At 44.9% G+C, this 461,373-nt stretch carries 347 protein-coding genes, 3 tRNA genes, 1 other RNA gene, 1 pseudogene, 1 riboswitch and 2 other annotated features (2 of these 355 only partly in view); of the genes and pseudogenes, 299 read left to right on the plus strand and 53 right to left on the minus strand.

All coding sequences use genetic code 11. The features are described 5' to 3' along the window. The 8 genes from NSS67_RS09935 to mtaB form a co-directional block, all read left to right on the plus strand. Positions 1–2,460, plus strand: partial view of a type 2 lanthipeptide synthetase LanM family protein gene (locus NSS67_RS09935; RefSeq protein WP_339319387.1) — the 3' portion only. 489 nt of this gene lie to the left of the window's left edge; the window shows 2,460 of its 2,949 coding nt (coding positions 490–2,949); its start codon lies beyond the left edge, outside the window; it ends in the stop codon at positions 2,458–2,460. A gap of 1 nt (position 2,461) precedes the next feature. Next, the gene (locus tag NSS67_RS09940; RefSeq protein WP_339319388.1) at positions 2,462–4,624 is read left to right on the plus strand and encodes a peptidase domain-containing ABC transporter; all 2,163 of its coding nucleotides are present in this window, start codon (positions 2,462–2,464) and stop codon (positions 4,622–4,624) included. Between the two features lie 694 nt (positions 4,625–5,318). Beyond that, positions 5,319–5,588, plus strand: a complete 270-nt coding sequence (locus NSS67_RS09945) for a hypothetical protein (protein WP_339319389.1) — start codon at positions 5,319–5,321, stop codon at positions 5,586–5,588. Between the two features lie 138 nt (positions 5,589–5,726). Beyond that, on the plus strand, positions 5,727–6,305 hold the full coding sequence (locus NSS67_RS09950; protein ID WP_339320558.1) for a DNA-3-methyladenine glycosylase I: 579 nt from the start codon (positions 5,727–5,729) through the stop codon (positions 6,303–6,305). Positions 6,306–6,494: 189 nt separating this feature from the next. Further along, positions 6,495–7,550 (plus strand): 50S ribosomal protein L11 methyltransferase, encoded by a 1,056-nt coding sequence (prmA, locus tag NSS67_RS09955; RefSeq protein WP_339319390.1) that lies wholly within the window; start codon positions 6,495–6,497, stop codon positions 7,548–7,550. A gap of 2 nt (positions 7,551–7,552) precedes the next feature. Next, positions 7,553–8,236 carry a site-2 protease family protein gene (locus NSS67_RS09960; protein ID WP_339319391.1) on the plus strand — a complete coding sequence of 228 codons (684 nt, stop codon included), beginning with the start codon at positions 7,553–7,555 and terminating at the stop codon, positions 8,234–8,236. 179 nt (positions 8,237–8,415) lie between these two features. Beyond that, complete coding sequence (locus tag NSS67_RS09965; protein ID WP_339319392.1) at positions 8,416–9,180, plus strand: RsmE family RNA methyltransferase; 765 nt, start codon at positions 8,416–8,418, stop codon at positions 9,178–9,180. A gap of 3 nt (positions 9,181–9,183) precedes the next feature. Continuing rightward, entirely contained in the window at positions 9,184–10,527 is a 1,344-nt protein-coding gene (mtaB, locus tag NSS67_RS09970) for a tRNA (N(6)-L-threonylcarbamoyladenosine(37)-C(2))-methylthiotransferase MtaB (protein ID WP_339319393.1), read from the plus strand. 348 nt (positions 10,528–10,875) lie between these two features. Here the strand turns inward: mtaB and NSS67_RS09975 are convergent, their stop codons facing one another. Together NSS67_RS09975 and NSS67_RS09980 are read right to left on the minus strand one after the other, a co-directional pair. After that, the gene (locus tag NSS67_RS09975) at positions 10,876–11,202 is read right to left on the minus strand and encodes an AzlD domain-containing protein (RefSeq protein ID WP_339319394.1); all 327 of its coding nucleotides are present in this window, start codon (positions 11,200–11,202) and stop codon (positions 10,876–10,878) included. Then, positions 11,193–11,927: an AzlC family ABC transporter permease gene (locus NSS67_RS09980; protein ID WP_339319395.1), complete on the minus strand. Its 735-nt coding sequence runs from the start codon at positions 11,925–11,927 to the stop codon at positions 11,193–11,195. Before NSS67_RS09980 ends, NSS67_RS09975 begins: the two co-directional genes overlap by 10 nt. 228 nt (positions 11,928–12,155) lie before the next feature. On the opposite strand from NSS67_RS09980, the gene NSS67_RS09985 reads away from it, so the two are divergent. The 4 genes from NSS67_RS09985 to NSS67_RS10000 all read left to right on the plus strand — a co-directional run bounded on the left by NSS67_RS09985 (position 12,156) and on the right by NSS67_RS10000 (position 17,722). Beyond that, on the plus strand, positions 12,156–14,366 hold the full coding sequence (locus NSS67_RS09985) for an Ig-like domain-containing protein (RefSeq protein WP_339319396.1): 2,211 nt from the start codon (positions 12,156–12,158) through the stop codon (positions 14,364–14,366). Positions 14,367–14,518: 152 nt separating this feature from the next. After that, positions 14,519–15,079 carry an ECF-type riboflavin transporter substrate-binding protein gene (locus NSS67_RS09990; RefSeq protein ID WP_042190972.1) on the plus strand — a complete coding sequence of 187 codons (561 nt, stop codon included), beginning with the start codon at positions 14,519–14,521 and terminating at the stop codon, positions 15,077–15,079. A 109-nt stretch (positions 15,080–15,188) separates the two neighbouring features. Further along, positions 15,189–16,895, plus strand: a complete 1,707-nt coding sequence (locus NSS67_RS09995) for an ABC transporter ATP-binding protein (protein WP_339319397.1) — start codon at positions 15,189–15,191, stop codon at positions 16,893–16,895. Further along, the gene (locus tag NSS67_RS10000) at positions 16,892–17,722 is read left to right on the plus strand and encodes an energy-coupling factor transporter transmembrane component T (protein WP_339319398.1); all 831 of its coding nucleotides are present in this window, start codon (positions 16,892–16,894) and stop codon (positions 17,720–17,722) included. Before NSS67_RS09995 ends, NSS67_RS10000 begins: the two co-directional genes overlap by 4 nt. 52 nt (positions 17,723–17,774) lie before the next feature. Here the strand turns inward: NSS67_RS10000 and NSS67_RS10005 are convergent, their stop codons facing one another. Further along, on the minus strand, positions 17,775–18,761 hold the full coding sequence (locus tag NSS67_RS10005; RefSeq protein ID WP_339319399.1) for a Na/Pi symporter: 987 nt from the start codon (positions 18,759–18,761) through the stop codon (positions 17,775–17,777). 99 nt (positions 18,762–18,860) lie between these two features. On the opposite strand from NSS67_RS10005, the gene NSS67_RS10010 reads away from it, so the two are divergent. From NSS67_RS10010 to rnpB, 30 genes are all read left to right on the plus strand, one after another. Further along, entirely contained in the window at positions 18,861–20,285 is a 1,425-nt protein-coding gene (locus NSS67_RS10010) for a class I SAM-dependent rRNA methyltransferase (RefSeq protein WP_339319400.1), read from the plus strand. Between the two features lie 1,885 nt (positions 20,286–22,170). Then, complete coding sequence (gene addB, locus NSS67_RS10015; protein WP_339319401.1) at positions 22,171–25,683, plus strand: helicase-exonuclease AddAB subunit AddB; 3,513 nt, start codon at positions 22,171–22,173, stop codon at positions 25,681–25,683. Continuing rightward, positions 25,680–29,777, plus strand: coding sequence for a UvrD-helicase domain-containing protein (locus NSS67_RS10020; RefSeq protein WP_339319402.1), 4,098 nt, complete (start codon positions 25,680–25,682; stop codon positions 29,775–29,777). Before addB ends, NSS67_RS10020 begins: the two co-directional genes overlap by 4 nt. A 41-nt stretch (positions 29,778–29,818) precedes the next feature. Then, positions 29,819–31,000 carry an exonuclease SbcCD subunit D gene (locus tag NSS67_RS10025; RefSeq protein WP_339320559.1) on the plus strand — a complete coding sequence of 394 codons (1,182 nt, stop codon included), beginning with the start codon at positions 29,819–29,821 and terminating at the stop codon, positions 30,998–31,000. A 1-nt stretch (position 31,001) separates the two neighbouring features. Then, complete coding sequence (locus tag NSS67_RS10030; RefSeq protein ID WP_339319403.1) at positions 31,002–34,418, plus strand: AAA family ATPase; 3,417 nt, start codon at positions 31,002–31,004, stop codon at positions 34,416–34,418. Between the two features lie 468 nt (positions 34,419–34,886). Further along, entirely contained in the window at positions 34,887–35,246 is a 360-nt protein-coding gene (locus NSS67_RS10035; protein ID WP_339319404.1) for a histidine triad nucleotide-binding protein, read from the plus strand. Between the two features lie 139 nt (positions 35,247–35,385). Then, positions 35,386–35,559: a 30S ribosomal protein S21 gene (gene rpsU, locus NSS67_RS10040; protein WP_036657994.1), complete on the plus strand. Its 174-nt coding sequence runs from the start codon at positions 35,386–35,388 to the stop codon at positions 35,557–35,559. A gap of 15 nt (positions 35,560–35,574) precedes the next feature. Beyond that, the gene (locus NSS67_RS10045) at positions 35,575–36,018 is read left to right on the plus strand and encodes a GatB/YqeY domain-containing protein (RefSeq protein WP_339319405.1); all 444 of its coding nucleotides are present in this window, start codon (positions 35,575–35,577) and stop codon (positions 36,016–36,018) included. 118 nt (positions 36,019–36,136) lie between these two features. Then, positions 36,137–37,522 carry an NfeD family protein gene (locus NSS67_RS10050; protein ID WP_339319406.1) on the plus strand — a complete coding sequence of 462 codons (1,386 nt, stop codon included), beginning with the start codon at positions 36,137–36,139 and terminating at the stop codon, positions 37,520–37,522. 58 nt (positions 37,523–37,580) lie between these two features. Next, the gene (gene floA, locus NSS67_RS10055; RefSeq protein ID WP_339319407.1) at positions 37,581–38,582 is read left to right on the plus strand and encodes a flotillin-like protein FloA; all 1,002 of its coding nucleotides are present in this window, start codon (positions 37,581–37,583) and stop codon (positions 38,580–38,582) included. A 16-nt stretch (positions 38,583–38,598) separates the two neighbouring features. After that, entirely contained in the window at positions 38,599–39,156 is a 558-nt protein-coding gene (locus NSS67_RS10060; protein WP_339319408.1) for a hypothetical protein, read from the plus strand. A gap of 174 nt (positions 39,157–39,330) precedes the next feature. Then, on the plus strand, positions 39,331–39,624 hold the full coding sequence (yqfC, locus tag NSS67_RS10065; protein ID WP_339319409.1) for a sporulation protein YqfC: 294 nt from the start codon (positions 39,331–39,333) through the stop codon (positions 39,622–39,624). Then, positions 39,621–40,802, plus strand: coding sequence for a sporulation protein YqfD (gene yqfD / locus NSS67_RS10070; RefSeq protein WP_339319410.1), 1,182 nt, complete (start codon positions 39,621–39,623; stop codon positions 40,800–40,802). The genes yqfC and yqfD overlap by 4 nt, the downstream gene beginning before the upstream one ends. Positions 40,803–40,817: 15 nt before the next feature. After that, on the plus strand, positions 40,818–41,789 hold the full coding sequence (locus NSS67_RS10075) for a PhoH family protein (protein WP_339319411.1): 972 nt from the start codon (positions 40,818–40,820) through the stop codon (positions 41,787–41,789). Positions 41,790–41,803: 14 nt separating this feature from the next. Continuing rightward, positions 41,804–44,059, plus strand: coding sequence for an HDIG domain-containing metalloprotein (locus tag NSS67_RS10080; RefSeq protein WP_339319412.1), 2,256 nt, complete (start codon positions 41,804–41,806; stop codon positions 44,057–44,059). After that, positions 44,056–44,553 (plus strand): rRNA maturation RNase YbeY, encoded by a 498-nt coding sequence (gene ybeY, locus NSS67_RS10085; RefSeq protein WP_339319413.1) that lies wholly within the window; start codon positions 44,056–44,058, stop codon positions 44,551–44,553. The genes NSS67_RS10080 and ybeY overlap by 4 nt, the downstream gene beginning before the upstream one ends. After that, entirely contained in the window at positions 44,553–44,948 is a 396-nt protein-coding gene (locus tag NSS67_RS10090) for a diacylglycerol kinase family protein (protein ID WP_339319414.1), read from the plus strand. Before ybeY ends, NSS67_RS10090 begins: the two co-directional genes overlap by 1 nt. A 268-nt stretch (positions 44,949–45,216) precedes the next feature. Beyond that, entirely contained in the window at positions 45,217–45,636 is a 420-nt protein-coding gene (locus NSS67_RS10095) for a cytidine deaminase (RefSeq protein ID WP_042130321.1), read from the plus strand. A gap of 666 nt (positions 45,637–46,302) precedes the next feature. Further along, complete coding sequence (gene era, locus NSS67_RS10100) at positions 46,303–47,196, plus strand: GTPase Era (protein WP_042190933.1); 894 nt, start codon at positions 46,303–46,305, stop codon at positions 47,194–47,196. A 112-nt stretch (positions 47,197–47,308) separates the two neighbouring features. After that, on the plus strand, positions 47,309–47,452 hold the full coding sequence (locus tag NSS67_RS10105) for a YqzL family protein (protein WP_339319415.1): 144 nt from the start codon (positions 47,309–47,311) through the stop codon (positions 47,450–47,452). A 36-nt stretch (positions 47,453–47,488) separates the two neighbouring features. Then, positions 47,489–48,244, plus strand: coding sequence for a DNA repair protein RecO (recO, locus tag NSS67_RS10110; RefSeq protein WP_042190931.1), 756 nt, complete (start codon positions 47,489–47,491; stop codon positions 48,242–48,244). A 444-nt stretch (positions 48,245–48,688) separates the two neighbouring features. Then, entirely contained in the window at positions 48,689–49,576 is an 888-nt protein-coding gene (gene glyQ, locus NSS67_RS10115; RefSeq protein ID WP_036683820.1) for a glycine--tRNA ligase subunit alpha, read from the plus strand. After that, positions 49,569–51,644 (plus strand): glycine--tRNA ligase subunit beta, encoded by a 2,076-nt coding sequence (gene glyS / locus NSS67_RS10120; RefSeq protein ID WP_339319416.1) that lies wholly within the window; start codon positions 49,569–49,571, stop codon positions 51,642–51,644. The genes glyQ and glyS overlap by 8 nt, the downstream gene beginning before the upstream one ends. Positions 51,645–51,878: 234 nt before the next feature. Continuing rightward, positions 51,879–52,358, plus strand: coding sequence for a DUF188 domain-containing protein (locus NSS67_RS10125; RefSeq protein ID WP_339319417.1), 480 nt, complete (start codon positions 51,879–51,881; stop codon positions 52,356–52,358). A 39-nt stretch (positions 52,359–52,397) separates the two neighbouring features. Beyond that, positions 52,398–54,218, plus strand: coding sequence for a DNA primase (dnaG, locus tag NSS67_RS10130; protein ID WP_339319418.1), 1,821 nt, complete (start codon positions 52,398–52,400; stop codon positions 54,216–54,218). A gap of 40 nt (positions 54,219–54,258) precedes the next feature. Then, positions 54,259–55,392 carry an RNA polymerase sigma factor RpoD gene (gene rpoD / locus NSS67_RS10135; protein WP_042130309.1) on the plus strand — a complete coding sequence of 378 codons (1,134 nt, stop codon included), beginning with the start codon at positions 54,259–54,261 and terminating at the stop codon, positions 55,390–55,392. A 107-nt stretch (positions 55,393–55,499) separates the two neighbouring features. Further along, on the plus strand, positions 55,500–56,324 hold the full coding sequence (locus NSS67_RS10140; RefSeq protein ID WP_339319419.1) for a hypothetical protein: 825 nt from the start codon (positions 55,500–55,502) through the stop codon (positions 56,322–56,324). Between the two features lie 5 nt (positions 56,325–56,329). Further along, positions 56,330–57,100 carry a class I SAM-dependent methyltransferase gene (locus NSS67_RS10145; protein ID WP_339320560.1) on the plus strand — a complete coding sequence of 257 codons (771 nt, stop codon included), beginning with the start codon at positions 56,330–56,332 and terminating at the stop codon, positions 57,098–57,100. Next, complete coding sequence (locus tag NSS67_RS10150) at positions 57,076–58,191, plus strand: Nif3-like dinuclear metal center hexameric protein (protein WP_339319420.1); 1,116 nt, start codon at positions 57,076–57,078, stop codon at positions 58,189–58,191. Before NSS67_RS10145 ends, NSS67_RS10150 begins: the two co-directional genes overlap by 25 nt. 63 nt (positions 58,192–58,254) lie before the next feature. After that, positions 58,255–58,670, plus strand: an RNA gene (rnpB, locus tag NSS67_RS10155) — RNase P RNA component class A. Between the two features lie 1,289 nt (positions 58,671–59,959). Here rnpB and NSS67_RS10160 read toward each other — a convergent pair. Continuing rightward, a complete protein-coding gene (locus NSS67_RS10160; protein WP_339319421.1) occupies positions 59,960–61,180 on the minus strand; it encodes a PLP-dependent aminotransferase family protein in 1,221 nt (406 codons plus the stop codon). A 93-nt stretch (positions 61,181–61,273) separates the two neighbouring features. On the opposite strand from NSS67_RS10160, the gene NSS67_RS10165 reads away from it, so the two are divergent. Next, positions 61,274–62,713: a PLP-dependent aminotransferase family protein gene (locus NSS67_RS10165; protein ID WP_339319422.1), complete on the plus strand. Its 1,440-nt coding sequence runs from the start codon at positions 61,274–61,276 to the stop codon at positions 62,711–62,713. Here the strand turns inward: NSS67_RS10165 and NSS67_RS10170 are convergent. Next, positions 62,710–64,647: a S8 family peptidase gene (locus NSS67_RS10170; protein WP_339319423.1), complete on the minus strand. Its 1,938-nt coding sequence runs from the start codon at positions 64,645–64,647 to the stop codon at positions 62,710–62,712. The two genes, NSS67_RS10165 and NSS67_RS10170, sit on opposite strands and share 4 nt — an antisense overlap. 307 nt (positions 64,648–64,954) lie before the next feature. Here NSS67_RS10170 and NSS67_RS10175 point away from each other — a divergent pair, with 307 nt between their 5' ends. The 6 genes from NSS67_RS10175 (at position 64,955) to thiI (ending at position 69,705) form a co-directional block, all read left to right on the plus strand. After that, positions 64,955–65,452: a YpuI family protein gene (locus NSS67_RS10175; RefSeq protein WP_339319424.1), complete on the plus strand. Its 498-nt coding sequence runs from the start codon at positions 64,955–64,957 to the stop codon at positions 65,450–65,452. Between the two features lie 145 nt (positions 65,453–65,597). After that, positions 65,598–65,819 (plus strand): DUF1540 domain-containing protein, encoded by a 222-nt coding sequence (locus NSS67_RS10180; protein WP_076117472.1) that lies wholly within the window; start codon positions 65,598–65,600, stop codon positions 65,817–65,819. Between the two features lie 12 nt (positions 65,820–65,831). Continuing rightward, a complete protein-coding gene (locus tag NSS67_RS10185; RefSeq protein ID WP_339319425.1) occupies positions 65,832–66,242 on the plus strand; it encodes a hypothetical protein in 411 nt (136 codons plus the stop codon). A 183-nt stretch (positions 66,243–66,425) separates the two neighbouring features. Further along, the gene (locus tag NSS67_RS10190) at positions 66,426–67,136 is read left to right on the plus strand and encodes a lytic transglycosylase domain-containing protein (RefSeq protein WP_339319426.1); all 711 of its coding nucleotides are present in this window, start codon (positions 66,426–66,428) and stop codon (positions 67,134–67,136) included. Between the two features lie 127 nt (positions 67,137–67,263). After that, positions 67,264–68,415 carry a cysteine desulfurase family protein gene (locus NSS67_RS10195; RefSeq protein WP_339319427.1) on the plus strand — a complete coding sequence of 384 codons (1,152 nt, stop codon included), beginning with the start codon at positions 67,264–67,266 and terminating at the stop codon, positions 68,413–68,415. A 3-nt stretch (positions 68,416–68,418) separates the two neighbouring features. Next, positions 68,419–69,705 carry a tRNA uracil 4-sulfurtransferase ThiI gene (gene thiI, locus NSS67_RS10200; RefSeq protein WP_339319428.1) on the plus strand — a complete coding sequence of 429 codons (1,287 nt, stop codon included), beginning with the start codon at positions 68,419–68,421 and terminating at the stop codon, positions 69,703–69,705. 40 nt (positions 69,706–69,745) lie between these two features. Here the strand turns inward: thiI and NSS67_RS10205 are convergent, their stop codons facing one another. Then, entirely contained in the window at positions 69,746–70,438 is a 693-nt protein-coding gene (locus NSS67_RS10205; RefSeq protein ID WP_339319429.1) for a TerC family protein, read from the minus strand. A 176-nt stretch (positions 70,439–70,614) separates the two neighbouring features. Between NSS67_RS10205 and NSS67_RS10210 the strand changes: the two genes are divergently transcribed. From NSS67_RS10210 to NSS67_RS10235, 6 genes are all read left to right on the plus strand, one after another. Further along, the gene (locus NSS67_RS10210) at positions 70,615–71,274 is read left to right on the plus strand and encodes a TerC family protein (RefSeq protein ID WP_339319430.1); all 660 of its coding nucleotides are present in this window, start codon (positions 70,615–70,617) and stop codon (positions 71,272–71,274) included. A 188-nt stretch (positions 71,275–71,462) separates the two neighbouring features. After that, positions 71,463–71,972 (plus strand): hypothetical protein, encoded by a 510-nt coding sequence (locus NSS67_RS10215; protein WP_339319431.1) that lies wholly within the window; start codon positions 71,463–71,465, stop codon positions 71,970–71,972. A 204-nt stretch (positions 71,973–72,176) separates the two neighbouring features. Beyond that, the gene (gene typA, locus NSS67_RS10220) at positions 72,177–74,018 is read left to right on the plus strand and encodes a translational GTPase TypA (protein WP_339319432.1); all 1,842 of its coding nucleotides are present in this window, start codon (positions 72,177–72,179) and stop codon (positions 74,016–74,018) included. A gap of 126 nt (positions 74,019–74,144) precedes the next feature. After that, complete coding sequence (locus NSS67_RS10225; RefSeq protein ID WP_339319433.1) at positions 74,145–74,441, plus strand: YlaH-like family protein; 297 nt, start codon at positions 74,145–74,147, stop codon at positions 74,439–74,441. 83 nt (positions 74,442–74,524) lie between these two features. Beyond that, on the plus strand, positions 74,525–75,622 hold the full coding sequence (locus NSS67_RS10230; RefSeq protein ID WP_339319434.1) for an LCP family protein: 1,098 nt from the start codon (positions 74,525–74,527) through the stop codon (positions 75,620–75,622). 100 nt (positions 75,623–75,722) lie between these two features. After that, on the plus strand, positions 75,723–76,175 hold the full coding sequence (locus tag NSS67_RS10235) for a pyridoxamine 5'-phosphate oxidase family protein (protein ID WP_339319435.1): 453 nt from the start codon (positions 75,723–75,725) through the stop codon (positions 76,173–76,175). 29 nt (positions 76,176–76,204) lie between these two features. Here NSS67_RS10235 and NSS67_RS10240 read toward each other — a convergent pair whose 3' ends face one another. After that, complete coding sequence (locus tag NSS67_RS10240) at positions 76,205–76,780, minus strand: YhcN/YlaJ family sporulation lipoprotein (RefSeq protein WP_339319436.1); 576 nt, start codon at positions 76,778–76,780, stop codon at positions 76,205–76,207. A 106-nt stretch (positions 76,781–76,886) separates the two neighbouring features. On the opposite strand from NSS67_RS10240, the gene NSS67_RS10245 reads away from it, so the two are divergent. Next, positions 76,887–78,218, plus strand: a complete 1,332-nt coding sequence (locus tag NSS67_RS10245; RefSeq protein WP_339319437.1) for a PhoH family protein — start codon at positions 76,887–76,889, stop codon at positions 78,216–78,218. Between the two features lie 512 nt (positions 78,219–78,730). After that, positions 78,731–78,895 carry a hypothetical protein gene (locus NSS67_RS10250; RefSeq protein WP_339319438.1) on the plus strand — a complete coding sequence of 55 codons (165 nt, stop codon included), beginning with the start codon at positions 78,731–78,733 and terminating at the stop codon, positions 78,893–78,895. A 127-nt stretch (positions 78,896–79,022) separates the two neighbouring features. Here the strand turns inward: NSS67_RS10250 and NSS67_RS10255 are convergent, their stop codons facing one another. Further along, positions 79,023–79,151 (minus strand): hypothetical protein, encoded by a 129-nt coding sequence (locus NSS67_RS10255; protein ID WP_339319439.1) that lies wholly within the window; start codon positions 79,149–79,151, stop codon positions 79,023–79,025. A gap of 120 nt (positions 79,152–79,271) precedes the next feature. Between NSS67_RS10255 and NSS67_RS10260 the strand changes: the two genes are divergently transcribed. Next, on the plus strand, positions 79,272–80,498 hold the full coding sequence (locus NSS67_RS10260; RefSeq protein WP_339319440.1) for an extracellular solute-binding protein: 1,227 nt from the start codon (positions 79,272–79,274) through the stop codon (positions 80,496–80,498). Here the strand turns inward: NSS67_RS10260 and NSS67_RS10265 are convergent. After that, entirely contained in the window at positions 80,490–81,617 is a 1,128-nt protein-coding gene (locus NSS67_RS10265) for a hypothetical protein (RefSeq protein WP_339319441.1), read from the minus strand. The genes NSS67_RS10260 and NSS67_RS10265 overlap by 9 nt on opposite strands. A 244-nt stretch (positions 81,618–81,861) precedes the next feature. Continuing rightward, positions 81,862–82,098, minus strand: coding sequence for a DUF2626 family protein (locus NSS67_RS10270; protein ID WP_042130273.1), 237 nt, complete (start codon positions 82,096–82,098; stop codon positions 81,862–81,864). Positions 82,099–82,443: 345 nt separating this feature from the next. On the opposite strand from NSS67_RS10270, the gene NSS67_RS10275 reads away from it, so the two are divergent. The 25 genes from NSS67_RS10275 to ftsZ all read left to right on the plus strand — a co-directional run bounded on the left by NSS67_RS10275 (position 82,444) and on the right by ftsZ (position 112,937). Further along, positions 82,444–83,094 carry an RsfA family transcriptional regulator gene (locus tag NSS67_RS10275; RefSeq protein WP_339319442.1) on the plus strand — a complete coding sequence of 217 codons (651 nt, stop codon included), beginning with the start codon at positions 82,444–82,446 and terminating at the stop codon, positions 83,092–83,094. A 164-nt stretch (positions 83,095–83,258) separates the two neighbouring features. Then, positions 83,259–84,221 carry a 2-dehydropantoate 2-reductase gene (locus tag NSS67_RS10280; protein WP_339319443.1) on the plus strand — a complete coding sequence of 321 codons (963 nt, stop codon included), beginning with the start codon at positions 83,259–83,261 and terminating at the stop codon, positions 84,219–84,221. Positions 84,222–84,242: 21 nt separating this feature from the next. Beyond that, the gene (locus NSS67_RS10285; RefSeq protein WP_339319444.1) at positions 84,243–84,629 is read left to right on the plus strand and encodes a DUF3397 domain-containing protein; all 387 of its coding nucleotides are present in this window, start codon (positions 84,243–84,245) and stop codon (positions 84,627–84,629) included. A 151-nt stretch (positions 84,630–84,780) separates the two neighbouring features. Next, entirely contained in the window at positions 84,781–86,481 is a 1,701-nt protein-coding gene (locus NSS67_RS10290) for a peptide ABC transporter substrate-binding protein (protein ID WP_339319445.1), read from the plus strand. Between the two features lie 221 nt (positions 86,482–86,702). Further along, positions 86,703–87,635 carry an ABC transporter permease gene (locus NSS67_RS10295; protein WP_339320561.1) on the plus strand — a complete coding sequence of 311 codons (933 nt, stop codon included), beginning with the start codon at positions 86,703–86,705 and terminating at the stop codon, positions 87,633–87,635. Between the two features lie 3 nt (positions 87,636–87,638). Beyond that, a complete protein-coding gene (locus tag NSS67_RS10300; RefSeq protein ID WP_339319446.1) occupies positions 87,639–88,574 on the plus strand; it encodes an ABC transporter permease in 936 nt (311 codons plus the stop codon). An 11-nt stretch (positions 88,575–88,585) separates the two neighbouring features. Next, the gene (locus NSS67_RS10305; RefSeq protein ID WP_339319447.1) at positions 88,586–89,581 is read left to right on the plus strand and encodes an ABC transporter ATP-binding protein; all 996 of its coding nucleotides are present in this window, start codon (positions 88,586–88,588) and stop codon (positions 89,579–89,581) included. After that, a complete protein-coding gene (locus NSS67_RS10310) occupies positions 89,578–90,498 on the plus strand; it encodes an ATP-binding cassette domain-containing protein (protein ID WP_339319448.1) in 921 nt (306 codons plus the stop codon). Before NSS67_RS10305 ends, NSS67_RS10310 begins: the two co-directional genes overlap by 4 nt. A gap of 231 nt (positions 90,499–90,729) precedes the next feature. Further along, complete coding sequence (bshC, locus tag NSS67_RS10315) at positions 90,730–92,361, plus strand: bacillithiol biosynthesis cysteine-adding enzyme BshC (protein ID WP_339319449.1); 1,632 nt, start codon at positions 90,730–90,732, stop codon at positions 92,359–92,361. Between the two features lie 100 nt (positions 92,362–92,461). Beyond that, positions 92,462–93,733: an adenosylhomocysteinase gene (locus tag NSS67_RS10320; RefSeq protein ID WP_339320562.1), complete on the plus strand. Its 1,272-nt coding sequence runs from the start codon at positions 92,462–92,464 to the stop codon at positions 93,731–93,733. Between the two features lie 333 nt (positions 93,734–94,066). Beyond that, entirely contained in the window at positions 94,067–94,504 is a 438-nt protein-coding gene (gene mraZ, locus NSS67_RS10325) for a division/cell wall cluster transcriptional repressor MraZ (protein WP_036683674.1), read from the plus strand. A gap of 36 nt (positions 94,505–94,540) precedes the next feature. Then, positions 94,541–95,494, plus strand: coding sequence for a 16S rRNA (cytosine(1402)-N(4))-methyltransferase RsmH (rsmH, locus tag NSS67_RS10330; protein ID WP_339319450.1), 954 nt, complete (start codon positions 94,541–94,543; stop codon positions 95,492–95,494). A 23-nt stretch (positions 95,495–95,517) separates the two neighbouring features. Next, positions 95,518–95,910: a septum formation initiator family protein gene (locus NSS67_RS10335; protein WP_339319451.1), complete on the plus strand. Its 393-nt coding sequence runs from the start codon at positions 95,518–95,520 to the stop codon at positions 95,908–95,910. 44 nt (positions 95,911–95,954) lie between these two features. Next, positions 95,955–98,189: a penicillin-binding transpeptidase domain-containing protein gene (locus NSS67_RS10340; RefSeq protein ID WP_339319452.1), complete on the plus strand. Its 2,235-nt coding sequence runs from the start codon at positions 95,955–95,957 to the stop codon at positions 98,187–98,189. 80 nt (positions 98,190–98,269) lie between these two features. Further along, positions 98,270–100,195 carry a stage V sporulation protein D gene (locus NSS67_RS10345; protein ID WP_339319453.1) on the plus strand — a complete coding sequence of 642 codons (1,926 nt, stop codon included), beginning with the start codon at positions 98,270–98,272 and terminating at the stop codon, positions 100,193–100,195. A gap of 55 nt (positions 100,196–100,250) precedes the next feature. Further along, the gene (locus NSS67_RS10350) at positions 100,251–101,738 is read left to right on the plus strand and encodes a UDP-N-acetylmuramoyl-L-alanyl-D-glutamate--2,6-diaminopimelate ligase (protein WP_339319454.1); all 1,488 of its coding nucleotides are present in this window, start codon (positions 100,251–100,253) and stop codon (positions 101,736–101,738) included. Beyond that, positions 101,738–103,141, plus strand: coding sequence for a UDP-N-acetylmuramoyl-tripeptide--D-alanyl-D-alanine ligase (gene murF / locus NSS67_RS10355; RefSeq protein ID WP_339320563.1), 1,404 nt, complete (start codon positions 101,738–101,740; stop codon positions 103,139–103,141). Before NSS67_RS10350 ends, murF begins: the two co-directional genes overlap by 1 nt. Positions 103,142–103,162: 21 nt before the next feature. Further along, entirely contained in the window at positions 103,163–104,128 is a 966-nt protein-coding gene (mraY, locus tag NSS67_RS10360; RefSeq protein WP_339319455.1) for a phospho-N-acetylmuramoyl-pentapeptide-transferase, read from the plus strand. Between the two features lie 3 nt (positions 104,129–104,131). Next, the gene (murD, locus tag NSS67_RS10365; RefSeq protein WP_339319456.1) at positions 104,132–105,553 is read left to right on the plus strand and encodes a UDP-N-acetylmuramoyl-L-alanine--D-glutamate ligase; all 1,422 of its coding nucleotides are present in this window, start codon (positions 104,132–104,134) and stop codon (positions 105,551–105,553) included. Positions 105,554–105,607: 54 nt separating this feature from the next. Beyond that, positions 105,608–106,705, plus strand: coding sequence for a stage V sporulation protein E (gene spoVE, locus NSS67_RS10370; protein WP_339319457.1), 1,098 nt, complete (start codon positions 105,608–105,610; stop codon positions 106,703–106,705). A 5-nt stretch (positions 106,706–106,710) separates the two neighbouring features. Further along, on the plus strand, positions 106,711–107,823 hold the full coding sequence (murG, locus tag NSS67_RS10375) for an undecaprenyldiphospho-muramoylpentapeptide beta-N-acetylglucosaminyltransferase (RefSeq protein ID WP_339319458.1): 1,113 nt from the start codon (positions 106,711–106,713) through the stop codon (positions 107,821–107,823). A gap of 208 nt (positions 107,824–108,031) precedes the next feature. Next, entirely contained in the window at positions 108,032–109,315 is a 1,284-nt protein-coding gene (murA, locus tag NSS67_RS10380) for a UDP-N-acetylglucosamine 1-carboxyvinyltransferase (RefSeq protein WP_339319459.1), read from the plus strand. Between the two features lie 63 nt (positions 109,316–109,378). Beyond that, a complete protein-coding gene (locus tag NSS67_RS10385) occupies positions 109,379–110,146 on the plus strand; it encodes an FtsQ-type POTRA domain-containing protein (protein WP_339319460.1) in 768 nt (255 codons plus the stop codon). Between the two features lie 345 nt (positions 110,147–110,491). After that, complete coding sequence (gene ftsA / locus NSS67_RS10390) at positions 110,492–111,754, plus strand: cell division protein FtsA (protein ID WP_339319461.1); 1,263 nt, start codon at positions 110,492–110,494, stop codon at positions 111,752–111,754. 61 nt (positions 111,755–111,815) lie between these two features. Further along, positions 111,816–112,937 (plus strand): cell division protein FtsZ, encoded by a 1,122-nt coding sequence (ftsZ, locus tag NSS67_RS10395; protein ID WP_339319462.1) that lies wholly within the window; start codon positions 111,816–111,818, stop codon positions 112,935–112,937. Here the strand turns inward: ftsZ and NSS67_RS10400 are convergent, their stop codons facing one another. Continuing rightward, positions 112,938–113,156 carry a hypothetical protein gene (locus NSS67_RS10400; protein WP_339319463.1) on the minus strand — a complete coding sequence of 73 codons (219 nt, stop codon included), beginning with the start codon at positions 113,154–113,156 and terminating at the stop codon, positions 112,938–112,940. Between the two features lie 536 nt (positions 113,157–113,692). On the opposite strand from NSS67_RS10400, the gene spoIIGA reads away from it, so the two are divergent. The 12 genes from spoIIGA to NSS67_RS10460 all read left to right on the plus strand — a co-directional run bounded on the left by spoIIGA (position 113,693) and on the right by NSS67_RS10460 (position 125,750). Continuing rightward, positions 113,693–114,640: a sigma-E processing peptidase SpoIIGA gene (gene spoIIGA, locus NSS67_RS10405; protein ID WP_339320564.1), complete on the plus strand. Its 948-nt coding sequence runs from the start codon at positions 113,693–113,695 to the stop codon at positions 114,638–114,640. 91 nt (positions 114,641–114,731) lie between these two features. Beyond that, positions 114,732–115,454 (plus strand): RNA polymerase sporulation sigma factor SigE, encoded by a 723-nt coding sequence (gene sigE, locus NSS67_RS10410; protein ID WP_028530613.1) that lies wholly within the window; start codon positions 114,732–114,734, stop codon positions 115,452–115,454. A 78-nt stretch (positions 115,455–115,532) separates the two neighbouring features. Then, entirely contained in the window at positions 115,533–116,315 is a 783-nt protein-coding gene (gene sigG / locus NSS67_RS10415; protein ID WP_036683631.1) for an RNA polymerase sporulation sigma factor SigG, read from the plus strand. A 210-nt stretch (positions 116,316–116,525) separates the two neighbouring features. Then, a complete protein-coding gene (locus tag NSS67_RS10420; protein ID WP_060622055.1) occupies positions 116,526–116,870 on the plus strand; it encodes a YlmC/YmxH family sporulation protein in 345 nt (114 codons plus the stop codon). 134 nt (positions 116,871–117,004) lie between these two features. Continuing rightward, complete coding sequence (pgeF, locus tag NSS67_RS10425; RefSeq protein WP_339319464.1) at positions 117,005–117,862, plus strand: peptidoglycan editing factor PgeF; 858 nt, start codon at positions 117,005–117,007, stop codon at positions 117,860–117,862. 3 nt (positions 117,863–117,865) lie between these two features. Continuing rightward, positions 117,866–118,552 carry a YggS family pyridoxal phosphate-dependent enzyme gene (locus tag NSS67_RS10430; RefSeq protein ID WP_339319465.1) on the plus strand — a complete coding sequence of 229 codons (687 nt, stop codon included), beginning with the start codon at positions 117,866–117,868 and terminating at the stop codon, positions 118,550–118,552. A gap of 11 nt (positions 118,553–118,563) precedes the next feature. After that, positions 118,564–119,007, plus strand: a complete 444-nt coding sequence (gene sepF / locus NSS67_RS10435; RefSeq protein WP_313639298.1) for a cell division protein SepF — start codon at positions 118,564–118,566, stop codon at positions 119,005–119,007. 34 nt (positions 119,008–119,041) lie between these two features. Continuing rightward, positions 119,042–119,281: a YggT family protein gene (locus NSS67_RS10440; RefSeq protein ID WP_339320565.1), complete on the plus strand. Its 240-nt coding sequence runs from the start codon at positions 119,042–119,044 to the stop codon at positions 119,279–119,281. A 9-nt stretch (positions 119,282–119,290) separates the two neighbouring features. Continuing rightward, positions 119,291–120,073, plus strand: coding sequence for a YlmH/Sll1252 family protein (locus tag NSS67_RS10445; protein ID WP_339319466.1), 783 nt, complete (start codon positions 119,291–119,293; stop codon positions 120,071–120,073). A 227-nt stretch (positions 120,074–120,300) separates the two neighbouring features. Continuing rightward, entirely contained in the window at positions 120,301–120,813 is a 513-nt protein-coding gene (locus NSS67_RS10450) for a DivIVA domain-containing protein (protein ID WP_339319467.1), read from the plus strand. A gap of 399 nt (positions 120,814–121,212) precedes the next feature. Continuing rightward, positions 121,213–121,487: a binding site (T-box leader), on the plus strand. Between the two features lie 546 nt (positions 121,488–122,033). Then, on the plus strand, positions 122,034–125,126 hold the full coding sequence (gene ileS / locus NSS67_RS10455; RefSeq protein ID WP_339319468.1) for an isoleucine--tRNA ligase: 3,093 nt from the start codon (positions 122,034–122,036) through the stop codon (positions 125,124–125,126). 327 nt (positions 125,127–125,453) lie between these two features. Continuing rightward, positions 125,454–125,750 (plus strand): DUF5665 domain-containing protein, encoded by a 297-nt coding sequence (locus tag NSS67_RS10460; RefSeq protein ID WP_042194357.1) that lies wholly within the window; start codon positions 125,454–125,456, stop codon positions 125,748–125,750. A gap of 105 nt (positions 125,751–125,855) precedes the next feature. On the opposite strand, the gene NSS67_RS10465 is transcribed toward NSS67_RS10460, so the two are convergent. After that, positions 125,856–126,581, minus strand: a complete 726-nt coding sequence (locus tag NSS67_RS10465) for a TraR/DksA C4-type zinc finger protein (RefSeq protein ID WP_339319469.1) — start codon at positions 126,579–126,581, stop codon at positions 125,856–125,858. A gap of 246 nt (positions 126,582–126,827) precedes the next feature. Here NSS67_RS10465 and lspA point away from each other — a divergent pair, with 246 nt between their 5' ends. The 15 genes from lspA (at position 126,828) to NSS67_RS10540 (ending at position 142,896) form a co-directional block, all read left to right on the plus strand. After that, on the plus strand, positions 126,828–127,340 hold the full coding sequence (lspA, locus tag NSS67_RS10470) for a signal peptidase II (protein WP_339320566.1): 513 nt from the start codon (positions 126,828–126,830) through the stop codon (positions 127,338–127,340). Beyond that, positions 127,333–128,304, plus strand: coding sequence for an RluA family pseudouridine synthase (locus NSS67_RS10475; RefSeq protein ID WP_339319470.1), 972 nt, complete (start codon positions 127,333–127,335; stop codon positions 128,302–128,304). Before lspA ends, NSS67_RS10475 begins: the two co-directional genes overlap by 8 nt. Positions 128,305–128,509: 205 nt before the next feature. Next, positions 128,510–129,763 (plus strand): LL-diaminopimelate aminotransferase, encoded by a 1,254-nt coding sequence (locus tag NSS67_RS10480; RefSeq protein WP_339319471.1) that lies wholly within the window; start codon positions 128,510–128,512, stop codon positions 129,761–129,763. Positions 129,764–130,502: 739 nt separating this feature from the next. Continuing rightward, positions 130,503–131,066: a bifunctional pyr operon transcriptional regulator/uracil phosphoribosyltransferase PyrR gene (pyrR, locus tag NSS67_RS10485; RefSeq protein WP_060622064.1), complete on the plus strand. Its 564-nt coding sequence runs from the start codon at positions 130,503–130,505 to the stop codon at positions 131,064–131,066. A 4-nt stretch (positions 131,067–131,070) separates the two neighbouring features. Next, entirely contained in the window at positions 131,071–131,976 is a 906-nt protein-coding gene (locus NSS67_RS10490; protein ID WP_339319472.1) for an aspartate carbamoyltransferase catalytic subunit, read from the plus strand. Between the two features lie 110 nt (positions 131,977–132,086). Then, on the plus strand, positions 132,087–133,370 hold the full coding sequence (locus tag NSS67_RS10495; protein WP_339319473.1) for a dihydroorotase: 1,284 nt from the start codon (positions 132,087–132,089) through the stop codon (positions 133,368–133,370). Between the two features lie 118 nt (positions 133,371–133,488). Beyond that, positions 133,489–134,667: a glutamine-hydrolyzing carbamoyl-phosphate synthase small subunit gene (gene carA / locus NSS67_RS10500; RefSeq protein WP_042130198.1), complete on the plus strand. Its 1,179-nt coding sequence runs from the start codon at positions 133,489–133,491 to the stop codon at positions 134,665–134,667. A 1-nt stretch (position 134,668) separates the two neighbouring features. Beyond that, a complete protein-coding gene (gene carB, locus NSS67_RS10505; RefSeq protein ID WP_339319474.1) occupies positions 134,669–137,896 on the plus strand; it encodes a carbamoyl-phosphate synthase large subunit in 3,228 nt (1,075 codons plus the stop codon). Positions 137,897–138,006: 110 nt separating this feature from the next. After that, on the plus strand, positions 138,007–138,753 hold the full coding sequence (pyrF, locus tag NSS67_RS10510) for an orotidine-5'-phosphate decarboxylase (RefSeq protein ID WP_339319475.1): 747 nt from the start codon (positions 138,007–138,009) through the stop codon (positions 138,751–138,753). Further along, on the plus strand, positions 138,750–139,388 hold the full coding sequence (pyrE, locus tag NSS67_RS10515; RefSeq protein WP_339319476.1) for an orotate phosphoribosyltransferase: 639 nt from the start codon (positions 138,750–138,752) through the stop codon (positions 139,386–139,388). Before pyrF ends, pyrE begins: the two co-directional genes overlap by 4 nt. 603 nt (positions 139,389–139,991) lie before the next feature. After that, complete coding sequence (locus NSS67_RS10520) at positions 139,992–141,479, plus strand: extracellular solute-binding protein (RefSeq protein WP_339319477.1); 1,488 nt, start codon at positions 139,992–139,994, stop codon at positions 141,477–141,479. Positions 141,480–141,591: 112 nt separating this feature from the next. Then, positions 141,592–141,756, plus strand: a complete 165-nt coding sequence (locus NSS67_RS10525; RefSeq protein ID WP_019909365.1) for a hypothetical protein — start codon at positions 141,592–141,594, stop codon at positions 141,754–141,756. A gap of 82 nt (positions 141,757–141,838) precedes the next feature. Then, positions 141,839–141,915, plus strand: a tRNA-Met gene (locus NSS67_RS10530). A gap of 44 nt (positions 141,916–141,959) precedes the next feature. Next, a tRNA-Ile gene (locus NSS67_RS10535) sits at positions 141,960–142,033 on the plus strand. 413 nt (positions 142,034–142,446) lie between these two features. Then, complete coding sequence (locus NSS67_RS10540; RefSeq protein ID WP_339319478.1) at positions 142,447–142,896, plus strand: hypothetical protein; 450 nt, start codon at positions 142,447–142,449, stop codon at positions 142,894–142,896. 314 nt (positions 142,897–143,210) lie between these two features. Here NSS67_RS10540 and NSS67_RS10545 read toward each other — a convergent pair whose 3' ends face one another. The 3 genes from NSS67_RS10545 to NSS67_RS10555 all read right to left on the minus strand — a co-directional run bounded on the left by NSS67_RS10545 (position 143,211) and on the right by NSS67_RS10555 (position 145,476). Continuing rightward, positions 143,211–144,203 carry a hypothetical protein gene (locus tag NSS67_RS10545; protein WP_339319479.1) on the minus strand — a complete coding sequence of 331 codons (993 nt, stop codon included), beginning with the start codon at positions 144,201–144,203 and terminating at the stop codon, positions 143,211–143,213. Further along, positions 144,200–144,694 carry a sigma-70 family RNA polymerase sigma factor gene (locus NSS67_RS10550; RefSeq protein ID WP_339319480.1) on the minus strand — a complete coding sequence of 165 codons (495 nt, stop codon included), beginning with the start codon at positions 144,692–144,694 and terminating at the stop codon, positions 144,200–144,202. Before NSS67_RS10550 ends, NSS67_RS10545 begins: the two co-directional genes overlap by 4 nt. A gap of 449 nt (positions 144,695–145,143) precedes the next feature. Further along, positions 145,144–145,476 (minus strand): DUF3139 domain-containing protein, encoded by a 333-nt coding sequence (locus tag NSS67_RS10555; RefSeq protein WP_339319481.1) that lies wholly within the window; start codon positions 145,474–145,476, stop codon positions 145,144–145,146. 105 nt (positions 145,477–145,581) lie between these two features. On the opposite strand from NSS67_RS10555, the gene NSS67_RS10560 reads away from it, so the two are divergent. After that, positions 145,582–145,755 carry a hypothetical protein gene (locus tag NSS67_RS10560; protein ID WP_339319482.1) on the plus strand — a complete coding sequence of 58 codons (174 nt, stop codon included), beginning with the start codon at positions 145,582–145,584 and terminating at the stop codon, positions 145,753–145,755. A gap of 133 nt (positions 145,756–145,888) precedes the next feature. On the opposite strand, the gene NSS67_RS10565 is transcribed toward NSS67_RS10560, so the two are convergent. The 3 genes from NSS67_RS10565 to NSS67_RS10575 form a co-directional block, all read right to left on the minus strand. Further along, positions 145,889–146,047 (minus strand): hypothetical protein, encoded by a 159-nt coding sequence (locus NSS67_RS10565; protein ID WP_339319483.1) that lies wholly within the window; start codon positions 146,045–146,047, stop codon positions 145,889–145,891. Between the two features lie 79 nt (positions 146,048–146,126). Next, the gene (locus NSS67_RS10570) at positions 146,127–146,660 is read right to left on the minus strand and encodes an ImmA/IrrE family metallo-endopeptidase (protein WP_339320567.1); all 534 of its coding nucleotides are present in this window, start codon (positions 146,658–146,660) and stop codon (positions 146,127–146,129) included. Positions 146,661–146,812: 152 nt separating this feature from the next. Then, positions 146,813–146,989, minus strand: a complete 177-nt coding sequence (locus tag NSS67_RS10575; RefSeq protein ID WP_339319484.1) for a YjfB family protein — start codon at positions 146,987–146,989, stop codon at positions 146,813–146,815. 149 nt (positions 146,990–147,138) lie between these two features. On the opposite strand from NSS67_RS10575, the gene NSS67_RS10580 reads away from it, so the two are divergent. Next, a complete protein-coding gene (locus NSS67_RS10580; protein WP_156113170.1) occupies positions 147,139–147,285 on the plus strand; it encodes a hypothetical protein in 147 nt (48 codons plus the stop codon). An 81-nt stretch (positions 147,286–147,366) separates the two neighbouring features. On the opposite strand, the gene NSS67_RS10585 is transcribed toward NSS67_RS10580, so the two are convergent. Beyond that, the gene (locus NSS67_RS10585; protein WP_339320568.1) at positions 147,367–147,798 is read right to left on the minus strand and encodes a NucA/NucB deoxyribonuclease domain-containing protein; all 432 of its coding nucleotides are present in this window, start codon (positions 147,796–147,798) and stop codon (positions 147,367–147,369) included. A gap of 106 nt (positions 147,799–147,904) precedes the next feature. On the opposite strand from NSS67_RS10585, the gene NSS67_RS10590 reads away from it, so the two are divergent. Together NSS67_RS10590 and NSS67_RS10595 are read left to right on the plus strand one after the other, a co-directional pair. Continuing rightward, complete coding sequence (locus NSS67_RS10590; protein ID WP_339319485.1) at positions 147,905–148,321, plus strand: cytidine deaminase; 417 nt, start codon at positions 147,905–147,907, stop codon at positions 148,319–148,321. Positions 148,322–148,492: 171 nt separating this feature from the next. Further along, positions 148,493–149,962 carry a glycosyl hydrolase gene (locus NSS67_RS10595; RefSeq protein WP_339319486.1) on the plus strand — a complete coding sequence of 490 codons (1,470 nt, stop codon included), beginning with the start codon at positions 148,493–148,495 and terminating at the stop codon, positions 149,960–149,962. A gap of 76 nt (positions 149,963–150,038) precedes the next feature. Here the strand turns inward: NSS67_RS10595 and NSS67_RS10600 are convergent, their stop codons facing one another. Beyond that, entirely contained in the window at positions 150,039–150,527 is a 489-nt protein-coding gene (locus NSS67_RS10600) for a PH domain-containing protein (RefSeq protein WP_339319487.1), read from the minus strand. A 117-nt stretch (positions 150,528–150,644) separates the two neighbouring features. Here NSS67_RS10600 and NSS67_RS10605 point away from each other — a divergent pair, with 117 nt between their 5' ends. Together NSS67_RS10605 and NSS67_RS10610 are read left to right on the plus strand one after the other, a co-directional pair. Continuing rightward, positions 150,645–151,205 carry a hypothetical protein gene (locus tag NSS67_RS10605; RefSeq protein WP_339319488.1) on the plus strand — a complete coding sequence of 187 codons (561 nt, stop codon included), beginning with the start codon at positions 150,645–150,647 and terminating at the stop codon, positions 151,203–151,205. A gap of 342 nt (positions 151,206–151,547) precedes the next feature. Further along, positions 151,548–151,883, plus strand: a complete 336-nt coding sequence (locus tag NSS67_RS10610) for a YolD-like family protein (protein ID WP_339319489.1) — start codon at positions 151,548–151,550, stop codon at positions 151,881–151,883. On the opposite strand, the gene NSS67_RS10615 is transcribed toward NSS67_RS10610, so the two are convergent. Continuing rightward, the gene (locus NSS67_RS10615; protein ID WP_339319490.1) at positions 151,880–152,044 is read right to left on the minus strand and encodes a hypothetical protein; all 165 of its coding nucleotides are present in this window, start codon (positions 152,042–152,044) and stop codon (positions 151,880–151,882) included. The two genes, NSS67_RS10610 and NSS67_RS10615, sit on opposite strands and share 4 nt — an antisense overlap. 193 nt (positions 152,045–152,237) lie before the next feature. Between NSS67_RS10615 and NSS67_RS10620 the strand changes: the two genes are divergently transcribed. From NSS67_RS10620 to NSS67_RS10635, 4 genes are all read left to right on the plus strand, one after another. Then, positions 152,238–152,924 (plus strand): M15 family metallopeptidase, encoded by a 687-nt coding sequence (locus NSS67_RS10620; protein WP_339319491.1) that lies wholly within the window; start codon positions 152,238–152,240, stop codon positions 152,922–152,924. Between the two features lie 75 nt (positions 152,925–152,999). After that, positions 153,000–153,497, plus strand: coding sequence for a hypothetical protein (locus tag NSS67_RS10625; protein ID WP_339319492.1), 498 nt, complete (start codon positions 153,000–153,002; stop codon positions 153,495–153,497). Between the two features lie 159 nt (positions 153,498–153,656). Then, a tRNA-Leu gene (locus tag NSS67_RS10630) sits at positions 153,657–153,742 on the plus strand. Positions 153,743–154,089: 347 nt separating this feature from the next. Beyond that, the gene (locus tag NSS67_RS10635; protein ID WP_339319493.1) at positions 154,090–154,512 is read left to right on the plus strand and encodes a hypothetical protein; all 423 of its coding nucleotides are present in this window, start codon (positions 154,090–154,092) and stop codon (positions 154,510–154,512) included. Between the two features lie 15 nt (positions 154,513–154,527). On the opposite strand, the gene NSS67_RS10640 is transcribed toward NSS67_RS10635, so the two are convergent. Both NSS67_RS10640 and NSS67_RS10645 read right to left on the minus strand, forming a co-directional pair. Next, positions 154,528–155,484 (minus strand): hypothetical protein, encoded by a 957-nt coding sequence (locus NSS67_RS10640; RefSeq protein WP_339319494.1) that lies wholly within the window; start codon positions 155,482–155,484, stop codon positions 154,528–154,530. A 163-nt stretch (positions 155,485–155,647) separates the two neighbouring features. After that, positions 155,648–155,929 carry a DUF6809 family protein gene (locus tag NSS67_RS10645; protein WP_339319495.1) on the minus strand — a complete coding sequence of 94 codons (282 nt, stop codon included), beginning with the start codon at positions 155,927–155,929 and terminating at the stop codon, positions 155,648–155,650. A gap of 334 nt (positions 155,930–156,263) precedes the next feature. Between NSS67_RS10645 and ascB the strand changes: the two genes are divergently transcribed. From ascB to NSS67_RS10830, 37 genes are all read left to right on the plus strand, one after another. Then, on the plus strand, positions 156,264–157,721 hold the full coding sequence (ascB, locus tag NSS67_RS10650) for a 6-phospho-beta-glucosidase (RefSeq protein ID WP_339319496.1): 1,458 nt from the start codon (positions 156,264–156,266) through the stop codon (positions 157,719–157,721). Positions 157,722–157,768: 47 nt separating this feature from the next. Then, the gene (locus NSS67_RS10655) at positions 157,769–159,193 is read left to right on the plus strand and encodes a glycoside hydrolase family 1 protein (RefSeq protein ID WP_339319497.1); all 1,425 of its coding nucleotides are present in this window, start codon (positions 157,769–157,771) and stop codon (positions 159,191–159,193) included. A 196-nt stretch (positions 159,194–159,389) separates the two neighbouring features. Beyond that, complete coding sequence (locus NSS67_RS10660) at positions 159,390–160,241, plus strand: PRD domain-containing protein (protein ID WP_339319498.1); 852 nt, start codon at positions 159,390–159,392, stop codon at positions 160,239–160,241. A 128-nt stretch (positions 160,242–160,369) separates the two neighbouring features. Continuing rightward, positions 160,370–162,292 carry a beta-glucoside-specific PTS transporter subunit IIABC gene (locus NSS67_RS10665; RefSeq protein ID WP_339319499.1) on the plus strand — a complete coding sequence of 641 codons (1,923 nt, stop codon included), beginning with the start codon at positions 160,370–160,372 and terminating at the stop codon, positions 162,290–162,292. A 166-nt stretch (positions 162,293–162,458) separates the two neighbouring features. Beyond that, positions 162,459–162,665, plus strand: coding sequence for a hypothetical protein (locus NSS67_RS10670; RefSeq protein WP_339319500.1), 207 nt, complete (start codon positions 162,459–162,461; stop codon positions 162,663–162,665). Between the two features lie 811 nt (positions 162,666–163,476). Further along, positions 163,477–166,557, plus strand: coding sequence for a sugar-binding domain-containing protein (locus NSS67_RS10675; RefSeq protein WP_339319501.1), 3,081 nt, complete (start codon positions 163,477–163,479; stop codon positions 166,555–166,557). 40 nt (positions 166,558–166,597) lie between these two features. Further along, positions 166,598–167,926 (plus strand): alpha-L-fucosidase, encoded by a 1,329-nt coding sequence (locus NSS67_RS10680; protein ID WP_339319502.1) that lies wholly within the window; start codon positions 166,598–166,600, stop codon positions 167,924–167,926. 28 nt (positions 167,927–167,954) lie between these two features. Next, positions 167,955–170,240, plus strand: coding sequence for a hypothetical protein (locus NSS67_RS10685; protein ID WP_339319503.1), 2,286 nt, complete (start codon positions 167,955–167,957; stop codon positions 170,238–170,240). Continuing rightward, positions 170,233–171,894, plus strand: a complete 1,662-nt coding sequence (locus tag NSS67_RS10690; RefSeq protein WP_339319504.1) for a hypothetical protein — start codon at positions 170,233–170,235, stop codon at positions 171,892–171,894. Before NSS67_RS10685 ends, NSS67_RS10690 begins: the two co-directional genes overlap by 8 nt. Before the next feature lie 1,095 nt (positions 171,895–172,989). Beyond that, the gene (locus NSS67_RS10695; RefSeq protein ID WP_339319505.1) at positions 172,990–174,807 is read left to right on the plus strand and encodes a sialidase family protein; all 1,818 of its coding nucleotides are present in this window, start codon (positions 172,990–172,992) and stop codon (positions 174,805–174,807) included. Continuing rightward, a complete protein-coding gene (locus tag NSS67_RS10700; protein WP_339319506.1) occupies positions 174,804–176,231 on the plus strand; it encodes a glycoside hydrolase family 28 protein in 1,428 nt (475 codons plus the stop codon). The genes NSS67_RS10695 and NSS67_RS10700 overlap by 4 nt, the downstream gene beginning before the upstream one ends. A 30-nt stretch (positions 176,232–176,261) precedes the next feature. Beyond that, on the plus strand, positions 176,262–179,000 hold the full coding sequence (locus NSS67_RS10705) for a hypothetical protein (RefSeq protein ID WP_339319507.1): 2,739 nt from the start codon (positions 176,262–176,264) through the stop codon (positions 178,998–179,000). Positions 179,001–179,205: 205 nt separating this feature from the next. Then, complete coding sequence (locus NSS67_RS10710) at positions 179,206–180,549, plus strand: extracellular solute-binding protein (protein ID WP_339319508.1); 1,344 nt, start codon at positions 179,206–179,208, stop codon at positions 180,547–180,549. A 202-nt stretch (positions 180,550–180,751) separates the two neighbouring features. Then, the gene (locus NSS67_RS10715) at positions 180,752–182,893 is read left to right on the plus strand and encodes a hypothetical protein (protein WP_339319509.1); all 2,142 of its coding nucleotides are present in this window, start codon (positions 180,752–180,754) and stop codon (positions 182,891–182,893) included. Between the two features lie 21 nt (positions 182,894–182,914). Then, entirely contained in the window at positions 182,915–184,030 is a 1,116-nt protein-coding gene (locus NSS67_RS10720) for a sialidase family protein (protein WP_339319510.1), read from the plus strand. Positions 184,031–184,109: 79 nt separating this feature from the next. Then, positions 184,110–184,997, plus strand: coding sequence for an AraC family transcriptional regulator (locus NSS67_RS10725; RefSeq protein WP_339319511.1), 888 nt, complete (start codon positions 184,110–184,112; stop codon positions 184,995–184,997). 902 nt (positions 184,998–185,899) lie between these two features. Further along, positions 185,900–187,372 (plus strand): DUF5605 domain-containing protein, encoded by a 1,473-nt coding sequence (locus tag NSS67_RS10730; RefSeq protein WP_339319512.1) that lies wholly within the window; start codon positions 185,900–185,902, stop codon positions 187,370–187,372. 54 nt (positions 187,373–187,426) lie between these two features. Then, complete coding sequence (locus tag NSS67_RS10735) at positions 187,427–188,551, plus strand: ABC transporter ATP-binding protein (RefSeq protein WP_339319513.1); 1,125 nt, start codon at positions 187,427–187,429, stop codon at positions 188,549–188,551. Positions 188,552–188,573: 22 nt separating this feature from the next. Beyond that, on the plus strand, positions 188,574–191,558 hold the full coding sequence (locus tag NSS67_RS10740; protein ID WP_339319514.1) for an extracellular solute-binding protein: 2,985 nt from the start codon (positions 188,574–188,576) through the stop codon (positions 191,556–191,558). After that, positions 191,545–192,525, plus strand: a complete 981-nt coding sequence (locus tag NSS67_RS10745; RefSeq protein ID WP_339319515.1) for a sugar ABC transporter permease — start codon at positions 191,545–191,547, stop codon at positions 192,523–192,525. The genes NSS67_RS10740 and NSS67_RS10745 overlap by 14 nt, the downstream gene beginning before the upstream one ends. Before the next feature lie 2 nt (positions 192,526–192,527). Next, on the plus strand, positions 192,528–193,424 hold the full coding sequence (locus tag NSS67_RS10750) for a carbohydrate ABC transporter permease (protein ID WP_339319516.1): 897 nt from the start codon (positions 192,528–192,530) through the stop codon (positions 193,422–193,424). Positions 193,425–193,443: 19 nt separating this feature from the next. Next, positions 193,444–195,591: a YIP1 family protein gene (locus NSS67_RS10755; protein ID WP_339319517.1), complete on the plus strand. Its 2,148-nt coding sequence runs from the start codon at positions 193,444–193,446 to the stop codon at positions 195,589–195,591. Continuing rightward, complete coding sequence (locus NSS67_RS10760; RefSeq protein WP_339319518.1) at positions 195,588–197,858, plus strand: DUF5696 domain-containing protein; 2,271 nt, start codon at positions 195,588–195,590, stop codon at positions 197,856–197,858. The genes NSS67_RS10755 and NSS67_RS10760 overlap by 4 nt, the downstream gene beginning before the upstream one ends. Continuing rightward, a complete protein-coding gene (locus NSS67_RS10765; RefSeq protein WP_339319519.1) occupies positions 197,855–198,721 on the plus strand; it encodes a sugar ABC transporter permease in 867 nt (288 codons plus the stop codon). The genes NSS67_RS10760 and NSS67_RS10765 overlap by 4 nt, the downstream gene beginning before the upstream one ends. Positions 198,722–198,733: 12 nt before the next feature. Next, on the plus strand, positions 198,734–199,687 hold the full coding sequence (locus tag NSS67_RS10770) for a carbohydrate ABC transporter permease (protein ID WP_339319520.1): 954 nt from the start codon (positions 198,734–198,736) through the stop codon (positions 199,685–199,687). 28 nt (positions 199,688–199,715) lie between these two features. Continuing rightward, entirely contained in the window at positions 199,716–201,137 is a 1,422-nt protein-coding gene (locus tag NSS67_RS10775) for a DUF5060 domain-containing protein (protein ID WP_339319521.1), read from the plus strand. Positions 201,138–201,154: 17 nt separating this feature from the next. After that, a complete protein-coding gene (locus NSS67_RS10780; protein WP_339319522.1) occupies positions 201,155–202,657 on the plus strand; it encodes a DUF5605 domain-containing protein in 1,503 nt (500 codons plus the stop codon). Positions 202,658–202,700: 43 nt separating this feature from the next. Then, entirely contained in the window at positions 202,701–204,824 is a 2,124-nt protein-coding gene (locus NSS67_RS10785; protein ID WP_339319523.1) for a hypothetical protein, read from the plus strand. Next, a complete protein-coding gene (locus NSS67_RS10790; protein ID WP_339319524.1) occupies positions 204,802–206,100 on the plus strand; it encodes a four-carbon acid sugar kinase family protein in 1,299 nt (432 codons plus the stop codon). The genes NSS67_RS10785 and NSS67_RS10790 overlap by 23 nt, the downstream gene beginning before the upstream one ends. A gap of 3 nt (positions 206,101–206,103) precedes the next feature. Next, positions 206,104–207,108 (plus strand): 4-hydroxythreonine-4-phosphate dehydrogenase PdxA, encoded by a 1,005-nt coding sequence (pdxA, locus tag NSS67_RS10795; RefSeq protein ID WP_339319525.1) that lies wholly within the window; start codon positions 206,104–206,106, stop codon positions 207,106–207,108. 11 nt (positions 207,109–207,119) lie between these two features. After that, positions 207,120–208,013 carry a 4-hydroxy-tetrahydrodipicolinate synthase gene (dapA, locus tag NSS67_RS10800; RefSeq protein ID WP_339319526.1) on the plus strand — a complete coding sequence of 298 codons (894 nt, stop codon included), beginning with the start codon at positions 207,120–207,122 and terminating at the stop codon, positions 208,011–208,013. Positions 208,014–208,016: 3 nt separating this feature from the next. Beyond that, positions 208,017–209,204, plus strand: a complete 1,188-nt coding sequence (locus tag NSS67_RS10805) for an iron-containing alcohol dehydrogenase (RefSeq protein WP_339319527.1) — start codon at positions 208,017–208,019, stop codon at positions 209,202–209,204. A gap of 11 nt (positions 209,205–209,215) precedes the next feature. Beyond that, complete coding sequence (locus NSS67_RS10810; RefSeq protein WP_339319528.1) at positions 209,216–210,157, plus strand: pectinesterase family protein; 942 nt, start codon at positions 209,216–209,218, stop codon at positions 210,155–210,157. 46 nt (positions 210,158–210,203) lie between these two features. Further along, positions 210,204–211,292 carry an alpha/beta hydrolase family protein gene (locus tag NSS67_RS10815; protein ID WP_339319529.1) on the plus strand — a complete coding sequence of 363 codons (1,089 nt, stop codon included), beginning with the start codon at positions 210,204–210,206 and terminating at the stop codon, positions 211,290–211,292. After that, complete coding sequence (locus tag NSS67_RS10820; protein WP_339319530.1) at positions 211,289–213,997, plus strand: hypothetical protein; 2,709 nt, start codon at positions 211,289–211,291, stop codon at positions 213,995–213,997. The genes NSS67_RS10815 and NSS67_RS10820 overlap by 4 nt, the downstream gene beginning before the upstream one ends. Before the next feature lie 35 nt (positions 213,998–214,032). Next, positions 214,033–215,106 carry a Gfo/Idh/MocA family oxidoreductase gene (locus NSS67_RS10825; protein WP_339319531.1) on the plus strand — a complete coding sequence of 358 codons (1,074 nt, stop codon included), beginning with the start codon at positions 214,033–214,035 and terminating at the stop codon, positions 215,104–215,106. 1,314 nt (positions 215,107–216,420) lie between these two features. Then, positions 216,421–217,644 (plus strand): ATP-binding protein, encoded by a 1,224-nt coding sequence (locus NSS67_RS10830; RefSeq protein WP_339319532.1) that lies wholly within the window; start codon positions 216,421–216,423, stop codon positions 217,642–217,644. A gap of 64 nt (positions 217,645–217,708) precedes the next feature. Here the strand turns inward: NSS67_RS10830 and NSS67_RS10835 are convergent, their stop codons facing one another. The 4 genes from NSS67_RS10835 to NSS67_RS10850 form a co-directional block, all read right to left on the minus strand. Then, positions 217,709–219,262 carry an ABC transporter substrate-binding protein gene (locus NSS67_RS10835; RefSeq protein ID WP_339319533.1) on the minus strand — a complete coding sequence of 518 codons (1,554 nt, stop codon included), beginning with the start codon at positions 219,260–219,262 and terminating at the stop codon, positions 217,709–217,711. Between the two features lie 32 nt (positions 219,263–219,294). Beyond that, the gene (locus NSS67_RS10840) at positions 219,295–220,182 is read right to left on the minus strand and encodes a carbohydrate ABC transporter permease (RefSeq protein ID WP_339319534.1); all 888 of its coding nucleotides are present in this window, start codon (positions 220,180–220,182) and stop codon (positions 219,295–219,297) included. Between the two features lie 17 nt (positions 220,183–220,199). Continuing rightward, on the minus strand, positions 220,200–221,192 hold the full coding sequence (locus NSS67_RS10845; RefSeq protein ID WP_339319535.1) for an ABC transporter permease subunit: 993 nt from the start codon (positions 221,190–221,192) through the stop codon (positions 220,200–220,202). A 135-nt stretch (positions 221,193–221,327) separates the two neighbouring features. Beyond that, a complete protein-coding gene (locus NSS67_RS10850) occupies positions 221,328–223,649 on the minus strand; it encodes a helix-turn-helix domain-containing protein (protein WP_339319536.1) in 2,322 nt (773 codons plus the stop codon). 369 nt (positions 223,650–224,018) lie between these two features. On the opposite strand from NSS67_RS10850, the gene NSS67_RS10855 reads away from it, so the two are divergent. The 5 genes from NSS67_RS10855 to NSS67_RS10875 all read left to right on the plus strand — a co-directional run bounded on the left by NSS67_RS10855 (position 224,019) and on the right by NSS67_RS10875 (position 235,425). Next, positions 224,019–227,009: a fibronectin type III domain-containing protein gene (locus tag NSS67_RS10855; protein WP_339319537.1), complete on the plus strand. Its 2,991-nt coding sequence runs from the start codon at positions 224,019–224,021 to the stop codon at positions 227,007–227,009. A 1,339-nt stretch (positions 227,010–228,348) separates the two neighbouring features. Further along, on the plus strand, positions 228,349–230,142 hold the full coding sequence (locus NSS67_RS10860) for a right-handed parallel beta-helix repeat-containing protein (RefSeq protein ID WP_339319538.1): 1,794 nt from the start codon (positions 228,349–228,351) through the stop codon (positions 230,140–230,142). Then, complete coding sequence (locus tag NSS67_RS10865) at positions 230,132–232,402, plus strand: hypothetical protein (RefSeq protein ID WP_339319539.1); 2,271 nt, start codon at positions 230,132–230,134, stop codon at positions 232,400–232,402. Before NSS67_RS10860 ends, NSS67_RS10865 begins: the two co-directional genes overlap by 11 nt. A 129-nt stretch (positions 232,403–232,531) precedes the next feature. Then, positions 232,532–234,877 carry a helix-turn-helix domain-containing protein gene (locus NSS67_RS10870; protein WP_339319540.1) on the plus strand — a complete coding sequence of 782 codons (2,346 nt, stop codon included), beginning with the start codon at positions 232,532–232,534 and terminating at the stop codon, positions 234,875–234,877. Positions 234,878–234,969: 92 nt separating this feature from the next. Continuing rightward, the gene (locus NSS67_RS10875) at positions 234,970–235,425 is read left to right on the plus strand and encodes a hypothetical protein (protein ID WP_339319541.1); all 456 of its coding nucleotides are present in this window, start codon (positions 234,970–234,972) and stop codon (positions 235,423–235,425) included. 546 nt (positions 235,426–235,971) lie between these two features. Here NSS67_RS10875 and NSS67_RS10880 read toward each other — a convergent pair. Continuing rightward, complete coding sequence (locus tag NSS67_RS10880; RefSeq protein WP_339319542.1) at positions 235,972–236,454, minus strand: hypothetical protein; 483 nt, start codon at positions 236,452–236,454, stop codon at positions 235,972–235,974. Further along, on the minus strand, positions 236,439–236,777 hold the full coding sequence (locus NSS67_RS10885) for a hypothetical protein (protein WP_339319543.1): 339 nt from the start codon (positions 236,775–236,777) through the stop codon (positions 236,439–236,441). The genes NSS67_RS10880 and NSS67_RS10885 overlap by 16 nt, the downstream gene beginning before the upstream one ends. Before the next feature lie 356 nt (positions 236,778–237,133). Here NSS67_RS10885 and NSS67_RS10890 point away from each other — a divergent pair, with 356 nt between their 5' ends. The 10 genes from NSS67_RS10890 (at position 237,134) to NSS67_RS10935 (ending at position 253,847) form a co-directional block, all read left to right on the plus strand. Continuing rightward, the gene (locus NSS67_RS10890) at positions 237,134–241,024 is read left to right on the plus strand and encodes a X2-like carbohydrate binding domain-containing protein (RefSeq protein ID WP_339320569.1); all 3,891 of its coding nucleotides are present in this window, start codon (positions 237,134–237,136) and stop codon (positions 241,022–241,024) included. Positions 241,025–241,106: 82 nt separating this feature from the next. Next, positions 241,107–241,952: an NAD(P)-dependent oxidoreductase gene (locus NSS67_RS10895; protein ID WP_339319544.1), complete on the plus strand. Its 846-nt coding sequence runs from the start codon at positions 241,107–241,109 to the stop codon at positions 241,950–241,952. After that, complete coding sequence (locus NSS67_RS10900; protein WP_339319545.1) at positions 241,943–242,080, plus strand: hypothetical protein; 138 nt, start codon at positions 241,943–241,945, stop codon at positions 242,078–242,080. The genes NSS67_RS10895 and NSS67_RS10900 overlap by 10 nt, the downstream gene beginning before the upstream one ends. A 151-nt stretch (positions 242,081–242,231) precedes the next feature. After that, on the plus strand, positions 242,232–244,442 hold the full coding sequence (locus tag NSS67_RS10905; RefSeq protein ID WP_339319546.1) for a helix-turn-helix domain-containing protein: 2,211 nt from the start codon (positions 242,232–242,234) through the stop codon (positions 244,440–244,442). A gap of 319 nt (positions 244,443–244,761) precedes the next feature. After that, entirely contained in the window at positions 244,762–245,646 is an 885-nt protein-coding gene (locus NSS67_RS10910) for an ABC transporter permease subunit (RefSeq protein WP_339319547.1), read from the plus strand. Positions 245,647–245,660: 14 nt separating this feature from the next. Next, positions 245,661–246,557 (plus strand): carbohydrate ABC transporter permease, encoded by an 897-nt coding sequence (locus tag NSS67_RS10915; protein WP_339319548.1) that lies wholly within the window; start codon positions 245,661–245,663, stop codon positions 246,555–246,557. A gap of 96 nt (positions 246,558–246,653) precedes the next feature. Beyond that, positions 246,654–248,321 (plus strand): extracellular solute-binding protein, encoded by a 1,668-nt coding sequence (locus tag NSS67_RS10920; protein WP_339319549.1) that lies wholly within the window; start codon positions 246,654–246,656, stop codon positions 248,319–248,321. A gap of 97 nt (positions 248,322–248,418) precedes the next feature. Next, positions 248,419–249,552 carry an SGNH/GDSL hydrolase family protein gene (locus NSS67_RS10925; RefSeq protein ID WP_339319550.1) on the plus strand — a complete coding sequence of 378 codons (1,134 nt, stop codon included), beginning with the start codon at positions 248,419–248,421 and terminating at the stop codon, positions 249,550–249,552. Between the two features lie 70 nt (positions 249,553–249,622). Then, positions 249,623–251,338: a right-handed parallel beta-helix repeat-containing protein gene (locus NSS67_RS10930; protein ID WP_339319551.1), complete on the plus strand. Its 1,716-nt coding sequence runs from the start codon at positions 249,623–249,625 to the stop codon at positions 251,336–251,338. Between the two features lie 127 nt (positions 251,339–251,465). Further along, positions 251,466–253,847 carry a glycoside hydrolase family 95 protein gene (locus tag NSS67_RS10935; RefSeq protein ID WP_339319552.1) on the plus strand — a complete coding sequence of 794 codons (2,382 nt, stop codon included), beginning with the start codon at positions 251,466–251,468 and terminating at the stop codon, positions 253,845–253,847. A 512-nt stretch (positions 253,848–254,359) separates the two neighbouring features. On the opposite strand, the gene NSS67_RS10940 is transcribed toward NSS67_RS10935, so the two are convergent. After that, positions 254,360–255,475, minus strand: coding sequence for an IS110 family transposase (locus tag NSS67_RS10940; RefSeq protein WP_339315492.1), 1,116 nt, complete (start codon positions 255,473–255,475; stop codon positions 254,360–254,362). A gap of 503 nt (positions 255,476–255,978) precedes the next feature. On the opposite strand from NSS67_RS10940, the gene NSS67_RS10945 reads away from it, so the two are divergent. Continuing rightward, the gene (locus tag NSS67_RS10945; RefSeq protein WP_339319553.1) at positions 255,979–258,039 is read left to right on the plus strand and encodes an alpha-galactosidase; all 2,061 of its coding nucleotides are present in this window, start codon (positions 255,979–255,981) and stop codon (positions 258,037–258,039) included. Positions 258,040–258,109: 70 nt separating this feature from the next. Here NSS67_RS10945 and NSS67_RS10950 read toward each other — a convergent pair whose 3' ends face one another. Continuing rightward, on the minus strand, positions 258,110–258,979 hold the full coding sequence (locus tag NSS67_RS10950; RefSeq protein ID WP_339319554.1) for an AraC family transcriptional regulator: 870 nt from the start codon (positions 258,977–258,979) through the stop codon (positions 258,110–258,112). Between the two features lie 254 nt (positions 258,980–259,233). Between NSS67_RS10950 and NSS67_RS10955 the strand changes: the two genes are divergently transcribed. The 3 genes from NSS67_RS10955 (at position 259,234) to NSS67_RS10965 (ending at position 268,415) form a co-directional block, all read left to right on the plus strand. Beyond that, on the plus strand, positions 259,234–261,558 hold the full coding sequence (locus NSS67_RS10955) for a glycoside hydrolase family 95 protein (protein ID WP_339319555.1): 2,325 nt from the start codon (positions 259,234–259,236) through the stop codon (positions 261,556–261,558). A 221-nt stretch (positions 261,559–261,779) separates the two neighbouring features. Then, positions 261,780–263,321: a response regulator gene (locus NSS67_RS10960; protein ID WP_339319556.1), complete on the plus strand. Its 1,542-nt coding sequence runs from the start codon at positions 261,780–261,782 to the stop codon at positions 263,319–263,321. Between the two features lie 288 nt (positions 263,322–263,609). Beyond that, a complete protein-coding gene (locus NSS67_RS10965; RefSeq protein WP_339319557.1) occupies positions 263,610–268,415 on the plus strand; it encodes an S-layer homology domain-containing protein in 4,806 nt (1,601 codons plus the stop codon). Positions 268,416–268,853: 438 nt separating this feature from the next. On the opposite strand, the gene NSS67_RS10970 is transcribed toward NSS67_RS10965, so the two are convergent. Continuing rightward, on the minus strand, positions 268,854–270,608 hold the full coding sequence (locus NSS67_RS10970) for a sensor histidine kinase (protein WP_339319558.1): 1,755 nt from the start codon (positions 270,606–270,608) through the stop codon (positions 268,854–268,856). Positions 270,609–270,835: 227 nt separating this feature from the next. On the opposite strand from NSS67_RS10970, the gene NSS67_RS10975 reads away from it, so the two are divergent. From NSS67_RS10975 to NSS67_RS10985, 3 genes are all read left to right on the plus strand, one after another. After that, on the plus strand, positions 270,836–271,792 hold the full coding sequence (locus NSS67_RS10975) for an ABC transporter permease subunit (protein WP_339319559.1): 957 nt from the start codon (positions 270,836–270,838) through the stop codon (positions 271,790–271,792). Between the two features lie 27 nt (positions 271,793–271,819). Then, positions 271,820–272,710, plus strand: a complete 891-nt coding sequence (locus tag NSS67_RS10980) for a carbohydrate ABC transporter permease (RefSeq protein WP_339319560.1) — start codon at positions 271,820–271,822, stop codon at positions 272,708–272,710. Positions 272,711–272,846: 136 nt separating this feature from the next. Next, positions 272,847–274,460: an extracellular solute-binding protein gene (locus tag NSS67_RS10985; RefSeq protein ID WP_339320570.1), complete on the plus strand. Its 1,614-nt coding sequence runs from the start codon at positions 272,847–272,849 to the stop codon at positions 274,458–274,460. Between the two features lie 65 nt (positions 274,461–274,525). On the opposite strand, the gene NSS67_RS10990 is transcribed toward NSS67_RS10985, so the two are convergent. Then, complete coding sequence (locus NSS67_RS10990; protein ID WP_339319561.1) at positions 274,526–275,377, minus strand: AraC family transcriptional regulator; 852 nt, start codon at positions 275,375–275,377, stop codon at positions 274,526–274,528. A 132-nt stretch (positions 275,378–275,509) separates the two neighbouring features. On the opposite strand from NSS67_RS10990, the gene NSS67_RS10995 reads away from it, so the two are divergent. The 7 genes from NSS67_RS10995 (at position 275,510) to NSS67_RS11025 (ending at position 287,992) form a co-directional block, all read left to right on the plus strand. Next, positions 275,510–277,975, plus strand: a complete 2,466-nt coding sequence (locus NSS67_RS10995; RefSeq protein WP_339319562.1) for a glycoside hydrolase family 2 protein — start codon at positions 275,510–275,512, stop codon at positions 277,973–277,975. Positions 277,976–278,508: 533 nt separating this feature from the next. Next, on the plus strand, positions 278,509–279,402 hold the full coding sequence (locus NSS67_RS11000) for an ABC transporter permease subunit (RefSeq protein ID WP_339319563.1): 894 nt from the start codon (positions 278,509–278,511) through the stop codon (positions 279,400–279,402). A 3-nt stretch (positions 279,403–279,405) separates the two neighbouring features. Further along, positions 279,406–280,302 carry a carbohydrate ABC transporter permease gene (locus NSS67_RS11005; RefSeq protein WP_339319564.1) on the plus strand — a complete coding sequence of 299 codons (897 nt, stop codon included), beginning with the start codon at positions 279,406–279,408 and terminating at the stop codon, positions 280,300–280,302. Between the two features lie 70 nt (positions 280,303–280,372). Next, a complete protein-coding gene (locus NSS67_RS11010) occupies positions 280,373–282,022 on the plus strand; it encodes a hypothetical protein (protein ID WP_339319565.1) in 1,650 nt (549 codons plus the stop codon). 132 nt (positions 282,023–282,154) lie between these two features. Next, on the plus strand, positions 282,155–283,990 hold the full coding sequence (locus tag NSS67_RS11015) for a sensor histidine kinase (RefSeq protein ID WP_339319566.1): 1,836 nt from the start codon (positions 282,155–282,157) through the stop codon (positions 283,988–283,990). Then, positions 283,965–285,587, plus strand: a complete 1,623-nt coding sequence (locus NSS67_RS11020) for a response regulator (protein ID WP_339319567.1) — start codon at positions 283,965–283,967, stop codon at positions 285,585–285,587. The genes NSS67_RS11015 and NSS67_RS11020 overlap by 26 nt, the downstream gene beginning before the upstream one ends. Positions 285,588–285,808: 221 nt before the next feature. After that, positions 285,809–287,992, plus strand: coding sequence for an alpha-galactosidase (locus NSS67_RS11025; protein ID WP_339319568.1), 2,184 nt, complete (start codon positions 285,809–285,811; stop codon positions 287,990–287,992). A 2,471-nt stretch (positions 287,993–290,463) separates the two neighbouring features. On the opposite strand, the gene NSS67_RS11030 is transcribed toward NSS67_RS11025, so the two are convergent. Next, positions 290,464–291,384: an AraC family transcriptional regulator gene (locus NSS67_RS11030; RefSeq protein ID WP_339319569.1), complete on the minus strand. Its 921-nt coding sequence runs from the start codon at positions 291,382–291,384 to the stop codon at positions 290,464–290,466. Positions 291,385–291,781: 397 nt separating this feature from the next. Here NSS67_RS11030 and NSS67_RS11035 point away from each other — a divergent pair, with 397 nt between their 5' ends. From NSS67_RS11035 to NSS67_RS11045, 3 genes are all read left to right on the plus strand, one after another. After that, positions 291,782–293,044, plus strand: coding sequence for a DNA polymerase IV (locus tag NSS67_RS11035; protein ID WP_339319570.1), 1,263 nt, complete (start codon positions 291,782–291,784; stop codon positions 293,042–293,044). Next, a complete protein-coding gene (locus NSS67_RS11040; protein WP_339319571.1) occupies positions 293,041–293,514 on the plus strand; it encodes a hypothetical protein in 474 nt (157 codons plus the stop codon). The genes NSS67_RS11035 and NSS67_RS11040 overlap by 4 nt, the downstream gene beginning before the upstream one ends. Positions 293,515–293,665: 151 nt before the next feature. Then, the gene (locus NSS67_RS11045; protein WP_339319572.1) at positions 293,666–296,596 is read left to right on the plus strand and encodes an insulinase family protein; all 2,931 of its coding nucleotides are present in this window, start codon (positions 293,666–293,668) and stop codon (positions 296,594–296,596) included. Between the two features lie 748 nt (positions 296,597–297,344). On the opposite strand, the gene NSS67_RS11050 is transcribed toward NSS67_RS11045, so the two are convergent. Continuing rightward, entirely contained in the window at positions 297,345–298,208 is an 864-nt protein-coding gene (locus NSS67_RS11050) for an AraC family transcriptional regulator (protein WP_339319573.1), read from the minus strand. A gap of 167 nt (positions 298,209–298,375) precedes the next feature. Between NSS67_RS11050 and NSS67_RS11055 the strand changes: the two genes are divergently transcribed. The 8 genes from NSS67_RS11055 to NSS67_RS11090 all read left to right on the plus strand — a co-directional run bounded on the left by NSS67_RS11055 (position 298,376) and on the right by NSS67_RS11090 (position 307,683). Then, on the plus strand, positions 298,376–299,206 hold the full coding sequence (locus tag NSS67_RS11055; protein ID WP_339319574.1) for an amidohydrolase family protein: 831 nt from the start codon (positions 298,376–298,378) through the stop codon (positions 299,204–299,206). A 29-nt stretch (positions 299,207–299,235) separates the two neighbouring features. Continuing rightward, complete coding sequence (locus tag NSS67_RS11060; protein WP_339319575.1) at positions 299,236–300,201, plus strand: aldo/keto reductase; 966 nt, start codon at positions 299,236–299,238, stop codon at positions 300,199–300,201. Beyond that, the gene (locus NSS67_RS11065) at positions 300,201–301,223 is read left to right on the plus strand and encodes a zinc-binding alcohol dehydrogenase family protein (RefSeq protein ID WP_339319576.1); all 1,023 of its coding nucleotides are present in this window, start codon (positions 300,201–300,203) and stop codon (positions 301,221–301,223) included. The genes NSS67_RS11060 and NSS67_RS11065 overlap by 1 nt, the downstream gene beginning before the upstream one ends. Positions 301,224–301,433: 210 nt before the next feature. Next, a complete protein-coding gene (locus NSS67_RS11070; RefSeq protein ID WP_339319577.1) occupies positions 301,434–302,423 on the plus strand; it encodes an ABC transporter permease subunit in 990 nt (329 codons plus the stop codon). Between the two features lie 27 nt (positions 302,424–302,450). Next, positions 302,451–303,338 (plus strand): carbohydrate ABC transporter permease, encoded by an 888-nt coding sequence (locus tag NSS67_RS11075; protein ID WP_339319578.1) that lies wholly within the window; start codon positions 302,451–302,453, stop codon positions 303,336–303,338. Between the two features lie 94 nt (positions 303,339–303,432). Further along, complete coding sequence (locus NSS67_RS11080; protein ID WP_339319579.1) at positions 303,433–305,025, plus strand: extracellular solute-binding protein; 1,593 nt, start codon at positions 303,433–303,435, stop codon at positions 305,023–305,025. Positions 305,026–305,158: 133 nt separating this feature from the next. After that, positions 305,159–306,919, plus strand: a complete 1,761-nt coding sequence (locus NSS67_RS11085) for a sensor histidine kinase (RefSeq protein ID WP_339319580.1) — start codon at positions 305,159–305,161, stop codon at positions 306,917–306,919. After that, complete coding sequence (locus NSS67_RS11090; protein WP_339319581.1) at positions 306,919–307,683, plus strand: response regulator; 765 nt, start codon at positions 306,919–306,921, stop codon at positions 307,681–307,683. Before NSS67_RS11085 ends, NSS67_RS11090 begins: the two co-directional genes overlap by 1 nt. Here the strand turns inward: NSS67_RS11090 and NSS67_RS11095 are convergent. Next, positions 307,680–308,513, minus strand: coding sequence for an AraC family transcriptional regulator (locus tag NSS67_RS11095; RefSeq protein WP_339319582.1), 834 nt, complete (start codon positions 308,511–308,513; stop codon positions 307,680–307,682). The genes NSS67_RS11090 and NSS67_RS11095 overlap by 4 nt on opposite strands. Positions 308,514–308,700: 187 nt before the next feature. Here NSS67_RS11095 and NSS67_RS11100 point away from each other — a divergent pair, with 187 nt between their 5' ends. The 11 genes from NSS67_RS11100 to NSS67_RS11150 all read left to right on the plus strand — a co-directional run bounded on the left by NSS67_RS11100 (position 308,701) and on the right by NSS67_RS11150 (position 324,802). After that, the gene (locus NSS67_RS11100; RefSeq protein WP_339319583.1) at positions 308,701–310,527 is read left to right on the plus strand and encodes a beta-L-arabinofuranosidase domain-containing protein; all 1,827 of its coding nucleotides are present in this window, start codon (positions 308,701–308,703) and stop codon (positions 310,525–310,527) included. Positions 310,528–310,531: 4 nt separating this feature from the next. Beyond that, positions 310,532–312,895 (plus strand): glycoside hydrolase N-terminal domain-containing protein, encoded by a 2,364-nt coding sequence (locus NSS67_RS11105; RefSeq protein WP_339319584.1) that lies wholly within the window; start codon positions 310,532–310,534, stop codon positions 312,893–312,895. A gap of 163 nt (positions 312,896–313,058) precedes the next feature. Further along, the gene (locus NSS67_RS11110; RefSeq protein ID WP_339319585.1) at positions 313,059–313,490 is read left to right on the plus strand and encodes a MarR family transcriptional regulator; all 432 of its coding nucleotides are present in this window, start codon (positions 313,059–313,061) and stop codon (positions 313,488–313,490) included. A gap of 18 nt (positions 313,491–313,508) precedes the next feature. Continuing rightward, entirely contained in the window at positions 313,509–314,891 is a 1,383-nt protein-coding gene (locus NSS67_RS11115; RefSeq protein ID WP_339319586.1) for an MATE family efflux transporter, read from the plus strand. Between the two features lie 189 nt (positions 314,892–315,080). Continuing rightward, the gene (locus tag NSS67_RS11120; RefSeq protein ID WP_339319587.1) at positions 315,081–315,980 is read left to right on the plus strand and encodes a sugar ABC transporter permease; all 900 of its coding nucleotides are present in this window, start codon (positions 315,081–315,083) and stop codon (positions 315,978–315,980) included. Between the two features lie 63 nt (positions 315,981–316,043). Next, entirely contained in the window at positions 316,044–316,826 is a 783-nt protein-coding gene (locus tag NSS67_RS11125; RefSeq protein WP_339320571.1) for a carbohydrate ABC transporter permease, read from the plus strand. Between the two features lie 139 nt (positions 316,827–316,965). Next, positions 316,966–318,333, plus strand: a complete 1,368-nt coding sequence (locus NSS67_RS11130; RefSeq protein ID WP_339319588.1) for an extracellular solute-binding protein — start codon at positions 316,966–316,968, stop codon at positions 318,331–318,333. A 131-nt stretch (positions 318,334–318,464) separates the two neighbouring features. Beyond that, positions 318,465–320,237, plus strand: a complete 1,773-nt coding sequence (locus NSS67_RS11135; protein WP_339319589.1) for a sensor histidine kinase — start codon at positions 318,465–318,467, stop codon at positions 320,235–320,237. Then, complete coding sequence (locus tag NSS67_RS11140; protein ID WP_339319590.1) at positions 320,212–321,810, plus strand: helix-turn-helix domain-containing protein; 1,599 nt, start codon at positions 320,212–320,214, stop codon at positions 321,808–321,810. The genes NSS67_RS11135 and NSS67_RS11140 overlap by 26 nt, the downstream gene beginning before the upstream one ends. Positions 321,811–321,840: 30 nt before the next feature. Beyond that, positions 321,841–323,706, plus strand: coding sequence for a DUF2264 domain-containing protein (locus NSS67_RS11145; RefSeq protein WP_339320572.1), 1,866 nt, complete (start codon positions 321,841–321,843; stop codon positions 323,704–323,706). After that, entirely contained in the window at positions 323,687–324,802 is a 1,116-nt protein-coding gene (locus NSS67_RS11150; protein ID WP_339319591.1) for a glycoside hydrolase family 88 protein, read from the plus strand. The genes NSS67_RS11145 and NSS67_RS11150 overlap by 20 nt, the downstream gene beginning before the upstream one ends. 80 nt (positions 324,803–324,882) lie before the next feature. Here the strand turns inward: NSS67_RS11150 and NSS67_RS11155 are convergent, their stop codons facing one another. Further along, complete coding sequence (locus tag NSS67_RS11155; protein ID WP_339319592.1) at positions 324,883–325,893, minus strand: LacI family DNA-binding transcriptional regulator; 1,011 nt, start codon at positions 325,891–325,893, stop codon at positions 324,883–324,885. Between the two features lie 347 nt (positions 325,894–326,240). Here NSS67_RS11155 and NSS67_RS11160 point away from each other — a divergent pair, with 347 nt between their 5' ends. The 10 genes from NSS67_RS11160 (at position 326,241) to NSS67_RS11205 (ending at position 339,257) form a co-directional block, all read left to right on the plus strand. Continuing rightward, the gene (locus NSS67_RS11160; RefSeq protein ID WP_339319593.1) at positions 326,241–327,554 is read left to right on the plus strand and encodes an ABC transporter substrate-binding protein; all 1,314 of its coding nucleotides are present in this window, start codon (positions 326,241–326,243) and stop codon (positions 327,552–327,554) included. Positions 327,555–327,556: 2 nt separating this feature from the next. Further along, positions 327,557–328,435, plus strand: a complete 879-nt coding sequence (locus NSS67_RS11165; RefSeq protein WP_339320573.1) for a sugar ABC transporter permease — start codon at positions 327,557–327,559, stop codon at positions 328,433–328,435. Then, a complete protein-coding gene (locus tag NSS67_RS11170) occupies positions 328,422–329,261 on the plus strand; it encodes a carbohydrate ABC transporter permease (protein ID WP_339319594.1) in 840 nt (279 codons plus the stop codon). Before NSS67_RS11165 ends, NSS67_RS11170 begins: the two co-directional genes overlap by 14 nt. A 23-nt stretch (positions 329,262–329,284) precedes the next feature. Continuing rightward, entirely contained in the window at positions 329,285–330,940 is a 1,656-nt protein-coding gene (locus NSS67_RS11175; protein WP_339319595.1) for an alpha-glucosidase, read from the plus strand. A gap of 17 nt (positions 330,941–330,957) precedes the next feature. Then, a complete protein-coding gene (locus tag NSS67_RS11180) occupies positions 330,958–331,902 on the plus strand; it encodes a DUF1861 family protein (protein WP_339319596.1) in 945 nt (314 codons plus the stop codon). A gap of 36 nt (positions 331,903–331,938) precedes the next feature. Further along, the gene (locus NSS67_RS11185; RefSeq protein WP_339319597.1) at positions 331,939–333,000 is read left to right on the plus strand and encodes a glycoside hydrolase family 130 protein; all 1,062 of its coding nucleotides are present in this window, start codon (positions 331,939–331,941) and stop codon (positions 332,998–333,000) included. A 67-nt stretch (positions 333,001–333,067) separates the two neighbouring features. Continuing rightward, on the plus strand, positions 333,068–335,647 hold the full coding sequence (locus NSS67_RS11190) for a glycoside hydrolase family 2 protein (protein ID WP_339320574.1): 2,580 nt from the start codon (positions 333,068–333,070) through the stop codon (positions 335,645–335,647). A gap of 1 nt (position 335,648) precedes the next feature. After that, positions 335,649–336,662 (plus strand): zinc-dependent alcohol dehydrogenase family protein, encoded by a 1,014-nt coding sequence (locus NSS67_RS11195; protein WP_339319598.1) that lies wholly within the window; start codon positions 335,649–335,651, stop codon positions 336,660–336,662. A 212-nt stretch (positions 336,663–336,874) separates the two neighbouring features. Further along, positions 336,875–338,059: a glycosyltransferase gene (locus NSS67_RS11200; protein WP_339319599.1), complete on the plus strand. Its 1,185-nt coding sequence runs from the start codon at positions 336,875–336,877 to the stop codon at positions 338,057–338,059. Beyond that, positions 338,046–339,257: an MFS transporter gene (locus NSS67_RS11205; protein WP_339319600.1), complete on the plus strand. Its 1,212-nt coding sequence runs from the start codon at positions 338,046–338,048 to the stop codon at positions 339,255–339,257. The genes NSS67_RS11200 and NSS67_RS11205 overlap by 14 nt, the downstream gene beginning before the upstream one ends. A gap of 4 nt (positions 339,258–339,261) precedes the next feature. Here NSS67_RS11205 and NSS67_RS11210 read toward each other — a convergent pair whose 3' ends face one another. Then, positions 339,262–340,641 carry an MFS transporter gene (locus NSS67_RS11210; RefSeq protein ID WP_339319601.1) on the minus strand — a complete coding sequence of 460 codons (1,380 nt, stop codon included), beginning with the start codon at positions 340,639–340,641 and terminating at the stop codon, positions 339,262–339,264. Between the two features lie 111 nt (positions 340,642–340,752). Between NSS67_RS11210 and NSS67_RS11215 the strand changes: the two genes are divergently transcribed. Continuing rightward, a complete protein-coding gene (locus tag NSS67_RS11215; protein WP_339319602.1) occupies positions 340,753–341,649 on the plus strand; it encodes a LysR substrate-binding domain-containing protein in 897 nt (298 codons plus the stop codon). Continuing rightward, on the plus strand, positions 341,646–342,269 hold the full coding sequence (locus tag NSS67_RS11220; RefSeq protein WP_339319603.1) for a hypothetical protein: 624 nt from the start codon (positions 341,646–341,648) through the stop codon (positions 342,267–342,269). The genes NSS67_RS11215 and NSS67_RS11220 overlap by 4 nt, the downstream gene beginning before the upstream one ends. A gap of 94 nt (positions 342,270–342,363) precedes the next feature. Here the strand turns inward: NSS67_RS11220 and NSS67_RS11225 are convergent, their stop codons facing one another. Beyond that, positions 342,364–343,704 (minus strand): histidine phosphatase family protein, encoded by a 1,341-nt coding sequence (locus tag NSS67_RS11225; protein WP_339319604.1) that lies wholly within the window; start codon positions 343,702–343,704, stop codon positions 342,364–342,366. A 311-nt stretch (positions 343,705–344,015) separates the two neighbouring features. On the opposite strand from NSS67_RS11225, the gene NSS67_RS11230 reads away from it, so the two are divergent. The 16 genes from NSS67_RS11230 to NSS67_RS11305 all read left to right on the plus strand — a co-directional run bounded on the left by NSS67_RS11230 (position 344,016) and on the right by NSS67_RS11305 (position 366,335). Continuing rightward, the gene (locus NSS67_RS11230; protein WP_339319605.1) at positions 344,016–346,514 is read left to right on the plus strand and encodes a helix-turn-helix domain-containing protein; all 2,499 of its coding nucleotides are present in this window, start codon (positions 344,016–344,018) and stop codon (positions 346,512–346,514) included. A gap of 359 nt (positions 346,515–346,873) precedes the next feature. Then, a complete protein-coding gene (locus NSS67_RS11235) occupies positions 346,874–348,226 on the plus strand; it encodes an MFS transporter (RefSeq protein ID WP_339319606.1) in 1,353 nt (450 codons plus the stop codon). Positions 348,227–348,267: 41 nt separating this feature from the next. Then, positions 348,268–349,965: a glycoside hydrolase family 3 N-terminal domain-containing protein gene (locus tag NSS67_RS11240; protein ID WP_339319607.1), complete on the plus strand. Its 1,698-nt coding sequence runs from the start codon at positions 348,268–348,270 to the stop codon at positions 349,963–349,965. 57 nt (positions 349,966–350,022) lie between these two features. Next, a complete protein-coding gene (locus NSS67_RS11245; protein ID WP_339319608.1) occupies positions 350,023–351,129 on the plus strand; it encodes an alpha/beta hydrolase in 1,107 nt (368 codons plus the stop codon). Between the two features lie 215 nt (positions 351,130–351,344). After that, positions 351,345–352,334 (plus strand): ABC transporter ATP-binding protein, encoded by a 990-nt coding sequence (locus tag NSS67_RS11250; RefSeq protein WP_339319609.1) that lies wholly within the window; start codon positions 351,345–351,347, stop codon positions 352,332–352,334. After that, positions 352,306–353,079: an ABC transporter permease gene (locus tag NSS67_RS11255; protein WP_339319610.1), complete on the plus strand. Its 774-nt coding sequence runs from the start codon at positions 352,306–352,308 to the stop codon at positions 353,077–353,079. The genes NSS67_RS11250 and NSS67_RS11255 overlap by 29 nt, the downstream gene beginning before the upstream one ends. 273 nt (positions 353,080–353,352) lie before the next feature. After that, positions 353,353–353,538 carry a hypothetical protein gene (locus NSS67_RS11260; protein ID WP_339319611.1) on the plus strand — a complete coding sequence of 62 codons (186 nt, stop codon included), beginning with the start codon at positions 353,353–353,355 and terminating at the stop codon, positions 353,536–353,538. A gap of 436 nt (positions 353,539–353,974) precedes the next feature. Then, positions 353,975–356,263 (plus strand): EAL domain-containing protein, encoded by a 2,289-nt coding sequence (locus tag NSS67_RS11265; protein WP_339320575.1) that lies wholly within the window; start codon positions 353,975–353,977, stop codon positions 356,261–356,263. 1 nt (position 356,264) lies between these two features. After that, a complete protein-coding gene (locus NSS67_RS11270) occupies positions 356,265–357,893 on the plus strand; it encodes a thiamine pyrophosphate-binding protein (RefSeq protein ID WP_339319612.1) in 1,629 nt (542 codons plus the stop codon). Positions 357,894–357,895: 2 nt separating this feature from the next. Beyond that, the gene (locus tag NSS67_RS11275) at positions 357,896–358,285 is read left to right on the plus strand and encodes a carboxymuconolactone decarboxylase family protein (protein ID WP_339319613.1); all 390 of its coding nucleotides are present in this window, start codon (positions 357,896–357,898) and stop codon (positions 358,283–358,285) included. 228 nt (positions 358,286–358,513) lie between these two features. Next, positions 358,514–359,446, plus strand: coding sequence for a sugar ABC transporter permease (locus NSS67_RS11280; RefSeq protein WP_339319614.1), 933 nt, complete (start codon positions 358,514–358,516; stop codon positions 359,444–359,446). A gap of 25 nt (positions 359,447–359,471) precedes the next feature. After that, complete coding sequence (locus NSS67_RS11285) at positions 359,472–360,302, plus strand: carbohydrate ABC transporter permease (RefSeq protein ID WP_339319615.1); 831 nt, start codon at positions 359,472–359,474, stop codon at positions 360,300–360,302. Positions 360,303–360,407: 105 nt separating this feature from the next. Then, on the plus strand, positions 360,408–361,733 hold the full coding sequence (locus NSS67_RS11290; protein WP_339319616.1) for an extracellular solute-binding protein: 1,326 nt from the start codon (positions 360,408–360,410) through the stop codon (positions 361,731–361,733). A gap of 62 nt (positions 361,734–361,795) precedes the next feature. Continuing rightward, on the plus strand, positions 361,796–363,469 hold the full coding sequence (locus NSS67_RS11295; RefSeq protein ID WP_339319617.1) for a histidine kinase: 1,674 nt from the start codon (positions 361,796–361,798) through the stop codon (positions 363,467–363,469). After that, positions 363,466–365,022, plus strand: a complete 1,557-nt coding sequence (locus NSS67_RS11300; RefSeq protein WP_339319618.1) for a response regulator — start codon at positions 363,466–363,468, stop codon at positions 365,020–365,022. Before NSS67_RS11295 ends, NSS67_RS11300 begins: the two co-directional genes overlap by 4 nt. 173 nt (positions 365,023–365,195) lie before the next feature. Continuing rightward, positions 365,196–366,335, plus strand: coding sequence for a 5-methyltetrahydropteroyltriglutamate--homocysteine S-methyltransferase (locus NSS67_RS11305; RefSeq protein ID WP_339319619.1), 1,140 nt, complete (start codon positions 365,196–365,198; stop codon positions 366,333–366,335). Between the two features lie 398 nt (positions 366,336–366,733). Here the strand turns inward: NSS67_RS11305 and NSS67_RS11310 are convergent, their stop codons facing one another. The 4 genes from NSS67_RS11310 to NSS67_RS11325 form a co-directional block, all read right to left on the minus strand. Continuing rightward, positions 366,734–367,675, minus strand: a complete 942-nt coding sequence (locus NSS67_RS11310; protein WP_339319620.1) for an NAD(P)H-binding protein — start codon at positions 367,673–367,675, stop codon at positions 366,734–366,736. Positions 367,676–367,753: 78 nt separating this feature from the next. Continuing rightward, positions 367,754–368,653: a LysR family transcriptional regulator gene (locus tag NSS67_RS11315; RefSeq protein WP_339319621.1), complete on the minus strand. Its 900-nt coding sequence runs from the start codon at positions 368,651–368,653 to the stop codon at positions 367,754–367,756. Between the two features lie 88 nt (positions 368,654–368,741). Next, on the minus strand, positions 368,742–369,932 hold the full coding sequence (locus NSS67_RS11320) for a coenzyme F420-0:L-glutamate ligase (protein WP_339319622.1): 1,191 nt from the start codon (positions 369,930–369,932) through the stop codon (positions 368,742–368,744). Positions 369,933–370,393: 461 nt separating this feature from the next. Continuing rightward, positions 370,394–371,299: an AraC family transcriptional regulator gene (locus tag NSS67_RS11325; RefSeq protein ID WP_339319623.1), complete on the minus strand. Its 906-nt coding sequence runs from the start codon at positions 371,297–371,299 to the stop codon at positions 370,394–370,396. A 183-nt stretch (positions 371,300–371,482) separates the two neighbouring features. Here NSS67_RS11325 and NSS67_RS11330 point away from each other — a divergent pair, with 183 nt between their 5' ends. Then, on the plus strand, positions 371,483–372,337 hold the full coding sequence (locus tag NSS67_RS11330) for a sugar phosphate isomerase/epimerase family protein (RefSeq protein WP_339319624.1): 855 nt from the start codon (positions 371,483–371,485) through the stop codon (positions 372,335–372,337). A 103-nt stretch (positions 372,338–372,440) separates the two neighbouring features. Next, positions 372,441–373,454, plus strand: a complete 1,014-nt coding sequence (locus NSS67_RS11335) for a Gfo/Idh/MocA family oxidoreductase (RefSeq protein ID WP_339319625.1) — start codon at positions 372,441–372,443, stop codon at positions 373,452–373,454. Positions 373,455–373,542: 88 nt separating this feature from the next. On the opposite strand, the gene NSS67_RS11340 is transcribed toward NSS67_RS11335, so the two are convergent. Beyond that, positions 373,543–373,761, minus strand: a complete 219-nt coding sequence (locus NSS67_RS11340) for a hypothetical protein (protein ID WP_060622498.1) — start codon at positions 373,759–373,761, stop codon at positions 373,543–373,545. Between the two features lie 262 nt (positions 373,762–374,023). Between NSS67_RS11340 and NSS67_RS11345 the strand changes: the two genes are divergently transcribed. The 3 genes from NSS67_RS11345 to NSS67_RS11355 all read left to right on the plus strand — a co-directional run bounded on the left by NSS67_RS11345 (position 374,024) and on the right by NSS67_RS11355 (position 376,441). Next, complete coding sequence (locus NSS67_RS11345; protein ID WP_339319626.1) at positions 374,024–374,554, plus strand: hypothetical protein; 531 nt, start codon at positions 374,024–374,026, stop codon at positions 374,552–374,554. Positions 374,555–374,742: 188 nt separating this feature from the next. Next, complete coding sequence (locus NSS67_RS11350) at positions 374,743–375,855, plus strand: hypothetical protein (protein WP_339319627.1); 1,113 nt, start codon at positions 374,743–374,745, stop codon at positions 375,853–375,855. Positions 375,856–375,868: 13 nt separating this feature from the next. Continuing rightward, positions 375,869–376,441, plus strand: a complete 573-nt coding sequence (locus NSS67_RS11355) for a type 1 glutamine amidotransferase family protein (RefSeq protein ID WP_339319628.1) — start codon at positions 375,869–375,871, stop codon at positions 376,439–376,441. 58 nt (positions 376,442–376,499) lie between these two features. Here the strand turns inward: NSS67_RS11355 and NSS67_RS11360 are convergent, their stop codons facing one another. Continuing rightward, positions 376,500–377,075 carry a hypothetical protein gene (locus NSS67_RS11360; RefSeq protein WP_339319629.1) on the minus strand — a complete coding sequence of 192 codons (576 nt, stop codon included), beginning with the start codon at positions 377,073–377,075 and terminating at the stop codon, positions 376,500–376,502. Between the two features lie 309 nt (positions 377,076–377,384). Between NSS67_RS11360 and NSS67_RS11365 the strand changes: the two genes are divergently transcribed. Genes NSS67_RS11365 through NSS67_RS11375 form a run of 3 tightly spaced genes read left to right on the plus strand, consistent with a single transcriptional unit; the run spans position 377,385 to position 379,190 of the window. Further along, positions 377,385–378,041 (plus strand): ribonuclease H family protein, encoded by a 657-nt coding sequence (locus NSS67_RS11365; RefSeq protein WP_339319630.1) that lies wholly within the window; start codon positions 377,385–377,387, stop codon positions 378,039–378,041. 44 nt (positions 378,042–378,085) lie between these two features. Next, positions 378,086–378,754, plus strand: coding sequence for a uracil-DNA glycosylase (gene ung / locus NSS67_RS11370; protein WP_339319631.1), 669 nt, complete (start codon positions 378,086–378,088; stop codon positions 378,752–378,754). Positions 378,755–378,785: 31 nt separating this feature from the next. Next, positions 378,786–379,190 carry a hypothetical protein gene (locus NSS67_RS11375; RefSeq protein ID WP_339319632.1) on the plus strand — a complete coding sequence of 135 codons (405 nt, stop codon included), beginning with the start codon at positions 378,786–378,788 and terminating at the stop codon, positions 379,188–379,190. Positions 379,191–379,294: 104 nt separating this feature from the next. Here NSS67_RS11375 and NSS67_RS11380 read toward each other — a convergent pair whose 3' ends face one another. Together NSS67_RS11380 and NSS67_RS11385 are read right to left on the minus strand one after the other, a co-directional pair. Further along, positions 379,295–380,404, minus strand: coding sequence for an AI-2E family transporter (locus NSS67_RS11380; RefSeq protein ID WP_339319633.1), 1,110 nt, complete (start codon positions 380,402–380,404; stop codon positions 379,295–379,297). Positions 380,405–380,611: 207 nt separating this feature from the next. Continuing rightward, entirely contained in the window at positions 380,612–380,902 is a 291-nt protein-coding gene (locus NSS67_RS11385; RefSeq protein ID WP_339319634.1) for a hypothetical protein, read from the minus strand. A gap of 305 nt (positions 380,903–381,207) precedes the next feature. Between NSS67_RS11385 and NSS67_RS11390 the strand changes: the two are divergent. From NSS67_RS11390 to NSS67_RS11415, 6 genes and pseudogenes are all read left to right on the plus strand, one after another. Beyond that, positions 381,208–381,393: pseudogene (locus NSS67_RS11390) on the plus strand (DeoR family transcriptional regulator); the annotation flags it as partial. Continuing rightward, on the plus strand, positions 381,367–381,984 hold the full coding sequence (locus tag NSS67_RS11395) for a DeoR family transcriptional regulator (protein WP_339320576.1): 618 nt from the start codon (positions 381,367–381,369) through the stop codon (positions 381,982–381,984). The pseudogene NSS67_RS11390 and the gene NSS67_RS11395, both read left to right, overlap by 27 nt. Positions 381,985–382,127: 143 nt before the next feature. After that, positions 382,128–383,039 carry a 1-phosphofructokinase gene (pfkB, locus tag NSS67_RS11400; RefSeq protein ID WP_339319635.1) on the plus strand — a complete coding sequence of 304 codons (912 nt, stop codon included), beginning with the start codon at positions 382,128–382,130 and terminating at the stop codon, positions 383,037–383,039. Positions 383,040–383,077: 38 nt separating this feature from the next. After that, on the plus strand, positions 383,078–385,006 hold the full coding sequence (locus NSS67_RS11405; protein WP_339319636.1) for a fructose-specific PTS transporter subunit EIIC: 1,929 nt from the start codon (positions 383,078–383,080) through the stop codon (positions 385,004–385,006). A 179-nt stretch (positions 385,007–385,185) separates the two neighbouring features. Further along, on the plus strand, positions 385,186–385,686 hold the full coding sequence (locus NSS67_RS11410; protein ID WP_339319637.1) for a Crp/Fnr family transcriptional regulator: 501 nt from the start codon (positions 385,186–385,188) through the stop codon (positions 385,684–385,686). 315 nt (positions 385,687–386,001) lie between these two features. Continuing rightward, positions 386,002–386,673 carry a YitT family protein gene (locus tag NSS67_RS11415; protein WP_339319638.1) on the plus strand — a complete coding sequence of 224 codons (672 nt, stop codon included), beginning with the start codon at positions 386,002–386,004 and terminating at the stop codon, positions 386,671–386,673. Between the two features lie 557 nt (positions 386,674–387,230). Here the strand turns inward: NSS67_RS11415 and NSS67_RS11420 are convergent. Further along, a complete protein-coding gene (locus tag NSS67_RS11420) occupies positions 387,231–388,127 on the minus strand; it encodes a rhodanese-related sulfurtransferase (protein ID WP_339319639.1) in 897 nt (298 codons plus the stop codon). 255 nt (positions 388,128–388,382) lie between these two features. Here NSS67_RS11420 and NSS67_RS11425 point away from each other — a divergent pair, with 255 nt between their 5' ends. The 12 genes from NSS67_RS11425 (at position 388,383) to metE (ending at position 407,723) form a co-directional block, all read left to right on the plus strand. After that, positions 388,383–388,577: a helix-turn-helix transcriptional regulator gene (locus tag NSS67_RS11425; protein WP_339319640.1), complete on the plus strand. Its 195-nt coding sequence runs from the start codon at positions 388,383–388,385 to the stop codon at positions 388,575–388,577. Beyond that, positions 388,574–389,071, plus strand: a complete 498-nt coding sequence (locus NSS67_RS11430) for a DUF3278 domain-containing protein (protein WP_339319641.1) — start codon at positions 388,574–388,576, stop codon at positions 389,069–389,071. Before NSS67_RS11425 ends, NSS67_RS11430 begins: the two co-directional genes overlap by 4 nt. A gap of 635 nt (positions 389,072–389,706) precedes the next feature. Next, positions 389,707–390,714 (plus strand): S-layer homology domain-containing protein, encoded by a 1,008-nt coding sequence (locus NSS67_RS11435; RefSeq protein ID WP_339319642.1) that lies wholly within the window; start codon positions 389,707–389,709, stop codon positions 390,712–390,714. A 23-nt stretch (positions 390,715–390,737) separates the two neighbouring features. Beyond that, on the plus strand, positions 390,738–395,654 hold the full coding sequence (locus NSS67_RS11440) for an endo-alpha-N-acetylgalactosaminidase family protein (protein ID WP_339319643.1): 4,917 nt from the start codon (positions 390,738–390,740) through the stop codon (positions 395,652–395,654). Positions 395,655–395,761: 107 nt separating this feature from the next. After that, positions 395,762–398,539 carry a cohesin domain-containing protein gene (locus tag NSS67_RS11445; protein ID WP_339319644.1) on the plus strand — a complete coding sequence of 926 codons (2,778 nt, stop codon included), beginning with the start codon at positions 395,762–395,764 and terminating at the stop codon, positions 398,537–398,539. 393 nt (positions 398,540–398,932) lie between these two features. Continuing rightward, the gene (locus NSS67_RS11450; protein WP_339319645.1) at positions 398,933–399,634 is read left to right on the plus strand and encodes a response regulator transcription factor; all 702 of its coding nucleotides are present in this window, start codon (positions 398,933–398,935) and stop codon (positions 399,632–399,634) included. Beyond that, positions 399,631–400,629 (plus strand): sensor histidine kinase, encoded by a 999-nt coding sequence (locus NSS67_RS11455; RefSeq protein WP_339319646.1) that lies wholly within the window; start codon positions 399,631–399,633, stop codon positions 400,627–400,629. The genes NSS67_RS11450 and NSS67_RS11455 overlap by 4 nt, the downstream gene beginning before the upstream one ends. Before the next feature lie 85 nt (positions 400,630–400,714). Then, a complete protein-coding gene (locus NSS67_RS11460; RefSeq protein ID WP_339319647.1) occupies positions 400,715–401,485 on the plus strand; it encodes an ABC transporter ATP-binding protein in 771 nt (256 codons plus the stop codon). Then, the gene (locus tag NSS67_RS11465; protein WP_339319648.1) at positions 401,460–403,409 is read left to right on the plus strand and encodes an FtsX-like permease family protein; all 1,950 of its coding nucleotides are present in this window, start codon (positions 401,460–401,462) and stop codon (positions 403,407–403,409) included. Before NSS67_RS11460 ends, NSS67_RS11465 begins: the two co-directional genes overlap by 26 nt. Positions 403,410–403,426: 17 nt before the next feature. Beyond that, positions 403,427–404,050: a DedA family protein gene (locus tag NSS67_RS11470; protein ID WP_339319649.1), complete on the plus strand. Its 624-nt coding sequence runs from the start codon at positions 403,427–403,429 to the stop codon at positions 404,048–404,050. A 50-nt stretch (positions 404,051–404,100) separates the two neighbouring features. After that, on the plus strand, positions 404,101–404,961 hold the full coding sequence (locus NSS67_RS11475) for an undecaprenyl-diphosphate phosphatase (RefSeq protein WP_339319650.1): 861 nt from the start codon (positions 404,101–404,103) through the stop codon (positions 404,959–404,961). A gap of 98 nt (positions 404,962–405,059) precedes the next feature. Next, a riboswitch (cobalamin riboswitch) is annotated at positions 405,060–405,266 on the plus strand. A gap of 153 nt (positions 405,267–405,419) precedes the next feature. Then, on the plus strand, positions 405,420–407,723 hold the full coding sequence (gene metE / locus NSS67_RS11480; RefSeq protein ID WP_339319651.1) for a 5-methyltetrahydropteroyltriglutamate--homocysteine S-methyltransferase: 2,304 nt from the start codon (positions 405,420–405,422) through the stop codon (positions 407,721–407,723). Between the two features lie 138 nt (positions 407,724–407,861). On the opposite strand, the gene NSS67_RS11485 is transcribed toward metE, so the two are convergent. After that, positions 407,862–408,014 carry a DUF1540 domain-containing protein gene (locus NSS67_RS11485; protein ID WP_076120659.1) on the minus strand — a complete coding sequence of 51 codons (153 nt, stop codon included), beginning with the start codon at positions 408,012–408,014 and terminating at the stop codon, positions 407,862–407,864. Positions 408,015–408,495: 481 nt separating this feature from the next. Here NSS67_RS11485 and NSS67_RS11490 point away from each other — a divergent pair, with 481 nt between their 5' ends. After that, the gene (locus NSS67_RS11490; protein WP_339319652.1) at positions 408,496–409,629 is read left to right on the plus strand and encodes a DUF4349 domain-containing protein; all 1,134 of its coding nucleotides are present in this window, start codon (positions 408,496–408,498) and stop codon (positions 409,627–409,629) included. Positions 409,630–409,701: 72 nt separating this feature from the next. Here the strand turns inward: NSS67_RS11490 and msrA are convergent, their stop codons facing one another. Both msrA and NSS67_RS11500 read right to left on the minus strand, forming a co-directional pair. After that, a complete protein-coding gene (gene msrA, locus NSS67_RS11495; RefSeq protein WP_339319653.1) occupies positions 409,702–410,688 on the minus strand; it encodes a peptide-methionine (S)-S-oxide reductase MsrA in 987 nt (328 codons plus the stop codon). Positions 410,689–410,793: 105 nt separating this feature from the next. Continuing rightward, positions 410,794–411,408: a VTT domain-containing protein gene (locus tag NSS67_RS11500; protein WP_339319654.1), complete on the minus strand. Its 615-nt coding sequence runs from the start codon at positions 411,406–411,408 to the stop codon at positions 410,794–410,796. Between the two features lie 163 nt (positions 411,409–411,571). Between NSS67_RS11500 and NSS67_RS11505 the strand changes: the two genes are divergently transcribed. From NSS67_RS11505 to NSS67_RS11545, 9 genes are all read left to right on the plus strand, one after another. Beyond that, positions 411,572–412,507 (plus strand): Gfo/Idh/MocA family oxidoreductase, encoded by a 936-nt coding sequence (locus NSS67_RS11505; protein WP_339319655.1) that lies wholly within the window; start codon positions 411,572–411,574, stop codon positions 412,505–412,507. A gap of 25 nt (positions 412,508–412,532) precedes the next feature. Further along, complete coding sequence (locus NSS67_RS11510) at positions 412,533–412,856, plus strand: hypothetical protein (RefSeq protein WP_339319656.1); 324 nt, start codon at positions 412,533–412,535, stop codon at positions 412,854–412,856. A gap of 124 nt (positions 412,857–412,980) precedes the next feature. Then, positions 412,981–413,298 carry a helix-turn-helix domain-containing protein gene (locus tag NSS67_RS11515; RefSeq protein WP_313638822.1) on the plus strand — a complete coding sequence of 106 codons (318 nt, stop codon included), beginning with the start codon at positions 412,981–412,983 and terminating at the stop codon, positions 413,296–413,298. A 252-nt stretch (positions 413,299–413,550) separates the two neighbouring features. Then, complete coding sequence (locus NSS67_RS11520) at positions 413,551–414,282, plus strand: hypothetical protein (RefSeq protein WP_339319657.1); 732 nt, start codon at positions 413,551–413,553, stop codon at positions 414,280–414,282. A 168-nt stretch (positions 414,283–414,450) separates the two neighbouring features. Continuing rightward, positions 414,451–415,146 carry an iron-sulfur cluster repair di-iron protein gene (ric, locus tag NSS67_RS11525; protein WP_339320577.1) on the plus strand — a complete coding sequence of 232 codons (696 nt, stop codon included), beginning with the start codon at positions 414,451–414,453 and terminating at the stop codon, positions 415,144–415,146. Positions 415,147–415,295: 149 nt separating this feature from the next. Continuing rightward, positions 415,296–416,006, plus strand: coding sequence for a hypothetical protein (locus NSS67_RS11530; protein WP_339319658.1), 711 nt, complete (start codon positions 415,296–415,298; stop codon positions 416,004–416,006). Positions 416,007–416,222: 216 nt separating this feature from the next. Continuing rightward, positions 416,223–418,646: a nitrite reductase large subunit NirB gene (nirB, locus tag NSS67_RS11535; protein WP_339319659.1), complete on the plus strand. Its 2,424-nt coding sequence runs from the start codon at positions 416,223–416,225 to the stop codon at positions 418,644–418,646. 39 nt (positions 418,647–418,685) lie between these two features. Beyond that, positions 418,686–419,006, plus strand: coding sequence for a nitrite reductase small subunit NirD (gene nirD, locus NSS67_RS11540; RefSeq protein ID WP_339319660.1), 321 nt, complete (start codon positions 418,686–418,688; stop codon positions 419,004–419,006). Between the two features lie 52 nt (positions 419,007–419,058). Further along, the gene (locus tag NSS67_RS11545; protein WP_339319661.1) at positions 419,059–419,850 is read left to right on the plus strand and encodes a formate/nitrite transporter family protein; all 792 of its coding nucleotides are present in this window, start codon (positions 419,059–419,061) and stop codon (positions 419,848–419,850) included. A 178-nt stretch (positions 419,851–420,028) separates the two neighbouring features. On the opposite strand, the gene NSS67_RS11550 is transcribed toward NSS67_RS11545, so the two are convergent. Then, positions 420,029–420,754 (minus strand): Crp/Fnr family transcriptional regulator, encoded by a 726-nt coding sequence (locus tag NSS67_RS11550; RefSeq protein ID WP_339319662.1) that lies wholly within the window; start codon positions 420,752–420,754, stop codon positions 420,029–420,031. 441 nt (positions 420,755–421,195) lie between these two features. Here NSS67_RS11550 and NSS67_RS11555 point away from each other — a divergent pair, with 441 nt between their 5' ends. From NSS67_RS11555 to NSS67_RS11675, 25 genes are all read left to right on the plus strand, one after another. Further along, complete coding sequence (locus NSS67_RS11555; protein ID WP_339319663.1) at positions 421,196–423,502, plus strand: glycosyl hydrolase family 65 protein; 2,307 nt, start codon at positions 421,196–421,198, stop codon at positions 423,500–423,502. Continuing rightward, positions 423,499–425,781 carry a glycosyl hydrolase family 65 protein gene (locus NSS67_RS11560; protein ID WP_339319664.1) on the plus strand — a complete coding sequence of 761 codons (2,283 nt, stop codon included), beginning with the start codon at positions 423,499–423,501 and terminating at the stop codon, positions 425,779–425,781. The genes NSS67_RS11555 and NSS67_RS11560 overlap by 4 nt, the downstream gene beginning before the upstream one ends. A gap of 32 nt (positions 425,782–425,813) precedes the next feature. After that, positions 425,814–426,452, plus strand: coding sequence for a beta-phosphoglucomutase (pgmB, locus tag NSS67_RS11565; RefSeq protein WP_339319665.1), 639 nt, complete (start codon positions 425,814–425,816; stop codon positions 426,450–426,452). Positions 426,453–427,803: 1,351 nt separating this feature from the next. After that, positions 427,804–427,995 (plus strand): hypothetical protein, encoded by a 192-nt coding sequence (locus NSS67_RS11570; RefSeq protein ID WP_339319666.1) that lies wholly within the window; start codon positions 427,804–427,806, stop codon positions 427,993–427,995. Positions 427,996–428,105: 110 nt separating this feature from the next. Next, the gene (locus NSS67_RS11575) at positions 428,106–429,899 is read left to right on the plus strand and encodes a histidine kinase (RefSeq protein WP_339319667.1); all 1,794 of its coding nucleotides are present in this window, start codon (positions 428,106–428,108) and stop codon (positions 429,897–429,899) included. 19 nt (positions 429,900–429,918) lie between these two features. Then, complete coding sequence (locus NSS67_RS11580) at positions 429,919–431,247, plus strand: response regulator (RefSeq protein WP_339319668.1); 1,329 nt, start codon at positions 429,919–429,921, stop codon at positions 431,245–431,247. 117 nt (positions 431,248–431,364) lie between these two features. Further along, a complete protein-coding gene (locus NSS67_RS11585) occupies positions 431,365–432,285 on the plus strand; it encodes a sugar ABC transporter permease (RefSeq protein WP_339319669.1) in 921 nt (306 codons plus the stop codon). Position 432,286: 1 nt separating this feature from the next. Further along, entirely contained in the window at positions 432,287–433,159 is an 873-nt protein-coding gene (locus tag NSS67_RS11590) for a carbohydrate ABC transporter permease (protein WP_339319670.1), read from the plus strand. A gap of 132 nt (positions 433,160–433,291) precedes the next feature. Further along, positions 433,292–434,755 (plus strand): extracellular solute-binding protein, encoded by a 1,464-nt coding sequence (locus tag NSS67_RS11595; protein WP_339319671.1) that lies wholly within the window; start codon positions 433,292–433,294, stop codon positions 434,753–434,755. A 399-nt stretch (positions 434,756–435,154) separates the two neighbouring features. Next, the gene (adhE, locus tag NSS67_RS11600) at positions 435,155–437,776 is read left to right on the plus strand and encodes a bifunctional acetaldehyde-CoA/alcohol dehydrogenase (protein WP_339319672.1); all 2,622 of its coding nucleotides are present in this window, start codon (positions 435,155–435,157) and stop codon (positions 437,774–437,776) included. Positions 437,777–438,028: 252 nt separating this feature from the next. Continuing rightward, a complete protein-coding gene (gene pflB / locus NSS67_RS11605) occupies positions 438,029–440,290 on the plus strand; it encodes a formate C-acetyltransferase (RefSeq protein WP_339319673.1) in 2,262 nt (753 codons plus the stop codon). A 189-nt stretch (positions 440,291–440,479) separates the two neighbouring features. Then, entirely contained in the window at positions 440,480–441,217 is a 738-nt protein-coding gene (gene pflA / locus NSS67_RS11610; RefSeq protein ID WP_339319674.1) for a pyruvate formate-lyase-activating protein, read from the plus strand. A 425-nt stretch (positions 441,218–441,642) separates the two neighbouring features. Further along, a complete protein-coding gene (locus NSS67_RS11615; protein ID WP_339319675.1) occupies positions 441,643–443,052 on the plus strand; it encodes an extracellular solute-binding protein in 1,410 nt (469 codons plus the stop codon). Between the two features lie 127 nt (positions 443,053–443,179). Next, the gene (locus tag NSS67_RS11620; RefSeq protein ID WP_339319676.1) at positions 443,180–444,064 is read left to right on the plus strand and encodes a sugar ABC transporter permease; all 885 of its coding nucleotides are present in this window, start codon (positions 443,180–443,182) and stop codon (positions 444,062–444,064) included. Then, complete coding sequence (locus tag NSS67_RS11625; protein ID WP_339319677.1) at positions 444,064–444,894, plus strand: carbohydrate ABC transporter permease; 831 nt, start codon at positions 444,064–444,066, stop codon at positions 444,892–444,894. The genes NSS67_RS11620 and NSS67_RS11625 overlap by 1 nt, the downstream gene beginning before the upstream one ends. A gap of 29 nt (positions 444,895–444,923) precedes the next feature. Further along, entirely contained in the window at positions 444,924–446,780 is a 1,857-nt protein-coding gene (locus NSS67_RS11630; protein ID WP_339319678.1) for a sensor histidine kinase, read from the plus strand. After that, a complete protein-coding gene (locus tag NSS67_RS11635; protein ID WP_339319679.1) occupies positions 446,755–447,546 on the plus strand; it encodes a response regulator in 792 nt (263 codons plus the stop codon). The genes NSS67_RS11630 and NSS67_RS11635 overlap by 26 nt, the downstream gene beginning before the upstream one ends. Before the next feature lie 762 nt (positions 447,547–448,308). Then, positions 448,309–450,549 carry a stalk domain-containing protein gene (locus NSS67_RS11640; RefSeq protein WP_339319680.1) on the plus strand — a complete coding sequence of 747 codons (2,241 nt, stop codon included), beginning with the start codon at positions 448,309–448,311 and terminating at the stop codon, positions 450,547–450,549. A gap of 224 nt (positions 450,550–450,773) precedes the next feature. Next, positions 450,774–451,235 carry a transcriptional repressor gene (locus NSS67_RS11645; protein WP_339319681.1) on the plus strand — a complete coding sequence of 154 codons (462 nt, stop codon included), beginning with the start codon at positions 450,774–450,776 and terminating at the stop codon, positions 451,233–451,235. Positions 451,236–451,237: 2 nt separating this feature from the next. Continuing rightward, on the plus strand, positions 451,238–451,501 hold the full coding sequence (yidD, locus tag NSS67_RS11650; RefSeq protein ID WP_339319682.1) for a membrane protein insertion efficiency factor YidD: 264 nt from the start codon (positions 451,238–451,240) through the stop codon (positions 451,499–451,501). Between the two features lie 40 nt (positions 451,502–451,541). Then, positions 451,542–451,802: a binding site (T-box leader), on the plus strand. Positions 451,803–451,851: 49 nt separating this feature from the next. After that, on the plus strand, positions 451,852–453,864 hold the full coding sequence (gene metG, locus NSS67_RS11655; RefSeq protein WP_339319683.1) for a methionine--tRNA ligase: 2,013 nt from the start codon (positions 451,852–451,854) through the stop codon (positions 453,862–453,864). A 216-nt stretch (positions 453,865–454,080) separates the two neighbouring features. Next, positions 454,081–455,070, plus strand: a complete 990-nt coding sequence (locus NSS67_RS11660) for a zinc ABC transporter substrate-binding protein (RefSeq protein ID WP_339319684.1) — start codon at positions 454,081–454,083, stop codon at positions 455,068–455,070. A gap of 34 nt (positions 455,071–455,104) precedes the next feature. Next, positions 455,105–455,854, plus strand: coding sequence for a metal ABC transporter ATP-binding protein (locus tag NSS67_RS11665; RefSeq protein WP_339319685.1), 750 nt, complete (start codon positions 455,105–455,107; stop codon positions 455,852–455,854). Positions 455,855–456,169: 315 nt separating this feature from the next. Then, positions 456,170–456,973, plus strand: a complete 804-nt coding sequence (locus tag NSS67_RS11670; RefSeq protein ID WP_339319686.1) for a metal ABC transporter permease — start codon at positions 456,170–456,172, stop codon at positions 456,971–456,973. Positions 456,974–457,043: 70 nt separating this feature from the next. Continuing rightward, positions 457,044–457,757: a cytochrome c biogenesis CcdA family protein gene (locus NSS67_RS11675; protein ID WP_339319687.1), complete on the plus strand. Its 714-nt coding sequence runs from the start codon at positions 457,044–457,046 to the stop codon at positions 457,755–457,757. A gap of 18 nt (positions 457,758–457,775) precedes the next feature. On the opposite strand, the gene splB is transcribed toward NSS67_RS11675, so the two are convergent. Further along, on the minus strand, positions 457,776–458,852 hold the full coding sequence (splB, locus tag NSS67_RS11680; RefSeq protein ID WP_339319688.1) for a spore photoproduct lyase: 1,077 nt from the start codon (positions 458,850–458,852) through the stop codon (positions 457,776–457,778). A 193-nt stretch (positions 458,853–459,045) separates the two neighbouring features. Here splB and mntR point away from each other — a divergent pair, with 193 nt between their 5' ends. Together mntR and NSS67_RS11690 are read left to right on the plus strand one after the other, a co-directional pair. Continuing rightward, entirely contained in the window at positions 459,046–459,471 is a 426-nt protein-coding gene (mntR, locus tag NSS67_RS11685; RefSeq protein ID WP_339319689.1) for a transcriptional regulator MntR, read from the plus strand. Positions 459,472–459,777: 306 nt separating this feature from the next. Continuing rightward, on the plus strand, positions 459,778–461,373 hold the 5' portion of the coding sequence (locus tag NSS67_RS11690; protein ID WP_339319690.1) for a family 10 glycosylhydrolase. 51 nt of this gene lie beyond the right edge of the window; 1,596 of the gene's 1,647 nt are visible here — the first part of the coding sequence; it begins with the start codon at positions 459,778–459,780; its stop codon lies off the right edge, out of view.

The raw sequence follows: 461,373 nt of genomic DNA on the forward strand, positions 1-461,373 counted from the left end.
ACAGCATTGGCAGAACGGATGTTACTCTCCTTCGATACAGTAAATGATATTCTCCTAAATACGGGGGATACCCATAACGGAGGGAAATCGGTCGTTATTTTTTCTCTCGGAGACATGGAACGAAGGGTCGTATATAAGCCGCATACGCTGATGCCCGAGAGCTCCTATAATCAAGTACTGGACTGGTTAAATAGGAAGAAGAAACTGGCCATGGAAGTTGCGAATACGAATGCTATTGATGCTGGAGAATATGGATGGCAGGAATATGTTGAGCAGCGGGCTTGCACAAGCCTGAAAGAAGTGGAGCGATACTATTATCGGATTGGTGTTCACCTTGCTTTGATGTATATGCTGAAATGTGGAGACATACATTTGGAAAATCTGGTCAGCGACGGAGAATTCCCGAGAATGATCGATTTGGAAACCTTGCTCACTCAGCAAAATCCGATACCGCTGGCGGAATCCTTTCTGACCGACTTCCTGAAATCAGTGGACAATTCCGTCCTAGGCACGATGCTGCTGCCTCAAAAATTTGGTTTATCCACATTTGATATTGATCTAAGCGGTTTGCACGGCGGTGGAGGGGAGACCTCCTCCTATTTGGAAACCTATAGGCTGATGAATGTTGGGACTGATGATATCCGACTTGTTAAACAGTTCGTCGTAACAGAGGAGAACCGGAATCGGGTGCTATACGAAGGCGGAAAAATAGATCCAAGCCAATATAGCCTATATATCCAAGCCGGGTTTGCGGGTGCCTATTGCGTGATAGAGGAATATAAGGAGGAGCTGATCCAGCTAATCGGCAAGGGTCTCCTCTTTCAGGGGAAGTACCGCCAAGTGCTAAGGCCCACCCATATTTATGCGCGGTACATCGAAGCGGGGAATCACCCGAATTATTTAAGAAAATGGGAGGACAGGGAGAAGTTATTCTCGCTTCTCTATGGCGATTTGCCGAAGAATCAGGTCAAAATCAGGGAGCGAACCGGATATGAAATACAGAGCTTGATGTTCAACGATGTTCCTTATTTTACAGTTGGATTCAATTCTAATGATTTAATGACCGGGGAAAAAAACCAGATTGATCAGTATTATGATACCGTCTTGTCCGATCAGTTGCTTATGCGTATTAGAAGATTAGATGAGCAAGATATGAAACGTCAGATGAGTTATATCCGAATGTCCCTAAGTACATTGAAGAATGTAAGCTGGGGACATGGAGATGATAAGAAAAACGGAGATCTTCCGGACGGAGGAGAGTTTCGATTTACGGATCTAGATCATTGGCTTGGCTGTGCGAAGGAAATCGGGGACTGGATGGAGTCAAACAGTTTGGCTAGCAGTGATGGAATGAGGTGTTCCTGGCTGTCGCTTTTGGTTGCTGATGACCGTAAATTGTCACTGGGTCCTGCTAATTACACATTATACGAGGGATCGGGAATAATTCTATTTCTGGCTTATCTGGCCAAGTTATCAGGGGAGGATAAGTACGATCGTCTTGCCAAGGCGGCTTACGAGGGGATGGAAGATCTGTATCATCCTGAGCAGTTGGTGCTATCGTCTTCTGCCTATTACGGCTTCGGCTCCCTGCTATATCTTTATTACTCTTTATGGGTTTTATGGGGCGGCGATAGCCTCTATGCAAAATTCATCAGACAAATTCAAAGAATTATGGAAATAGAAATAGAGGAGGATGCATCCCTGGATATAGTCTCTGGAATGGCGGGGACTGTTATTGTATGCCTTAATATCTACCGCACAGACGGTAACTCAGATTTACTAGCAGTGGCAAGCCGTTGGGGAGAGGAACTTTATCGTCGGCTGTCAGTCAATGTATCAGGACGTTTAAGCGGACTATCCCACGGCTATGCAGGTTATGCATGGGCATTGGCTTTGCTAGGAGAGTCAGTGAATAAGACAGTTTATACCGAACTGGCGTTCGCCTTGATTGAGGAAGAGAATAAGAACTACGACCCTGTAGTCGGCAATTGGAGAAGCATGCGTCCGAAAGAGTATGATTCAGACTTGATATATTGGTGCCATGGGGCACCGGGCATCGGCCTATCCCGCGCTAGAATGGCTTCGTTCATCAGCGATGTAAACCGAACGGGACTATTGCATAGGGATGCTAGACGAGCAATTGACAAGTTAATGAAGGACGGCTTTGATGAGAGGCTAGATGACAGCTTATGCCATGGAATCTTCGGGAATATCGACATTGCCTTAGACATTGCGCAGCTGACCGGAGATCAGCATTTATTGCAGGAGGTTAGTAAAAAGGCACGCTCAGCTGTCCAACGGATAGCAAGAAGGGGGGCGCGGTACGGTTTGGGATGTATTACGGATATCACCGGGTTTATGCTGGGATTGTCGGGCATTGGTTACGTGCTGCTGCGCCTGAGTGATTCCCGTATTCCATCCGTTTTAGCGCTGGAAGCAGCGCGGAAAGAGGAGGTTTGAAGTGAGTAGAAAAACGAGAATGCACGTTCCCTACGTAGAGCAAATGCAGCAGACGGAGTGCGGTTTATGCTGCGTTGCGATGATTTTAAGATACTATCAGAGCCACGAAATGCTTAGTGATTTGCGTGAATTTCTTGATGTTGGGCGGGACGGGTTGAAAATCAGCCAGCTGAATCAACTGCTAAATAATTTAGGTTTTAATACACATGTATATCACTCTGACGTGAAGGGACTGCAACAGGTCCACGTTCCTGCAATTTTATTTTGGAACGAAGATCATTTTGTCGTATTGGAAAAAATTAATGGGAGCAAGGTTTATATCGTGGACCCTTCTTTCGGGCGGAAGTGCATTAAGCTGGAAGAATTGGAGGAACAGTATTCAAAGTACGTGCTTACTGCAGAGCCTTCAGAGAGATTTTCCCCACGAAAAAAAAAGAAAAGTGTCTGGTTTGATTTTTTTCCAGGAGTTTTTCAAAATAAACGACTTTTTATTACAATTGTAATCTTGTCTCTCATAACTTATTTAGTAACGCTATCAGTTCCGATTCTTGTGCAGTATCTAATCGACGAAATTGTCGTGAAACAGAGATTAGACAAGTTTGGGTTATATATTAGCATTATGCTGGCAGCCATCCTCATTTATTGCTCGATTTATTTTTATAGGGGACGCAAGCTTATTGATCTCCAAGTGATCCTGGATCGAATAATGACTACGAAAACGTTCTCTCATTTATTGAACGTCCCCTATAAGTTTTTTGAAGCACGTTCGTTCGGTGATTTACTGTTCCGTATTAACAGTCTGCACGCCATTCGTGATCTGCTTTCCGAACATTTGGCTAAAGGGCTTATAGACTTCGGAGCAATCGCTTTTATCCTGGTATATATGTCCTACAAGTCACTAATTTTAACGGGTGTAGCAGTTGCTATTGTGATCCTTACTGGAATCTACATTCTATATTCCCGACCTTATATTGTAGAAGCTAACCAGCATGAAATCGTAGAGAATACTAAGCTCCAATCTGCGCAGGTAGAGGCGATGTACTCCATATTTGGCGTAAAAACGGCAGGTATTGAGGATCAGGTATACCGCGGATGGAATAAGAAATTTGAAAATGTATTGTTCCGGTACAGAAAGAAAGGGAATATTCTCAATATCTATAGTACTATTATGGCAGTCATGTCAACTATATCACCGATTGCCATTCTGCTTATAGGTATCCAGCAATATTTGCAGCACGCTATTACATTGGGGGAGGTTATTGCATTCCATGCCTTGTCGGGAACTTTTTTCGCCACAAGCGTATCGTTGTTCCAAACTTATAATAACTTTGTACTCGCCTCTTCTTACTTGGACCGGATACGCGATATTACGGATGCTAAGATCGAGAAAAATCCGGACGTTCCGGTTGAACACCAGATAAAGGGGGACATACGGCTTGAAGGAGTCTCATTCTCCTATACCAATCATGCGCAAGAGGTACTCCATAATCTGTCCCTTCATATAAAAAGCGGACAGAAAGTCGCCATAGTGGGTCCTTCTGGTTCCGGTAAGAGCACGCTCAGTAAAATTCTGCTCGGCATCTATACGCCAACCGCAGGGAAAATTTATTATGATGACCTGGAATTGGAGCAATTCAATAAGCAGAAGCTACGCAGGCAGATGGGGGTTGTACCGCAAGATATTAACTTGTTCAACAATTCAATACTGGAAAATATAAGAATGAACAAAGACGATGTAGATATCGAAGCGGTAAAGAGAGCAGCAGAGGTCGCACAGATCCGCGATGAAATTGAGAGCATGCCAATGGGCTACTATACGGTGATATCCGATATGGGCATGAATTTATCTGGCGGGCAGCGGCAGCGAATTGCACTGGCCCGTGCGATCATTTCCGATCCTAAAGTTGTTATACTTGATGAAGCAACTAGTTCGTTGGACTCCATAAATGAAGCAAGAGTTTCTCACTATTTTAAGAGCAACGGCTGCACGCGCGTAGTAATTGCACACCGTTTATCGACTATCATCGATTCCGACATTATTTATGTCATGAACGAAGGAAGAATAGTGGAATTGGGCTCTCATGATCAATTGATGGCACAGAAGGGGCCATACTACCAATTATATAGTGTGCATAAGAGCGAACAGGAACTAATATCCGTATAAAATGCCCGTCATGCATACAAATGAAAGTGGTTTTAATTTCTGAGTGCTGAACGTTTCTTGATGATTGTTCATATTACAGCGGGCGTGATCTCTGAGATATTAAAGAAGACATTATTATTGAAAAAGTTCATATTCTCTCTACGTATTTTGGAACAACAGTGGAAGAAGCGCTAATATCTTGGGCACACTCCATCGTTCCAGAATACATGCATGGGCGGTTTGAATAACAAATGAGTATGTATCCAATAACATTGATCTAGGGGTCGATGGGATAACTGTTTCAAGAACATCTTTCCTAGAACCATATGAACTGCAATGGGATCCTAGTAAGGTACAGTTAAACGATATCGATTTCCGCCGGTGGTTGTTAGTATTGACCACTAAGCCAGTTGAATCAAATGTTAAGAGAGCTAGTGAATGGAAGTTGGAGCTCCTTGTTGAAGGGAGAACACCAGTGACTAAGAGGAAAAAGTCGTATAACGTTTCTGAGGGGCAGATGGTTTTTAATTTCTAATTCTCGGATAGAAAATGATTATATATTATAAAAAAAGAGAAACCAGTGTTTTGCTGCCTTCTCTTTTTTTATACGATAGGAGATATAAAAGTACAGTTGTGGTTTACCTTTATTATTAAATAATTAACGAACATCTCTCAAAAGAAACAGACAATTATCCAGCAACTCAGCGGGTATCCGGTGAAGTGGACGTATTATATGCAGGGATCCGATCTTTACGTAGAAACTGGAAGTGAAGATGCTCGCTTCGGTGGAATTAACCAGACTCATATCGGGCTGGATAAAGAGCGCATTCTAGGAAAACCAGTAACCGTCAATTTCGCGGGGGATGGAAACAACAAGGCCATTGATGTGTATAAGGATTTTAAAGGTACAGAAGCTTCTATATATATGTTCTACTATACGACTGATGATCCGGATAAAGAAACAAGAGTGCAGATCCAGCCATAAGAGTTAGGCAATACGTAAGCGTATAGAAAATAGAATAACTTTTTAAGGGATGAACCTTGTGTTCTTCCCTTTTTTTCGTATACAGTGAGTAGACGTCGTAAAGAATCCGCTATGAATAATTATAAGGAGAGAAGATGGATGGAAGTCACACGCTGTGCTTGGGTCAACGAGGATCCTTTATATATCGCCTACCATGATGAAGAATGGGGCAAGCCTCTATACGATGACCGAAAGCTGTTTGAATTACTTATGCTCGAAGGTATGCAGGCAGGGTTAAGCTGGTATACAGTCCTAAAAAAGCGAGCGCATTACAGAGAAGTATTTGACGGATTTGATCCGGCAAAGATTGTCCATTATGATGAAGCCAAAATTGCTGAGCTGATGAGTGATCCAGGTATTATTAGAAACCGCTTGAAAATAGATTCAATCATTCGGAATGCTAGTGTATATTTGCAAATTTGCGAGGATCATGGCAGCTTTTCGGATTATCTTTGGAGCTTTGCCCAGGGGACGCCTACGATTAACCATTGGGAGACTCGCGCAGAGGTACCTGCTTCAACACCTCAGTCTGATGAGTTAAGTAAGGCATTAAAGAAGAAAGGAATGAAGTTTGTCGGCTCTACGATTTGTTATGCTTTTATGCAGGCATCGGGGATGGTGGATGATCATTCGCTTAATTGCTTTTGCAGAAGTAAAGAGGAAGCCGCAGATCGTTGATCAGTAGTTTGGCGTTACACCAAGAAGAAATGTTATACTATGAAGCGAATGCTTTCGAGGTCAATTTTGAACGAAGATTATCAATGAAGCGAACGCTCACAAAACTAAGCGTATGCTTTCGAAGCAAGTTTTGCCGAAGTGAATCAATGAAGCGAACGCTCACAAAACTTTTAGGAGGATCACATAAAGATGTTATGGCATGAAGTGACGATACATACAACAGAAGAAGCACAGGAAATGATTTCGAATTTTCTCTATGAAGCAGGTGCTGGTGGCGTTTCTATCGAGGAATCCGGAACACTGAACAAAGAACGGGATACACGTTACGGTGAATTATACGACGAACCTTTGAATGATATCCCAGAAGGGGAAGCGGTCATAAAAGGATATTATGCCGATTCCACGGATATGGATGCTGTTATAGAAGAACTGACACCACGGGTAGCAGAATTGCGCGAGTTCGGCATTGATCCCGGCAAAGCACTGATTTCGTGGAAGACTGTGGATGAAGACGAATGGGCTCATGCTTGGAAGCAATATTTCAAACCGCTCCGAGTATCGAAGCGCCTAACGATTAAACCAACCTGGGAGGAATATACGCCTGAGAGTCCAGATGAAGCTATCATTGAGCTCGACCCTGGCATGGCATTTGGTACAGGGACTCACCCTACAACAGCTCTGTGCCTGCGTGCACTTGAAAAGAACATCAGCGGCGGTGAAGAGGTTATCGATGTCGGCACAGGTTCTGGAATTCTGGCTGTAGGCGCGATGCTGCTCGGTGCAAAATCCGTATTAGCATTAGACTTAGATCCGGTGGCTGTGGAAAGTGCGCGAGAGAATGTAGCGCTTAACAAACTTGAACAGTACATTACGGTAAAAGAAAGCGATCTTCTCTCCTTGCTAGGTGGTGAAGGGGTGGCTGACACGGCGGCTGGAGAAATGTGGCCATCTGCTAGACCAGGTCATTCTCTAGAGGGAGCTGTTCCTGCTGAGCAAGACTCTGAAGGTAACCTTGGCGTTACACTGCCTGTACAAATTGTAGTTGCGAATATTTTAGCGGAAATCATCGTATTGTTTACGGATGATGTATACCGTGCGCTTCAGCCTGGGGGCCTCTATATTACCTCCGGTATATATAAAGATAAAGAAGGACTTGTGGCGAACGCGCTCAAAGAGTCTGGCTTTGAAATTATTGAAATAACCCGTGAAGAAGATTGGGTGGCATTTACAGCCGGAAAGAGGTAAAGATGGATATATTGCAAAGCTTCATTCGAGTAGACTTAGATCAGCTTCCTTTTCTGCTCATTACGATTTTAATTGCTTTTACAGTACATGAATTCAGTCATGCTTATTTCGCAAATAAGTTCGGTGACCCGACCGCAAGATTACTTGGTCGCATGACACTTAACCCAGCTGTTCATTTCGATTTCTTTGGTATTTTGCTGCTGCTCGTTGCTGGCTTCGGTTGGGCACGTCCGGTTCCAGTAAACCGCGATAACTTTAGTCGGCCTCGCCTCATGGGAGTTATCGTGTCGGCTGCGGGTCCAATCAGTAACCTGCTCTTAGGGATTATAGGTGCTATAATATACGGTGCACTCGCGGCAACTGGAGCTCTAGATAATATCTCGAATGATCGTGTTCTCGAGGCTGTATATTTATTCTTTGGTACCTTTATTCAATGGAACTTCTTTTTGTTTCTGTTCAATCTTATTCCGCTGCCACCACTGGATGGCTATCGGATTGTGGAAGATGTCGCCCCACGTTCGATCCGTGGCAAACTACAACAATTTGAACAATGGGCTGTATTCCTCTTTTTATTGATTCTGTTTATTCCTGGGCTGCGGACGTATACTATTGAGCCGCTCTCAATCTGGGCTAGTGAAATGTCGAGAACATTTGTACAGCTGTCTCTAAGAATTTTTGGTAGCTAAGGCAGAGAATGAAGGCTGTTCAACCCTTGTCAAACATTGTATTATGTAATTTGTTAAAAAATATGATAGTAATTTTCGCCTGATCCATATTTATATTTCTCGATTAAACGCTTACCGTCCTTATAAGGACGGAAGGCGTTTATACTTGTTACTGAATTCATGAACAGGATGATGATGAGATGCAGCGTTATTTCGTTACACCGGAGCAGTTTGGTGCAGATACCGTAAGAATTGACGGGGAAGATGCTCGTCATATTGCTAAGGTGATGCGCGGTAAGGCGGGAGACAAGCTTATTGTTAGCGATGGTGTTTCCCGTGAGGCGTTAGTGGAGATTGCACAGATTGAAATTGGGGAAGTCACAGTGAACATACTGGAGACCCTGGAGATGACGCATGAACCTCGAATTAAAATTACAGTGGCTCAGAGCTTGCCTAAGGCCGATAAGATGGAAACCGTTATTCAGAAGTGTACAGAGATTGGTGCTGTAAGCTTTATTCCTTTTTTGTCAGAACGCACGATAGTGCAATACGACGAACGTAAGGAAAGTAAACGACTGGATCGCTGGCGTAAAATTTGCAAGGAAGCTGCTGAACAGGCTCACCGGAATATCGTTCCGGCAGTAGGATCACCTCTTTCGTGGAAGCAGCTACTGCAGACTTTTGGAGAATATGATGCCGTTTATTTCTGCTATGAGAAAGAAGAGGGTTTACAGCTTCGAAGCAGCGTTGCTCCATGGTTATCATCGCTTTCCCCTCAGTCAAGCGGGAAAGTTATGGTTGTGGTAGGACCTGAAGGGGGCTTTAGCCCGGAAGAATGTCAGAAGGCAGAAGAAGCAGGGGCATTATCCGTTGGCCTAGGACGACGTATTCTGCGCTGTGAGACAGCGGGCATGGTTGCCGCTGCTTGTATTTTATATGAATCTGGAGAAATGGGAGGAGCTTAAGAGATGCCATCCGTAGCATTTTATACTTTAGGTTGTAAAGTGAATTTCTATGACACCGAAGCCATTTGGCAGCTATTTAAAAATGAAGGTTACGAGCAGGTTGATTTCGAGGGTCCCGCCGATGTATATCTGATCAATACTTGTACTGTAACTAATACAGGTGACAAAAAAAGTCGTCAAATGATTCGCCGTGCCGTGCGCCGTAATCCTGAGGCCATTGTGGCTGTAACAGGCTGTTACGCACAAACCTCTCCTGGTGAGATTCTGGACATTCCCGGAGTCGATCTTGTCATTGGTAACCAGGACCGCGATCAGATCATGACGCATGTGAAAAATATTGAAGCTTCGCGTCAGCCGGTCAACGCTGTGCGTAATATTATGAAGACACGTGAGTTCGAGGAGCTGGATGTGCCAGGCTTTGCGGATCGTACGCGTGCTTTTATGAAGATTCAGGATGGCTGCAACAACTTCTGCACCTTCTGCATCATTCCATGGTCACGTGGGCTGTCCCGCAGTCGCGATCCAAAAAGCATTGTAGCGCAGGCGCATCAATTGGTAGAAGCAGGGTACAAGGAATTTGTACTTACGGGTATTCATACCGGAGGTTACGGTGATGATCTTGATAATTATCGTCTAGCCGATTTGCTGTGGGATCTAGATAAGGTGGATGGACTGGAGCGGGTACGTATCAGCTCTATCGAAGCTAGTCAGATCGATGAGAAGCTGCTAGAGGTGCTGAACCGTTCCTCCAAAATGTGCCGTCATTTGCATATTCCACTGCAAGCCGGACATAATGATGTGCTTAAAGCGATGCGCCGTAAATATACGACAGAAGAATATTACGCCAAAATGCAGCTGATCCGTCAGGCGATGCCGGATGTTGGGATTACGACGGACGTTATCGTTGGATTCCCGGGCGAGACAGATGAGATGTTCCGTGCCGGATACGATTTCATGAAGGCTATTAATTACTCGGAAATGCATGTCTTCCCATATTCCAAACGGACAGGTACACCTGCTGCGCGGATGGATAACCAAATTGACGAGGAAATTAAAAATGTACGTGTGCAGGAGCTGATTGATCTATCTGAAGAGATGCAGCTAGCTTATGCCCGTAAGTTTGTAGGACAGACGCTTAGTGTGATTCCAGAAAGATCGGCTAAAGGTGCTCCGGGCCGCAGTATCCAGCATGGGTTCAGCGACAACTACTTGCAGGTGTTCTTCGATGGGGAGGATTCACTTCAAGGTGAGCTTTGTCAGGTGAAGATCACTGAAGCTGGTGTGAACGAATGCCGAGGCGAACTGGTCGGGGTTAGTCAGACTGGTCTTAAGCAGGCTGTTCGCTAAGTAACAGGTTGAATAAGTAAGGAAAACAACAGAGCAGCCATTTTCCCGTTAGTGGAGAATGGCTGCTCTGTGTTTTTAGTTACTGTCTGCCTAAATCGCAGACTTATATCATCCTCGCCAATTCATAATCCTCCATGTGACTTGAGGACTCAGATGATGTTATTTGCAAGTTTTTTGCCTTTGGAGCATAGTTTCGGACTCCAGCGGCGTTATTCCTTAGCGAGAGGTACAAATTTGCTCTTTTTCAAGCCAATAGCGACTGTGGAGTCCGTTAGAATTCCAAAAAGGCGATTATACTGCGAATAAGGTCAGCTGTGTCCGATAGCGATTTCTTAGCCATCAAGAAGCTCAAAAAAACATCCGCAGGATCATAAGGGAAATAACACCCACCAGCACAGTACCTAGCAAACTCCGGGTCTTTACCGCGATCCAAAAAGTAGGGATTGCCGCAAAAAGCTCAACGTTATTAGCTATAGACGAGAATTTTCCATCATTTAAAAGAATCTCCTGGCCTATTAATGCCGCCATAACAGAGATAGGAACATAATTTAACCAGCGCATTCCCCATTCAGGCAATTCAAATCGGCTTAGAATCATTAGTGGAACCACTCTTGGAATGAAGGTTACCAATGCTGCCCCTAGAATAATCAAAAATACATCCCATCTCACTTCCATTTTTCAAGCACCATCCCTACTGTTGAGGCAATGACCGTAGCAATAATGACACCTACACTACCGGAGAATACGAAGGAGCTAGCTACAGCGATGACTACTGCTAGGATTGCTACAACCAAATCAAGTTTTATTTTTTTGCGGTCAATCATGGAAATGACAAGGATACCAATAAACATGGCGGGTAATGCAAACTGCAGACCGTATTGATCTGGATCAGAAATCCACTGGGCTAAAAAAGCACCAGCTATATTCGCAAGAAACCAATTTAAATAAGCGGTGATATTGAGTCCATGCATCCATTTTTCACTGATTCGTTGCTTATTCACCGTTTGATTAATAGCAACTCCAAAGGTCTCATCTGTCAATAGTGTTCCAACCAGCATGTTCCTCAGTGGGGTAAGATGTCGGAAATAAGGTGAAAGAGCTGCACTAAGCAAAATGTGACGAAGATTCACGATAAATATCGTAACGATAATAGCAGCAGGCGAGCTGCTTACGGCTATCATTCCAGCAGCTATAAACTGAGCTGAACCGGCATAAAGCATTAGGCTTATCAAGGCAATCTCAGCAATGCTCAGCCCGGCTGTCTTTTGAACAACACCTGCTGCAAGTCCAATGCTTAAATAACCGAGTAATGTAGGAATGCAATCTTTTACCCCTTTAAGGAAGCTATCTTCCTCTTTTGGAGTAGTGATTGTCTCTAGTTGAAAGTTCTCTATACTCATCGTAGCCCCCTTGGTTCAAGAAAGAATGTAGTAGCTAGCATATTACTTACTAATATATTGATCAACCCTTAACCTGATTATCTAGTCTGAAAGTCCTGAATTTGGCTTTATGGAGCTATAGGGTAAACACTTGGTGTACAATTGTCGATATAAGTAAAAGAGTGTGGGGATAAACCACCAAACGACATTATAGCCCAAGGGAGAGAACAAATGACTGTGTACAGGAAAATGACGAAAATGCTCCTCATCATGATATTGTTAGCTACTGCGGTTTTTCCGGTAAGTGTCTTTGCAGCTACCGGCGACATCAATTCAATTGAATTCGAAAGCTCAGCCAAAGTGCAGCTTACAGTTGGACAAACGCCTAAGCAACTGAAGGTATATGCGAATGTGGAAGGGTCCTCTTCCAAAAGAGATGTGACTGGTGCAGTGGTATGGAATTCTTCTAACACTAACGCTGTAAAGGTAGTAAATGGCTTACTGACTCCGATAGATAGCGGAAAGGCTATTATTACAGCTACTTATAATCATGCGCTTGCTACTGTTGAAGTAGAGGTAACACATCCGATTAAAGAATTGAAGCTTGAATATAGCTCCGAAGGGAACTATAAATTGGGTGACGAAGAGGATAAACTGTTGGTCAAGGCCAATGCGATTGGAGGCGAAACAGCGACTTCTGCTAAGGATGTAACTGCTGATACAACTTGGAGCAGCTCCAATACAAGCGTATTGACGATTGCAGAAGGTAAGATCACTCTGGCAGGTGAAGGTACTTCAACCATTACTGCCAAATACAAAGACATAACAGCAACCTTTAAAGCTGTAGTGAAATTGCCTTATTCTGAAATTGAGCTTAAAAATGATAAGGGTATCGTTATTAAGGAAATTGAAATGCTCGTTGGTGATAATCCGGTGAAATTAGCCGCTTTTACCAAAGAGAATACAAAAACGACCGCCAATGATATTTCAGCAAAAGCGGAATGGTCTTCTTCCAATACGAGTGTTGCTACTGTAGACAAGGGAGAAATCAAAGTGTTATCCGCAGGAAAAGCTGTAATTACAGTAACTTATCTGGGGATTACACAAACAGTGGATGTATATGTACGTGCTCCTTATGAGGCGTTATTGCTTACCCCATCAGGCGATCAATTCTTGTTTATGGGTGAGAGCTTGAACGTTAAAGCAGAGGTTCGAGATGCTGCAAATTCCACTCCGAATGTATCAAGCAGCGCAGTGTGGACTTCGGACAACCAGCTTGCAGCAACGGTTACTGCAGGCAGTGATGCCGCAGCAATCACTGCAAAAGCAGTGGGAACTTCGGTTATTAAAGCAGAGTACAGAGGGATTAGTAAAAGCTTCAAGGTGACAGTATATCCTACGATTACAGCGCTGGAAGCTGATAAAACAGAACTGGAAGTCTACACAGAGGATTCCGTAAGTTTGCCAAAGGTAAACGGAACCAAGCTAGATGAAACGAAGCTGGATCTCAGTCAAGAAATCGAGTGGACTTTTACCAATGATGAGATCGCCATCATCAAAGATGGTAAGCTCGTTGCTGAGTCCGCTGGTACAGTTGATCTTATCGGCAAAATAAAATCAGAGAATCCTATCTCCTCCAGAACGGCTGTACGGGAGAAAAGTGTTGTAGTGAAAGTTACAGTTAAGGATAAGGTTCATATCCTGCTTGGACCAGAGGACAACTTTGTGGTTGTTACTGGCGAAGAGAAGGCTGTTCCAGAAGTAAAAGCTGTGATGGAAAATGGGAATGAACTTGATGCTACTGGAACGATGGAATGGGAGCTTACCGGTACGAATGCGATAATCAAAACAACAACTTCCGGTAAAGTAATCAAAGGATTGGTGAAGGGTTCTGCTACATTAAAGGGAACTTATGCTGATAAGACCATCAGTATCCCAGTTACTATTGAACAAAAGGTTACTAAGATTGTTGTAGAGCCAAATGCGATTGAATTGAACATTAAAGGTTCCAAATCCATAAAGGTTACGGCTTACTACTCTAACGGTAAGACTGGGAATATCTCCAGCAGCATGAATTGGGGGTCTTCTAATGAGGCAGTTGCCACGGTTAAAGGTACATCTGTTAAAGCAGTAACAGAAGGAACAGCAACGTTATCAGGCTCTTACCAAGGGATCGCTGCTAGTGTCAAAATTAATGTAGTTCCTAAGCTAATGAAGTTGACTGTCAACGAAAATAGACTGAAGATGGCTCCGGGAGCTGTTCAGAATGTAATTGTGATTGCGCAGTATGATACGGGGAAGACAGCTATTGTTACTGGAAATGCGGCGTGGACCAGTTCTAAGCCTTCTGTAGCTAGAGTATCTGCTAGTGGTCAAATTGTAGCAGTGAGCAAAGGAACGGCATCCATTAAAGGAAAGATCGGCACCAAGACAGTGACGGTAACAGTTTCTGTGAAATAGGTAGATCATATCTTTTGCATAATGAACTTATAGGTCTGCAAAGCTAACGTTATGTTGCTTTGCAGATTTTTTAATGAAGTATATAGTAATTCCTACTATTCCGATGTATAATCACTTAAAATGAAGAAGATACGTTGGGGGAGATGAAAAACATGGCAAAACAAAAGGTGCTATCGATCAAGACGATTGTAGCTATTGGTATCGGCTCTGCTTTATTCGTTATACTGGGCAGGTTCGGTTCAATTCCATCCGGAATTCCAAACACTAACATTGAGACTACATACGCTTTACTGGCATTGTTCGCACTGTTGTACGGTCCATTTGCTGGATTATTAATTGGTCTGATCGGACATACATTGAAGGATGCAATTTTTTATGGTTCCCCTTGGTTCAGTTGGGTAATCGCTTCTGGCATTGTTGGGCTGGTAGTTGGTTTGCTAGTGGCTAGAATTGGGATTCATGATGGAGAGTTCGGACGAAAGGAACTGATTCGTTTTAATCTCGCACAGATTGTAGCGAACGCAATCGCTTGGTTCCTGGTAGCACCTGTACTGGACATTCTAATCTATGCAGAGCCAGCGAATAAAGTATTCACACAAGGACTTATCGCCGGAGCATCCAATATAGTTACTGTGGCAGTAATTGGGTCCCTGCTAGCTATTGCGTATGCTAAGACAAGAACGAAGCAAGGAAGCTTGACCAGAGAAGCATGAATGACATATAATCCAAACCAAAAGCCGGTGGAGATCACCGGCTTTTTCATGGCTATAAAACATATAAGAAATGTGAATTTCTTCAAAGAAGCCAAGAGGAAGGTTAAGTATGAAAAAAGCAGTTATCGAATTTAAGGATTTCAGTTTTCAGTATCGGGCGCAGCAGGAGCCTACTCTCACAAGCATCAACTTGACAATTAGCGAAGGGGAAAAGGTGCTTATCGTGGGACCCTCGGGTTCTGGGAAAAGCACATTGGCTCATTGTATAAACGGACTCATCCCTTTTGCATATAAAGGAGAGATGTCTGGGTCCCTGCGCATTATGGGTCTGGAGCAGAAAGAACTAAGTATTGCAGCGTTGTCGGATCAGGTGGGGACTGTACTGCAGGACCCAGACGGACAGTTTGTTGGATTAACGGTTGGAGAGGACATCGCCTTCAGTCTGGAGAATCACGCGGTTCAGCAGGCTGAGATGATAGAAAGGGTAGTGGCTGCGGCAACAGCGGTGGATATCCACGAATATTTGGGAGCTTCACCTCAGGAATTATCAGGCGGACAGAAACAGAAAACGACCTTAGCTGGTGTACTGGTTGGTGATGTGGACATCCTGCTCTTTGATGAGCCTTTGGCAAACTTAGATCCATATACCGGCACAAAAGCGATTGAGCTTATTGACCGAGTGCAAAAAGAGACCGGTAAAACGGTAATTATTATTGAGCACAGATTAGAGGAAGTACTGCACCGTGCTGTGGACCGCATTATTGTGATTAATGACGGATACGTAGCGGCGGATATGCCAGCCGCTGAGCTGTTAAGCACAGGCTTGCTTTCAGAAGTAGGCATTCGGGAGCCTCTCTATTTAACAGCTCTAAAGTATGCAGGTTGTACAATTACAGCAGATATGAATCCACAGGATATGAACGATATTCAGTTGGATGCTTGTTCTAGTAAACTTAAGCTTTGGTATGATAACAATAATGCTAGGCAGGATAAGCTTGGGAGTCCACCTATCCTTGAGTTGCGAGAGGTTTCATTCGGTTATGAGAGGAGCCGACCCGTACTACATAAGCTTAATCTTCTTATTAATAAAGGAGAGCTGGTCTGTATAGCTGGGAGAAACGGTGCTGGCAAATCCACTGTATCTAAGCTCATCTGTGGATTTTATAAGCCCACCTTCGGTTCGATATTGATGAATGGAAGGGATATTGCCAAGGATACGATTAAGGAGCGGGCAGAGCGGATCGGTTTTGTGATGCAGAATCCTAACCATATGATTTCTAAAACTCTTTTATATGATGAGGTTGCTCTAGGCCTGAAATTAGGGGGGATATCAGAGGAGCTTATCCGTGAACGAGTTCATCATGTTTTGAAGATATGCGGTCTATATGCGTTTCGTAGCTGGCCGATCTCGGCGCTCAGCTATGGCCAGAAGAAGCGGGTTACTATTGCTTCTATTATGATCCTGGAGCCAGAAGTAATTATATTGGATGAACCGACCGCGGCTCAGGATTATAGACATTATAACGAAATGATGGAATTCCTTCTGACGCTGCGGGAGCAGGGGATGACGGTCATTATGATCACACATGATATGCATCTCATGCTGGAGTATGCCGATAGAGCCATAGTATTATCTGATGGAGTGAAGCTTGCTGATGACAGCCCTGAGCGAGTATTAACCAATACAGATGTAGTGAGAAATGCTAATTTGAAGGAAACCTCACTTTTTACATTGGCCATGAAGGCCCAATTGGATCAGCCCGAGGAGTTCATAAGAAGATTTATCGCATACGATAGGAGGAGCCGGGGCGGATGAAGGCCACAATGTTAACTTTTACGAAGCAAGATTCACCTATTCACCATCTTACAGGCGCTACTAAGCTGATTTTATTTATAGTGTGGTCTGTGACGGGGATGATTACATATGATACAAGATGTCTAATTGTGATGTTGCTGTTTAGTTTGATTGCCTTTAGAATCTCTAAAGTTCAATTTCAGGATTATGCCTTCGTACTATATTTCATCTTAATCTTTTTCGTGCTTAATCATATAGCTATCTTTATCTTTTCTCCATTGGAAGGTGTGAAGGTCTACGGTTCACGTCATGATATTGTGCATCTTGTAGGACGGTATACCGTTACATGGGAGCAGCTATTCTATCAACTAAATATTGCACTTAAATATGCAGTAGTCATCCCTATGGCACTGTTGTTCCTTCTTACGACAAATCCTAGTGAATTCGCAGCGTCCTTAAACCGGATTGGCGTGAATTATAAAATTGCATATTCTGTATCGCTTGCTCTGCGGTACATTCCGGATATCCAAAGAGATTATGAGAACATATCGTTCTCTGCACAGGCTCGAGGAATAGATATCTCTCGAAAAGAAAAGCTGCCTAAGCGGCTTAAAAATATCATTTCGATTCTTATGCCCTTGATTCTGACTAGCATTGAGCGAATTGAGAATATTAGTACTGCTATGGAGCTGCGTGGTTTCGGAACTAAGAGCAAACGGACTTGGTACAGTAGACGTCCGTTCTCAAGAAACGATTATATTGCCTTGATCATATTTGCACTTATCGCAATATCTTCGACGGTAATAACGTTTTATGATGGATCGCGGTTTTATAATATTTTCGATTGAAGTATAATAATACAGTTGTGGAAAGCTTGGGCACAGGAATTACAGTATATCGTTACGATTGAAGACGTTTCTCCAGTCTTGACCATACAGGCAGGTAACATAATGGGAGTGCAATTAGCGAGCATACTACATTAAAAATAGTCTGTGCATGGGCGATTTGTGAGGCGGGTCCTCCGCCAATCCATGCAGCAGTTGCTTGTAGGGGTCCGATAAGAGGTAGGAACAGCAGCGCACCACCTACATTGAGCGCAACATGCGACCAAGCGACGAAGACGCCAGAAGGCGAGCCGCCGATGGAAGCGATGATTGCCGTGACGCAGGTGCCAACGTTGGCACCGAGCACGATGGCTATGCCGAGCTCTGGTGGCATGGCACCTGAGGCAGCAATGCCCATAGCCATGGCGATAACCGCGGCGCTGCTATGTAACAGGGCAGTTAAGCAGGCACCTGCGGCGAGTCCCCATAGGGCACTTGTGGCGGCATGATTCAGGAACCAGAGGAATAGTCCACTCTCTTGAAGTGTCCCGCCGATGGATTGCATGACTGAGATTCCCCATAAAATTAGGGCGAATCCTGTTACAGCCAGGCTAATGAACTGCATCGGCCCGGATATTTTCCGGCAGAGTGTAGCCGCCCGTGACGTATGGGGCAGCTCGCCTGCTATAACAGCCGCTGCCCACAGACTCAGCGAGGCTGCCAGCAATGGCGAGGCCATGGAATTAATCTGAAGTCCGATCAGTTCGGTGGTCAATGTGGTGCCGATATTGCTGCCCAGGATAATGCCAAGTGTGCGGGCATAGGTGAGCAGGCCGGCATTCACCATGCCGATCGTCAACACAGTTACAGCCGTACTGCTCTGAAGCAGGGCGGATAGCAAGCTGCTGGCTATCATTCCTTTGATAGGTGTAGAGGTAGCCTTATTCAAGCTTCTTGTCAACAGAGGTCCTGCTAGCTTGGACAACGCTGTTTCCATTAGCTTCATGCCAGCCAGAAAGATGATAAGACCATATATGATAGGGAAAAACAGATCACGGAACATAGGGCATACTCCTTTGGACGAGGGTTGTACACCAATATATGAAAGTAACGTGTAGGACATGTATAAAATCATTTTTAGAAGAACAGGGAGTTGAAGTCATTGGCATCGGTTATTTTAGAACGCAATCGCAAAAAAAGACTGGAACAAGGTCATCCATGGGTTTACGCAGGTGAAGTAGCATCGGTAGAAGGAAACCCAGAGGCTGGGGGATTAGTAGATGTCCTTAACCATCAAGGCCGGTTTCTGGCTGTAGGATATTACAATCCAGCTTCACAGATTCGGGTAAGAATTGTATCGCAGGGACCTTTGGCTATTATGGACACAGCCTTTTTCGCAGAACGTTTTGCGAATTGCCTGGAACATAGAGATCGTTTCCTTCCTGGCGCAGATGCTTACCGTTTGGTTTATGGTGAAGCGGACTTTCTGCCAGGGCTTATTGTGGATCGGTTCGGGGACATTCTAGTTGTGCAGCTGCTTACACTCGGAATGGACAAGCGGCGTGCAGAGATTGTTGAAGCGCTTGTACAGGTTATGGCACCGCGTGGTATCTATGAACGTAGTGATGTTAGTGTACGCGAGCTTGAAGGTCTAGAGCAGACTACAGGCGTGTTGTACGGGGAATGCCCACGACATGTTACCGTAAGTGAGAATGGTCTGAAGCTAGTGGTAGATATCGAAGAGGGCCAAAAGACAGGCTACTTCTTTGACCAGCGCGAGAATAGAGCATCTATTGCTCCACTGATGAAGGGCTGGGGTGGACGAAGCGGAATTACACTGCAAGAAATCGAAGCAGAAGACGGTTCGCTACAGACTTTGCCGGTAAATAAGAGTGGTAAGCATGTAACCTTCCCTTATTGGGATGGTGCGACAGTGCTTGAATGCTTCTCCCATACGGGTAGCTTCACTCTGCATGCTTGCAAATATGGCGCGAAAAAAGTAACCTGCCTTGACGTTTCTGCTCATGCTATAGAGAGTGCCAAGGTTAATGTGGAGCTGAATGGCTTTAGTGACCGCGTGGAATTTGTAGTGGATGATGCTTTTGCCTACCTGCGCAATCAGGTGAAAGGGCTGGAGGAACGTTCGGAACGAGCAACAGTTGCAAGCGGAACAGATTCGGCCGTAGCTGCTACAAAACCTAAATCTGGTGGCAAAGCGACCAAAACCGACACATCTAAGCCGATGACAGCCGGCGGCGGACGAACTTGGGATGTAGTTATCCTGGACCCTCCGGCATTTGCAAAAACTAAAAGTGCAGTAGCAGGAGCTTGCCGTGGTTATAAGGATATCAATCTACACGGCATGAAGCTGGTGAACGAAGGCGGTTATTTAGTTACAGCAAGCTGTTCATATCACATGCAGCCGGACCTGTTCCTAGAGACGATTGCAGACGCAGCTAAAGATGCTGGTAAAGTATTGAGACTTGTGGAATGGCGGGCCGCAGGCAAAGACCATCCACAAATTCTTGGTGTTAACGAAGGCCACTACCTGAAGTTTGCGATTTTTGAAGTGCGGAGTAAGAAATAAGCTGGAACGCGCATCCGTTATAATGAGTAAATGAACCCATGAACCCATGAACCCATGAACTCATGAACCCATGAACGAATAAACGAATAAACGAATAAACGAATGAACGAACACAAGAACACAGGAACGCAAGATACAAGACACAAGACACAAGAACACAAGATACAAGACACAAGAGCACAAGAACACAAGAACACAAGAACACAAGAACACAAGAGCACAAGAACACAAGAACACAAGAACACAAGATACAAGACACAAGAGCACAAGAGCACAAGAGCACAAGAACCATGATCCACAAACCACAAACCACAAACCTATGATCCGTAAGGAGGAGCTTTTGCGAGAGCCCTTTTTACGGATTTTTTGCGTGTTCTTTGCTGAGGTAAATTAGCTATCGGACTCAGGAGACATTAAATGGTACAAATTTGCTCAATTTGGAATGCTTTCGGACCCCAGAGGCGCTATTGCTGTGAAATAGGTCGAAAATGACCCGTTTTTTGAGTATAGGTGCACTGGAGTCCGGAAATCTCTGAAAATGGCCTAAAATGCATGAATAACGTCACCTGAGTCCGAAAGTAATCCAGCAGAAAGATTTATTGTAGGGGAGCTAGACAATAGGCGGTAACGAGGCTGGTCTTGAATGTGTTCTTAAGGATGGATTTAACGATGGTCTAAGGTAAGGCGTTGCTAACGGACTCAGATGATACTAAATAGCGAAAAAAGCCAATATTTGAACCGTTTCGGACTCCAGAGGCGCTATTGCTGTGAAATAGGTCGAAAATGACCCGTTTTTTGAGTAATAGGTGCACTGGAGTCCGAAAATGTCTGAAAACGGCTTGAAATTCATGAATAACGACTCCTGAGTCCGAATGTAATCCAGCAGAAAGATTTATTGTAGGGGAGCTAGACAATAGGCGGTAACGAGGCTGGTCTTGAATGTGTTCTTAAGGATGGATTTAACGATGGTCTAAGGTAAGGCGTTGCTAACGGACTCAGATGATACTAAATAGCGAAAAAAGCCAATATTTGAACCGTTTCGGACTCCAGAGGCGCTATTGCTGTGAAATAGGTCGAAAATGACCCGCTTTTTGAGTAATAGGTGCACTGGAGTCCGAAAATCTCTGAAAATGGCCTAAAATGCATGAATAGCGACTCCTGAGTCCGAATGTAATCCAGCAGAAAGGTTTATTGTAGGGGAGCTAGACAATATAGACAATAAGCGGCAACGAGGCTGGTCTTGAATGTGTTCTTAAGGATGGATTTAACGATGGCCTAAGGTAAGGAGCTGCTAACGGACTCAGATGATACTAAACAGCGAAAAAAGCCAATATTTGAACCGTTTCGGACTCCACAGACGCTATCGGCCCCAAAGCAGCCGAAAAGGGACACTTATTCGCTGGATAGCTGCACTGGAGTCCGAAAAGTTGCCAAAACAGCACTAAATTCACAAATAGCGACTCCTGAGTCCGAAAAGTTGTCAAAACAGCACTAAATTCACAAATAGTGACTCCTGAGTCCAAATGTAATTAATGTAGCTAGCTAAACCAAAAATGTAGAGTGTTGAATGCGGAATCTTGATGGTGAACCCCGATGGTGAACCCCGAAACCTAACTCCACGCTCCGAACAGAAATAATCGCACATTGCGCACCGGGTATTTAACAAACTAAACATATTAAACAGCAAGCCACCAGATATGGAGGGGGTATTTTCCCATTGTAAATCAATAGAAAATAATAGCAAACGCATGTTCTGATTTGTGCGGTTATGCTATACTGAGGGGACGAGGAACGACTGAACTTTTTCAATTGAATTCAATCAATGGGTGGATATTTCACCTTGTATCATATACATTTTCTCCGCTACGGAAGGAGTCTATCAATTATGTCGGTAACCTTTTTACTAGGCCGCTCAGGCAGTGGCAAGACAACAAAAATATGGGAGTCCATCTCTTCTTCTTTAGAAAAGGAGCCTCTTGGCGCACCGATTATTATTCTTGTACCGGAGCAGGGCTCATTTGGCGCGGAACGGGGACTGCTGACTGTAGGAAATGTGAAGGGCAGCATTCGGGCGCAGACACTGAGCTTTTCACGGCTTGCCTATCGGGTGAAGCAGGAGACGGGAGGCAGTGCTAGTCTGCCTATCAGTGAAGAAGGTAAGAAGATGTTGATTTACAAAATCATCAGTCGTCGCAAAGAGGAACTAAAATTGTTCGGTGCCTCTGCGGACAGACCGGGGTTTGTGGAACGGCTAAATCAACTGCATACAGAGATGAAGCGTTGCTGTTTGGCTTCCTCTGATTTAGAGGAGCAGTTGACCGTAATGCGAGGTGCTATTGCAAGAAGTCCGATTCTTGAAGGCAAGCTGGATGATTTACAGCTAGTATTCAGCGAATTAGAGAAGGAGATGTCACGTCTCTATATCGATGAAGAGGATCGTTTAGCGGAATTAGCTGAGCATATTCCTGACTCCTCCTATATTCGTGGAGCGGAAATTTGGGTAGATGGGTTCCATGGCTTTACACCACAGGAATTCGTAGTGCTTCGAGAATTGATGCAGCAGGCTTCGAAGCTGACCGTTTCACTCACACTTGATCGACCCTACCCTTATGGAGATCAGTTGAATGAGCTGGAGCTGTTTCATCCTTCTGCGGTAACTTATATTAAACTTCGTGGAATAGCAGAAGAGCTGGGCATTGATGTGTGGGACGAGCTACTGGAGCCTGCTGTTCTGCCACGTTTTGCAGAAAGTCCTGTTCTTGCACACCTTGAACGAGGATATGACCGCCGTAAGGTCTGGAAAGATGCAGATGATTTAGCAAACGAGGCTATATCTATAGGGGCTGCGGTTTCACATAGAGCAGAGGTCGAGGGAGCGCTACGAGAAATGACCCGACTGGCGCGGGACGAAGGCGCAAAATATGGTGAAATGGCTGTATTGATGCGTAATATTGGAGATTATGAGCAGCTGATTAAACCATTGTTCCAAGATTACGGGGTACCATTTTTTCTGGACCAGAAGGTAAATGAGCTGCATCATCCGCTAGTGGAGTTTCTACGTTCCGCAATGGATTTGGTGCGTCGTCGCTGGCGCTATGAGGATGTGTTTCGCTGCGTAAAGACAGAGCTTTTACTTCCGCTGGACGGTAGTATTACGCGTGAGGATATGGATGCCTTAGAGAATTATGTGCTTGCTTGCGGAATTCATGGATATCGCTGGACGGATGGCCGCTCATGGAAAGGTATCCCTAGCTTGTCGCTGGAAGGCGGCAGACCGATGGATGATGAACTGCTTGCTACTATGGAGCGATGCCGTGCTAGTATAACGGGTCCTCTATTTGCTTTTGAGAAACGAATTCAGAAGAGTCGCAGTGGCCTTGAACTTTGTACCGCAGTGTATAAGCTGCTTGAAGAGACGGATGTTGCACGAAAGCTGGAGAAGCTTAGCGTTGATTCTATGGAGAAGGGACAACCAGAGAAGGCTAGGGAACATAGCCAGCTGTGGGGCGCGGTACTTGATCTACTGGATCAGATCGTTGAAATGATGGGCAACGAGAGACTTGAGTTTGATGTGTTCACTGGGGTTCTAGAGACAGGACTTGCTGAGCTTAAGATGGGACTAGTTCCTCCTGCGCTGGATCAAGTGCTGGTCGGTAACATGGATCGGACGCGACCAACGGGAGTTAAATATGCCTTTTTGCTTGGATTTAATGAAGGTGTTGTACCTGCGCAGTTTAAGGAAGATGGAATACTCTCGGAAGGCGAGCGTTCAGTGCTTGAGAACGCTGGAATGGAGCTTGCTCCTGGTGCTTCTCGTAAACTGCTGGACGAGCGGTTTCTGATCTATAATGCGCTAACGACAGGAAGCAAAAAGCTCTGGATTAGCTACGCTACAGCTGATGATGAAGGTAAGGCACTCCTTCCCTCTGAGGTTATTCGTCATTTGCATAAAATGTTTCCAATGGTTAAAGAGCATGTCTTGTCCGCACTTCCCCCTGCGGGACTACCAGAAGAAGTCAGAGATTCCATTCACCTAGGTTTCATTGGTCATCCAGAACAGAGTCTTCGTGCATTGATTATGCAGCTGCGGCAATGGCGTCAGGGGGCGGAAATTCCTGAATTATGGTGGGATGCTTATAACTGGTTCGCTGAGCACAAAGATCGCAACCCTCAATTGAAACGTCTGCTCAGTTCGCTGTTCTATCGTAACGTGGGAATGAAGCTAAAAGGTGGAACGAGCCTCCGATTGTACGGTGGATCGACTCTGCGTGGCAGTGTATCCCGGATGGAGAAGTTTGTGGCTTGCTCCTTCTCCCATTTTGCATCCTATGGACTAAGACTGAAGGAACGCCAGCTATATAAGCTGCAAGCACCTGATATTGGACAACTGTTCCATGCTGCGTTAAGTGACATGGCGGTAAGACTGAAACGAGAGGGCCGCGGCTGGGGAAGCTTGTCCCCAGAGGAATGTCGGCGTGAGGCCAGTGAGACGGTAGAACGTCTATCGCCGATGCTTCAGGGTGAAATTCTGATGAGCTCCAAACGTTACGGCTACATCTCACGTAAGCTAAAGAACATTGTTGGACGCGCTTCTGTGATTCTGGGCGAACATGCTCGCAGAGGTAGCTTTGAGCCAGTAGGGCTGGAGCTGGATTTTGGACCGGATAAGGAGTTGCCGCCTTTAAGAATCACTTTGCCGAATGGCTGTGTGATGGAGGTTGTTGGTCGAATTGACCGCGTAGATATGGCTCGTGGAGAGAATGGAATTCTTCTGCGAGTAATTGATTATAAATCGAGCCAAAAGGACCTCAAGCTGCATGAGGTGTACTATGGATTATCGCTGCAAATGCTCACTTATCTGGATGTGCTGCTTACTTACTCGGAGCAATGGCTTGGGCAGCCGGCTCTTCCGGCAGGGATGCTGTATTTCCATGTGCATGACCCACTGTTAACCTCATCCAATGGGATGAACAAGGAGCAGGCAGAGCAAGAATTGCTGAAACGCTTCAAGATGAAAGGACTGCTTACGGCAGACCGTGAGGTTGTATCCTTGATGGATACAACCTTAGATAAAGGGTATTCTTCCATCGTGCCTGTAGCTGTAAAAGCTGATGGCAGCTTTTATAGCAGTGCTTCTGTAGCTACACCAGAGCAATGGGGGCACTTATTGTCTTCCGTTCGGGAAACGATCTCGGATATCGGGACACGCATTACGGAGGGCGATGTGGCGATTGAGCCATACCGGATTGGGCAGGAGACAGCCTGCACGTTCTGTTCTTTTAGACCTGTCTGCCAGTTCGATGAAGCCGTGGAAGGCAATGGCTACAACAATCTGAGTAAGCCAGGAAAGGACGTTATTTGGGATCTGCTGTCCCGCAAAGGAGGAACTACACCGTGAGTATTAAACCTGAAATAGAAGCGAAACCGGAAGGAAGCATATGGAGTGATGACCAGTGGCGCGCCATTGCTGAGAGCGGTGATGATATTCTCGTTGCCGCGGCAGCAGGCTCCGGTAAGACGGCGGTGCTGGTAGAACGGATTATTCGCAAGATTAGCAAGGAAGAGAACGGCTTTAGCGTAGACAGATTGTTGGTAGCTACGTTTACCAAAGCTGCTGCTGCCGAGATGCGGCAGCGGATCAGGGAAGCACTTGATCGGGAGCTGGAGGAGAATGGGGAGAATGACCATTTACGCCGTCAGCTGTCGCTGCTTGGTAAGGCTTCTATTACAACACTACACTCCTTCTGTCTGGAAGTGATCCGGCGTTATTATCAGATCATTCCGATTGATCCCGGTTTCCGTATCCTGAACGAACATGAAGCAGAGATGATGCGGCAGGAGCTGCTGCAAGAACTGCTGGAGGAAAAATATGGTGAAGTGGGCGAAGATGGCGCGGATAGCATATTTGTACAGCTTGCTGACTGGTTCAGTGGTGAACGCAGCGATGATGCGGTACATGCGCTCATACAGCGACTGCATGATTATGCCCGCAGCCATCCTTGGCCAGAGCAGTGGCTTCGTGATACCGCAGCGGACTTCTCATTACCTGACACTGACAGCTTGGGTCGAACACCATGGGTGCTTAGTATCCTTGAAGAAGCGAAGCTGACACTCGCGGGTGCTGCCAGTCAGCTTATTCAAGGCCGTGAGATTGCGCTACAGCCTGGCGGACCGGCACCTTATGCTGAGAATTTGGCAGCTGATCTTGAGATGGTAAATGCATTGCAGGAGGCCGTGAATGAACGGCCTTGGGCAGAATTATATGATGTTTTCATGGAAGTATACTTTGGAAAATTAAAGGCCTGTAAGAAGGATGCGACGGATCCTGGATTACAGGAGATGGTTAAAGAGCTGCGCGATAGCGTGAAAAAGAGTATTTTGGATCTTCAAAAGGCATTGTTTGGCCGTCCTGCAGATGTCTTTTTGAGAGAACTGAACGAGGCAGCACCTCTTATGGCAGAGCTTGCTGAGACGGTAATAGCGTTCGGTGAACGTTATCGAATCGAAAAAGCGGGACGGGGTTTAGTCGACTTCAGTGATTTGGAGCATTATTGTCTACAAATTTTACGCCATCCAGAATCTCTACCGGGTCATTCCCTGCCTTCTGATGCAGCGATGGAGTACCGTGCCCAATTCGATGAGGTTCTGTTAGATGAATATCAGGATACGAATAGTGTGCAAGAAGAGATTGTGCGGCTTATCTCCCGCGAAACACCTGGCAACCGGTTTATGGTTGGAGATATGAAGCAAAGTATTTATCGTTTCCGTCTGGCGGAGCCAGGGTTATTCCTGGAAAAATACCGTAGCTTTAGCTCAAAAAATGCCGATGATCCATCTGTAAATTCCAATGAACCGTCAGGCGGCTCGGTCATCGATTTGGCCCGTAATTTCCGCAGTCGTATGGAGGTTGTGAATGCCGTAAATATGATCTTCCGGCAGATTATGAATGAGTCGGTAGCGGAGATTACTTATGATGAACGCGCCGAGCTTGTTTACGGTGCGAATTTCCCAGGAGCAGCAGAAAATGGACCAGATACATTTTTTGCACCTGAGTTATTACTGATCGATCGTGGAACTTCAGCAGGCAAGTCCGAAGAGATTTCCGAAGACGGTGAGACGCCGCTTCAGGAAAGTGAGGCCATCGAGAGTGAGACGGCGCAGCTAGAAGCACGGGCCATTGCCCGGCGTATTTCACAGATGACCGGCATGAATGGTGGAGCGCCGCTGCTTATTTATGATAAAGGACTCAAAATTATGCGCCCGGTTATTTACGGCGATATCGTGATTCTACTTCGCTCGGCCAGAATATGGACCCCTCTAATCATCGAAGAGCTTCGGATGGAGGGAATCCCTGCTTATGGAGATCTGAATAAAGGATATTTTGAAGCAACAGAAGTGGAAATTGCACTTTCACTCTTGAAAATTGTAGATAATCCTCAGCAGGATATACCACTCGCTGGCGTACTCCGTTCACCTGTGGTTGGATTAACTGAAGAAGAATTGGCTACGGTTCGGATGTGCAGTCATGGCTCTTTCTACCGTGCCGTACAAATGGCGGCGGACATGCAGGATGTGAGAGAGGCCGAGGAAGAGTATGATCTCTTCTCAGCTCATGTAACTGAATCAGCTAGCGCCGCTGAAAGAAATGCTTCCTCAAATGAAGCTCTTTTTGATGCCAGCATTCATGACGTGAAAGCAGAACGTGAGGCTGCGCCGCAAATTAGTCCAGAGCTGAAACGTAAACTTGAACATTTTCTAGGACTGTTGGAAAGCTGGAGAGATGCGGCTAGACAAGGCAGTCTCAGTGAGTTGATCTGGCGTATCTATGGAGAGAGCGGTTATATGGAATGGGTTGGAGGCTTGCCTGGAGGCTCACAGCGTCAGAACAATCTTAAAGCCTTGTATGATCGGGCTGTTCAATTTGAGAATGACACTGCGGCGCGTGGATTGTTCCGTTTTTTGGTGTTCATTTCACGGCTACGTGAGAATGGCGGGGATCTCGGCGTAGCTGGTGGTGGCGGTGAAGAAGGCAATGGGGTCAGAATCATGACCATCCATAAATCCAAAGGCTTGGAGTTCCCTGTTGTTTTTATAGCGGGTATGGCTAAGCAATTTAATCGGCAGGATTTGCACTCTCCATTCTTGATGCACAAAGAGCTTGGCTTTGGGCCACGTTTTGTGGAGCGGGATACACGGGTTAGCTATCCAACCCTTTCTTATCTGGCTATTAATCGTCGTACACGGCTAGAATTATTAGCTGAAGAAATGCGTGTATTATATGTAGCGTTAACGCGTCCAAGAGATAAGATGATTCTAGTTGGTACTGTCAGAGATTTACCTCGCAAAATTGCTAGCTGGAGCAGTGTGCAGAATCGGGAAGAGCTGCTGCTTGCTGACCATCTGCTTGCCCGAGGACGCACCTATTTGGACTGGGTTGGACCAGCATTGATCCGGCATCCGGCTGCAGCTATTCTTCGTAAGCTGGGCGGTTCAGAAGGCGCCGTCTCAACGGTGCTGCACAGCGACGTCTCCAACTGGAGCATCAGTGTGCAAAATGCTTCCGAACTGAACTCTGGGGCATTCCTTCCATCGGATAATTCTGAGGACAAAGCAGAAGAACGTCAGACTGTGCTAGAGGCGCTGCAAAAAGGTGAATCTGTAAAAATCTATGGAACAGAGAATAGTGTTGAAATTGATAGAAGGTTGGAATGGAATTATCCGTATGCGGCTGCCTCTGGCATTCCGGCCAAAACCTCTGTTACGGAGTTAAAAGCTTTGCTGTCGATGCAAGACCAGCCTTCTTTTGATCTGCTAGAGGAAGGAGACAATCCAGCCACCTCAAGCGAAAACAATAAACGTCCAAATGTGGCAGGAGCGGACAATCTTCATTTGCGGCGTCCGAAATTCATGGAAAAACGCAGCCTAACCCCAGCGGAACGTGGGACTGCTTATCATACGGTAATGCAGCATATTCCACTTGATGGTACTGTAGGGCCGGATGTCGTAGAACAAACATTAGCCAGACTAGAGCGGGTAGCTATTCTAACTGCAGAGCAAGCGGAGGCGGTAGCTCCTGATCAGATCGAGGCTTTTTATAGCAATGAACTTGGACAAAGACTATTAAAGTCTTCTTGGAAGCTTAGAGAAATGCCGTTCAGTTACATGGTTCCCGCAGGAGAGGCTTATCGTGGACTCGATTATATGGATAAAGCCGTCTCAGCGCTATCTCCCGAGAATGACAAGGAAGGATTTAGTGAGGCGGTGCTAATCCAAGGGGTCATTGACTGTCTTTTCCGTGAAGAGGGTCCAATTATTCTGCTAGACTATAAGACGGACTCAGTATTGGAACATCAGGGTGGCTTAGAAGCGCTTAAGGAAAAATATCGTTTTCAGCTAGAGCTATACAGCAAGGCATTGCATGATATTTTGGGAGAACCGATCAGCGAGATTTGGCTGTACTTTTTTGACGGCGGACATGCTGTGAAATTATAAATCTATTCATTGCCGCATAGGAGCGGGGAAAGAGGATGAAGATGCGGATATTGCATACGGGGGATTGGCACCTTGGCCGTACGCTGGAAGGAAGAAGCCGGCAGAAGGAGCAAGAGCAGTTCATAGATGAATTGGTGGAAATCGCCGATTTTCATAAGGTAGATTTGATTATGATGGCGGGAGATGTGTACGATTCCGTTAATCCACCAGCGGCTGCGGAGCAATTATTCTATGAGGCTGCTGCCAGGCTGACTTCAGGTGGAAGACCGCTTGTTGTGATCGCTGGAAATCATGACCAACCGGAGCGAGTGTCTTCAGTCTCCCCGCTTGTGCTAAGACAGGGAATTACATTGGTAGGACTTCCTACCTCAGAGCCAGTGACTGTTCATGCGGTACGCACGGGTGAGAGTGCCAAAATTGCAGCTTTACCCTATCCCTCCGAGGCTCGTCTCGGTGAGCTGCTTGCTGGGGATAGTGGGGAAGAGGAGCTTCGACTGGCATATAGCGCACGCGTAGGCAAGCTTATGAAGCTGTTGGGTCGGGAATTCACACCGCAGACCGTTAATTTAGCGATGAGCCATATTTATGTACTTGGTGGTGTGGAAAGTGACTCGGAACGCCCAATCCAAGTGGGTGGGGCTTATACTGTAGATCCTTCTGCTTTAGCCTGTGGAGCGCAATATACGGCATTAGGCCATCTTCATCGCGCTCAGCGTGTAAAAGGTGAAGGCATGATTCGTTACAGCGGATCGCCGCTGGCATACAGCTTTTCTGAAGCAGGACAGGCCAAATCGGTTACGCTGATTGATGTTGCACCTGGTGGAGAGCCAACCTTTGAAGAAATCTATCTTCGTTGTGGGCGTCCGCTTGTAAGATGGAGCTCCACTGGAGGATTGCAGGAGGTGTATAACTGGCTGGATGAAGGTAGAGATGCTTCTGCTTTTATAGATTTGGAGATACGGCTTAGTGAAGCTATGTCGATGAATGATATTCAGCGCCTGCGCAAATCACGCGAGGGGATCATTCATATTCGTCCAATTTATCCGCAAATGGAGATGGAGCTCGAACAGGTTTCCCGTTCACGTATGCCTGTGCAAGAATTGTTCCGTAAATTCTATCAGCGTCAGACGGGTGGAGCAGAGCCGGAAGATAGCTTGATAGAGCTGTTCTTACAGCTTACCGAAGAAGAACGGCGTCAGCCAGAGGAAGGAGAGGAGAACTAAGGTGAAGCCTATTCTATTAAAAGTAGCAGGACTACAAAGTTATAGAGAAATGCAGGAAATAGATTTTGAAAGTTTATGTGAGACCGGTTTGTTTGGAATCTTTGGACCAACAGGGAGCGGCAAGTCTAGTTTGCTAGATGCTATTACTTTGGCGATGTACGGGAAAGTGGAACGTGCCGTTAACGGAACGCAGGGGATTATGAATCATTCTGAAGACACGCTACAAGTCTCTTTCACCTTTGAGCTTACTTCCTCTGCTGGGGCACATCGTTACCGTGTTGAGCGTAAGTTTAAGCGTACAGGGGAGCAAACCGTAAGTAACACGATTAGCCGTTTTATTGAAGTCACACCTGATGGGGATAACGTTCTGGCGGACAAGCTTGCGGATGTTACGCGCTGTGTGGAGGAGCATATTGGTCTAAAAATGGATGACTTCACGCGGGCGGTTGTATTGCCGCAGGGGAAATTTGCTGAATTCTTATCGCTTCGTGGCGTAGATCGCCGGCAAATGCTGCAGCGCCTGTTCCATCTGGAACAGTATGGCGATCAGCTTGCCATCAAGCTTAGCCGCCGAGTGAAGGAGAATGAGGCTGCGCTCCGCGCGCTCGAAGCTGAGCAACAGGGTCTTGGCAGCGCAGGCAAAGAGGATGTAAAGGCAGCGGCGGAGCGCCTCGAACAGGCAACCCTCTATGCTGCGGAATGCCGCCGGAAGCTTACGGCGGCGCTGCAGGTCTCGGAGCGTTTCGCGCGTATTCGCGAGCTCCAAGAGGAACGGACCCGCCGCGAGCTGCAGCGGCAGGGGCTGCTCTCCAAGGAGGGGGAGATTCTCCTCCTTGAACAGAAGCTCGGCCAAGCTGACGAGGCCGAGGCAAGGCTTCCCGCGCTTAAAGCATGGCGCAGCGCGGAAGAAGCCTTTAAGAGCCGATTGGCCCGCGCGGAGGGCCAAGAGGTGCTGGCCGCCGCCGCCGAGCAGGAGGCGGCGCGTGCCGCTGCCGCCGCGGCTGCTGCGCAGGCCGCGCTTGCGGCGGAAGAGCCGGCCCTCCGGGAGGGGGCCGGCACCTACCGCCGCGCGCTCGAGCTCGAGTCCGAGCTCGGGGCGCTACGGCGCGAACTCGCGGCTCTGCGCGAGCGCCGCGAAGAGGCCTCCCGCAAGCTAGCGGAGCTGCGGGAGGGCATGGCTCGGGAGCGTGAGCTTTTGGCCAAGGGCCAAAAGCGCCAGCAAGAGCTGCAGCTGAGCCTGCAGCCGCTCGGTGTCCGCTCCCAGGAGCGGCAGTCTCTGCAAGAAGCGATGCAGAGACTGCAAGGGCTGCACTCCGCCGAATCCCAATGGGATAAGGCGGAGAAGGAGCGCCGCGAGCGTGCCGCTGCACTCGCGGCTGCGCAGGCGCGACTCGCGGAGGCCGAGGGCCGTCGCGAGCAGCAGGAAGCTTCTCGCGGGCAACTGATCCGCGAGGCGGCGCTGCATCAAGAGGAGCTGCTGGCAACAGAAGAAGCTGCGCGTGCCGCCGCGGAGAGCCTGGAGCAACATGTCAGTTCTTTGGAAGCTGCTATGAAGGATCAAGAGCTTCACAGACTGTCGCTTGCGCTCGCTAAGGAGCTGGAAGAAGGACAACCTTGCCCTGTATGCGGCAGCGAGCATCATCCTGCTCCAGCATTATTGCAGGATAGCTTAGAGCAACAGGAACTGGAAATGAAGCTTCAGCAAGTCCGGGCATTGTCGAGACGGGCTTTGGAAGCTCGTCATTTGTTCCGAGGCCTTCGTGAACAGGATCAAGTATGGCTGGAGCAGGTATTTGGAAATGAAGTCATCGAAGCGGCAAATCACCCTGCAGCCGCAGGTTCAGAAGTAAGCGATGCAGTTGCCCCTTCCGCCGATTTAATCATTCCGGATGAAGAAGCCTTGTCAGCACTTGAGACTGAACTTTTGGCATTAAAAGGTCGGTCAGGTGAACTGCGCCGTACTGCGGTACAGTGGCAGCAATCGATGCAGGACGTTCAGCAGCTATGCCTCAAAGAAGCAGCTGGTGTCGATGGTGAACGGAGCTGGGTAGAAGGAATTACGGCCAAAGCTGAGGAACTCAGCGCCCAGCTAAAGGCTCTGCGGGAGAACTGGGTACAACAGTTCCCTAACCTGGCACCGGGTGAGGTAGAACAAGCTTACCGTGAGCTGGTCGCGAAGGATGCACAAGCCGAAGAAATTAGATCGCGTCTTGATATCAGCGTCAAATTTCTGGAGGAGAAAAGCGCTTCTGTGCAGAACCTTCAGGACACCATTATAGGGCTGGATAAAGAGCTAGCTCAGTGGATCACACAGATCGAAGGTAAAGAAGAATTGCAGCGTGAAAAAGATCAGCGTCTACTTGAGTGGACGAATGGTCGTGCTGCTGCTACGCTTCTAGCGGAGTGTGAAGGCCGTCTACAGGAATTGTTGACTGCTGTGGAGACAAACAAGCAATTACATCTTACCGCGGCGGAAAAGGCCCAGTATCAGATTAAAGAGGCAGCTATCGCTCGCCAGTCCGCAGAATCAGCGCGTGAACATTATGCAACTGCAGCCAGCCAGTGGGAACAAAGCTTGGCGTCTTCACCGTTTCGTTCAGCTGCTGAGGTTGAAGGAGCAGCTCTTACACCTGAAGAACGGGAAATAGCCTCTTCCCGGGTGCGTGCTCACCGTGCTGAAGAAGCTGAGGTCTCTTTGCAATTGCGTAACATTGAAGAGAAGCTTGACGGAGCCAGCTTAAGTGAAGAGGAATGGCAAATAAGCCAGGGGACCTTAAGAGAAAGTAAAGCTGAGGATGAAATGGCCCTTCAGGCAAGAGCACGTGCTGAGCGTGATTTGGAGGATCTGCGGCATCGGCATATTCGCTGGATGGAGCTCGAGGCCAAGCGGCTTGAACATGCCTCTCTACAAGATCAACTATCCAAGCTGCAGACGGTCTTACGTGGGAATGCCTTTGTTGAGTATATTGCCGAGGAGCAATTGATGCAGGTGTGCCAGTCCGCTTCCCAGCGGCTTCGTTTCCTAAGCAAGCAGCGTTATGCGCTAGAGGTTGATTCGGGTGGTGGCTTTGTGATCCGTGATGACGGGAACGGTGGGGTGAGAAGACCTGTCTCAACACTGTCTGGTGGAGAGACCTTCCTCACATCCCTTTCACTGGCACTTGCTCTTTCAGCTCAGATCCAGCTTCGGGGACAATATCAGTTGCAGTTCTTTTTTCTGGATGAAGGCTTTGGTACGCTCGACCCTGATCTGCTGGATACAGTAATCACATCACTTGAAAGATTGCATAATGACCAGCTGTCAGTCGGTATTATCAGCCACGTTCCAGAGCTGCGTGCACGGTTGCCGCGCAAGCTGGTAGTAGTTCCTGCTGAACAAGGTGGAGGGGGATCTCGTATCCTTTTGGAAAAAATGTGAGGATATTCTAAGCGTGTGATTGATATCACAGATACAGTATCAACGTGCTGTTATAATACAGCTAAGCCGACATTACTTTTAGAAACACCTCGGCGGACGTATGACCGGGAATATACTCCTTTTCATACGTCCGCCGCCGAATCAGCTTTATAAGCTGTGAAGGGTGTTTCTCTTTTTTTTGCCTTTTTTAGCCCCGACGGGAGTTTATATAGCACTACTTCATTTGTTAACGGAGTTCATTCTGTATTAGATACAGTTTTAGGGTGTAGACGTTGAATCTTCAAGCGTCTTTCGTAATTGGTGATTATCCTGTATGATTATCTTAAAATATAAGAAAGTATAAGTTTCACGTAATACTTCATGTCTTATATTTCTCGCATTTACGCTGACCGTCCTTGTAAGGGCACTGAAGGCTTTTATGCTTATGATGAAGCAATATTTCACCAATTTTTAGGAGGCAAGCACTCTATGGAGACCGTGTTTAGCAAAATTATTGAGGGTACTATTCCTTCCAAAAAAGTATTTGAGAACGAGCGTATTCTTGCTTTCTACGACATCGAGCCGGCTGCACCGGTACATGTGTTAATCATTCCTAAGAAGTTCATTGCTTCCATGAATGATGTCACACCTGAGGATCTTCCGCTGATTGCTGAAATTCACAGTGTAGCGCAACAGATCGCTATCGATCTTGGGATTGCCGAGTCTGGTTATCGTTTGATCAATAATTGTGGTCCTGATAGTGGACAAGCTGTGCCTCATCTTCATTATCACTTGCTTGGTGGGGCCAAGCTGGGAGCCCTTACAGGAATCTCGGCTTCTCACGCATAGTACAATCATTAAATGTTGAAGAACTTGCCAGAAAAAAAGAATAACACGGAGGTTGACACCTTATTTCCGTTTGACCTATAATGTAATTTGATAAACCGTGTTATGCTCTTGGACGGTATGGTCGGAGGGAGGGGAAACTGTGTCTGAAACGAAAGTTCGCAAAAACGAGACAATTGATGCTGCACTTCGTCGCTTTAAACGTTCCATCGCAAAAGATGGTGTCTTGGCTGAGGTGAAGAAACGCAAACATTACGAAAAGCCAAGCGTTAAGAAAAAGCTGAAGTCTGAGGCTGCTCGTAAGAGAAAGTTTTAGGAGGATTACCCACGCATGAATCTTAGCGAGAGATTGAACGAAGATATGAAGCAAGCGATGAAGAGTAAGGACAAGTTCACGCTCTCCACGATTCGAATGGTTCGTTCTACAATAAAGTATCTTGAAATAGATTTGAAGAGAACATTGGACGACAACGAAGTGCTTGATATCCTTAGTCGTGAAATCAAACAGCGCAAAGATGCCCTCCAAGAATTTGAATCAGCGGGTCGCGACGAGCTTGCCGCGAGTACGAAGGCAGAAATCGAGATTATTATTAAGTATCTTCCCGAGCAACTTTCCGAAGAAGAAATTAAAGCAATTGTACAGCAGACCATCCAGGAAACCGGTGCTTCTTCGAAAAGTGAAATGGGTAAGGTCATGAGCGCACTGATGCCTAAGGTCAAAGGTCGCGCCGATGGTAAACTCGTGAACCAAGCGGTTCTGCAATTTCTGCAATAATATAGCGCTAGCACCCCTTGCAAAAGGGGTGCTTTTCTATGTTTTGAAACGTAATTCCAATTGCAGCGTAATAACGTTTATGTGTTCCGGGTCAAGTTGAAGAAGGGAGGTAAAAATATTGAAAAAATTACGGAAAATAATGTTGGCCAGCATTCCCGTTGTTTTGCTGCTCTTGCTCTTAACGCCGTTTATACCGAATGTAAGCGCTGATGTTACAGCACCAAAAGCACAAGGAGCTACAAATGGTGAGTTGAAGAAAGGCCCTGTGTTTATTATTCCGGTTGATCAGAAAATTGAAAGAGGTCTGCAAAGCTTTTTGGAAAGAGGATTTGCAGAAGCTGCTAATTATGGAGCAGTTCTAATTATGCTCGAGGTGGATACACCAGGCGGACTGGTGAATTCGGCGGAACAGATTGGGACTATGGTAAGAGATAGTGACATACCTACAGCTGCATATATTAAAGGTGATGCCGCCTCTGCAGGCAGTTACATAGCACTTAACGCAGGTGCAATCATCATGAAGCCGGGCAGCATGATCGGTTCCGCATCCCTCGTAGATGGGAGCGGACGAAAAGTAGATGACGCGAAGATGGTGTCCTACTGGAAATCAAAAATGATTGGAGCCGCTGCTTTGAATGAGCGAGATCCAGATATTGCTGCGGGAATGGTCGATAGTAATTTGGTAGTGGATAAGCCAGATCTAGGTGTATCTAAAGCGCAGGGTGAAATTATTGCCTTGTCTAGTGACGAAGCATTAAATGCTGGCTACGCTGATCAAATTACAGCTACTCCTGAGGAAGCTATCACTTGGCTAGGGTATACTACTGATGACATATTTCGTGTGGAGCATACAGGAGCCGAGAAAATGTCGCAATTTCTGACGAGTCCGATTATTATGACGATTCTCTTGTTCATTGGGATCACCGGTGTCGTGATTGAGTTGCTCGTTCCGGGCTTTGGCGCACCTGGGATCATTGGGACATTAGCTTTCGTTTTATATTTTTTCGGAAACTCAGTGGCTGGGTTTGCCGGATCAGAAACTTGGCTGTTGTTCATAATTGGACTTGTCATGCTTGTGCTGGAGCTGTTCGTGCCGAGCTTTGGTATATTGGGGTTACTCGGTTCAGTGAGTCTTGTAGCAGGTGTCGTACGAGCCGCATACAGCTTTACGCATGCATTGTTTAGTCTGGGTATCGCATTCGCAGCGGCGACTGTAGTCATTGTAATTGTGGCTGTCGCTTTTAAAGAACGCGGAATTTGGAATAGGTTTATTTTGAGGGATACGCTCACCAAAGATCAGGGCTTTGTACCCGTTGAAGAGAAGATAAGCTTAGTTGGAGCTATAGGGAACAGTATTACTCCGCTTCGTCCTTCTGGAACGGTTATGATTGGCGGCGAACGCGTAGATGTCGTTACAGAAGGTAGCTTTATTAGCGTCAACGCACCGGTCACTGTTATAAAAGTTGAGGGTGGACGGATTGTGGTGAAGGAAGTTAAGGAATAAGGAAAGCTATAGACAATCGATAGTAGCTCCACAATAATTTAACGGAGGTTATAAAGTTATGGAAGCATCTTTAATTACTTTTTTGTTGATTGCGGTAGTCGTAATCATCGTGTTGAGTGTCTTTTTAAGCTTCTTCCCGGTCATGCTCTGGATCTCTGCTTGGGCATCGGGCGTTAGAATCAGTATCATTACGCTGGTGGCCATGAGATTGCGTCGTGTTACACCGAGTCGAATTGTTAATCCTATGATTAAAGCGACTAAGGCTGGTCTTGGACTTAACATTAATCAACTGGAAAGTCACTATCTCGCAGGGGGTAACGTTGACCGGGTAGTTAATGCTCTGATAGCAGCTCAGCGTGCAGACATTCCTTTGGAGTTTACTCGCGCAGCAGCAATTGACCTCGCAGGACGTGACGTGCTTCTGGCCGTACAGATGAGTGTAAATCCACGTGTGATCGAAACACCAGTTGTGGCTGCTGTAGCTAAAAACGGTATTGAAGTTAAAGTAAAAGCACGGGTTACTGTTCGTGCTAATATTGACCGTCTCGTAGGTGGTGCGGGTGAAGAAACGATTATTGCTCGTGTCGGTGAAGGGATTGTAACTACGGTAGGTTCGAGTGATTCGCATAAGGATGTTTTGGAGAATCCGGATTCAATCTCACGTATGGTCTTGTCTAAAGGTCTGGATTCCGGTACTGCCTTTGAGATTCTTTCTATTGATATTGCGGATATTGATGTTGGTAAGAATATCGGTGCTTATCTACAAACAGAACAAGCTGAGGCTGATAAACGAATTGCCCAGGCTAAGGCTGAAGAACGTAGAGCAATGGCTGTAGCTCATGAACAGGAAATGAAAGCGCGCGTTGTCGAAATGAAGGCGCTTGTTGTCGAAGCGGAATCACAGGTTCCACTGGCTATGGCTGAAGCATTACGGGCTGGGAAAATTGGTGTTATGGATTATATGAATATCAAGAACATTGAGGCGGATACCCAAATGCGGGGTTCTCTCGGTAAAATGAATGATCAAGATGACAATACCCGTCCTAACAATAATAAATAAGGGGATGTGAATCTCCATGAGCTGGATCTATATTGTTGCGGTTATTATTTTCGCGATTGTATCCAATGTGAATAAGGCCGCGAAGAACAAACCTAAAGGTGCTCCACGCGGAGGGATGCCGACTTTTGGTGGAGGACAAGATAATCCTCTCCGTCATAACAAAGAAACTGATGCGAACGGTGAACAACGAGAGCAGTCCGGTAGCGGTTTTCCTACCCCTGTTGCTACAACCTCCCGTGAGTATGACGCATCCCCTGCATTTCCAGAGCCAGCATATATTCCAACTCCGAATTATGTATCTGGTGAGGGCATGTCTTTGGAGCAACCTGATGAAAATGATGGCGTTGAATTGCGCACGAAAAAAATGCAGGAGGAGCTGGAACGTCTTCAATCTGTTTTTGACGGAATTGCTGGTGCAGATTCCAAAAGAACGAAAAAGACTAAGAATTCCGCTACGGGATCGACAGTTCAGTCTAATGGAACTGGCAGTCGTGATGACCTGCGTAACGGTGTAGCATGGGCAGAGATTCTCGGTCCTCCCCGTTCTCGAAACCCACATTCCTCACGCAGATAGTGCATGCTGATTAGAATCCCAGAAAAAGCCTTTGCTTTCCTATCTTTACGATAGGAGGCCAAGGCTTTTTTTGCATTTTTCATACCTGAAAAACTCTCCTTTATCACTTCTTCTCATAAACAAAAGCGTTGCCGCATAAGGTGTAAAGAAGGCAGGAAGGGGGAACGTCTACATATGACCCGTATTGGCCGCAGGCTGCGGGGATGGACAAACGGGGTGTTGGATCTTCCACAGGACTTACTACAAGAAATGCCCCGGATCACCCTGATCGGCAATAAGGAACTGTATATCGAGAATCATCGCGGCTTGCTGCATTTTTCCTCAGGCCAGCTTAAGCTCGCGTTAGCTAAAGGATCGCTTGAAATCACAGGTGAGAATCTTGTCATCCGTAATATTCTTGGTCAGGAACTGGCGGTAGAAGGCACTATTAGTGATATTAGCTATAAAGAAAGCGAGGGGAAATCATGAAGGAACCACCTCTTTCATCACTGCGGGGATCCGTTACGCTGCATGTGACGGGACCTCAGGTGGAGAGATTCATTAATGTCATCTCTGAAGCAGGTATAGTGATTTGGGATGTGAGGCCCGCTGAGGGCGGCGCTTCCCTTAAGCTGCTTCTAAATGATTTTTATGTCCTCCGTCCGATTTTAAAGAAGACAGGCTGTCGTATGCACGTTACTGGAAGAAGTGGATTACCATTTCTAATGGCGCGGCTGTGGAAACGTAAATTTTTTGGCATAGGAATATTGGTATTTGGGATTACGCTCTTTATGTTATCTACTATGGTATGGAGCATCAGAGTTGAAGGAAATGACAAGATTGCCTCTGAGGATATATTGGCAGCTGCTCGCCAGGAGGGTGTTTATCCTTTTCAGTGGATATGGCGTCTGAATGAGCCGGACAAGCTCTCTAAGGGGCTCCTGGCCCATTTACCGGGGGTTTCATGGATAGGGCTGCAGCGGACGGGGACGAGCATTAAAATCCAGGTTGTAGAGTCTAAACAGCCGGATATCAAACCTTTGCTTAGCCAGCGACATTTGATTAGCAGAACAGATGCGGTGGTAACTGAAATATATGCGGAGCAGGGCAGGCCGGTTGTAGCTCGTAACTCGCGGGTTAAAAAAGGAGATATTCTGATCTCGGGTGCTCTTGGCGACGAAGAGAATGTACAGTACGTGGTAGCTAAAGGTGAGGTTAAGGGCCTAGTATGGCATGAATACAATATAGAGGTACCTCTTACAACAACGAACAGCTCATATACGGGAGAGCGTAAGGATCGAACCTATCTGGTGCTTGGCAAATGGGCCATACAGCTGTGGGGTTATGGCGATTCTCCATTCGAGAATTCAAGAACGCTCACTGAGCATGATCCGCTGTCTTGGCGGTCCATAGAGTTGCCCCTAGGCATAATGACTGAGAAAGAATTAGAGGTTAGTGAAACGAGTGAGACATTGACTCCTAAGGCAGGATTTGAACAAGGAATAGAGCGAGCGAAGAATGATATTTTAGCGCGTTATGGTGTTGATAGCGTCATCAAAAGTCAAAAAGTTTTGCATGAGAAGAAAGAGAATGGTAAAGTTTATATGAAAGTGATCTTTGAAGTAGAAGAGAAAATTTCCGAAGAACTGCCAATAGTAAACAATTGAGGAGAATGAGGCTACTTGTCAGAACAGACTGCAAGCATTCGTATAACTTTGCAAAATGCGGGAGAAGCGCAATCGCTGTTCGGCCCGCAGGATGGATTCCTAAAAATCATCGAGAGTGAAATTCCCGCTATTATTGATTCCCGTGAAGCAGAGTTAACGATACGTGGTGCGGAGCGGGAAGTAGACATGCTGGGACAATTGTTTAATGTGCTGCTGTCCCTCATTCGGAGCGGTTACATACTTACTGAACGTGACATGCAGTACGCTGTAGAGCTGGCGAAAGACTTTCGAGTCGATCAATTGCTCGATTTGTTCAAGGGAGAAATTACAACAACTTTTCGTGGAAAGCCTATCCGGGTCAAAACGATTGGCCAGAAGCATTATGTGACAACGATCAAGAAGCGTGATATTGTATTCGGAATCGGTCCTGCAGGAACGGGGAAGACCTACTTGGCAGTAGTGCTTGCAGTTACGGCACTAAAAGAAGGTTCTGTTAAGCGTATCGTCCTTACGCGCCCCGCAGTAGAAGCAGGAGAGAGTCTAGGGTTCCTTCCAGGGGATTTGCAAGAAAAGGTAGATCCATACCTCCGTCCGTTATATGACGCCTTATACGACGTTATGGGGCCCGATCAGGTGGCTAAGGCGCTTGAACGGGGATTAATTGAAATTGCTCCGCTCGCTTATATGCGTGGGCGTACGCTGGATGATTCATTTATCATCTTAGATGAAGCACAGAATACAACGCCTGAGCAAATGAAAATGTTTTTGACTCGACTCGGCTTCGGGTCCAAAATGGTGATTACGGGTGACGTTACCCAGATTGACCTGCCTCGCGGCAAGAAATCCGGTTTGATTGAGGCCAAAGCGATTTTATCCGGCATAGAAGAACTTGGCTTTGTCTATTTTGCGGAGCAGGATGTAGTACGGCATTCCCTGGTGCAGAAAATTATCGTTGCCTATGACCGCTCTGCCGAAAACCTCCAATAAAGGGGATTGTCTTCATGGCTTCAAAGCAACCATCTAAATTAAGCGGATTTGTATATACGAACAACGGGTGGAAGTATAGCGCGGTAACACGCTATGCTCTTTTCCTGTTACTCGGACTTGTGTTCTACTTCAGCCTGTCGCCTGATCTGCTGCCTAAGCGATATGATATTAAAGAGAATACGCTCAGCGCCAAGGAGATTACAGCGCCTAAGCAAATTCTGGACAAGAAGGCAACGTTAAAGGCGGCTGAAGAAGCGGCTGAAGGTGTATCTCCTAAGTATAAAATTATCCCGATGAGGGCCGATAATCTTGTGACCTCGCTACTGGATCGGATTGATCGCCTCAATCAGGATGACCTGATTTCGCAAAGCGATAAAACGGGTATTTATCGTAAGGAGATTCCGCAAAGAGCCAGTGATTTTATTTTGAATTTCGTAGCCTCAAATCGGGGCGGCGCCATTTATTCTGATCATCTTTTGGATGAAATGCAGTCTGTCATCAAAGAACAGACCTATGTTATTCCGGATGAAACTTACATTAAGATTCCGCGATTGACCTCTCAGGACATTATCGAAATGAAGCCTGTCGCTCGTGATATTGTGACTAGGCTGATGAACGATCAGATTACGGACGCTCAAACGGCACGCGCCAAAGTGGCGGAGCAGGTGAGTATCAGTACTCTGAGTCAGCGTACGGCACGTGAGGTTGTGCAGGAATTAGTGCGGCTCGTTATTACGAGCAACAAGTTCTATGATGAGGATGCAACGAAGGAAGCGAAGGTCCAGGCTCGTGAGAACACGCCTGATGTATTCATTGAGCAAGGGGAGGTTCTTGTCGCTAAGGGGCAAAAAATCACTCCTGAGCTTTACGCTCTTTTGGATGAGAATGGGCTGCTCAGCAATGAGGTCAACTATTGGCCTCAGGTTGGTCTACTGTTACTTGCTACCATGCTCTCCGCGGGTCTAATGGTGTTCATCCGTTACTCGGGAGGAACCTCAGGCTTCAAGTATAATAATTCCCAGCTATTGATGCTGGTGCTTGTATTTGTTATTACGATCATCACCATGCGGTTAACCGCAATTTTGCAGACGGATGTTCGTTCCTATCTCGGGTTTTTGGCTCCGGTAGCCATCGGCGCTATGCTGATCACAATGCTGCTGGATATGACATTAGCGTATTTCTGTTCTATTCTGTTCAGTATACTAGCCAGTATAATTTTTAATGTTCAGCAGAATTCGATTTTTGATTTCACCTTCGGATTCTTTTCAATCGTTGTTTGTTATGTGGCTATTTTTGCCACTCATCGTGCAGGCCAGCGCTCCACATTATTAAAAGGTGGGATTATGGTTTCCCTTTTTGGTTGTGTGACCGTCTTTATGCTGACCCTATTGGCTGGTGGAGAATGGAAAGATGTAAGCACGCTATATGCAGTTGGTTTTGCTTTTGCGAGCGGGCTTTTGACTGCAGTGCTTGTGATTGGTCTGATGCCTTTCTTTGAAGCTACTTTTGGTATTCTATCAGCGCTGAAGCTGGTAGAGTTGTCTAATCCGAACCATCCATTGCTGCGCAAGCTTCTTACGGAAACCCCGGGAACCTATCACCATAGTGTAATGGTAGGTAACTTATCAGAGGCTGCCGCAGAAGCGATTGGAGCAGACGGACTACTGTGCCGTGTAGGATCGTATTATCATGATATTGGCAAAACAAAACGTCCGTTTTATTTTATTGAGAATCAGAATAATATGGAAAATCCGCATGACTCTATTGAACCGAAGCTTAGTAAATCTATCATTGTAGCCCACGCGCGCGATGGGGTGGAAATGCAACGAGAATATAAGCTACCTAAACCGATTCGTGATATTGCCGAGCAGCATCATGGAACTACGTTCCTGCATTATTTTTACCATAAGGCACTGAAGCTGGCGGAAGAAAAAGGTGTCGAGCCTGATTTTACAGAGGAAGATTTCCGTTATCCTGGCCCGAAAGCTCAGTCGAAGGAATCGGCCGTTGTCGGAATCGCCGACAGTGTTGAAGCCGCGGTACGATCATTGCGCAAACCAACTGTTCTGCAGGTGGAGACGATGATTGAGAAAATAATTAAAAGTCGACTAGATGATCATCAGTTTGACGAGTGCGATTTAACGATCAAAGAATTGGATATTATAGCACGGACTCTGAAAGAAACGGTGATGGGGATTTTCCATTCACGGATCGAATACCCAGAAGATGTGCGTAAGCCGAAAAAAGAGGAAGGGGCAGCTAACCCATGAGTTTAGAGATCGTTTGGGATAACGAGCAAGAAGAATACGAGATAAAGGACGATCTCATAGCGCTGCTGGAGAGCATTTTGCAAAAAGCAGGTGAAGCGGAAGGAATCGATCAGGGTGAGGTTGCACTTACTTTTGTCGATAACGCTCGTATTCATGAGTTGAACTTGGAATATCGGGGAATTGACCGTCCGACAGACGTACTGTCTTTTGCTATGAATGAAAGCGGAGAGGACGAGCTGGACATTATATACGAAGTAGAAGAAGGCGAAGTGCTGGAAGATGTACCGGACGTACTGGGAGATATAATCATTTCCGTAACTCGTGCTCAGGAGCAAGCGCTGGAATATGGTCATTCTCTGGAGCGTGAGCTTGGGTTCCTCTTTGTGCATGGATTTCTACACTTGTTAGGATACGATCATCAGGATGAAGCTTCAGAGGCAGAGATGATGTCCAAGCAAGAGAAGGTACTAGATCAGGTTGGGTTGACTCGCTAATGGTGAAGAACACGGCGGTAGGACGCAAGAAGTTCTGGCATTCTTTTCGGTTTGCATCGCATGGCATCGTGTCGGCATTCAAATCCGAGCTTAACATGAAGGTGCATTGCTGTTTGGCTGTGGTTGTTCTTGTTGCTGCTGCCGTGTTCAGACTTCCACTGGCCAGCTGGATGTTGCTGCTCTTCTCAATCACGCTTGTCTTAACCGCTGAGCTGCTCAATACGGCCATTGAAGCGACGGTTGACCTGATCTCGCCGGAGATTCATCCACTGGCTAAGAGAGCGAAAGATACCGCCGCAGGAGCTGTGCTTCTCACGGCGGTGTTTGCTGTCTTTGTTGGGATCTATGTTTTTTACCACCCTGTGATGGACTGGATTAGCGGACTTATGTCATAATCAGGGTACAAATCAATTCAGGGGAGAGGCGGACCCGCGTTTTGCGATTCCGCCTCTTTGGTTACTGGATGTTTAGGAAGCGAGTTTTGTACGAAGTAATTCCATGATGAAACGCTAACAAAACTAAGTGGATGCTTTCGAAGTGAGTTTTGTACGAAGTGATCCCATGAAGTGATGCTAACAAAACTAAGTGGATGCTTACGAAGTGAGTTTTGTAACGAAGTAGTTCCACGATGTAACGCTATACAAAACTTTAGGAGGACCCAATATGGATTCCGCTCTTCTTATGCAAGAAGCGATTAAAGCACGTGCTAAGGCATATATTCCTTACTCCCGATTTGGAGTAGGCGCCGCCCTCCTCGATCAGGATGGTCATATTCATCACGGATGTAATGTAGAAAATGCTGCTTTCGGCCCAACCAATTGTGCGGAACGTACCGCTTTATTCCGTGCCATCGCAGACGGTCATGCGATCGGTTCTTTCAAGGCAATCGCCGTTGTTGCCGATTCCGACGGACCCGTATCACCTTGCGGCGTATGCCGGCAAGTAATGATTGAGTTGTGTTCACCCGACATGAAGGTTATCCTTGGAAACATGAAGGGCGATATCGTTGAGACCACGGTGGGAGAATTACTTCCCGGCGCTTTTGGTCCCGTAGATCTGAAGCAAGGACAAGCTCCTGAGTAATAACAAGTGTTTGATCAAATGCCTTTCTGGCACTACACTTACTAACTCACGCTCTAACGGCTTGTACTTGAAAACCTCGAGCATGATATAGTAGATGATGAATAGGTGGATGTGATTTAGTTGCACTTTGTACAACTAAATGATTACAATTTCGCTGGAAGCACATTTTAATTGCACTTTGTGCAATTAAATATCCGTTTTAATAGACATTTGGCTCATTATCCAGAATTTAGTTGCACTGAGTGCAATTAAAATGTCAAAACCATAAAAAAGCTCTAAATTAATTGCACAAACTACAACTAAACGTGCGAGTATTCCATCAAATCGGGCTAAAATGGTGAAAATTATGTTTTTGGAGTAACATTTCGCCGTAAGCGCCGCGGCGTAGCCGCTAGCGATTCCTAGCACACAAAGCAACTGTAACACAGCCTTCTCCACGGTGAGCTAATTGCGAGCCGTGAGAATAAGCGCAGTGAAGCGTGTCCCCGTAGGGGACGAAAGCGCTCGTGCACCACCATGCCTCTAATCCCGTCGAACGTTGCAGGTACGCCCATTTCCGGGTGTCCAGAGGGCCGGGGCCCTTGGGGTCCCCCTTGGCTAAGGGGGATTTAGGGGGATCGAAAAAGCTTTTAGAACAAAAGGTTTCTGAAATGAAAGGAAGATAATATGAAATTCAAATCAGGCTTTGTCGCAATTATCGGCAGACCGAACGTAGGCAAATCGACACTCATGAACCAGGTTATTGGACAGAAGATTGCAATCATGTCGGATAAGCCACAGACAACCAGAAACAAAATCCACGGGGTCTATACAACGAATAATTCACAAATCGTGTTCCTGGATACACCAGGTATTCATAAAAGACAGTCCAAGCTAGGCGACTACATGAACCAAACAGCGATGAGTACGCTAGGTGAAGTTGAGGCTGTGTTGTTCCTTGTGGACGCTGCAGACGGTTTGGGTGGTGGTGACCGATACATTGCTGAGCAATTAAACGGACTTAAGACGCCAGTTATTCTTGTGCTTAACAAGATTGATAAAATAGAGCCGGAAGCTTTGCTCCCACTTATGGCTCAGTATAACAAGCTGCATAATTTTGCTGAAATCATTCCGATTTCTGCTAAGATGGGCAGCAATGTTAACACGCTGTTAGAGCAAGTTGCTAAGTACTTGCCGGAAGGTCCGCAATATTACCCAGAAGATCAAATTACGGATCACCCAGAGCAATTTGTGTGTGCAGAACTAATCCGTGAGAAGATTCTACATTTGACGCGCGAAGAAGTACCGCATTCCATTGCTGTAGCTATCGAAGATATGAGAGTTGAGCCAAATGGAGTGGTGCATGTGTCTGCCGTTATTTTTGTCGAACGTGATTCTCAGAAGGGGATTATTATCGGCAAGCAAGGTGCGCTGCTGAAAGAGGTTGGCAGACGTGCTCGGACAGACATTGAGAACCTTTTGGGATCGAAGATTTTTCTGGAGCTTTGGGTGAAAGTGAAAAAAGACTGGCGTAATCAGGACCGCGTTCTGCGGGATTTGGGCTTCCATAAAGACCTTTAAGATCTGTTTCCGTTATTCCTCGTTTGGCAGGAATTGCAAGGATAGAACCTGGCTCATCGCACATCCTAATTCTTGAAGAGACATCGTCTTTCCCAAGAAAGGATGAATACGAATGCGAAACTTTTCGTGGAAGTATTTTGCAATGACAGGAGACGTCGATGCTTACCTGCTATACAAGGAAGCTGGCCTTCCGCTTGAAGACAGTGGACTACAGCTAGTGGAGGAAGAGAAGGTCTGTGATGAAGAAGCGCAATAAGGACTGGTTGCTTGCCGAATGGTTGGGGGAAGAGGCATGCTACACAGGGTGGAAGGGATCGTCATTCGCAGCATGGACTACGGCGAGGGGAACGCAATCATTACGCTTTGCACCGAGAACGCCGGTAAAGTAGGTGTTCTGGTGCGAGGTGCTAAGAAGGTCAAAAGCCGCCATGCTGCCTTGATCCAGCTGTTCACCGTCGGGGAATTTGTTTTTTTTAGAAACAACGGAGGTCTTGGGACGCTGAATTCCGGCGAAATCACGAAGTCTCACCACCCTCTTCGGGAGGATTTGATCAAAGCTGCTTATGCGTCTTACGCTTGTGAACTGCTTGATAAAGTTCTGCATGATGAGGAAACGGGAAGCTTCTGGTTTCGCCAGCTTACGGCCTGCCTGAACGCACTTGAAGAAGATAAGGAACCTGGAGTTATCATAAATGTTTATGAAATGAAGATTTTGCAAGCAGCAGGTTATGGTCCAGAGTTCGACACCTGTGTTATATGTGGAGCTGAAAAGCCTGATGAACAACTGCTGATAAGCCCACGCCTTGGTGGAGCACTGTGCCGCAGCTGTAAACATAATGATCCTCCAGCTATGGAGGTCTCTGCTCGTGCTTTGAAATTGCTACGCTTATTCGCCAGACTTGATCTCACTAGATTAGGGAATGTGGATGTCAAAGAAAGCAGTAGAGATGAGCTTAAAAAAATTATGCGAGCCTTTATGGATGTGCAGCTTGGGTTAAAGCTGAAATCACAGAATTTCTTAGATCAACTCGACAAGTACAAGATTTGACGAAATCTGATTTTTCCGTTACTATAGGAACAGTTTAATTATTGTATTGGATATGATCGCCGTTTTGCTCCACTTCGGGAGAACGTGCATTGATCGGGAAAGTAATGAACGATATTGTTGCGATTCAGCGAGCTGGGGGTAGTGAGAGCCTGGCGGGACAATGTTCATGAACATGGCACCCGGGAGTACGGATATGGCGAATGAAAGTGGATTTCGTTCTTGTTATTGGCAGCGATATTGCTGAATGCAAGGTATGGAATCAAGTAGGGTGGAACCGCGGGAGAATAAGTTAGCTCTCGTCCCTATGTCTGTTAATCAGGCATGGGGGCGGGGGCTTTTTTTATGTACTGAAAGCAATAATTGGGGCCCCCGCAAAGTACCTGAGTATGCATCGAAGCAAAACCTCACTTTGTGGGGAATATGTTAAGCGAAGGAGACGGTATTATGAACTTTCAGCAGATGATTTTGACGCTGCAGCAGTTCTGGGCTGAACAGAACTGTATTATCGTACAGCCTTATGACACTGAAAAAGGCGCCGGCACGATGAACCCTATGACTTTTTTACGCTCACTAGGTCCTGAGCCATGGAGAGTTGCGTACGTAGAGCCTTCACGTCGTCCATCCGATGGACGTTATGGGGAGAACCCGAACCGTCTGTATCAGCATCATCAATTTCAAGTAATTATCAAACCATCGCCTGATAACATTCAAGAGATTTACTTGGATAGTTTGAAAGCACTTGGTATTGATCCACTCTTGCATGATATCCGTTTTGTCGAGGATAACTGGGAGAACCCTTCACTAGGCTGTGCAGGTCTAGGATGGGAAGTATGGCTGGATGGTATGGAAATTACTCAGTTTACTTACTTCCAACAGGTGGGTGGTATCGAAGCCAATCCAGTTGCCGTAGAAATTACTTACGGAATGGAGCGGTTAGCATCCTATATTCAAGATAAAGAAAATGTATTCGATCTTGAATGGGTTAGCGGCATGACTTATGGTGATGTTTTTCATCAGCCGGAGTTTGAGCATTCTACTTACACCTTTGAAGTATCTGATGTAAAAATGCTATTCTCGCTGTTTAATATGTATGAAGAAGAAGCACGTAGAGCGATGGAGAAACATCTTGTATTTCCAGCCTATGATTATGTGCTGAAATGCTCACATAGCTTTAATCTGCTGGATGCACGTGGAGCCATCAGTGTTACTGAACGGACTGGATTTATTACCCGAGTGCGTAATCTTGCCCGCTCTGTTGCGGCAACATATCTTGAGGAACGCGAGAAGCTTGGCTTCCCGCTGCTGAAGAAAGAAGGTGCTGACCGTGTCTAAAGATATCCTGTTTGAGATCGGTCTGGAGGAAATTCCTGCACGTTTTATCCGGGCTGCGATGGAGCAGCTACAAGATAGAACATCCAAGTGGTTGGATTCTGCACGGATTACCCATGCTGGAGTTACTGCCTATGCAACGCCACGTCGTCTCGCTGTATTAGTTAAGGATGCGGCTGAGAAGCAAGAGGATATTAGCGAAGAGGTCAAAGGACCATCACGCAAAATCGCACTGGATGCAAACGGGGACTGGAGCAAAGCTGCTTTAGGATTTGCCCGTAGTCAGGGTGTATCTCCGGAGCAATTTACGTTCAAAGAGCTAGCTGGAGTAGAGTATATCTATGCTACTAGAAATAGTGCTGGGGTAGAGACAGCTTCGTTGCTTTCAGAAGGACTTCTCGGGATTGTAAATGCTATGACCTTTCCGAAGAACATGCGTTGGGGAGCCTACGATTTCAAATTCGTGCGTCCGATCCGCTGGTTAGTTGCTCTTTTCGGGAAAGATATTATTGATTTGGAAATTACGGATGTAAAAGCAGGTAATGTGAGCCGTGGACATCGGTTTCTCGGAACAGAGACTGTAATTTTAGAGCCTTCACAATATGTGGAGAGCTTGCGTGCGCAGCATGTACTTGTAGATGTTAAGGAACGGGAAGAACTGATTCTGAAGCAAATTAACCAATTGGCTGAAGAGAAAAGCTGGACGATTGCAATCAAAGAGGATCTTTTGGAGGAAGTACTGTTTCTGGTTGAAACACCAACCGTGCTTTTTGGAACCTTCGATCCATCGTTCCTGAATATTCCGCAGGATGTGCTGATTACTTCGATGCGTGAACATCAGCGTTATTTCCCTGTTTTTGATGCAGCGGGTAAACTTCTACCTTTCTTCGTAACGGTGCGTAACGGAAATGCAGTATCTTTGGATGTTATTGCTAAGGGAAATGAGAAGGTGCTTCGTGCTCGTCTATCAGATGCCAAATTCTTCTATCAAGAAGATCAAAAGATGAAGATTGACGATGCGCTAGCCAAACTAGAAAATATCGTCTACCATGAAGAGCTTGGCAGTGTTGGAGACAAAGTGCGCCGTATTCGCCAAATCTCTGATCGTCTTGCTGTTAAGTTGGGATTGTCTGATACAACCCTTTCTGAAGTAAGTCGGACTGCTGATATTTGCAAATTTGATCTTGTGACTCAAATGGTTTATGAATTTCCAGAACTTCAAGGCACCATGGGCGAAGATTATGCACGCAAAGCAGGAGAGCCTGAAACTGTGGCAAAAGCGATCTTCGAGCATTATCAGCCACGATTCGCTGGAGATGCTGTACCTTCGACAGATGCCGGTTCGGTCGTCAGCATTGCGGACAAGATCGATACGATTGTAGGCTGCTTCTCTATCGGTATTATCCCAACCGGTTCTCAAGATCCTTATGCACTGCGTCGCCAGGCTGCAGGGATTGTTCAAATCGTGCTTGAGCATAAATTGCCGATTACGCTGCGCGAAATTTTTGAAGCGGCGATTGAAATTCATGAAAATTCAGGGAATACGAAACATTCTGGCGATGAACTACGTATAAACCTGTACGAGTTCTTCGGTCTGCGTGTAAAACGTCTTTTATCCGACAATGTACGCTATGATGTTGTAGACGCTGTAACAGCAGCTGGCTTTGATGACGTAGTAGATGTTGTGGGCAGAAGTCGTGCGCTTATGGGTGCTGTGTTAGACCAAGCAGATTTCAAAATTACCGTAGATTCACTCACTCGTGTCAGTAATTTGGCAGCTAAAGCAACCACTGAAGTGATTGATCCTTCTTTGCTTAAAGAAGAAGCTGAGCTGCAGCTGTACAATACATGGCAGGAATTACACACACCGTATCTTGAAGCGATGTCGGCGAATAATGCTGAAGAAGCACTTCGTATTCTCTCGGGTCTAAAAGATGCAGTTACAGCATTTTTCGATTCCGTTATGGTTATGGCGGAGGATGAGCAGGTACGCGCTAACCGTTTAGCTCTGCTTGCTGGAATTGATGCAGACTCTAAGGCGTTTGCTGATTTTGGTAAGCTCGTCTGGTAAAAAGGCTGAGCACCGGAGTTCCCGGCTGAATTCAAGATTCGACATTTGATCAAAGGACAGCTTTTTGAACAGCCTCTAAAAGAAAAGTTTGTGTCTTATGGTATAGATTGTTGGTTTGGGGTATAAATATACGGAACGGTGCCAATGCGTCATTTGACATCCGTTCCGTATTTATGCATAGAAAGAAGGATTTCTTGCGGTGAGGGCGTATATATATTACACAGGAAATTGGTGATGATCATGGAGAAGTCCCGGTCTAGGACCATAGTAGTGGATGGGGATGCTTGTCCGGTCAAAAAAGAGATCGCTGAGGTAGGTCGCACCTTTGGTGTGCCGGTACTGATGGTATCTTCTTATGACCATGCACTGAAAGCTGAAGAGGGTGTAACGGTTGTGCAGGTGGACCGAGGAGATCAGAGTGCTGATCTATATATTGCCAATTATATTTCTGCAGGAGATGTGGTATTGACTGGGGACTATGGTCTCGCAGCACTTGCACTCGGCAAACGTTGCAGTGTGCTTTCTTTTCGTGGCCAGGAATATGACGATTCCAAAATGGATTTTATGTTGGAGGGTAGGCATGCCAGGGCCGTGGAACGAAGACGGGGACACTACTCTAAGGGTCCAAAACCTATAACGGCAGAAGAAAAATTATATTTTCAACATAAAATGACAAAACTTTTAATACTTTTGCAGGAGAATGTGGAGCAATAGCGAATTATATTTATTTGTTAAGAATTGAAGGTGGTTGAAGTGGCTAGCGGACACGGGAATATTCCGGAAGAGGTTATCGAAAGCGTGCTTGCGCGTCATGATATTGTCGATACAGTCGGTAAGGTTGTCCATTTGTCCAAGCAGGGGAAATATTTATGGGGCCTCTGCCCGTTCCATTCGGAGAAAACCCCTTCCTTTACAGTTACCCCCGACCGGGGAGTGTTTCATTGCTTTGGCTGCGGCATGGGTGGAAATGCCATCAAATTTAGGATGGAAATCGAAGGATTAACCTTCCCCGAAGCCGTCAGAATAATGGCTGAAGAAAGTGACATTCCCGTTCCTGAAGGTAAGGGAGGCCTGATGTCTCCTCCTGATCCGGAACGCGATCGGTTGATTCAAGCTTATGAATGGTCGGCAAAGTTTTATCATTACTTGCTGAAGAATACGGAACACGGCAAAGCCGCAATGGAGTATTTAAGAGCCCGGAACTTCAGCGATAAAATGATTGACCAGTTTCAGATCGGATATGCTCCGGACCGCTGGGATACTTTGCTACAGTTTTTGGAGAAACGGAATTTTGACCTTGCTGAAATGGAGAAAGGCGGACTCTTGTCTGCCAGAGGTGAGGGCAAAGGGTATATAGACCGTTTCCGTGGTCGAATTATTTTTCCGATTGCGAACCGCACAGGAAAGGTGATTGCTTTTGCTGGAAGAATTCTTGGAGAAGGTCAACCCAAGTATTTAAATTCTCCAGAGAGTAGATTGTTTAACAAAAGCCGGATTTTATACAATTTGCACCAGTCCAAAGCATCCATCCGCAAAACGCGGCAAATCGTCCTCTTTGAAGGATACGGAGATGTCATTTCGGCCTGGGAAGCAGGTGTGCATAACGGTGTAGCAACGATGGGGACATCTTTGACTGAAAGTCATGTAGCGCTGATGAAGAGTCTGGCTGATGAAATTGTACTGGCTTATGACGGTGACCGGGCAGGACAAGCAGCTGCTATGAAGTCCATTCCAATGCTTGAAGGAAGTGGCCTGCGTGTGAAAATTGCCTTACTGCCAAGCGGGCTCGATCCAGATGAGTTTATCTCCAAGCATGGTGGAGAAAGGTTTATGGATCAGGTTATTGATTCTGCGGTTTCATCCATAAAATTTAAGCTTATATATCTGAAAAAAAACCATATACTCCTAGAGGAAGATGGCAAAATTGCCTACGTTAAAGAAGCTTTGGAGGTCATTGCTTCACTGCATTCCTCGACCGAGAGAGAGGTTTACCTAAGGGAAATCGCTTCTGAGCTGGAACTTTCATATGATAGTTTGAAGCAGGATTGTAATTTACTTAGGGCATCGATGCAAAAAAACATCCCTGAAGGGGATAATAACGACAAAAGGTGGAATAATGGTAGGCATAAAAAAGGGCAAGTGCAGACACCAACTTTGCTGCCCGCTTATCATGTTGCGGAACGGCGTCTACTGTCCTTTATGATTCAGGACCCAGAAGCCGCTACGTATGTGGGTGAACGCCTCGGAGAAGAGTTCAACATCGATGATCATGCGGCAATTGCCGCTTATCTATATGCCTATTACGCGCAAGGCAAACCACCCGGCATTAGTCGGTTTCTATCATCGCTTCAGGATGATCGTCTGGAGAAAACTGCAACATCAATTTCCATGATGGATACACCTCCAGACTGGAATATGCAGGTGCTGGATGATTGTATTCGTGAAGTACGGAAATACCCACTGCAGCGCAAGATGGATCAGAAGCGTGAAGAGATGATTCAGGCGGAGAAGTCAGGTGACTTTTTGCGTGCGGCACAAATAGCAAGTGAGATTATAGCCCTAGAGAGACAATGAAATGTTGACAGGATGTACCTAGGGAGGAGGGAGTCGAATTATGGCGAACGATCAGCATACTGAATTGGAAGCAGAATTTACTTTGGATCAGGTTAAGGATCAGCTTATTGAGCAAGGCAAGAAAAGATCATCATTGCTATACAAAGATATTATGGAGAAATTATCGCCGTTTGATCAAGACCCCGAGCAAATGGAGGAGTTCTATGAACAACTCAGTGATTTGGGGATTGAAGTTGTAAACGAGAACGATGAAGAGGTTAACAGCCTCCGGCCAAATGAGGACAATGAGGACAAAGAGGGCGATGAGTTCAGCTTTGATGATGATTTGTCACTTCCACCTGGGATCAAGATTAATGATCCAGTCCGTATGTATCTGAAAGAAATTGGACGCGTTCCACTGTTGTCGGCTGACGATGAAGTTGAACTAGCTATGCGGATTAAAAATGGAGACGAAGAAGCAAAACGTCGTCTTGCAGAAGCAAATCTACGTCTCGTAGTAAGTATTGCTAAACGTTATGTCGGACGCGGCATGTTATTCCTCGATCTGATTCAAGAAGGTAACATGGGTCTGATCAAAGCGGTAGAGAAATTTGACCATAATAAAGGGTTCAAATTTAGTACGTATGCAACTTGGTGGATTCGTCAGGCCATTACCCGCGCGATTGCGGATCAGGCACGTACGATTCGTATTCCTGTACACATGGTTGAGACGATCAACAAGCTGATTCGTGTCTCTCGTCAATTGCTGCAAGAACTGGGACGTGAACCTTCGCCAGAGGAAATTGCGGCTGAGATGGAGCTGACGGTTGAGAAAGTCAGAGAAATCATGAAGATTGCCCAAGAGCCAGTATCGCTCGAAACACCGATCGGTGAAGAAGACGATTCTCATCTGGGAGATTTCATTGAGGATCAGGAAGCCTTGGCTCCTGCGGATGCAGCTGCTTATGAACTGCTGAAGGAACAGCTGGAGGATGTACTGGACACGCTCACGGAGCGTGAAGAGAATGTACTTCGTCTGCGTTTTGGCTTAGATGATGGCCGGACGAGAACGCTTGAAGAAGTCGGTAAAGTGTTCGGTGTTACACGTGAACGGATTCGCCAGATTGAAGCTAAAGCATTACGTAAGCTTCGTCACCCTAGCCGCAGTAAACGGCTTAAGGATTTCCTCGAATAGTATTTCATGAACTGAACCTTCTGCTGCTCAGTGGCAGGAGGTTCTTTTATTTGAATTTACGACCCTAAAAGTGCTGACCATGTGCATCTGGAAAGAAGGATGAGCCAGTGAATTTGGAAAAACGCGAAATTATTATAAAAGAGATTCAGTATTGGAGAAATAACAGATTGCTGCCAGAGCAGTATTGCGACTTCTTAACCAACCTGTATGATGATGAAGCTGCGGCTAAGGATAACAATCCAATTTCGCTGAAGAATCTACAGCAGGGAAACATCAAAATTTGGCTGTTTGGTTTTGGAATTATTTCCTTGATTTTCTTGATTAGTCTTTATTTTAGCGTTTTTCCCTGGCCTTTGCAACTTGCAACAGCACTATCTGTATTAATTATCTGTTATGGATACTCAGCGGTTTACAGGGACCGAAATCAGGTCATTAGTCTTATCCTAGCGGGGCTGGGAAGTGTGTTAACGCTTGGTTTTGGGCTATGGATGATTGCTTTGCATGATCTTGATCCTCAGCTCTGGAGACCGATTCTGATTGGTGCCTGCGGCTTGATATGGTGTATTCTGGGATTTGCACTCCGGATCGGCTTGCTGCAGTACTGCGGTTATGCCTTTTGGGCATTACTATATGCGGGATTCTTCGGTGGAAAGCGCCCTGAGGCTTCGATGCTAGAGCTTGAGCTCTTATGGCTTCCACTCAGTGTAATGATGGTGTGGCTAAGCTGGCTGTTGCATCACAAAGTTAAAGGCGTCGCTAGTGTTTTTTTTGCAGTGGGAGTATCTCTATGGATCATGCCAGAGCTTGATGCTCTTTTACTGAGACAGGATTATCCACAGTGGATTTCGTTTATGCTAATTTTAAAAATTGCGGTAGGCTTAGCCCTGCTGTTCTTGTTTCGAAAAAAATGGATAATGTGGGTGGCAACATGAACAATGTGAAATTATCAGATCGGCTTCAGCAATTGCTGGAGCAAATTCCGCAAGGAAGCAGGTTGGCAGACATCGGCTCTGATCATGCTCTGCTTCCTGTAGCTGCTGTAGAAAGCGGTAAGGCTGTATTCGCAGTAGCAGGTGAGGTAAACCCGGGTCCTTTTGATGCTGCTTGTAAAGGCGTTGCAGAGGCCGGACTAGGGAAGGTGATCTCGGTGCGACGAGGGGATGGCCTTGAGGTACTAGAACCTGGTGAAGTTAATTGTATCACGATCGCTGGTATGGGTGGCGCATTAATTGCTTCAATTCTTGATCGCGGACAAAGCCAAGGCAAGCTAAAGGATGTTACAACACTGGTACTTCAGCCGAATGTAGGCGAGGATATTTTGCGCCGCTGGCTGCTAAATAATGACTGGGTTCTTATAGCTGAAAGTATTCTTGAAGAAGACGGCAAGCTGTATGAGGTGTTAACGGCTGTACCAGAGGATGCTAGCGCTGGTATTACGAATGCTAATGTATATCGAGAGGTAACGTTAGGCGATTCTGCTTTGGTTCGTGGTCAGGACACCTTGCTACAGATGGGACCTTGGCTGATCCAAGCATCGAATGATGTGTTTTTTGCCAAGTGGCAGGGAGAGATTCAGAAATTGGAAGGCATTCTGACATCGTTGTCACGTTCAGAGCTCGAATCTGCGGAGAATAAACGGAAATTAATTCGAGACCAGATCAAGGAGATTACGGAGGTGCTGCAATGCTTGCCAAAGGACAAACAGTAATTCAATATATGGAGCAGCTGGCTCCGAAGCATTTAGCCGAAGAGTGGGACAAAGTCGGTCTGCAACTAGGTTCCTTACAGAAAGAAATAACTAATGTGCTGGTTGCTCTCGATGTGAATGATGAAGTCGTCGAAGAGGCAATTAGTCTCGGCTGTAATCTAATCATTGCCCACCATGCGATTATTTTCCGTCCGCTACAAGGGATTCAGACTGATACACCGATGGGTAGAATGTATGAAAAGCTGATCAAAAATGACATCGCGGTATACATCAGTCACACTAATCTGGATGTAACCGAAGGTGGAATGAATGATTGGATGGCGGAAGCTCTTGGCATAGAGAACGGAGTGCCTATCAAAGACATTCACTCAGAGCAATTGTCAAAGCTGGTTGTGTTTGTGCCTAAGGATCATCATCAGAAGGTGCTGGATGCCATCCTGAACGCTGGAGCAGGGGCAATCGGCAACTATAGTCATTGCAGCTTCAATATCGAGGGATATGGAACTTTTATTCCGGGAGAAGGCACAGATCCTTATATCGGGGAAAAAGGTAAGCTGGAACGTGCCGAGGAGATTCGTATTGAGACGATCGTCCCGCATACCATTCGCAATAAAGTGGTACAGGCTATGCTTAAGGCTCACCCTTATGAAGAGGTTGCCTATGATTTGTACACGATGGATCTCAAAGGCCGCAGCTTAGGGCTTGGGCGAGTTGGAAAGCTCAAAGAGCCTACAACACTTGGGCAATTCGTTGAGACGGTAAAAAAAGGCCTGAAGGTAGACCATGTGCGTGTTGTGGGTGATCTGAATCGTCCGATTCGTAAAGCCGCAGTTTTGGGAGGTTCGGGCGGAAAGTATTATAACAGTGCTATTTTCCGCGGTGCGGATGTGTTGGTTACGGGCGATCTGGATTACCATACAGCACAGGATGCTGTGCTCGCTGGTATCACTCTGATTGATCCGGGACATAATGCGGAGAAGATTATGAAAGAGAAGGTTGCGGAGTGGATGACTAGGAAACTGGTGGAGCATAAGTACGGTACAGCTGTACATGCTTCGCAGGTGAATACGGAGCCATTTCAGTTCCTGTAAATTACCAAGGAATAAAGCTTGTGCCGGACATGTGATGTCTGTATAATATATAATGTTGTTCGGAAAGTTTGACAGACAATCGCCGGTGACGTGAAGACGTCACGGGAGGAAAGTCCGGGCTCCATAAGGCAGGATGCTGGATAACGTCCAGTCGGCGCGAGCCGAAGGATAGTGCCACAGAAATGGACCGCCGATGGCCGCCTTAGGGCGGCACAGGCAAGGATGGAACCGAGGTGTAAGAGACCCCGAGGAACGCTGGTGACTTCGTTCCTGGTAAACCCCATCTGGAGCAAGACCTAATGAGACGCAGCAAATTCCTTTATTGGAATAGGCAGCCTTAGCCTGAGGCGCGTCTAGGTTGGTCGCTGGAGCTGTGCAGTAATGTACGGCCTAGATAGATGATTGTCGCTTATGGTGGGAGGGTAGTTCCCGATCGAACCACGACGAGCACAGAACCCGGCTTACGGCAAACTTTCCTAACTGCAACGTTATAATTACAATGTATACACAAATAGCGACGTATCCTGGGTGACCGGAGTACGTCGTTTTTTTAAAATAGAAGTGAGTATAAGTTTCAACGTCGGAATTACGAGGAAGGCTTTTTTGTATAGGAAATACATCCGTAGCTGCCCATAGCTACTGACCGGAGCATATTTCTGACCTATTTATAGGGAGCAATTCCCTATAATCATGAATTTCTAGGGATAATCAGATTATTATAGGGAGATTTTCTCTATATTGTTACGTAGCGTAAACGGCTGGTCGAATGACCAACTATGCATGAGATAGGGCATTGCTTTTGTTGTAGATTGTTTGTTCTGGCAAGAAGATATGTAGAAAGTGGGACATGTGTAACATGGGAAATTATCAGATTTGCGGGTTCTGCGGACATTTATATGAACGAAACAATAAGAGGATGTGCAGTAGTTGTGATGAGATGTATCAGAGTATCAGGCGTATTGTAGAGACTTCACCCGACACGATGGTATTAAACATATCCCTTCAAACAGGGGTAAGTGTCAGTCGAATCATGTCTTTCGTTGAAAATGGTTATTTTAGGCTCAATAAAGATAGTATAGAAGTGTCTAAGAAGTAGATTAGAAAATAAATAACCCGGCTTTCCCATCCTATAAAGGATGAAGAAGCCGGGTTATTTAAATAGCAGAAAGTATAAGTTTCACGCAATACTCTATGTCTTATATTTCTCGCAAAAACGATTACCGTCCTTTAAGGACAGTAATCGTTTTTGCTTAGTACACAATCCATGGTTATTTGTTCGTGTGGTAACGGACTCAGATGCAACTATATGCGCATTTTAAGCGTTTTGGAGGGAGTTTCGGACTGGAGGGACATTATTTATCATAATTAGGGGGCATATCATGCCATTTCAGTCATATAACGACCCAAGAGTCCGTTAGCATTTCAAAACAGCGTAATTGTTGCAAATAAGGGCTCTGGTGTCCGAACGCAAATTTGGTCGCAATAAAACTGCATTATCTCTTTTCTATAGGGTTTACAGACGAGAATAGTTGAAGTTTGCGCAATTACATTAGCCTAACATACGCCGAAAGCTCTAAAAAATGTTTTTAGCTGCACAGAGTGATTGAAGATCGGTTAGGACAGGCCTGAGGTAAATGAAAGCACCCAAGTAGAATACAAGGGGACGGATGTCAACAGCGATTGGAATCCATATCCGTCCCCCCATCCCTGCTGAAGTGTTGGATTTACTCCAGATTTTTAAAGGTCGTAGGTGAAGTTTTTCTTATGATTACGACATTACAGAGCTTTGACTCTCCCGCCATTGAACTAGCGCGTTCTCCAGACGTTTCACAGCGAGTGGTACGAGCTCTGGTGGCGTATGTGTGAAATTCAAACGCATTTTGTTCTTGATGGGCTGAGCTGAATAGAACACCTCGCCGGGAACGAAAGCAACTCCGTTCTCTACCGCTAGAGGAAGTAATTCTTTCGTGTTGATCTCTTGGGAAAGTGTCAGCCATAAGAACATACCACCCCGTGGCTCCAGAAAATGAGCGTCTTCCCAGTTATGTGATCTGATCTCCGCGGACAAGCGCTTCATTCGAGAATAATATTCTCGTGAGATGTTACGGATATGCTGATCAATATCGAAGTGCAGCAGCAGTTCATTTAAAGCGCGCTGGTCAATGGTGCTAGAATGTAGATCAGCTGCTTGTTTTGCCTTGGCGATGGTCTTGATGAGATTTGAATCGCCGATAATCCAGCCGGTACGCAGGGCAGGTGCGACGATTTTGGAGAAGGTTCCAGTGTAGGCGACACAGTAATCTCCCCCATAGCTTCTGTCGATGGACGCTAGTGAGGCTGGATGAAGATCTTTATTTTCATCAAAGGTTATTTCTCCGTAAGGATTGTCCTCCAAGATAAGAACATTGTAACGGCGGCAGAGTTCAACTACTTTCTCACGGCATTCCTTACTCCAAGTTGCACCTGAAGGATTATTGAAGGTCGGAACTGCATATAGGAGCTTTGGTCGGAGCTTCCGAATTTGATCTTCCAGGTGGTCGGGCAGAATGCCATGCTCGTCGCTATTTATTGTATGAATATCAGCTCGGTAAGAACCGAGCACCTGTAAGGCTGCTAGATAAGTGGGAGCTTCAACAAGGACAGCATCACCGGGATCAAGTAGTACTTTACATAGTAGATCTATGGCTTGCTGGGAACCTGTAGTCAGAACCATCTCAGATGCTGTAACTGGAATTCCTTGCCGAGTAAGTCTTTCGGCGATTTTGTCACGCAGTGGAGTAAAGCCCTCGGTTAGTCCGTATTGTAGCGCTGAGGGATCGCTGGAGAGCACACGGTTATAAGCGTTCCGTACGGCCTCCAAGGGAAACAAATCCTCCCCAGGCAGCCCGCCTGCAAGTGAAATGATATCATTGCCCTGTGTAACTTTTAGAATCTCGCGCACTGCTGAAGATCCTAGATGATTGGCTGCTGTTGAGTATTTGATATCCATAAATGAGTTCTCCACCTTTCGATTTGGTGCTATCATAATAGGAGTGCTGTATAACAGTAAAGCGTTGAATATAACAGTGGAGGTGAAGGGTTCATGCATATCGATTTGATTCGCAGCGGCAGTAAATCTCTGCCTCATCAAATCAGTGAAACCCTAAGTCAGCGGATCTCATCAGGACTGCTCCAGCAAGGTGTCCGGCTGCCCTCCGTGAGAAGTTTGGCTACAACTTTAAGTGTAAGCCAGGTTACGGTAAGCAAGGCGTACGCTGTGCTTGAGAAACGGGGACTTATTTACTGCAAACAAGGTAAAGGCTGCTTTGTAGCTGACCCTGAGCACACTAAACGTCAGGTAGATGGCCGCTGGCAGGATTTATATGATGATTATTTGCCTCGAGCTCAGCTGTGGCGCAATTTTGATTACTCTGAAGTGAAGTATCCCTTTCATATAGCTGCAATTCACAGTGAGCTACTGCCGCTCAAAAATATCGGTGACTCCTACGCATCATTAGTCACTCAGCAGCCGGAGCTTATGGCCACCTATGGGAACTTTCAGGGTGATCTGGAGCTGCGAGGAATCATGAGAGATCACTTGAAAACACGTGGAATTACACTCACTTCCTCCGATTTAATGATTACAAGTGGAACACAGCAAGGTATTGATCTGGTGGCACGTACATTTGTCGGCCCTGGAGACACGGTGTATCTTGAGGCTCCCAGTTATACTGGGGCTATTGATGTTTTTGCAGGACGAGGTGCAGAGATGATCTTTGTACCTACAGACAGTGAAGGAATGCGGGTGGACATCCTTACTAGGATGTGTGATCAAAGACCACCTAAGCTAATTTATACAATCCCTACCTATCAGAATCCGAGCGGAGTAACCATGAGTATGGCAAGAAGACAACGCCTGCTGGAAATCGCTCGGAGTTACCGTTGTCTTATTGTAGAGGATGATCCATTTAGTGATTTATATTTCCACACGCCCCCGCCTAGGACGATCAAATCGATGGATTCCGAAGGGCATGTAGTTTATATGAAGAGCTTCAGTAAAGTTATAGCTCCCGGCTGCAGAATTGCCTGTGTAGCCGCTGAAGGGGATATTCTGTCTCGACTCATCGCTGCTAAGTCTGCGAGTGATCTAGGGAGTCCACTGCTCACTCAGCGCGCGGTAATGCCGTTCATCGCCGGCAAGTATGAATCGTACGCTGCGCAGTTACGAATTACACTCCGTGGCCGCATGGAAAAGGCGGCGAGGCTTCTTAAGCTCTACGCACCACCTGGGGTAAACTATATTCTTCCAGAGGGAGGTCTTAATCTCTGGCTGGAGCTTCCAGCTTCTCCCGATATCGCAAGACTGCATGAGCTGGCTGAACAGGAGAGCATTTCTTTTTTACCTGGTGATGTCTGTTACTCCGCGGAGACCCCTTCCCGGCATATCCGTTTGTGCTATTCACAAATGAATGAGACGGATATGGAGGAAGGGTTACGGCTATTTCTCCGCTTGCTTGGCAGATTTTTGCAGGTGAATGGTTAAGGGGTGTTATTTAATCGTTGTTTCAATTGATTCAGTTGTTGTTGCACATGCTGTGGCCATAGCTGTAGTGGAACCTGATTGCCACTTGCGGCTTGCAGTGTTTTATAGATATCGACCTGACCCCAGCCAAAATATTTGTCATGACCGGCAGTGCCTAAATCAACTGCATTTTTGGTCATGAGCTCCATGACTTCCGTATTCGTTAAATTCGGATTCAGTGAACGCACCAGACCAGCCAGCGCAGCGACATGAGGACTGGCCATCGATGTACCGGATAAAGCGGCATACTGGCTATCAGGGTAAGTGCTTGCTATGCTTTCTCCGGGTGCAGCGACATCAATATAATCGCCATAATTGGAGAAGGAAGCTTTTTCCCCTGAAGCATTCGTTGCAGCTACTGCAATCACTTCGGGATACGCAGCTGGGAATCCTGGGCGTTCTGTATTATCGTTGCCTGCAGCTGATACGAGGACGATATCTCGATCGTAGGCATATTTGATCGCGTCATGAAGAAACTGGGAATCCGCATAGTTACCTAGACTTAAGTTAATGACTTTCGCACCGTTGTCAGCTGCCCAAATGATTCCTTCTGCTACGGAATAAGTAGTACCTGCTCCTGAATTATCGAGCGCTTTTACCGGAAGTATCTTGTTGTACCAGCTGATTCCTGCTACTCCTTCTCCGTTGTTGACCAGTGCACCTATAATTCCAGATACATGTGTGCCATGTCCTACATCATCTTCTGGTGTGGAACCATTGGTAATCGCATTATACCCGGTCATAAGCTTACCCTTTAGATCCGGATGATTGATCTGAACTCCGGTATCCACTACGGCCACGATCACTTCTTTACTTCCCTTGGAAAGATTCCAGCCCAGCTCCGTTTCGATCGCCGGCAAATTCCATTGGTAAGTGGAGAATAACATGTCATTTGGAGTAACAGTTCCCTCTGCGTTTTTAGTTATGGCATCATTGGTTAAATACATATAGTGAGGCTCTGTATATGCGGGATGCCATTTATTGGTGAAATAGTCTTTGAGCTGATAATAAGTCAGCTTCTCTGAACGAAAGATATAGGCATACCCAAGCTTACGTGGCTGCTTACCACTGATGTCTGCGGTTATCGTCTGAAGCTGCGCCGGGGTAGGTGAGTTGTTGCGGAAGCGGACGACAATTTCATTCTCATAAAAATGGCTGGCATTTTCGTTATCATGACCTGTCTTGACGGTGATATCCTTTAAATTGTCGGTATGCACCGATTCTACGCGGTATTTACCTTCCTTTGGATAAGGAATGAGACGCAGATTCTTCAGCTGATGATCCGCCACACGCCCAAGCACCTTTTGGTTAATAAGTGCGATGATGCCTACATTTTTTTCTTTGTTCCGCTGAGCGATAAAGTAATATTTCTCTTTACCGATTGTAAACGTTGGAGATTCATAGGATTGATGACCACGGATGGCTGATTTCGCCGTCTTAAGATATTTCAGCAGCTGTTGATTCTCCTGTTCGGTTCCTTGAGGAAATGAGGAAGACTTAAAGGTGTCGGATTTATGGTTGCGAAAATCGATCCACATCAGCATGGTGATAAATCCGTGGTTCTGCTGCAAACGTTTCGCATACACTGATTTATCATGAAGCGAAGCAATTCCATCCGTTTCAGAGAGGAGCTTAGTCAAATGTTTGCTGACATCCACTCTATTTAGGTGATCCGTCGCATCAACATCTTGAGATAAGGAGCTTTTTTTTAATGATTTTTCCTGTGTTAGATTTGGTGCTGAATGTAGAGCTGAAGTTGGAGCAGGCTTTGGTCCAGCGACATTAGCGACTTCTCTGGTCGTCCCATTAGCGGCAGGACGCAGCGCAAAGGTAAGTAATAGAACCGTGAACGCAGCTGTTACCAGACCTGCAACCGTTAGATTTTTTCGTGACATGATTTCCGCTCCTCTACGCATTGTAATGTCTATAGGTTTAGAAGAGAGTGTATGTTTTATGCATCTTAGAAAAGGATACCTTCCTAACGTTTTTTATGATAATATCAAAGGGAATAAGCATCTCGAGTTCGCATCCTGATTTGCAGGAGATACGTCATTAGATATTCTTTAATTTTCAGAAGGTTAGACTTCTCTGTGTTCGCATCCTGATATTGCAAGAATAAAGAGATACGTCTAGAGACTATTTCTTCATAGGATTTACTTTATTGACTACAAGAGCAGGGAATAATAAGGGGGAGCAACCGCCATGTCAGCAGCCAATGTGCAGAAATTATGTGAATCGACGAGAGACAAACTTAAAGATGTAATCGAAAAGATGGAAATTTTCTTGAACGAGCATGCTTTGCCTCAGCTTGTAACTGAAGGTGATGAAGAAACCGTACAATTTTATCAAGGATTTCTGTCCGATGTTCGTCATCTGTTAGTGTTCTCGGAAATGTCTTATGAGAAGCTGGGAGTTGCGTTGCGTCGTGCAACATTTGATGAATCTTTTGCGCAGAAAGCGCTTTATAATGTATATCACTATGGCGTGAATAACTTCTTCTATCCAAAGAATGAAAGCTATTCTGAAGATGGACGTTATGCTTATACTGGACAGGATGCTATCCGTTTCCGTAAAAAGCCAGTTCGTCCGGCGCGTGATATCATTCTAGAAATTACCAAGACTTATGAAGAGCTACGCGATGATCTTACTTATTATGAGAACGACTATTTGACTGAGAAGCGTATGCAAAATCAGGTTTAACAGTTAACTTGCTCGTGTGAAGGATCAGCACTTTGTCACTCTACAATGACAAGGGCTGGTCCTTTTTTGCGTTACATCAACTGGAAACCTGCCTGTCGAATAGGTGGGGAATCGAGCGGACATAATGAAGCCGAGGTGAATAGATATGTCAAGTGTAAAGCCATTAGTTAAATGTAGTGTGAGCAATTGTCATTATTGGGGCGAGCATAATTTATGCCGGGCTGAAGAAATTATTATTGAGATCGACAAGCATGCGGGTAGTGGATTTAAAGAAGAATATGCTGAAGAAATGACGAATGAAGGTCACCACGATCACGTCGCAACATCGTCTGCAACATGCTGTTTAACATTTAAGCCGAACTCTTAGGAGGCCGCCCTAATGGACAGAGAAAAGGATCATGAATCAAGTTCATCCAATGGACAATCCGGACCGAGAAAAATCATTTTGCGTCCGCGCAGAGTGGACTATCCTCGCCGGGACAGAGAACATCAAGAGGAGTATGCCGCAGAGGTGAATCCGGTTCCGATGCAGGTCCGGGATACAACACCACGTGTGAGTGAAACTAAGGAGAACGAAGAGGAATATAGTGGAAGCCAAGTGGTGGGTTATACTGGGCTTGCTATCGGCATTGCCTCTTTGTTTCTTTGGTCCATCTTTCTTGGACCTTTATCAGTTATAGTTGGTTATTATGCATATGCCAAAGAGCAAAAAACGCTTGGGGCATGGGCAATGGGGCTAGGCATTGTATCTACACTTAGTTACTTTGTGATGATTCCCTTTGCTCGCTAACAACGAACTGAAAAGTTTGAACTATAACAGGCTTTTAGACCTAAATATTAGGGTCTGAAGTCTGTTTTTTCATTCCAGCATATAGCAATAATTCCGGATAAAATGTAATATTAAGCCGTAATTCATCGAAATCTAATGCTAGACAAAATATATGATTCAACAGGATAAAAGGAGTGCGCCGGTATGGAGATCAATCCCGCTGTAACCAATGGGTTAGGGCAGCTTAAATGGATAAGCTTAAAGAGTGCAACCGACAAGAGCAGCTCAGCGAATGAAGCTAAAAGGTCGGGAGCGTCAGCCTCTCAATTTGCAACAATGCTCCAAGCTTTGTCTTCTAACTCCTCTAATAGCGGGGATACAAGCTTCTTGACCTCACTTCCGGATGCGTCATCTGTTAGTAGCCTGTTATGGCAGCAGATAGGCGGGACAGCTGAAAGTAACGATAGCGTAATTTCCGGGGAAATAACGGATACTAAACCAACAAGCTATGAGGATTTGATTCAAACGGCGAGTGCTAAATATGGAGTGCCTGTTGATTTGATAAAAGCTGTAATTGATACGGAATCTTCATTTAATCCAAACGTTGTCTCATCGGCAGGCGCTAAAGGATTAATGCAGCTAATGGATGGAACAGCGAACGGTTTAGGGGTTTCAAATTCGTTCGACCCGGCCCAAAATATTGATGGTGGCGTACGCTACTTATCTTATCAACTAAAGCGTTATGGTGGACAGGAACAGATGGCATTAGCAGCATATAACGCTGGCCCAGGACGGGTAAATAAGCTTGGGGTAAGCAATGATCAGGAATTATTGGAGAAGCTTACACTGCTTCCAAAAGAGACGCAGTCTTATCTCTCTAAAATAGAACGCGCTCGCGCGCAATACGCTGTATAATATAAAGGATCAAATGGGAAACCCTTAAACCACATGGCTGGGATATGGGATCACCGTTTGATCCTTTTTCGAAATATAAGAAAGTGAATTTTTTGCATTTTAACGAAGTAAAGGAGACCATCGATATATGCTTTACTGGGATTATGCCGCTGCTACGCCACCCTATGAAGATGTGGTGAAGACGATGGAACAAATTATGAAGCTGCACTATGCTAACCCGTCCTCCTTGCACCGTGCCGGCAGCGAAGCGGCTAAGCTGATCAGGCGCTCACGAGAAGTATGCGCAGCCGCGTTATCTGTACAGCCACAGGAGATACTATTTACTTCTGGGGCTACGGAGAGCAATAATTTAGCAATTAAAGGCGCTGCTCTGCAGTATCAGTCAAGAGGACGTCATCTGATAACTACGGAAATAGAGCATCCCTCTGTGTATGAAAGTTGTCTGCAGCTGCAGCGAAATGGCTGGGAGATTACTTTTATAGCGCCAGATAGTACTGGAATGATTGATCCTGAGCGAGTAGCTGCTGCAGTGCGGCGTGATACAGTTCTCGTAAGCGTGATGCATGTGAATAATGAGATTGGAACGGTGCAGCCACTGCTGGAGATTGGCAGGCTGATTAAATCCGTAAACCCACGAGCTCTGTTTCATGTAGACGGTGTTCAGGGATATGGCAAGCTTGCTGTTGATCTTAAAGAATGGAAAGTGGATCTCTACAGCTTGTCTCCTCACAAAATTCGAGGCCCACGTGGAGCGGGGCTTCTCTATATTAAAGAAGGAATCCAGCTTTTCCCACTACTTACTGGCGGTTCTCACGAAGATAGTCAACGTGCTGGAACCGAGAATGTACCTGCGATTGTCGCGTCTTCTAAAGCTGTGCGGATGAGTGGTGAGCAGCGTGAAGCCTTCTGTGCCCGAGTGCTTCCACTTCGAGATCGACTGTTAAGCTTCTTGCACAGTGTTCCTGAATTTGTTATAAACAGCAGGGAGGATGGAGCCCCTCATATTGTGCATTTCTCATACCCTGGTATGAAGGGGGAAGTGTTTGCTCGTAAACTGGAGGAACTGGGGATGGCTGTTTCTACCCGATCGGCCTGCTCCTCTCGACTGGCTGAACCTAGTCGTGTTCTATTGTCTATGGGTAAAGATGTCTCTATAGCTTCAGGTGGCATCCGAATCAGTTTTGGTGATAGTCACACCGAAGAAGATGTCGCGGCACTTGAGAAAGCACTAACTGCTGCGGTACGAGCTTTAAAGATTGCTGAAGGAGGATTGAAGTAACTAATGAATGTGATGAATCAGGAATCTGCTAAAGGCAGTGCCAATAGTATAAATTACGCCGATATGCTGCTCTTGCGTTTCGGGGAGTTTACTTTAAAGGGAAAGAATCGCGCCCGATTTGAGAAAACGGTATTACGTCATGTGCAAGAAATGATTAAGCCTTATCCAAAGGTGGTTCTAGCCAAGGAATTCGGAAGAATTTATGTGGAGCTGAATGGAGAACCTGCTGCCAGTTTGGTAGAAGCACTCAAGAACGTATTCGGTATTGCTTCTGTCAGTCCGGTGAAGGTGGCTAAGTCAGAGCTTGAAGATATTGTGGCAGTCAGCCGTCATTTTTTGGAGATCATCGCTCCTGCACCGGGTACTACATTTAAGGTAAATGCAAGGCGGGTATGGAAGGGATTCCCCTATGGCTCCATGGAGATGAATAAGCTAGTCTCGACACCGCTACTGCAAGGCTATTCCGGACTTATTGTGGATGTAAAGTCACCTCAACTGGAGCTGAAGGTCGAAATTCGTCAAGGTCATACTTATATATTCTGCGAAAATATTGCTGGTGTTGGCGGATTTCCGCTAGGCACGAATGGAAAAGCGATGTTATTGCTGTCTGGAGGCATTGATAGCCCTGTAGCTGGTTGGTCATCCATGCGTCGTGGACTCGAGGTGGAGTGCGTACACTTCTATAGTTATCCTTATACGAGTGAGCTCGCTCGGCAAAAAGTGGTTGATCTTACACGGGTATTGTCACGATATGCGGGAGTCATCAAGCTGCATTTAGTACCCTTTACAGAGGTGCAGACGTCGTTTACTGGGATAGGTCAGGATAATCTGATTATTACGCTGATGCGGAGAGCGATGCTGAGGATTACTACACAGCTTGCTGAACGTGAGGGGGCCCTTGCGATCGTAACCGGTGAAAGTCTAGGGCAGGTAGCTAGTCAGACGTTACCAAGCATGAATGTGATCGGACGGGCTACATCACTTCCTCTTTTGCGTCCGCTGGTAATGATGGACAAAAGTGATATCGTGGAGCTGTCTAAGAATATCGGCACCTATGAGTTATCTATCCTTCCTTATGAGGATTGCTGTACTTTATTTGTACCGAAATCACCTACAACGAACCCGAATTTACGGATTGTAGATAAGATTGAAGCTACGCTGCCTGGATATTCTGAATTGCTGGACGCAGCGATTGAAGCCACTGAGACTGTCTTGATCACTCCGTATGGAGATGAGAAGCCTAGAGATGGAGTAAGTGCTCAGGCTGGATTACAGGAAGAATGGTTCTAATATTATAGACAAAAAAAGCTGTCTCATTCGTAGCAATATCCTACGGTTGAGGCAGCTTTTTTGACTTTTTATGGCCTGATTGGCGTCTCCAATGTCCCCCCATTAAGATGGCAACGATGATCACGAATATAAACAGAGCTTTCAATAGTGGGTGTTGGTTAAAGAAAGGTGCTAGCTGCTGTTCATCTGTAATCATGCTTGACGCTGTAAACCCTAAGACTGCTGAACCAATATAAATGATCCATGGATATTTGTTGATTATTTTTATAAAAAGAGTACTTCCCCAGACCACGATCGGAACGCTGATCAGCAGTCCTATGACAACTAGAGAGATATTGTGTTTAGCAACTCCCGCAATGGCGATGACATTATCCAGTCCCATTGCAGCATCGGCTAGAATGATCGTACCCACAGCAGACCAGAGGTTTTGCCCAGCCTTGATATTCGCTGAATTGTTCTCATCTGTTAACAGCTTATAGGCAATCAGAATAAGTAAAATTCCACCTGCTAGCAGTAACCAGGGGATTTTCAAAAGCCATACGACCAGAATCGTTGCGATAATCCGTAATACTACGGCACCTGCTGTCCCGAGCACGATAGCTTTTTTTTGGGTACTGGTTGGTAAATTACGCGCTGCAAGTCCGATAACTATAGCATTGTCTCCGGCAAGAATGAGATCTAGAAAGATAATATTAAGCAGCGATAATACAAACTCCCAGATGGTTGTATTCAAGCGTAGTCACCCCTAAAGTTTGTTCAGATTAGCACAAAGTAAGATGTGCTTAGTTTTGTATACGCAAAAAAAGGAGCATACATGCTTTCATTCTCAAAAAAAAGTTGGACAGGAAGCATAGCTTGTCACTTCCGAACATACATGTAGTTACATGTGATTCGGGGAGGTATAAGAGAATGGAATCATTATTGCTCCTTGGTGAAATATTGATGATCAATCTTGTACTAAGTGGAGATAATGCAATGATCATCGCAATGGCCAGTAAGGACCTTCCGGAGAAGCACCGGAGGACTGCGGTATGGTGGGGAGCTGCGGGAGCTGTTATTCTGCGCTGCGCGCTTACTTTTGTAGCTGTATTACTTTTGAAAATCCCTTACATTCAAGCTGGAGGAGGGATTCTGCTATTGTGGATTGCCTTCAAGCTGCTGCTTGAAGAAGAGGAGGATCTCAGGGTTACGGAATCTTCTTCTGTATGGAAGGCTATCCGAACGATTCTCGTGGCTGATTTTATTATGAGTATGGACAATGTACTGGCAATTGCCGGTATAGCCAAAGGAGACTTGTCATTAATTGTAATCGGGATCGCACTCAGCATTCCGATTGTAGTATGGGGAAGTAGCCTCATTGTAGGCTGGCTGCATAGATTTCCGTTGCTCGTATTTATCGGTGCGTATATTTTGGCCTTTACAGCTGGTGATATGATGCTTCAGGATGCAAAACTAGGGACAATGTTATCCTTTTTGCTCCCATCCACGCATTCCATACTGCCGATTGCTTTAGGAATATTAGTGGTTGTTACGGGCGCCGTTAAACGCAGAACAACATCTGTAGGTTAATAAATTGCAATAAAAGGCAATACTAAACGGACATCTCCATAAATTGGAATTGTTCGTTTTTTGATTTGTACAGTGATGGCGTTTTTTGTATATTTCAGATAATATATGAACTAAGAATCCTGTCGTTTTTAGTTGTATGAGATGACAAGGTAGTGAGGTAGACGTGAATTTGAAGGGATGGGTGAAGGATGTCTTCCAAGAATGACATAAAACTAGGAATATTCATTGTAGCTGCTGGCATCGTGATTTTATTCGGTAAGCTGGGGGTCTTCGGATTTTTGGGACGTGCCCTTTGGCCTCTAGTGATTTTACTTCTAGGATTGGCTCTACATATGTTATTTTTTAGCCGCCGCGCTTCGGCGACGGTATTGATTCCCGGGGGGATATTAACGGTATATGGTTTATTGTTTGGTCTTTGCAATATATGGGGATGGGGTCTTATGAAATATTTATGGCCTGTGCTTCTGCTCGGCATTGCCGTAGGTCTGTATGAATATTCCATCAATTCTCCAAGACGGACAGGGGGACTGTCTGCGATTGCTGTTATATTAGGCGTTCTAAGCATAGCGTTTTGTATTTTCAGTCTCATGGGTACGGGTGTGATCTATCTAATTGGTATTGTATTCATCGCTGCAGGGATTTGGCTGATTACTGGACGGGGCAGAACACGTGGCAGGAATAGATGGAATCGAAGCTAGTTCATGTTTCATCCTAAAAAAAAAACGAAAATTGGAAACTGTTTTTTCATAAAAAGACTTGCTTTTCATAGTGCTTTCACTATAATATTAATGTTATGTTGAAGCGTCGGCTTTATGCCGGGCGCTTCTTTTGTGAGACTGCCGTGACATGCTATGAATTTTAACAGTTTTAATTTGATAAATGAGAGGATTTGGATACAAATCATGCATTCAAGAAAAGATATTCGCAACATTGCGATCATTGCCCACGTTGACCATGGCAAAACAACACTCGTCGATCAGCTTCTTCAGCAATCGGGGATCTTCAGCGCACACGAGCACCTACAAGAACGTGCCATGGACTCTAACGATATCGAGCGGGAACGCGGAATTACAATCCTAGCTAAAAATACAGCAATTACCTATAAAGATTTCCTTATCAACATTGTAGATACTCCTGGCCATGCTGACTTCGGTGGCGAAGTAGAACGGATTATGAAGATGGTTGACGGCGTTCTGCTTGTTGTTGATGCTTATGAAGGTTGTATGCCACAAACGAAGTTCGTACTTCGTAAGGCATTGGAACAAAAGCTGACTCCAATCGTTGTAGTAAACAAGATTGACCGTCCAGCTGCTCGTCCGAAGGAAGTAATTGATGAAGTACTTGATTTGTTCATCGAGCTTGAAGCAAGTGACGAACAATTGGAATTCCCGGTTGTTTATGCATCTGCTCTTAACGGAACATCAAGCATGGTTCCTGAGAAGCAAGATGAGACAATGCTTTCACTTTACGAAACAATCGTTGAGCATATCCCAGCTCCAACTGAAAGTGTAGAAGAGCCGCTTCAATTCCTCGTAACGTTGATGGATTATAACGAATACTTGGGTCGTATTGCTATTGGCCGTGTAAACCGCGGTGTGATCAAACAAGGTCAATCTGTAACTGTAATTATGCGTGACGGTAAGAGTAAAACCGCACGTATTGAGAAATTGTTCGGCTTCCAAGGTTTGAAACGTATTGAAACAGAAGAAGCGGGCGCAGGGGATATCGTTGCTATCGCAGGGATCAAGGACATCAACATTGGTGAGACCATTGCTGATCCAGCGAATCCAGAAGCGCTGCCAGTTCTTAAGATCGACGAGCCAACTATGCAAATGACTTTCCTTGTAAATAACAGTCCTTTTGCTGGTAAAGAAGGTAAATGGGTAACTTCCCGTAAGCTTCGTGAGCGTCTCTTTAAAGAACTTGAGACAGATGTGAGTTTGCGTGTGGAAGAAACTGATAGTCCTGATGCATTTATCGTTTCTGGACGCGGTGAGCTTCACCTTGGTATTCTGATCGAGAATATGCGTCGTGAAGGTTATGAAATGCAAGTTTCTAAACCACAAGTAATCATTAAAGAAATCGATGGTGTTAAATCGGAGCCACTTGAGCGTCTTATGATTGACATTCCAGAAGAAAGCATGGGCTCTGTTATGGAAAGTCTGGGCACTCGCAAAGCCGAAATGGTCAACATGATTAACAACGGTACGGGTCAAGTACGTCTGGAGTTCCTGATTCCTGCACGTGGTTTGATTGGTTACAACACGTACTTCTTGACTTTGACACGCGGTTACGGCGTTATGAACCATGCTTTTGACAGCTACGCTCCACTGGTTGCTGGTCAAGTTGGCGGACGTCATCAAGGTGTGCTTGTAGCAAGTGAGACTGGATCAACAACACAATATGGAATAGTTGGCGTTGAGGATCGTGGTATTCTCTTCTTGGATGCAGGTACAGAAATTTATGAAGGTATGATCGTAGGCGAGCATACCCGTGATAACGATATTATCGTTAACATCTGTAGAGAAAAAGCACTTACCAACATGCGTACCTCCGGTAAGGATGATACTGTAAAAATGAAGACACCACGTACCTTCTCTTTGGAAGGCGCACTTGAATATTTGAATGATGATGAATACTGTGAAATCACACCTAAATCCATTCGTCTGCGCAAAAAGATTCTGAACAAAGGCGAACGCGAACGTGTGGAGAAGCAGCGTAAAATGGCACAAGCAAACGCGTAAGATCAACATAGCATAGTAAAGAGCCGTCGGAGGTTTAACTTTCGGCGGTTTTTTTTATAACAAAAACTTCCCTTACTGATGATATAATGTAAACGTATCTTAAATTTGGGAGGAGTGTTATTAGCTATGCAGGTCTGGTTTGCTGATCATCCAATTATCGCTTATATTGTTATTTTTATATTGCTTACGTTTGTTTACAACCAGGTATTTCGTGTGAATCAAAAATTATCGATTGGCAAAGAGATCATGTTGTACATAATGATGGCGATTGGCTCCGGAATGCTCCTTATTTTCCAGCACGATAAACTTCCGATTATCCAATGCCTGCTTGTTGCTGTCGGATTAATGCTGATGGTAAGGATACGTTATATCGTAGAAGCCCGACAGAAGAGAAAGGCTGCAGCTGCAGCAAAAAGACAGTAAACGAAACTTTTACTGCTTATGGAACGTCTATTTAAGAGTAGCCATTATAATTCCAAATGAAATGAAGAGGACTTTATTCTACTATGAGTACACGAAACAGCAGTTTACCTCCAAGAGCAAGTGGTCAACAACCTAATAATAGAAAACAGCCTGTAAAGGGTGCTCCTAAGAAAAAAAAGAAGAAACCGCAAAAGAGAGGCTTTTTTGGCAGATTAGTTAGAATCTTATTGACCTTGCTCATTGTTGCGATTCTTGGCGTATTGGGCTATGGGGGCTATCTGTATTGGAAGCTTGAGAATGGTGTTTTTAATGCAGGTGTTAAAGGAACGGTTGCCCCAGGACATTCAGCTACAGAAAAGCCACTGACGATGCTTATACTGGGTACGGATAATAGACCTAAGCATGAATCTAGATTGACAGACGTTATTATGGTTGCAACACTTAATCCTAAGACAAAATCAGCAACCATTGTCTCCCTTCCACGCGATACCTTAGTTGAGCTCAATGGATACAAGAAAACGAAGATTAACGAATTCTATGCTCGCTTCAAGGGTAAGGAGAAATCCTCTGGCATTTTGGCAGAAGATGAGATGAAGACGATGATGAGTAAATATCTAGACATTGACGTAAATTATACAACGATTCTGGATTTTCAAGGCTTCCGTGATGTGGTAGACGAGCTTGGCGGAGTCAAAGTTAACATTAGCGAAAATATGTGTTATACAGACACCGTAGACGGTACGAATATCAATCTGAAAAAAGGTCCAGCAGAGCTTGATGGAGATAAGGCGCTAGATTATGTGCGATACCGTAAGTCTAATTGTAAGCCTAAGACTAAGGGCTCTGATGATTTTGATCGGAACAAACGCCAGAATGAGGTCCTTCATTCTCTGGTAGATCAGATGCAATCGCTTGGTGGCGTATTAAAAATTGGTAAGGTGCTTGACGCAGTGGGCAATAACATGAAGACTGATATCGAGAATTCGCAAATTAAAGACATGATTGCGACTTATTGGAAGATTTCCAAAGAGAATATCGAATTCAAGCCCGTGACTGGAACGTGGCGAAGTCCGTATGTATATATTAATAATGAGGAACTTGACGCTGCCAAGAAAAGCCTACAGGATCGGTTAGCAGGAGTTTCTGCTACCTCCGCTTCGGAATCCAATGAGACGCCTTAAAGACCTTAATAACACTTCTTCTAAAATTGAATGCAAGTTTCAGCCTGTGCTATAATATAATAAATCGAATGAATTTACGCCGCATAGGGGGCCAGTACTTATGTCCGAAGCCGTTGCTCAGCTAAATGAAACCTTGCTATCGATGCTGCAATCGGAAACTTTTGTTCTTCTCAACACAGTTGATGCGGAATCAGGAGGTCCTACGTCCACGGCTATTTCGTGGATTTATGCAGTTAGTCCTAGTACTGTGCGTCTGGCTGTAGATCATCGTTCCAGACTCGTGAACAACATGAAGCTTAACCCGTTAGTGACCATTACTGTGTTTGGTGAGGGTACTGTCCATGCCGTTAACGGCAGTGCCGTTGTTAGGCAGGATCCACTTCAGGATGTGCCTTTCAAGATGTGCTGTTTTGATGTTGAAATAATGGCGGTGCGTAACGCGCTTTTTTACGGCGCGCAGCTTGAATCCGCCCCAAGATATGCAAAGGTTTATGATGGACGTGCCGCTGAGAAGCTGGACGGACAAGTATTTGCTGCCATGAAAAAAGCCTAGTGAGAATATCACTGGGCTTTTTTTGTCCTCTACTGAGCATTTTTAATCGGCTTAGTATCCTCTGGCAACTGCGGCATGATTCGTCCGATGATATCAGCCAGTTCGGATGAGAATCCGGAAATCGGATGTCCCTCAGAGATATGGCGGCTCATTTCCGCTAATCTGCTTGAGAGATCCATATCGGCTGTGACCAAGGCCCGTACACTTCTTGGATCTTTGCGGATCGCTTCTGCCACTGAATATTTAATGCTTCCTACACGTGACCGACCTAGAGAACCTTCTACGTCAAGACCTACAATGGCAACCTTGTTCATAACTACACAATGTGCGCCATTCACACCGGGAACTCTTTTGGCCAACTGTTCAAAATGGTCTTTAAGTGCAATTTCACTTTCACCCTTAACACTGACGGCTTGACCAGCTTTTGAGGTGGCTTTAGGATTAGTCGCACCATCATTGGACAATTGCCGAACCTCATGGTTCCCCGTATCCTTTACAGCATTCGCAGATTGTTTATTCTGAGGAGAGGGTGATGTCTTTTTATTAGCGATACCGCAGCTTGTCAGTAGCAGCAGTACCAGCAACAGACATATTGATTTTCTCATATGTGCTTACTCCTTTCAGCCAAAGATCGTTTCTGTATCTTATCTTTTCCCTTGGCGGAAAGAGTTATGTATGATCAATCAAACCAGGCGCTGTGGAGGGGATAATATGAACAAAATATTTGTGCTAGATACCAACGTGCTTTTGCACGACCCCAATTCGATTTTCTCTTTCAAGGAGCATGAGGTGGTTATTCCGGCGGTTGTGCTGGAAGAAATCGACTCCAAGAAGCGCAATGCTGACGAAATCGGTCGGAATGCCCGCACGGTTTCCCGATTGCTTGATGGACTTCGTGAACTAGGTCATTTGCATAGTGGTGTGGAACTGGAGCATGGAGGCAAGCTGAAGGTAGAACTTAACCATCGCAGTTTTGTGAAGGTACAGGAAATGTTTGGCGAGGTATCTAACGACAATCGGATTTTGGCTGTAGCTCTCAATTATTTAATTGAAGAGAAAGAGAAGCCTGATCCGCGTCCCGTAGTGCTTGTGAGTAAGGATGTGCTGGTACGTATTAAAGCGGATGTGCTAGGAATTACGCCAGAGGATTATTTGTCAGATCGTACTGGAGATTTAAATGAATTATACACTGGTTACCAATCTCTGCAGGTTCATCCGGCATTGATTGATGAATATTACAGTCACCGTTCTTTAACGGTTAAACAGCTCGCGTTGTCGTATCCGCTCTATCCTCATGAATTTGTAATTCTAAAGGATGAGATTGGCAGCGGCAAATCGGCTCTTCTCAAAGTAAATAGTGATGCAACCCGTCTGGAGCCGCTCTATTTGGGCAATGATTCGGTTTGGGGGATCAGCGCCCGAAATGCTCAACAACGAATGGCATTGGAGCTACTTCTAAATGATGAGATCCCACTTGTGACGATTACAGGTAAGGCAGGAACCGGAAAGACGTTATTGGCGCTTGCCGCCGGACTATTCAAAGTTGAGGATGAACATAAATACAAGAAATTGCTTATTGCCCGTCCGGTGGTGCCTATGGGTAAGGATATCGGTTATTTGCCCGGAGAAAAGGATGAGAAGCTCAGACCCTGGATGCAGCCTATTTATGATAATCTGGAGTTTCTGTTCGATACCAAAAAAGCTGGAGATATTGATAAAATATTAATGGGCCTAGGCAGTATACAGGTAGAAGCCTTAACTTATATTCGTGGACGTTCAATCCCTTCACAGTTCATTATTATTGATGAGGCTCAGAACCTTTCCCGTCATGAGGTGAAGACTATCGTCTCCAGAGCGGGTGAAGGAAGTAAGGTTATTCTTATGGGCGATCCGGAGCAAATCGATCATCCATATCTGGATGCTGCGAGCAATGGACTTAGTTATATCGTCGAGAAGTTTAAGCAGCAAGGGATTAGCGGACATATTACTTTGGAAAAAGGTGAGCGTTCCCGTCTGGCCCAACTGGCCGCGGACCTACTCTAACCAACTTTCAATGTCAGCCGGGAGAAGCATAACTCCCGGCTTTTTCCTGCCCGTCTCAGTAATTTTGCAAAGAAAACGCGCCAAATAACCATAATAGGTGCATTTCGGTCCGAAAACAAACTACCACCAATGGGTTCGGACCGTATGGCTCTTATTTGTGCAAATATCGGGTTTTTGGCTCATTATCGGACTCAGATACAGTTATTGGCTCAAAAACACATCATTAAGGCACAGTTTTCGATCAATAAGAGCAATGCAGTCCGGAACTCGGGGAAAACGCACCAAATAACCATAATAGGTGCATTTCGGTCCGAAAACAAACTACTACCAATGGGTGCGGACCGTATGGCTCTTATTTGTGCTAATATTGGGTTTTCGGCTTATTATCGGACTCAGATGCAGAGGAATTAATGGTGGCGGTGGTGATTAAAGCCATGGTAAGAAAGTTTGGAACTGTAGAAGCGGAGCGTTCGCCCGAAAGCTTTCCGTAGGAAAGCTAGCATCGAAAGCAAATGCTTATCCTCGGATTTCAACCGCAATATGCGGTAATTAAATCAGGAAATCTGAGGATAACAGCGATCGGAAGTCCAAAGCTTTCTGGTAATGGCGAATGGATCACCGAACTTGGCTATGGACCTACTCTGACCAACTTTCAATCTCAGCCGAGAGAAGCATAACCTCCCGGCTTTTTCCTGCCCGCCCCAGAAACGGCGGAGGAATTTAGTAGGTTGGTTGCGGTGATTAGAGCCATGGAAAGAATGTTTGGAACTGTAGAAGCGAAGCGTTCGCCTTTATCCTCGGTTTTCAACCGCAATATGCGGTAATTAAATCAGGAAATCTGAGGATAACAGCGATCGGAAGTCCAAAGCTTTCTTGTAATGGCGGCTGAATCACCGGACTTGGAGCGTCCTTCGCACTCAAAGAACCATGCACGAATAAACTCCTCCGTTCGTTTCCCCATATAATAGAAAGAGAACGTTTTCACATTCTAAAGACAAGCGGCAGTGGGTTTGGTAAAATAGGGGATAGGAATCATGGGGAAGGTGGGAAATCGTGCTGAAACGCAAAAATTATTGGCTGCTTTTTGCAATTTTACTACTATCGCTGACAAGCTTGTCGCCCAGTATGGAATTGAGTACCAATAACGACCCACATCCTATGAAAAAGCCGCAAAGTCAGTCGACAAATCCTTCTTCAGGGGAAGAGGGAACTATAGATAGCCTGCACATAACGGTATCACTAAACAGTGAGGAATTCAGTGAGCTGGAGCTTTTAAGCGATCGTTATACCCTAGAAAGCGGAGTGAAGGTAATTTTAAGAAATATTGATAGCGAGGATGCAGATGAAGTTTTGAAGCATGATCTAACCATCGGGGACAGCCCAGATATTGTCATGGCGGATGGACGAAGTATTCTCGACTGGGCTACACGTGGATATTTATTGCCGGTGGATGTTTATCAGAGTATTCCAGGGAGTGCGCCGTTAACTCAGCTGATCCCATGGATGCAATGGAACGGATATAATTGGGGAGTGCCGCTGGATATAGACCCTTATGTACTTGTTTATTCACCACAGCGACTTGCGGAGCTGGGGTTCAACACCTTGCCAAGAAGTCTGGAACAGTGGAACACACTGCTTCAAAATGTGCTAAAGGAGCAAGGGGAATATTTACTGGCGATGGATACCCGTAATCCATATGGATTGTCGGCGGTAATGGAGAGTATGAACAGCAGCTTGCTATCTGATAATGAAGAAGTGATGAATTGGACTCAGAATGCGCGTAGTTATTTTTACCTTACCAGTCGATATAATAAGGATGTCTGGGATATGATTCAGGGAGGAAGCGTTGCTGTTGCTGCCCTACCACTATCAGAGTGGCAGAAACATGGAAATTCAACTTTAGTGGCTGAAGCGCCACTGACTGCAAATAACGGGAGAGGCCTTGAATCCTATTACAGCCGTTCTTTTGCACTTCCGGCTCAATCCCAAAGTCCAAAGGAAGCCGTGAATTGGTTGACGTTTATCACCTCTGAGGATTCTCAGATGGATTGGCTGGAGAATACGGAGAGCTTGCCTGCACTGGATATCCTCTATCGTTCGGAGCATGACTTCAAATATAAGCTTCCTTTCGAAGTCGAACTATTGCTGACAGAAGAAACCGCCCCGGGGGTTGAATCCCAAGGCGGCTGGAGTAAGATTGTTGAAGCGGTATCCTTACTACTTACAGGAAAAATTGATGCGGTAGGGTACAAAGACTTCATAAAAGAAGGCTTAGAATGAGATAGAAAGTTTAACTTGCAGGATGCCCTCTTTACTATCTACTTCTGTGGCACGTAGGAAAGAAACGATTTTTCCAGGATAAAAGCCTAAATCGAATTCTTCCTCAAGTGTCTTTCTAGTAGTGTCAGGTAATTCGAGACCATTAAATACAACTTGATCTACTTGGAATATAAGTCCATTGATTGGTTCTTGCTGAATTATATAATGACCGGTTAGTGAAAGGGCTAGAGCCCCGCTTTTTCCAGTGGCAGTAATTGTTCCGTCATTGAAATGAAAAGCGAAATCGTTAAATAGCGTATTCTGGGACTGAAGAAATTCGTTTAGATCCTCTTCCTTCAGATTCAAGACATAAGTCACCCCCTTGCGAGTAAGCACTCCCTCTCGATTCTGAACAAACTGAGGTAATTTATTCATTGCAGAAGATAACGCCTTGAAGTAGGTCTTAACCTCGCGCAAGCCAATATTCTCCCAATATAATGTGAATTCTTGAAGTAGAGCACTCATATTATCAGGATCACTACTGTCTTTAATCCCACCTTCAATTTCTTTGTTGAGCGCGGCTACCCGAATTTTCTGTTCCTCCAGAGCGGTTCGCAGCTGTGCAAGATCCTTCGAGCTGCGCTGTGCAGCTTGGAGGGTCTTTTTTAGATCACTATACTGTTCTTCGTATTGCGTGAGAATTTTGCGGTCATTTCCGATAATAATCTCATAATAATCGAATAGAGCCATGAACCTGCTAATGCTTTTCGCGGAAAGAAACGCGGACAAGAGACCATCTCTATCACCCATATAATAAGAACGCACGATTGCACCTGCACGCTCTTGTTGGTCCGCAATGGCTGATTGCTTCTGGGATGCCTGTTCTTCGAGGTATTCTACCTTTTGTTCAAGCTCTTTTTGATCGGCTGTAATCTTGATGATTTCACGTTCGATTTCTGCGGAAGACAAGGTTTGTTCCAGCAATTTACGGGTTTCTTCATTATTTGGTATAGAAGAATCGAAAAAAGAACCACTAGGATCGGCAGACAGGTACACCGTAGATTGTAACGGGAACAATGTACAGCAGAAGAGAATTAGTATGGTTGCCATCATGCGGCTTTGGGAATTACGGGAGCGCACCACACCACCACCTTTTTTTGAAATATGAGATTTTTTCTTGAAATGATATATGTATGTACTAATAATATGTTTAACCCTTCTAAAATAGCATACAAACAAAAATATCCCCACAAAGTGAGGCTATCCTTCGATGAGTACTCAGGTACTTTGTAGGGACCCCATATATATACTAACTGATAAACAAAAAAACGGAAGTGATCCTTATTAGATAAGGACCCCATCCGCTTCAAGAGAGTACTTCAATTTATAGTGGAAGACCCATTTGAAAGATCGTCCAATAACTGAAACCGGTGAAAGTCAAAATCATGTATGCCCAGAAAAGTAGGACATAGGTTTTTTCAGTAAACTTCAAATAACCAAGTATTACGAAAAAAGCTGTTTGTAAAAAGAAAAGCAAGGCCATTTCTGTCAGACCTCCGGCGAAAGCCATCAATCCAATAGCCAATGTGAAAAAACCTAATACCCGAAACATGCGGTCCAAGAGAGAGTCCCCCTTCCAGTATGTATCTCACGAATATTCCTTCGACTTATTATACCCGTTCAGTAAAAATGTGTAAACGAATTCATTGAAAAAAATACACTATTCTTAAAAAAATGTGATTTTTATAACTGACTTAACTGATTAAAGCTTGAAAAAAGAGAATTTATAACTTAAAGCGTATGATGTGGGCAGATAATGGAAATACAATTTAGTATCAAATAGATTCTATGAACTCTATGAGAAGCATAGAAATGGAGTAAGCAGCTTTTATCCCTATTCACTACCCGGCAGAGCTGCCGGTTATGGAGATGGTTATTTCAAGATGTTGTTAGGAGGTTTGGTTGGATGACAGCCGTTAGACAGGATGCTTGGAGTGCAGAAGATGATCTAATACTGGCAGAAGTAACTTTGCGCCACATTCGAGAGGGCAGTACACAACTTGCTGCTTTCGAAGAAGTGGGTGAGAAAATCGGCAGAACATCGGCTGCTTGCGGATTCCGCTGGAACAGCTGTGTTCGAAAAAGCTATGAAGGCGCAATCGGAATCGCTAAAGGCCAACGTCAGAAGCGAAGTTACCTAAAAAAGCAACCGTCAGTAAGAGGAGCACAGGTAGCGGGTCTAATTCTCGGGGATACCGACGAGGAATTCGGACGAGGCGAAGGATTGAGTGAGAACACATTATCCATCGATGCGGTTATACGTTTCCTGAGACAATGGAAAGGTACAATCCATGAGGCAGGACGCCAGCTGAAAATGCTGGAGAGAGATTTGCGCGAGAAGGAAGATGAATTAACAGAATTAAGATCTGAGAATGAGCGGTTGTCAAAAGAGGTTAATCTTGCTCAAAGTGACTACCGGGTAGTCAACGATGATTACAAAGCTTTAATTCAGATTATGGATCGTGCGCGTAGGCTCGCTTTCTTAAACGAAGAAGAAGAAGAAATGAAGACTCGCTTCAAAATGGATGGTAATGGAAATTTGGAACGCATTGAATAAAAGATTGGCAAACTAAAACACCCGTAAGTGGTTCGCTTTTTCAGCGCCATTTGCGGGCGTTTTGCTGTTGCTTTGTCATTCATAGAGGAGGACAACAGCGTCTCTTCTTGGTATATTAAGGCTATACTTAGAAAAATAGTGCTTGAGATCAACAGGAGGATCAGATGAAAATCGATATAATCGGTGCAGGTTCACTTGGTCTGCTTTTGGCTGGAAGGCTAATTGCGTCCGGGAATGAAGTGAGATTATGGTGTCGAGGGATAGAGCAGTGTCGGCAATTAGAGGATGAGGGCTTAACTGTAAGCTATGATGATGGCCGCGATTCGATTTCGATTTCGGGGGATCGATTTGCGTCCGCAGCAATAGAGGGGTTTGCAGTTGCTTATCTTCATGAGCCAAGTGATTGGATAATAGTGACGGTTAAGCAAGATATACTACATAATGTTTTGCCTGAATTTCTATCCTCCCTTAAGAAAGAACAGGTACACATCATTTGTTTTCAGAATGGAATAGGGCATATGGAGATGCTCAAGGGCTTGTTGCCGAAAGCTAATTTATATGCTGCCGTAACAACAGAAGCTGCGAAGCGCAAATCTTTAACCGAGGTCATTCATGCAGGTGCGGGTGAGGTGTGGATAGGGGAATGGAGCTTAAGGGATGGACAAGCTCCTATCATACATACCGATTTACAAGCGAATTATTTAATAGAAGTCCTCAATATGGCAGGATTCTCTGCCTTTTTGTCGAATGAAGTGGATACCATGATTTACCGGAAGCTCTTAATCAATGCCGTTATTAATCCTCTAACGGCGATTTGGCGCATTCCAAATGGTGAACTGCTTGCATCGGAAGAGCGTCTGCAGTTAATGAAAGAACTATTTAGAGAAGCTACTATGGTCTATGATGCCTGCGGAGTTACTTATGATGATGATGCATGGGACAATATCCTTGAAGTGTGTAGGCTGACGGCTGGTAATATTTCATCAATGCTGGCGGATGTTCTTGCTTCGAGAACCACAGAAATTCGCTGGATCAATGGAAGTCTTGTAGAAATGGCAGAACGAACTGGAACATTGGTTCCTTTACATCGCTGGATCTGCCAAATAGTAGAGGGAATAAAGGTATGATCTCGGAGGAGAGGTGAAGCTATGGGATTGCTGATGGATTCGGTCGGTGCTTTAAGCTTGATTCCAATAATACCGTTTTTAATTGTTTATTTCATTGGAAGAGGCTTAAAAAAAGATAAAAAGAAAACTTTTATGCTCGCTATGGACGTGACCACATTTTTTTTATTATTATCGGTTTCCGCATTGTTTAATAACTTGTTTAATAACGGTTTTGGGTTTTATCTTATACTACTTATTGTATTAATATCCACTGGATTGATTGGCGGCGCTCAGAATCGACTGAAAGGAAAAGTAGATGGGAAGCGGTTATTTCGGGCAGTTTGGAGACTTTCCTTCTTTTTTATGAGCGTCGGATATTTATTATTTATGTTTGTAGGGCTAATTAAGTACATATCACAAGCGATGTAATGTTCCATTGCTCCGGTAAAGCGGCAATGTCACAAAAGTTTAAAGTTTTAATAAAAAAAGATTTTTCTGAAAACATACCACTAGATTTTTTTGACCACTGGTTGTATAATCATAAACCATATACCACATTCTATTTAGGGGGAACTGCTAGATGAAAAAGAATAAAAGTCTATTGCTAATGATTGCATTAGTACTTGTTATCGGCACAGTGCTTGCTGGCTGCGGCGGAAACAATGCAAACAGCAGCAATAAAGGTAACACTGGTAACACGGCAACTGGTAATGCGGCTACAGAAGAGAAATTGGCTGCAGACCAAACTTTGAGAATCAACCTAAGTGCTGAGCCTCCTACGTTTGACCCAGGATTGGCACAAGATAGCCAAGCTAACACAGTCCTGAAGACTATGTATGAAGGTTTGACTCGCATGAATGATGAAACTGGTCAAGCTGAACCAGGTGTTGCTGAAAGCTGGGATATTTCCGCTGACGGTCTGGTATATACTTTCAAACTCCGTGACTCACAATGGAGCAACGGCGATCCTGTAACAACAGAAGACTTCGTTCGCGCTTGGAAACGCGTGCTCGATCCTGCTGCTGCATCCGCTGCACCTTACGCTTATCAATTGTATTACATCAAAAACGCAGAAAAGTTTTTCAACAAGGAAATTACCGATTTCAGTCAAGTTGGTATCAAAGCGGTTGATGAGAAAACTCTAGAAGTTACTCTTGAAGCGCCAACTCCTTACTTCCTTGGATTGCTTTCCTTCTATACTTATTACCCAGTACACAAATCCATTGAGGGTAATCCTAAATGGGCAACTAAAAAAGAATCTATGATCGTTAACGGTGCTTTCACTCTTACTGAGTGGACTACTGGACAAACTCTTGTTGTAACTAAAAATGATAAATACTGGGATAAAGATGCTGTTAAACTTAGCGCTATCGACTTCTCTCTTGTAAACAGTGGTGCAACTGAACTACTCAGCTACAAGAACGGTGAATACGATCGTGCAGGTGGACCAACTGGTGAAATTCCATCAGAACAAATTCCAATCGTAGAAAAAGAACTTCCTAATGAATTCAGCCGTAAAGGTATTGCTTCCGTATACTACTACGAATTCAATATCACTGAAAAACCTTTCACTAACGCTAAAATCCGTAAAGCTCTTGCAATGTCGATTAACCGTCAAGCTTTGATTGACAATGTTGTACAAGGCGGACAATTCCCAGCATTTGGTTATGTACCTCCAGGTATCGCAGGTGCTGATGGTGAATACCGTACAGCAGTTAAAGATAGCTACTTCACTGAAGATGTAGAACAAGCTAAAACATTGCTTGCTGAAGGTCTGAAAGAAGAAGGTCTTACTAAACTGCCTACATTCTCCTTGACTTACAACACAAGTGAAGGCCACAAGAAAATCGCTTTGGCGATTGCTGATATGTGGAAAAACAATCTTGGTGTTGACGTACAAACCGTTAACCAAGAGTGGGCTGTATTTATTGAAAACCGTCAAAACCTGAACTACCAAGTTGCACGTGCTGGTTGGACTGCGGATTACAATGATCCAATGACTTTCCTTGATATGTGGGTAACAGGTGGCGGTAACAATGATACTGGTTACGCTAACCCTGAGTACGACAAATTGATTGCTGAAGCTAAAGCAAGTTCTGACTTGAAATTGCGTCAAGACAAGTTTGCTGCAGCTGAGAAATTGCTCATCGAGCAAGATCAAGTATTGATTCCATTGTACTACTACACTAACAACTCCCTGACTAAAGAGTACCTTAAAGGTGTTACTCTTGACTTCAGTGGTGCAATTGACTTGACTCGTGGATACTTGCTTGAGCACTAAGATTTTGCTCTAGTAATTTAAACAGAATAGTTAGTTGACTGAAGTAACACAATACTTCGGGATATATATGTGGAACTCCATATATATCCCTTTTTTTTGTATTCACGTATTTTTGTTATTTTTTGTTATTAATAGCATATTTAGAAAATGGACAAAAATCCGTTTTTTTCATAAAATCAATATAATGCTCTCAAAAAATTGTCGGAGGAGGTGTGATGGGGATGGTTCGTTATGTCGCAAATAAATTCTTCTATATGTTGGTTTCATTATTTGTACTGATTTCAGCAACTTTTTTCTTGATGAAAGCTATTCCAGGGGATCCGTTTACTTCTGAGAAAAAAGTACCGCCAGAAATTAAAGCACGTTTGATGGAGCAATATGGTCTGGACAAGCCGCTCTCTCATCAGTATTTTAAGTATTTAGGTGATATTGTCCAAGGTGATTTGGGTGTATCCATGAAACGCCTGAATCAAGATGTAACAGATTTGATCGGTCAAACGTTTTCAGCGTCGCTGAAGCTGGGACTCGTCGCAATTGTTGTGGCGGTTATTGTTGGGGTTCTTCTCGGCATGTTAGCGGCACTCTATCACAGAAAGTTTCTTGACAGCGCCGCGATGGTGTTGGCAGTTCTGGGGATTGCGGTTCCGAGCTTTGTAGTCGCGTCATTATTACAGTATGTGTTCGCTTTCAAATTGGGTTGGGTACCGGTTTCAGGTTTTAAAGGACCAATATATTATTTCCTACCTGTAGCAGCACTCTCGGCACAGCCAATAGCATTTATAGCTCGCTTGACCCGTTCAAGTATGCTTGAAGTTCTGAATGCGGATTATATCAAAACAGCTAAGGCTAAGGGATTAAGCTGGATGGCTATTCTGAGCCGCCATGTACTTCGTAATGGTATCCTGCCTGTTGTTACTTACATGGGACCTATGACAGCTAACATCGTAACTGGTTCGGTTGTTATCGAACAGATCTTTGGTGTTGGGGGTATTGGTAAACAGTTCGTGGAAGCAATTGGTGTCCGTGACTATACCGTTATTATGGGTATAACCATTTTCTATGGTGTACTACTCATGGTTGCACGTTTCATTACTGATATCGCTTATGTACTGATAGACCCACGTATGAAATTAAGTGGAGGAAAGGAGGGCTAATGAGTGGCTACTGATAATAACTTGCTAAATCTAAAACCGGAAGATTTTCAAAAAGTCGGTGTAGATGAAAAAGAAGCTGAGGTTATCCAGCGTGAGAGTCTCTCTGCTTGGAAAGATGCTTGGCAACGGTTGCGTCAAAATAAAATGGCGATGACTGCGCTCGGTATCCTAGGTTTGATTGTTCTTGCAGCGATCATCGCACCCTTATTCTCGAAATATAACTATTACTCCAATGACTTGATGAACACCAATAAGCCCCCTTCCTCCGATCACTGGTTTGGAACGGATGATCTAGGACGTGATATCTTTGTTCGTACTTGGTACGGTGCACGGATCTCTCTGATCGTTGGTCTAGCTGCGGCAGCCATCGACTTGTTCATCGGAGTTATCTACGGAGGTATTATGGGCTTCTTCGGCGGCCGTGTAGATAATATCATGAACAAATTCTCTGAAATTTTGTATTCCATCCCTTATTTGCTAGTTGTAATTTTGCTTTTGGTCGTGCTTGAACCAAGCTTAGGCACAATCATCCTGGCCTTAACCATTACAGGCTGGATTACGATGTCGTGGATTGTACGCGGAGAAATTATGCAGCTCAAGAATCGTGAGTTCGTATTAGCTTCCCGTTCCATGGGTGCAGGTTCTGCGAGACTGTTGTTCAAGCACCTTCTGCCGAATGCAGTGGGTCCGATTATCGTAACCATTACACTTTCTGTACCAAATGCAATTTTTGCTGAGGCCTTCCTAAGCTTCTTGGGTCTTGGTGTACAAGCTCCTATCGCTTCTCTTGGATCTATGATTAACGATTCACTCACCGGTTGGTTGTACTATCCATGGCGTTTCCTGTTCCCTGCCATTCTGATCAGTTTAACCATGCTTTCTTTCAACATTTTCGGTGATGGTCTTCGTGACGCGCTTGATCCTAAGCTTAAGAAATAGGAGGGTTATGGATGGAACCTATTTTACAAGTCAAAGATTTGCATGTTTCCTTTTTTGTTAAAGGGGGAGAAGTGCAAGCTGTCCGTGGTATGAATTTTGAAATTGGCAAAGGTGAAACGGTTGCTATCGTCGGCGAGTCCGGCAGCGGTAAGAGTGTAACTGCACAATCGATTATGCGTTTGATCCCTTCCCCACCCTCTAAAGTGAAAAAGGGAGAAATTATTTTCCAAGGACAAAATCTGCTAGATAAAAGCATAAAAGAAATGGAATCCATTCGCGGTAAAGATATTGGCATGATTTTTCAAGACCCGATGACATCTTTGAACCCAACCATCAAAGTGGGCAAACAGATCACTGAAGTTTTGATTAAACATCAGAAAATGTCAGCGGCCGAAGCGAAAAAGCAAGGTATTGAGATGCTTAATTTAGTTGGTATCAAAAATGCTGAGGCTCGCTTTAACCAATATCCCCACGAATTCTCAGGCGGTATGCGTCAGCGTGTGATGATTGCAATCGCGCTAGCCTGCCGTCCGGCTTTGCTCATAGCGGATGAGCCTACAACGGCTCTTGACGTAACCATTCAGGCGCAGATCATGGAAGTTATGAGAGAGATGCAGCAAAAACTAGGTACCTCCATCATTTTGATTACCCATGATCTTGGTGTAGTTGCCGGTATGTGTGATCGGGTTATCGTAATGTATGCAGGTGAAGTTGTGGAGACCGGAACAAGATGGGAAATCTTTAAGAATCCACAGCATCCATATACCAAAGGTCTGCTGCGCTCGATGCCGCGTCTGGACCAAAAGAAAGGCGAGCCGCTTATTCCGATCATCGGCACACCGCCAGATCTGATCAAGCCGCCGATCGGATGTCCGTTCACCGCGCGTTGCAACGAAGCAATGCATGTTTGCGAACAAATCGATCCCGGCGCCACAGAATTCAGCGAAACGCATATGGCGCGTTGCTGGAATCTGCATTCGATGGCCAAGGAGGTGCAGTACTCTTGAGTAAGAACCTAATAGAGGTAGAAGGTCTTAAGAAATATTTCAATGTAGGTAAAGGCAAGGTTCTTAAGGCTGTTGATAATATTAACTTCACGATCCGTGAGGGCGAGACACTTGGTATGGTAGGAGAATCCGGTTGTGGTAAGACTACTGCTGGACGTACAATTCTTCGCTTGTATGAGCCAACTGCCGGAAGTGTGAAATACAATGGTACGGACATTTATAAATTGCCTTCAAACAAAATGAAAGCTATGCGCCGTGACATGCAGATGATTTTCCAAGATCCGTACGCATCGCTTAACCCGCGTTTTACGGTTTCTGATATTATCGGCGAGGCACTGGACATTCACGGAATGGCTGGTAGCCGTGCAGAGCGCAAGAAACGGATCGAAGAGCTGCTGGATATGGTTGGTCTTAACCACGATCACGCTACTCGTTATCCGCATGAATTCTCTGGTGGACAACGTCAACGTATTGGGATTGCCCGTTCGTTAGCGGTAAATCCTAAATTCATCGTTTGTGATGAGCCGATTTCCGCGCTGGATGTATCCATTCAGGCCCAGGTCGTAAACTTGCTTAAAGAATTGCAAGATCGTCTGGGATTGACTTATCTTTTCATCGCGCATGATCTGTCCATGGTTAAACATATCAGTGATCGCGTAGCTGTAATGTACTTGGGTAAAATGGTTGAGTTGGCGGAAAGTGAAGAGCTGTATGCAAATCCTATCCACCCTTATACCAAATCTCTCTTGTCAGCTATTCCAATTCCGGATCCGGAAATTGAAGTGAACAAGAAACGTATTCACTTGCATGATGAGCTTGGTAGCCCTATTTATTCTGCTAACGATAAGAGCAATGATAGTGATTTTGAATTAGTAGAAGTATCAAAAGGTCACTGGGTAAGCAAAAAATTTGCTTAAATCCATAGCGAGTATTAGACAGGCGGGAGCATTATGCTCTCGCCTCTTGTGTGTAGTGGGGATATTTAATAATCATTTTATAGGATAAGAAAATAAAACGGCTGCTCTTGCATTGCTTTTTTGCAGGTATGTAATTCTTTTGACGCGGCCCCTGACATTGGATACAATCATATAGAGTTTACGAACTTGGATTTACATATAACTGCTCAGTAGAACTGGAGGCACTAGCAAATGAATATTGTTAAGGAACCGCTGCCGGGTGGATCTGCACTCGCGCGCGACTATATAGAAAATTTCGAGAAGGTTAGTCATTTGTATGGTGGGGATTTCCGAAGTAAAGAGAGTAGAAGCATTCGTGCAGAATGGTTGGATCGTAACGAGAGTCTCCGTGCCAACCGGACACAAATTGCTGAATGTCTAAGACAATATAATGAAAAGCATAATTCACATGATGCGGTGATGGCTTCACTGGCGCTTTTGGAACAGCCGGAAACTTTAGTTGTTACTGGTGGGCAGCAAAGCGGATTATTTACAGGACCACTACTTGTAGTATATAAAGCAATGACAACCATTATGGCGGCAAAAGAAGCTGCTGAACAGCTCGGTCGACCTGTAGTCCCATTATTCTGGATTGCAGGTGAGGATCATGACTGGGATGAAGTGAATCATACGTATGTATTGAATCGTACGCAAGAGATTACGAAGGTTAAGATCGAGAAAGCAGAGGAGAAGCGCTCCTCGGTAAGTAATATTCGTGTAGAAGAGGAAAGCTGGCAGCAAGTGGTTGAACAGTTGGATAGCCTACTTCAAGACAGTGACTTCAAACCGCAGATTATGGAATTTATTCGATCTTCTTCGTTTAGAGCAGATAGTATGACGGACGCTTTTGCCAAGCTGATGGGTTCATTATTTGGTAAATATGGTCTGATCCTGCTTGATTCTGCTGATCCTAATCTACGTAAGTTAGAAGAGCCATTTTTTACTTCGTTAATTATGCAGAATGATGCACTGGAAACAGCGTATATGAATTCTGCTTCTGATATCGTAAATGCTGGGTATGAGCTTCAAGCTGACGTTACGGCTGGCAATGCCAACCTCTTTTATATTCATGAAGGTGTACGGTTATTGCTTCACAAGAAGGATGGCAGCTTTGCCGATCGCAAGGGCCAGGTATCGTTCACTCGTGATGAATTACTTGAGGAAGTGAAGGCACATCCGGAACGCTTCAGCAATAACGTACTGACACGCCCGCTTATACAGGATTATGTGTTGCCAGTTCTAGCGACAGTGCTAGGTCAAGGTGAGATTGCTTATTGGGCCATTCCACATCGTGCGTTTGAGACCAGTGGGGGACAAATGCCTTTGATTATCCCTAGAATGTCTTTCACAGTGGTAGAAGGTACGCTGCACAAACACATGGATAAATATCAGCTGAGCTTTGAGGATGTAAGGCAGGGACTAGATCGTAAAAGACATGAATGGTTGGCCGCACAGGATGAACTGGGGATCGAACGTCGTTTTGAGGAAACTAAAGCTTCCTTCATAGCCATGTACGAACCGCTAATCGAGCAGCTTGGTTCCATACAGGCAGGTCTCCTTAAATTAGGAAGTAACAATAAAGAGAAGATTGTAGATCAGATTACTTTTTTACAAGCGAAAGCCCAAGATGCTATGGCAAAACAGAATGAAGCTGCAATCCGTCAATGGGAGCGAATCGAGCTGTCGTTAATGCCACTGGGTAAACTGCAAGAAAGAGTGTACAATATCATGTATTACTTGAACCGCTACGGACTTCCATGGTTAGATGAGCTGATGGCTATTGAACCGGATTATAGTGGGACGCATCGTATCATTTATATGTAGAAAAGTATAGCTCCACAAAACTTGGATTATGCTTACGAAGCGAGTTTTATTGCGAAGTAAAACATAGAAGTATAGCTTCAAAAAACTTTTAGGAGGTTTCATTATGAGTTCATCTAAACAAAATAGTATCGTGGCTGATATGTCACTTGCACCCGAAGGACACCTGAAAATTGACTGGGTTCGTCAACATATGCCGGTATTGAACCGTATTCGTGAGCAGTTCGAAGCTGAACAGCCTTTCAAAGGCCTAAAGGTTTCAATCACACTTCACTTGGAAGCTAAAACCGCTTATCTAGCGAAGGTTGTCAAGGCAGGCGGTGCAGAAGTAACGATTACCGGATCGAATCCACTTTCTACACAGGATGATGTATGTGCGGCACTTGTGGAGGATGGAATCACAGTATTCGCTAAGTACAACCCGTCTCCCGAAGAGTTTAAAGCTCTTAACATTAAGGCGCTGGAAAGCAAACCTGATTTGATCATTGATGACGGTGGGGATTTTGCAACATTGCTGCATTCGGAGCGTCCTGATCTGATGGAGAATATTCGCGGGGGAGCAGAAGAAACAACTACCGGCATTATTCGTCTAAAAGCTCTTCAAAAGCAGGGTGTGCTGAAGTTCCCAATGGTCGCAGTAAATGATGCTTATTGCAAATATTTGTTTGATAACCGTTATGGCACAGGCCAATCCGCATGGGATGGCATTATTCGGACAACTAACCTAATCGTCGCGGGCAAAACCGTAGTTGTAGTTGGATACGGCTGGTGTGGTAAAGGTGTTGCCATGCGTGCTAAAGGCTTGGGCGCAAAAGTGGTTGTCACAGAAGTGGACGCTATTAAAGCCGTTGAAGCACATATGGACGGTTTCGAAGTAATGCCAATGCTGGAAGCAGCTAAGGTCGGTAATTTCTTCGTTACAGTCACTGGTAACCGTTATGTCATTCGCGGGGAACATTATGATGTCATGAAGGATGGAGCAATCATGTGCAACGCAGGTCATTTCGACGTTGAAGTGAATAAGCCTGAATTGTCTGAAAGATCTGTATCCCAGCGTACGGTTCGCAAAAATATCGAAGAGTACCAACTTCGCGACGGCCGTAAACTATATCTGCTTGCAGAAGGCCGACTTGTAAATCTGGGTGCTGCTGATGGACACCCTGCCGAAATTATGGATACGACCTTTGCGCTGCAGGCGCTGTCGCTGAAATATGTAAATGATAATTATAAGAGCATTGGCGTAAAAGTTGAAAATGTTCCTTATGAGCTGGATGAGCAGGTAGCACGCTATAAGCTGGAAAGTTTGGGCATTAACATCGATAGTCTGACTCCAGCACAAGTGGATTATTTGGACAGCTGGAATCTGAACGATTAATTACGGAACGCACAACAATAAAGTATATTAACCAAGTGTACCTTGAACTGAAGCAACTTTTTTTTATTTAGGGCCTCCCGCAAAGTACCTGAGTTCGCATCGAAGCAAAGCCCCACTTTGTGGGGATATTTAACAAAGCCATGCAGCGGACAAGATTCCGATTGTATGGCTTTTTTCTGTGGCAAAATGTTTTTTGGGTAACGATCCATCTAAATTAGCAAAAATTTCCTTCCGCCAGAAAAAGGTTTTTGATTTTTAATGGCGAATCTATTATGCTTAAGTGGTGAAAAGTGGGGCAAAGTGGGGATTCGGGGATTAGGGGTGGGAAAAAGGATGTTCATGGGAGAGTATCAACACAGCATTGACGACAAAGGCCGAATCATTATTCCGGCTAAACTCCGTGAATTGCTTGGAACCTCTTTCGTGACGACCCGCGGCCTAGACTCCTGCCTATTTGTTTATCCCATGGAAGAATGGGCTATCATGGAACAAAAGCTAAAAAGCCTTTCACTGATGAAATCAGATGCCCGCGCATTCAGTCGCTTTTTTTTCTCAGGTGCTACAGAATGTGTTTGGGATAAGCAGGGAAGGGTAAATCTGCCGGCCAATTTAAGGCAGTATGCCAAACTGGACAAAGACTGTGTTATTCTGGGCGTTTCGAACCGGGTGGAAATCTGGAACAAAGAGCTATGGGAGCAGTACTTCGAACAGTCTGAGGAATCGTTCAACGAAATTGCCGAAAAATTGGTGGATTTCAATTTTGATCTATAAAACACAATATCGAATACTGTCCTGGAGGGATGCAGCTTGTTTCACCACATCACGGTGCTTAAAGAAGAAGCGACAGAAGGGCTGCACATCAAAAAAGACGGAATCTATGTAGATTGCACTCTCGGTGGAGCAGGTCACAGTTCACTAATTGCTTCCAAGCTTAGCGGCGAAGGCCGATTAATCTGTTTGGATCAAGACGATTGGGCTCTGGAGAACGCAAAAGAGAGGCTAGCCGAATACGGAGATAAGGTTGTTCTCATTAAGACCAATTTCCGTGATCTGGAGAGTGTACTTAAGGATGTGCCCTTTGTACCACAAAAAGATGGCATTCCCCAAGTTGATGGAGTGCTCTTTGATCTTGGCGTATCCTCTCCCCAGTTTGATGAGGGGGAGCGCGGATTTAGTTACAATCATGATGCTCCGCTGGACATGCGGATGGATCAGACAGCGCTTCTTACGGCTGCTGATATTGTGAATACGTGGTCCGAGCAGGAGATTGCCCGTGTGCTTTTCCAATATGGAGAAGAGAAGTTCTCGCGGAGAATCGCTAAGAAGATTGTTGACAGAAGAGAAGAAAGTCCTGTTAAGACCACAGGAGAATTAGCAGAGCTTATCAAGGAAGGTATTCCGGCGGCAGCACGAAGAACGGGAGGGCATCCCGCTAAACGTAGCTTTCAAGGTTTACGGATTGCTGTTAACGACGAGTTGGGTGCTTTTGAAGAAGGATTACATAGCGCAGTACGTTGCCTTGCACCAGAAGGTAGAGTATCCGTTATCACCTTTCATTCGCTAGAGGACCGAATTTGCAAGCAAATACTAAGCAGCTATTTAAGCAGATGTACATGCCCGCCTGACTTTCCGTTTTGTGTATGCGGCGCGAAAGGCACGCTTAAGTTAATCAACCGCAAACCGCTTGTGCCTTCTGAAGAAGAGCTGGAGCTTAATACTCGAGCCCGTTCAGCTAAGCTGCGCATTGCAGAAAAATTGTAATTGACGATAAAGGAGAGTCAGAGATGGCCTATACCCGCGGCAATTTAGCAGTTCAGCCCAAAAGAAAAGAAGAGGTAAACCCCCTTTACCGCGAGAAGACAAAAGTAGTTACCAAACGAAGAGTACTTCCGCTGCAAGAGAAACTTTTGTATATGCTGACGCTAGGAGTATGCGTTTTGGTGGCTATCACACTGATTTCACGTTACGTTCACATTTATGATTTGAACTTGCAGGCCCAGAAATTAGACAAGGATATTGCGACTGCTAAAAAGCAGATTTCTACGTATCAGATGGAGAAGCAGAATCTGGAGCAAAAGGTTGCCCAAAAGGCAAGAGATCTTGGCTACGTATCACCGGATGAAGATGCAACTATCTTTATTCCGGCGAGTCCGCTATCGACTGAGGGCGATAATTAGTGAGCGATTGGCAAGATCGCAATAAAAAAATGTGAGGTTCGCTTATGGTAAAGAGAATAAAACTTCGCACGCTGTTTATAGGAGGGTGTATTACCCTCTTTTTTCTTGTTTTGATGGCTAGAGTGTTCTGGATTCAAGTTGTGGAGGGTGCGGAATGGCAAGAAAAGGCCGCTACACTTTGGGCGCACACCTCGACTATCAAAGCAGAGCGAGGAACGATTTCTGACCGTAATGGGAGTGTGCTCGCGAGTGATGTCCCTGCTTATACAGTGGTTGTAAATCCGGCAGTCATTGCTGAAAAGGGAATTGGTGATGAGGTCGTTAAGGGATTGCATGAGCTACTCGGCAAGCCAGAAGATGAGCTGAAAAAGCTGATTGAAGCTAAAGACGAGGATGGCAACTACCTCAAGAATCGTGAAATTCGTAACGAAGGCTGGAAAATTGACCAGGAGCTTGCCGATAAGGTGAAAGAATTTTATGTGGCATTAGGAAAAGAACATAAAATTCAAGAGACTGGCATTGGTCTTGTTAGAGAGCAAAAACGATATTATCCTAAGGATTCGCTTGCTGCGCATATCTTAGGCTATACAGATCGAGACGGCAAGGCGATCATGGGGCTGGAAAAATCCTTAGATAAAGAGCTTAAAGGTGTCGATGGCAAGCTGCTCTATCAAAGTGACGGACAAGGGGTCAAGCTGCCGAATTCACAAGATACTTATCAACCTGTAGTAAATGGTAGTAACTTCAAACTTACAATCGACAGTACGATCCAGCATTATATTGATGAAGCTATGCAAAAGGCTTATGCGCAATATAAGCCGAAAAGTATGAGCGTAATTGCTGCTGATCCGAATACAATGGAAATTTTGGGGCTAGCGAATATGCCCACCTTTAATCCAAATGAATTTTGGAAAACAGGAGCAGAAGGCGCAGGCTTTTATAATCATGCTATTAAATCAACGTATGAACCTGGTTCTACCTTCAAAATTGTCACATTAGCGGCAGCCGTGGAGGAGAAGCTTTTTGATCCAGTTGCGACATTTTTGTCGGGGTCAATCCGGATAAAGGGATATAGTAAGGCATTGCATGATATTAATCGTGCCGGATGGGGGCAAATCAGTTTCCTAGAAGGTGTGAAGCGTTCTAGTAACGTTCTTTTCGTCAAGCTTTATGAAATGCTCGGACAAGATAGACTTTTACAGTATATTAATGATTTTGGGTTCAATGAGAAGACGGGCATCGACCTTCCAGGCGAAGCAAGTGGGGTTGTTAACCCGAATCTTTCTCGTCCGATAGAAATTGCGACACTTGCTTACGGGCATGGTAAAGTGCTAGTGACTCCGCTTCAGCAGTTGGTTGCCGTATCGGCTATCGCTAATGGTGGTAAGCTGATGACTCCATATGTGGTTAAGGAGATTACGGACCCGAATACAGGGGAGACAAAGGTTACTCAGCCTAAAGTAGTGCGTCAGGTGATTGATGAGGCAAGTGCCAAGCAAACGGGTGAATACTTGGAACAGGTAGTTGCCGACCAAGTCAAAGGAACAGGACGCCACGCTCATATAGATGGTTACCGTGTGGCAGGAAAGACAGGGACGGCGATCAAGGTTGAAGGTAAGGATTATGTAAAATCCAAAGTACTGGTCTCCTTTATTGGTTATGCGCCTGTGAATGATCCAAAAATCGCTGTTATTGTTATTATTGATGAACCAAACGTTGAGGTTGGCGGAGGTAAGGCTGCTGCTCCTGTATTTAAGGAGATTGTATCCCAGTCTCTGCAATACATGGGGGTTCCTAAATTAGCGAGTGAAACAACTAAAGATAAGAAGAATGAAAAAACGGTCAAAACAGAAGCGCCTGCGCTTCGGACCGCACCTGATTTAACGGGCAAAACGATGAAGGAAGCTAGAGAATATCTTTTGGATCAAGGGTTTGACTTTGAAGTTGTCGGTGAAGGAGCTTCTGTGGAAAGCCAATATCCAGAGGGTGGGACGAAGCTTGCTTCAGGTCAGCGTATTTATTTATTAAGCAAGCAGGGGGACAAACCCACCATTCCAAATTTGCAAGGAGAGTCGCTGCGTGATGCACTCGAGATTTTAACACTTTTAAAAGTGGAGATTGCGGTAGATGGCGAAGGATATGTCTCCGAGCAGATTGAAGGAACAAAGAATGGTAAGACATTGATTACATTGAAGCTGAAACCATTAAATGATGAGAGTGAAGATAATCCCTCATCCTTGCCTGCGGATGAGGGTACAGAATCGGAGAGTGGACCATAGGCTTGTTCTAACCCCTGTTTGTCCCGAATAGTCATGAAGATAAGAGCTCATGTCTATAGGTGAAAGCGGGGGAGAACGGAATGAAGGTTTCGAAAGTCATAACACGGCGGAGAATGCTGTGGACGCTGCTGGGACTGGCAGTGTTATTCGGTTCGCTGGTCGTGCGTCTTGCATATGTACAATTATCCCAAGGCGAGAAATTAAGTGACAAGGTTGAAGATTCCTTGCGCCGCAATATTCCTTTTACCGCCAAGCGTGGTGAAATTTTGGATCGTGAAGGAATACCGCTGGCCTATAATATCAGTACGCCTACGGTTTATGCGGTGCCCGTGCAGGTGAAGGAGAAGCAAAAGACAGCGCAGCAACTGGCTCCACTGCTTGGGATGACCGAGGAGAAGCTGGTGAGTTTGCTGTCAAAAAAATCAATGTCGGTGAAACTACAGCCCGGCGGCCGCAAAATTACGATGGAACTTGCCGCGAGCATCCGTGATTTGCAGCTGCCGGGCATCGTTGTCGCTGAGGATAGCAAAAGATATTATCCTTACGGCGATCTAGCCGCGCACATTCTAGGTTTTACAGGTATTGATAATCAAGGCATTACAGGAGTCGAGAATATATACGATAATCTGCTCAAAGGCATAGCCGGCAATATTTCTTATTTATCAGATGCAGGTGGCAGACTTATGCCTGGATCATCTGAGAAGTATTCTGCCCCTCAGGATGGACTTAATCTGCAATTGACGATTGATAAACAGGTTCAATCCATTATGGAACGTGAGCTTGATCAGGCTATGGTAAAATATCAGGCGCAGGGTGCTTGGGCAATAGCTATGAATCCGAAGAATGGTGAGATTCTGGCCATGGCTAGTAGACCGGGCTATGAACCGGGTCTATATAAGGAGTATGATCCGCAAATCTACAATCGGAATTTGCCCATTTGGATGACCTACGAACCTGGTTCGACGTTCAAAATCATAACACTCGCTGCAGCTCTGCAGGAAGGCAAGGTGGACCTGCAAAATGAACATTTCTATGATCCTGGTTTTATCGAGGTGGCGGGTGCGAAGCTGCGCTGTTGGAAAAAAGGCGGTCATGGCAGTCAAACCTTTCTGCAGGTGGTTGAGAACTCCTGTAACCCTGGGTTTGTGGCTCTAGGGCAGCGGTTGGGAAAAGAATCACTCTTCAAATATATTCGTGATTTTGGCTTCGGCAGCAAAACAGGAATTGATCTGAACGGGGAATCGAATGGTATTCTGTTCAAGCTCAGTCAAGTAGGTCCGGTAGAGCTTTCGACTACGGCCTTCGGCCAAGGGGTTTCGGTTACGCCTATTCAGCAGATTGCTGCGGTATCCGCTGCTATCAATGGTGGTAATCTCTATAAACCACATGTATCGAAAGCATGGGTTAATCCGGAAACTGGAGAAACCGTATCGGAGATAAAGCCAGAGCTTGTACGGCAAGTCATTTCGGAGGAAACGTCTAAGAAGGTGCGGGCAGCACTTGAGAGCGTAGTTGCCAAAGGCACGGGACGACCGGCTTTCATAGACGGCTACCGTGTGGGTGGTAAGACAGGTACTGCACAGAAGGTAATTAACGGACGTTATTCTCCAACGGAGCACATTGTTTCTTTTATAGGCTTTGCACCTGCGGATGATCCACAAATTGTTGTGTATACTGCGGTCGACAATCCGAAGGGGATTCAATTTGGAGGTGTTGTTGCAGCTCCAATTGTGCAGAATATTTTGGAGGACTCGCTTCACTATTTGAAAGTCCCAGAACGCAGCGACCAGCTTCCCAAAACTTATAAGTATGGGGAAACCCCGATTGTGACCGTGCCTGACCTTACAGGAGCAACAGTACAGGATATCTATGAGGATTTAAATATGAATTTTAATCTGGCGCGTTCAGGCTCCGGTAATACGGTCATCAATCAAGCTCCAAAAGCTGGAGCTAGAGTAGAGCAGGGCTCAACCATCAGGATTTATATGGGAGCTTCTAGTGAATAATGATAAAGGTATAAGGTTTCAGTTCGTATCCGAAAATGTAGAGTGAGGGATTACTATGAAAGTTAATGAATTATCTGCTTGTCTTGCTACTTCGCGTTTATATGGGGATGGGGAGGTGGAGATTACTGATCTTCAAACGGATTCCCGCCTTGTAAGTCCCGGAGATCTGTTTATCTGTTTGCCGGGTCACACCGTAGACGGACACAAGTATGCGCCGCAAGCTGTAGCCGCGGGAGCATCCGCTATCGTATGTGAGCGTAAGCTGGAGCTTGATATTCCGCAGATCGTTGTGGATGACTGCCGGTTTGCGATGTCTGTTATGTCGAATGCATTTTTTGCTTCACCTAGCAGTCGAATGAGAATGATTGGGGTTACAGGTACCAACGGCAAGACAACAACGACTTATCTTATTGAGCGGATTATGCAGGACCAAAATATGAAGACAGGTCTGATCGGAACGATTCAGATGCGCTATGACGGCAATAGCTACCCGATGTCAGGCACCACTCCAGAATCGTTAGAACTGCAGCGGTCGCTTCATGATATGGCATCTAAAGGCGTGGAGTGTTGCGTAATGGAAGTATCCTCTCATGCACTTCAGCAAGGACGTGTGAAGGGTGCGGATTTCCGTACGGCAATATTTACGAACTTAACCCAGGATCATCTGGATTATCATCATACAATGGAGGAGTATCGGGCAGCTAAAGGTCTTTTCTTTTCTAGACTTGGAAATGTAATTTCTCCTTGGAAAGAAGAACGTAAATATGCGGTGCTTAACGCTGATGATGAAGCCAGTCAATATTTTGCAGCTCAAACTGCGGCGGAAGTGATTACATATGGCATTGATAACAACGCTAATGTCCGAGCTTCGCAAATTTCGATCACTGCAAAAGGAACTTTTTTCCATGTGGATACGTTTAAGGGTGAGACGGACATTTCGCTTCGTATGGTTGGCAAGTTCAATGTCTACAATGCACTTGCAGCGATAACGGCTGCGCTGTTGGAGGGTGTGTCCCTGTCAGATATCAAGACGAGTCTTGAGACCATAGATGGTGTACCTGGACGGGTGGAATCAGTGGATGAGGGGCAAGAATATGCCGTTATCGTTGACTATGCACATACACCAGACGGGCTGGAAAATGTATTAAGAACGGTCTGCGAATTTGCTACTGGTAAAGTGTTTACTGTGTTTGGCTGCGGAGGAGACAGAGACCGCACGAAACGTCCTTTAATGGGTAAGATAGCTGCAAAATATAGCGACCTGGTATTCGTAACCTCTGACAACCCTCGGACAGAGGACCCTCAATTAATCTTGAAGGATATAGAAGCAGGACTAGTTGAGGACGGAGTCACCTCTGATCGATATCATATGATAGTTGATCGCCGAGAAGCGATTGGGAAGGCTATTGAAATGGCAAGCTCTGGCGATGTAGTATTGATTGCGGGGAAAGGTCATGAGACCTATCAACTGATTGGCGGAGTGGTACACGATTTCGATGACCGCATCGTCGCTAAAGAAGTTATAAGGGGTCGAATCTATTGATTAGAAGAACATTGGGACAAATTGCTGTGATGTGCGCAGGTGAACTTCCTGCTGCCGAAGCTGTAAATATACCCCTTACGGGCGTCGTTACCGACTCCCGTAAGATAACAACAGGCTGCCTGTTTGTCCCTCTAACGGGAGACAAATTCGATGGTCATCATTACGCTGCTAAAGCTCTTGCTGCTGGTGCTGCAGGGACCTTGTGGCAGCGTGATAAAGGTCCTGCACCCGAGGGTGGCGGAGTCATTATTGTTGAAGATACGCTAGAGGCTCTTCAGAAGCTATCCGCTGCGTATTTGAATGAGGTCGCTCCGAAGGTTGTCGCTGTTACGGGCAGCAACGGAAAAACAACGACGAAAGATATCATTATGGCCTTGCTCGAAATGCAATACAAGGTGCATAAGACAGAGGGGAACTTCAATAACCATATTGGTCTTCCGCTCACGATTCTATCCATGGCTGAGGATACAGAGATTGCTGTTCTTGAAATGGGTATGAGCTCGCGGGGAGAAATTGCTCTGCTGGCTTCTTTGGCTGCACCAGATGTTGCAGTAATTACTAATGTAGGCGAGTCGCACCTGCTACAACTGGGCTCTCGCAAGGAAATTGCTCGCGCTAAGCTGGAAATCGTCGAAGGGCTGAAGCCAGGTGGTCTGTTGATCTATAACGGTGATGAACCGCTGCTGACTGAGGTAATGCAAGAGTCCACTTTCGAGGCTACGGAGGGGATGGTATCCTTCCGTTTCGGCTTGAACGGGGATAATGATGATTATCCGACGGGGATGATGTCCCATAGTGGTGGTATGACGTTTACGTCAAGCCTTCATAAGGAACATGCTTTTACATTACCGCTGCCAGGCCAGCATAACGTTGTTAACGCGTTGGCTGCACTAGCGGTTGCTCGCCATTTTGGGGTTACGGAACAAAATGTAGAGAATGGATTAAGTAAGCTTAAGCTGACGGGCATGCGGATTGAAGTGATCCAGACTTCTTCTGGGCTTACACTTTTGAATGATGCTTATAATGCTAGTCCGACTTCTATGAAGGCGGCTATTGATGTGCTTCAAACGATGAAATGCAGTGGCAAAAAAATCGCAGTACTGGGGGACATGCTGGAACTTGGGCCGGATGAAATACAGTTTCATAAAGAAATTGGCTATTACCTTGACCCCGCAGTGACTGATTTTGTATATACCTATGGTCCATTGTCAGTTCATATTGCAGAAGCTGCAAAGGAAAGATTCGGAAACGAGCGTGTGCTGGCTTTTACGGATAAGTCAGAATTAACAGCCGTCCTTATCGAGAAATGCAGTTCTAAGGATATTGTACTGTTCAAAGGATCCAGAGGGATGAGGCTTGAGGAAGTGCTTCAGAGCCTTAATAAAGAGATCAAACAGACCTAAATAAATGGAGGGGGTGCACCCATGGATTATCAACTATTGTTATTGACTATTGCAGTTTCCTTTATCCTTGCGGTCATTGCCGCTCCGCTCTTCATTCCGCTACTGCGCAGGATGAAATTCGGACAGCAGGTGCGAGATGACGGACCGCAAACCCATCTAAAGAAAGCGGGAACGCCGACGATGGGCGGTATCGTGATCATCGTTGCCTTTACATTGGCGTATCTGAAATTTTCCGTGGTGAATAGCGATTTTTACGTACTACTTGTGGCTACGCTTGGTTTTGGACTGATCGGATTTTTGGATGATTATATCAAAATCGTATTCAAGCGTTCTTTGGGTCTTACGGCGCGTCAAAAGCTGTTCGGTCAGCTGCTGGTAGGTGCTGTGATGTGCGGTCTGCTGATTTCTGCTGGACATAGCACAAGTATCAGCGTTCCGGGGACTGATTTCAGCTTTGACTGGGGCGGCTTTTTCTACTATCCGTTCGTAATTATTATGATGATGGCAGTAACGAATGCCGTTAACTTTACCGATGGAGTAGATGGATTGCTGTCTGGTGTAAGTGCCATTGCTTTGGCAGCTTATGCAGTTGTAGCAATGCAGTCTACCTCTATTGCTGCTGGAGTGTGCGCGGCGGCAATGATCGGAGCTGTCCTCGGGTTTCTGGTCTTTAACGCCCATCCTGCTAAGGTGTTCATGGGAGATACCGGTTCGTTTGGTATTGGTGGCGCAATAGGTGCAATTGCTATTGTTACGAAGAGCGAACTGCTGTTTCTTATTATTGGCGGTGTGTTTGTCGTGGAAATGTTATCTGTCGTGATACAGGTGGTCTCTTTCAAAACCCGTGGCAAACGTGTATTCAGAATGAGCCCGATTCACCATCATTTTGAGCTTGGTGGCTGGTCGGAATGGCGAGTGGTAATTTCTTTCTGGGCGGTAAGTTTGGTATTGGCCGCTATTGGACTATTTATTAGCAAGGGGTTGTAGCAAATGAAACATCCAGATATGTACCGTGGTGAAGAAGTAGTGGTTCTTGGGCTCGCTAAAAGCGGTGTCCAGGTTGCTAAAGTGCTGCATGATCGCGGCGCTGTAGTTACGGTCAACGATAAAAAGGAAAGAGACCAAAGTCCCGAAGCTTCCGAATTGGAATCTTTGGGAATTTGTGTTATATGCGGTGGACATCCGGATGGACTAATCCATGAAGGTGTAAGTCTGGTCATTAAGAATCCAGGCATTCCTTATTCCGCGCCTCCTGTGCAAAAGGCCCTAGAGCTTGGCATTGAAGTTGTTACAGAGGTAGAGGTTGCTTACCGACTTTGTACAGCGCCGATGATTGGCATCACGGGTTCCAATGGCAAGACGACAACGACGACCTGGGTAGGCCGAATGCTGGATGCTGCAGGCATGAATCCGATTGTTGCAGGTAACATTGGCACACCTCTCTGTGAGGCTGCGCAAGAGGCTACAGAGGATAACTGGATGGTGGTCGAACTCAGCAGCTTCCAGCTCAAAGGTACGGAGACTTTCCGCCCCAAAATAGGTTGTTTGTTGAATATTGCGGAAACCCACCTGGATTACCATGGGAGCATGAAGGATTATGTCGATTCCAAAGCAAAGCTGTTCGCCAATCAAGTAGCGACGGATACGGCTGTGCTGAACTGGGGCGATCCTTACTGTCGAGAACTTGTGCCGTATATGAAGGCTTCGATTCTTCCGTTCTCACTGTCTGAGGAACTCTCTTTTGGTGTGTTTGTTAGCCCATCCTATATTACGGGCCAAGAGGATGATCTGAAGCGCCGCATTATTTATCGCGAATCTGCAGACCGAGAAATAATTATTGCTGATGTAGACTCCATTGGCCTTCCGGGACGTTTCAATGTGGAAAATGCACTGGCTGCCTGTGGAATTGCCATTGCTGCTGGAGCAGATCCCTCTTTATTAGGCGAAGTACTTGCTTCGTTTCGCGGTGTGGAGCACAGGCTGGAGTATGTAGCGGATAAGGCTGGAGCCACTTATTATAATAACTCCAAAGCAACGAACTCCAAAGCGACGATTATGGCACTAACATCTTTCCAGCGCCCCGTAGTGTTGATTGCTGGTGGATTAGACCGGGGCTCTGATTATATGGAGCTGCTGCCTGTCCTGAGCGGTCGTGTCAAAGCGCTGGTGGCGTTAGGGGAAACTAAGGACAAGCTAATGAATGTAGCGCAGCTGGCAGGATTAAAGCATATTATCTCCGTCGATAATGGGGAGAGTGCCGCCGCCGTGCTTGAGCAAGCTGTGCAGGAAGCTTCCGCTTTGGCGGAAGAAGGAGATATCGTTCTATTGTCTCCTGCCTGTGCAAGTTGGGATATGTTTACATCCTATGAAGATCGCGGGCGTATTTTTAAAGAGGCGGTGCATAACCTTTAAGTAGGGGGGTGGATAAGCCCCATCCCTACTACGGATGCAAGAGGTGTGCTCCTGATGAACAAAACTCGTCATGCTCCCGATATTTGGTTGCTGATTCCTATTCTATCTTTGCTGGTGATCGGCATGGTGATGGTATACAGCGCCGGGTCCGTTCTGGGCTTCCGCAATTATGGAGATTCGTTTTACTTTGTAAAAAGACAGCTTTTGTTTGCAGGACTAGGACTAGTCGCAATGTTCGTTACCGCGAATACCGATTACAGGGTGCTGAAAAAGCTGGCTAAGCCGGCACTTCTGATCTGTTTTTTCCTACTTGTCATTGTGCTTATCCCTGGTATTGGAGTAGTACGTGGGGGAGCGCGAAGCTGGTTAGGAATTAGCTCCTTCGGGATTCAGCCTTCCGAGTTCATGAAGATGGGGATGATTCTATTCTTAGCTAATTGGCTGGGGAAAGAGGAGTACGACATCACTTCCTTCACACGAGGCTTGCTTCCACCGCTTGCGCTCATTGGGTCAGCCTTCGCGCTGATTATGCTCCAACCGGATTTGGGTACAGGTACCGTAATGTTTGGTGCAGCCTTGATGATGGTCTTCACAGCAGGGGCTAGGATGAAGCATTTACTTTTACTTGGTGTGGCTGGAGCGGCAGGGTTTGTTGCTTTGATTGTAGCAGCGCCTTATCGGCTGCAGCGGATTACCGCTTTTCTTGATCCATGGTCCGATCCGCTCGGGGCAGGCTACCAGATTATTCAGTCGCTATATGCGATCGGTCCTGGGGGGCTCGGTGGTCTTGGATTAGGAATGAGTCGGCAGAAGTACAGTTATGTACCTGAGCCGCAAACTGATTTTATTTTTTCTATATTGGCCGAGGAGCTGGGGTTCATCGGTGGTTTGGCTGTGTTGATCCTATTTCTTATTCTAATTTGGCGCGGAATGAAGGTGGCGATGAGTCTACCTGACCGTTTTGGAAGCTATCTGGCCGTTGGCATCGTCTGTATGGTGGCTGTGCAAGTCATTATTAATATTGGTGTTGTTATCGGTCTAATGCCTGTAACGGGCATCACGCTTCCTCTGATTAGCTATGGCGGATCTTCACTTACACTGATGCTAACATCCCTTGGCATTCTATTGAACTTATCCCGTTTTGCGAGGTGAAAGAGATGCGTATCGTATTAAGCGGCGGAGGCACGGGTGGACATATCTATCCTGCGGTCGCTGTTGCTAGGCAACTGGAGTTGGAAGATAGCAATTCTACCTTCCTGTATATTGGTGGAACGCGTGGCTTAGAGAGCAAGCTTGTTCCCCAAGAGAATATCCCTTTCAAATCTATCGACATCACTGGTTTTAGGCGCAAGCTGTCCTTGGACAACGTCAAGACCGTGATGCGTTTCTTGAAGGGCGTTAAAGCTTCCAAAGAAATGTTAAGAGAGTTCAAGCCAGATGTTGTGATTGGAACAGGCGGTTATGTGTGTGGTCCGGTCGTTTATGCTGCATCCCGGTTGGGTATCCCTACTTTGATTCATGAACAAAATGCTATACCAGGTCTTACAAATCGTTTTCTGAGTCGGTACGCGAGCACGGTTGCCGTAAGCTTTGAAGGCACAGAGTCCTCTTTTCCGGGGAGTAAACATGTGATCTATACTGGTAATCCGCGTGCTACAACAGTTACTACAGCAAGTCCACAACGTGGATTCGCATCGCTCGGTATTTCGGATGGCAGTACTGTGGTTTTGGTGGTTGGTGGCAGCCAGGGAGCTAAGGCTATTAATAAAGCCATGATTGAAATGGCCCCATTAGTGGGTAAGGGTAATGGAGTTCATTATGTGTACGTTACAGGTGAACCGTATTTTGAAGAGACCCGGGCTGAATTACGTCAAAAGCTGGGTAGCTTACCAAACTGGTTGCATGTCCTTCCATATGTACACAATATGCCAGAGGTTTTGGCTTGTACCTCCTTGATCGTAAATCGGGCGGGAGCCTCCTTTCTCGCTGAGATTACAGCGCTGGGTATTCCCTCAGTACTCATTCCCTCTCCTAATGTGACGAACAACCATCAGGAAGCGAATGCAAGACAGCTGGAACGCGAAGGTGCTGCTGTGGTGCTGCTTGAGAAAGATTTAAACGGCGCAGCGCTTTATGAGTCGGTTCAAAAAATCATCGGAGCTGAGACCGTGCGTGAGCAGATGTCTGAGGCTTCCAAGCGCCTGGGCAAAAGAGATTCTGCCGCAGTAGTTACAAGCGAGCTCCGAAGACTTGCTGGTAAGAAGTCTTAAGATTTCTTCTTTTTCCGTATGGGTTTTCCTTATTGGCAGCTCTCTGTCACACACTTGGAGGAACGAACATAGGATAATCCTATAATCGTGACAATCACCCAGGACACTTCCAAACCTGAGATGTAGTGCAGGATATTCTTGTACATTTCATATGATCTTGTAACGGAAGTGTTTGTGGTGGGTGAGCGGTAATCTCGGAGGTGATACATTGGACAAATTGGTGATTGAGGGTGGAAGTCCCCTGTCAGGCACCATTCGTATCCATGGAGCAAAAAATGCGGCGCTGCCGATTCTAGCGGCAAGCCTGCTGGCCGAAGGAGTTCACTCACTGCATAATGTGCCGAAGCTGCTGGACATCGAGACTATGCTAGACATCCTAGATCGGCTGGGCTGCAGGTGCGTGCATCAAGAGGATACGGTGACGATAGATACGTCTGCCGTCGGGACATCTCATATTCCAGAGGATTTAATGCGGCAAATGAGATCTTCTATTTTTCTAATGGGACCGCTGTTATCCAGATTTGGCGAGGTAACGATCTATCAGCCTGGGGGCTGTGCGATCGGAGAGCGTAAAATCGATCTTCATCTACAAGGGCTTAAGGCGCTTGGTGCGGAGATCGAGGAGAGCAACGGACGAATATTCTGCCGGGGTTCTAAGCTTATAGGGAGTGATATTCATCTCGACTATCCGAGTGTAGGCGCAACGGAGAATATTATGATGGCTGCCGCAAAGGCAGAGGGAACAACAACGATATCGGGGGCAGCAAGAGAGCCAGAGATACAGGATCTGCAGCAATTTTTGAATAGTATGGGTGCCCAGATTATCGGCGCAGGTACGGACACCATCACGATTCAAGGGGTCAAAAACCTATATCCCTGTACTTACGAGGTGATACCTGATCGGATAGTGGCTGGAACCGTAATGATTGCTGCGGCAGCTACACGAGGGAATGTGACTTTGACACATGCCAACGCGGGTCATCTGACTTCGCTTATTCATGTGCTCAAGCGGGCTGGTGTTCAAATCACAGTGTGCAATGATATAATTAATATCAGTTGTATGGGCCGTCCGCGTGCTGTTGAGCGAATTGTGACTTCACCTTATCCCTCTTTCCCAACGGATCTACAATCTCAGGTCATGGTGCTATTGTCTCTCGCCGATGGCTTCAGTGTAATCAAGGAGACGGTGTTTGAGGGACGATTCAAGCATGTGGAAGAAATGGCTCGGATGGGCGCTGATATTTCTATCGATTTGAATCGTGCGTATATTCGCGGCGTTCAGAGATTGTATGGTGCTACTGTGGAAGCTACTGATTTGCGAGCTGGTGCAGCACTGGTCATTGCTGGACTCGCTGCACAAGGGACTACAGTCGTTGAGCAGGCACACCACATTGACCGTGGGTATGATGGAATAGAGAAGCTGTTTCAGAAGCTTGGCGCGCGCATTAGCCGCAAGGTACCCGTACCGGATCCACTTGATTTGGCCAATTAAAGCTCCCTGTCTCCTTCAGTTCATTCCAAGGAGGAGACAGGGCCTTATTACGGAGATATGAGAATGACAACAACCCGATTACCTCTTCTTAAAGAGGACAAGCCTAAGAAAAAAATGAGCCGTAAGATTACAGCGATCCTGCTGCTATTGTTCACTGCGCTTCTTGCTGTGATTTTTTTCAGATCGTCTATTAGCCGCATTACAGTGATAGATTTTCAGGGAAGCAAGTATTCTACTAGCGACGAATTGCTCTCGCAGAGTGGAATTCATATAGGTGGACAATTCTTTGCCGTTTCTACGAAGTCTGTGGAACAATCTCTGCTGGAGCTTAAGACGGTTAAGAATGCGACCGTGAAGAAGGATTTTCCCGGCGTAATCACAGTGAAGATTGAAGAATTCCCTGCGGTGGCCTATGAACTGGAACAGGGAGGCATCTTAAAGGCGATTCTGTCGAGTGGAGCAGCTGTGTCCGTGAATGAGGCTGGTATTGCCGTAGAGAAACCTATATTAACCAACTGGGATGCAGGCGATCCTAATAAGGCTATCTTATGTCAAACGCTAGGAAGCATTTCTAATGAATTGACAAGTGATATCTCTGAGATAGTTCCCTCGCCAACGTTGTCTTTTCCAGACCGTATTAAGCTCTATACTAGATCTCGTTTTGAGGTGATTACATCCATCTCTTTATTGAAGAGCAAGGTTGCTTATTTGAATCAGGTAATAGAGACTAAAGAGCCAGGACTCATTACGATGCTTGAGGCTGACTCGTATGTTCCTTTCCAGGTCGAGAGTGATGATCAAAAAGACGAGACAAAAGATGTGCAAGAGTAGAGTAGAGGTCAATAGTCCCTACTAATAGAGTTGAAAAAATGCTACAATCGGAGTTACGGGCAAGAAGCTAAATCCCTCTTTTTTCTTCGATTTTTTTGAAATATAATCCTTCATTTGGTTCTTTATAACCAAAAATGGCTTATATTTCTTGTGATAATTATCATTCTTTATAAAATTTATGAGTAACTATTCACATTTAGGGATGTTGGAATATTATTCCGTTCAAAAAATTTGTAGAAAAAAGAGGGAAAGGATTAGGTATGTTGAATATGTACAGAGAAGTTTCCCGAGACAAGGATAAGGTAATGAAATTTATTAAGATTATAACAGGAGGTGCCATAGGACTTGAGCAACAATGACATCATTGTTAGTTTGGACATCGGTACATCCAAAGTTCGGGCAATAATTGGGGAAGTTACCAATGGAACCTTTAATATTATTGGCGTTGGATCTGCTGATTCGGAAGGTATACGTAAAGGCGCGATTGTAGATATCGACCAAACTGTGCAATCGATCAAAAGTGCTATAGATCATGCAGAGCAAATGGTGGGTATTCAAATATCAGAGGTTTATGTAGGCATTTCCGGTAATCATATTGGCCTGCAATCCAGTCACGGTGTCGTGGCCGTTCAGAATGAGGATCGTGAAATCGGTGAGGATGATATCGATCGCGTTATTAAAGCTGCGGAAGTCATCGCTATGCCTCCGGAGCGAGAAGTGATTGATGTTGTTCCTAAACAATTTATCGTCGATGGTCTCGAAGGTATTCAGGACCCGCGCGGGATGATTGGTGTTCGTCTAGAAGTTGACGCAACCATCGTAACGGGTGCTAAGACGCCAATACATAATCTACTACGCTGTGTTGAGAAATCAGGGCTAAAAGTGAAGGATCTTGTGCTGATGTCTCTTGGTGCTGGTGGATTGGCGCTATCCAAGGACGAGAAATCGATGGGATCTGTTCTGGTAGATATCGGTGCCGGGTCGACAACGATAGCCATATACGAAGAAAGTTCCCTTTGTGCAACCTCCACGATTCCGATCGGAGGAGAATTTGTAACGAATGATATTGCATACGGACTACGTACACTTACTGATCAAGCGGAGAAAGTAAAGCTGAAGTATGGTTGCGCGTGGATTGATGATGCAGCCTCTGACGTTGTCTTCAAGGTGCTGCGTATTGGCAGTAACGTGGAGAAGGAATTTAACCAAGAGGATTTGGCGGCAATTATCGAACCAAGGGTGCAAGAAATCTTCCATCTAATTAAACAGGAAGTGAAACGGCTTGGTTACAGTGAACTACCTGGAGGTTATATACTAACGGGTGGAACTGTCTCGATGCCTGGCGTATTAAAAGCGGCTCAGACTGAGCTTGCTGCATCTGTACGCATCGCTGTACCGGATTATATCGGTGTACGGGACCCTGGGTTTACCGGTGGTGTTGGTATCCTGCATAATGTTGTTCGTAGCTTCCGTGGAAGAAGCAGTGGTGGAAGCAGCAATAAAAAGACGGTCAATCGGAGTAAGCAGAACGCCACTCCAAATCAGGAAACTGTTCAGAAGACCGGGTTTGTCGAGCGTCTAAAGAACATGTTTAGCGAATTTATATAAGTGTAAGTCCAGATATACTTGGACCGGCCATCCAAGCACATTGAGGGGGAGATGGAACAATATGTTAGAATTTGATTTTGAGATGGATAGCTTGGCGCAAATAAAAGTCATCGGCGTGGGCGGCGGCGGTAGTAATGCTGTCAACCGAATGATTGAAAATGGCGTTCAGGGTGTAGAATTTATAACGGTTAATACAGACGCCCAAGCGTTGCATATGGCCAAATCGGAGCACAAGCTACAAATCGGGGACAAGCTGACCCGTGGTTTGGGGGCAGGTGCCAACCCTGAAGTCGGTAAGAAGGCAGCGGAGGAATCCCGTGATCTGATTTCTAATACCCTTAAAGGGGCAGACATGGTATTTGTTACTGCAGGAATGGGTGGCGGGACAGGAACGGGTGCAGCACCAGTTATAGCTGAGATTGCTAGAGAGTGCGGAGCCTTGACTGTGGGTGTAGTTACTCGCCCGTTCACTTTTGAAGGAAGAAAACGTTATAACCAGGCAATGCTTGGAATCGAAGCTTTGAAAGAAAAAGTCGATACGCTAATCGTCATTCCAAATGACCGTTTGCTTGAGATCGTTGATAAGAAAACTCCGATGCTAGAAGCTTTCCGTGAAGCAGATAATGTTCTCCGGCAGGCTGTTCAAGGTATCTCTGACCTAATTAAGGTTCCTGGTCTGATTAACCTTGACTTTGCGGATGTAAAGACGATCATGACAGAGCGCGGTTCAGCGCTTATGGGTATCGGTATTGCGAATGGTGAGAACCGTGCATCAGAAGCAGCACGTAAAGCCATCATGAGCCCGCTCTTGGAGACGTCTATTGAAGGCGCTCGCGGCGTAATCATGAATATTACGGGAGGATCTAATCTCTCCCTGTATGAAGTCAATGAAGCGGCTGAGATTGTGACTTCAGCTTCTGATCCTGAAGTAAACATGATCTTTGGTGCGATTATTGATGAGGGATTGAAGGATGATATCAAAGTAACGGTGATTGCGACTGGCTTTGAACATAAGCCTGAGCCAGCACCACCAGGACGTCGTCCAGTTACGACGAACAATGAGCCTGCCGCTGCACCTGATAAGAACACTGCTAATCTGCGTCCTTTTGGTAATCAGAACTCATCAGATCAGCTTGATATTCCGACGTTCCTGCGTAATCGTACTCGGGGCAATAACGACTAATTAAAGAGAACCAAGATTATATGAGAACACCGTATCGCTTAGCTGATTAGCTATGGCGGTACGGTGTTTTTTTACGTAAATGTAAGGATTGATCAAGGGGTCAACAGCACGGTGTGGCTCACAGATGCTGATGGTAGCAATAACGATAGCCGCCAACCGCCAACCAGCACCCGCCACCCGGCACCCGTCAGCCGTCAACCGGCACCCGCCAACCAGCACCCGTCAACCGCCACCCGCCACCCGCTAACCAGCACCCGTCACCCGCCAACCGCCGGATAAACCTGCAAAAATGCAGTTTTTAATAATACATAGCTGGCTAAAGTATTAATTCCTGCGAATCTGCAGTTGTTCCTGCGACAGAACAAGATTTCTAGCCAGAAGTGAGGAGAAACCTGTATGCAAGCAGTTTTTGGACTTCATGAAGCGGATATTTACACAAAAGTCTGTATCTATGCAGGCTTTTCTATTCCAGCGAACGATGCAGTGAAGGGAATGGATGAATAAGCGGAAAAATTTTTCATTGTGGAAGTGAACCGAGGGCTCATGAAAGTTTTTGAAATAAAAGATCTAAATAATTCGATGAAGAAGGAATAAAACCTCCAGCGCTATAACTCGACAAAAAAACCGCAAGAATGCCCCCCAAGTTTAGACAGACTTTGAATGCGAGACTTTCTATACTAATCATATCGTCCAAAAAACAGAGCCTGATCCATTTTGGCTACAGGATAGATTCCGCCATTAAGCAGGTGAATGCACTGGTTGTTTATATTGACTTGATATTCGCCGCCAATCTAGTGATCGACGGAATTCTTTTGTGGCTGACAGGCTGGATGGTTAAGCTGAGAATATCGTGGTGGCGCTTAATCCTCTCAGCTCTCGTTGGCGCGCTGTATGTGGTGATGATGTTTGTACCGGAGTTGTCTTTCATGTATACCTTCCTCATTAAGTTTGGACTGTCGGTGGTTATGCTATGGATTGCCTTTGGTTTTGGGAGTCTGCAAAGCTACCTTCGCACTATGGGAGCTTTCTATATTATCAATTTTGCAGCCGCAGGTGGGATTGTTGGTATTCACTATTTGCTGCAGAGCTCCAGTGATATTTGGAATGGTATTATGTTCACTGCTTCAGGAGGGCATGCCTATGGCTTAAAGATCGGCTTTTGGTTTGTCATTGCAGTATTTCCCCTGGTATTAATCTGCTTCAAGGCAGTGCATTCTTCACGAATCAGAAGGGAGCAGCTTGAAACCTATATCGGTGAGGTGGTTGTTGAAATTGAGGGGGTAAGTGTTTCGTGTTCTGGGCTGTTAGACACAGGTAACCGACTTTGTGATCCTTTGACCCGCATACCAGTGATGGTAATGGAATCGACGCTCTGGGAGGGGCATCTGCCTGCTGCTTGGAAAGGGAGACTCACTCAGGATGGTGCGGACAGACTTTTGCTAGAAACGGACGGGCAGTCGTTTGCTTGGCAGGACAGGATGCGACTAGTACCTTATAGGGGGATTAACCGAGGGTCATCATTTATGCTCGCACTGAAGCCGGACCTTGTGACGATAAAGCTTGGTGAAGATACCTTTTATAGTAAAAGAGTCTTAATTGGGCTGGATGGCGGGACATTGTCAGGGGATGGAGCCTATCGGGCAGTTATACATCCGGATTTAACTCAAAGAGAGAGCGCTGCTGATGCAGCACTACCTTCCTAATCTTAAAAGCTAGCTGAACCAAACTTCTGATGGCTAAAAGCGGGAATTGAAAGCTTCATACGCGAACCGTGCACTTCTTGGAGGAGGAACAATAATGGTCAAATGGAAAATTGCTCTGCAGCTGCAATATTACCGCATGCTGTTTCTACTAGGGCTGAAGAGTCAGGAAATCTATTATATTGGCGGGAGTGAGGCTCTTCCCCCACCGCTGACACGTGAAGAAGAAGAGTACCTGCTTCAACGGCTATCCAGCGGCGATGCAGCTGTTCGTGCGATGCTGATTGAGCGTAACCTGCGCCTCGTAGTATATATCGCTCGTAAATTTGAGAATACCGGAATCAATATTGAAGACTTGGTTTCGATAGGGGCTATCGGATTAATCAAGGCGGTTAACACATTTGATCCCGAGAAAAAAATAAAACTAGCAACTTATGCATCACGTTGCATAGAGAATGAAATTTTGATGTATCTGCGGCGCAATAGTAAGACACGTAGTGAGGTTTCTTTTGATGAACCCCTTAATATTGATTGGGATGGCAATGAGTTGCTGCTCTCAGATGTATTAGGGACAGAAAATGATACCATTTATCGGAACATTGAAGAACAGGTCGATCGCAAGCTGCTGCAAAAGGCGCTGGAGAAGCTTAGCGAACGGGAAAGACTCATTATGGAGCTGCGATTCGGACTGCGTGGAGGCGAAGAAAAGACACAAAAAGATGTGGCGGATCTGCTTGGAATCTCCCAATCTTATATTTCGCGACTAGAGAAACGAATTATTAAGCGGCTACGTAAGGAGTTTAACAAGATGGTGTAAGGTGAAATTAGCGAGGAATAAAATGGCCAACCCGGGAGATAATGTACAGTAATGTTTCTCCTTGGGAGGTAAATCATCATGACCCGAAATAAAGTCGAGATTTGCGGTGTGGATACTGCTAAGCTGCCTGTTCTAACGAATGTGGAAATGCGGCAACTGTTCACTTCGCTGCAGCAGCAGGGCGAGCGATCCGCCAGAGAGAAATTGGTAAACGGTAATCTTAGGCTCGTTCTAAGTGTTATCCAGAGGTTCAATAATAGGGGAGAATTCGTTGACGATTTGTTCCAGGTGGGTTGCATCGGTTTGATGAAAGCCATCGATAATTTCGATTTATCACAAAACGTTAAGTTCTCCACATACGCGGTTCCGATGATCATTGGTGAGATCCGCCGTTACTTGCGTGATAATAACCCGATTCGGGTATCGCGTTCACTAAGAGATATTGCTTACAAGGCGCTGCAGGTACGCGATAGTCTGACCAATCAGAATTCGCGGGAACCGACAATATTCGAAATTTCTGAAGCGCTTGGTGTCCCGAAGGAAGATGTAGTATTTGCCCTTGATGCTATTCAGGATCCAGTGTCCTTATTCGAACCGATCTATCATGACGGTGGCGATCCTATTTATGTAATGGACCAGATTAGCGATGATAAGAATAAGGATGTGTCGTGGATCGAAGAAATCGCCTTACGTGAAGCGATGCGAAAACTAGGTCAGCGGGAAAAACGAATATTATCCATGCGGTTTTTCGAAGGGAAAACTCAGATGGAAGTCGCAGATGAGATTGGCATTTCGCAGGCACAGGTTTCACGCCTGGAGAAATCTGCGATCCAGCAAATGCAGAAGCATGTAAAGTCTTAAATAGTTAGAGATGAGGAGATATCTAAAATCCGTAATACGGATTTTGGATATCTCCTCTTTTTAATGTTTCAGGAAGTATAAACTGGGGCCCCGCAAAGTACCTGAGTAAGCATCGAAGCATAACCTCACTTTGTGGGGATATTTCATGCATGTGGCCAAGCTTTCATAACATATATTGGACTATAGGTCTGATTGTACAGGGGTGGTGAGATGAACGAGGATTATGTAGGTTCAGCCAAAAAAATGAAAATCTCTGATTTTCAGACGAAGGACGTTATTAATATAGTGGACGGCAAGCGGCTGGGCCAAATCAGTGACTTAGAACTTGATTTACGCAGAGGTGTTATCGATGCCATCGTAATTCCCGGATACACTCGGTTTATGGGATTGTTCGGAGGAGGAACGGATCTGATTATTCCATGGCGAAATATTGTCAAAATCGGGTCTGATGTAGTGCTTGTGAAGATTGAAGAATCAAGAATGCCTCAAGGGCAGGACGAGCGAGAAACGATGTATTTGGAACGAGGGGACCGAAGCGAACGGCGCACTTATTAATTAGGTGCGTTTTTTGTCTTTTTTTTAAAGATACGAAATTGCATAGCTTAAAAAGTTACTAAATTGAGCGTTCTAGCTTAAGCGGCATTTTGTGAGGGTATTTACATGTGGTACACTAAGGCGGAGGTGAGGATATGGAACCGTTTGTGCAGGGAAAAGAAACACTTATGCTACTCCATCTGGAGCCTTGGCGTGAGGTGTATAAAGAAATTACAGCAGGTTTTACCGGTAGACAGGGAGGGGCTAGTAAAGAGCCTTATGACAGCCTGAATTGTGCGTTTCATGTTGGGGATGCTCCAGAAGATGTCTTAAGAAATCGTGTGGCACTTACTGAAGCTCTTGATTTTAAGCCGGAAGCTTGGACCTGTGGAGAACAAACCCATGGGGCAGAAATAGCAGTAGTAAGAGAAGCAGATCGTGGCCGGGGTCAAAAGGATAGAGCTTCGGCATTTCAGACAACGGATGGTTTGCTTACCGATGTGCCGGGAGTCTTGCTGACTTCTTTTTATGCGGATTGTGTGCCCCTTTATTTTTATGATCCAGTGCACCAGGTTGTAGGACTTGCGCATGCTGGTTGGAAGGGAACTGTAGCCCAGATTGCAGCCGCAATGGTGAATAAAATGGAGAACACTTACGGCAGTCATCCGCAGGATATTTTTGCAGCGATCGGTCCATCTATTGGTGACTGCTGTTATGAGGTGGATGATTATGTGATGGAGCATGTCCGCCATTTGGAGGGTGATCTGAACAAGTCGATAGAAACAGCTGATTCTGTTGGGCTATACAGAGTATCTGACACAGATGAGAACAAATACATGCTAAACTTGAAAGAAATGAATCGACGCATTATGATTAAAGCAGGAATATTGCCGACTCATATCGAATGTACATCTTGGTGTACAAGCTGTAATCAAGATTTATTCTTTTCTTATCGCAAAGAAAATGGGGTTACAGGCAGGATGACGAGCTGGATCGGAATAAAGGAGAGTTGAAAGTTGGCTTTAACACTGCAGGAGAGAATTGCTGAGGTAGAGGAACGTGTAACACGTGCCTGCGAGGCAAGTGGCCGGGATCGAAATGACGTCAAGGTAATTGCAGTGACGAAATATGTTTCTCTGGAAATGGTGTCCTCCGTGTTGGAGGCAGGCCTAGAGCATATTGCCGAGAGTCGCTGGCAGGATGCTGAGCACAAATGGAAGGTTTTAGGGGACCAAGGGACATGGCATTTTATCGGGCATTTGCAGACCAATAAGGTTAAAGACGTTATTGGAAAGTTTCAATATATACACTCTTTAGACCGGATATCCCTAGCGCAAGAATTACAGAAGAAGGCGACTGCCGCAGATCAAGAAGTGAAAGTCTTTCTTCAAGTAAACATCTCTGGAGAAGATACGAAGTTTGGTCTGTCGCCTGAGGCGGTACCTGGATTTTTACGTGAAATTGCTAGTTTCGACCGTGTAAAAGTAATTGGACTAATGACGATGGCACCTTTAGAAGGTGATCCGGAGCTTACCCGTCCTGTATTTCGCGGACTTCGTGAGCTGCGCGATGAGCTCAATCAACTTGCTTTGACACCTGAGCCGATTACGGAATTATCGATGGGAATGTCGAATGATTTTGAGGTAGCGATACAGGAAGGAGCCACCTGGGTACGCCTGGGTACGGTGTTAGTAGGCCATTAGGAGGGATCGTGATGAGCGTTATGAACCGATTTATGAGTTTTTTGGGCTTGCAGGAGGAAGAGGAAATTGTGGAGCGGGAGCAGATTTCCCATGAAGAGGATGAGTATGAGCCAGCCCCTGTCGAAACCCGCAAAAATCAAAGGGGCAACGTTGTCAGTATCCATTCGCAAAAGAATGTAAAAGTTGTACTTTATGAGCCACGTTCGTACGATGAGGCTCAGGAAATTGCTGACCATCTCCGTTCGCACCGGACGGTAGTAATCAATCTTCAGCGCGTCCGTAATGATCAAGCGATGAGAATTATTGATTTTTTAAGTGGAACCGTTTATGCCCTTGGTGGAGGAATCTCTAAAATTGGGGGCAATATATTTATGTGCACGCCAGATACCGTTGAAATTCAAGGTGCTATTACGGAAATCCTAGGTGACGATCCAGACTATAACAGAATGAGGTGAATGAGCTTTGCTCCAAATTGATTACATTATCGATATGCTGTTTAATATTTATTTTTACATGATTATTTTCTATGTACTGATGTCTTGGTTACCAAATGTTCGTGATAACTTTATCGGAGAACTGCTAAGTAAGCTTGTTGAGCCGTACTTGACGCCGTTCCGTCGGTTTATTCCGCCACTTTTCGGTACGCTTGATATTTCCCCGATCGTTGCATTACTTGTCTTGGAATTTGCGGCAGGTGGACTCAAATCCATTTTGCACTTAATTTTTTAGGCAGAAGTGATGAAGACAGAAGTTTACGGGCATTTTCATCCCGATGAAAGACAATTTGTGGACAAGGCTTGGGAATGGGTTACCCATGCTGGGGAATATCATGAGACGAAACTGACCGAATTTCTAGATCCGCGTCAAGGGTTTATTCTGCAAACTTTAGTTAACCGTCATCCTGATGTTATCGTCAGATGGGAAGGCGGCCATCCAGAGGCAGAGCGGAAGCGAGCACTCGTTGCTCCCGATTATCGTGACCTGGATCATGAGGATATGGAGCTGAGGGTTCTTGCCATAACCTCCGGTGAACAAAAGTTTCTGGCGCTCGAGCATGGGGACTACATGGGTTCTATTCTCGGTCTTGGAGTAAAACGTGGCAAAATCGGTGATATTCATGTTTTGGACGATGGTTGTCATGTAGTAGTAGCTGCAGATATTGCAGATTATTTATCCATGAACTTAACTGGAGTGCACCGGATACAGGTGAGTACGGAGGTATTGCCACTTTCTGCCTTACGTAATAGTGAGGTGAAGCTGGAAATGATGGATTTGACAGTAGCGTCCCTGCGATTGGATGGCATTGCCGCAGATGTAACACGGCTTAGTCGAAGCAAGATTCTTGCTCCCATCAAGGCCGGACGCGTTCGGGTAAACTGGAAAGTGGAGGAAGACCCTTCCTGCGGGCTTAAAGATGGTGACATGGTATCTATTCAAGGATTCGGTCGATTCAAGGTTTTAGAGGTCGGTAGTTTGACGAAAAAAGGCCGATACCGTGTTCAGGTTGGTAAATTTGTGTGAATCCCTTGCAGGAATCCGGCTTTACTTGTCGAAATTGATTATTTCGAGGGAATCAAACATTTTTAAAGCAGGACGCCGATACTTTATAGAAGAGGCGGACCATGAATGACAGGCGGAACGCAGGTACATCCTCTGCCTTTACTCGAAGTACAGTCTTTCTTCTTTGTCTACTGCACAGATACGGTTCAGAGACTTAGAAGGTCCGAAATTTCTAGGAGGTGCACAGCATGCCATTAACACCGCTCGATATACATAACAAGGAGTTCTCTCGGAGACTTCGCGGTTATGATGAGGACGAGGTCAACGAATTTTTGGATCAAGTGATCAAGGATTACGAAAGCGTCATCCGTGAGAACAAGGAGCTGCAGAATCAGCTTTTGACCATTCAAGAGCGTCTGGATCATTTTGTGAATATTGAAGAGAGTTTATCGAAGACGATCTTAGTCGCTCAGGAAGCGGCGGATGATGTGAAGAACAACTCCAAGAAGGAATCGCAGCTTATTATCAAGGAAGCGGAAAAGAACGCAGATCGGATTATTAACGAAGCGTTATCCAAATCCCGTAAGGTTGCTATTGAGACTGAAGAATTGCGCAAGCAAGCTTCGATCTATCGCACTCGTTTCCGTACATTGGTGGAAGCTCAGCTCGAGCTGTTGTCACAGGATGACTGGAACGCCTTAGAGAGTCGTGAGGCGAGCGAGAGCGTTACTTTTAAGGATGATGTTCTACATCGTATCTAATGCATTATGATGAATGAATGCTGATGTGGTTTGTGATTAGGAAGGATCTGGGGCTTTGTGGTCCTCGATCAGATTAGAGGGAATTTCTCCTGTTATTTTTGGGTTTTTGGGTCAATAAATTAGGTTAAGGGGAATTTCTCCCTTTAATAACCTTGATTTGCTCTGAAATAGGGAAATTACTTGAATTTATAGGGAGAAATTCCCTCTGATTTATAATTTCATGCTAAAATCGGCTAAATAGAGGGAGTTATTCCCTCTATTTTTTATTTTCCGCTAAAATCGATCATAATAAGTATCTTCCGCTTATGCAGGTACACCTCCAATTGCGGATTTGGCTAGCGGTTGTTGACATTTAGACTTAAAAAGTCTATAAATAGAACATATCTGTATAATGTTTATATGTATTCGATGACGGGACAAGTACGACAAGGTAACGTTCTCCAGAGAGTCGGCGATTGCTGAGAGCCGATTGTTCGAACCCTGCCGGAAGATCTTCCCCTAGAAGTTAAGCTGAAGCGTTGATCGTGCGTAAGCTTAGCCGTCTGCCGGACGTTACACCGGACCTGTGCACAAGATTTACGCGCAGGACTGAGATTGTGCTGAATACACTCCCCTTAAGGATGTGCTCATGCGCAGAATTAGGGTGGTATCGCGAGCGTCGTCTCGCCCCTTTGGGGGTGGGATGACGCTTATTTTGTTGTTCCGGGGCGGGCCATCCCCCTAAATCCCCCTTTCTAAGGGGGACCCCAAGGGCTGCTGCCCTCTGGACACCCGCAAAGTAAAGCCTCGCGCAAACAGGTATGGTGCTGGAAGTGAACGGACTCATGTCGGCGGAGGAGCGGCCCTTCTTAGGCTCCCCTGGCGGGTTCGCCTGCGGGGCCTGCACTTTTAGGGCAGGCCGGCGTTTCACTCGCCGGCCTATGTGGCCCCCCGAGCCAGTGCTGCCCTGCGGGATCGCGGCTCGGGAGCCAAAGGCAACAGCGAAGGCGACCAGCTGCGCGAGGTCGCCCGAGGCGTCCCGAGCCAGTGCTGCCCTGCGGGATCGCGGCTCGGGAGCCAAAGGCAACAGCGTAGGCGACCAGCTGCGCAAGGTCGCCCAAGGCGCCCCGAGGCAGTGCTGCCCTGCGGGATCGCGGCTCGGGTGCCCTCGAGATCCCCTCCTTAGCAGGGAGGGGATCGAAGCAGGTTTAAGAATAAACCATGAAAGGATTGACCATCACATGCAAAAAGTAGATGTCAGAGAAAAAGCGCGGGCAAGAGATGTCCGCATACTGAAGAAATGGAGCGACGAAAATACGTTCCGCAAATCCATGGAGAACCGTGAAGGACGTCCGAACTATGTATTTTACGAAGGTCCTCCTACAGCAAACGGTGCCCCGCATATCGGGCACGTGCTTGGACGCGTAATCAAGGATTTCATCGGTCGTTACCAGACGATGAAAGGCTATCGCGTTGTACGTAAAGCAGGCTGGGATACACACGGCCTGCCAGTAGAACTAGGCGTTCAAAAGAAGCTTGGTATCTCCGGGAAACAAGAGATCGAAGAATATGGCGTAGAGAAATTCATTCAAGAATGTAAAGACAGCGTCTTCGGCTACGAGAAGCAATGGCGCGAGTTTACAGAGGGCATCGGATACTGGACAGATCTAGATAATCCTTACGTTACCTTGGATAACACATATATCGAGAGCGTGTGGAACATCTTGGCTACAGTGCATGACAAAGGGCTGCTCTACCGCGGACACCGTGTTAGCCCATACTGCCCAAGCTGCCAGACTACCCTAAGCTCCCATGAAGTAGCTCAAGGCTACAAAACAGTCAAAGATCTCAGTGCGACTGCAAAATTCAAACTGGATGACAGTGGAGACTACGTATTGGCTTGGACGACTACACCTTGGACACTGCCAGCACATATGGCGCTGGCTATGAACCCAGATATGGATTATGTACGTGTACAACAAGAAGACGGCGTGTACATCGTTGCCAAAAATTTGGTGGAAGAAGTAATGAAAGGCGAGCATACAGTCCTTTCTACGCATAAAGGCTCTGAGTTCATCGGAAAGAGCTATACGCCTCCATTCGGATACATCAAAGCTGAGAAAAGCAATGTCATCGTAGGTGCTTCCTTCGTTACAGATTCCAGTGGTACAGGGATCGTACACATGGCACCAGCGCATGGAGAAGATGACTACAAGACTTGCCGCGAGAATGGCATCAGCTTCGTGAACGTGGTTGATAACTCTGGTAAGTATACGGATGTAGTTTCTGATTTTGCTGGACGCTTCGTGAAAGACTGCGATTTGGATATCATAAAAGTTTTGTCTGAACAAGGAACACTTTACGGCAAAGAAAAATACGAGCACAGCTACCCATTCTGCTGGCGCTGCGATACGCCGCTCTTGTATTACGCAACAGACAGCTGGTTCATCAACACTACCGCCATCAAAGATCAGCTGATTGCTAACAACAACAGTGTGAATTGGTACCCTGAGCATGTACGCGAAGGCCGTTTCGGCAAGTTCTTGGATGAACTGGTGGACTGGAATATCAGCCGTAATCGTTACTGGGGTACACCGCTTAACGTTTGGGTATGTCAAGAAACGGGCAAAGAGTTCGCTCCACACAGCATTGAAGAGCTGAGAGCAATGGCTATCGGCGACGTGCCGGAAGATATCGAATTGCATAAGCCTTATGTAGATAACATCAAGCTGCGCAGTCCTTTTAGCGAAGGTGCAGAAATGGTTCGTACACCAGAAGTTATCGACGTATGGTTCGATAGCGGTTCGATGCCTTTTGCGCAAAGTCATTATCCATTTGAGAACGAGGATAAACTGAATGACCAATATCCAGCCGATATGATCTGTGAAGGAATCGACCAGACCCGTGGATGGTTCTACAGCTTGCTTGCAGTATCTACCTTGTTTAAAGGTAAAGCTCCTTATAAAGCGGTAATCGCTACAGGCCATATTCTCGATGAGAACGGTCAAAAAATGTCTAAATCCAAAGGTAATGTCATTGATCCTTGGGAAATCATGAATGAATACGGAACGGATGCTTTCCGTTGGGCGATTCTGTCCGACAGTGCACCGTGGAACAATAAACGGTTCTCCCGTGGTCTTGTAGGGGAAACCAAATCCAAAGTTGTCGATACACTGGTGAATACGCATGCGTTCTTGACGCTTTATGCAGGCATCGATGGTTACGATCCAACAGATCACCCATTCAAAGTATCGGAGCATAAGCTGGACCGCTGGATTCTGTCCCGTCTGAACAGCTTGATTCTTCTGGTAGATAAAGGGCTTGCGGTGAATGACTTCGTGAATACGTCCAAAGCCATTGAGAACTTTGTAGATGAGCTGAGTAACTGGTATATCCGTCGTTCCCGTGACCGTTTCTGGGGTAGTGGCTTAGGTGAGGATAAGCTGGATGCTTACCGTACACTGACCCATGTACTTTTGAAAACAGCGGCTGTGATGGCTCCATTTACACCGATGTTGTCCGAAGATATCTTCACGAACCTTGGCGGCGGAGAAAGTGTGCATTTAGCAGATTATCCGGTTGCTGATGAGAGCTTGATCGATAAAGAGCTGGAAGAGGATATGGAAAGTGCAAGACAAATCGTTGAGCTGGCACGTAACGTGCGTAACGAAACAGGGATTAAGAATCGTCAACCGCTGTCCGAGCTGATCGTTTCGATGAACCGCGACTTCCACTTGGCTGAGTATGAAGAAATCATCAAAGATGAGATCAACATCAAGAACATCGTGCTAGAGACTAGCGACAGTGGATTTGTTGATTTCACACTCAAGCTGAATCTTAAGGTTGCCGGTAAAAAATACGGTAAAAACGTCGGCTTCCTACAAGGTTTCCTGAAAGCTCTGGCTAGTGACTCTACCCGCAAAGCGGTGCAAGACGGCTCAATCACGATTGCGACGCCAGAGGGAGAAGAGCTGGTGATCACTTCCGAAGAGCTGCTCGTTGAAAAACAAGCCAAAGCAGGCTTCGCCGCAGCTTCCGGATATGGAATTACAGTTGCGCTCAACACCGAAATCACGCCTGAGCTTGAACAAGAAGGCTGGGTTCGTGAGATCATTCGTGCGGTTCAGGATTACCGTAAACGTCTGGATCTGCCGATCGAGAAACGGATCGCACTCACGCTGAACTTAGATGATGAGCTTAAAGCAGCAGTAACAGCATTTGAGAATGTATTGCGCGACAATGTACTTGTGACTACGGTTGATTTTGGCGGAGAGCATGCTTTTGAAACGGTAGATGTCGGTGGTAAATCCATCGGTATCCATATTGGAGCGTAAATCTGCATTACCTGTCCCAAAACAGCATATACTAGCGGCACAAGTGTAAACGGAGAACTCTGTTTATGCGTGGAATATAGTTCTTATATTTCGTCGCAAAAATAACGAGCCTCGAGCTCAAGGAGATTTTTTCTCTTTGACCGGGCTCGTTTACTTTGTGACCAGTATAGACGTATGAGAGGAGCCGTGGCTGTGAAGGAGCAGAAGAGCAGAATCTCCATCAAGACATCTGACAACAAGAACAGCCCAGATAAGGATGCGGAGAAAAAGGTTATTCCTGAAGCAAACCCTGAGCGTTTAACAGCAGATCAACGTAATCCAGAAGATATTCCACTGGAAGAAAAAATGAATACGATGTATCGACTAACCTTTGAATGGGCCCATATCTTAGAAAAATCACGAATTTATCAGTATACGGAGCTGTTATATTCACCTTGGACTCTAATTTGGAAAAATATTTTATATGGAGCGGCTCGTGGAGTAGGGATCGCGCTAGGCTTTACTTTTTTTGCGGCAACGATCATCTATGTTCTTCAGGTTCTTGGAGCCTTGAATCTACCGATCATCGGAGATTATATTGCGGATATTGTACGAATTGTTCAGCGTCAGCTCGAATTCAAATAGCCTTTCAAAATGACGTAGAGCAGAAGAAAACAAAAAAACAGCGGGCCATTCCACAATGAAGCTGGAACAGCACGCCGTTAAATATTTCTTGTGGGGAAATTATTTTTACTCCTCGCCTTCGAGCGGATCAAGCATGTAACTTCCCTCGTCGCTATCCTTATAACGCTCGTAACTTCGTCCCGGCACTACAATTAAATGATTGCCTGTAATATCGGTGGCGATAAAATTCTCCCAAGGCTCCACGCAGCCTTCCAGCTCATCAGCTTCAATCTCCATATCATTATATGAGCTAATATTGTTGCCTTCCGCCATCGCGGGGGAATCGGAGTTACCATAGCTTTCTACAATCTGCCAGGCATCCTCACCGTCAAACCCGTTTTGATCCTCTCGTTCATCGAGACTAGTACGTCCAAATGGGGGAGACAAAAATTCTTCTTCTATTGGCCGAGTAAAAGGTGCATTTTGACGTGGGGCATGCTCCTTACAGAAAAGTGTGGAGGGAATGGCGGATAAGCGCTCAAAAGGGATCGGTTTCCCGCTAGCCTTACATATCCCATAAGTGCCTTCATCCATTGCGGAGAGAGCAGCTTCAATATCATCTAGCTCATGCTCGTCCCGCTCTAACAGTGAAATATCCATGGAGCGATTATACAGATCGGTGGCTGCATCCCCCGGATGATTGTCATTCTCGGAGAGCTCTCCGGTGCCATCCCGCATGGATTCCTGTAAGCCGTAATTTTCATTATTCTTTAGCCTGTGCTGAATAGTATCGCGATCTTTTTCTAATCGGGCGCGCAGCTCTGAGAGCTGCTGTACTGTCAGGTGCGTCATGATGATTAAGCTCCTTTCTGTACTTTTTTTAAGATCCTTCCGACTTACCGATTTGCACCGGATGGTTCTTTGTTAGGTTGACCTGAGAGGCGTTATTTTAGCGATGGAAAATAGTCCCCAAGAATAAGCGCCTGAGCGATGTCACGCAATGGACGATCTTCTAAGGGCTGTGCTACAATATACAAGTCTTATAACAGTATTCGTACCGCATTTAGCGGGAAAAATAAGAACGGAGTGACAACTTCTGTGGTGTACTATTTGATTGCTCTTATTGTATTTTTGCTGGATCAAGGAACGAAATATCTCATTGCCACACGTATGGAGATTGGGGATCAGATTCCGGTTATCGGAAATTTTTTCCTAATTACCTCACATCGTAATCGCGGGGCTGCTTTTGGGATTCTACAGGGGCAGCAATGGTTCTTCATTCTGGTTACCGTTATTGTAGTTGCAGGTATCGTTTGGTACTTGAACAAGACTAGACATTCGCAGAAGATGCTGTCTATTGCTCTTGGGCTTGTTCTGGGTGGAGCGTTTGGTAACTTCCTGGACCGGATGATCAGTGGTGAGGTCGTTGATTTCCTTTTGTTTAATTTTGGAAGCTATAGCTTCCCGATTTTTAACGTAGCGGACTCTTCTATTGTTATTGGGGTGGGGCTGATTCTTTTGGACTCATTTCGTGACCTTAGGAAGGGTGAAGAAATCACGGAAATCAAAGAAGTAAAAGAAACAAAGGAAGTAAAAGAAGGGAATGAATGATTTGAATAAAGACGTCAATCACGAAGCGGCATCTACGAGCGAAGAAGAGAGGGACGTCACAGAGTGGACCGTTTCGGCGGAAAATGCGCGGGAGCGAATCGATAAATATATTACGGAATCTTGGGAAGGGGATATTTCTCGTTCTCAGGTGCAACTGTGGATCAGTGGTGGCCATGTTAAGGTAAATGGAGCACCAGTAAAAGCCAACTATAAGCTCTCGGAAGGCGATGTAGTTTCCGTTATCGTCCCTGAAGCAGAAGTGACGGATTTGATTCCGGAGAATATCCCCCTTGAAGTTGTCTATGAGGACAGCGATGTCATTGTGATTAATAAGCCACGTGGTATGGTTGTGCACCCAGCAGCTGGGCATCCGTCAGGCACCTTGGTGAATGCACTGATGTATCACTGCAAGGATCTGTCCGGCATTAACGGTGAGATTCGTCCAGGTATTGTACACCGTATTGATAAGGATACCTCGGGTCTTATTATGGTGGCTAAGAATGATGCCAGTCACGCATCGCTCGCAGCACAGCTTAAAGAGCACAGTGTAACACGCCGCTATATAGCAGTGGTACACGGCAATCTATCGCATGATAAGGGAACGGTAGATGCTCCGATCGGTAGAGATCCACATGATCGCAAGCTATACACTGTAACGGAAAAGAATAGCAAGAAATCTGTGACCCATTTTACGGTGATGGAACGTTTCGGTGACAGTACACTGCTGGAACTGCAGCTGGAGACCGGGCGTACACATCAGATAAGGGTGCATATGAAATTCATAGGTCATCCACTTGTTGGCGATCCGATTTACGGACGCAGCAAGGGAACGACAATGAATGGACAGGCGTTGCATGCAGCAGCGCTTGGATTTATACATCCTTCTACGGGTGAATATAAAGAATTCAGCAGACCTATTCCGGAAGACATGGAAGAAGTTCTGTTCACATTGCGCAGCAGATAAGTACAAATGAAGTGATAATTAGTCTATGGTATTGAACACTGCTTTCCATCATATTTAATAACATAAGGATAAAGAGAGGGTCATGCCTTATTCTTTATCCTTATTTTTTATCACAGAAACGGATCTCTAGAAACATACGCCATCCAAGGGACGGCGAAGCCGTTTCTTCTAATAAGAATAGATAGCCAGGAGATGAGATGACAGTATGAGTATTGAACAATACCAAGATAGCTTCATTCAGACTAATTTTGCAGACCGCATCGGTGGTGCGAACTATGGCAAGGACACCTCGATTTATAAATTCGAGAAAATCAAACGTGCCAAAGCATCCGCAAAGCTGGATTTTCCAGATATTGAACTGATCGATATGGGCGTAGGCGAGCCAGATGAAATGGCTGATGCAGGTATCGTAGCTAAGCTTGCTGAAGAAGCAGCTAAAGAAGAGAACCGTGGTTATGCGGATAATGGAATTGCTGAGTTTAAGACGGCTGCTGCTGAATATTTACGGGAAGTATTCCGTGTTGAAGGCATCGATCCAGTTTCAGAGGTTGTTCACTCTATCGGATCTAAGCCTGCGCTGGCAATGCTGCCTTCTTGCTTCATCAATCCTGGTGATATTACGATCATGACGGTGCCGGGTTATCCAGTGCTGGGTACACATACTAAATACTTGGGTGGACAAGTGTTTACAGTAGAGCTGAAGAAGGAGAATAACTTCCTTCCAGATCTGAACGAAATTCCAGAAGAAGTTGCTCATAAAGCTAAGCTTCTTTACTTGAACTATCCAAACAATCCAACGGGTGCTAGTGCGACTCCTGAGTTTTTTGCTGAGGTCGTTGCATGGGCTAAAAAATACGATGTAGTCGTTATCCACGATGCACCATACGCTGCCCTGACTTATGATGGTTTGAAGCCACTGAGTTTCCTTTCTGTGCCGGGTGCTAAGGATGTTGGTGTGGAACTGCATTCCCTTTCCAAGTCCTACAATATGACAGGCTGGAGAATCGGCTTTGTTGCTGGGAATCCTTTAGTTGTTAAAGCCTTCAGTGATGTGAAGGACAATAACGATTCCGGACAATTTATCGCGATTCAAAAAGCTGCAGCTTATGGCCTTGCTCATCCAGAGATTACTGAAGCGATTGCTGCTAAGTATTCACGTCGTCACAATCTGTTGGTTGATGCACTGAATAGCCTTGGCTTTAAAGCTGAGAAACCAAAGGGTTCCTTCTTCCTTTATGTAGCTGCACCTAAGGGTGTCAAAGGCGGTCGTCGTTTTGAATCTGGTGAGGATTTCTCCCAATTCCTAATTCGTGAGAAGCTAATCTCCACCGTGCCTTGGGATGATGCAGGTCCGTTTGTCCGTTTCTCCGTTACCTTTATTGCTAAGGGTGAAGAGGAAGAAAGACGTGTAATCTCTGAAATCCAAAGACGCCTCAGCGATGTGGAATTTGAATTTTAATTATGGTTTTTAGTTGAAGTGTGAAGTATGAAGTGTGAAGCTAAAAAGATGAAGCTAGTGGAGCTGCCTGAGTGAACCTCGGGCGGCTTTTCTTTATGGTTCAGCTGTATTATAGGGAATTCCTCCGTATAATGTAGCTGATTTCGTTGTTTTATTAGGAAATCCTTCAGTTTATAGGGAGGAATTCCATATAAGCGAACCGGTATAGCAATTATGAGCAGGATTATAGGGAGGTTTTCCCTATAGCAGAACATATACCAACCCCAACCCCAACCCCAACCCCAACCCCAACCCCAACCCCAACCCCAACCCCAACCCCAACCCCAACCCCAACCCCAACCCCAACCCCCAAAAAGACAAAATTCTAGGACTTAGGTCTCGCTTTAGCAGGTGGTTAATATTAAAACATACAGTATACCGCCCTCCTATAGTTGTTAATAGAAGCAGGCATTGAAAGTGCTGCAGTTTAGGCAGATAAAGTTGACATGCAGGGTTTGTTCTGTCATAATTCTCATTAAATGAATAGCGCCTTTAATTCAGTCCTGTGAGGCTGGCAAGGTAACGTGAATCGAGGTTCGCGACTCTTAGAAGGGTATCCGTGTGTACTACACCGGACTGTCTTTTTATGCGCGCGGCCATCATCTTCTTCTGCGGATTTCACTCCTTGCCTGTTATAGGCAAGGAGTTTTTTGATTTCCAGGAACTTGAACAGGCGAACAAGCTGGAGGGTGACAAGATTATGGTTACTGAGAAAAATGTAATTATGGACGAAACGGCGATCCGCCGGGCATTATCCCGTATTGCTCATGAGATTTTGGAGAAGAACAAAGGAATTGAGAATTGTTTGCTGGTCGGCATCCGGACAAGAGGCGTATACCTGGCACAGCGCATCGCTGAGCGTATTAAGGAGATTGAAGGCGTCGAGATTCCTTACGGCGAACTCGACATCACACATTACCGGGATGACCGTGAAGTAGAAGGTAGTGAAGCGGTAGTGAAGAGCAACGTCATTATTACTTCCGGAAGTGATGGCATCCATGATAAGAAGGTCATTTTGTTCGACGATGTGCTTTACACCGGACGCACCATCCGCGCGGCGATGGACGCTTTGATGGATTGCGGACGCCCACGAATGATTCAACTGGCAGTACTGGCTGACCGTGGACACCGCGAGCTGCCGATCCGGCCGGACTACATCGGTAAGAATGTACCTACCTCAAAGCATGAGCAAATTGAAGTGGCGCTGAAGGAATACGACGGCAAAGACGAGGTCTACATTATTTCAAACCGGGAGGAACGATAACATCATGACACTAACCAAGGTGAAGGAACGTAGTCTGCTAGGACTTAAAGAGCTTGACCGGTCGGAAATCAGCCAACTATTGAACAGAACAGCGTTTTGGGACAATCAAAGTGAGAAGCTAACACCCGTTTTGAACTCGCGTTTTATTTCCAACATGTTTTTTGAGAATAGCACTCGCACTCGCTTCTCATTCGAGATGGCAGAGAAACGACTGGGCGCTCAAGTCCTGAATTTTACGGCTGCAGCTTCTAGTGTAGAAAAAGGGGAGTCGATCTACGATACAGTGCGAACACTGGAATCGATGGGGATCGATGCTGGAGTTGTGCGTTTGAAGCCTGCAGGTGTACTGCAGCAGCTTGCGGAGAAAGTATCTATACCTCTCATCAATGCGGGGGATGGCAACAATGAGCATCCTACGCAAGCGCTGCTTGATCTTTACACCATGACCAAAACTTTTGGGGAATTAAAAGGTCTTACAGTTTCTATTATCGGGGACATCATGCATAGCCGAGTAGCACGTTCCAATCTGTGGGCTCTTACGAAGATGGGGGCCAAGGTACAATTCTGCGCACCCGAGAATATGAAGGCTCCGGAGCTTATGGAATATGCACCTTATGTAACCATAGAGGAAGCACTTAAAGCAGATGTGGTAATGATGCTTCGTGTGCAGCTTGAACGCCATGCTTCTGGCATCGTGCTTTCTGCGGAAGATTACCGCAGACAATACGGTTTAACGGAAGAGCGAGCAGCTAAGCTCGCAAAAGATACAATCATTATGCATCCAGCACCGGTTAACCGGAATGTCGAGATTGATGATGCAGTTGTAGAGTGCAGTCAATCAAGAATTTTCCCGCAAATGTCTAATGGGGTGCCGGTTCGGATGGCAGTTCTCGAAAGAGCTTTACTATAAAGCTTATAAAATGATAATGTATAGGGACTAATAAATATACACAAACATGAATTTTTATTATATAATAATGAGAGGGCCCACAGCCGGGATCTGAGGGTAAAGGTAGAATCATGACAGTGATTATTAGAAACGCCAGCGTATTGAATAAGGAAGGCTTGTTAGAGCGGAAACATATTGTACTTGAAGAAGGTGTGATATCGGCCTTAATCGATGGAAATGAAGCTGCTCCAGAAGCTGGAGAGATCATTGATGCTGAAGGCAAGCTGCTCATTCCAGGACTCATTGATATGCATGTGCACTTACGTGAACCGGGATTCGAACACAAGGAAACAGTGGAAACCGGAAGTCGCTCGGCTGCCAAAGGCGGATTTACAACTATCGCTTGTATGCCTAATACCCGTCCGGTAACAGATACTCCGGAAGTCGTACAATTTGTGAAAGACAAAGCGCGTGAAGCAGGACTAGTTAAAGTACTTCCTTATGCAGCCATTACGAAAAATGAGCTCGGACGTGAGCTGACTGATTTTGCGGCGCTTAAAGAAGCTGGAGCAATTGGTTATACCGACGACGGCGTGGGTGTACAAAGCGCTCAAATGATGAAAGATGCAATGAGCATCGCAGCATCGCTGGATATGCCAGTCATCGCTCACTGCGAGGATAACTCACTGGTTGAAGGCTGCTGTGTAGCCGAAGGTGAGTTCGCAAGGAAGCACGGGCTGAAAGGAATTCCGAATGAGTCGGAAGCTATCCATGTTGGACGCGATATTTTGCTAGCTGAAGCGACAGGCGTTCATTACCATGTATGCCATGTAAGTACTGAACAATCGGTGCGGTTGATTCGCCAAGCGAAAGAGATCGGCATTAAAGTAACTGCTGAGGTATGTCCGCATCACTTGCTGCTATCAGAAGAAGACATTCCAGGCCTTGACGCGAATTGGAAAATGAACCCGCCGCTACGCTCCCGCCGCGATGTTGAGGCATGCATCGAAGGTTTGCTTGACGGCACACTAGATATGATTGTTACGGATCACGCGCCACATAGTGAGGATGAAAAGGCTAAAGGAATGCAGCTTGCACCATTTGGTATCGTTGGGTTCGAGACAGCTTTCCCACTATTGTATACGGCGTTTGTAGCAACTGGTAAATGGGATTTATCCTTACTAGTTCAAAGAATGACTGCTGATCCTGCACGGGTATTCAGACTGAACACCGGTGTGATGGATATCGGAGCTCCTGCAGATTTGACACTGATCGATCTGGAGCAAGAGAAAGAAGTAGACCCAGGTTCCTTTGCAAGTAAAGGACGGAATACTCCTTTTGGTGGCTGGAAGCTTAAGGGCTGGCCAGTAATGACATGGGTAGACGGCAAAGCCGTATGGACTGAGAAAAACTAGCGAACTGGTGGGGCGGAGTTGCTGATCTTTACGGATAAAGCGATTGAGTACACGTTCACTCCGGAAGGCTTGTAAGGCATAAGCATTAGACTACAGAAACATGAAGGAGTGGAAGGGAATGCAGGCGAGATTACTGCTGCAAGACGGAACTTTATTTACAGGTACCGCATTTGGCGCTGAGGGCGAAAAAACAGGCGAGGTTGTTTTTAATACAGGAATTACAGGATATCAAGAGGTGCTGTCTGACCCTTCATACTGCGGACAAATCGTTACAATGACTTACCCATTGATCGGGAACTACGGGATTACACGGGATGACTTTGAATCTGTTAGACCTTTCGTACACGGATTTGTAGTGCGTCGTCATGAAGAAGTACCTAGTAACTGGCGTGCTGAATATAGTGTGGACGACTTGTTGAAAGAATACGATATTCCAGGGATCAGCGAAATTGATACTCGGATGTTGACTCGAATTATTCGCCACTACGGAACAATGAAAGCGATCCTGACCACCTCTAACAAACGTGTAGAGGAACTGATGGAAATGATGGGAAATACTACGATTGAGGAATTGCGCAATCAGGTAGCCCGTACATCCACTGCAAGTTCGTATAGCAGCCCAGGCAACAAGGAACGCATTGTGCTTGTGGACTATGGTGCGAAGGCTGGTATCCTACGTGAGCTTAACGATCGTGGTTGTGACGTTGTTGTTGTGCCACATGATGTTAAAGCGGAAGAAGTTCGCCGTCTGAACCCAGATGGTATCCTACTTTCCAATGGCCCTGGGGACCCGAAAGATGTGCCACACGCTGTCAAGACGATTTCCGAATTGCTTGGCGAATATCCGATCTTCGGAATCTGCCTAGGTCATCAGTTGTTTGCACTGGCTTGTGGAGCAGATACAGAGAAGCTGAAATTTGGTCACCGCGGAGGAAATCACCCTGTTAAGGAACTGGAAAGCGGACGCTGCTTCATTACTTCCCAGAACCATGGTTATACCGTGAATGAGGAATCTGTGAAGAACACTGAACTAGAAGTTACTCACATTAATAATAATGATAAGACTGTTGAAGGAATTAAACATACTCGTTACCCAGCATTTTCGGTGCAATATCATCCGGAAGCGGCGCCAGGACCACATGACAGCAGCTACTTGTTCGATCGCTTCCTGCAAATGATTGCAGATCATAAAGCAAAGACACCGGTTGTTTCACGTCAGGCACAACTTGCGGCAAACGCCAGAATCACGGCGCCAAAAACTAACTTACAGCTTGAAGCCGTGAAAGGAGCTCTATAACATGCCAAAGAACGATAAGCTTAAAAAAATACTAGTGATCGGTTCCGGACCGATCGTCATCGGTCAAGCAGCAGAGTTTGACTACGCAGGAACTCAGGCTTGCCAAGCCCTTAAAGAAGAAGGCGTGGAAGTCGTACTGATTAACAGCAATCCAGCAACAATTATGACAGATACAAATATTGCAGATAAAGTGTACATCGAGCCTATTACGCTTGAATTCGTGACTGCGATTATTCGCCAGGAGCGTCCAGATGGATTGCTTCCAACGCTGGGCGGTCAGACCGGCCTGAATATGGCTGTAGAATTGGCTCGTGCAGGCGTACTTGAGCAAGAGAATGTTAAGCTTCTCGGTACACAGCTTGATTCCATCGAGAAAGCGGAAGATCGCGATTTGTTCCGTGATCTAATGCGTGAATTAGATCAACCTGTACCGGATAGCACCATTATCACTACTGTAGATGAAGCGATGAATTTCGCTGAGGAAATTGGTTTCCCACTGATTGTACGCCCAGCCTATACACTTGGCGGTACTGGCGGCGGGATCTGTGATAATGCAGAAGAACTACGTGAAACCGTCAAAGCAGGTATTCGTTATAGCCCGATCGGACAATGTCTGGTTGAGAAGAGTATTGCCGGCATGAAGGAAGTTGAATACGAGGTTATGCGTGATGCCAATGACAACTGTATCGTTGTCTGCAACATGGAAAACTTTGATCCTGTAGGCGTACATACAGGTGACAGTATTGTTGTGGCACCTAGCCAGACGTTGTCAGATCGTGAGTACCAAATGCTTCGTACTGCTTCACTCAAAATCATTCGCGCTCTGAATATTGAGGGTGGATGTAACGTGCAGTTCGCACTTGATCCGCAAAGTTATCAATATTATGTAATCGAAGTTAACCCGCGTGTCAGCCGTTCCTCGGCTTTGGCTTCCAAAGCAACTGGATATCCAATTGCTAAAATGGCTGCCAAAATCGCGATGGGTTATACGCTTGATGAGATCATCAATCCGGTTACCGGACAGACTTATGCATGCTTCGAGCCTACACTTGACTATATTGTAAGTAAAATTCCACGCTGGCCGTTCGATAAGTTCATTCATGCGAACCGTAAGCTCGGTACGCAAATGAAAGCGACAGGCGAAGTAATGGCGATCGGCCGTACTTTTGAAGAGTCGATTCATAAAGCGATTCGTTCCTTGGAAATTGGTGTTCATCGTTTCCGTCTGCCAGGTGCTGAGACACTGGAAGAGAGCGTGCTACGTGAACGTCTCGCAAAACCTGACGATGAGCGTCTGTTCCTGATTGCTGAAGCTTTCCGCCGTGGCTACGGCTTGCAAGAGGTCCAGGATATCACGAATGTAGACTGGTGGTTCCTCTCCAAAATTGAAGGATTGATAAACTTTGAAGAAGTTATTCGCGGCGAAGAAAGTTTGTCTGCGGAAACTCTTTATCAAGCAAAACGCAAAGGCTTTACAGACCGTGCAATTGCTGAAATTCGTGCAGAAGGTAAAGCTGACGGCAAATATACTAAAGAAGCTGATGTGCGCGCACTACGTTTGGAGCAAGGATTAACGCCTGTATTCAAAATGGTAGATACCTGTGCGGCTGAGTTCGAAGCTACTACACCGTACTACTACTCAACTTATGAGACTGAGAATGAGGTCATTCAATCCGATAAGCAGAAAGTAATCGTGCTGGGCTCTGGTCCAATCCGGATCGGTCAAGGGATTGAGTTCGATTACTCCACTGTGCATGCGGTGTGGGCTATTCAGAAGGCTGGATATGAAGCGGTTATCATCAACAATAACCCTGAGACAGTATCCACAGATTTCAATACTTCGGACCGGTTGTATTTTGAACCCCTATTCTTCGAAGATGTCATGAATGTAATTGCGCAAGAGAATCCGATTGGGGTTATCGTTCAGTTCGGAGGTCAGACAGCAATTAACCTTGCGGCACCACTAAGTGCTGCTGGTGTGAAGATTCTCGGAACTAGCCTTGACAGCATTGATGAAGCTGAGAACCGCAAGAAATTCGAAGCTTTGCTAGCACGCCTTGATATCGCTCAACCAAAAGGTAAGACGGTTACCAATGTGGATCAAGCAGTAGAAACTGCACAATCTCTTGGATATCCGGTGCTGGTTCGTCCATCATACGTACTAGGTGGACGTGCAATGGAAATTGTATACAACGATACTGAGCTGCTCAGCTACATGGTAGAAGCGGTTAAAGTGAATCCGGAGCATCCGGTATTGATTGACCGTTACATGCTGGGTAAAGAGGTTGAGGTAGACGCGATTTGTGATGGTGAGACGGTAGTTATTCCGGGCATCATGGAACATGTCGAGCGCGCAGGTGTTCACTCTGGTGACTCCATCGCTGTATATCCTCCGCAATATCTGGATGAAGGTCTGAAAGCAAAAATCGCTGAGATCACTATCAAGATCGCTAAGGAACTGAAGACGATTGGACTGGTCAACATCCAGTTCGTTATCTATCAGAACGAAGTGTACGTAATCGAAGTAAATCCACGCTCCTCGCGTACGGTTCCTTTCCTGAGCAAGGTGACAGGAATTCCAATGGCGCATCTGGCAACCAAAATCATTCTCGGCAGTAAGCTGAAGGATGACGGTTATACAGAAGGTCTGTGGCCGGAAAGCGATTATGTATCAGTTAAAGTGCCGGTGTTCTCATTTGCCAAACTACGTAGAGTAGAACCAACACTTGGACCTGAAATGAAATCCACTGGTGAAGTTATGGGCCGTGATAAATTGTACGCTAAAGCTTTGTATAAAGGTCTAATTGGAGCAGGAATGAAAATTCCAGCTACAGGCGCTATCATCGTTACGGTGGCAGATAAAGATAAAGCAGAAGCTGTAGAACTTATGAAGGGCTTCCACTCCATGGGTTACAAAATCATTGCTACTGGAGGCACGGCACAAGCGCTTGAAGAAGCAGGCCTCAACGTAATGAATGTAAACAAGCTGGATGAAGGTGCGCCGAACATTCTCGACTTGATTCGTGGTGGGCAAGCTAACTTCGTCTTTAATACACTGACTAAAGGTAAAACACCAGAACGTGACGGATTCCGTATTCGCCGCGAAGCGGTTGAGAATGGCGTCGTATGTATGACTTCACTTGATACGGTGACTGCTCTGCTCAGAATGCTGCAGACGATTAACTTCTCGTCACAGTCTATGCCTGCTTTTGTCGGACAATTGAACTAATCTCATAAAGATGCATAGGGCGGTTTGCGTTTACGCAGACCGTTCCGCTATGCCTAGGGTCTAATAAATAAAGGGTGTGGATTTAGTCTGCACTGGATAGGAGCATGGTTATGGGGTATGGAGAAGCAGAGTGGAAAGAAATGGCGAACCGACTGATGATCGCCTTGGATTATCCTGATGTTGCTGGGGCAAGAGCCTTAATCGACAAGCTGGAAGGGATTCCTTGCTATATGAAGGTGGGCATGCAACTGTTCTATACAGCAGGACCAGAATTCATTAAAGAGCTGAAATCTCGTGGCTATTCTGTGTTCGTAGATGTAAAAATGCATGATATTCCTAACACAGTAAAAGGTGGCGCACAAAGTCTCACTAATCTTGGCGCGGATATGTTTAACGTACATGCGGCAGGAGGCTCAGCGATGATGGCTGCAGCTCGCGAAGGAGCAGCTTCAGCAATTAGTGCTAATGCTGCCCTTAAAATGCCTTTGATTATTGCAGTTACTCAGCTAACGAGTACGAGTCAAGAAGTGATGAATAACGAAATTGGGATCGCTGGTGACGTAGCGGATACTGTTGTAAAATACGCCAAGCTGGCAGCCGGTGCAGGTCTAGATGGTGTAGTGGCTTCGCCGCAAGAGTCCTCAGCGATCGCAGAAGCTTGCGGTCCAGCATTTTGCACGGTTACACCGGGTATCCGGCCAGCAGGTGCTTCCTTAGACGACCAGTCCCGGGTTATGACACCTGGAAAAGCTATTCGTCAGGGTAGTCACTATCTTGTTGTAGGACGGCCGATTACAGCTTCACCAGATCCACGTCAGGCAGCACTAAATATTATTGAGGAGATGATCCAAGCATGAGCTCATTAAATAGAAGTGAACAAGTTGCAAGTTATCTTTTGGAGATTGGAGCGGTAGCACTGCGTCCACAGGAGCCTTTTACATGGACCTCTGGTATTAAATCGCCGATCTATTGTGACAACCGTCTGACTATGGCTTATCCTGAAGTTCGCAGCTATATTGCAGATGCCTTCGCTCAGCTAATTAAGAGCCAGTATCCGGACGCTGAAGTGATCGCGGGTACAGCAACCGCTGGTATTCCTCACGCGGCTTGGGTAGCGGATAAGCTTAATCTGCCAATGGCTTATATCCGTGATAAAGCTAAAGGCCACGGCAAGCAGAATCAGATCGAAGGACTGATTAAACCGGGGCAAAAGGTTGTCGTTATTGAAGATTTGATCTCCACAGGTGGAAGCTCCATCAAAGCCGCTCAGGCCGTGCAAGAAGCTGGCGCAGAAGTACTGGCTGTACTGGCAATCTTCAGCTATGAGCTGGATCGTGCAGTGGATGCTTTTGCCGCAGCTGAAATGCCATTGCAAAGCTTGTCCAACTACAGCACATTAATTGATGTGGCTCTTGCACAAGGGAAAATTGAATCGACAGACGTAGAATTACTGAAGTCTTGGAGAAAAGATCCGTCATCGTTTGGAGTTTAATCTTAAATAAAGAGCCTAGTTTAGGCGAGCCTCTCACTTTTTAGTGGGGGGCTTTTATTTTTTCTGGATAGAGTGCGATTAAAAGAGTGACACAACAGACTCAACTGTCATCCAAGACACGAATAGTTGTATTTCGTACACTTAAACTAACTTTTCTTAGAGGAAATGGCACTTTAGTTGTACTTTGTGCAATTATAATCAGCCTAGTATCCGCTAAAAGCTCCTAGTAACGGTTTTTAACTGCACAGAGTGCAATTAAAAGGAGGAACATAACATACTCAGCTATAATAGTTGCAGAAAGTGCAACTATCCAATCGCAGAAGGTACGATTGTGTTTGTCATAGGAAAGGTAGCAGGCGAGTGGGAAGTCGAGGCCGCAGCTCTGTTACGCTGTAGGCTGTTGCTCTATGCTTTTCTACTCGATAACGTACGCTTTGAAAGCTCCTAGTAACATTTTCATGAGAATAATATGAAGAAATCGTAGTATATCTTTAAACGACCTGTAACTTCCCCTCCCGATTAAAGCTGTATACTTTTACTAGGATCATGGATTATTTATCCAAAGATGTAGAAGAATCAAGTATTTTATGGGAGGATACAATAATGAATCATATAAATAACAGTAAACGGCTGTGGCGTCGCTGGTTAAGCTTGGGGGTATGCACTGCGCTGATACTACCACTAATCTCAGATGGGTGGAATACGGTTTGGGCAGAGCCTTCTAAGGCTCCAGTGGAGCAGCGTGTATTGCGTATAGGGAGTCTATGGTCTGGGGAGGACGACTCGTTATTTCGTCAGCAGTTTACGGATATGTATGAATTGCAGCATCCTGAAATCAAATTGGAGATTATTCCAGCTATAGATACGAATGAACTTCGGTACAATAACACCTCCTCAGACGCAAGCTCTGACAATTTGGAGAATGTACGAGCGATTATGGGCGGGGATAAGCCTGTTGATGTGATCGTCGGTGATAGCGCATTAGTGAAGGGACTGGTGGATCAAAATCTTGTCCAATCGCTGGAGCCGCTTATAGCGCGTGATCAGTATGATTTGAGCAATATGGCGCCTACGGTGCTGAATGGAGTCCGTGAGCTGGGTAGAGGAAGTCTTTTTGCGTTGGCACCGACCTTCTCGTCTAGTGCGCTTTTTTATAACAAGGGAATCTTTGATGCTGCTGGTGTGGGCTACCCTACGGACGGGATGACTTGGGATGAATTGTTTGCGTTGGCAGATAAGGTGACGAAGAAATCAACAAATAAAGAAACTCGGATATACGGCTTCTCGATGAACCGTTACTTAAGCGATCCTTTCTGGGATATGCAGACCTATGTCTCACCTTTAGAGCTTACGATGTACGATAACAAGGGTCAGAGTATGACTGTAAATACTACACCGTGGACTCAGGCTTGGACCACTTACAGCCAATTGGTTAAGAAACAAACTGTGCCTGGGTTAAATGGGTTGGATTTTGCAGGAACAGAAGGGAATGCCTACAGCCCAATCCAAGGTGATCTGTTCCTCACAGGAAAAGCGGCAATGGTTGTTGGGGAATACGGTTATCTCAATGAACTGGCGGGAGTAGAGCGTAATGCTGCTAAGATCAAAAATTACAAACCCATCAAATGGGGCGTGGTTACTGTACCCACCTTTCAGGAGAAACCTGATGTCGCTGTTGGAACATGGCTTGGTAATATGATGGCTATTAATTCTACGGCTACTAATAAGGAAGATGCTTGGGATTTGATTAAATTCGTCAACAGTAATGAGGTTGCCAAAATTAAAGCGCATAACCGGAGTGAGCTGACTTCCCGCAAGGATTATATTACTGCTCAGACCCCTTCGGTAAATTTGGAAGCTTTTTATACGCTCAAGCCTTTACCTGCAACAGATCCTTTATTGAGCAGTATACAGATGCAGAAGCCTGGGATTAGCCGAATTAGCGATGTTGGGCGGCAACTGTTCATTGATGTCTATCAGGGCAAGAGAACGGTCGAGAATGCGCTCAAAGCTTGGGAGAAGCAAGGGAACACGATGCTGGATACACTTGAAAAAGATCCCACAGTCTATTTCGACTCGATCGGTGATTGACTCTAGAATGTGATCCTAGCCACCGGTTTTCCGGTGGCTTATTTTGTGGAACTTGGGCATGATAAGTTCAGAGCGGTGTATCATTAATTTGCGAAAAGGAGAAGAGGGCATCATGAATTGGATATACTTCGCGAAACTGTTCAGAACCAGATTTCAAGCAGGTTGTTTGGCAAAAAGATTGGAGCAAGACGGCTGGATATACGGCTATCATGACCCGCGTTTTGTAGAAATTTATCGATCGCGCAAAGGAAGATACGGGGTTAGATTTCTGCCTTAAGAACTTTTATAAATTCATCCTTGACGTAGACCCAATTTGTAATGTATATTATTTATTGTCGCTGTTTGAATATTTTTTCTGACGCGGGGTGGAGCAGCCCGGTAGCTCGTCGGGCTCATAACCCGAAGGCCGCAGGTTCAAATCCTGCCCCCGCAACCAATTTATTTACAACAGCAATTGTACATTCGGATATTTTTAGATCCGGGCCCTTAGCTCAGTTGGTTAGAGCGGTCGGCTCATAACCGATTGGTCGGGGGTTCGAGTCCCTCAGGGCCCACTTAGAGCAAACCCTTACTTTGTAAGGGTTTTTTGCTGTCTAAGAGTCTATAAAAAGCTGGATGAGGTCACCTTAGGAATTCGGGGAAAGAGCAAATGGTCACATTCTGGTCACGGCGTTTGTTCGGTCATAGATATTTGGGTCATTTGCATCTTCGAATCAATCAAGTCTGCCGCATCTCGTTGCATATCGGTGAGCAGATGTGAATAACATCAAGATAGATCTGGACGCTGGTATATCCAAGACGTTCAGCTCCGATTTTTGCATTGATACCAATACTAAGTAATAAAATCATATTATTCCAAGGAATAAATCCTATAAAATAAACATGTGAGATGCTTTTACTACTCTCACATGTTTATTTTTGAAGGGAGAGCGACACTATAAAAAAAGTTGTATTTATTATTTTTTCTTTGTCGGTAATTATTGTAGTGTTATTCTTTTTATTACCACCTTTATCTTACAAAATAGATATTAGATATAGCGGTGCTGCATATCAAGAGAATACTCCCGAGTACTCAACCAGTATTAACGTAAAACTAAAGGGAGACTTTGATAGAAAGGCCAAAGAGTTTAGAGGTAATGTATCTATAAATAGTGTGGATTACAATAACTGTCGAATAGGCCCCTCTTCGGGATTCTTATGTGATTCTCCTGACAGTTCACTTCAATTTTTTGGAATGTCTTATTCAAATAATAAATTCGATGAAATAACATTAATTATTACAGACAGTCCTTTGTATTCCAAACTAACAGGACATGGATATACAGAAGACTTAATTATAAGTATTCCTTCTGTGGATCGATCCTCATCATTAAATTTAAGTGAAAAATTAAAAAACAGTTATTTTGATAATAAATAAAATTCGATTTTTCAGCTTCGATAAAGAAAGGCACTGAGGTATCTTTCTCCCCCGCTTTGCTAAACAAATTACTGGGAAAAGAACTGCGTAAATGTCTACTTTCTTGACAGAGGTCCACGATAAAGATAGATCATAAAAAGCACTCTCTATTATGCGAGAGTGCTTTTTATATTGGCTATGGTTGAGGCTACCTGCCTTGTTTGCTCGTTGGCCGGAGCATCACGGCTCACTTCCCTAGCTGGAGAGGAGGTAGGAAGGCTTCCTTCATCTAGTAGCTCCTCCAGAAGAAGTAAGCTAGTTCCCAAGCTGCATTCTTATAGCTTCATACTGTCCCATAGCTTCTGGAATGACACAGATTCGACCTCGAAGAATACCGGCGCTTGGCCGTAGCGTACAAGCCCTTGACCGAACAGGGTCAGCTCTACCCGAGCGTTGTCTTCCAACTGGAGATAGAGGATCTTGCGGTCTTCGCTGTCGTAGATGCCTTGCTCGATAAGAGGCTCTGCAGCCAGCGGTTTGGCTGCTTGGAGTGCCGTAAGGAAACCGCTTAGCGACTCGCCGTCAGCAAGCGGTGTGGACTGCTGCAGTCCGTTGTTCCAGCTGTCGAAGCTTTCCCACTGAGCTGAAGTAATTCGGCCTTCAAGATTTAGCTTGCCAAACAGATCGGCACCGCTATTTATGGTGATGCCGTTCGTGTGTTCATACAGTTCGGCGAATACCTCGCCGTTAATTTCCGAATAGGACATAATCAGGAAGCTGGCATCATATCCCTTCACGGAATAGATATCCGTCTCGCCGATGTTGGAGGCTAATTCGGTATACTTGTCTTTACCGCTCCATTCATCGATACCACCTGTAGTCCGACCTAGCTTGTCACCGCGTAGGGCGGCAGCGTCAGCAGCATCGATGCGAGTCGCAGACTGTGTATAAATATTGTCTTTATACACGACCAAGGCGATCATATCTGCCATAACGCCAGACTTCATATCCGGTAGTTCCAGCTTAGGAATGACAATGCTTCCGGACGCATTTGTGCCAGCGTTGCCAGGTTCGCTTGGGCTCGGAGTTACCTGGGTAATCTGTCCTTGGGTACTCTGGCCGCTGTTTAACTGCTGCAATATATTAGGCGCAGCCAAGCCAATTCCGGCAGCGATCACGATACTTGCCGCGATATAAACTGATTTACGCGGACGCTTCCGCTCTTGCCGTTGTTCCAGTTTGTTGATCAATTCTTTTTTCATATCTTCATCCGGTTTCATAGAATCCACCGCTTTCTTGTATAATGTTCGAAACTGATCTTCCTTCAATGTGATTCCACTCCTTCCAGCTCCAGTTTTAACAGTTGCCGTCCCCGTTGAAGTCTCATCTTCACGGCAGACTGACTAATCTGCAGAATCTTGCTGATTTCCTGGATGGGATAGTCCTCGTAATAATAAAGATGGATTACGGTTTTATACTTCATGGGCATCGCCATAACTAGCTGTAGTAGAGCCAAATCTTCCGGGCTGTCTACCGCAATCGGCTCAGCACTTTCCAGCTTAACCTCGCGCTTGCGCCAGCCTCTACCCAGTAGTGTTTTACAGTGATTGGTGATTACCCGGATCAGCCACGCTTTCTGATGTTCAGCGTCTTTGAACTTTGGCGCTTTTTCTATCAGCTTGATGAAGGTATCCTGAGTGGCTTCTTCGGCATCTTGGCGGCTGCCTAAATGGACCAAGGCAATCCGGAACAGCATATCTGCGTAGATTTCGTAACTCTTTATCACATGATTTCCCGGCCGGGTCATGGATCGTTGCATGATTCTATGCCCCCTTTACCTATAACACCATTTAGGACGGTATTTGGTCACATTTTGTTCCTGAGGAAATTTGTTTGCGTTTTTAGGATAAAACCGCCTATTCATTAATTATCTTCAGATCCTTTCGGACTCAGATGACGTTATTTGCAAATTTATTGCTTTTGGAGCAGGGTTTCGGACCCCAGTGCACCTATTCCATCTCAAATGGCATATATTTGGTGTTTTTAATGTTAATAGCGGCTATGAGGTCCGATAGCACGCAAAAAAGGGGATTATGCCGCGTATAAGGTCAGCTGTGTCCGATAGCTACTAAGTACGCGCAAATAGTATCTAACTCAAATGATATTTTTACTGTTTCAATCTTTAGAATCTAAAAAAACGCGATTGCTCCAACAGCCATAATCATGACTGCTGAGACAATCGCGTCTTTATAGTAGAAGTTCCCCCTCTTAAGGCAGACTCTCCTCAATATGTTTATATGTATAGTTAGGATCAGTGCCTTTAACAGGGGCCATGCTATATTGATAAATCCGATCCTTTTCTTTTCGATAAAAGTATCTAGCATAGGGTTCATCTGCAAAAATCACCGTTGTACTTACTACGGGAGCCTTACTAATCTGGGTGTATACTTTATAAAAATCTTCATTTCTATAATCTCTCGTATTTATCAGATACTGAATGACCTCATTGTTCATGTGATTTCGGAAGGAGTGAAGAGCTAAGGAAGCAACTCCATATATAATAATGAGAGTAACAAGAATTATTTTTGTTCTTTTCTTCATTAATTCCCTCCATTTAGATAAAATGTATATATTATAAGATAATATACTGAGACTGGGATGTCATTCATATTGTATCTTGTAATATACAAATTGGGAGGGAAGTATATGACTCAACATGAAGAGAAAATACAGGAGTTGGAGCAGCGAATTAAGGTACTAGGGAATCAATCTAGTCCGAAGCTACCGGGTCAGAGAATCTTATGGTTTATTATTTGGGGGGTTGTAGGTGTATTCCTTATTCTTACTCTTATTGGTGTGATTCAGTTTGTATCCGCATAATAGAGTTTATTATTACAAATAAGGCAGCAAATTTCCTACCGATAGTTAAACCCAACATAGGCGAAGATTTGTCTGGGTATATTATACCTGTACTTGCTGCCTTTTTATTATGAATTTGCACAAATCATCTTCTTTAGTCTTTGGGTTCTTGCAATAAAATGGAGAAGGTCCCCGTTTCATGATCCACTTCAATCGACTCAATCCCAACAAAATCCGGAATTTCGGGGTGTACTGCATCTACATTATAATCTGGATGAGTCATCAATAATTCAATTACTTTAATGGCTTCCATATCGTTCCCCCTTACGAGAAATTCCACCATAATTATTAATGGTCCTTCATTGCGACTAAGCTTATTATCTCCGCAGTTATTATTGAATATGTGTTAAGCGCTCTTCGTTTCTTCCCATTACGGCCAATAATTGCCCCTGAAAAACACGTCTTTGGATTTGATCAATCCGCTGTAAAGCCAGCTCGCTAGGAACTTGAAATTCTGCTGCAAGATAAGTGATGGCTTCTTCCCGTTGTTCGGGCAATGCCATGCGGGAGATCATGGAGTAAGGCATAGCTGCATAAAGAATAAAACGCTCGGATTCATCCTCCTGTGCCCGCGTAAAATGCTCTGGCATCAATATCTGATTAGTACCATGGCGGAGCAGGTGACAAAGCTCATGGAGAAACTCAAGCCGCTGAAGACTGGCTGGAAGACGGTTATCGATAAACATGCTGTACATCCCCGCTGATGCTTCGATGCTCTTGCTTCTTACATCCAAATAATGAACCCAAATATTAAGTCGTTCTGCAATATAAGCAATCGAAATTTGTGAAGGCTGCTTAAGGTTCAGACGCTTGTATAAATCTTCCGTCCACTTCTCCAGCGCAGTCATTTGATAATAGGATTTCATGTTATTCACATCATTCACCTCATTCAAAATCAATTATAGGATCGTATGTTCGTATAATAAGACAAAAGAAAAGCCCGAAGGGCTATGTAAAGCAAAAAAAAGATATAAGGACACATGAGAACGAGTGTTCTTGTGTCCTTAGCATAAAGCAATTATACACTAATATCAAGTGTTTTTCCTAAATTGGGAGCAACGCTTTTGCCCAGCATTTCCACCATTATTTGACTCTGGGTTTCAGCCTGATTTTTGGCAATACTCATGACCTGTATCCCCACATTTTGAGCCAGGGATGCTTGACTCATTGCCATTGATAATGCGGCTATATCCATATTGCACCTCCTTCGTGTATATCCTGTTTATCGACTGTGCCTACCTAATTCATTAGGTGAATAGCATTTGTTTGCCAATTCGCCCAAACAGCTTATCTCCTTTTTACATATCTTGTGCTGTAGTCATTAATCATTAGGAGGAATTAATTATGGGAATGGAACATTGTGGTTGTAACGTAGGTCCTGTAGTAAGCCCAGTAAATGTAGGTCCGGTGTGTAGTCCTTTTACTTCAACAGGAGCTATTCTGGTACTCTTCATCTTGCTGGTTATCATCACTAAAGCTTGCTTATTCTAAGCTAGCTGATGCACAATGTAGCCCCATCCGGCACACGCCGGATGGGGCTTTTTTTGAATCGTTTTGTTTATCAGCCAGGTATTATTTGAACATAAATTCTACGCGGGTTCCATCCGCATAATCTTCTAGCTGATTGCCAACCCAGCTTCCTGCGCCGCGGTTATCTTTTGGCGTTATGTATTCAATGTCGGCCCCTTCGCCGCCTTCATCACACATGGCCATTGGCCATTCATCGCGGTCGTACCCTTTTTTGGTGGGGATCCCTTTTAAGGATTCTTTGCGGTTCTCTTCAGCCTGCTCACGGTTAATGGTGCACGTAGCGGATTCCCCTTTGGCAATCGCGTCCTGAATATGCTTGGCCGTCTCAGGATAACGATCCGATGGGAAGATCAACTGAACAACTTCTGAATCGGATGTAGACGAGGGGGCTGCCGGGTCTCCGTTCTGTTCAAACCAGTAACCGCCTAAAGCAAGTAACACAACAATGATGAGACTGGTGATAAGTTTCTGTATTTTCAAATCTGCTCCTCCTTTTTGGAACTTAAAATAGTATATCTTATATCAGAATGCAGTGCGATTTAATATACTTAGGAAAAATAAGAGGAGGACGGAATTAGATATGGAGTATTTGATTACCATTGAGGATCAGACGCTTATAGCCTCTGCTGAAGATATTATTACTAAACGTTATGAATGGGAAAGACACCATGTAGGGGCGGCGCTCCGTACTAAGACTGGGGAGATTTTTACAGCGGTACATGTCGAAGCTAGTATGGGACGAATTACAGTCTGTGCAGAAGCGATGGTTATTGGAAAAGCGATATCTGAAGGCTACAAGGAATTTGAGTCGATTGTTGCGGTAAGGCATTCTGATCCGGACAGCGAGGAAAGAGAGATTAAAGTAGTCTCACCCTGCGGGATGTGCCGTGAGTTAATTGCTGATTACGGGAAGGACTGCAAGGTTATTGTATCCGAGGATGGCCGGTTAGCTAAATATGAAATTACTGAATTACTACCGCTGAGATATACGAGATAATTTGGCGATATAGTCAGGAGCCGCTAGGCTCCTTTTTTTGCTGAGTCGTGAGCGTGTTCAGAGGTTCCTTATACAATCCTAAATTAATTTACAAATTCTTGTCCGTTCGCTGAGTTCCTGTCCCAAGCATCTCCATACTATAACTTAAAAAGGTTAAAAGGATGTGAGAGGATGGAACAGCGCAACCTTCGAAATATGATTGATTCGGCATCGAGGTTTGTAAGCGATGTTCAGTGGCAAATAGCGTTCCGTAAATTGCAAATGGCTCCAACAGATCCGGATCTGGCGTCCTCTGCTCAGAAATTGTTGAATACCCTTTATTTTCTACAAGGAAAAGGGATGATTAGCGGACAACATGATTATTTGGAGAGCGCGGATGAGTTCAATGGGAAGCTGAGAAATACAAGCGGGCAATACGCTGCCCTTCACGGCTATGAGCTGGGAGCAATCAATAATCAGTCGGCGGCTCTAATAGACAATCAGCGGGATTGGGTCGTTAGCAGTGCTATTCGCTGGTATAAAGCCGGTGGGATCGTAACGCTTAGTTATCACGCTCATTTGCCAGGGACAGCGCCAGCTTGGGCTAACGTGTCCACGAGCATAAGCAACGCTGATTTTGACAAATATATAACTCCGGGTACCACCCAGTATAACGCACTGATCGCTGATCTGGATAAGATAGCCCTATCTTTGAAAAAGCTTAATGAAGCAGGCGTTCCTGTGCTCTGGCGGCCGTATCATGAAATGAATGGTGGATGGTTCTGGTGGGGGAAGAAGAGCAACTACTTGGGACTGTGGAACCTTATGTTTGAGCGCTTTACCAGCTATCATAAGCTGCATAATTTATTGTGGGTATGGAGTCCGAATGCCAAAAATCAGTGGTGTGATGACCCCGCGGACTACTACCCGAGCGGTGACAAAGTAGATGTGCTGGCGCTAGACATCTATGACGGAGATTTCAAGGGAAGTCACTATGATAGTCTATGGGATCTAGGCCGAGGAAAGCTAATTGCCATTGGAGAAAATGGAGAGCTTCCGTCCCCAGCGTTACTGAAATCACAGCCCAAATGGTCTTATCAAATGACTTGGGGCAAGCTTCTTTATGAGAAGAACACCGATGCGGTGATTAGAGCTTTTATGAACGACAGCTTTGTATACACACGGGAGGAGTATGCTACTGAGGCGGCGACTGTGTCTAAAGGAGATAGTGTGCTGCAGAGTGGTCTATGGGGGCAATATTACAATAACATGACTCTTAGCGGCGCACCTGCACTGACGCGAACCGATGCTAATATCCAATTTTCGTGGAAACAGGGCTCACCCGATCCAGCCATCCGCGCCGATGCTTTCTCTGTACGGTGGAGTGGCAAGCTGACTGCAGCTTATAGTGAGACCTATATCATCTATTCCTCCTCTGACGACGGGGTGCGAGTGTGGATTGATGGGGCGCTGATCATTGACAGTTGGGTGAATCAGAGCGGACAGGAGCGAAAGGGAAACGTGAATCTGATTGCCGGCAAGCTGCAAGAAATTAAGGTGGAGTATTATGAGAATAACGGCGATGCGCGGATTGTTTTGCAGTGGGAAAGTCCAAGCCAGCCAAAGGGAGTTATTCCAGCAGGGGCGTTCAATCTTCCGTAAGAATATCTGTATCGAGCGTCGAAGCGCAAGCAAAAAAGCCCCGGATTTTGGGGCTTTTTTAAATGTGGAAATCGTCTTAGATTTGTTCACGGTAGCTAATATTATTGGCTATCTTCTCGTCACGCACGGCTTTGCGCAGAACATCTTTGACTGTTGGGGCATCATGGATTTTTCGAAAAAGAAGCTGAGGCGCTGAGGCGTCATCAGAGAATACAGTTAATGAACCAATGCCGAGCATCCGGTCCATGATAGATTGTTCTACGGATAAATCGCGTACACGAAGTAATTCGATTTCTTCAACATTTTTACCGATAAGTCCGGTCTTTACCATAATGCGCTGGCTTGTAATGGTGTATGTAGTCGTGTTGAGGCGTATGATTCCTTTGAGACGGTCCGAGATGCTAGCAGGTTTGCCTTTCCAGAGTACGACTTCCTGAGTAGTTTTATGATTTGCTGATGAACGATGGGTGGTTACTGGAGCGGCGCCGTCAATGCTAGATCCACATTCTCCACAAAATTTAGCGCCCTGCTTATATTCTGATCCGCAGGCTGTGCAATAAGGCATAAATACTCTCCTTTCCCGATTACAATTGAAATAATTATAACATAATAGTCATTTTACATAAATTTCATTTGCGCTTTACACAAACCGACATTATTCTGTTAAGTGGAGGGATAAATAATGAAAAAAGTGTTACTAATAGGAACGCTAATGTTGACTGTCATCCTTAGCGCCTGCAGCAATAATAATTCAACTTCATCAGCACCTGCCTCAGAAGAAGAAGTGCAGGAGATCGTGCAGAACTTCTACAATGAAATGTCCAAACTTGAGGAATTAGGAAAATCATCTTTAGCGGAGTTCAACGAAGCCATCGCTGCTTATTCAGCAGGAGATCTTTCGGACAGGCAGCTGGAGAAGACGATTAACGAATTCCAGAAGACTTCAACAGACCTATCCGATCAGGCTGAGAAGGTGAAGATTTCATCTAGCTTGCCCGAAGACATTCGTAAGCTGCTTGATGAGTCTAAAATCGCTTTTCAAAGTGCTTATTCTTTAAAAGAACAAGCCTCTCAAGGTGCTGATTCCGCAGATGTTACTGCTGAGCAGTTCGAGGAATTGAATCAGAACGCTGACCTAGCGATGCTGTACGGCATTTCCAAGCTCAATGAGGCAAGGGAAGCTACTGGACTCATAGATGCTGATGGTCAGACCATCGCTGAGACAGGGAACGTTCAAGAATAGATCGGAATTTAGGCGCTGCACAGTTCAACTGTCAGCGTCTTTTTGCTGCGATTTTTAACCTAAGCAGAGGTAATACTGCCAATCCTATAAATAAGCCGGCTACGATACCTTTTGTAAGGTCTGAGAGTGTACTGCTTTGATATACAAGGGGGGATAAACACTTTTTCAAGTGGAAAGCTCCTCTCGATCAGATATACATTATTATACAACTTTTGGGATAAAGAGGAGTGTTGAAAAATGGTATCTTCTTCCTGATTATTGATTAATCAGCGAAGGTGTGGATATAATACAAACATGCGTTCGTATATAGAGGAATAGTATAGAAATTAGGGAGGGGTTACCATGGGCAAAAAGCTGGAGAAAAACGGACTGTGGGAAAGCAGTCGCATGATGCTGCCGGAGCACAAGATAAGAATTATTAGGGATGAACGGGAGACGCTGCGGCGCATCAAGCCCATTTTGGATGATCAGAAGCTGGAAGAGATCGAATGTACATTAGCCTTGTCGTTACGGAGTCATGTGCGCGTGACTGTTGTGCTGTTTGATCCCTTTGAGAATACGACATTAAGGGGTTTTGTGACTTCCATTCACACCCACTCGCGTGAGTTTAAGCTGCAGTGGGCGGAGGAATGGAAGTGGATCAATGTGGATGACATTGTTGAGGTTTACATCGTCTAGTGCTGAGAAGCGCTGCCTTCACTTTTTTCATAAGCAATTAGGGTCACGGTTGGGTTGCCAGTCAGATGTGCAATAGTAGCTTCGGCATTCCGAATAATTTCGAGTGCTTCATCCTGCTCGCTCAGTGCTGCAACTTTATAGCTATCGCTATGAATGTCCATATGATCTCCACCTTTCGTTAATATTTTGTCCTTTTTTTGTGGAAATGATCCAAGGTGGGGAAACTGTGAAGGGGACTTTCAGGTCAGATCTCGGAGGGGTTCCGGGGTCTTTTTTTATGTGCAGATGCAGGCGGGGGTATTAGTACAAGCAAATGGGGACACGAGATCATTGATTATACCAAGGGGTGATTCTATGCTGACTTTGGATCAAGTGAGGAGTAAATCGGCGGCGCGTCTTGTCGGGCTTCATCCTGTCTTGACCGCAGGGGCGAATGCTTTGATTCAGCAAAGCTATGCCAGAGGAGTGCCCATCGTTATTACCCAGGGGTTGCGGTCGATTACTGAACAAAATGCCTTGTATGCGCAGGGGAGAAGTAAGCCAGGACCTATAGTTACCAACGCCAAAGGGGGGACCAGCTATCATAATTATGGGCTAGCGTTTGACTTTGCGCTTTTGCTGCCGGACGGAAATAGTCTTTCCTGGGATATGAATCGTGATGGTGATAAGGATAAGACAGCGGACTGGCAAGAGGTTGCTCAGGTGGCAAAGCGGCTCGGATTAGAATGGGGAGGGGACTGGACTTCCTTTAAAGATTATTCCCATCTGCAGATGGCCTTTGGCTTAACCACAAAACAACTTCGGGCAGGCAAGCGCCCTACGACGGATCAGGTCAATGAAGCTTTAAAAAAGATTAACGGGGAGGATGACCAGGTGAATAAAGACGTTAAAGTAACGATAACCTTAAACGGCAGTAAACTTACTGAGGGCGTGCTTGATACCGGCATAACATATGTACCCGTGCGGATTCTGGCTGAGGCGCTTGGAGCAAAGGTTACGTATGATGCTGCGAGCAAGACTGTAAATGTAGTAAAAGAGTAAGGGAATTATGTATAGACAGTGCCATCCAAGGGGAAATTATCAGTGATAACTAACTATAAAGGGAGGCATAACGCTGTGAACAAGCTGATAACAAGCCTTGCATGCTGCACTGTACTATCAATGAGTGTAATGGGAGCTAGTTACGCATCTAGTCCAACTGGGTCAGCAGCTTTGGGTGGTATTCCAAACGCGAATACTGGCATGGATGGTACCGTGAATAACACTCGGATGATGAATACGGAAGGCAATCTAATGAACGGCACAACGGGAACGATGAATAAAAATGAGAGCATTATGAAAGATAAGATTCGCACGGGGGATAATTACAGGCCTAACACCTACAACACCAATAACTACAATCAAGGGAACAACCAAGGAAACTATACTCGGGATAACTACAACAGAAATACCGTATCTCCACTATCCAACACTACAACGGACGGCAGATATCGGGCAACCAGTACAACTACGAATACTGCGACAACGAGCAGAGGTTCTAACTGGGGCTGGCTCGGATTGTTTGGACTCTTGGGTCTTGTCGGAATGAGAAGCAGAAGTGACGAACGCAGATAATCGACATGCATATAACCCGTGTCGGCATACGCTGAAACGGGTTATTTTTAATGTGATAAATTATTTTTCGAAAAAGGATTGCGCGTTGTCGATATTCATGATATTATATTTCTTGTCGCGTTATACGTAAACAACGTATGAAGCTTCAACACATAATATGCCGGGGTGGCGGAACAGGCAGACGCACAGGACTTAAAATCCTGCGGTACGTGAGTACCGTACGGGTTCGACCCCCGTCCTCGGCATCAATAGTAACAGTGAAAGGCGCATTCAAGTGAATGCGCCTTTTCTCTGCACGTAAGTTAGAAAAGGATAATTTAATTAATGAATCGAATTAAGCATGTGATGAAATCTGTGGTTCATTGAAAAGGTATGTGCCGGGAAAATAATGGCTGTAGGGGAGCACTCGGGAGAGTGCTTTTTTTGTTTAAAGCTTAGGAGTACAAGTATGGTGTGTACAAAGATTTGAATTCATCAGATCCAATGCAAGAGCATATTTATAAGGGTTACCAGGGTAGATGAGGGCGATGCGGGTGGTGCAAACTGTGATGAGTAGTTTAGAAGATGTCTCATTGAATAAAAGGAGGTAGTTATGCAGGATTTTGCAATGTCGATGTTATGGCTTTGGATTTGCTATTTTATAGTGACTATTATTGGAGTTTTACATACCGTATTTAATATTTATGTGTTAAAAATGAGTCCAATGGACGAAAAAGGTATGGGGGAGGGATATGAAAAAACAAAGCCTTGGCATCCTCTTTATAATGTCATTCTGTTTTCTATATTTGGTTGGCTATATATGCGGGGATTATCTGTACCCAACCTTGAAGAAGCTCTTATTACGGGGGCAATATGGGCCGGAATTTGCATTATATTTGATGTTTTGGGCTGGGTGATCATTAAACACCCTTGGAGTCTTTCTTTCAAAGAATTCTATATTCATTATCAGCCATGGATTACACTTATATATTTGGCTATTTTTATTGGTCCTGTAATCGGATATTTTTTCATTTAATTAAATTAGAACTAATTAACGAATATAAGTGCCCAAACCGCTTGTTCCCCTAATACAAATTTCAGCTAAAGCTGGAATACTTGAATAAAAGGGATCGCTGAGATCTTCATTTTCAGGCTGGTCAGGATGATCATAGCCATAGATGTGCATTTGTTCATGAATAACAGTCTCTGCTAACATTTCAATGGTATCGTGATCCTGAAAATTTATCCAGATATCATGCCCTCCTAATCTAGCACAGCCTAAAACATTTTCTGTCCCACATGGACACTTATCATTTATATCATGATAAGTGAATTGAGTTTGACCATATACTCCTTTAACTGCTAAAAGTATTTCTGGGTGTGAATTACAGGAACTACTTTTTGATAATATAAGTTCATGAGCCTGCATTAATAGTTTCTGTTGATCAATTGATACCTTATAGCTTATGTTCGTATAATGATTGATTTCATAATTGTTAAAAATATCCGGTTCTGCTTGATCTGGAGAAAATAAATAAATAGTTATATCTCCTTCATTAATTAGCACAGGAATTCCACCGCTAAATCCTTTTTCACGTGCGTATGTATCTATAGCTTTATACCATACTAGGGGATTTTCGATGTCGGGACTATTTAAATTCCCAACTAAATCTCCAACTTTAAGCATTTGAACCGTACATTTAAATTGGATGTATTTATTATACATGGAAGGATCGAGGCCGAAAATTGGAATAGCTCCATATCCTTGTAAATTTTTTTGGCTGAAAATATCTATTACATTTCGAAATGCTAGTTGCGGTGACGAGAGGTCGGTATTTAAACCTTCGTGGGAAATTATTTCAGCACCATCAGTTTTGATTTTTAAAACTCTTGTTTTAATACCCTCCAAAGAGTCTTCAATTATGGGAATTGCAACTAAAAAATCTGATGACTTGTTTTTCTCAAAGTATTCATAAACCCCAATAAAAGCCTTTTGGTAATCATACATTTTTAAATTCCTCCGTCCATATATTTTCTGTTACAATTCCCCCTTCCTAGATAATTATTCAAGTATTTTCATATGTTTAGAATTGTTGTGAGACAAGAGTGTTAGTGTTTGACGAGCTATAGATAATAGAGTCCCTTAGTATAAACACACAGGAATTACTCGGTTAATTACGGGGGGTTGTCATGAAAGTACTCAACTTACTGGCAAGTTCCTCTTCCCCGGTTAAGACCTCGATCATGACGCCAGCACCTAAGCGAAATCCATACTTGAAAATAGTTGTTAACTCCATGCCATGAGTCTGAGCATATAAGTCTAATAACGCTTCCAACTCGTCGAACTCTTCCTCGGATAGTCGCTCCTTCCAAATTTTTATGCTTTCAGATGTTTTTTGGCTTAACTTAAGGTATTGCGGGTCATTAGATGTGACATGTTCATTTGGATGCAAGCTACCATGATCTTTTGAAAAATAAATGAAGTTATGCCAGGGTACTTACGCCAGAACATCGCTAATGATAAAAGTGTTTATTCCGTGGAATGTCTCAAGGAGAGGAAGTTGATTTTATTTTTGCTCTATGTTATGCTCTCGTTACTGACAACCACATATCAATGGACATTCGTTTATTGGATTGTTACTGTGTAAACAGGCAAAACCTAAACTGATGGTAAAATGACAGACTCCTGTGGAGTTTGCTTTACCTTGAGTTTAGGTTTTTTTTGTTATCTGACCTATATTCAACAACTATATCATTCTCAATTTATGAAAGAGAGGAAGGAAATATATGACAACAGCAAAAAAAGGTTTCCCCGAAAACTTCTTATGGGGAGGAGCGACAGCTGCAAATCAGCTTGAGGGAGGATACAATCTTGGTGGTAAAGGCCTTTCAACAGCAGACATGATTGCTCATGTGCCAAAGGAGCTTCGTAAAGGTGGACATGCGATGGAGATCACCTCAGAGCGCATTGAAGAGATTTTGTCTGGGGCAATTGAAAAGCTCTTTCCTAAGCGATTCGGCGTTGACTTCTACCATCGTTTTAAAGAAGATATCGCGCTGTTTGCAGAAATGGGCTTCAAAGTATTCCGGATGTCCATCCACTGGGCTCGTATCTTCCCGAATGGCTATGATGAGACACCGAATGAAGAAGGTTTGAAATTCTACGATGAAGTATTCGATGAGCTTCGTAAATACGGAATTGAGCCGTTAGTGACGCTGTCACACTATGAAACGCCACTTGCTCTTACTCAAAAATATAATGGTTGGGCAAGCCGCGAAGTGATTGGGCATTATGTGAAGTATGCGGAAACGGTGTTCAATCGTTATAAAGATAAAGTTAAGTACTGGCTGACGTTTAACGAAATTAATGTCATGCTGTTTAGCCCATACACCGGTGGCGGTATTCTGATCGATAAGGTAGAGAACAAACTTCAAACGGTATATCAGGCGCTGCATCATCAATTTGTGGCCAGTGCGATTGTGACAAAACTTGCCCATGAGATTATCCCAGGCTCCCAGGTGGGTTGTATGCTGGCTCGTATGGAAACGTATCCTAACAGCTGCAATCCAGAGGATGTTCGCTTGGCGCAATTCGAGAATCAGATTAACCTGTACTTTACGGATATACATGCGCGTGGTGAATATCCAAATTACATGGCTCGTTACTTTGAAGAGAACAACATCGTTCTGCAAAAAGAAGTAGGCGATGATGAGATTTTGCTGAATAACACGGTTGATTTTATTTCTTTCAGCTATTACATGACCGTAACCAAGTCAGCTTCCGCAGATCTGGAGACAACAGCAGGAAACCTTACTGGAGGGGTTAAAAATCCTTATCTTGAGGCATCTGACTGGGGCTGGGAGATTGACCCGATCGGTCTGCGTGTAACGTTGAACAACTTCTGGGATCGTTACAATAAACCGCTATTCATCGTTGAAAATGGTCTGGGCGCATACGATAAGGTGGAAGAAGATGGATCTATCCATGACTCCTACCGGATTGACTATTTGAGTAAACATATCGAACAGATGAAGGAAGCGATTAAAGATGGTGTGGATTTGATCGGATTCACCAGTTGGGGTCCAATCGATCTTGTCAGTATGTCTACATCAGAAATGTCAAAACGCTACGGCTTCATATATGTGGATCTGGACGATGAAGGGAACGGAACCCTGGCTCGCTCCAAAAAGGATTCCTTCGAATGGTTCAAGCAGGTCATTGCTTCTAATGGAGAAGTATTGTAAGTCCGTGAAACGCAAATGATAACTACATCGTGAGAGGATGAACAACAATGAATAAACCATTTCCACAGGATTTCTTATGGGGTGGCGCTGTAGCTGCCAACCAGCTTGAAGGTGCATACAATGCGGATGGGAAGGGACTATCCGTACAAGATGTTTTGCCACATGGGATTACAAGTCCTAGAACGGACGGGCCTACACCAGATAACCTGAAGCTCGTAGGGATTGATTTTTACAATCGTTACAAGGAAGACGTTAAGCTGTTTGCTGAAATGGGCTTTAAAGTATTCCGTACGTCCATCGCTTGGTCTCGCATTTTCCCTAAGGGGGATGAACTGGAACCGAACGAAAAGGGTTTACAGTTCTATGATGATCTTTTTGATGAATGCCATAAGTACGGGATAGAACCACTGGTAACCATCTCTCATTATGAGACTCCACTGCATTTGTCCAAGACCTATAACGGCTGGGTGAATCGTAAAATGATCGGTTTCTACGAACAGTATGTGAGAACATTGTTCAATCGTTATAAAGGGAAAGTAAAGTACTGGCTTACGTTTAACGAGATTAACTCTATTTTAGAAGAGCCTTTTATGAGCGGTGGGATCTTTACGCCAAAAAATGAGCTTTCAAAGCAGGATCTTTACCAAGCCATTCACCATGAATTGGTTGCAAGTGCACTTGCTGTGAAGCTTGGCCACGAAATTATGCCAGAAGCGAAAATTGGCTGTATGGTGCTTAGTATGCCAACGTACCCGCTCACACCAAATCCCGACGATATAGTAAAAGCGATGCATGCTGAACAGCGCAATGATTTGTTCGCTGATATTCATGCCCGCGGATACTATCCGAAATATATGGATCGCTACTTCAAAGCGAACAATATCAACATTCACTTTGCAGATGGCGATGCTGAAATATTGAAGCATACAGTAGACTTTATCTCGTTTAGTTACTATGTAAGTATTTGTGAGACGGCAGATCCAAACAAAGGCAGCAAAGGAAAAGGAAACTTATTTGCCGGTGTAGAAAATCCTTATCTTAAAGCAAGCGAATGGGGCTGGCAGATCGATCCTCAAGGACTTCGTGTGACGCTTAACAAGTACTATGATCGTTATCAAAAACCACTCTTTATCGTTGAAAATGGTCTGGGTGCATTGGATGAGCTCGTTACAGACGAGAATGGGAATAAAACCGTCATCGATGATTACCGGATACAATATCTGAATGATCATTTGGTTGAGATAGGGAAAGCTATCGAAGATGGTGTTGAAGTGATGGGTTTTACAGCCTGGGGCTGCATTGATCTTGTTAGTGCATCGACGGCGGAGATGAAAAAACGTTACGGATTTATTTACGTAGACCGCAATAATGATGGAACAGGAAGTCTTGAGCGTTATAAGAAAAAATCATTTGAATGGTACAAAGAGGTTATCGCAACAAACGGAACAAGTCTCACAGAGTCGAATTCCTGAAAAATAGTGTAATCCAGCAATCGGTAAAGCGCTTTCACTAAATCGTTGTCATACGGATACCTGTGTGGTATAATTGACCCATAGCTAATTAGTACTGGATTGTTACTGTTAAATCAGGCAAAACCAGAAGCGGGGTTTAATCCTGCTTTGGTTTTGCCTTTCTATTTTATATGCCATGCTAAGGTGATGTGATGACATGAAAATTGAGAAGGTGCTGAACAATAATGTAGTTACCGTGATTGATCCAGGAGGAGACGAACGGGTCGTCATGGGACGAGGAATAGCTTTCAAGAAACATTCGGGCGATTTAATTGATGATAGCTTGATTGAAAAAGTGTTTTCGCTTGAAAGTAAGGAAGTGTCGCAAAAGCTGAAGATGCTCCTATCGGATATCCCGGTTGAATATGTAGAATGCTCGGATGAAATCATACGCTATGCAGAAACCATGCTAAGTGAGAAGCTTCATGAAAGCATATACATTTCGCTAACGGATCATATTCATTTCGCTATAGATCGGCACCGGCAAGGCATGCAGCTGAGAAATGCGCTGCTGTGGGAAATTAAACGCATGTACCGAAAAGAATATGCGATCGGCATCAAAGCACTGTCCATTATTGAAGAAACGCTAGGTGTTCTTTTGCCAGAAGACGAATGCGCATTCATTACAATGCATATCGTAAACGCACGAATGAATGGTGAGATGAGAGAGACCGTTAGTATTACCAATATTGTTAAGGATATCTTAAACATTGTACGTCGAAGCTTTGTAATCGAGCTAGATGAGGATTCATTAAGCTACTACAGATTTTTGACACATCTCAAGTATTTTGCTCAGCGTGTGGTGCAAGGCACGGAGATTAAAGGCAAAGAGGAAGATAATTCCCTTTATGATTTGGTAGCTAAGCAATATCTTAATGCTAGTGCTTGTGTAATGAAGATTAGTGACTATACGCGCAAAATTTATGGAAGAATCTTATCCAAGGAAGAACTGCTATATTTAACGATTCACATTGAACGGATCGTGAGAAACGAACAAACAGTTGAATAGTTTAGGATTGTTACTATATTAGGCAAAACCTAAACATTGAATCATGATGATAAGCTCTTTGCTTTGTCATGATTCAGTGTTTAGGTTTTTTGTTTCTTTTGATAACACCGAAGAAGGAGTGAACCATCATGGATCAACAACAATTGTCCAAAGATATACTAAAGCTGGTTGGGGGCGAGGAGAACATTGACCAAGTAACCCACTGTATGACAAGACTTAGATTTAACCTGAACGATAACAATAAAGCTGATAAAAAAACACTGCAAAATACACCGGGTGTTATGGGTGTCACGATTAACGGCGGACAGTTCCAAGTCATCATCGGGAATGATGTACCTAAAGTATACAATGCGCTAGTAGGCAATATGAGCAAATCTCCGGATGGAGGTACTACCAAGTCCGAAGTAGCTAAAGAAAAGAAAAACCCACTGAGTGCATTGTTCGATTTCATCTCCGGGGTATTTACACCGATCCTTCCAGCGATTACTGGAGCGGGAATGATCAAAGGGATTATTGCTCTGTTGGTAACGCTGGGCTGGATGAGTGATAAAGGTTCTAGTTATCAAATTTTATCTGCAATTGGTGATGGGGCGTTTTACTTCCTGCCGATTATACTAGCGATCAGTACAGCACGCAAGCTAGGAAGCAATATGTTTATCGGTGCAGCCATTGGTGCCGCGATACTTCATCCGACAATTACCACGCTTCTTGGAACAGGGGATAAGGTTACCTTTGCGGGTCTTCCGGTTATAGCCGCAACTTATGCATCCTCGGTTATTCCGATCTTGATTGCAGTATGGCTCGCTTCATACGTAGAAAAAGCGGTCGACAAGATTACTCATGCTTCTTTGAAATTGATTGTTGTACCAACGGTTACTTTGCTCGTTATCGTACCGTTGACGCTTATTGCAGTTGGACCACTTGGAGTAATTCTTGGTAACGCCTTGACTGATGGCTTCTCATGGTTATTTGATAATACAGGTCTGTTTGCAGGACTCATCATCGGTGGTACATTCTCGTTGCTCATTATTACGGGTATGCACTATGCACTCGTACCAGTTATGATCGGCTCGATGGCTACACTCGGTTATGACTATCTTATTCCAATGATGATGGTTGCGAACTTTGCCCAAGCGGGGAGTGCACTAGGTGTATCCCTCAGATCTAAAGTGAAACAAACTAAATCCTTAGCTATGTCTACCAGTATAACCGCTTTTATGGGGATTACTGAGCCAGCGATGTATGGGGTAAATATGCGTTACAAAAAACCATTTATCGCTGCTCTGATCGGTAGTGGTGTCGGCGGTGCGTTTATGAGCTTGTTCCACACGAAAGCTTATGTTATGGGTGGTCTGGCTGGAATTCCCGGAATTCCTATGATATTGGGCGGAACCGCTGTATATGCCTTTATCGGATTCGTTATTGCAATTGCGGTAGCAGCAGGATTAACTTACATTTTGGGTTTTGAAGAAGGGTCTGCAGCAGCAGTTGAAACAGCAGTTAAAACAGCACAAACACCTCAAACAACTCAAGTGCAACAGGTTCCAGCGGCACAGGTGAATAAAGCTAATGAAGCGAATGAAGAAGCAAAACCGCAAGATCAGGAAGTTTTTAGCCCGATTACTGGTGAAGTAAAGCTGCTCAGTGAAGTCAATGATCCAGCTTTTGCAGAAGAAATTATGGGCAAAGGGTTTGCTATTCAACCTACTGAAGGTCGGGTAGTGTCTCCGATCAATGGAACAGTCTTTTCACTCTCTAAGAGCGGTCATGCGATCGGGCTGGTAAGTGATGCTGGTGCGGAAATGTTGATTCATATCGGGATCGATACTGTGAAGCTGAAAGGACAATTCTTTTCGCCAAAAGTACAAGCTGGCACCAAAGTGTCTGTAGGGGATCTGCTGATGGAATTTGATCGTGTCGAGATCGAAAAGGCTGGATATGATACGATTACTCCCGTCATCGTCACGAATATGTACCAATATGATTCCATTAAGTCGGCTGGAAAAACAAACGTTAAAGAATCCGAATTGATCTATACGGCAAAAGCCTAGTAAATTAACATAGGATTCATTCAATGATTGAATAAAGAATAAAACAAAGGATCTCGGGTTAATTTCCGTGGTCCTTTTTTGTATAAGGTGATGAATGCGAATTGGAATTGAAAGCGGCTGACATGGAGAAGTATCTAGCGTACGTAAGGCTTGTCTTCATTAGGTATTGCAAAAATACAGTGAAATGGGAATTAGAACGATTACCGTGGATATATATCTAGTGTTCAGTGGACGAATTGCATTTATTGGTACCGATGCTTATAAAGCAGGACTCAATATGGGGAATCTCATGATTAAGCTGCTTGGTGGTCAGGGTAGTATCGTCTTAAGTGTTCTTAACTTAGATCAGGAGAACCAGGGTTCGCGGGTTTGAAGATGTAATCGCGAAACATCCGGGACTGCAAATTGTAGGAAAGAAAAAGGGTTACATTGACGATCAACAGCGGCTAAACGATTGAAAAGATAATAAAATCTGTTCGGTGAGTTTGCAATCAAGAAATTGTATGATACGGAAATAGGCAAGCAGGTAGAGGAGATAGAGATACTGAGTACCTACATAATTAACAAAGCAAATCTTAATTAAGAAACGGGAATAATAATAGAAATAGATACTCCTTTTCAGTGCTTGTCTAATCACAAGTTCTGGAAAGGAGTTTTTAGCATGAGCTAGAATTACAAAAATTCAAGACAGAGGGAGTGAGTGAACAGACATAAATAAACTATGAGCAGCATGGAAACCTGCAAAAGTACATCTTTTATTGATAGAAGGATGGCTGAATGATGAATTCCTGCAAATCTGCAGAAATTCTTGCTCCAAGAGTAGCTTTCGAGCCAAAAGTGAGGATATTCCTACGCATTTGCAGCTTTTGGACTTAAGGAAGATGATATCTGTACAAAAAGATGTATATCTGCAGGATTTCTCTAGTCTAGCGAGGGGGTAAGGGGATAACATTTTCATTCTGGGATGTGAGCCGAGGGTCATCAGAGTTTTTATTACCTTTATAGAAGCAGTTTTGATAATTGATAGTTTGCGTTTCATGTGTTGAAACAATCAAGAACTTATCGAAGGATGTAAGGTCCAAATGCCCTATGAAGTGCAGGATTGATGAATTGTTTGCTTAAAGAGTGCAGTGCTACGATAAACGTAGGCTTAGAGTGTTGTGTAAGACAAGGAGGTATGATGCATGTCATCGATACGAACTACAATGGAGAGCTCACAGGGGAGAAATCCTTTCGCCGAAATTGCGTTTCGCGAGCATCCTATTGCGAAAGACGGCATGATAGAAATCCATCCACGAGAATGGGAGCAGAAGTTATTTCGTCAGAGTGATTCCTCAGTCGAGTGTGCAATCGAACCAAGCTTCGATGAACGAATGGAATGGTTCAGGCTTGAGCTAGCCAAGCTTCGTGAGCAATATCGTCCCTATCTTCGGTCGCTGTCACCGCCACCTGCTTTTCGACGTCAACGACTTGAATTGTCTAGCTTTGATTTTCGTTATGCGGAGGAACGTAGTGGTGAATTCTCTCGCGTGCTACAGGGGGAAGGAGAGTGGGAACAGATAACCGTTCCCGACTTCCGTGGGCCGACGAAGGAGGATGGCCGATGGACGGGTTACTACCGAACAACTTTTAGCTATTCAAAGCCATCAATAGGTCGCAAAGTGTACCTTATGTTTAAGGGAGTCGACTACGAAGCGGCAGTATATATGAATGGTAAATGTGTAGGTATGCATGAAGGAATGTTTGCACCCTTCGAATTCGATATTACTTCAATGCTCGAGGAGACGAATGTGCTGGTCGTTGAGGTGAAGAACGATTATCCGATGATGGGGGTCAACGGGACACGGCTAGATGGGGACAAGATGTACGCGGCTACGGGCCCTGGGTGGGACGATCCGGAGTACGGATGGCATCATTGTCCCCCCGGCGCGGGGATTTACAACCGAGTATTCCTGGAGGAAAGAGCCGAACTATTCGTCGATGATATCTTCGTGAAACCGAACCTTGATGCAGGTGCGTTTGAACTGTGGGTCGATGTGACGAATACAAAGGCGGAGTTAATTGAAGAGCTAGAGTTGAAGGTTGACGTGTTCGTGGAAAACTTCGATGGGGAGGGGCTGCCAGATATCCATTTCCCCATTCAGTATGCAGGTCCTGGTAGCAATAACTATCGATATAACATTGATTTCGCTGCTGCCCGCTTATGGGAGCCCGAGGATCCATGCATGTATCGGGTTCGAGTGAGTCTATGGCACGAGGGTGAAGTCTTGGATGTGAAGGACCGATGCTTCGGTATGAGATCCTTCCGTATGGACGAATCTACCGAACCTAAAGGCTCTCTCTATCTGAATAATCGTCCGATCATCCTGCGAGGCGCGAATGAGATGGGACATCTTCAACAATGTGTGATGCAAGGAAATGAAGAGCAACTGATCGATGATATTCTGATCGCGAAGCTGGCGAATATGAACTACTATCGGATCACCCAGCGTCCGGTACAGGAAGAAATCTATGACATGATGGATCGTCTTGGCATGATGAATCAATGTGACCTACCTGCGTTTAGCTATATTCGTCGAAGTAAGTTCAATGAAGCTGTACGTCAGGCAGGCGAGATGGAACGACTTGTCCGCAGCCATCCAAGTGTCATTATGGTGTCACTGATCAATGAACCATCGCGTGCATCGAAGCGTGGGAAGGGGCATCGTCATTTGCACCGGGATGAGTTGGAAGCGCTCTTTCTATCCGCTCGACAGGCGATCTATATCGAGAATCCTGATCGTGTTGTGAAGAATGTTGAAGGGGATTATGACCCGCCGACGGAGATGGGTTTATCTGATTTTCATTGCTATACGATGTGGTATACGAATCATATGATTTCATTCGGTGAGTTTTACAAGGGTGGGATTCCGCCGATTAAGAAGGGGTGGAAGACGGGGTACGGGGAATACGGATCGGAAGCCTTGGATCATCTAGCGCTGATGCAGGAGCGCTATCCGAAGAAATGGCTGCCTGAACGTCTGGAGGATCCATGGATGCCAGATGCCATTGTTGGGAGTCAGACCTACTCGCTTCATGGGGATTGGTATCCCGAAGTCGAGCGAATCGAGGATTGGATTGAGCGGAGCCAGAAGTATCAAGTGTTCGTCACCCGACTTATGACTGATGCTATTCGACGCCGTTCGGATCTTATTGTACAGTCTGCGATCCATCTGCTCATTGACGCATGGCCATCAGGTTGGATGAAAACGCTTGTTGGTGTAGATCGGATCCCTAAGCCGGCTTACTTCACCTATCGTGACTCATTAACTCCGCTACGTGCACACTTGCGAGGAGATGGTTGGCGAGCCTATGCAGGTGAGGCAATCGAGTTAGAGGCATGGTTACTGAACGATACAGCGGTTGACTATAAGGAATTACGTGTGGGTGTTACCTTGCGGGATGATACGTGTGATTATGTATCTTATGAGCTAGAAGCGGACATTGCAGCAGTCTATTCGGCGTACGTCGGCACGGTACCACTTCTGATGCCGCAGATAGAAGGACGGCAGACGCTACACGCTGACATTTCGCTGTACAGCCAAGATGGAGAACTGCTGAACAGTGAACGCTTTGATATTGAGGTGTACGGCAAGCCTGTTGACTTTCGTGATGCTACAACTGGACGGTATATTGTCACGCTTGGTGAGGCGGCGGGAGCTTTGATTACTTCTATGGGAATACATAGTCGCAAGCATGAAGCGGGTCGATCATTTGATCTTATCGTGCTGTCTTCTATTGAAGATTATGCTCCATACGAGGTGGAGATTGCGGCAGCCATTAAGCGGGGAGCGACGGCAATCCTGCTACCAGATGCCGCTAGTAGGGAAGCGGAGTGGCGCATGGCTGAACTCATTGTTCAACAGAAGAAGGTTAGCAACTTGTACACGATCGGTTTTGATGAAGATGATCCGCAATTTGAACCATATAACGCGTATGATTTCCAATTTTTCTACAATCGTACAGTCGATCGTATGGAAGCGCTAACGGCTAGTGGCTGGTATTCAGATTCATTGATTCCGTTGTTATATACCTATGCCAAGCCTACCTCCGATTCCTTATCCGCAGGAGCGCGCAAACGCAGATTGCCAGTCGTAGGTACGGTTCCGTTAGGTATGGGCGAAATCATCCTTATGGGGTTGCGACTTGAGGGAAGAGTGGGCTGTAATCCGCCATTGGATCATTTGCTAACCCAGCTACTGCAGAGGGGTAGATCCATTTTGTAAGCATGCTCTACAGACATTTTATTTGAAAAGGGGAAAAGCAATGTCGACAAATGATTTGACGAATTCACCGAGTTCATCGCAGAAAACAGATTGGTTTACACACGATCGGTTTGGCTTATTTATACACTGGGGACTTTATACAATGGGAGCTCGTCACGAATGGCTTAAATCACGTGAACATATGACAACGGAACAATACAATAAGTATTTCAAGCGATTTGATCCTGATTTATACGATCCTGAGGTATGGGCGAAGGCAGCATCGGATGCCGGAATGAAATATTTCGTTATCACAACGAAGCACCATGAAGGCTTTTGTCTATGGGATTCCAAGCTGACGGATTATACGGCGATCCATTCACCAGCAGGACGAGATCTGCTTCGCCCTATGGTGGATGCTTTCCGCAAATATGATATGAAGACAGGTCTGTACTATTCATTAATCGATTGGCATCATCCGGACTATACCGTCGACGTTAAGCATCCCTTGCGTTATAACAAAGAATTTGTTGAACAGGACAAACAGCGTCAGCTCAGCCGGTATGTGGATTATATGTTTGGTCAAACGAAGGAACTCCTAACAGGGTACGGTCCGGTTGATCTATTATTCCTTGATTTCTCGATCCAAGCGGAAGAAGGATTCGCGGGCAAAGGAAAAAACGAGTGGCAGAGTGAAGAGTTTGTGAAAATGGTTCGCGAGCTGCAGCCGAATATTCTGCTCAATGACCGCTTAGAGGTTCCGGGGGATATTACTACGCCTGAGCAGTATATGCCGAAGGAATGGGTGAAGGTAGGTGGACGCCCTGTTGTATGGGAAGCCTGCCACACATTTAGTGGCTCATGGGGCTATCATCGGGACGAGGATTCCTGGAAGAGCGTTGATATGCTGATCAAAATGCTAGTTGATGCAGTTGGCAAAGGCGGGAACTTATTGCTGAACATTGGACCGACGGGACGCGGAGAGATCGACGAGCGCGCACTGGAACGTCTGCAAGGCATCGGCGAATGGATGAAACGGCATGATCGTTCGATCTACGGCTGTACTGCAGCACCTGAAGGTGTGCAGGCGCCTGATGATTGCCGATTTACTTACAATCCACAGACAAATCGTTTATATCTGCACATCTTCAGCTATTCGTTCAAATCCATTCATATCAAAGGATTAGCTGGCAAGATTGAATACGCACAATTGTTGAACGATGCATCCGAAATTAAGGTGAAGGAAGGTGCACGGGAAAGCTCAATGGCTGTAGGTGCATTTACTGAAGGGCGCGATGCGGAGACGGTATCCATCAGCATTCCCGTGAAGAAGCCGAATGTTACGGTACCGGTGATTGAGCTGTTCCTGAGACCTGGGGCTTTTGCCTAACAATTGATGCCATAATGAGGTGAGGCTTGTGAAGGCAATTGAGATTCAACCAAACTATGAAGTGTCCTGGACATTAGATACAGGGTACTGTCATGATGGGATACCTCTGTCGAATGGTGTGTTCGGTACATTGGTCTGGTTCCAAGATGAGCATATCATGCTGACGGTAAACCGTGCCGATTATTGGGATCATCGCGGAGGCACGATTTGGCGGGACGATTGTACGTATGAGCATCTGAAGAAGCTGTTGACCACCGGTGATTTTGAAGAGGCTCGGGGGCTCTTCCCCACCACGATGATGAATGGCAAGGAGAAACGGCCAACGAGACTAGCGATGGGTAGATTCGAACTGAAGCTAAGAGAGGGTGCTCATATCCTCTCCGCTTCACTTCAACTGGATCGAGGCGAGGCTGTCATAGTCTGCCGCTTTGAGGGAAGCGAGCATACATTACGTCTTTCTATTGCAATTGACGCACCTCTTCTGCTGTTGTCGGATCATGCTGGGCTCATACACGATGTGGAGGCCATTCCGGCATATTCATTTGCGAAGACTAAAGCGTACTTTGATGATTTTGACATACCTCCGCCTATGCTACTAGCGGATGGGTGGGTACAAAATCTACCCCAGGATCCATCATGTGCAGTGCTAATGAGACGATATGAAGGAATGCTTGGAATTGTCGCAGCCTATGGCATGAACTCCGATGAGGCGATACATTCGGCTAATACGATTTTGGATACATGCTCACCGGGTATGGCTTACAATGCAGTGGTAGATATCTCTGGTGCAGATCTTTATGCGGAAGTTATAGCTTCAACACAGGAGCATTGGCGATCCATATGGCGTAAAGCTGCGGATGTCTCTTTACCTGATCCTGAAATTGAACGGATGTATTATTTAGGGATTTATCGGATGATTGGCTGCTCTATGATAGGAAAAATTGCACCGACACTGCAAGGTCCGTGGGCGGAGGAATACCGGAATCCGCCGTGGAGCTGTGATTATCATTTTAATATTAATGTGCAACAGTGCCTATGGCCAGCTTATGGTTCCAATCTATTGGACTGCTTACAGCCATTGTTCACGATGATCGACAGCTGGAAGCCGATATTAGCACAGAATGCTAAACGGTTCGTGGGGCTCGAGGATGGGTATATGCTAGGTCATTCGGTTGACGATCGGGGCCATCCTGTCGGTGGTATGTGGACCGGAACGATTGATCAAGCGAACACCTCGTGGATTGCTCAAATGATGTGGCAGTATGCTCGATATGCAGGGGATGAGGAATATCTACTTCATGAGGTGTATCCGTTTATGGTGAAGTCACTTCATGTATTCCGGGCAATGATGGAGTGTGAGGGAGATGGATACGTTCTACCAGTGTCCGTGTCTCCTGAATTCGGCGGTTCGTCACCGAAAGGGCTTGCCCGGAATTCAACGTTCTTTCTTGTTAATGTTCGTTTCTTGTGTGAAAAGCTATTGGAGCTCGATGAAACGTACGGAATTGATGAAGCTACGGCGGCGATCGCTAGGGACATCTATAACAAGCTGCCACCCTACACCGCAGGACCAAGACAGTTCCAAGAGTTTAGTACCAAGCCAGGACTTGAGCTGTATTTGTGGGAAGGCCAGCCGTTGTCTGAATCCCACCGTCATCACTCACATCTAGCAGGGATTTTTCCGTTTGACACTATGAATATGGAGGACCCTGCGCAGAAAGAGGTAGTCATGAATGCCTATAGATCATGGGTTGATCAAGGGATGGGGCGGTGGGCAGGCTGGTCTATGCCTTGGGCATCGATTTTGCACAATCGGTTAGGCTCTGCGGATATGGCCTTGCTATCACTTACATTGCTGAAGGAAGTCTTCATGATGCCTAGCTATGCAAGCAGACATAATGCGAATTATAAAGGCTTTAGTGAATTTACTGGCGGAGATACGATGCAAGTAGAGGCGTCAATCGCCGCTGCTGCCGCTGTGCTAGAAATGTATGTGCAATGTGTTAGAGGAACCATTCGAGTCTTCCAAGGATTATCCAAGCGCTTTAAGGAGGCTTCGTTCTCTGGCATTCGAGCGGAGGGGGCGGTTCTGATCTCAGGCGTTAAGACTGGTGGTCAGGTGCAGTCCGTTATTGTGTATAGCGAACGAGATGAAGTGATCCGACTCGTCAATCCGTTTGGTGGAAGAGTAGCGATTCATAAAGCTGGCGCTGTGATCCGGTCGGAGGAGGAACTGATTATATTACAGCTTCGTGCAGGAGAAAAAGTCGTTCTTGAGAATAGTGGAACCGGAGGTACGGCTGCGAATGAATAAATCATCAACAGCAAGCGTGAAATTTGGCATTCAAGGCCCCGTGGTAGCATGGCAGGACCCATGGGCAAGTGAAGCATCAGATCTCGTAATGCGAACGGGAACGGGAGCGATTCATATATCTCAGGACGAGACGCCTTCTCCAGTGTCATTCATTTCGGTACTGCAAGACATGGGTGCGGATTTTTATGTGCATCACATGCTACCAGGCATGGAAGGCTTTCAGGATATGCTACGGGACATGGAACGGTACGGAATGAACTTCTGCATTGGGAATGAATATGGCAATATTAATGGACCTTGGGTCGAAGGTACGAATCGCTGGGATGTGCCTGATGTTGCCATTACAGAGGCAATAGAGAGCGGAAGATGTATGGGGTTGTTGTATGATGAACCGGAGCACCTGCAGATTAATGCTGCGCAGTATCGGAAGGATGGGTGGTATCCACACTGGGGAGGCACGGACGGGCTTAGCCTTCAGGAAGCAAACGATGTAGTTGTGAATACAGTCACCGAGCGAAATGTTCATGTTAAAGCACTGGTAGAGAAGAACGGTAGAACTGGAATAGATGTACCTCTGATTGCCGAGCATGTCTTCCCAGTTATGTTTCATGTTCATGCTCGTGCGGGGATGGCTGTATGCCCGAAAATAATGAAGGAATCGTTTCAGGCGCTGCAGCTTAGTACAGCGCTCGGAGCTGCGAAGCAATACGGACGTCCGCTTTGGATTTGCGCTGATCTGTGGGGACCAGACATCGGTCATTGGTTTACCCGACTGTCGGGATTTCCGGGGCATTCACCTGAGGAGTTCGCATCCGCACTTCGAATGGCTTATTTAATGGCACCGACACATCTGTTTACGGAGAATGTGGATGCACTTCTACGCTATAAGGACAACCGCTTCGAGCGAACGGAATTTGGGGAGGTCTGGTTGCAGTTCATTCATGACTATGTTCCAGGGCAGCCACTACATTGGTCGCATACCGATATCAATCCAGACATCGTCTTGATCCATGCGGATGATAGTAATTACGGACAGAATGCTAGATTATTCGGCAACCGGACGGATGCTGTGGAGGAAACGACGAATAGTGTATTCGAAGCTTGGAATTTGCTCAGTCATGGGACGATTCCATCCCACGGTAGCTGTATGCATATCCCAGGCTATGACTTTCCTAGGCATAAGTTGAAGCAGCGAGTTGCATTAGATCGCTATCCACTTCCTTTCGGCTGTCCTGATCTGCCGCAGACTGCTACGCATACGCTGTTCAATCCATTAAATAACGTCATTGTATACGATGACCAGGTACGTTACGAACAGCTTGGACAGCCTAAGCTAATACTCGCGGCCGGCTCACGACTGTCCGAGGAGACGTTAGCGGCGATCCGACGTCGAGCGGAAGAAGGTTCCGTCGTTCTCGTTGCCGCATGGCTGGTGCCAAAGGCTTGGAAAGAAAGCAGACGTTACCCGAACGGGGGAGCCTGGGTTGTGATTAACGACTTCTTGAGTGACACAGCTCGCGAAACAGTCGCTCCATATCTAGGAGGTCATGACAGCTGGCGATTACGCTTCGGCGATCATGAAATTCGTTTCTATAAGGGAGATGCAACGGGACAGATCCTCAAGACCGAGGTTTTCTCTGGGACGAAGTTATAGACATATTACAAGTTATCCTATATATCTTATATTTCTTGAAGAAACGGATACTGTCCCTAAAAGGACGGCATTGCCGTTTCTTCTTGCTCTACTAGAATTTATTAAATTTCGAGACTGCGGAGAAATGTGAAAAGAATTAGGGATGGTCCTATATTCAATGGTGGCCATGGGGAGCCCTGTTTTTAATTAAGCACACGCCTCTTTGGGACGGACCGAGCGGACCTTATATCCACCGAAATGCATGTTTTAGTCGAGGTTACGGACAAATGTATGCGAAAAACCGAATACAATGTGCCGCCGGTAACATAAACGAGCCAAATGTATGCGAAAAACCGAATACAATGTGCTGCCAGTAACGTAAACGAGCCAAATGTATGCGAAAAATCGAACACAATGTGCTGCCGGTAACGTAAACGAGCCAAATGTATGCGAAAAACTGAATACAATGTGCCGCCGGTAACGTAAACGAGCCAAATGTATGCGAAAAATCGAATACAATGTGCCGCCGGTAACGTAAACGAGCCAAATGTATGCGAAAAATCGAACACAATGTGCCGCTGTAACGTAAACGAGCCAAATGTATGCGAAAAATCGCATACAATGTGCCGCCAGTAACGTAAACGAGCCAAATGTATGCGAAAAATCGAATACAATGTGCCGCCGGTAACGTAAACGAGCCAAATGTATGCGGAAAATCGAATACAATGTGCCGCCAGTAACGTAAACGAGCCAAATGTATGCGGAAAACCGAATACAATGTGCCGACGGTAACGTAAACGAGCCAGCGCCGTTATTCGCCCCAAATCACCCGGAAATGGGCTTGTTATTAACGAATAAGTGCAATACGGTTGTCCGTAAGCGGAACCTCACTACGAAGGTGTATATGGATACGAGTATGGAATTACGGATGTACTCAGCTTGTAACTCTACCTCCAAAGATGCCGTCAGCCGTTTTTCTTGTGCAGTTAAACAGTTAATAACTCAAGCATCCCCTTAATACTACAATTCCCCCTATAAATACAGCGGTTTAAGCCTATAAATAGAAGTCAGATCCCGTGTAAAGTTAGTATCAAACCTATGTAAAGGAGAACACAAATGGATCCTTTAGATAACCATATTCGATATATCGGCGGCCAAACCGCCAATTTGGATTATCATCATGGGCAGCTTCGTCCGGTCATTGGTGTTCGGAGCAGACAGGTACTCCGAGCTAATCGTTCTCATCCTGAGCTGTCCGACGGAACAGGCTGGACCTATAATCATGCACCTATGCTAGCTTACTGGAAAGGTAGCTTCTATCTAGAATATTTAAGCTGCCCTGTGCACGAACATGTACCACCGGGCCAGACACTGCTAACGACTTCAAAGGACGGCTGGAACTGGTCCACGCCCGTTGTATTGTTCCCGCCCTATCAACTTGACAATGCGCATACTTATTCGAATGGTGAACAGCTTGCAGCTGGAACGTATAGCGTGATGCACCAACGAATGGGCTTCTACACGGCATCGAGTGGACGTCTACTCGCAGTAGCTTTTTATGGATTTTGCCCATTGCCAAGTATTAGTCCGAACAATGGAAAAGGAATCGGCCGTGTAGTAAGGGAGATTATGGAAGATGGAAGCTTCGGACCGATCTACTTCATTCGGTTGAACCGACATGCCGGTTGGCATGAGCAGAATGTGCATTACCCGATGTATACCACAACTGAGGATCAAGGCTTCCTCGAAGCATGTGAGGAGCTGTTATCGGATCGCTTAGTGACGCTACAGTGGTGGGAGGAGGATCGTAGTCCCGATGACTTCTACGCCGTAAAAGGCGGAACCGCTTTCAATTCGTATCCGTTGCCGGATGGTCGAATTGTAGGGCTATGGAAGCATTCGGTCTATGCGATATCTGAGGATAAGGGCCACTCTTGGTCGCAGCAGAAGCAAGCTAAGTCGATGATTACGGCAGGCGGCAAATCATGGGGGGAAAGAACCTCGGATTCTCGTTATGCACTTCTATATAACCCATCACCGATTGGTAATCATCGATGGCCACTCGCGATAGTTACAAGCGATGATGGACTTTCTTTTGACGATATGCTTGTCGTGAATGGGGATGTTCCACCGCGGCGCTTTTTCGGAAATCATAAAAATTATGGGTTGAGCTACATCCGTGGAATTGAAGCAGGAGATGCTCCACCAGATGGTAGCATGTGGGTAACCTACAGTGCGAACAAAGAGGATATTTGGGTAAGTGAAATACCTATACCGATAAGCTACCAAGTCAATGAGCCTGTACATGATTCGTTCAACGGTCTGGATGAAGCGGACCGGGTTCCTAATTGGAATATTTATAGTCCACTTTGGGCCAGTGTTGCTGTAGCTGCTATTCCCTCCGAAAGTGATCGAAGCTTAGAGCTTCGCGATGCAGATCCTTATGATTATGCCAAAGCTGAGCGAGTATTTCCTTCGTGCTCGGCTGGTGAGGTACGGATTCGACTTATGGCGAAACAGGTAGACGAGGGGCAGTTGTACATCGAGCTATGCGATGCGAAGAGCTCTATCCCTGTACGACTTTGTTTTGAAGCGGGTGGGATGCTGCGAGTGCTTCAAGCTGGTACTTGGACGGCGCTTCAACAATATGATGCAGATCGCTGGTATGACCTGATCATTCGTTTCGATACCGCTAATCAACAGTTTACCGTTCAGGTAAATGGGCAGGACGCTCCGAAGTCGTATCACTTCTCTATGCCTGCGTATACACTTGAAAGACTCACATTGCGAACTGGTCCGATCCGAGGGGAGCCGCATGTGGAGACACCGCTGATTACAGATGATCTTGTAGATCCCGACGAGCCTGTGAAAGCCGCAGTTTATTACATTAACGAAGTTAAGATGAATCCCTTAAAAGGAGTTGCGAACACATGACAGTGATGAAGCTGGCAAATACTGAAGCCTTGCCATTCGACATGCCGGAGGTAGAACTTCCTGTTATTCCCGACAATACATTCAATATTACGGATTTCGGTGCGATCGGCGACGGACAATTCATGAATACGGAGGCCATCGAGAGTGCGATGGTAGCCTGTGCCTCACAAGGGGGTGGAACAGTTATTATCCCGGCGGGCACCTGGATTACGGGGCCAATCCGATTGCGAAGTCGGGTCTGTCTACATACCGAATCAGGGGCACTTATCATATTTAGTAAGAATCGTAATGATTATCCGCTTATATCAACAAGCTATGAAGGGCTTCGTACGGTTCGTTGTATCTCCGCCATTTATGGCGTGGATTTGGAGAACGTCGCGATTACAGGACAGGGTATTTTTGACGGCTCAGGCGAGATTTGGCGACCAGTAAAGCGGATGAAAATGACGGAAGGTCAGTGGAAGAAGCTACTGCAATCCGGTGGGTATGTGGAAGGAGATTGTTGGTGGCCGACTGAGCAATCGCTGAAAGGCCATATCCTCGCGAAACAGCTAATTGCACAGAACGTGCAAGAGCCTTCGGCGTTCCTACCTGCCCGCGATCATTTACGGCCAACGCTTGTACAGTTGGACAGATGCCGTAAGGTATTGCTCGACGGCCCAACCTTTCGGAATTCCGCTGCTTGGAATGTGCATCCGTGGTTATGTGAGCATGTAACGATTCGAAATGTTTCGATTCGTAATCAGTGGCATTCGCAGAATGGCGATGGCTTAGATTTAGACTCTTGTCGATATGCTAATATTCATGACACACTTTTCGATGTCGGCGATGATGCCATTTGTATCAAATCAGGTAAGGATGCCGACGGCCGCTCACTCGCTGCTCCTACGGAGTACGTTATTATTCGCAATTGCCAAGTGTTCCATGGTCATGGAGGGTTTGTGATTGGAAGTGAAATGTCTGGAGATGTCCGTAACATCTTGGTAACAGACTGTGTATTTATTGGGACGGATGCGGGTCTTCGTTTCAAGAGTACAAGAGGCCGAGGTGGCACTGTGGAGCATATTTATATTCAAAATGTGCGGATGAAGGATATTGCGAAGGAAGCAATTATATTTAGCTCATATTATTCAGGCAAGAACAATACAGAAGATACCGTCCCAGTCTCGGAGGAAACACCCGTATTTCGGGATTTCTATATTCGCGATACAACCTGTATTGGTGCACAGATGGCTTTATTGATAAAAGGTCTACCAGAAATGCCAATCTGCAATATCGTCTTCGAGCGTGTAATGTTGACAGCCCGAAAAGGTGTTACCTGCACAAATGCAGAGAATATTGTGTTCCGAAGCACAACGATACTACCTGAAGAAGGGGAGCCTTTTACCATGGATAAGGTTGAAGGGGTTACCATCGTGAATTAATCTATACACCATCGGAATGGGAGGAGTCGTATGCTGGAGTTGATCGTAATTGGATACGATTTGGATGCATCACCTCGGATTATGCATGGCGTCGTGATGTTGAAAAAAGCGCTCGAAACAAGCGGGTATCATGTCGAAGAGAAGCCTGGTGGCTGGTCATGGGATCGTTACAGAGAATCTGATGTACCAAAAATATACGTCGGGTGCCGTCTCCAATCCGATCTGATTGTTGGTTTAGAAGACCATGATCTGCTGCTGTACCATACGAATGAACCAAACCGAGAAGGGTTTTATCTGTCCCTGTGCCCGGGGAGGCTGATCGTGGTCAGTGGTGGGGATGATAGCGGTGTATTATATGGCTGTCAAGAGCTATCGAGACATATTCGAGAACAAGGAGAACTACCGCACGAATTATCATTCGGAGATGCACCGCGATTAACGTGGCGTGGGCCTGCGATTGGTATACAGAAGCAGGAGATTGAGCTTGGTCGACAAGCATTTGAATATCCATGGACACCTGATCGGTTTCCATGGCTGTATGATAAAGTGATGTGGCTGGACTATTTGGATATGCTGCTCGAACATCGGGGCAATGTCTTGTATTTGTGGAATGCTAACCCGTTCTCCTCGTTGATCGATTTGCCTGATGAACCGGAGGCGCGCGAGGTAACTACAACACAGCTGGAAAGAAACGCGAACCTACTGAACTGGCTAACCGCAGAGGCAGACAAACGAGGGATTCAATTAATTTTATCCTTCTACAGTATCCATATTCCCCATGGCTTTGCCAACAAGTACGGATTACCCTATCGACATCACCAACCGACTCCTATAACAAGCGAGTTCTACCGTAAATTATTATCTACTTTTGTTTGTACATTCCCGAAGGTAGGTTTGATGATCTGTCTTGGGGAACAGCTGAAGGGGCAAATGTACGGAGTAGAGTGGCTGTGTGAGACTATTTTACCCGGTATTCATGAGGGATTGCGTCAATCTTCCGCGGTAGAGCCACCGCCGGTCATTGTGCGTTCACACGGTATTGAGATTGAGGATGTGATGAGTGCTGCGAGTTCACTGTATCCGAATCTTCATTCCGAAATGAAATTCAATGGAGAATCACTTACAACCTGGGTTCCTAGAGGGAATGCGCAGCAATTGCATCAGAAGCTTGGTTCGCATGACAGCGTCCATGTAGCAACGGTTCATATGGTAACGAATTTGGAGCCGTTTCGCTGGGGAGCGCCCTCGTTTATTCAACGTTGCGTACAATCCATCCACTATCGATTAAAGGCCACGGCGCTACAATTTTATCCTTTATCGTACTGGAACTGGCCATATTCACCGGACAAGGCGGATATTCGTATCAAGCAGGTAGATCGGGATTGGATCTGGTTTGAGGCTTGGCTACGATATGCGTGGAATCCGGATCGGGACGCTATAACAGAGCGCCAGCATTGGATTTCGCGACTGGAGCATAAGTTTGGCAGTAAAGAGGCGGGCGAGCTTATTCTTCGTGCCTACGAATCTTCAGGTCGCTGTGCTCCATTGCTGCTTCGCCGTTTTGGCATCACGCAGGGCAATCGTCAGACGATGAGTCTGGGCATGACGATGAGCCAACTGACGAATCCAGAACGGTACGTTCCATGGCCTGAGCTATGGAAATCGCATGCGCCACCTGGAGAACGATTGGAGCAATATGTGCTTAAGGAATTAACAGGACTTCCGCATAGGGGAGAGACGCCCCTTGATATTATCAAGGAGACAGAGCATTCTTCCGAGGAAGCGTTCAAAGCGGTGCAGCAGGCAAGAAACTACGTACATAAGAATAAGGCTGAGTTTGAACGTATCGTGACGGATATGGATGCAATCCGCATCATGACGGGCGTGTACACATGTAAGGTAAGGGCAGCCATGCTTGTATATATGTATAAGCATATGGTTGGAGGGAACTACTCGATGAGGCTAGAGTTGCTGGAAGAAGCGGCAGAATGGGTGGAAAAGAGTGTAACAGAATACCGAAGGCTCACGGAGGTTACAGCACAACAATACTGGTTCGCTGGCGGCATGCAAACGAGACTGCGCAAGGTACCATTTCGTGACGGGAAAGCTTATAGCCACTGGTCAGATTGCTTACCCATGTATGAACAAGAGCTGGCTGTGTTTCGTCAACGAATAAGTGACTTGCGAATAGGCGCTTTACCAGATTTTCTTATGCAGGAGTCAAGTTCGAATCACTATCAACGATACCGTCAAGCCGACTTTACGTTGGAAAGTGAACATGCGGAGCTGTTCCAAATTGAGAAAGGGGCTCGTGTGTTTACGGATGGTGATATCCCGATTATTGGTTGTGCGGAAGAGCTGTCTGGATTGACGGGTATTCGGTTTAGTCAGCGTCAAGCGACTCACGAAGAGATGATTCTAGAGATAGAGTTAAAGTCACCGTCTATTATTCTGGTAGGGTTATTTCATTCCCAAGATGAACAGTGGCTGCAACCGATTGCCTATGATTCTGATCAGCGGGGCTATTCCAGACTTGATCCCGTATTACAGAAAGGTATTAGGGTGTTCGCCTATCCATCTATTAATATCCATGCGTTGTCCTATGAAGCGGGACGTCACTCGGTTTGTTACGGGAAGGGAGCATTTCTAATTGTAGGTGTAATCGAGCCGAATCAGATGCTGTCGGATCGTGAGTTCGATCAGAGAAATAACGGTAATATGCTGCTGGATTGGCTGTTTGAAACAGCCGCTGTAGCACCAGTGAATTAATTATTACATCTACCGAATCCCCCTATAATTTAGTTGCATCAGCCTAAGAAAGCGCAGGCATTCCCATCTATAATAAGTCTTACTTGAAGCAGTTCATATCATCTGTTTCGATGAGTCGAGGAAATAGAGCAATGTCACATCAAACAGAATAGAGAGCGCTTACAAGTGTTAAAAATGGGTCAAATTAAAAGGGAGGAATATTCTAATGGTACGAAAGGTGATGACGAAAGTGTTAACCTCTGTGATGCTGTTATCTGTATTGGCAGCATGTGGAGGTACGAAGGAAGTCGATGATTCGCAAACATCACAATCCAATGCTCCGAATGCAACCGAGACAGCAAGCAGCACCAATCCTGAAGATATTAAAGCTGATCTGAATTGGTTCGGTCTTGCACAACCAAAAGAATTTGAGGATCGTTACGGCCAGTATATTAAGAAAAAATTCCCTAATGTTAATATAACGTACATCAACCAGACTGAAGAACGCAAAATGGAGCAAGTTATTGCTTCAGGTACAGACATCGATATATATCTAGCCACAGCGGGTGAGTTGCGTGAAGACTGGATTCCTGCAAATTTGGCGCAGGATCTTACCCCGCTAATCTCATCGCATAATATTCCATTGGATACGATCGAACCTGCCTATATGGATGCGGTGACGATCGATGGCAAAACCTATTTGCTACCACTCAGCGATAATAAATTTGTCATGTATTATAATAAAAGCATCTTCGATCGTTTCGGTGTTGAATATCCTCATGATGGGATGACATGGGATGAAGCGATTGATCTTGGTAAGAAAATTACACGTAATGAAGATGGCAAGCAATATTTAGGTCTTTGGTTATCGCCTAAGCATTACCTTCGTGTTACTCAAAACTCTGCTGGATTCGTTGACCCTGCTACGAATAAGGCAACCGTTAATAATGATCAGTGGAAATTTATCTATGATAATATCTTCTATAAGCTATCTCGTGATCCAGGTGTACAGCAACGTGCTTCCGAAAAGTTTTACGGACATGATGACTTTAATAAGGAATTCCTAGTCGGCATGTATGTCTTTACATCGGGTTGGATGAACAGTGCCAACAGCTCGCTTGCGATGGATTGGGACATTGCATCTGTCCCAGAATTCAAGGAATACCCTGGTCTGAATACGCAGCCTTATGCAACCTATGTGGGTATTACATCCACCTCCAAACATCAGGAAGTTGCTGCGGAAATTGCAAAATATTTAGTTTCAGAAGAGTATCAGACCATTATGTCTAAAAGAGGTTACATTACACCTTTAACTACACAAGCGGTACGTGATGTTGCATTTGCTGATTACGAGTTCGCAAAAACAAAAAATATTCAAGCATTGTACCACGGCAAGCCTGCGCCGCAACGTACCATGACAGAATATGATGAAATCGTACTTGAACAAGCGATGTACACAGGTGGTGTTATCCCTGAGATTGTAAAAGGTAAAATGGATGTGAATACCGCCTTGCGACAAGCTGAGGAAAATGGCAACAAGCTAATTCAAGAGCAAATCGCTCAACAATAATAGGCTTAGGCAAGGCAAAATACAACCAATCGCCCTCTATTGTAAGTCAATTAGGGGGCGATTTTCTTATTTCTGTAATAATTGTCTGTAGTTAGGTTAGATGATTCGATTGCCCTATAAATTCCCCCGTTAAGCCCGAGGTAGAGTAAATCATCTATCGATATACTATTGAATAGGAAGCGATGGAAGGAGATACTCTCGCATGATTGATGAAGAGCTGAAGGCTGGAAGGAAGTCACTACGTACCGTTCCTGGTAGTCTTCTGCTAGGTTCTACTGGCGCACGTTTATGGGCAGATTATGTGGAGGCAGCTCCTGGATTTGTCGGACGATTTGACTTCATTCACAAAGTTAATATTCCACTTTTATTTACTATTCTAGTGAATGGGCAAACATTCAACATGGATACGGCATCAACTGATTGGTATCCAAGCCAGCTTCAAATGACCTATAAGGATGATTCGCTTCAGTATGCGGAAGTGAAGTTTATTACGTGGGAAGATTGCGCTATATCTTGCCAATCCTGGACGAACCGGTCGGATCGAGAGCTGTTGCTACAGTTGAAAGCGCCCCCTGAGTTTGTTATGTATGGGGACACCGCTCTGCAAGGCGGATATGATATTCCCTTCTACACCTTCGATATAGATGCGAGCATCGCATTAAGTGACACCTCATTGTTACTCGAAGGATTAAGACTCGCTCCTGGTGAGACGAAGGATTTTATCATTGTAACAGCTTTAGGAATTCGCTCACAAGATAAGAAGGAGACACTGTTGAACCGTGCATCGCTAGCGATTAGACAGTTTACGGCTAACCTTGATCAAGCATCATTAGAACAGCGGACAGTTTATAAACAATGGTTCGAGGGCGCACCGAAATTTAACTCCAATGATCCATTATTGAATAAAACTTGGTTGTATCGATGGTTTTTACTCCGTCACAACATGGCAGATCCGAAATATGGCTTGCTCCAGCATCCTTTATTTTACGAAGGACGTTCTCATAAGAAGACGAAAAAACCTTTTACAAAAGGTGGCTGGGAGTTCAGTAAGCTAATTAACTTATCTGTTCCACTGCATTTGACCGATGCTAAATGGCATCATGATCCTACTGCAAGTATTGGTGCGCTACATAACATGCAGGAGACTCCTGCCGAGAATGGAATGTACACCTGCTTAACAGTGGATGAACAAATGCACTCCTTTGCCAATTATATTGGGTGGGCAGCCTACAATTTGTTTCTTATACACCGAGATAAAACAGTAATTTTGAATGCGCTTCCAGGTCTGAAGGCGCAGCTCACCAGCTGGCAAGAGGTGTATGGTAACGAACATGATGATTTGATGACAGAATACCGACATACTCGCACGGGGAAGGAATATCAGCCGAGTTACTGGTACTTCCATAACTACCCTCGTAATCCAAAGGATCCGGAGACGTATACGCATGTGAAGCGAGTCGACCGGACGGTCTATCATTACTTGAATGCCACCGGCGTGGCACGACTCTGCGAGTTGGTTGGGGATCAGGAAGCAGAAGTATATTTACAGCTTGCAGATCGAATTAAGAACGATGTGTTGGAGAAAATGTGGGATGATACAACGGATTTCTTCTACGATTTACACTATGAGACGGATGAGAAGGCACTCGTTAAAAATATTGTCGGCTTCTACCCTGCATGGGCAGGGATGCTGGATGATCGACACGATGGACTTTTGCAGCATTTGTTGAATCCGAAAGAATTCGCTACAGGCTGTCGATATCCTACGGTTGCCGCTGACAGTATCGCTTATTCGAAGGAAGGTGGATGGTTCGGTCATTTTGTAAAAGGTCGCAATGGCTGTATGTGGAACGGACCGACCTGGCCTTATACCAACTCTGTTATACTCGATGCGCTAGCGAGGGAGAGTAAGCGGAATAATCACAAGTATGATGAGGCATTTGCGAAGGATTTGAGGGAATATTCTTTCCTGCATTTCCAGAATCGCGATTTAACCCAGCCGTGTCTTGTTGAGCATTATAACAGTGAAACAGGCGAGCCGCTTAGTGATGAACAAGAATATAATCATTCGTACTATATTGATTTAATTATTAGCCATGTGGCAGGGCTATCTATTACTGCTGATGGTATTCAGTTGGATCCGCTTGATATTGGGCTAGATTATTTCGAACTTGATCAGGTGAAGGTAGCTGGTCAAGACATTCGGATTACATACGGCAAACCGGGTCTAAGTAGCTATCCAGAAGGTATTGAAGTCGGCTACAGAATCTATCTCAATGGTCAACTCATTAATAAGGAAGAGCAGTTAAGAGCTGTCAAGCTACCACTGACATGGAATAAATAATCATGTAAAGGAGTTAGAGCGATGCAACTAACAGACCGATACGATGGGATTCTACGGCAATCGGAGCAGGATTCACAATTAACGGAAGCACTGCTACCGATCAGGTATGAGCCAGATAGTCATTCTGCCAATATGCTAGAACTAGATAATGGGGATTTGTTATGCGTATGGTTCTCAGGAAGTGGTGAAGGCAATCCAGATACGAATGTACTGCTGTCGAGACTACCGGCAGGTAGCAATCGGTGGGAGGAGCCTATCGAAGTTGCATCTGACCTCGAGCGCTCGGAGCAGAATCCAGTTGTTTTCCAAGCACCAGACGGCGGAATCTGGCTTCTTCATACGTCAACCGAACCGCATAATCAGCGCACATCCCGTATTATATTCCGTATCTCGGAAGACCGTGGTCGTACGTGGGGCGAACGTTGTGTTCTGCATGAAGGACCTGGCCTATTCCTTCGCAGTCCAATCCTGGCCATGAGCAACGGAGAATGGCTACTTCCCTGTTATTATTGTAAGGATGGAGGACATTATAGTGTTGTGCTGATATCAAGTGACCAGGGTGCAACGTGGAAGGAATACGAGGTTGAGGGCGCTCAGCATCGCGTTCAGATGAGTGTTGTGGAACGTCATCCTGGGACATTATTTGCTGTTTTCCGTAGTCGTCAAGCGGATCGCATTTATAGCAGCACCTCAACCGATTTTGGTAGAACCTGGAGCCAGCCTATCAAAACTGCACTACCGAACAACAACTCCTCTGTCCAGATGACACAGCTTACGAACGGGGATTTAGTTCTTATCTATAATGATTCCACCATGGAAAGAGATCAACATCGCTGGGTACAAAGAAAAGGAGAATGGCGTAAAAAGCCGCTACGCACACCACTGACTATCGCAGTGTCGGAAGACGGTGGAGCAACATGGCCCTATATTAGAAATATTCAGATCTCTGATGCGGAATATCGAGAATTCCAGATTGGCTATTCTTATCCATGTATAATACAAACGAAGGATGGTATCATTCATACGGCGTATTCTTTCTTGCGGAAAGCGATTAAGTACGTACAATTCACAGAGGATTGGATCAAGGGTCGGAAGGATGCTAGTTTAGTGGTTCTTGAGGAAGAAGATCTTTTGTAATCGCTTTAATTGTAATAATTTGCTATAGTTACTGTATATATTCATGAGATTCACCTACACAACGATTGAGGTGATAAATATGGATTGGCGTGTAATAGAATTGCGTGGAGAAAAGTTCTTTCATTCTAAATTTGATATTTTCGTTAATCGAGAAATGGAGTCTTTTTCGCTTTCACAGCATACTCATGATTTTATTGAAATTAGCTATGTAGAGGAAGGGACTGGCTATCATTACATTGAGGATGAAATGATCCAAATTAAACGCGGTGATTTGTTCGTCATCCCGATTGGAACATCTCATGTTTTTCGGCCCTCCTCTCGGGATAAGCAGCTTGTGATCTATAATTGTATTTTTCGCGTTAGCTTGCTAGAGCAATTGCGATCCTCCGTCTGTGAATCCTCGATGCTGTACAAATTTTTGTACGAATCACCGCCTTCTTCATTAAAGAGGCTGTATTACCAAGATAAGTTTGATAAGTTCTTAAACTTATTGCACAGTATGCATAGGGAATTTATTAATAAAGGTCATCGTTATGAGATTCTAATCATGGGTCAATTGATTCAGGCACTTGCCATGCTACAGCGCTACGAATGTGATGATAGCTTGGTTTCGACGCCCGTAACTAACATGGATAACGCCATCCAATATATCAACGAGCATTTTGCAATGAATATAACAGTTCAACAAGTAGCGGAGCGTTCATTTATGAGTGCTAGTCATTTTCAACGACTATTCAAGAAAACAACAGGTGTTACGTTTATGCAGTATTTGCAAAATATCCGTATACAACGCTGCTGCGAGCTATTGAAATCAACCGAGATTTCGATTCAGGAGGCCGCGAATCAGGTTGGATATCAGGATATGAAGTTTTTTCATGCGTTATTTCGTAAAAAGACGGGTGTAACGCCGAGGCAGTATCGGAAGAGCACGCAGGATCTAGAGTTTCCGTTGGCTTCGTCAGAATAAAGAGCGGCACTAAGCCGATATAGCAAAGATTAGAAAAAGATCGTTCTCCCTTTTATTCGAAAAAGGGGGACGATCTTTTTTGCTTTTTTTGAAATGGAGCCAAATATTTTAAGACGAATGCGTTTTGATGAGAGAGGTCATAGTGAGCCCTGCTTTTAATTAAGCACACGCCTCTTTGGGATGTATAACGGACCGGGCGGACCTCCTCCAAAATGCATGTTTTAGTCGAGCTTACGGACAAATGTATGCGAAAAACCGAATACAATGTGCCGACGGTAACGTAAACGAGTCAAATGTATGCGAAAAACTGAACACAATGTGCCGACGGTAACGTAAACGAGCCGAATGTATGCGAAAAACCGAACACAATGTGCCGCGGGTAACGTAAACGAGCCAAATGTATGCGGAAAACTGAACACAATGTGCCGCCAGTAACGTAAACGAGCCAAATGTATGCGAAAAACCGAACACAATGTGCCGACGGTAACGTAAACGAGACTTCGCCGTTATTCGCCTCAAATCACCCTGGAATGGGCTTGTTATTAGAAAATAAGTGCAATATGGTCCGTCCCTCTCTACGTAGGAGTAGATGGATAGCGTTCAAGATTACAGATGTACTTGGCATTGAAAAAGTAGAAGAAAGCTCCAAGGTAGAATAGAAAGGGCTACCCATGCTGAAGTGCCTGAATTTACTCCAGATCTTTAAAGGACCGAGCGGTAGATGAGGTTTTTCTTATTATATAGGTCATCTGAGCTGAGGTTATTGTGAGCGCTTGCATCACCCTATAGAAACGACTTTAATCACCTATAAAATAGAAAAATTCACATTGTATAATGTAGTAAATTTACAGTCGGTAGTGCTCTTAAGGGGTCCACCGGTCAGCTAGGAGGAGAGACGAGGCTTGAAACAAGATACGAAGGTAGAACGCTGGGCTCTTTTTGAAACCGCTTTACAATCCAGCGAAATACCAGAGAAACCATTTCGCGACGTCCGGCTGGAGGCCACATTCCAGATCGGGGACCGAGAGGTCAAGGTAGATGGATTCTATGATGGAGAGAATGTATTCCTCATCAGGTTCATGCCAGATAGCGTTGGCACATGGTTGTTCTCAACCAGAAGCAATGCTCCGTCGCTGAATGCTATACATGGACAATTTGAATGTGTAGAGGCCAGCAGCTCTAATCATGGTATGGTCCGAGTTGGATCCCAGTACGGGTTCGAATATGCAGATGGCACATCCTATATGCCATTCGGAACTACTTGCTACGCCTGGATTCATCAGCATGAATCCTTACAAGAAGCTACGCTTCAGGAGCTTGAACATTCACCTTTTAATAAAATTCGCATGTGCATATTTCCGAAAAGGTATGCGTTTAATATGGTTGAGCCGGAGCTCTTTCCATTTCGGGGATCGAAGGAGCATGGCTTTGATCTTGAACGGTTTGAGCCTCGCTTCTTCCAGCAGCTTGATTATCGGATTAGGCAGCTCGGTGAGCTTGGTATAGAAGCGGATATTATCTTATTTCACCCCTATGACAAAGGTCATTGGGGCTTCGACCGAATGAGTGGAGAGCAGGATGAATCGTATCTCCGCTATGTGATTGCACGATTGTCTGCCTATCGTAACGTATGGTGGTCGCTCGCAAATGAATATGATTTCATGACGGAGAAGCAGCCTGAGGATTGGGATCGATTGTTTCAACTCGTTCAGCAATATGATCCTTACCAGCATCTACGCTCCATTCATAACGGGACGAAAATGTATGATCCATCATCGCTTCATCTGTATGATCACGCTAAGTCATGGGTTGATCATGTGAGCCTTCAGCACTGGGATCTAATGGCAACAGATACGATCCGAAAGCAATATGGGAAGCCCGTTGTTGTTGACGAGTGCTGCTATGAAGGAGATATTCCTCGCCGCTGGGGCAACATTACGGGAGAAGAGATGACGCATCGTTTTTGGGAAGGAATGGTTCGTGGCACTTACGTTGGTCATGGAGAGACGTATATGCACGAAGATAACATCATTTGGTGGTCGCATGGTGGCAAGCTGCATGGAACAAGCTCGGAGCGAATCGGATTTCTTCGCCAGATCTTTGAAGAAGCGCCACGACAACTCAAAGTTATTGATTCGATCAAGGACGTACCGACTTTAGGCGTAGAAGGTGAATACTATTTGTTGTATTTCGGGATTCATCGTCCAGCTCTTCGACCGGTTCAATTGCCGGAAGGGAATGAATATGAAGCAGAAATAATCAACACTTGGAGCATGACAATCGAACGAATTGAAGGGAGGTTTACAGGGGATTGTACGATTCAGCTTCCTAGTAAGCCATATTTAGCATTGCGGATTCGACGTTGTAGTACATAGCGATCCATTCAGGATTGGCTTGCAATCATAACCTTATTATTCGGAGGTGCCGCCATGGGGCGCATTGTACTTAAGAATGTGGAGAAACGGTATGGAAAAGACAAGCTATATGCTGTCAAAGACTTCAATCTGGAAATTGAAGACGGTGAGTTTCTTGTGATGGTTGGGCAATCAGGCTGTGGTAAATCAACAACACTTCGGATGATTGCAGGACTAGAGGATATCACTTCCGGGGAGCTGTATATAGGCGATAAGCTTGTGAATAATCTACCGCCCAAGGACCGAGATATCGCGATGGTGTTTCAGAACTATGCACTGTATCCGAATATGAACGTGTATGAGAATATTGCATTCGGTCTGCGATTGCGCAAGGAGTCGAAGCATGAGATTGATCAGTCGGTGAAATCCACCTCACGTGTTCTTGAGATAGAACAATATTTAGATCGTAAGCCAAAAGCGTTATCAGGGGGTCAACGTCAGCGTGTTGCTCTTGGCCGAGCTATTGTACGCAAGCCAAGTGTATTCCTGATGGATGAGCCATTATCGAACTTAGATGCCAAACTTCGTGTACATATGCGTACCGAAATTATTCGACTCCATAAACAGCTCGGTGTAACAACGGTATATGTAACGCATGATCAGGTTGAAGCAATGACGATGGGAAATCGAATTGTTGTAATGAAGGATGGTCTCATACAACAGGTGGATGCGCCGCGTGTAATTTATAACAATCCGAAGAATATGTTTGTCGCAGGCTTTATCGGTACACCGCCGATCAATTTTATTGAAGGAAAGGTTGAAGAGGCAGAAGGTGGGAAGCTTCACTTAAAGACTAAGCGTAACTACTTAATGATAGCAGACGAGCATATACCACTGCTGCGGAAGCACGGAAAAGTAAACAAACGAGTCGTACTAGGTTTTCGTTGTGAAAATGTATACGTAGATCCGGAATTGGTGGACCGTCATCCACAATCCCAAATCACAGGAACACTTAAGCTGTCAGAACTCATGGGTGCTGATACCTATTTGTATCTTAACATTGGGACGGATGCATCATTAGTTGTCCGTACATTTACTGGCATTGACTACAACGAGGACGAACCGATCACTGTCGCTCTCAATATGTCGAAAGCGCTTTATTTTGACAAGGATACTACGGAAAACTTAATGTACGAATGAACTATGAGAAGGGGAGAGATGGATGTTAAGGGCACTTAGGAGATGGCGCGCAAGTATCGGTCTGACTCTGGCTCTCGTTCTCGTTCTGTTGCTATCATCGGCTTCAGGATACGCTGAGAATAGCACAGTACAGTCCTCTGACCAACAGCAAGAAGCATCAGTTGCGAAAGACCAGGAGCAGCATAAGACTAATTCAGATAACACGAACGAACCCTATTTTCTTGATAAGCTGGCGGAATGGAAGAAATCCGGCGCAACAAGCGATCATGATGGCAAGTTGATCATATCAGCAACAGATTATGTCCGCACTTCAGATGGAGCACATGTTCAAGTAAGTGATGTTGATGGCAAATCCAATGTTCTGAACTGGAGTATTCAGAATAATGAGTGGATCGAATATGAGTTCAACGTTACCCAAGCTGGGCTGTATCAAATGAATCTAACCTACCGTCCGGTAACGGATAATACTCACAAGAGAGCTATTCTATTGAATACTACAATGGATGGTAAAAACGACTTCCTTGAATCCAAGTCGATTTCGCTGGATCGCCATTGGAAGGACCCGGATAAGCTGAATCTTGATGCTAACGGTGACCAAGTCCGTCCAATGTCAGTAGATATCAGCGGCTGGATGACAACATCGCTTCGTGACTCAGGAGGCGCATATGTTGAACCATTGGAATGGTATTTGACGCCTGGGAAGCATACTCTTCGTTTTACGAGTAATGAGCCGATGACCTTATCCACTATTGAGTTAACTGCTCCAGAGAAAATATTAGATTTTCAGACGGTAAGTAAGTCCAGGCCGAAAGTGAACGCAGCAAGTGCAAACATAGCACCGATTGTGCTTGAGGCAGAGAAGTCCGATTGGAAAAGTGCTTCCTCCGTTGGACTTAAATATGATAACGATACTGAATCTACACCTTATATAGGCGGGAAGATCCGATACAATTCGGTTGACGGATCACGCTGGTCATCAGGAAATGGTGAGATCAGCTGGTCATTCGATGTATCTGAAAGCGGTTACTATAAAATTGGACTTCGCGTCATGCAAAACTTCTCTTCCAATCGATCGACCTTTAGAACGATTCGCATTAACGGGGAAATTCCGTTCTCCGAAATGATGGCTTATCAGTTTCCTTATGGGTCAGGTTGGCAAGGTATTCCGATCACCGATGACAACGATCAGCCTTACTTGTTCTATTTAGAAAAAGGGACGAACACCATTTCCATGCAGGTAACTCAGGCACCCGTGAAAGAGCTGATGACTGAGCTTGAGGAGATCGTGAGTAAGCTCATGTCGCTTGGTGAAGATTTAAAGGCGTTGACCGGTGGTTCTGAGGATACGAATAGAACATGGAAGATGGATCAAGACTTACCTGGCTTCACGACGAGCCTTCAAGCTATCTCAGAGAAACTGGGGAGTGTACAGAAGCGATTGGTTGAAGTAAATGGGCGAAAAGATGGTGTCACACAAGGCTTATACACAACGTTGAAGGATATAGAATCGATGCTAGCAAGCCCTAGCAATATTCCTTATAACATCGATAACTTTGTGACCATGCAAGGTAAAGTAGCTGATTACATGCAGCAGCTCAAAAATCAACCGCTTGGATTAGACCGGATTTACATCGTTCCATCCGATCAACCGTTTCCGAAGATGATAGCAACCGCCTTCCAAAAAGTGAAGGGCTCCTTTATTAATTTTTTCTACTCCTTCCAAGCGAAGGAAGATCTCGGGGATATGGATGAATCCGTGTTGAATGTTTGGGTACTACGCGGTCGGGATTATATTAATCAGCTACAAGAACTGGCGGATGAGGAATTCACGACGCAAACAGGCATAAAGGTAAAGGTTAACTTGTTGCCTGACACGAACCTGCTCGTGCTGATGAATGCTGCTGGTATGGCGCCAGATATCGCACTTGGGTTACCGCAAACATTGCCATTTGACTATGCGATTCGGAATGGCTTGTTAGATTTAACACAGTTTTCCGATTTCGATTCGGTCTTTCAGCGCTTCTCACCAGGGACATGGCTGCCGTTCTATTACAACAAAGGATACTATGGTATTCCTGAGACTCAAAGCTTCTCAATGCTGTACTACCGCAAGGATATTCTTGATAGGCTCGGACTCAAAGTTCCGAATACATGGGAAGATGTCTACAACATGTTGCCAATTCTGCAACAGAATAACATGAATATGATGCCGACGCAGCATACTCCGTTTTTCTATCAGAATGGAGTCGAGTATTTCACTCCAGACGGAATGAAGACAGGATTAGGTACAGAAGCAGGGTACCAGGCGTTTAAAGAGTGGACAGATCTTAACAATGTTTACGCCGTTGATCAACAAGTCGCGAGCTTTTATCAGTCGTTTCGTAGTGGCACCATACCCATTGGGATCTCAGACTTTAGTATGTATATCCAACTTATGGTTGCAGCTCCTGAACTGAATGGATATTGGGGGATTGCTCCGATCCCAGGAGTGAAGCAAGCAGATGGTCAAATCGCCAGATGGATGGGTGGTACAGAGCAAGCGGGTGTTATCTTCAAACGAACGAAGAAAGCAGAGCAGAGCTGGGAGTTCCTGAAATGGTGGACTTCAGCGGATATACAAGAAAAGTATGGTTCGGATCTGGAGACGATCAATGGTACATCATTCCGCTGGAATACGTCTAACGTGGAAGCATTTGTTCATCTACCTTGGAAGCAGGAAGATTTGAACAGTATTCTGGAACAATGGCGTTGGTATAAGGAAATTCCGAATGTACCGGGCAGTTACTTCCTAGACCGCGAGATACAGAATGCATGGAACCGTACCGTAGTTGATGGGATCAATTATCGTAGTTCACTTGAAACAGCTATTGATGCGATCGATGTTGAGATGCGTAGGAAGATGGTGGAGTTCGGAACCGTGGATGCGAACGGTAATATCCTTCGGAAGCAAGAACTACCTGTCGTGAATAAACCGTGGGAAGGGGTGGACAAATATGTCGAAAAGTAATGCGGAAATCTTAAATAAAAATTACATCCCCAGTACCGCAGTTCGCCCGAAAGGAAAGTTCTCTCTATTGTTAAAAGAAATTTGGCGGTATCGGCTATCTTACCTATTCATCGCACCATTTATGATCTGTTTCATACTTTTTATACTCATTCCCGTTGTAGCAGCGGTTGCCCTTAGCTTTACGTCATATAACTCGCTCGAGTCACCGAAATTTATAGGCTGGGACAATTTTCGATACATGATATCGGGCGATCTGTTGTTCTTACAACATGCATTGCCGAATACGTTCAAGTTCGCGATTATTGCAGGACCACTAGGGTATGTGGCATCGTTCATGCTGGCATGGTTGATAACCCTACTGCCAGGAAAATGGCGCAAATGGTTTGCATTAGCCATGTATTCACCTTCACTCATGGGCGGGATTGCCATGACGATTGTCTGGCTCCCGCTCCTCAGCGGTGACCGAATTGGTTATTTGAACAGCTTCTTACTTGATTGGGGATTTATTAAGGAGCCTGTGCTGTGGGTAACGAGCAAGGATCATTTAATGTCATCCATGATTGTCGTCACATTGTGGTCCAGTATGGGGATTGGATTTCTGGCGATGATGGCAGGGATTCTGAATGTAAATCCAGAGTTGTATGAAGCGGGTAAGCTCGACGGAATAAGATCGAGGTTGGAAGAAATTTGGTATATTACGATTCCGTCCATGAAGCCGCAGATGCTCTTCGGTGCGATTATGGCGATTGTTGGGACCTTTAAAGCAGGTGGGATCGGCACTCAGCTCTCGGGTATGAATCCAACGCCGCAGTATTCGGGACATTTAATTATTAACCAGATCGACGATTATGGATTTATTCGCTTCGAGCTTGGTTACGCGAGTGCCTTATCTGTGTTCCTGCTGTTGCTTATGTATTTATCCAATAAGTTTTGCTGGCGTTTGTTCGGTTCGAAGGGGGATGAATAACGATGCAAGTCGCGTCTAAAGGCAAGCTGCTCAAATTCAGCAGACGATCCAAATTGTTCCGATTAAGTCGCTTCGAAAAAGGGATAGCATTGCTGCTTATTGTTCTTAGTGCATTTATGTTATTGCCACTCGTTTATATCTTTAATCATGCGTTTAAGCCGTATGATGAGTTGTTCGTGTATCCGCCTACCATATGGGCGCGCCAACCTTCTTGGCAGAACTTTATTGAATTATTCAACATCACGTCCGGATCAGTTGTACCCGTTACGCGCTATATCTTTAATAGCTTGGCCGTAGCTGTACTAAGCGTTATTGTCGTGACCCTGGTCAGTGCATTATGCGCTTACCCACTATCGAAACATAAATTCCCGGGTCACCAGCTTGTATTCGCAACAATTATGCTGACCATGTTATTTGCACCAGAAACAGTTACTATTCCACGTTATCTCGTCGTTAGCAATTTAGGCATTATGAATACGTACTGGGGACATATCATGCCCATGGTTGCCGTTCCTGTTGCCGTTTTCCTAATGAAGCAGTTTGTTGATCAAATTCCAGATGAGTTGCTTGATTCCGCACGACTGGATGGTGCGAAGGAATTTGTTGTGTTCTTACGTATTGTTGTACCCGTTATTATTCCAGCCGTTGCGACCATTGGTATTATCTCGTTCCAGACCGCATGGGGTAATGTCGAGTCATCCACATTATTTATGCAGAGCGAACAGATGAAGACATTTCCTTACTTTGTCCAAACACTGACAGCGAATATGGCCAATAGTGTTGCAAGACAGGGAGCGGTTGCCGCCGCTGCACTGTTTATGTTTATACCAAACTTGGTGATTTTCCTTGTATTCCAAAGCAAGGTTATCGCCACGATGGCCCATTCCGGCATTAAATGATTCCGCGGGAGGAGAAATTATGAAGCCGGTAAAATTAAAACTATTTCGTCTCCTGTGGGGCTTTCTGGCCGTGTGCCTCGTATGGGTCGGTTATCCGGCGGTTGCATCCGCCGACTATCCTTATTCAACCAATTACCGTAGTGATAAGGGGTCTCTTGTATGGACACAAGCCGCATTTGCACCGGAGCAGGTACTCGGCCGAGATATTTTTGTGCCTGATCCGAAGGATGCTACGAAGAAGGTCCTATCACCACTCATGCAGCCTAGCGATCTATTCATAGACTCACAAGACCGAATGTATGTTGCGGATACAGGAAATAGTCGAATTGTTGTATTTAGCCCAGATGGTAAGTTCGATCATGTCTTGCCTGCATTGGAGGGAACACCATTATCTAGTCCACAAGGGATATATGTAAGCGATAAAGGTGATCTCTACGTCGCTGATACCGGTAATGCAAGGGTTGTTATGCTGGATCAGCAAGGAAATATGTTAAAGGAATATAAGCTTCCAAAATCCAGATTTATCTCCGACAGCTATCGTTTTGAACCCATTAAAGTGGCTGTAGATAAGCGAGGATATCTATATATCGTATCGCTAGGAAGCTATAACGGTCTGCTTCAGCTTGATCCAGATGGCAATTTCGTAAGATTCTTTGCTGCCAATGAAGCGCCATTCACGTTACTAGATTCCATGAAGCGCAAGATTTATTCGCAAGCGATGTATGAGAAGCAGAATGCCAAGCTTCCACCAGCCATTAATAACGTCAATATCGACAAGCGCGGTTTTGTGTATACCGTATCTTATGGGCTGGAAATGAAAGAGGAACAGGTCAAGAAGCTCAACTCTGCAGGTCAGAATTTCCTGGGAACGGATACAACGAACGGTGAAGCAAATAATTCATTTGGCGAAATTCGTTTTCGAAATGTAATTCAGGTACCGAATCTGAAAGATATCGCAGTCGACAGCTCAGGTAACTTTTCGGTTATTGACAGTGATTCGAAGGTTGTCAGTCAATATGATGCATTCGGTAATCTGCTATTTTTCTGGTCTGGGGATGCTAGTCCGAATACAACGCAGCTGGGAATTGTAAAGAGCCCGGCAGCCATTGATATTAACTCTACGAATGAAATTTATATTTTGGATAACAATGCGAATTTGATTCAGCAATTCCGTCAAACGGAGTTCGGAGCACTTGTCTACAAAGCGAACAACTTGACGATTGACGGTAAATATAAGGATGCAGAACCCATTTGGCGTGAGGTATTGCATCTGAACGCTTTCTATACGCCAGCTATGCTAGGACTCGCGCAAGCTGCTTATTCTCGTGGAGATTATGTGGAAGCGAAGAAGATGTATTATGATGCAGGCGTTCAAAAAGGATATTCAAATTCATTTTGGCAAATTCGCCTGAAATGGTTGCAAGATCGCTTTGGATTGTTCATGAACATCTTCATTATACTCGTTATTCTATACCTGACTTATAGGCTTGCAGTAAAACGATATGGAGCTTTTCAGAAGATTCGACGGTCTAGCTTACATATACGATCTCGTTTCTTAGGGCAATTGAAACATTCACTGTATGTTCTACGACATCCGGTTGATGGCTTCTACATGCTTCGACATGAGTATAAAGGTAGCTACTTGAGTGCGTTTGTGATTCTGATTCTAGCCTATGCTTCCTATGCGATATCTCGAGCATATACGAGCTTTTCGTTTAACATGGAAGCGATTAAATCACTAAGTGCGGTTACTGTATTTCTTCAATTCATCATTGTATGGATCGCTTGGGTCATTTCGAATTATCTTGTCAGCAGTATTATGCGTGGGGAAGGACGCTTTACAGATGTATTTGTTGGCAGTGCCTACGCACTTGCACCGTTTATTGTCGTCGGTCTTCCACTAACGCTTATCTCACATGGGCTGTCGTTAACGGAAGATTCGATTTACCAATTTATACATTCAGGCATGTATGTTTGGGTATTCCTACTGCTAATTTGGAAGGTTATGACGGTTCAAAATTACACCGTAGGCGAGACAGCCATTAATTTGCTGTATACAGCCGGTACGATGCTCATTATCGGGGTGTTATGTTTCATTCTGTTCGGTCTAACTACTGAGCTTCGCAGCTTCGTCTATTCCATCGTTCAGGAGGTGTCAGTGCGGTGACAGGATTAAGATTACAAGATATCAAGCCGTTAAAGCTGCTCCCTTGGGTGGTTACTGTCATCATTGTTGCTACTATCGGGATTTATTTATGGACGCATTCGAGTAGCTCAACAACGGATACAGCGCAAGCAGTGAAGTCTGTCATGCCTGCCAATTTAAAGCTTGCCGCAAGTACTAATGGGGAGTTACCTCATGATGCGGATTTCGTAAAGGTCGCTGAGAACGATACGCTTGTTCTTTACGCAGATAAGAACTCAGGACATTTCAAGGTAGATGATAAACGAGATGGGCATGAGATCACTTCCTATCCGAATCCGACAGATTGGCAGAAGGAAAAGATTAGTGGTACATGGCGCAGTCACTTACTCTCCCCAATTATGATGGAGACGATTGATACCAGCAAGAAGTTAGAAGTGATGGTCAGTAGCCTATTGTCTCAAAAAGGTGGCATCACGAGCTGGAAGCAGATCGATAATGGCTTCGCGGTCACGTTCGTGCTACCAACAACGAACATGATCATTCCTGTTGAAGTTCGTATTCAGGATGACTACGTTGAGACAAAGATCATTGATACAGGCATTGTAGAAGCGGGAAAGGATTCGCTGCTTAGCTTAAAGGTCTATCCGTTCATGGGGGCTGCACAGCCTGATGGGCAAGAGGGGTATATCTTGCTGCCAGATGGTTCAGGTGCCATTTATAACATCAAAGATAATATGACAAACGAACGTAGTGTATATAAGGAGCCGATCTATGGCGGGGATATGGCGTTCACTTCAGCTCTTACGAATCGCAGGACCGTTACAATGCCAATTTATGGCATCAAAGCTAAAGACAACGGAATTCTAGCTGTAGCGGACCAAGGGGATGAATATGGCTATATTTATGCGGCACCATCCGGTGTGTATAGCAAATACGCTTGGGCGACGATTGAACAGGCGTATCGACTTCCTTATTACCAGCCGACATCGAATGATGGAAAGACAGGATTTACGACCTACAGTAAAGTCAAATTTGGTGAGAATCGTTCTGTTCGTTATTATCTGCTTCCGAAAGCTTCGAGCGATTATTCCGGTATGGCAGCGAAATATCGCCAATATCTGATGGAAGTCGAAGGCTTGAAGCAGCTAACTACGGGCAATTCCTCGATGCCATTGTATCTGGATATTATCGGTGGCGACTCACAGAAAGGTTTCCTTCAGAACAAATTCATTACCGGGACAACAACAGATCAAGCAAAGTTGATTCTTGAGCGGCTCCATGCGCAAGGTATTCCGCAAGTCGTTGTTACGTATCAGGGATGGCAGCATGGGGGCGTAAGCACGTATGGGTTTGGCGCTCAGGTTGATAAGCGCTTAGGCGGGAATGCAGGGATGAAAAGCTTTGCGGAATATGCGAAGTCTAAGGGAGATAAGGTTCTTCTAGAGGTTAACTACCAATTAAACACAGATGGAAAAAACTTTAATCCGAAAAGTGAAGCGTTGCAGGACCAAGCGGGGACGATCCTCAAGTTCAAACGTCGTCAATCGAATGATGAGGTTGCACAGGTTAGTCCACAGATTTCACTTGATCGGATGAAGAGCAATATTAGTAAATTCAAGGCTCTAGGAATTGATGGATTGTCCGTGATGGGGCTCGGTGATTATTTAGATAGTGATTACAATCGCCGATATCATGCTAACCGAACAAAGGTTAAGGAAATACAGAAGGAATTTATGAATACCATTCAAACCAATCTACCAACGGTTTCGATCGGCAATGGTAATGCGTATGCATTGTCCAATACATCTTCTATACGGCGTATTCCTGGAGATTATTCATACGATTTGTTCTTGGATGAAGCGGTACCTTTCTCTCAAATAGCGCTGCATGGTATCATCCCCTACACCCTTAATTGGGGAAATTCAAGAGATGAGTACCAGAAAGATTTCTTGCGCAGCATTGAATACGGAGCAGCCCCCACCTTTGGCGTGATCTATGCGAAGACTGAGGAGATGAAGAAAGCGTACTCCGTCTGGCAATATAGTTTGAATTTTGATGAATGGGAAGCTTCGCTCTTGAAGGAGTACCAACGTTTTAGTGAAGCGCTAGGCGACGTTCAAGATCAGTTTATCAGGAGTAATCGCACCATCGCTCGGAATGTGAAGGAAACGGTATATGAAAATGGTCAGAAAATTATCGTGAACTATAATAACGAGCAGATAAGCGTGGATGGCTATCATGTCCCGGGAAATGATTTCATCGTTGTAAAAGGGAGCGTGGCACAATGAGCAGCTGGATCCGAATGAGGAATACGTTTACGCAGCGCTATGAAGGCATAATGCTCATTTTGCCTTGGATTATTGGCTTCCTGTTATTCGTTTCGTTCCCTCTCTTCTATTCATTATACATGAGCTTTCACAGTGTCCGAATTACGGGGAATGGAATTCTCCATGAATTTGTTGGCTGGAAGTATTACTCTAATATTTTGTTCCAAGATGGAGGCGTGTTCTATGATCAATTGCTTCCATTTCTACGACAAATATTATTCATGATCCCAATCATCGTTATTTTCTCGTTTATGATTGCCATCATGTTGAATCAAAAGTTTTTTGGTAGAGGTCTCTTCCGAGCTGTGTTCTTTTTACCGGTTATCTTCTCTTCAGGGAACGTCATTCAACGGTTCTTGAGTCAAGGTAAGGGGCAGCTTGGATTTCTAGAGCAGTACTCTATTTCAACCACACTTTCGGAATACTTGCCAAATTCATGGTCTACGCCGATTGTTGCTGTATTAAACTCATTCGTTCTAATTCTATGGTACTCCGGGGTGCAGATTCTGCTATTCCTGGCAGGAAGACAGACCATTTCATCCTCCGTTTACGAGGCGGCTCGTATTGATGGAGCAAATCCATGGGAAGTATTCTGGAAAATAACTCTACCAGCGATGATGCCATTTGTTCTTTTGAACACTGTGTATACGGTCGTAGACTTGTTTACTTTTCCTGGAAATCCAATTATCGCGAGTGTCAACCCAACACAGTACGGTCCTACAAGTGCGTTGATATGGGTGTATTTCTTGATCATATTGCTGACCCTGGGGCTTGCGTTCCTTCTACTTGGAAGAGCAGCGCGGGGCACTACGTACAAGAGGTAGGAGGAGACCGAGATGGAGAAAATATTAAATGTCATACGACAGCGGCATTCGCGTTCGGGATTTAACGGACTTGGCGAGCGGCTACGATTACTGCTGTTAGGGCGCGAAGCCGACAAAGGCTTGATTTTCCGCTTATTCATTTACGTCCTGCTGATTGAAACGGCCTATCTATATTTAAACCCTATCTTTTATATGATGTCTACTATGGTAAAAGGATTACCTGACTTACTAGACCCAACGGTAAACTGGATTCCGAAGACGATCTATTGGGGTCATCTGAAAGAAGCTTGGACTTCGTTGAACTACCCAGTATCGTTTAGCATCAGCGCTGCACTGTCGATCGGCGCATCACTATTACAACTGATTGCCTGTGCGATGGCTGGTTATGCGTTTGCTAAACTGAATTTTCCGTTTAAGAAATTTTGGTTGGCATGTCTAATTTTCACGTTTATTATTCCGCCACAGGTTACCGTACTGCCATTAATTCTCATGTATCGTGAAGTAGGCTGGGTAGACACCTACCTTCCAATGATTATACCAACCTTGTTCGGGCATGGTTTGAAAGGTGCGCTTTATGTCATCATTTATCGCCAGTTCTTCTCTGTTCTTCCGAAAGAGCTTGAAGAAGCTGCGAAGATGGATGGCGCGAGTATGTACCGAGTTTTCTTCAAAGTCATGTTACCGATCGCGAAGCCAGCTATAGTTGTCGTATTCCTGTTCTCCTTTGTATGGAACTGGAACGATAGCTATTCCCCGATGATGTTCTTGTTTAAACTGCAGGATGTTCCACTTTCTGTGGCGTTGGTTAAGGCAACGGCAGCTGCAACAACGGAGGATGGGCAGATATTCGCACAGTCGATTGAAATGGCGAAGTCATTTCTATCGGTGATGCCGCCGCTTGTCCTGTATATCTTTACGCAGCGCTGGTTCGTAGAAGGGGTAGAACGGACAGGACTTGTAGAATAGCAATAACATAAAGGGGGAGCAGAAGCGTATGAAGATTCAAGAAGTAGAACGTTGGGGGACGTTTGAGATCGTAATGACCGGACCTTCGACAGGCAATCCATTTCAGGAGGTTGCTCTTTCGGCCGTATTTGAGTATCACAATGATCGGATTGAAGTAGATGGATTCTATGATGGAGCTGGCGTTTATCGTATTCGGTTTATGCCAGATCGCGAGGGCGCATGGCGGTTCATTACGAAGAGCGTTACGCCTGAGCTAGACGATATGGTAGGAAGCTTCGTATGTACGCCCCCATCGCCAGGTAATCACGGACCTGTAAGAGTTAAAGATGGATACCTGTTCGCTTACGAGGATGGAACTCCTTACTTACCATTCGGTACAACTTGCTATCACTGGACGCATAAAGGGGATAGAGCACACGAGCAGTTAACCTTAGAGGAGCTTGATAAATCTCCATTTAATAAGGTTCGAATGTGTCTGCTGCCAACGAAAGACATGCGTCCAGATCAGGTTGTGTACGAGGGTACGTGTCCGGAGGATGTGGACCTCACTCGCTTTAATACAGATTTCTTTGCTCATGTAGAGCAGTGCCTAAGCGATTTAATGAAGCTGGGTATTGAAGCCGACCTCATTCTATTCCACCCTTACGACAAACAAGGGGGATGGGGCTTTAATGGCTTGACACGTGAACAAGATTTATTCTACTTACGCTATATTATCGCCCGTTTCTCGGCGTTCCGTAATGTATGGTGGTCGTTATCGAACGAGTATGACTTTAATACGATGAAGACGGTGGAGGACTGGGATCGACTATTGCAATTTGTACAGCGAAAAGATGCATACCAGCATCTTAGTTCCATTCATAACGGTACCAAAATGTATGAGCATACATCCGAATTTGATGCCACGAAGTCATGGCTTACACATCAGAGCATTCAGCATTGGGATGCTGAGGCAACTACAGCATTAAGAGCAGCGGCGCGAAAACCAGTCGTTATCGATGAAATCTCTTATGAGGGGAATGTCGCAAAGCGTTGGGGAAACATCACGGGTCTTGAACTGATGGATCGTTATTGGACTGGACTGACGAGGGGTGGCTTTATTGCTCATGGCGAATGCTTTGTGAATAAACCAACTGGAGCCTGGATCTCTGGGGGTGGTCGACTGTACGGGGAAAGTCCTGAACGGATACGATTCTTACGCAAGCTGATGGAAGAAGGTCCAGCGGATTGGATGGCAGCTCGTGAGGAAGGCTCCTATGCGCTGCTTTATTTAGGCAAATATCGCTATTCCTCCTACAAGCTGCCGATGTCCGCTGATCGACAGTATCAGATCGAGCTTATTGATATTTGGAACATGTCGGTATATTCGTTAGACGGCACGTACGCAGGGCAGAGCGATGTGACATTACCAGCTGAGCCGTATACAGCTTTGCGTGTAGTAGCAGTTTGAAAGGAGAGAATCAAGTGGTGCAATACAATGATACAGTAGAGCGTTGGGGAATATTTGAACTGCGGTTGAAGAGTCGCGATGATGATAGGCTGTTCGCGGATGCAGAATTGCACGCCTTATTTAACATAGGGGAACGGCAATGTGAATCCTTTGGTTTTTATGATGGGAACGGATGGTTATGCATCCGGTTCATGCCGGATGAAGAGGGGGAATGGTCCTTCACGCTCAGCGGGTCCGAGGCACCAATGGGTGGATATACAGGTCAATTTCAATGCTTAGCGGCAAAGACTGATAATCACGGACCTGTGCACGTAGCAGGCACGACGCATTTCGTTTATGCAGATGGTACGTCCTTTACGCCATTCGGTACGCAGCTTTTAGCATGGCATATGCAAGAGAGTGAGCTACGTACAAGAACACTTCAAACGCTACAGGCATCGCCATTCAATAAAGCTCGTATGAGTTTGCTTCCTATGTCTGAATACAAGGCAGTGGATGAGATTAGCGCGTCGCCTTTCGCAACGAGTACGGATGGGCAGCCAGACTATGATTGCTATAATCCAGCTTATTTCGCAAGGCTGGAGGAGAGTGTGACGGATCTAGACCAGCTTGGTGTGGAGGCGGAGCTCATTCTTTTTCCAGGGAACAGCACGGGAGAAGTGACGTTTCAACTCACTTCAGAGCAGGAAGAACGATATATTCGGTATGTTGTTTCACGTTTTGCTGCCTATCGAAATGTGTGGTGGTCTATGGCAGATGTGGGCGATGGCTCACAGCGTCCGGATCATGACTATCGTCAAGCTTTCCGAACACTTCGCGAATGTGATTATGGACATCATCTATGCACGATTCATGGTACGCCATCGTCCTATAATTGTGGGGCACCATGGCTGACTCATATTAGTCTTCGACATGAGGAGCCGACCATTTGCTCTAGTATCATACTGCAGTATGAGAAGCCAGTTATCATCGATCATGGTGGTCGTGAAGGAAATGGACCGGAGCGGGAAAATGCATTAACAGCCGAAGAATTGCTGCGGCGGATCTGGGAAGGGATGACGCGTGGCGGATACGTGACGCATGGCGAATATCTTTACACTCCTCAACATACATGCTGGTCCATTCACGGAGGCGAACTGCTAGGGGAGAGTGTACAGCGAATTATGTTCATGCGCAATCTGCTTGCGGATGCGCCGGGCTTCCTGACGTATAACCGAATGCGGCATGATGTGTCCACCATCGAACGGCAGGGGGAGTATTACTTACCGTATTTCGGAGGGCATCGTTGTACGTCGCGCATGTTCGCGGTACCAAGCGGTGAATTTTCCGTCGATCTTATTGATACATGGAATATGACGATAGATAGGCTGGATCAAACGTATCAGGACAGATTTGAGATTATGCTGCCTGGTGAACTTTATTACGCTCTTCGCTTGCAGAAAACTAATGATGCTGAAGTGATCGCTAGCACTAATGAAGAGGAAAGGGTGCCTGTGCTTGCGGTAGATGACGGAGATTGACCCCTTGCAGTGGGGAGAATCGAATGGGGAGGAGGTCATTGGAATGAAAACGTACCGATTAACGAGTCTGGTTGAACAGCGAATCGTGGACGTTTGGCAGTCGGATCAGGATGTCTATGTTCAATTATCTTGTGAAGGAGCCACCAAACCATACTTCAGCAATTCACTTATGCATATGGCGGTATACTCACAGGGACGTCCATGGCGTGCAGATAGAATTCCATTGCAGTCCTCACGAATTGAGGAGCAGGATGGCCTGTTACGAATTGAGGCGGATTGCGGGGAGCTGTTATTGGTTCTAGAGCTCCAGTTCGATGCAGAAGGACTGCTTCAGATGAGTACGGTATGGCATAACCGAAGTGATCGGATTCTGAAGGATGTTGCAGTTGGTCTTGAGTGGGAGCTTGCCGTTCATGGTAAGGAGAATGTGACCATTCCTCATATGATTTACAATAACAATCCGTCAGCTGACCCAGCAAGAAAGGTACCGCGACTTGGCCTTGGAGAGGACAAAGGGTTTATTTGCGAGGAGCATCGACTTCCGATTCCATGTGTAAATGTCGAGTGGAAAGATGACAGCGCTCAACAACGGTTCGTTACCTTATTCTCGTTGCCATCTTACGTCCTTCAGGAAAATGGCACGGTTCAATATGGATCACTCGGCGCTTATAAACGGGATGACCGCATATCCATTGCAGCGATGAGCGGTGTGTTAATGTTTGGTGGGGAGAAGGATATTGTCTATGTCAGTAAAAGCTTAACCGATACCTATGCGGGTGGATATCTCGATTTTGCACCAGGATTTTCACTTGTAAAAAGCTACGCCTTGGAATGGGGAACGGTTCAGGAGCCGGGTCGTGCTTTCTCGCAAGTCGTTCATCGTGCCATTCAATTATATGATCCCGATGGGGCTGCACCGCATTCACTTGAGGAGCTCATTACTTTGAAGACCAAGGCGATGAATGATCGTTGGCGAGAGACGGCACAATCTGCCGGCTATGTAAAATTTAATGACCGCAACTCCTTTGGTCTCGCATCGAAACATGGGCTGCATTATATGTATGGCTGGACAGGACAATGCTTGAAGCTGGCTTGGTGCGATGCACAAATCGGATTCAATTCGAATGAAATGGACGGTGTCGAGCGTTGTAGGAAAGCTGTTGATTTCTACCTTGCCGGTAGCAATACAGCAGTACCAGGTCTGCGAAGTAGCGCGTATCACCTGCAAGATGGTCGATGGGAAAATTTCAATCGACAGCAGCAGCCTGTTATTTCAAGTCGCGCTTTTGGTGAAACGGTGAGCGACTTGGCCGATATCATTCAATTGTTCAAGAGTCATGGCGAAATCGTCCCGGATGCATGGCTCGTTGAGCTCAGGCTGTCAGCGAATTTTCTAATGTGTGCACGATTACCTTCAGGAATCTTCCCAGCCACTTGGCGATTAGATGGCAATGCAGCGGAGACGGAGATTACTGCTGCGGGTATTCCGTGTCTGATCTCATTGTTAAAGTCGTATCAGGTAACAGGTGAGCAGGTGTATCTAGATGTTGCAACGGCTAGTATGAAACGTTATTACGAGTTGCATGCGGAGACCTTCGAACGGCCATTCGCTCGATCAACACTGGATGCCCAGTGTGAGGATAAGGAAGCTGGCATGTTCTTCTTCATTGCGGCATACGAGCTGTTCCGACTAACGGGTGAATCTGACTATCGAGTATGGGCTGAAATTGCGGCAGATTGGATTCTTACCTATGTATATCTGTGGAATCCTGCTTATGATCCAGGGACAGCATTTAAGGAGCAAAACTTTAATGCGGTAGGGTGGCCTGGAGTGAGTGTTCAGAATCATCATCTCGATGTTTTTTTTCCTACGTATGAATTGTGGCAGTTTGGTCTACTTATTGGTAACGGGACGTATGTCCGCTTGGCGCGGATGATCTTTGATGCACTGGGTCAAGGCATTTGTACGAAGGCAGGCGAGTGGGGTTTTACCGTAGTTGGTGAACAAGCGGAAGGCTTCTTTCAATCTAATTTCCAGGGACGTGGTCGTTCCAACACATGGAATCCATCATGGATTATTTCTGAAGTGTTGCATCATGCCCTCCGTTTCCGTACGGCATGTATGAAGGAGGAAGAAAAGAGTCATGGAAGCATTAGTTCTCGCTGATGATCTTACAGGAGCCGCGGATACAGCGGCGGCGTTCATTGATGGACGCCGCCGTATAGCGCTCTCCCTGTTTGACAATGGAGAGCTATTAGCTGTTCCGACATGTGATGTATGGGCTATTGATGCTGCGACAAGAGGGATGTCACAAGCAGAAGCATATAAAGCTACTTATAATGCGGTTATTACTGCGTTATCAGGAAATCCACGTTTCGTATACAAGAAGCTGGATTCGGCATTAAGAGGTAATATTTCGAACGAATGTGACGCTGTAATTGAAGCTTTTCGAGCGGATCTATGTATTGTATGTCCTGCTGTCCCGAAGCTTGGGAGGACAACTTTGCATGGTGAGCAGCTGGTTAACGGTATTCCTGTCCACGAGACCGAAATGGGCAGAGATCCGATGAATCCAGTACATACATCACACATTGCGACGATCCTCCGACATTCAACAAACCAGGGCATCGCACGGATTGGACTAGATCAACTTACAAGCGCAGCTTATCACATGTGTCATTTGTTCGAGCATGGCATGCGTTATGTCATTTGCGATGCGGTAGAAGATGCAGATTTAGATCTAATTGTAGCGGCGGGGTTATACAGTGGGTTGCGTATTGTGTGGGCGGGTACAGCAGGACTCGCACAGGCATTAGCAAGAACCTTAGACATACCTAAGGAAGTTAATTGCGATAGCGATAACCTTTTGAAGATGCAGCCTGATCAAGGCGCGGCATGGTTCATTAGCGGCAGCCAGACATTAGTTACGGAACGTCAGTTGAATGAGTTCTCTCCTCGATGTCGTATCAACTGCCAATATACGGCGGAGTCCTTACTTCGTGAATCTAACACCTTTGCTAATACGGAGAACGACTGGAGTAGGGATGACTTGGTTAGCGATGGTCCTCTGGTACAAGATGCAATATTCGCAACAGCTCGTGAGGAAGCGGAGGGCCTGCTGTTTTTCGAAGCGAACCAACGAGGGATTAGCATCCGTGAGATGAGCTCGATCTTGTTAGGATCATTCGTGAGGCGCGTCCGCAGTAAGCTGGATACATGTAAAAATGTCTCCTTACTGGTGCTAATCGGGGGTGAGACGGCGCGTTCGATGTTAAAAGAATTAACGATTAACACCATTTTTCTTGAACACGAATTCGAACCAGGAATTATCGAAAGCGTCGCCGTGCTTCCGAGAGCCTATAAAATCATTACGAAATCGGGAGCATTCGGAGATCCCAACACACTTGTCCGCATCTTGGAGAAGCATCGAATAGGAGGATGAAGCGTGAATAAGAGTAAGCCTGTAATCGGAATTACGATGGGCGATGCTGCAGGCGTCGGCCCTGAGATTATCGTGAAAGCGCTGGCACACTCAAAGATATATGATTGGTGCCAACCTGTGGTCATTGGGGAGAAAAAAGTGCTAGAACGAGCCATGCCCCTGGTGAAGAGCGAGCTAGCATTAGAAGTCCTGAACGAGTCTAGTGATTGGACTGAAGCGGGTCAAGCAGGAACTATCTCATTAGTTGATGTGAGTTATCCTATGGCACCTCCAGAATTCGGGCAATTATCCGCTGAAGCGGGTGATGCTGCGTATCGTTGTGTGAAGAAAGCTGTAGAGTTAGGTCTTGCTGGCAAAATCGGAGCCATTTGTACTGCACCATTGAATAAAGAAGCGCTACACCTGGGTGGTCACTTATATCCGGGGCATACTGAGCTGCTTGCTCATCTAATGGATGTCAAAGATTATGCCATGATGCTTGCAGCACCGAAGCTTAGAGTTATTCACGCGACGACACATGTGGGGTTAAAGGACGCTATTGATCGACTAAGCCCGCAGCGAATTCTTCGCGTGATTCAATTGGCGGATGATCTGCTACGGAAGAGTGGCATCACTTCACCGCGCATTGCGGTTTGTGGTATTAATCCGCATGCCGGTGAGAACGGGTTATTTGGTAACGGAGAAGAGGGCGAGAAAATCGTACCAGCGATACAGGAAGCCGTTGCAGCTGGAATCAATGCGACCGGTCCTTATCCAGCTGATACAGTCTTTTTCCGCGCGGTTCGTGGGGATTTCGATTGTGTTGTTGCGATGTATCATGACCAAGGACATATCCCAATTAAAGTACTCGGCATGGAAGAAGGCGTAAATATATCCGTTGGTATGCCTCTCGTACGAACAAGTGTAGATCATGGTACGGCATTCGATATCGCTGGTACCGGCATTGCAGATGAATCCAGCTTAATCGAAGCGATTCGTCAGGCTGCTGCTCTAGTTCCACATAGTTGAAGGGAGAGTTCATGATGATAAAACCTCAAGGTATTATACCCGCTATGGTAACACCATTTGATCATAATAATCGACTGAATGAAGCTGTCGTTCGCCAGATGATTCGGCGCCAAATTGCTGCAGGGGTACACGGAATCTTTGTACTCGGGACGAATGGTGAATTTTTCGCTATGTCGGAGGATGAGAAGGTCGAGCTTGTTCGTATTGCTGCGGATGAAATCGGTGGAAGCGTTCCGCTCTATGCTGGCTCGGGTGCTATCACGACATCGGATACCGTCCGTTTATCGTGTAGGTTAGAGGAAGCAGGCGCAGATATTTTATCTGTGATCACCCCTTATTTTGTTCCATTGAATCAGTCCGAGCTGCACAAGCACTTTGAAACTGTTGCAAGGTCTACGGCCCTGCCAATTGTACTCTATAATATTCCTGCCCGTACAGGCATTATGCTGGAAGCGCGGACAGTAGCCACGCTATCACAAATTTCTAACATCGTTGGTGTGAAGGATTCGAGCGGTAACTTCGAGCATGTGCTACAGCTCATTCAACAGAGTGATACAAACTTCTCGGTTCTTGCTGGCACAGATTCGTTAATATTATCGGCGCTACAGGCAGGGGGAAGCGGTGCTATCGCGGCATCGGCGAATGTTGTACCTGCAACGGTTGTCTCGATCTATGATCATTGGCAGGCAGGACGACTTGAAGATGCCAACAAAGCGCAAGCGGATATCGCGGCTATTCGAAAGCTAATGCAATACGGTTCCATTCCAGCTGGTCTGAAAGAAATTCTAAATCAGCTCGGACTTGAAGTGGGTTCACCGCGACTACCCGTACAGCCGGTTGACGAAGTGACGCGTAATGCGATTGCGCAAGGGATGCGTGCAGCTTGTCTTGTGAAGGAGGTGTAAGTCTTGTCTATCCTATTTCAAACATCAGAATCTATATTAGCTGGCGTAGGCACATTCCATTCCGTTGCAGAGCAAATTCAGAAGCAGCTTGGACCTGTTAAGCGAGCGCTGATCATTACGATTTCAAATATGAAAAAGAATGGCATTGCGGATATGCTCCAGCAGCAGCTTCGTACATTCCGTATCGAGTCTGATGTACTAGACGATGAAATCTTACCTGAACCTACTGCAGATCATATCAAAGAGGTTCATTCGAAATTTAAAAATGAACCATACGACGTTTATATTGGCATTGGCGGTGGGAGCGTACTTGACGCAACGAAGCTGTTCTCTGTCTTAACGACAAACCATACATCCATTGAGGAAATGCTAGGGACGGACAATATTAAGCAGGATGGTATTCCAACTGTATTAATTCCGACAACCTCAGGAACAGGTTCAGAGGTTACGCCGAATGCGATCGTTACATTTCCTGAGCGACAATTGAAAATTGGTGTCGTTAGTCGTCGATTGTATCCAAAGCTCGCCGTACTAGACCCAGAGCTCACGGTCTCACTTCCGAAGGAAGTGACAGCGGCAACAGGTATGGACGCCTTTACGCATGCACTGGAATCATTCATAGGTAAGAAAGCGAATAGGATTAGCGATATGTTCGCATTGGAATCGATGCGGCTTATAAGTAGAAGCATTGTTGAAGCGTATGAAAACGGTAGCTCCATTGCTGCTCGTTCAGCGATGTTGTTCGGCTCCGCTTATGGTGGTATGGCGCTTGCGGCCTCAGGAACAGCTGCTGTTCATGCGATGGCCTATCCGTTAGGCGGCACTTTTAGTATTCCTCATGGTGTTGCCAATGCCATGCTGCTGCCTCATGTCATGGAAGCGCAGCTTGATGAGATTACAAATCGACTCGCCTTGGCTGCAGGTGTCATGCGCCAAGGGTTGGACATAAATAGCAGATTGGCTAGCAATGAGCATGAGGCGGCATGGGCACTTGAGCAGATTACCGAATGGACGAATCGCGTTGGCATCCCGCAAAATTTAGAGGCTTACGGTGTCAAGGAGCAGGATATTCCTTTCCTAGCAGAGGGAGCGTCACAGGTGACACGTCTGATGGATAATAATCCGAAGCAGTTTTCTCTCGCGGAGCTCGAGCAAATATATCGTAAGCTATTACCGATCAAAGTGAGCTAGGAGGTCAGGATATGCGAACAATTATCGTGGATCAGAATGGAAATGGCGATTACCTTACAGTGACGGAGGCAATTCAGGCTGCCCCAGATCATGCAATTGAACGGACATGTATTGTACTTAAAAATGGTGAATATCGAGAGAAAATTACCGTTCCAGAGAACAAAAGAAACTTATGTATGATTGGCGAAACCCGAGATGGAGCAATCATCATCTATGACGATTCATTCTCAACAATAAAGCCCAATGGCGAGAAAATGACGATGTACGAAACACCGACCTTCACGATTCTTGCAGATGATTTCTATGCGGAGAATATAACCTTTGCAAATGCAGCGAGTAGAGTGGAACCGCGCGGGCAGGCACTCGCGATTGAAGCGAGAGGAGATCGGGCTATTTTTCGGAATGTCTCCATTCTTGGTCATCAAGATACGCTCTATACATCTGGTTATGGCAGACAATTGTATGACCACTGTTACATCGAGGGAACCGTAGACTTCGTATTCGGATCTGCGACAGCCGTATTTAATGAATGTGAGCTACATAGCATTGATCGTCATAATGGCTATGTGACAGCGCCTTCAACGGGAAATGCACAGACATATGGTTATGTATTTCTGAACTGCAGGCTAACGACCTCCGCATCTGCTGAGACCGTGAGTCTCGGCCGACCATGGAAGCCTTATGGTAGCTCGATTTTCGTAAATACATGGATGGATCGTCACATCCGCCGAGGTGGTTGGGATAATTGGCGTGACCCGAATAAGGAGATCACATCGCGATTTGCGGAATATGGAAGCACGGGTCCGGGAGCAGAACAAGCGGATCGTGTGGGATGGGCGAAAATGTTAACGGAAAAGGCGGTAGCGACATTAACGATAAGCAGCGTACTCTCAGGAGATGACGGATGGAATCCGGGAGAGATATCCGTGATAAACGCTGAGACAGGTGTGTAACTGACAGATCACTGTAATTATCCGTTTATAGAAAGGTGTTTACGAGATGTGGAATCCTGATGGCTTTATGGAAATGCTGTATGAACAATCCGTAACGGCAAGGAAGGGGCTATCCAGTCGAAGTAACTCGGAACGGAAAGCCCTATTAAAGGAACGATTACAATCTTCATTAGGATCTTACGAAGATATGCGCGCGCCGCTTAATCCAATTTTATTGGAACGAATAGAGTATGAAGATTACATTCGAGAACGTATCGAAATCGGAACGGTCATAGGACTTCGAATGCCGATATACATTCTCATTCCCAAGACAGAAGTTAGAGTGGTGCAGTCTGGGCAGCTTCCTGGAATGTTGGCATTGCATGGTCATGGTTACGGTAGCCGTGAGGTTATTGGTCTAGCCTCTGACGGTACGATGCTGACGAAAAAGGGGGGGCACAACAGCTTTGCGATGGAGCTCATGAGACAGGGGCATATTGTCGTAGCCCCGGAGATGATCGGCCTTGGTGATCGCAGGCTGCTTCGTGATACGATTCCGGGCAAAGAACGAAGCTCCTGTATTTCTTTAACCGGTCAATTGCTGATGTATGGCATGTCCCTCGGTGGACTGCGCGTATTCGAAGCGCTTAGGGCGCTCGATTATTTTGTCACGCGGACAGAGGTCGCTGCCGACCAGATTGGATGTATGGGCTTTTCTGGTGGTGGTACGGTCGCTGCATATGCTTCGGCGTTGGATGAGCGGATTAAAGCTACCGTATTATGTGCCTTTACCAATACATTTAAAGGTAGCATCTTATCTATCAATCATTGTATCGATAATTTTGTACCTGGCGTGCTGGATTATGCTGAGCTTCCGGACCTCATTGGATTAATCGCTCCGCGTCCTCTATTCATTGAATCGGGAGAGAATGACCCTATATTCCCTGCTTCATCCTTGCAAGAAGCGATTGAGATTCTGCAGGGCATCTATTGCCAGGAACAAGCAGAAGACATGCTCCAATACGATATTTTCCCAGGTGTGCACGAGGTGAATGGACGCGAAATATATCCTTGGCTACGCTCGATCTGGCGATCAGGGATTAGCCATTACCCAGGTAATGATCTGAATATGATAGAGGAGGCGAAAGCGGAATGAATAGAATATCGCTAGGCATTCAAGAGGGTGCAACGAGACGAATGCATTACGGCTTGGAGTTGTTGACTAGAGCCCTGCAGGAATGCGGCTATGAAACTAGTGAGACGAATCAAGAATGGAACGCACTTACTTACAGAGCTTCTCCGGAAATGAAAGTTTATATTGGAAATCGAGAAGAATCTGAATTTATTCGTTCGTTCGAGCAGCAGGAGGTGCTGCTCTATCATTCGCAGACACCAGGCAAGGAAGGCTTTTATATCGCTACACTACCGGGGAACCTGATCGTTGTATCTGGTGGAAATGACACAGGGGCCTTGTATGGAGCCATGGAACTAGCTGCGAAGGTTCGCTCGGCAGGAAAAGTGCCTAATCTCCTAGCACATGGGGAAACACCAGTCTTTGTTTTACGCGGACCTGTTCTTGGTTTGCAGAAGACAGAAATTGAGCCACCAAGACGCACATATGAATATCCGATCACACCAGATCGGTTTCCTTGGTTTTATGATAAAACGATGTGGCTTGATTATTTGGATATGTTATGTCAGCAGCGCAGCAACGTCGTTTACATCTGGACGGGGCATCCGTTTGGTTCACTAGTAAAGTTGAAAGAATATCCAGAGGCATTAGAAGTAACGGAAGAGGAATATCAGCTCAATTTGGAGACCTTCGGTTGGTTAACAGAAGAAGCAGATAAACGAGGCATTTGGGTAGTACTGAATTTCTATAACATTCATATTCCACTACCATTTGCAGAGAAGCATGGTCTCGCGCTTCATCAACCGAAGCCATTACCGATTACTGCAGATTATACACGTAAGGCCATTGCGGAATTTGTTAGGTCTTATCCGAGTGTTGGACTTATGCTATGTCTAGGTGAAGCGCTGCAAGGAGGCACTTATGGGGCGGAATGGTTTACAGATACGATTATTGCAGGTGTAAATGAGGGCCTTCATGATCTCAAGGTGAAGGAATATCCGCCGATTATTCTGCGTGCACATGCGTTGAAGGCCGAGCCGATCGTGGAGAAGGCCACTCCACTCTATCCCAATCTGTATACTGAAGCTAAGTACAATGGTGAATCGCTTACGACCTGGACCCCAAGAGGCGGTTGGGTGCAGACGCATCTTAATTTAAGTGGTATGCAGTCGGTTCATATTGTGAACGTCCACGTTCTTGCGAATTTGGAGCCGTTCCGTTACGGGTCACCTGCTTTTATTCAGAAGAGTATGCAGGCTGCGAAGCATCGGCAGAATGCGAACGGACTCCATGTCTATCCACTGTTCTTTTGGGATTGGCCTTATAGTAGTGATAAGGTGGAGCCTAGATTGAAGCAGATGGAACGCGATTGGATCTGGTTTGCTGCATGGGCTCGGTATGCTTGGAATCCAGACCGGGACTCAGAAACGGAAGCGTACTATTGGATCGAACAATTATCTGCAAGGTTCGGCTCGCGAGAAGCGGGCATATCACTCCTTGAAGCGTACGATAACTTTGGTGAATGTGCACCACGCCTACTACGACGCTTCGGAATTACAGAAGGTAACAGGCAGACATTATCGCTAGGGATGAAGATGAGTCAGTTGACGAATCCAGACCGTTATTCACCTTACCGGGCGTTGTGGGAAGATCATGCACCGCAGGGAGAGAGGCTGGAATTATTCGCTGAACGCGAAGCTGCTGGCGAGCCGCATATCGGTGAGACGCCATTCGACGTGGTTGAATCGAGTGAGATGTTCGCGGATCAAGCGTGGGCAGCCATTCAGCGTGCCAGCGCACATGTCACGCACAATCGAGAAGAATTCGATCGAATTGCTACAGATATCGAAGCGATTCGTTATATGGTGAAGTTCTATGGTGCCAAGGTACGGGCTGCCGTCAAGGTGTTGCTGTATAAACATCAGGTGAACGGCAACTATTTGGACCGAGTGGATTTATTGGAGGAGGCTGTTCCATATCTTCGGGAGAGTCTGGATTGGTACCGCAAGCTGACAGAGTTGACGGAACATACCTATTTATGTGCTAATAGCATGCTCACGCCTCATCGCAAGATTCCGATCCCTGACGGAAGGAAATATAAACATTGGAAAGACTGTCTTCCCGTCTATGAAGAGGAGCTGAGGAACTTCGAATTCAGTGTGAACAACCTAAAGTCGGGTAGCCTGCCAGCACAGGTAAGTGGTGAAGAACGATTCGATTCCTACCAACCAGCTAACTTCCGGTTAATCTCAAACCATGCGGAGCTCTACAAGCTAGAGAAGGACAGCTGTCTATTCACGGACGGAGAAGTCTATGTTCAGAGCTATGCAGAAGAACTTGAAGGTTTAATTGGGGTTCGCTTTAGCCGTGAAGAGGCAGTAAATCAAGGGGTTTCCGTTGAGTTCGAGACGGATACGTCGATTCATGTACTTGTTGGGTACTTCAATTCAGCTGATTCACAATGGCTTCAAGTGCCGACATTAGATGAGAATACACATGCCGATGAACGAGGAGGCTTGTCTCCCATTTTGCGAAAAGGGATCAAGATCCCATTCTACCCTAGTGTAAATGTTCACGCGTTTTTATATGAAGCTGGACGTCATGTGCTGAACCTTGGGGTAGGAGCTTATGCAGTGCTCGGCGTTATAGCAGGAGATCAGCAGTTGAAGGAGCGAGACGTATCACCGTTCAGTGAAAGCTCCCGCTCACTGGATTGGCTATACGGCTGAGTAAGCCGATTACTTCGAATGGAGTTGAACTGACCATGGAGAAACAAACATATCGGTTGGGTGTTATCGGGCTTGGGGAAGGAAGAAGTATTCTCTCGGCGGCACAGCAGAGTGATCGCTTTGAGATAGCGAACATGTGTGATCTGAATGAAGAGATGTGTAAGGAACGAGCGGAGGAGTTCGGCTTAACTCGCTATACACTCAACTATGATGACATGCTGAATGATCCAGACATCGATGTTATCGCGATTTATACCCCGGATCAGCTACATGCACGGCATATTAAACAAGCGTTCGAAGCAGGTAAACATGTCATCGTCACGAAACCAATGCTTGTTAATTTGGAAGGTGTTCATGAGCTACTCGCAGCATCAAGAGCATCTGGCAAGCAGCTGTTCGTTGGACAGAGCAGTCGCTTCTTTGAACCGATGCTGCATCAACGCGAAGATTACCTTGCGGGCAAGCATGGTGACCTCGAAGCGATTGAAACCTATTATATTTCGGACTCACGCTGGTTTCTTGAGCGTAGCTGGAGCAAGCAATCCGGCTTCAGCTGGATGTACAATTTCATGATCCATGCTGTAGACCTCGCAGCTTGGTACTTGCCGAGCATTGAAGAGGTATTCGGATATGGACGTTCAAGCAGCACCAACAGTGCTCACGGACTGACTGTACCGGATACGATGCGCTTCCTGATGAAAGATGCCGAAGGGCGCATTGCCCAAGTGAGTGGCTCCTATACAACACCAGCCTTACGCGGTATTGATCCGGGAATTAGCTGTACACTGCGTGGTACGAATGGCACCAGCCGCGCCGTCTATTCCAAGCTGGAATACTACACAAAGTTTCAAGGGGAAAAGTCGGCGGTTCATTCCTATCAGGACAAGCGACCGTATTACTTCCGTTTTGAAGGCGAGAGCCATCATGCAGGTGAGTACCAGAACTATATCGAATATTTCGCGACATGTCTGGATCAAGGAGAGACACCTAAGCCTGATCTACATGAGGGCATTCGGACGCTAGCGGTTATGGCAGCGATGGAACGAAGCATGGAGACAGGATTGCCAGTTCGTGTGGCGGATATATTGAAGGAGCATGAGCTTCACTAAAACTGCTGAAATAATAATAACGCGATCGGATGAGTGAACTGCGTTGGGTTCGGCCCCCGCCCTTGGCAGTATATAAGAAGGAGCATATTCTTAGTGATATGCTCTTTCTTTTTTTAGTAAGTGTAAGTTTGACTAACCAGTAACCAAATCCTGACGAAGAAACCTGCAAAAGTACATCTTTTTATGATAGAAGGGTGACTGAAGCAAGAATTCCTGCAAATCTGCAGGAATTCTTGCTTCAGAAGAAGCCCTCGAGCCATAAATGAGGATATTCCTGTATATTTGCAGCTTTTGGGCTTAAGGAAGAAAATATCTGCACAAAAAGCTGTATATTTGCAGGATTTCTCTAATCTATATAAGCTGAAAATAAGAATATATCAAATAGCGAGAAGGTACGGGAACTGGAGGAGCGCTAGCGGCCGCCTTTGTTTGCAGATTTCCGCCGCTAACAGCGGAATACAATCAAGAAATCTGCAAACAACAGCGGCCGGAAGTCCAATGATTCACCGCAGTGACTACTGAGCTTTAAGTTAATGTCATTAGGTCGGTCTATATAACGAAAGGTATGGATGAATAAGGGGTTAACAATTTCATTCTGGATGTGAGTCGAGGGCTTATCAGATTTTTTGGCATACTAGAATTTATAACATTTTGCGGTGAATGATATCCTATCGCCTCGTTTTCATTTTCTGCAAAAGTTAAGGCATGGAGCCGAACATCTTACAACGAATGCGAAACGAATTGACGGGATGTGCATATATTCAACTTCAACTTGTGGCATTGGGAAATCCTATTTTTAATGATCTCCCACCACTTTGGGATGTTTAACGGACTGAGTAGATCTTATATCCACCTAAATGCATGTTTTAGTCTAACTAACGAGCCAAATGTATGCGAAAAACCGAACACAATGTGCCGCCGGTAACGTAAACGAGCCAGCACCGTTATTCGCCCCAAATCACCAGGGAATGGGCTTGTTATAAGGGAATAAGTGCAATACTGTCCGTTAACCCTGGTGTATGTACTCATTTACCGGAAATAAGGGCCATACGGTCCGTATGTGGAACCTCACTAAAAGAGTGTACATGGATAGTGTTCGGAATTACGGATGTACTGGCATTGAAGAAATAGAATGAAGCGTTGGATTTACTTCAGATCTTTAAAGGACCGAGCCGTAGGTGAGGTTTTTCTTATAAGCAGCTATAAAATTCCCCATTCGGCACGCGCTCCAGAAAGTCCTTCGAGGTTAAGCATTGTATGAGGTATAATGAGTAGAACTCTTACAATAAGTTAGTAGAAGGGACGATCGGGATAATGTTGAAAACGGAATTTATAGAGGTCTTGTCAGTTATTTCCCATAAATTATATACTTCGGCAACGGATGTTATGGAAACTGCGAGCAAGCTAATCCCGGCTAATACGTTCTGCATTGCCAACCTGGACAGCCTGTCCACTAAGGTTCTTAAATCGTATAACCGAGAGAAGGTTATGCTGGTTGAAGGACTGGTGGTGGACAATGAGGAGTCGTATTGTGCTCTGGTTACCGAACATGCGCAAGGTCCGCTTTTTATAGATAATAATCTGACTCATCCGCTGACCAAAGATATGGATGCGACGCAGTTTGTTGGAGGATGTTCGTTTATTGGAGTGCCGATTCGTAATGAAAAAGGGGAATTCTACGGTTCTCTGTGTTCATTCGATCATAATTTCTATCAGTACCAAAAGCGGGATGTAGAGCTTCTGATTGCCTTGTCGGCTTTTTACACGAACCTGCTGGATATGGAGTCTACTTTTATTCAATTTAAAGCCATAGAAGAACAGGCAACTCGTATGCTTGAAGAAAAAAATAATCTACTGGCCGTACTCAGTCATGAAATCCGTACACCGATGAATGGGGTGATTGGCATGACGAGTCTACTGCAGACGACCGAGCTGTCTGACGAGCAAACGCTTTATGTGGATGTGATTGAGAAGAGCGGTAGCAATCTGCTGGCGATGATGGATCACATCCTTGATTACTCTAAAATGGAGGCCGGGACGATAACGCTGGAGAATAGCCCATTCCAAATCCGTGATATTATCTCGCATGTATTGCAGTTGTTCTCTGCCGAGGCCGAGAAGAAAGGGTTAAAGCTGCATGCAATTTTCGGAAGTGAAGCAGAGCCTGCTCTTCTGGGGGATAGTAATAAAATTTGTCAAATTCTAACTAATCTAGTGGGAAACGCGCTTAAATTTACCGAACACGGAGAGGTCTGCTTATTTGTTCAAAATAATGCCGATTTGGAAGACAAGGTCACCTTCTCCGTCGAGGTAAGGGATACCGGCATTGGACTTCCTATAGAACAGAAGGATAGCCTGTTCCGCTCCTTTTCACAAATTCATGAAAGACACTCACCAGGGAAGTATAGCGGTGCGGGACTTGGGCTCTCCATCTGTAAGCAACTAGCAGAATTAATGAATGGAGAAGTCTGGCTTAAGGATACAAGCGAACAGGGTAGTTCCTTCGTATTTGCTATCCCCTGCCCCGCTGTGTGGTGAGCCGTACGGGAGAAATTAAAAAGAAGGAGCCGCCAAGGTACAGGCGGCTCCTATTTTCATAAGCTTATTGCTTGTTCTTCAGGAAGGCCTCCCACTGTGTGGTGATTTCTGCTTCTAACTTTTCTATCCCTGAGGCTTTCAGCTTCGCGATATAATCACCAAGCACTTTGTTCGGGTCGACAGCTCCGGTCTCGAGTGCGGCCTCAAATTCATTTTTGACAGCATTAATGTTCGCGACCTCCGCTTTGACGTTGTCCTCACTATACTGAAAGCCGCTGCTTGCCGGCACAATTGCATTATTGTTCAGTTCGATCGTTTTCTCCCACGTATTAGCGTCTTGGCCAGGCTTCAGGTAGGCGTTGAACTGATCGCCAAAGACCCAGTCGGCATTCGGAGCGTACCCGGATTTTTCAATTGGGGCGATATACTGCTCGTCGGTTTTGGTGTAATGCTTGCCTTCAATGCCGTTGCAAATCAGGTTATATAGATACTTATCGGTATTGAGCAGATTGATCAGCATAAGTGCGCGCTCAGGGTTTTTGGAGTTCTTGTTGATGACCTGAATCGCACTGGCAATGCCGGTGAAATAGCTGTCGGAGATCGGAGCGTAGACGACGTCGTTGCCGCCATTGATCGCTTTTTCACCGATCTCGCCGCCTGGCTTCGAGGTGAATTCGATTGCTACGGCCACATTTCCTTTACTCTTCAGATCATTGATATTCTGCAGCACGGGAGCATCCTGGTTAATATAACCGGCTTTGAACCAACTGTGCATCGTATCGAAGTATTCTTTTTTGTTTTCCAGCTGCGTGATCTTGGAAATCGACTTCATGTCGGGATCATCTTTCTTGTAGAATACCGAAGAACCGTCGGAGCCGACCTCGGTGCGGTCAATATAAATTCCGTTAGAGTTCTGGGCGAGACCGAGCGGAATAATGCCTTTTTCATTGTCTTTAAGTGTTTTGAGGAAAGGCTCGATGTCTTTGTAGGATTGAATGGTAGAGACATCGAGATTGTATTTGTCTATAAATCGCTTTTGAATGATGAGACTCTTCTGCTTGGCGGCGATTTGATACACAGGAAATCCGTAGATTTTGCCATCTGCTGCTTTCATATCCGGCCAGAACTTGTCGGGAATATTGGCGCGTGCTTCAGGCGCATACTGGTTAATCATATCCTCCGTGATTTCTAGGTAAGCGCCCCTATCGATGTAAGGCTGGTAGTTGCCGAGCCAACCCTTTGAGCTAAAGGCGATATCGAAGTTTTCCTGCGCCGCAAGCATCGCATTCAGCTTCGGTTCATATTCATCAAAGGTCAGTGGCTTGAGTTCGACCGTGGCGTTGATTTTCTCTTTAAGGTATTTATTGATTTCATCGTTGACCAGCTTCTGGTCGGGACCTGGGTCAGCAGCTACCGGATAGATGAAGGTTAGCTTCACTTCAGGCAGCCCAGTGGGTGAAGGGGAAGTGGCAGGATCGGCGCTAGCCGCAGGTTCGTTTGTGGTATTGCCCGAAGGGGCCGAACTGTTATTCCCGTTATTCGAACAAGCGGCGAGGACGGCCAGACACAGCAGAAATACACAGAGCTTCAGGGCGACGGCTTTGGTAGATTTGTTCATTTATGAACCCTCCATTATCTAATTAATCCAAGCTACTCCTTCAAGGAGCCTACCGTTATGCCTTTGACAAAATACTTCTGAAAGAAGGGGAAGATCAGCAGCATCGGGCCGCTTGCGACAATCGCCATGGCCATTCGTACCGACAAGGTGGGGAAACTCGCATATTTCAGCTTATCTGAGACCTCCGCCATCGGCGAGTTGGCTAGGAAATCAGCCTGTGACAGAATGCGTACGAGCAGGAGCTGCAGAGGGATAAACTTATCGTTGTCGATAAATAGCAGCGCATTAAACCATTCGTTCCAGTAGCTGAAGGAAATCAAGAGACCCAGAGTGGCGAGCGCAGGCGTGGACAGTGGCAGAATAATCCGGAAGAAAATGCGAAACTCCCGGGCTCCATCTACTTTAGCGGATTCGATAATCTCCTTGGAGATTTTGTCCAGGAAGCCTTTCATGATCATAATATTGAATGGACTTAATAGAGCCGGAATAATTAGGGCCGCCAGAGTGTTCTTCAGGTGCAGATATTGGGTCATAAGAATGTAGAAAGGGATCAGACCACCGTTGAATAGCATGGTGAAAAAGACAAAGAAGGTGAGTTGACGGTTGTAGCGGAAATCTCTGCGAGAGAGCGGATAAGCCATCATTGCAGTCAGGAGCAAGGAAAGGATCGTGCCGATCACGGTGATCAGGATCGTTACTCCGTATCCACGCAGTAGCGTAGCCGGTTTCTCAAAGACAATCCGGTAAGCCTCGAAGCTCCATTCCTTGGGAATAAAGTGATAACCAAACTGGCTGAGTGCGTCCTCCGAGGACAGCGAGATGGAGATCACGAGCACGAAAGGCAACGCGATCAGTAGGCAGACGATGATGAAGAAGACATTGATTCCGATGCTGGACGGGGTGATTTTTTTGTTATTCATCTTATACTGCCTCCTGTTCAAAAAAGTGCGTTGTCGTTGTCAATCCGACGTACTACATAGTTGGCTGTCACGACAGTAACTAGACCGACCACCGATTGCAGAAAACCTACGGCTGCCGCAGAGTTAATATCCCCCAGCTTGGTCAGTGCACGGTACACGTACGTATCAATAATGTCTGTGGTCGGAAAGTTCGGCCCTACGTTGTTCGGAAGAAAGTAGTGCAGCCCGAAATCACCACGGATAATGTTGCCTAGCCCCAAGATGAATAAAATAATGATCAGCGGCTTGAGCAGAGGCAGCGTAATTCTTCTCATCATTTGGACGCGCGTTGCGCCATCGAGTGTGGCTGCTTCATAGTAATCGGTGTTAATGCCAGTAATCCCTGCATAATAGATGAGGGTCGAGAATCCTATGCCCTTCCAGAGTGAAACTAGCGGCAGGATGAATATCCAGGGAGTGGTCTCCAAGTACCAGTTGTGCGGATCGAGGCCCAGATAGGTCAAGAATGTGTTCAAATATCCGTTCTGGAAGTCTAGGAAAGCGTTTCCAACATAACCTACGATGACCATCGAAATAAAGAAAGGCAGAAACATGCTCGTCTGGTAGACCTTGATTAGCCGTCCTGACAATTCACCAAGCAGCAGCGCCATAAGCAACGCGGCCACTGTCCCCAGAATAATGTAGGAAAAGTTGTAAAGTAGCGTATTGCGGATAATGCGAAAGGCGTCCTGCGCCTTGAAGAGAAACTCGAAATTCTGCAGTCCAACCCATTTGCTTCCGAAGATCCCCTGATCATACCTGAAATACTTAAAAGCAAGAATCAGTCCCACCATTGGAAAGTAGGCAATGACAAGCTTGAACAAAATACCGGGCAAGGCGAGCAGCAGTAGTTCACGGTTCTTGCGCAAATGTCTGAATTCGCTTGTAATCCATCTCAGAACAGCGGGCTGCCGCCTAAAGCCAGTGTTCTTTTGCATGGCGCTTAGCTTGGTCGGCTCAGGCTTTCCCATCTTCATCTCCTCCATTCTTGTTCTGAGACCATCATGCCATGGACTCGAGAAGGGAGCTACAATTACATAATCGAAAAGCTGTGCGGAACAGGTGTAAAAAATGAGAATTGATGTGTTTTCCTTGAATATGAGCGGTCAGGACAGCATTTTCTTGATCCGATAATCCTTAGGCGTTGTGCCGAACTTGCCTTTGAAGAGCCGAAAAAAATAGCTTTGGTTGGCATAACCGCATCTGTCCATAATTTCCGCTATCGTATAATCGCTCTTCAGCAGAAGGTCCTGTGCATGCCGCAGCCGGATCTCATTGATGTATTCCGTTATGGAAACACCGCAGCTGTCCTTGAAAAGCTTGCCGACATACGCGGAGGTGAGCTTCACGTTCGATGCAATGGACTGCTGGCTTAAATTCAGATCGGCGAATTTCTGTTCGATGACTTCCTTAACGGTTCCGATAAGGAGTTCATTGCGTTCGGGAGCGCTGGGCTGCTGCCCTTCACATATTTTGGCGCAGAGAGATAGGAGAGCCACATAGATTTCATCCAGCGTTTCATATTCCTGCGGAATTCGGTGAATCTGCTCAACATCCACAGCCAGGGTTCGGGCCCGGTTGTTCATAATCTCCGCGGCTGTATTCTGCACTACCCAGGCAAGGTCGGCGACCACTCGTCGCATCTCTTCATATTGAAAGCTCGCAAGCAGAGAGAAGGCCTTCTCCAGCTCGCTTCCTGCTGTGGTCAGCTGACCCTTCTTCAAGGCCTCCGAAAGTTTGCGCTCAATGTCGGGCGGTAGTGTCTTGCGTGTATTGGTCAGGTTTTCCCTTACATCTTCGGGTTTAACGATGGATTGATAGCCAGCTACAAAGGTATACAGAGATAATTGATAGGCCTGATGATAGGCAGTGGAGAGCTGAGGGAGCTGGGAAATGACACTGCTCACTCCACATGACAGCGATAGGTTGTAATACTGCTTGATCGTGTGCTGAAATTCTCTGATCAATGTAAAAGCATTGCCGAAATCGCTGGAGCCTTTGGCAGCTGAGAGGATGAGAACAAAATGATCGCTCTGAAGTTCTACAGACTCGCAGGGATAGGCGCGGGAGAGGATCTCTTGGGCGATATTGACGATGGCGAAGCTGTAGAGCTTCTTGGAAGCGCCTGGAGTGCCGAGATCATAGTTAGCGAAACGCTCGATCCGCAGCACGCATACCAGGAGCGGATCAGATACCGAGATATGAAGGCCGTGCTTTGCAATCAGAAGCTGCATGTCATTTTGGGTAAACATCCGGCTGTCAGTGAGGAATTTACGAATGTAGTATTTGTTCACGATTTGTTCGGAGCTGATTTCCTGCAGCTTCTCGGACATGCGCAGATAATGCTCACTCATGAAATCCAGCTCGTTTCCGCCTTGCGACTGGGTCTGCCGTTCAACTGCGGCATTCGGGCGAATTCGCCGCAGCATATTTTCAATCGGGTCGTACAGCTTGTAGGACAGCCAAACGGAGACCGCGATGGAGAGCAGGAGGAATGCTCCCGTAATTAGCAACGATTTCGTGCGTGCTTCGCGGGCTTCCTTCATCAATAAGTCGTACGGCTGAATATAAAGAATCGTCCAGTCTCCGATTCCAGCCATATACGTTATGATGCTTTTCTCTCTTCCTGTATTACCTATGACAGAGCCGGAGGTTCGGCTGAGGGATTTCTTGTCTCGCTCTAGTAGCTGAGTAATTGCCGCTTGATCCAGACTGTCCGTCTGTTCCCGGTCCTTGCTGGATAATAACCTTCCGTCCGAGGTCTGGATATAGACCTGCCCTTGGGCTTGGCTTCCGATATCATTCATTTTGCTCAGGGAGTCAAAGACCCAGCTTGATTCGATATAAAGAATGAGCGCGGAACGGTCACCGGAAAAGGGCATAAAAGCATCCGTGACGATGAAAGCGAAGGCATCGGTCTGGCCGCTCGCCTTGAGGCTGACGGGAACAAGCCGGGAGGTTGGATGCGGCAGCGGCGGATGCAGCAGCCACTGCATCATCTTCGCCTTCGTGATGCCGCCATCTACCAGAAAGTCGCTGGTGGAGCCGTAGAGTTCGCCGCTCGAAGCATTATAGACGGCGATGGAGTGCAGGAACGAGGAGCTTTTCATCAGATTGGACATCTCTCGATAGCCGCGGATATAGTCCATTTGGGGCAGCGTCTTGGTGAACAGAAGCGGAATCAGCAGATTGTCATTGTAAGCGAACGTGGAGAGATGGGTGATGATTTCATTCATATTGGAGAGATTATATTGCGTTTGTGTCAGTACTTTCAAATTGGAATTTTCCTGCACTTTTTTAATCGAACGCTCAAGGACATAAGTATTTACAACCGACAATCCAGTCAGAATGAGGGCCATGGCCAGCATGATGGAGAACATGACGGTCTGGAAATACTTTTTTGATTTATAAAATGTGAACGGTTTCATAAATGTAGCCCCCTCTGGCGGACTGAAGCGGGATCATTGAAGAAGCTTCTCTATAGTTGTAAACAAAAATGGATAGGCGCGCAAGAGCTTTGTAGGATTGGTGGGAGAAATTCTTTAAAAATAAAGCTTTTGCGTTATTGTATAGTCTATTTAACATCCCTTTTGATAAATTGAACAGTATCTCCATTTAAACATTCCATGGCAGAATATAGGGGGAGATGTCCTTGTCGAGCGATCAGATAGCTTGACCGGGAACATCTTAACGGTAGAGTTTTGAAATCCTGCTGCAGCCGATTCATCAGAAATGAAGAGGAGGGATTTAAGAAGATGACAAGCAAGCTCAAACAGGTCTCAAAATTGAAAATGCGGGTGCTGTGCGTTATAGGTGCTTTGTCTATTGCTCTTCCGGCTGTGCCGGCACCTTCAGTCTTCGCTGCGACGCTTGATGTAACCGCTTATGGAGCGAACGGCGGAGACACGGTCGATGATAAAGCAGCGATTCAAAGTGCTGTAAATGCAGCTGTCAGCGGGGACACCGTGGTGATTCCGGCAGGTACTTATTATTTGTCCGGTACGGTCAACGGGAAATCCGGCGTTAAAATCGCTGGAGCCAACAGAGATACCACAATCATTAAGTTCACTCCCGGTGCCTCGGCTGCAACCTTCTTCTATCTGCATAATGCACTGAACGCCGAAGTATCGGATATGACACTTGATGGCGGCAACAATTCATCAGCGCAGTCGGCAGTCACGTCTGAAGACAGCGTAGGCAGCAAAATGCGCAATTTGCGGGTCAAGGATTTCGTAGCATCAAGTGGCTTTGGTCCTTTTGCGCTGTATGCGATCAACTCCACCCATATTGAAATTTCAGGCAATATCGTTACCAACAGCGGCGTCAATTCCGATTGGGGGGGCGGGGTGCGGGCCGGCTGGGGTTCCAGCTATGCGCTGATTGAGAATAATATCATCGCAGATACAGGCCGGGGCGGCATCTTCGTCAATGACGACAGCCCTTACGCTATCGTCCGCGGCAATACCATTACAGGCACCGGCAAAAAGATGGAAGGCCTCGGCATCGAGCTGCATACGAACGTCGACTACTCTCTAATTGAGAACAACAATGTCGATCATTGGATCAGCGCCGTGCGCTCAAAGTATATCGCGGTGCGGAATAATACAGTCAAGGCGACAGATGGCTCCGTTGGTCACATGGGATTAGAGGTGATGGTTGACCACGGCGTAACTTCAGGAAATCTCGTAGACGGGGGACAACAGGTGGGCATGCAGCAGTCGCCGGGTACAGGCTATCAGCTGTGGAATTACAATACCGTACAGAACATCGTCATGTGGGGTATGCAGCTCCAGGGTGCCGGAACGGGTCAAACCGAGCAGTACCAGTATTTCTATAAAAATATTTGGAAAAACGGCCCGGTCGGCAATCCGGCGGCCGCTTATCCAGGTTATGACGGCAATGCGGTTCGCATCCATGGAGATTCGAAAAACATTGTTTTTGACAGTAACCAGATTCTTAATAATGGAAGAAAAGCGATTGAGATTACCACAGCATCCGGCGTGGACCGTCTCAGCTTCATCAATAATACGATTACGGGCAACAACGGCCCGTCCATTGATCAGTATCCAGCCTCGGCCGCCGATCTGGAGTGGAGCGGTAATTCGGTCAGCGGCAATGGCAATAACACGCAGCTTGCCAGCCGCGGCTTCAGCGACCCGAAGCCGGTAGCCAATTTCACCGCGCCGTTAACGGTTCAGCTCGGCCAGTCCGTCACGTTTACGAACACTTCGACGGATAACGGAACGATCTCCGAGAACCTGTGGGATCTGGGTGAAGGGATTCCGGTGACCACAGTCAGTCCGACTTATACGTACCAGAAGGCGGGTACTTACCATGTCATCCTTGGTGTATGGGATAACGGAGGCCGTGCTAGTGTGAAAGAGCAGACGATCACGGTTAATGCTGGTCCTCCAGATACAACAGCCCCTTCGGCACCATCGGGAGTAACCTCGCCTGCGAAGACGGACAGCAGCGCAAATCTGGCATGGACGGCAGCGACTGATAACGTCGCTGTCTACGGATACAATATTTACAAGGATGGTGTACTTGCCGGATCTACGGTAGGTGCAAATGCAACGACTTATACCATAACAGGACTGACGGCCAATACGGCTTACAGCTTTACCATCAAGGCTATTGATGCCGCAGGCAACCTGTCGGCGGCCAGCAGTGCACTAAGTGTGACCACAAACGGCCCGGATACGTCAGCACCGAGTGCTCCGTCCAATCTGACCTCACCGGCCAAAACGGACACAACCGTCAGCCTGTCTTGGAGCGGATCGACCGACAACATCTACGTTACGGGCTACAACGTCTACAAAGACGGCGTGCTTGCCGGTTCTACGACAGGAGCGCTGAGCTTAGATATTACCGGCTTGAGCGCAAGTACTGCCTATAGTTTCACTGTCAAGGCGAAGGATGCTGCAGGCAACTTGTCGGCGGCGAGTAATACCCTGAGTGTGACAACCCTGGTATCTTCGGCCAATTGGGTCCACTGCGCAGGAGAAAATAATCCGTGTGATTTTACGGGCACGAAGCAGGTGCGCTTCGGGGCGAACAATAGCTATGCTTACGGAACATTTACGTCGACGGTCATGTGCTCAACCAATGGCTTTGGTACTGATCCGGCTTATGGCTTCTACAAGACCTGTGATGTGAACCTAGGTGGAGGCGGTAATCCGACACCGACACCGACACCGACACCGACACCGACACCGACACCGACACCGACACCGACACCGACACCGACACCGACACCAACACCAACACCAACACCAACACCAACACCAACACCAGGTGGCCTGACTCAGGTCGGGACGATTACTCGTGAATACTGGACCAATGTTACCGGAAGCTCGGTTTCAGCCATTCCGGTGAGTACGACGCCAACTGGGGTTACGGCATTGGCCAGCTTCGAGACGCCCTCCAATTGGGCCAACAGCTATGGGGAGCGTGTTAGAGGATATATCGTGCCAACGGTAACAGGTGTCTATCAGTTCGCGATTGCCGGAGACAATGACAGCGAACTGTGGCTCAGTACGACGGACAATGCGGCGAATAAAGTCCGAATCGCTAGCGTGTCCGGCTGGACACCCGCTGGAAACTGGAATTATCAGCCCTCCCAGAAGTCTGGTCAAATTACGCTGACGGCAGGACAACGCTACTACGTGGAGGCGCTCCATAAAGAGGATCAGGGGGATGATTCTCTGTCCGTTGGCTGGATTACTCCGGGGGGGGGTTCAGCATTTGTCATTATAGGTGGCGCCAATCTAGTACCGATTCAGTAAGAATAGGATATAGATGAGAGGCTGAAGGAGGCTTTCGCAGGGCTTATGGCCGGCGAGGCCTCTTTCTTTAAATCTTATGTTCACTCTGCAATGATATAAATGTTGTAAGTTCTACAACTTTGAATCAAAGTAATCAAGGTGTTCGAAAGGATTGTTGTATGAAATACAAGACCTTTCCCGCTAAGCGGTATGATGGAGGTGGAATGATACCTTTTGTACAACAATTTTCGATTAGGGTCGATTTAATAAGGGGAAAGTTGTATTTAGTACAGGATTCTTAGCTTTAAATTTCGAGATTGCGAAGAAATGTGAAACGAATTCAAGTGATGGGCTTATATTCAATTGGTGGCCATGGGGAGCCCTATTTTTAATTAAGCACACGCCTCTTTGTAATGTATAACGGACCGAGCGGACCTCCTCCAAAATGATGCATGTTTTAGTCAGGTTTACGGACAAATGTATGCGAAAAACCGAATACAATGTGCTTCTGGTAACGTAAACGAGCAAATGTATGCGAAAAACCGAATACAATGTGCTGCCGGTAACGTAAACGATGCAAATGTATGCGAAAAACCGAATACAATGTGCTGCCGGTAACGTAAACGAGTCAAATGTATGCGAAAAACCGAATACAATGTGCTGGCGGTAACGTAAACGATGCAAATGTATGCGAAAAATCGAATACAATGTGCCACCAGTAACGTAATTGAGGCGGCGCCGTTATTCGCCCCAAATCACCCCGAATGGGCTTGTTTTTCTTACGGAATAACACAGTAATTCATAAAAAGTACAGCCGGATTGCGAGTAATTGCCACATTGAACAGTAGAAATTGCGGAATGTAATCTCCATGCTGAAAATTAAGGGATAGCGGGGGGAGGGAAATCCGTATCCCGCCAGCCCACAAGCAGAAATTGCTCGCTGTGGTTCTTTCGAATTCAACACAACATCCCAAGGAGGTCAGCCATGAATAGTGAATTACAATTTCATGTACACTCTGACCGGGGGGATGACGCCGGCAACGGGAGCCTGGCATCCCCCTTCCGAACGATTCCGGCTGCGCAGGAGGCGGTACGCGACTGCCTGCGCAGCGGGCAAACGGGCGGAATTACGGTTTTCATCGGCGGTGGTACTTATGAGCTGAACGAGCCGCTGAGATTCGGCTGCGGGGACGCTGGAGGAAAGCGTTGCCGGGTCACTTACCGCAATGCGGAAGGGGAGCATCCTGTTCTCCTGGGAGGCACGGTTCTATCCGGCTGGGAGACCTGGCGGGACGGAATCTGGCGAACTGTACTACCGCTGGGAACACGTTTCCAGACCTTGTATGCTGATGGAGAGCGGGTGCACAAAGCCCGATTGCCTGCCTCTGGGTATTTAGAATCTCTGGCCGCGCCGGAAGGTAGAGAACGCGAAGGCATAGTCTTCCGGGAAGGTGATGTTCCAGAATTGCTTGACACAGATGGCCTACAAATGTTCATCTGGCCCGGGAAAGGCGAGTGGAACTGGGGCTCAGAGACAATTCCGGTGCAGCGGATTGACACGACTGCCCGATGGATCGAATTGCATCGATCCAGCACTTGGGGGATTGGTGAAGGCTCACGTTATTTCCTGCAAGGTTCGCTCCGATTTCTGCGTGAGCCTGGTCAATTCCATCTGGATGAGGAGGCAGGAATGTTGTATTACCGTCCAAAGCAGGGGACTCCTATGGAACAGAAAGTAATTGCCCCTGCTGTCCATCGGCTGATTGAAATCTGCGGAGAAACAGAGTCCCGGCAGGTGTCCGGCCTATCCTTCCAGGGACTCACACTGTCTTGCTCCGATTTCTATGAGGATTACCGGATGATGCGCAGTGAGCCGGGGATGGACAACGTAGAGCCCGACGAGCATAGAAACGGGCTGATATATATCCGCGAAGCCTCTGATATTGAGATCTCCACTTGCATCATTCGGGAGTCAGGCACCTGCGGTATCTTTCTTGACCGCTCTGCCCAAAGGATCACCCTGGCCGCGAACCGAATTGAAGTGTTCGGACACACAGGTGTATATGCCTCGGGTTATGCCCCTGGAGAGGGTGGCTTTACCGGAGTAGAAGCTGCCAATCAGAATAAAGGGCATCTGATCACGAGTAATCGGATTCGATATGGCGGCGAACTGGTCGGCCACGGCAGCGGTATCGTGCTTTATCAGTGCGGGGAATGCGAAGTTGCGCATAACAGGATCTCAAATATGCCCCGTTACGGGATATCGCTGAAAGGGCAGCGGCATCAAATAATGCCGTCTTTCCTCTGGGGAAAAGCACTCACCTGGGAGAACCACTGGGACTTCCTGTTCACCAGAAACAACCGGATCAGATACAACGACATCTCAGAGGTAATGACCGACAGTCAAGACGGTGGGCTGATTGAGTCTTGGGGAATTGGCCGTGGGAACGTTATCCATGGCAACCGGCTGCATCATAGTGGCATCCACTTCTCTTTTGGCTTCGGCATCTACCTCGACGATGCCTCGGATGATGTTGAAGTGACGCACAATGTACTCGATCATCTGTATAGCACAGGAGAGGGAAAGCTCTGGATGACGATTTTCTCCAAGGGAATAGGCAATGTGATTCGAAACAATCTGATGGTGGATAATCCGCTCGCGGTTAACGCCATAGGTTCACAGGAAATGGTCGGGGAGGCTAACCGGGATATCACCGTGGAGAACAACATCATCGCCGATTCAGGACACCTGTACTGCTTCGTGAATTGGAGCGCAGAGCGCTTTCGTTCGGCGGACCGTAATCTTTTCTGGAGAGGTGAGGAGGCTTGTAGAGTGACGGGCGAACTTCCGGCGGAGCCGATTGGGAGCAATGAGGTATGGGGGAATGAATACGAGTGGGAGGCATGGCGTTCCATACTTGAAGGTAAATATGATGCCGACACGGTCTTTAGCCCGCCCGGCTTCGTGGATGGTCCAGCGGGGGATTATCGGCTGTTCCCATCTTCCCCTGCTTATAAGCTAGGCTGGAAAGATATCGACTTCACACTGATTGGGCCAAGAAATGACTTTGAAGTTGAAGAGGCAAGAGGAGATGAACCCGAAAGACACAGCGGTTCTTATACCTGTGAAAAGAGGGACGAAGATGAAGCTTGAGACCTTATTGGAGATTGCCGGAGTGAAGCTAGCCTTCTCGTCGCACAAGTTTATGAACGCCGCACCCCTTCTGGAATCCCGTGCCGCTTGGAGTGTAGTGATGAAGGACACGATTCTTGCCTCTGGGGAAAACGGGGAGTGGCGGATTTCTGTTGACAGTGCGGAACTGAGCAGTCCGTACCACGCAGCGGATATTGAAGTGGAGTGGCAACACAGCGGTTATTCCCAGCAAACAGCGGTAGAAGTACGTTTGGAATTCGCACACTGGACGCCTTCTACATATGTGCTTGTGCCCGGTGCGGTGTACGGGGGCAACCGCTTTGAAGCGCGCGAGTTAAGCTATCCCCCTTGCTGGAGCAAACTGTCCGAGCGCGGCCCGGATACTCCGGCACTGATTACCGATGTGCCTCGGCTTTCGTCTTCAAGTCAGGGCCCCTCAGTCATTCAGCTGCTCACCGGCGATGCAGCGACGCCTGCTGTCGGGCAGTATGACCCAGAACGCAGTTTGGGATTCCTGATCCTTACTCGGCAGCAGACCGAATTCGGTGATACTTCCATCCATGTAGAGGAGACGGTGGACAGGAAATCTGCTGTCGTATCCTTTCGTGCGCCGGGCATGCGGGCTGGCACTAAATACGACATGTGTACTACGGAGGCGCCTTCCCCCGACAGGGGGGCCGACTTCAGGGAAGGAGACAGGGTCAGATTTCATTTTCAGGTATTCGTCTTTCCCTGCCTCAGTGTTAGTGGATTATTCCGTGTGTTTGCGGAAGTGCGCCAGTCACTGACGGGAATCCCTGAGCTTCGCGAGATTCTGCCTTTTTCTGCGGCGTGGGCAATTCAGGAGGAGAAATACAATAAGCTGAACTGGAATGGGGTATATGGCTATTATTCCGTAGGCACGGTGGACATGAAGCATCAGGACTGGCAGCTTGGCTGGGTCGGCGGTGGTATGTCCAGCTACGCCCTGCTTCTGGAGGGCAACGGGGAATCATTGTCTCGCGCCCAGCATACCGTTGATTTCATCTTCAGCGGCCAGACGGACGCCGGGTTCTTTCCCGGCGTATTCTACAACGGACACTGGTATGGCGATGAATTCAGCGAGGATCCGGGCCGGGATGCACCGGAGCAATGGCATATTGTACGCAAGAGTGCAGATGCACTGTACTTCCTGGTGAAGCATTTCCTCGCGTTGAATAAGCGCCAGCCGGATGCGCCGCTGCCGGAGCGCTGGCTTGTCGGCACTAAGAAGCTTGCGGACGGATTCCTTCGTCTCTGGAACAGCTATGGACAATTTGGGCAATGGCTCCATGCCGAAACCGGAGAAATGCTGGTCGGCGGCTCTGCCGGAGGGGCGATGGCGATCGGCGGACTAGCGCTGTATGGCTGGTATCTGAAAGAGCAGACATACCTTGCAACCGCATGCGAGGCGGGGGAGTATTATTATCGCAAGTACACACAGAAAGGGATCACCACCGGAGGTCCCGGGGAAATTCTGCAGTGCCCAGACAGCGAGTCGGCATTTGCACTGCTGGAATCGTATATGGTGCTGTACGAAACGACAGGTGAGCAGAAATGGCTGCGGCGTGCAGAGGAAGCGGCACAGCAGGCCATTTCCTGGTGTGTGTCCTATCATTTTATTTTTTCGGAAAACTCCACTTTCGGGCGTCTTGACATACAAACAGCAGGCTCGGTGATTGCCAATGTACAGAACAAGCACAGCGCACCCGGTATCTGCACCCTTTCAGGGGACTCGCTATTCAAGCTGTTCCGTGCCAGCGGCAATCCGCTGTATCTGCAGCAGCTTAGAGAAACGGCCCATCAGCTCCCTCAATATTTATCACGGGAGGACAGACCCATCCGGGGTTGGAATGGGGAGGATTTGCCTCACGGTTATATGAGCGAACGGGTCAATATGAGCGATTGGGAAGGGGGAGATCTCGTCGGCGAAGTGCTGCCGCTGTCCTGCTGGTGCGAGGTCTCCAATATGCTGACATATGTAGAGGTGCCAGGCATTTATGTGCAACCGGATACCGGATTACTGTGGGTGGCCGACCATGTGGAATGCTCCTTTCACGAGGAGCGGGGTAGGAAGTACCTGACAATTTTTAATCCTACAAGTTATCCCGCTTCCGTTAAATTATTCATGGAATTGTCAACAGAAGCAGCCAATCCGCTGGGACAATGTGCTTCAACAGATTGGTTGCGCGTTCGAATCAGACCGGGAGAAGTCCTTAAGGTTCCATTGCCCCTCTCATAAAGACCCACTATCTACCGACTCATAGATTAGCCAGTAATTCAAACATTGTACAGTAGAGGCTACCGTCGATTTATGCGATGCTGACAGCAGGCAGTCAAAACGTATCTTTCTGGAGGGGGAACATTCGTTATGAGAATGTGGCAAGCTTACAGGTCGAGGCGGTACCTGCTGCGCATAACAGTGGTTATGACTTTCCTCCTTATCACGGTTCTAGCCGCTGCGTCCCTTGCTCTGCAATATAATGCTGAAAGAAACGCCATAAGGATGCAGCAGGAGGCCAATCGCAAGTTGATGGGCCAAATCCGTATCAACCTGGGCTATTTATCAGGTGTATTCAACAATTTGGCGATTTCTTTTTATATGGACCCCAATATCGTTCCTTTGCTTAACCTGCGTTCCCCTGATGAGATGCTTATGATCCGCTCTATGAATTCACTCAAGCAGGCCTATCTGTCTTCGTCGTTTCTGCATTCTATTCTTATATACAATGGATTTGACGACCGTACTTATGAGGTTGGAAAGCTGGGTCTGAACAAGTCGGATTCAGCCATGAACGGACAGCTGCTTCTGTTGTTGAAGAACGGGGAACAGCTGCCCAGAATGCGGCTGATCCCCATGAACTTCAGCGGGAAGGCCCAGTCGGTCGATTTCTTTTCCCTCGTGATGTACCAGAATTTTAATACCGTCAATACTGGAAACGAAAGTGCACTTGTTGTAAACATCAAGCCTGAATGGCTTGAGGAGAACCTGCGCTCCTTTAGCGATTTTGCTCGGCCAGATCAGTCTGGGCTCTATATTCTGGATGAACATGGAGATGTACTACTCTCTAGCAATCAGCAACCGCTGCCCAGGCAGTCGGAAATGAAGAGGGTGCTAATGGCGAAAACGGCTGCCGGTACGGAAGCCATTGGCACCTATTCAGGCAAACTAGGAGGCGATACGGAGTTCATTGTGACTTACCTGAATATGAAGGATACGAATTGGAAAATAGTTAGTGTTCAGCCCTATGAAGCCGTCCTTGGGCACATCCGCGAGATGCGTGATACCTTCATCAGTGTCATTATAGGCATCCTTCTGCTTGCGTTAGGCTTATCGGCCATTGTGGCGCACAAGCTCTATAAGCCGATTGAACGGATGATTGGCGCGATCGGAATCAAGCCAGAAGAGGGGGGCAGTTACGGGTCAGCCAGGAAGGACGAATTGTCGGCGGTGGCGGGCGTGTTCAGCTTGATGGTCCAGGAGCTGCGCCGTGCTTCTACTGAGCAGGACAAACAAAGGCATATTATTAAGAGCTACTATCTGCGCACGCTTATCTCGAACAGCACATCCTGGTCTGCAACTGAATTTGAGGAAAATATCAAGTTAAATGGCCTGCAAATTGACCCTTCCGGTCCTTTCCGGCTTATCCTGATCAAGGTGGACGATTATCTAGAATTTGTCCGTCGTACCAATCATACGGAACGGCAGCTCTTTTATTTTGCTATCTCTAATATAGCGGAGGAGATCATGCGACCCAGCAAGTATCTTTGTGAAATGGCGGAAATGAGAAGCGATCAGCTTGCGTTGCTCATCAGTTCCGCAGGCGGAGACGTAGATGAGGTAGAGCTTGAGCCGCTGCTGCAGAACATTCAGGAGGTCATATACAGCTTTTATAAGTTGTCGTTAACCCTGACAGTGAGTGAACCTTGCGATAGCTACAAAAAGATTACCGAACAATATACAGCAGCCATTCAATACTCAAGTTATAGGCTAGTGATTGGACCTCAAGCAATTATTACGAAAAAGCGGATCAATCGAATTCTCCGCCATCCGGAGTACAGATTCCCCGAAGAGGCAGAGAAAAAACTTGGCGAGAGCCTGCGTGCCAATAATCTGCCTGCCATGCAAAGTGCACTCGCCCCCATAATTAGCTACTTATCCCACTGCCAGTACGATCACATCCTTCAAGGAATTCTGAATCTCGTGGACATTTTTAAATTAGCGGTAAAGGATATCAATAAGAACCGAATTGTCCCGCTGGATGTGGATTTGAGTTCCCTAAACCATCAGGTTATGGAGAAGGAGACGCTGACGGATGTCGGTCGGTTGTTTGATCAATTGTGCGAGGAAATTCATCATAAGTTGGATCAGCCTGGCAACGGTAGGAACAAGGCTTTGATGGATGCTATTAAGGAAATTATCGAAGACAACTACAAGCAGCCCAGTCTCAGTCTGCAAGGAATAGCATCGATGCTGAATATGACTCCCGCATATATTGGAAGAATGTTCAAGCTGAGCGAATATGCATCGGTAAGCGAGTACCTGAATACCGTCCGTCTGCAGCATGCGCAGGCTTATCTGGAAATGAAGAATATCAGCATCAAGCAAATCATGGAGCATGTCGGATACGTGAATGAGAGTACTTTTTTCAAATTGTTCAAAAAATCCTTCGGAGTTACGCCCAAGGAATATCGGCTGAAAAAGAAGCTGGAATGAGAAGAGGAGGATAAAAGGCGATTTACCTTAGTGACTATATCTATTTCACAAAGAACTATGATGCATAAGATAGTTATTAAGGAGGTGAAGTCATGCCAATTGTTTTTGTAGACGAGCGTATATCTATAAATTCAAACAATAGTAACGGGAGTGTTTTATTGTCTTCGACACCGTTATTAATTGGTGATATTGGTCTTCAGACGGGTGTTGTAGCTAATACTACTAATGCAGGGAATGTAAGAGTAGCGCTTAGCGGAACGGTGAATGTTACGGGAGACACGGGTCTTTTTGCCACAATCACTTTGACCATTGAAAGAAACGGTACAGGGACAGCGGGTTCAGGCACTTTGATTTATACTGAGGTTTTTAATACGAATGGGTTAGCTTCATTTAGTCCTTTAAGTATAACCACAGGTGATTTCCCATTAGCTGCTGCCGTGAACGCAGGTCAGATTAGATATACGTTATTCATTGTCTCTTCGGGAAGCACCACTTTGAGAGGACCAGTCGGCTTTAATGGCTCAGCATCAGCCGGAACAACCGGCTAACTATGTTTGTAGATGAAACGAACCTATGAAATTCATGACCTGCTGAGGGTCTTTTTTTTCGTGAATGCAAGGATCGATCAAGGAAATATACCTGCAAAAGTACATCTTTTAATGAAACGAGGAGGGCAAATGTAAGGATTCCAGCAAATCTGCAGTTATCTATGCTCCAGAAGAAGCTCACGAGCTATAAGTCTAGATATACCTGCACTTTCGCAGGTTTTGGACAAAGTGAAGAGGATATCTGAACACAAGGATGTATTTTAGCAGCTTTTCTCTAGTCTTGCGAAAGGTAGGAAGGATAAGAGAGACAATATTCTCGTCGTAGGATGTGAGTCGAGGGTTCATGACAGTTTATTTGCTGTTTATGCTAAGCTATCTTTTGCATTTACGAACAAAGGAGCGACTCTCTCATAACTGAAGAATCACTCCTTTGTATTAATCCGCTTTATTAAACTTCAATCAATGCTCCATTCCGTGATTGTTAACAGTGTAAGTAGGGGGGAACCCGAAGCAGAAGCACTTGCAGAGGTGACCATCAAGCTGGAACTAATTAAGACTACGACTGTAAGCAAGAACATTTTCTTTTTCATTAGTAAACTCTTTTACTATTATATTTTCCATTATGTTGTGAAACATTTGAAGTTGTGATTGATGAGCATGTTCTCTTAGGAGCTCAAAGAGTGCTACTGATTTCTTGAGGTTTGTATCGTTTTCTATTTTGATACTAAAAATCAGAGTTTCTAGAATAGTGTTGATGGCTTCGTACATATTCTCTTGTTCGTAGTAATACATCACCAGCAAATAAATGTATTCCTCGTAATATCTTATATCCACATTAGTCACATACTCTTCTATGTCATTTACGTTGTTTTTAAGATCACTCAGAATCCAATCTACGGAATAATTATATTTTAATGAGGATTCCAAGATGGTAATAAGTCCTGGTAGTAATTCTTCCTCAGCACTATTACTAATAAATTCAACATACTCCTCTAGGATCTCTGTCTTGCCTTCTAGTAGGTCGAGCACGTAGGCATTGGCTTTTGCAGTATTGCGGTAATAGATTTAGAATATTCTAAGATACACATTCTAGCTTCTGGATACTTACCGAGCTTTTGCAGTGCGATTCCTTTTGAACATAAGCCAAATCCAAAATAATAGAGAATACTCCGCTTCAGGTTTTGTTCTCTCATCGTGTTACTGCTTGTCTCATATATGACTGCAATCTGTGTAATTAGCTTGTCTGCAATATCAATCATAGTATCCCAATTTTCCAATGAAAAAGATGCTTTAAGCATACACGTTAAGGAGTCAGCATTTAATCCATCCAAATCCAATTTCAATGCGATCATCCTTTCTTCAGCATAGCATTCATCGGTTATTGCGACGTCGTTTGTATACCTGGATTATTCTTTATTTTTCCAATATAGTAAGTGGTTTTCATCACTGGAACGAGAAAACAAGCGTTTGTTTTGTGATTGTCCAAATATAACCAAGGTACAGTGTTCTCACTAAGTTTCTTAGAATCGAGGGAATTATGTTTGTTGCGCTGTTTATTTGCCCCCTATGTTTTTGGGTTATTTGTACGTAAAATACCGAAATGTACCTATCTTGGAAATCGATATTCAATTATGATCATCCCGAAAGAAAGCGCTATCAAAGCAATTTTGACCACATTTCATGAGGGGGTAAGGATGATTTGAAGCGAATGGGAAAAAGATTGGGTATGAGTCTGCTAGTATTCATTATTGCAGCAGCGCAGTTCGGTTTTACAGGGACGAAAGGTAATGTAGCGCAAGCGGCGGAGAAGAGTATGGCCCAAAAGCCATATATGGGCTGGAGCAGTTACAGTATGCAAGTGTATGATGGGGCAGGTAACTGGACATCGGCGGAGAGTATCAAGAAGCAATCGGACGCGATGCATGAGAAGCTGCAAGCCCATGGATATGAATATATTAATATTGATGCGGGCTGGAATGGCGATATGGATGAATACGGGAGACCTATTCCTAGTGAAACTCTATATCCGAACGGATTTCAGGAGGTCATCGACTATGTTCATAATAATGGACAGAAGATTGGGATCTATCTGATCCCGGGGGTATCTATCGATGCGTATAACCGAAATCTTGAGGTGTATGGGACAGGCGGCGAATGTCGTATTCAGGATATTACGGCCAAGCCGCTTACCATTATGGATTATTGGAATTCTTACACTTATAAAATTGATTTCACGAATCCATGTGCCCAGAAATATGTAGATTCCATTGCAGATATGCTTGGTGAGTGGGGGATCGATTTCGTCAAATTCGACAGCGTGACCCCTGGGTCTGGGATAGACAACTTGAGCCGTGATGCGCGCGGAGATGTTGAAGCATGGTCCAAGGCTTTGGATAGAAATAACATCTGGTTTGAGCTGTCCTGGGCGCTCGACCACAATTACGTGGAATTTTGGAAAAAGTATGCTAACGGTTGGCGAATTGATTGGGATGTAGAAGCTTACGACGGCAGTGGGTTGACAGCATGGCCAAGTATTTCTCGCTTATTCCCCAAAGCTGCACTATGGTGGCGGGACGCAGGCCCTGGCGGCTGGAACGACTTCGATTCTCTGAATGTTGGTAACGGCGCTATGGATGGTCTGACCAAGGATGAGCGGAAGACTGCGATGACATTCTGGTCTATTTCTTCCGTGCCACTCTATACAGGGAATGATATGACACGGCTGGACAGTTATGGATTAGAGCTGCTTACCAATGATGAGGTAATTGCCGTAAATCAGGCCGGACGTCCTGGTCATCCAGTATCCATGGATACCCAGCAGCAGGTCTGGTATGCCAATAATGGAGATGGTACTTACAGCGTAGCCCTGTTCAATCTGGGTAGTCGGAGTGCGGAGGTTAAAGTCAAATGGAGTGATCTCGGCCTTGAAGGTCCGGCTTCTGTGCGCGACCTATGGAGTCATTCCGAGCTGGGAATCTTTGAGAAGGAATTCAGCGGCGGTATCCTTGAACCCCATGCTTCCCGCATGCTTAAAGTAACAGCGTTAAGCGGCACTTCTGCTGTTAATAACGATGATACAGGCATGCGCTACAGTGGAGATTGGAAGCGAAATGGCGGTAAGGAGCTGTTAGAGGGGAAGCAGGATCTGAGTATTATAATTAAGGATTCCTCACCTGCTGCTACAAGCACTCCTCAAGAGGATGCTCTGAACTCTGTGGCTGACCCTGCTGCGGATTCAGCTTCGGCAAGCAATGCCACCGTTACGGATGTGGTTTACATTAATGATAATGACAGCGGCATTAAATACAACGGCACATGGCAGGTAAGCTCAGCTAGAGAACATGGAGATTATAATGGCGATGTACATTATACCGAGAATGACGGTGATTCTTTTGAGTACACCTTTACGGGCACGGGCATTGACCTGCTGACGGAAAAGCATGAATCTCAAGGAGACATGGTTGTTACATTGGACGATGGGGCTGCACAGACAGTAAATGCGTATACGAGTGGACCAAGAGAGGTGCAGCAGGCTCTTTATAGTATCTCGGGACTGACTAACGGCGCTCATACGCTTAAAGTGGTCAAAAGCTCGGGTGGTTTCATGCTGCTTGACGCGCTAAAGGTGACAACAGAAACTCCGGCAGGAGGTCAGAACAGCACTATTACTCCGACATCGACCGGTTTTGATAAAGCAACGGAACAACAGAAGGATGTCACAGTCACGCTTAATCTGCATGGTAATACGCTGAGTGGTATTGAAAATAATGGAATGGCACTCAGTGAAGATGACTATACCGTGACTAATGACAAATTGATCATCAAGAAGGAATATCTTGCGCAGCAGCCTGCTGGCCTGGCAAGTCTGAACATCATCTTTAACGCTGGTGATCCACAGACGCTAGTGGTACAAATTAGCGACTCCACAGGCATCCGTTATGTGATGATTAATAACGACGATTCGGCAATCAAATATAACGGCAATTGGTCTCGCAGTAGTGGAAGAGGAATGGGCGATTACAATGACGATGTACAGTATGCAGAGCAGAACGGTGATTCTTTTGAATATACCTTTAGAGGAACAGGGATTCAGCTGTTCACAGAGGTGGACGAATCACAAGGGGATATGGATATCTATGTAGACGATCAATTTAAGGGAACGGTAAGCGCTTATCGAAACGGGCGATTGTCACAGCAGATTCTGTACAGTATCTCGGGTCTTACAGATGGACAGCACACACTCAAGGCTGTGAAGAAATCAGGCAGATTTATGCTGCTTGATATGCTCAAGGTAGAGATTCCTAATATGATTAATCCGATAGCTGCGACCTTTGATAAGTCGCCTACTGCTCAGGAAGACATTGAGGTTACGCTGTTGCAGCAGCCAGAAAGCTTTATAGGTATTACTAACGGATCATATCATCTGGTTCCTGGGACCGATTATACGATATCTGGTAACCGCGTTACCCTGAACAAATCCTATCTCACAGCACAACCTGTGGGAACATTGAACCTTAGCTTTACTATTGGTGGCGATTATCTCAATGATGTGCATTCAACGACAGTGGATGGTGATTCCTTTGAATATACCTTCAAGGGTACTGGAATTCGCCTGATTACACCTACGGGGCCAGATCAAGGTGATGTGGATATTTATGTGGACGGACAATGGATCCAGACCGTGAATGCTCATAGTCAGAGTCGATTGACTCATCAGGAGATTTACAGTGTTTCTGGATTGGCAAGTGGCGTTCACACGCTTAAGGCTGTGAAGAAATCCGGTAATCTCATGCTGACGGATCAATTGAAATTCACAGTCCCAACCAGTGATGGTGGAACAACGAATCCTACTGAACCTCCAACACCAACGCCGACAGCAACACCGACAGCAACTGATGGAGGAGGTTCATCCATTCCAGTTCAGCCTTCATCCACACCTACCCTGACTCCGACGCCAACTCCGACACCTGGAACTGATGGGAAGGACGATGCCGAGACGATGCGACATTTGGCGTATATCAATGGATATCCGGGTGGCTTCTTTAAACCTGACGCTCCCATAACCCGAGCTGAGATGGCAGCTATCTTAGCGAAGGTTGCTGAGAAAGAGGCCACTGGAGCAGGGGGAATATTCAGCGATGTACCATCCAGCTATTGGGGAGCAGATGCCATTGCCAAAGTAGCTAAAATGGGACTAATGAATGGTTATATGGATGGTACTTTTAAGCCTAATCAACCATTGACGCGTGCAGAAATGGCCAGTTTGGCGGCCATACTGAGTCCGAATTCTACACCATCGGGCCGCGGCTTCTCTGACATCACAGGCCACTGGGCACAGGCGGCGATTCTGAAAGCCCAAGATATAGGCATAATGAATGGCTATAGTGACGGAACTTTCCGCCCTAATTCCAAGCTTACTCGTGCGGAAGCCGTTACAGCTATCAACAGAGTGTTGGGTAGAGGCCCGCTAATTGGTGTTACACAGCCAGGGTGGAACGATGTTCCAGTCTCACACTGGGCTTTCGGAGATATTGAGGAAGCTTCGACCGACCATGTCTCGAAGCCTAGTACACAAGGCGGAGAACAGTGGACGGAATAATTGGACGAAGAATGAATGGAGGGGCCTTCTTGGCCCCTTTTTTCTGAATTATAAGACACCAAAAAAAGAGGGGAAGATCAGCATGAATATTCTAATTACCGGAGCAAGCGGATTTATTGGAACTGCTCTGGTCAAGTATTTGGCGGATAAGCATACAGTGATTTGTCTGTCACGCCAAGCTCTAGAAGGGACCTTTATGTATGTTCAGGGTTCTTTTGATTCGATGGAGGATTTGAGCGGACTGGACAAGTATGAGATTCATGCGATGATTCATCTCGCCGCTGTTACTGGTGGCTCTACTGAGGAGGAAAGCCTTGCTGTTAATGTGCTGGGAACAAGGAGATTGTACCGGTATCTGCTAGACCGTGGATGCCGAAAGTTCATCACAGCGAGCTCTATTGCTGTGGTGGGTGGACTCACTGAGGATTTTATTCCGCTGGAGCTGCCTATCCCAGATGATCATCCCTGCTTGGCAGCGGATGCCTATGGGCTGAGCAAATCTATGGTCGAGGAGTTGACCCGGTATTTTCACCGCAATCATAAAGATACCGACTTCATTAATCTTCGCTTTGGGGCCGTAGCCTCCCCAGACTGGACCCCTCCTGTCTTGGAAGCTGGATCTAAGCCGACGCTCCCGTTCATCACACTTGGGCATGTTCATGCTGCGGATGTGGTAGAGGGAATTACTGCGGCACTAGAGGCGCCACTTAAGCCGGGGGTAAGAACCCTCAATCTGGTAGGACCAGATGCTAGCAGCAATCTGCCGGTAGCAGAGCTCCTTACCCCGTTGGTGGGGAAAGGCTATAATTTGGATTATTATTATTTTCCGGGTCAAGAAAATAAGGCTTTGTATGCTATGGACCGTTTCGAAGAGGAATTCGGTTTTACGCCGTCACGCTCCACAAGTCATGCGATTAGATGGAATTAGAAGAATTAATGCGTCATAAGGATAAAGAATCGGGATTGATGATAAAAAGCAGTGATAACGGCATATATCGCTGTTTTTTATCCATTTCTGAAGGTTTAAAGAGATGGGAAATGGGCCTAGGCTCTTGACTATTAAGTAAATTGTTTTAATCTATGGTAATGATAGCGCTATCGAAATGGTATTAGGGGAGGGGTCACTACGCTTAAATATTCCAATATCTTTCGAAAATTTTTAATCTCCTATGTGGTCATTTTGGTCATTCCCAGCATTGGCGGATATATGTCCTATCTGACTTCGATTTCTGTGACGGAGTCTATCTCTATTGAGAATGGGGTCACTCAGCTACAGAAGAGTCAGGAAATATTGGAGCGCCGCATGGCGGAAGTAGAGGGGTTTACCAGGCAATTGGCGGTCAACCAGGAGTTAAACGTTCTGATGAATGAAAGAGACAACGAGACGAATGTATACGGCATTTGGAGAACGATGCGTAATGTTCTGACATTCGGTCAGACCAATGATTTTTTGCAAAATTATTATATTTACCTCGCGAATTACAATCTTATTCTGACCCCAGGCTCTTCCTATCGTCCGGAACATTACTACGCTAATTTCAATTATAAAGATCTTTCGCTACAGGATTGGACCAAAGAAGTGCTTGAGAAAACCCACCGTAGTGAAATCAAGCCACTCAGTGATTTTGTTAGTAGGGGGATGCAAACCTCCGTTATTACCTATATGCAGTCACTCCCTCTGGATAGTTTCAACGATTCCTCACCAGCTGTCGCAGTAGTGATCATAGACGAGAAAACCATATCTAGTCTGTTATCTGGTCTAACCGAGCGATACGGAGGTTGGGTTCATATCAGTGATGCTGAAGGAAATACGATTGTCCTGCAGGGAAGTGATGAGCAGAAAATGGTTCATATGGCCGCCGATTCGGAGTTTGACAAGAACAAGGTCAGTCAGTTTTATGAAGACGAGCTAGTGATCACGACTCGCTCCGATTCGAACGGCTGGATATACCAGACAGGGATTCCTCGGCATACTTTGATGGAGAATGCTAACATGATCAAGAAAATGTCCATGCAAATTACGGGTGGTACCTTATTCATCGGCCTAATTGTCGGACTTGTGCTAGCTTACCGAAACAGCGCCCCAATCAACCGCATGCTCAGCGTCATGAAGGAGCAATTTGGCAAGGAAGAGGTCTCCACGAAGAATGAATTCGACTTTTTAAGCGGAAATATCGCCAATATGATCACCAAGAACAAGCTGCTGGAAACCGAACTTAATCGTCAGCTTCCGTTGGTCAGGGATGCATTCCTGAAGCGGTTGCTAGCAGGTGAATTCAAAACACATGATGAAATTCTTACTGCCGCCGAGCAAGCAGGGATAAGCTTAAAACAGAATTCTGGGTATGTAGGAATTGTTCAGATTAACGGCTATGCAGGTATGGACAGCGTGGAAATTCTCAATGAGCTGAATGCTTCCCGTTTGCTGCTGAAGCAGTCCCTGTCGGATCTCGGCGTGGATGTATTAATGACGGATATGGGTTCCGATAAAGTGGTAACTCTGTTTTTCTCCAAGGAAGAAGAGACTGACAAAGCGTATGAGGCAGAGAATATCACTCACATTCTAGAGAATCTAGCGCAATACGTTTTTAATGAGTACCGCATTACTACTCAGGCTGGCTTCGGTGAGCTTTTTACAGAAATAACGGAGGTTAGCCTTTCCTTTGACCAAGCCAAGCAAGCGCTGGAATATGCCGTGTACATGAATAAAAAAGGAATTGTATGGAGCAGTGAAGCCCAAAATGAGAATACGACCTACTATTATCCACTGGATACAGAGCAGCGGCTGATCAGCACCATTCGGGCCGGAGAGCTTGAGGAGGCTAAACGGATTGTCCGTGCGATCGTTGCCCAGAACATGGAACAGCGGGAATTATCCATGGAAATGAAGCAACAGCTTGTCGGTGAAATAAAGGGGACCTTTCTTAAGCTTCTGGATCAAAAGGCATTTACAGAATACTCGGACATCGAAAGTGTGAAGCGGCGGGTCATAGACATTGGTTCGTCGGAACGGCTCGAAATGATTCAGACCGAATTTTTTGTCATTATGGAAGAGCTGTGTGGACTTATTGCGAATAAAAAGAAGGATATTCATATTCAGATTATTAAGCAGATCAAGGAATATACCGTAGAGAATTATTCGGATACAGAGCTGAGTCTGTACCGGGTAGCTGAACAGGTGGAACGGCCTGAAAAATATATTTCTCAATTGTTTAAAGAGGTTACCGGTGTCAATTTCTCCGACCATTTGATAAAAGTCAGAATGGATCAGGCTGTGATCCTACTCAAAGATAGTCGGTATACCGTTGACGAGATTGCCGTGCGGGTCGGTTACAACAGCTCACACTCTTTTAGACGGGCATTCAAGAGGTTAATCGGCGTTTCACCAAGTGCTTATAGACAGTCTATCGATGAATAAACAGTGCCATAGCATGTGGCTGCATTGTCCTCCCTCAGGGCGATGCAGCTTTTTTAATGAGTATTAACCCTAATTGCGGAAAAATGGCCGTTCTACAGCTATTTTGCGCTCCCGGATTAGGGTTATTTGTACGCTGAAATGCCCAAGTGTACCTTTTCTTTGGGGCTAAAAGTCAACTATGATCAATCCGTAGAAAGCGCTATCACAAACTACTGGCGGTTGCTTAGGGGGGATTGTTCTGGAGAAAGAAATAGTATTACACCACAAGTCGTTACCGAAGCGTAGGGGCTCTGTATTTTTACAAAATGCTCGCAGAAGTATGAAAAAGCACTGGCAGCTACATTTGCTCGTGATTCCACCTCTACTATTTTTCCTCATTTTTAAGTATTATCCAATGCTAAACGCGGTTCTAGCCTTCAAGGACTACAACGTGATTAAAGGAATATGGGGAAGTCCCTGGGTTGGATTTCATAATTTCCGCTTATTTTTTGAAAATCCGCAATTTTGGACACTGCTCAAGAACACCATCATGCTTAGTGGTTACCTGCTGCTGGCAGGATTCCCAATCCCGATTATCCTTGCTCTCATGATTAATGAGTTGCGCGGCGGAAGATTCAAAAAGTTCGTCCAGCTCGTATCTTTTGCGCCTTATTTCATCTCGACGGTAGTCATGGTGTCCATTATCATGCTATTTATGGCACCTCGCCTTGGGTTTGCGAACATTGCGCTCAATTTCTTCGGTCTAGAGTCGATCAATTTCCTTGGAGAACCGGGAATGTTTCGTTCAATTTATGTCTGGTCCGATATTTGGCAGACCGCGGGCTACAGCGCCGTTATCTATTTAGCAGCGCTTGCCGGTATAGATCCGACGCTTTACGAGGCAGCCAAAGTCGATGGCGCTTCGCGTTTTCAAAAAATCCGTTATATTGATCTGCCAGGTATTGTGCCTACCATCGTCATCATCCTGATTTTGAATGTTGGGAATGTCATGGCTATTGGTTTTGAGAAGGTCTATCTGCTGCAGAACCCGCTCAATCTGGCGAACTCCGAGATCATTGCCACTTATGTCTACCGGGTCGGTTTGCTGAATGCCAATTATAGCTTTGCAACTGCGGTTGGTCTATTCAACTCGGTGATCAACCTTATTTTGTTGCTAACGGTGAATGGCTTGGCTAAACGCATCACAAACAACAGCATCTGGTAGAAAGGAGCAACCACATGGCAGCAGCTCAACAAAAAATTAAAGAATCAACCGGTGATAAGCTATTTCTGATCACTATTTATGCCATACTCAGCCTCGTGGTCATCGCGGTGATTTATCCGCTGATTTTTATCATCAGCAGTTCGATCAGCAGTCCAGCTGCCGTTACCTCCGGTCGAGTCTGGCTATGGCCTGTAGATATTTCCTTCAAAGGCTTTAAGGTTCTGTTAAATACACCTGAAATTATTACAGGCTATGGCAACTCCATTTTTTATACAGCCGCAGGGACATTCATCAGTGTTGTGCTGACGATCATGATCGCGTACCCTTTATCACGCAGGGGTTTCTTCGGACGCAATACTTTGATGATGATCATCACCTTTACGATGATTTTCAGCGGCGGACTGATTCCGACCTACATGGTTGTGAAGGAGCTCCATTTGATTGATACACGCTGGGCACTGCTGATCCCAAACGCGATTTGGGTATGGCAGGTCATTATAGCCCGGTCATTCTTTCAATCCTCTATTCCGGAGGAACTGCTGGAAGCCAGTGAAATCGATGGGTGCAGTGATATGCGGTTTGTCTGGAGTGTTGTCATTCCGTTATCGAAGCCCATTATCGCAGTGTTAGTCCTTATGTATGCGGTGGGTCAGTGGAATGCATACTTTGACGCTTTGATTTATTTGAAATCAGCAGATTTGTTCCCACTTCAGCTTGTCTTACGAAGCATCATCATCCAGAACAACAGCGCAGGCACTATGGATGCGATGAAAATGGTGGAGCGGCAGCAGCTTGCTGAGCTACTCAAATACGCGCTTATCGTTATCGCCACTCTGCCTGTACTTGTAATTTATCCGTTTGTTCAGCGTTATTTTGTCCAAGGAATGCTGGTCGGTTCTGTCAAAGGCTAATTCACAGCTTTCAGGATCTAGAGAGGGGGAGAGGCACGCAGTAAAATGCCAGAAAGATATCGTACCTGTCTAAATAATAAAAGGGAGTGATCGGAATTGAAGAAAAGTATGATGACTTTGTCTTTGGTGCTGGTATTAATTCTTACGGTGGTGTTAAGCGGATGTGCTAATAAAAATACAGATAACACATCCACCGCACCTGCAGAATCGGGTAACTCGGAATCCGCAAGCAAACCGGTTGAAATCAGCGTGTTCTCGGTTCAGGAATCCGGGATCGATGTTCCTACCAATAAATTCACGAAATTTGTGGAAGACAAATTCAATATTAAATTTAATTGGGAGATCAACCCTTCAGACGGAGCCAAGGAAAAGCGCCAAATCTCACTGGCGAGTGGTGATTACCCTGATGCTTACCTGCTCACTCACTATATTGATCAGTTCTCACAGGCAGACCTTTTGAAGTATGGCAAACAGGGTGTGCTGATTCCTCTGAACGATCTAATTGATAAATATGCTCCTAATATTAAAGCGGCGATGGAAAAAAACGATAATTTGAGAACGCTTAACACAGCGCCTGATGGTAATATCTACGGACTTGTCGCTTACACAGAGTGCTTTCACTGCTCCTATCCGAGCAAAATGTGGCTCAATACCGAGTGGCTTAAGAAGCTGAATCTGGAAATGCCGAAGACAACCGAAGAGTTCAAAAAAGTGCTGGAAGCTTTCAAAACACAAGATCCGAACGGGAATGGCAAAGCGGATGAAGTGCCACTGAGCGGCTCTATTGAGGAGTTTGGTGTACGGATTGTTCCATTCCTGATGAACGCATTTGTCTACGATGATGATCGCAATTATCTGAATATGGTGGATGGAAAAGTTCTATCGGCAGCGACCACACCGGAGTGGAAGGAAGGCTTGACCTATATCAAATCCCTGTTTGACGCTGGTCTAATTGATCCAGGTGCATTCACACAAAACGCGGAAGCCTTCAAAAAAATCGGTGAAAATGCCGATGCGGAAATTCTGGGCGCCGGCGCTGGCATGCACCCTGCGATCTTCGTCAATATTGATCCAGGCAATAGAAGCTCGGCACACTACAACCCTGTACCACCGATTGCCGGACCGGAAGGTATCTCCTATGCGACTCATGATGCAGGTGGTGTATCCCCGGGAGCAAAATTTGTAATCACCAACAAAGCTAGTGAGGAAGCACAGGTGGCTTTAATTAAAATGGTAGACTACATGTTTACTTCAGAAGGACAGACCAATGGTGGAAGTGGCATGAAGGGCATTGACTGGTCTGATCCAGTAGAAGGCGATGTGGCACTGGACAAAGATGTTAAACCAGTCATCAAAACCCTTCCTATGGCTGAAGGCGAAGCGCCGCGCAATGCGGGCTGGAGCGGTATGGCTCACTTCTATATGCCAAAAGAGTACCGTGACACCTTCGTTCAAGCCACTGACATCTACGCTTCCAGCGGTTATGAACGCAGATTGTATGATGCGACTCTGCTGTATGCAGGGCACGAGCCTAAAGAACTATTCCCGATCTGGTCGATCTGGATTGATCCAAGCGAAATCGATGAAGCGAGCTTACTACAAACCAACCTGAAGAATTACATTGAGCAAAATCAGCTTCAATTCATCACGGGCAACAAGGATCTTAATAAGGATTGGGATGCTTATATAAAAGGTCTGAAAGACTTGAAGGTAGATCGTTATCTCGAGATCTTACAAAAGGCTTACGAAACTTCTAAAAAATAAAATATTGAAATCAGAATCAGGTGCTGTAAGATATACCCAGCACCTGATTTCTTGATTTCAAGGAAAAATATCCATGTTTATTTACGGAGGATCAGCCATGTCAGAAGAGAAACATTGCAATCATCATTTTGTGGTTTCAAGACGAGGACTACCGAGTACAAGCGTAAGACTTGCGGGTAAGGAGCCGGTGACCGTCGCCTTTTTGGGCGGGTCCATTACAGAGGGGGCAGGTGCTTCCGAAGCGGATACGTATAGCTGGAGAGCGCTGACTGGTAAGTACCTGCAGGAGCGATTTGTGGATCAGAAATTCCGCTTTATCAATGCGGGAGTAGGTGGAACAAACTCCACGCTGGGCGCCCATCGATTACAGGCACATGTTCTGGGGCAGGGTAGGATTGATTTGCTATTCGTTGAATTTAGCGTCAATGACGACAGTGACCGGGAAGAATCGATTAGAGGCATGGAAGGAATTGTGCGCCAGTGCAGACGATTGTCACCGAGCACTGACATTTGCTTCTTGTATACGGCGGCAGAGAAAAATCTGTCAGGGAGCAACCCCTTTAACATTGCCGTCCACGAAGAAGTGGCAGAGCATTATGAGCTTCCATCTGTTAATTTTGCTGCTAGAGTTTATGCGCAGACCCAGGCGGGACAAATGGAGTGGACCGAGCTGGCACCGGATGGATATCATCCCAATGATGATGGTCATGCGCTGTATGCTTCTTTTTTACGGGAGTATTTGGAGACAGCCCTTGTTCCTGACAACACACATTTAATTTGCGAAAGCGCTTTAAGTATTTCCCCTCTGGAGGAGCAAAATTATGAATATGGTAACTTACTGGACTTCAGAGGCGCTGATCATGCAGATGGGTTCGAGCTATGCGAGCTTACCCCTCAAGATCCGCTGATGAATTGGCGATTTGGAACGGAGCACTTATTTACAGATAGTAGAGAGGCAGTTTTTTCTTTCACAGTGACCGGACAAAACGTGGGTCTGCTGCTGCTCTACGGCCCGGATAGTGGGATATTCGAATATTCATTCAATGGCGGTCCCTTTAGTGCTGTTAACTTGTTCGATGAATGGTGTCCGCTTGCGTTTCGGCCTATTATTGCCATGTTCGGAGTCCAGAAACAACGTCAGGAATTGCAAGTAACCGTGAGAATTACAGGGGAAAAGGATGAACAGAGTAAAGGCACTAGTCTGCGTATTTTGAAGCTGCTGTACAATTGATTATTTTAGCGAAGGGGATTATACTGCCTCATATTAAGCGTTTACAATACAAAGAAAGTTGGTGTTAATCATGTCTTTTGCAGAACACACCTTCGAGTCTTCTACTACAGTAATTCGCCTGACTGATTATGGTATCCTACCGGATTCCGGCTTGGATGCTCAGCCGGCCATGACGAAAGCCATTCAGGCTGCCTCCGAAATAGCTGGGCCGGTCCTGCTGGATTGTCCGAAAGGCTGCTATCATTTCTATCCGGAAGAGGCGGTCCGGGAACCCTATTACATCTCCAACACTACCAGTGAGGTGGAAAATCCTGATGTCACCAAGACTATCGGAATTCTGCTGAAGAGTCTGCACAATTTAACGCTGGAGGGCAATGACTCCCTATTTATCTTCCATGGCAAGCAGACTATGCTCCTGCTGGATAATTGCAAGAATGTGGAGATTCGCAATTTACATACCGACTATGCTCGGCCGACTGTGACAGAGATGACGATTACTGAAAGCGGTACTCATTATTTCGATGTCCAGGCTCACCCCGATTCGCATTATGAGATCAGGGACGGCAAGCTGTTCTGGATCGGTGAGGGTTGGAGCTTCTCGGAAGGACCGATGCAGACCTATGATCCACTGCGCAATACGACTTGGCGGATGGACAACTGGTCGGAGCTGGCTGAGTCTGTTGAAGAGCTGGAGCCAATGAAGCTTCGTTTGCATTTTGATCATCAGCCCGAGGTTGTTCCTGGGCATGTCCTGCAAAGCCGTGATGGTATCCGCGATCAGGTGGGCGTCTTCATTGTGGAAAGTTCGAACATCACCTTTACAGAGGTTGGGCTACACTTCCTACACGGGCTTGGTGTTGTGGGACAGTTCAGCGACAACCTCACCTTTCAACGCATGGATATCTCACCGCGTTCGGAAACGGGGCGGACGGTTACAGGCTTTGCGGATTTCATTCATATGTCCAGCTGCCGAGGTAAGTTGAAAGTTGCGGACAGCCGTTTTGCCGGTTCACATGATGATGTCGTTAATGTCCATGGTACCTATCTACGGATCGTGGAGCAGCTGTCGGCAAATACGGTGAAGGTTCGGTTCATGCATCACCAGACGTATGGGTTTTTGGCTTTTCATCCGGGAGATGAAATCGAATTTGTTCGTTCCGGCTCGTTGATTACCTATGCGACTAATGAAGTGGTCGAGGTGAAGCTTGTAAATCCCCGGGAACTCGTATTAACCTTGGCCCATCCGGCTCCAGAAGGCATGGGTAGCCATGATGTGATCGAGAATGTAACCTGGACACCGGAGGTTGAGGTTGTCAATAATCACTTCGCTAGAGTCCCAAGCCGTGGTGTTCTTGTGACTACACGGCGCAAAGTGGAAATTAGGGATAATGTTTTTGAACGGATGCAAATGAGCGCCATCCTGATTGCTTTAGATGCAGATTCTTGGTTTGAGTCCGGGAAGGTAGAGGATGTGACGATCGCTGAGAACCATTTTATCGAATGTGGGGGCATCGAGCATCCGGTGATCTTCATTTCGCCAGAGAACACAGAGGTTGAGGAGAGCGCTCCAGTTCATCAGGGAATTGTCATTAAGAACAACAGGATTGAGACTAGCGAAGCGTTGGTCCTTAGTGTTAAGAGTACTCGCGGACTAGTCTTCCGTTCTAACGAAATTGTCACCGGTGGGGAGAGCATAGGCTGTCATTCCAGTCTTGCGGATGCGATACGTTTAACCGCCTGCAGTGAGGTAGACATTCAGGATAATTTATTAAATGAGTTAGAGTAGGTTGCGTTAGATCGCGATATGGATTGTTAGATCGATGTATAGAAAACGCTTTATCTGATCTTTATAATGAGGGCATACTTGGGGGATTTATTATTTAATTTATGACAGATAGTGAGGGAGAGAACCAATGAAACTTCAATATGACAAGCCAGCAAATGTATGGACCGAAGGGCTTCCGATTGGGAATGGCCGTCTGGGTGGTATGATCTTTGGTGGTGTGGAACAAGAGAAAGTCAGTCTGAACGAGGATACACTATGGTCGGGATTCCCGAAGGATGGGAACAATCCCGGTGCTAAGGATGCTCTACCAAAGGTTCGAAAGCTGATTCAGGAGGGCCGATATACAGAGGCGGACACCATGACTAGAGAAATGCTAGGTCCGTACACCCAATCGTATTTGCCTTTTGGAGATCTACTACTTCGCTTTGAGCATGGTGGTGTTTATCAATCTTATCAGCGGACATTAGATATTGAAAATGCAGTTCATCGGATTGAATATCGGATTGGTAATGTTACTTATACCCGCGAGATGTTCGCTTCACATCCGGATCAGTTGCTCGTACTGCGTCTGACCGCAAGTGCGCCGGGAGCTCTGAATGTACATGCTACGCTGGACAGTTTACTTCGGCACAGTCTCCGCGCGCAGGGCGATAGCTTTGTACTGTCGGGAATCGCACCTGAGCATGTAGATCCGAGTTATTTCGGGAGTGACGATCCCATCAGATACGGAGAACCTGGCAACAGCAAGGGAATGGCCTTCGAAGGACAACTCTCCGTAACGGCGGACGACGGCGAAGTTACCGTTGACGGCAGTGGAATTCATTTGCTGGGAGGGACGGCAGCAACCTTTTATTTCAGCGCGGCTACAGGCTTTAACGGGTATGACAAAATCCCGGGAGCTGAGGGAAAAGACGCTTCCGCTATTGCAGCTTCTTATTTGGCAGATGTGAACGGCAGGTCTTACGACAGCCTGCGTCAATCGCATATCACCGATTACCAATCGCTTTTCGACCGGGTGAAGCTCCAGCTGGGCAAGACGCTGGCCCCGGAGGCGATGTCCACGGAGCAGCGGATTACGACATATGCGGCACAGGATCCTGGTCTTGTCGAGCTACTCTTTCAATATGGGCGCTATTTGATGATCGCAAGCTCGCGCCCCGGAACGCAAGCCACTAATCTGCAGGGAATATGGAATGCGGTTACCCGTCCGCCGTGGAGCAGCAACTATACACTGAACATCAATACAGAGATGAACTATTGGCCAGCTGAAATTTGTAATCTGGCAGAATGTCATGAGCCACTGCTGGATATGATCGGCAACCTAGCGAAGAAGGGTGCGGAGACTGCTCAGGTCAACTATGGCACCCGAGGCTGGGTGGCTCATCATAACACGGATCTTTGGGCACAAACAGCACCAGTGGGTGATTATGGTGACGGAGATCCAAGCTGGGCCTACTGGCCGACGAGTGGCATTTGGCTGACACAGCATCTCTGGGAGCATTATGCTTTTGGCGGAGACGAGGAATATTTGCGGACTTCAGCTTATCCTGTGATGAAGGAGGCGGCTCTGTTCGCACTGGACTGGCTTATAGACGATGGCAACGGAAGGCTTGTGACCTCTCCTTCCACTTCACCGGAGCATAAATTCCAGACAGCGGAGGGCTTAGCTGCAGTCAGCTCAGGTGCCACAATGGATATTTCGCTCATTTGGGAGCTGTTTACGAATTGTATCGCGGCTTCGGTAACACTTGGAACGGATGAGGATTTGCGCGCAGAATTGGTGAGTGCTCGAGAACGTCTATTGCCACTGCAGGTTGGTAAGTACGGACAATTGCAGGAATGGTCTATAGACTTTGAAGATGAGGATATGCATCACAGACATACCTCACATCTGGTCGGTATCTATCCGGGCCGACAATTGTCTGAAGAAGAGACCCCTGAGCTGTTCACTGCGGCCAGAACCTCGCTTGAACGGCGCGGGGACGAGAGCACAGGCTGGAGTCTGGGCTGGCGAGTTGCCCTATGGAGTCGCTTCCGGGCTGGGAACCGCTCCCTACGTCTGCTCTCAAACATGCTGCGGCTGGTGAAGGATGGGGAGTCAGAACAGTATAGTCACGGCGGCGTTTATGCCAATCTGCTTGGCGCACATCCACCGTTCCAGATTGACGGTAACTTCGCCGCTACTGCAGGAATTGCCGAGATGCTACTGCAATCTCACCGCAGCTATCTTGAACTGCTGCCCGCACTGCCAGATGAATGGCAGCAAGGAAGTGTTACGGGCTTGCGTGCCCGTGGCGGCTTTGAGGTTAGCATTCAGTGGGATAAAGGCCAGCTCGTAGAAGCGCAGATTACCTCTTTACTAGGTAATGATTGTGTGATCCGCACAGATGCTTCGCTTATGGTGAGTAATGGTGACAACGAGATGCAATATGACCGTTCCGTAGATGGAAGGGTGAGCTTTCCTACTACTGTTGGCCAAACCTACAAGCTTGTGATAGGTGAGCAGTAATAGTCAGTTTTATACGAATATGGACAGCAGCAGGGACCTGAATGACAGGCTCTGCTGCTGTTTTTTTGTACGAATATAATGCAGATCAACAATTAGGGGAAAACTCCCTGAAATTCGGAGATTTTTGCTCACAAGACTAACAATCAGGGAATTTCTCCCTGAAATTCATCCGATCTGGTGGTGAATTTGGAATTCACTCAGTTTTTTAGGGAGGAATTCCCTGCTATGAACGAATTAGTCAATACCCCTGTTTTCCCCTTTAAACCAAAGGGTTTTCAATTCCTTGGGCACAGAGACAAAATGCGAGTCGTCGGCTGGCAATCTGCTATCCGTGGGTTGGTTACCACATATTATGCCTACGTCGAAGGAGCTTCCGCAAACTAATTTCGCACGTCAGATCTGGGATCCTGTGCATAGGGAATTCACGGATTCTCCTCGTACCTTTCTCTTTGTCTCCATGCCCCAAGAATTCAAATCTTTTGGGTATACTTTTTGTGTTTTTTTCATTTCACCTACGCCATTTTCCGTTCTGCATCTACCGCTATTGACCAGATGAATCCAACTAACTCACGACCTACCGCAGCCATAGTTAAATTTCGGTGTTTCCCACGTCTGACTAACTTTAAATACTTGCTGTGTAACCGTTCTTGGGCTTTCCACGACGTTTCATGGACATGAGCACTCTGACCCTCTAAGCGCACTGCTAAATCTCCTTTAACTGCAGGACGGTGACGGTAACTCCATGCGGACTCCACCAGTGCACGTCGCACACCGGAATTTCCGGTTTTTGTAAGACTTCCTCTTTTGGTACTTGCTCCCGATGAATACTCCCGTGGCACTAGTCCCAGGTAACTCATGAGCTGAGCCGGTGAACGAAAACGCTCAAAATTTCCAATCTCGACAACTAAAGTCATAGCCGTCAGCAGGGCAATTCCCCGCAGACCTTGCAACGCTTGAATGACAGGTGCGTATGGACAGATCTGTGCTTCTTCTCGCATTGCGGCTTCAAGTCGCTTGATTCGCTCCTCCACTTCCCGGAGCTGTTGCAGGGATTCCGCGAAAACTTTTTCTTGAGCTACATTATTAAACTTCAACATAGACAGCCATTCCCGGTACCTTTTGGTCCAACGTTTTTTCATGCCTTCTGGCTTGTGAATTTGGTGACGCAACAGAAAATGAATGAGCCGTTGCCGAACCCGATGTAAGTCCTGCCTAGCATCTTCTCGTGCACGAATGAGATCTCTTAAGGCTTCGAGTTCAGGAGTCGGCACATGGATCGCAGTCAATTCTCCTGCGCGGTGCAGTTGAGCCAGTTTTTCAGCATCCCGTCGATCGGTTTTTATAGCATCGCCGGGACGCTGTGGCATACGCGAAGGTGCGATTACCACGCAGGAAATCCCCATTTTCGTCAGCCAGCGATATAAGTCGTACCCCGTAGGCCCGGCTTCATAGCAGACCTCCAGTGTAATCCCTGTACCTTTGATTTTCCGAATCATTCGAGCCACAGCATCTGGGGTATGAGATATGGCTCCATAATATCGTGCGGGTTCTCGACCCTCATCTGCAATCGCCACCGCAATTTTTTCTTTTGATACATCCAAACCTACGTATTTTATGGTATTCTTCATATTAACAGCTCCTTTCGCATGTAGCTCTGAAATGGTTGTCCTTCAACTTCCATTTTAACCTACGGTGTGCGAACAGGGGCTGCCTTTCGTTCATCATAACTAATTACATTGGAATATAGTGTTTTCTGGCTTTTTTTAGGGAGGTTTTCCCTAATCTATCTCTTCTAGCTGCCCGAGGATTCATGGACCTACAGCAGCAACGTAAATACGTGGAGCTGTCATGTACGACAACTGAAAACACTGTGAGTAAGGTGAAAACGGAGTGTGGATTCGAAATTGTTGAGTATGAGCAGTATTTTATGTACAGCCTCTTCTTCTTGTCATCGACATGAATACTAAGGGGATTTGGGTTTGTGCTAGATGTGTTAGATCGCGGTATGGATCGGAAGATCGTTGTATAGAAAACGCTTTATCTGATCTTTATAATGAGGGCATACTTGGGGGACACAGGTACAGAGCCTACCGCCTTCAAGGTCCAAAACGCAGTAACAAGGAGGCAAATCATGCTAACTGATAGTGCTACAACGGTAAAAGTGAATACGGACACAGCATCTCTTATCCGTGTAACCAATGATGAGGTGAATCTGGAGATTGATCTCGGGACGGGTGAAGCATCCGTTATCGGCGGAAATACTTCTTATGTAAAAGGGATTCGCAGCGCATTCCGCTGGCAGGGCCGAGAATACAACACTGAACATTATCAGAGCCACACACTGAAGTCTCAGGAAGTGGTAGTTCGTGAAGGCTTTGGAAAAGGTGTTCATTTAGTAATTTTGCACGAAACATCCCTGCTGCCTCAGCTGGAGCAGCATTTCTATATCTATGAATCCTCATCATTTGTGTTGATGCAAATCGTAATTGCAAGTGACGAGGAGATCAAGGCGAATCGCATGGCGGTTATTCAGACCAAATCGGTGGCACTTGGCGGGGAATCAGGTCAACCAGAAGAACCAAGTATTCTGCGTGTGCCGTATGACAACGACAAATGGGTCAGATATACAGTAGTGAAGCCGCCGATGGATACGGAAAGCTATGAGGTAACCGCATTGTTCGCGCCGGAAAGTCGGCAGGGAATTATTATGGGTTCCATTACGCACAAGGTATGGAAGACAGGTATTCGTATCAAAAGCGAGCGGAGCGGAGAGATCGAGGAACTGGATCTTTACGGCGGAGCTGTAAGTGAAATGACTCGTGATTTCCAGCCACATGGTTATGTGAAAGGAACAAGAGTAGAGTCGCCGCTCGTTTTCGTAGGATTCTATGATGATTATAGAAAAGGTCTTGAAGCGTTCGGTAAGGCTAATACCTGGATTGAGGCTCCTCTGCCATGGGATGGCGGCGTTCCTATCGGCTGGAACAGCTGGTCTGCGGCAATGGCTGAGCTTGATTACGATCTGTATACGTCCACCAGTAATTTTTTGAAAAAGGAAGTGCAGCCGTTAGGATTCCAGAATGAGGACACGCTGTACATCAACTTTGACGCTTTCTGGGACAATTTCACACCCGAAGAGATGAAAAATGCACTGGATCTAGTACGCCAGAACGGTCACAGACCGGGAACTTACTGGACGCCTTTCGCCTTCTGGGGAAGTCCAGCTCAGTTCGGAGATAAGGTGGAGGGTACAAACGGGAAGTATACCTATGGTGATATCTTGCTACGGGACAGCGAAGGAGAGATTCTGCCGGACGTTGATGGGGGACTGGCCATTGACCCGACACATCCAGGTAACCTGCAAAGAATAGATTGGTACACGAACAAATTCATCTCGGAAGGCTTCGAGTATGTCAAGCTAGACTTCTTGGCGCATGGCGCGCTGGAAGGGCAGCATTACGATCCTGAGATTACGACCGGGATTGCAGCTTACCACTACGGGATGACCTATTTACAGAGAAAGCTCTCACCAGAGGTGATTGGCCGGCCGTTCTTTATCAATCTGTCCATCGCTCCATTGTTCCCTTATGCATTTGCGCATAGCCGCCGGGTATCCTGTGATGTCTTCGGCACGCTACACGATACAGAATATCTGCTGAACTCGTTGACACACGGCTGGTGGATGAGCCATACCTTGTACCATTACAATGACCCGGATCATTCCGTGCTGTACAAGAGCCACAACCAAGATGCCACTGGCTGGCATGAAGGTCGGAGTCGACTGACTGCTTCGGTCATTGCTGGAACGGTGCTGCTGTTAGGCGATGATTTCCGAAAAGAGGAAGCAGCCGATCGGGCCAGAGCGTGGCTGGGTAATAAAGAGATTATGGATGTCGCCCGCCTAGGGAAGACCTTCCAGCCTGTCGAAGGGGATCTTGGCAAGCAAGCTTCCGATGCTTTCGTACTTGAAGATGCAGAAGACAATGTATTCTATCTTGCTGTTTTCAACTATGATGCTGCGAACCCGGCTCATAAATCTATCTCTCTTGCACGTGCAGGGCTGAATGCTCAAGCCGATTACCAACTGTTTGACTTATGGGAAGGTACGCAAGGGGAAACAGCGGGAGAGCTTGTAGTTACGCTCGAACCGGCAGAATCCAAAATCTTCAAATTAACGGCAAAAGCCAACTGATTATACACATTGAAAAAAGAATACGCGCAACCGCTTCTCGCGGATAGCGCGTATTCTTTTTGTTGGAGGCTTACATTCGTAGTCGGCTTTGCGGATTCAGGCGGTACTGCGTTGGATTAATGCCATAGTAGGCACTGAAATGTCTGGAGAAGGGATGAATCGAAGGATAGCCCAGCTTCTCGGCAATCGCAGTCACACTAAGCTCGCTCTCCAGAAGCAGACCTGCCGCCCGCTTCATGACTAGATTATGATGATAGACGCGTGGCGTCATTCCGGTTTCTCGTAGAAACAGCTCATGGAAATATGTTCGTTTGAGCCCGCATAGCTGAGCCCAATCTTCGATAGATTTACCACGTTCGGGGTGGGTGTTCAAATATTCCAGTAAGCGGACAATACGATAATCACTTGGCTGATGCTGATGAAGGGCATTATACCAGCTCAAGATCCAGCCGTACAGATAACTATTGACCGCCTCATTGCGGTAGAACAGCGCGTCATTGTAAGTCTTGGCAATCATCACCAGGCTATCGTATAGCAGGGGATATTTGGCTAGTGGGAATACACAAGGTAACTCTTCCAGCTCGGCACAGGCTCTTTCGATGGCTTTTTTTTCAAATTGTAAGTCTTCAGGCGCATGGATAAATAAAAGATTATTGGATATTGGAGAGCGGTTGTCCCATAAATCAAAATAGACGTTGTAGGACGACAGTGGATGAGAAGGCGTGATATGAAAAGCATGGGGCTGGCCGGGACGGAGAAAAACAAGCGTTCTCCGCTCAATCGGATAACGTATTCCATCGATCTCCATCTCGCCTGGGCCATCGGTAAACAAATGGAACGCGTATACATTGCCAACTCTCAGATGTTCATTGCTGCTGCCGTCGTACACATATGGCATGATTGCTCCTACATACGGCGTAATTTCAGATAGTTTGTGCATGCGGTCTCCTCTTTCCTTGGACTACCGTACAAATCGTCAAATAATCGAACAGGTCAACAAAGACAGTTAATAGTCCAAATGATACGATAAACGCAATGAATCCGCAATAGGTTGGATAGGTTAAAGAAAGTGTGATTCGTTTCTAGAGAGAGGTAATTATTAGTGGTTTAAAATGAATAGCGGATTAATTAACAACATCTTCAGAAGGGTTTATCTCGATTGGACAGATTCTACTTTAGACAGGAGAAGATAAAATGAGCGATTTTAAATTATGGTATTCTACCCCTGCAACAGATTGGTCACAAGGATTGCCTCTGGGCAACGGAAGAATAGGTGCAGTAGTGATAGCTGCTCCGTATCGTGAGGTATGGAACATGACCGAGGTCACCTACTGGTCGGGTCAAGCTGAATCGGAGCCTGCTCCTATGGGAGGTACAGCTACGCTGGAAGAGATGCGAAATCATTTCTTTGCTGGCGATTATAACGAAGGTGACCGTCTAGCCAAACAACATCTGCAGCCGAAGAAGCGGAATTTCGGTACGAATCTTAGTTTATGTGAGGTTGTCATTGATTTTGCGGAGCAGGACGTGGATTCCGGGGCAAAAGAGGCGATCGAGCGAGAGCTGGATCTGACCTGTGCGGTGGCTCGGACAGTGGTTCAAAGTAAAGAGTCAACGCTGCATCGTGAGATCTTCGCCTCCCATGCTGATGATTTGGTGGTCTCAAAAATTTGGAGTGATGAACCAGGGGGGGTATCCTTTACGATCGGTCTGAAGGGTGGTTCAGAGTCGTTTACGGCTGAAGTCGTGAATGCCGACACCATTGAATTCAAAGGACAAGCCACGGAGGATGTGCATAGTAACGGCACTTGCGGGGTATGGGCAAAGGGACAAATTAAAGTGAGCATTTCCGGCGGTACGATATACAGAGGGAACGGCCAATTGAGAATTGCCGGAGCCAATGAGGCTCGAATTTATTTTGCAGTCAGTACCGATTACCACCGTAGTAACTCGGAGTGGGAAATGGAGAGCAGCAGCACAGTACAGCAGGCTTTGATCAAAGGATATGTGCAGTTAAAAGAGGATCATATCGCTGATTACCAACAAGAATATGGGAAGGTGGATATCCAATTAGGTACCACTGGTAAGGTGGATCTACCTACTGACCAGCGCATTCGATTACTGGCACAGGGCCAGGAGAAGGATTCACAGCTGTTCGCGTTGTTTCTGCAGTATGGACGTTATTTGACCATTGCTGGATCGCGTGAGGACTCCCCATTACCGCTGAATTTACAAGGGATCTGGAATGATGGTGAGGCTTGCCGTATGGGTTGGAGCTGTGATTATCATTTGGACATCAATACCCAAATGAATTATTATCCGACGGAGGTCGTAAATCTCGGGGATAGTCATTTACCATTAATGCGTTATATTGAGGATTTGTCTCAAGCAGGAAGATCAACCGCCCGCGATTTCTATGGTAGCAAAGGCTGGGTAGCGCATGTATTCTCGAATGTCTGGGGTTTCACGGCTCCAGGCTGGGAGACATCCTGGGGGCTTAACGTTACAGGCGGACTATGGATTGCGACACATCTGATTGAACATTATGAATACAGTCAGGACCGTGTATTTCTGGAGCAACAAGCATATCCAGTGCTAAAAGAAGCAGCAGCATTTTTCCTGGATTATATGATCATTCATCCCAAATACGGTTGGCTGGTGACCGGACCTTCGAACTCGCCAGAGAATCATTTCTATCCTATGGACAGCAGCGAGGGGGTACAACAGTTGTCTATGGGCACCACCATGGATCAGATGCTAGTGAAAGACCTTTTCGAGTTCTGCTTGAAGTCTGCGAAGCTACTGAATACGGACGTGGAACTACAGGAGCAGCTGAAGGAAGCGATATCCAAGCTACCACCACTTCAGATCGGCAAGAAAGGGCAACTGCAAGAGTGGCTGGAAGACTATGAGGAAGCGCAGCCGGAGCATCGGCATTTGGCTCATTTGTACGCGGTATATCCAAGTAACCAGATCACACCGGATAAGACACCTGAACTTAGCGCTGCAGCGAGAGTAACGCTTGAGAACCGGATGGTTCAAGAAGAACTAGAGGATGTGGAATTTACCGCCGCATTGTTCGGTCTCAGCTTTGCCAGACTGCATGATGGGGAGAAGGCTTTTAACCATATTTCTCATTTGATTGGTGGACTCAGCTTCGATAATTTATTGAGCTTTTCCAAATCAGGCATTGGAGGAGCAGAGTGCAATATTTTTGTAATCGACGGGAATTTCGGGGGGACGGCTGTCATTGCAGAGATGCTGCTGCAAAGCCATGAGGGTGAGATTCATCTGCTGCCGGCGCTTCCAAAAGCATGGGGTACAGGATCGGTATCTGGACTGCGGGTCAAAGGGAATGCTGAGGTTGATATAGCTTGGGATAATGGTCAGTTGGTGGAAGCTACGATTCGTACCTATTCACCTGGAACTGTGACACTTCGATTTGGAGATAGAAGAACTACTGTCCAAGGAGAAATAGGCGGAAGCTACTATTTCAACAACCAGTTGGAGTTGGTATAATGATTCGGCGGGGGTGATTTGAACCCCCGCTTTAATTATGCTGGGTTATTAGTGCATGATTGAAGGGCTATCCGGTCTGCTATGGACCGGATAGCCCTTTTGCCGATAACTGTAAATTAACGATTTATGCCTGAAAATAACTTTCATTTATTTGGACCATAGTCGCTTTAGGGGAAAAGAATATAATAGAAGAAGTAGACAACAAAGAGGAGGGGACATCTGTGTACAGTATTTTTCTAGTTGATGATGAAGAAATGGGCCTTGAGATGATGAGAGACTATATCCGCTGGGAAGAAATGGGGATCTATGTCGTCGGAACTGCGAGTAATGGTAGAGAGGCTTTAGAGAAGATAGAGGCCATTAGACCTGATATTGTTCTTACAGATATCCAGATGCCGATCATGAACGGTATTGAAATGGCTAAAAAAATACATGAATGCTATGACTGGATGCAGTTAATGTTCCTGACTGGACATGATGAATTCAACTATGTAAAATCGGCCCTAAATGTAGGTGCTGTCGGATATTTATTGAAGCCGCTCGATTTGAGCGAAATTGGAAGCGTTATCGCAAAAGTGAAGCAGCGCTGTGAGGAAGTCCAAATGAAGAAACGGTCTATGGAGGCGGCTAAAACGAACCTTCTTAAGGAGCTTTCCTATGAAAAAAATGCGGAACACGCCGCTGATCTGGCGATCAACTATTGCAAGCTTACCCGTCAGCCTGAGAAGAATCGCTACGCAATGGCACTGTTCAGTATCGATCCCATTGAGGCAGAGGGTGAACAGCAGAGCCTGGAGGATTGTAAGAACCGGTTAGTAGCTTTTCTGGACCACTTCTTCAAGTCGAAGAATATAGAGACGGTTTTTGTTCCTTACAAAGATGGGGAGATCGGTGTGTTTATGGATGCGCGCCAACAGCCTGGGTATTATGCGTGGGAGGATTTGGCTGCGGCTATCCGAAGTGGATTGGATTTCACGGTGACGGCAGCAGTCGGTGCGCAGGAAACGGAATTAACGGAGGTTCATTGTCTGTATAAGCAGACGCGCGAAATCCTGAACGAGCGTTTCTATAAAGGTACGGGTTCCATTATCCATGCCTTGGCGATTTCGAACCCCTTCGATAGCGAACATGTGCCACCTTTTAATAAAAAAGAGTGGTTTGAAGCCATCAATCAGCTAGATTTCGAGCAAGCTGCACAGAAGCTGCATCAATATTTCGAGGGACTTGCCACACTGAGAATCAAGAAAAAAAATATCTGCGACTGGGCGATTGATCTTGTCGACGAGCTGCTGGAGCAACTGCATCAGCCTGTTCCCGAGGGGTTTAAGCGGGCAGAGTTATATCATTCCATCTATAATGCACTGACTTTAAATGAGATTGAGGATTTGATCCTTGGTACTGCAGGCAATGCCATGAGCATGCTGGGTGAGCGTCTTATGGACAAAAATACGAAGCTAGTTCACAAGGTTCGCAGTATGATCGACCAGAATTTTGATCAGCCAATTACGATTAATAGCTTATCTGATCAGGTTTATTTGTCGCCCAACTATTTGCGCTCCATTTTTAAGGACAAGACCGGTATCACGATTCATGATTATTTAACACGTATTCGGCTCGATAAGGCCACAGAATTGCTAGCAGACGGCTCGCTCAAAATTCAGGATATCGCCCAGAGAGTCGGCTACGAAAGCACGTCTTATTTTATTTCCCTATTTTTGAAGAACCAAGGGGTTACGCCTAACGAGTATAGGAAGAATCTATGAATGTGCCAGCACTTCAGTTCGGCAAATAGGAAATAAAAGTCACTTTCCCTTACGAATAGTAAACTTGCGATATGGATATTCGCCCCTCTGCTTTTTACAATTAGGCATGTAATATAACTCAGCACATGTGAGGGGCAACATTCATCAAGGCAATTAAAGGAGCTTTAGTTCATCGAAAATCGGTAGCGCTTTCAAGATGCTTCTTATTCAACTCCTTTGATGACTTGATGGACGGTTATGGCCCGAATATCACAAAAGTGCAAGGAGACCTACAAACGGAGGGATTAAATGTTTGGGAAAGCAATGAAAAGAGGGTTCTTGTTCTTTGTCATTATCTGCTTAGTAATGGGCAGTGGTGGCCAGTTTGCCAGCAGGGTCTATGCCGATGATACGGTGAATACCTATGAAGCTGAAGCTGATGGAAATGCTCTGAGTGGCAATGCTTCTATTTCTGACCACCCAGCGGCTTCCGGGGGAAAGAAAGTCGGAGGTATGTATCAAGGAAGTGCTTTGCAGTTCAATAATGTGACTGTAAGTGAGGCCGGGAATTATAAAATTACAGTGTACTATATCTCTGGCGATTCGCGGCCATTTAATATCAGTGCCAACGGCGGCGATAAGCAGTTTGAAGAACCACCCAAGACAGTGGACTGGGATACGGTGGGAACTTATGATGTGAGACTTCCGCTGAATGCTGGAGCGAATAACATCCTGATCGATGACAACAACTGGTATTCTCCAGACATCGACAAGATCGTAATCCGCGGACTGGACGATGACGATTCGGGCGAAGGCGAAGGCAGCGACTGGAAGAAGAATCTGCATGGTGCAGTCATCGAAGCCGAAGCGCCTGAAAATATAATTACAGGCAATGCCAAGATAGCGGACAGCAGCGTTGGCTCCGGTGGCAAAATTGTAAAGGATATGAATAAAAACAGTACTTTACAGTTCACAAATGTCACTGTGCCAGCAGCGGGAACGTATTTGATCCGTATTTCTTATATTTCCGGTGACCCGCGTCCTGTCTATATGCAGGTGAATGCTGGGCCGGATGAACTGATTGATCTACCAAAGACGGCAAGCTGGGATACGGTAGCAACTTATGATGTGGAAGCCTCTCTGCAGGAAGGTTTGAATACGATCACCTTCTCGGATCATGACTGGTACTCTCCAGATTTCGATCGGATAGAGGTCATTCCTTACACGATTAGCTATGAAGCAGAGTCTTCGATCAATAATTTGACTGGAGAGGCGCGAGTTGGCGATAGCCCGAATGCTTCCGGCGGTCAGAAGGTAGGGTACCTGAATGGAGGTAGTTCTATAACCTTCAACAAGATTACAGCTCCTATGACAGGTGATTATCGAATCACAGTAGCCTATCTTTCAGGCGACCCGCGCAGTTTCTATGTTAGCGCCAATGGCGGTACAGAACAGTATTATGAGCTGCCTAAGACGCCAGACTGGGATACGGTTGGCACATATGATCTAACCCTGCCGCTGAACGAAGGTGAGAATACAATCAAATTCTCAGACGGCAACTGGTACGCACCAGATCTGGATCGAATCATTATTGAACCTGCTATGGGTACAGATCCTAATCCTCCAGTAGAAGAGGATGGAGATTTGGGAACACCAGGGGCTTCGAATAACTACGGGGCCATCACCGTTACCAAATATACTTATGGAACGCTCGTATCGAATGGTCAATATGAAGTGGCTTATAATACCAAGTCCGGATATGCAAGCTACAAATGGACGGATGGTCAGAAGCTGCAAGGTATCTATAGCAGCATCAAACTCGGTGATACTCTCATTGAGACTTCAAGCTATGAGAATCATGCAAGTGCTGGTGCTCCAGTAGAAATTCAGGATGGCTTCGGCACAGGCGTGGAGCTTACATTTGTTCACACCTCGGCTGGACAGCCGACGCTCAAGCAGGTTTACAAGTTTTACGACGATCAGAAGTATTTCTTAACACGTCTGGATGCAGTTAGTGATACGGCGCTTCAGACCAATTATATGTCACCTATTACCGTAAAGCGTACGGGTGGCGTGGATATCGGTGCCAGTGCAGATAACCGTGTGCTGACGGTTCCTTTTGACAACGATGCTTGGATTCGTTACAAATCTCAATCTATGAATCGTGCGGATACCAGCTATGAAATGACGACAATATTCAATAACTCGACACGGAGCGGTCTTGTGCTCGGGTCTGTAACCCATGATACGTGGAAGACCGGGATCGACTGGAAAGGCTCTTCTAATCGGTTGAATGAGCTAGTGGTTTATGGCGGCGCAGCCAGCGATGTTACACGGGATACCCAGCCTCATGGCATTCTTACTAGTACGGAATTGTCTTCACCGACGATTATGGTAGGAGCATTCAGTGATTACCGCACAGGACTTGAGGAATACGGAAAAGCCAATGCGATCATCACGCCTCCACTGGAGCTGAATCCGGAGCTGCCTCAAGGTGTGCCGGTTGGCTTTAACAGCTGGGGAGCGTATGAAAGCTCGCTTTCATACCAAGATGTCGTGGATGTCTCCAATTACTATAAGGAGCACCTGAACAATTTCAACAACAACGGCAATGTATTTATCAATATGGATTCCTATTGGGATAATTTGAATGATGAGCAGCTTGCTGACGCTGTATCAGTAATTAAGGGCAATGGTCAACATGCAGGTATCTATTGGGCTCCATTTGTATATTGGGGCAACAATATGAGCCAGCCGGTAGAGGGCACCGACAATAAGTATACGTACGGTGATATTGTCCTAAAAGATGCCGCGGGTACCCCGCTGCCTACGCTGGATGGGGCTTTTCCTTTGGATGTGACTCATCCAGGTGCTAAGCAGCGCATGAATTATTTCTTGGACAAATTTAAGAATCTGGGCTTCACCTTCATCAAATTGGATTTCTTGACTCACGGCTCGCTTGAGGGACAACATATCGATCCAACCGTAACAACAGGAATTCAAGCTTATAATGAAGGAATGCGTTATGTGAAAGAGCGTTTGGACGGAAAAATGTTCATTAGCGCATCTATTGCGCCAATCTTTCCAAGCCAATATGCACACAGCAGACGCATTTCCTGCGACACCTACGGCAAGATCAATGAAACGGAATACATGCTGAATTCGTTAACGTATGGCTTCTGGCAAAATGGCACGATCTACACCTATACGGATCCCGATCATTTGGCATTGGCCCGAGCTTCCAGCTTGACTGAAGCTCGTAGCCGCATGAACTCTGCCGTCATCGCCGGTACAGTGCTTTTCGGTTCTGATGATGTTAACGATCCAAAGGCACAGGAGTATATGACTGCCTTGTTTAACAACAAGGAGGTTCTCGAATTAGCGTTAAAAGGAAAAGTGTTCAAGCCACTTGAAGGAAATACGAATGCGAATGCAGCCGATACTTTTGTTATGAAGGACGGCAACGATTATTATCTGGCTGTATTCAACTACAGCGCCAATGCCTCGGCAGACAAAACAGTGAATCTTAGTCGCGCCGGGCTGGATGTAGCGGAATCGTACACGATGCAAGACTTATGGACCGGAGAGGTTTCGACTATCTCAGGAACACTCGCATTGTCCTTGCAGGCGACTGAATCGAAATTGGTTAAATTGACAGCTGTGCCTAAGAAAGTAACAGGTGTAACACTAGATAAGGCAGAGCTTACGTTGACCGCTGGTGATACCGGAAAGTTGACGGCTACCCTGTCTCCGGAGGAGGCGGCGAATAAAGCGGTAAGCTGGACTTCGAGCGATACGTCTGTAGCCACTGTAGTCTACGGAACGGTAACAGCTGTAGACGCTGGAAAAACCACAATTACTGTGGAAACAGTAGACGGTGGATTCAAAGCTACGGTAGAGGTTACAGTCAAAGCAGCCTCTACAGGAGAACCGGGAAATCCTGAAGTTCCTGCGAATCCGGGTAACAACAGCGGTACCCCTGGCAGCAATACAGGTCCCAATAATGCCGCAGGAACCTTACTCCTCACGCCGGAGATGCTGAAAGTGGATGGTGCGTCTGGTGAAGTGGTCGTGGAAATTAAGGGAGACATACAGCAAATACAATTATCCCCTGATGTAGTTCGCCAGTTGGCGAATCACACGCTGGTTCTGAAGTCCGGTAAGTTCTCTATGAAGGTGCCTGCGGATCTGCTCCGACAGCTGCAGAATAAGCTACCGGAAGGCCAGCGGGATGATAGCACGATAACCCTGAAATTAGTACCACAGAGCAGCACGGTTAATGAGATCATTGCTGCTGCGGAGGGAACTACTCACGCAAATGTTAAACTCATGGGGGATATTTATGAGTTCAGTCTGTCGGTGACTACGAAAACTGGCACAACAGAAACGCTCTCTACGTTCGATCAGCCCATTACGCTAAGCCTGACAGTGGGAGAAGGTTTTGATTCCAAACGTGGAGGCATCTACTATATTGCGGATAACGGCAAGCTGGAATATGTCCCTGCGACTTATGCTGGTGGTGTATTGACCGCACAAGTTAACCACTTCAGTAAATATGCTGTGTTGGAGCTCAAACGGACCTTTGTTGATGTGCCAGCCAATCACTGGGCTAGTCCTGCAATCCAAGAGCTGGCAGCGAAGCTGTTTGTTCAAGGTACTAGCAAAGACAAGTTTGAACCAAATCGGGCAATTACACGTGCCGAGTTCACCTCTATGCTCGTTCATTCCCTTGGGTTGACCACAAGGGGAGCTGTCAGCTTTGCTGATGTGGCACCGTCTGCTTGGTATGCGGATTCCATTTCTATCGCTTACAAGGCGGGCATCGTGAGCGGCAGAAGTGCGACTAAGTTCGAGCCAGCAGCACAGATTACCCGTGAAGAAATCACGGTAATGTTAATGAAAGCTTATGAACTGAAGAATGGCAAAGTAACCATTGCTTCGGCTGACGTGGCGTTCTCCGATATGAAGCAGGTCTCCTCTTGGGCAGCTGCTTCTGTAAAGGGAGCAGCCAGCCTAGGACTAGTTCAAGGACAAAGTCAGGGTCTGTTTGCACCAAAAGGGATCGCTTCGAGAGCAGAAGCGACCCAAGTGATTTATAACTTGATTATGAAGTAGTGCTAATTAAGGCTGTCTCAAAAGTGGTGGATGCTACTTTTGAGACAGCCTCTTTAGTTTTGATTCGCACCTGAGGAACATCTAAGTTGGGACTAGAAGGCGTGATCCATCGTTGCCCAGGTAGCATGAAGAAGCGCTTCTCTGATAACAGAGAAGCGCTCTATTAATTTGGTGATTAGAATCATGCTGTCGATTGCAACTTTCGGACCGTATTGCAGCTATTTCGGATATTTAGCTTGTTTTACTATGACTTCGGACTGTATGGCTCTTATCTCCATACAAATGCACAGTTTTGGAGTGCAAATGAGCGGATAGTTGCCTCTGAGTCCGATAGCCCGGCGAAATGCCCTAAATTATCGAAATAAGAGCTCCTCGGTCCGAAACAGATGGGACATGTTCGATGTTGTTAAAGCTTCATCCGATCTCAGCATGCTTCCCTTACACTTCTTTTTGTGGCAAGCGAATTTGCACAGTGGTACCTATTCCAAGCCTGCTAAACACCGTAATACCGTAGTTCTCACCAAATCTCAGCTTTATTCGCCGGTCTACGTTTGAAATCCCATAACCTCGTCCGGGTTTATCCTCAAGCAAAGCGTGAAGTGTCTCACGACTCATCCCCATGCCATCATCAATCACGGATAGAAGAATATCACTATCTTCTATTACTCCCTTGATATGGATATTTAGCGGGCTTTCCTGATTCCACACCGCATGAAGCACCGCATTTTCTACAAAGGGCTGCAAGGCTAGCTTGACTGTAGAGTAAGGTAAGATCGCTTCATCCACATTGTAGGTGATGTTCAGTTGCCCTTTGAAGCGGATGAGCTGAATAGCATTGTAGCTTTGCGTCAGCTTCAATTCCTCATTAATGGTCAAAATGCTCTTCCCTTTATTCAGGGAAATTCGATAAAACTTGGCGAGATGAAGCACCAAATCCTGAATACGAGTATCTTGATGCCTTAGGGCGAGAGTAGAGATAGAGCCTAGTGTATTGTACAGAAAATGGGGGTTAATCTGGGCTTGAAGCAGGTCAAGCTCTGCCTCCTTATTCTGGAGCTCCTTCTGATACACTTCGGTAATTAGACTTTTTAAGCGTGTGGTCATTTGTTTGAAGGCGAAATGAAGCTGACCAATCTCATCATTGCCCAAATATTCATCATTCGTAGGATTGAAATCACCGCGTTCAAGTCGCCGAATCATCCGGATTAACGTTCGAATACGCTTGCTGAACAGCGAAGCAGTTATATAAATAAGCAATAGTGCTACGCCTATAAAGGCCAGAGAAATTTTGATAATGAGCTCGGACAGTGATTTAGCATCCTGAATGATACTGTCATAAGGGAATATAGAGACGGTTTTCCATCCATTTTTGAGCGTGTTATAGACGGCGAATGCCTTTACCCCTTTGTATGTAGTATCAAATCTACCAGAAGGTAATTCCTCAAAGTTCTGATTAAGCAATTCTGGCAGACTTGTATTTAATAATTGTTTGTCGGCGGCTGATAAAATTAGGCCCTTGTCATTAATAATAAAACTATCTTTCCCACCCGTCTCTTTCTCCATTAAAGAATAGATCGCCGATTCGGAAATTTCGAAGACCAGAATGCCGTAGGGATATTGGTTGCGATTATTGTTGAGTAACCTAGCCAGTGTAAACATTGCGGGACTATCCTGTGATTGCGGTGAGGTCAGATGAATAATGTTTCCGTGAGACTGCTGCAACTGCTTGTACAGCTCTGTCTCTTTCACTTCGGGTGTAACCGGCTTGATATAGTAATTATCTTTGGGCAGTGATGGATTGTCGGAATACATGAAAACGCTATCAAAATCTGGATAAGCAGCCATAACCGTATCTATACGATTGCCAATATATTGATAGACGTCCAGATAAGATGGATCATCCTGGTATTCGCTTGTGAGATAAGTGGCCAGTCTATTATCCAAGTAAATAGAAGCGGAAATATGCTCATAGCTGTCCAGCTTGTTCTCCAGGTTCTTGTTGATCTGGGCCGTCGAATTCATCATATTGATGTAAATTTGATCGGTTAGCTTTGATTTTGTGAGTTCAAAAGAAAAATAGACAAATAGCATCATTGGAATAATGGTGACCAGTACGAACACAAGGAATAGCTTGGAGCGAAAGCTAAGGTCAATAAAAGGCATATAAATATACTTTTTGTAAAAATGACGCATCGTAGAAGTCCCTTCTTTACTGTAAATTCACGGAAAGCCAAGTTTATCATATCAGACTGAATATCGAAATCCAATGCTCGAATGTTCAGAAACTCCTTTAAAAAGCGCTATCATTCGGAGGATTGAAGTATAGAAAGGAATCCATCGCAGACTTAAGATAAATAGGAGAGAAGTTGAATCGAGATGTAGCAGGGCATGCTGCACTAAATAAAAAGGGAGGGTATTTGATGCATAAAGCAAGCGCTATCAAAACAGTCAGGGGCAATAATTTTTGGTACAGATTAAAAGAGCAGAAATGGTTATTTTTGCTGATGCTCCCTGCCTTAATTGCGACATTGCTATTTTCCTATGGACCTATGTTTGGTATGTATATGGCCTTTACAAACTATCAGCCGGGTGGAGGAACATTTTTTCAACAATTTTTCCATGCTGAGTTTGTGGGCTTTAAGTGGTTTGAATATTTCTTTACTACAGGAGACTTCTACCGTGTAATGCGCAATACGCTTGCGACAAGCCTCTTGACCTTGTTATTCGGTTTTCCTGCGCCGATCATACTCGCGCTTGTGCTGAATGAAGCAAAACAGGGATTTTTCAAACGCTTTACGCAGACGGTTTCTTATCTACCGCATTTTATCTCATGGGTTATCGCCGCTAACATTGTAATTACGCTACTAGCTTCTGATGGGATGTTCAACAATCTTCTAGTAACGCTCGGCATTGTTGACGAACCGGTAGCTTTTCTACAAAACGGACCTTTATTCTGGTGGATTATCGCCTTGTCTAATATGTGGAAGGAAATGGGCTTTAGCGCCATTATGTACCTAGCTGCAATATCTGCGATTAATCCGGAGCTTTACGAAGCCGCAAGAGTAGATGGAGCTAGCCGATTCAAGCAAATGTGGAATATTACGCTCCCTGCTTTACGTCCAACTATCGTGATATTGGCCATTCTTGCAGTCGGTGGTATTTTGAATGCCGGCTTTGAACAACAATATCTGTTGCAAAATAACACTGTGCTTGAGTACTCGGAAGTTATCGATATTTATGCATACAAATACGGGTTACAAAACAGCATGTTCTCTTACGGGGCTGCCGTGGGGGTATTCAAATCCGTTATTGCCTTCATTCTTGTTGTAATCGTGAATCGAATTTCTAGAAAAGTGAACGACCAAGCGTTGTTCTAAATAACAAAATGGAGAGGAGCGCTTGAGATGTTTTTGAACAGATACGGAGATCATATTTTTAAGTGTTTTGTATATTTGATTCTTACCCTTGTGTTGCTAGTAACCTTCTTACCTTTTTGGAATATTCTCGTTCTTTCATTAAACTCTGCTGAGGATACTGTTCGAGGTGGCGTCTACTTTTGGCCAAGAGATATCACCTTTGATAGCTACAACCAAATTTTGAAAGATACCGAAATTATGAATGGGATATGGGTAACGGTTAAACGGACCGTAATTGGTGCTCCACTGTCGGTTCTTGTGATTACGATGCTTGCGTATCCGCTAAGTCGACGGAATTTGATGGGACGCAAGGGCTGGAACCTTTACTTTGTCTTTACGATGTATTTCGGAGGCGGGCTGATTCCTTATTACATGGTGCTTAAAGCCCTGAATATGATCGACACCTTCTCCGTCTTTATTCTGCCAAGCTTGATGAATGTCTTCTATATGATTATTGTTCGAACCTTTATGGAGGGATTGCCTGGTGAGATTGAGGAGTCGGCGAAAGTAGATGGTGCGAACGATTTGATGATTTTCTTCCGGATTGTGCTGCCGTTGACAACACCAGTACTCGCGACAGTGGGTCTATTTCAGGCAATATCGCATTGGAACTCGTGGTTTGACTCCTATGCGTTTACTTACAGCTCAGACCTGAAGACCTTGCAAGCTGTCCTTGTCAAAATACTGAGTCAATTCCAGACCGGAGGTATGGTATCGCAATCACAAATGCTGGCCAACTCGGCCAAGCGAAATGCCGTTTCAAGCGATACGATTCGGATGGCGGCGACCATGGTTGCAACATTGCCAATCGTTCTAGTATATCCGTTCCTGCAAAAGTATTTTGTTAAAGGTATGACTTTGGGAGCTGTTAAGAGTTAATATGATTAAATACCGAACGCCAGCCGGAGAGGAGTTGTCCAGCTGGCGGCCCTGAAGGGGGGTGAGCGGACAGACTTGCTTGGTTGCTTGCTAGACTTGTGAAGTATCTTAATTAATGGGAGGAATTAGGGTGTCTATGATAAAGAAAAACAAATTGTTGAGCGTAAGTATTACTGCTGCATTATCCGCTTCACTATTAGCGGGCTGTGGTTCTAATGATGGAACAGACAATACAAATAAAGCGGCTGGAGAGAATACAAAACAAGAGCCGATTACACTTACATGGTTTGATTCGAATACTAAGGGAGAGCCTTTTACCGATGCTGTCGCCCAAGAAATCACTAAAAAGACGGGTATTGAGATCTCTATTCAGCAGCCAACAGGAAATCCGACAGAGAAGCTAAGCTTGATGCTTGCCAGCGGTGACTATCCGGATGTGGTCGTGATGAGCCGTGGGGATGCTTCCCTCGATAAGTACATTACAAGCGGCGCGTTCATTCCACTCGATGAGCTGATTGAGAAGAGTGGCCCTGATATCAAGGAAATGTATGGGGATACATTGACCAAGACTCGTTATAAAGACGGAAAGAACTATTACTTGGCAAACTGGTATGGACTAGACAGTGATCCAGTCTTCGGGATGCTGATGAGAAAAAACCTGCTTACAGATCTGGCTCCGGACAAAGCAGATGGTTCAACACCGCTTACTACAGATGAACTAGAAGCCATTCTGAAGGATTTTAAAGCGAAAAATAAGACGATTGATGGAAAAGAATCCATTCCAATGACCATGAACGGCGAGAATATGGGCGCCAACCTTGGATCATTCAAAGGCATGTGGGGTCTGAAAACCTACTACGATAATAATGGAACATTGCAATATGATGTTAAGGATCCAAAGTATCGTGAAATGCTGCTGTATGTGAATAAATTATATAGAGAAGGTCTGATTGAGAAGGAATTTGCTATTAGCAAAACACAAACTTGGGTTCAAAAGATAGCTACTGGGGCAGTATTCTCCACACCAGGCGCATACTGGGATCCAGGTAACGGGAATGGAACTTTGAAGAAGGATGGCGGAGAAGATAATCAGCTCTTCCCATACAAGGTTGTTGCTCCTGGCGTAGACCCTGCCCAAACGACATTTGGACCAAGAAGTTCACTTGGATGGGATGCCATCGCTATTACTAAGAATAACAAGCACCCTGAAGAAACAATGAAGCTGTTTAATTTCTTGGCAAGTGATGAAGGACAGCATTTGCTGCTGTGGGGCCAAGAGGGCGTTCAATACACCATGGTAGATGGCAAAAGACAACCGGACCCTGCATTCTTGGCTAGCTTCCAGGAAAACTGGGACGACACAGTGAAGAAGAGCGGTGTTCGCAAATGGTTGTGGTTTATTAAGAATGGTCTAGATGCAAATGAACAGCCTTACGATATGGCAGTTAAATACCAACGCAGTGAAGTAGATCAAATGGCGATCAAGAGCCTTGGCGATTCCGTATGGGATACAGCGGCATATGACAACCTGAGTCCTGACGGCGGAACACCTGAAGCACTGACTGCGCAGAAGGTAAAAGATATTATGGATCAGAGCATTACGAGAGTGATCATTGCTCCAACGGAAGCAGAAGCCAACTCCGTATTCGACAAGATGCTTGCGGATATGAAAAAGGCTGGGGATGAGAAAGTAGAAGAAATCATTAACCAGAAGTACGCAGAACGTATGGAGCTGTGGAACTCAAAATAATTATTGTAAGGGCTTCCTCTCTGCATTCAGGCAGAGGGGGAGCCTTTTGCTATATTCAATAGCAGTTAAACTAGTCTATTAACAAGCGCATTCTTGCGGAAATCTAGTGGGGCCTGGTGATAGTACTTTTTGAATTGATGATAGAAATGGCTGACGTTCTCAAAACCGGATTCCAGGGCGATCTCGAGCACGCGCAGTTCAGTAGTAAGCAGCAGATTGCGTGCCACGTTGAGCCTCAGCTGGTTGATATATTCTGTCGGCGTCTGGTTCAGATATTGGCGGAAGGCCCGGTTAACATGACCGGCGCTTCTGCCCGATAGCTCGTACAGGGCATGAAGGCCTCGGTTTAAATTTTCTTTCAGATGCATCTTGGAAACGGCATGCTCTAACCACAACGGGAATTCCGGCTGTTCAACGGTTTCCGGGGAGAAAAAATGCTGGGTGAGCGTGTTTACGAGTATTCCTTTTAGATAAATCCTGGACTTCACCTTGTCTAAGGTAGAGAGCATTCGAATGCGTTCGAAAGAACGAACGAAATCATCCATCTCCAGTTGAGATAGCATGGCGATTCTAGGAAGCGGAGTATTCAATAGTCCATGTAGGAACTCTTCTTCATTTAGATAAGCAAAAGCATCGTTAATGAGGCTTTTTCGGCAGGGAATGTTTAGAAAGCGGCAATCGCTATCTCCGTCCGCTTCATACCGATGAATATCATCGGGCCGGATAAAGACAAGGCAGCCAGATTGGAGAAGCTGTGTTGCTTCGTTGACGATATGCTGGCATCGGCCTTCAGTAAGTATGAAGAATTCATAGAAGTCATGCGTATGTTCTGGGGATACCTGACTCAGGGACTCGACCCAGAAGGGATCAGCCAGCAATTCGGGATTGATATGGCTTGCCTCGGTGTATTTGATCATGTTTTTCCTCCAGGTTTTGATGATGTTAAAATAGCACACTATATCTGCGAACACAATGGAAGAAAAGTATAGATATTATTGTTAAGATTTTTATACAAGAAGTCAAAATAGCACATCTATGGAGGCGTAGAAATGCAACTAATCGATCTAAACGGGAAATGGAAAATGAAACGACTTCAGGAGCCAAAATGGCTAGAAGCTAGCGTGCCTGGCTCTGTATACCATGACTTGCTGAATGCTGGAGAAATGCCGGATCCGTTCTACCGTGAGCAGGAGTATGAGGTCCTGGAACTATCCAATTACGATTACGAATATAAACGTAGCTTTCAGGTGGAGGCGGGAGTGCTGGAGCATGACCGAGTATTTCTGCTGTGTGAAGGGCTGGATACGCTATGTGAGCTATATCTGAATGAAACTAACATTCTGAACAGTGACAATATGCACAGGACGTATGAAGTGGATATCAAGTCCGTATTGAAGGCAGGAGACAATACGATTCACGCCATTTTTCGCTCCCCAGTAGAATTCACTTTAAGGAAGCAAGCGGAACTGCCGCTTAGTGGCTGTGCTGATGCAGTAGAAGGGATTTCTCATCTGCGCAAAGCGCACTCTATGTTCGGTTGGGACTGGGGTCCGAAGCTACCCGATCTAGGAATCTGGCGCAGTCTCTCCATTCAGGGTTATAACAGTGCCCGTCTTGACGATGTTTATATTACACAATTCCACGAGAAGGATAAGGTCACGCTGGATGTTCGAGTAAGAACAGAGAGCTGGCAGGAGGCTGATCGAGAAATTGTGGTCAAAGTTCATACACCAGCGGGTTTGAGCATTGAGCGTAGGGTATCTGAAAGTATTGGAACAGATCATCATATTGCACTGGAAATTACGGAGCCAGAGCTGTGGTGGCCAAATAATCTCGGTGCTCAGCCACTGTATAACGTAGAGGTTGTACTTGTGCAGAAAGCGCAGGAGCTAAATCGTAGAGAGCTGAGGATTGGACTCAGAACGATTACTGTGAAGCAGGAAGAAGATCAGTGGGGAGAATCGTTTGCCTTTGAAGTCAACGGTGTGCTTATTTTCTCGACGGGTGCCGACTATATTCTGGAAGACAATCTACTACCTCGCGTGACTAGGGAGCGTACGGATCGCTTGCTCCAAAGCTGCGTGGCTGCCAATTTCAATACAATCCGCGTATGGGGCGGCGGTTATTATCCAGATGATTATTTCTATGATCTCTGCGATGAATATGGTCTTATCGTCTGGCAGGATCATCTGTATGCATGTGGCATCTATGCCCTGACAGAAGCTTTCGAGGAGAACATCACGCACGAGACCATCGACAACATGAAACGTCTTCGCCATCATGCTTCGCTAGGCTTGTGGTGCGGCAACAACGAGCAGGAGCTGGCCTGGGACGAATGGGACTGGGAGAAGCATTACTCTTTGCAGCTAAAGGCAGATTATATTAAGCATTATGAGGTGCTTCTACCGGCAATCGCTAAAGAAATTGATCCGAACACCTTCTACTGGCGTGCTTCACCCTCCTCCAAGGGTAGCTTTGACAAGCCAAATGACGAGAATTACGGAGATATGCATTACTGGGGAGTCTGGCATGGGAAAGAACCGTTTACCGATTACCGGAAGCTTTATCCGCGCTATATGTCTGAATTCGGACTACAGTCCTTTCCGGGCATGAAGACCATCGAATCGTTCACGCTGCCGGAGGACCGTAATATCTTCTCATATGTCATGGAGTCCCATCAGAAGAACAATACCGGGAATGAGAAAATTCTCTACTATATCGGAGAGACCTACAAATATCCGAAGGATTTCGAGTCTGTCTTGTATGCCTCGCAGTTGATCCAAGCAGAAGGTATGCGTTGCGGCGTTGAGCACTGGCGCAGACATAGAGGTCGCTGTATGGGTGCGTTGTATTGGCAGTTGAACGACTGCTGGCCGGTAGCTTCTTGGTCCAGCATCGACTATTATGGCCGGTGGAAGGCTATGCATTATGCGGCTAAACATTTCTTCGCGCCGATTCTTGCTTCTGCCCATGACGAAGGGACGAAGGTCTCCCTTCATGTCTCCAATGAAAGCAGAGAGCAAGTTGTTGGTGAATTGAGCTGGAGACTGCTCACTCGGGCATCGGAGGTCTTGCTGGAAGGCACGAAGCCAGTAGAGCTTGCCGCGTTAAGTACTGCTGAGTTCGAGCAGCTTGATTTCGCCCACATTCTGGATACGAAAGGGAAGAAACGTGAGACTTATCTAGAATATTCTTTTGAGGTAGATGGCGAGACGAAGAGCGGTGGAACGGTCCTATTTGTGAAGCCGAAGCATTTTAACTTCGTTGACCCTGAGCTTGAAGCCGTACTCACAGAGGAAGAAGATAGATTCGTCATTACTGTGAAGGCCAAGGCGTATGCTCGTTTTGTCGGTCTAGACTTCAAGGAAAGAGATGCGATCTTTAGCGACAACTATTTCGACATGTCGGGTGGCACAACAAAAACCATTACAATCGCTAAAAAAGATCTCGACAAGCCGGCTACAGTGGAAGAACTGCGTGCACAGCTTACTGTACGCTCTGTCTTTGATATTTAAATAGGAAGAATTGCAAAAAGAGTGCCTCTAATATGGGGGCTCTTTTTTTACGTGAATGTAAGGATTGATCAGGGGTGTAGCAGCACAGAGTAGCTTTAAAACGCTGATGGGTGACTAATCAGACTTAATGAGACTACTAATCAGACTTAATCGTTATCAGTAACGATAACCGGCCAATAAACCTGCGAAAGTACATCTTTTAGTGATATGAGGAGGGCTAAAGCATTGATTTCTGCGAAACTGCAGTTATTCTTGCGCCAGAAGAAGTCTTCGATCCATAAGTGAGGATATACGTGCACGTCAGCAGTTTTTGGACTTTAATGAAGAGAACATCAGTACAAAAACTGTACCTTTGCAGGCTTTTTCTAGTCTAGCGAAAGGTATGAATGATAGCGCGTTCCACCATAATCGGTTCAATTAAAGTAACTTCCAATGAAAACGACAAAAATCCAATCGTTGTTATATGGTTACGCTTTCAGACGCCGACTATAATGACAATACAAGATGATTAACTTGCTGAAAGAGGTGATGAAATGCTAGCAAGACTCTCTAAATACCGATGGCAATACCTGATGATTCTGCCAGCCGTTGTGCTGTTGTTCTTATTCAGCTACATTCCAATGGCTGGCATTCAAGTTGCCTTCAAGGATTTTCATATTGGAGGGACGATCTGGAACAGCGAATGGATAGGGCTAGAGAACTTTTCTTTTTTGCAGGATGACCAGTTCTGGGTTGTGGTGAAAAATACAATCTGGATTGCCCTCCTCAAATTTGTATTCGGATTTCCTGCACCGATTATGCTGGCCCTGCTCATTAATGAGGTCAGAAATAACACCTTTAAGCGGTTTGTCCAGTCCGTCAGTTACCTGCCCCACTTTTTCTCATGGATCGTTGTAGCTTATATTCTCCAATCCCTGCTTACCCTTGATGGTGGTTTGGTTAATCAGTTAATCGTCAATATGGGCGGCGATCCGGTCTTCTTCATGGGTTCTACACAATGGTTCCGCCCGATGATTGTTGCCAGCGGGTTGTGGAAGGAAGTGGGCTGGAATACGATTCTTTACTTGGCGGCGATTACAACGATTGATCCGCAGCTCTATGAAGCAGCTAAGGTAGAAGGCGCCGGTAGAATGGCACAAATACGTCATATTACACTGCCTGGCATGATGCCAACCATAGCCATCGTATTGATTTTAAGTATGCCGAGTCTTATTACGGTTGGTATGGATCAGATTTATCCACTTATGAATCCAGCCAATCAGCCTGTGGCGGATGTCCTAGATACATACATTCTGCGTAGTGGACTGCAGCAGGGGTATTTTGGAATGGCGACGGCGGTTGGTCTGCTGTCTTCGGTAATCAGCCTAATTCTGGTCCTTATAACGAATCAGCTAGCCAGAAAATTCAACGGAGAGGGGCTATGGTAGGCGATGAAGACTTCTTTAAGAGACAAGACGGCCCAGGTAATCATTATTATTCTGCTGTCACTCCTATGTGTTTCAGTGATCTACCCCTTCATGTACATGCTGGCGGTCTCTCTGAATGTAGGTAGTGATGCCGCCAAAGGCGGAGTGTATCTATGGCCGAGGGAATTCACTCTATACAACTATGAGATCGTGCTGGGAAATGCCGTGATCCGCCATGCCTACCTGATCACCATTGGACGGACATTGATTGGAACCTTCATCGGACTGCTCGTCACCTTGCTAGTAGCTTATGGGTTATCCTATCGGCAGCTCCCATTTCGTAAGCAGATTCTTGCTTATGTGCTAATTACGATGCTATTCAGCGGAGGACTCATCCCTCTCTATATTCAGCTTAACAACCTATCCCTACTTAACTCGTTCTGGGTATATATTATTCCTTCCGCCTTCTCGGCATGGAATATGTTCGTCATGATGAAGTTCATTCAAGGTATTCCTGAAGCGCTGATTGAGTCGGCTGAAATTGACGGCGCGAATCCACTGCGGATTCTGATTGTTGTTGTGTTACCGCTCTCCAAGCCTATGCTTGCCGCCATCGGTCTGTTCACGGCGGTGGGTCACTGGAACGACTGGTTTGCTGGAGCCTTTTATGTCAGTGACCAGAACCTTATTCCGGTGCAGACCTTCTTGCAGCAACTCCTATCCGCTCAGGATATCTCAACGGTTCTTGGGTCCAACAATAATCAGGAAGCGTTGGCACGTGGGACGATGCTGTCCAATGTGACCCTGATGTCGATCAAGATGGCTACGGTTATGGTCAGTGCGCTTCCGATCCTCTGCGTATATCCATTTCTACAGAAATATTTTGTTAAAGGAGTGCTGATCGGCTCTGTTAAAGGTTAAGCGGCAGTCAAAGCACAGTGGGTATAAGGAAATAACAAATACCAATCTGTAATAAAGAGGGGGACAAGTCGTGAACGTAAGTAAATGGAGAAACAAAGGGGCGGCGATTCTGAGCGTTGCTATGCTAGTCTCGGGACTGACAGCCTGCTCGGGCAATGCTGATAAAACTACAGGTGAAGGTGCCAATGTTTCCAAAACGTTCAAGCTGTGGCTGGGATGGTCAGCGACCGTAAACAATGACAGCATGGTGCAGACCTATTGGAGAGATAAGGAACCGGGTATCAATGTCCAGATTGAGGCTACTCAAGGTGACGCTATGACTGAACTAAATTTGAAGCTTAATACAGGTGGCTTTGATGATGCGGCAATCTTTTCTCGAGGTGCTGTGGTAAATAATGCAATGATTCGTTCGAACAGTATCCTTCCGTTGGAGCAATATTTCGATATGCCAGATAAGTATCCGAGCCTTGCCGCTATACCTAAGCTATATTTGGATAAAATGAAGGATTCTTCCGGTCATATCTGGTCGATACCAAGTTGGTTTGATCAAAACCCCGAGGATCCTTGGCCCGGCTGGGCCTCCTACGGCTGGTTTGTTCGCAGTGATGTTCTTGAAAAAGTTGGGATGACAAAGGATGACCTTAAGACCTTAGATGGTATAGAGAAATATTTGAAGCTCGCAGCAGGACAGAAGGATGCGTCCGGTAAAAACTTGTTACCACTCAGCTTCCTGTCAGATGCGAACGATGAAAATGTTATTCTTAGTACCTTCGGCGTGACTGTTAGTTCTGCTGGCGGCGTTATTCCGGTGAAGAAAAAAGGTGATGATTACCAATTCATCTATGACAATCCGCAGTATAAAGCTGCTTACCAATGGATGAACAAGATGTATAGGGAAGGACTTGTCGACCCGGAATCTATTACAGATAAGAAAGAACGATACAAGGAAAAGAATAAATCGGGTCGTGTGGCTATGAACGTAGGTGGTTTCTTTAACATGGATGCTTCCCTGTGGGAAGTGTTGGACGGACCTACTGAGCCTTCATGGTACTATGACGTCATTCCGTATCCGCAGATTACCGGTGTTGACAAGGTGGGAGCCAACCAGATCGTCAATCCTTATCCTGCAAATGATATTTACATCAACAAGGATACGAAGAACCTCGAAGCGATTCTAACCTTCTTTGACTATACCTTGCAGCAAAAGCCTGAGCAGCAGCAGGTAGTGAACGAAGGGCCAGCCGGCGTATTCTGGGATTGGGTGGATCAACCACTTGGAAAATGGGTGTTCACGGATGAAAAATACAAAGAGCTGCATGATTCCGGTGACCAAGCCAAGGTAGCAAGTACAAACCCTGGACTCTATGCTACTTCTTCCTACAGCAACGAATGGTACCCGTGGTGGAACTACGGTGTAACCGATCCGAAGGGCAGATTCAAGACCATTGAATTTACGGAGACGATTGGTAAAATGGGCGGCACACGGGTTGCTGAGGATTATGACATGGTCAAAGCTAAGCCAGGTGGACTTTGGGAAAAATACTTACCAGAACTTGAGAACGTGAACAAGGAATATAAGGCCAAGCTGATGATGGCCAAGGATGATGCGTTGTTTGAACAGACTTGGACAGAGTTCCAAGGTGCACTAGAGAAACGGGCACATTGGAGTGAGTTGAAGAAAGAATGGCACGAACAGCTGCAGAACCCGGACAAAGGTTAGAACATTAGGGCATACAATTCATGATGAATTAGGAAAAACGGGGACCTTCTTTTTATAAAAAGAGAAGGCTTCCTGTTTATTCCTGCGTTATGGGGTCCACGTCATAGTGTGATCTTGAAAGGAGAATGTCCCTTGCGATTATGGCTGGAGCGGACCATCATTGGATTCACCCAAAGTATGAGTTTGCGTGGAAAAATTTTAAGTATGTACATCGTCATTCTGCTAATTCCTACTCTGATTCTTGGTAGCTGCGCGATTTATTTGGTCATCCGGAGTTTTCACCACAGTTATCTGGTCACTATGAATGAAGCGGTGCGGCAGACGGCGCGTAATGTTGATTTTGGCAAGCAAAGCTATGAGCTTCTGGCAGTCCGGAAGACCACAGACGGTGAATTGGTAGCTCGACTGGGGAGGGAATATACCGATCGGGCCGAGATTGTAGATACGGTAAATTATGTGGACCGAACCTTCCTGATTACGAGCAAATATTTACCGGGTATCGCCGATTTCCGAATTTATCATACGAACGATACGCTGGTGCAAGATGGGCAATTATTGTGGCGGCCTGAGGAGCGATTGCTCTCTGGAATGAATGAAAGCGAATGGTTTGAGAAGGTGATCCACGCACCGGTGGCATTGAGCTGGAGTAGTATTCCTGGAAATTCGGACCAAATCATTCTCTCCCGCAAAATCATTAGCCCAAACGGAAATGTTCTGGGAGCCGTGTATATCTTACTGAACTACGATGCCGTATTTGGTGAGCTTTTGGGAGAGCCTTTTAATGAGAGTGGCAGCCTGTATATCGTGGATCAGAACCAGCAGATTCTTGCCGCTACAGAGAGGGAGAGGATCAGGAGGTTTATGCTATCAGCTGGGGATACGGAGCTAAGTGGATCTGGCTTTGGAAAAGCTGCCGATACTTATGATCCTCAGGGAGACAATGCACTGGTCATCCGCAAGCCTTTGTCTTCGGGTTGGAGTGTTGTCGCAGTGATCCACACCAAATTCATGGATGGTCAGTATTGGACGGTACTTGTTCTCGTGGTCGGGATCACGGCCTTTTTTCTTCTATTGTCGATCTTTCTGATGCTCACCATCATCAAAAATATTGTTCTGCGTATTCGCAAGTTAGGTAATCGCATGAGCGATCTGTCACGTGGGGACTTTGAAGTGATGGTGCGTAGTTCTGGTCATGACGAGCTCGGAGAGTTAGAAAATGTCTTTAATTCCATGTCTGGCCAACTCGGTCAATTGGTCGAAGATATCCGTAAGGCCGGACTGATGGAGAGAGAGCAGGCCTTCAAAGCCTTGCAAGCTCAGATTAACCCACATTTTATCTATAACTCCCTAGGTTTAATCCGTTGGCGAGCACTGGATATGCAGGATGATGAGCAGATTAGAATCATCGATGCACTAACCATATTTTACCGGCTGACACTGAATAACAAGATTAGCGTGGTGCCGATTAGGGAGGAATTGGAGCATGTCAAAGCCTATATGGAGATCCAGCAGTTACGTTACCCGGAACGGGTCAATGTGCAATGGGAGATAGACGATGAGGCTCTGAATTACTATACGATCAAAACCATCCTGCAACCCATCGTGGAGAACTGTTATTTACACGGGACTATCACACGGAAGAAGGAGGCTTTAATTGTCATTTCCGTACGGTATAAAGAGGGCAATATCATTATTTCTGTGTATGACAATGGTAAGGGTATTCCACCAGAAACCGTTAGAGAAATGAAAGAAGCAAGTTATGTGAGTAAAAGTAAAAGCAAAGGCAACGGGTTCGGCACGGCTAATATTAAGGAGCGTTTAGGGCTTTATTTTGGAGAGAAGGCAATGTTCAATGTGGAGAGTGAAGAGGGTGGATGGACGCTTATAACTATAAAATTTCCTGCCTGTTCAGAACCAATGAGTCTTGGAAGGGAAGTGCAGCATGCTGAGCGTATTGATCGTGGATGATGAACCATCTAATATTCAAGGCCTTGTCCGATATATCGAATGGAGGAATCTGGGTTATGAGAATCCGGTGACCTTCGAGTCCGGTGAAGAAGCACTAGAGGCATTGGGCGAGACAAAGTTTGATGTGCTAATCAGTGATGTTTCCATGCCCGGGATGACCGGGATAGAACTCGTAGCCAAAGCTAAGAGGATCCATCCACATCTACAGGTTCTAATGATCAGTGGCTACAATGAATTCGAATTTGTACGCGATGCCATTGATGTCGGTGCACAAGCTTACGTTATGAAACCACTTAAGCTGGCGGAGGTTTCAAGCCGTCTATCCATGCTGAGGGGTACGTTGGAGAAGATGAGCGCAATTAATGAGCAGACCCGTGAACTTGAGAAAAAAGTGTCCGAGAGCATGAAGCTGACGAAGGAGCGATTTGTCAGTGACCTGATCGCCGGTATTGCTCAGGCAGATGAAATGCTACTATCTTGGTATCAGCTATTGAAGCTTCCAACGTTAGAGCAAGGTTTGCGCATTATTGTGTTTGGTCTGGATCATTTTCTGTCCTCGGGGAAAGAAGCGAAGGAGAGAGTAATGCTAGGGGGACTGTTTCGGAAGACGATCGATATCGGCCTTTCTGATCATATGGCGTCCAATTTATTTTCTGTGCAGACGGAAGCGGACGAGATCGTGGTGCTTGAACTGAATCATACTGCTGAGGATAAAGCCTTAATAGAGAAAAAAATTCGCTTCATTCAGGAAATGGTCATGGAACAATTCGAATCTACTGTAACCATCGGCTGCAGTCGGATAAGCACTAGCTGGCAGGAGGTTCCGCTTCTCTATAAGGAGGTGCGGTTCACGATGGCGCAATCGCGTTTAATCGAAGACGGGCAGATTGCTCGTTTTGAGCAGCTTGATACAATCGAATTCAAGGATTACCGGCTGCGTGAAGAATTGATGCCAGAGATGATCAAGCTTATGGAAGCTGGCGACGCAGTTGGAGTGGGTCAGCGTATGAAACATATGTGTGATCTTCTTCTCTCTAAAGAGCCAGTCTCTTTTTCTTACGTGCAGGCCTTTGGTATGAGCTTCTTGAGTGAACTAATACGTGCGCTTAAGTGGGGAGGTAAGCCGGATGAAGAGAATAATATCCTCATGTGGCGTCAACTACTGGATTGCGGCAGCACAGCCAAAATTATTGATGTTCTAGTTGAATATGTAGACCGTTATATGCATACAGACAAGGATGAACATATCAACCAGCAACGCAATCTGATTCGTAAAGTAGCAAATTTTATTAAGGAACGAATTCATGAGAATTGGACCGTTAAGCAGCTGTCCGAACAGTTTAATCTCAACGCTAGTTATTTGAGTGTATTGTTCAAGAAGGAGATGGGCATCACGATCTCTGACTATGTCCAAGAGACTCGAATCAAGCTGGCTCGACAGCTGCTTCAGGACCCGGGAATCAAGATCTATGAAGTAGCCGAACAAGTGGGCATTCAGACCTCAGCCTATTTCACCTACCTTTTTAAGAAGATCGTTGGCTGCACACCACAAGAGTTTAGAAATTACCACTACACCGAAGTGAACACAGTCGATTGATGAATGTTAATACGCCCTTATTCCGCCTTTAAATGAACGATTAACCCTCTCTATTTTAACAGTTTCATACTGAGATGATTTTAGATCAATATTTTACTAGTGAAGGTATAGATATTCAGATTGTATACCCTTCCATTTATCTTTAAAATAGACTCAAACAACGAGATAAATCAAGCCAATTATATTACAACAAGATCTGATAAGAAGAGTGGGAGGATATTATGAGTATTTATTATGATGACAGCCGCAAGGTGTTTCATTTACAGTCTGAGCAATCCAGCTACATTATTGAAGTCGTTAGAGGTGAGCTTCCAGCGCATGTCTATTGGGGTCCTAAATTAGAAGGAATAGCGCAGCCGCTGAGTTTAGTGGAACGTTGCTCTTTTAGTCCGACCTACACGATGGAAGACAAAAGAATCTCCCTCGACACCATTCCAAGCGAATTTCCGTCTTATGGGAATGGCGATTTCCGGGAACCAGCGCTAGAAGTTCATTTGGTAGATGGTACGACCGTTACGGATTTCCTCTATAAGAGCTATAAGATTAATAAAGGAAAGCCTGCACTACTGGGTCTGCCTTCCACCTACGTTGAAAGTGAAGAAGAAGCAGAAACATTGGAGCTCTTTCTTCAGGATGACAAATCCGGACTGGTTGCTGTATTGAGCTACACCGTGTTTAATAATCAGGACGTGATCACACGTTCCGTTCGAATTGAGAATCAGGGTAAGGACAATGTGGTGCTGAAACGTGTATTAAGCGCGAATGTTGACTTCCATGATTCTGATTATGACATGCTGCAATTATCTGGTACTTGGACGAGAGAACGCCATATCTATAAAAGACCACTCGTACCTGGTATCCACCGAATTGACAGTAAGCGCGGCGCTAGTAGCTCCCAGCAGAATCCTTTTATGGCCTTGCTTGCAAAAGATGCAACAGAGGATCACGGAGAAGTATACGGGTTCAGTCTTGTGTATAGCGGAAGCTTTCTTGCGCAAGCGGAAGTGGATCAATACGGAATTTCCAGAGTGGGTATCGGCATTCAACCGTTTAATTTTCAATGGCTGCTTGAACCGGGCGAATCTTTCCAAGCCCCTGAAGCTGTGCTGGTAAGATCCAGTCAAGGACTTGGTGGATTATCAAGAACTTATCACCGTCTGTATCGGACACGGCTATGCAGAGGCGAATTCCGTGATCGTAAGCGTCCTATTCTTATCAACAACTGGGAAGCCACTTATTTTAATTTCAACGCTGATAAAATCAAAGAAATCGCTCAAGCAGGCAAAGACCTCGGCCTTGAATTGTTTGTTCTGGATGACGGCTGGTTTGGAAAGCGAGACAATGATGATAGCTCACTCGGAGATTGGGTAGAGGATCGCCGCAAGCTTCCTGAAGGTCTCGGAAAACTTGGAGAAGATATCACAGCGATGGGCATGGAGTTCGGATTATGGTTTGAACCGGAAATGGTATCGCCAGAAAGTGATCTTTATCGTGAGCATCCGGATTGGTGTCTTCATGTACCAGGTCACAAAAGAACGTTAGCTCGCCAGCAGCTTGTTCTGGATTTATCCCGTAAGGATGTATGTGATTATATTGTGGAATCGGTTAGCTCCGTGCTGTCATCGGCTCCGATCACTTATGTGAAGTGGGATATGAACCGGAATATGACGGAGATTGGATCTGCTCTACTTCCAGCAGAACGTCAACGCGAAACGGCTCACCGTTATATTCTTGGACTTTATGATGTGCTGGAACGTATCGTTACCCGTTTCCCTCATATTCTGTTCGAGAGCTGCTCCGGCGGTGGTGGACGATTTGATCCAGGAATGCTGTACTATATGCCACAGACCTGGACCAGCGATGATACAGATGCAGTTGAAAGATTGAAGATCCAATATGGAACAAGTATTGTGTATCCTTCAAGTTCTATGTGTGCTCACGTCTCGGCTGTTCCTAACCATCAGGTGCACCGTATAACACCTTTGGAAACACGTGGTCATGTCGCGATGTCTGGTAGCTTCGGCTACGAACTAGATATGACCAAACTCTCTGAGGCTGAACGCGAAGATATCCGGAAGCAGGTTTCAGAGTACAAGGAACTGAGAATGCTGATTCAGTTCGGTGATTTCTATCGACTGCTTAGCCCATTTGAGGGTAATCGTACTGCGTGGATGTTTGTTTCGGATGATAAAAAAGAAGCTTTTGCCACGTACTTCAGAGTTCTGGCCGAGCCTAATGCACCTCTCCGCAGATTGCGGTTGAAAGGACTCGACCCGGCTAAAAACTACAGACTTGAGCTTAACGGTGAAGTATACAAAGGGGATGAACTGATGAACTTCGGACTCTCTCTTCCACAGCTTGAGGGCGATTTCAAAAGCTTACTCTTCGTACTTAAAGAGGTTTAATAAAAAAAGGGAGGGTATTCCACAAGCCATTGGCTTTGGGATACCCTCCCTTTTTTTGAATTTTCGTTGCGCGTCCGAAGCCGCTATCGGATAGGGTGCCTAGTAAAAGGCATGCCCTGCGGGAGATAGATAGCGGCGCTGAATGGGTGCGTTCGCTGTGCAACATGCTAACCCAACCGACGTTATCGGACTCAGATGCCCCTAAACGCGGCATTTTCACACATTTGGAGTTTTATCGGACCGCATAGTCGCTATTGGCACGAAAACCACCCAAAATGAGTCACTTTCGAGGGAATAGCTGCACTAGAGTCCGAAACTAAGCTCAAATGGCGAAAAACTGGCAAATAGCGTCATTTGAGTCCGAAAGCCAGAGGGGAGGGTTATGAGTCGGAAGTAGCGGGTGAAGGAGAAGAGCTGAATGGTGCGTCTAGCAAGATGTATACCTAGCGGAGACTACCGGAACTGGATGGTGCGTCTAGCAAGTTGCATACCTAGCAGAGACTACCGGAGCTGAATGGGAGCGCCGTGCAACATACTAACTCAGCCGACGCTATCGGACCCAGAAGACTCTAAACGCGGCATTTTCACACATTTGGAGTTTTATCGGACCGCATAGTCGCTATTGGCACGAAAACCACCCAAAATGAGTCACTTTCGAGGGAATAGCTGCACTGGAGTCCGAAACTAAGCTCAAATGGGAAAAAAATTGGCAAATAGCGTCATTTGAGTCCGAAAGCCAGAGGGGAGGGTTATGAGTCGGAAGTAGCTGGGGAATGGTTATGAATCGGAGACAACAGGGGGATAGGAGCTGAATGGGAGCTTAATAGGTGCGTCGTGCAAGATGCCGTGCAACATGCTAACTTAGCCGACGCTATCGGACTCAGATGCCCCTAAACGCGGCATTTTCACACATTTGGAGTTTTATCGGACCGTATAGTCGCTATTGGCACGAAAACCACCCAATATGAGTCACTTTCGAGGGAATAGCTGCACTGGAGTCCGAAACTATGCTCAAAAGGCGAAAAACTGGCCAATAGCGTCATCTGGGTCCGAAAGCCAGCGGGGATGGTTATGAGTCGGAAGTAGCGGGTGAGGGGATGAAACCGGATGGTGCGTCTAGCAAGATGCATACCTAGCGGAGATTACCGGAGCTTAATAGGTGCGTCATACAAGATGCTAACTCAGCCGACGCTATCGGACTCAGATGCCCCTAAACGCGACATTTTCACACATTTGGAGTTTTATCGGACCGTATAGTCGCTATTGGCACGAAAACCACCCAATATGAGTCACTTTCGGGAATAGCTGCACTGGAGTCCGAAACTATGCTCAAAAGGCGAAAAACTGGCCAATAGCGTCATGTGAGTCCGAAGTCCAGAGGGGTTGGTTATGACTCGGAAGTAGCGGGTGAGGGGATGAAACCGGATGGTGCGTCTAGCAAGATGCATACCTAGCAGAGACTACCGGAGCTGAATGGGAGCGCCGTGCAACATACTAACTCAGCCGACGCTATCGGACTCAGAAGCCCCTAAACGCGGCATTTTCACACATTTGGAGTTTTATCGGACTGTATAGTCGCTATTGGCACGAAAAGTACCCAATATGAGTCACTTTCGAGGGAATAGCTGCACTGGAGTCCGAAACTATGCTCAAAAGGCGGGAAAATTGGCAAATAGCGTCATGTGGGTCCGAAGGCCAGAGGGGTTGGTTATGAGTCGGAAGTAGCTGGGGAATGTTTATGAATCGGAGACAACAGGATGGAAGCTGAATGGGACGCCGTACAAGACGCCGTGCAACATGCTAACTCAGCCAACGCTATCGGACTCAGATGACCTTAAACGCGGCATTTTCACACATTTGGAGTTTTATCGGACCGTATAGTCGCTATTGGCACGAAAAGTACCCAATATGAGTCACTTTCGAGGGAATAGCTGCACTGGAGTCCGAAACTAAGCCAAAAAGGCGAGAAATTGGCAAATAGCGTCATCATGGTCCGAAGTCAGAGGGGAGGGTTATGAGTCGGAAGTAGCGGGTGAGGGGAAGAAACCGGATGGTGCGTCTAGCAAGATGCATACCTAGCGGATATTACCGGAACCGGATGGTGCGTCTAGCAAGATGCATACCTAGCGGATATTACCGGAACCGGATGGTGCGTCTAGCAAGATGCATACCTAGCGGATATTACCGGAACCGGATGGTGCGTCTAGCAAGATGCATACCTAGCGGATATTACCGGAACCGGATGGTGCGTCTAGCAAGATGCATACCTAGCGGATATTACCGGAACCGGATGGTGCGTCTAGCAAGATGCATACCTAGCAGAGACTACCGGAACTGAATGGTGCGTCTAGCAAGATGCATACCTAACAGAGACTACCGGAGCTGAACGGGAGCGCCGTGCAACATGCTAACCCAGCCGACTCTATCGGACCCAGATACCTCTAAACGCGGCATTTTCATCTCACGCTGAATCAATTTTCGAAAAACACATGTTTCGTCAGGAACTCTAGATCCTGTTCGCGGTACGTCGAAGGATTGACCCCAAAATAGGAACGGAAAACCTTTCCGAAGTAGCTGGCATTGTCAAATCCGGTTTCATTGGCGATCTGGTTGATGCTCAAGTCTGTTGTTTTTAGTTTAGAAGCAGCCAATTCGATCCGCCGTCTTTTTAAATACTCAAAGGGTGAAAGGTTGATGTTTTTTTGAAACAGTCTGCAAAGATGATGTTTGGAAACGCCAACATGAGCAGCGACATCGTCTAAGCTTAGATTATTATTATGCAGATCCTCCTTCATAAATTGAATAGCGGCGTGAAGCTTGTCATTTTTGATATAGGTGGTTAACGAATTTGGTTTCTTAAGGTATTTCTCCATGGATAAGATCCACTGAAAGACTTTTCCCGTTAAAAGATGCAAATCTCTTTCTTCATGAACCTGTATGTCCTTGAATATACTCCACAATAAATCAATCGAAACTGATTCCTGAGGGAGTTCTATAATTGGACCACAATGAGCAGCAAGTTGGTTCCAAAGTGAAATCGCTAAAGGCCCCCGTAGATTGAGCCATAAAACTTCCCAAGGCTCGGTGCCTTCTTCCGGATAATAGTACCTGTGTATACTGGGGACAGTTACTAGAAAAGCTTTGCCCTTCGTTAATCGATGAACAACCCCATCTATTTCAATTCTACCCTCGCCTGATAAGGTGTACTGAAAAATAACACAACTTCTCTCCGTTCGGTTCTGGCCGTTGAATGAATAGGCAGGTGAATCGACTTGTTCCCAGCCGGTAGAATCAAACAGAAGCATGGAAGCATCTTCTTCCGAGCGAAAGGTGTAGGAGGAACGGAACATTAGCAGATTTCCTTTCTTGAAATACTTTTGAGTATAGATCAATGAATTACTACTGTTGTTTGCTTTATCAAAGTGTAAACTTTTTTCGTTATCTGTTCAATCTCTGTTGAATATGAAATACTGAATACTCATTTTTCATAGTAGCTACAGGTAGTGGTGGGGGAAATTACCTCACCTTTTTTGTTGCTTAAATTTCCCGAATGCGCATATAATACAAACAAGTGTTCTTATTTTTATGGAGGCGATCGCATGCAAATAAGCATCGGCCAAATAATTGAGATTATATATCAGGATAAATCGAGAAATATCAGCCAGCGGAAAATCGAAATACACAGCATCCGAGACGGCCGCATACGAGCAAACTGTCTAACTACAGGAACTCCTCGCATGTTCTTAGCGGCGAATATTCTATCATGGCAACCAGTACAGGAAAAACGCCATGCCTAAGGATCGTGTCATACTACTGTCAGACTGCCAGGCATTTTACGCCTCTGTGGAGAAAGCTGCCCATCCTGAATATCGAGATAAACCTGTTGCAGTAGGGGATCCGACAAGAATGAACGGTATTGTGTTGGCGGCCTGTCCGCTTGCAAAAGCAAAGGGTGTAACCACGGCTTCGCGTGTAGGTGAAGCTTTAGCAAAATGCCCAGAGCTAATCGTAATACGCCCACGAATGGGGACTTACATTAAAGTATCTCTCTTGATATCAGAGATTTACCGAACCTATACCGACCTGGTAGAACCCTACAGTATCGATGAGCAGTTCCTGGATGTCACAGGATCTCTTGCGTATTTCGGAGGATCGCTGCAGGATATGATTCATAAAATTCAGCATCATGTGTTACTTTCGACGGGAGTCTGGACTCGGGTAGGCATTGGATCTACTAAGGTTATGGCAAAGATGGCGACAGATAACTACGCCAAAAAAATGAAGGATGGGATTTACGAACTAACTTTTGACCAATTAGAGTCGACCCTCTGGAGACTTCCTGTACAGGATATGTTTATGGTGGCAGCTAGAATGACCAAGAATTTTTGGCGTATGGGCATATCTACGATTGGAGATATTGCGCGGATGGAGCTGCCAGAGTTTAAGCAACGAATGCGAACCACCATGGGTAAGCAGAGCGATATCCAAGCGGAGTATTACTGGCAAACTGCGCGCGGGCTAGATCCTAGTCCAGTGGTCACAGGTATGCGACATCAGATCAAATCAGTAGGGCATGGCAAGGCTCTGCGCTGGAATTTATACACCCGGCATACGGATATTGAGGTTGTTTTGCTTGAGCTCGTCATAGAAGTATGCCAGCGAGCCCGGCGGTATCGTTATATGGGATCAGTGGTATCTATTTCAGTTTTGGAGACGGACGGAGACCGTTCAAACTCTTACGAGCGTCAGATGACATTGCCTGAACCAACATCACTAACACACGAAGTAGCTGCTGCTGCGCAAAAATTATTTGCAGACAACTGGTCTGGCCTTCCCATAGGGCGATTAGCAATTTCCTTGTCTAACCTATCTGATGATAACGTCATCCAACTTACACTCTTTGATGACAGGATTCGGGCTTACAACAAAGAACGTGCAATCGATCAAATAAAGGCTCGTTATGGCAGTAAAGCTCTAATCAGAGCTTCATCTATGCTTGAATCCGGTGTTGCCCTAGAAAGAGCTGAACAGATTGGAGGTCACTATAAATGAGTAAACTAGAGGGTAATGAACGCTGGAAAACGAAAATGATCATGACCGAGCATGTTGAGCAGTACGAGGATCAACAGCATCAGAACACAGATAAAATGATAACTATTGAGGAACGTACGATGGTTCGTGACCTCATTTTGCTTCCTTATATAGATACCATGGTTAGTAAGAGCCTGAAAGAGATCGAGCACTCCAGCAACATTCTTAAACGCGCCTATTTGATGGCTGGTAAAGCCATTCAACGCCGGATTATGCAGGATACCTATCAGTTGCAAAAAGAGCTGAAACAGCGGAATATCAGGGTGCTGGCAGATGAACAGGAGGAATTCTTGGTGTATTACAAAATCTTTTGCCGAGGCTATCAGGAGCGCTTTGGACTAACTCGAGATGTTATGCGTACAGAGATAAGCTTAAGGTTGACTAAATACACCACTGAACTCGGAGCAATATTAAAAGATACCTTAAAATAAAACAAGGCTTCGTCAGTGATTATACTGGTGTAGCCTTGTTTATGTGAATCAGAAATTAATCCGGAATCCTTCTACTGATGGAATAATCGCCCAGGAATATGATAAGCTTCAGGGTAGAGTTATCTTATCCCTAAACAGAGGAGGGAAATCTATGAGCCGTTTGATCACAGGGAACATTTATTATGGATTTCAGGTCATTAATGAGGAATTTATCCGGGAGATCGAATCCACCGTATTCACGATGGAACATCTGAAGAGCGGCGCTAGGCTGCTGTTCGTGCAGAATCAGGATGACAACAAGGTGTTCAGCGTAAGCTTCAGAACCCCACCGGAGGACAGTACAGGGGTCTTTCATATTTTGGAGCATTCCGTATTATGTGGTTCAGAGAAATATCCGGTCAAGGAACCTTTTGTTGAATTGCTCAAGGGTTCGATGCAGACGTTCCTGAACGCATTTACATTTGGGGATAAGACGATGTATCCGGTGGCCAGCCGAAACGATCAGGACTTCTCCAATTTGATGGAGGTATATCTGGATAGTGTCCTTCAGCCGAATATTTATAAGCAGCAAGAAATCTTTGAGCAAGAGGGCTGGCATTACGAGCTTCAGCATCCCGAAGATGAGCTTATCTATAAAGGCGTGGTCTACAACGAGATGAAGGGTTCTTATTCCTCACCGACAACGGTATTGATGGACAGAATCAAAAAGTCATTGTATCCGGACACGATCTATCGCCATTCTTCAGGTGGAGATCCACAGGAGATTCCTGCGCTTACGTATGAGCAGTTTCTTAAGGCGCACAGCAATTATTATCATCCGTCCAACAGTTATTTTTATCTCTACGGAGACGTCAATATTGAAGAGAAGCTGCAATTTATAGATCAGGAATATCTTGGGTCTTATGAACGAAACAGCTTTGATACTTCCATTCCCCTACAACAGCCAACCGGCATGACGGAGCTGGTAGCGGATTATCCGATTCTGGAAGCAGAGACAGCCGCCGATAAGACGTATTTGAGTCTGAATTATGTGATTGGAACCTCTACAGATCGGGAACTGAACCTAGCTTTTGATATTTTAAAAAGCATGCTGATGGACAGCAACGCAGCTCCGCTCAAGCAAGCCTTGCTCGAAAGCGGTCTGGGCAAAGACGCGTTTTCTTTTTATTCCGACAGTATGCTTCAGCCACTGCTTGGCATTACACTAACGCATTCCAATGCCTCCTCCAAAGATGCCTTCGAGGAGCTGGTGAAGACTACATTAAAACGTTTGGCCCAGGACGGATTAGATGAGAAGCTGGTGCTGGCAGCGGTCAACAGCAAGGAGTTTGAACTGCGGGAAGCTGACTTTAGCCGGTATCCGAAGGGTCTAACTTACAATATCGAAATAATGAAATCCTGGCTCTATGATGGTCAGCCGTCCACCCATATGGTCTATGAAGAGGTGTTCACTGCCATTCGAGAAAAGCTAGCGGACCGTTATTTTGAGAAGCTGATTGAGGTCTATTTGTTGAACAGTGATCATTGTAGTGTGGTGGTGTTAAATCCGTCCAAGACGATTGCAGCCGAAAAGGAAGCATCCACTCAGCGTCAATTGAGTGAATACAAAGCCTCACTGCAACCAGACCAGCTGGAGCAGCTTGTTCAGAGCACACAGCATCTTCTCGCGCGGCAGAGTCGTGCGGATGCAGCTGAAGATTTGCAGAAGCTTCCGAGCTTGTCCCTACAGGACATTAACCGCAGCGCTGAACCACAGGTGCCGACCTATGAACATACCTATGAGGGCATTAAGCTGATCCACCATGAGGTATCTACCCACAAGATTGCCTATTGCAAGCTTTTTTGGGATACGGGGGTTGTAGCTCCTGAGCGAATACCATATTTAGTACTACTAGCAGAGGTGTTGGGCCAAATGGAAACGGCCTCCTTTAGCATTGAAGAGCTTACCAGCGAAATTGGAATCAAAACCGGGGGCATTTATTTTAGGAATGAGATCTTTGGCGCTGCAAAAGATACCGGGACGAATTATCAGCCTAAATTCACTGCGCAGGTGAAGGTGATGGCGGGGCATATTGGCGAATCGCTGGATCTATTGCGGGAGATGCTCTACACTAGTGCGCTCGACAACCTGACCAAGCTGCATGAAATCGTCCGCCGGGAAGCCTCGCAGATGGAATCGATTCTGAATCAAAGAGGGAATGACATTGCCGCCAGCCGCCTGATATCTTATTTCTCGGACATGGGGGCGTATCAGGAACAACAGGGCGGGGTCGCCTATTATCGTTTTATCCGCGAGCTTGCCAAGACGTTCGATCAGCAGGGAGCCCAGGTGGCAGACACGCTGAAGGACATCTGTGCGGTTTTATTTAATAAAAAGAATTTAATCATCAGCGTGACCGGAACGCCTGATTTGTATGAAGAATTCGCCCTTAATGTAGCGAAGCTGGATATCCAAGATCGGCCAGTGGTGAATATGTCTAAGATTACGGCGCAAGGACTTGCGGATAATGAAGGATTCATGTCTTCCAGCCAGGTGCAATATGTGGTCAAGGGATACGACTTCACTAAGCTAGGATTCACGTATTCTGGCAAAATGCAGGTGCTCAAAAAAATCCTGAGCCTCACCTATCTGTGGAATGCCGTACGTGTGAAGGGCGGTGCGTATGGCGGAAACCTGATTCTGCGCAGAGATGGGATGATGCTGTTCACCTCCTACCGTGACCCGAATTTGCAAGAGACGCTGGAGGTTTATGATCAGGCGTATCGTTTTGCTGAGGGGTATGAAGCAGATCAAGGCGAGATGACCAAAGCGATCATCGGCACCTTGTCCATGCTGGACCAGCCGCTGAGTCCCAGCGCACAGGGACGGCGGGCCGACCGGCATTATTTTGAACAGGTGACCGGAGCCGAGCTACAGCAGGAACGGGATGAAATTCTGTCGACCACACCGGATGACATTAGACAGTACGCCGATTTGCTTAAGACTGTGACGGAACAGAATTACTTTACTGTAGTCGGCAATGCGTCCAAGCTGAAATCGGCACAAGGAATATTCGGAAGTTTAGAGGAGCTTGTGAAGTAACAGAGTTACGAATGGACTATAGGCCAAGAAATTTTCTTGGTCCTGTAGTCTTTTTTAATTTGACTAACCAGCAATCATCCTCCGGAGAAGAAACCTGCAAAAGGCGGAAGGATGGCTAAAGCAAGAATTCTTGCAAATCTGCAGGAACCCTGCTGAAGTGTTGGTTTTATTCAAGATCTTTAAAGGACAGGGGTCAATATTCTGCTGGTGGCCATGGGAGCCCTGTTTTTAATTAAGCACATGCCTCTTTGGGACGGACCGAGCGGACCTTATATCCTCCGAAATGCATGTTTTAGTCGAACTTACGGACAAATGTATGCGAAAAACTGAACACAATGTGCCGGCGGCAACGTAAAAGAGCCAAATGTATGCGAAAAACCGAATACAATGTGCCGGCGGTAACGTAAATGAGCCGAATGTATGCGAAAAACTGAACACAATGTGCCGACTGTAACGTAAACGAGCCAAATGTATGCGAAAAACCAAATACAATGTGCCGCCAGAAACGTAATCGAGCCAAATGTATGCGAAAAACCGAATACAAAGTGTCGCCAGTAACGTAAACGAGCCAGCGCCGTTATCCGCCCCAAATCACCCGGGAATGGGCTTGTTATTAGGGAATAAATGCAATACGGTCAGTCCCTCGGAACCTCACTACGATGGTGTATATGGATACGAGTATGGAATTACGAATGTACCTCAGCTTGTATCTCGACCTCCAAGGATGCCGGCAGGCGTTTTTCTTATATCAAAAGGCATTCTTCCTATACACACTAGGAGTAACACCGGTTAATGATTTAAATACGCGGTAAAAATGAGTGGGGGTATCATATCCACAATGTTCTGCAATAACATTAATGTTGTCCTCGGTTTGAAGAAGCATTTCTTTGGCTCTAATCATTCGTTTGGCGTTTATATAGTTACTCACATTCATTGTGGTTAACTGTCTAAAGACTCGAGAGAAATGCGAAGCAGAGACATTGGCGTGTTCTGCGAGATTAGAGAGGCTGAAATCAAGCTCCGGATGTTCATCAATCTGCTCTAAAGCCTCCATCATCCAGGAAGGGGCCATCCTAAGACTCTTGTTCGGATTTCCATTTTCAGTCAGAATGAGCCGATTGATCTGTAGCAATAGCTGGCATGTTATTAGCCGAATGGCTTCATGATAGCCAGTTCTGCGCTCTTCTATTTCCTTTACCATATCTTCCAGAGCTGCTTCTGTGATAGATTTCAAAGGGTCCTGCAGCTCCAGTCTGTAGGACTTTTTTTTGCGGGCAAAATCATAACATAGCAGGCTGGAGTAAGAATCATCCAGAGGTTCCGTGGTGAGGAGAGTAGGAGCAAAGTACAGCGCTGAAGAGACAATAGGATCATCGTTGTCAGGCAGGGAATGGTGGATTGTGTTACCTGGAATGATAAATAAATCCCCACTTTTTTTCTCATACCATGTATTGTCGATAAAGAAAGTCCCTTTCCCCTGATATACATAGACGAGTTCATATCGGTCATGCAGATGGTCCGGAAGCTCATTATCCTGTTTTTTTATATTTTTATGATTAATTTCAAACGGAAACAGCGGGTCTCCGAAAAAAGGCTTGCGGAAAGGTTTCACTACGGGTTCCTCCTTAACATGGATAAGCGCTCAATTGCACAATATCAAATAATGTTATAAAAATGCAAGATATAGCGATTACATTACTATTTGCATCTGATATACAATGAGTTCATATCTTAGTTCATCACTTAAATTGATTTTCTCGGAAGAGGTGTAACTAGCGGATGCGTATTGATGCTCATCAACATTATTGGAAAATTGACCGCGGTGACTACGGCTGGATTACGCCAGAGCTGCCTGTATTATACCGGGATTTCCTCCCGCTTGACCTAGAGCCGCTGCTCAATAAGCACCATATGGACGGGAGTATCATTGTCCAAGCTGCACCAACGGTTGAGGAAACTAATTATATCTTGACGCTTGCAGACGAATCATCCACTGTACTCGGTGTCGTCGGCTGGCTGGATTTATTCAGCGCTGATCACCGGCGGCATTATAATGAATTACGTCTTCATCCTAAGTTCAAGGGGTTCCGGATTATGATCCAGGACATGCCGGATGCTACCCGTATCTTAGAGCCAGCATTTGTGAATGCACTTCGCGGCTATGCGGCGGAGGGAGTGCCGGTGGATCTGTTGCTGACGTCACAGCAAATGGAGCCGGTGTTGGAGCTGCTGCGGCAGGTGCCGGATCTGCGCGGTGTTATTGACCATCTCGCCAAACCTCCAATCCATAGCGGCGAGCTTGAGCCTTGGTACCACTATTTAGCGGGAATATCGGCGTTCCCTGGCATCTATTGCAAATTATCCGGGATGGTCACGGAAGCTGGTCAAGACGGGTGGAAGAAGGAAGACTTCGTTCCATACATCCGTGGGGTACTGGAGCTGTTCGGACCGGAGCGGGTAATGTTTGGCAGCGACTGGCCGGTATGCTTGCTTGCCGCTGAATATGATGAAGTCATGGATATACTGCTTCATGCTCTTCCGGAAACTTGGGGTGAACATGAACGTGAACGTTTATTTGGAGGTAATGCTAAGGAGTTCTACAAACTTTGAAGCGACTTTAAGGATGGGGTGATTCTGAAATGAAGTATCGTAAATTAGGAAATACAGGGCTGGAGGTTTCCGCACTAAGCTTTGGCGCATCGTCAATTGGCTCAGTGTTCCGTCAGACGGATGACAATGAGAGTATCTGCACTGTACATGCAGCCATTGATGCAGGCATTAATTATATCGACGTATCGCCTTATTATGGTCTGACCAAAGCGGAGACAGTACTTGGTAAGGCAGTACAGCAGCTACCGCGCGACAAATTTCTTTTGTCGTCTAAGGCTGGTCGTTACGGTGAGAACACCTTCGATTTTACTGCAAAACGCATCTTTAGCAGTGTGGAGGAGAGCCTATCGCGGTTGAACACAGATTATTTGGATATTTTGTTCCTGCATGATATTGAATTCGTGCCGGCTAAAATTATTCTTGAAGAGGCTGTGCCTGCGCTGCATAAGCTGAAAGAACAAGGTAAGATCCGCTTCTGTGGTATCAGCGGTCTACCGCTGCAGCTCTTCGAAACGCTCCTTCCGCAGATTGAGGTTGATGCAATTCTCTCCTACTGTCATTACTCCCTTAACGATACTTCTTTGCTTGATCTCCTGCCGCTGCTGAATCAAAGAGGTGTGGGGCTGGTCAATGCTTCGCCGCTGTCCATGGGACTGCTAAGTACCCACGAGACAGCCGATTGGCATCCTGCAAGCAGTGAACTGAAAGCGGCTTGCCGGAAGGCCGCAGAGTACTGTGCATCTCAAGGTGCTGACATCGCGAAACTGGCTGTTCAATATTCAACTGAACATGAGGGGATTCCAACTACACTGGTTAGTACGGCCAATCCAGATAATATCATTAAGAATGCCGCTTGGACCGACGAGCCGCTGGATAGAGGATTTCTTAAGGAAGTACTAACAATTCTGGAGCCGATCCATAACGATACTTGGGTGAGCGGACGGATGGAATACAATGGACATCTTACCCAAAGTGAAGGGAGTGGTATCCTATAATGAAAGGCATTGTCTGCGAAGAAATAGGCAAATTTACCTTCCGGAATGATTTGGAGGAGCCTGTACTTGAAGAAGGACAGGCGATTGTCCGAATCCGCCGGATCGGCATCTGCGGAACGGACTTACATGCCTACCAAGGGAATCAGCCTTATTTCAGCTATCCTCGTATTCTGGGGCATGAGCTGTCGGGGATCATCGTGGCAGTTGGGACTAATGATGCAGGCCTAAACAGCGGTGATCAAGTCAGCATCGTTCCTTATATGCACTGTGGCGAGTGTTCCGCTTGCCACAGCGGCAAAACGAACTGCTGCAAGAACATGAAGGTGTTCGGTGTTCATATTGACGGTGGGATGCGGGAACGGGTATCCATTCCCATTGGCCATCTAATCAAGACAGAAGGGCTAACCTTGGATCAATCCGCCATGCTGGAGCCGCTTGCGATCGGTGCACATGCAATAAGGCGTTCTGGGCTAGCTGCTGGTGATACCGTGCTAGTTATCGGAGCGGGCCCCATCGGACTTGGCATAATGGCGCTTGCCAGATATGCAGGTGCCAAGGTTATCGCGATGGATGTCAATGATGAACGGCTTGCCTTTTGTGGTTCTTGGGCTAAAGTGGAGCATACAGTTAGTGCACTTCAGCAGCCCAAGGAACAGCTTGCAGCTATTACGGGCAGTGAGGCTGCTACTGTCGTCATTGATGCTACCGGTAATGCATCATCCATGACAGGGGCATTTGATCTTGTTGCGCATGGTGGATCTTTGGTTTATGTCGGACTTGTAAAAAGCGATATTACCTTTAATGACCCGAATTTCCACAGTCATGAGATGACCCTGATGGGTAGTCGCAACGCAACGATGGAGGATTTCGACTACGTGCTGAGGGCGATCTCCGCTGGTTATGTTGACATCGATCGCTATATTACGCACCGCTCAGCTTTCAGCGACATGATTAATGTCTTTGATAGCTGGCTAAAGCCTGAGTCCAAAGTGATCAAGGCATTGCTTGAACTAAATGATTAATGTCAAAGACTAAACAAGAAGTTCTGTTACCATATTATAGCGACCTCGTCCGGTATTAACCGGAGAGGTCGCTATTTCTATTTCAAGTGAGATTATTTATTTATTTGTTTGTTCAATCAACCTTAATATCGGATACTTAGTGCTTATTAATGATCCGTATTTTGTAAATGTAAGCGATTATATAATAGGGTCAGAAGGGAGGTTGACAACATGTTGAAAACGAGAACGCTTACACCCTCATACCTAGAGAATACATCTCAACAAGAGGACACGTTCACAAAGCGGTTTCGCAAGCAAATCACAGTACAAATTTTCGTGTGGCTTGGACTACTGTTTTTGCTGGTGTTTTCTTATTTACCCATGTTTGGAATTCTAATGGCCTTTAAGGACTATAAGATCACCTCTGGTATAGCCGGGATTTTCACAAGTGATTGGGTAGGACTCCGATACTTTAAGGAATTAGTGAATGATTACAATTTTCCAAACCTGGTCCGCAATACTTTAGTGCTCAGCATACTCAAGCTGGTATTTTCATTTCCGGTACCCATTATACTTGCGATCATGCTGACAGAGGTTCGAAGTTCATTTGTGAAACGATTTGTCCAGACAGCCAGCTATTTGCCACATTTCATTTCATGGGTTGTCGTGTCGGGAATTGGTTTTGCATTCTTCTCTACCGAAACGGGGCTGATCAATAATGCATTGATGTCGCTAGGTCTGATTGATCAACCGCTTGATATTCTGACGAATCCAAATTCATTCTGGGGGCTGGCAGTTAGTACGGCAATCTGGAAAGAGGCGGGCTGGTGGACGATTATTTTCCTCGCTGCCATTGCTGGTATTGATCCCAGTCAGTACGAGGCGGCTCAAATGGACGGCGCTGGCAGACTGAAGCGTATTATGCATGTAACTTTACCGAATATGAAAGGCTCCATAATCGTCGTACTTATTTTATCCATCGGCAGTATTCTAGGGGGTGGATTGGTAGGTTCGAACTTTGAACAGGTGATGCTGTTTGGTAACGTATTGAACTCGGAAACATCGCAAATCATTCAAACGTACGCTTTCAATGCTGGACTTGCTCAAGGTAGATTTGCTTTTGCAACTGCTATCGATCTGGTGCAATCCTTCATCTCTGTCATTCTGATCGTATCAAGTAACGCCATCGCCAAACGCTTCTCAGGCTCTAGCCTCTATTAATTAGATGAAAGAAAGGGGAAACCTTTTATGAACGGGAGAAGAACGGTGGAGGACCGTGTTGTGGATACTGTCAATTATGTGCTGCTCTCCATCATTGCGTTTCTCACCTTGTATCCATTCTATTATGTGTTGATTGCTTCATTTAATGAGGGTGCTGATACAGCAAGAGGCGGATTGTATCTACTGCCCAGAGAGTTTACATTGGATAACTATTCATATTTCTTTCAGGATCCGAAGTGGATTAAGGCTTTCGGTGTAACTGTATTGCGGACTCTAATCGGCACAACTTTGTCAGTCCTGTTTACCAGCCTCGTGGCGTATGGTCTAGCAAGGAAGGATTTGATTTTTCGGAAGGTTTACTTCCTTGTTGCTATAGTGGCGATGAATGTTTCTGGTGGATTAATTGCCTATTATGTCGTGCTGAAAAGTCTTGGATTATTGAATACATTTGGTGTCTATGTCATTCCTAGCATGCTGAGCTTATTTTTTCTGCTGATCGCGATTTCATTCTTTCAGGAGATACCACCTGAACTTGGAGAATCGGCGCGTATCGATGGAGCGAGTGAGCTTCGCATTTTTGGAAGCATCGTACTTCCGGTTTCTCTGCCGCTGCTGGCAACCATGGGTTTGTTCTTAGGGTCCCAGCAATGGAATGCTTGGTTAGATTCGGCTTATTTCGTTCAGAATGATTCACTGCGGACGATCACATACCGGATGATGGAAGTCATTAATCAAACTATGATTTCAGCCAATACAAGCGCAAATGCGGCACAGTTTACGGCACAGCTACAAGTAACCCAATTTTCCGTACAAGTAACGGCTATGGTAATCTCTATTTTCCCAATTATGTGTGTCTATCCATTTTTACAAAAATATTTTGTGCAAGGCATGATGCTGGGCTCTGTGAAAGGATAAACAAGTAATCAATGGTGTGGATACGGAACAGTTTACCTATTCCGTTCTGCTCTGCTCTATGCCATTATAATAAGTACAAAGGGGATAAAATATCATGGGAAACAATAAAACAGCTAGAAAACCGGCGATGATTTTGTTAGCGGTTACAATCCTGGCTGGATTAATCACAGGCTGCAGCGGTAACAATAGTGAAAATTCTTCAACAAGTACTTCTGCCTCGGGAACAAGTGAAACTGAAAATAATACAAGCAGCACCGGAAAGATCGTGGAGCTTAAACTCTTTGTCGACCAGCCATGGTGGCCGCTCAAGGATTGGTCGGGAAGCATTCCGGAAGAAATTACGAAGCAAACTGGTGTGAAACTGAACATTACGGTGGCAACGGACGAGAAACAGCTTCCACTGATGATCGCATCCGGAGATCTTCCGGATTTAGTGGTTACCGGTACGAATGCACAGCTTAAGCGCCTGGCTGATCCTAGTTTGAGCTACAGCTGGCAGGAGTTAATCGATAAATATGCACCTGATTTCAAAATAGATCCTCAGTACATTGCGGTGAATACGGCGGATGATGGCAGCTATTACACGATCCGCAACAATTTCTCCACTAGTGCAGAGTGGAAGGCGAATGAAAAATATGCACTGAATACCGGTGCTGGTATCTCTGTCCGTTCCGATATTATGGAAGAGTTAGGAAACCCAAAGGTTGAAACCTTGAGCGATTTAAATAATCTGTTTGCTAAGGTCAAAGACAAGCATCCAGAAATGGTACCGCTTGTTCTGAACCCGAACCCTGCTTGGGCAAAAGGATATTTTGCTACCCAATTTGGCGCAGAAAAAGAAGGATTTGGCGATAAGGAAGGACAACTAGTTCATACTCTTCGAACGCCAGAGCTGGAAAAGATGTACCTATACATGAATGAGCTTTACCGCAGCGGCTATGTTAAAGCGGAGAATTTCGCCTACAAAAATGAAGATCAAGCAAAGCAGATCATGACTAGTGGTAAAGGATTCGCTTACGCTTGGACGATTGAAGGTGCTGACCGGTTGACATCTGAAACTAAGGCGTCTGGGTATAAATGGGTGCAGCTACCGGTTAAGATTAGCGATACGTTCAAAGTCGAAAATTACGGCAGCGGTTGGCAGGGCGTATTTATCAGCAAAAACAATAAAAATCCAGAGGCCTCCATTAAACTGATGCAATTCCTAATGTCCGAAGAAGGACAACGATTGGCTTTGTGGGGAATTGAAGGCCAAGATTACAAGATGAGTGATGATGGAGGTTATCCGGTCTTCACATATGATCGTTCCAGCGATGAAGTGAAGAATGAAAAAGGAATCTATTGGTGGGGGCTGCTGGCTGGCAGCGCGGTTAATGAAGCACTCGGCAATTATGTTCCTGGTACAGAGACTACGAAAGCTAGTCAACAACTTAGTGAGCTGATAACCTTTAAACCAGAGGTAGGATTAGTTCAGCCGGCTGCCGATTCTCAGGAAGAAGTTATTAAGAATAATATTGCCACTATGATGCAAACGGAAGAAGCCAAAATTTATTTGGCGACATCCGAGGAAGAGGCTAAAAAAGCATTTGCTAATATGGCGCAGCAGGCTGATAAAATGGGACTGGAAAATCTTGAGACATGGGCCAATACCAAGTATGCTGAAGTGAAAGGGAATTTCAACCAGTAATCCTTAATAAGGCAGAGGCGGCGGAGCGATGCCCAGCCGCTCTTCTCCTTTTATGCGAAATGTCTGGCTGTCGGTTAAAAGACATAAGTGAGTGAAAGTGGTGGATTAGATGGGGTTGTTTTACAAAATTATAATGAAAATTCGCCAAATGCGCATTGTCCAGAAGCTGATTGTCGGATATTTTCTTTTGATCTGCCTCCCTTTTGCGTTGTTCGGTTATCTCTTTTACCGGCAAATGATTGATAACCTTCTAGATCAGTATTTGGCCGGAAGACAGCAACTGATGGAGCAGGTATATGGAAATTTGGAAATTGAGCTGTCCAAAATCGAATCTAATTATTCGTTATTTCAAAACAACGCCAATCTAACTGACTACTTAAATGGGACATATGAAGCAGACTGGGAGATGGTCTATAACTATCGGAAAGAGATAGGCCCAACCTTTTCTTTTGTGCTGTCGGGTAATCCTGTTGTGAAAGAAATTAGAATATTTAAGCGTAACGAGTCAGTATTAGAGCTTCCTCCTGATATTATGGATTTTCGTGCTTTCGACGATCCACGACATGCGGAGGCGATTCTGGCGCTCCCGCCCAATAGGGGCCTATGGACATATGATGTGGGGAAAAATGGCGACCTGCCCATTATATCCTACACCCATAAGCTATATAACGATTCCTACAGCCGTGATCTTGGTCTACTCCAAATAACAGTGAATGAAGAACTGATCGACCGTTTTTTTCAAACGCTTCAAACAGAAGACGAAGTGTGGAGCATGGTTTCCGACAGTAATCAGCAGGTCGTTTATTCGCAGCGGCCGCTTGTCTGGAGTGACGAGGAGATGACCTCCATATTAAAGGGCCTTAGGAATTCAGGTGTACAAAGCTATTACGTCGACGATCACAAGTATCTTTTGAATGCTACCCATGTACAAAAATTAGGACTGACGATGATGGAAATCAGCAAAGTTGGCCCTATACTCGATTTAAGGGCAAAGCAGGCTAGTACAATCATAGTCGGACTTATTTCGCTAGGCGTGCTCTCCTTGTTTTATTTTGCTGTCGCTACGTCGATCACTTCCCGTATTTTAAAGCTCTCACGGCATATGAAGCGTGTAGACGATCCCCGGCTGGCGCTTTACCCGGGAGCACCCGGAACGGATGAAGTTGGTTTTCTGATTATGTCTTATAACAAGATGATCTATCGTATGGATATGCTTGGTCAGACTGTGCATCGGGTGGAGTTGATGAAGAAGGAAGCCGAGATCAAAATGCTGCAGGCACAAATCAAACCACATTTTCTGTACAACACGCTGGAAACGATGCGAATGATGGCACTTATGAAAAATGATCAGGAGTTGGCTGAAGTCGCATTCACTCTCGGTAATTTGCTGCGGTATAGTCTCACTAAAGATAAGGATGAGTCTACGCTTTTTGATGAGATGGAGAATGTCCGCAACTATATTGCTATTCATAAAGTTCGAATGGGAGAACGCCTTCATTTCGAGCTAGAAATTCATGGAAATGCTCTGGATCTTACTTGTCCTAGGTTCATTTTGCAGCCGATAGTCGAGAACAGCATTCTTCATGGACTTGGAAAAATCAGGGGGAAAGGTGTCATCAACCTGACTATCAATGAAATGCCCGACTTTGTCATCATTCGGATTAGTGATAATGGTGCAGGAATTTCCCAAGAAAAATTATCGCAGATTCGCTCTATACTTGATGGAGTTAACTCACAAGAGGAGATTTCTTCTTCAGGAGGGATAGGACTTCTTAACGTTAATGAACGAATCAAAGCATTTTACGGCGGGTCCTCGGGAATAACCATTGAAAGTGAAGGAGGAAAGAAGACCATTTTCATTATGCGTCTGGATAAAAGAAGGGAGGTACTCTAATGCTGAAATTAATGATCGTTGACGACGAACCTGTTATCCGTAATGGTTTACAGTATATGATTCACAGTGAGAACACACTGTTCACCGAGATCATAACTGCAACCGACGGTATTGAGGCGCTGAAGCTGATGGATGAGTTCCATCCTGATTTGCTGATTACAGATATTCAAATGCCGGAAATGGATGGATTAGAGCTTATCAGGGAAGCACAGCATAAGCAGGTGAAGCGCTTCGTTATTTTATCCGGTTATGATCATTTTGAATATGCGCGTCAAGCCTTACGACTTAAGGTTACGGATTATTTGCTTAAGCCCATCCATCAGAAGGACTTGGCAATTCTGCTTACTCGCACGGCCATTGAAATTATGAAAGAACGCGAGGAGGTAGCTGGGAGAGATGACGATGCTGAGAACGCAGCTCCGGGGGAACATCTTGCCAGTATAAAAAAATTCAAAGCATTCGTCCAAGCTAATTTTATGCGTGATTTGTCACTTGAAGAAGTTGCTTCGTATTTGGGACTGCATCCAAACTATGTCTGCAGTTTGCTTAAACGGGAGACCGGTATGACGTTTCTGTACTATTTGCGCTCTATACGAATGGACCAAGCAAAGGAAATATTGCTGAAGGCACGAGATGTCCCGATGGACCAGGTAGCCAGAAGCGTCGGTTATGATAATCCCCGCCATTTCTATAAGGTATTCAAGCAATATGAAGGCCAGACGCCGGGCAGCTTTCGGGAACAGGGTGGAAATAAAATTATTTAATAAATCCTACTTATATATTCTGACGGTGAACAGCCTTTTACCTTGCGAAATACCCTGCTGAAGTAAAAAGGATTTTTAAAACCTAGCACCTCGCTGATTTCAGATATGTTCATATTCGAATTGCGCATCATTCCAGCTGCTTTTTCCATGAAGATCTGGGAGTTATACATTTGAATGGTGAGACCTGTCTTTAATTTAAATATTTCACATAAGTAACTATAATTCATGTCAAGTGAAGCAGAAAGCTCCTGTGAGTGAAGTTCATAGTATTCTTTATGTTCAAGAAACTCAATGATTCTGCGTACCGTCCGGTCTGATTTGGTCAGCGGTGCTTGATGGAGAGCTTCTCTGAAGAGAGTAATAAAAAGCTCCATGGTTTGCAGACTGAGCGTGATGGCTCGAAGCGGATCGGTTGAATTATATAATTGAATCAAAGAATCAAGCTGTTTCTCAAGCTTCTCAGGCTGTGAAATCTTTCCCTGCTTGGGAAGCACAATGAACTTACGGTATTCTTTATATGGTTTATTCCATTCCTGTTCCGCTTCAGCATCGGAATTACTGATGAAATGAATCCAGTACCACGAAGTTCCTGCAGGCGTTTTAGGCTCTCCCCAGTGCTGCAGATTGCTTTTTAAGAATAGAAATTCTCCCTTGCTGATCACATATTCAGTATCTGCTTCCCAGACCTCCATTTGACCATCGGCTACGTATAGGAAAACATTCCAATCCAGCGTTCGAATCGGATGCGTATATAAATTTTTAGTCGTATAAAAACCCAAATCATGTATCTCTACTACTCTATCAAAATGTAACAATACGTTATTGTACAAGTTAAAGTCTCCTTTATAAAAAGAATATAGATTAATTGTAGATTTGTTCGCGAGTCTTGTCCATAAGATACAAAACCCAAAAATAATATATGTTTACCAAAGTGGATGAATTCAAAAATAGGATGCCTGTAATATAAAATATGGATGTGGATAATCTCCACTGCAATATCATTTTATTGAAACTGAGGTGTCCGATTTGTTTACCAACTTTGGACTTAATGAAGTAAGGCTGAGCGATAAAAAGTTTGCAGTTCGAAGAGCACTTGTTAAAAAGTACATCACTGAGTTTGACACTGACAGGCTTATGCATACGTTTAAAATCAATGCTGGAATGGAGTCATCAGTAGAGCCTTTGGGTGGTTGGGAAGCTGAAGATGGCGGTCTTAGAGGTCATTTTGTAGGACATTATCTTTCGGCTTGTGCTAAATTCGGATTTGGCGACCAGGATGAAAATTTGAAAGCTAAAGCAAATGAGATTATTGACATTATGGAATTATGTGCCAAGCCAAATGGATATGTGAGTGCTTTCGAAGAAGACAAGCTTGATATTCTGGAGCTTGAAGAAAATAGGAATGTATGGGCGCCATATTATACGCTACACAAAATAATACAGGGGTCGGTTGATTGCCATGTTTATCTGAATAGCTCCAAATCCTTGTCTCTGGCTTTAAATCTGGCGCGCTATATCCAAAGACGCTTTGAGAATTTATCCTTCTGGAAAATTGACGGCATTCTACGTTGTACGAAGGTTAACCCGGTGAATGAGTTCGGGGGCATAGGGGACGCGTTATACACACTGTATGACATAACAGGAGAACTCCAAATTCTTGATCTGGCCCATATTTTCGACCGTGATTATTTCATTGATCATCTGGCAGCCGAAGAAGATGTGCTTGAGAATCTGCACGCCAATACTCACCTGCCCATGATTATTGCTGCGATGCATCGTTATAACATTAGTGGGGAGGAAAAGTATAAGACAGCTTCTGTAAATTTCTATAATTACTTGCGGGGAAGAACGTTTGCAAACGGAAATAACAGCTCGAAGGCAACAGCCTTTATCAAAGATAAAGTATCTGAAAAATCAGAACACTGGGGAGCTTATGGCAAGCTGGAAGATGCACTGACAGGCGGTGAAAGCGAGAGCTGCTGTGCACACAATACAGAAAGGATCCTTGAGCGATTATTGGAATGGTCAGGATCAACCAAATATCTGGATCATATGGAATCACTGAAATATAACGCCATCTTAAACAGTGCAAGCGGAAAAACGGGTCTTTCCCAGTACCATCAGCCTATGGGAAGCTCAGCTTTCAAAAATTTCAGCAGTCCTTACGATTCCTTTTGGTGCTGTACCGCATCTGGTATAGAGGCTATGAGTGAGCTTCAAAGGAACATCTGGTTTAAAAGCGGTGATACATTGCTTCTAAATACTTTTATTTCTTCAACAGTGATCTGGAAGGAAATGAACGCTACAATCAATCAGCTTACAGCATTTCCTGACGGGTTAACATCCACGCTTGTGATTGAAGCTACCGAGCCTGTGGAGTTCAAGATAATGCTCAAGGAAAAAACAGTCAAAGCCGTGACAATCAATTCCGCCCCCTTTACTTATAAGAAGGAAAACGGATATATCGTTATAGAGCGTGTTTTTAATGATCAAGACACAGTCGAAATTGAAATTGAAGCTACCCTGCATTTAGTTCCGCTTAAAGGTTCTGAAAATCAGTCGGCAGTTATGTTTGGCAGCATATTGCTTGCTCAGCTTGGTCAATCTGCGCTTTTGCAGGACATTTCTAACCTTAATATCAATGACAAATTCACCAGACTGAAGAAGGAGACATTGGAATTTGTGGTGAATGATGTACTGGGTAATCAAGTGAAATTCATACCGCTATTCGAGATTGAGGAAGAAGAATATACGGTATATTTGGATTTGACAGGAAAATTAAATCAAAACAGCCAGTTTTCATTTGCCAAGGATGGAAGCGCTGCATATGAAGAAAAGGAGTAGAACGATGAAACTAACTTACCAGGAACCTGCGTCAAAATGGACCGAAGCCCTTCCTCTCGGAAATGGTAGACTCGGAGCTATGCTGTTTGGGGGGATTGAAGATGAACTGCTTCAATTGAACGAGGATACCCTCTGGTCGGGTGAGCCGAAGGACGGAAACAATCCTCAGTCTCTTAAGGTGATGACGGAAGTCCGCCGTTTAATTGATGAAGGGAAATATGTTGAAGCGGATGACCTCTGCAAACAAGCCATGGGACCCTATACTCAGTCCTATTTACCGCTGGGCGACCTTAGCATCCATCATTATCATGGAGGGTTGGCGACTTATTACGAACGTGAACTGGACTTGGAATCAGGGGCGGCTTCGGTATGTTACCGAATTGGCGGAGTAACCTATAAACGTAGTTGTTTCGTATCCCATCCAGATCAAGTGCTTGTTATGAAGCTGGAGGCAGATCAGCCGGGAAGGCTGAATTTTACAGCCAGACTGCGAAGCCCGCTCCGCCATCAGACCCATGCGGACACGGGACGCTACATCATGAAAGGCAAAGCCCCGGTGAATGTCGATCCGAACTATTACGATACGGATAATCCCGTTGTTTATGGCGAGGGCGGAACAAGGTTCGATGGGCGGATCGGTGTACATATCGAGGAAGGCCGCAGCTACACGGATGCTGATGGTCTACATGTGGAATCAGCAAATTCTGCCATCCTGATATTTAGTGCAGCGACCAGCTTTAACGGATATGATCGTAATCCGGCAACGGAAGGACGTGAGCCGTCAAGCATTGCCGAAGAGTTACTGGCAGCGGCTCTTAGCAAATCCTATAAGGAGTTGTGGAAACGCCATCAATCCGACTACACTGCATTATTCGCCAGAGTATCGCTTGATTTGGGACCCTCTGAGTATCCTGCAGACCTGCCGACAGATACCCGCGTAGCTGAATATGGCGGCAAGGACAGCAAGCTGGTGGAGCTGCTGTTCCAATACGGCCGCTATTTGCTCATTTCCAGTTCCCGTCCAGGTACGCAGGCGGCTAATCTCCAAGGCATCTGGAATAAAGAAATACGGCCACCCTGGAGCAGCAATTATACTTTGAATATTAATGCCGAGATGAATTACTGGCTGGCCGAAACCTGTAATTTGTCCGAATGCCACCAGCCGCTGCTGGATCTCACTGCAAATCTGGCACAGACAGGTGCCCGCACGGCAGAAGTGAACTATGGCACGAGAGGCTGGACCGCTCATCATAATAGCGATATATGGTGCCAGTCCGCTCCGGTGGGTGATTATGGTCATGGTGATCCGGTATGGGCCAGCTGGTCAATGGCCAGTCCGTGGCTGTGCCAGCATCTGTGGGAGCATTTCCAATTTAGTCGCGATCTGTCTTATCTGCGGGAAGTGGCTTATCCGATTATGAAAGAGGCGGCACTCTTCTGCCTCGATTGGCTGCAGGAGGAGCCGGATGGAAGTTTGATTACGTCTCCATCCACATCTCCCGAGCATATGTTCTATACCGAGGACGGTGAGTTGTCCGGGGTTAGCAAGGGAACAGCAATGGATCATTCCTTGATCTGGGAGTTATTCACCCATTGTATAACTGCTGGGGAAGTGCTCGATATCGATGGGCAACTCCGGGAGGAACTCGCAACCGCAATTGAAAAGCTTTTTCCCTTGAAGATTGGTAAGTACGGTCAGCTTCAAGAGTGGTTTGAGGATTTTGAAGATCAGGATGTGCAGCATCGGCATGTCTCCCATTTATACGGTGTTTATCCAGGCAACCAACTAACGGCGGAAGAGACGCCGGCACTATTCGCAGCTGCTAGACAGTCCCTTGAACGACGTACGGATAGTGGAACAGGTTGGAGTTTGGTATGGAAGATGAATCTATGGGCCCGTTTTGGTGAGGGGAACCGTGCACATAAGCTGATTGAAAAGGTCTTTAATCTTGTGCATACAGACAAAGGAAGTGTAACTGGCGGCGGCGTTTATCCTAATCTTTTTGGAGCACATCCGCCATTCCAGATTGACGGAAATTTCGGATTTACTGCAGGTGTTGCGGAAATGCTGCTGCAGTCCCATAACGGAGTCCTTCACTTGCTGCCGGCGTTGCCAGAAGCATGGGAGTCAGGAACTGTGAAGGGACTTAGAGCCCGCGGAGGCTTTGAAGTTGAAATTAGCTGGAAGAATCATCAGCTTGAGTACGCTCATATTCTTTCCAATCATGGCACTGAATGCCAAGTGGTCTCGGCTATCCCATTAACAGTGGAAACAAAAGAGGGTAACGTGGATATGGTAAGCAATGCTCAGGGGAGAATTAATATCCAAACCAACTGCGGAGTAACTTATATGTTTTGCCCATCATAGAAACATGCAGTCTATATAAAAACTCCTTCTCAGTCCTGTCTAAACGACAAGTGCTGAAAAGGAGCTTTTTCAATTTAGTTAGATCCTTGACAGTTAGAGTTCTAACTATTATGATGATGGTGTTACTTAGAGTTCTAACTAATTTGAGTAAGGGGAGATCATAATGAAGAGGCAAGTTATAGACACACCATTTTCTAATTTAATCCGTGAGATCGGGATGAAACTAAAAAGTACAGCTGATGCCAGGCTAAATGAGCTAGGTTTAAATTCTCAACAAGGTCGGATGATCGGTTATATTTATGGAAATCAAGAAACAGGTGTTATTCAGAAGGACTTAGCCGAAGTATTTAACAGAAGAGGGGCTAGTATCACCAGTATGCTTCAGGGGTTAGAGAAGAAAGGTTATATCAAGCGTGTTACGCCTGAGAATGATGAAAGACAAAAAAGGATTTTCGTTTTGGAAAAGGGAGCTCTTTTGGTGGAAGAGTTTAATCAGGTTTTCTTAGATGTAGAAGATAACCTCACCAAAGCACTCACTCCCGAAGAAGCGGAAACTCTGAAATCATTATTACAAAAAGTGAGCTCAAGCTTATAAAAGTTCGGAGGATTGAACATGGAAACAGAAGTTTCAAATCAATATTATTTAGAAAAAGCACCGATTAAGAAAGCTATTGCCCATTTATCGATTCCGATGATGATCGGGATGTCTGTTGGTACCATCTATAATGTAATCAATGCTTATTTCATTGGTTTACTTCACAATACAAGTATGCTGACTGCCATTACGCTCGGTCTACCCATTTTCACAGTCTTAATGGCCTTTGGGAATATGCTTGGAGTAGGTGGAGGAACATTTATTACACGGTTAGCGGGGCAAAAAGATACGGAGAAGGGAAAGAAGGTCGCCGGCTACACTTTTTATGGAAGTATTATGGTCGGGATTCTTATTGCTCTATTAGCGATGTTAGCGATTGATCCCATTACGCGATTGCTGGGTGCTGATGCAGCCACCTTTGATTATACCAAAACGTATGCGCTGACTCTTTTTGCTGGTGGCTTTGCGATAGTACTTAATTTAGCCTTGGAACAGCTAGTGCGTTCGGAAGGTGCCTCCAAAGAATCGATGTATGGCATCTTCATCAGTACGGCTTTAAGTTTAATTTTTGATCCGCTCTTTATTCTAGTGCTGCACTGGCATGTGGCAGGTGCTGCGTTGGTGATGGTTTTAGCGAATGTGGGCTCCGCAATTTATTATGTCTATTTTTTAGAAACGAAAAGTGAGCATTTAAGAGGATTCTTGAAGCATTTCAAGATATCCATTCGAGATCAATTAGAAGTGTACAAAATAGGTGTATCTGAGTTATTGCAATTTAGCTTTATGATTGTGAGCACGCTTTTGTTAAATAACTACGCTATTCACTATGGAGAGAATGTGGTAGCTGGATTCGGTGTGGCGTTAAGAATTGTGCAAGTTCCGGAGTTTTTATCAATGGGCTTATTTTTAGGCTTGATTCCACTATTTGCGTTTACCTTTGCTAGTCAAAATATGGCGAGACTTAAATCAACAATTAAACATGCTTTTGTATATATCGGAGGTATTGCGATTGTATTTGTGGGTCTAGTATTTCTGTTTAGAGGAACGATCCTGCACATCTTCTCTAATGACCCTTCGGTGTTAAGTATGGGAACTTATATACTGGTAGCCATGCTGATCTCTGCTTTATTTAATGGCTTTACGGGTTTATTCATGAGTATTTTTCAAGCTACCGGACAGGGAGTACCAACCAACATTATGGCCATTACACAAGGCGTTTTGTTTATCCCAATGATTATCATCCTGCATTCAATTTTCGGATTGCACGGCGTGATCTGGTCAATGACCATAACAGAAGTTATAACGAGCTTGATGGGCGTCGTTTTGTTTATTATTTTTAGTAAAAAGCTGAAAAGTACAGGTGAAGCCCTAAAAGGGAATGTAGAGGTAGCGTCAGTGTAAAATGATCTCTGCTTAACGTAAAACATAGAAATGTAGTGGATGGCGGGAGCTTGGCTCGCGCTTTTTTGCGTTACCTTGAAGGTTGCGTAACTGAAGGATCGGTAAAATTAGTTCCAAAATGAACAATTATAGTTCTTATGATCACCGCCTACTTTTTCTACAATTATGGATAAGTAAAGGAGGAGAACTATGATACGAAAATTTCAACTTAAAATGGATACGCGCGAAGCGATCGCTGGGTATTTATTCGTCGCTCCACTTATGCTGGGGCTGATCATCTTGACGTTGATCCCGGTGTTGGGTTCACTGCTGTTAAGCTTTACGGACTGGAACTTTGTGGCTGGTTTAGGAGGGATTCGGTTCGCTGGTGTGGATAATTTCATAAGACTGTTTCATGACGATGCTTTTATGAAAAGCTTGCTGAATAATCTGCTCTTTATTATCACGGTGCCGGTTACGATCATCATTGCTTTGCTGTTAGCTATCTTGATTGATAAACAGGTTTTCTTGAAGGACTTGTTTAAAGTGATTTATTTCCTTCCTTACATCTCCAGTATAGTTGCCATCGCCATGGTCTGGCAGGTTATGTTCCATCCCTCGCTCGGACCTGTCAATCAATTCTTGATGTCACTGGGTTGGGCTAATCCACCCAAATGGCTGGCTGATATTCATTATGCTTTGCCGTCACTTATGTTAATCCAGATATGGATTCTGCTCGGGTACAACATTATTATTTTTATCGCTGGGTTACAGAGTATTCCTAAGGATCTTTATGAAGCGGCCGATATTGATGGGGCCAACGTCTGGCGGAAATTCCGCAATATCACGGTGCCCTGCATTTCGCCAACTACCTTTTTCCTGCTAGTTACAGGTGTCATCGGCTCATTTAAGATCTTTGATCTGATCCAAGTGCTGACACAGGGGGGACCAGCCAACTCCACGACCGTTATCGTTTATGAGCTCTATGACACTGCCTTCAATCAATTGAAGACCGGTTATGCCTCTAGCATGGCACTTGTCCTGTTCCTCATCTGCCTGATCATTACAGCCCTGCAGATGTTAGCGCAAAAAAAATGGGTCAATTATTAAAGGCAGAAAGGAGAAATTACAGTGAGAAAAGAGCTTTTATCCAGGACCTTCTGGACTATCGCAATGGGACTGCTAGGTATCGTATTTCTTTTACCGTTTCTATGGATGTTATCCACTTCCTTTAAACTGGAGAAAGATGTGTTTAATTTTCCGATTCAATGGCTGCCGCAGCAGTGGAACCTCATTGAGAATTACAAACAGGTTTGGTCAGGCGACTTCGCTCGTTATTACGGAAATTCCATTTATATTACACTGACTACGACTATAATTAATGTGCTGATATGTGCACTGGCTGCTTATGGGTTCTCCAAGCTGCGTTTTCCGGGAAGAGATGCGATGTTTGTAGTTGTATTGGCACTTTACATGGTTCCTCCGCAGGCTTCGCTGGTTCCACAGTTTCTACTGTTTAATTGGCTGAATCTGATCGATACGCATATAGGCTTGATCTTAATTAACAGCTTTAGTATTATCGGTGCGTTTATGCTCAAACAGTTTTTTATGGGGGTAAACAATGAGTATCTTGAATCCGCGCGGATGGATGGAGCAGGTCATTTTCGTTCTTTTCTACAAATTGCATTTCCGCTGATTCGTCCTGCTGTAGCTACTTATGCTATTCTTCGATTTATCTGGACTTGGAACGACTATCAGTATCCGCTCATTTTTTTGAAGTCTAAAGAGCTGTTTACCATTCAGTTAGGAATCCGGTTGTTTGGGGACCAATACGGGGATGTATATTCGCTCATGATGGCTGGTGCAGTCTCCGCAATTCTGCCATTGTTGATTATTTTTGCTCTTGGTCAGAAGCAGGTTATTGAGGGAATTGCTCTCGGAGGCGTGAAAGGATAATAAAAGTCAAAATAGTTTCTCTTCGGTAGAATATGAGAACTTTCCTCGTCTATCCTGCATGTTAGGATGTTCTTGTAAGCAGTTACATAGCACTAGCTGTAAAGCGAGGTATACCCAACACATTTTTAGGAGGGTCTATATGAAAAAGAAATTATTATCCGTGTTTATCATCTCATCGATGGCGTTGTCATTGGCCGCTTGCGGCGGAAATGCGAAAACAAATAATGCAGGAGCGACTAATTCCCCTGATACTAGTGGAAATAAAGAGCCTGCAGCAGCGGAGAAGGTTACGCTGAAGCTGAGTACCTGGCAGACGGAAGCCAAAGCGAAGTGGAGTACAATTATCGCCGAGTTTGAGAAGACGCATCCTGATATTCATGTGGAAGTAGATTTACTGAATGAAAAAGGTGATTCTGTCGCCTCCATGCAGAAGCTCGATTTGATGGCGGCAGCAAGTGACCCACTGGATATTGTCGAACTGCCTTATACGAATTATTCACAGCGTGCAGATATCGGTGTGTTAGCACCGATGGACGAATATATTGAGAAAGAAGGGTATAAGCTCACAGATGAATACCTGGTGGACACTACAGTCAATGGTAAAATCTATGCGCTACCGTCTTCCATGCAACGCTGGTTCGTGCTCCTTAACAAAGAAATGTTAGATGAGGCGGGTCTGCCTGTTCCGACCGACTGGACCTGGGCGGATTTCGAAGAGTATGCGAAAAAATTGACCAAGGGTGAAGGTGCAACGAAGCGTTTCGGTGCATATCTGCATAATTGGCCGGATTATTTCCAGCTCCAGCTAATGAGTAAACCTGCGGATAATACATTTCTAAAAGCTGACGGAACCTCCAATGCGCTGGACCCGCAGTTTAAGGCTAATCTGCAGATGATGAAGAAAATGATGTACGAAGATAAGAGTGCCACTCCTTATGAGGATATTATTTCGCAGAAACTTGCCTACCGGAATCAGTATTTCAATGGTTTAGCAGCGATGCTTCCAATGGGAGACTGGATGGTTGCGGAATCGGGCGGTACGGAGGCCATTCCGGCAATTTTCGTTACAGCATTTGCCCCAATCCCTCGATTGGATAGTGAGAGTAAACATTATTCACCTGTTCAGCCAACCTATATGGGGATAGCTGCTAAATCTAAGAATAAGGAAGCGGCTTACACCTTTGTACGCTGGTATACCTCAGAAGGACTGGAAATCGGCGGACGTGTATTCTCCGGCTGGGCGAAATCGGATACGAACAAATTGGTGGATACGATTGTGAATGGTTCTAAGGATCCATCTATGATTGATGTAGATTCCCTGAAATATACGATGGAGAACTCGACACCAGGTGCGACGCAAGTTCCGGCTAAATATGCGGATGAAGCTAAGAACAACGTTATTCCTGAAGCGGAGATGTATCTCCTTGGCCAGCAGGATCTAGATGTCACAGTTGCCAATATTGATAAGAAAATTTCGGAAGTCGTTCAGAACAATAGCGGAAAGTAGACGGAGGCTGATTGTACCCTTCCTTAAGGGGGCTTATAATGTGGGGGCAGGATAGCATTTCTGCCTCCTGCTCCAAATTCAAACAGATATGGGGCCTGTCATCCGTGTTTAAAAAGCATCAATCACTTCGAATGAAACTTGTCTGGTCTTCAATGATCTGCGTACTGATCCCGCTAGTCTGCATTTACATGGTTACAGATTATTTAACCCGGGATCTGATTCTGGAGAAGGCCGTTGGCAGCGCAAGAGAATCTCTCAATGCGTCCAGTGCCAATATGAATGCCATTTTTGAACAGACGCTGGAGCAGTCCAATTTTGTGCTTCAGAACAGCGAAATTAGGCAGATGATGTCTGCTGATCCCAAGACGCTCCATTCAGCGAAGGAGATCATCCAGTATAACCGTATGTCGCGGATGCTGGATGATATGTTCGTTCTATCAGAGTATTTGAAAGTGACGCTAATCGGAAAAAATGGATTTATTTATACCAGTTATCCTTATAGCGACTTTGATCCGAGAACCTTTTACAACGAGCATTGGATGTCGCTACTGAAACAAACTCAGCCGATTTCGACTTTCTGGAGAGCGGAGCACGACACTTACTACAACTATTCTGATAAGGGTTCAGCCAATTGGGTAACCATTGCGAGACCTATCCAATCGACCTCCAGCAGCACGATCGGATATTTGATTATAAACATCAATGAGCGTAAACTCCACCCTTATCTGAATAATGATAATGGTAAAGAGATGATGCTTTTGGATGATAAGGGAACTGTAGTCTCGCATGCCGATCCGGCCCGAATTGGTGAAACAATGACGTGGTGGAAAAAGGATGGCAAGCTAGATACTGTTGATATCAGTGGGGAGAAATTCTTGTATGTAGATCAGGAATTGAGCAGCAACAATTGGCAGATGGTAAGCATTATCCCAATGAAGGCGGCATTGTCAAAGAATAAACAGATTTTATTTATCAGCTTAGCCGTACAGATTCTTTTCTTTACGTTGTTTTCCGTTCTCTTAACCGTTCTAATCTCAAAGATTACTCAGCCTATCGTAAAATTGAGTGCTTTTGTAAAGCGAATAGGTCGTGGTCAATTGGATGAACGTTCGTTCATTCGAGGAGATAATGAGGCGGCACAGCTTGCCCGTACCATTGACCAGATGCTGGATCGTATCGAGTCTATGATTGAACAAATCACTTATGAGCAAACGGGAAAAAGAAAGGCCGAACTGGAAATGCTGCAGGCGCAGATCAATCCGCACTTTATGTTTAATCTGTTGAATTCGATTCGCTTAAATATTCTGATGCAAGGAGACAAGGAGAACGCAGAGTTGATTGGTTCGCTGTCGTCTTTGCTCCGCATGACCTTTAACAGAGACAATGAGTTTATCCCGCTTCGTGAGGAGACTGATACGATTTCCCATTATGTGACTTTGATGAATTTCCGCCATGCCAATCAGGTCAGGCTGGAAATGAATTTAGCAGACGGAACTGCTGAAGCACTGGTGCCCCGGTTTATGATTCAGCCTATGATCGAGAATGCCATAATCCATGGCTTTGAGCAGTTTGGTGGCGAGATCTTTATTGAAGCTCGTATTGTTGCAAGTACGGGAACCTTGGTTATCACGATTAAGGATAATGGGGTGGGAATGTCATCGGATACTTTAACAAGACTTCGTGAAACCGCATACAGCAGCGAGCAAATTGCAGAGGAAGACAGAAAAGGGTTCTCAGGCATAGGTCTGCGTAATGTGGCCCAACGCCTCAGCATGATTTATGGTGCTTATTTTAAGCTGAATATATCTAGCGAACCTGATGTGGGTACGGAGATTTGTTTGGAGTTTCCACTGGATTATGGAAAGGTAGGTGTGGAGAATGCTGACGGCAATATTGGTGGATGATGACTATCCGGTTATCCGTTATTTGTCGCAGGCCGTGCCTTGGAGTGAACTCGGTATTGAACTCATCGGATGCTTCTACAGTGGTCTGGAGGCTTGGGAGAAAGCATCGGAGAATCCACCAGATCTGATTATTACTGATATTGGCATGCCCAAGATGAACGGATTGGAGATGCTTGAGAAATTCAGAGCGGTGAAGCCGGGAATCCGTGCGATCATTCTCTCCTGCCACAACGAATTTAAGTACGCTCAGCAGGCACTTAAGCTAAACGTGGGGGAATATATTTTAAAGGAATCACTGGATATCGAGCAGCTGGGACATGCACTCAGAACACTTGTGAAGGAAGTGGGTCTGAACAGGCAGCAGCATACCGAGATGCTGGTATATAAGCAAAAGCAATCACAGAACCGCGCCGCGCTAAAAGAAAAGTTTCTTAAAGATACATTGTACCAATCTTGGGACAAGGTGGCTTGGATCGAGCAAGCCCGGTCAAACGGAATTATGATCCATGCCAAGACCTATATTCCGATGCTTATAGTGATTGACCGTCCAGAGGAAGCCTCACGGGTGCGCCGTATGAGTGAATATACGATTTCTTTTGCAGTCGAGAATATTATGCATGAAGTGCTTGAGGCTGATCACAGTCTGTTTATTTCGAGATACAGTCACAAGGAGATTGTCATTCTCTTTTGCAGCGATCAGGCTTCCAGAGACCAACAAGCGATCTATCATTCCATTCAAAATGCAGCCTCTGCCGTACAGAAATATCTCAAGCTGTCCGTCTCCTGTCTATTTGGCGCTGAGGCGCGCAGTCCTGAGGAGATTCGCGGAACACTTCAGCGGATGCTAAGGGAGAAGGTTCAGCGGTTTTATCTCCCGGCGGCGGGAATCCACCGTTTTGAAGAGATATGCTTTTCTGGAGAAGATATTTATGCCGAATATGGAAGCTTGTACGCTGTTATCAATGATGATATTGCCCTGAACAGGGAAACGGAGCTTCGCGTTCATGTTAAGGAATGGAGAGAATGGGTAGCATCGCAGAAGTTCCATCCAAATGAAGTTAAGGAATGTGTTCTTAGGTTGCTGATGGACTTGCAATTGAAGACAAAACAACTGCTGCAGTCTCCATTGCCTATGGTCGAAGAGAAGCTGTTTAGCTTGGTGGGTGACATTGAAACCCTGGAGCATTTGGAAGATTGGCTGGTTCAGTACTTGGAGGAGTTAGCGCGGAAAATAAGTTTATTCTCCATCAAGTCCAAACGGAGTGAAGTCATCAAAGCCCAGCAGTTCGTAATTAGTCATGTAACGGAAAAAATAACGCTGGAGGACATGGCCGGACGCCTTAATTTGAATGCCAGCTATTTCAGCCGTTTGTTCAAACGAGAAACAAATCAGAATTTCATTGAATATGTAAATATGCTTAAGCTTCAGAAGGCAAAGGAGCTGCTTAATCAGTCTGGAAAGACTGTGGAAGAGATCTCCGAGTATCTGGGATATGCCAACAAAAGTTATTTTATCAAGCTGTTTAAACGAGAAATGGGCATGAGGCCCAGTGAATATGCAGCTTGGCATTGAGTTTGAATTGGAGGGAACCATGCTGTGGAAATGAAGGGTGCTAAAAATGAATTACAAATGTTCTTAAATGAACTATATGCTCCGCTGGAGAGTCAATTTACTGCTGGTCGTGCAGGCATCGATATGGGAGCTACAGGATCAATATACAATGAAGCTACCGCACTTATGGAAGCCTTCGCTCGTCCATTATGGGGGCTTGTTCCCCATGCCAGCGGCGGAGGAGAAAGTGCGCTCTGGCCAATGTTCCTCGAGGGGATCATCAACGGGACAGACCCAGAGCATGAAGAATATTGGGGTGAATTCTCGACCAAAGACCAGCGTATGGTAGAACAAGCCGTGCTGGGACTGGGTCTTGCTCTTGCGCCGCATAAGATGTGGGGGCCACTGAGTGATACCCAGAAACGACATGTATATAACTGGTTGAACCAGATCAATCATGTAGATCGTTCTAACCCGAATAACTGGCTGATGTTCACAGTTCTTGTGAATGTGGGCTTTAAGAAAATCGGATTGCCCTACGATCAAGAGATAATGAATGATTATTTGGAGAAAATTGATACCTACTACCTGGGTGATGGCTGGTATTCCGACGGGCTGACCGATCAGAGAGATTATTATATTGCTTTTGCTATGCACTATTACACGTTAATATACGCTAAATTGATGGCGGATGATGATCCTCAGAGGGCTGCAGCTTACCGGGAAAGATCCGCGCAATTTGCCCAAGACTTTATTTATTGGTTTGCTGAGGACGGAAGTGCCATTCCTTTCGGACGTAGTCTGACCTATCGTTTTGCGCAGGTCTCCTTCTGGAGTGCGCTGGTGTATGCCGAGGTACTTCCTTTTTCATATGGCGTTCTCAAGGGAATTATAATGCGTCATTTTCGTTGGTGGTTTGATAAACCTATTATCGGAATAGACGGACTGCTTAGCATCGGATATGCTTACCCGAATCTGGTAATGACAGAGAACTACAACGCCCCCGGATCACCGTATTGGGCCTTTAAAGCTATGCTTATTCTCGCATTGCCGGATGATCATCCTTTTTGGCAGGCGGAGGAAGAGCCACTGCCTGTATTGAATGATCTACTGCCTCTCCAAGAGGCACGTATGCTTGTGAGTCGTCCAGAAGGAAATAGGCATGTCATCGCCTATACCTCAGGTCAGATGGCTAACTTTGATATGGCACATAGCGCGGCCAAATATTCGAAGTTTGCATACTCTACGTTATTCGGCTTCAGTGTGCCGAAATCAGGATACGGGTTGAGTCAAGGCGCTTACGACTCTACACTAGCGTTGTGCGAATGCGATGAACACTACCGAGTTCGCAGATTTTGTGAGCAGTGGGAAATTGGAGAGAGTTTTGTATATTCCCTCTGGCATCCATGGAGCGATGTTCATGTGGAGACATGGATAATTCCGGCAGGTCTGTGGCATGTCCGTATTCACAGCATTCATAGTGCGCGGAAGCTCGACGTTGCGGAGGGGGGATTTGCGATTGGTCAGTCTGCAGGCTTCTCCCGAAGTGAACGGGAAACGATCCAAGTATCTAACACTGCTGTCTCGGTGCAATTGCCCTGGGGAATCAGTGCGATACATACGCTAAGCGGCTTTGACCGGGGAGAGTGTGTACAACCCGAACCCAATACCAATCTGCTGAAGCCACGGACGCTTCTTCCAAGCTTGTGCTCCAGACTGGAACCGAGAAATCAGGTACTGATCTCTGCTATCTTTGGAGCGACGAATACGCCAGAGAACCAGTTAAGTCTGGCTACCCCGCCGCTTATTAAGCAGTCGGATGGAAGTATTGCTGTATACGATCCCCGTAACGGTGCACTGCTGCATACTGTTGATTTATCGGAAAGGAGAAACAAAGATGTGGAAAACGGCAATTGAGGAAGCAATTCGCAAGGTCGGGAGCAATGTCACCAGTCATCCGGGCAAACTGCCTCATATCACGGAGGGGCAGCAGTACGAATGGGGCGACAATGACGATTGGATAGAGGGATTTTATGTGGGCATGATGTGGCTTGCCTACGAGTATGGAAAAGATTCATTCTATAAGGAGGCGGCAGCCTCTTGGTTGGGGAACTTCAAACATCGTCTAGATCATCACATCGCCCTTGACCATCATGATATAGGTTTCTTGTATTCATTGACTGCGGTAGCAGAGTGGAAAATAACAGGAAGCGTTGAAGCACGGGCTGTCGGACTTCAAGCTGCGGATACGCTGTGCAAGCGCTGGCGTGAAACAGCAGGGATTCTTCAGGCCTGGGGACTAGAGAGTGATCCCGAGAACGCGGGGCGCATTATTATTGACTGCTTGTTGAATTTGCCACTGTTGTTTTGGGCTGCGGAGGAAACGGGGGACAGTCGCTATTATGATATAGCTCTCCAGCATGCACTAAAGAGTCGTAAATATCTTGTTCGCGGCGATGCTTCCTCTTACCATACGTTTTATTTTGATCCGGTTACCGGAAATGCAATCCGTGGAGGAACCCATCAAGGCTATGAGGACGGATCGACTTGGACACGTGGTCAGGCGTGGGGAATATACGGATTTGCTCTAGCTTATCGCTATACACGGGATGAAGATTTTCTTAACACCTCCAAAAGTCTGGCCCATTATTTCATTAACCATCTACCTGAGGACAGTGTTGCTTATTGGGATTTCGATGTGCCAGTGGAAACTGATACACCTCGCGACAGCTCGGCTTCGGCGATTGCGGCTTCCGGTCTCTTGGAACTGCTGGATCTCTTGGAAGCAGATGATCCCGACCGTGTTATTTATGAAGCAGCCCTACTTCGCAGCATGAAATCGCTGGTGGAACATTATGCGACGTCTGGAAATCCAGAGGCGGAAGGACTGCTGAAGCATGGCTCCTATCATGTCAGAGGTGGACGCGTGCCTGATGGTCATATGATTTGGGGAGACTATTATTATCTAGAAGCGCTGATCCGCATGCAGACCGGAATCCGAGGATATTGGTAGTAGGAGTTCAAAGCATCGACACAAAAACCTCACCCATTTGATTGGGTGAGGTTTTTGTGTTATGCGTGGATTTACTGGGTTTATGTATTTAAATGTTGTGTGGATTCCCGAATGATCAGATTGGATGGAAGAAGAACTTCTATAAAAGGATCCTCAGGATGATCAATACGCCAAATAAGCTGTTCTACGGCTTTACGTCCAAAGTAAGTCAAATCTACATCCATTGTTGTAGTCAAAGGTGTCGTGATTCGTGACAATTGTCCATTATCGAAGCTGACAATGGATACATCTTGGGGGATTTGATACCCAAGCTTGTATATAACAGAATTGATCAAGAACCCAAATCCGTCATTGACACAGAACCAAGCCGTGGGCTGCTTATCCAACCCTTGAACTGCGGTGAATACGTCATCCATTTCTTCAAGTACATGATCGACCACCCATATCGGGTTGAATTTAATTCCAGCTTGGTATAGAGCCAGGCGATAACCTTCCAGGCGCTCGTAATAGCTTGGAGAGAACTGAATATTGCCGATAAAGCCAATATGGGTATGTCCCAATTCAATTAAATGCTGCACCGCTGTATAAGCTGCATAGCGATTATTGGTGAGAATACTGTCGGCCATAAGATCAGGATGGTGGTGATCAATTAACACGGTGGGAATCCCTGTGTCGGTCACTGCTTGGATATAAGGGTTCGTAATATGGGACAAAATTAAGATTCCTTCTACGGAATCATCCAATAATATCGAAGGCAGGATCAGATTTTCGGAAGCATGCTTATCAATAGATTGAATAACCATGCGCTTATTTCGCTTTGCAGCTTCCTTCTCAATGCTCAAATAAATTTCTCCGAAAAAGTTACGTTTGGAAAATGCGAATTCTGATGCCAAAATGACAAAGGTCCCAACTTCCTCTTCAGTGCTTTTGCGCCCTCGCGAATAGATGTAACCCATCTCATTCGCTGCATCGATAATTAATTGCCTCGTTTCTTCACTAACACCGTCTTTACCTGACAGAGCCTGAGAAACAGAGTTCTTAGATATATTTAATCGATCGGCGATATCTTGCATTGTTACCTTCACTTTCATGCGAAGATACGTCCTTTCTTAAATAAAAATGCTACGAATATTATTCTATACTTTCTCTCATAATACTAAAGATTATACTGCAAAACCACATTACAATACTAAATTATTTTAACATTACAAACTAATTTAGTAAAGCTTATGTACTATGTCTGTAATTGTGTCTTTTGTATAAACAATCGAGAAATAGGTTGACAATTTCGCTAAAAACTATAATAATAGCAATTGTAACGCTTACAAAACCACTTACAAGCATGTATTCAGTAATTTTGTAACGTTACAAAAAATAGTATTAAGAATTACAAAATGCTGCACTGATGTGCATCGATACTTAGGGAGGGTTTATTATTATGAAGAAGAAGCTTTCAGTAATGCTTGCACTTACGCTTGTATTCACGATTCTAGCCGGTTGTGGATCGAAGAGCAGTAATACAGGCACTTCAGCAGATGGAGTAACAACTATTGAGTTCTGGGCAGCACCTAACCCGACTCAACAAGCATATTGGCAGAGAATCGCCAAAGAGTATGAGACTGTGAACCCTAAGGTGAAAATTAATGTAAGTGCGATCAAGGAGTCCCCAACTTCTGAGGCGAGTATCCAAGCTGCAATTGCAGGTGGAAGCGCACCGACGATGACTGAGAATATTAGCCGTGGTTTTGCAGCACAGCTTGCGAACAGTAAAGCGTTGGTTCCATTGGATACGATAGATGGCTTCAATGATATTGTGACAAAACGTAATATGACCAAAACGATTGAACCTTGGGAATTTGCGGATGGCCATCAATATGTTCTTCCAATCTACTCGAATGCGATGTTGTTCGGATGGAGAACGGATATCTTGAAAGAAGCTGGTGTGAACGAAGTTCCGAGAACATACAGCGAAGTGCTTGACGCAACGAAAAAATTAAAAGCAAAATACCCAGATAAATATCTTTGGGCGAAACCTGACTTAGCTGACCCTACATCTTGGAAAAGATGGTTCGACTTCTTCATGTTGTACAATGCAGCTTCAGACGGTAACAAGTTCATTGAAGGTAGCAATTTTGTAGGCGATGAAAAAGCTGGTGTAGACGTTCTTACTTTCGTGGACAATCTTCGTAAGGAAAAAGGGCTGTTGTCTCAGAATGTAACAGAACCTTTCGAAAATGGTGTGGGCGTATTTACGGATGTAGGGCCTTGGACATTCAGCACATGGGCTGAGAAATACCCAGAGCTTCAGTACAAGAAGAACTTTGAAGTAACATTGCCTCCTGTTCCGGACGGTATGGATCCAGCGAATGCAAAAACATTTGCGGATGCAAAAGGAATTGTTATCTATGCATCGGCAAGTCCAGAGCAACAAGCTGCTGCAATAGAATTCATCAAGTGGGTGTACTCGGATGACAAGAACGATGTTGCCTTTTTCCAAGAAACCAACTTGCCTCCAGCACGTGATGATGTAGGTACAAATGAAGTGTTTAAACCAGTATTTGAAAAAACGCCTGTATTGCAAGAGTATGCTAAAGCAATTCCGAATGCTGTACCATCCATGGACAATCCGAAATTCAACGAATTGCAAACCTTTATTGGTCAAGAGGCCTTTAATAAAATCGTTCGTGGAGAGATTGATCCAAAAACAGGTTGGGACAATATGAAGAAGGCGATTGAAGGGGAACTTCAATAATGATTGAAAAAAATAATAATCGGTTAGGCTGGCTTTTTGCCAGCCCTTACCTTATTTTTTCGACAGTATTTTTCTTAGGGCCGCTTATCTGGTCTCTTTATTTGTCTTTTACTAACTGGGACTTGATTTCACCAACTTATGATTTTGTAGGATTTAAGAACTTTATCAAAGCTTTAGGCACACCAGGAGTAAGATCGGCATTTTGGGTAACGTACAAATTTATGATCGTGTTTGTACCGATTGTTACAGCCATGTCGCTTTTTGTAGCGGTGATTGTAAAAGGCTTACCTAAATTTAAATCTGTATTTCTTATTGGGTTCTTCTTGCCTTACCTATCCTCAGGGGTTGTTGCATCCCTTATTGTTAAAGGGTTTTTGTCACATACAAGTCCTGTTCAAACATTCTTGCGTGACCGGTTAGGTCTTGATATTGACTGGCTCGGGGGATCTTTCTCGGCATTGTTCGTCGTAGCGATGATTATGGCCTGGAAATTTACTGGTTACTATGCGTTAATCCTTACTTCAGGTTTAGAAAGTATTGATCAAGAAGTATATGAAGCAGCGGCGATTGATGGCGTGAAGGACAGTCAAAGGTTCTGGAAAATTACGTTGCCTTTGGTTTACCCTGCGATTTATACAACCTTAATCTTATCCTTTGGTGCAACATTCGGAATCTTTACTGAGGTCTATCAATTAACAGGTGGCGGACCTAACTACGCAACGAATACATGGCAAATGGAAATATACAGCCAAGCATTTAAGAACCTGCAAGCAGGTTACGCATCAGCTATTGCGATTATGGCTGCGGTTGCGACATTTGTGTCCATCTACGTGATTCGAAAAATTCTGGAAATGTGGGGTAAGCGCAATGGTTGGGTCTAATTCAAACACCAAGCTCCGGCTGTCGGTCCGCTATCTGATTGCGATCGTTCTGCTCGTGATTATGGTATTCCCCTATTTATATATGGTATTGAACTCACTTGCGGATTGGTCACAGGTAGACCGGAAGCTTATACCGACGAAATTAACGCTACGCTCGTATCAATGGCTCTTTACAGGCGGTGAGACTGGGATTACAAGACCATGGATTCACGCCTTCTTTAACAGTGTGTTCGTTTCTTTGATATCTACAGCATTAATGATGCTGTTCGCGATTATGGTCGCTTATGCGTTGGCGAAGCTGAAATTCCGTGGAAGAGACTCTATTAACAACTTTGTATTGTTTCACATGTTCTTCCCGGCGATCATCCTGATCATTCCTAACTTTTTGATTATTCAAAAGGTAGGACTGTTCGATACGTATTGGGCGCTCATTATTCCGAAGGCGATGAGTTTATGGGGGATCTTCATGTATACCAACTTCTTTAAGGCGGTTCCCGACGCCTTCATTGAAGCTGCTAAGCTGGATGGGGCATCCGATTTCAAAATCCTGTATAAGATTATGATGCCGATGTCGAAGTCCATTACGACTGTTGTATTCTTATTCCTACTAATGGAACGTTGGACAGAGCTCCTCTGGGATATGATCGTCGTTCGAAGTGACGGAATGTTAACTTTGAACGTTTTATTATCTCAGATGTTCGGTCCGTATCAAGCATATCCGGGTCCAATGTATGCCGGTGCAGTGATGCTCACCTTACCAATTATTATTTTGTTCATCATTTTCGGCAAGAAGTTCCAGGAAGGTATGCAATTTAACTTGAAATAGTTCAGCACAGGAGGGGTAATCGATTGGAAAAGCCGTGGTGGAAAAGGACGGTATTCTATGAAGTGTATATGCCAAGCTTCTGTGATAGCAACGGGGATGGGATTGGTGATTTCAAAGGTCTTACTTCCAAGCTGGATTATTTGCGGGATCTTGGAATTGGGGGCATTTGGCTAACACCGTTCTATACGTCCCCTAAAGTAGATAACGGGTATGATATTGCAGATTATTGCCAAATTGATCCGGATTTTGGAACGATGGAGGACTTCGAACGATTTATCCAGGAAGCGAAGACTCGTGGGATCAGAGTGATTGCCGATCTTGTCTTAAACCATACGTCTTCAGAGCATGCGTGGTTCAAAGAATCCCGATCCTCAAAGACGAACCCGAAGCGGGATTGGTACATTTGGAAGGACGCTGTGAACGGCGGAGCTCCGAATAACTGGGAGTCTTTTTTCGGCGGAACTGCGTGGGAATGGGATGCTGCCACGGAACAGTATTACTATCATGGGTTTGCGAAAGAACAGGTCGATTTAAACTGGGCGAATCCTGAAGTAAAAGAAGCGATGAAGGATGTTATGGCTTATTGGCTGGGCAAAGGCGTAAGCGGGTTTCGGTTGGATGTTATCAACTTCTTATCGGTTTCCGATCAATTCCCAGATAATCCGATGGATGAAGCAACAGGTGAACAGAAGCATGTGCATGACCAGGATCAAGATGGAATTTTGGAAGTCATCCAGGAAATTAGTGAATTTGTTCATGCTCATAGTGGAATGTTCATGGTGGGTGAGGTTGGCTCCGAAGATATGGACATGCTGAAGCGTTACAGCGGAACGGGTAAGTTTGATGTGGTCTTTAATTTCAATCTGGGCAGTCAGAAGGAATTTAGTCCAGAGAACTTATTCGCCGAGCTTAAGACGATGGAGAAGGTACACGGTGCGGATCAGATGCCTACGTTATTCTTCGGCAGCCATGATATGGACCGCGTTATTTCGCGCTTTAGTGACGGGGATGCGGAGATTGAGGAAGAACGGGCCCGCCTTATGGCAACACTGGCCTTGACCGCTAAAGGTGTACCTTTCCTATATTTCGGCGAAGAAATTGGAATGCGGAATTTCGTAGCCCATAAGCTGGAGGACATGCGAGATATCCAAGGTTTGAATGCATATGAAATCGCACTACAGCGGGGGGCTACCCCATCGGAAGCCTTAAAAATTGCGAATGCGAAGGGAAGGGATGCGTCCCGTTCTCCAATGCAATGGAATGCAGGCTCATATGGCGGATTTACATCAGGAACACCATGGATTGGCATGGGTCCGAATTATGAGCAATTAAACGTGGAATCCGAATGGAATCAACCGAATTCACTGCTTCATTATTATAAAAAGCTTCTCCATTTGCGCAATACACAGAACGTATTTCAGTTCGGGGATTATGATGTGCTGGAACGCAGAGGCAATCTTATATTATACGTAAGGACATTGAAAGAAAGTAATACCAAAGCGCTCGTGGCCTTGAACTATGACAACCAGAGCGTGCAGATTGCTCCTAGAGCGTTACTGGATGGGAAAGCAACTTTTGTTTTATCAAGTCGCCGAGATAAAGTGAGCGGCTCAGACTCAGTAACTCTGATGCCGAATGAAGCCGCAATATGGATGCATGAGCCGCTATTATTTAAATAGAGAGGGTTATTATTATTATGAAACTGCACAAGACTGCTGTGAAAACATGTGAACAACTGCTCAAGGAATTTGCGATGAATAACGCTGCAGTAACAGATATCAAGAAATTAAAATTCACAGGTGTAGGCCACAAAGATGTCTACAACATTACAGCACCTTTTGAAGATGAGAATGAATGGGTGATTGCAGGACGAGTTGAATCTCGTGATAGTGAGCATTCGGATGTCGTTTTTTTCGTTGAGCGTGATGGTGAATGGGTTCCGCGTGAAGGAGCACCAGTCCTAGAACTTCAAGATCCGCTCTTTACCAGAATTAATGGTGAGCTGATTGTTGGAGGCGTTCAAATTTATCCGCATCCAGTAAAGGCTGATGCTTTAATGTGGCGTACAGTATTCTACCGCGGGAAGAACATCGCGAACTTGGAATTATTCTTTAAAGGTCCGGATGGCATGAAGGATTTACGTCTTGTTGACCTAAAAGATAGTATCGGCGTCCTGACCCGCCCACAAGGAGATAAAGGAGGCCGCGGTAAAATCGGCTTTACCCGAATTTCATCGTTGGACGAGTTATCCATTCCATTGATCGAGGAAACGCCGCTATTGGAAGGACAGTTCATTGATGAAGAGTGGGGCGGTGCGAATGAAGCACACTTGCTGAAGAACGGACTTCTCGGTGTCCTTGGGCATATCGCATCTTTTGATGATGCGGGCAATCGTCACTATTACCCGATGGTATTCGCTATTAATCCGGCAACAGGTGAATACTCGGATATTCAAATAATTGCTGTACGCAACCAGTTCTTGCCGGGTGCAACCAAACGGCCAGATTTAGAGGATGTCGTATTCAGCGGAGGGCTTGTTCGCCAAAGTGACGGTACAGCTCATTTATATGCAGGTATCAGCGATGCGGAAGCACAACGTGCGACAATCCCTGATCCATTTGTTCAATTTGAAACTTTATAAGCATGAAATCAACTTGGTTAAGGGAGTTATTACAACATGAAAATCTATCGTTATGAACAAAACCCACTTATTACACCAGCCGATGTCAAGCCATATCATGATGACTTTGAAGTGATTGGTGCATTTAATGCTGGTATCGCTAGCTATAATGGTGAAGTATTAATGTTTCTTCGTGTAGCTGAGCGTCCAATCAGCAAGAATCCGAAAATTGTGAAAGCTCCGATTTATAATCCGGAGACCAATGAATTGGACATTATTGATCTGAATACGGATGATGAGCGTTTCGACTTCTCTGATCCGCGAGTGATCAAGAATCAATCCAAAAGTGCTACATTCCAGTATTTGACTTCACTGTCCTACATCCGAATTGCCCGCAGTAAGGATGGACATCATTTTACGATAGATGAGAAACCATTCGTATACCCTTCCAATTCACTGGAAACCTTCGGAGTGGAAGATCCTCGTGTAACCCAAATTGGGGATACCTACTATATTTATTTCTCGGCAGTCTCCCCGGTAGGCGTTGGAGAATCACTGGTATCAACTAAAGATTTCGTGAATGTAACACATCACGGCATGATCTTTGGACCAGATAATAAAGACGTATTGATTTTCCCAGAGAAAATTAACGGAAAATATTATGCCTTGCACCGCCCAACGACGAAGAGCACTGGAGATCCGGAAATATGGATCGCTGAATCGGACAACTTATTATATTGGGGCAACCATAAGCATCTGATCGGTTTACGTGACGGCATGTGGGACAGCGGCCGGATTGGCGGCGGTGCGGTTCCATTCAAGACCGATAAAGGCTGGCTGGAGCTGTATCATGGGGCAACGCTGGAACATCGTTATTGCATGGGTGCAGTCCTGCTTGATTTAAATGATCCATCAAAGGTAATTGCACGTTCTGATGCTCCTATCATGGAACCGGAAGCAGATTATGAGAAGAACGGATTCTTCGGCGATGTTGTATTCTCTTGCGGTGCACTCGTAGAAGGCGATGTTCTCAAAATGTATTACGGTGTCGCGGATACATCAATGGCTTGTGCAGAACTTAGTGTACAAGAAATCTTAGATAGCTTGGTATACGTATAACAATAAAACGTCAAAACCGAAGTGGTTTTGGCGTTTTAATTTGGGAGAGATGATGAAGAGAATGAACATCAAATTAACTGATAATTGGAAGCTGCGTGATTTTCGTGTTGGGGAAGCCCGGGATCTTGAAGTTGCTTCACCTGAGTTCATTGATTATTTCTGGATGACAACCACAGTGCCTGGTGATATCCACACAACGCTTCGGGAGAAAGGTATTATTGATGATCCATTCTTTGGTCACCAGGATCAGAAATGTCGTTGGGTTGAAGAAAAGGTGTGGTGGTATCGTACGGTTTTCTCCTACGATGATGAACCTGCACTTGGTGAGAAGATGGAGCTATTGTTCGAAGGGTTAGATACCTATGCGACCGTTTATCTCAACGGTGTGGAGCTTGGATCAACAGATAATATGTTCATCAGCCATTCTTTTGATGTAACCCGTGAATTAAATAAGGGGAAAAATACGCTTGCCGTAAAATTTGATCCTGTTCATGTGCACGCAGGCGATAAAATCCAATATTATTGGTCGGGCTTTAGCAAGAAACGGATATGGACACGCAAAGCGCAGAGTCATTTTGGCTGGGACTGGGGTCCACGTCTTGTCTGTGCAGGCATATGGAAAGAGGTGCATTTAATCAAACGGCGTCATGCACATTTAGATAATGTGTTTGCTCGAACAACCTCGATCCAGGATCAAGTGGGTATCGTCGATGTGGATTTATGCGCACATGCCTTTGATCGTGAGTGTTCGTATTCGGCGCGCGTAGAACTGTTAGAGGGTACAAAGATTGTTGCAGAAGCGGATGTCTCTTTGGACAAGGTTTCAGGTATTGTGGTTGACGGGGCTATTACAGCTCGCACGCTTCAACATTCAGTTTCCTTGCAAGTGATGGACCCGAAGCTATGGTGGACCCATGATTTAGGAACGCCTTTCTTATATCAATTACGTGTTACTATATTTGCCGATGGGGAGCAAATAGATACCTATGAGCAGCCATTTGGAATACGCAAGATCGAATTAATGCAGCTTGATGAAGAGGGGCATCATGCCTTCACATTTGTATTGAACGGCGTAAAAGTTTTTGCCAAAGGTGCAAATTGGATCCCTATTGATAGCTTTATTGCGACCGTGCCGAATAGCCGCTATACGCATCTCCTTCAAATGGCTAAGGATGCCAATATGAATATGATTCGTGCTTGGGGTGGAGGCATTTACGAGCGGGATATTTTCTTTGATGAATGTGATCGGTTAGGTATCTTAATTTGGCAGGACTTTATGTTCGCTTGTGCATTGTATCCGGATTATAATCGTAATTTCATGAATAATGTTCACCGTGAAATTGAGCAGGTCGTAAAACGTCTTCGCAGTCGTACGAGCCTTGCCCTATGGTGCGGGAATAACGAGAATGATTGGTTGTATGAGGCGCTGTCCTCTAACGGTGAGATCACACATCCCTTTTATGGAGAAAAAATATATCATGAGCTCATGCCCGCGGTATTGGAGCAACTCGATCCAACCCGAACGTTTTGGCCTAGCTCGCCTTTTGGTGGAAATGATCACAATTCGCGTGATGTGGGCGATACCCATAACTGGCAAGTCTGGCATGGAAATAATGAGCCTCGTCAGTTTGGAGAACTGCAGACACAGGATTATAGTGTTGAAGGGATATCGTTCAAACGATTCAAGTCAGACTTCACGAAATTCGCTAGTGAATTCGGTCTGCATGCCTCTTCCAATCGTTATACCTTAGCGAAGAACATGCCGGACGATCAATTCCACTTTGATAGCGATGAAATGAAGTACCGGAATAAAGACGTCCATTATCCAAAGGGTATTATGCTCATGGAAGGTTTTACAGGGATCCCGAAGGGTATCAATGAATATATTCAATTCTCGATGCTGACTCAGGCAGAGGGTTTAAGGTATGGCATTGAGCATTACCGCCGTAATAAGCCGGACACGAGTGGGGCTTTGTTCTGGCAGTTTAATGATTGCTGGCCGGGAACAAGCTGGTCTGTCATTGACTACTATGGCTTGCCGAAGGCTAGCTACCACTATGCGCGTAAATTCTTTGCACCGATACTCTTATGTATCGATCATGACCCGAACGGGCCGCTGCAGCTATGGGCTATCAATGATCGGCGCGAGGCTTATCAGGATGAAGCGGAATTAACGCTCTATCGGATGGACGGTACGATTGTATATCAGCGTGCTTTCGATGTGACCGTTGAAGCGAACAGTAGGGTTAATTTTGCTAAATTGCCTGAGGCTGAGGTATTACAACAGCATCGTCCACACGAGGTTGTGGCCGTACTTCGTTCGAAGAAGCACGTGACAGAAGAGTATGTCCTCTATTTAAGAGATTATAAGGATATGGATTATCAACCCGCACAACTTGAGATCTCCGTGGATGAAGCGAATGGACAGATCCGCTTGATCTCGGATCGTGTTGCACGGATGGTGATGATCGAACTGGATGCTCCTTGGGTAATCATGGATGATAATTTCTTTGATCTGATCCCGGGTGAGGAGAAGATTGTTCGGGTACATCATGAGGATGCCGGGGATCTGCCTTGGGAGACCTTACGTGTAACAGCGATGAATGATGCGGGTTTACAGAAGCTTGGAACTAAGGAGATGAGCTAATATGAAGGCGGCTGTATTTCAAGGAAAAAAGCACATTGAATTTACGGACTGGGAAGCTCCGGCTGTTGGCTCCAAAGAAGTTAAACTTCGTGTGAAATGCTGCGGGATTTGCGGGACTGATCAGCATATTTATCATGGATTCCCTGGGTCTGCAGAGGTGACAGCTCCGATTGTATTAGGACATGAGCTTGCAGGCGAAGTGGTTGCTGTGGGGGATGAGGTTACAACGCTGCAGGTGGGGGACCGTGTATCGGTAGATCCGAATATTTATTGTGGGAACTGTTATTTCTGCCGGAATGGAAAAGTGCATTTATGTGATGACTTGCAGGCTGTTGGAGTGACTCGTGATGGAGGCATGGGCGAGTATTGCGTTGTTCCTGTGGCGAACTGTTATTTGTTGCCTGATGAAATGAGCTGGATCGAAGGGGCAATGATTGAACCTTTAGGGTGTGTGCTTCATGGTTATAAGAAGCTGGATATTCGTTCGACACATCAAGTCCTAATTATCGGTGGTGGTTTTATTGGTCAATTGTTCTTGCAGCTCGTTAAAGCTGCAGGTGTTAAAGGAATCATTGTCAGTGAGCCGGAAGTGTTCAAACATGACCGATTAGTCGAGTTAGGTGCGGATGAAGCTGTATCTCCTACAGCAGCAGGCGTGATGGAAGCTCTCCAACATCAATTTGATATTGTCATCGAATGTGTAGGCCGTGCGGATTCCATGGAGCTAGCGGTAAAGGCATCACGTAAGGGTGGACAAGTATTAATGTTTGGTGTTGCTTCCCCGGACACGTTGATTCAAGTCTCTCCATTCGAAATTTTTACAAAAGAGCTGCGAATCATGGGCTCTTTCATTAATCCATATACCCATGAGGAATCTATTGCGCTAATTGAGAAGGGAATCGTTCAGATTGAGCCATTGATTAGCCATCGGTTTTCGTTGAAAGAAATTCCGGCAGTTATGGAAGAGTACACGAAACTGCGTGTTTCTAAAGGGGTTATTGTGCACGAGAGCTAGAACAATAATTGAATCAATATCAGCTTATATAAGCGATGACTATTGGCTTTTTCGCCATAGGTCATCGCTTTTTTAGGTGAGCTAGACTGGCTACGATGAGATCATCTTTAGAAAAAATTGAAGAAGTTAATATTCAGTTAAGAATCCCTTCACGATCCGTTTACGCTTCAGAGTTAGAGTTAGAGAAGGCCAAGAGAAAAAGGAGCTTTCTCATGAACACAAATCCTAAAGTACTCATTGTAACTTCGGCATTTGGAGACGGGCATATGAAAGTGGCTGAGGCGATTGAACATTCATTTAGACGCAGAGGAATAAAACGGATCATCACCTTGGATCTTTTCGCAGAAGTTCACCCAAGCCTGAATGAGCTGTCCCGAAGATTCTATTTGAACAGCACGGGTTACACTCAGGAATTTTATGGGCTAGTGTACACAATGACGAGCAAGATGAAACCAGACCACATCATGGGCAGACTGATTCATTCTTTGGGTAAACGAAAAGTGCAGAGGATTATCGACGAGATTCGGCCGGATATTATTATTCATACGTTTCCCTATTTGGCCGCCGCTGAGCTTGCAACAGAAACAAGAAGCCGTATCCCCCTATTCACCGTCATGACAGATTATGTTGTTCATGGCAGATGGCTCCATCCACAAACCACGAAGTATTCTATCGCTACAGAAAGCATGAGAGCAGCGCTGTTATCTGCAGGTATCGCAGAAGAGAAGCTTGTTGTCAGTGGGATTCCAATTCGAGAAGCTTTTGAACAGACTCAGGATCGTGAAGCGCTTATGCGCAAGCATGGGCTAGATGGAAATCGACGCTATCTATTACTTGCGGCAGGAGCTTATGGCGTATTGAGTGACATCAGCAATTTAATCAAGCGCGTGCTACTTCAATCAAGCATCGATTTAATCGTAATATGCGGAAATAATCATAAACTTCGAGCAGCTACAGAAGAGATTTTTCAAGGGAACCCTCGAGTTCACATTTTGGGTTATACGGAAGAAATGCAGGAGCTCATGTGCATATCCTCCTGTCTGTTGACCAAAGCGGGCGGAATTACCTTGACTGAGGCGATGGCTCAAGCACTTCCGGTTATTGTCTATCGTCCGCTGCCTGGTCAGGAGGCTGGCAATGCAGAATGGTTGTCTAAACATAATCTGATAGAGATCGCTTGGAATGAACAGCAGCTCATAGAGCAGCTTCATCGATTGGAGCATACGGCGTACAGAGAAGGAAAGGAACAGCATATGAAGGATTTTTCACGAAAATCAGCCTCGAATGCTATCGTTACCGAAGCTTTAGAGGCTATTAAAATGCGACAGCCTTCTGTTACCTCAGTAAAATCTATGGTTGTTGAAGGGCAGGCGAAGACGGTTCATGGATACTACTAACAAGGTAGAAAGACCACAGCAAACGTTCGCCCGACTCGCGATGATTCTTTTTTTTATAGAGTGGATTAGAGGGGCTGTCCTGATTGCTTTCTTACCAACTTATGTATTAACGAGCTGGGGGCTTACAACTTCAGTAGTAGGCCTTGCGGTCTCCGCGCACTATTTGACGGACAGCTTGATCAAAAGCTTCATTGGCTATCTTTTGGATAGATATTCCGGTCGCATCGTACTTCATTGTGGGTTCTTCCTGGGGTTTGTTGGGCTTTTATTGATGGTAACCACCCATAGTCCTTGGATACTTATTGTAGCTTCTGCTTGTTTGGGAGCTGGGTTCTCTCCGATCTGGATTCTATGTATGAGCCAGGTTTCAGAGGAACAACGAGCACAGCAGATGGGAACCTTATACGTTTATTGGATGGCTGGTTTAGGCCTGGGACCTGTGACTATGAATCTGTTAATTGGTGCTGGCTTGTCGCTGTCCCTAGGCGTGATAGGATTATTTTTCGTTGCTGGCTGGATCATGGTAGGTCTTGTAAAGCTTAACAAGGTGTCGGTAGGGAGCGTAAAAATATCAGTAGGTCAACAGTTTGTATCGCTATGGAACAAAGTGAAGAAGGGAGGGTTTCTGGTTCCAGGTATGCTATTGCAGACCACAGCGGGCGGGATACTAGTTCCGTTTCTAACGAGCTTTGCTATTTCGCATTTGGGTCTGTCACATTCTCAGCTGTCTATCGTGTTATTTATGGGAGGAGTAGGCGTAGTTCTTCTTCTTGTTCCTATGGGAAAATGGTTTGATCAAGTCGGAGGGAAATGGTTCCTAGTGCTTGGGTTCGGCGTGTTTGCGATTGCCCTGTTCGGCTTAACTTCTATTAGCTCCTTCTCCGGCGCCATCTGGCTCTCGCTTCTGCTCGGTTGCGCGTATGCGGCCTTGCTACCCTCTTGGAATGCCTTAATGGCTAGTTATATTCCTGAAGATTCCGTGGGTATAAGCTGGGGACTACTATTCTCTATTGAAGGTTTAGGGGTGGTTATTGGTCCTCTCATTGGAGGCTGGCTGGGAAGCTGGGGCAATGAATTGTTGCCCTTTCAAGTCAGTGCCTGTTTATTTGGATTGATTAGTGTTGTTTACTTACTATCACCAGCCCGATTATTTATTCACAGAAAAAAAGTGACCGGGAATCTTACAAATGTATCCTAGAATCTCAAAGTAATTGCCCTGGCTCCCGGCGCCGCTGATTCATGAATACCAAAGCCAATGCAATAACCGCTAATATAATCCCAAGTACTCGAAATCCCTCGAAGCTGAACTTACCTCCCATTACGATCCCTATCAACAAAGAAGAGAGTATGGTTCCCAGATATCTTGATGTATTAAATAATCCGGATGCTACACCAATAATTTCTTTTGGCGCACTTTGGAATAACGCTGCTTGCATACCTACATTGTTTAACCCGTTACTAATCCCGAATGCAGCCAAAGCCAAACACACGCTGATAACCGGTGAAGTTTGGTTCAATGTCACGAGCCAAACCGACCCCAAGGTCATCAGAATTGCAGACACTAGCAATGCTGGTCTTGGTCCTGATTTATCGATCCATCGTCCTGCTATTGGTGAAGTGACAAGCGAGCAGAGACCTAAGGTTAGCATAAGTATTCCTGTTTGGAATTCGCTGACATGACGCACCATTTGCAAGTAGGATGGAATCCCGAAAAAGAGCGAGTAATAAAGTACGTTAACGAGCATGAATTCCACATTAACCCAAGTCATCGCAGGATATTTGGCGAATGTGCGTAAAGGAATAAAGGGTGAGGATACTTTTAATTCATGTCGTACGAATAATCCCAGCAGAGCGAGGCCTATCAGCGAAACAATAACATTTCCTAAAGAGATATGCCCAGATGATTTTGCTGAGAGTAATCCAACGAGCAGGGCAACCAGACCTAATGTGAAGAGTAGGATTCCTGAGGCATCCATCCAATCCAACCATTTGCGAGGGGACATGCCCGGTGTAACGGCTAGTGACGGCTCCTCGTTAGGAATATTCCTCCAAGATAATATAAAGCTCACTACTACGAAAGGAATATTGATGAAAAAGATAGCAGGCCAGCCCCACCAGTGTATGATGACCCCGCCAATAAAGGGTCCGATGGCTGCCGCTCCGGATAGGAAGATGGACAAAACAGCCAGCGCTGTCGCTTGTTTTTCCGTAATATGAATTCGCACAATGGCCATTCCAACGGCAACCATCATACTTGTTCCAATGGCTTGCACAATGCGGATCACAATAAGCCACGCGAAGCTTGGTGCGAATGGAGCTAACAATGAGGCAATGAAGGCTACAACAAGCCCGGTAAGGAATATCTTTCTGCGACCCAATAAATCGCTGGCCTTTCCCATGACGGGTTGAGCGATGCTACTTGCAATGTAGAAAGAAAAAATAATCCAAGAAACATCTGTATAGTCAAGTTGAAATACATTTTGCAATCTTGGAATAGCAACAGAAACCATCGAAGAATTTAAAGGGTTCAATAGTATCCCTAGACCCACTGAAATCATTAACCATCTACTGCGAACACTCATTTTGAATCCCCCTAAAGCTTATTAATATCATCGTACTTGAATTTTGTTATTCATTCCAACGCATTTTATGTTATATTCTCATTGACTTGAAGGAATGAATAGGGGTGCAAAATGGAACTTCTTCAGCTGCAATATTTTCTCGCGGTAGCTCGTTTGGAACATATGACCGAAGCGGCACGAAATCTGCACGTTACGCAATCGTCACTAAGCAAAACAATTCAGCGCTTGGAGGAGGATCTAGGGGTCCCTTTATTCGATCGAGTAGGGAGGAATCTGCGATTGAATGAGTTCGGAAGCAGATTCCTCCGCCGTGCAGAAAGGGCTCTGTTTGAATTGGAGCAGGGGAAGCAGGAGCTTAACGATTTATCCGACCCGGAGCATAGCACACTCGAATTAGCGGTGACCACCGCAAGTACATTGCCCAATATTCTTCGCGAGTTTCGGAAAAAGAGACCCGATATTCAATTTCATGTGCAAATGCTGACCACGCAAGAGATGGTTACACTTCTGGATAGAGGAGAGGTGGATTTTTGCTTGTCCTCACCGCCTATTGAAGGGGAAGATATCGAATGCCAAATCGTGTTGGTTGACCCCATTCTCGTGGCTGTTCCAAAGGGGCATCGGTTGGCTGATCGAAGCAGTGTATCTTTGGCAGAGCTAAGGGATGAATGGTTTGTCGGTGTAAAGAGTGGGTATGGAACTCGCGATTTAATAGATTCTGTGTGTCAATCGGTTGGATTCACGCCTAAATATGTATATGAGGGGGATGAACCTGCAAGATTAATCACTCTTGTGGAAGCCGAGATTGGCCTAGCCTTCATACCAAGTACGGCAAGGAACTCACGAGAAGACATCAAATATCTTCAAATAGAGAATCATAAATTGGTACGGGAGATAGCCTTAATATGGCATAAGAGTCGATATATTTCACGAGCTGCTTCGGAATTCCGTGAGGTGGTTGTTGAATATTTCGGATCGATATCAAATCAATTTGGGGTGAAGTTATGAGTAGCTGGGAACAAGCTTTGTCAAAGGTATGTGAACTTTATTTTTCATCCAAAATCAAATCGAATTTTGAATGGATCTTGGTAGGCTCGGTTGGTTCAGTTTTACAAGGCTGCGAAATGACGCCAGGAGACGTAGATATTTATACAAAAAATATAGAAGGCATTGAACAATTGGCTGAACTTTTTAAGGGATTTTCTCTTTTGGATAAATGTGAATTCCCTCATGGAGACAACTGGTTATCTTCTTTAGAAGAACCTACATACACTCAAACCTTTCCTTCGGGCTTTACTTGGACAAAAGGAAGTTGGATCATCGATGGATTTAAAGTGGAAGTCGTTCATATATCCAATTCAGCGGGAATTCCTGATTCTATGGAGGGGGATGGGATATGGGAAGGCGGACAATATATTTGGAACCATTTTAAGAACGTGACAATCGGACAGTACACTATTCCTACGGTTCCACTTGAGATACAGTTGGAATCTAATTTAAGACGAAAACGATCAGACAGGACACAAGCCATTATCATTGCATTACAAAAATATGGCTACGATAAAGAGCTAATCGAAAAAGCCCTATCAAAGGAACACTTACCTTATTTTAATTCTCAAATGAATTAAGCTGTACCAATAATATCATTATTGAATAGTAGTGAGGGGGCTTAATTTGGTGCACACCTGTCTTATGCAGACAGGTGTGCACCAGTTCTACTTCTTAATGTGAAAGTGCCTTGCCCTTTTCCAAATAGCTGGTGTCGCCTACTTTTCCTACCGTAAACTTGCCGTTCTCCCATTCCACGATCGTCACGCTGGAATTTGGCAAACCACCTTTGCTCATATCCCAAGCTTTAGGGTCAAGCCCCATGACCAAATCCAAAATGGTGATGCCGTGGGAAACGACAATGATATTCTTTTTCGACCCTTGGTTATCGGCAACGATCTGGTCTACTGCCGCTTTCGTCCGGGCAAAAACCTGAGCCATGTTTTCTCCGTTCACCGAGGTGTAATCGAGTTTCTGGAACGAAGCAACGTTTGCATGCTTCATAATATCTGCTTGATAAGCGCCTTCCAAGTCACCGAAGTTCATTTCTCTCAAGCGCTTATCCGTTTTCAGAATCATGTTTCGGCCTTCCAAAATGGTATCGGCCGTACCTACCGCACGTCCGCTCGAGCTGCTGTATGCTGCGCTGAACGGAATGTCATGCAAGCCTCGTTCCAGATCCTCGGCAACCTCGATGCCTTCTTCCGTGAGCGGAGCATCCGAGAAGCCCTGCATCCGTTTTTGCACGTTAAACAGTGTTTCGCCGTGACGAACGAAGTAGAACGTGAGCTTGTTTTGGCCGTTTTCCGCATAGCTCTGATCGCCGACTTTTTGCACTGTATATTTGCCGTCTTTCCACTGAATCTTCGTTACGCTCGAATTTGGCAAGCCGCCCTTGCTCAGATCCCAGGCTTTCGGGTCGAGACCCATCACCAAATCGAGAATGGTGATGCCATGCGAAACGACAAGTACATTCCCGCCTTTTGTTTTGTTTGCTTCAACAATTTGATCCAGCGATGCTTTAGCCCGCTCGAACACGCCTTGCATATTCTCGCCGTTCACCGAGGTGTAATCGAGTTTCTGGAACGAAGCAACGTTTGTATGCTTCATAACATCTGCTTGATAAGCGCCTTCCAAGTCACCGAAATTGATTTCTTTCAAACGCTTGTCTTTGATCAGCTTGAGATTGCGGCCTTCCAGAACGATATCGGCCGTGTCGCTTGCCCGTTCGCTCGTACTGCTGTACGCGGCAACGAACGGAATGCTTTTCAAGCCTCTGCCCAGGTTCTCGGCTACTTCAATCCCTTTCTCTGTTAGAGGAGAGTCGGAGAACCCTTGCATACGCTCTTGTACATTGAATATCGTTTCTCCATGTCGTACCAGATAGAAAGTAATCCCTTGATCTTCTTTTTTAGCGGTATTATCTGCACTTGCACCAACATTTCCTACACTAAATGAACTTAGAACGAAGAAAGCCATCATGACAGTAAATAACTTAGATAAACTCTTGTGCATATACATATCCCCTTTACTATATATTTTGAAAGCGTTAACATTGTAATTATATCGAGGGGCTCAAATTCTAAATATCCATTTGTTAAGCAAAATTAAGGCTTATTTTCTCGTGTTTCGTTTGAATGTGAGATGTACTTATATATCCAAATTAAAAAAAGCTAGTATATAAAAATGAATTTGCGGAGTATTAATACTATTTAGCGTTTCTTTGTGGTTTGGATTATTTCTGCATATAATATAACTTGCGTATAGACGTAAGCTAAATAAAGATAGTCTCATAAGAAACGGATGAAAAGAGGAGAACGGTGGCTTTGGATTACATTTATGAAAGCATTCAAATGAACAATGATTTGCCAATTAATATATTTCTTCATAATGCGCAATTTGTGGAGGACCACTGGCATGACAGCATTGAGTTACTGTTCGTTCTCAAAGGGAAAGTCGATGTCTATATTGAAAAGAAAAGATTTACCCTACAAGAAGAGGATGTCTTGATCATCAACAGCAATGAAATTCATTCCATTCAATCCCAAGAGAATAACTTGCTGCTTGCCTTGCAAATTCCTATTTCGTTCCTTAAAACCCAATTTGCAGATATTGATCAAGTTAGGTTCCTATGCAAATCCTTTCTATATGGAGAGGAAGAGCAAGAGAAATTTAATGAAATTCGCTCTTTATTAGCCGAAATGATGTGGGTATATAACAAAGAAAATTATAGCTATGAGCTTAAAATAAAGTCGTTACTATTTCAGCTAATTTACGTACTGCTTTGGAAATTCAGAGAGAGTAGCGAAGATAAGAGTAGTCGAATTGGGTCCAAGTACACAGAGCGTATGTTAAGCATTGTGAACTACATCCAAGGCAACTATATGAAATCACTTAGCTTGCTCGATATTGCGGAGCAGGAACACTTATCGGTTCCGTATTTATCTAGTTTTTTTCAGAAAAGTATGGGGAAGTCCTTTAGTCAGTATGTCAATCAGCTTCGATTGAAGCATGCTGTCAGAGATATTACTTACACGGATCATTCCATTACTCAAATAGCTATGGACCATGGCTTTCCGAGTTTAAAGTCATTTCACAAGGTGTTTAAGGAGGTTTATAAAACAACACCGATTCAATACCGTAAGGATTTACAAAGGCATGAAGAGCATGAGAACCTGCCTTCAAATGATTATGCGACATACTTGGACTTTGATCGTAAGAATGCGTATGAGGCTTTGTTCAAGTATTTGCCTTCATCTGATCAGCCAACCTCCGATAAGACGCTTGATAAAGGTGTAGTCACAAAAGAAATTAGGGTGCAGCTCTCCGGTAAGAGTAAGGTGATTAAACCTTATTGGCGAAAAATATGTACGATAAGCAAGGCGAAGGAAGTTTTACAGAGTGAAGTGCAATCGCATTTAAAGTTGATTCAGGAAAAGATCCAGTTTAGCCATATAAGGTTTCATGGGATATTTGATGATGAGATGATGGTCTATCGTGAGGATGCACAAGGGAATCCGATATTTAATTTCTTCTATGTCGGACAATTGATAGATTTCATACGAAGCATTGGACTTCGCCCTTATATTGAGTTTGGGTTCATGCCTAAAGATTTAGCGAGTAGTGAGTTTTCTTTCTTCTATAAGAAGAGTAATCTGAGCAAGCCCAAAGATCTAGGGAAGTGGAGAAAGCTCGTGGAGCAATTTCTCTTGTTCTGCAAAAACCGTTATGGCGAAGAAGAGATGAAGATTTGGTATTTTGCTTGCTGGAATGAACCTGATTTGCAAGTTTTTTGGTCGGATACGTTCGAAGATTATGGCGAAATGTATATTCAGACTTATCAAGCGGTTAAAGCGAGCTGCCCTAAATTCCAAATGGGGGGTCCAGATCTTTTTTCAGAAACGGTATATCAAGAGCCTTGGTTAGATCAGTATTTAGATTTTTGTATCACAAATCACTGTATTCCCGACTTTATTTCGTTTCACAGTTATCCAGTACGAGCTATTGAGCAGCCACTAATAGATAAACCAATATCTTGGATACATTTAAGTAATGATAATTATTTGAATGAGACGATTCAATTATTAAAAGATAAACTGAAAGCAAGGCTCTCACAACTGCCTGATGTTCAGGTAACGGAATGGAATTCAACACCATTTCATCGTGATTTAACGAACGATACCTGTTATAAAGCAGCCTATATTGTGAAGAATGTACTAGAGAATCTAGATGAATTGCAGAGCTTAGCTTACTGGTCCTTGACGGACTTACTGGAGGAGCTGCCACCAGCAGAGGAACCCTTTCATGGTGGATTGGGCTTAATAACGAGTAATGGTATCCAAAAGCCAGGTTATTATGCTTATGAGTTGTTAGGCAAGCTTGGTGATCGCCTAATGGAGCTTGGCGCTGGATATTGTCTTACAAAATCGTCGCAAGGCTATCAATTGATGGTCTACCATTATTGTCATTTTGATCGATTGTATGGTACGTCTGATTCATTAGGCATTGACGCCTTGAATCGATATCATGTCTTCAAAGACACGAATAATTTAGAGATGAGTTTTGCGATCCAAGGAATACCAAGTGGTGTATACAAGCTTCGTCAAACTACGATAAATCGGGATCATGGCAGCGCCTATGATACATGGCTTGAGATGGGTGCCCCAAGTTCACTTGATGCAGATGATGTGGCCTATTTGAATCGTAAAGCTGTGCCCAATCAAGTGAGGAAGACGATTGATGTCCAAAGTTCGCTTGATATTAAATGTGAATTACATCCTCATGAAGTTCGTTTATATGAACTATGGCCTGTGTATGATGCATAGTGCTTTTAAATGTAATTCAATAGGTACCAAAAAAACACAAAAGTAAGTAAATCAGCGCTTCTCCCGTTAGAGGAGAAGCGCTGATTTGCGTTTTTTGACCACTAATTCTTACGTGTATTTCACTCGAAAACAACAGGAGCTGATCCAAGCAGCCATTTCATGGCTTTTGGGACTTCCCTTTTTTATGATTTTATTGAAAGCGCTTAATTTACGGATGATAAAAATCATGAAATTTGGTCTACTTTTGAATAAGAAACGGAAAGTTGAATGGATGTAAATTGTCTATAATCAAAAATGTAAGGGATTACATTACGGTTCAGCAAAGCTTCCTTACTATGATATTTACAGGGGGTATATGTATGAATAAACAAGTTTCATGGAAAGAAAGAATTAGTTATGGTCTAGGAGATACGGCTTCTAATCTTATTTTCCAGACGGTTACCTTGTATTTAATGTTTTACTATACGGATGTATATGGGTTGAATGTCGCAGCTGTAGGAACCTTATTCCTTTTAGCGAGAATTATTGATGCGTTCGACGGACCGATATTTGGAGTTTTGATTGACCGCACGACTTCGAAATATGGGAAATCCAGACCCTGGTTCCTTTGGTTATCGATTCCGTTCGCGGCAATTGCAATTCTTGCGTTCATGTCGCCGGATTTCGGGGATACAGGAAAATTGACTTACGCGTATATTACCTATATTCTACTGAATATTTTATACGCAGGGATTAACTTGCCACTTACTTCGATTTTGCCAAGCATGTCAAGTGATTCACAGGAAAGAACGGTAGTGTCATCGGTTCGTATGATTCTTGCGCAAGTAGGAGCTATATTTGTCAGTATTGCGACACTACCTCTTGTTGATGCGTTAGGAAAAGGCGATCAAAAACAGGGTTTTATGTTAACGATGATGATCTATGCTGGTGTAGCGGTCGTATTTTTCCTGATTACATTTAAAAATGTAAGGGAACGTGTTCAAGTTGACGGCAATGCTCCAGTCCCTTTTAAAGAAGGAGTAAAGGCAATTAAAGGGAACACACCTTGGTGGATCCTTTTGGCTACTGGACTGTTCGTATTTATCGGAGTTACAGCAAAGGGTCCTGCTACTATTTATTACTTTAAATATAACCTAGGTAGAGAAGACTTAATTCCGCTTGTTAATGGCCTTAACGTTCTAATGTTGCTTGCGATTATACTAGTTCCTTATTTTAGTAAGAAATTAGGTAAACGCAATGTGGTCTTTACGGGGATGATCATTGGTATTGTGGGGCAAGTCATTATCTATCTAGGTGCACAGATGATGTCTGTTCCGCTTGCATTAACGGGTGTCATAATCAGTAATTTTGGTGGGGGCTTTGCATTTGGTCTACTGTTCGCGATGATCGCTGACACGATTGATTATGGAGAATGGAAATCAGGCGTAAGGGCACCAGGCTTACTATCTGCCGCAAGCAGTTTTGGTGCTAAGTTCGGAATGGGGCTCGGGGGTGCGATTGCAGCTTGGGTTCTAGCGTTAGGGAAATATGCCCCGAATCAAGCGCAAGCGCCATCGGCTTTGCTAGCAATTGAATTCAATTTTGTATGGTTACCATTAATTGCGAATGCCATTGTTATTCTATTATTCCTGTTCTATAAGCTAGATAAAGATGAGCCCCAAATGATTAGTGACTTGAAAGCTCGTAGAGGCACAACGGGGATTGGAGCCTAAATAAGAATTATATAAATTACTAAAGTGGAGGGGATTTCATAATGGATTTGAAGGCAAAGCCATTTTACTTACAAGATGAGGATATCCAGTGGGTTAAGAACACACTAGCTTCGATGAATTTGGATGCTAAGGTGGGGCAGCTATTCTGCCCCCTAGGGATGAGTGAGAATCAAACTGAATTACAAGATATGCTAGAGAACTATCAACCAGGTGGTATTATGTATCGTCCTGGGGAGGGTGTAGGTGTTCAAGCCACTCATCGTTATCTGCAAAACAATTCTCGAATCCCCTTGCTTGTATCGGCGAATTTGGAAGCTGGAGGTAACGGGATCGCTTCTGAAGGTACCTACTTTGGTAAGCAAATGCAAGTTGCAGCAACAGACAACGAAGAGATGGGATACCGCCTTGGTCAGATTGCAGCACGGGAAGGAAAAGCAGTAGGTTGCAACTGGGCATTCGCACCCGTTGTAGACATCGATATGAATTTTAGAAATCCGATTACAAATATACGTACCTATGGCTCTGATCCTGAGAGGGTCTTACGTATGGGCAAGGCTTATGTTAAAGGAGTGCAAGAGAATGGCGTTGCTGCATCCATCAAGCATTTCCCTGGGGATGGTGTGGATGATAGGGATCAACATTTACACATTTCAATCAATTCGCTTTCAGTAGAGGATTGGGATCACACATATGGCATGGTGTATAAGGGATTGATCGATGAAGGGGCAATGACGGTGATGATTGGTCACATTATGTTGCCAGCTTATTCACAAGCACTCTCACCTGACATTCGTGATGAAGAATTAATGCCCGCAACGCTGTCACCTGAATTGTTGAATGGATTACTGCGTGACAAGTTAGGTTTCAATGGGATGATCGTGACGGATGCAACTGTAATGGCAGGATTCACGATGGCGATGAAACGTGAAATCGCAGTTCCTAAATCGATTGCTGCAGGTTGTGATATGTTTCTCTTTAATCGCAACATGCCTGAAGATTATAAGTATATGAAGCAAGGAATCGAGAATGGAATTTTGACAATGGAGCGGGTTGATGAAGCAGTTACACGTATTCTAGCACTTAAAGCTTCTCTTGGCTTACATCGTAAGCAACAAGAAGGTAAGCTTGTTCCAGGGCCGGATGCATTATCAGTGATGAAATGTGAAGAGCATGAGAAGTGGGCACAGAAGTGTGCAGACCAAGCTATTACACTAGTGAAAGATACACAGTCTCTACTACCCATTAGTCCAGAACGTCATAAGCGTATTTTATTTTTCACACTAGGCGATGAGGTTGGGAATTATAGCAGTGAAGTATCCTATCGTACTTTGGTGGAGCAGCTAGAGCGTGAGGGATTTGTAGTTGATATCTTTAATAGAGAAAATTTGGACTTTAGTTGGATGATGACTTCTATTGAAAGCTTAACGGATAAATATGATTTAGCTATTTATTGTGCCAATATCGTAACGATGAGTAATCAAACCGTCGTGCGAATTAACTGGGCACCGCCTATGGGTGCTGATATGCCGTGGTTCCTGCAAGAATTACCTACCTTGTTCATTTCCACAGCAAGTCCTTACCATCTACAGGATGTACCACAGGTGAAAACATTTATTAATACGTACTCCTCAAGTGAGTATGTATATGAAGCATTGGTGGAGAAGTTGTTAGGACGCTCACCTTTCATAGGGGTAAATCCAGTTGATCCATTCTGTAACTATTGGGAGAGTAAATTGTAATTGATATATTACTAATCATTGATAACACCTAAGAATTTAACTGGGGAGATGAAGAATATGATGGATAAAAATGTATATGGGAATCTGCTGGCGGAACTAGAGAGACGGACAGAGGTTAAGAACGTTAAAGGTCTAGATATGATGATTAAAAAGCTTCCAGATTCAGATACTGAGGGAGAAATGGACGCTCGCGTTTTGCAGACAACCATCGAAAGTGCTGAAAAGATGGCTGCGATGGGCAAGCCACCTGAGGGAGAGCTCGATTTAATGGCAATGGTTCAGGGGATGCGTGCAATGATGGGCTGGCCGAATACAGATGTAACAACAACGGATATTCGTACAGAATCGAGAGATATTGAAGGTTCAGAGGGCTCTATCCCAGTTCGGATTTATTCTCCGGCGGTAGGCTCGAATGTTCCAGCGGTTGTCTTTTTCCATGGTGGTGGTTTCCTGGGAGGTACCTTGGATGTAGTGGAGAATCCTTGTAAAGCAATTGCTGAGAAAGCAAATGCAGTTGTTGTTTCGGTGGATTACCGCCTTGCACCTGAGCATCCGTTCCCTGCAGGATTAAACGATTGCTTCGATGCTGTTCGCTGGGTATATGAGCATGCAGCAGAACTGAATGTGAATCCGAATCAAATTGCAGTATGTGGCGATAGCGCAGGTGGGAACTTATCAACGGTATGCGCGATGAAGGATAGAGATCTAGGAACAGGTATGATTAAATTCCAAGCATTGCTTTATCCGACGGTGAACATGGCTGGGGCAGCAACGGATGACTTCGAATGGAATATCGAAGAGTACACGATTAACACTCATCATGAGCTGATCAAGGGACTATTAATGGGTATGGCTGATATGACGGCTATGCTGGACAATATTTACTTACAAGGCAAGGTGCCAGCGACAAGCGCTTATACTTCTCCCTTATTAGTAGACGATTTAAGCGCTATGCCTGACACGTTAATTATTACCGCACAGTATGATTATTTAACACTGGAGTGCGAAGCCTATGCAAGAAAACTACAACGTGCAGGCGTTAATACACAGTATATCCGTTATAATGGAATGGACCACGCGTTTATGGATAAAATCGGCATTTACCCACAAGCGGAGGATTGTATGAACGAAATAGCTAAAGGAATAAAACGCGTTTTTGGATAATAACGTTTGAATGTCCAGCAAGTACGACGAAAAGACACATCTCTTGAGATGTGTCTTTTCGTCGTACTTGTATAAACACACCCATAGACAAATCTCATTCCTCAGACGGAGAAAGTATCCATCTGAAGCCAGTTATCTAAATCAAGGGACTAAAATAAAATAAATTTAACAATGGAATCACTTTTTTTAATCGTACGGGAGAGGATGGTTATTAGGTGGATAAAATTATTGAAGTACGGGGTATTAGCAAGGTGTACGAGAAAAGAAAGACGAAAGAGAAGATCCATGCCGTTCGTGATGTTTCTTTTCATGTGAATCGTGGTGAGGTTCTGGGTTTATTAGGGCCAAATGGCGCTGGAAAAACATCAACGATAAAGATGCTCTGTGGTTTGTTAGAATCGGATGGGGGTTCTATATCTATTAATGGCTTAGATATTTGCAAGAAGAGACTCAAAGCGTTAGAGCATATTAGTGCTGTATTAGAGGGGAACCGAAATTTATATTGGCGTCTTACTGTTCGGGAAAATTTAGAATATTTTGCAGGTAATCGGGGTTACTCTCGGAAGCAGGTTGCTGATCAAGCGGATAAATTATTAGAGCAATTCGGCCTTAAAGAAAAGGAGAATGAGCTGGTCAATGGACTATCTCGGGGGATGCAGCAAAAGCTGGCAATCGCTGTAGCGCTATTAGCTAATACGGATGTCATTTTGCTGGATGAGCCAACGCTCGGTTTGGATGTTGAGGTTAGTTATGAATTACGAAATATTCTGAAAACGATAGTGAGAGAAGAAAAACGCACGATCATTATTAGCTCACATGATATGCCCGTCGTTCAGGAGCTGTGTGACCGTGCCATTATCATTAACAAAGGAGAAGTTGTGATTGATGACAAGGTGGAGAATTTACTTAAGTTATTTGAAACAAGGGCGTATTCCATTAAATTGGGTGAGCAATTAAGCCTAAAACAGGAGAATAAACTGCTTAGTATATTCCCATTAAGTACTTATAAAGCAAGCTCTCATGAAACGATCGTGGAAGTGAATTTAGAGCATGGTCAGGATATCTACGAGTTGTTTGATCTTCTGAAAGAGGAAGGGACCATGGTGGAAAGTATTGATCGTATAACCATTGATTTTGAACAAGTGTTTATTCAGATTGTGAAGGGAGGGAAGCCCCATGAAATGGCTCCATTTGTTCAATGCTAATTTTCGAAAAGAATATATTGAGATGAAACGTTATCTACCGAACACTATTGCGTTAGTAGTCACTTTTTATATTATATTTCTAGGTGCATTTTTTGGAATTATGTTCATAGGAGATCCAGCTAGCTTTGATACGAATGTACAATATTCAATTGTAAGTGTGGTTTTTTGGAGCTTAACGATGATGACGATGAATTTTATTGGGTATTCAGTGATAACAGAAGCGACGCGTGGAACGTTAGAACAGCTATATATGTCTCCCATGGGGGTGTGGAAAATCATGCTCACGCGGATCGTAAGTCAATTGGGCTTACAGTCTGTTATTATGATCCTCCTGCTGTTTGGTGCGATGCTTACCTCGGGACAGTGGTTGAGTCTTAATCCCATGACAACGATCCCGATCATTATTGTTACTATGATAAGTATGGTAGGGGTTAGTTTTATGATTGCTGGTTTAGCTATTATCGTGAAGCAAATCCAAGCATTTTTACAGATTTTTCAATTTGTTTTAATGGGGCTTGTATTTGTTCCAATAACTGTAGCGCCGTTTTTAGCTTTCGCTCCTTTCGTCAAGGGAGTAAATATGGTAAGAACAGTGATGCTAGAGAATTTGACGTTAACTGAGCTGCCTTTGTCTGACTATGGCGTATTAATATTAAATTCGTTGATTTATTTGATTTTAGGGCTCTTTGTGTTTGATCGCTGCGAGAAAATAGCCATGAAGAAAGGACTTTTGGGGCAATACTAGCGTACAAAATCGTTTATCCGTTAGGTTGTATATGAGTGAAGATTACTAATGATTAGGGCACCCAATCGGGTGTCCTTTAGTTTCGCCGTTAGCGATGCTACCAGCATAAAAAAGCTCAATGAATTTCTATGAAAAATAGACAAGAGAATTAATATGAAAATACGCCTATTAGCAACTTCCATCATACCCCAATAAAGGTTTTTTACAGTAGAGTAAACGGAGGTCATGCTGGAAGGGTTTTGGAACTTTATTTTATAGGAGGTAATGAAGATTATGGAGAAAAAAATTAAAATTTTTAGAGTTTCTCTACTATTATCTATTCTATGTATTGTTACATCGGGAATCAACTATTTAAATAGTAGATTGCCTGTAGTTGGAGTAATGTTTATTATAATTATCATTGCGTTTATTATTCAAGTTGTTGCTTATACAATAGAAATGAAAAACATCAAAAAATAATAGTGCTTCACGAGATGGATGTGTACTGTGCCGATCCCTAATCCTCAATGTTACCTCTATTCCTGATGATCAATAGCCTTCAACACCCATAACAAGCTAATTGGGCCTCTATGCCATCCTTCACACTACCACTTTTAGCCTCTTTCCCCCTTTTTTTGACTGAAGCTCACTAGTTACAATTCATGCTTAACGATACTTTCACCAACATCATGGGTATAAAATAGTGAGGCCACCTTAACTACAATATCAAGGAGCACGATGGGCCTAAAATTGACCACTTATTATTGCAGGGTAATGTCTTTTTTTGTCGAATTATATTTATGAAAGAAGATAGAATTAAATGGAAAATAATATGAATAGGAATGAATCAATGTCAATGAGTTATGAAATTGATCAATATAAATATAAAAGCTACAGTTAATGGACGGTGATTAAAATGGTCCAATCGGATCATGAACAGGACTATATTGTTGAGTCTAAGCGTAAATGTATCGAAGCAGGAATGGATCCGAATGAAATTAGAAAACCGAAACATTATATGTCAGAACAAGAATTGTCAAAAAAAAGAACCACATACAGTGAAATTTTATCCGTTGTTAATTTTTTCTCACAAAAGATTTTAGACTCGTTAAGCGGCACACCTGTACTCATTGTTACATCTGACGAAGATGGCTATTTGCTGCATATGGTTGGTGATGAAACTATAAGAATGACAATTCAACAATTAGGTATACAAGTAGGCGCACAATTTACTCAAGAGGATATGGGTACGAATGTCGTGAGCTTATCTCTTCAACAAAGACAACCGATTCAAATCGTAGGTTCAGATCATTTTCATACGATCCTTCATGGCTCAGCGTGTTATGGAGTGGCCTTTCATTACACAGATATCAACGATTTACTCGGAAGTATCTGTATTATGACTGCAACTGAATTGCATAATCCATTTTTTTTAACGATGTTATCTACAGTTGTTGACTCTATTGAGAGAGAGCTTTTACTCAGGAAACAGAATAGAAAGCTAGATATGTTAAATCAGATTATGGTTAATACCAATAGAAATGGCATTATCATCACAAATGCTGATGGCATCATTAATTCAGTGAATGATTTTGTAGTCCAAACATTCCATATTCACAAAGATACCAATATTGTTGATCGAAGTGAACAAAACCCAGAATGTCTAGTAAGTAGTCATATGAAGAAAGTAATACAAGATAAACAGAGCTTTTATAATGTGCAAATGATTTTAGAAACGGTAGATCATCAAAAAGTAGTTTGTTTATTCGATGCTCAACCCCTCTATGATGAGACAAATAATTTTATTGGTTCATACTCTCAGCTTAGAGATATTACAGAACGTTATTTAAATGAAGAACGGCATAACTATTTGGCCTATCATGATGAATTAACATCATTACCCAATAGACGCTCGCTTCGAGAAACACTAAATTATCATACTTCTTCATCTCTAACTTCAGGTAGAAATATTGATTTGGTACTTATGTTCTTGGATTTAGATCATTTTAAAACGATTAATGATGCTTTTGGACATTCCAATGGTGATATATTACTAAAGCAGGTTTCCGATAGAATACTAAACTTTTTGGGTGATACTGGAAAAGTATTTAGAATGGGCGGAGACGAATTCATTTTCCTATTTCATAACCTTCATGGGCAAGATGAAGTTACTCATACAGGCAAGAAAATTATAGAATTATTTGAAACTCCCTTCACGATTAGTGATTCCAATTTCTATGTAACTGCGAGTATCGGTATAGCTATCTATCCTAATGATGGGACTGATGCGGAAGCCTTTATGGTAAGCGCAGATAATGCCATGTATAAGTCGAAATCAAAGGGAAGAAATAATTATACCCTATTCAATTCAAATATGAGGTCTAATTCTAATGAGAAAGATAAACTATCTATGGAAGTTTCATTAAGAAAGGCACTAGAAAATAAAGAATTTATCGTGTACTATCAACCACAAGTTGACTTGATGAATAAGAAAATCATAGGAGCAGAAGCGCTACTTAGATGGTATAGTCCGGAATATGGAATTGTGATGCCGGATGTATTTATCCCCATTTTAGAGGAGATCGGATTAATCTCTCAAGTTGGTGAATGGGTCTTACGTGAAGCATGTGATCAAAGAAAGCGGTGGGTTGAAAAGGGGTTTCCTATATTTAGAATAGCGGTTAACCTTTCTTCGCAGCAATTTTTAAAGGATAACTTAGTTGAAGTCATTTCCAACACATTAATTGAAACGGGTATAGATCCTACTTCTTTGGAGTTAGAGATTACGGAAACGATGACCATGGACGTTGATCGTGCGATAAATGTTTTAGGTCAACTAAACACTTTAGGAGTAAGGATTAGTATTGATGATTTTGGTACCGGTTATAGCTCGTTGAGTTATTTGAAGAAGTTCCCTATTCATTCTTTGAAGATCGACAAATCCTTTGTCAGAGATATCATGCTAGATAAAAATGATGCAAGTATTGTTAGCACAATTATTTCGATGGCACACAATCTAAATTTAGACGTTGTAGCAGAGGGTGTAGAAACAAAAGAGCAACTGAATTTTTTACAAATGAAAAAATGCGATACGATTCAAGGATACTTTTTTAGTAAACCTCTTTCTGTCAGTGATTTTGAAAAGTCGTTTTATCAACTAAATGACGATATAAAGCTCAATTACTCAAGCGAAACGGATGGTTAAAATGAAAAAAATATCAGAAATATTAGCACATCACTTCAAAAAGTGGGGGATCAACCACGTATTTGGCATTCCAGGCAAACCAGTCACTTCACTCATTCTAGATTTAAGTAATAACGGAATTCATTTCGTATTGTCCAAACATGAGTCGGGGGCTGGATACGAAGCAGCTGGTTATGCACTAATGAATAATACATTGGCCGTAGCTATAGGAACATCGGGTCCAGGTGGTACAAATCTTTTAACATCTGCCGGTCAAGCAAAAGCATATCATCTTCCTGTTTTATTTATTACCGGACATCCTTCTACCAAAGATTCAGGTAAAGCTTTAGGCCAAGACTCAAGTGTGTTTGGAACGGATCTCGTTAAAATGTTTGAACCTGTGACAAAGTTTAGCGCAAGAGTGGAAAGTGCGGATACGTTTAAGTTTTATTTTCAGCATGCCATAGAAAAAGCCTACTCAGGAGTCAAAGGCCCCGTTCATCTATCCATATCGGCCGACGTTTTAGCTGAAAGTGTAGCTGAATTTGAAATGGACTTGCCGGAGGTTATTTATCCTATTGCTCCAAACTTAGATAAGTGTATGGATTTAATGAACCGTCCTGGTAAAAAAGTTATCTTCTTAGGTAAAGGTGTTCATTCGAGCAGGGCATATCGGGAAGTGAAAATGTTAGCCGAGATTTTCAATATTCCAGTCATCACCACGCCAGGAGGTAAGGGCGTATTTGAGAGTAATCACCACTTGTCATTGGGAGCTTTCGGTCTTGGGGGGACGGAGGAGTCTAGCGCATACATTGAATCTGGTTTAGATTTGATGATCGTCATTGGGACGAAGCTTTCCGATATGTCTGTTGCCAGCCTAAAACCTTGTAATTTCCCGAAAAACGTCATCCATTTTGATATTGACCAAACATTTATAGGTAAAACGATTCAGGCAGAAACATTACCCATTATCGGTGATATTGCAACAAATCTAAATGCGTTATTTAATCAACTTCATTCCAAGGAAATAACGAAAATGCCTTTTCATATGGATGATTATAAAATGAAGGAACCCTCCCAGGAAAGTAAATCTCCAATGTCAGCAGTCGAAGCTGTTAAAGTGATGAGCGCAACATTAGATGAAGATACGATCATTTTTGGCGATGATGGGAGTCATACTTTTTATGGTATAAAATATTTCGACGTTAAGATCCCCGGCACTTTTTATTTTGATGATGTGTTCGGTACAATGGGCCATGCGATAGGGTATTCTATTGGAGCCAAGCTTGCAAATCCCAAAGCTAAGGTTGTTTGCTTAACCGGGGACGGCTGCACGTTTATGCATGGAACAGAGATTTCTACGGCTGTAAACTACGGAGCTAATGTCATTTTTATCGTCTTCAATAATGGAAAACTCGATATGGTTGATACGGGAATGACATTGCACTTAGGAAAAGCTGTAGGTACTGTTTATACAACGATGTTAGATGTTCAAAAGTTTGCAGAATCCATGGGGGCTCTTTCTTTCAAATGTTTCGATGCTAAGGAGCTGGAAGATGCGATAGAAAAGGCCAAACTTGCAAATACAACGGTTGTTATTGAAGCTATGATTGATCCATTCGAAATTCCACCAACAACGAGAAGAGGATAAATGTGAGTAGAGATTCAGAGCATTATAACAAGGGAATGGAAGTTCTAAATGAGATGGTTGGAGCACCAGGTTTACTAGCGATCGAATCATTACATAAATTCTATCCAGATTTTGCAGATATGCTAGTTTCATTTGGTTTTGGAGAATTATATGCCAGAGAAGCATTGGATTATAAACAACGAGAAACAATCACGCTGACAGCGTTGATAACACAGGGAGCTTTTGAGCAAATGGGTTTTCATCTTAATGCCGCGCTCAATGTGGGGATGAGTCCGAAAGAAATTGTTGAACTCGTTATTCATTGTGCCGGTTATGTTGGCTTTCCAAAAGCATGCAGTGCTATGGTACAAGTCATGAATGTATTCGAGCAAAGAGGTATCAAAGAAATTTAAGACTACTAATGCATCTTTCATTTCTAGTATTTGAACTAATAGAAGAGCACGATATTCTCGCCTCTTATCCTCCCAATTTGGGGGGATTTTTTTATGCGAAGGATCAGGACTTATTCCATGTAAGCTGAAACGGACGATATTACAAATAAGTGCGGTCATTGTTTCATTCCTTACCTAGCGTTGATTAAGTCATAATAATGACAAGAAGCAAAGGATATAGGAGGAAGCATGATGGAGATCGTATTGAAAAACGAACCCAAAAGGAAAAAAATAAGATCGTACTCATTGGAGAAATTAGAACAGCGAGCTGGCTTATTGTTTGCCACTCCGGCACTTATTGGTTTTTTATTGTTTGTGTTGATCCCCATGATTTGTGTTTTCTTGCTGAGTATTTTCAAGGTTGATTTGATGACTAATTCGTTCGAGTTCAAGTCATTTACCTACTATGAAAAAATGATCCACGACGCGGACTTTTGGAAAAGCGTCAGGAATAGCTTGGTCTATATGGTCATATATGTTCCTCTAACGTTAGCGATGGGTCTTGGAATGGCGCTCATCTTGAATAGTAAAATGCGGGGAAGAGGTATCGTTAGAACCTTCTTTATTATTCCCTACATCACTACGTACGTTGCAACACTTGTCGTATGGAACGTATTCCTTCACCCGACGGAAGGCCCGTTGAACAGCTTGCTCATGAGTTTGGGAATAAATAATCCCCCCCAGTACATGGTTGATGTAGATTGGGCGCTTCCCATTCTAGCCATTATTGGCTCATGGAAAGACGTAGGCTATCATTGCATATTGTTCTTGGCTGCTCTACAGTCCGTGTCGAAAGATTATTATGAGGCGTCTTCTATTGATGGAGCTAATGGGTTAAAAAGGTTTAAGCACATCACGTTTCCTCTTATTTCTCCAACCTCATTTTTTCTGTTATTAATTACGATTATCGGAAGTCTGCAAGCCTTCAATCAAATGGCGCTTCTGACTAAAGGCGGACCCGCCTTCAGCACGACCACGCTGACTTACCATATTTATCGTTCAGCGTTCGAATATTACAATTTCTCTTACGCCTCGGCAGTAGGCATGTTCTTATTCTTACTTACTTTGGTGTTTATATTAATCAATTGGTTTGCGCAGAAAAAGTGGGTTTTCTATCAATAATTCATCACGGGGGGAGGTTTTGAAAGTGTTATTAAGTCACAAAGTAAGATACACAGTTCGCTCTATTGTTTACTTGCTGATAGGTCTTATCTTTATCACGCCGCTATTGTGGATGTTTTCTACTTCTTTCAAATATGAGAGCCAAGTATTTGAACGGCCGTTTGTTTTTATTCATTGGGATCAGATCAACTTGGATAATTACAAGCATATTTTGACGGAAACCGCATTTCCCACCTGGATGTGGAATTCCTTGTTTGTCGTAGTTATCTCCGTGGTGTTCAGACTTCTGCTATCAACTTTGGCAGGATATGCTTTCGGCTATCTGAAGTTCCGTTATTCGGAAATCATATTTTTCTTGTTTCTCACGACGATGTTTATTCCCTATCAGTTAACATTGCTTCCTCAATTTATATTCTTTCGATTTATTGGTTTGTTAGATACACATTGGGCGTTAATTATTCCGAACATCGTCGACATTCTGTCTATTTTTCTGATGCGACAATTTTTCCTCACCTTTCCGAAAGAATTAGTCCAAGCAGCGTATATTGAGGGATCTGGTATTTTTCGTTCCTTTATAAAAATTGCACTTCCGCTAGCTAAAACACCGTTGTTAACGCTGGGACTCCTTAGTTTTTTTATGATCTGGGATCAGTATTATCAGCCGCTTATCTTCTTACATTCCAAAGAGATGTATACAATTCCGATGGGTCTTCAAAGCTTCCAGACGCAATTCGGTAAGCAGTACGCGATGCAAATGGCATTAGCCTGCTTAGCAATTATCCCGGTGCTCGGCGTGTTCCTAGCCCTTCAGAAGCAATTTATCGCGAGTATAATGTCTTCAGGGTTAAAAGGATAAGACCGTATAATTATACAAATAGAAAAGCATTTATTACATTTGAGAGATTCCGATTCCGGTTCATAATGAAAGCAAGACCAAGATAAATAAGGGGAGGTTAAAAAAATGATTAAAAAGACTGTATTGATTTTAACAGCATTTGTTTTATTATTCGCACTCTCTGCATGTGGCAGTAAAGGAACCAATAGTGGTTCGGACAAGGAAGTAACGCTTAAGTTCTTAAATATTTCGGAGTATATGGATTCCACGGAATTCAAGGCGTTCTTAGAACGTTTCCAAACGAAATATCCGAACATCAAGGTCGATCCAATTTCTGTACCTCATGAGCAATACATTAACAAGCGCAATATTATGCTGGCTAGTGGTGAACAAGTCGATCTGATCTGGGGCAATGGTGTAGAACAATTCGATGCTATTAATAAAGGCTTCCTAATGCCGCTTGACGATGTCGCCAAAGAAGTTGATGTCGATATGGCTAAAGATTTCGGTGACTTTAAGCCGGATAAAGACGGTAAATATTATCGTTTCCCGATTCAACAAAACAACTGGATGCTGTATTACAACAAAAAAGTATTCGATGATGCCAAAGTGCCTTACCCAGATGCAAAGGTGCCGATGACATGGGATGAGATGGCTGTTGTAGCACAGAAGCTTACGAACCTGAGCGGCAAGGAAAAGGTATATGGCATGTTCTATAACAACTGGGGAATGTATTTCTATGGTTACGGCAGCCAGTTGAATAACGGAAAGTTCTATACAGAGGATGGCAATGTCAATATCAATGCCCCGGAATTTAAACGTAGCTTGGAATGGATGAATGATGTCATGAACGTCAAGAAGGCAGCCATACCGATTGCGGAGTTTATCCAGAATAATACGGATTTCCTTTCCTATTGGAACGGGAATTACGGAATGGTTGTAGGAGCACAGTGGTATGCCCAACTTGCGGCGACGAAGAAGGATCAATTCCCACGTGACTGGAAAGCGGGTATCGCCCCAATGCCGGTTCCAACGGAAATGGCTGGTAAGCACATGAACTGGTCCAGTATCGATTCTTTAGGTATACCGAAGAACTCGAAGAATGCAAAAGAAGCGCTTATTCTTGCGAAAGAATATATTACAGATTACACATTGAGTACGGGTACGCTTCCAATGTATACTAAGGTAAATAAAGACAAGTATTTTGAAGACTTAGCCAATGCTTTGAAGGATGACGATATTACACTTGAGCAAGTGACCCACTTGTTCGGCGGTGATCCTAATGTGATCAACGTAGAAGAAAAGCCAATATTGGGTGCACCGCAAGAATACGAATCAACATTTCTCGATCTCGTCAGCCAATACTATACCGGCTCGAAGACGGTTGATCAGGTGTTGAATGAAGTGAAAGAGAAGGTAGATATAGCGATCAAAGAACAAAAAAATAATTAGGCCCAGCGGCTAAGCCCATCATTTGTGGTGGGCTTAGCTCGTTGTTACTAAGGGGATATGTCATGAGATGGGGAAGAAAGTGGTATCAAGGAGCGAGATCCGTACAGCGGAGAATTATCATTTTACTTGTCGCCATTTTCATTCCATTGATCATCATTCTATTTGCTGCCTATCATTATTTCGAACGTACAATGGTGAATAAAGTAGCGGAGATTAATCGAATTAAAGTAGAGCAGACTGCCTCCCGGGTAAAGGACCTGTTTCAACGGGCTTTCATGTCGACCAATAACTTTATCTACGACAAAGCATTTATCCAAGCGCTACAAGAGCAGGATCCGCTGAGCATCCAGAAAAACTCGACCTATCTTGAGGCCATTGAACGGCTTCAATACACCTTCTTCTTAAACGAAAAGTATGCGGTCGTCATACAAGACAACTTCGGGAATATGTTTGAGTCTAATCCATCTAGATTTGGTTTACAAAAAGGAGAACTGCAAGCGGGAATCCTCAATACGGTTCAGTGGAACGGGTACGATTTTTTCAATAGCTACCAATGGGGATTGCTTAAGCACCAAGAGGGAAGTGAGCCTCTGATCGTACTTAGTCGGTGGATATTTAGTCCGGTTACTGCGAGCAAAAAAGGGATCGTTTCTGTAGTTACTCCTTTAGAGAATTTGAAAGCAATATTGGGTAACGATACGGGGTCATATGCCATTTGGGACAACAGTAATAATCTGATCTTCGCCACTCGACCGGAGCAACCAAGGAAAGACGGAGCTACTGCAGATTCGGAGATCCTATTGCTGCCTACTCCATGGACGATGGTCCAGACGGACTCCACGGCCGTTATTCAGAAAGAATTACGCTATTTTCAACTTACGGTCATAGCAACGATTCTAATTATATTAGTCATTTTCATCACGACATCGACCTTCGTACTGAAGACGATCAGCCAGGTGCTTCATCAAATACGGTTATTATCCAAACGTTTGATTAATCCTTCGCTTAATCTATCCAACGCTGTGCACTCTGATTATCATTTAGCTGAATTATCAGAGTTACTGCAACAGTTAACTCATAACCTCCAGATCTCCCGCAACAATTTGGAATGGGCTGCTACAGAGAAGAGGAATCTGGAAATGAAAATACTGCAGGAGCAAATGAATCCTCACTTTCTGTTGAACTCATTGAATACGATCCGTTTTCTCGCAGAACAATCCTCTCAGGATAAGATAGGCTCACTCGTGCTGTCGCTATCCTATCTTTTACAGCAACAATTATATCGCAACGAACGATATTGGACCTTGGGAGAAGAGAAGGAATATCTTCTGAAATATGTGGAGATCCAACGGGCTAGATTCGGCGAAAACATTGTTGTGACGGTAGACTTCTCTAAGGAGTTGACTCCCTTGCCAATTTTAAGAATGTTATTACAGCCTCTTGTGGAGAATAGCTTTGAACATGGCTTCAGTGGGAGAATAAAGGGCTGGATTCTCATTCAAGCCGAAAGTTGGGGTGACGGTGTCCGAATCACCGTTTCTGATGATGGTGTCGGTGTTAGTTCTATGGTTCCGTCCGCATCAACTTCACGTAATTCTATTGGGCTGAATAATGTTCGTGAGCGATTGCGTTTGCATTATGGAGAACGATCAGTATTAGAGATAACCAGCGGGCAGCCAAATGGAGCCATTATCTCCTTAACGATTCCGGAGTTGAAGGGTGAAACTATTATATGAATATTATGATCGTGGACGATGAATACGGCATTCGCACTCACCTGGTGGCCATGCTTCGCGGCATGGATGGTCTATGCGTCATGGAGGCAGTGAACGGTGAGGATGCGCTGCAGCAAATGGAACGGACACTCCCGAATATCGTGCTGACTGACATTCGGATGCCAGTCATGGATGGAATGGAATTGATTCGACAGTGTCGGATGAGGTATCCTGACTTATGGTTCATCGTTCTGAGCAACTTCGCCGAATTTGAGCTGGCGCAGAAGGCGTTGGAGTATGGGGCACGAAAATATCTTTTGAAAGCAACGATTACTAAAGCTAGCGTGGTTGAGGAAATCAATAGAGCGATTCTTTTTCTGGATAAAACTGTGGAAAAAGAAGCTAAGTTCGAACCCAACGAAAGATTGATGGTGCAGAATTCTTTGTTCTACGAACGACTAAATGGGCATATCCACAATGCAGAGCTTCTTCGGAGAGCCGAGCGTTTGGCTGTTTCCGTGTTCCTGGAGGCATTCGATACTCCTTCGAAATTTGCAATAATGGAAATTGAAAGATTCGTAGATTGGACAGGAAACAAATATAGGGGCCGGGCCGATCTAGCCGTTTATGCTCTGATTAATGTAGTGCGTGAAATCATTAAGCAATGGAATAAGGGAAATGAGTTATTTCATTTGGGGGATAATCGCTTTGTTGTCCTTGATCTAGGAGAATCTGACGATGACCGTCACGCCTTGAAGATTGAGAATATTTCGGCCATCACTAAGCAGTATCTGGGGCTTGAGGCCTCCTTCTTGATTAACTGCGACTTTAGCGATATGGACGATTTTTTTCAGAAGGTGTTAGAATCCCGTCAGCAATTGGTTCATTTCTTCTATGAGAAAAATGCTTGTATCGTTAATACTAAGCATGTGCCAGCGCCGGTTGCAGACTTGGATTTGTATTCTTTCTTTCAATCCGTGGAGGGAAGTGGCAATGAAAGGCTTCAGGTTGCGGCTTTACCTGGCGTGATCGAGGCCTATTTCGAGCTGCTCCGCCATTTATGCCGTCCATCTGTATCGGTCAAGGGAGACTTAAAGACGCTGATTCAGTTTATTGAGAAAAGCGGGTTTGCCGTCCCTGCGTCATTGAAGTCGGATATCGACCAGCTTCTTGCTTTCCGGCTCACGGATTATAAGGTTGTCTTTACAGAGTGGCTTGGAGAGCTGGATTGGAATAGTAGACATCGTAAAGAGATTTCTAAGGCTTTAACTTTCATTCATGACCGTTATGCCACCAAGGTATCTCTAGAGGATGTTTGTGCTCATGTGAATCTAAGCCGATCGCATCTGTCTAAGCTTTTTAAGGAACAACAGGGTATAACTGTCATGGAGTATATGGAGTCCTATAGGCTGAAGCAGGCAAGGTTACTTCTTCGGACTACCAAACATCCGATTTCGGAAATCATTGATCTAGTGGGGATCTCAGATGTTTTTTATTTTAGCAAATTGTACAAAAAACACTTTGGAATCAATCCGAGTAAAGACAGGCAGCCAGCTTTTATGACCGAACAATGAGGTAGCAAAGAAGGAGAGGGGAAACCGTCTTCTATTTGTCTTGTCTCCCTACAATTATCTAAGAATTTAGCTATAGCTAATAATTATAACCTGCCATAGCTCATTGGTGTAACGGTATTGTCAGTCGGATGTGCTATATTAATTTTAATAATTTTTTACGAGGAGATTAATCTATGAGCACTCAAACCGAACTTAAAAAGCGAACCGTTACTCCATTTCGATATGATATTGTTGGAAGCTTCCTGCGCCCTCAAGCGTTGAAAGAGGCTAGATTAAAATTCAAAAACGGCGAAATTACCGCCGAGCAGCTGAAGGAAGTGGAGAACGACGAAATCGTTAAGCTCGTGCAGAAACAAAAAGAGGTTGGCCTTCAAGCTGTAACTGACGGCGAATTCCGCCGCTCTTGGTGGCATCTCGACTTCTTCTGGGGCTTTGATGGTGTAGAGCGGACCATTATTGATCAAGGCTATCAATTTAACGGTGCACAGTCCAGACCAGAAACAGCCCGACTGACCGGAAAAATAAGTTATAGCAGCCATCCATTTGTATCGCATTATGAATTTTTAAAAGGCGCTGCAGGTGATGACGTTGTTGCGCGTCAATCGATTCCTGCGGCTACGCAGTTCCTGTTTGAGCTGGACCGGGCAGAAAATCAGGAAAGCACTAAGGCAATATACCCGAATCGGGAAGAGCTTATTTCGGATATTGCTAAAGCGTACAAAGCATCGATCCTTGCCTTTTATGCAGCGGGTTGCCGCAGCATTCAAATCGACGATTGCACGTGGGGAGCACTGTGCGACGAACAGTTTATAGCATTTATGAATCAGGTTGGCGTGGATGTAGCTGAATATGCGAACGAGCTTGCGAAATTGAACGAGGAAGTGGTATCCGGTCTGCCGGAAGATCTCGTTGTAACGACACATGTATGCCGAGGCAATTATGTTTCTACTTATGCTGGAGTGGGTGGAGGCTATGAACCTATCGCGCAAACGCTTCTGAACATCAATAATTACTCCGGTTACTATCTGGAGTTTGATACTGAACGTGCCGGCGATTTCAAACCATTACGCTTCCTAAAAGATAATCAGCAGGTCGTGCTTGGCCTGTTCTCATCCAAATTTGGTGAGCTGGAGAGCAAGGAAGATATTCTGAAACGTATTGAGGAAGCGAAGCAATATGTCGATCTAAACCGGATTTGCTTGAGCCCGCAATGCGGCTTCGCTTCCACGGAAGAAGGCAATCACCTGACAGAGGAGCAGCAATGGCGTAAGCTTGCTTATATTAAAGAGATTGCTGAAGAGATCTGGAATTAATTGTAAGTTTAAAATAGAAAATACACCCTTAGCCTTTCGGATGTTCATCCGCTTGGCTAAAGGTGTATTTTGCTATTAAGCGAATACACCAATAAACAGTTTAGCTCCGTCTATACGAGTGGCTTGAGAGTAATCAGGGAAAAGCTCCCTAATAAAAGCCGATAATTGCTTTTGATGAATAGAATCAGGGAAATCCTCCCTAAAAATCGGGGGAGTATCTAAATTTATCATCAAATCAGTTGAATTTCAGGGAAGAATTCCCGAATTATTAGTCTGAAACCAGAATCCTCTGAATATTAGGGAGGAATTCCCTAATTATCTCCAGGACGAGCATATGATTGAGCTGTACGGGGCAGATGAGTCAGGGATTTACCCTAAGGAACAATAAGTGTCACTTTTTAATTGTCTTTAGAGTGTCTTTCGCCAACCTGGAATTCATCGGCGTGTTCAAACATATATTTCACGGTCATAGGGTCTTGTCCCGTCAATTTTTTAAAGTCGTCCGTAAAAATATCCATTTTCCCTTCACGAATAGCTTGTCCGAAAGTAACCATACCTTCAGAAGAGAAGGGTGCCTCGGAATCTTCTTTAAATACACCATCGGTGGTTCTAGGCACGCCCATTGCTTCGAATACGGTATAATTCTCTTCATCCGTGTTTTCTTTGTAGGTAATCTGATTACCCGTGACTTCATTACCGATCTTAATGAAGTCGGTAATCGTCATCAATTCTAGCCCATTGATATCTAGAATCGCTTCATGATAAGAGTTGGAGGCTAGGGCATGAGCAACGGCTTTTGCACAATCCTTCCGTGAGATATAGGCCATTTTGCCGTCACCTTGATTGTTTGTTAATACCCCGTCACCTTTCACATACGTGAAGTAATTGGTAATCATGGCTTCCGCATATTGGGAATTACGAAGGAAAATATAATCTAACCCAACGCTTTGAACATAATGTTCGGTATATACATGGTCAATTTTTTCAACGCTTGGATTGGTTTCATCGGCCGCGTTTACCAGTGAAGTATAAATGATCTGTTTGACTCCAGCTTCTTTGGCAGCATCTACCACATTTTTATGTGCGTTTTGGCGTTTCTCCCCAACAAAAGGCATGGAGATTAGAGCAAGTTTATCGGCATGAGCAAAAGCTTCGGCAAGGCCGTCCTTTTTATTAAAGTTGGTTACATGCGTTTCAATTCCTTGTTCCGCATATTCTTTCAAACATGCAGGATCGTAGGCGCAAAAAATGATTTGGTCTTTATCCACCAGCTTCAATAAATATTCCGCAGCTTGCTTCCCTAGATTTCCATCGACACCAGTCAATAATAATTTACCCATGATCATCGTCACTCCTTGTTGAAATGAATTATATCCTCATAGTATGTGAAAAAATGAACATAGTCTAACACATAAAACTTATGGTCGATTGCTAAATCCAATTTGGATTTGCTGAAGGAAGGAGGGCAAGGCTGAGTTTGTATTATTTTTGAGATAACCTGCTTCGATTGCAAAGGTGTGATGTGAATCTTCTAATGGGATTAGACGAACTTCATCTTGAAGATAGGCGAGTTGATAGTTATCCGGGAAAAAACCGATTAGGTTCTCTGTTATAATATAAAACAACTCTGTTTCCACATCGTCTGCGGTTCGAAGGATGTTCGGCTGATAGCCGTCTTCAATTGCGTGCTGGATCATTAGATGATAGGAGTTTCCAATAACCGTTGGATTCAGCATGACAAGCGGATGTTCGTATAATTCCTCTTTGGTGATCGATTCATGATGGAAAAGAGGATGGTGATGACTCACAGCCGCACAATAACGCCCCTTATATAAGGGATAGGTTACAATGTCCTCTTTTCCCTGAAACTCGGAGTCAAAGGCAATCGCCACGTCATAAATCCCTTTTTGCAAGTATTCTGCGATATCTTTTAGCAATACTTTATTCAGTTCAAGCTTAATATTCGGATGATGATCCTGAAACGAGGGTATCAATTTCAATAAACTTTGGATATCTGTCATCGCCGCATATTCGATACTCAAAAATTGCGTGTTATACTTTTGAAAATTATCCATACTTATCTTCATATGATTGTATTGCTTCCAGAGAATGAGGGCTTCGCCATAAAATAGCCATCCGGCTTTAGTTGGCTCGATGGGAATCTGCTTTCTATCAATTAATTGAATGTTGAATTCCTCTTCAAGCGCGGCAATTTGTTGGCTAATCGTAGTCTGCGATACGTAGTTCTTTTTGGCTGTTTCGGTAAAATTTCTGCATTCAACGAGATCAATAAAATATTTAATCTTTCTTATGTTCATATTATCCTCCGCTGCCGCTATTTGCTCTATTATACCCCAGAAAGCAAAAAGAGAGCCTCGTTTAGGAGACTCCCTGTTTGTACTAATCTTATTTTGTATAGTTATCGAAATAACCTTGAATATAAATCATTGGTGTTCCTTTATCTCCACTACCTGAAGTCAAATCGGATAGAGATCCAATAAGGTCCGTTAATCTACGAGGAGTAGTCCCTTGTGCTTCCATCGCACCGACTAGATCATCATTTTTATTCTGGATGTATTTAGAAATGGCTTGCTTCAGCTCTTCGCCACGAAGATGAGAGAAGTTGTTATCAGCCAAGTATTTCAATTTCACTTCATTTGGTGTTCCATCAAGGCCTATTGTGTAAGCAGGGGATACAACTGGGTCTGCCAGCTCCCAAATTTTGCCGACCGGATCTTTGAATGCACCATCGCCATAAATCATAACTTCTACAGTTTTACCTGTAATTTCTTTGATTTTTGCTTGGATACCATCCACGATAGGTTGGCAGTTATTTGGAAATAGCTTTACACTTTCTTCTGTTGCTTTATTGGATCCAAGTAGACCATAAGCTTCGTTAAAGCCGCTGCCATCAATGGATTGTGTAAGAATATCATCCAGACCAAATACTTTTTCCGCACCATTGTTTGTGAGAATACGTTTGGTTCTGAAGCGAGTGTGAATATCACAAGTTAATACATTTTTTGTATAGTTTAAAATGGTTTTCGGATTGTTGGAGAAGATCACTTCACAGGTTACACCTTCAGCTTCAATCAAACCTTTATAGTATTCAATATAATCAACACCTGTGAATGGGTGCTTGATATAGCCGAAAAACTCACGGAATTGAGCTTCTGTTAATACATCCGTCCAAGGATTGATTCCTTTTGCATCAAGTTCGTCAATGTCTACAAGATGGTTGCCCACCTCATCAGAAGGGTAGCTTAACATTAAGACTACTTTTTTTGCCCCTTTGGCAATACCGCGCAAGCAGTTAGCAAATCGGTTACGGCTAAGGATTGGGAAAATAACACCCACGGTTTCCTCGCCGAATTTCGCTTTAATATCAGTAGCAATATTATCAATTGTCGCATAGTTTCCTTGTGCCCGAGCAACAATGGATTCAGTTACGGTTACAATGTCACGATCCTCGATCGAGAAACCTTCGACTTTTGCTGCATTCAATACGGTCTGAACTACAATTTCTTCTATGTTATCGCCATTGTTAATGATGGGCCCGCGGAGTCCACGTACCACTGTTCCTACTACTCTTTCCAATATGATCTCTCCTCTTGTAAGGGTCTACTCTATATATAAGTAATGGTTATAATCCCTATATTACTATACCTTTTTAAGCGATATAAGTGAAATTAATGTTTATGATATCTAATATAAAAATGGTTTATATCTTGAACTTAATCTTGCTTATTCATCCAAACGATTAGCTGGATTAGAGGAAACCTGCTAAAATACAGCTTTTTACACAGGTATTCTCTGCATGAAGTCCAAAACCTGCGAATGTGCAGGTATATCCTCACTTATGGCTCGAAGGCTTCTTCTGGAGCGAGAATAACTGCAGATTTGCAGGAATCAATAGTTTAACCCTCCTCGTATCCTTAAAAAATGTACTTTTGCAGGTTTATTCGCTGTTTTATAGATAATGGTTAGTCAACCATCAGCATCTTGGAGCGACATCGTGCTAGTTGCACTTGAAGAGATTGAATCTGATCATGCCCAATCTATAGAATCCGAGACAACTTACGATACGCCCGCGGAGAAATCCCCTCATTCGCCGTGAATACTCTACTGAAATAATGTATATCGGGATAGCCGACTTGATCGCCTACCGTTTCGATGGGCCAATCTGTTTCCCGCAGCAGCTTACGCGCCTCCCTATGGCGGATCGAACGAAGATATTCCCCTGGGGGCATCCCCGCCACCTCACGAAATAGCTTGGCAAAATGGTCCTCATGCATATTCATGACTGCGGCCATGGATTTGTTCGTCCAGCGTTCTGCCGATCTCTCTTCTAAATCTTCTATTAATACCCTGATACGCTCAGTGTGGACTGAAGATTTAGCTGCATTTCGAGAGCTTTGCGTTCGAAGCAGCGAAGTCAGAATGCCAAGCAGAAGTCCCCGACAGACCCATTCATAGCCGGCAGGCCTCATAGTAAATTCATGAACAAGCTGCTCCATGGAATGAACGCATTCAGGTGAAGGGGAATAAATCGGTTCTTGAGACAATGGCATGAAAGGAGCGGTTACGGCTTCATAGGCGAATTTCTCACCTATTACTTCATCCTCATTAACTACCATATCTTCCTCATGTGTAATTACCGATTCCCCAAAGAAATCAAAGTGGATGCCAATAAGCTTGGTATCTGTTTCTGACAGGATAGCATTCTGATGATATACCCCAGAAGAGAGAAAAATTAGCTGTCCAGAATTTAGTATAAACTCCTCCGTGTCCATCTTAGTTGATAATTTTCCTTGGCGAACGTATAGAAGCTCAAAGTCATATAACCTTCTTCTCGGAAAGGTGCAAGGGGGAAGGGTCTGCAATTGTGCATAGTGAATTCCGGGTGACCAATCACGAGAAGGTACGTGCTTTTTCAGGGGATAATGGGGTTCTTTTTCACTCATGTACATGCCTCCGCAGCAGTTTAGAATTTATTATTAATTTAGACCGGAATCGTGCAACAATTCTCTACTTCACCTAAATAATTCTAACTCTAAGTCTATTATAATATAAATATATAAAGGATATAAGCATTTCTAAATCAATCTCATTGAAAACGGAAAAAAACAAATATGAGGAGGGTTCAAATGAAAAAGGGAATAAACATCTGGTCGTTTCGCGAAGGAACAGAAATTAAAGAATGTGTACGTCTAGCCAAGGCGGCTGGATTTGATGGTATCGAGCTGTCTTTAAACGAGTCGGGGGAACTTGGTCTACAAACCACTGAGAAGGAGGCGCGTACATTACGTGATTCTATTAATGAAACGGGTCTAGAGATCGCTGGGTTGGCGACAGGTCTGTATTGGTCATATGCGATGACTAGTGAATCTGAAGCTAATCGAACCAAGGCAATCGACGTATGCAAAAAGCAACTGGAGCTGGCGGCTGCGCTTGGTGTAGATACGATTCTTGTCATCCCTGGCGCTGTTGGTGTGGATTTTATCGAGGGCTGTGAGGTTGTAGATTATGAAAAAGCTTATGATAGAGCGCTGGAAGCAATTAGTCAGTTAGCTAAGGATGCTGAGCAAGCAGGTGTTTCCATTGGTCTCGAGAATGTGTGGAATAAATTCTTGCTGTCTCCACTCGAATTACGTACTTTTATTGATACGGTGGGTTCCAGCTATGTAGGCTCCTATCTTGATGTTGGGAATATCGTACATTCAGGTTATCCAGAGCAGTGGATACGGATTTTAGGGAATAGAATTAAGAAGGTGCACTTCAAGGATTACCGCCGGACGGCTGGTGGGCTTCACGGATTTGTTGATCTGCTCGCTGGGGATGTGGATTATCCAGCAGTTATGAAAGCGCTCGATGAAATTGGATACGACAATTATGTTACCGGTGAAATGATACCATCATACACACATTATACAGAGCAAATTATTTTTAATACTTCCGCAGCTATGGATGCCATTCTCGGACGCACCACTTTTAAAGCTTAAAGTAAGCGGGGAAGGCAGTGCTCAGAGTCGGACTAGTAGGCTTTGGATTTATGGGCCGAATGAACTTTGATAAAGTATTATTCATTTAACGGGAGGCTTCATTATGTTGAAAATCGGTTTGATTGGCTTTGGATTTATGGGCCGGATGCATTTTGATAATTATGTTCGCTTAACAGAAGAGGGGCATCCAATCGTCCTTAAAGCTATCTGTGATTTGCGAATTGAGGAATTGAAAGACGGTAAAGCGGATGGTAATATGAGCACTGCTCAGGAAGTTTATGATTTGACAGCTTACAATCTCTACGATGATCTGGAGAAAATGATAGCGAGCGAAGAATTGGATATGATCGATATTGCGGTTCCTACTTACCTGCATGCTGAAATGACTTGTTCGCTACTGGAGCGAGGATATCATGTCTTCTGTGAGAAGCCGATGGCTAGAACTTCAGTAGAAGCGCAAAAAATGGTAGAAACAGCGGAGCGCAGTGGTAAGAAACTGATGATCGGACAGTGCCTTCGCTTTTGGCCGGGGTATGAATATTTGAAAGAAGTTGTGGAAACTGAGCAATTTGGTAAAGTGATGGAAGGCTATTTCTACCGTGGTTCAGGAGCTCCTAAAGATTGGTTTCTGGATGAGAAGCTAAGCGGTGGATGTATCACGGATATGCATATTCACGATACAGATATGATTAACTATTTGTTCGGCAGACCGGCTAAAGTATCGACTTTGGGACGTAACGTTCTGCCGGGAAGCGGATACGATATAGCTTCTACACACTATTTTTATAAGGATGCAAAGGTGATCAATGCTCAGGTGGACTGGACGCTGGAGGGCGACTTTGGTTTCTACATGGGGTACAGAGTTAACTTCGAGCGAGGAAATGTTGTATTTGACGGAAGTCAGGTTAAGGTGAATCCGAATGATGGTGAAGGCTTTATAGTGGAGCTTTCCCCAGATGCGGGGTACTACAGAGAGCTGGTTTATTTCCTGGATGCAATTATTCACGATAAGCCCATCGTCATTTGTACGCCGGAGAGTGCAGCGGATTCTTTGGAAATCGTAGAGGCGGAAGTAAAGTCAGCGGATGCCGAAGGGGAATGGATGATCCTTAACTAACAGAATATAGAGTGGCCATAGACGTGAACTAGAGAACAGATCATTGTAGATGATTTCTCCAGTCACGTCTTTTTGGCATGCATGAAAGCTATCCTTTATTGCGCTGGAATTTTGTATTGTCCCTAGCATAGTGAGATACAGAGCCGTCATATCTTCTCAGGCGTACCTGTTCATCGGAGAACTGTTCAACAATTCCTGAGGCTACCTCTGAATACATTCCATCAGGGTCAAGCTGTAGGGCAGAAATATAAGTTTGGGATAAAGCGGCTATAAAAAAATCAATATTTTTATTAAGTGTATGTGGCATGGTATTCCCTCCGGTGATATCTTCAACATGAATATATATAATCCTAAGGAACTATTTTACCACGTTTTACGGATGATTTTGAGGAGGAATTACTTGATTTTGTTCGAAAATATGAGAAATTTGGTTGTAATTGTATTTATTCTCCGAAGATTATCCGAGGGCAGGTAGCGAAATTATTTCGCTGTCTGTCCTTTTGTTAATTCTGGTTTGAAAAGAATCCTGCGGACGGATATGATTTGTGTAGTGAAAGGATGATCGCCAAATGACAGAACAAACACAAAGAGCCAAGGCGTTATACACACGATTTCTGGGCCATTTTTTAAATATGCATAAGGAAGGTTTCCTTAAAGAGTATAAGAGTTTTGAAATTCCTAGAGAACAAGAATTAGAATGGCTGAACGAAATGGCCTTGGAGTATGCCGGGCAGTTGTCGATACGGGATTGGGAAGCGATGACGATGCTGGAGTCTATCTCCCAAAATTATCAGGATAGCTGGATTGTGGAAAAAGTCGCCTCTTTTGCCTCGCGTAATATTATGAGTGCGGATAGTTTAGTTAAGTTGATCTATGCAGAGAAACTGGTTGAAATTATTCGTTCTCATAAACAACTGATCACCAAAGAGCTGTTATTTGGAGCCTGTAAAGTTGCTGTGCAAATCCTTGAAAATGTAATCTCACAGCCGCTGGTCATTGACCCTGGACATGAGCTTAAGGAGCTTGGTCTTAAAGATAAAAGAGCATTGAACAGCCGTGCAGAGCAAAGTTTGGAGCAGGTGAAGGTGCTAATTAATTAAGAACTGAAGGAACAGGATTCTTTTGACCATATCCGATAGGGGTGGGCATTATTAATCTCGAGATAAGGCAGGTTGATGTTCTAGATTAGGGAGTGACCGAAGTTGACATACTGTTGTCAAATTGGGTGTGTTACGATTTCTTAACAGATTAACTCTGATGATCTAAACAAGAAGATGAGGGATATACAATGGCGGAACCTTTAAAAGCGATGTACAATAAACAGTTTCTGCATGATTTCGGCGAAAAGATTCGTAACGTACACGGTGTCTTCGACACGGAGGCGTTTGTAATTTCAGCGATGGCAGAGCCTTGGGACGCTCTCGAACTTAAGGCGAGAATGCGGCGGATAACGGAGACACTTGGAAGCCACCTGCACCTTCCTTATGAGGAGGCGCTAGCGATTTTGTTCGCCATTACTGAAGATTGTGTGGGATTTCCATACTTGATCTTTCCAGACTTTGTTGAGGTATTTGGTCAGGGGGCGGAGCATTGGGAGCTGTCCATGCAAGCGCTGGAGAGATTCACACTGAAATCATCAGCAGAATTTGCAGTAAGGCCGTTTCTCTTGCGTGAACCGGAGCGGATGATGGAGCAGATGCTAGTATGGTCTTTGCATCCCGATGAGCATGTACGCCGGTTAGCAAGTGAGGGTTGTCGTCCTCGTCTACCGTGGGGACAGGCTCTCCCAATGTTTAAGCTAGATCCAGCACCAGTGTTACCAGTACTTGAGCAGCTTAAAGCGGATTCGTCTCTATATGTGCGCAAGAGCGTGGCTAACAATTTGAACGATATTGCTAAGGATCACCCGGAGATTGTGCTCGAAACAGCACGCCGTTGGATAGGTTCAGATCCCCTCACAGACTGGATTGTGCGGCATGGTTGTCGTTCTTTAATCCGTAAAGCTAATCCGGAGATTATGGCTTTATTCGGTTATGCGGAGCAAGCAGACGAAGCAACACCATTAATAACGAGTGCTTCCATAGTGATTGATCCTTCCATCCTGCGGATTGGCGAAAGCTCTGAATTGCAATACGAGCTTCAAGTTCGCGAAGGAACGCCAGCCCGTATTCGAATAGAATATGGAATCTACTTCGTGAAGGCTACAGGTAGAACCTCTCGTAAATCTTTTCTACTATCGGATAAAACAGTACCTGGAGGTACAATTCTGTCAGGCAAACGGACGCATCGCTGGGCTAATTTAACCACTCGGCGTCATTACCGAGGGGAACACCGGATTGTATTGTTGGTTAACGGGCGGGAAGTTGCAGATACAGTATTGAAACTTGAAGCGGATGAGTGAGGAGTGTTAGTACATGAAAAAAGAAGTTTTGATTTTTATTTCTAATGGCTACGCGGATTGGGAAAGTGGATATATAAGTGCCGAACTCAACAAGCCAGAAAGTGAGTACAAAGTTAGAACCGTGTCTTTAACTAGCGACAACGTACAATCTATGGGCGGATTTACTGTTATTCCTGACTATAATATTGATAATATCCCCGCCCAATTTGAAATGTTAATTTTAATTGGGGGCACAAGTTGGAAAGATAATTCAGCGATTACTCCAGTTATTGAGAAATGTATACAGGATAAGATACCTATAGCCGCTATATGTGATGCAGCAACCTTCTTAGCAGAACATGGCTATTTAGACCACATTCCTCACACTGGAAATTCATTAGATTACTTAAAGGAGTACGCTCCTAATTATAAAGGACATGTAAACTTTATAGAAAAACAGACCGTTTCGAGTGACGATATCATTACTGCTAATGGTACGGCTTCATTGGAATTTACAAAGGAAATCTTGAAGAAGTTAGATGTTATGCCCTTAGAAAAAGTTGATGGATGGTATAACTTTTTCAAAAATGGATTTTACCAAGAATAACGGAGTCATGAAAAAAAAGGTGCTCTCAGGTCGTATCGACTTGAGAGCACCTTTCTGCTTATTTTTTCACTTCAGTAACACCAGTTACTTTTCCTTGATCCGATGTATCAAATGTGGATTGATACTTAGCATCTGAGAAGTAAACATTTCCCTCAACTGTTGCATTTACTAAGCTGAAGCCTTCCGCTTCTACGTATACATCACCAACAAATGTGCCGCCTTGAATACGAGCGTTTTTACTTTTGATCGTAATTTTCGGTGCAGTTAGTTTATAGGAGTTGGTGATATTGTGCTCCGCATCTTGTGTATAGAGAGCAATTTTGCGGGCGGGTTCATCTTTATTCGTGAATTGTCCATCCAGCACGAGATCCTCGGTGAAGGTCAAGTCTTTTAGTGTAGCGGCGATCCAAGTACCATCTGCGCTGATAGCCTTTTTAAAAGCCTCTTCATTATCCACTACGGAAGCAGATGTAACAGCATCTGTGGTGTTATTTGGTGTATTAGTGGTACCTGCGTTATTGGTAGTGCCCGTAGTGGCGGTGGGGGTGACGTTTGCATTGTTATTTGCTGAATTTCCGCAACCAACCAATAGCACAATTGCAAATACTGTGGCTACGCTTGCTATCTTTCTCATCTGAATAACCTCCCTGAGTAATTGTACTGATATCCTTCGAGCTTAATATAGACTGATTAGTTAGTATTAATGTGGTGTAAGCACAAACGCTTACCGTCCTTAGGGACGCTGAAGGTGCTTCTGCTTGTGGACACAATAATATTTACCGATCATTCTACAAATGGTAATATAGGCCTGGACATCTCTGGCGTATAGTATGACCTGGAAAATATGATTTATGCGAAGAATTTCACGAAAAATAACATTCTTCTTTTGATGAAGAAGCATTTTGGATTACAATAAGTTAAGGTGAAAAAAGGAGCTGTACCAATGGCTAAACAGAAATATTATGTAGTATGGGAAGGTAAGCAGCCGGGAGTCTACAGCACTTGGGCGGAATGCCAGGCGCAGACGGATCACTATACCGGAGCCAAATATAAATCTTATGAATCTAAAGCGGCGGCAGATGCGGCTTACAAAGCAGGCTGGAAAGGCAATTGGGGAACTGGGGCGTCCGGTGCAGCTAAGTCTAAGGGGACAAGTTCTTTTAAACGAAGCGCTACAGTAGAGACTTCAGAGGAGATCGATTACGACAGTATCTCTGTGGATGTAGGTACGCGTGGCAATCCGGGTCCAGTCGAATATAAAGGCGTGGATACACAAACCGGAGATATCATCTTCTCTTGTGGGCCGATCAAGAAGGGCACTAATAATCTAGGGGAATTTTTAGCGATTGTGCATGCCTTAGCGCTGCTGAAGAAAGAGGGAAGCAATAAAACGGTCTACAGTGACTCTGTGAATGCTATGAAGTGGGTAAAGCAGAAAAAGGTTGCTACAACCTTGCCACGCGACGCTTCGACAGAGGAAATATGGGTGCTAATTAATCGGGCAGAGCGTTGGCTGCAGACCAATACCTATGACAATAAGGTGCTTAAGTGGCAGACCAAAGAGTGGGGCGAGATCAAAGCGGATTATGGTCGGAAATAAATGCGGCTAGGCTTTTGATTTCGGCATGAGGAGGAGAATTGGGGATGTTCGGCAACGATTGGGATGAGATATTACAGGATGAAATGCAAAAGCCCTATTTTCTGGAGCTAATGGCTAATCTGGAAAGTGAATATAAGGAACATACAGTCTATCCGCCAAAAGAATTACTGTTCACGGCATTAAAGCTTACGCCTTATAGTGGAACTCGGGTTGTTATTTTGGGTCAGGATCCATACCATGGTGCGGGACAAGCTCACGGGTTAAGCTTTTCTGTAAATCCGGGGGTGCGTATACCGCCTTCACTGCGAAATATTTATACGGAGCTAATGGAGGATATCGGGGTACCGATTCCTAATCACGGTTCTTTACTGCAATGGGCAGAACAGGGAGTGCTTATGCTCAACTCGGTTCTAACGGTACGAGAGGGAGAGCCGAATTCTCATAAAGGTTTAGGCTGGGAGACATTCACAGACACCATTATGAAGAAGCTAAATGAAAGAACTACGCTAATGGTTTTTATTTTATGGGGAAGTCATTCCCAAAAGAAAGGCGCCTTCATAGACCAAAGCCGACATGAGGTTATTCAGGCTCCACATCCGAGTCCGCTCTCGTCGTATCGTGGATTCTTTGGTAGTCGTCCTTTTTCGAAGGTCAACCGGTTTTTGGAGTCGAATGGAATGATAGGGATCGATTGGTCCATTTCGGACTTATAGCTAATCGGATGTTGGGAAGGGGGAGGGAGCTATGAAGCATTGGGTTGGTAAACCAGTTATTATGTACTGCGGCGACGAACCTTACACGATTATGAAAGGCATTTTGCGCAAATGGGATCTTTCCGCTTCTGTGGCCGTAATCGGTCATCAGGAAATTGCCGTGCCATTTCGGGATATTGTGGTCATCAAGGCTTTGGCTCCTAGAGAAAGAGCACTGCCTCCAGTCTTGCATTCTGTGGGTTATGTAATGAGGGAGCGGCAGCAATTTGATAATGCAATATATTTTAAATCGGCGGTAAGCGTTTGGAAAGAGGATCGGCTGATTGCTCTGAATACGACCATTGTTTCACATACGAAAGGTTCAGTTACACTACAGGATGGACAGAACCTCATGAAGGGGAATCACATATTTGTAGTACGTTCTTTGCGGGGGTAATTTCAGTAACCCTATAAAGAAGAATAAATGGTACATCTTCCATTGGAGATGTACCATTTGTTATTTACAGAACTTCAGTTAGTTTGCATAACGCTTAGTAAGTCTTATAGCTTCTCATTCTTGAGAGGCTCCGTCTCTTCCTCTCGATCGGTAACAATAATCTCGTACACTCGCAGAAAAATAATTTTTGCAATCATATAGACGGGAAGCGCAATAAGCACGCCAATAATACCGTAGAAATCTCCACCTATAAGAACAAGAAGGACAGTGGTCAGTGGATGAACATCTAATGATTTTCCGTAAATGATCGGTGAGAGCACATTATCTTGAATTTGCTGTGCAATGAATATGATCACCAAGGACCATATGGCCATCGTAGGTGACTCAATGAAGCCTACTATAATTACCGGTATTGCTGCAAGGAAAGAACCTACATAAGGGATGAAATTGAGCGGTACAGAAATTACTGCGAGCAGTAGTGAGTAAGGGAGCCCGATGATAAGGAAACCGATATATAACATAATACCGAGTACGACGTTTAGCACCACACGTGTGACAATGAAACTGCTGAGCGCACTGTCGATATCTCCAAACATCTCTTGTCCTTGCTTGCGGTATTTTTTCGGGAGTAGACCCTGTAATTTAGGTGACAGCTTATAGTCATCTTTCAGCATGTAGTACAGAATGATGGGCAAGGTAGCGATTAATACTACAATGCTGGAAACTACACCGATCAAATTGGACATCGAATTGGTGACCCAAGTAATTGCATCGCTAAGATATTCTGATATACGGGCAGCTATGTCGGAGTCCCCTTGGAAAAAGCGCGACAGTGTCGGATCGTCCCTTAAGGCATTGAACTGATCCTGTAATCCCTGAACGAGATAAGGGGTATTATCGATAAAGTTCTGAATTTGTTCTTGTAGCGTCGGCCAGACTAGAATCCAGAAGAGAATGAACAATCCCGCAAACAGGAAATAAATAAGCAGGATGGAGAGCGTTCGATTCAATTTTCTTTTTTCAAGGACGCGTACTAACGGACGTAACAGGTAGTACATGAAGCCTGATAGCAGCATGGGAATAAGTAATAATCTGAAAATGGCAGCCAAAGGTGCGAATAGAAACATTACTTTGGAGCCTAAGTACAAAATAAGTAAAAAAGCGATGATAGTAAGACTTGTCCGAAAATACTTCTGTTGTTGCAATAGGAACATCCCCCAATTTCAAAATAACAATCTATGTAGTTTAATAACCCTAATTCACATGTCTTGATTCAAATGAGTGGATTACTTCCCTATAGGTAGTTGTTGGCATATCCGTGGAGGATGACCATATGACTAAGGCTACGCCAAGTAAGCTGTTCACATCACATCACATCACATAACCATAACATCATCATTACCATTCCGGGGCTTCATGGATTATCTTGACTTCCGTTTGGAAGTTTTTTTTGTGGATAGGGTGAATATTTCTGGTACTATAACCTCGCCTCCGGTTTCCTTCGTAACTTGTCTTGCCTTGACGAGAGACATAAAAGCAAAAAATTCCCCTAAAGTGGCCAGTGCGGCAGCAATGATCTCATAATCTTCAGCGCTTAATTCTGCAGCTTCTTCACGGCCAGTTCCGTTCCCGTTGTAATTTCCATTACTGTTTCCATTACTATTCGGATTTCCATTACCGCCCATTTTGTTGTTAGTTCTTCTGTTGGCCATTTCTGATCACCCGCTTTTTCCTATATGTAGTATTAATATGTTTTAAACACGGTTGAGGAGATAGGCAATTGGTATCTAATTTTCTAAAGGACTGTTTAGCTGTTAAGGTAAGCTGGGATCATTCCAATTATTTCATCCTGCTGAAGGGCCATTTTTAATGTTAAAGCGCTTTACAGATGATGAAAACGCTGTTAAAATCATAAATGAGCACAAATGATCAATAACAGTCACGGATATTCAATTAATGGTCATGAAATTCCAAAGATAAGCGCATTTAATAGATGAATTAGCGCTTTAACTTAAAGGAGCGAACCACGATGTTGTTTGAGGAAGAGAGAAAACAAAGAATCGTGCTTTTTGTGGAAAAGAATTCAAGAGCTTCAGTGCAGGAGCTTAGTCAGGAAATGGGCGTATCCGAGTCTACTGTGCGCCGTGACCTGAAAGAGCTTGAAGAAGCCAAGCTGTTGAAACGAACGCATGGCGGGGCAGTATCTCTGCAGAGTGTTAACTTTGAGGCGACCTATCCAGATAAGGAAGATCGCTTGTTGGATGAGAAGCAGAGAATTGCGCGCAAGGCTGTAGAGATGATTCAGGAAGGCGACGCTATTCTGCTGGATGCTGGAACAACAACGCTACAGATCGCCAAAGAGCTGAAGAACTTTTCAAATATCAAGGTTATTACGAACTCAATCATGGCACTTAATGAGCTGAAGGATTGCCGAAATATAGAGGTTTCGATTACAGGCGGTATGTTGCGACCTGATACGATGGCTTTTGTAGGACCGATGACAGAACGTTCTCTAGAGATGGTTCGAGTAGATAAAACCTTTCTTGCAACCAACGGATTAGACTTACGTGAAGGCATTACGACACCGAATATGCTTGAAGCTGCCACTAAGCGCAAGATGATCTCAGTTGCGAAGCAAGTTATTCTGCTGGCCGATCATAGCAAACTAGGTCAGGTATCCTTCTGTAAGGTTGCCGATGTGATGGAAATGGATCACTGCATCATTGATTCTGGTGCGTCTGACAAGTTTATCCGTGAGATCACGCAAATGGGTGTTGATTTCTCTCTCGTGTGACCTAGGTAGAAGATGTTCTATGAATAGAAACATCTGAATTTGAATTGTAAAGAATCATCGTTTGATCGTTTGGAGAAATTACATCTGCCGCATGTTTAGGCGATATCTATGACTTAGAAAACCAAAATAATTGAGGGATAATTATGATCTATACAGTAACGCTTAATCCTTCCATTGATTACATCGTGGAAGTTGAAGATTTGAGACTAGGTGACTTGAACCGGATGAAACGTGATTTGAAGCTTCCCGGAGGTAAAGGGATTAACGTATCACGCGTGTTAAATCAGCTTGAAGTTCAGAATAAGGCTATAGGTTTCCTTGGTGGATTCACTGGACGATATATTGAGGATTGGTTGCTGAAAGAATCGATTTCAAGTGATTTCGTATTTGTTTCTGATGATACCCGAATTAATATCAAGCTCAAGCATGGAGAGGAGACGGAGATTAACGGTGCAGGACCCATCATCAGTGATACGGAGGCCGATGAGCTGTTGCAGAAGCTGGCCGCTCTGAATGAGGATGATGTTGTGATTTTGTCGGGAAGTGTGCCTCCATCGCTTGGTGCTGATTTCTATGATAAGTTGATTTCTGTATGTAAGCAGAGCGGGGCCGAATTCGTCATTGATACAACGGGTACAGCGCTGAACAAGGCACTTCCTCATCAGCCCTTGCTCGTTAAGCCTAATCATCATGAGCTCGCAGAGCTATTCGGTGTTACGATTCACACGAGGGAAGAGATTATTATCTACGGACGCAAGCTGCTCGAAGCTGGCGCAAAGCATGTGCTGGTTTCAATGGCTGGTGAAGGAGCCTTGTTCATTACGGAACAGGGGGTATATCACGCCAATGCGCCAAAAGGACAGGTAAAGAATTCTGTAGGTGCAGGGGATTCCATGATCGCTGGATTCGTTGGCACACTAGCCTTGACTGGAGATTTAATGGAGGCTTTTCGTGCAGGAGTTGCCTCAGGAAGCGCAACCGCGTTCTCTGATGACCTGGCAAATAGAGAATTCATCGAGCAACTTAGACCGCTGATCAACATCTCAGAAGTGTAAGCAAACAGCATTATAAGTACTCAAGGGAGTTGGAAGACATGAAAATTACGGATTTGATGATAAAAGATACAATGATTATGAATTTAAAAGCAACCACTAAAGAAGGCGCAATTGATGAATTGATCGCTAGTCTTGCCGCTAGTGGTCGAATCAATGATCCTGTTCTATTTAAAGAGATGATTCTAAAGCGTGAAGAGCAGTCCAGTACTGGAATTGGCGGTGGTATTGCAATGCCACATGCTAAGACTAAAGCGGTGAATGAAGCGACGGTTGTGTTTGCCAAGAGCGCGACGGGCGTGGAGTTCGAATCGCTAGATGATGAACCGGCTCGAATTTTCTTTATGATTGCCGCCCCAGAAGGAGCGGGCAATATGCATCTTCGTACATTGGCCTCGCTGTCCAGACTATTGATCGATAGCGAATTCATCGAACAGCTGATGAATACCCGAACGACTGATGAGGTATCCGCCTTGTTCGATGCCAAGCAGGCGGAAGGGGAAGCTAAGGAGAAAGAGAACGAAACCAAGGACAGTGTTACAACGTCAGAACCTGAAAAGCTAATCGTCGGCAACCCAGATTCCCAAGCATTTGTCGTAGCTGTAACCGCTTGTCCTACCGGAATTGCACATACCTTTATGGCTGAGGATGCGCTCAAAAAGAAGGCTCTGGAAATGGGAGTCAATATCCGTGTAGAGACAAATGGTTCTGAGGGTGCCAAAAACGTATTAACACCTGATGAGATTCGGCGTGCAAGTGGTGTAATTGTCGCAGCGGATAAACAAGTGGAAATGGCTCGTTTCGATGGTAAACCAGTGCTGCAAAGACCGGTTAGTGATGGTATCCGTAAATCAGAAGAGCTGATTCGGAAAGCTATGAATGGCGATGCACCGATCTACCATAATGAAGGTCGTAGCGGCAATGACGATGCGTCAAAAGAGAAATCTGGCAGTATCGGCAGTAAAATATATAAAGATTTGATGAACGGTATCTCCCACATGCTGCCGTTTGTAGTCGGCGGTGGTATTCTGCTGGCGATCTCCTTCCTGATTGAGCAGGTAGGTGGAGCGGAACATCCTCTGTTCCAGTTGCTGCAGACGATCGGTGGCGGGGATGGTGCCTTCCATTTCTTAATTCCAGTCCTTGCTGGATTTATAGCGATTAGCATTGGTGATCGTCCAGCACTGATGCCAGGTATGGTTGGCGGTTACATGGCCTTGAATTCAAACGCTGGATTCCTTGGCGGTCTGGCCGCAGGTTTCTTGGCTGGTTATGTAGTTATTGGCCTGCGCAAAGTATTTGCAGGTTTGCCAAAAACCCTCGACGGACTAAAGCCGATTCTGTTATATCCGGTATTCGGCCTCCTGATTACCGGTGGGTTGATGTATTACCTGTTTGATCCGGTGTTTAGCTGGATCAACGTAGGACTCATTGATTGGCTTAACGACCTTGGAACCGTAAATGCAGTGATTCTAGGTCTTGTTCTCGGTGGAATGATGGCCATTGATATGGGAGGACCTTTTAATAAAGCGGCCTACACTTTTGCCATCGGTGTATTTACTACTAGTGGTAATACCAACGGCTTTATGATGGCGGCAGTAATGGCAGGCGGGATGGTGCCTCCACTTGCAATAGCACTAGCTACTACTTTCTTCAAGAATAAATTCACGGAAGCAGAACGAAAATCAGGCTTAACGAATTATGTACTGGGCTTGTCGTTCATTACAGAAGGTGCGATTCCATTCGCCGCTGCCGATCCACTACGTGTTCTGACCTCCTGTATCCTAGGTTCAGCCGTGGCTGGTGGTCTTACACAGCTGTGGAATATCAACGTTCCAGCGCCGCATGGCGGGATCTTTGTGGCTGCGCTTTCGAGCCATGCGCTGCTATTCCTGTTAGCCGTTCTCATCGGAGCAGTCATATCTGGCTTAATGCTCGGATTATGGAAGAAACCGCTAGTGGCAAAGTAATAAAATAAGTTCATTTGAATTGCTGAGTGCCAGACGCTTATTCTGGTGCCCAGCAGTTTTTCTTACCTGAACATTGACCACATATTCCCCTCAACCCCTGCGAGAATAATCTCCTTGTTTGAGGTTTATTTTTGTATAATTTAAAATATATATAATCAGAGTGCAAAGGAGAGAGCGAGATGATACTGCATAAGGGGGAGGTTTTGTTCCGTCAAGGGGACAGCTGCGAATTCTTATATAAGGTAAAAAGTGGGCTGTTCAAGGTAACAAGGCTTCATGAGAATGGGAACATGGTGCTATTTAACATCTTGTATCCCGGTGAGATGGTTCCCCATCATTCACTCATTTCGCCAAAGGAGGCGCATGGAACAGCGGTTGCGATGATGAAGAGCGAAGTGGAAGCAGTGCCTTCAGCGGAATGGTATCAACAGGTGCGAGATGAGCCCGGTCAAGCGATGGAAATCGCCAGACTGCTGCAGGAGAAAGTACGGTTCATGCAGACAAGGCTAGATCATCTTACCGTTGGTACACCTGCAGAACGTTTGGAACTGTTAACCCGCTGGTTCAATGATTACTCTCATGGCGAAGCGCTAACAGAGCTGTTGACACAGGAAGAAATTGGACAATTGATCGGCGTGAGACGCGAAACAGTCAATCGTTTGCTGCGTACCGTGGAGTGATTCCTGCTTTTTTATAGCAAGGTGTTTAGAGTGGGTGATCTCCGTGGTATAATGTATTCAGAACTTATTAAATTAGAGAAAGGATCAGGATACCATGTGTCCCCGAAGGACGATTCCCCAAAGGACGATTTGGAAACGTTATGATCTGTCTTATACTTAGCTTCCCTGTAGAAGGTGCGTGAACCGTTGTTATTCGACGAACCGCCTCTGCGAGGGGAAGGAGTATATATATGCGAAGGAGCAACACCTCCGGTTTTACCCGTCGTAGAGGTTGGTGGGACGTTTAGCCGCCATATACGATAAGGGGAGACCTGTATGAGGAACCACAATAACGGAGTGAATATACTGCTCCGATTGACAGTCATTTTGTTCGGTACATTTTTGCTTGCATTTACTTATTATCACATTAATTTTCAGAACCATTTGTCTGAGGGCGGATTCGTAGGATTATCGCTGCTCGGCAAATACGTATTAGGTATTTCACCTTCAATTTCAACTCTGCTTCTAGACGTTCCAGTACTCTTGATTGCATGGATGTTCAAAGGGAAAGCGTTCGTGTGCAACACCTTTGTTTCTGTAGGAGCCTTTACAATCTTTTACGGACTAATGGAACGATATTCCGGTTTGGTCATCAATTTGCAGGGCAACTTGGCATTAGCAGCCCTTTTGTCTGGCGTACTGACAGGTTTAGGTGCGGGAATTATTCTGCGAAGCGGCGGCGCAAGTGGTGGAGACGATATTTTGTCGCTGCTGATCAGTGAATGGAAGGGTATCAAAGTAGGTACAGTATTCATCATGATGGATGTAATCGTTCTGGCACTATCACTTTTCTATATGCCTGTTAAAGAAACAATGTATACGGTGATGGCGGTAGTCGTAGCTGGCTATGTGATCACTTTTACAACCTCTTTAGGCAAACCGAAGAGAGTGAAGGCGCCAAAGATTCAGTCTACGCTGCGTAAACCCCATGATGGTGCGGTAATGTGAAGAAGGCTGGTATAAACAGCTTATTCGGGGATATACTAATAATAAGGTCAGCCAGAATTTCTGGTTGACTTTTTTTATGTTTTCGGGGCTCGCACTAAGTACCTGAATGAGCATCGAAGTTAAAGACCTACTTTGTGTGGTGATTTTGTAGTGAAATTAAGGCAATAATATTCTCTCTCTCCTCGTATCAATAAAAATGATGTATTATAGTAGGAATATTCATTTGTTATCCGTTTGTACTATACTGTGCGGTGAACACGGGTGTTTACGGACTCAGATGCACTTATTTGTGCGTTTTAGCCCTTTTGGAGGTAGTTACGGACAGGGAAGAGCTTATTTGTCATAACTAGGGAGAATATCACGCCATTTTAATTAAATAAGTGCACTGGAGTCCGCAAGCAGCTCATAAACGCTCAATTGTTCCCAATAAGGTCTCTGGTGTCCGTAAAAATTCTGAACGCATGAAAAAAATGTATGGACATACCTGAGGTAGAAGAAAGCTCGTTGGTAGAATAATAAAAGTGGCGCACAGTGAAAATCCTGTGCGCCACTTTTATTTAACTAGCTGCATTCGTGATCGCTTCGCATTCGTCCGAGCAATGACCACTATGCTCTTGTTCGCAGTCCTCACAGCAAAGATGCTGAAGATGGCAAGCATCGTTCGCGCAGTTGATGTATACGTCAGTTGGCTGACCGCAGTGATGACAACTTCCGACAATGATATCCTCGTCGGTATGGTTAATCTGCACGGAGGTCCGCTCATCGAACACATAACATTTTCCATCAAACAGCCGGCCCTGTACCTCAGGGTCTTTACCATAGGATACAATGCCGCCATCCAGTTGGTACACCTGCCCAAAGCCTTCCTTCATCATAAACCCGCTTAATAACTCACAGCGGATTCCACCTGTACAGTAGGTCAGAATTGGCTTGTCCTTTAGATCGCTCATATTCTCACGAATCCAATCCGGGAATTCTTTGAAGCTGTCCACTTCAGGGCGAATGGAGCCGCGGAAATGACCAAGATCGTATTCGTAGCCGGTACGGCCATCTAGAATCACCACATCATCGCGCTGCATCATGTCATAGAAATCTTTAGGCGCCAGATGCTCTCCAGTGATCACGTTAGGGTCCAATTCCTCCTCGACCCGGAAAGTTACAAGTTCCTTTTTATAACGCACGAAAAGCTTTTTGAAGGCATGACCCTCAGCCTCATCGATCTTGAAGACGATATCGCTAAACAGCGGGTTTGCGCGCAGATCCTTCATGTATTGCTCGGTTTGGGCAATTGTGCCGGAGAGAGTCCCGTTAATGCCCTCATCTGAGATGAGAATCCGACCTTTTACGTCAAGTTCTTTGCAGTAAGCTAAATGCTCTTGGGCGAATAGTTCTGCTTCTGGCAATTTTACAAACTTATAGTAAAGCAGAATCGCATATTCCGATTGTGGGTTCATTCTTTTTCACCTTTATCATTAGAATTAGATTACTAAATAAACAATTAAGTATAAAAAGTATTGTACCATATTATAAAGTATAGACAAGAGATATGGAACCGTAATATGAAGAAAACTGGTATAAATAGCATTTTCGGGGATACTTCGATTAAGGTCAGCCAGAAATTCTGGTTGACCTTTTTTTGTTCCAAGTGTGTCATATATATTTGACATTTCGCCAATGTGTCATATATATTGTACACGAGGGGGGCTTGTATGAACAAAGTTAAAGAATATAGGCAGATTGCCCAACTGACGCAAATGGAGCTAGCAACTCGTGTTGGCATCGCCCGCCAGACTGTAAATCTTATTGAGAACGATAAATATAATCCATCATTATCCTTATGTATTGCGCTTGCTAAGATCCTACACACAGACCTGAACACATTATTCTGGGAGGAAGAGCAATGAAGAACAAAATTTTGAATCGTCTGTTAGGTGTAACAGATGACCGTGATGAGTATCAACTGCAAGAAATCTATAAAGAGCTGGCATTTTCGGGGGCATTAATGTTCTACCTTTCTATGCCTCTTATGTTCATATGTTTTCTAATTGATACGATTAAGAACACACTTAGCGTCGGGACAATAGGCCTCTTAATTGTGAATATGATTTACGCTAGCAAAGTGTTTTTCCGGATTCGCAAAAAAGAGCTGGATTCACTAGAATGTGCCAGTGAAGAGGAGTACAGGGTGAAGATCAAGAAGCTGCGTAAAGGTGGATTTCAGGCAGGTCTTTATTGGGGATTGTTAATGTTTATACTAAATGCATACATACTACCTTATCTCGCAAGTGGTCGCATTGAACTAACCTGGAGAAATTTTATCATCTGGCTATGCGGAGGGATACTCTTTGGCGTAACAATGTACATTATAAGCAAGTCCAAACTGAAGAAATGTTATTAGTGACACAGTTGTAGCACTATATTAAGAGTCGAAGCTACTCAAATGGTTACAATTGAAATAAATTAGAATTAGCATACTAATAATGCCCGCCAATATCTGAGGATATAGGCGGGCATTTTTTCTATCCATTCTAGCTGCTTATAACGAGAATCTAGCAAGCTCGGAGCATGTCTTAGTTAGTAGGCTTGTGCTTCGAGAGGATCGTTCTCCTCTATGTATGCGAAGGGGAGGACGATTTTATGGAAATAATAAAATATATGCTTCACACAATACAGTATTTCATATAAGTTACGTCCATTGAATCATTAGGGAGTATGATCTAGTATAAAGCAGAGCCAATATTTAGCTTTATTTACATTAATTAACGCCAAATAATGACAAAATGTTCAGGATATCTTTCGTCTGAATGAGAGGTATTTTGACTTGATTAGAAAGGAGGAACCATTTAGCTGCAGTTATCGACATAAGGTTAGCTAAATTTGAAGCGAAAAAAGAGTTAAATGTCGTAGATCGATTGTAGAGCTCTCTCATAAGTTTGAACGGAATCTAGGGGTTACAGTGGTGAACAATGAAAATTTTGAGAGAGTAACGTGGAACAGGCCGATGAATGGACTAATTCGAAAAGGAAGATGTAGATGAATCGAAAATATATGATCTACGGATTGGCGGTTACTATCTGCTCGATGTTGTGGCTTACTCCAGCCTCTGCGCAAAGTGCTTCAGATTTTAAACTTAAGACATCCATAAAGGAATCGACGGATACTCAATTTACGATCACGTTGTCCGGAGAAAAAATAGAGGATTTATACGCATATGAGACGAAGCTGAGCTTCGACCCTGAACGACTTGAATTAGTTAAGGCGAAGACCGACATAGAGGGCTTCTCCGTGTCACCAATTGTGAACAATGGAGAGATTACCTTCGCGCACACCAAGATCGGAAAGGTCAAGGGTGAGAAAGGAAATCTGGATATTACGACGCTGACGTTTAAGACGAAGAAAGCGGGTACTTCTGAGTTGAAATGGACAGGAATGAAAATCGTTGATCAGAATTTGAAAAGTCAGATGCTTTCCCCAAATCTAACAGTAGGTTATACGAAATTGTTTACTGATATTAAGGGTCACTGGGCGAAGACAGACATTATGGAAATGGTGGACCGTGGCGTCATTTCCGGGATGAATGTTGACATCTTCGCACCGAACAATAAGCTGACGAGAGCACAATTCGCGAAGATGATCGCGGATGGATTGAAGATCAAGGAAGGTGCAAGCAACCCTTTCAAGGACGTGAAGCAAGGGTCGTGGTATGAAGAAGCCGTGAAGAGAGCCTATGCTGCGGGTATCGTGACTGGCATTTCTGCGGATAAATTTCAACCGGAGAAGGAGATCACTCGTGAGGAAATGGCGGTCATGCTCGTTCGTGCGAAAGCACATGGTCTTGGCGTGAAGCCAGATACTTTGAAGGCAGGAAAGCTACCTGTGTATACCGACGATAGCTCCATTAGTGAATGGGCAAGAACTTCTTTAGCCGTAGCTGTAGAATCGAAACTAATGAAAGGTCGATCAGCAAAATTACTTGCGCCGAAAGGAAATACTACTCGTGCGGAATCCGCCGTCGTGCTTAAGCGGTTGTTAACGAATTAATAAGCCAAAATAGGAGGTATTCTATGCAATCTAACTTATCAAAGTTGAAGATTGGCACGAGATTATTGTTATCCCTTGCATTAGTATCACCGATTACATCCGCATTTGTGGATGGATCAGCGCAAGCAGCTGCGCAGGTTGCCGCACAGGAAAGTGGAAGCGTATACATCAAGGATTTTAATGACGGTAACGTTAGCGGTTGGAAAAAAGGGGCAGGCTCAGGCACAGCGACGTTCGCCGCTGACAATGGGTCGCTTAAGGCAACGACAACGGGGCCTGTAGTTACCTACGATGTGTATTCTCCTGTTATTACCGATGGCATCTATGAGTTGAAAATGAAATTTGACACGGTTCCTGGTCGCTTCGGCTTCGTGATCCGTCATGCAGATGAAGCAAATTTCAGTGCCATTTATTATGACACTAGCAACTTTGGCTGGTATGCGGTGAAGGACGGGGGAGAGGCGTATGGTAGTATCGATAATAGCAACTATACATTTCAAGCGAACCGTGAATATACATTTAAGCTGGAATATGTGAATGACCAAATGACCGTATGGATCGACGGTCAACAGCTATTCAGTGCAAGTACACCCAATGTTCCAGTGAATGCTGGAAAAATTGGTATTCGAAGTTGGTTTAATAATAAAGTAATTCATATTGACGATGTAAAGCTTACCGAAGTAAAGGTGGATAGACCGGTGCAGCAGCCCATAACGGTGACGGATACACTGCAGTCCGCCGATATGACGGTTGTCATCGATAAGGAGTTTCCACGGGTGCAGAAATATACGTGGAACGAGAGCGGCGCAGAAATGAACGGTCAACTTATTGGAATCAACGAAATAAAAATTAACGGTAAGTCACACTACCCACTCGCAGTGGAATACCACAAAACAGCTGCTTCTGGGGATCGCGGCGAGCGAGCCAGTTACACGCTTCAATTTCCAGAGATTAATGTAGAGCTCGGTGCTGAACTGGAAGTGAAAGATAATGTAATGAACTTCAACATTACGCGCATCACCGAGAGCGGTGCCGAGAAAGTCAAGACGATTGAGTTCCCTAATCATGATCTCGTTAGTATTCTCTCTTCGGAGCCTGTTGCAAAGGAGACTGGTGTATCCATCACGGGCTCGATTAGTGATGAATACAAGGATCTGAAAGCGGGGGCTACGAATGCGAGTGGATCACGGTATTACGTATTCCTGAACAACGATAAATTAGCAGGAACGATTATGAATAATGCCATAAATGGATCCGATAAGACGCGTCTTCGCATCGCAAACAATGGAAGTGGTGATAAACAAGCATCGATTTGGAATGGTACATTTATTTACCGCGGTAGCGATACGATGCCAACGCAGTCGCTTCCCACCTCGAAAGTTGTCATCACACCAGACGCTAACGAAGATAACACCGTAGACTGGCAGGATGGTGCTATTGCGTATCGTGAGAATGCACCAATACCTTATGGTAGTCAAATGATTCGCGACAATATCTCTTATATCAGCATGAATTTAGGCTCAACGACGACGTCTCCGTTTCTGCGGGCGTTCGATAACGCGAAGAAAATTTCAAATCTGACCGATGGTTTCGGCCAGCTAGTCTTATTTAAGGGTTACCAAGGAGAAGGCCATGATGATTCTCATCCGGACTATGGTGGTAATATCGGTATTCGTCAAGGCGGTAAGGAAGATTTTAATTTCGTATTGAGCGAGGGCAAGAAGTATAACATCAAGGGCGGCGTGCATATCAATGCGACAGAATACATGCTGGATGCAGTCGGGACCAAGTTGGAGAATTTGGTACAACCGCTGTCTAAGGGATGGGGCTGGTTGGATCAAGCCTATTTCGTCGATCAGTCCAAGGATGTGCAATCCGGAGAATTAAAACGTAGGCTGGATATGCTGAAGGCGGACACGGGTGATAATTTGTCATTTATATACGTCGACGTCTATTACAATAACGATTTTAATGCAATGAAATTGGGAGAATACATTAACGGTAATGGATGGATGTTAGGCACAGAGTTCGCAGGCCCATTATTTGAACCAGCGGCATGGGTGCATTGGGGTACGGACCCAGGTTATCCAAACCAAGGTGACAATAGTCCGATTGTAAGATTCGTGCGCAACCAAGTGCTTGATGGCTTCATGACGACACCACTCTTGAAGGGCAACCAACAGGTAGGTGTTGGATATTGGCAGCCTAAAGCAGAGTTCTACAGCTACAACGAAACGACTAAGGCATTTTTTAATCATAATCTTCCGACTAAATATATGCAGTACTTCCCAATTATGAAAATGACGAATGATCGTATCGACTTTGAGGGAGATGTATCCGTCGAGCGTGAAGCAGATGGCAAAATTCATTTAAGAAAAGACGGTAACAACGTAGCTATCATGACGGATAGCTCGAATGTTACAGATAGCACTGTCTTTATCCCATGGGATCCCATTCAAGAAACAAAAATCTATCACTGGAATCCAGCAGGTGGGACGACGACTTGGAAGGTGCCAGCATCCTGGAGCAATGTACAGACAGCACAATTGTATAAGTTGACGGATCTAGGTCGTGAGCTTGTCGGTCCTGTGAATGTTGTGAACGGCGAAGTAACGCTCACAGCAACCCGTGGAACTGGATATGTCTTGTACAAAGATTTAGCTGAAGAGCAAGAAGACATGGAGTGGGGGGAGGGCGGCCTCATTAAGGATAATGGCTTCGACAGTCAAAGCTTCGGAAGTTGGAGCAAATCCTCTACGGGAGCAAATACGGATCACATCCAATTCGTGAAATCAAATAACGCAGATGACATGGTGCAGGTGAAAGGACCATCCGACGCGACGCTTACGCAGACGATTACTGGACTCAAGCCTGGCAATGCGTATACCGCATCCATATGGGCTAATATTGACGGCAAGCGTAAGGTAACTATCGGTGTGAAGCAAGGCGATGAGGAAGTCAGCAACTACATGGAAGATATCCCTGTACCGTATTATGCGCAGCAGCACAAGTACCTCAACACCAATACTCAACGCGTTAAAGTGACGTTTACAGCGCAAGCCGAAACGGCTGAGCTATCTATCAACGTTGCTACTGGTAATGCAACGGTGAATCTGGACGACGTCCGCGTATGGGAGAATCCAACATCTACGGATCCGGGAGACTCTGTACTGTACGAAGATTTCGAGAATGTAGACGAGGGCTGGGGACCATTTGTGTATAGCAAAAGCGGATATGTCCGGACGCATATCTCTGATAAAAGAGAAGGTCAGATCATGAATTACGTGCTTGACGGGAAGTATTCACTCAAATCGAATGAAAGCGGGACGGGCGAATGGCTCCGTACACTACCGCAGACACTTCGTCTTGAGAAAGACCACAAATTCCGGCTTACGATGAAAGTGAAGACGGATACGGAGGGCATGTATACGGTCGCTCTGCGCACAAAGGAGAATGGCACGGTTCGTGACTTAGCTTCCAAGACACTTAACCTTAGCACAATCGATATTGATCTTCCGTTCCAAACCGATGGTACAGAGAACGCTTATCTCGCTATTATTAAGAACAAGGACAACGATCAAGCTGAATTGACTGGTACACTATTGATTGATGATATTCGCGTTGATGACGAGGGTTCAATCAATCCGGGAGAAGGCATCTTGGTAAACAACCTCGGATTGGCAGAGACAAACATCGTCCTTCCAATTGGTAATAATACAACATTGGTGGCGAACGTGGCGCCAGCTAACGCATCGAATAAAACACTCAAATGGGCTTCGAATCAGCCAACCATCGTATCGGTGGATCAAAATGGCCGAATCACAGCACTGGCATCAGGAACGGCGACCATTACAGTTACATCAACCGATGGCAGCAAACTGACTGCAACGGCCCAAGTTACGGTGAATGAAGCGAATGTGCATATTCCGCAGTCCGGAATGACAGCTACGACTACGAGTGCCCAACCAGGCGATGAAGGGGCCAATGTGCTAGATGGAAATCCGGCAACGGCATGGCATACAGCTTGGTCACCGCCGCATCTTCCAGAATCCATCACCATTCAATTGGGCGGCAGCTACGATATTAATGAGCTGAAATATTTGCCTCGTACGGATGCGGCTAACGGTACGATTACGAAATATAATGTGTACGTCAGCACGGACGGAGTAAACTTTACGCTTGCTGCTAACGGAAGCTGGGCGAGGAACAATCAGGAGAAAAGCGTGATCTTCCCGAAAACAAAGGCGTCTTATGTGAAGCTGGAAGCTGTTGAGGCAGTTGGAAATTTCGCGTCCGCATTGGAAATCAATGTGTATCATGTGCCAACCGTGAGTTCCGGGGAGCAGTCTGCTTTGCTGACTGGAGCGAATACAGTTTTGGCTGAAACAGAATTTAAGTTGAACCTCGGGTTGAAGGATGTGAAAAACGACGTTTATGCAGGCGTTGTAGATGTGACGTATGACCCAGCGATATTGGAATTTAAAAAAGCTATATCGCTAAATGATGGTATCAGCTTGCTTCAGGCCAAGGATGTCGGCAATGGCAAAATTCGCTTGATCTTTGCAAGCAATGGTGAGGCAAATGCGATCTCAAACGATTCTGAATTCCTCGAATTGACTTTCAAATCAAAAGCAATAGGGGAAACGACTCAGACGGTTGTGGCGGTTACTAGCATGACGGTGGCAGATGGCGAGGGAACGGAGTCATCCGTAGAAGGAATCAGCCATTCGATTGAAGTTCAGACGGATGTGCCTGTTACCTCCGGTGATGTCAACGGGGACGGCAAAGTGAGCATTGGCGACCTTGCGATGATTGCGGCACATTACGGCAAAAATAGTAGTCATCCAGATTGGAACTCAATCAAACGCCTTGATTTGGATAAAGACAATGCGATCGATCTTGACGATCTCGTTATGATTGCAAACAAAATTATTCTATAAGCCAGTAAGCATCTGATAGTGTATCGCCAGTCGGTTTGCTTCAGGTAATCGGGCGCGACGACTGGCGTATATGCATCAGTTAATCGACACACGAGGAGGAAATATTCTTGCTAATAAACAAGTTAAGAAACCAAGTGATGATGCTGGGCCTCATTTTACTGTTACTACTGACTGGTATTCCAATTGCCTCTGCAGATGCCGAAGCTAGTACGATAACCTACTACATCGATGATTTGAACGGCTCAGATACGAATGACGGTCAGAGCGAAGACCACGCATGGAAGTCACTCGATAAAGTGAATGCGACAACATTTCTGCCGGGAGAGCGAATTTTGTTCAAGGCAGGAGGGAAATGGACGGGATCGCTCAGTCCTAAAGGCTCAGGAACAGAAGGCAAAAATATCGTCATCGGCAAATACGGCGAAGGCGTAAGACCATTAATTGAAGGAAAAGGCTTAGTGGAGAACGCCGTTTTTCTATACAACCAGCAATATTGGGAAATCGGCCATTTGGAAGTTACGAATAAAGGCACTGCAGCTGCCACGTCACCTCGGCGAGGTGTGCTCGTTTCGGGAGAAGACTTTGAGAAAGGTAGCGTAACGAATATCACAGTTACGAAAACGCTACGCGGTATCTATATTCATGATCTGTACGTCCATGACGTAAATGGTGAGGATAAAAAAGATGTAAATGGAAGCTCGGGCATTCAGGTAAGTGTCAGAATTCCTGGCCTTGTCAATGGTATCCCGACAGCGGGTTCGGTCCATCAGCGTACGACGTTCGATGATGTTCGAATTATTAACAATGAGGTAAGAAACGTCTCACGCTCAGGCATTATGATCTGGAACGATTGGAAGAACAGAGCGTTGCTTGGGGACGGCTTGGATTATGGGGAAAGTTCGCTCACACCTTGGACACCGGTCACGAATGTAGTTATTCAAGGCAACAAGCTGTACAACATCGGCGGAGACGGTATTGTGCCGCATATGACCGATGGTGCTTTGGTCGAATACAACTTCCTGGACGGATATAACCGTACATCAGCAGGGTATAACGCTGGAATGTGGACATGGGACGGCGACAATACTTTGTATCAGTTCAATGAAGTAACCGGTGGATATTCGACAAGAGACGGACAGCCGTTCGATTTTGATCATGCTACACAAGGTATTATTTATCAATATAACTATACTTACAACAACGATGGAGGCACATTATTACTCTGCGCAGACGGTAGAGGAGGTAAGGTGAACGGAGGAATATATCGTTATAACATTAGCCAGAATGATAAGTACCAAACGTTCACGATCTGCGGAGGTAGCAATGTTGAGAATATTCAAATCTACAACAACGTCTTCTATGTGAAACAAGGGATGAATACAAATATGCTCGTTAGCCAGGGTGGCGGCGTGCAAGTTTCGTTGTATAACAATCTATTTATTAACAACGGCACGGGGAATTACACCGCGAAGCCAACTTGGAAATATCATAATAATGCGTTCGTAGGAAATAATGTGCCATCTAAGGACCGAATTCCAGATCCGTTTATGTTGACGGGAGATCCTAAACTGGTCAATCCAGGTCAAGCTGGCACCGTATTGAATAATCTTGGCGTTATCGTCCCTGGGCAAGTCAGTTGGGCCGAGTTGAACGGATATAAATTGTCCGCTGACTCTCCACTGATAAACGCGGGTCGCTTCATCGGCGTGACGCATAACCCGGGCACACGAGATGACTTCGGCAATCCGATCTATAACGGTATGCCAGACGTTGGCGTACATGAATACGAAGCGGTGCAGTATCCACATGTTGATCCGTTCGAGCCCGTCATACCGAAACCGCAAGCCGAAATCAGAAATGGGAATTTTGAGAATACAACGCAGCATGCGAATGGCAATCCGTGGCAGTGGCAGTGGAATGCAGGCATTGTGAATGATGGTAATGCGCGTGGAGGGAGCTATGCCGGCTATATTAAGGAAGTTGCTGGCGGCGGTTCGATTGAACAGCAGATTGCCGTGAGCCCTGATACGACATATCGTATCAGCGCATATGCCAAATCGGGTGGATCAGATCAAAAGTTATATTTGGGAGTGAAATGGACAGATTCAGTAACCGGTGCGAAAACTATGCAAATTCCTGTAGAGTCGATGGAATATGCCTTGTACGACTTGGAGTTTACGACGGGAAGCCAAACGTCGGGCGTAACCATGTACCTCTGGAAGGATACGGGTTCAGCGAAGAAGAGCTACATCGATGATGTGAGCATTGCAGAAGTCGTGCCGGTAGAGCCGCCGTCCACTACACTAAGCGGTCCGGCTACTGTCGAGGCGGGCAAGACGTTTACGGTTAAGCTCGGATTAAAGAACATCGCGGAGGAGGCATACGCTCAAGATATTCTGTTAAGCTACAATGCGAATGCGATGAAATTTATGTCGGCTCAATCGGGGCAGGATGGGCTGGAAATTGTGGATAAGAAGAATAGCGATGGTACGCTACGTCTCATTATCGCAAGCATTGGTGAAGGTCATGGGATAACAGGAAAGAAGGACGTTGCAGAGCTAACCTTCGAGGCCAAATCCGTTTCGCAGGAAACGGTAGGGACAATCACAGTAACGGATGCAACGCTTGGAGACGACGAGGGGAACGAATCGAAAGCGGAAGCTTCGGCCTTCAATGTTAAAGTAACGGTTGAACCTGCGGGCATTCCGGGCGACGCCAATAATGATGGTAAGTTAAGCATCGGTGATTTGGCGATCGCAGCGGCGAACTACGGTAAAACTTCGCAAAGCTCTGATTGGAATCGTATCAAGGTTCTGGATATGAATGACGACGATGTAATCGACATCTCCGACCTTGCCGAAATCGCGAAAAAAATAGTAACTTAATCGTAAAGTGAAGTGCGCCCCCTAGAATAGACATTGGAAAAACCATCTGGTTAATCCGATTCTAGGGGGTGCATTTTCATTATGCCAGCGATGAAAGGTCAGAATTCAATCCAGACGTACTAAACTGACGATTTGACTAACCCTATCCACCATGTATATATTATTTGGCAAAGCCCTTATAAGAGGTTGTTCAAAAAGTCCGCTTTTGATCACGAAGTATTCCAAGAAGATTATTCGACATCGAATATTGAATTCAGGCGAAACTTCCGGTGCTCACGTAGCTTCCACTACGCTCCGCTCCTCAGTTTCTACCTTCATCCAATCTTCTCGGTGCTGAAAACCGTACTTTTTGAACACTCACTATATTGTTAAGGTTGTGACCGGAGGCATGAAATGTTCAAAATATTCATTATAGAAGATGATCGTGGTCTGGTGGCTCTGCTACAGGATTATTTACATAAGTTTGGATATGAGACACAGGCTGTGAATGATTTCGAGCGGGTCCGCGCTCAGTTTGAGGCGTTCGCTCCACACCTGGTACTCCTAGATGTTAATTTGCCTAAATACGATGGTTATTACTGGTGCCGCCAGATTCGTGGAATTTCTACCTGTCCCATCCTCTTTATATCTGCCCGTGACGGCAAAATGGATCAGGTGATGGCGCTGGAGAACGGAGCCGACGATTACATCACGAAGCCTTTTGATTACGAAATTGCGATGGCCAAAATCAAAAGCCAGCTTCGACGCGCCTATGGCACCTATGCGGGAAGCAACAATGAACGTACCCTGACCGTTGCCGGAATAATGCTGGATGTGGAACGACTAGTTCTTTCACGAGGTGAAGCTAAGGTGGACTTAAGCCACACGGAAGCGAAGATCTTGGATGAGCTGATGCAAAAATCCGGAACCATCGTTACCCGGGACAGGCTGCTAGAAAAAATCTGGGATGATCAAGCCTTCGTGGATGAGAATACACTCAATGTCTATGTCACCCGTGTACGCAAAAAGCTTGCCGCTCTTGAGGTTACGGACGGTCTACAAACCGTTCGAGGTCAAGGCTATCGCTTGATACCGAATTGGGGGGATGAGGATTGAAGTTATTTTTACGGGAACAGATCCCTTTAATTGTAGTCTATCTAGCGCAGCTCATCTTGATCACACTAGTGTATCGGCTGGATGGGGGCAGTGGTGTGAGCGTAAGTCTATATGCAGCTCTTCTCAGCACTTGTCTGCTGCTTGGCTACCTCGCTTACCGGTATATCAGCAATCGTACATTCTATGAACGTCTGGAGACTTTACCTTCCTCTTTAGATGAAGCAGGTGGCCCTTCACAGGATTCTCCGCTTGCCGTGAGTTTGCGAGGACTACTGGGGTCACAATTCCGCCTTTACAAAAATGATTTACACAGCTACCGCCACAAGCTGGAAGAACATATTCACTTTATTAATCAGTGGGTGCATGGGATGAAGACACCATTATCTGTCATCCATTTGATGATTCAAGATAAGGACGGACCGCCTTTTACGGCGATAGGAGATGAATTGGATCGTCTGAAAAAAGGACTGGATACCGTACTTTATACGGCTCGGTTAGATACTTTTGAGCATGATTTTTATGTTGAACGTTTGGATTTGGAAACCCTCGTACGTGGGGTGACCTCAGAGCAGAAGCGTCTTTTCATACGTAATCGTATATTTCCTAGTATCAAAATAGATGAGCGAATTGCTGTAACCACAGATGAGAAATGGCTAAGCTTTGTGCTTACGCAGCTCATTACGAATGCAATCCGTTATACGACTGAGGTCGGCAAACATGTTTATTTTCATGGATACATACAAGAGGACAAGAGAGCAGTACTGGAGATACGAGATGAAGGCGTTGGCATCCCAGCAGGTGATCTGCCGCGTGTATTTGATGCTTATTTTACCGGTGTGAATGGACGAACCTTCCAAGAATCCACGGGGATGGGACTATACCTTGTGAAACAAATCTGCGGTAAGCTTGGTCACGAGGTGAGCATTAGCTCTGAAGAAGGTAAGGGCACGGCCGTGCGGATTGTGTTTAAGGAGCATTACCTTACAAATGTGTAAGGTTATTGTAAGTTTCAGAAATAGCAGCCCTTGTGTACACTTTGTATAATGAAGGCAATCCAGTCGAAAGAAGGAGAGGTAACACTTGCCCATTCTAGATGTTCATAATTTATCAAAAATATATGAGGGTAAAGTGTCCACTCAGGCGTTGAATCATATCCGCTTTTCTGTCGAAAAAGGGGAGTTCGTTGGCATAATGGGACCTTCGGGGAGTGGAAAAACAACACTGCTCAACACGATCGCCACCATCGATCAGCCGACCTCCGGTCAGATTCTGATTAACGGCCGAGATCCTAATCTGCTTAGCAGAAAAGAAAAGGCACTTTTTCGCCGCCATGAGCTCGGCTTCGTCTTTCAGCATTTTAATCTACTGGATACGCTCACTGTAGAGGAAAATATTGTGCTGCCGCTCACACTTGCTGGTACCGGTGTACCGGAAATGGAGAGCAGATTGAAAGAAGTAGCAGGTATGCTGGACATTGAGCATTTGCTGCAGAAACGGACATACGAGATTTCAGGTGGACAAATGCAGCGGACCGCCATTGCCCGGGCGATGATACATCGTCCTGCACTAATTTTAGCAGATGAGCCTACAGGGAATCTGGATTCCAAAGCTTCAGGTGAAGTCATGAATATGCTGACAGAGGTGAATCAGGAAGAAGGAGCAACCGTGCTGATGGTCACACATGACGCAGTGGCCGCAAGCTTTTGTAACCGAGTCATCTTTATTAAAGACGGACGTTTCTATAGTGAAATGTACAGGGGGAGCAGTAGAGGCGCATTCTTCCAAAGTATTATTGACATGTTGTCACTGCTTGGGGGAACTAGCCATGACCTTTCGGCAATTCGCTTATAGGAATGTTACACGTAACAAGCGTAAATATGCGGCTTATTTTGTCGTCAGTGCTTTTTCAGTGATGATCTTTTTTGTGTGCGCTTTGTTTATTTATCATCCGGATATTTCTAATAGCCTCGTTTATAGTACGGCAGCTCACACGATGATGGCGGCAGAAGCCATTATTTATGTGTTTTGCTCCTTGTTCGTTCTAGTATCGGTCGGTTCATTCCTGCAGTCACGGAAGATGGAATTTGGAATTTTATTGATGCATGGAATGACGAAGCGACAGCTCAACACGATGGTGTTTTTGGAAAATATGATGATCGGCACCTCTGCCATCCTGACAGGTACCTTATTAGGGTTAATTCTGGGTAAGTTGTTTTTGATGATCGGATCTACTTTTCTAGGGATACCTCTGTTAACGTTTCATCTTCCATGGCAGGCGCTTGTACTTACGATATGCAGCTTTGCTCTGTTATTTATTCTAATCTCGCTGAGCACGTTCGTCTTTATTGGGAATGAATCGCTGATGCGACTGTTTCAGGGAGAACGAAAAGCAGAAGAGGAGCCTAAAGTTTCCTTGGCGTTATCAATTTTGTCTGCTTTATTGCTGCTAACGGGCTATTATATGGCAGCTACAGCACAAGCGGCTTCGGTTGAAAAGGTGATGTTTCCCGTCGTCGTGATTACGGTTGCGGGTACGTATTTCTTTTATACCCAGCTTAGTATTTACATGGTTAAACTACTTAAGAAGATCCGGCGCTTGTATTGGAACCACACGAATATCATTACCTTATCGGGTTTGTCCTATCGATGGAAAGAGAATGCCCGAATGTTCTTTATGGTGACGATTGTATCCGCAGTATCCTTTACCTCAGTGGGGGTATTCGCATCGATCCATACACTTTCCAGAGAGCTGAAATTGGATTATCCAGCAGCTGTTGGTTATGTAGCCAAAGGTAATCAGTCGCACGTACCTTTTGATCAGCATTTGGACGAAATCAAGGAAGAGCTTACCACGCTCGGTTTACCCTATGAGACGCTTAGTATTCCGATCAAATACGCTGAAGTGGAATCTCAGACTGGGCCAGACCGCACGTTAAGGCTTCCCTTGATTGGTTATAGTGATTATAAGCTTGCTCTGCTTCGTGCAGGGTTTACGACGGATGAGCGCCCTCTTAGTGGAGATGAAGGACTGGTGATGATCGGTTCGCAACGAGATCGGAGTCTAACAGCGGGTAGAGTAAAGCCGGTGTACACCTTGAAGCAAGGTCTTTCCATTCGAGAAACGGGGTATACCCAGCATGTTCCGATTGCCGAATATTTGTTGCCGGAGCTGGATGGAAGAGATGGTGGAGATTTCAGTGGTGTCGTGATTAGCGACGAGCTATACAATGCCATTGAACCCTTGCAGACCGATTTGTATACAGGATTTTATATCGATGATTTCCCACGAACAGTAGGTATAGCGGCTGATCTTGCGCATAAAGGCAAACTATCCTATGAAAGTGACTCACCATATGCGATTGTTGTTAGCGGCACGCTGTTTGAAATACAAAAAACACTGTACAACACGATGCTATTCGCTTCTTTGCTAGTAGGTACTGTCTTTTTCATTGCAGCAGGCAGCTTCCTTTACTTCCGGCTGTATACAGATCTAGATCATGAGCGGCATCAATATTCTACTTTGTCCAAGATGGGACTTACAGATCAAGAGCTAAACCGAATTGTAACGATACAATTGTCTTTGCTTTTTTTTGTGCCGGTTGGAGTGGCCATTCTGCATAGTGTGTTTGCCTTTATTGCGCTTCAGCGGTTGTTCTATTTATCTATTGCTGTGGAGACCGGGGCGGTGCTACTAGGATATTTGGCTGTTCAGGGACTATACTTCTTTTTTATTCGCAGCCGCTATTTGCGCAACTTGAAGAAGAACTTGATTTAAAAAATGGGGGTTACGAAATGCAAGCATGGATTACAGATTTTATGGAGCAGTTTGGTTATTTCGGTATTTTCCTGATGCTCGCTGTTGAAAATATATTTCCACCAATTCCTTCCGAAGTGATCCTCCCATTTGGCGGATTCATGACGACCACAACAAATTTGACCATTCCTGGTGTAATCATTGCGGCTACGCTTGGCTCATTGCTGGGTGCGGTTATTCTCTATTATATCGGCCGTTTGTTGGATGTAAGTCGATTAGAACGAATCGTTGAGCGTTGGGGCGGCATACTCCGAATCAGCAAAAAGGATATCCACAAGGCTGACGCTTGGTTTGACAAATATGGCTATTGGACCGTATTATTTTGTCGGATGGTTCCACTGGTTCGTAGTTTGATTTCGATCCCAGCGGGGATGTCGGGCATGAAATTCGGAGTGTTTATGATCTTCACAACGATTGGTACGCTAGGTTGGAATCTGCTGCTTGTGCTTATTGGCGCTGCATTGGGTGAGTCCTGGGAAGACATCGCCATGTATATGGATATGTACTCGAACGTAGTGTACGTACTTCTTGCAGGGGGAGTAGTGATCCTTGGGTATCTGTTCTTCCGTAAGCGCAGACGGAAAATGAACACCGAAGGTTGAGCCGAGAAGGAACTATAGATAAAAGTTATGATTAAAAAGGAGGAGAACAAATGGAGCTATTAACGATTATTAAAGCTATTATTTTGGGAATTGTTGAAGGTTTGACTGAATTTGCTCCGGTATCCTCCACAGGTCATATGATTATTGTTGATGATATGTGGTTAAAATCGACAGAGTTATTTGGGCAATATACGGCTAATACTTTCAAAGTGGTTATACAATTGGGTTCTATCTTAGCGGTTGTTGTTATTTTTAGAAATAGGTTCATTGAACTGCTGGGGTTAAAGCGTTTCAGTCGCAAGCAGTTGGACCCTGTAACCGAGGAGCAGCCACAGCTCGAGAAGGGTGGACACCTTAAGCTTGCACAGGTGCTTGTAGGATTAGTGCCAGCAGGTATGCTGGGCGTTCTGTTTAACGATTATATTGACGAGCATTTATTCTCTACATCCACCGTGTTAATCGGTCTAGTAGTTGGTGCTGTATTGATGATTATTGCAGATCTATTTGGACCAAAAAAGATCCAAACGGAGAGTGTCGATCAGATTACATACAAGCAGGCACTAGGTGTTGGTCTGGTCCAATGCTTCTCGTTATGGCCGGGATTTTCACGTTCCGGGTCGACGATTTCTGGTGGTGTCCTCCTTGGTATGAGTCATCGCGCCGCTGCTGATTTCACATTTATTATGGCTGTTCCGATTATGGCAGGGGCCAGCTTACTCTCACTGATGAAGAATTGGCAATATTTCACCATGGATGCCCTACCGTTCTTCATCGCAGGCTTTATCAGTGCCTTTGTGTTTGCGCTGTTATCGATGCGTTTCTTCCTGAAGTTGATCAACCGGATTAAGCTTTTACCGTTTGCTATATACCGGATAATACTTGCTGCAGTAGTATATTTCGTGTTTTTCTAAATCCGTTATAAGGAATCGATATAACAGAAGCCCCCGTAATCTATTGCAGATTACGGGGGCTTTCACGTATGATGGCATCAGATTAAGACACACACTTTATTAATTATAAGGAGACAGGTGCTTGCCGGAAATTAGTAGTCCGGTAGGCTTAATAGGGAAATTCGGTTCGAAGCCGATGCGGTCCCGCCACTGTAACGGAAGAGTCCATAGCAACATATGTCACTGGCAATTTACTACTGCTGGGAAGACTGCTAAGGATGTTGACACCGCTAGCCAGGAGACCTGCCTGTTTCAACAGCACTGCTTCACCTACGGAAGATAGGAAGGTGTTAGACGTTAGCCATAGGTATATTATGGGCGTCTTTCCCTTTGACTTTTTTAGGGAAGGGCGCTCTTTTTTATAGGGAAGCATCAGGTATCGGGTCAAAAATTAGAAAATGGTGAAGGGGAGCTACGAAATGACGAACAAAGTAAAAGTAAGCAATCTTGGATATCCAAGAATCGGGAAAAATCGCGAGTGGAAAAAAACGTTAGAAGCTTTTTGGGCAGGGAAATTAAATGAGGAAGAGTTCCGCACTGAAATGGCAGAAATTCAGCTTCAGCATTTAAAAACTCAGCAGGAGGCAGGTATTGAGCTCATTCCGGTAAATGATTTTACATTTTACGATCATGTGTTGGATACAGCTGTAATGTTCGGGATCGTACCTCCACGTTATGTATATGATGGTGGCGACATTGGGCTTGATCTTTATTTTGCGATGGCTAGAGGGAATGCTGAGGCTACAGCCTGCGAGATGACTAAATGGTTCAATACGAACTATCACTATATTGTTCCAGAGATCGGTGCCCAAACGCCGCGTCTGACCGAGAATAAACCACTGGCTGCTTATCGCTTTGCCAAATCTCAGGCGGGGATTGAGGGGAAACCTGTGATCTTAGGCCTGTATACCTTCCTTAAGCTGTCAAAAGGTTTTGCATCCGCAGATATTGCGAAGATCGCCGCTCGGTTTCTTCCAGTCTACGTTCAACTGTTGCAAGAGCTGAAGCAAGAAGGGGTAAGCTGGGTACAAATCGATGAGCCCGCGATTGTTACAGGAATAAATAAAGCAGAATTAACACTGCTTAATTCGATATATACAGAAATTTCTAACTCAGTGCCGGGCTTGAATATTATTCTGCAAACTTACTTTGAAGCGGCTGAACCGTTGGAGGCGCTGCTAGAGCTGCCAGTACAAGGCTTGGGTCTTGATTTTGTGCATGATGGTGGAGCGAATCTCGCTTCTATTGAACGGCTTGGCTGGCCAGAGGATAAGTGGCTGGGAGCGGGTATTATTGACGGACGCAACATTTGGCGCTCGGATCTGGACGCTAAGCTGCAGCTGCTAGAGAAGCTGAGTGTACATGTACCGCTTGAACGTCTTATTCTACAGCCTTCTTGCAGTTTGCTGCATGTTCCGGTTACTGTTCAGGGTGAGGTGAAGCTGAAGACAACCGTCAAGGCTGCTTTAGCTTTCGCTAATGAGAAACTGACAGAGCTTAGTCTGATTGGCGCTGCTTTAGGAGATAACAGGGAAGCTTCTGCTGCTGCACTTGCAGCTAGTCGTGAGGCCCTTGCATCTTTCCGAGCACTTCCTGAGCGTGGGCGTAAGGATGTAGCAGAGGAAGTTCTCAGACTTGAAGATTTGCCGGACCAACGCAGCTTGCCTTTTGCTGAGCGCTTAAAGGTACAGCAGGAGAAATGGCAGCTTCCACTTCTACCAACGACAACGATCGGAAGCTTTCCGCAGACGGTAGAAGTGCGTCAGGCAAGGCTGAAATGGCGCAAAGGCGTATGGAATCAGGAGCGGTACGAGGGGTTCGTTCGCGAGCAGATCGCGGATGCAATCACCTTCCAAGAAAAACTGGGTCTGGATGTTCTCGTGCATGGTGAGTTCGAAAGGACGGATATGGTAGAGTTTTTCGGGGAGAAGCTGGCTGGTTACTTATTTACAAGTAATGGCTGGGTTCAATCCTACGGTTCCCGCTGCGTTAAGCCACCAGTAATTTATGCGGATATAGCTTTTATCGCGCCTATGACTGTAAAAGAAAGTGTCTATGCTCAGTCGTTGACGCAGCTTCCTGTTAAAGGCATGTTGACGGGACCCGTTACGATTCTCAATTGGTCTTTCGTGCGTGATGATCTTAGTCGGGAAGAAGTGGCGAATCAAATTGCCTTGGCGCTCCGACATGAAGTTAAAGCTTTGGAAGATGCAGGCATAGAGATGATTCAAGTAGATGAACCCGCTATCCGCGAAGGACTTCCTTTGAAGGCTGAAGATCGTGAGGAATATTTGAATTGGGCGGTGAAGTCGTTCCGCATCGCGACGAATCATGTGAAGGCTACGACTCAAATTCATACCCACATGTGCTATAGTGAGTTCAATGACATGATAGACTCCATTTCAGCGATGGATGCGGATGTCATCTCTATTGAGACTTCCCGTAGCCATGGGGAACTGATCGTCAGCTTTGAAGAGCAGGAATACGATAAAGGAATCGGTCTTGGTGTATATGATATCCATAGTCCACGGGTTCCTGCTGTAGAAGAAATGACAGCTAATATTGATCGTGCGCTTCGGGTGCTGGATCCTGAACAGTTCTGGATTAACCCGGATTGCGGTCTTAAGACACGTGGCTGGCAGGAGACAGAAGATGCGCTCCGTAACATGGTAAGAGCTGCCGCTATTGCAAGGGAGAATGTAGGAGTTATTGCCTCCAAATAGGCGAAATAAGTAATCATAAATCGAAGTCGGGGAATTTCTCCCTGGCTTTTTATTTCAGCCACTTGATAATAATTCTCATTCTTGATAGAATGAAAAAAGAAAAGAAGGAACCGTGGAGGGTCCCTTCAAGTCATCACCTTATTTGCTTTCGAAAGTTTTGCAGTCTGTTTCTTCTGCACGTGTAGGTTCTTGGGAGCTGTGGAAAGCTACGAAGATAGAATCAGCACTGCATTTGTTCTCTTCTGCCCAGTGGGTGCAGGAGTTAACTTCACAAATTACGTCTTTTGCCATGAGGGTTCACCTCCCCTTGTAGTGATAGACAGCATCATTTAATGAACTGCTCTGTTCAGCAAGGTGGAGCTTGTCCGAACAGAATCGTACCGCGCCCTCATTCATTATGAATAGAGGGTATTTGGTGTTTTCTGTATAATTAGACGAGGTAATTGTATCAAATAAAGAGCATGTAAGCAAACGGTTATTTAATAACAATAAAAGTGACAAAATTATGCAAATAATTATGAATAACTCATTTGGTGTAATTACGGAGTGGACCTATGCCAATGTTCACAAGTCGCAGAAATGCGGCTCTTTTTCTGTTTAGAGAGCATAAAATTAAGGGGAATTGCTTTTGATTCCATTTTCCAGTGCAACCTTCCAAGTTTTGGAACGTCATAGTAAAGAGTACGGAAGAGATCTGCTTAGAACAAGACATTCCGTAACGATATTATGATCCGTGTAAACGGTATCTACTACATTTTTTGGAGGAATGAGAATGCGCAAATGGGGTCTGCATTACTTATGTTTATTAATTCTTGCGGTGGTCTTGGCGGGTTGTGGCTCAGCGGATGATAGCAATTCGGCGGCGGATAGTTTGGCGAAGCAAAATAGTAGTATGAGTAATGATGCAGCAGCAAAGACAGAAACTGAAAGCGCGATGGCCTCAACCGCGAATCAGAGTACCTCGGCGGCACCTGCAACAGAAGCAGGCGGCAATGAAGACTCAGCAGTAAAGGGCTCGACATCAGAGAATACGAATCAAGCAAGTGCAGGATTTACTGGTAGTGATGTAGTAGCGGGTTTGAATAAGAAGCTGATCTATAAAGCCAATCTTATCATGGAAGTAGAAGACTACGGAAAAGCTCAGACTGAAATTCGTAATATGGTAACGATGGCCAATGGATATATTATTGAGTTTAATGAAAATATGTCGCAATACGAGCAGGGTGGAACGTTTATCCTTAAGGTGCCTGCCTCCGGGTTCTCACCTTTTCTGAATAATCTGGAGAAAGTAAAACATGAATCCCTACAGCGAAGTATCCAAGGTCAGGATGTTTCTGAAGAGTATGTTGATCTGGAGTCGCGTCTGAAGGCAAAGCAACTAATGGAAGCTCAATATACAGAGTTTATGAAAAAAGCAACGAAATCCACTGATCTGGTCGCCTTCGCGAACGAGCTTGGTTCCATACAGGAAACTATTGAGCAGATTAAAGGTAGAATGCGCTATATAAATCAGAATGTATCCTTCTCTACGGTAGAGCTGAGGGTGTATCAGACAGATGAAAGCATGGCTGTCAAAGAGAAGGAGAAGCAAGGACCGTTACTGGAACGTGCTTCTGATGCTCTAAATGGAAGCTTGAATGCGTTATCGGTTATGTTTCAGTGGATTGTCGTTATCCTTGCAGGAGCATTACCAATATTAATAGGGGCAGCCATTATTTTAGCCATTGTTTTAGTTTCCCGCAAAAATATACGTGAGCGGCGGGAGCAGCAGACACAGCGGATTCGTCAAGGAAATAAGGAACTTAAGAGAGAGCAAGTTATCCCTATGGCAACAGAGCCTAAGGAGATAATTTTAGAGGATGATCAGAAGGCTAGTGAGGATTCAGAGGACTCGAAGAAAGAATAGCCCTACAAGAAGAAACGGTTGTCATCCTTAAAGGACGACAACCGTTTCTTCTTGTGTGCAGATGATTGTTGATTAGGCAGACTGGAAGAGTACGCGATACTCCCCGTATCCTTCCTTCTCCAAATCCTCTTTCGGAATAAATCTTAGCGCCGCTGAATTTATGCAATAGCGTAAACCGTTTTCCCCTGGACCATCGTCGAAGACATGGCCTAGATGGGAATCTGCAACTTTGCTGCGCACTTCTGTGCGGACCATCAAATGGCTGAGGTCTGTCTTTTCCTTTACAGCGTAGTCCTGGATTGGACGAGTAAAGCTTGGCCAGCCGCAACCGGAGTCGTATTTATCCTGCGAGCTGAATAAAGGCTCGCCAGATACGATGTCAACATAGATTCCTTCTCCGTGGTGATCCCAGAAATCATTCCGGAAAGGAGATTCTGTAGCACTATTCTGAGTAACTTCATATTGAAGTGGCGTTAGACGTTCTTTTAAGCTTTGTTTGTCCTCTTTATGTGTCCAGTGGGTTTCGATAAAATCCTCTCGACCAGAACCTTTACGGTAACGTTTGTAGTGGCCTGGATTCTTACGATGGTAGCCCTGATGATATTCTTCGGCAGGATAGAAGGTAACTGCCGGGAGGATTGGGGTTACAATCGGGCTAGAGAATCTGCCGCTTTCTTGCAGAGCTGCCTTGGAAGCTTCTGCTTGTTGTTTTTGTTCCTCCGAATGGGTAAAGATCGCTGTTCCATAGGAAGTCCCGCGATCATGGAATTGTCCACCTGCATCGGTAGGGTCGATTTGCTGCCAGAACAGCTCAAGCAGCTTGCTGTATGGGAAAATATCTGGGTTGAACGTAATTTGTACGGCTTCAACATGTCCTGTAGTTTCAGAGCAAACCTCTTCATAGGTCGGGTTTACTGTATGTCCGCCGGTATAGCCGGAGATGACACTAATGATACCTGGCAGTTCCTCGAACGGCGAGACCATGCACCAAAAGCATCCACCTGCAAAGGTTGCTTTTTCTGTCTTGGTATTTATATGGTTAGTCTGATGTTCACTCAATAATATCCCTCCATTCACATAATGCAATTAAATAGATCACAATTCAATTATAAAGTAAATATCAACCGCCTGCCAGCTTGCGCCAAATAAGTTCTTTCGCTATCTTCAATTCTTCGCTTCTTGTGAGCGAGGACGCAAGCTTAATCCAGCAATAATTAGTACAACGGCATAGACGATGATGGCCGTAATTGCGCTTCCGGGATTCTGCAGCAGTTGATCCCCGAGGAAGGCGTATAAGGCAATCCCTGGTATTTTTCCTATCCCTGTAGCTGCAATATAGCTCCAAAAAGGTAGGCCAGCGGCACCAGCGTAGATGTTAACCGCTGTTTGAGGAATGATCGGCACCAGACGTGCTAGGACAATTGAAGCGAAAGGTCGTCGCTCTATGCCTGCTGTGAACTTTTCGAGCGCGGGAATGGAGGCTAAATAAGCTCTCGCTTGTCTTTGAAATAAGAACTTCACAACACCAAAAAGGATTGCGGCAGCAAGATTTGTAGCTAGCCAGCAGATCAAAGCCCCCATTAGACTTCCGTATGCATAACCGAAGAATCCGATGACAGCCTTGTAAGGTACAACTGGAAACAAGGCCAGTAAAGTTGCAATCCCTATGGAACTGAAAAAATTATGATCCTCTTTCATCCAGCTAAGGATGTCATATCTGTAGATAAACGCAAGGGTTGTGCCCGAAACATAAAGAATAATCGAGAACCATTTTTTCATAGATAATATGCCCCTTCTTCCACTCATTCATCTCATCATACGGGATAAGAAGTAAATATTGAAGTGGAGATCAATTGGTCAGGGAATGAGAAGCAGGTATAATAGCATTTGTAGAGAACAATGAAAAAGAAAGAGTTCTTGAAGTCAAGAGGGGGATAGATCAGTGATTACACCTGAACGTAAAAGAGTCGCTATTGTCGGAATTGGCAATATTGCGCGCAAAGTATATTTGCCACTGCTCTCTCAGCATGATCATGCGGAGGTAGTTGGAGTTCTCAGTCATTCGCCGACAACGGTGGAGCAGGCCGTTCATACCTACCGTTTTCCTAAAGGTACGACGAATTTGGAAGAGCTAATATCATGGGATCTGGATGCAGTATTTGTACATAGCCCAACGACTACTCATTATGATATAGTAACAAAATGTCTCGAACGTGGGATTTCGGTATATGTAGATAAGCCACTTTCCTATGATCTTGAAGCGTCCAGAAGGATGGCAGAGCTAGCACAAGATAAAGGACTTCTGTTAGGAGTGGGCTTTAATCGTCGTTTTGCTCCTATGTATGTCATGGCCAAGCAATGGCTTGAGGAAGCCGGTGGAATTAGTCATTGCAGTGCGATTAAACATCGAACGAAGCTACAGACAGGCAGTAGCCGCGAAACCGTGCATGATGATCTGATCCATATGCTTGATTTATTGTTGTGGTTGTGCGGAGATGATTATGATCTGCTTCGTAGTCATCTTCAATCTAGTACAGATGGTCGTCTGATTCAGGCATCTGGAATGCTCGGCTGGAAGCATGACGCAGTAGGAATGTACAGCATGGTTCGTGAAGCTGGTGTGGATTTGGAGAAGCTTGAGCTACACGGAAATGGCAGATCGGTGGAAGTAGTGGACCTGGACAAGGCTGTACTTTACGAAAAGGATGTCTTGCCGAATATTCAAAGCTTTGGAAGCTGGGATACTGTGCTGGATAGAAGAGGTTTTAGTGGAGTGGTGAGCTATTTTTTAAACAACATAAATACACCGGAGCAATGCAGCATTGCTGCTTCAGCGGTACTGCCTAGTCATACGCTGGCGGCAGAGCTTGCTGAATGAGGTCTCCAAGAAAGGAGAAGAATATATGGAGGATAACCGTAAATCAGTAGAAGAACAGATTATCGAAAGCTATAAGCGTGAAGAAGAGATGATGATTCTTGTATTCGCCCAGTGGTGTGTAAATAATGGACTCGATCCACATGCCCTATATTTGCAGGCCTATCCGCAGCAAGAAGGGAATGAGGCCTTGCGTAAGGCGCTTGCCCTTACGGTTTCCGCGGAGGAAGCGGGGGATATTTCTGATGACACTGTTCTAGGCGTACTTTCTTTATTTGGGAATGATGACTTGGCTCAAATCGTGACAGAAGCGATTACCCAAAGGGTATCTAAAGAGCGCGCAGGGGATTGACAGTGGGGATATAATAATAAAGTGTGATGAACTTTTTTTGGTAAACGATGTTCATCATGGTTAAAATGTGTTAATATTATATATACTAACTAATAGTAAGTTTTGCTAGTGAGAGGTGAGAACAATGGAAGAACATCAGTTTTCGATGTGTCCCAGATTTGAGACAGCCTTCTCTTTCTTAGGCAAACGTTGGAATGGACTTATTATTCAGACATTGATGAGTGGACCGAAGCGATTTAAAGATATCTCCGGCCTCATTCCTTCAATGAGCGATAAGATGCTATCCGAGCGGATGAAGGATTTGGAAGGCGAGGGTATTCTGGTTAGACATGTATACCCGGAAACACCCGTGCGTATTGAGTATGAATTAACAGACAAAGGCCGTGCCTTGCAGCCTGTTATGCAGCAGATTCAGTCCTGGGCTGAGAGCTGGGTAGACTAAAATTCACAGTAATGTTGTGGCCCTTTTTCCAGAAATAGCGGGAAAGGGGTTTTTCAATTTTCATGAAATATTAAAGTATAAGTTCTATACCTATGCTTTATGCCTGAAAAAAACTTGCACAGTTTAAAAATAAATGTAATATAATAGAAAAACATTATATGGTCCTTGAATGGTAGCACTCGCGTATTGGTTTTTGCTCAAATCTACTCAGCTGGAGTACAGGCATAGCAAAACTATTAGGAGGCGAGGGAGATGGAGACGAAGAAGACCCTGTTTTCCCGGGAAATAACGTATGGAAAAAAGGATGTTGCTGAGCTAGAGATCGCATCGATCAAAGTACAGCTTATCTATGACAAGACGTTGTTCATGCTGCATAGCCATCTTCCAGAGTCTTTATGGGATGCGTGGATTGGCGTGCCTTACAGCATTATCTCTTCACTCTACAAAGGGAACAATGATAGCGGGACTATTTTTCAAAAATGGATTCAAAGTCCGGCTGGCTGGAAATGTATTGGCTGTGAGCGGCACTGTCTCGAGTCGACGGAATCTCTTCAAGATGTGAACGCGGTGAATAATGGGCGACAATATAAGTTTCATAACGGCATTCGTCAGAGTATGGTGCTTCAAGCCTTAATTTGGTCCATGTACGAGAATATCGTATTGTTCAAACCTTTTTTAGGCGATGAGCCTTTTTTTGATGATGATGATTTGAATACGATATCCTCTTATTTCGTTCCAACGTATCTTAATGAATTTCACCTTATTGAGCGGTCTAAGCCATGCAAAGAATACAAAGATCAGAACATACGTGTCTTCCAGGAATGGATCTCTGCACCAGATCTTGTCCTCAAGTGGAATGGTGGCCTGACAGAAGGCAGATGGATGACCGGTGTTTATATGGATCACTCCCGCTTTGCCGGTCTAGGACCTTATTTGAAGGATTCGAAGGGACAACGGACGTATATGGAGGCTTTTGTTCAATAAAAAGATATAAATTCCGTGAGTACAATCACTGGTTAAAGTTCCTTTTAGGGTTAAGGTGAGAAGGTAGAAACGATTTAAACAAAACCTGATCCCAAATCCCAAGGAGGAATTATAATGGTGACTAAACAACCTAATGATAGAATTTCGGATTCACATCAAGCAGACTCGGTGCAGGCTGGGTTTACCCCAGATGCATTGGTGAGAGATATTGTATTGCAGTTTCCTAAAGCTGCGGATTATTTCAAAGCAAAGCGGATTGATTTCTGTTGCGGTGGAGCTAAGCCTCTTGCTGAAGTAGCTGCCGAGCGTGGTCTGGATCAAGAGCTAATCATCAGTGATCTAAACAAGCTGTTCGAAGAATATCCGGTACCTCAGGAGGAAATCGCTTGGAATACCGCACCTTCAGATGAGTTAATTGACCTTATCATTAACAAACATCACCGTTATCTTCGTGAAGAGCTGCCTCTCATTAGTCAAAATGTAACCAAGGTGTATCGAGTGCATGGCGAAGATTCCCCTCATTTGGCGGAGTTACACAGCTTGTTCAATACACTTAGGGAGGAATTGCTTGAGCACACAGCTAAGGAAGAAGCAGATGAATTTCCTAAGCTGTTAGCATATGCTGCTAATCCAAGTGAAGAAGGCTTGACAGCGATCCGTAAGTCATTGACTGAGCTGGAGAGCGAACATGATGGTGCGGGCGATATTTTGAGAAAAATACGTAGTATTACAGATGATTTCACTCCACCGGCTCATGCGTGCACGACCTATCGATTGACCTATGCCCGGCTGGAAGAGCTGGAGAGTATGACTTTTGAGCATGTACATCTGGAGAATAATATATTGTTCCCTAGATTTCAGTAAGGATCAATAGAGTTTTAAAAAAAGTCCCTTTTGGGACTTTTTTTATTTGAGAACAGGGCTTGGTTAAGTTATCCTTAAATAGACAGTATATATAACTTTACAAGCCTGAGACGCTATTTGGTCATTAGGTGAGACAAGGCGGTGCCAGGATGCCCAGACAAAATCTGTGGAGGTTGATGCAAGGATTAGTCTTTGTATTTATAATAGTTGGATGCTCCTCACTTACTGACGACAATAGTGATGCTAATAATGTTGCGGCAGGATCAGAGGGACCGACGATATCTATAAGAGTTGGTGATAACGAACTGCTTACCAGCCCATCGGACAGGACACTTAGTGGAAGCTACAGAACTGGAATAACGATCTTGGAGCTGTTGAAAGGTAGTGATATTGCCACGTTTGCCGAGGATAACTCTAGCATTCTTTCGGTAAATAATTTTTCACTAGAATCGGGGATGACTTGGGAGCTTCAGATGGACGGACTAATCATTGGGAATGCGGATTGGAATAATACTGTAAGGTATGATTCACAGCTAGTCTTCACCGCGAAGTTGAAGAACCATCAAGAGCCACTTCAAACTGTAATGCTGACTTTGAACGGTGGAAGTGTAGAAGTAGACTTACATCATTCGTATATTATGTTATATAAAGAGGATTTCAGTGTTAGTGATTTGCTAAAGAGTAGCAGTGCGGTGCAGTTGTCCGAAAACAATAGAGAGGTACTTTCAGTCGACGATTATACCCCTCTTAGTAATGAAGAATGGAAGCTGAAGGTAAATGGAAAGCAACTGCTTGATAGTGGAATGGATATGAAGTTTAAGTCTCAAGATGTATTAGAGATTTTATTGAATTTACGCTAAATAAAGTACCTCAAAGCCAGATCAACGGTTGTTCAGAACCTGAGATTTGGCTTTTTTAATTGGAAGATAATATTAAGAATTATCATCAAACTTTAATGTGAAAGTATTCACAATTAAAGTGACTGCAATCACATTGTTGACTTGAATTTGAACCGTATAATTCCAATATGTAGAGGTAGATTTAAGAACTCATATGCTTTGAGGAGGCACCTAACCATGGCAGAGAAAAGAGAAAAATTAGTATTAGTAGGCAACGGTATGGCAGGTATTGGTACGATCGAGCAGATTTTGAAGCTGGGTGGAGCTTATGATATCACGGTCTTTGGAAGTGAACCCCATCCCAATTACAATCGGATCATGTTGTCCTATGTTCTCGAAGGCAGCAAGACGATTAATGACATTATCCTAAACGACTGGAGTTGGTATGAAGAAAATAATATTACTTTACACACGGGAACAACAGTGACACGAATTGATGAAGGCTCGAAGCAAGTGATTACAGAAAACGGCATGGCAGTACCTTACGACAAAGTGATTATTGCCACTGGCTCGAATTCTTTCATTTTACCTGTGCCTGGTAGTGATAAAGAAGGCGTGGTTGGGTTCCGAGATATTTCAGACTGTGATGCGATGCTGGAAGCGGCACAACAATACAGTAAGGCGGCTGTGATTGGCGGGGGGTTGCTTGGTCTTGAAGCGGCGAAGGGTCTTGTGAACCTTGGCATGGATGTTACTGTAGTTCATTTGATGGAAGACCTGATGGAGCGTCAGCTTGATCGTAATGCCTCTTCGATGCTGCAAGCTGAGCTAGAGCGTCAAGGTGTTAAATTTGCTATGGGCAAACAAACGGTAGAATTGACAGGGGAACAACGGGTAAGTGGTTTGCGATTCAGTGATGGCAGTACGCTTGAGGCAGATTTTGTAGTGATGGCTGTTGGAATCAAACCGAACATTACTTTGGCAAAAGAAAGCGGAGTCTCCGTTAATCGCGGGATCGTGGTGGACGATTATTTGCAGACTTCAATGCAGAATGTATATTCCATCGGCGAGTGTGCCGAGCATCGCGGGGTGTGTTACGGATTAGTGGCTCCACTGTTTGAGCAAGGCATGGTTCTGGCTAAACATTTATGTGGTAGTGATACTAAACCGTATGAAGGTTCTGTTGTTTCCACTAAGCTTAAAATATCTGGTGTAGATGTATTTTCTGCGGGTGAGTTTATGGATGCCCCTGAACTTACTGTAATTTCGAGTAAAGATGAATGGAAAAAAACATATAAGAAAATCCTGCTCAAAAATAATGTGATTGTTGGTGCGGTATTGTTCGGCGATGTGACGGAGTCCGCCAATCTGCAGAAATTAGTAAAACAAGGTGCGGTTATGACCGATGAGATTTATTCGGAGCTCATGGGAACTGGATGCTGCGGTGGTGGAAACAAGAAGGGTACATCTGTAGAAGCTATGGCAGATGAGGAAATTGTCTGCGGCTGTAACGGAGTAACCAAAAAAGCGATTATTGACGCTGTCACCGAGAATGGCTTCACTACTGTAGATGAGATCAAAGCATGTACTGGCGCTACTCGCTCTTGTGGGGGTTGCAAACCAGTAGTAGAGCAGATCCTGCAATTTGTTTTGGGAGATAGCTTTCAGCAGGCTGCCAAACAAGGTATTTGTGGCTGTACAACGCTTAGCCGTGATGAAATTGTTGCTGAGATCACAGCTAAAGGTCTTAAAACCACTAAAGAGGTCATGAATGTACTTGGTTGGAAACAAGAGGAGGGCTGCTCCAAGTGTCGTCCGGCGATTAACTATTATCTAGGAATGATGAACCCTGATACCCATCAAGACGAGAAGGAATCACGGTTTGTTAATGAACGTATGGGCGCCAATATTCAAAAAGATGGAACCTATACCGTTATCCCACGCATGTATGGCGGAGTAACGACGCCGGAGGATTTGAAGAAAATCGCCGATGTCTCTCTTAAATATGATGTGAAGGTTGTGAAGGTAACTGGTGGGCAACGACTGGATCTGATTGGTGTGAAGAAGGAAGATTTACCTAAGGTATGGGAAGAGCTAGATATGCCTTCAGGTTACGGTTATGCCAAATCTCTTCGTACGGTTAAGACTTGTGTGGGCTCGCAGTTCTGCCGTTTTGGCACACAAGATTCGATGGGAATGGGCGCACTTATGGAGCGTAAGTATGAGCGTCTTGATTTTCCGGCCAAGTTCAAAATGGCTGTCAACGGTTGTCCTCGTAACTGTGCAGAATCTTGCACGAAGGATATCGGTATCGTCGGCAACGATGGTGGCTGGGAAATATTTATCGGTGGTAACGGCGGTATTAAACCGCGGATAGCAGACGCCTTCTGTAAGGTGAAGACTGATGAAGAGTTAATCGAAGTGTGCTCGGCTGTGATGCAATACTACCGTGAGACGGGAAATTATTTGGAGAGAACCTCCGAGTGGGTAGAGCGTATGGGACTTGAGCAGATTCAAATGGTCATTTTGAATAATGAAGAGAATCGTAAAGAGCTAGCAGCTCGCATTGACTTTGCCCTAACTCAAGTCACTGATCCTTGGAAAAAAATTCTGAATGATAACAGTACACGTACTGCACTTTTTGAAGATGCAAGAGTTTAAGGGATAGATAACGAACACAGAAGGGGAGATAGCAAACCAATGAATAAGACAACACAAATGTATGCAATAGGATCAGTACAGGATTTTCTGATGCAGATTGGTCGGGTAGTTGTTGCTGGAAATGTGGAGTTAGCTGTATTTCGTACCTCTGACGGAGGAATCTATGCGCTTGAGAATCGCAGTCCTCATCCCAAAGGGGGACCGCTTGCCGAAGGGATTGTTTCGGGTCACTTTCTTTATGATCCACTGTACGACTGGAAAATTGATCTTCGCACTGGCGAAGTCCAGGCTCCAGACGAGGGCAGAGTAGTGACTTATCCAGTCACGCTTGATGAGGACAGTTTGACGGTGAGCGTGTAGACACCGAAGGTTGTAATTAATGCTTTAATAGAAAACGGTGGGGTGGAGTATTATGTTTACACAAAGTGTGGAGAGTATCGTCGAGACGGCAGTCAGCAAGCGTGACCAGATGAATAAAAACTTGCCAAGATATTTTCTAGCGGCTCTCTTGGCAGGAGCATATGTGGGTATTGGGATTATTCTTATTTTCTCGCTGGGAGCGCCGTTAGCGGCGGCAAAGTCTCCTTTCCAACCCCTCATTATGGGTGTATCCTTCGGAATTGCCCTGACTCTTGTTGTGTTTGCAGGCTCAGAGCTGTTTACCGGAAATAACATGTTCTTTACTGTAAGTACATTAGCTGGTCGAACAAGCATCTGGGATACCGTGAAGAACTGGGTGCTTGTGTTTGTAGGGAATGTGGTAGGTGCAGTGATTTTATCGCTTTTGATTCGGGGAACTGGACTATTCAGTGCGGCTCCCCCTGAGCATTTGATCTTCGCAGCAGCGGCCAAGAAAATGAGCCTTCCGTTTTCGGAGTTATTTTTCCGTGGAATCCTATGTAACTGGCTCGTCTGTCTAGCACTGTGGATGTCTTCACGCGCTAAAAGTGAGACTGCCAAGCTAGTTTTAATCTGGTGGTGTTTATTTGCCTTTATTGCGAGTGGTTATGAGCACAGTGTGGCTAATATGACGCTGCTGAGCGTTGCTGTGTTGCTCCCGAATCACCCGGAGACCATTACAATTGCCGGATGGATACACAATATGATACCCGTTACTTTAGGAAATATAATTGGTGGTGGCGTATTCGTGGGCATGGCCTATTGGATGATCTCCCCAGTGCGTGGTACTCAGAGCAAGCGTTAAACGTATATTTATTATTGGAATTAAGCATTAGGGCTGACCCGATTTCGGGTTCAGCTCTTTTTTTAGGTTATAAAAAAGACGCCTCTGTTAGGCGCCTTGGACCACTCTATTGTAATGTGCAGAATAATTGGGTCATATATGTTTCATTGAGGAGAATAGAGGGTATATTACAATGGAATTAAATACGGCAGATCTCGTTTGGACACATTTCGCAGTGGCAAATTTCCTGCAGCATACCAAGATTCTTGATGACAATCATGCCGTTCTCGTACTCAACCGCGTCCTTTTTACGCAAGTCGCTCAGCATCCGGTTAACACTCTCACGAGTGGCGCCGATCATGTTGGACAGATCTGTATGCGTAATTTTTTTGTTGATGAGGATGTTCTCACCATCACTGCTCTTCTCACCGTAGGTGTTGCCAAGACGAATGAGAGTGGAGCAAAGCGCACCTGGTTTGCCGTACATCATCAGATCGCGGAATTTCGTTTGGGTTAGACGGTGATGAATACCCATCCATTTCATAAAGTCGATGGCAAAATCACAATGTTGGCAAATGAGAATTTCTAAATCCTTCTGCTCGATAACGCCAACTTCACTATCTTCAATCACTTCAGCAGTAAAGCTGTGTTTGGTACTGAAGAATGGATCTGCTTGCCCTACCATATCGCCAGCTTGATACATATAGAGAATGAGTTCTTTACCTTCATCAGTAGATTTAGTTAATTTCACACGTCCACGTTTGATATAAAACAATTTATCCGAGTAGTCGCCTTCCCAGAATAGATGTGAACCCTCTGGAACAACGCGCTCTTTCATTGTAACTAGAAGTCTGTTGAAATTCTGTTCGGAGAAACAGTTTGTATTTCCGTGGGCTTCGATAACATTGTAATGTTCTTTTAGCATAATCGACATCCCCTTTATTCCCTCATTTTTTCAGTAAATTTTAAATTAATTATACTCTGAATATTCCTTGATATGGTTAAAAAAAACCATTTAAAAGTGTCGAATTTTCAACATTGTGATTATTTTCACTTCTAAAGTGCTAGATGTAATATGATTTTCAACCAAAAAAGAGTAAGAAGTATACGTTTATTATATATCACAGCGGTAATCCATTATTCTCAAAAATGAAACTTTTGATGTGTTTTTTGCAAATATAAGCATTATAAATTTCATCCCTATTAGATTCTTCATATTATACTGCAAAAATTCATGATTTAGAAATCCGTTCGATTTCAACTCCGTATAAATACACACATCTTCATTATGGTCAGACATTGGCGCATTTAGCGTGTAACGATATCCTGAGATTGGAGCAAAAACCAGGAGAAGGGGAAATCATACATGGCTAAAGTGGCAGACAAATATTTTAAGGTAGATCCTTGGGCAATTATTGAAGAGGGCTTTGATCCAGAACGAAATCGGACTTCAGAATCTATTTTTTCACTTGGGAATGAGTATATGGGCGTTCGGGGGTATGCTGAGGAAGGCTACTCTGGAGATTCCTTGCAAGGAAGCTATTTCAACGGACTAAATGAACAATTGGACATTGGCAATCATTATAAAGGAATTATTCGCTCGCTTAGATATATGGTGAATGCGGTGGACTGGCTGTATACGCGGATCTCTGTGGATGGTGAACAGCTTGATCTGGCAAAAAGTAAAGTATCGGATTATGTGCGCAAACTGGATCTTCGTAGTGGAATCTATCGGCGGGAGCTGATCTGGCATCTAGATGATGGCAAAAGGTTGAAAGTTGTCTTTACTCGCTTGGTCAGTATGACGATGTCTCATCTGGGACTACAACGGGTAGAATTTGAGCCGCTTAATTTCTCAGGCAGTGTGGACATTTGTGCTGGGCTGGATTTCAGCATTATCCATGAGGAACGTGGCGAATGTATGTGGAGTAGTCTCCGCAGTGGAGAACAAGGGGCTGCCACTGCTATTATGGCGAGAACAGTGAATACAGCTAACAAGCTATTCTCTAGCTTTTCGTTACAATCTTCGCAGCAGCTTCAGCTTACTCGAATTGAACATGATAAATTTATTGGGCAAAGATTTACTATGGAGCTTGCTCAGGGAGAAGCGACCCATTTTACAAAGCTGGTTATCAACTGTTCGGATAGTGAATCTGCCCATACAGCTGAAGAGCTGTGGAGCAAAGGGCTAGCTCTTGCTGAAAGTGCAAGCCAACTGAGCGATACCCAAATATTCGCGGATCAGACGGCATATTGGAATGGTATCTGGGAGACAAGTGATATTCGGATCGAGGGCGATCCTGAGAATCAGCAGGGCATCCGTTTTTGCATTTTCCAGCTTTATCAGACTTATCATGGTGATCATCCAGGGTTCAACATCGGCGCTAAAGGATTGACGGGAGAAGTGTATCGTGGTTTGGCGTTCTGGGATACAGAGTCGTATTGCTTACCATTCTATATGTTTAATAATCCTAAGGCCGCACGGAGCTTGCTGGACTTTAGATATAAGACATTACCTCAGGCTATGCAACGTGCTAAAGATGTTGATTGCGAGGGAGCTTGCTACCCTATTGCTACTATAGATGGAACAGAAAGCTGTGATCTCTGGCAGCATTCGAATCTTCAGCTTCATGTAGGGACTGCTATTTCCTATGGCATCTGGCATTATGTCAAAAATACCGGTGATAAAGAATTCCTGTACAGTAAAGGTGCTGAGATGCTGATCCAGATCAGTAGATTTTATGCTACGCGCGGTCAATGGGGTCAACGGAGTGGGGAATATGGATATTTTGGCGTAATGGGTCCTGATGAGTTCCAATTGATGGTGAATAATAACTGCTACATTAATCTGATGGCCCAAAAATCATTTGAGTACACCCTGGATACCCTGCGGGAAATGAAAGAACAGGTCCCAGTAGCTTTTGCAAAGGTTGTTGAAGAAACGGGACTCCGTGAAGAGGAACTCACCGATTGGAAAGATAAAGCGGAGCATATGAAGATTCCAGTTGACGAAGCAACAGGAGTATTTGAGGAGCATGATGGATTCTTCGATATGCCACATATTGATATTCATTCCATCCCGGTAACAGAATTTCCGCTCTACTCGAACTGGTCGTATGATCGTTTGTACCGATATGACATGATTAAACAACCGGATGTCCTCATGTTTATGTTCTTATATAATGGACAATTTTCTAAAGAAGCGAAGCTGGCCAACTATGAATATTACGAATCTAGATGTATTCATGAATCTTCACTTTCTCCTTCGATCCATTCCATACTGGCAAGCGAAATCGGCAAGCCAGAAGAAGCCTATTCGTTCTTTGAATTTGCGACAAGACTGGACTTAGACAATTACAACCGTAATACACGTGAGGGTCTTCACACTACATCGATTGCAGCCGCTTGGATGAATATTGTGTATGGCTTTGGTGGTATGCGTTCAGATGGGGCGCGTCTGTCCTTCCAACCTTCATTGCCGGAACGCTGGAACGAGTATTGCTTCCAAGTGTTGTATGAAGGGGTATTGCTCCGTATTTTAGTTAACAAGACTTCCGTAACGCTTACAGCAATTCATGGTGGGAGCACTGAAATAATAGTGTACGGTCAGTCCATTAAGGTGGATGCATCCGGGACGACGCTTCCGCTAGGTGAAGGGATGTTGGCTCGATGAGCTGGGCGGTAAGGGATAGCTGTTTTGATAAGAAACTTGTGACGACGAACGGGAACAAATATATGTTAGGCAATGCCTATATGGGATATCGCGGTACACTGGAGGAATTCAGTAAAAGTGAGCTAGTTGCCGTTACTTTAGCTGGTCTGTATGACAAAGCGGGAGACAAGTGGAGAGAACCTGTCAATGCTCCGAATGGATTATGGACCAAGATTGTCTGCAACGGACAGCCCTTAAGTGTGCTTGAGCATGAACCGAGCTCTCACGTTCAGGAGCTGAATATCCGTAGTGCCATTCATCATCGGAGTACTGACTTTAGTATATCCGACGGTGGGACGTTGACATTTACAGCAGATCGTTTCGTAAGTCAGGACAATCTTCATCTGCTCGTTAGTAAATGCTCTATCCACAGTACACAGGACTGCCAAATTGTGATTGAGACGGGGATTGACGTAGATGTGTGGGATATCAATGGCCCCCACCTCTTAGATCAAAAGGTGCAGTCGCAGGGTGAGGTGCTAGTCTCTTCCTCCACGAGTGGAGAATTGAACATTCCGGTAGTGGTGGCGGAGAGAGCGGTATTTAATTTCGGAGATCAGCAAATGGCTGAAGGAGTTGCTGTACGCCGGATTTCTTTTGATGCGCGTGCGGGTGAGACCTATGAATGGTTTAAGTACGTTGCGGTATATACTGGACTTGATGTCAGTGGACCGGAGTCAGAAGCTGTCAAGTCTGTCCATGCTGCTGAGGCGCTGGGCTATGACGAGTTATTAAAAGCTCACTGTCAGCAATGGGAACAGAGATGGTCACTTAGCGATGTCATTATCGAAGGCGACGAGGATGCTCAGTTTGCTCTGCGATACAGTATTTATCAGCTGTTAATTATTGTACCAACAGTTTCGGAGAAGGTTTCTATCCCAGCTCGCGGTTTATCGGGTCAGGTCTATAAAGGGGCGGTATTTTGGGATACGGAGATGTTTATGCTGCCTTTCTTCCTGCATACCGATCCGAAGGTTGCTCGCAACCTAATGATGTACCGGATTCATACCTTGGACGGAGCTCGTCGTAAGGCCGCGGAATATGGTTTTTTGGGAGCATTCTATGCCTGGGAAAGTCAGGATACAGGAGACGATGCTTGTACTCTTTTTAATGTGAATGATGTATTTACTGGACGACCGATGCGGACTTATTTTCGCGATAAGCAGGTTCATATCAGTGGGGATGTTGTACACGGGATTTGGAAATACGTTCAATTTACAGGGGACGAAAGTCTGCTAACTAGTGGAGGAGCGGAAGTGATCTGGGAATGTGCCCGGTTCTTCTACTCTTATGCCTACTATAATTCGGTAAAAGAACGCTTCGAGATTCTAGATGTTACAGGTCCAGATGAATATCATGAACGTGTGAATAATAATGCTTTTACGAATGCATTAGTTAAGGAAACGCTGGAGATTGCCTTGCGCACGGCAGAATTGCTGCAAAATAAGTACCCGGAAGTATATAACCAACTGTCTATGGAGTTTAGTGAGGGTCCGTTTCTAACCGAGTTCAAAGCTATGCTGGATAGCTTTTATGTTCCGCAGCCTGACCCTGCCAGTCTTATCATCGAACAATTCGACCGTTACTTCACGTTGGAGGATGTTCGGCTGTCAGAATTGAAATCTCGTGTACTTAACAAAAATGAGTATTTGGGTGGCGGCAATGGCTTAGCTACCACTACAACAATACTGAAGCAAGCGGACGTCGTGTTGATGCTGAATCTGTTCAAGCATTCCTTCAACAAGGAAGTTAAACAAGCGAACTGGGAATTCTACGAACCGCGTACCGAGCATGGGTCAAGTCTTAGTCCTTGTATTTATGCTTTGGTAGCTGCTGATATTGGTTCGCCAGATTGGGGATATCCATATTTTATGCGTACGGCTACTGTCGATCTTACGGGAGAATCTAAGCAGTATGTAGGGGATCTCTATATTGGTGGTACCCACCCAGCCGCGAATGGTGGCGCATGGATGGCTGCGGTTCTTGGTTTTGCAGGGTTGAATTATGATGGGGCGACTGTCCACATCAATCCTTCACTGCCTAAACATTGGCAGTCTGTTGAGCTTCCGGTTACGCTTCGAGGGGATACCTTTAAGCTGCGGATCAGCAAGGATGAAGTTACTGTTACTACAGCAGCCGATTACAGTGGAACCTTGGTATTCTCGGTGCAAGGGCGAGAAGGAAAGGTATGTTCAGCAGGTGAGAGCTTGCGGCTAGTCATAGCCGAAACAACAGTATAGATATTAATGAACAACGGAGAGGAAGTAAATCTATGTTGCAAAATATGAAAGGCGCCATTTTCGATCTGGATGGTGTTATAGTAGACACGGCCAAATATCATTATTTGGCTTGGGCTAGTCTTGCTGATGAGCTTGGCTTTACATTTACAGAGGAGGATAACGAACGTCTTAAGGGTGTGAGCCGGATGAGATCGCTCGATATTCTTCTGGAAATCGGCGGGCTACAATTTGACGAAGCGCAGAAGCTAGCGATGGCGGAGAAGAAAAATCGCCTGTATGTTGAATACATCTCAAAGCTTGAGGAGTCGGAGCTACTTCCCGGAGTCAAAGAATACTTAACTGGACTTAGAACGCGCGGGATCGGAATTGCGTTAGGCTCAGCCAGTAAGAATGCGGAATTTATTTTGAATAAGCTGAACATTACGGATCTGTTCGATGCTGTTGTTGATGGTAACAAAGTATCTCGTGCGAAGCCAGACCCGGAGGTATTCTTGATAGCTGGTCAAGAGCTGGGCTTACAGCCTGACGATTGCGTCGTGTTCGAGGATGCGGAAGCGGGCGTTCAAGCAGGTAAGGCTGCTGGTATGAAGGTAGTAGGTATAGGTAATCCAGAAGTGCTGAAGGAAGCTGATCTTGTGGTAAAAGGATTGTATGAATTGCTGACGGACTAAGGATCAAAAAGAACATGGGACCGACTCCAAAGTAGTTGACGCTACTGTAGGGGCGGTCCTTTTTTGTTCTTAATCCCTGCACTCACTTCATTTGAGAACATATCGGACTCCCAAGTCGCTATTTGCCCGAAAAGACCTCATATTGCGCATGTTTGGTATGAATAACGTCACTGGAGTCCAAAACTCGACGAAAAAGCCGGAATTTGACCGAATAGCTGCATCTGGGTCCGATGCTCATCGTGTGGTCGGGCTCAGAAAGCGACTCAGAAGGTTAGTTAAAAGCTCAGGCAGTCTATCGGACCCCATAGTCGCTATTTGCCCGAAAAGACCTAATAATGCGCAACTTTGATACGAATAACGTCACTGGAGTCCAAAACTCGACGAAAAAGCCAAAATTTGATCAAATAGCTGCAACTGTGTCCGATGCTCAACGTGTGGTCGGGCTCAGAAAGCGACTCAAAAGGTTAGTTAAAAGCTCAGGTAGTCTATCGGACCCCACAGTCGTTATAAGCAATAATTCCGCCCATTTGAGAACCTATCGGACTCCAAAGTCGCTATTTGCCCGAAAAGACCTCATATTGCGCATCTTTGATGCGAATAACGTCACTGGGGTCCGAAACTCGACGAAAAAGCCAAAATTAGTTCAAATAGCTGCATCTGGGTCCGATGGCTCATTGTGATGAGACTTTACGAGAGTGCGAGCGCATAACCAGTAACAATATGCACATTGAGTAATCAAAGCACTCGACAAGTAGAAAATCACACATGCAGCAATCCAAACGCACAACAAGTAGCAGTCACACACCAAGTAAACCAAACGCACAACAAGTAGCAGTCACACACCAAGTAAACCAAACGCACAACAAGTAGCAGTCACACACCAAGTAAACCAAACGCACAACAAGTAGCAGCCACACACCAAGCAAGCCAAACGCACAACAAGTAGCAGTCACACACCAAGTAAACCAAACGCACAACAAGTAGCAGTCACACACCAAGTAAACCAAACGCACAACAAGCAACAATCCGCACATTAAGTAGCAATGTTGCTTATTGAGTAATCCAAAAGCTCAACATATGTGAAGCCGACAATTGTGTAGAGCAGAGGAGAGCAATGTCCCATAGCCCCACGCAGTGACCCCTGCCCACCCTCTTTTTTCTGTTTTTGGTTTTTTTGAGAGGGAAGAGGGTCATGGAGAGGGAATTTGGATCTGGAGGAGCGAGAGCGTCAGCCTTTTGTCTCCGGATTTTATTCGCTAGGAGCGGCATAAATCAGAAAATCTGGAGACAACAGCGGCCGTAAGTCCAAAGTTTCCACGCAATGACACCTACTCGCCCCCCCCGCATTTTTGTGTTTTCGGTTTTTAAGAATTCCGGTGATGAAGTTGCGGAGTGGAGGTTTGGAGCTGGAGAAACGCCAGTGGTCGCCTTTATCCTCGGATTTCTACCGCTTAGCGGTATAAAATCAGGAAATCTGAGGATAACAGCGATCGTAAACCCAAACGCTCCACGCAGTGACGTCTCTATCACCGTGCTCTTATAATCCGAACAACAGAAAAAAACTACATACAAATGAACATAAAAAACTTTAAAATGAACATATGTAAGCGTTTTTCCCTTTGATATAGTTATTGAACCCGGAGGTGCGTCTCGATGTTGTCTAGGTTGATTAGGTTGATTCGAAAGCTGAACGTCAAGCAGCAGCTCATCCTGCTATTTCTAATTATGATTTCTCCCATTCTCTTTCTGAACATATATGGGAATATGAAGGCGGAGCAAATACTGAAGCGTCATGTTACGAATGCATATGTAGAATTGAACAAGCAGAACTTCACCATCATAAATCGAGATATCGACACGGTAAATAAAATCACTACCACCGTGATCCAGAATCCCCTGATTCAGCAAATTAATATGACAGGTTCGGATTCCATATTAGAGCGAGTCAAGCGATATGAGACGATAGAGAAGCTGTTGGTCAGTTACTCTCAGGGCGCTGAACGTGGTGACGGCATCTATTATTCCCTCTATATATACGATCCGGATGATTATTATTTTTTCGCCCCCAACTTCCCGCAGGTTAAGAAGGCTGGAGTTTATTTCTTTTCCAAAGTCGAGGAGCCTTACTGGTTTGAGGAGGTTGTGCAGAAGAAAGGACGCGGAGCGCTGAAGTTCACGGAGAGGCTAAGTGCACAGGCGGAAGATTTAAAGACACTTACATACATGAGAGCCGTAAATAACATTTCCAGAAAAGCGGAGACCATTGGAGTTTTGGTCATTACCAAAATGGACTCTAAAATTGGAGAATCGCTCAAGTCCATATCTTTGCCTGACGGCGAAATTTACTTAACAGACCTGAATAATCGTGTTCTCGCCTCGACTACGAATAATACTGGAGAAGTGATTGCGTTGCCGGAGACGGTTGTTGCCGAGGATTTGGAAGGTACCGTAGATGTCATTACCTCCGATTTTATCTATGTGGTTAACAATAATCATGCATTAGGACAAAAACTAGTCTACAAAGTTCCGGTAAAGGCGCTGCTGCAGCAACAGAACGAAATGAAAAGTGTTATTCAATATATCACCGTGGCTTACGCAGTATTTGGACTGATCATGATTACGTACTTCTGGCGATCATTAATGACTCCGTTGCAAAAGCTGGCTTTTTTCGTACGAAAATATGAGCCGGGCAATCGTGTTCCAGAGACGCCGCGGAGGGGGAGTAACGATGAGGTTAGTGTGCTGATTGCTTCTACCTATGATATGGCCCGCAGGCTTAACGGACTAATCACATACAAATACCAAATGGAGCTCAAACAGAAGGAATCGCAGCTTCAATTGCTATATCAACAAATTAATCCGCATTTGCTCTATAACACACTCGAGAGTATTTATTGGAAAAGCTCGTTAGAAGGAAATGTCGAATCCGCCGAGATGATCAAGGAATTGTCCAAACTAATGAAGATCAGTCTTAGTCGGGGAAGAGAGCTGATTAGCCTTGAAGAAGAGCTGGAGCATGCAACGGCCTATATCAAGCTGCAGCAGCACCGATATGATTATGTATTTCGTGTAGTAATGGATATTCATCCTGATACGAAAAGCAATCTAATACCTAAAATCACACTGCAGCCGCTAATAGAGAATGCTATTATTCATGGTGTTAAAAATATGGGCGAGGATGGAGAGATCACTATCAGCGCTGTTTGCGTGAACGAAATCGTTATGATCTCTATTGAAGATAATGGCTATAAGTCTGTTGACTATGAGGCGATTGAAGCTGTACTGAATGATAACAGCCCAAATCCCGTCAGCGGTTACGGTATCCGCAACATTAATCAGCGTATTCATTTACATTTCGGCTCTGATTATGGCATCAGCTATACCCCTCGTAGAGAAGGCGGAACGCTAGTAACTGTTAGGCTTCCGAAATCGGAGAATCAGGACTAAGGAAGGGGAGTATATAGATATGTTCAATATATTGGTAGTGGATGACGAACCATTGATTTGTAAAGGGTTGAGCAATTTATTAGCTTCATCTGGGCTGGATATTTCTAATATCTATACCGCTAATAGCGGATTTGAAGCGCTAGACTGTATTCGTATGGAGGAAATTGATCTGCTCGTTACGGATATTCAGATGGGAGCGATGAGCGGAATTGATCTGATGCAGCATGCGAAACTGGCAAAACCATGGGTACAGACCATCGTGATTTCTGCGCATGAGACGTTTCAATATGCTCAAATGGCCGTTCGACTCGGAGCTAAGGATTATTTAATCAAGCCTTTGAATAGTGAGCAATTTTTGGATTCGGTCCGAAATGTGCTGCTTAAGATGGGTAAGCCCTCACCAGAACTAGATGTCTTCATGTCTGGGATTAACGATAGCTTTCGACTGGAAGAGCCACTTCCGGAATACAGCAAGCTTTTAAACGAACTGCTCATCGACCCTGGGGTTGTGCTAGCTGAGGCAGATAACTTGCAGAAGCTGGATAACCTGAAGCTACAAGGGCCGTATTTTTCCGTCTTAAAAATCAAGGTACCTCTGTCTGGAGTGAACCAGGAGAAGCAGTATACTATGCAGGATAGACGGTTACTTTGTTATGCTGCACTGAATATTGCCAAAGAATTAATGGATCAGGAATGGAACTCATTAGCCTTTTATGCACCGGATGAAGAAATTACGATCATTATTCAATGGGATGAAAAAAGCTATGAAGATTCTTCTGCCGGCCAAATCAATAGGCTAGATATTCTTGGCCGTAGTCTGCAATTTAATATTCATAAATATTTACATCTGAACGTGATCATTGGCATTAGCCAGATTTTAAAGGGGCTTTCGTTTATGGCCGTTTTGAACCGTCAGGCCTCTAATGCAATTCTCTGGAACAATGAGCACAGTGATCACTATGTGTTCTATTATGGGGATTTCAACTGGAACAGTTACACGAGTGATCCTTCTGTAGAAGAACTTCATACCCATAGCAATCTGATCGTACAAAAAGCGAAAGAATACATTGACGAGAACTATGCGCAAAAAGGACTGACTATACACGATGTTGCTAAGAAGAATCATGTTAGTCCCAATTATTTGAGTTACCTATTTAAGAAAAATACAGGCTATAACCTGTGGGAATATGTAATCAAGCTCCGGATGGAAGAAAGTCGGGAGATGATTTTGAATACCGATCTTCGCAGATACGAAATTGCGGAACGTGTGGGTTATGAATCGCCGGAGCATTTTAGTAAAATTTTCAAAAAGTATTACGGGATCAGCCCCAGCGAATTGAAGAAGTAAAAACACTCACTACTTCGGTAGATATAGACATGTTCAGTACAACCCTCATTTCCTACAATTTAAGGTAGGAAGCATTTTGCGAAAAATGCTGAAAGAACAATGGAATGAGGGAGCCTGATGAATCAAACCGCAGTAGTAACCGAAAACCCGGCGACGCTGAAGGGGACACCGTACAAGCAAAACCGCTGGAAGAAAAACTTTTGGGGATATATGTTCCTCGTACCTGCTCTTATTATTTTTATTATGTTCATGTGGGTTCCAATTTTTAAAGGCTTACTGTACAGCTTCTACCATGTTGATTTTGTTAAAGGGAACAGCTTTGTAGGCTTTGAAAACTACAGTAGAGCAATTAGTGATCCAGATGTTTTGACCGCATTGAAGAACACTGGGTATTACATGTTTTTATGTCTTATTATTGGATTCTGGGTTCCGATTGCTTTTGCCATCATGATCTCGGAGCTGAGAAGGTTTGGGGGCTTTGTACGTGTAGCGGCTTATCTTCCTTTCGTAATGCCTGGTGTGGTTCTCTATGGACTGTGGAGATGGCTATATGATCCGGTAGGTCCAATCAATGCGTTATTAACTTCGATGGGTGTGGACCAGGTTGCCTTCTTAACAGATACAAGGTGGTCGATGATTTCTCTTGTGTTTATGGAGACGTGGCAGCAGTTTGGATCAGGGATGTTAATATACTTGGCTGCTGTACTCAGCATTCCGCGAGATTGGTATGAAGCTGCTGAGATTGATGGGGCTGGTGTGTGGGCGCGTATAAAGTACATCACATTGCCTTCACTGCGTAATTTAATCTTTTTGATGCTAATACTACAAATTATTGGTACTTCACAAGGGTATCAGTCACAGATGGCGCTGCTTGATGGTGGGCCGAATAATACTACGCTTACCTATGCGCTGTTGATCGTAAAATATGCATTTACAAGACTCGATTATGGTACAGCTACTGCGCTTGGCATGTTAATGTTCATAGTCCTAGGTGGTTTGGGCATTTTACAGTTCAAGCTTAACAAGGAGGACTACTAAGATGAAAAGCGCAGATAGAGGGATTCTTTCAGAACACGATTTGAAAAAAACGAGTAATAAGATCGTTTATGGCTTGATGTGCGTGGTCATATTAATTATGGTTTTTAGCATGCTGTACCCGATCTGTATGACGTTATTCAATGGGTTGAAGTCAAATCAAGAGGTAAATTCATTCCCACCGCATTTTTTCCCTCAGGAATGGCACTTCAGCAACCTTAAGGACGCGATGAATTATATTGATCTTCCGATGTTCCTTAGAAACACTATTTATATCTTTTTAGGGAATATGGCCGTCACCCTAGTTGTATTGGGAATGTCAGCTTTTAGTATCTCCCGTATGAATGTTCCATACAAAAAAGCGATTTATTTCTTCTTCCTAATGACATTGTTTATTCCGGCTACTAGCTATATGATCCCGAACTTTGTCAATTTGAAGGAACTCGGATTGCTGAATCAGTACGCGGCTTTCTGGCTGCCAGCGGGAGCGAATACATTTTACTTTCTATTGTTAAAGAACTTTTTTGATGGGATTCATCCAGAAATCTTTGAAGCAGCACGAATTGACGGGGCTTCTGAGCCAAAAAGCTTTTTCTCCATTGCAGTGCCACTATCGATTCCGATTTTTGCTACATTAGCGATCTTTATCTTTTCTACCGCATGGAATGACTGGTTCTGGCCATCACTCGTTATGCACAGTGAAGAAAAATATACGCTTGCGACAGCCATTTATAAATACGTTATTAATGTGAAGGCACTCAATACTAATATTAAATTTGCAATCCTGTTTATAGTATCCTTGCCTCCAATCGTTGTCTTCTTGATTTTTCAGAAATTCATTATGCGTGGAGTTGCTTTGTCTGCAGTGAAGGGGTAAGCAAATATCGACGATTTTAACCACGGATCGTAAACATGCACATGAAAGGAATATAAATGCACCTCGTTTGTAAACGGTTTCTATTTTATGATCGATATGTAAGATAACTATGAATTGAAAAGGGGAGTTTCAATGCGTAAGTACTCTAGCGTGCTACTAAGCGTCCTTGTTGCTGGATCGCTGCTATCAGCTTGCAGCGGCAACAATAACGGAAACACAGCGGGGAACAAAGGTAGGGAAGCAACTACTGCGCCAACAAATGCGGTGACGGATAATACAGCAACCGCTACTGATGCGCCAGTCGATGACATTACTCAAAGAAAAGTGACGATCAAGATTCACTATCCAACACCTGACCTAACTGAAATAAGAGCACAGGAAGATGACAAAATCAAACGTTTCCAAGCGGAATATCCGAACGTAGAAATCGTTAAAGATGACTGGCAGTACAATGTAAGTGAAATCGGAATCAAAATGGCTGCGAATGAAGCGCCAACCTTCTTTAATACTTACGCTACAGAAGCTAAATTCCTGGTTGAAAAGGGCTGGGTTGCTGACATTACGGAGCTGTGGAACAAATATGAATTTAAAGATCAAATTAACCCAGTGCTGCAAAATCAATTTATCATCGATGGTAAAGTTTTCGGAGTAACACAAAAAGGTTATGTAACAACCACAATGATCAACAAAAAAATGCTAGATGAAAAAGGCGTAGCCGTTCCACCTATGGATTGGACTTGGGATGATATGCTGAATACGGCTAAGGGCGTAGCTGATGCCAAAAAAGGTATTTCCGGTATTGCTCCAATGGGTAAGGGTAACGAAGCAGGCTGGAACTGGACCAACTTCCTGTTCGAAGCTGGTGGAGAGATTCAAAAGATTGAAGGCGGTAAGGTTGTAGCTACATTTAATTCCGATGCTGGTGTGAAAGCACTAGATTTCTACAAGAAGCTTAGATGGGAAGCTAATGCAATTCCTCAGGACTGGGCACTTGGCTGGGGCGACGCTGTAGGTGCATTCCAACAAAGTCGTACCGCAATGGTAATGGCCGGATCTGATGGCGTTATTGAGCAAGCGTTGAACCAAGGTGGACTGAAGCCTGAGGATGTGCTCACGTATCCTATGCCTGCTATGGAAAAAGGCGGCAAGCATACCGGGGTACTTGGTGGTGACTATCTTGTAATCAATCCAAATGCTACGCCAGATGAACAAGAAATGGCATTCCGCTATATTACATTTGACTATTTCTCTGACAAAGGTTTGGAAGCACTTGATGCAATTCTTCAACAACGTACAACAGATGGCAAATACTTTATCCCGCCGCTCTTAGACTACTACTCAGCAGATTCTGACTTCGGTAAGAAGACCAAAGCTGTTTATGACAAGTACACAAATGTATACCAATATAGCCCTGACATTATGGGACTTTTGGATGGTAAACCTGAAGCCCAATACAATACACAGGACTACTACGCAACAATGTCCAATGTCATTCAAGAGCTGTTCTCCAAAAAAGGAACGGATTCCAAGAGCCAGCTTGAAGCTGCAGCCAAAACAGTACAAGAGAAATTCTTTGATACGATTAAAGCAGAATAGGAAAATAAAGATCGGCCCCTTTGGGGCCGGTTTTTTAGTTTTTGATATTTATAATTTTATAAATCCAGAGAAATAGTGATAATTAACTGGAAATTATTTTGAAGTAGGAAAACCGTGAATTTCTGTTCAGAAGGGCAAACTACTATGAGTGCTGTGCACAGCATTAAGGAAGAAAATGGGCCGCGAAGTTTGCTTATTAAAGTATAATTTTAAGATTTTAAGGGTTTTTTAGCATAAAATAAGGTAAAAAATCTATAATATGATCGAATGAAAGCGCTTTGAAAACAAATCAAAAAAACTTTATACTTTGTGAAAGATTTCACTATACAAGGTGGAAATGATGTGTTAAGATAAATGTGTAGAGAAAAACAACTAAAAATTGACAGGAGGACGAGGGAGATGGCAGTTAAGAACGAGGTCGCCGCCCAAGTTAAGCAAGTTACCGCTGAAGAGTATATTCAGAGTTTAGTGGATAAAGCAAAAAAAGCGCATAAGGCATTTATGGCGCTAGACCAAGAGCAAGTTAACACAATCGTTCATGCAATGGCGTTGGCTGGACTCGACAAACATATGTACCTAGCAAAATTGGCCGTAGAAGAAACAGGACGCGGTGTATATGAAGACAAAATTACGAAGAACATCTTCTCGACAGAATATATCTGGCACGGAATTAAATATGATAAAACAGTAGGCGTTATTGAAGATAATGAATATGAGAACTTCCAAAAAATTGCTGAACCAGTCGGAATCGTTATGGGTATCACACCAGTAACCAACCCTACATCCACCACGATGTTTAAAGCGTTGATTTCGATTAAGACACGGAACCCTATTATATTCGGTTTCCACCCATCTGCGCAAGAGTGTAGTGCTGCAGCTGCTAAAATTCTTCATGATGCTGCCGTGAAAGCTGGCGCACCTGAGAACTGTATCCAATGGATTGAAATGCCAACAATGGACAAGACAAACGCATTGATGAACAACCCAGACGTTGCACTTATCTTGGCAACTGGCGGATCTGCAATGGTAAAAGCGGCTTATAGCTGTGGTAAACCTGCTCTTGGCGTAGGCCCTGGTAACGTACCTGCCTTCATCGAGAAGAGTGCGGATATCGATCAAGCGGTAACGGATATCATTCTTTCTAAAACATTCGATAATGGTATGATCTGTGCTTCCGAGCAAGCAATTATTATTGAAGAACCAATCTTCGACCAAGTGAAGAAGAAAATGATCGCTAATGGCTGCTACTTTGTTAATAAAGAAGAAGCTGGCAAGCTGACTAGCGGTGCAATGAACGTTGACAAATGTGCGGTTAACCCAGCAATCGTTGGTCAATCCGCAGTGAAAATTGCTGAAATGTGTGGCATTCAAGTTCCTGCCGGTACAAAGATTCTCGTAGCAGAACTCGAAGGCGTAGGCACTAAATACCCACTGTCTGCTGAAAAATTGAGTCCGGTTCTTGCTTGCTACAAAGTTAAGAATGCTGATCAAGGTATCGAACGCGCAGCTGAAATCGTTGAATTTGGCGGTATGGGTCATAGCTCGGCTATTCACTCCAACAACGAAGAAGTGATCATGAAGTTCTCTAACCGTCTGCAAACAGGACGTATTCTCGTCAACTCGCCTTCAACACATGGCGCAATCGGCGATATCTATAACACCAATATCCCTTCGCTGACTCTGGGCTGCGGATCTTATGGTCGCAACTCCGTATCGCAAAACGTTACAGCTATCAATTTGATCAACGTGAAAAGGGTGAATCGTCGTACCGTGAATATGCAATGGTTTAAAGTACCTGACAAGATTTACTTCGAAAAAGGTGCAACTCAGTACCTTGCCAAAATGCCTGATATCACACGTGTAGCAATTATCACTGACCCTATGATGGTTAAACTTGGATATGTTGAAAGATTGGAACATTACCTGCGTCAACGTCAAACACCAGTGGCTATCGAAGTGTTCTCTGAAGTAGAACCAGATCCATCGACAACAACTGTTGAAAAAGGTACTGCAATGATGAACAGATTCCAACCGGACTGCATCATCGCACTTGGTGGTGGTTCCCCGATGGATGCTGCAAAAGGAATGTGGTTATTCTATGAACATCCAGATGCAGACTTTAACGGTCTGAAACAGAAATTCATGGATATCCGTAAACGGGTTTACAAATTCCCTAAACTTGGAAATAAAGCGAAATTCGTTGCGATTCCAACAACTTCGGGTACAGGTTCGGAAGTTACATCTTTCGCAGTTATTACAGATAAAACAACAGAAAATCATACTAAATATCCTTTGGCTGACTATGAGCTGACACCAGACGTAGCTATCATCGATCCTGAGTTTGTTTACAGCTTGCCAAAAACGGCTGTTGCTGATACAGGTATGGACGTATTGACACATGCTATCGAAGCTTATGTATCTGTTATGGCGAGTGACTACACGGATGGTCTTGCTATCAAAGCAATCCAACTGGTGTTCCAATACCTGGAAAGATCTGCACTACAAGGTGACAAGCTTGCCCGTGAGAAAATGCACAATGCATCGACATTGGCTGGTATGGCTTTCGCGAATGCGTTCTTGGGTATTAACCACAGTTTGGCTCATAAATGGGGCGGACAGTATCACACCGCACATGGTCGTACTAATGCGATCCTTATGCCACACGTTATCCGCTACAATGCTAAGAAACCTACGAAGTTCGCTTCGTTCCCTAAATATTCACACTTCATAGCTGACGAGCGTTACGCTGAAATTGCCCGCATTCTGGGATTGCCAGCTCGCACAACTGAAGAAGGCGTAACTAGCCTGATCAATGCTATTCGCGATATGAACAAAAAATTGGGTATCGAAGAGTCGTTCCAACAACTGGGCTTTGATCCTAAGGATTTCGAATCCCGTGTAGACTACTTGGCTGACCGTGCATTTGAAGATCAATGTACAACTGCCAATCCTAAGCTGCCATTGGTATCTGAACTAGCTGATGTATACCGTAATGCATTCTACGGAAGATTCGATAATTAATAATTGGTTAAATAGAGAATAGGATAGTTGTGGATTATAAATAAAGTGACAAATATCACTGGAAAGGTGATATTTGTCACAGTATTTTTATAGAAAATAAACTAGAATGTTTATATAAACAACGGTCCCACATATGAAATGTTGATTGTGAATTTTAGAACAACCACATCTTTTTGGGATCACGAGACACGGGATCAACCTTCAAGCCCGCGATCTCTACAAATATAATAAATATAGATGGAGGGATTTAGCATGTCGGTGATTGAAAAAGATGTAAATGAAGTGAAATCCGGTTGGAGAAGTTTCACAAAAGGTAAATGGTCCAAGAAAGTAGACGTTAACAACTTTATTGCTAGTAACATTAAACCTTATGAAGGAAACGAAGAATTCCTTGTAGGACCTACTAGTAACACAACTGAATTGTGGAAGATTATTTCTCAACTGAGCAAAGAAGAAAGAGAAAGAGGCGGCGTATGGGATGTTTCCCTAGATACTGTCTCCACAATCACTTCACATGCTCCAGGCTACATTGATAAGGACAAGGAACAAATTGTAGGCGTGCAGACTGACGCCCCTTTCAGACGTTCCATTCAGCCTTTCGGCGGAATCAAGATGATGGTTGATGCTACGAAGGCTTATGGCTTCGAGCTTCCACAAAACATCGTTGACATGTTCACGAACATTCGCAAAACGCATAACCAAGGCGTATTTGATGCATATACACCAGATATGAGAGCAGTGCGTAAATCCGGCGTTATCACAGGTCTTCCTGATGCTTACGGCCGCGGACGCATCATCGGCGACTACCGCCGCATCGCTCTATACGGTATTGATTTCCTGATTAAAGACAAAAAACAACAACTAACTGAGCTTGAAGTTGATTCCATGACTGAAGAAGTAATTCGTTTGCGTGAAGAGCTGTCTGAGCAAATTCGTGCACTGGGCGAATTGAAACAAATGGCAGCTGCTCACGGTATGGATATTTCCAAACCAGCGACCAACTTTAAAGAAGCTACTCAATGGGTATACTTCGGATATCTGGCAGCAGTTAAAGAGCAAAATGGTGCGGCGATGTCCCTAGGACGTGTATCTTCCTTCCTAGACATCTATGCAGAACGCGATATTGAAGAAGGTACTTTGACTGAAGAGCAAGTCCAAGAAATTGTCGACCATTTCGTAATGAAACTGCGTATTGTGAAATTCTTGCGGACACCGGACTATAACGATCTGTTCTCCGGTGACCCTACTTGGGTAACTGAATCCATTGGTGGTATGGCAGAAGACGGAACAACTCGTGTTACCAAGAACAGCTTCCGGTTCCTGAACACTCTGTATAACTTGGGTCCAGCTCCGGAACCAAACTTAACTGTTCTGTGGTCCGAAAGATTGCCTGAAGGCTTTAAAAAATATTGTGCTAAGGTTTCTATCGAAACTAGTGCAATTCAGTATGAAAATGACGATCTAATGCGTCCATACTGGGGTGACGATTATGCTATTGCTTGTTGCGTATCTCCAATGCGTATCGGTAAACAAATGCAGTTCTTTGGCGCTCGTGCCAACCTGGCAAAAGCTTTGCTGTATGCTATTAATGGTGGTAAAGACGAAAAGTCCGGAGCACAAGTTGGACCGGAATTCCCAGCAATCACTTCTGAATATCTAGATTATGACGAAGTAATGAAACGCTTCAAACCGATGATGGAGTGGTTAGCTAAGACTTATGTTAACACTTTGAACATCATTCACTATATGCATGACAAATATTCTTACGAACGTATTGAAATGGCACTGCATGATCGCGACATTCTGCGTACGATGGCTTGCGGTATCGCTGGTCTGTCCGTTGCAGCTGACTCACTGAGTGCTATTAAATACGCGAAGGTTAAACCAATTCGTAACGAAGAAGGTATTGCAATTGACTTCGAAACCGAAGGTGAATTCCCTTGCTACGGTAACAATGATGATGCTGTAGATAACATCGCAGTAGAATTGGTTGAAACATTCATGTCTATGATTCGTAAACACAAAACATATCGTGATGCTGTTCCGACTCAATCGGTATTGACCATTACTTCGAATGTAGTGTACGGTAAGAAGACAGGTACAACACCTGACGGACGTAAGAAAGGCGAACCATTCGCACCAGGTGCTAACCCAATGCACGGACGCGACAAGAAAGGTGCCCTGGCTTCACTGAACTCTGTAGCCAAACTGCCTTACTCCGATGCACAAGATGGTATCTCCAATACGTTCTCCATCGTACCTAAGGCACTGGGTAAAGACGATGAATCCTGTAAGTCTAACCTGGTACACATGATGGACGGATACTTCCATAACAACGCTCAGCATTTGAATGTTAACGTATTTAACCGTGAACAGCTGCTGGACGCTATGGATCATCCAGAGAACTATCCACAATTGACTATCCGCGTATCCGGCTATGCTGTTAATTTCATCAAGCTGACTCGCGAACAACAAATGGATGTAGTTAACCGTACGTTCCATGGTTCGATGTAATTAAGTTATAAATTGAAATAATTGCAAGGAAGATACCGCCCTTGTCTCAAGGGCGGTAATATCTTGTTTGAGAATTGTTAAAATTTTAAATTTCACGGCCGCGATTAAGGGAAATGACAGTCTCAAGGACAGGGAGCTTCTTCGTGAAAGAGGGACTGTTAGTCTATCGTGGCGAAAGGATGACATCCTATGATTAAAGGTCGCATACACTCCTTGGAAACCTTTGGAACCGTTGACGGACCTGGTATTCGTTTTGTCTTATTTATGCAGGGCTGCTTACTGAAATGCCAATATTGTCATAATCCTGATACTTGGGCTTTAGATGAAGGCAAAGAAATGAGTTTGGAAGAAGTACTTTCGGAGATCGAGCCATATTTAAACTACTATCGTTCATCCGGTGGTGGATTGACAGTATCCGGTGGAGAACCAACCTTGCAGGCACAATTTGTAAAACAGTTATTTACGGAAGTTAAGAAACGTTGGAATTTGCACACCACACTAGATAGCAACGGTTATAACGAAGGTGACAAGATTACTGACTTATTGGATGTTACTGATTTGGTTATGCTTGACTTGAAGCATATTGATGATGAAGCACACATTAAGTTAACTGGTAAATCTAATGAGCGTACCTTAAAGCTTGCACGCTGGCTGTCGGATCATAATCGTAAGATGTGGATTAGACATGTTTACGTTCCAGGCATTCATAATCGTGAAGAGGACCTTATTAATTTAGGTCGTTTTATTGGAACCTTAAATGGCGTTGAGAAGTTCGAAATATTACCTTATCATCAAATGGGTATCTATAAATGGGAAATGCTCGGCAAGCCGTATGAATTGGAAGGAGTGCCTTCCCCTTCGGATGAAGAAGTTCAGCGGGCATACCGCCTGGTTGAAGAAGGTCGCAAGCAGACAGCGCTGGTATAATTGATAGCTACATTAAGTAAAGCCGTTCCTCAGTGAAGTACTTCTGAAGGAATGGCTTTTTGTTATGTAAAGGGCGTGTGTGGCGTCTTTAAAAAGGGGGAATTTTGTCTTTATCCTGTTTAAAACATGATATATTTACAGCTGATAAATAAGGAGATTAAAATTACATAGTGATAGATATTATATCAATATTTACAATTGTGATTATTTTTATCTAAATTTATGTTCGTTAAAATAACATGATAAGCGATTAATTGTAATTATTACTATTATAAAGTTATATTACATAACATGATGTGTAGTTGATTCCGCTTTCATTAGAGATTTTTATCCCTATAGTGGATGAATCTTAACCTTACGAGAATGGAGTCTATTTTCTATAATAAGAAGTGTAAAGCACAACATTATATGGGGGGTCACAAGAAATGAAAAAAGGAATGACTTTGCTATTGTCCCTGATTTTTGTATCATCAGCTTTACTGGCAGGTTGCGGAAGCAGCAATAATGCATCTTCTAACAAAGGAGATGGAAACGCTACCGCGACGAATGCAGCGGATGCTACAAATGCTCCAGCTACAGAAGAACCGGTAAGCAGCGAACCGTTCGAAATGACGATTCGTCACACTCAAATCGGTGCAGACAAACAGAAACGTCTAGCTATTCTGCAAGAAGTAGTGAAAAAGGTAGAAGGGGATGTACCGGGCCTAACCTTTAAACTTGATGGAGTAGATTCAGATGTAAACCGTAAAGAAAAATTGCGTGGTGAAATGGCTGCAGGTAATCCACCAGAGATCTTCGATCTGTTTGGTAGCCCTGACTCTAAGATCTATGCTAAAGAAGGTAAATTACTTGACCTGACTCCAATCCTTGAGGAACTTGGAATTAAGGATAAATTCTCAAATCTTGATCCTTTCACTTATGAAGGAAAAATTTACGGATTGCCGATCGGTGGATCTGGTGAAGGATTCTTCTACAACAAAGAATACTACAATAGCAAGGGTTGGAAAGCTCCAACAACATTTGCTGAATTGGAACAACAATTGGCTGACATCAAGGCTGACGGAAAAGTACCTTTGGCTGGTGCATCTAAGGCTGGTTGGGTACCACTTATGCTAGCTAACCACTTGTGGTCACGTTATGCAGGCCCAGATGTAACCGCTAAATTCGCAACAGGCGAAGCTAAATGGACTGATCCAAACGTTGTAAAAGGCTTTGCGAAGTACAAAGAATGGGTTGACAAAGGATACTTCAAAAAAGGCGAGCTTGGTTTCGAGTATGCTGAATACACAACACAATTCACTAGTAGTGAAGCAATCCTGCTGTATGATGGTACTTGGAAATCCTCCGTATTTAAAACTGGACAATCCGGCGAAGGTTTGATCGGTAAAGTTGGATTCTTCAATATTCCTCCAGTTGATGGTGGAGTAGGCGACCAAACTGCATTGATGCGCGATGTAAACAACGGCTACGGCTTCTCTGCTTCTGCTGAAAAAGATCCACGTCAATTGGCTGCTGTGAAGTCTTTTATCAAGAACTTGTTTAACGAAGAAATGCAATTACGTGGACTTGTTGAAGATGGCGTATTGCCAGCAATGAAAATCGACCAGAATGTACTGAATGAAAATATTACTGATGATCTGATGAGCGAAATCGTAGGTGTACTTAATAACTCACAATCTTCGTTCCCAGCATTTGACTCTCTTGTTCAAGCTGATGTAACTACAGAAATCAGTAACATTCAAATTCAAAAGCTAATTGGTGGTCAGACGACTCCAGAGAAAATGGGCGAAGTTCTACAAAAGGTACAAGAAGAAGCAAACGCAGCAGTTGAATAAGTAGCTGCAAATTGAATGTACCCTGGTGCCAGAACCAGGGTACATTTTTAAACTTAATGAATTTATGTGTTTGCAAAGATCTACAACATTCAATGTTCGCCAGATGTCAAAGCAACCGGAGGTAGTCATGAATAAAGCACTAAGAAATCCATTGGTATTTTTCCTTTTTATTCTTCCAGCACTGATCTTGTTCACGATGTTCTTCATCTATCCCATCTTTAGTTCAATCTATTATAGCTTTACTAGCTGGAATGGTGTATCTGACACAGTCAAGTCTGCCGGAATCAGTAATTTTGAAAAGGCATTAGGAGATGAACGATTCTGGATATCTGTCAAAAATAACGGCTTCTTCATTCTTTTCTCCTGTTTTGTACAGGTACCGTTAATCATATTCTTCTCATTATTGATATCAAATGTAAAGAAGCTAAAAGGCTTATATAAGACAGCAGTCTTCATGCCTTCCATTATGTCTACAGCAGTTATCGGTATTCTATGGGGCTTCATTTATGAGCCCAACATTGGACTTTTAAATAAGGTTCTTGGCTTAGTTGGTATTGATCCAATTTACTGGCTGTCGGATGAGAGATTCGCAATGGTGTCCATTCTGATCACGAATGCTTGGCAGTGGACCGGATTCTATATTGTAATGGTACTGGCAGCTATCCTGTCGATCCCAGGCGAATTGGACGAAGCTGCAGCCATTGATGGTGCAACTGGATTCCAACGTGCTACACGCATCACGCTTCCGCTAATCGTTCCGATCATCTCTGTTGTGATCATGTTGTCCATTGCTGGAGCAATGAAAGCGGCGGATATCGTCATTGTTATGACTAAGGGTGGACCTGCTGGTTCAACCGATGTAATGGCAACTTACATGATTAAATATGCTATCACTAACTTTAAGTACGGGTACGGTAATGCCATTGCAGTCCTGATCTTTGTATTTACACTGGTGGTTACAGCCATTTATCAGCTGCTGATAGCCCGACGCACAGAAAGGATTGAATACTGATGCCACGCGCCCTGAAAAAAAGTCTGCCCCATGTCGCACTTTTGTCCTATCTACTAGTTATTCTATTTCCTTTCCTGTTCGTGTTATTCTCATCTGTGAAAAAGGATAACAATGCAATAGCGCTTAACCCTTTTGGGATTCCAAAGGAGTTTGTCTTCAATAACTATGTTGAAGCTTGGGTAAATGCCAAGATCAGCACTTACTTTTTTAACAGCTTGTACATTTCCATATTGGCATCTGTAGTATCTATAATTCTAGCGTCTATGTTTGCCTTTGCAGTTACACGCATGCGCCAAGGCAAATGGAACATGATTTTGTTCTCGATAGTTATGGTAGGAATGCTGATTCCAAACAACGCATTAATGCTTCCTATTTATACGATTGTACGTAAGATGGGGATTCTGAACACGCACTGGGCGTTGATCATCCCTTATATCGCGAATGCAATTCCATTTACGATAATAATATTGGCTGCATTTATGCGTTCGTTGCCTAGAGAAATTGAAGAGGCGGCGGTCATGGATGGGTTGAAGGCACCGGGTATCTTTGCTAAAATTATTGTACCTCTAACCGTACCTGCCATGGTTACTGTATTCATTGTTAATTTCCTGGGAAATTGGAACGAATTCTTGCTGGCGAACTACTTCCTATCGAATGACGAGCTTCGTACGCTCCCTGTAGGTATGGTTCAATTCCGCGATCAATACCAGATGAACTATGCACAAATGTCAGCGGGTATCGTCTTCAGCGTACTTCCGGTAATTGTCATTTATGCGATTTTACAGGAGAAAATTATTGAAGGTGTAACAGCAGGCGGCGTTAAAGGATAACTTTTTTTCTCAGTCAGGAGCACCAGCCGATGAATTTGCGCTATAAATTATTTACGGCATTTTTGGGCCTGATTATCATTCCCTTATTTATTCTAGGCATGCTTATGTTTTTCGTGACTTATAACTCTATTGAGAAGAAGTACAGCCAGCAGTCGGAATACTCACTCAAAGCAATTAGCTACAGTATTTCAAATGTATTAAAGGATATGGATAACGTTACAGACAACGGAATTGCTACCTCGGTTTTTCATATGGCCCTTAGCGCAGAAGATCCTAATAATCAGGATTTGACTGATGCTGAGCAACTCAATTTGAATGCTAGCCAGCGCAATTTCCGTAGTCTGTTGTTTAACCATCCATCGATCAGCTATGCTTTTTTGTACAATTTTAACGGTAGAGGTAACTCTGAAATCGTGTCGCTTTTTAATAAGGAAAATTTCCGAACATTACCCTATGATACGTTCAAAAAAAGTGATTTGTACCAGGAAGTAATGGATTTGAATGGCGTGCCGAAATGGCTGGCTCCTCATGAGTATCCCGAACTTACGGGAACTGAACCTGTGTTTACACAAATTCGACTCGTAAAGGAATTGAGCTTCTTTCAGAACATAGGTATCCTTGTTGTACAGATCAAAAATTGGGAGTTCGAATCAATATTTCGCAATTTAAAAATTGGGGATAGCAATCAGGATGTTTCGTTTATGCTTGTAAATGATAAAGGAATGATTCTATTCGACCCAGATCAAAAGCTGGATGGACAGGATATTCAGTCATTCGCGAATAAAGAGATTACCTTTAAAAAAGGGTTTCAGAGTTTCAAAACGGATTATAACGGGGAGAAAAGTATCCTCTCCATGTATCATTTGAAGGATTATCCTTGGAGTCTAGTGTCTGTAACTTCATGGAACACTTTGTCTCGTGAAGTTACAGTATTTGCACGATGGTTTGTCGGGGTGATCTTCCTTTGCTTTTTGGCAGCTGTGATCTTCAATTTATTCTTTATGAACCGGATTACTGGAGCAATAGCCGTCATTGTTCGTTTTATGCGACGTGTTGAGGATGGAGATCTGACTACGCGGGTAGAAGTAAAGGGGAATGATGAGTTAACGCTTCTCGCTAAAGGCTTTAATGATCTTATGGATAAAATTAATAGGTTGTTTAACAGAATCCATGTGGAACAGCGTCGCAAGAATCAAGCGGAGATGCGTGTTCTACAGGCGCAGATTAAACCCCATTTTTTATTCAATACGTTAGAGTCGATTAATGTTCTGGCCATACAGAATGAAGGCAAAAAAGTTAGTGAGATGGTTTACAGACTGGCTAGTATTTTACGTATCAGCATTCAGGATAGGGAAGAAATTACACTGGATGAAGAAATCAAACATCTGCGTAATTATTTGGATATTCAAAAATTCAGGTTTGAGGATTTATTTGAATATGATATTGATATCCCACAAGAATTGATGCGTTGCGGCATTCTAAAGCTTACTTTGCAACCGCTGGTAGAGAATAGCATTCAGCATGGATTTGAAGGTATTGATTATAAAGGTCAAGTTTCAGTGAAAGTTTGGGAGAAGCAAGGGGACTTAATTTTACGGATTGAAGACAACGGTATTGGTATTACACCGTCTCAGTTGTCCATTTTCCAATATATTGTAAATGATCCTGTGGAGCAAGAGGTTAAGGTTGAACGGGAAAATCGGATGAATCTTGAACGTAGAGGTCTTGGCATTCGCAGTGTAGCGGATCGCATCCGCATTGAATACGGTGACAGGTACGGAATATTTATCTGTTCCAGTCCAGGCTATGGTACTATTATTCAATGTGTCATACCTAAATACGAGCAGGGGGAAGATCATTATGCTAAAAGTATTATTGGTAGATGACGAAGCCCCAATTCTAAATAATCTAAACAGAGTGTTGCCATGGCAGGAGATGGGGATGGAGGTCGTCGGTATGGCGCGAAGCGGTATGGACGCCTTGCGCATTGCTGAAGAGGAACAGCCCGATCTTGTGTTAAGTGACATTCGCATGCCAGTGATGGATGGGTTAACTTTTATAGGAAAACTGCGGGAATTGGGATTGGATAGTGAGGTACTGCTGCTTACCGGGTATCAGGAGTTTGACTACGCACGGGAAGCGATCCGGTTAGGGGTCAAAGAGTACATTTGTAAGCCGATTCATTATGAAGAACTCGGCAATAAAGTGCGGGAGATTGGAGCTAATATCCGTAGTAAACAGTTTAAAAATAAACTGTATAACAGCATACCGTTATTTCAGGAGATCCCTGAAGCAGATAATGATTCTGTTAAAAAAACACCGGATCAGCTAATGAATTTAGCCGCCCAATACATCACTGAACATCTTCACTCAGATATCGGGATTGAGGAAGTGGCGAATAAGATCAGCATTAGCGGTAGCTACTTCTGTCTCTTGTTTAAGAATCATTTTGCAATGACCTTCGTGGAATACGTAACATTACAGCGAATTGAAGCTGCCAAGTTTATGCTTACTAATAGCGATAAGAGTATTACGGTGATTGGTTCCGGAGTGGGTTATCAGGAACGACGTTATTTCACGAAGGTATTTCAGAAGCAGACAGGAATGTCTCCTAAGGAGTATCGCGACCGATGCCGGGCCGAGGCACAGTAAGGCTGGCGTCTGTGTGGTGAGGTTAAGCGTCACTGCGCGGAATGTTTGGACTTCCGGTCGCTGTTATCCTCAGATTTCTTGATTAGAAACCGCTGCTTGCGGTTGAAATCCGAGGATAAAGGCGAACGCTACGCTCCTACAGTTCCAAACTTCCTCTCCGTTCCTTCTCCCTCACCACACTTTGTTGTGGGTAAGGAGTCGTCCCACTCTCTATGGATGTGGGGACTCCTTGGGAAAATGAGGTATTATCGACCAGCCTGTGGCTGTGATAAAGTACAAAGGCATATCGACCAGCCTGCGACAGTGATGGAAATACATAGTAATATAGATTGTGATTGGAATTAATTAACAGATTCTAAATAGAAGAGATGATTATCTTAATTCTTAAAGATAATTATCTCTTTTTTATGATCTTTCTCAGCGTTTCTAATATTTGGATGTTTTTTTACATGGGCTCGGTCAATTCACTATAGATTTTCTACTGAAATTCTTAGCAAATCTAAAGGTATAGCGGATCAGTAAAAGAGGGGAGACAAGAGGTTGATGTTGCTTTTTTTAATACGGAGTTAATCTTTCTTTACTTAAAAATGAAACTTTTTGCCGTCGTATGCGTCTAATACTATGTTTTGTTATAACGAACGTGGCAAAAAGCAATTCTTCCGCTCTGCTGAGGGCGGTTGCGTTTTTGCGGGGAATATAAGAGGAGTATGAAAAAGACAGAGACCTACTTATATTTACAAATAGGAGCAGAGGAGTCATATCATGGATTTAAAGAAATTAACGTTAGTTGCTGTTTTGGCCATATCTCAGGCCGCCTCGGCAGTGCCGGCTTTTGCCGAAGCTGTCAATAATACCTCCAGTAATACCAATGCAGTAGGTGCAGCTGCTACATCTGTGACGGATGTAATGCCAGAAGCTACTGACCCATTGCCACCATTACAAACTGAGGTACCAGGGGGAGTAGTATCACCTACACCAACTCCAACCCCAACTCCAATTACTGGAGGAACAACTGAGCCTACGACAACAACCGAACCTGTTTCAACAACGGAACCAACGGCTACACCGATCCCTACTGCTACACCTGAAGCCACTACACAGCCTACACCAACAGATGGTGTTCGTGCAGCAGCTAGTAATCAGCTTGTACTTATGATGAACAGCAACAAAATGTACCAAAACGGCGTTGAATATTTGGCTAATCAACCTATGGCTGTGAAGAATGGTGTCTCATACGTTTCGATCCGAGCTATGGTAGAACGCGTAGGTGTGAAATACATTTACGATTATAAAACGAAAGAGACCATTGTTACCAAAGGAAGCGACGTAATGCGCTTTAAGACGGACAGTAAGATCTATTCCGTTAATGGTAAAAATGTAACGATGAAAGGTCCAGCTTACCAATTCAAAGGTACATTTATGGTTCCTTTGACGTCCATCACTGGGGCGTTAGGCATTCCTTATACCGTTGATAATGTGCAAAAACGAGTGATTCTTACACTAAACACGAAGCCTAAAGCTTCTTTTACAGTGCCAACTGAAATTTATGCTGGTGAACCTGTGAATTTCGTGACTTCCAGCTCTTCACCAAATGGTTCAGCCATTGTCGATGAACGTTGGGATGGAAATAAGCAGGATGTCTATGATACACCAGGGGTTTATGTAGTATCCTATTCTGTTATGGATGCGAATGGACAGTGGAGCGATCCTTACTCCGTGACCATCAATGTACTTAAACCTAATACACCGCCAGTCGCTAATTTCACGACTGACAAGGATTCCTACAAGATGGGTGAAATGATCACTTATTCGGACCTGAGCAGCGACCCAGACGGTGATCAAATTAAAGTGACTTGGACGAATAAAGCAGAAGCTTTCTTCACTCCAGGTCCAGCAACAGTTGCCATTAAAGTAGAAGATTCTCATGGCGCAATCAGCACTTTTGAGAAGACCATTAATATTTCGGATGAAGTCTTGTACAGTAAAGAAGATTTCTACAGATTATTTGCTTCTCCGGGTAGTGTATTTAACATCGATGGATCGATGGTTCCAACTTGGCAGAAGGTAGCCTATAATCTTTCTTCCGAGCCGTACACCCTTATCCGCAGTAACAGTCCAGAAACAGTGAATACGGAAGGGATTACTTACAAAGAAACATCATTCGGCGGAACTCGCTTCTTGGTTCACCACAAGAATAATATGAATATTAAAACGAAGGTGTATGTGATTGCTAAGAATAACAATCTGTACCCTACGACAATTACAACTGAGTATGTAGGATTTGGAGGTCCAAACTCTTATCCTGAAGGTACTGGCAAAATGTCTGTGCAGAGGTACTGGGAATCTATGCAGACCAGAAAAGATTATAAGACAACAGTCCTACAACCAGGGGAAAGCGTCTCGATTCTTACAGAACTAAACAAAATTGCGATGAAACCAGGCGAAATTGTGTCACTTCAAGCGGACTTATTTAGTGATTATCCTATTGAATATAATGTCATGATGATCGATGCGAATAAAGATCCACTGACTACACTTCCTACACTTCCGATCTTGGATCGTGATGGGGTGCATAACCGAGGAACTTATGCTGATTCTACACGCATCATGACGGTTACCGATGAAGTAGGAAAAAGTCCTGTAAGACTTCTAATTGGTGACAATTCGAGTGATTTGAATTTGATCGGTGTCGACCCAATGAATGGTACTGAAGCATCCAATGCCGGTAATTTCGGTGTGTTATACAAAATCAAATTCGAAAATGTTGCACCTAATTCCTTGATTACGTTTAATCCACGTGGCGGTAATTATATGGGGCCTGTCATGGTTAACGGTCAAATCGTACACATGCCAACATCGGGAAGTCTTTCAAGTGCTGACATGAACAGTGTGATTTATCGTACTGGCGATTATGGCGGTGCAGTAGAAATTTTGTTTAATGCAGCTTCTGGTAGTAACTTACCGGTGAATTTCTTGGTTACACCGCTACCAGCGAAGAAATAATAGAATAGGTACATTCCTTAAGCACTAATTGGGAATCACCTGAATTAATAGTCCGGCTGAATATTCCGCAAAGGAATACACAGCCGGACTTTTGTATTTTAATTGCATAATTTACTCAGATGAACACTCAAACGCACGGTTGCTTCATTGACGGGGCATTTATTTTGGGGCATTATTAAGAGAGTGAAATAGAAATGAACTGAAATGTTATGGGAGATGAGCGTATGCTGTCGACAGAACAAATATTAGAAGTCATGTCGGGGCAAGGACTGCGAATCACCGACCAACGCAAAACGCTTGCCAAGTTATTCGGCGAGAATAAGGGATACTTGTCAGCGAAGGATGTCTATGAGTATATGGGCCGCAAGTATAGCGGACTTAGCTTTGATACCGTGTACCGCAATCTGCGTGTAATGGAAGAGCTTGGTGTACTTGAACAAATCGTCTTTGAAGACGGAGTGAAATTCAAGGGAAGCTGTAATCATCAGGATCACCATCATCATATGATCTGCCTTCAATGCCAGAAAACCTACCCGATTAATTTTTGCCCGATGAATTTAACGGATACACCTGATCAATTCCGGGTAGTCAAGCATAAATTTGAGGTGTTCGGTTATTGCAAAGAATGTGAAGAGAACCGGGAAGAAGAACTAGTCGCAGCGGCAGATAACAAAAAAGGGGTCTAGCAATGGCGACCCTACGTAGAACGATTCAGGCACCAATTCGGGTGTACCGCAAGTACATTTCCCCGATTAAGCCTGCAACCTGTCGCTTCTATCCAACCTGCTCTGCCTATGCACTGGAGGCCATTGAAGTCCATGGGCCACTTAAGGGCTCATGGCTTGCTGCCAAGCGGATTGCTAGATGCCATCCCTTCCATCCAGGGGGACTTGATCCGGTTCCGCCTCTAGAAGAACACCCTTCGAAGAAGGATTCCGCTCGTGCGACTTGACACGAGGCCCTACCATTGGGTATATTCACAGGTAATAGTATGAATTCCGAGGAACGGATAAGTAAATCGGTACGTCCATTACAGAGAGCCGGAGTTAGCTGAAAGCCGGTATGGAGCGTTAGATTGAATATGGTCCGGGAGGAACTGTGTTCGAGCGGGAACTGTAATTGAGGTTCACGTAAGATAACGGCGTGTTCCAGCGTTAATGGACAGTTCCCAGATGGGAACTGGCGAAGCCTGTTCTCTGTGAAGAGACAGGAAATTTGGGTGGTATCGCGTGAGTTATACTCTCGCCCCATTATAGGGGCGGGAGTTTTTTGTCTTTTTATGAAAGAAAGGATGATTAATCAATGAGCGAGAAGAAAACTTTTTACTTAACTACACCTATCTACTATCCGAGTGATAAGCTGCATATCGGACATGCGTATTCTACCGTAGCTGGAGATGCAATGGCCCGCTACAAACGTCTACGCGGCTATGATGTAAGGTATCTTACAGGTACTGATGAGCATGGTCAAAAGATTGAACGGAAGGCAGAGGAAGCAGGTAAAACCCCTCAGCAGTTCGTAGATGACATCGTTGTTGGCATTAAGGAACTTTGGCGCAAGCTAGACATCTCCAATGACGACTTTATCCGTACTACGGAAGAACGTCATAAAAAGGTTGTTCAGGATATTTTTGATCGACTGCTCAAGCAAGGCGATATCTATAAAGGCGAATACGAAGGCTGGTATAGTATTCCGGATGAAACCTTTTATACAGAAACGCAATTGGTTGATATCGTGCGAGATGACAATGGCGTAATCATTGGTGCAAAAAGCCCTGATAGCGGTCATCCCGTTGAACTGGTGAAGGAAGCAAGCTATTTCTTCCGGATGAGTAAATATGCAGATCGATTGCTACAATTTTATGAGGAGAATCCGGAGTTTATTTTGCCGGAATCCCGTAAGAACGAAATGATTAATAACTTTATTAAGCCGGGTCTGGAGGATCTTGCGGTTTCCCGTACGACTTTCGATTGGGGTGTTAAAGTTAAAGGTGACGAAAAGCATGTAGTGTACGTATGGATTGATGCGTTGACGAACTACATTACTGCTCTGGGTTACGGTTCTGAGGATCGGAGTCTGTACGACAACTTCTGGCCTGCAGATGTACACATTGTCGGCAAAGAAATCGTCCGTTTCCATACCATTTACTGGCCGATCATTCTGATGGCGCTGGGTGAGCCTCTTCCGAAAAAGGTGTTTGCACATGGCTGGCTGCTCATGAAGGATGGCAAAATGTCGAAATCCAAAGGTAACGTAGTAGATCCTGTTACATTGATTGATCGTTACGGTCTGGATGCACTACGTTATTACTTGCTACGGGAAGTGCCGTTTGGTTCGGATGGCACGTTCACACCTGAAAGCTTTGTCGATCGGGTCAACTATGATCTTGCTAACGACCTTGGTAACCTGTTGAACCGTACAGGCGCGATGGTGGAGAAGTATTTCGGTGGAGAGCTTCCGGCGTATGAAGGAAATGTAACAGCATTTGATGGTGAGCTTCAAGCTGCGGCAGAGAACACTTATGCCAAAGTAGAAGAAGCGATGGAAAAAATGGAGTTCTCCGTAGCACTGACAGCTATTGGGACCTTAATCAGCCGCACCAATAAATATATAGATGAGACACAGCCATGGGTGCTTGCTAAGGATGAGAGCAGAACAGCCGAGTTGGCTTCAGTGATGAGACATCTCGTAGAAGGTCTTCGTACGGCTTCCATTCTGCTACAACCGTTCTTGACGCAAACGCCAGCGAAGATTTGGGAACAGCTTGGAATCGCACCAGGTGAGCTGACAACTTGGGACAGCGGTAAGACTTTCGGTCTGATTCCGGCAGGAACAAAGCTGGTGAAAGGCAATCCAATCTTCCCACGTCTGGATGTAGAGCAAGAGGTTGCTTATATCGCAGAAGCGATGGGCGCTGGTAAGCCGGCTGCTGAAGCGGCCGAAGCAGCACCTGCTGCTCCTGAGGTATCAGAGCCTGAGGAAGAGCATAAAGAAGAAATCGGCATCGACGATTTCGCCAAAGCTGAGCTTCGCGTAGCTCAGGTCATTGCATGTGAGCCCGTAAAGAAAGCCGACAAGCTGCTGAAGCTGCAACTAGATCTAGGTTATGAGCAGCGTCAAGTCGTTTCTGGTATCGCGAAGTTTTATACACCTGAAGAGCTGGTGGGACGCAAAGTGATTTGTATTGTGAACCTGAAGCCAGTGAAGCTGCGTGGGGAGCTGTCACAAGGGATGATTCTAGCGGCTTCTAAAGGTGATCAGCTAACCATTGCCACGGTACCAGACAGCATGCCAAATGGAGCTATTGTGAAGTAAGACTTGTTATTTAGAAATATAAGAAAATGTGTTAAATGAAAGGGAATGCTCCTTCAGCCGGATAGGCTGGGGAACATTCCTTTTTTCAAAGTATACGCAGGGAAAAGGTTCTGAGTCATCTTACCAGGATTTATTGTTGACTTATCGTAATGATTACTATTATACTTCTAATAGTAAAGATTACGATTTGAGAGGGAGATCAATTTAATGGTTGCCATGAAGTCACGAATAAGTTTGCTCACACTTGCACTAATACTGGTATTTACACTTACTGCATGTGGACCTAAGAGCAGTGGAAGTATAGTTGAAGGGAAAGTAAATGTGGTGACTACTTTTTATCCCATTTATGAGTTTACTAAGGAAATTGGTGGAGACGATATAAATGCTATTAACCTGCTTCCAGTAGGTGTAGAGCCGCATGATTGGACACCACGTAGTCAGGACATTGTCAACACCTCTAAAGCACAATTGTTCCTGTACAATGGAGCAGGACTTGAAGGTTGGGTTCCTAATTTTCTAAAGGGACTTGATAGTAGCAGTAAGGTGGAAGCCGTTGAAGTAAGTAAAGGTGTCGATTTAATAATGACCGATGAAGATGACGGGCATGATCACGGGGGAAGCAGTGAAGAGGATCATCATGAGGAAGATGCTGATCATGCTAACCATTCTTCTGGGGACAGCCTTCATACAGACCCACATACATGGGTAAGCCCGAAATCAGCGATCATCATGGCCCGCAATATCAAAGAAAGCCTTCAGTCCGTGGACCCGGAGCATAAAGATGGTTATGAAGAGCGTTACAATAAGCTTGCTGAACGTTTAGAGGCTTTGGATAGTAAATTTGAACAGGAGCTTACAAAGCTGCCTAATCACGAAATCGTAGTTTCACACCAAGCATTCTCATACCTTGCTCGTGATTATGGTCTTGAACAGCATGCGATTATGGGATTATCACCTGACGCAGAGCCAAGAGGACAGGATTTAGTGAACCTAGCGAAGTTGGTCAAAGATGAAGGCATCAAGTATATCTTTTTTGAAGAGCTTGTCTCCGATAAACTGGCAAAGACGTTAGCCGCTGAAGCCGGTGTGTCCACTATGGTTCTTAATCCGGTAGAGGGTCTTACTGCGGAGCAAGAAAGGAATGGCGATAACTACTTCACTCTGATGGAGAAAAATTTGCAAAATCTGATTATGGCTTTACAATAATAAGGAAAGTATAAGGAAAAGGCGGTGCTTAAGCTTGCAATCGGTATCCTTGGACTGCCATCAGCATATCATCGATATACAGGATCTTTCTTTTTCATATGGCGAACAGAAGGTGATCTCGAATCTAAACTATAGTGTAAGAGAACGAGACTTCCTAGGTATCATTGGTTCTAATGGTGCTGGCAAAACAACCCTGATGAAGATGATCGTCGGTTTGCTTCCGGCAAGTAGTGGTGAAATCAAATTATTTGGAACACCTGTCCGCAAGTTTAAAGACTGGGAACGGATTGGTTATGTTCCGCAAAAGAACGCCTTCAACCCGTTATTCCCAGCAACTGTCCGTGAAGTAGTGTTGTCTGGTTTGTACAACAACAAGAACCTTATTCGGAGAGTATCCAAGGCACAGCATGGTCAGTGTGAAGATGCGCTGGAAGTGATGCGGATACAGGATATTGCGGAGAAAAGAGTAGGTCAGCTGTCAGGTGGACAGCAGCAGCGTGTATTTCTCGCGCGTGCGCTGATTAACCATCCAGATTTGCTGATTTTGGATGAGCCTACGGTCGGTATTGATGCTGAATCACAAGCAGGATTCTTTGAGTTAATTACACATATGCATGCCCATCATCATATGACATTCCTGATGGTGTCGCATGATATCGACATGATTAAGAATTACTTAGGTAATGAACCTGTGCAAACGAACGGTAAGATTAACTTTTTCTCCCGACATTCTCATGATTTGCAGAATTGTACGGAAGAGAACCTGCAGCACACGCTCTCTTAGGTCTTGGTCAAACTCTAGGCGCAGTTTTCTCTGTGGTTAGAGTTATACATAGAGTGAGCGCGAAAGTCAGGGAGTTCTAATTCTTTCCGTATCTAAATAACGTGACGCTGTAAGCGTGCCCCGTAAGGGGCGAAAGCGATCTTACCTCGACCTATCTAAGTTCAGTAACCCCACCTCCTACGCCAGTTGCACTTGACGGGTTTCCAGAGGGCAGAGCCCTTGGGGCCCTCCCTTGGAAGGGAGGGTTTGGGAGGGATCGAAAAAAGGTTTTAATAATTAAAAATGTTTCAATTGTTCTACGGAGGAGAGTTAAAGTTGGAAATTCTATTTAGCGATTTTTTTCAGCGGGCGCTTGCAGGCGGTCTGCTGATTGGCATTACAGCGCCGCTTATAGGCGTTTTTCTTGTGCTTAGACGTTTATCTATGATTGGGGACACGCTGGCTCATGTTACCATCGCCGGTGTGGCACTTGGCTTTTTAACAGGACTCTACCCGCTGGGAGCAGGTCTTGTTTTTGCAGTGGTGGCTTCCTTCGCGATAGAGAAGCTACGCAAGGCTTATAAGAGTTATGCAGAGCTCTCAATTGCCATCATTATGTCGGGCGGGGTAGCTTTAGCCTCACTCTTTTTCACCTTAGGAAAAGGTTATAATGCGGACGTTATGAGTTACTTGTTCGGTAGCATTTATACGCTTGATAATACCGATTTAATCGTAGTAGGGATCGTAACGATAGCAGTTGTAGTAGTTGTGACGATGTTCTTTAAGGAGTTCTTTTTGCTTAGCTTTGAAGAGGATGCGGCAAGTGTAAGTGGATTGCCCGTGAAGCTGCTTAACATGCTAATTACCGTTCTGACGGCGCTTGTAATCAGCACAGCGATCAAAATTGTAGGTTCGTTGCTAGTATCTGCACTGCTGACCATTCCAGTGGCAATCAGCTTATTGCTGTCTCGAAGCTTTAAATCTTCGGTTATCCTATCGGTCATCATTTCGGAAATTGCTGTTGTAGGCGGACTAGTAGTAGCAGGAGTTTGGAATTTGGCGCCTGGTGCTACCATTGTGCTTTTACTCATATCACTATTAGTGTTGACTTTGATTGGCAAAAAGGGTTTACCAGCATAAACAGCGAATAAAATATACGATATCAAATATTTACATGAAGTGACTCGAATGTGGAAGGAGAGCCGCTACTTTGTCTAATATCAATGCAGGAATAGCCTTAGCAGCAGGGGTAGCATCGTTTATATCACCTTGCTGTTTGCCGCTTTATCCCTCTTATTTATCGTATATTACCGGATTATCGGTTCAACAATTGAAGTCGGGAAGCAATACCAAAGAGATTCGTATACGTACAATAACCCATACTTTGGCATTTATTTTAGGCTTTTCAGCGGTTTTTTACACACTAGGGTTTGGTGCAGGGTTATTTGGACAATTCTTTAATGAGCAGCGTGATCTGATCCGGCAATTGTCGGCGATTCTGATTATTGTGATGGGATTATTTCTGCTTGGGATCTTTCAACCGCAGTTTCTGCTTCGCGAACGTAAGCTTGATTTAAAATGGAAGCCGGCGGGTTATTTGGGGTCGTTTATATTTGGGATCGGTTTTTCTGCAGGCTGGTCTCCATGTATAGGCCCGATTCTAACCGCGATTATCGCACTTTCCGCAAGTGAACCTGGCACGTGGTTCACATTGATTACGGCTTATAGCATCGGGTTCGCATTGCCATTTTTTGTTTTAGCCTTCTTCCTTGGTGGAGCCAGACGAATTCTAAAGTATTCAAATGTGTTGATGAAGATTGGTGGCGTTCTCATGGTATTCATGGGCGTTCTGCTCTTTACAGATCAAATGTTTCGGATCACAGTGTGGCTACAGGGAATCACGCCTGATTGGCTAATTTTTTAAAATATCACGCAAACACGTTTAGGTGAAATAATCAATCCCTGCCTCTGGAAAATGCTCGAATATCCGCTCTGTGATAAACTCTCGCAGGGCGTTTTGTTGTTCATCGGGATAAACATATTTATTTTGTCCCCAGCGACCCCACTTCTTCTTGCGCTTCTCCATATCCATCTCTAGCTTGGATTTGGGGTAGCGCTTCTCTATTACCGTCTTAGCGGTTTTAGTGAATCGATGCTGAATCATTTCGAAGGTTAAGCCTTTTCCAACTTCAGGGGGGAGGGTCTGGGCTAATTTGGTCAGTAGCTCTGCGTAGCCTTCTTGCCAGCCGTCATACCATATAATTGGAGCTATGATAAAGCCAAGTGGATAACCCGCCCTTGCTACCTTGCCAGCGGCTTCAATACGCTCCTCAAAGCGGGAGGTGGCAGGCTCGAAATTCTTGATTACATAATCTGCGTTCACGCTGAAGCGAACTCTGGTATGTCCGTTATGTTTTAATGCAAGTAAAGGTTCAACATGCTGAAATTTGGTTACAAAACGAAGTCGGCCGAGTGGCTCGTCAGCCATGAAGTTAATTAACTCAGTAAGAGAACCGGTAATATGCTCCAGTCCTAATGGATCTGACGTACATGCAGCTTCAAAGGTCGTGATTTCGGGACTACGCTCCACGATATATTTTTTGGAGACATCAATAATGTCTTCTGTGTTCACATATACACGAATATAAGGCTTTGCACCTAAGGTAGTCTGCAAATAGCAATAATGACAGTGCCCCATGCAACCAGTTGCGATTGGAATCGCGTAATCTGCGGAAGGTTTGGATTGGTCAAACTTTAAGGTTTTACGTAAGCCGACAACGAGCGTTCTTTTGGCAATTTTATATTGCTCAACCTCTGTTTCACCGGGGAAATTCATAATTCGATTATGTGATGTGGTCATACGATAGGGGATATCGTTAGCTTTTACCCACTCCATAATGCTTACACCTTTAGGGTAATTTAAAGCATTTGGTTCGAAGAAAACAAGCTCTGGAAGAAAAAGTGCGGTAGGTTTTCTGGATCTTTTTATCGTAGAAGGCTCCGGCGTCACAATAGTCATATATTCACACTCCTTTTGAATGACGAGTATGTTTATTATGTCTAACTCAGTCCCAATAAAAGCATGGCAAACATGTGCAACGCATCTTCAACTTCCTTTGAAGGACTTGCCAAGGTGCGTTAGAAACATGTATCATTGTTAGAGCAAGGTTTGGCCCGGCGCCATGCTCATTATAGAAAAGAGGTAAAGTTTAATGCCAACACCCAGCATGGAGGATTATTTGGAGCGCATATACAAGCTCATAGATGAGAAAGGTTATGCGCGGGTCTCGGATATTGCCGAGGGACTGGAAGTACACCCCTCCTCTGTGACCAAGATGATCCAAAAACTGGATAAGGACGAATATCTCATCTATGAGAAATATCGTGGGCTTGTCCTAACCAACAAAGGGAAAAAAGTAGGGAAACGTCTTGTTGATCGACATCAACTATTGGAGGAATTCCTCGGATTGATCGGAGTACAGCAGGAATATATTTATAATGATGTTGAAGGGATCGAGCATCACTTAAGCTGGGATTCGATTACGCGGATTGAAACGTTGGTAGAATATTTCCGCCGTGACGAAGAGCGTCTACAGACTTTATATGCGATCCACAATGAACTGACAAGCGATTCTTAAAAATGTTTTTTCCCGAAACGGATACTGTCCTAAAAGTTATGCGTAGCAAGGCTTTCGTGAGCATAATCAGCGGATAGTATAGCCGTTTCTATTTTGTTTAGTGCAACCTTTCCCAGTTTTTAGCGTCAAAACGGATACAGTCCTTTTTAAAATATAAGAGAGTATGAGTTTTATTCAATACTTCTTATATTTTTTGCAGAGACAGATACCGCCTTTTTAGAAGGAGGCATTCTCTTATCTGCATGAAGGATTTATCCGTTTTTTCTTATTTTTTGGATACATATTTTTTAGATTTGGGGAGGAATTATGAATTATCGTAAATGGATGTTGAGCTTGTTAGTACTCATGTTGTTTCTGCCTTTATGGTCTCCTGGTGCACGCGCGGCAGCGGTGCAGATTACCATTGAACTGGATGGAGAGGCGCTGGCTAGTGATGTGCCTCCGTATATCACAGCTTCCAATGTAACAATGGTGCCAATTAGTGTGATCAGTAAAGGATTAAATGCCGGTGTAGTATGGAATCAAAGTAGTAAGACAGTAACCATCACCCAAGGAGATACAGAGATAAAGCTGACTAGTGGTCAAAAAAATGCATTAGTTAACAATGCTTCTGTAGGCCTTGATACCTCTGTGCAGATTAAGCAGGGACGGGTAATGGTACCGATTCGGTTTGTAAGTGAGCAATTGGGACTGCAAGTGTTATGGGATCAGGTCAACAAGCATATTTCCTTGTTCTCCAACACTGAACCGCCACAATCTGTCGATCCAGAAAAACCAACGACGCCAACAGTACCAACAGTACCAACGGTGCCAACAATACCTACTACCCCTGGTGGATCGACTAGTAAGGAGATGAAGGGGGCCTGGATCTCCACGGTGTTCAATTTGGACTGGCCTTCAGTGTCTTCTGCGGGTAATGAAGCAAAACAAAAGCAAGAGTTTGATAATCTGTTAGACAAGCTAAAGGCGGTTGGTTTTAATGCTGTATTTGTTCAGGTTAGACCTTCGGCAGACAGTCTATATCCTTCGACATTAGTCCCTTGGTCTAAGGTATTGACGGGTACACAGGGGAAGAATCCGGGATATGATCCTCTAAGCTATATGGTCAGTGCTGCTCATTCACGCGGCATGCAGTTTCATGCTTGGTTCAACCCGTTCCGTGCAACGACAGATGCTTCCACATCAGTATTAGCCAGTAACCATGTGGTAAAGGCACATCCAGAATGGATAGTGGATGCAGGTGGTAAAAAATATATTAATCCGGGTATTCCTGAAGCCCGCCAACATATTATCGACACAGTGATGGAAGTCGTTAAAGGTTACGATATTGATGGCGTCCATTTGGATGATTACTTCTATCCTTCAAATGTTTCTTTTGCCGATGATGCTGCATTTAAGACCTACAATACGAAAAACCTATCTACTAAGGCCGATTGGCGCCGGGATAATATTAATGAATTTGTCCGTCAGTTGGGAGAACAGATTCATAAGGTGAAGCCGAAGGTTTCTTATGGGATCAGCCCTTTTGGAGTATGGCGCAATATTAAAAGTGATAGTACGGGGTCAGACACCAGTGCAGGAGTAACTGCTTATGACAGCATGTATGCGGATGTTCGGACATGGATTAAGCAGGGCTGGATTGATTATGTCGCTCCGCAAATTTATTGGAGTCTGTCCTTTAGCACAGCCCGTTATGACAAGTTGGTGGATTGGTGGGTAAAAGAAGTCGAGAATACGAATGTTAAGCTCTACATCGGGCTAGGTGCGTATAAGGTCGGAGCAAGTGATCAAAAGGCAGAATGGCAAAGTGGAGATCAAATAATTAATCAGCTCAAATATAATGAGAAATATGAAGAGGTTGCAGGTAGTATCATGTTCAGAGCGAATGACGTCGTAGTCCGC

It is taken from the genome of Paenibacillus sp. FSL R10-2734 (assembly GCF_037963865.1).
Lineage (GTDB): Bacteria > Bacillota > Bacilli > Paenibacillales > Paenibacillaceae > Paenibacillus_AQ.

What these genes read in the sequence shown, in the direction of transcription:
- NSS67_RS10385 (WP_339319460.1), top strand. Translation starts at nt 109,379, where the DNA reads ATGACAACAACCCGATTACCTCTTCTTAAAGAGGACAAGCCTAAGAAA.
- NSS67_RS10750 (WP_339319516.1), top strand. Translation starts at nt 192,528, where the DNA reads ATGCAAGTCGCGTCTAAAGGCAAGCTGCTCAAATTCAGCAGACGATCC.
- NSS67_RS10475 (WP_339319470.1), top strand. Translation starts at nt 127,333, where the DNA reads ATGAATGATTTGAATAAAGACGTCAATCACGAAGCGGCATCTACGAGC.
- NSS67_RS10565 (WP_339319483.1), bottom strand. Translation starts at nt 146,047, where the DNA reads ATGGAAGCCATTAAAGTAATTGAATTATTGATGACTCATCCAGATTAT.
- metE (WP_339319651.1), top strand. Translation starts at nt 405,420, where the DNA reads ATGACGAACAAAGTAAAAGTAAGCAATCTTGGATATCCAAGAATCGGG.
- yidD (WP_339319682.1), top strand. Translation starts at nt 451,238, where the DNA reads ATGGCGACCCTACGTAGAACGATTCAGGCACCAATTCGGGTGTACCGC.
- NSS67_RS11310 (WP_339319620.1), bottom strand. Translation starts at nt 367,675, where the DNA reads ATGGGTAAATTATTATTGACTGGTGTCGATGGAAATCTAGGGAAGCAA.
- NSS67_RS11430 (WP_339319641.1), top strand. Translation starts at nt 388,574, where the DNA reads ATGAAGAACAAAATTTTGAATCGTCTGTTAGGTGTAACAGATGACCGT.
- NSS67_RS11235 (WP_339319606.1), top strand. Translation starts at nt 346,874, where the DNA reads ATGAATAAACAAGTTTCATGGAAAGAAAGAATTAGTTATGGTCTAGGA.
- NSS67_RS10695 (WP_339319505.1), top strand. Translation starts at nt 172,990, where the DNA reads ATGGATCCTTTAGATAACCATATTCGATATATCGGCGGCCAAACCGCC.
- NSS67_RS10445 (WP_339319466.1), top strand. Translation starts at nt 119,291, where the DNA reads ATGAAGACAGAAGTTTACGGGCATTTTCATCCCGATGAAAGACAATTT.
- pfkB (WP_339319635.1), top strand. Translation starts at nt 382,128, where the DNA reads ATGATCTATACAGTAACGCTTAATCCTTCCATTGATTACATCGTGGAA.
- NSS67_RS11520 (WP_339319657.1), top strand. Translation starts at nt 413,551, where the DNA reads ATGGAGACGAAGAAGACCCTGTTTTCCCGGGAAATAACGTATGGAAAA.
- NSS67_RS11195 (WP_339319598.1), top strand. Translation starts at nt 335,649, where the DNA reads ATGAAGGCGGCTGTATTTCAAGGAAAAAAGCACATTGAATTTACGGAC.
- NSS67_RS10090 (WP_339319414.1), top strand. Translation starts at nt 44,553, where the DNA reads ATGGTGAAGAACACGGCGGTAGGACGCAAGAAGTTCTGGCATTCTTTT.
- NSS67_RS10190 (WP_339319426.1), top strand. Translation starts at nt 66,426, where the DNA reads ATGGAGATCAATCCCGCTGTAACCAATGGGTTAGGGCAGCTTAAATGG.
- NSS67_RS10290 (WP_339319445.1), top strand. Translation starts at nt 84,781, where the DNA reads ATGAAAAAGAATAAAAGTCTATTGCTAATGATTGCATTAGTACTTGTT.
- NSS67_RS11025 (WP_339319568.1), top strand. Translation starts at nt 285,809, where the DNA reads ATGAGTATTTATTATGATGACAGCCGCAAGGTGTTTCATTTACAGTCT.
- NSS67_RS10890 (WP_339320569.1), top strand. Translation starts at nt 237,134, where the DNA reads ATGGGAAAAAGATTGGGTATGAGTCTGCTAGTATTCATTATTGCAGCA.
- NSS67_RS11635 (WP_339319679.1), top strand. Translation starts at nt 446,755, where the DNA reads ATGCTAAAAGTATTATTGGTAGATGACGAAGCCCCAATTCTAAATAAT.
- ftsZ (WP_339319462.1), top strand. Translation starts at nt 111,816, where the DNA reads ATGTTAGAATTTGATTTTGAGATGGATAGCTTGGCGCAAATAAAAGTC.
- NSS67_RS10710 (WP_339319508.1), top strand. Translation starts at nt 179,206, where the DNA reads ATGGTACGAAAGGTGATGACGAAAGTGTTAACCTCTGTGATGCTGTTA.
- NSS67_RS10720 (WP_339319510.1), top strand. Translation starts at nt 182,915, where the DNA reads ATGCAACTAACAGACCGATACGATGGGATTCTACGGCAATCGGAGCAG.
- NSS67_RS10785 (WP_339319523.1), top strand. Translation starts at nt 202,701, where the DNA reads ATGAAAACGTACCGATTAACGAGTCTGGTTGAACAGCGAATCGTGGAC.
- NSS67_RS10235 (WP_339319435.1), top strand. Translation starts at nt 75,723, where the DNA reads ATGTCCGAAGCCGTTGCTCAGCTAAATGAAACCTTGCTATCGATGCTG.
- NSS67_RS10180 (WP_076117472.1), top strand. Translation starts at nt 65,598, where the DNA reads ATGTCAAGTGTAAAGCCATTAGTTAAATGTAGTGTGAGCAATTGTCAT.
- NSS67_RS11150 (WP_339319591.1), top strand. Translation starts at nt 323,687, where the DNA reads ATGTGGAAAACGGCAATTGAGGAAGCAATTCGCAAGGTCGGGAGCAAT.
- NSS67_RS10830 (WP_339319532.1), top strand. Translation starts at nt 216,421, where the DNA reads ATGTTGAAAACGGAATTTATAGAGGTCTTGTCAGTTATTTCCCATAAA.
- NSS67_RS09960 (WP_339319391.1), top strand. Translation starts at nt 7,553, where the DNA reads ATGGATATATTGCAAAGCTTCATTCGAGTAGACTTAGATCAGCTTCCT.
- NSS67_RS11085 (WP_339319580.1), top strand. Translation starts at nt 305,159, where the DNA reads ATGAAAATTCGCCAAATGCGCATTGTCCAGAAGCTGATTGTCGGATAT.
- NSS67_RS10980 (WP_339319560.1), top strand. Translation starts at nt 271,820, where the DNA reads ATGTTTTTGAACAGATACGGAGATCATATTTTTAAGTGTTTTGTATAT.
- NSS67_RS10595 (WP_339319486.1), top strand. Translation starts at nt 148,493, where the DNA reads ATGGAACAGCGCAACCTTCGAAATATGATTGATTCGGCATCGAGGTTT.
- era (WP_042190933.1), top strand. Translation starts at nt 46,303, where the DNA reads ATGAAATTCAAATCAGGCTTTGTCGCAATTATCGGCAGACCGAACGTA.
- NSS67_RS10985 (WP_339320570.1), top strand. Translation starts at nt 272,847, where the DNA reads ATGATAAAGAAAAACAAATTGTTGAGCGTAAGTATTACTGCTGCATTA.
- sigG (WP_036683631.1), top strand. Translation starts at nt 115,533, where the DNA reads ATGACCCGAAATAAAGTCGAGATTTGCGGTGTGGATACTGCTAAGCTG.
- NSS67_RS11065 (WP_339319576.1), top strand. Translation starts at nt 300,201, where the DNA reads ATGAAAGGCATTGTCTGCGAAGAAATAGGCAAATTTACCTTCCGGAAT.
- rpoD (WP_042130309.1), top strand. Translation starts at nt 54,259, where the DNA reads ATGGCGAACGATCAGCATACTGAATTGGAAGCAGAATTTACTTTGGAT.
- NSS67_RS10990 (WP_339319561.1), bottom strand. Translation starts at nt 275,377, where the DNA reads ATGATCAAATACACCGAGGCAAGCCATATCAATCCCGAATTGCTGGCT.
- NSS67_RS10945 (WP_339319553.1), top strand. Translation starts at nt 255,979, where the DNA reads ATGCTAACTGATAGTGCTACAACGGTAAAAGTGAATACGGACACAGCA.
- NSS67_RS10675 (WP_339319501.1), top strand. Translation starts at nt 163,477, where the DNA reads ATGTCATCGATACGAACTACAATGGAGAGCTCACAGGGGAGAAATCCT.
- bshC (WP_339319449.1), top strand. Translation starts at nt 90,730, where the DNA reads ATGAATATTGTTAAGGAACCGCTGCCGGGTGGATCTGCACTCGCGCGC.
- NSS67_RS10295 (WP_339320561.1), top strand. Translation starts at nt 86,703, where the DNA reads ATGGTTCGTTATGTCGCAAATAAATTCTTCTATATGTTGGTTTCATTA.
- ybeY (WP_339319413.1), top strand. Translation starts at nt 44,056, where the DNA reads ATGAGTTTAGAGATCGTTTGGGATAACGAGCAAGAAGAATACGAGATA.
- NSS67_RS11020 (WP_339319567.1), top strand. Translation starts at nt 283,965, where the DNA reads ATGCTGAGCGTATTGATCGTGGATGATGAACCATCTAATATTCAAGGC.
- NSS67_RS10950 (WP_339319554.1), bottom strand. Translation starts at nt 258,979, where the DNA reads ATGCACAAACTATCTGAAATTACGCCGTATGTAGGAGCAATCATGCCA.
- NSS67_RS10865 (WP_339319539.1), top strand. Translation starts at nt 230,132, where the DNA reads ATGAAGCTTGAGACCTTATTGGAGATTGCCGGAGTGAAGCTAGCCTTC.
- NSS67_RS10195 (WP_339319427.1), top strand. Translation starts at nt 67,264, where the DNA reads ATGCTTTACTGGGATTATGCCGCTGCTACGCCACCCTATGAAGATGTG.
- NSS67_RS10935 (WP_339319552.1), top strand. Translation starts at nt 251,466, where the DNA reads ATGAAACTTCAATATGACAAGCCAGCAAATGTATGGACCGAAGGGCTT.
- NSS67_RS11145 (WP_339320572.1), top strand. Translation starts at nt 321,841, where the DNA reads ATGAAGGGTGCTAAAAATGAATTACAAATGTTCTTAAATGAACTATAT.
- NSS67_RS10185 (WP_339319425.1), top strand. Translation starts at nt 65,832, where the DNA reads ATGGACAGAGAAAAGGATCATGAATCAAGTTCATCCAATGGACAATCC.
- NSS67_RS10995 (WP_339319562.1), top strand. Translation starts at nt 275,510, where the DNA reads ATGCAACTAATCGATCTAAACGGGAAATGGAAAATGAAACGACTTCAG.
- NSS67_RS10680 (WP_339319502.1), top strand. Translation starts at nt 166,598, where the DNA reads ATGTCGACAAATGATTTGACGAATTCACCGAGTTCATCGCAGAAAACA.
- NSS67_RS10690 (WP_339319504.1), top strand. Translation starts at nt 170,233, where the DNA reads ATGAATAAATCATCAACAGCAAGCGTGAAATTTGGCATTCAAGGCCCC.
- NSS67_RS11205 (WP_339319600.1), top strand. Translation starts at nt 338,046, where the DNA reads ATGGATACTACTAACAAGGTAGAAAGACCACAGCAAACGTTCGCCCGA.
- NSS67_RS10930 (WP_339319551.1), top strand. Translation starts at nt 249,623, where the DNA reads ATGTCTTTTGCAGAACACACCTTCGAGTCTTCTACTACAGTAATTCGC.
- NSS67_RS11355 (WP_339319628.1), top strand. Translation starts at nt 375,869, where the DNA reads ATGAAAAAAGAAGTTTTGATTTTTATTTCTAATGGCTACGCGGATTGG.
- NSS67_RS11260 (WP_339319611.1), top strand. Translation starts at nt 353,353, where the DNA reads ATGGAGAAAAAAATTAAAATTTTTAGAGTTTCTCTACTATTATCTATT.
- NSS67_RS10900 (WP_339319545.1), top strand. Translation starts at nt 241,943, where the DNA reads ATGGAATTAGAAGAATTAATGCGTCATAAGGATAAAGAATCGGGATTG.
- typA (WP_339319432.1), top strand. Translation starts at nt 72,177, where the DNA reads ATGCATTCAAGAAAAGATATTCGCAACATTGCGATCATTGCCCACGTT.
- NSS67_RS10285 (WP_339319444.1), top strand. Translation starts at nt 84,243, where the DNA reads ATGGGATTGCTGATGGATTCGGTCGGTGCTTTAAGCTTGATTCCAATA.
- murG (WP_339319458.1), top strand. Translation starts at nt 106,711, where the DNA reads ATGCGTATCGTATTAAGCGGCGGAGGCACGGGTGGACATATCTATCCT.
- NSS67_RS11290 (WP_339319616.1), top strand. Translation starts at nt 360,408, where the DNA reads ATGATTAAAAAGACTGTATTGATTTTAACAGCATTTGTTTTATTATTC.
- nirB (WP_339319659.1), top strand. Translation starts at nt 416,223, where the DNA reads ATGGCAGAGAAAAGAGAAAAATTAGTATTAGTAGGCAACGGTATGGCA.
- NSS67_RS10480 (WP_339319471.1), top strand. Translation starts at nt 128,510, where the DNA reads ATGAGTATTGAACAATACCAAGATAGCTTCATTCAGACTAATTTTGCA.
- NSS67_RS11220 (WP_339319603.1), top strand. Translation starts at nt 341,646, where the DNA reads ATGAGTAGCTGGGAACAAGCTTTGTCAAAGGTATGTGAACTTTATTTT.
- NSS67_RS10150 (WP_339319420.1), top strand. Translation starts at nt 57,076, where the DNA reads ATGCTTGCCAAAGGACAAACAGTAATTCAATATATGGAGCAGCTGGCT.
- NSS67_RS10905 (WP_339319546.1), top strand. Translation starts at nt 242,232, where the DNA reads ATGTCCTATCTGACTTCGATTTCTGTGACGGAGTCTATCTCTATTGAG.
- NSS67_RS11550 (WP_339319662.1), bottom strand. Translation starts at nt 420,754, where the DNA reads ATGCTAAAAGAACATTACAATGTTATCGAAGCCCACGGAAATACAAAC.
- NSS67_RS11640 (WP_339319680.1), top strand. Translation starts at nt 448,309, where the DNA reads ATGGATTTAAAGAAATTAACGTTAGTTGCTGTTTTGGCCATATCTCAG.
- NSS67_RS11420 (WP_339319639.1), bottom strand. Translation starts at nt 388,127, where the DNA reads ATGAACCCACAATCGGAATATGCGATTCTGCTTTACTATAAGTTTGTA.
- NSS67_RS11005 (WP_339319564.1), top strand. Translation starts at nt 279,406, where the DNA reads ATGAAGACTTCTTTAAGAGACAAGACGGCCCAGGTAATCATTATTATT.
- NSS67_RS10580 (WP_156113170.1), top strand. Translation starts at nt 147,139, where the DNA reads ATGGGAATGGAACATTGTGGTTGTAACGTAGGTCCTGTAGTAAGCCCA.
- NSS67_RS10035 (WP_339319404.1), top strand. Translation starts at nt 34,887, where the DNA reads ATGGAGACCGTGTTTAGCAAAATTATTGAGGGTACTATTCCTTCCAAA.
- NSS67_RS11130 (WP_339319588.1), top strand. Translation starts at nt 316,966, where the DNA reads ATGAAAAAGAAATTATTATCCGTGTTTATCATCTCATCGATGGCGTTG.
- NSS67_RS11385 (WP_339319634.1), bottom strand. Translation starts at nt 380,902, where the DNA reads ATGGCCAACAGAAGAACTAACAACAAAATGGGCGGTAATGGAAATCCG.
- NSS67_RS11055 (WP_339319574.1), top strand. Translation starts at nt 298,376, where the DNA reads ATGCGTATTGATGCTCATCAACATTATTGGAAAATTGACCGCGGTGAC.
- NSS67_RS11265 (WP_339320575.1), top strand. Translation starts at nt 353,975, where the DNA reads ATGGTCCAATCGGATCATGAACAGGACTATATTGTTGAGTCTAAGCGT.
- NSS67_RS10845 (WP_339319535.1), bottom strand. Translation starts at nt 221,192, where the DNA reads ATGGGAAAGCCTGAGCCGACCAAGCTAAGCGCCATGCAAAAGAACACT.
- NSS67_RS11595 (WP_339319671.1), top strand. Translation starts at nt 433,292, where the DNA reads ATGCGTAAGTACTCTAGCGTGCTACTAAGCGTCCTTGTTGCTGGATCG.
- NSS67_RS10715 (WP_339319509.1), top strand. Translation starts at nt 180,752, where the DNA reads ATGATTGATGAAGAGCTGAAGGCTGGAAGGAAGTCACTACGTACCGTT.
- murD (WP_339319456.1), top strand. Translation starts at nt 104,132, where the DNA reads ATGAAACATCCAGATATGTACCGTGGTGAAGAAGTAGTGGTTCTTGGG.
- NSS67_RS10250 (WP_339319438.1), top strand. Translation starts at nt 78,731, where the DNA reads ATGCTTATCCTCGGATTTCAACCGCAATATGCGGTAATTAAATCAGGA.
- NSS67_RS10555 (WP_339319481.1), bottom strand. Translation starts at nt 145,476, where the DNA reads ATGAAGAAAAGAACAAAAATAATTCTTGTTACTCTCATTATTATATAT.
- NSS67_RS10635 (WP_339319493.1), top strand. Translation starts at nt 154,090, where the DNA reads ATGCAGGATTTTGCAATGTCGATGTTATGGCTTTGGATTTGCTATTTT.
- NSS67_RS10745 (WP_339319515.1), top strand. Translation starts at nt 191,545, where the DNA reads ATGTCGAAAAGTAATGCGGAAATCTTAAATAAAAATTACATCCCCAGT.
- spoVE (WP_339319457.1), top strand. Translation starts at nt 105,608, where the DNA reads ATGAACAAAACTCGTCATGCTCCCGATATTTGGTTGCTGATTCCTATT.
- NSS67_RS10765 (WP_339319519.1), top strand. Translation starts at nt 197,855, where the DNA reads ATGAGCAGCTGGATCCGAATGAGGAATACGTTTACGCAGCGCTATGAA.
- thiI (WP_339319428.1), top strand. Translation starts at nt 68,419, where the DNA reads ATGAATGTGATGAATCAGGAATCTGCTAAAGGCAGTGCCAATAGTATA.
- NSS67_RS09965 (WP_339319392.1), top strand. Translation starts at nt 8,416, where the DNA reads ATGCAGCGTTATTTCGTTACACCGGAGCAGTTTGGTGCAGATACCGTA.
- pyrF (WP_339319475.1), top strand. Translation starts at nt 138,007, where the DNA reads ATGGGGTATGGAGAAGCAGAGTGGAAAGAAATGGCGAACCGACTGATG.
- NSS67_RS11335 (WP_339319625.1), top strand. Translation starts at nt 372,441, where the DNA reads ATGTTGAAAATCGGTTTGATTGGCTTTGGATTTATGGGCCGGATGCAT.
- NSS67_RS11405 (WP_339319636.1), top strand. Translation starts at nt 383,078, where the DNA reads ATGAAAATTACGGATTTGATGATAAAAGATACAATGATTATGAATTTA.
- NSS67_RS11240 (WP_339319607.1), top strand. Translation starts at nt 348,268, where the DNA reads ATGGATTTGAAGGCAAAGCCATTTTACTTACAAGATGAGGATATCCAG.
- NSS67_RS11070 (WP_339319577.1), top strand. Translation starts at nt 301,434, where the DNA reads ATGTTGAAAACGAGAACGCTTACACCCTCATACCTAGAGAATACATCT.
- NSS67_RS11210 (WP_339319601.1), bottom strand. Translation starts at nt 340,641, where the DNA reads ATGAGTGTTCGCAGTAGATGGTTAATGATTTCAGTGGGTCTAGGGATA.
- NSS67_RS11280 (WP_339319614.1), top strand. Translation starts at nt 358,514, where the DNA reads ATGATGGAGATCGTATTGAAAAACGAACCCAAAAGGAAAAAAATAAGA.
- NSS67_RS10215 (WP_339319431.1), top strand. Translation starts at nt 71,463, where the DNA reads ATGTCTTCCAAGAATGACATAAAACTAGGAATATTCATTGTAGCTGCT.
- NSS67_RS10045 (WP_339319405.1), top strand. Translation starts at nt 35,575, where the DNA reads ATGAATCTTAGCGAGAGATTGAACGAAGATATGAAGCAAGCGATGAAG.
- NSS67_RS10820 (WP_339319530.1), top strand. Translation starts at nt 211,289, where the DNA reads ATGAATAGAATATCGCTAGGCATTCAAGAGGGTGCAACGAGACGAATG.
- NSS67_RS11425 (WP_339319640.1), top strand. Translation starts at nt 388,383, where the DNA reads ATGAACAAAGTTAAAGAATATAGGCAGATTGCCCAACTGACGCAAATG.
- dapA (WP_339319526.1), top strand. Translation starts at nt 207,120, where the DNA reads ATGATGATAAAACCTCAAGGTATTATACCCGCTATGGTAACACCATTT.
- NSS67_RS11530 (WP_339319658.1), top strand. Translation starts at nt 415,296, where the DNA reads ATGCCCAGACAAAATCTGTGGAGGTTGATGCAAGGATTAGTCTTTGTA.
- NSS67_RS10160 (WP_339319421.1), bottom strand. Translation starts at nt 61,180, where the DNA reads ATGGATATCAAATACTCAACAGCAGCCAATCATCTAGGATCTTCAGCA.
- NSS67_RS10755 (WP_339319517.1), top strand. Translation starts at nt 193,444, where the DNA reads ATGAAGCCGGTAAAATTAAAACTATTTCGTCTCCTGTGGGGCTTTCTG.
- NSS67_RS10815 (WP_339319529.1), top strand. Translation starts at nt 210,204, where the DNA reads ATGTGGAATCCTGATGGCTTTATGGAAATGCTGTATGAACAATCCGTA.
- NSS67_RS10245 (WP_339319437.1), top strand. Translation starts at nt 76,887, where the DNA reads ATGAACAAAATATTTGTGCTAGATACCAACGTGCTTTTGCACGACCCC.
- NSS67_RS10660 (WP_339319498.1), top strand. Translation starts at nt 159,390, where the DNA reads ATGAAAATTGAGAAGGTGCTGAACAATAATGTAGTTACCGTGATTGAT.
- NSS67_RS11160 (WP_339319593.1), top strand. Translation starts at nt 326,241, where the DNA reads ATGAAGAAGAAGCTTTCAGTAATGCTTGCACTTACGCTTGTATTCACG.
- NSS67_RS10465 (WP_339319469.1), bottom strand. Translation starts at nt 126,581, where the DNA reads ATGACGCACCTGACAGTACAGCAGCTCTCAGAGCTGCGCGCCCGATTA.
- NSS67_RS11410 (WP_339319637.1), top strand. Translation starts at nt 385,186, where the DNA reads ATGATACTGCATAAGGGGGAGGTTTTGTTCCGTCAAGGGGACAGCTGC.
- NSS67_RS10655 (WP_339319497.1), top strand. Translation starts at nt 157,769, where the DNA reads ATGAATAAACCATTTCCACAGGATTTCTTATGGGGTGGCGCTGTAGCT.
- NSS67_RS10060 (WP_339319408.1), top strand. Translation starts at nt 38,599, where the DNA reads ATGAGCTGGATCTATATTGTTGCGGTTATTATTTTCGCGATTGTATCC.
- NSS67_RS11255 (WP_339319610.1), top strand. Translation starts at nt 352,306, where the DNA reads ATGAAATGGCTCCATTTGTTCAATGCTAATTTTCGAAAAGAATATATT.
- NSS67_RS10350 (WP_339319454.1), top strand. Translation starts at nt 100,251, where the DNA reads ATGAAAGTTAATGAATTATCTGCTTGTCTTGCTACTTCGCGTTTATAT.
- pflA (WP_339319674.1), top strand. Translation starts at nt 440,480, where the DNA reads ATGATTAAAGGTCGCATACACTCCTTGGAAACCTTTGGAACCGTTGAC.
- yqfC (WP_339319409.1), top strand. Translation starts at nt 39,331, where the DNA reads ATGACCCGTATTGGCCGCAGGCTGCGGGGATGGACAAACGGGGTGTTG.
- NSS67_RS10005 (WP_339319399.1), bottom strand. Translation starts at nt 18,761, where the DNA reads ATGTTCCGTGATCTGTTTTTCCCTATCATATATGGTCTTATCATCTTT.
- NSS67_RS11000 (WP_339319563.1), top strand. Translation starts at nt 278,509, where the DNA reads ATGCTAGCAAGACTCTCTAAATACCGATGGCAATACCTGATGATTCTG.
- NSS67_RS10025 (WP_339320559.1), top strand. Translation starts at nt 29,819, where the DNA reads ATGCGGATATTGCATACGGGGGATTGGCACCTTGGCCGTACGCTGGAA.
- ung (WP_339319631.1), top strand. Translation starts at nt 378,086, where the DNA reads ATGTTCGGCAACGATTGGGATGAGATATTACAGGATGAAATGCAAAAG.
- NSS67_RS11060 (WP_339319575.1), top strand. Translation starts at nt 299,236, where the DNA reads ATGAAGTATCGTAAATTAGGAAATACAGGGCTGGAGGTTTCCGCACTA.
- NSS67_RS11545 (WP_339319661.1), top strand. Translation starts at nt 419,059, where the DNA reads ATGTTTACACAAAGTGTGGAGAGTATCGTCGAGACGGCAGTCAGCAAG.
- NSS67_RS10550 (WP_339319480.1), bottom strand. Translation starts at nt 144,694, where the DNA reads ATGCAACGATCCATGACCCGGCCGGGAAATCATGTGATAAAGAGTTAC.
- NSS67_RS10230 (WP_339319434.1), top strand. Translation starts at nt 74,525, where the DNA reads ATGAGTACACGAAACAGCAGTTTACCTCCAAGAGCAAGTGGTCAACAA.
- prmA (WP_339319390.1), top strand. Translation starts at nt 6,495, where the DNA reads ATGTTATGGCATGAAGTGACGATACATACAACAGAAGAAGCACAGGAA.
- NSS67_RS11140 (WP_339319590.1), top strand. Translation starts at nt 320,212, where the DNA reads ATGCTGACGGCAATATTGGTGGATGATGACTATCCGGTTATCCGTTAT.
- NSS67_RS10440 (WP_339320565.1), top strand. Translation starts at nt 119,042, where the DNA reads ATGCTGTTTAATATTTATTTTTACATGATTATTTTCTATGTACTGATG.
- NSS67_RS10275 (WP_339319442.1), top strand. Translation starts at nt 82,444, where the DNA reads ATGACAGCCGTTAGACAGGATGCTTGGAGTGCAGAAGATGATCTAATA.
- NSS67_RS11515 (WP_313638822.1), top strand. Translation starts at nt 412,981, where the DNA reads ATGGAAGAACATCAGTTTTCGATGTGTCCCAGATTTGAGACAGCCTTC.
- NSS67_RS10575 (WP_339319484.1), bottom strand. Translation starts at nt 146,989, where the DNA reads ATGGATATAGCCGCATTATCAATGGCAATGAGTCAAGCATCCCTGGCT.
- NSS67_RS11170 (WP_339319594.1), top strand. Translation starts at nt 328,422, where the DNA reads ATGGTTGGGTCTAATTCAAACACCAAGCTCCGGCTGTCGGTCCGCTAT.
- NSS67_RS10850 (WP_339319536.1), bottom strand. Translation starts at nt 223,649, where the DNA reads ATGAAACCGTTCACATTTTATAAATCAAAAAAGTATTTCCAGACCGTC.
- NSS67_RS11120 (WP_339319587.1), top strand. Translation starts at nt 315,081, where the DNA reads ATGATACGAAAATTTCAACTTAAAATGGATACGCGCGAAGCGATCGCT.
- NSS67_RS10525 (WP_019909365.1), top strand. Translation starts at nt 141,592, where the DNA reads ATGAATTGGATATACTTCGCGAAACTGTTCAGAACCAGATTTCAAGCA.
- NSS67_RS10210 (WP_339319430.1), top strand. Translation starts at nt 70,615, where the DNA reads ATGGAATCATTATTGCTCCTTGGTGAAATATTGATGATCAATCTTGTA.
- NSS67_RS10600 (WP_339319487.1), bottom strand. Translation starts at nt 150,527, where the DNA reads ATGCCTTATTGCACAGCCTGCGGATCAGAATATAAGCAGGGCGCTAAA.
- NSS67_RS11305 (WP_339319619.1), top strand. Translation starts at nt 365,196, where the DNA reads ATGAGCACTCAAACCGAACTTAAAAAGCGAACCGTTACTCCATTTCGA.
- NSS67_RS11075 (WP_339319578.1), top strand. Translation starts at nt 302,451, where the DNA reads ATGAACGGGAGAAGAACGGTGGAGGACCGTGTTGTGGATACTGTCAAT.
- NSS67_RS10615 (WP_339319490.1), bottom strand. Translation starts at nt 152,044, where the DNA reads ATGGACATTCATAGCGATAGCTATAAAGTTGCAGCACTGAGCGAGCAG.
- NSS67_RS10420 (WP_060622055.1), top strand. Translation starts at nt 116,526, where the DNA reads ATGAACGAGGATTATGTAGGTTCAGCCAAAAAAATGAAAATCTCTGAT.
- NSS67_RS11315 (WP_339319621.1), bottom strand. Translation starts at nt 368,653, where the DNA reads ATGAACATAAGAAAGATTAAATATTTTATTGATCTCGTTGAATGCAGA.
- metG (WP_339319683.1), top strand. Translation starts at nt 451,852, where the DNA reads ATGAGCGAGAAGAAAACTTTTTACTTAACTACACCTATCTACTATCCG.
- NSS67_RS11180 (WP_339319596.1), top strand. Translation starts at nt 330,958, where the DNA reads ATGAAACTGCACAAGACTGCTGTGAAAACATGTGAACAACTGCTCAAG.
- NSS67_RS10770 (WP_339319520.1), top strand. Translation starts at nt 198,734, where the DNA reads ATGGAGAAAATATTAAATGTCATACGACAGCGGCATTCGCGTTCGGGA.
- NSS67_RS11225 (WP_339319604.1), bottom strand. Translation starts at nt 343,704, where the DNA reads ATGCACAAGAGTTTATCTAAGTTATTTACTGTCATGATGGCTTTCTTC.
- NSS67_RS11295 (WP_339319617.1), top strand. Translation starts at nt 361,796, where the DNA reads ATGAGATGGGGAAGAAAGTGGTATCAAGGAGCGAGATCCGTACAGCGG.
- NSS67_RS10225 (WP_339319433.1), top strand. Translation starts at nt 74,145, where the DNA reads ATGCAGGTCTGGTTTGCTGATCATCCAATTATCGCTTATATTGTTATT.
- NSS67_RS11215 (WP_339319602.1), top strand. Translation starts at nt 340,753, where the DNA reads ATGGAACTTCTTCAGCTGCAATATTTTCTCGCGGTAGCTCGTTTGGAA.
- NSS67_RS11380 (WP_339319633.1), bottom strand. Translation starts at nt 380,404, where the DNA reads ATGTTCCTATTGCAACAACAGAAGTATTTTCGGACAAGTCTTACTATC.
- NSS67_RS11125 (WP_339320571.1), top strand. Translation starts at nt 316,044, where the DNA reads ATGGGACTGCTAGGTATCGTATTTCTTTTACCGTTTCTATGGATGTTA.
- NSS67_RS10640 (WP_339319494.1), bottom strand. Translation starts at nt 155,484, where the DNA reads ATGTATGATTACCAAAAGGCTTTTATTGGGGTTTATGAATACTTTGAG.
- mraY (WP_339319455.1), top strand. Translation starts at nt 103,163, where the DNA reads ATGGATTATCAACTATTGTTATTGACTATTGCAGTTTCCTTTATCCTT.
- NSS67_RS09990 (WP_042190972.1), top strand. Translation starts at nt 14,519, where the DNA reads ATGGCAAAACAAAAGGTGCTATCGATCAAGACGATTGTAGCTATTGGT.
- NSS67_RS11185 (WP_339319597.1), top strand. Translation starts at nt 331,939, where the DNA reads ATGAAAATCTATCGTTATGAACAAAACCCACTTATTACACCAGCCGAT.
- NSS67_RS11475 (WP_339319650.1), top strand. Translation starts at nt 404,101, where the DNA reads ATGGAGCTATTAACGATTATTAAAGCTATTATTTTGGGAATTGTTGAA.
- NSS67_RS10490 (WP_339319472.1), top strand. Translation starts at nt 131,071, where the DNA reads ATGACACTAACCAAGGTGAAGGAACGTAGTCTGCTAGGACTTAAAGAG.
- NSS67_RS10520 (WP_339319477.1), top strand. Translation starts at nt 139,992, where the DNA reads ATGAATCATATAAATAACAGTAAACGGCTGTGGCGTCGCTGGTTAAGC.
- NSS67_RS11590 (WP_339319670.1), top strand. Translation starts at nt 432,287, where the DNA reads ATGAAAAGCGCAGATAGAGGGATTCTTTCAGAACACGATTTGAAAAAA.
- NSS67_RS11585 (WP_339319669.1), top strand. Translation starts at nt 431,365, where the DNA reads ATGAATCAAACCGCAGTAGTAACCGAAAACCCGGCGACGCTGAAGGGG.
- ileS (WP_339319468.1), top strand. Translation starts at nt 122,034, where the DNA reads ATGCAAAAAGTAGATGTCAGAGAAAAAGCGCGGGCAAGAGATGTCCGC.
- NSS67_RS10740 (WP_339319514.1), top strand. Translation starts at nt 188,574, where the DNA reads ATGTTAAGGGCACTTAGGAGATGGCGCGCAAGTATCGGTCTGACTCTG.
- recO (WP_042190931.1), top strand. Translation starts at nt 47,489, where the DNA reads ATGCTACACAGGGTGGAAGGGATCGTCATTCGCAGCATGGACTACGGC.
- NSS67_RS10280 (WP_339319443.1), top strand. Translation starts at nt 83,259, where the DNA reads ATGAAAATCGATATAATCGGTGCAGGTTCACTTGGTCTGCTTTTGGCT.
- NSS67_RS10495 (WP_339319473.1), top strand. Translation starts at nt 132,087, where the DNA reads ATGACAGTGATTATTAGAAACGCCAGCGTATTGAATAAGGAAGGCTTG.
- NSS67_RS11360 (WP_339319629.1), bottom strand. Translation starts at nt 377,075, where the DNA reads ATGAGAAAGATAGCAAGCGTAGCCACAGTATTTGCAATTGTGCTATTG.
- NSS67_RS11485 (WP_076120659.1), bottom strand. Translation starts at nt 408,014, where the DNA reads ATGGCAAAAGACGTAATTTGTGAAGTTAACTCCTGCACCCACTGGGCA.
- NSS67_RS10975 (WP_339319559.1), top strand. Translation starts at nt 270,836, where the DNA reads ATGCATAAAGCAAGCGCTATCAAAACAGTCAGGGGCAATAATTTTTGG.
- carB (WP_339319474.1), top strand. Translation starts at nt 134,669, where the DNA reads ATGCCAAAGAACGATAAGCTTAAAAAAATACTAGTGATCGGTTCCGGA.
- NSS67_RS11500 (WP_339319654.1), bottom strand. Translation starts at nt 411,408, where the DNA reads ATGAAAAAATGGTTCTCGATTATTCTTTATGTTTCGGGCACAACCCTT.
- NSS67_RS10825 (WP_339319531.1), top strand. Translation starts at nt 214,033, where the DNA reads ATGGAGAAACAAACATATCGGTTGGGTGTTATCGGGCTTGGGGAAGGA.
- NSS67_RS10955 (WP_339319555.1), top strand. Translation starts at nt 259,234, where the DNA reads ATGAGCGATTTTAAATTATGGTATTCTACCCCTGCAACAGATTGGTCA.
- NSS67_RS10305 (WP_339319447.1), top strand. Translation starts at nt 88,586, where the DNA reads ATGGAACCTATTTTACAAGTCAAAGATTTGCATGTTTCCTTTTTTGTT.
- NSS67_RS10940 (WP_339315492.1), bottom strand. Translation starts at nt 255,475, where the DNA reads ATGAAGAATACCATAAAATACGTAGGTTTGGATGTATCAAAAGAAAAA.
- NSS67_RS11470 (WP_339319649.1), top strand. Translation starts at nt 403,427, where the DNA reads ATGCAAGCATGGATTACAGATTTTATGGAGCAGTTTGGTTATTTCGGT.
- NSS67_RS10885 (WP_339319543.1), bottom strand. Translation starts at nt 236,777, where the DNA reads ATGATCGCATTGAAATTGGATTTGGATGGATTAAATGCTGACTCCTTA.
- addB (WP_339319401.1), top strand. Translation starts at nt 22,171, where the DNA reads ATGTCGGTAACCTTTTTACTAGGCCGCTCAGGCAGTGGCAAGACAACA.
- NSS67_RS11625 (WP_339319677.1), top strand. Translation starts at nt 444,064, where the DNA reads ATGCCACGCGCCCTGAAAAAAAGTCTGCCCCATGTCGCACTTTTGTCC.
- NSS67_RS11645 (WP_339319681.1), top strand. Translation starts at nt 450,774, where the DNA reads ATGCTGTCGACAGAACAAATATTAGAAGTCATGTCGGGGCAAGGACTG.
- NSS67_RS10895 (WP_339319544.1), top strand. Translation starts at nt 241,107, where the DNA reads ATGAATATTCTAATTACCGGAGCAAGCGGATTTATTGGAACTGCTCTG.
- NSS67_RS11660 (WP_339319684.1), top strand. Translation starts at nt 454,081, where the DNA reads ATGAAGTCACGAATAAGTTTGCTCACACTTGCACTAATACTGGTATTT.
- ascB (WP_339319496.1), top strand. Translation starts at nt 156,264, where the DNA reads ATGACAACAGCAAAAAAAGGTTTCCCCGAAAACTTCTTATGGGGAGGA.
- NSS67_RS11490 (WP_339319652.1), top strand. Translation starts at nt 408,496, where the DNA reads ATGCGCAAATGGGGTCTGCATTACTTATGTTTATTAATTCTTGCGGTG.
- NSS67_RS10875 (WP_339319541.1), top strand. Translation starts at nt 234,970, where the DNA reads ATGCCAATTGTTTTTGTAGACGAGCGTATATCTATAAATTCAAACAAT.
- NSS67_RS11270 (WP_339319612.1), top strand. Translation starts at nt 356,265, where the DNA reads ATGAAAAAAATATCAGAAATATTAGCACATCACTTCAAAAAGTGGGGG.
- NSS67_RS10340 (WP_339319452.1), top strand. Translation starts at nt 95,955, where the DNA reads ATGGTAAAGAGAATAAAACTTCGCACGCTGTTTATAGGAGGGTGTATT.
- NSS67_RS11080 (WP_339319579.1), top strand. Translation starts at nt 303,433, where the DNA reads ATGGGAAACAATAAAACAGCTAGAAAACCGGCGATGATTTTGTTAGCG.
- NSS67_RS11440 (WP_339319643.1), top strand. Translation starts at nt 390,738, where the DNA reads ATGCAATCTAACTTATCAAAGTTGAAGATTGGCACGAGATTATTGTTA.
- NSS67_RS11450 (WP_339319645.1), top strand. Translation starts at nt 398,933, where the DNA reads ATGTTCAAAATATTCATTATAGAAGATGATCGTGGTCTGGTGGCTCTG.
- NSS67_RS11365 (WP_339319630.1), top strand. Translation starts at nt 377,385, where the DNA reads ATGGCTAAACAGAAATATTATGTAGTATGGGAAGGTAAGCAGCCGGGA.
- NSS67_RS11580 (WP_339319668.1), top strand. Translation starts at nt 429,919, where the DNA reads ATGTTCAATATATTGGTAGTGGATGACGAACCATTGATTTGTAAAGGG.
- NSS67_RS10870 (WP_339319540.1), top strand. Translation starts at nt 232,532, where the DNA reads ATGAGAATGTGGCAAGCTTACAGGTCGAGGCGGTACCTGCTGCGCATA.
- NSS67_RS10775 (WP_339319521.1), top strand. Translation starts at nt 199,716, where the DNA reads ATGAAGATTCAAGAAGTAGAACGTTGGGGGACGTTTGAGATCGTAATG.
- NSS67_RS11105 (WP_339319584.1), top strand. Translation starts at nt 310,532, where the DNA reads ATGAAACTAACTTACCAGGAACCTGCGTCAAAATGGACCGAAGCCCTT.
- NSS67_RS11035 (WP_339319570.1), top strand. Translation starts at nt 291,782, where the DNA reads ATGCCTAAGGATCGTGTCATACTACTGTCAGACTGCCAGGCATTTTAC.
- pflB (WP_339319673.1), top strand. Translation starts at nt 438,029, where the DNA reads ATGTCGGTGATTGAAAAAGATGTAAATGAAGTGAAATCCGGTTGGAGA.
- NSS67_RS10590 (WP_339319485.1), top strand. Translation starts at nt 147,905, where the DNA reads ATGGAGTATTTGATTACCATTGAGGATCAGACGCTTATAGCCTCTGCT.
- NSS67_RS10705 (WP_339319507.1), top strand. Translation starts at nt 176,262, where the DNA reads ATGCTGGAGTTGATCGTAATTGGATACGATTTGGATGCATCACCTCGG.
- NSS67_RS11510 (WP_339319656.1), top strand. Translation starts at nt 412,533, where the DNA reads ATGGAGGATAACCGTAAATCAGTAGAAGAACAGATTATCGAAAGCTAT.
- NSS67_RS11615 (WP_339319675.1), top strand. Translation starts at nt 441,643, where the DNA reads ATGAAAAAAGGAATGACTTTGCTATTGTCCCTGATTTTTGTATCATCA.
- NSS67_RS11345 (WP_339319626.1), top strand. Translation starts at nt 374,024, where the DNA reads ATGACAGAACAAACACAAAGAGCCAAGGCGTTATACACACGATTTCTG.
- NSS67_RS11155 (WP_339319592.1), bottom strand. Translation starts at nt 325,893, where the DNA reads ATGAAAGTGAAGGTAACAATGCAAGATATCGCCGATCGATTAAATATA.
- pyrR (WP_060622064.1), top strand. Translation starts at nt 130,503, where the DNA reads ATGGTTACTGAGAAAAATGTAATTATGGACGAAACGGCGATCCGCCGG.
- NSS67_RS10000 (WP_339319398.1), top strand. Translation starts at nt 16,892, where the DNA reads ATGAAGGCCACAATGTTAACTTTTACGAAGCAAGATTCACCTATTCAC.
- NSS67_RS10835 (WP_339319533.1), bottom strand. Translation starts at nt 219,262, where the DNA reads ATGAACAAATCTACCAAAGCCGTCGCCCTGAAGCTCTGTGTATTTCTG.
- floA (WP_339319407.1), top strand. Translation starts at nt 37,581, where the DNA reads ATGGAAGCATCTTTAATTACTTTTTTGTTGATTGCGGTAGTCGTAATC.
- sepF (WP_313639298.1), top strand. Translation starts at nt 118,564, where the DNA reads ATGAGCGTTATGAACCGATTTATGAGTTTTTTGGGCTTGCAGGAGGAA.
- NSS67_RS11465 (WP_339319648.1), top strand. Translation starts at nt 401,460, where the DNA reads ATGACCTTTCGGCAATTCGCTTATAGGAATGTTACACGTAACAAGCGT.
- NSS67_RS11245 (WP_339319608.1), top strand. Translation starts at nt 350,023, where the DNA reads ATGATGGATAAAAATGTATATGGGAATCTGCTGGCGGAACTAGAGAGA.
- NSS67_RS11555 (WP_339319663.1), top strand. Translation starts at nt 421,196, where the DNA reads ATGGCTAAAGTGGCAGACAAATATTTTAAGGTAGATCCTTGGGCAATT.
- NSS67_RS10665 (WP_339319499.1), top strand. Translation starts at nt 160,370, where the DNA reads ATGGATCAACAACAATTGTCCAAAGATATACTAAAGCTGGTTGGGGGC.
- NSS67_RS10735 (WP_339319513.1), top strand. Translation starts at nt 187,427, where the DNA reads ATGGGGCGCATTGTACTTAAGAATGTGGAGAAACGGTATGGAAAAGAC.
- NSS67_RS11350 (WP_339319627.1), top strand. Translation starts at nt 374,743, where the DNA reads ATGGCGGAACCTTTAAAAGCGATGTACAATAAACAGTTTCTGCATGAT.
- NSS67_RS11575 (WP_339319667.1), top strand. Translation starts at nt 428,106, where the DNA reads ATGTTGTCTAGGTTGATTAGGTTGATTCGAAAGCTGAACGTCAAGCAG.
- NSS67_RS10165 (WP_339319422.1), top strand. Translation starts at nt 61,274, where the DNA reads ATGCATATCGATTTGATTCGCAGCGGCAGTAAATCTCTGCCTCATCAA.
- NSS67_RS11630 (WP_339319678.1), top strand. Translation starts at nt 444,924, where the DNA reads ATGAATTTGCGCTATAAATTATTTACGGCATTTTTGGGCCTGATTATC.
- NSS67_RS10915 (WP_339319548.1), top strand. Translation starts at nt 245,661, where the DNA reads ATGGCAGCAGCTCAACAAAAAATTAAAGAATCAACCGGTGATAAGCTA.
- NSS67_RS10170 (WP_339319423.1), bottom strand. Translation starts at nt 64,647, where the DNA reads ATGTCACGAAAAAATCTAACGGTTGCAGGTCTGGTAACAGCTGCGTTC.
- NSS67_RS10570 (WP_339320567.1), bottom strand. Translation starts at nt 146,660, where the DNA reads ATGAAATCCTATTATCAAATGACTGCGCTGGAGAAGTGGACGGAAGAT.
- NSS67_RS11115 (WP_339319586.1), top strand. Translation starts at nt 313,509, where the DNA reads ATGGAAACAGAAGTTTCAAATCAATATTATTTAGAAAAAGCACCGATT.
- NSS67_RS09950 (WP_339320558.1), top strand. Translation starts at nt 5,727, where the DNA reads ATGGAAGTCACACGCTGTGCTTGGGTCAACGAGGATCCTTTATATATC.
- NSS67_RS11135 (WP_339319589.1), top strand. Translation starts at nt 318,465, where the DNA reads ATGAAACTTGTCTGGTCTTCAATGATCTGCGTACTGATCCCGCTAGTC.
- nirD (WP_339319660.1), top strand. Translation starts at nt 418,686, where the DNA reads ATGAATAAGACAACACAAATGTATGCAATAGGATCAGTACAGGATTTT.
- NSS67_RS10910 (WP_339319547.1), top strand. Translation starts at nt 244,762, where the DNA reads ATGAAAAAGCACTGGCAGCTACATTTGCTCGTGATTCCACCTCTACTA.
- NSS67_RS11560 (WP_339319664.1), top strand. Translation starts at nt 423,499, where the DNA reads ATGAGCTGGGCGGTAAGGGATAGCTGTTTTGATAAGAAACTTGTGACG.
- NSS67_RS11200 (WP_339319599.1), top strand. Translation starts at nt 336,875, where the DNA reads ATGAACACAAATCCTAAAGTACTCATTGTAACTTCGGCATTTGGAGAC.
- splB (WP_339319688.1), bottom strand. Translation starts at nt 458,852, where the DNA reads ATGACTATTGTGACGCCGGAGCCTTCTACGATAAAAAGATCCAGAAAA.
- NSS67_RS10105 (WP_339319415.1), top strand. Translation starts at nt 47,309, where the DNA reads ATGCGAAACTTTTCGTGGAAGTATTTTGCAATGACAGGAGACGTCGAT.
- NSS67_RS10125 (WP_339319417.1), top strand. Translation starts at nt 51,879, where the DNA reads ATGATCATGGAGAAGTCCCGGTCTAGGACCATAGTAGTGGATGGGGAT.
- NSS67_RS11110 (WP_339319585.1), top strand. Translation starts at nt 313,059, where the DNA reads ATGAAGAGGCAAGTTATAGACACACCATTTTCTAATTTAATCCGTGAG.
- NSS67_RS11620 (WP_339319676.1), top strand. Translation starts at nt 443,180, where the DNA reads ATGAATAAAGCACTAAGAAATCCATTGGTATTTTTCCTTTTTATTCTT.
- NSS67_RS10725 (WP_339319511.1), top strand. Translation starts at nt 184,110, where the DNA reads ATGGATTGGCGTGTAATAGAATTGCGTGGAGAAAAGTTCTTTCATTCT.
- NSS67_RS10450 (WP_339319467.1), top strand. Translation starts at nt 120,301, where the DNA reads ATGCCATTAACACCGCTCGATATACATAACAAGGAGTTCTCTCGGAGA.
- NSS67_RS11435 (WP_339319642.1), top strand. Translation starts at nt 389,707, where the DNA reads ATGAATCGAAAATATATGATCTACGGATTGGCGGTTACTATCTGCTCG.
- NSS67_RS10620 (WP_339319491.1), top strand. Translation starts at nt 152,238, where the DNA reads ATGCTGACTTTGGATCAAGTGAGGAGTAAATCGGCGGCGCGTCTTGTC.
- NSS67_RS10095 (WP_042130321.1), top strand. Translation starts at nt 45,217, where the DNA reads ATGGATTCCGCTCTTCTTATGCAAGAAGCGATTAAAGCACGTGCTAAG.
- NSS67_RS09995 (WP_339319397.1), top strand. Translation starts at nt 15,189, where the DNA reads ATGAAAAAAGCAGTTATCGAATTTAAGGATTTCAGTTTTCAGTATCGG.
- NSS67_RS10925 (WP_339319550.1), top strand. Translation starts at nt 248,419, where the DNA reads ATGTCAGAAGAGAAACATTGCAATCATCATTTTGTGGTTTCAAGACGA.
- NSS67_RS11325 (WP_339319623.1), bottom strand. Translation starts at nt 371,299, where the DNA reads ATGAGTGAAAAAGAACCCCATTATCCCCTGAAAAAGCACGTACCTTCT.
- NSS67_RS11300 (WP_339319618.1), top strand. Translation starts at nt 363,466, where the DNA reads ATGAATATTATGATCGTGGACGATGAATACGGCATTCGCACTCACCTG.
- NSS67_RS10175 (WP_339319424.1), top strand. Translation starts at nt 64,955, where the DNA reads ATGTCAGCAGCCAATGTGCAGAAATTATGTGAATCGACGAGAGACAAA.
- NSS67_RS10700 (WP_339319506.1), top strand. Translation starts at nt 174,804, where the DNA reads ATGACAGTGATGAAGCTGGCAAATACTGAAGCCTTGCCATTCGACATG.
- NSS67_RS11090 (WP_339319581.1), top strand. Translation starts at nt 306,919, where the DNA reads ATGCTGAAATTAATGATCGTTGACGACGAACCTGTTATCCGTAATGGT.
- NSS67_RS09975 (WP_339319394.1), bottom strand. Translation starts at nt 11,202, where the DNA reads ATGGAAGTGAGATGGGATGTATTTTTGATTATTCTAGGGGCAGCATTG.
- yqfD (WP_339319410.1), top strand. Translation starts at nt 39,621, where the DNA reads ATGAAGGAACCACCTCTTTCATCACTGCGGGGATCCGTTACGCTGCAT.
- pgmB (WP_339319665.1), top strand. Translation starts at nt 425,814, where the DNA reads ATGTTGCAAAATATGAAAGGCGCCATTTTCGATCTGGATGGTGTTATA.
- NSS67_RS10345 (WP_339319453.1), top strand. Translation starts at nt 98,270, where the DNA reads ATGAAGGTTTCGAAAGTCATAACACGGCGGAGAATGCTGTGGACGCTG.
- mntR (WP_339319689.1), top strand. Translation starts at nt 459,046, where the DNA reads ATGCCAACACCCAGCATGGAGGATTATTTGGAGCGCATATACAAGCTC.
- carA (WP_042130198.1), top strand. Translation starts at nt 133,489, where the DNA reads ATGCAGGCGAGATTACTGCTGCAAGACGGAACTTTATTTACAGGTACC.
- NSS67_RS10810 (WP_339319528.1), top strand. Translation starts at nt 209,216, where the DNA reads ATGCGAACAATTATCGTGGATCAGAATGGAAATGGCGATTACCTTACA.
- NSS67_RS10080 (WP_339319412.1), top strand. Translation starts at nt 41,804, where the DNA reads ATGGCTTCAAAGCAACCATCTAAATTAAGCGGATTTGTATATACGAAC.
- adhE (WP_339319672.1), top strand. Translation starts at nt 435,155, where the DNA reads ATGGCAGTTAAGAACGAGGTCGCCGCCCAAGTTAAGCAAGTTACCGCT.
- NSS67_RS11340 (WP_060622498.1), bottom strand. Translation starts at nt 373,761, where the DNA reads ATGCCACATACACTTAATAAAAATATTGATTTTTTTATAGCCGCTTTA.
- NSS67_RS10560 (WP_339319482.1), top strand. Translation starts at nt 145,582, where the DNA reads ATGACTCAACATGAAGAGAAAATACAGGAGTTGGAGCAGCGAATTAAG.
- NSS67_RS10840 (WP_339319534.1), bottom strand. Translation starts at nt 220,182, where the DNA reads ATGAATAACAAAAAAATCACCCCGTCCAGCATCGGAATCAATGTCTTC.
- NSS67_RS09980 (WP_339319395.1), bottom strand. Translation starts at nt 11,927, where the DNA reads ATGAGTATAGAGAACTTTCAACTAGAGACAATCACTACTCCAAAAGAG.
- NSS67_RS10790 (WP_339319524.1), top strand. Translation starts at nt 204,802, where the DNA reads ATGGAAGCATTAGTTCTCGCTGATGATCTTACAGGAGCCGCGGATACA.
- NSS67_RS10335 (WP_339319451.1), top strand. Translation starts at nt 95,518, where the DNA reads ATGGCCTATACCCGCGGCAATTTAGCAGTTCAGCCCAAAAGAAAAGAA.
- NSS67_RS11415 (WP_339319638.1), top strand. Translation starts at nt 386,002, where the DNA reads ATGAGGAACCACAATAACGGAGTGAATATACTGCTCCGATTGACAGTC.
- NSS67_RS11330 (WP_339319624.1), top strand. Translation starts at nt 371,483, where the DNA reads ATGAAAAAGGGAATAAACATCTGGTCGTTTCGCGAAGGAACAGAAATT.
- NSS67_RS10240 (WP_339319436.1), bottom strand. Translation starts at nt 76,780, where the DNA reads ATGAGAAAATCAATATGTCTGTTGCTGGTACTGCTGCTACTGACAAGC.
- NSS67_RS10970 (WP_339319558.1), bottom strand. Translation starts at nt 270,608, where the DNA reads ATGCGTCATTTTTACAAAAAGTATATTTATATGCCTTTTATTGACCTT.
- mraZ (WP_036683674.1), top strand. Translation starts at nt 94,067, where the DNA reads ATGTTCATGGGAGAGTATCAACACAGCATTGACGACAAAGGCCGAATC.
- NSS67_RS11040 (WP_339319571.1), top strand. Translation starts at nt 293,041, where the DNA reads ATGAGTAAACTAGAGGGTAATGAACGCTGGAAAACGAAAATGATCATG.
- mtaB (WP_339319393.1), top strand. Translation starts at nt 9,184, where the DNA reads ATGCCATCCGTAGCATTTTATACTTTAGGTTGTAAAGTGAATTTCTAT.
- NSS67_RS10965 (WP_339319557.1), top strand. Translation starts at nt 263,610, where the DNA reads ATGTTTGGGAAAGCAATGAAAAGAGGGTTCTTGTTCTTTGTCATTATC.
- NSS67_RS11375 (WP_339319632.1), top strand. Translation starts at nt 378,786, where the DNA reads ATGAAGCATTGGGTTGGTAAACCAGTTATTATGTACTGCGGCGACGAA.
- pyrE (WP_339319476.1), top strand. Translation starts at nt 138,750, where the DNA reads ATGAGCTCATTAAATAGAAGTGAACAAGTTGCAAGTTATCTTTTGGAG.
- NSS67_RS09985 (WP_339319396.1), top strand. Translation starts at nt 12,156, where the DNA reads ATGACGAAAATGCTCCTCATCATGATATTGTTAGCTACTGCGGTTTTT.
- NSS67_RS10610 (WP_339319489.1), top strand. Translation starts at nt 151,548, where the DNA reads ATGGGCAAAAAGCTGGAGAAAAACGGACTGTGGGAAAGCAGTCGCATG.
- NSS67_RS11045 (WP_339319572.1), top strand. Translation starts at nt 293,666, where the DNA reads ATGAGCCGTTTGATCACAGGGAACATTTATTATGGATTTCAGGTCATT.
- NSS67_RS10605 (WP_339319488.1), top strand. Translation starts at nt 150,645, where the DNA reads ATGAAAAAAGTGTTACTAATAGGAACGCTAATGTTGACTGTCATCCTT.
- pgeF (WP_339319464.1), top strand. Translation starts at nt 117,005, where the DNA reads ATGGAACCGTTTGTGCAGGGAAAAGAAACACTTATGCTACTCCATCTG.
- glyQ (WP_036683820.1), top strand. Translation starts at nt 48,689, where the DNA reads ATGAACTTTCAGCAGATGATTTTGACGCTGCAGCAGTTCTGGGCTGAA.